The organism is Vibrio sp. Vb0937 (genome assembly GCF_033338855.1).
The window spans coordinates 115,343-576,715 of record NZ_JAWOTK010000002.1 but is presented as its reverse complement, the minus strand read 5'-3'; the positions used below and the strand labels follow the sequence as shown (position 1 = coordinate 576,715).

The following is a 461,373-nucleotide window of genomic DNA, read 5'->3' as shown; positions in this document are numbered from 1 at the left end:
TGGTTTTGATGGATATATTGGTGCAGAAGTTGGCTACAACCTCTCAGATAATTGGGAGATCGGTATCCAAGGCGCTCGTTATTTTTTACATGAAAATGATGTTGATATAATTGCGGTACAACTTCGTTATTTTTTTTGAGCCGTTAACAGCGTATTAACCTAGGGTTTGGTATTTTTCGATAATTTGTATCCTAAGCGATCATGAAGCGATATGGTAAATTACTGGAGATTAATGTCGTGATTGTGATCTTTATTATATAGGTCAATACTCTATAACAAATCCTTAATTACCTTGAAGTCTTTTCTTCTTTAACATCTAGCGAAAGATAGTGTTTTGATAGAGTGTTAAGCAGAACTTACTGTTCGATATTAGAAAAATAAGGTTCATTGAATGCTCGATGTGAACTTAAAAGAAGATGATTTACGCAATAGGGTTGCTGGTGGCGCTGAAAGTGTCAGCGTGATACGTCGCTTTACTTGAACCTAGTGCGTCTACAGTCGAAGAAATATAGTGTTGGGGCTGAAGCCAAACCAAGCGGGTTAGAGCGACACAATTCGTAGTGAACTCTTATTTGGTTGAAAAGCGTTCCAAGTTCGCAGTTGCCCCTGACTCTGCTGGTGATAACAAGACGATAAATTGATACCGAGCAAAACGATAATTTTATATCTGCTTTAATCCAATACTGATTGAATAATATTAAATGCTGTTTCTATTTTTTGGATAGGGATAATGCCAAACCCAAATAAGAGGGCATTAGAATGATTGTTGATAGAAAAATGCGATGATGGATAAACCGCTACATTTGATGAAGCCAGTTTATTCATCATTTGTGTCGCGCATCCCGATACTTCAGCTGCTATATGCAATCCACCTTGGCTTGGAATACGTTGTAAGCAATCTACGTTGTCAATTAATTGAGTGAGTTTATGGTACCTTTCGCTATAGATTTTATTCATATTGAGTAAATGGTGAGAGAAATGACCGTCACGCATGAATTCGTCAAGTAGGATTTGAGACACTACAGATGTACTTCTTCCCAAGTGCCACAACATATTTGAAATTGGCTCCATTAAAGACTTTGGTGGAATCATATAGCCAATGCGTATGCCGGGAAATAGTATTTTAGAGAAACTGCCTACCATAATGACGCAGTCATTTTTATCTTGTGACTTGAGAGCTTGCTTACTGGTATTGAGGTAGTGATATTCCGCATCATAATCATCTTCGATAATGATTGCGTTATTAACTTCTGCCCATCTCAGCAGTTCTAACTTCCTTTCAACTGAGTAGCTAAAGCCTAAAGGGAACTGATGACTAGGCGTTGTATAAATAATTTTGGTATTAGAAGGGATTGATTCAACGACAACACCTTGGTCGTCCATCGGCACGGAGCCTATTTGCGCGCCAAGTAATCGAGCTTGATTTCGAAAAACAGGATATCCTGGATCTTCCGTCGACACGAGATCCCCGGGAGAGAGTAATGTTAGGAGAGTCGTCATTATTGCCTGCTGGCACCCTTGCGTAATGATGATGTCTTCAGGGTCACAGATTACGCCTCTCGAGTGTCTCACATACTCGCAGATAGACTCTCGTAAACAAGCTAACCCTTGCAAATCACCACCATGTGCAAACTCTGGAGTTAATGCATTGAGCCTACTCAGTCTTGAGTGTCGCCAAATATGCTTTGCTATTCTCTGATGATCAGGAACGCCTAAAGTGAAGTCATAGTCTAGATTCTTTGGTGCGATGATCTCTGGCTTCTTCGCTGCGTTAGTGCCAAACACCCCTAGTTGGTAGTGTTTTATTGGTCTCTTATCTTGATTCACCGTTTGTTCTAGAGCATTACTTACGTACGTGCCAGACCCTGCCTTTTTTACTATCCACCCCTCGAACTGAAGTCGCTCATACACCGAAATGACAGTGTTTCTTGCTATGCCTAACTTTTTCGACAGCATGCGAGTTGATGGTAATCTCTCATTTGATCGTAATCTGCCTTCTAATATCCCTTGGTATATCTCGGAATAAAGTTGTTGGCTGGTGACTTTTCCTGTTTCGAAGTGTAGTGAAAATGGCATCGTTTCCTCTGTAGACGTTGAAAAGTGGTTCTAAAGCGGTGTGAGGATGTGGATCTGTATATACCAAGTATATCTACCTAGTATACCGTTATCTTGGTATGGAGAAAGCGCATTTGAGAACACTATTTCCCCATTTTGCAAACGGATGTTACTCACATTCGTACCTAATCGGCCTACTTATCAACGGTGATCAGGTTTAGACCTGTTTATATCGCACTAAAATTTGAAGACACAGTGTTATTCATCGAGGGTTAACGATAGGAGTTCTTCAAGTCGGGATTACTTTTATATAAAAAGTTAAAAGCCTTGGAATAAACTAGAAATTAATTATAAGTGAAAATTAAAAGTTGAGGGTTTAATGAAGTTAAACAATGCCTTGGTAGCCATTTTATCGCTCACTTCTTTCGTCACGTTTGCGAAAACGGAGTTAACGGTTAGCAGTCAATTAAAGAGCGTAGTTGATGAATGCGCTAAAGGATTAATAAACGAATACGACATTCCGGGGTTGGCTGTTGCAGTAACGATTGATGGCAAGCGTTATTTTTACAATTACGGTTTTGCTGACGAAAGTAAGGGGAGTTTAGTCACCAACGACACAATTTTTGAACTCGGTTCTATCAGTAAAACTTTTGCCGCTACTTTGACTGGGTATGCCCAAGAAAAAGGTAAGCTAGACATGGATGACAAGGTCAAAGATTATATTCCAGAATTAGAGAATAGTGCTCTGGGTAATACCAAGCTAGTTCATGTCGCCACCTACACTGCGGGTGGTCTACCATTGCAATTTCCTAGCGAAGTAACGAACGACGCTGAAATGATGCAGTACTACAAAACGTGGAAACCGGAGTACGAAGCCGGTACTAAGAGGAAGTACTCAAACCCTAGTATTGGTCTATTTGGCTACATCGGTGCCTTGAGTATGAAGTCAGACTATACGGAAATGATGGAAACCGTCATCCTGCCTGAGCTCGGTATGACCAATACCTTTGTCGATGTACCAAAGGATAAGCTTAATAACTATGCTTTTGGTTATAGTTCTGAGGGAAACCCCGTTAGAGTTAATCCAGGTATTCTTGATGCGCAAGCCTATGGTATTAAATCAACGAGCTCAGATATGCTTCAATATATCGAAGCAAATATGGGGCAAGCGCAACTGAATAATGATATGGAGAATGCGCTAGAGCAAACTCACATTAAGTATTTTAATACCGATACATTTACGCAAGCAGTAGGGTGGGAAGGTTATGATTATCCCGTCTCACTTTCACAATTATTGAAAGGTAACTCCAGCGACGTAATTCTCAACGCTAAACCGGTTCAAGCAAGTGAATCCGGTACTCTCGGTCGAGACATTTGGTATAACAAAACGGGCTCAACAGGTGGCTTTGGGGCATATGTCGCGTATGTACCCTCTGAAAAAATAGGCATAGTGATTCTAGCGAATAAAAACTACCCTAATGCCGAAAGAGTAGAGGCTGCTTACCATATTATTAGCTCAGTGGTGAAGTGAATTTTAGTGGTAATAGGCACTACGTAATTATTAGAGCTTATTTAGATACATACTATCTGCAGTGTTTTATTCGATAGTATTTATAGGAGTATTCATGAAAACTAAGCATTGGTCTAAGGTGACTTTGCTACATGAAGTTGTTACGAACCCAAATATAACGATTAAAGGTAAACATAGTTATTACAGTGATTGTTGGGACGCCGGTTTTGAAGAGTCTGTTGTAAGATATCTACAAGGCGATGAGTTCAGCCGAGATTGGGAACCAAAATGGAAGATTGATAAGTTACATATAGGTGATTTTGTCTGTATTGCAGCGGAAGTTGTGATTGTTATGGGGGGAAACAGTACACATAGAGCTGATTGGTTCTCCTTGTACCCATTTATGGACTTTATTGAAGAAGCGTACGTCGGGAAAGGAGATACTCATATTGGCGATGGCGCCTGGCTCGGTATGCGATCCATGATAATGCCGGGTGTGACTATCGGAGAAGGAGCAATCGTTGCGGCAAACAGTGTGGTGACGAAAGATGTTGAGCCTTACAGCATGGTTGCGGGTTCACCAGCTAAGCATGTCAAATATCGCTTTTCTCGAGAGACGATAGACGAACTGCTTGCTCTTAGGATATATGATTGGCCTGATAAGAAAATCGACAGCCTGAAGAGATTTTTATGTTCAGACGATTTAGAAGGGCTGAGAAAGGCAAGCGCTGAATATGATAGAAACCATTCAGTATCATGACAACGTCACCATTTAAAAAATCAGAAAGAGGCCATTGTTGGGCCTCTTTGTATTAAATATCTAACCAATACAATGAGTAATCATTTTATTCTTTTATTGATTTTTTATGTGAATATGATAATGGCGCGCACCACTTGCGTTCAAGAACAAGAGGACAACGTGTTTGGTAAAGGGGAAACCGATGGAATATCGGGAAACTATAATTATTAAGAGCCGCATGTAGCGGCTCTTTTTGATCCTGAAATTGGTTAGTGCGACAGACTACGAAGCGCTCAGAGGGTTACGAGGACTCGCTTCAGATAAATGAAGAAAGAGCGAATCGAAGTGGCTGTTGTTACCTGTTTGACTACTTATACCGTTGCCATTCCGCTGTTAATTCCGCTTTTTCTTTTCTCGCTGCAATCAGCATTTCTATATTTACGTCAGTGTTTGGGTGCCTTTGAATGTATCGCTCGTAATCAACCGGAACACCATTGATGTGCAGTTCAAGATGTAAATGCGGCCCTGTTGTTCTTCCTGTGTTACCCGTTTTCCCTATCACTTGTCCTCGGCTGATCTTCTCACCAACATGGACGTTGCGCTGAGATAAGTGTAGGTAGCGTGATACAGAGCCATTTGTGTGGCGGATATTAATGTAGTTGCCGGCAAAACGGTTGTAGCGGGACTTTAAAACGATGCCATCAGCAATACTACGAATCGGTGTACCTACAGGTGTGGCATAATCAGTGCCTAAGTGCGGAGTCGTTATATTGGTCACTGGATGTGTTCGCTTTAAGTCATAGTCAGAGCTCACTCTGTAGTTTTTATCAAAGGGTGAAGAAAACATGAACTGATTATTTATCGACACACCATGCTCATCAAATACGTTGCCGTGACCATCATTGATAATAAATAAATCAGTTTTACTGCCTAAATAGTAAAAAGAACTAATGTAAGTTTCATTTTTACTATTTAATTTAGTTCTTAAGATAAAGTTATCACCTCTTTTAATAGAGTCAATAATATTAAACTTGCTTTTGATCAGTGCTAATAGCAAGTTGATCTCTTTTTGACTCACTCCTGATTTTAATAATGAAGCGACAAAAGAGTATTCAACCACACCGATAGTGATTTTTTGCCTACGAGTATTCTTTTTAATTGGTGGCTGCACATTCTCACTTTCGAATTCTAAAGGCTTGATGGTAGGTAGCCTATCCACAGGAGTGAGGAAGTAGGGAGAAAGCGATACGCTAATCAATATGATTAACGCAGTAGTGATAAGGGCTACGGTAGGAGCTTGCACACTCCTTTTTATTATTAAAATAGTCATTAGTTTTGTTGATTTATCAATACTGACAGTTGTGCGTAGAGTATAATATTTTAAATAAAAACTAGCATTAAAGCATGAGTAATTCCTCTGTTTTAACTAAGTTAATAATTATAGGATGTGAGAATAATTTTAATAATTCAGTCAAAGTGACGGTTGGCTTGGTGTTTATGCCTATTTTGTTGGTGTTAATGTCACGTTGAGAAAATATTTTTCAATAATATAATCTCGGGAAAATATATTTTGCCAAATTACTATGTTCGCTAAAAATACGCTGAAATTAACATTAGGTCTTACGCTTACATCTCTTTTATTGAGTGCATGTGGTGGTGGTGATGGAGGAGACAACACACCTCCAGCTAGAAGCAAAGGAAGCATTTCCGGTATGGTGTTTGACGCCCCAGTCAATGGCGCCAAGATTGAGGTTTTCGAGTTCAAAAATGGAAACTTAGGTCGGAAGTTGGCTAACACGACGTCTGATGCCTTCGGAAACTATCTGCTAGAGTTTGAATCGTCGTCAATGCCTCTTTTTGTTGTTGCAAAAGAGGGGAGTTATACCGATCCGTTTACAAATGAAACGGTATCTGTGAGTAATGCGAAGACACTTAAATTTGAAGGTGTTGTGAGCTTTAAAGAGGGGAGTGAGCAAAAGTTAATGCTTACTCCGCTGTCGAACTTGGCAGCAGGCTTGGCAAAGTACAAAATTTCTCAGGGGGCCACAGATGAAAGTGCCTTTTCAACTGCTTTGGATAGTATCAATAGCATGTATGGCTTTGACGTAAATGAGACCAAACCTATTGATATTACCAAAGGTGGGCAAAGCAGCTTTGCTAGTGTAGGGCATCAATACGGCGCTTTATTAACAGCATACTCGTCTTACTCTTACGATCTTATTAAAAAATACGGCAACAGCGATAACGTCTACACTTCGATGCACTTCGCTGACATCCAATATCGGGATGTTATTGCAGATGGTGTTCTTGATGGTCTTGAAGTGAGCCAGACTTCCGGAGCAGTGACTCCCCTCAGCTTTGGACAGAAAAAGATAAACAGCGACGTTTACACACGTGACTTATCTCAGCACGTTTTGATCGTGGTAAACGACCCAAGTATCAATATTTCAGGTACTGATGCTGCAGACTATGTCGACTTTAGTAAGAAGCTTAATGACTTAGGTACATATGGCAGTACAGATGGCGTCATTCCACCGCGAGATGGGACGGAGATTGATACCACAGCGCCTATCGTGACACGCATTGACCGTGATGTACTTGCAGGCACCGATAAAGTTGACCTAAAAATTGTTGATGATATCGGTGTAGAAGACGTATCCGCCTTTATTCAGTATCAGATTAATGGCTCTTGGTCTGGTGAATTTCAATGTAACGACATACAAGATTTTGGAAGCACATTCTGTTCGGTTGAATTTGATGATTTTGAAGTTGGCCTTCGAGAGACCAACGTTAAAGTTAACATTAATACCAAAGAGATCGATAGTGTAGATATGAACCCTGCCACAGGGCTCTCAAACGTAACAGCAGCACGGTTAGTCTTATATACAGCGGATGTACTGGGTAATGAGTTAATTCCAGGCAGCCATTCGGGTCTTCATATCAACTTTGAATGGGATAACGATGCGCCTGTTATCGATATTACATCGGCGAGTGCAATTAATAACCAACTTAAAGAATACGTTCTGAAAGGGGTTGTAAAAGAAAGCTCGCAAGAGATTAGTTCGGTCAGTATTTCATTTAAAGATGGCTTACATGAGGGCGTCACATGTTCTCCTGTCACTGTAGAGTCTGGAAATGCTTGTGAGTTTAGTAAGGCTTACCCAACTGATGAATTCCTATCTACGACGGTCTTTGAGGTTCGAGCGAGGGATAGCAAAGGCAATACGGGCTCTGCGCAGCATGCAGTAAGTCGTGACGATCAAGCGCCAGCACAGACGATAACCTATCCTGAAGGTACGTCAATGACGTACGTAAATGTGGGTTTAGATGGTGAACGAACCACTTACGATGGTATCTACTCTCAAGATACGTACACCCCAGACAATGTTCAAGCAAGCCGCGATTTCCTGAAGATTGATTATGCGTACGCAAGTTTAGGGATTCAGAACTCATTAAAAGGGATAGATTTTAGTAACTTCAACGCTAATTTATTGAAAGAGAATAAAATCCCTTATGTTCGTGTGAAAGTTTCAGACGTAAACACCGATACGGTTTTAGGCTCCAACGCTAATAAGCTTAAGCTCGTCGTCAAGTACTTCGTAAGCCAAAACAACGATAACAACTACTCACTTCAGCAAGTTATTGACACAACCGCATCCGATGACGATTACATCGCAAAAATTCCGCACGAAACGCTGTTAGATAGCAATGGGCGAGTAGAGGATGTCATCTATTACATTCCTTTTGTAAGAGATATTTTGGGTGACAGCTTTAAATCGGTATCAGAAAACAGTAGTCAAAAGTTAGTCATTCAAACCGTCGATGAGTCTGATAACGAAAGCACTCCAAGAGAAGTATATTTTAGAAGTAGCTTTGACCTACCAACCATAAAAGTGGTGACACCATTTATTGGTGCGCGAGCTCAACTTGAAGGGTTGAGCCCAAGTGGTGAATTCACTTCACTTGCAAGTTGTACCACTATCCAGCAACTGGAAAGTGACCAGTCTATGGCTCTTGACGTAGCGAGCTGTGAAACCACAACTGACGTAGTGAATTATGATTTCATGCGTGTTCGTTTAATTGGTATCGAAGGTAGTGAGCCATACTATTACCAATGGAAAAGAGATCCAGGGACCAAGAAAGTAACGGTTGACTTAAACAAGGCCAATATTGGTGTGTATTTTAAGCTCAAAGGTTCTCAAACTTACTATATTACTGAACTATCGACATATCAGACTGGTTTGTTTGATTTCCAGTGGGATCAAGTGACAGCGGGAGAGAAAACTTCAGAACGTGCGATTCAAATTCTTGATGAGGTGCGCTACGCGTTATCAGGTACGAATAACAACTCATTCTTTGGGTTTGATCCAACGGTTGTGTCTTATGCAACCAATGAAATGCTTACGACTAAAGCGATTCCAGACAAGCCATCAAATGACTATCTACACCGATTCCTTGTTGAAGCAATTGATAGTATTGCCGAGAGAATGCCAAGAAATAACTCATTAGATTTTGCATCTGCTATTTACGATGATTTTAGCTACGATGGAAAAGCAAATGGTATAGGGGCCGGAGGAAGTCAAGTTACGCTCGATTCTTACACGTTTGGCGCTGAAACTTACCGAAAAGATCTGGCGCAATCCTATTATGAAATCATGGCGAGCAAATACGGTATTGAGACCAATATCGCGCAGCTCTATGCTGATGATATTTCGATGGCTAATCCTGACTTAAATGGTAAGAACATTTTTGATTCAGAGGGTAGCAGTATCGATACCTTGCCGCCGCAGCCAAAATTAACCATTGAAAGCGGTAGAGAGACGATGGTTGGTAATAGGCTTTATATCGCTGGCGAGGTTGTTTCTAAAATTGTCCTAGACGATCCTTCTGGTATTGTAGGAACCGACGCTTATGGTCCGAAGTTTAGCACGATGTGGTATCAAGCTAATGAGCCAAATATTGAAATACCACTGGACATCAACATCGTAGAAAACTCAGACAGCAGCAATGCTTATCGAAAAGAGTACTTCTTCACCCTTAACTCCCAGTCTAGTGAACTAAAAGACATTATAGAGTTTGCCGTGGAGACCAGTGCTATGGACCCACATGGCAATGCGTATGGTTATAATGGTAAATCTCCGTTTATAGAATCGGTGTTTATTGATAACGATTTCCCTAAGGCCAGTTACCTTCCACCCAATGATGTCGATGGTAAACCTGTAGAAAACGGTATTTATTTAAATGCGAACAATACTCATGAATTAACCTTCAAGGTTGAGGATATTGTTGGTGATAAGCTTGCCTCGAGGGGCCTTGTTTTCTACCAGCAAACCGGTGAAAAAGTAACATACACACCAGAAAACTTTGCAAGTAACTCGAAAGACGCGTTTAAAGTCAAACTATGTACGGGAGAGATTTGTTCAAATCAAGGCTCTACGATTTATCCTGGTGATGGAGATTGGTTAGTTGTTGCCGCAGCAGAGGACAACTTAGGTAACTCCGTTTCAGAGTTAACTAGCACCGCTCCGAGATTCAATATTCGTATCGACTCTGAAGCTCCTATTGTAAAAAGTGAGCAGGTTCAAAGCCGTTTAGGTGGTAATAACCAATGGACACCTGTCATTGATTGGGGGACGTTAAGCTCTGGCAATAACGTAAAAATAGATTTGCGCCGCGGATCTGGTCAGGCTCTGACATTAGAAAGCTGTGACCCTCTAACAGAGGCGTGTGACGTACCATACCTAGTTGGTGAACAGCCTGACGTCAAAGTCCAACTGGTTTCAAAAGCATTTGATTACGATGAATGGAATGAGTTTTACGTCACTGCGACGGACAACGCTTACCCTGCCAATGTCAGTACAACAGGGAAATTCACATTCCAAGTCGATAACAAAGGCCCTGAAATCATCCTAAATACACCTTGGGTTGAAGACACATTGTCCAAAGAGAACTATGTCATAGGGCGTGAGTTCAACGTGCGATTTAAATCCGTAATAGACGATTCAGACCTTGAGCAAGTCTCGCTGTATCAAAGTGGTAAAGATTCGCCAATTAAGACAATTGTGCCAACGGATTCATCTAAAGAGTTTGTCATGTCTCTTATCAAGAGTGACACAGATAAAATAGACATTTCTGAAGATGAAAAAACAACGTCATTGTATGTAAAAGCAACCGATATTTATGGTTTTGAGTCTAGTTCTAACACGCACAAGGTTATTCTTGATCGTGATGGGCCAACATTAGGCTTAAGTGGTTTCAATGCGAATGACTACTACTTAGGTAACTATGTCTTTGACCTAACGGCGCTAGACCTAAATGCAAACGGTGATGTTTCAATTAATGGCGTAAATCGAGAAAGCCTAGAGTATTGGACGTTTAGCGATCTGGAACCATTACCTGGCTCTCCCGGTACAAAAATCAATGAGGATCTCAAAGTGAGCCTTGGTGATTTAGGTACGGGTACACACAAGGTTCGTTTAAAAGGGTCTGATGTTCGTGGCAACACAACCTTAACCAGTGATGAGCAAGATTTTACCGTCAAAGTGTACAACTCAATCCCGCAGGTGACGCTGGCGATGAGTTACACGGATGGAACGCCAATTACAAACAACACCATCTATCAAGATGGAAATATCGTACTGACGCTTGATATTGTTGATGATAGTGGCGTTGATCGAATTGACTCAACTTATAGATTCTCTGGAGAGCAAAACGGGACTAACTTTACGTTCTCAGAAACCGCAGATGGCACTTGGACTGCAACGTTGCTTTCTACACAAATTGCCAAAGATGGTAATTATGAACTTGATATCAAAGTTTATAACAAAGTTCGTTACCTTGATGAAAAAGACCGAAAGGTTGGAAAAGTAAACCAAACCTTTAGCGTACAGCGTGAAGGCGTGGTTCTAACAGTTGAAAGCCCGCTGGACTTCCAAAATTACTTATCTGATGGTGTTCTTGATGTCACCTTTACTACATTGAGTGCGGTCAAAGCCAAAACGTTAGAGTGTTGGGTTCGTGAAGAATACAACTCTCTAGATGCGCCACCAACTAATGAGCAACCAACTTCTGGTGTTATCAACGTATCGCAAGAACCTTACAGTTGTAGTGTCAATGTTGGGCAAAACATGACCAAAGCACCTGTTACTTTGATCACTAAAACCTTGGGTACAAATGGGCGTGAAACGATCAACAAGTTCAATTTCTCGATGGTGGATATTGATGCACCGACAGTCGTAGATGGTAACTCATACAGTTTTAAAGGAAGTGATGTTTGGTTTGATGAAGCTTTGAAGAAGAAGATGCTCACATTTGAGCTCTCTTTCAATGATGCTTTATCAGGCGTGAATACCGAAAGTTCAGATGAATATCCAAAGTTAGTTCGTAATCTTGGCAACAAAGCTTATACACCAACGACTTGTGCCAAAGGTGTTGGAAATATCAAGTGTACGTATTCTGAATCCTATGCCGATATTATTGATGGCCTGAGTACAACTCAAGAATACAAAATCAAGAACTTATCTGATTTAGCAGGAAACTTGACGCCAGAGCACGATCTACTGCTTGAATTACCTAAAGGTTCGGTAGTCGTTGAAATTACTGATCCGGTTGGAAACACAACCATTAATGGTCAGCAGCTTGTCGCCAAATTCAGAATTAAGCTGTATGAAAACTCTAGACTAGACAATGTGATGGCCAGGTTTGGAACGGAATCCTACAACTATAAAGATAATCCGGAGAAGTTTGCACAATTGGAGGTGTGTGCAGATGATCCAACCTACAAGTGTTCAACATTTACGAGTGAACTTCCTAGCGATGCTGATGGAAAAACGATCAGGACAATTATTACCGCAACGGATGTGTGGTCGAGAGTCGGTGAAGCGACCGTTGATATTAAAGTTGACAACACACCTCCAAGTGTTGGCGATGAGATTATCGTAACCGAATCGCCAACAAATCCTGATAATGTTCGTTTTCGTTTTGACATAACGGACACTGGTAGCAGCCTCGCAAAAGTAAACTACTCGGTTTTAAACCCGAGTTATCAAGAAGAAAGAGTAGAGGATGGGAATGGTTCATCTACGTACTTTGAACTATCAAAATCTCAGTTAGAGGGGCGTGGTTCAATCACGGTTGATATCAAAGCAACAGATAGTGTTGGGCTATATTCAGACATCAGAAAAGTCATTGATATTAGTGTTCCTAAAGTCACAGTTGATTTCGATGGAATTACGAGTTTGCAGGGTGGGAAACTGTTTTTAACCAAGGCGAGCCAGCCGTTTACGGTATCTACGGTGGAAGGAGAAAGAGTGAAAGCTTCACAGTATTCTGTGGAGCTTATTCCAAGCCTCGGTGATTCCTTGCGTTACTCAGGTGATGTTATCTCATCTAGTGGTAATGGAATGATGAACTTTGCCGTCGATAACCAAGGGTCATATACCCTTAAAGTGACAGTGACGGACTCAGTTGGAAGAGAGAATACAAGCTTTGAATTACTAGGCAAAAGTTATGATGGAAAGGTTATCGAATCTATTGTTGATTATGACGCTCCAAGTATTTCGGGCTTAAGTGCTAATCAAACCTCTAAGGTGCCGACAAACGATAAGTATCAACTAGAAATTAGTGCATACATTACAGATAAAAATTTAAATCTCGTCACGTCAAAAGCGGTGAGTGGTGGCAGCACAGTGGCTCCTCAAGCGATTACTGAGCCAACAACCGAAGCGGGGCCTTATGTCATAAGCTACTTGTTACCGAAAGGCGATCATACGATCACGGTAGCAGCAACAGACAAAGTGGATAATAAGAACGAGAGTTCTATTGACGCACATGTGGAAGCTGCAACCGTTCCCGGGCTAAGTATATCTACTGCTTCAAGCGCCCCTCTTTTTGGAGGTGAAGAGATTACACTTACGTTTAACTTTACAGAAAAAGTTACTAACTTTGATATCTCAGATGTCCACCTTGTCGCTAGTGATAACGGTGCAACAGGAACGTTAAAGCAAGATACGTGGTCCACTTCAGACAACGTTACGTGGACGGTTAATTACATCAGTCCAGAAAAGCAAGATAAAAACATAACAATACAGGTAGAGGATGATAGCTACCAAAGTATCAACACCATTCCTGGAAAAGGAAGCAGTTTAAGTATCGCGGTTGAAGGAACCTTACCAAAACTGACCAATGTGACATTTAACCCCGAGCATCAGAGCGTGGGGCAAAGCGTGAGTGTCTCGCTTGAGTTTGATAAAGAGCTCCAAGAGGCGACCGCTACGCTTGGCGGCAATCGCATTAGTTCTCTGTCAGCAACGGCAGATAAAAAGGTCTGGGTTGGTGATGTACAAGTTCCGAGCACCGCGCTGTTAAGTGTCGACTTGGTTGTTAGTCAGTTTAAAGATTTGACTGGCAACATAGGTGAGGATAACACCGCTCACGAATTGCCAATCACGCCAACCTTAGCTATTACGCCAGTGGGCAGTGTGGATGAAACGCATGCCGCCACGCTACAATTCGAAGGTACGTCGACACGTTTTGACGGTCAGTCCTTGCGTCTTGAAGTGAAAGCACAAGGCAGCGTGACGGTACTAAAAAGCGGCAGCGCGACAGTACAAGCCGGTGGCACTTGGATCAGTGACGCAATGGACATGAGTCACCAAACCAATGGTACTTATACTGTGATGGTGACGGGGACGAACTCTGCGGGCATTGAAGTGAGTGAAAGCCAGAGCTTTACACTCGCGCAGTCTCTGCCAACGCTGACTAACGCGACGTTTACGCCTGAGCACCAAGCCATCGGCCAAAGCGTGACGGTGACGCTGGAATTCGATAAAGATCTGCAATCCGCCGCGGCGGAGTTAGGTGGCACGACGATCACCTCATTAATGGCAACCGCGGACCCAAGTGTTTGGACTGGTGATGTGGTGGTACCAAGCACGTCAGAGCTGAATGTAGCGTTGCTTGTTCGTGACTACCAAGACTTCTCAGGGAATACCGGTAGCCAGAACACGGCTTACTCCATGCCGATCACACCAACCTTAGCTATTACGCCAGTGGGTAATGTGGATGAAGCGCATGCCGCCACGCTACAATTTGAAGGTACGTCGACACGTTTTGATGGTCAGTCCCTGCGTCTTGAAGTGAAAGCCCAAGGCGGCGCGACGGTATTGAAAAGCAGCAGCGCAACGGTACAAGCCGGTGGCACTTGGACCAGTGACGCAATGGACATGAGTCACCAAACCAACGGCACTTATACCGTGATTGTGACAGGGACGAACTCAGCGGGCATTGAAGTAAGTGAAAGTCAGAGCTTTACTCTCGCGCAGTCTCTGCCAACGCTGACTAACGTGACGTTTACGCCTGAGCACCAAGCCATCGGCCAAAGCGTGACGGTAACGCTGGAATTCGATAAAGATCTGCAATCCGCCGCAGCGGAGTTAGGTGGCACGACGATCACCTCGTTAGTGGCAACCGCGAACCCAAGTGTTTGGACTGGTGATGTGGTGGTACCAAGCACGTCAGAGCTCAATGTGGCGTTGCGGGTTAGTGACTACCAAGACTTATCAGGAAACACCGGTAGCCAGAACACGGCTTACTCCATGCCGATCACACCAACCTTAGCCATCACGCCGGTGGGCAGTGTGGATGAAACGCATGCCGCCACGCTACAATTCGAAGGTACGTCGACACGTTTTGACGGTCAGTCCCTGCGTCTTGAAGTGAAAGCCCAAGGCAGCGCGACGGTACTAAAAAGCGGCAGCGCGACAGTACAAGCCGGTGGCACTTGGACCAGTGACGCGATTGATATGAGTCACCAAACCAATGGCACTTATACCGCGATGGTGACGGGGACGAACTCAGCGGGCATTGAAGTGAGTGAAAGCCAGAGCTTTACACTGGCGCAGTCTCTGCCAACGCTGACTAACGTGACGTTTACGCCTGAGCACCAAGCCATCGGCCAAAGCGTGACGGTGACGCTGGAATTCGATAAAGATCTGCAATCCGCCGCAGCGGAGTTAGGTGGTACCACGATCACTTCATTAGTGGCAACCGCGGACCCAAGTGTTTGGACTGGTGATGTGGTGGTACCAAGCACGTCAGAGCTCAATGTGGCGTTGCTTGTTCGTGACTACCAAGACTTCTCAGGGAATACCGGAAGTCAGAGCACGGCTTACTCCATGCCGATTACACCAGCCTTAGCTATTACGCCAGTGGGCAGTGTGGATGAAGCGCATGCCGCCACGCTACAATTCGAAGGTACGTCGACACGTTTTGACGGCCAGTCCCTGCGTCTTGAAGTGAAAGCCCAAGGCAGCGCGACGGTATTGAAAAGCAGCAGCGCGACAGTACAAGCCGGTGGCACTTGGACCAGTGACGCGATTGATATGAGTCATCAAACCAATGGCACTTACATCGTGATGGTGACGGGGACGAACTCAGCGGGCATTGAAGTGAGTGAAAGTCAGAGCTTTACACTGGCGCAGTCTTTGCCAACGCTGACTAACGTGACGTTTACGCCTGAGCACCAAGCCATCGGCCAAAGCGTGACGGTAACGCTGGAATTCGATAAAGATCTGCAGTCCGCCGTGGCGGAGTTAGGTGGCACGACGATCACCTCATTAGTGGCAACCGCGGACCCAAGCGTTTGGACTGGTGATGTGGTGGTACCAAGCACGTCAGAGCTCAATGTGGCGTTGCTTGTTCGTGACTACCAAGACTTATCAGGAAATACCGGTAGCCAGAACACGGCTTACTCCATGCCGATCACGCCGACCTTAGCCATCACGCCGGTGGGCAGTGTGGATGAAACGCTTGCCGCCACGCTACAATTCGAAGGCACGTCGACACGTTTTGACGGCCAGTCCCTGCGTCTTGAAGTGAAAGCCCAAGGCAGCGCGACGGTACTAAAAAGCAGCAGTGCAACGGTACAAGCTGGTGGCACTTGGGTCAGTGACGCAATGGATATGAGTCACCAAACCAATGGCACTTATACTGTGATGGTGACGGGGACGAACTCAGCGGGCATTGAAGTGAGTGAAAGCCAGAGCTTTACACTGGCGCAGTCTCTGCCAACGCTGACTAACGTGACGTTTACGCCTGAGCACCAAGCCATCGGCCAAAGCGTGACGGTGACGCTGGAATTCGATAAAGATCTGCAATCCGCCGCAGCGGAGTTAGGTGGTACCACGATCACTTCATTAGTGGCAACCGCGGACCCAAGTGTTTGGACTGGTGATGTGGTGGTACCAAGCACGTCAGAGCTCAATGTGGCGTTGCTTGTTCGTGACTACCAAGACTTATCAGGGAATACCGGTAGTCAGAACACGGCTTACTCCATGCCAATTACACCGACAATACACCTAGACGTTATCAACGATGTTACTGGAGTGGAAAGCGTGACAGTAAGTGGTAGCAGTGAACGGTTTGAAGATGGTGAGTTCATAGATATTAAAGCAGTCGACGCTGATGGTACAGAAGCCACAGGCATGGCTACCGTGCTTTCAGACTCATGGACAACTGATTTAGATCTCTCAGGACTCAAGGAGGGTGTAGTGACGATTTATGTAAATGGTACCAACAAGCTTTCCGCCTCTGCGGAAGAGGCTCAAGCAACATTTAACTATGATCGTTTCGCAAGTACAGCCTCCTTAGGTGCTGTTTACAACCGATATTTTAGTGATAACAAAACTTTAAAAAATGCGGCATAAATAAAGCGAGCGTTTAGCTCGCTTTATTTCTTTGGGACTTTTTGTGATATTTATCAAAATAATTGCCTTTATTGATAAGTTACTCGAATTAATGAATCGTCTTAATACAAGGCTGAATAACTATAATAACTAGGCCAATGTTGCTTTTAGGTGTGTATGAAGTGATTGTGATGGTCGCTCGGCAGGTGCTGTGGTGAATGTGTCGCGTTGAAAATCTTTTTAAATATTATATATTTACGCTCGTTTCTATACTCTGAGTATAGTGTTCTGCATGAGGTCGATGGGTCATACCTCGCCTCTTTAACTCGCGATGAAGCAAATTTAATCCTAGCAAGCTTCAGAGCAGTTACTTTTGTGAGTGCGTAATGCGCTCACCTTTTTATTTAAACTTCCTCAGTAACAGTCAATTTGTTGTTTGTTGCTGAGGAGGGCACCTCATAAACTTCTGAATTTCCTCGTGCTTACCTGAAGCGCACGTTACTACGATTTTTGTTAACTTCAGTCCATAAATTAAATTTTTTTAGATAGTAAGATTTTACCATTTTGACAGAGTGGGTGATGTTACTGGCTTTTATTGTGGTTAAATCGCATGTTTTAATAGTAAAAATCACCATTTTTTTGGTGTTTTTGATTTCGGGCGATTTTTCTATCTCGTTGAAAATAAATGGCTAAGTAAGTAGGATACGCAGACCAAATCGTACTTGTAAGCCTTATCAGCTTAATTGTCACCGCAGCCATATTTACGATGTTGGTTGTGGAGAATTCAAATGCATTTAGTTTGCAAATTTATACCTAGCTCGAAGCTATCCTCCAACGAGCTATCTTATGTTCTTACACCGGACGAGTGTATAGGACAGCTTTCGCGTTTGCGAAATTCAGATGACATCCTTAGAAACCTCCCTAAAGAATTGGCGCAAAAGATTTCCATCTCTGCCAAAAAAACGACCAGCGCATTACTAGCTGCTATAAGAATCGAATTGGGAAAAGGCAATTGGGTGTCATTATCTACCGTTGCACGTCGGTCGCCATTGACGGACTCTCAGCTGCAAAGCTTCCCTAGACTTAAATCACTCGTTGACTCTGTACCTGCTTCGAATGAAAGCAAAGCTTTTAAAGCAGGATACAAGCAGGTTACCGACGATGTTGCTTTAGTTCGTAGTTACACGCATGTCCCCTCTGAGCCAAGCCCAGATCAAAAAATCGTTGTCGAGTTTGCAGGGCAGTGGTCTAGCAACGCGGCATGTTTGATGTTGGGAAAAACGGACGCTCAAAAAGAAAAAGTTACTGTAGGCAAGGCTGATACCGAAAACAAACACCGCAGCCTCGCGACATTTAAAGATCTCGAAGCTGAGGGCAAAACGCTCTATATCAAAATCCCTTGTTCTGACCAGCCTCAGCCAATCTTGCTTAAACTCGCCGAAGACCTGCAACCCGTTGATAAAGAAACTCAGATGGATGAGTGGGACAACGTGTTGGTGCCGGTGAGACCTTTGGCTTACTTAGATGGTAGCAACGACAAAGCAAAAGCTTCTGACCTGCGTGGTGGTTTCCTTTATGTGTTTTGGAAAGGAAAGCTTTGGCGAGAGATGGCGATAAACGAGAAAGGTTACTACCAAGATGTTGACGTCGAGTATTACCGCACGCTAGAGCAAGAAGAAAAGAAAAAAGACACACCTCAGGTAATACAAAGAAGCGCAAGCGGTTTTGCTATGGCGCATTTCTGGGCACCTTACAAAATATCGGGTGAAGTCCAACAGGGAGAAAATGGACTCAAGATCATTTTCTCACCAAAGCAAAAGCGCTTTGCTCAAATTGAAGCATTAGAATCGGATGCTGGTTTGCTAGAGAAGTCCAGCACGCCATTAGATGAATTAAGCAGTTACAGTGACGCACAGTCATTCAGTGCAAAAGAATTCACCTCCGATGTAGACAGCGCAGCCATCCACAAAGTGACCGAAGACGACATGCCATGGCTGAGTGACCAACAGGCCATAGTACGTAGTTACGACCAGAGTAATACGGTCATTGCTTATGTGGATGGAAAAAACAGTGGCCTATTATTCCGAGTGGATGTTGGTACGTCTGGCATCACCGCTTTGAATTCACTCTATGTGATCGATCACAATAGCGATTATAAAGACGTCTTTGATTTAGAGTTTTATGAAGGGGAAGACCACGATTGGCAGCAAGCGTTATTAAGCGGGCTGCCATTGGACGGGGTCTTTACTATGTCCCTGGTACATGACCAAGACCCAGACAGTCGTCACATACTTTTTGATCGGGTCGCTTACAACGATTTATTTGTTGAACCTGAGAGCGCTACTGAACCCCCGCCAAAGGCTCAGTTAAACGATAAGCCTAAAGGTATGACAACAGAAGAAAAACAACGTTTTGAGTCATTAATGCTGGATTGGTCTTTATAACCCAACTAGAAAATGGATTAAGAATGAAAAAGAAAATATTACTCGGCTTGGGTTTGACGACTATTGCCGCCGCAGGTGCTGGTTACATTGCCACTAAACCCTATTTTGATGAGAAAGCTCGAATAGAGAGCATGGCAGACCGCCTAGATTTGTACAAAGGTAAAACGGATACTTGGCTTTACCAGTATGATTTTAAAATACCGGATAACCCAAAGGTTGCAGATTGGAATACTGAAAATGTGACACTCCCTCAGGTCCTGTTTACTGTAGCTAACCCGGAAGAAAAATCTGAGGTCAGTTACTGGGCATTAAACATTGATGGTACTGACCCTCAATTACTGATCCCTGAAGGGATATTGCCACCCCCGCCTAATACTGGGATTGATTATGCTAAATATATGTCACGGTCGCCTAACGGCCGCTATCTTGTTGTCCCTCAGAAAGATAGTACCGCGCTGTATGATCTAGATAATGGCGAAATAACTAACATTAGTGAGGAGTCTGGCTCAACTCGTCACGACATTATGTGGGATACGGACAGCACACAAGTTGTTGTGAAAAAAAGAGATGAGCTTCTGCTGGTTAAGCTAGACACCAAAGAGGTAGTGAAATTTACTGATGTAAATGGTTCATACGCACGATACATGACCTCTTTTGCCAAGCCTTATATGAGCCAGTCAGAGCAAGCGATCTATTTGAGTTTTAATTCGAGTTTGGCGGGGTTTGGCTGTGGGTGGGAGAATGACGAATACCTTGAAACTTTTGGGGAGAGTGATGTTCCAAAATGCGGTAACACATTTGTGTTTGATGCCAAAACCTTAAAACTGGTCGATCGCGGTGATTTTACTCCGGATAGCTACGATTGTAATGTCTGGGGCGGAAAGTATGGAGATGGTTTTTATTGCCTCGGGGGTGAGGGCGGAGGGAAGGTGTACCGCTCGGGAAGACCATCTAAAAAAATGGGTAACTTCCGAGCTACAGTGGATTTGTTGGCTTTCAACGGCGGTGATATGTGGTTCGTCCCCGCGCATGGTCGAAATATTACCCGCGTGTTACACCAACCCACTGAGAATAGCCCTACTACAAAAATGATATATGGGTTCGTAGGTTTTAGTGATGGAGAACGAGTTGAAAAATCCGCCTATGGCTTTGGCTTTAGCCGTTATGTGATTGAGCATAAAGAAGCGGATAATTGGAGCGAGTCACTCTACCCACTGCCAAGTTATGCTGACATCAAAAAAGCAAGAACCGTTCTAGAGGAGCGTAATCATGGCTAGAGCTAAGATTGAACAGCACGCTCTCTATTTGATGGGGCAGCTAGTCGGACCAGATGGAGAGGCCATTACTGGCAATGGGCTCTATCCATTACCCGGTTTTGCACTGGCCCTTCCACAGCTAGCAGTAGGTCAAACTGCGGATGGTAGCGGTAGTAAAAATGAGTCACCATTATACATCAGTGATTCATCAGGTCGGCTACAAGGTTGGAATACCAAGGTTCAATCAGTTAAAGAGCTTGATGGGAATAAGCTTGCTTCTTCACCACTATTGATTTCTAGCACGATAGATAAGCTAAAACCCGTCTATATCCCACCTTACTTAATTCCCGCTGCGGTTATGTCTGAAGATACTGCTTGGACGGGACGTTTAGCAGCCTTGGCCAAGGATGTTGTAAGTTCTAGTGATGAGAGCATTGGCGTTAGCGTAGTAACTAACAGAGATATTGTACAGGACCAAAAGCTGAGCAAAGACCATACCGAGAGGCGATTTTTAGCGCCCGAATTAGCCGAGTTCTTTATCCATAAAGCTGAAGCGGCAGAAGTGCGGTTTGGGCAAAATAAAGGAGCATATAAACGCCTGTATGAACAAATTTATAGCGAAAACTATAAACAGAATTTTTATTATCTACGCATTCCTCAAGTTTGGACCATCAATCTTTTCTTCTCTGCCGACTATTTTGAGGGCGCGGAAGTTACTTTGTCTGGACAACCAGAAAACTTAATCATCAAGGGGGATGCTGAGGATATTGGCAATAAAATCACCAGCCGAGTGAGGCCGGTAACATACTATGATATTGCCAACCAAGCGAGTGACGCCCAAGATGCAGAAGAGGTGACTCAATATGTCGCCACATTTTGGATCACGGGCGGTCACCTAGATGAGGATGATCAAATCAAGCAATTAGTCCGCTTTGATATAGATTTAGAGGGAATTAAGCGATATTGGGATGCATTACTTAAACCTTCAGATAGCCAAATGGCTCAGGTTGCTAAGTTAAATATCCCAAACAATTGTTACTCATTATCCGAGCAAGTCTTACACCTGCCTATTTATTCAATAGCAGGGCGCAGCATAATCCTTTCTGGTGATCCCATCTCTGTTGAAGAGTCACTGTTCCAACATGCGCCAGAAACGTTTAAAGGCTGGCTCGATTGGAGTAAAAATCTTCCCTATACCAGCGAAAACAAACCTGCTACTGGTGTGCAACCGTCGATTAATATTCTCAATTCCATTGGTAACTATAAAGCTGTTATCGAGGCCTCAGCGTCTGGTGTGATGGACCCATTCAGTATGACCACTGTCCATAAAGCGTTCAGCGCAGGTTTGAATGGAGATCAAGCCGGGGATATGTTGAAGGCATTAAAACTCGCGGTCGGTATTGATGCTAAGGCGAAGGGGTTCTTAGATTTTGCGCAAAAGCTAAAGCCACCTGCGCAAGGTACACTTACGCCTATTTCTGACTTAGCAAGTGCCCTTAACTGGTCAAATCACCTTGGGAGCGCCTTACCTAGTGTATATACGATTCCGCCGGTGTTACAGCATTTCTGGCATAAGGTTGACGATAAGATCTTAACCCCTTTAAAGCCGGCCGTTCGGGCTATTGAATATGCACTTGATAAGCCTTTTGGTTTTGCAGAGCTTGTTTCTAGTGGCCTTGAAATTCCGAAAGGTATTGAGAATTCCGAGTCGGCGTTTAACGCCTATATTGATAAATCAAAGGAATATGGTCAGAAAACACAATCGGTAATATCAACACTTTTATTGAGTGATGAAAAAGATCGTCAGGCACTGCTTGAGTCTGAAGCGGAGCATAAAAAAGCGCTCCTTGAAGCATTCTCTGATAAAAGTGTAAGTCATAAAGTGCTGTTAAATGGTAGTCCGCTATTAGAAAAAAAACAGGCAAAAGAGGGTGAGGCAAGCTATCTCACACTGTTTTTTGAATTTGATAGTGCAAATGATGAACTTGCCAATTCTGATAAGAAGCTCGTTTCTAAAGTGGCCGAATATCTGCGTAATACAAAGTCAGAAATGTTGCTGAACATTGAAGGATATACGTGTGATATTGGCTCGGTGGAATACAACACTAAACTCTCAAAAAAACGTGCTGCGGCGCTTAAATCTTCTATTTTAGAAGATCTTGGCACTGATGCTATTAAGTGGGAGCATCGAATATCTGCCCTGGGTAAAGGCGTTTATGCCGATAATGATACGAGTAACAGGCGCTTAAGTCGTCGAGCGGAGATGAAGTTCTACCTCAACTCTGCTTTTGAATATCCTGCTTGTAGAAGTTGGCTGCTTACTCTGGAGAAAAATCGACAGAAAGCGGTTTTAGCAGAGATGAAAGTCCATGAGGAAATTTGGAAATTTTCCGGCCAAGCCTTTGATATTGCATTAGGCTTTGCTGCGCCAATGCTTGGTCCAGGAGCCGCGTTAGCATATGGGTTGTATTGGTCAGGCGAAACCTTGGTTTCTACTTTGGATGGTGCAGCCAAAATTCTTAATAAAGAAGTAGAAGAATATAAAGAGAAGCAGAAACGTTTTTCTGAATTTGATGTGGTAGGACAGGCGTTACTGTATCGCGGTTTACCTGCATTCGATGAACTGAGTGTTGTTGGCAAGGCATATATAAAACGCGCTATAGCGCTCAATGGGCTGCTACGATTGCTTCTACTTGAATCTCAAATAAAAGAAGAGAACAAAACAACGAATTACGTTTCGGAATATTACGTGGTTAATCACTTGACGTCAGGGCAAAGAGATCTTGATATTGAAGGTTATATAAAGACCTATCTTTTAAGTGATGATTGGGATTTGGGGGGGACTTGGCTTCCTTCTTTCCACCTTGATGAAGCGTGGCTAGAAACAAAGAATATTTACCGTAGTGCTTCGGAAAGTGTGCTGAGTTTTGCTGCAATGACGAGTTACGTAACATACCGAGCGAAGCAATCTCAGGCTGGGGTAAAAGCGCTTGAACAATCGCAGGCATATCAAAAATTCTGTCCTATACATACTGTTGCGGACCCTAGTTTAACTAAGCTTAGATCTCTGTTAAAAGCGCCCGATTTATCTAAGCTCGATGACTCTATGTTTGCTGGGCATATGGTTTCCGTAAAAGTCAATGATGAATGGCTCCCACTCGAAGACAGGGTTAATAGCGGTGAAGCTATTACGCCGACTATGCCAATTAGAGTACTTATTATTCTTGATATGAAGGATGAAACGCTGACCAAGTTCAAAGAAGAAGGTTTGCTTACTCTTGTGCCTGTGGGTGTTAGACCTGTGAGGCAAAATAGGTTCTTTGACGATTTTGGGTCTTACACTACTGAATATGTTCGTGAAATTGCACCGGAATTACTAGTTGAAACTGAGAGAGCGTATTTAACAGAGAAACAAATGTTAGAGACAGATACGACGCTATACGGTGTTGTTGTAAGTCCTACTTATTACTTTGGATGCAACATCATGAGTGGCATCAAACCTATTGCTGATGACTACGGTAGCAAAGAATGGAAGTCGGTGTTTGGTCAGGTAGATGAACAGCACTCAGCGGCTTATGTGATGCGTTACCTTCTAGAAGTCGGTGTACCAAATGTCAGTAAAACAGAATCAAAGTTAACGTATAAGAGAGAGCTCGTACTTAAAACTCAAGATGGTAAGGAGATTACCTCTAGTACGGATAAGGCATCCATCTTTAATTTAACTATGTCAAAAGAGCATGAATTCTTATATGAGAAAACTTTCTTAGCAAGAGCGGGCAAAAAAGCGGTCGAATATCCGGAGCTATTCTCAGATGCTAAGGCAAATTTGTACATTTATGACGCTAGCGTGAAGAGCCTCATTCCCGGAAGTAAGCACGACGATATAATGGAGGCGATCGGTTGGACGAAGAAGCAGCCATCCTATGATACTTCTGAAAAAGCAACGAAGCTGTTGCTCATCGTCAGTACAAAATCTGTTGAAAATGTAGAACAAATACTTGAGCGAGGAGGCTTTGACCGTCACCGCTTACCCGTAGACATTCGTTTGAAAGCAAACGATGCAAGAGGTCTCTATAATTTTGAACATCAAGATGTAGATTTGTATCCATTAGGAAAGGTAGAAGTGAACCTCGAGAAGAAAGAGGTGTCATTCAAACCTAAATCAATACCGCAAAGCCTGAGTGAGGTATCGGATCATATTTCTAGCAACCTAAGTAAGCTTGTAAACGACTTGGTGGTTAAGGAAGGTGTTTTATCACCAGACTTTGTCGACACTGATCTATACGCAGTCGAGATATCACTGAAGTACACTAACGCAACCGGGAAAGAGATGACTGGCTTACGCCCGTTTATTCCTAGAGGAAACGATGCCCCATACATCATGCTCGATATTGATGGGAAAGCTGGACTATCTTTAAACGCTTCATCGCAAAGGCTCCCTGTTCGAGCTATAGATACAACGGCGCCAACTATGTTCAACTCGCGAGAAATCCATTACAACCAGAGTTGGTATGAGATGAGTGAGAAGGAGTTTAAAGCTATTTCTGAATATACTGCAGGAACGACTGACGATGCTGATTCCAACTTAGCAAGTTTAAACCGTAGTAAGATGTCCCATAAGGCTACCCCTTTGAGTGTTTGGATGAATGCGGAACCAATCATGAAAGATTACTCAGTAGCGAAGGAGCTTCCACTATCTGCACAACGAGAGCAAATACTCAAAAAGTGGTTGTTTGATGGAAAATAAAAAAACCGCCTTCGGGCGGTTTTTCTTTTCTTATGACTTCATACTGAATTTAGAATTTTCTTTTTAAGCCCCATCAACCCGCTGCAGAAATATCGTATTTCTTCATCTTATGGTTGAGAGTGCTCATTGGCAGCGCCAATTGCTCAGCGGCTTTCTTGGTGTGCCAATTGCAGGCATTTAAGCAATCGATGATCACTGTACGCTCGTATTGGCTAACGACGTCCTTAAGGCTCTTTGAAACGTCTTCTAAATCCGCTTGTGCTTGCTGCTCGTAAGCAGGTTGCTCTGGGGTAGGTGAAGCTGCTTTCATGTCGATACTTTGTACATCTTCTGGGATTTGTTCGCCAAACTCAATGTGAGTAATGGTTTCAAAATCGGACAGTAGCACCGAGCGCTCAATGATGTTCTTAAGCTCACGCACGTTACCTGGGTATTGATAGGCAAGGAGCTGTTTACGAACGTTGGCACTTAACCCTGGCGCTTGCGGCAAACCTAGCGTGTTGGTGGTGTGTTGCACGAAATGTTCGGCAAGGGGAATAATATCCGATTTGCGTGCTCTCAGTGGTGGTAATGTAATAGGGAAGACATTCAAGCGATAGAACAAATCGGCACGGAATCCGCCATCTTTGATTTGCTGCATAAGATTACAGTGGGTTGCGGCGATAACGCGAACGTCCACTTCAATCTCTTTGCTAGTGCCGATTGGGCGAACTTTACGCTCTTGCAGTACACGCAGTAACTTGGCTTGTAGTAGCATTGGCATATCGCCAATTTCATCTAGGAAAAGCGTGCCGCCGTTGGCTGCTTCAAACAAACCGACTTTGTCTTTGTCCGCGCCAGTGAATGAGCCTTTCTTATGGCCAAAGAGTTCTGACTCTAATAACTGCTCTGGGATTGCGGCACAGTTTTGTACGATCAAAGGTTGTTCTGAACGGTTAGAGTTTTCGTGAATGTATTTCGCGATCACTTCTTTACCGGCGCCCGTTTCACCACGCAATAGAACGTCGACAGGAAGAGATAACACCTTATCAAGACGATTCAAGACATTGAGCATTTCTTCGCTCTCTGCAATAGGACCTTGATAGGCTTTCTGGGTACGTTTTTTGAGCTGAGTGTTTTCGCGTACTAGGGCTTGATTGTCGGCATTGAGATTTTTTATTACTTGCCCGTATTGCTCTAACCACACAGCTTGGCGAATATTACTCGCTGCCATTCGACAAAACTCCGTCAAGGCTGCCTCGTTGTCGATGACGTTCAAATCGAGTAAGACTAACAGTCCAATGGTTTTGCTTTCGCTATCAATCAAAGGCCAAGCCAATAAGTTCTCGCTTTTTAATCCCAGTGTCTGCTCAGTTTGATAGATGCTTTCGCAGTCATAGCCGTTGTACTTATACAACTCGTTAATCAACACCACTTCACCATTACGAATGGCAAAGTTAAATGGATCGTTCTCACTGGCTGAGTCTAACTGTAATGCTTCCCAAGGGTGGGAAACGATAGTTTTATCGTTATGGTGAGCGGTACTTGGAATCAACGCCTGCCCAGTCTGGTCCAAAACATAAATGATGCCGTGCTTTGCGAGGGTCATTTGTCTCGCAGCAGTCAACACAGCATCCAACGTTTGGGTAAGCTGGCTGCGATCAGCCAAAGACTGACTGATCGCAAGTAGGGCGTTACTAAGTTCGCTATGGTTAGCTGAACGCATAGGTTAGTGTTCCTTGCTCATCGACAGACACTTCGATTTGCGTATGTGAATCATCCTTGTCATGCACTAATAGCTGAGTCGATAGTTGCGGCAGCAACTGACGGTTGATGACCGCGTCGATGTTACGCGCGCCCGTTTCAGCAAGGCGACAGTTACCTAGTACGAACTCAACCAAGCTTTCTTCGTAGATCAGGGACAACTTGTGATGGCTCTGTAGACGCTGAGAAACTTTGTTCAGCTTGTGGTGAATAATTTCTGTCATTGCTTCATCAGACAGCGGAACAAATGGTAGTACTGACATACGTGCCAACAGCGCCGGCTTGAAGTGTTGGTTCAAAGTAGGGCGAATAGCTTCTGCGATGATGTTTGCATCGATGTCTTTGGATTGATGAACCAAAGATTCGATCTCATGCGTCGCAAGGTTACTGGTCATGATGATCAGCGTGTTCTTGAAGTCGATTGTGCGGCCTTCGCCGTCGTTCAGCGTGCCTTTGTCGAACACTTGGTAGAACAGGTTCAACACTTCAGGGTCGGCTTTTTCCACTTCATCAAGAAGAACAACAGAATATGGACGTTGACGAACCGCTTCTGTCAGCATGCCGCCTTCACCGTAACCTACGTAACCCGGAGGTGAACCGATTAGGCGAGATACCGTGTGCTTCTCTTGGAACTCAGACATGTTAATGGTCGTCATAAAGCGCTCACCACCAAACATTTGATCAGCAATTGCACGAGCCGTTTCGGTTTTACCCACGCCACTTGGGCCAACCAGCAGGAATACGCCTGTTGGTGCGTCTGGGTTACCTAGACCAGCTTTCGCAGTTTGAATGCCTTCAGACAGGGCATCGATAGCGTATTCTTGGCCTTTGATGCTTTGTGTTAGGCTTTCTTTCAGTTTTAGCGTGGTTTCTGCTTCGTCTTGAAGCATCTTACCCATAGGAATACCAGTCCAGTCCGAGATCACATGGCTAACTTCATCTGGACCCACTTCAAAGTGAACCAGCGGGTTACCACTGCGGATTGCGTCTAACTGTTCTTGGCAGGCTGAAATTGCAATGCGAACGGCTTCTTCATCCATTTCTGCATATGGAGAAACGTCTTGCTCTTGTTCTGAATCTTCGTCTGCAGCAAGCTCTTCTTCATTTGTTTCGCCAAAGACCAGTTCATGTAAGCGAGAGCGTAGAGCAATCATCTCTTGGATCTGCTCTTTTTCTTTGTGCCATTGCGCTTCTTGTTCTGCTAGCTCTTCTTTCGTTGTTTCCATTGCCAGTTTTAGGTCTGGAATGTTAGCAAGGCTGTGCTTGTCGCCAGTTTGCTGCAGAGCATCACGCTCAAGTGCTTCAAGCTCGCGCTGTTGAGCTGCAAGTTCTTGTTGCAGTGTCTCTACAGAAGCAGGAATGGCATTAAGGCTGATGTTCACTCGTGCACACGCCGTATCTAGTACATCGATCGCTTTGTCTGGCAGTTGACGACCAGAGATGTAACGAGCAGAAAGTGCTGCCGCAGCAGTGATAGCATCGTCACGCACGTAAACGTTATGTGACTTCTCGTATGCTGGGCGCAGACCACGAATGATCAATGCTGCTTGCTCAGGAGACGGTTCGTCGAGTTTCACCAATTGGAAACGACGCGCAAGAGCAGGATCTTTCTCGAAGTACTTCTTGTATTCCGACCATGTTGTCGCAGCGATGGTTTTCACTTCACCACGCGCTAGGGCTGGTTTTAGCAAGTTTGCCGCGTCGCTGCCGCCTGCTTGGTTACCACCGCCAACAAGGGTGTGTGCTTCATCGATGAATAGAATGATAGGGGTTGGCGAGTTTTTCACTTCATCCAATACTGCGTTTAGGCGTTTTTCGAATTCGCCTTTTACGCTTGCACCAGCTTGCAGAAGACCCATGTCCAGGCCGTAAAGCTCAACACCTTTGAGGTTGTCTGGTACGTCACCTTGTACAATCTTAAGTGCCAAGCCTTCTACTACTGCGGTTTTACCAACGCCCGGTTCACCAACAGCAATAGGGTTGTTTTTACGGCGACGAGCAAGGATGTCCACGATTTGGCGGATTTCTTGGTCACGGCAGAAAACAGGATCGATTTCGCCTTTGCGTGCTTTACCAGTGAAGTCTGTCGTGAACTTGCTCAGTGCTGAGCCATCCTCACGAGCTTGTGTTTTCTCTGAATTAGCAACTTGCGCCTCAATAGAGTGGCTTGTTAGTTCTGCAAAGTTACGCTTAAGGCTGTCAGGATTTACCGCTTCAAGGATAGAGGCGTAACCATGTTGGCCGTAACGGAGAGGGTTGCTAACAAGAGTAAGGAGTAGGGCGCCAGAGCGGATTTGTGTTTCGGATAGATCTAAAGAAGAAACCAGCCAGCTTTCTTGCAACCATTCGATTAATAAAGCAGAAAAAACAGGTTTGCTGCCATTTCCTTTGGCGTTGGTGTCGAGTGTGGATCGAACCGATTGTCTTAATAAGTTCTCAGAACAATCAAAATGACTTAATAAGACGTCAAAATCACTATTTGGCCTTTCTAATAGACTCAGTAAATAATGCTCAATTTGAACTTCGTTTGCTTTTTCAGAGACTGCAAGTGCAGCGGCGTCTTCTAATGCTACTTTTGCAATCGGGTGTAGACGCTGAATTAATGAAGAAAGGTTTATATTTATCATAGCCATTTTATTCTTTAGAGGAAAAGAGGTAGCGGCTATTATACTAAAAGTGATTGCGTTCTTTTTTTATCAAGATATTTTGACTATCGTTTGTTGGTTATTTTTAATGATTATTGTGACATTAATGTTTGTGGTTATTTTAATGGCGTTGTTATTCTAAATTAATTGATAGTAAAAGTGTCGGATTTATTAGTTTTAATGACTTTATTTACACGGTTTTATATGGTTATTTTCACTTTTTAAAGTTAGAACAATTTATTATTATCTTAATCCAACTTTTTGGTTTTTTATCCAATAAATTGTACTCAAGATATTAGTGAATAATGTCTTAATTTGATTAAGTCGTTGTTTTTGTTGTGTTTTTAAAGTTGGCACGGACTTTGAATATACCAAGTAGTCGCGGTGATAAGCGATTTGGTGATTTAAACAAAACAGATTTTAGAAAAGGAAATAGCGATGCCAACTCCAGCATATATGTCTATCCAAGGTGAGACTCAAGGCCATATTACTAAAGATACTTACTCTGCAGATTCAGTAGGTAACACATGGCAAGAAGCTCACGTTGATGAGTTCCTAGTACAAGAGCTTGATCACGTGCTAACAGTTCCACGTGATCCACAAAGTGGTCAGCCAACTGGTCAACGTGTACACCGTCCACTTGTTGTAACTAAAGTTCAAGATCGCTCATCTCCACTACTATTCAACGCACTAGTATCTGGCGAAAAACTTCCTGAGTGTGTGATCCGCTTCTACCGTACTTCAGTTCAAGGTAAACAAGAGCACTACTACTCAATCAAATTGATTGATGCGCTACTTGTCGATATCCAAACTCGTATGAACCACTGTCAAGACGCAGCAACAGCTGACCGCGTGACAGAAGAAGTGCTTAAGTTCACTTACCGTGCGATCGAAGTAACTCACGAAAACTGTGGTACTGCGGGTAACGACGACTGGCGTGCTCCACGCGAAGCTTAATTGCTCGTCGCGTAAAGATTCAGGGCCAACGATTGTTGGCCCTAATTCGATTATTTGTATCAGGTAAAAGATATGGTGAATGACGTAGAATTTAAATTTGAAGTGCCTGGATGTGGGCATGAATTTCGGGTTGAGAGCTTTCATGTTCATGAAGAGTTATCTAAGCCTTTCCACATCAATCTCTCATTACTTTCACTTGATCCAGATATCTCGTTCGATGAGTTAATACGTAAAGCAGGAACGTTGACACTTTACGGACAAGGTGTTGGGGCTGCGCGCGTGTTCAACGGCGTGGTGAATGAAGTTCGTTACTTAGGGACTGGACGTCGTTTTTCTCGTTATCAATTAGTCTTGGTTCCTCAAGCTTGGTTCTTATCTCAGCGCCAAGATTGTCGTATTTTCCAGCAAAAGTCAGCGCAAGACATCATCACAGAAGTACTCGATGATGGGGCAGTCACCGATTACCGATTTGAAGTGTCGGGTACTTATCCTCCAAAAGAATACGTTCTGCAATACCGCGAGTCTGACTTGCACTTCGTGCAGCGTATGATGGCTGAACACGGTATGTGGTATTACTTTGACCATAGCGATTCAAATCATACGATGGTCATTGTCGACAGTAATGACGCGATTGCACCTTTGATAAGCTCGCCACTAAATGCTTCATACATTGGGCCGATTGTTTATCATGCCGATGGTGGCGGTGTTGCCGATCGCGAGCATATCTCTGATCTCGAGTTAGTTAACCGCGTTAGAACGGGACAGGTTACGTACACAGATTACAACTACGAACACCCTAAAATTCCACAAGAGATGACACAGGCTGGCGAGCTAGACCAAGATCTCAAGCAGTTTGATTATCCTGGACGATACGTCGACCCGCTGATGGGTCAGGTGAGAACCACGGAGTGGATGTCGGAACACATAGTCGATAATCAACAAGTGGAAGCAACGAGTGACGTAATGCGCTTAGCATCTGGTTACAGCTTTAACGTCAGTGACCACCCGCGTTCTGAGATTAACCGCGATTACCTCATGTTGTCTGTAATGCACACAGGTCAAGATCCGCAAGTGCATGAAGATGAAGCGAGTGGTATGCCAACCACTTACTACAACCAGTTCTCATGTGTTCCACGTGATGTGGTTTTTAAAGCGCCTAAACTAGCAGCACCAGTAGTGGATGGCCCTCAAACGGCGGTCGTTGTAGGACCAGAAGGTGAAGAGATTTACACCGACAAGCTTGGTCGAGTGAAAGTACAGTTCCATTGGGATCGCTACGGTGATAACAACGAACATTCAAGCTGTTGGATTCGTGTAAGCCAATCCATGGCGGCGCCAACATGGGGCGCAGTTTATTTGCCGCGTATTGGCCATGAAGTCGTAGTGACTTTCCTTGAGGGCGATCCAGATCGTCCGTTAGTTACGGGCGCAGTTTACAACGGTTTGCATTTCCCACCGTACTCTTTGCCAGAAAACAAAACTCGTACCACGTTCCGCACGCAAACGCACAAAGGAACAGGTTACAACGAGTTGAGTTTTGAAGACGAAGCGAACCAAGAAGAAGTCTATATTCACGCTCAAAAAGACATGTCGACCAAGGTGCTCAACAACCGTTACCGTGATATCGGTCAAGATGAATTCTTGAAGGTTGCACGTCACCAAACGAATGAAGTTCATGGTGACCATAAAGAAACCATTCATGGGCATAAAACGACACAGGTAAACAGTACGTTTACCGAGACAGTCGAGCAAGACGTTACCGTTACATACAACGCGAACGAAGCCCAGTATGTGAAAAACAATTCTGACTTAGAAATTGGTGATAACCGTACGACTAAGATAGGTAAAAATGATGACTTAGATATTGGCGAAAACAGTAACCTTACTATCGGTGCGTCTAAGAGTTCAGATATTGGTGCGGATGATAACCAGACGGTTGGTGGCAACTTAACGGTATCAGTGAAAGGGAACACCGCTTATAAAGCTGATGGTGCAACGCAAATTATCAGTGGCGACAAGATTGTATTGAAAACGGGTGGCTCCTCTTTAGTGATGAACAGTGATGGTTCAATAAAGTTATCAGGCTCGGCTATTACGATCGAAGGCAGTGATAAAGTCGTCGTGAAAGGTGGCAACGTAGTGGTTAACTAACAATGGAAAAACAACCTCTTACAACAGAAGTAATATCAGAGCAGCAAGCCGAATCAACGGCTTGCTTTTCGCGTTTTGGAAGAATAGTGGCTATCAATGAGTCTACGGGCAGTGTGCGAGTTGATTTTGATGGTAACCCATTTAAGCAGCCACTCACTGCGAGACTAGGACGTGGCTTTCGTCGTTCTGAGCTGCAAATGGCTATCGATAATCGATTAAGTTGTCGAGTTGAGTTTTTGAACGACGACTTAAGCTTGCCTCTTGTGACGGACATTTTCTTCTCCATTCTGGATGACTCTGACGAGTTTGTATTGCGAGCGAAGAAGATGGTTATCGAGACAGAACAAGAGTTGGTAGTCAAAAGTGGTGAGACAGAAACTCGCTATAGCGGGCGCGATGGACGAATTACCACTAAAGCGAAGTACGTCACTTCTCAAGCAGAAAAAGCACAAAAAATTCAAGGCGGAACGATCGCAATTAACTAATTACCTAGCATTAGCTAATTTACGTCGAGTTAGCTAATTACTTTGTATTAACTAATTGCAATCGCGTTATGGCACGCTAATAACGGATAACTAGATGCGACAAAGAATCGGTGTCGAGCACCTAAAGGCACCCATAACCAATCAAGAAGTCGAAGGCGCGTTAGCAAAAGCTGAGCGCGCTGTGAACGACCTTTCCCAATTGCCAGTAACATGGCTGGATTTCTGTAATGAAAAGCTGTCCATTGCTTCTGAAAGTATCGGTTTTTTAATCAGGCAGCGAGTTCAAATTCACAAAAGGGGTTATCCAAGTCGTGAGTTGGCGTATCTCAAGCTGATTGAACGCCAAATTGAAGAACTGAAGCAGGTGTACTTGTCGTTTTATCGGTTAGCACCGGGGTTGATTCATCAATTAAGAAGCAAAGAGCCAGAAATCTACAGCTGGCTGATGCTACAAGGCGAGTTGGGCTCAGCGTTGGATAACCTTTTGTGCGGCTTGAGTTTACTCGAAGATATTGACGCTAAAACCGCAATGGTCATTGCCGTACAATCTCCGGTTGAATCTATGGATAGTACGCTTTCGGAGCTTATTGAGGGTAATGCGACATCCAGTGCGTTTTACTTTGAATGCTTACGTGTACGTCAAACATTAAGTGTTTCTCTCATCAAGCGTTGGAACAAAGCCAGCATCATTAGCTCTCATGTTGCTTTGCCACTACTCGCTTTACAAGACGTGAAAGAGGGGATTGATTGGCTCAATGACAATGCAGGCAGCGAACAATATCTATTTGAACGTTTGATTACCAAACGTGACAGAGGCACTTGGTTCCGTCAGAGCTTTGGCATCGAACCAAATGGATTACCATCAGCGCAAGTGCTCACTTACGCCAAGTTGCTTGAGTTAAAAGAGTTTGAGGCGTTTGATATCTCTTCTTCATTAGCACCTGTTGATTTTGCGCTGAGTGGTGATTGGAAACTGGTGCCCCAAATCATCGAGCACTTGGAAAGTCTGGAGGAAGCTGAAGGTGAAATTTGGCTTCATGCCTTGTATGTCGTCTACGGAAAGCTTCTTCCTCTGACTCCCCAAGATGTTGGTGTCGAGTATGAATGGGAAGAGATCGTCGATCTGCTCAATGAGTGGGTGGAAGATGAAAAATATATCCAAAATCTACCAAGCCGCTTGGGTTACGCATTGAGCTTCGAGTCTACGTTAGCTGCGATGCAAGATTCTAACGTTGATGTGCTGTTCCGCGACTGGCTATGGCGCCAAATCTGTATTCAATCCAGAGCCTACGTGCCTTGGGATATGGCAATGCCGATTCATCAACAAGACTGGAACTTTCACAATTTAAAGGCCGCACCTTCTGCGAGCGAACGATTCAACTTAAGGAATAGCAATGCAGTTATGGGATATTGAGGCGCACCCTGAGCTATCACTTAAAGGTCGTTTTCAACGTGACGAAAACGGCGATGAAGTGTGGGTTGTGGTCGCCAAACGCACATGGCAATTCGATGGTGTGGTTTGGCACGAATTAGGTGAAAGTGAAATCTTCGATGATCCCCAATATTTGGGCGAAGAAGGCTTCTCTGCGATGAAAGTTGACCACGAATTCGCGTATACCAAAGACAATACAGATGTACTTGTTTACGGTAAAGCGCGCAGTTACGCGAAAAAGCCAGTGACATACCAAGAGTGTCGCGTGTTGATTGATGGTCATATCGATAAGACTCTCGCTATTCACGGGGAACGCGTATGGGTTGAGCATGCTGGCAGTATCACGCTGAGCAATCCAGTCCCATTTATTGAAAAAGACATTGATTACACTTGCGCGGTAGGCGGTGATTTACGTAACCGAATAGGTGGTGGGGTTGCCGACTCCAATAAAGAATTGCTTGAACAGAAAGTACCCTCGGTTTTTTATCCCCGAGAGGACTGGAGTGCCGCCGCGAGAAAACTACGCGTTGCGGGGTTCGGGCCAGTGCCTCCGTTCTTTGAGTCGCGCCAGAAGCTGGCCGGCACGTTCGATGACGATTGGATTGAGAATCGCAAGCCAATGTTGCCACTCGATTTTGATAAGCGGTTCTTCCAAAGCGCGCCTATTGATCAACAGTGCAAAGGCTTTCTTCGTGGGGGGGAGCGTTTGATGATGAGTGGTTTTTGTCATGATGACACGCTTTCATTTCGAATCCCTAAAGAAAAATACCGTGCGATCGCGAAGTTCAAAGATCAAAGTTATCAAGCTGATATGGCGATGTACACCTTATTCGTTGATGCGGAAAAGAAAACTATATCAATCAGTTACACCGCTGCGTTTCCTTGTCAGGGCAAGGAGCATTTGTTGGTGTCGACATCGATCACTAAGTTGGAAGAGGTAAGCGAGCATGCATAATTCAACAGGCCGTTACGTGCTAGGGATGGAAGTGATGACGCCAACCGGTATGAATTTAGATATTGCTAGTGCAGTTTCGTATGCTGACTTAGGAAGATTCGACCAATGTGTAGGGGATGATGGTATCGAGCGTTTTACTTACGCCAAAATCGAATACACCAAAGAAAGTGAGCAGTTTGAGAAAACGTGCGAGTTAATCACCCACTTGCTTGATTCATTGTTAGCGCAGTTACCACGTTCATTGAGACCAATACCTTTGCTTATAGCGGTGCCTGCGTCTGTTTCACTAGTAAAGGTGCAAGAATGGCTTGGTGAAAGTAACTATGCTGAATTTCTCTCTGTGGTGAATGCTGTTCATGCCAGTGGGCCCAGTTTCGTTCTCCAGGCCATGAAATCATTGGATAAATATGATGCTATGATGTGTATCAGTGTCGATTCCTTGGTGAGTTCGATGCAAACACTCATCGACGATGCGATGGTAATGAGTACCAATAATCCATGGGGCGTTATTCCGAGCGAGGGTGGGGCGGGTTTAATTCTTTGTCGAAAAAACACCGTAGAAACATTGAAACTTAAGCCTCAAGCGCAGCTTGGCTACATTGATACGGAATTAAACACTTCAGACCGAAGAGGCATGTTTCGACTTGTTCAACGTGCGAGTAAAAAGCTCGATTCATTTGGTGAAGTGTATTCCGATATGACGAACCTGCGCATGCATTCGGAAGATTACGGCTTTGCTCTGGGGGCGAAAGCAGAACGATTCACGAACCCAGAACAACCGCAGCTTATCAATGAGTTGTGGGGCACAATGGGTAGTTGTTCTTCTCTCGCTTTAATTGCCTTTGCGGTCAGAGAGCACCACTTTAAGCAACCAACTACATTGTTAATGTTCGACTTTCATGGTGACAAAGGAGTTCTCCAATTACTGCAATGTTAGTGGGCACTCATCGATCAAATGGCAATGAAAATATACTCATATTATTAGGTTGAAGTTTGTAACACGAAAAAGCGTATAACTCATGCAGTGAAAGCGTAAGTAAAAAGGTCTAATAAGTTAGTAATAATAACTAAAATAATAGGCTTACTGTTTGTTTTAAATACCAACCTTGATACAAGTACGTTCAAGAAAATATTATTCAACTCTAATAATATTTATTCTATGAAAGAGTACTAAGTGTCTAATAATCAGAGTACAGCCAAAGGATATATCGATCAGTTGGTTGTTAAAGCTATTGAGAAAAAGAAACTGAATGAGCAAAGGCTAGCAGAAAAAAATAAGCCGAAGCTTGAGTACGTGCTTTTTTCACAGTTTGATGTATTAGACAAGCTTCCTTCTAAAAATGGTAAGACAACGGTTTACCATCTTGCAAAAAAAGGGCAGCCAGAGAAGCAAATCTGTTGCAAAGTTATCAATGATGACTCGCCAGAATTTGCGAGCAAAATGTTGATTAACGAAGCGAGCAGGCTGGAGCTTTCTCAACACCCTAGCGTGGCTAACTTTGTAAAAATCGGCAACGAATTCGAACGCCCATATTTGATGTACGAGTGGATCCAAGGTGAATCACTGGCAGAAAAAATGGAGCGTCATTCTTCTAAAGGCTTTCGCCACGACCACATCGCTTGGTTGGTGTATCAACTCGCTGGCGCTCTAGAGTTTATGCATACAAGAGGTATCTGCCATCTTGATATTAAACCATCTAACGTATTAGTGAGTGAAGGCGATTACGTTAAGCTCATTGATTTCGGCGCTGCTCGTTACATTGGAGAGACAGAACCTTACGCAGAAGCAAGCTTGAGCTACGCTTCCCCTCTTTATATAGAAACTGGCATCGCGGAACCGCAAGATGATGTTTACTCTCTCGCTTTGCTCGCTGGACACCTATTTTTAGGATCAATATTTGGTGATGCATGGAATAAGCAGTTAAAAGATCGAAAGCGTCCGGCTTTGATCCCGGCTCATATTTGGAAATTGCTGAAAGAAGTCATCAACAAACCAAGAGGGCATGGCTATACCGCTATTTCTTTTGCTCAACAGTTAGCGCGAATCGATACGCAATCAATTAGCTCAAATTCTAACGCACCAATTTTCAGTAGCTTGCGTAACGCGGACTTGCTGCTTACACACTGTAAGCCAAATGATAAAACGGCGTATGGTCGCTTTAAAATATTAGAGGCGAGCTTAGTGTTGAGTGTGCTGGCAACAGCAGGAAGTTATTTATATCAACAGAATAAAGATCAATTGGATGCCATTTTTTCCCGAGGTGTCACTACTGTAACTCACGTTATTACGCCCTCTGAAACGGCTTCTTTTTTGGCTCAGCCTCCATGGAAAATCAAAGAAGAACTGTCTCAAGCTACTCAGAGTATTGATATGACAGAAGCTTATCGAACAGCATATCAAGCTCAGCAGTTAAGCCTCTCGAGTTTATATGAAGAAAAACAGGCTCAGTTAACGTCGTATCAATCGTTAGCGGATGGCTTACCAATGGCATTAGTCGAATTACGTAAGGAGCTTGTTACCTTGCGAGAAACCCTTGTTCGTGACGGTGCCCTGTTTCCATATGCGGATGAGGCGTTGACTAAAGTGATGTCTGGGTTAAATGTCGCGTCTATCGATTCCATGAAAGTATCTACCATAGCTGGCAGTCGAGATAAGCAGATTGCTCGCTTAATTTTAGATGGTGAAGCTAAGCTCGCAGAAAATGAAATGAAAGAGGCATGGTTGTTAAACCAGTCACAAGCCTATTTCTACAACCAAATCTTACCAAAGGCTGTGATGGAAAATATTAATGACTCCATCGATAAACATGCAGAGGCGCACTTTTACACCAAAGCAATTGAAGAAGCCGAATTAGCCAAAGCCTACTTCGGTAATACGCCAGAACTAGACAAAAAAATAAAGGATTTAATCGTCGCAAGAAGCGAATTTATTTTGTTTAGCACCGTGATGGAGCAATCCGTTTACGACAAACAAAAGCTACATGAATCCCTTGCCGATTTAGAACGGAATGCACCAAGTAAATTTACAGAAATCACGAAAATTCTAGATAGCATGGCGTCGGATGCGATTGAGCAGAGCCATCGATTATCTAAGCCAGCAAATGGCGCAATTGCGGTAGCGCGTGCGTTGAGAGATTACTTGACTGAAGGAGACGTGAATTTTGTCCAACATTGATATCGATCGTCTGCTTAATCCTATTTCTGATGAATCTCCAGTGGGAAACGATGCCCGTTACGAGTTTTGCTATGAAATGATGGAGTCCGAAGTGAAGAAATTCGGTTCCTTGTTTGGCGAAACAGTAGATTGGAGCGTGGTAAAAACGCACGCGACTGAAGTTCTAGAGCACCACAGTAAAGACTTAAAAGCCATTTGTTACCTCGTTCGCGCGCTAACAGAAGAGTTTGGTCTGCAAGGCTTTGAACAAGGTCTAAAGCTGCTTAGTGAGGCGTTAAGTCGCTTTGGCGTTGAATTGTATCCTTCGCGAAAGCGGGGTCGAGATGGCGCGGTCGAATGGTTGAACCATCAGTTTAAACTGGTCAGCAGCAAGTTAGCGGAAAGTGCTCAGTCATGGGATTTGGTATCAAACTGCATTTCGACTATTGAAGAAGTGCAGCGCCAGTACGACGAGGTTTACCAAGACTCAGAAGCGGATTTCTTTGAGATTCGCACTCAACTCAATGTCTTATCTCAACAAGCGGCGGCTGATGAGCAGAGCGATGATGCAGTCGTTAACGTCGAACAAGCGGCGCCTGCACCAGCTACGCAGCCTGCTGTCGAAGAAACGTCAGCGCAGAATGAAGTGCAAACCGCGCCGGTGAAGGCGGTTCCGCCGGCCCCTAAACCTGCGCCAGTTAAGAAAGCGGTAGCAAAAGAAGTCGATGTCGATACGGACTTCTCTTCGCCGACGGCTTCTAAGCGCACCTTGAAGACGGTTGCAGAAGTCATGCTTCATGCGAACCCAAGTGATCCGCTGGCTTACCGGATTTATCGTCATCTGACTTGGGATGACATTGATGGTCTACCCGACCACCAAAACAATCAAACGCCTTTGAGCTTGGCAGTGTCGTCCGATCAACAAGCGGAATACCGAGATAAAGCTGAACAAGAAAGCGACATCGACACCATTAAGCGTTTGGAGCGCATATTAACGGATGCGCCGTTTTGGCTGACGGGCCATTACTTCGTGTATTCGATGCTTAATAACTTGGGCTTTGATGATGCAGCGCTTGCTGTGAAACAAGAAGTGACGCGTTTTGTTGAATCGCTAGAGGGCATCGAGCACCTCTCATTTAAGAATTCTATACCATTTGCAGATGAAGCGACCTTGAGCTGGTTATCGACTCAAGATACTACTTCTTCGACTTCTCAACCCGTTGTTCAAACGGTTGTGATTTCGCAGGAAGACTCGCTGCCAATGGAGGATATCACTCTAGAAAATCTAGGGGAATGTGCAGCAGAGCTTGCCCACAAACTTGAGCTGGATAGCTCGGGACGTGGGCAGTTCATGCTGTATTTACAATTGATAGCAGCTTACCAGTCTGTTGGATTATACCCGTTGTGTTTGCCGTATCTTGAGAAGGGGTGGGAAGTACAAAAAGCGTTTAATCTCGCGAGCTGGGAACCCCACTTATCGTCACAGTTAGAAGACCTAATTCGAAAAACACTCCATCGGTTATTTGGAAGCAAGGATCTTCTACCTGAGAAGTATGAAGAGTGGAAAGCAATTTACGACTAATTAAAGAGTTAGATAAGGAACGAATTATGTCACGTGACGGCTCGGTGGCTCCTAAAGAGCGAATTAATATCCGTTATGTTCCAGCAACTGGCGATACGCAAGAAGACGTAGAGCTGCCGCTAAGCATGATGGTAGTTGGCGACTTTACTGCGCGTGCAGATGAGACACCAATTGAAGAACGTACTCCAATTAACATCGACAAAGACAACTTTAACGAAGTGCTAGAGGGCATGTCTCCAAACGTTAAAGTCAACGTTGAAAACCGTCTTTCTGAAGAAGAAGGTGGTCAAATCGGCGTTGATCTGACGTTTCAAAACATGAAGGACTTCTCTCCTGAAGCAATCGCGAAAAGCGTACCTGAGCTAAACAGCTTGCTTGAACTTCGCGAAGCCTTGGTTGCACTGAAAGGTCCTCTAGGAAACGTTCCTGCGTTCCGTAAGAAGATCGCATCGGTTCTTCAAGATGAAGAAGCGAGAAAGAAACTGTTGGATGAACTAAGCATTGGCAACGACCAAGACGCGAAAGAAGAGTAAGGGATATCATGTCTGCAGAAGCACAAGCGCCAGAACAAGAAGCAGCCTTAGTTGAATCAGGCTCACTTCTGGATAGCATTCTTAACGAAACACGTTTAAAGCCAAGTGATGAAGGTTTTGACGTTGCAAAACGCGGCGTAGAAGCATTCATCAGTGAGTTACTAAGCAGTTCGAACACAGAGAAAGTCGACCAATCTCTGGTTGATCTGATGATCTCTGAAATCGACCAAAAATTGTCTAAGCAAGTTGATGCAATTCTTCACAACGAAGAAGTTCAAGCGATTGAATCAACGTGGCGTGGCCTTAAGTACCTGGTTGATCACACTGACTTCCGCGAGAACATTCAAATCGAACTGATCTCTGCGAAGAAAGACGAAGTTCTTGATGACTTCGAAGACGCTCCAGAGGTGGTGAAGTCTGGCCTGTACAAGCAGATCTACACACGTGAATACGGCCAGTTCGGTGGTAAGCCTGTTGGCGCCGTCATTTGTGATTACGCTATGTCAGCTTCGTCGCCTGACATCAAACTGATGGAATATATGGCGAACGTAGGTGCAATGTCTCACGCACCATTCATAACGTCGGCATCGGCTAAATTCTTTGGCCTAGACAGCTACGAAGAGCTGCCAAACCTAAAAGATCTGAAGTCTGTATTTGAAGGTCCACAGTACGCGAAATGGCGTGGTCTGCGTGAGCACGAAGATGCACGTTACCTAGGTCTATGTACATCTCGCTTTATGCTACGTACGCCTTACTCTGTTGAAGATAACCCAATTAAGGCGTTTGACTACGATGAGCAAGTGACAGACAGCCATGATAACTACCTATGGGGTAACTCAGCGTACGCGATGGCGTCTAAGATCAGTGAATCATTTGCTAAGTACCGTTGGTGTCCGAATATTATTGGTCCTCAAAGCGGTGGTACTGTACAAGATCTACCGGTTTACAACTTTGAAGCTATGGGTCAAATCGAGACTAAGATCCCAACCGAGATCCTGGTTTCTGACCGTCGTGAGTATGAGCTAGCAGAAGAAGGTTTCATTGCGCTAACCATGCGTAAAGGTTCTGACAATGCGGCGTTCTTCTCTGCAAACTCTGTTCAAAAACCAAAAGTGTTTGCGAACACGCCTGAAGGCAAACAAGCCGAGATGAACTACAAGCTAGGTACTCAGCTTCCTTACATGTTCATTATCAACCGTTTAGCGCACTACATAAAAGTGCTACAGCGTGAGCAAATTGGTTCTTGGAAAGAGCGTTCTGACCTAGAAATCGAATTGAACAAGTGGATTCGTCAATACGTTTCTGACCAAGAGAACCCGCCAGCGGAAGTTCGTGGTCGCCGCCCACTTCGCGCTGCGAAGGTTGAAGTATCAGACGTAGAAGGCGATCCAGGCTGGTACAAAGTATCGATGTCTGTACGTCCTCACTTCAAGTACATGGGCGCAAGCTTCGACTTGTCTCTAGTTGGTAAGCTAGACCAATAACCCATTACTGAAACCATCAAGCAGCCAGTGAAGACTGGCTGCTTTTTTCGTAGGATCGCATATGGAAAAAGGTTACCGTCTTTTAGAGCGGATCGAGCTAGGAGAACCAAAAAACTGCTACGAGAAAGTGGTGTCTCATAAGCATTTGATTGAATCCATTCACTCGCATCTCGCTGACTTGTTGAATACGCATTCCGGCAACGCAATGATCGACAATGAGTATGGTCTGCCAGATTTTAACGACGTACTTTCTAACAACACAAACCTCGTTCGCCATATTCAAAAAAACATCACGTCAACCATAGAACGCTTTGAGCCCCGACTGCTGAATGTCGAGGTTCATTACCGTGAAGACCACCATAATCCATTACAACTCGGCTTTGGTATTCGCGGCGAAGTTTCCCATAACGGCGGTAAAGTCCCAATGTCGATCGATGTCTACATGGGAACCGACGGCCAATTTAACGTTTAGTAGGTGCCACTTGAGTAACAGTAAATACTTTCAAGATGAACTCACGTATTTACGCGAGTCGGGTAGTGAGTTTGCCAAATATCATCCGAAGTTAACTCACTTTCTCTCTGAAGGAACTTTTGATCCAGATGTCGAACGATTGCTGGAGGGTTTTGCTTTTTTGACCGGACGCATCCGCGAAAAGATTGACGATGAACTTCCTGAGCTAACGCAATCTCTGATGACTTTGCTGTGGCCACATTACATGCGTTCGATTCCGTCTTTGTGTATTAGCGAACTAAAACCGCATACCGGAAGTGTTACTGAGAAAACCGTGGTGAAACGTGGTGCGGAAATGGCCAGCGAGCAGGTAGAAGGCACGCAGTGTTTGTTCCGTACTTGTTATGACGTCAATCTATACCCAATTACGATTACTAACATTGAACAAACTAACAGCCGCACCAGCTCGATGATTGATGTGACGTTATCGACGGAGCATGGCCTTGAGCTGTCTCGTATCGGTTTAGATACGTTGCGTTTGCACCTGCATGGTGAGATTCATATTACTCGCACTGTCTTCTTATGGCTGTTCCGTTATCTAGATTACGTCGAGTTGGATGTTGGTGGTGGCTACAAACATCGTTTAGGGCCAGAGTACGTTAAGCCAGTCGGGCATGAAGAGGACGAGGCGCTGCTGCCTTACAGCAAAAACTCCTTTGCAGGCTACCGTTTGCTGCAAGAATTCTTCTCTTTGCCAGATAAGTTCATGTTCTTCGACATTAAAGGCTTAGAGTGGCTAAAAGGCATTCCGCAACGCAGCACGGTCAAAATCAAATTCCACTTTAAGCGTGCTTTGCCTTCAGAAGTGGTACTTAAAGATAAACACTTAAGGTTGCACTGCACACCTGCGGTTAACTTGTTTGAAAAAGACGGCGATCCAATCCGTTTAGAGCATCGACGAAACGAGTACAAGGTGCGTCCACAAAGTAACACTCAAGAGCATTACGAGGTTTATTCCATTGAGCAAGTGGAGAGTTGGAGTAAGGACGAACGCCGTCGTAAACCATTAATCGAATTTGAATCGTTTGAGCACCAAATCAACCAGCGTGATAAGCGAGAGTTCTACAAATCCAAAGTGGGCGAGCGAGTAAGCGGAAGAGGGTTAGAGCGCTATATCTCATTCCATACTCACAATGGCGACATTGCGGATTTAGGGACTGAAACCGTATTGATGAAACTGCAATGCAGCAACGCGGATTTGGCAGAACGTCTTTCAGTGGGTGACATCACTTACGCGACGCACAAATCGCCAACGTATGCGACGTTTAAAAACATCACTAAGCCAACACAATCGGTAAGTCCTCAGGTGAACGGCGAGCTTCAATGGCAGTTGATTGCCAACATGTCGCTCAACTACTTGTCTTTGGCCAATATCGATGTGTTGAAAGTGTTGCTCTCGACTTACGACTTCCACTCTCGAGTCGATAGACAAGCCCACCGCGCGTCGATTCATCGACTTGATGGCATTATTTCTTCAGAGATGAAACCAATCGATCGCGTATTTCGTGGTGTATCTGTGCGTGGTAACCAATTCAAGCTCGTGACGGACTCTAAGTTCTTCGTAAATGAAGGCGATATGTTCCTTATGGCCACGGTATTGAATGAATTTATCCGTTTGTATTCGAGTGTGAACTCCTTTACCGAACTAGAGGTGTTCGATGAAGCGACGGGCGAGGTTTACAACTGGGCAAGCCTAATCGGGCAGCAGACGATACTATGATTAACACACTTTCTGATAAGTCGAATGAGTTTAGTTTCTACCAAGCGGTGTTGCTGTTAGAGAAACACTACCAGCTGGAGCCAAACTCAAATTTTGTTGCCGTGGGCGAGAACAAATACTTCCATCAAGAGCGAATTGAGTTCAGCGTGTCGCCAAACCTGTGCTTTCCAAAGAGTGATATGGATTTTATTACTCATATGGAAAGAAACGGAAAGCAATATTCACGTATTGAGACGAACTTTCTTGGCTTGCATGGTTCAAGCTCGCCCCTGCCAGCGTCTTACACTGAGAAACTCGTCGGTCGTGATCCCGATGATAACCCAGTGAAGGATTTCTTCGACTTTTTCCACAACCGCTATACAAGCTTACTGTATCGTGTTTGGAAGAAATACCGATATCACGTGCAGTACAAAAGCGGGGCAAGCGATGCGTTTTCTGGGCGCATACTGCATTTGGCTGGTCTGTCAAGCGTTATGCAAGATTGTGAAGTAGCGGAGTTAGATCGAGCGAAAGTTCTGTCTTACGTGAACCAGTTATCTACGCGTACACGCTCACCCAAGCTTATTTCCGGTATTGTTTCGCACTACTTTTCACTGCCGAATGTGCGAATCGAAGAATGGGTTTATAGACGCGTAGAAATCGCTGAAAGCCAGCGTAACAAACTCAACCGCTCCAATTGTGTATTGGGGCAAAGCTTACACTTGGGACAAAGCATTGCGGATTTGAACGGCAAGTTTAACTTGTGTATCGACAACATTGATTTTGAAACGTTTAAGCAGTTTTCCTACGATGGTGAGTTACATAAGACGCTGGTGGGCTTGATGCGCTTTATTCTGCGTGACCCAATGTCGTGGGACCTAAAGTTGACAGTTAACCTAGACAGTATTCCAGAAAACAAACTGGGTAATGGAGAAGGGAACCAACTAGGTCAAACGTTCTGGCTAGGAAACCCAGGTGATAAAGACGCCAAAATTCGACTTATCGGAAGCATATAAGAAAGCCGCTCAACGAGCGGCCCTTTATGTTTTCCTCAAAGAGGTCAGAAAAGCTTAACGACTGATCGGCTGATGCAGTACAACGGTAGTATCAAGCCTTTGAATGCCGTTAAATGATTCAATTTCATTACAAAGATGATGAATAGACTGCAGGTCGGGCGCTTCAATTAGGGCAATAATATCAAAGTTGCCACCAACAACGCTCGTTAAGCGAACCTCAGGGATTTCTTTAAGTGCATTCGTTACATCATTCTTCTTACCCTTTTCACAAGAGATCAGTAGATAACTAGCGGCTTTTCGCCCTTCATTTTCTACACGAATCTGTGCGGTATAGCCTTTGATAATACCGGTCTTTTCTAAACGATTAATTCTTTCTGCTACTGCTGTTCGAGACAAACCAATGTTTCGGGATAGATTCGCAATCGACTCTCGCCCATTCGACAATAGACTTGAAAGTATTTTTCGATCTAATTTATCTAAACCTTGTAAAGTCATGTTTGAAATCATGTGTTCTGCCTATTTTGTTTTTATATTGTTATTAAATCGACTCAGGGAGCGTAAAGTTATACAGCTCAGCAAGAGTGAATGGGTTTTTCTGTGTCAACGGAGTGATGCGTAAGCTCAAGTCCCTCCCTGACACTTTTATGTCACTGACAAAGCTGCCGTTATGAGTGTTTGTCAAGGTCGAGTCACCTAGCAATCTGTATATCGCCCATTGACCACTCTTATTTAAAACGTGCTGTCTGCCTTCATCGGTTACATCCTGGAGTGTGATACTAATATTGAAGTCACCATTTTGCGGTGGCCATGCCATTTCACGAATGCGGCTTGGACCGTGGTAGTAACTTATATTGGTATCTGCAATTTTTAAGCTCGCTCTAATCGCACTAGAATCAAGATCGAGTACTCTTGCACTAAACGGAATATGAACGCGGTTAGTGCTTTTATTAATTAATGTGTCTCGAATAACGTTATAGTTACGCAGTTGCACTAACAGAGCCGGAGAGATTGGCATCGTCTCGCCATCCACCTGTTTTGGCGTCCACAAATTGGTATCGTAGAACGGTGCAAAATTTTTCTGAATAAATGTGTCTAACAAGCCACCTGAAGCAAACAGTAATTCAAAATCTTCAATTGAGATTTCCTCGGTCGCTGTTAGATCAAATGGGTATCGTCCTAGCCCTATCTCTTTAAACTTGGTGTAAATCTCGCTGTACCATTGGGTTTGAATGCCTTTAGCGGACTCTTTAATCATGACTGACCAGCTTTGTTGAACCACATCTAACAACCAGCTACGAACGGGTTCCGGTGATTTTTGGGCAATCTGTTTAAGTTTTATTAATGGGTCAGCTTCACTGCTGTTCATTCGATGCTGAGCTGCCGCTAGCGCCGCCATTTGCGGGTCAGGTGCATCAGCAATGTCTTTCATATACGTGCGAACACGGCTTAACGCTGCTACGGTCTCATCCCAAGGAGTAGGGGAGTTTGGTGTTTCACTGACCTGAAGTTGGTTTAATAAGTGAAAAGCTTGTTCAACACGTTTCATCAACAAGTAATCAGGCTTAACTACTTCCTCTACTGCGTCTGATGCGGAGTCTGCCGCTGCCACGAGTTTCGGGTCTAGCTTTGAAATCAGAGCATTTTTTTCACCAACGGGTGAAAATTGTGTGTTGGCATAGACCTGCTTCAGTACGGTTGTCATTGGTGAAGAAGGGCCCGAGATTAAGTCTATCGCGTTCGTTAGGTCGCCGACATTGTCATAGTTCTGGACTTTTAGTTCACTCAGCGCATTGCGCCAATTACTGATGTAGTCGTCAGTATATTTTTTACGTACTTCCTCTTTGAAGGCTTCTTGTTCTTCACTAGTAGGAATAACGTGTTGTGACAGACCTAAAACCCAGTTGTCACTGATGACTTGTTGTGACATTAGGTCCACGCGTGGTCGATAAAAAGTACTAAAACCAGTGGAGGTATAGATCTTATCTACGATCAAGCGTTCACTATCGATTGGTGTGTTGAATACATTGCTAAACTCAAAACCCACAGCTCGTTGCAGATCTAGGGTTCCTAAATCAATCGAATTTGCTTCGTTTAAAATGCCTGCATAAACGAGATCAACATTCGAATTTGCTAGCAATGAGCGACGTGTTGCGCGAACAAGATCCATATTGATATCAATTGGATCAAACTGCGTGCGAAAGTAAGCGTCCAAATAGCGCATCGCCTGATTGACGACGTCACTTTGGTTGCTTAAATCGTTCATCATTTGGAGAGTTTGATGACGCAAAAAACGGATATCACGCTTTGTTGGATCGTTTAGCATTAGATACCCCTTCAATAGAGGTAAAGCGCGTGTAAAAGTGTTTTGATTTTGTGTCAGTTGTAGACGGTAACCTTTCTCAATAAGAGGTATTAACTGTTGAGCAACGTCCTTAAGTAATGCTTCGTAAGCGATGCGAGTGCTTTGATCCAAACGGCTAATGTTGAGTGGTAATATCTCTTCATCCAAAGCCTTAGAACCTTTAAGCCACGCCCCATAAGAAGGCTCTATTGCTTTCGTCGCCTTCGCTAAAAGCTCATCGAATCTTGCATCTTGCTCCACTTGTGATTTGTCATCGATACTCAAGAGTTGATTCATCACATGTAAGTTACTGTCTAATGTCGTGAAAAAGAAGTAACTGCCCCCAGTAAGCAGGATAATAGAGCCGAGTATTGCCAAACGGCTTTGTCTCTGAATTAGACGAAGATACGTCTTGTTTTCGCCCGCAAAGTCGCTTTCCGGCAATATTTGTGAATCAATCAGAAAGCGAGAGAAATAAGGCGTTTCTGTTAACTGAGTATGCTCTGACGCGATAATAGGTAAGTTGAAGTAATTACTACAACTTTTTGCAAGTAAATTGTACTTGCGACCGCCTTGCAGACTCGAACTAAAGAAAATCTCACGGATGTCTAGTGAATAGACACCGTTGTTAACATCACATAGACGCTCAAGCACATAGCTGACTTCAGACTGACATAGCTCAAACTGCTTAGGGAAAGCGAGTATTGCTTGTTTCTCATCAATGTCCGTTGAATTAGCGGATGCATCTAGCGCATTACTTTCAAGCACTCTCACTAGATTTCGATAGCTATCGCGGTAGTACTCTGCAAATACACCTTTGGCTTCTTTTAGTGGGATAGAGAGGAACTCAACACGTGTCTTGAGAGAGCTAAAGTGCATGTATTCTTTAAAGCCATCTAACTTGTCTAGCTTTGACATAATCAAATAGATTGGCAATGCTGAAGACGTTTTAGAGTTGATGGTACTCAAGCGCGCCAATAAAGACGAAATAGTGTACTCTTTTTGCTCTGGCTCAGAGACGATCATGAACTCGAAATCGGTGAAGAATAGACAGCCTGAAAATGGCTTTCGAGGTCGATGATGAATAACTTCTTCAATGAACGTATTCCATAAAGAAGCATCACTGCTTGATACTTCCTGGAACACTAAGCGTTGGTCAGGTTTGATGTATACAGCGCTGTCAGATTCGTACCATTCAAAAAAGTCATTCTTAGCGGTTCTAGTGCGATCCATCGGTTTAATTGCACTAGAATTAAATAAAAATTGACGTCGCCCTGACCCTTTATTACCAAGCATCAGATAAATTGGTTTCTTGCCTGAGTTAGCAAGAAGAGGCTGGATAACCATAGAAAGTGCTTCTTCCTCGGTTTCCAAATGTTGAGCTTTAGCGTTGTTCTTTTTCTTCAACCATAATGTGAATTGAAAAATGACGTAAACAATGGCGATAGCACCAAGGGTCAGCCAAAGATAAAGTTGATCGATTTCGTCAAGAAAAAGCAGATAAATAGTGGTGATAATTAGAGCCACTAAAAACATCAATATAGTAGAAATCACCACTGGATTTCTAAACAGTTTTTGTTTGAACATAAGCCTAAAACTTCTTTAATTGTATTGTTATTTATTGTCAGTTTTTTCAGCTTGTAGCTGACTCAATTTATATAGGTAGATGTTCAGTAAAAGGGTTGCGCGGTCAATTTCCTTTTGCTGTGAATACTTTTCAGCGTATTCAATACGACCTAAAAGCGGGAATAACGAGTTACTGTATTCGTACGCCTTTTCAGAGTTCTTATCTACATTCTGTCTAGCTACGTTGGCAAACACCGTTCTTGCGTCTGAGAATCGCTTATAAACATCCATAAACTGGTCTTCTAAATGGGCGCTCTGTGTCAAAAAGTTCTGACGTAGTTGCTGTGCAGAAGACGAATCCGGATAGATCGCGATTAATTCATTGGTCAAGCTATCGAGCTCGCTGACGTTACTTACTTTTGCCGAGTCTAAAAACCAGTTATTCATCATAATATCGACACGATTAATGGCCTGCGTTTTCAATGACTGAGCATATTTTTTATTTTCGTAATCTAACGAGGCGACCAAATTTACAAGTTCATTAAGTGAAGCTTGATTAATTTTTTGTTCCAATGTTCGATAACGTTGTTGCTCGTACATGAAATGTGAACATATCGCAGTAACAATCAAACCAATAACGAAGTAGATCATAAATCGACCAGACTTTGCCGGTGATGCTTTCTCTTGGCTATTTAGGTTGGGTGATGACACCGGTGCTGGAGAGGGAGACACATTCACTTTAATTTCAGGTGCCTTCTGCGTTGCTGCAGGAGCGCTAGTGTTGGCTTGTTTTTTCTCGCGTAACTCAGCCGCAATCTGTTGTTCTTTTATCTGCTCAATCCATTGATTCAAAATACGGCGAATGCGACCTAATGACGGTGCTTCAATACCGTAATGAAGACGAAGCTCTTCCTCAATCCTCAAGCATAATTGATGTGCTGCCTCTATCAATGGAAGCTCTTCTGGTAACGCTCGATGCTTATTAATTCGTTTTTCAGTATGCTCTACCATCCATTCAATAGCGCTCATTCGTGCCTTTGACTTTGAATGCTCTGGATACGCGTTGAACCAATATACGACACACACATCAAGTATTGAGTTTAACCCTTCAACAAGGCCTCTTAAGCCGTCGTTATAGGTTGACGCAACGGTAAAGTAACAGCAACAACGTAGGTCTTTCGCTTGGGTACTCAAGATCTTTTTTGAGAGTGTTTGAACCGTTTTCCACGAGACTCTCCCTGTGACTTTATTCAGGTTGTTTATTTGACGTTTAATTTCGTCAAAATCCTCAGAACCATTAGGATTAGAGCCGCTTGGGTTATTTTCATCGATTGGTCTTCGAGCGAAGTCGGTAAAAAACATAAGGAAAGTTCCAACTGATCATATAGAAGTATTAAGTTATATAGGATTTCACTACTGTTATATTAAATTATAAGCAGTGCACATCTGTCGCAATTCTATAGACAAAATAAGCGGATTAGATAATAAAAATTCATTAAAAGAAATTAAATTACTTTTAGTGTGATCTTTGTTCATAATATTAATATCAATAGTTAAGTCTATTTATAAGAAGAAACTTATATATGAAGATGAGAACGTTGATTAAAAAGTAACTAAATTGTTATCGGAGATTACGTTTTGTCCAATTAGCAATCAAATTCTGTTACTTCTATTTAAATAGAAAGATTTACTGTCTCGTCACTTAATCTGTAGTCGGTTCTTTAGTTTTTGTTTGTAGGTAAAACAACCAACCTGATAGTTGAAATGTATTAAATTATAGGTGTTTTTTTAGGCTTATTGAAAAAGAGAATATAATTGATATCTTTCGCCTCTAAGTAGAATATCGGTTTTCCTAGAGGGACGAAATGCTAAAACCAAGTCAAATTGGGCTGATTTCAGCCATGTGTCTATTTTCTTCTGTTGTAATGGCAAAAGGGGAGCGATATGGACTCTCTACCAGTATGTTGACTATCGATAGCATTAAATACGATGAAGGTAAAAGTGGTGAGCAGGATACGCTTAGGTTCGGCTTGGTTCATACTCGTCCTATTGATGAAAACAATAACCGTTGGCGTTGGTGGTTAGGGCTAAACTATCTAGCAGAAGATATTGAAGCGCCAGCAAACGGCTTATATCAAGAAGCGACGAACTATGAACTTCGTGTTGTTCCTCAATATGCGTTGACTTCTTGGAGTGTTTTCACGCCATATGTTGGTGCGGGCTTGTCTGTCGGTTACTCGCAATATTCTAATCGCTGGCAAGTAGACCAAGAGGGCTATCGTTATGAGAGTGTTGAAGACATCGACCAGTTTGAGTTAGGTGCGGTTGTGACCCTTGGTACTGCTATAAAGTTAGGCAGTAATCCTGACGCCCATATACAAATTATCCCGCAGGCCTCTTATATCCTTCCGGTTGTAAATGATGGAATTGGTGGGCTTGAACTATCAGTTTCTTTGCTCTTTTGAGGTTCGTAAATGTACTCAAATCAGCTAGTTTTATTTATCTCAAAGTGTCCAGAGGAATACACCGGTGCAAAGCATATTGAAATGCCTGAAAGTGGTGGTTCGATAGGTCGTTCCCCAAGCTGTAGCGTGTCTTTAGCCGATCACAACCGCTTTATATCGGGCACTCATTGTTTGCTCAGCGTGTATGGAGATACCTACTATATAAGTGACGTATCAACTAACGGCACAATGGTAAATGGGAATAAAATACTAAAAAATCAACCCGTTGCGATAGTTGATGGCGACATCATTTCTTTAGGGCAATATGAGATTGGTGTTTCTCTTGAGCACGTTACCTCAACACTAGACATCGCCGCTGATATTGCTCCTGAGCGAGTATCTAGCGATCCTCTGGTTAGTCTAGGAGATGCGGTTGTCGAAGAGGAAGAAAAAGTCGGTGCCTTAGAAGATTTGTTTATGGAGACTAAACAGGATGACATTGATTGTCATGATCCTGTTGCTCACCTTAACTTTTCGATGCAGCGAGATGACGATTACTTAATTCGTGATAATGAGCGTACAGAATCTGAACAACCTAGAACCGTGGAAAGCACGCGTCAGGTGGTCGATGACAGTTTCAGCATATATTCCGAATTCGATCAGCCAAGCCTCATCCCTGAAGACTGGATGGCTGCGGAAACCAAGAGTAACGCATCAGTCAATGATGCATTAGCGCCAGAAAGCGGTAAGGCACATAGAGCCGATATTGCCTCAGCTGAGGTGATGCAACCTGGCACGGTAGCCCCAGATAGCACGATTCAAAGACAACATCGTACGCATAATGTTACTGAGATGGTCGTAGAACAGGCTAATACAGGGTCAAAATGGGAAGAGATGACCCAATCTTTTACGCCTTCTCCTAACACTAATCAGCAACTTCAAATACCTACGGCAGAGCATGCGATAAACACTACGACGAAAGCACAAGTCGATACTGATGCGGCCGTTTGCTCTCAAGATATAGCGCAAGCGTTTTTTGATGGTTTGGGTATTCGAAATCCAGAGTTGATGACAAACGAGGCGCAGTTATTCAAGCAAATGGGCACTTGCTTGCGTTTATGTATTGATAACCTACAGAAAGAGTTGCACGAAGTGGAATCGTTAAAAGATGAGCAGAGTGCGAGTGAGGCTAACTCGAACATTGCAGAGCTAATGCTCACTTTGAATAGTCAGCAATTACTGGCTCCAAATGAACTGGTTGAACAAATGCTCGATGAGCTGAACGATCACCAAGTTATGTTTAACAAAGCACTGAATGAGCTCGTTTTAGAACAGTCAGAAACGAACGATCCCGTAGCATTTGCTAACAGGGTCGCTAGCCAGTCTTTGTTCTCAACTAAGTCAAAGCTGTGGGCCGAATACCTAGATTTCTACACTAATAATCGTCGCCTGCTTAATGAAACATCCTTAAAAGGGCTGATTAAGAAAAACTATAACAAAGTGATTAAGGGAAACCATGCGTAGTATCGCCGTATTACTCGGATTTGCCATGTTGTCCGGTTGTTCCATGTGGGATCAATTTAAAGAGTCCACTGGTATCACACCAGAAACTTCGTCGATTGAATTGGTTATTGAGGCATCACCTGTACTCAATGTGAGAAATGGGGGCCAGTCATCTCCAGTTATTCTCCGTCTTCACGAATTAAGTTCGCCAGTATTGTTCCGAAGCTTAGATTTCTTTGCCTTGTTTGAGAGCGATAAAGCGTCGTTGGGTGATGAGTACATCAAACGTTACGAATATCAAATACAGCCAGGTGGAAAAGTTCATGAAATGCTAACGCTAGACCCTGACACTCGTGCCGTCGGTTTTTCAGTGGCTTTTCGTGATATTGATGGTTCGTCATGGCGAAAAGTGGAAGTTATTGAAGAGAAGAGCGAGTACTACATCAAGCTCAAGTTAGAGGGCAGTGAGTTAATTTCTGATAACACTCGCGGCATTGAACAGGTTTACTTTTAAGGGATAGAAACATGTCTTTATACAATCCAGTTGTTTGGCAAGATGGAATGTTCATGAAGCCGCAGCATTTTCAACAACTCGATCGTTCGCAAAGTAAACTATCGAGCCTACTGAGTGCCAATGCATCGCCTTTGCATTGGGGAATTAAACGTTTAGAAATCAACTCTCAGTTACTAGCACTGGGTAAAATCGGTATTACTCGTGCTGAAGGTATTTTACAAGACCGGACACCATTTGAGCTTCCGTTGCTTGCTGAGCTGCCTGAAGTGAAAGATGTAGATCCTTCGATTGCCGATAAAGTCGTTTATTTGTGCTGTCCGTTACCATCGGAACGTTCTGAGTTGTTTGGTACCAAAAAAGACGGTGCGCGCTATACGATGGAATCTCAAGAAGCGGTTGACGCTTGTTATGATTCGGAAGACATGGCAAATATCGTCGTCGGTAAGCTTAACTTTTGCTTAATGTACGATCATGAAGATAAGAGTGCTTACACGTCTATTCCGATCTTAAAGATCTCAGAAGTGAAGCCTGATGGCAGCGTGATCTTAGATGATAGTTTCATTCCTACCTGTATCGATATTCATGCGTCGACAGTACTGAGTAAATTTGCGACCGAGTTTGCTTCTATGTTGAAGCATCGCGCGGAATCGATAGTTCAGCGATTAGGGGTGGTGGATCAACAAGGCGTATCATCGGTTTCTGACTTTATGCTATTGCAAGCGCTCAACCGATACGAACCCTTATTTTGGCATTTCGCCAGCACAGAAGCTGTGCATCCTGAATCTTTGTATCGAATTCTTCTTCAGGCAGAGGGTGAGCTTTCGACGCTGTGCTCAACGACACGCCGACCTATTGAGTTTACGAAGTACAATCATGGTGATCTTACTAGCTGTCTTTCTCGCGTCCTAGACAGTGCGAAAATGACATTGAGCGTGATGTCTGAGCAAAGAGCAATTCCACTGACCTTAAAAGATCAGAACTATGGCATCAGAACGGCAGCAATCCCTGACAATAAGATCATTGATACGACAACCTTTATCCTCGCAGTTAAAGCCGACGTGACCTTGGATGTCCTGCATACCCAGTTTGTCAGCCAAACGAAGATCGGTTCTATCGATAACATACGTGACTTGATTAACCTTCAACTGCCTGGGATTGAGATCAAACCAATGCCAGTTGTGCCACGCGCGCTGCCGTATCACGCTGGCTACACCTATTTCGAGCTCGATAAAACGGGCGAAGAGTGGATGGCATTGCAGAACACTGCTGCGATTGCGATTCACGTTGCGGGCGATTTCGCTAACTTATCATTGCAACTTTGGGCCGTTCGTCTATGAGTTACGCAGAAACCGACGTCACCGTAGTCTTATTCCAACCAGAGCCTGGCAAACCAATGGAGGTAATGCCAGCGCCTGACTTGTCGAGAAACATCGCAGTACAAGATCTATCTATCGACAACATGGGTATTAACCCGTTGGTGGACCAGTTTTCATGGTTGATCGCCAGTCTGTCTTGTATGTCTTCGATCCCTTGGCTTGATGACCCGATGCCATTTCGTGAACAAGTGGCACGTGAGATTCGAAAAGGTGAACGAAAACTTAATGAAATGGAGCTCGATCGTGCTTCGGTTCTTGTTATTCGTTACTGCTTGTGTGCGGCGATTGATGAGTCTGTTTGTCGACAAGAATGGGGGGCAAATAGTCACTGGAGCCAGAACAGCTTACTGTCTGAATTCCACAACGAAACGTCTGGTGGTGATAAGTTCTTCGTTATTCTCGATCGCTTAAAAACCGACCCTCGTAAATACCGTCACGTTATAGAGTTTCTCTATTTACTGCTTCAACTTGGTTTCCAAGGCAAGTATGGCCGTGAAGAGCGTGGTAACGAAAAGTTAGCGGAAATTGGCAGCACCATTTATCGATTAGTGCGAGATGACCGCCTAGCAGAACAAGAAAAAGTTTCTTTAATCAACCTTAAAGCTAAATACCTAAAGAAGCCGTTAAAAAGGGTAATTTCACCCAAGCTGATCTTAAGTCTTAGTGCGATGACGTTTGCGCTTATGTATGCGGCAACCTACATCGTCATAGACTTAAAATTTCAGCAACTGCTTGAAATGTATAGATAACCAGAGATCTAAAATGAGATCTTCTGCCAGTTTTAGGGCTTATTGTGAATATCACTGGTCTTTTAGTGAAATTCACTAGTTATTTAGAGAGATTGCAGTTTGCGATCTCTTTTATCATTCAATCAATAAAATTCAAATGGATTGGTTATGGGCGTAACAGTTGGTGCGAATGGACTTTCGATAGTTCATAAAGGCTCAGGTGGTGAAGCGAATGCAACGCTCCCAGATGTTTGTTTAACTAAGGTCGGCAAGCCAGTCGTCCCTATCCCTTATGGCAACAATGCTAAATCAGTAGACCTTGCTGGTGGGACTACGACAGTCTCTATGGATGGCGGTAACAGTGTCGCTATCAAGGGCAGTACGTTCTCAAAAAGTACCGGCGATGCGGGCGGTGATAGAAAAGGCGTTGCCTCAGGCACGATAGAAGCCGAAGCAAAATTCATTTCAGCCTCACCAACGGTTAAATTTGAAGGTAAGGGCGTATGTCGTCTGTCCGATCAAATGACCATGAACAAAGCCAACACTATGTGTTTGGGTGGCGCACAAAACCCATCGGTTTCTGTGACTGAAGAGCAGGAAGGGACGTATACGCTGGATATAGAATGCAAATATCCAAATGGGCTCCCTTACTCTAATGCACAATTTTCTTTAGTCGAGCCTTCAGGTGCTGTCATTGGGAGTGGAGTGCTGGATTCTAGCGGAAAAGCATCTGTTAATGGTCTCGCTCTAAAAGAATGCAGGTTAGTGCTCAGCGAAACTCAAGACTCTTACACCCCGAACCAATCTTTAGCTGAAAATATTGTTACGGAAACTTACCCTGATCCGAATGATTTTTGTACGTTTGTCGCAGGTCGCCGCTCGCCATTTTGGGAAGATCGTGTTGGGGTTGCTAATGACTGGGGGATATTGATGTCCCCATCCTTCAGTGATGATGACTTTAAAGATATTGTGTTAGAGCAAAGCCGTATATCGTCTCCTTATGCGATTAGTCAAAATCACTCTAAAGATTTTTCTGATGCTTATGTTTCGGCACTTTATCACATCCAAACTGATACTACTGCGCTAGAGAAATATGAACCTTTAGTTGAACTGCTCTTGGAGCAAGTGCACGAAAATGGCGATATATTGAGAGTCTTATATCAGGCTGATGTGTTTGAGCCTCCCTATGAATTATTAGCGAAGCTTCGCTTTTTAGGGACTGGGAATACTGTGAAGTATTTGCAGTTTGTTTTATGGACGTTGATAAACAATCAAATCTGTTCATACATCGATGAGCTAAACAGTGAAATCATCGGTCGTTTAGATTTCATACAAAGCCAAGCTTCTGCAAGATCGTTGAGTTCTGTTGAAGAGGGGATAAACGGTTATAAAAAAGCACTTAACCACTTCAAACAAGCACTTCCTGACGTCATTAGCCAAATTTTCGAAACCAAAAATGACACCCTAATTTCTATATCGGCAATGGCCCTTGGGAGTACCGTTAACATAGCGAGTCAATCTAGCTTTGCTACTAATTTAGGTAGGGTTAATGCGGTGGTGTACACGAAGTCAAACAACTTGAACCGCCCATCATTTGTCACTTTTGACGATAACTTTTCTGACTAGGACATTTAAATCATGGATGCAGTTTTTCCGATAGCGCAGCGAGAAGGTGACGCTTACTACACGCTCAGTGATTTTACGAAATTGTTTGATCAAGCTAAGAGCGGTCGTTATTTAATAGGACAAGGGTACGGTTGGCATAGTGGCATTCACTTAACATCAAAAATGTTACCGTGGGGGAAAGGGCTCAGACCTATTCAAGCGATGCTTGATGGAAAAATAGTGGCATTTCGCATAAATCCTGATTACCTAACATCAACGTACCAAGAGCAAGAGTTTAAGTATAGTAATAACTTTATGCTTATCGAGCATGAGGCTGTAAACCCCGAAGATAATGAAGATGTATTTAAGTTCTATACACTTTATATGCACCTTGCGCCACCTTCAGATATTGGCGCCAATTCATCTATAACCACGCGTTACCGTTTACAAGAAGCGAGAAATGTACGCACTTTCAAACATAGTGATGTGCCTACTAATTCTGGTGAAAAAAAACAGTCGATGTCTAAAGGAACATTACTTGAATACCTGTATGCAGAAGAGAAGGAGACCCATCCATACCAGATCGACAAAAATACCTACAAAATGATAAAGTGTCGTGTGGTAGAGAATGGTAAATCGGCAAGTGGTAGCGAAAAAGCACTGTTAAACAAGATTGTTTGGTTTGCTTCGGGTCTCAATAGTGACTTTGACATTTTAGAAGATTCCTCTGCTGTCCTATCAGAACCAGTTTCAGAACCTAAATGGATGTCGGACAAGGCGGCAATGATTAGGGACGGTAGTGTGGTTTCTTTACTCCCACTCCTATTTAGAGAGGGGATAAAGGTTTCAGCTGGGGAAGATATCGGTTACATGGGACTGCATGAGTACAGTAACGATGCAATTGGAACTAAGAAAGAAGATAATCGTGTGCATATCGAGATGTTCTCTTTTGAGGAGCCGCCCGAATTTTTCAAAAAACAGATTTCTCCCAAAAATGCGGAAGAAAATCCACTTGTTGTTCTCGATGGGGCCGATAGTAGCGGTGCCGTTGATATGAGTAATTCGTTTATTCAGCAATTACTAGAATCTGTGACAGAAGATCAAGTAACGGACTTCTCCTCGTTCACTGCTCGCGATGCCAAAGTATACTTAGACGGTAAGCGTAAACACTTTGAGCGATTTATTGTGAAACATCCTACAGATTGGCATACAGAGTCGTCACAAAGTCTTTATGAATCAATCCATCAGACCGCAAAGGAAGCTCTAGATATTAAGTGCTCCGCTGGTTTTGTAACTATAGAGGACTACCGTAACTCCCCATGGCGCGATCAAGTGATGGATAGCTTTGATCTTTTCTCGCAATTCGAACTGGAAAGAGCAGATAAGTTCTCATGGATACAAGATTTACAAGGTGATTTGCAACTAAGCGATGATAAGAGCCTTTGGCATTATTGGCCTTTTGTAGGAAATCACACCCAAAGTAAATGTTTCTGTAATCGTGATATTTCCAAGAGTTTTTTACTTGAAGTCTTAGGTGGAAAAGAAACTATTTTTGAGAACTCTCATTATGACAGTATGAGAAATGTTTCTTTAGATGAGTTATTAAATAGCTTGAATGACATGTTTAGGACGTATGAAATCGATGATTGTTTGAATAAAATCCACTTTCTGTCTCAAGCATTTCAAGAAAGTGATTTTTTCAAAACGACGGAAGAGTACTATTATAACGGGAAATATCCAGAGAAATGGAATAAGTACAGAGGTGGTGCATTCTATCATGGACGTGGTTTATTACAGATAACACATATAGAAAACTATGCTAAATACTTTGGTGTGAATACTAAAGATATTACAAAAGAAATGATAGAAAGCGTTGCTAAAGATTTACACACGGCAGTAGATTCTTCAGGGTGGTTTTGGGTAAAAGGTAGTGCTTGGGGAGATATTCGTCCATTCGCTACCAAGAATGATCTATTTCGTGTAACGATCTCAGTAAATGGTGGTTACAATCATTTGTTAGAGAGAAAAAATAACTTATTAAAACTTTCAAAGTTGATTAATTGTAATTCAATATCCGATAACTATGACTTTAGTAAGTTTTATCTTAAGGATAGTTCAATGATCAATAAAAATTACTATAAAAGAAGTAAGAGTGTACATCACAAGCTGGAGTTAATGATAAATGAATAAAATGATTACATTTAGTTTAATCTTTTTATCAACATATTCTTTTGCGGAAAGCAGTATTACGCAAGAGCAAAAATTCACAGAGGCTGAGGGGCCTTTTTGTCAATATTCTCTAAAAGCAAATGGAACTTCATATGATTTTAGCTTTTTTGACTCATGTGGCACAAGCGATTTAATTAAATTGAATGAAGAGCTTTATTTGGTTGACTTGACTAATGGTAATATAAATAGCGAAGCATACTTTATTTTTGACACAGAAAAAAAAGAAGTTCCAAAAGAGATTGGTAGTTTGAACCTTAGTTATGACATTTACGATTATGGTTTTGATATTATCGATCATACATTATTGGACAGAGATAATGGTAAAATAATAAAAAACGCTAATAATAATTATACTGGCGTGTTGTCTTACATTTTCCAGAGAGATAATTTTAATATGAACATACCTAAAGATAGGATTTTGTATTGGAATAGAAATGGAGAAGAGAATTATTGTTCTTCTACAATAGTTTTTTCTGCTAATTATGACGAACATAGGCGAGATGTTTGCTGGAATAGTTTTTCATCAAGATATGAATATGTTGAGATTATTGAAGGTAGAGTAAGTTTAAGGATAAAGGGAGAGTTTGATGGAAGGCAGTTTAAGTTTGATAATAATGGTGAAGAACTGACGATTAATCCATATAATGGAAAGTATAGTACTAACAAAACCAACGAAAAATTCCCTGATGAAGACTATTTTAATATAAAGTGAATATATTGTTTTTATTTTTAATGTAGTTGAAATGCTTAAATTCAATGAAATTTATAAATCAATTGTGATGGTCGGGTTTTCATTTATTGTGTCGTTTTCAAATTTTGTAAGTGCAAGCTGCAACCAAAATTCTGTCATATTTACGTGTGATTTAGAAAATAAAGGTGGCAGTTTGAAAGCTTGCTTTAATCAAGCTGAGAATTCGATGTACTTCGTTGTTGACGAAAATGGGTTGAAAACAGTTTATGCCCCACGAAAGGGGAAGAGTTTAGATAACTATAAATGGATAGATATTTCTCTTGAAGAACCTGAATTCATTCCTTTGAAATTTGAAGTAAATGAAAACAAGAATGCGTACTTTTCATTGACTAGAGGTGGTGGACGGTTGAGTGTCGTTGCTAGCTTCGTTGACATGATTGAAGATGAAAATGCTGTTGAGTACTACTGTGAATTGGGAACTGAAACAGCTCTGGATCCCAACGTTAGATTAAAAATAAAACACGTAAAGCCTAATGAGTTTGAAGCTTGGGGTTAAATAGCAATAGATTCCGGTGAGAGCCTAAATAAAATTCATTGTAATAAAAAGTTAGCTTTTCTAGAAAATCTACTCGAGACGTTTGGATAAGAAATGTTCAGATAAAAAGCGCCGAAAGGCGCTTTTTATTTTCTTTAAAATAAAGTATGGTCTCCCTCCTTTTAAAATGGTAAGTGTTGAATAATTCAACAGTGGTTAGGTAAATGAATAAAATAACTAAACTCGCTTTGGCTTTGTCCGTATTGACATCTGTTGTTGGGTGTCAACTGGTCTCAAATACGCCGATGCAATCGACAGCAACGAAGGAAATAATTGAAAAAGCAAAGACAGAGTTTGATGGACAACGTTTTTATAAGTTGAATGAATATGATGAAGAAATCAACGTTTCAGATGACGGGGTCATTACCTTCAAGTCTTACTTACCACGCAGCGGCGGCTATGAATGGGTACCAATTGTTATACGCGATACTAGTTTTCGTGTTTCTTGCGATTATTTCAGTGAATATGTTGAAGCTGGAATGGTTGTTCAGGTTCAGTTTGTAGGTAAACGCGGGCGCATTGAAAATTACGACAAGCAACGTTGTGAAGAGTTTGGCGAGCCAACATGGCAATAAGATCTATGGATAATTAAAGCGCCGACAGGCGCTTTTTATTTACGTTTTAGTTAACCGTTAGAAAAGATGTAGACCAATCTTCGGAAGATTAGGCAAGTAATGCGTAGTATCTGGTCACAAGTTGGTATGAACTTGCCTTTTAGAAAACGCTAATAAAATCGCTAAACAGCTACATGCTAATAGAACGACACCTAAGTTTTGTGCTGTTCCAGCCATCGCTAATCCCGTCCCGATCATGATGTAGTACATGAGCCCAAATAAAGCGCCTGCGCTACCTACCTGTTGTTTATAATCAACGAGTGCGTCACTGAGTATATTGGGTATCGCAATCCCATAAGACATGACGACTAACACCATTGGAGCAACAAACCAGATTGATTGGCTCAGAATCAACACACCGACTGATCCCAAACTAAGCAATACTGCTGAGAGCCAAAGTAGTTGGCTTTTTCGAACATTTTTAGACACTAGGGATTTGTTTAAACAACTCCCAAGCAGAGTGCCTAACCCCAGTACCATGCCACTGTATCCAAATTGTTCGGAGTTATACCCAAGTACCGAGAAAGTAAATGCGCCAAGCTGGTAATAAGAAAATAGAGCAATGTTATACAAAGCAACCAGTAATCCTGAGCGCCAAATTCGCGCGTCTCTTACCATTTTCCAGCTAAGTTGATGCAACCGTACTGGTGTCTGTTCCTTCTGTGTTTCAGGAAGCTTAATAACGTTGTAAGCGAGCAATACTAACGCGATTAAAAACAAGGCAAAAAACACATAACGGTATCCACCAAGCGCTGTAAGCTGCCCGCCTAATAGCATGCCAACTACCGGGCTGATTGATATACCCATCCCCATTAAGCTAAAGACTTTACTCAGTTCTTGACCGTCAAACGCGTCACGAAGCATGGTCTGTGTGACAACGGATCCTACCGCGATACCAAATGCGCTTAGGGCTCGCGCGGTCATGACAACAGCAAAGCTTTCGGTTTGAGTTGCGAGTAAAGATGCGCAGCCATAGATAAAGAGCCCAATAAGCATGGTGGGCCTTCTTCCCAGTTTATCTGCGAGAACTCCCCAAACTACAACGCCAATGGCAAAAGCTAGGAAGTAAATCGACAATGTTTGGGCTGCTTGTGCGTGGTTTACATCAAATGAAAGAGCGATTGAGCTCAGCGCTGGGCTATAAATAGTTTCTACAATTTGCGGAAACATCAACATAACCAGCATGAGCCATAAAGAGGGCTTAGTATTCATATTGTTACCCATCGTTAATGAAGTTGGCGGGCAGTATAAATGAGGCTATGATTGATCTAATAACAACATAAAAACCAAATACATCAACATTCGGACAAAATGGCGCTTATTAACGAAAAAACACAATTTGATGCAGACAAAATTTCTAATTGTGTAGTGGGAATTGCTGCGGATATTGGCAAGCACGACTCAGGTATGCATATGCACAAGAAAGGGCAGTTATTGTACGCACCTCAAGGTTGTATGAGTTTTGCTCTGGAAGACTCGATTTGTATTTTGCCACCGACAAAGGCGGTTTGGATCCCACCTAATACGCCGCATCGCGCACTAATGACGAATGTGGTGGCGTACCGATCTTTGTATTTTGATTGTGAGGAGTTTGCCTGTCCGAGTAAGATCACGATGATAGAAGTGAATAATTTACTCCAAGCTCTTATTGATAAAATGTCATTTTGGGAGTGGGATAAGCCTAGCAGCGAGATGGTAAATACGACGGCGCTTTTTTGGGAGGAGTTTTATGCTGCGAAACGTTATTCGTTTCAGTTGCCTTTGCCATCACATCGGCGCTTAACAACGTTTCGTCGAGAGTTGGTTGAACCTTCATTTCTAGCTCCTTCACTTACTACTCTTGCAAGCAAAGTTGGGGCAAGCACCAAGACGGTAACACGATTATTTAAGTCGGAAACGGGAATGAATTATCAAGATTGGCGGCAACAGTGGAGGCTTTTAAAGGCAGTTGAATTGTTATCAACGGGCATGCCAGTCAGCGCAGCTGCCGATTGGCTGGAGTTTTCGTCAGACAGTGCTTTTATTGCATTTTTCAAAAAGCAAACTGGACAAACACCTCTGACGTTTATGAAAACCAAACCTTAAGCGTCAAAATGCTCACACTCTTTCTAGAACAAACCCCAGGTTCACAGGCTCAGCCTATAAAGCATACATAGACAGGTACCAACGTGCAGGTTACTTGTCTTTACTCTGCAGTTTGCGAAAGTATTGCGTGGTAAAATCAACAAAGGCTCGGATGCGTTTTGGTTGATGTCGGTCGTGATGATAAAGGAGTGAAAATTCCACACTCGGAATGCTCCAATTGGTAAACACTTCTTTTAGCTTGCCTGTCTGGAGTTCTTGTTGACAATAAAGTGCTGGCACACGGATGATGCCATTTCCCGCCAGGGCTGCTTTTATCATTACTCTGCCACTCTTACATCGTAACTGTCCACGTATCTGGTGTTCCGTTGACTGCTTTGTATTTGTGTTCTCAAATGCCCACCGTGTCACACTACCTGTCAAACAAATGTGTTTTTCTAAGTCCTTTGGATGTGAAGGATAGCCATATGTTTCTAAATAGTTAGGGCTTGCGTATGTCCCCATTTTCACATCGATCAGTTTGCGAGCGATAAAGTTGGAGTCGTCTAACTTTCCCATTCGAAAAGCGATATCGAATTCATCCGCGATTAAATCGACACGATGGCTGCTAAAATCTAAGTTAATGCTCACTTGTGGGTGTTGGATTAGAAACTGAGCAACGATATCTGCGACAACGTCTTCTCCTAAATAACCCCCCACACAGTTGATACGAATGTCACCTCTTAAGTCTTCTACATCATCAACCACTGCCATAACAGCTTGATCAATATTGTGAAGGGCAGTTTCACACTGTTTATACAGAACCTTGCCTGCTTCGGTGAGGTTCAGTGTTCGAGTTGTCCTTTGGAGCAAAGTGACACCAATCTGTTGTTCCAGATTTGTTATTTGACGTGAAACGTGTGAGCGAGAAACGCCAAGTTGCTCTGCTGCTTTCGTGAAGTTTCCTAGTTGAGCGATTAGGACGAAGGAGCGAATATCCGCAAGGTTGATGTGTGTTTGCATGATGACTTCTTCATAATTCAAAAAAGTATTGTTGCAGTATAACAACAGTGTTTCAACTAGGTCGGTATATATCAACAAACAAAGTTTTCATAAACTTACCGCCACTGATGTAAACCGTTCGATTAAGGATTCAAAATGAAAAAGTTAATTGTTATTACAGGCGCTAGTTCAGGCATTGGTGAAGCGATTGCACGTCACTTCAGTGAACAGGGCCATGCTCTTCTTTTGTTAGCAAGACGTGTAGAACGTTTGGAAGCATTAAACTTACCAAATACGCTTTGTGAAAAGGTAGATGTGACCGACAAAGCTTCTTTTGAGGCTGCAATTGAGAAAGCTGAAGCGTTGTATGGTCCGGTAGATGCACTTGTAAATAACGCAGGCGTTATGCTTCTAGGTCAGATAGATACTCAGGAAGCATCGGAGTGGAAGCGCATGTTTGATGTGAACGTAATTGGCTTGCTCAATGGCATGCAGTCCGTCCTAGCACCGATGAAAGCACGTAACAGTGGTACGATCATTAACATCAGCTCTATTGCGGGCAAGAAAACATTCCCTGATCATGCTGCTTATTGCGGTACCAAATTTGCGGTTCATGCTATTTCTGAAAACGTACGTGAAGAAGTTGCGTCATCGAATGTTCGCGTTACGACGATTGCACCTGGTGCAGTGGAAACGGAATTACTTTCACATACAACGTCTCAAGATATTAAAGATGGTTATGACGCCTGGAAGGTGGATATGGGCGGTGTGTTGGCCGCAGATGACATCGCACGCGCAGTGCTGTTTGCTTATCAGCAACCGCAAGGTGTATGTGTTCGTGAAATTGCTTTGGCACCGACAAAACAACAACCTTAACATTGAGTTACGGCGATTTTAGGTCACTAAAGCCGTAAAACTTTGCATATCGATTCGTGATTGAGATGGCATCTTTAAACTAAGTTGCGTGAAAATTTAGGTCATCCATTTAAATCCGGACACTAAGTGTGTTATTGCTTATACCCAAGTTACTCAAGGTGAGAAAAAACTTTGAGTAATTTGGGTTTTTATTTGGTCTCAACTTTAGGTAGCGGAATTTATTTAGGTCGAAGGCGATAGTTGTGAAGAAAGGAGAGTGTGACGTAAAACAAAATGAAGCAATATCCGTCTCTTAATGAGAATTGATTTCATCAACGTCACAAGCCGTTACAATTATCCGTTAGGTATTATACTTTGTGGGTGGTTAATATTTAACCAAACAAGGAGGTGTGTATGAAACGATTCGCAAACATACTTTTTGCAACACAAGGATTGCCAGGCCATAGTGACGCCCTCGAGCAGGCGATGAGGATTGCATCTAGCAACAAAGTGCCTGTCTCAGGGCTAATAGCGTGTCCTGATTTCCCAACAGACATGATCCAGTATCAGCAAAGTTATGAGCAATCGCTGCAAGACTCCCTCAAACAAAGTATTCACGAATACAGACAGAAGCTGGGACTCTCTGAAGAGGATCTCGCATTTCCTCTTACTGTGAAAAGCAGTGAAAAGCCCGCTGTCTGTATTATTCAAGAAGCATTAGCTGATAACAAAGATCTCATCATCAAAGAAGCTGAACCGCTCGGTGAAGGTGCTGAGGGTTTTAAAGCTATTGATATGACTCTGTTACGAAAATGCCCTTGTCCGCTTTGGTTGCACCGACCAATTGATAAGCCAAGAGATAAACGCCGTGTTGCTGTGGCTATCGACCCATTAACGGCAAGCGATGAACAGCACTCATTAGCCGTGCGTTTACTCGAATTATCGCGTTCGATAGCCGACACCTGCGATAGTCGTTTACACGTGATTTCTTGCTGGGAGTATTACTTAGAAAACTACCTTAATGGTAACGCTTGGATTCAAGTCGATGATGCTGAGTTGAAACATGAACTCGATAAGGCAAAAGCCGATCATAAACAAGCTCTGCAACAGCTGTTGGAGGAGTCTGGGATTACAGGTGAAATTGTGATTCACCACCTTCATGGAAAACCCGACGAAAAGATTCCAGATTACGTAGAAAGTATTGAGGTAGACGTGTTGGTCATGGGTACCTTAGCGAGGACTGGTATATCTGGTTATGTCATTGGTAATACGGCTGAAAATATTTTGCAATCGATTAACTGTAGTTTGGTCGCTCTTAAGCCCGATGGTTTTGTCTCACCGATTCAGTAATTGGGGTGTAACAAAGTTGGGTTTAAGTGATGTTTTAGGTAAAGGAGGGAGATGGATCTCTAGAACATGGAATTATCAGTGTATCAATAAGTTATCAGAGGAGAGTGACATGAAAAACCTATGCCCGAAATGCCACACAGAAATGATAGAACGTTCGAATGTTTATGTTTGTCCGAGAAATGATATCGGTGACTGCACCTACGATGCATTCGAGTTAGCTGATGACGATAATCCATATACATTCAGCCAAGAATATGTAAGTAGTGACCTACGTTCTTATGCCGTAGCAGACAGCAAATAGCGGTTTGTATCGGCGTTCCTCTAAGTAGCACTCAGTGATTACTGTTTGCTACTTTTCCCTTAGTTTCATGATCGTTTTTGAAGCGCTTGGGCTAAAACAATACAGTGGAGTTTGTCATTTGCGCCGAATAGGGCGTACCTTCTTATAACAACGAATGGGCTGCGATGTTGAATAACATAACGGGTAAAGAAAACCTGCCGAAAAACCTAGATAATCAGTTGGTCTTACTGATTTTCCCTGCGCTGCCAGTTTTAATCTTCTCTTTTCTCTTCTACATCTATACTCCTGCAGGCGTGAGCTGGAATGCGGAATGGATACCAAGCCTCGATATCAACCTTAGCTTTAGATTAGATGGTCTTTCATTTCTTTTTGCGGGACTGATCAGTGGGATTGGCGCACTGATTCAAATCTACGCTTTGGCTTATTTACGAGAAAGTGATAGCCGGTTTTCCTTTCATTTGTATCTAACCCTATTCATGCTTGCCATGCTAGGGATTGTGATGAGCGATAACATTCTGTTGTTATTTGTTTTCTGGGAACTCACCACCATCACTTCTTACTTACTGATCGGGTTTAATCACGAAAATAAAACGTCTCGGAAAAACGCCTTGCAGTCGCTGATTGTTACCGGTGCTGGTGGACTAGCGTTGCTAGCTGGTCTTATCTTGCTGGGAGCAATGGCAGGGAGTTATGAGCTAAATACCATCATCGAGCAGGCAGACACTATTGCGCAGCATGAATGGTTTATCCCATCTCTAGTGCTCATACTACTCGGTGCATTTACTAAATCTGCGCAATTCCCGTTTCATTTTTGGCTACCTAACGCGATGGCAGCTCCCACTCCGGTCAGTGCGTATTTACACTCGGCAACAATGGTAAAGGCAGGCATTTACCTATTAGCACGTTTTTCGCCAGTTTATGCCCACAGCGAGATCTGGTTTTATGCTTTAGTCATCACTGGGAGTATCACGGCCATTTGGTGCACATTTGTCGCATTAAAACAAACTGACTTGAAGCTGATGCTAGCCTACAGCACGAATGTTGCTTTGGGTAAATTAACATTATTACTAGGTATGGGCACAGATTTGGCCGTTAGTGCAGTATTGATGTTTATTCTCGCTCACTCTTTCTATAAAGCTGCGCTGTTTATGGTGGTGGGTAATATCGACAAAGCGACAGGAACACGAGATATTGATCAATTGTACGGCCTGAAGTCAGTTCTCGTCATCAGCATGGTTGCGGGGAGTTTGGCTGCATTGTCTAAAGCGGGGTTCCCGCCGTTGTTAGGCTTTTTGAGCAAAGAATACATGTACAAGTCCGCAGTAGAGCTCAATAACTGGATCGCCTTTGTACTTTTAATCGTGAATATACTGATGGTCGCGCTAACCATTATGCTTATTGCGAGACCATTCTTTGCTCGCCGTGATCTCGTGCCGATTGAAACTAAGCCAGTTGAGACAAAAAAAGCCATGTGGATCTCGCCTTTGCTCTTGGCAGTTGGCAGCCTCCTAGTTCCGTTATTCGGTTTGAATTGGTTAGATCGCAATATTATTTTTCCGGGCTCTGCTGACATTCTGCCCACAGCAACTCTTAAAGAGACATCACTATGGCATGGCGTGAATGTACCGTTAGTGTTAAGCGTTATTACGCTAGCGTTGGGGTATGTGGTGTACCGTGTTTATCCTACTGTGTCTGCATTTTTTCAGCGGCTACATCTATTCGTCCCCAAAGCGGAGAATATTTTTGAACGACTATTAGATGGCATGATGACAGGGGCGAAGTGGCAAACGGCGCGGTTACAGCAAAAGAAATTGAGTCGCTATGTCCTATTATTTTTCACGGTACTTGCCGTTGCGTTACTGAGTCAGGTAGCGCTTATTCCTCTGCCTTTGGTTGGCGAACTTTCAAGTGTCACTTTCTATGAGATTGGTATTGCCTTATTGTTGATTGGTGCTGCGCTCGTATGTACGTTGTCCCACGCAAGACTTCTTGCGATTTCTGCGCTTGGTATGATTGGCTTCATGACCACGCTTGTTTTTATGATTTATAGCGCCCCGGACGTTGCGAAGACTTTACTGTTAGTGGAAACATTAATGGTGGTCTTTCTTGCATTGTTAATGCGTCATATGCCACGTCTAACCACCGTGCCCAAGCATTCAATAAAACGTAAAGTAGCGAATATTTGCATAGCAGGTGTGATAGGTGTTTCGGTTACTTTACTTTTGTTAGGAATCACGTCTCAGCCGATGGACTCTTCGGTGTCAGATTTCTTTGCAGAAAACAGTGTCCCAGGTGGACATGGGCGAAACATTGTTAACGTTATTCTGGTCGACTTTCGCGCATTTGATACATTGGGAGAAGTTGTTGTCGTTGTTATTGCAGGGATTGCTGCAGTGAGTTTGCTTAAGACAAGAGCGAAAAAGCAAAATCGTATCCAATCATTAATTTTTGCAACCACGGCACACATTGTTTCGGCACTCATGCTCGTATTTTCAGTGTATCTGTTGTTACGTGGTCATAACGAACCGGGTGGTGGCTTTATTGGTGCGTTGATTGCCGTTATTGGTTTATCACTTCTCATGTTCGCGGAATCACCGAAATACGTTCGTTCTAGGTTGTATTTCAAACCGTTTCTCATTGCGTTATCTGGCATCGCATTGAGCTTAGTTTCTGGTGCTTTGAGCTTTGCGTTTGATAAACCGTTTTTGACCGGACTGTGGTGGAAAGACGTGATACCACTAGGGACGCCATTGGTTTTTGATGTTGGTGTTTACCTTGCCGTTATAGGTGGCGTGATGGGTATGCTGCTTCGTATTAATGAGGAGCTAGAGTGATGGAAATAGTCTGGAGTGTTGTCGTTGGAGTATTTGTCGCAGCAGGTGTTTATTTAATGCTTGAAAAGCATATCTTGCGCCTTTTGTTCGGCATCATGTTACTCAGTAGTGCGGTTAACCTTGCTATTTTTACCGCTGGAAGGCTGACGCCCGGAGAGCCGCCATTGATTGGCGATAATGCTCTTTTACCACCAGATAGCGCGGCAAATCCTTTACCTCAAGCGCTTATCTTAACTGCGATAGTCATCGGTTTTGGACTACTTATTTTTGCTTTAATGCTGTTCTATCGAGCTTATAAAGACACTGGAACTGCAAACGTCGATGAAATGCAACGTTCTGAGGAGGGTCAATGAGTTCGATTTTGCTTACGTTACCGGTTGTTCTCTCGCTGAGTACGGCGTTGACTATCTTCTTCGTCCGTCGCTCAACAAAAAGTGTTGAGTGGTTGAGCGGTGTAAGTGCGATTTCGAACCTTTTCGTTGCGGGCTTTCTCACAGAAAACATCATAAGTAATGGTATTCAAGCCGTTGCTTTTGGTCAGTGGAGTGCGCCATTTGGTATCGTGTTTGTCGCAGATTACCTCAGCGTTGCTATGGTGATGATAACGGCGGTGATTGGTGCGATATGTGTTTTCTACGCGATGGCGGACCTTCACCGAAAGCCCTCCTATAGCAATTACCATGCGTTAATGCACGTGTTGCTTGCTGGCGTTTATGGTGCTTTCCTGACTGGAGATATTTTTAATCTGTATGTTTGGTTTGAGGTCATGCTCATTTCATCATTTGGTTTAATGGTGTTAGATGCAACGAAAACTCAAGTTGATGGTGCAGTAAAGTACGTGATGTTGAACCTGATTTCGACGCTGGTATTTTTGCTTGCTATCGGTTTATTGTATGGCGCAACGGGCACCTTGAACTTGGCCGATCTCTACACCAAAGTAGGGGAAAATGAATTGAGCATCAACATGATGCTGTCCGCGCTATTTTTGTTTGCCTTTTCTATTAAAGCGGCACTCTTTCCTTTATTTGCTTGGTTGCCAGCTTCTTATCACACGTTACCAAGCGGTGTGGTGGCACTGTTTGCCGCGTTGCTTACTAAAGTCGGTGTATACGCGTTGATAAGAGTCTTTACCTTGGTATTTCCGCTCGCCGAGAGTGGCTGGCAACCGACGTTAATTTGGGTCGCAGGGCTAACCATGTTAACGGGCGTTTTAGGAGCGGCTAGCCAATTCGACATTAAGAAAATTCTTTCTTTTCATATTATTAGCCAAATAGGCTATATGATCATGGGGTTGGCTATTTACACTCCCTTAGCTTTAGCCGGTGCCATTTTCTACATTGTTCATCACATCATTGTAAAAGCGAATTTGTTCTTAATAGGTGGATTCATCGAGCGCAAATATGGCTCTAGTCAACTTGAACATTTGGGTGGGGTATATAAAGCTATGCCTTGGTTGGCGTTCTTGTTTCTTGTGCCTGCGTTTTCTCTGGCCGGTTTTCCACCGCTATCGGGTTTCTGGGGAAAGCTATTGGTCATCAAGTCGAGCATACAGGCTGAATATTACTGGTTAGCAGGTACCGCGTTATTGGTGGGGTTGCTTACTGTCTACTCGATGACGAAAATTTGGAGTGAGGCATTTTGGAAAAAGCCATTTAGAGAGAAGCCAGAACAGACTCTGCAGGCCAAAGCACATTGGTTGTACTGCGTTCCAATTATTGTATTGACGACGTTGACGCTAATCATTGGCTTAGTGGCGGAGCCTTTTTATCAATTTTCCGTTCAAGCTGCAGAACAACTGTTAAATCCGACTGAATACATCAGAGTGGTGTTAGGAGGAAATACATGATCTATCTATTCCTCAATTTTTTCTTAGCGTTAGCGTGGATGATGCTTAATGGCAGCTATTCGAGTCTGAATTTTGTTGTCGGATTTACGGTCGGTTTTTTTGCTTTAAGGTTGAGTCAACCATTTGGATTGAAAACGAGCTATTTTCAACGTTTTGCATCTGCATTGAAGTTATTGATGTACTTCGCTTATGAAATGGTTATATCGGTTGCGAAAGTGGTGTGGGACGTTGTGACACCTACTCATTTGAGTCAGCCTGATATCGTTTATGTCCCTCTGGAGGTCGATTCTGATCTAGAAATCACATTACTGGCGAACATGGTTTCTTTAACACCGGGCACGCTTAGTTTGGATGTTACGGCTGATAAAAAGTATCTTATCGTTCATGCCATGTTTGCACCTGAACATGAAGAGGTTATTCGCGGAATTAAAGATGGGTTAGAGCATCGAATTTTGGAGGTGACGCGTGGATAGTTGGCTGCAAATAACGGTCACTTTTGCCTATTCTGGGCTACTACTCAGCTTTGTTATGGCTTTTGCTCGTTTAATTCTAGGACCAACGCTAGCTGATCGAGTTGTGGCGTTAGATCTGATTTCATTTATCACTATCGGATTTATTACGGTTTACACCTTAGACAGCGGTGAGGACGCTCTGTTAGATATCGCCATTACATTAGGTTTGGTTGCATTTCTCGGCACGATCGCATTTGCACGTTTGATCGTTAAAAGAAAGGAGAAAGAATAATGGACGTGTTGATTGGACTATTTTTATGCTTAGGAACATTGTTGACCTTGATTGCAAGTCTAGGTGTTCTGAGGCTTCCGGATTTGTATACCCGAATGCATGCAGCGACCAAAGCTGGGACCGTCGGAGTGAGCTGCTTGTTATTAGCGGTCGCTTTCTCACTCCCTGAAGTTACCGTGATCTCTCGGGTTATCGGTACGATGTTGTTTATCGTTCTCACTGCGCCAGTCGCCTCCCACCTGCTCGGCAGAGCAATGCGAGAGGTCGGATATAAGATTTGGCGCAATGATTAACCATTAGCGTCGAATAGTACTACGTCCTAGTTGAAATAAACTCGAAGCTGTATTGATGAAGTCGGAAGTAATTGACGGTATATTCAAATGCACGACCATCTTCTAGGTAACCAGTGGACTCAACTTTTAGAATAGGGGAAGCTTCTGATTCATTCAGGTATGAGGCCGTCTCTGTATCTAACAAATACGGTTTGACAGACTGACTGCTTTTCGCAATTTTCAATCCTTTGCTATTTTCAATGTACTCATATTTAGAACCATTCATTATGGCTATGCTCAAGTCTGGAAATAACATTGCTGGCATATGAGTGACTTCGTAAATTTCAGGCTCATCATTAATACATCTGAGTCTATGTATTTCATATGTATCATCATTGGGCGAGAGATTTAACTGCTTAGCAACCTGCTCATTCGGCTTTTTAAGTTCGAACTTTATGACTTGAGAGCTAGGCGTTTTCCCCTGTTTACTGACTTCCTCGATAAAACCCAGCAAATGTAAGGCATCATGTTGGGCTTTTAGATCGTTTACATAAGTTCCACTACCTCTTGTCCGACTAATTAAATTATTGTCGACCAGAATTTGTAAGCTTTTTCTGATGGTTACGCGGCTTACGGAAAACTCTTCTTGCAAATCACTCTCTTTTGGAAGCATCGATTTCGGTTGTAGTTCCCCATCTTTGATCTTTTTTTCTAATCGTTCCGCAATGTCTATGTATTTGGGTTTCATAATACCTCGCTAAGTCTTGGATCATGATAGCAAGAATGTGATCTGAGATGTAGTTAATACTTTTCCTTAGGATCTTTGTGTGATTTTTATCTCGTATCTTTGTGCTTATACTTTAAATGTATCATAAAAGTATTAATACTTATTTTATACATTTTCAGGATAAACATTTGAGGTAGCGAAATGAAACGTCAAAAATTAACGATTGTTGGTGCTGGCAGTACATACACACTTGGTATGATGAACAGCCTTATTGCCGAAAAAGATAACTTTCCACTCGCAAAAGTCGTGTTTTACGACATAGATGAGAAACGCCAAGAGTCGAATGCATTAGCTACTGAAATTCTATTGCGAGAACACTATCCAGAAGTTGAAGAGTTTGTTTATACAACGGATAAATCTGTCGCATTCGCAGATTCGGACTTTTTCTTTATACAGATCCGCACTGGTGGGTTGGCCATGCGCGAGCGCGATGAACAAATCCCGCTATCCAACTCTTGTGTTGGGCAAGAGACATGTGGCGCGGGAGGAATGGCATATGGACTTCGCTCTATCGGCGATATGATCCAGCTAGTGAACGAGATCCGACAAACGTGTCCAGATGCGTGGATTCTTAATTACACCAACCCAGCGGCAATTGTCGCTGAAGCTTTAAATCGTGAATTTCCGCATGATAAGCGAATTCTAAATATTTGTGATATGCCAGCAGCGATTATGGTCAGCTATGCGCAATTGTTAGGATGTGAAATTTGGGACTTCGTTCCTGAATATTTTGGGCTTAATCACTATGGCTGGTTTACCAAAATTCGTAACAAACAGGGTGAAGACTTAACGGACAAAATTAAAAATATCATCCTAAAAGAAGGGATCAGTGCGGTTGATGCGGAAATAGCGGATGACCCATCGTGGCAAGCCACATTCAAAAACATGAGAACAATGCTTGCTGATAATCCAGAGTTTTTGCCGAATACGTATCTTCAGTACTATTTGTACCCTGAAAAAATGGTGGCGAAAGAGGATATCAATAATACTCGCGCAAGGCAGGTAATTAACGGCCGTGAGAAACGAGTGTTCGAATTGAACGCAAGAATAATTGAAGCGGGCACCACGAAGCACGAAACACTGCATGCCGATATCCATGGTCGATACATGGTGAGAGTCGCGGCTTCGCTTGCCTACAACTTGAGCGATGTGTATCTCGTCATCGTACCGAATAATGGTGCTATTACAAATTTACAAAATGACGCCATGGTAGAAGTTCCAGCTGCGCTAACTAGTGATGGACCGAAAGCTTTTACTGTAGGAAAAATCCCAACCTTCCAAAAAGCCATGATTGAGAGCCAACTTGGTTACGAGAAATTAGTCGTGGATGCTTGGTACGAAGGAAGTCAGCAAAAGCTGATTAATGCACTCACACTTAACCGTACCGTGGTTAATGTGCCAAAAGCTAAAGAAATAACAAAACAATTACTAGAAGAAAATAAAGCCTACCTTCCTCAATTTTTTCAATAACAACTGGACGTTCGGGGCCTACTTGTAGGCTCCGTGAATGAAACAAGAGGTTTATATGAAAGACATTATTCAAAGGTTCGGGGCCGCGATGTTTGTTCCCGTTCTATTATTTCCAGCAGCGGGCATGTTATTGGGTTTCTCTGTTGTGCTGTTAAATCAAGAAGTGTTTCCTTGGGCACTAGAGGGGAGTGCTTGGGTTAAAGTCTCGACGATCATTTTACAGGCATCACTCGTTGTATTTAAAAATATGGCACTTATTTTTGCCGTTGGGTTACCTATCGCTTTAGCTAAAAAAGCATCTGGTCGCGCTGTACTTGCAACACTTGTTTCCTACATTACGTATAACTACGTTATTGGTGGAATCCTTCAATTTTGGGGGCCAGAACTGGGCGTTAACTATACGGAAGGTGAGCGAGGTTTGACTGAAGTTGGTGGCATTCTAACGCTTGATACCAACTTGCTAGGTGCGATTTTAATTGCAAGTCTCTCTGTTTGGGTTCACAACCGATTCTTTGATAAAGCGCTACCGGATTGGGCGGCTGTATTTGGCGGAACGCCATTGGTTGTGATCATTAGCTTCCCAATTATGGTCGTGATGGCAATTCTAACTTGTTTGACTTGGCCAAGTATTCAGCATGGTATTAATAATCTGCAATCATTTTTGGTTTCTGCTGGATCGTTAGGGGTATGGCTATTTACGTTTTTAGAGCGAATCATGATACCAACGGGGTTGCATCATTTCGTATATGGTCCCGTTTTTTATGGGCCAGTTGCAGTCGATGGCGGAACGGTTGCCTATTGGATTCAAAATATACAGACATTCGCCCAGAGCTCGGAAAGTTTAACGACACAATTTCCTCAGGGTGGTTTGATGTTGACGGGAATGGGTAAAGTGTTTGGTTGTACGGGTATCGCACTAGCACTCTATTCAGTTGCGAAAAAAGAAAATAAAAAGATGGTGATGGGGTTAGTGCTCGGAGCCGCAATCACAGCAATTCTTACAGGGATCACCGAACCAATAGAGTTTACATTCTTATTTATCGCACCTGCGCTGTTTGCTTTGCATGCGTTGTTATCTGCGACAATGGCAACGATCGCCTTTATGTTTGGTGTTTCCGGTAACTTTCAGACTGGCTTGATAGACTTCATTTTCCAAAACTGGTTGCCTTTGGCTGGTAACCATGCGGGAACATACGTGATTCAGATTATTATTGGTCTCATGTTTACTGGTGTTTACTTTGTTACGTTTCGCGCGCTTATTTTAAAATACAACATACTTACTCCGGGACGTGAAGGTGCAGATAGTAAGTTGTATTCAAAAGCTGACTACAAAGAAGCGAAAGAGGTCCATAACAGTAGCGCAAGTCCGTCACAAGCTAGTGCCTTTATTGAAGGTTTGGGTGGAAAAGAAAACATTGAATTGTTAACTAATTGCGCGACGCGTCTGCGTGTTAAAGTTAAAGATGTCTCTCTTGTAAAGGAGAACGCATTTTTCACACAGCACGGAGCGGTGAATATTGTTAGAAATCAAGAGAGCCTTCAAATCATCGTTGGTTTAACGGTGCCACAAGTTCGCGAAGATATGAGCCAACTGATAAAAGCTTAACCCCCAACTAATGCTCCCGCTCATATGGCTCAAAGGTGAGATAGAATTATCTCACCTTTTTTGTGTACATGAAGCATATTTCGCTCAGTTTCCACGAAAGTGGGGAGGAGTTACCGAGCGAGCTAAAATATAGTTAGGTTATACCCGTCTGTATTGTTGGAAGACTTGTTGAGTCTCTAAGTGACTGTGGCGCCTTCTATGTTGAAAAGCGTTTTAATTTCTTCCAGCACTTCTGGGTTAGCAATAGCACCAATGTTTTTTACAACTTGTCCGTTTACCAATTGTTTCACTGCTAGCTCAACCAATTTGCCTGAGCGCGTTTTAGGAATATCACTGATAGCAAAAATTTGTCGTGGGACATGGCGCGGTGAACATTTTGTTTTCAATGTTTGGCGAATTGAATCGGTGAGTTGTTGGGTTAACTCGACGTTGTGAGCGAGTTTTACTAATAACCAGATTTCTTCAGACTGCTGGTTTAACTTGCCGACAGCGATGGAGTCTTCAACCTCGGGTAACGCGTTCACTTGTTGGTAGATTTCAGCGGTACCGATTCGTACGCCGCCTGGATTTAAGGTTGCGTCACTACGGCCATAAAAAATAAAGCCGCCATGTTCGGTTTGCATCACATCGTCGCCATGGTGCCAGATATCGGTAAACTTGCTCCAATAAGCGTTGTGATAACGTTCGCCGTTGTCGTTCCAGAAGCCAATAGGGAAGTTAGGTAGCGAGTTATTACAAGTCAGTTCGCCGCGTTTTTGCGTAATAGTATGTCCACCATCCTCTAGAACACGTGCGTCGATTCCTAGCCCTGCGCCTTGGCATTCACCTTTGTAAACTGGTGAAATAGGGTTTCCAAGTACAAAGCATCCGCAAATATCTGTGCCGCCAGCGATAGAAGCGAGATGCAAGTCCTGCTTGATGTGCTGATAGACATAATTAAATTGTTCTGGGTAAAGCACCGAACCAGTTGAGCACAGAGTTTTGAGTGACTTCAGGTTATGTTCTAGTTTTGGAGAGCAGTTTGCCTGCTCCAGTGCCTCTAAGTATTTCGCTGAAGTACCAAACAGCGACACGTTATGTTCTTCAGCTAATCGCCATAAGACGGAGTGATCAGGGTAAACCGGACTACCGTCGTAAATCACTAAGGCTGCACCACTCGCAAGAGCGGAAACATGCCAGTTCCACATCATCCAACCACATGTTGTGTAGTAGAAAACCTTGTCTTGCGATTTGATGTCGCAATGCAGTTGATGTTCTTTGAGGTGATTGAGCAAGGTACCGCCTGCGGAATGGACAATACACTTAGGTTGACCTGTTGTACCAGAAGAATACAAAATGAATAACGGGTCATTAAACAGCGTTGGTTGATATTGAATTGATTGTGGAGAAAAGTGGTGAGTAATATCGGACCAAGAAACAAACTCAGAAGTGCTAGCACTCTCAGCGTTTTGTAAATATTCGATTTGGCATACGCTAATAGTAGTCTCTTCGGAGGCACTGCTTAACTTACTACTAAGAGTGGTGTTCTTGTCCGTCATATCGAAAGCTTTGCCTCCGAACTGGTAGCCATCACAGCAAAAAAGAACTTTCGGCTTGACCTGACCAAAACGCTCTACGACGCTATCGATACCAAAATCAGGAGAGGTTGAAGTCCAAATGGCACCAAGACTGGTGGTGGCCAGCATGGCAATAACGGTTTCAGGAAGGTAGGGCAAATAACCCGCAACGACATCGCCTTTACCGACACCACAATTGAGTAGCCATTGTTGAATGGCGGAAACTTGTTCAAGCAACTGTTTACCGGTGAGTTGTCGGTGTTCACCGCTTTCATTGCTAAAAACAATAAACTCACGCTCTGGTGATTGTTCAGCCTGAGATAGGAGGTTCTCTGCGTAGTTCAGCGTGGCGTCAGCAAACCATACTGTGTCTCTATTTACATGGTGATGATTAGAACCTGTTTGTGTCCATTTGGGACTGCCAAGGCTCTTGATTTGCGAACCCATATCTCCGATTACGTTGCAAAACTGCCAAGTATGTCGCCAAAATTCATCATTGTGCTCAATGGACCACTGGTGTAGAGACGTGTAATTGTTGATTACGGTACCTTCGGCTTTGTCTTTATTAACCTTTTCGATGAACCGTAATAAGTTGCTATTGCTGACGCGCTCAGCAGATGGTGACCAAATAGGTGCAGATTTTGGCATAGGTCCCTCTAATTTCAATTCTTTTGAATATGACCAAAACAAAATAAAGGGGCGAACATAGCAGTGTTCGCCCCTTATCTGATCGTTTAAAGTTGTTCGGCAAGCTGAGGTAGTACCTCGAATAAATCACCAACCAATCCATAGTCGGCAACTTCAAAGATAGGAGATTCTGGATCTTTGTTGATCGCGACAATCACTTTGGATTCCTTCATTCCTGCAAGATGCTGGATGGCACCGGAAATCCCAACCGCTATATAAAGCTTAGGTGCAACGATTTTACCGGTTTGACCCACTTGTAAGTCGTTGGCAACAAACCCGGCATCAACCGCCGCGCGAGAAGCGCCAATGGCAGCACCTAGTTTATCGGCAACTTGTTCGATCAACGCGAAGTTCTCTTTGCTACCGACCCCGCGTCCACCTGACACAACCACCTCTGCCGCGCTTAATTCAGGACGTTCTGACACGGTTTTATCGACAGAAACCAATTCAATCATTGGAGCTGAGATAGTGACCTGCTGATGCTTAATATCAGCTTGGTTGTGACAAGTAACCGGCTCAAACGCAGACGCGCGCACGGTGATGACGCGAACCTTGTCGCTGGTGGTCACTTTGGCAAATGCGTTTCCTGCGTAAATAGGGCGGATAAAAGTGTTTTCATCGATAACTTGGACAATATCGGAAATTTGCCCAACGCCGAACTTCGCTGCTACTCGCGGTGCAAGATCTTTCCCTTTTGATGATGAGCTAGCCCAGATTGCGTCAAAACCTTCAGCAACACTCACTACAATAGGTGCGATACTCTCGGCAAATTGATGCTTAAGTTGCTCATCATCGACACAAATTACGTTTGATATACCATCAACGCGACAAGCTTGTTGAGCGACTTCTTCACACTGGTGGCCCACTACGATCAAAACATTGTCTTGGCTGACTTGTTTTGCTGCATTAACCACTTTGAGTGTGTCAGCATGCAATTGGTTATTGTCATGCTCTGCTATGATTAAGTTCTTCATGAAATCACCTTCGCTTCGTTACGCAGCTTATCGAGAAGCTCTGAGACAGATTCAACCTTGATGCCACCTTTTCTTTGCGCTGGCGGTGTGATTTCTTGAATGGTTTGGCTAAATACCACTTCAACACCCAGACTGTCAGGTGTGATGGTATCTAACGGCTTGCGCTTAGCTTTCATGATATTAGGCAAAGAGGCAAAACGCGGTTCATTCAGGCGTAAGTCAGTACTGATCACCGCAGGTAAGTTCATCGCGACCGTCATCAAGCCGCCGTCCACTTCTCTCACGACCTGAACTTTTTGATCTTCTATCTTCACGTCGGAAGCGAAAGTTGCTTGAGGCCAGTCAAGTAGGGCGGCCAGCATCTGAGCCACTTGGTTGTTGTCCGTATCAATGGATTGTTTACCCGTAATCACAAGCTGTGCTTGTTCTTGCTCAACCAGAGCTTTGAGCAGCTTAGCGACGACCAATGGCTCTATTTTGTCTTCAGTATCGATATGAATAGCGCGATCGGCACCTAACGCAAGCGCAGTACGTAGTTGCTCCTGACACTGGCTACCGCCGGCACTGACAACGATGACTTCATCTGCAATACCTTGCTCCTTTAGTCGTACGGCTTCTTCAACGGCTATTTCGCAAAATGGATTAATCGTCATCTTGACGTTATTGGTTTCAACATCGCTATGGTCCGCTTTCACGCGAACTTTAACGTAGGGATCAATGACCCTTTTGATTGGCACTAGTATTTTCACGTTAGATTCCTTTTACAGTGAAGACTATGTGTTTACAGTGAAGACGATGTGATGACGTCTTTAAAATGATGTTAATTTACCTTTACGTTTGCGTCAACTTTAAATATATTGTTGATTAACAAGTTGGCAACATGCAAAGAAAAAGGAATGCAATCATGGAAAGAGACTGCATGGAATTTGATGTTCTGATTGTAGGCGCAGGTCCCGCAGGCTTGTCTGCGGCATGCCGAATCAAACAATTAGCAGCAGAAAAAGAACAAGACCTCTCTGTTTGCGTGGTAGAAAAAGGCTCTGAAGTTGGAGCGCATATTTTATCGGGTGCGGTGTTTGAAACGCGAAGTTTGGATGAGCTTTTTCCCGACTGGCAAGAGAAAGGCGCTCCGCTCAATACCAAAGTAAACCAAGATAAAACCTACTATCTAGGCAATGACATCAATGGTCATGAACTGCCTTCTTGGGCGGTGCCTAATACGTTACATAACAAAGGTAATTACATCATAAGTTTGGGCAGTCTATGCCGATGGATGGCGTTGCAGGCTGAGAACTTGGGGGTGGAGATCTACCCAGGTTTTACCGCCAGTCAAGCGATCATCGATGAAGATAGTCGTGTTTGTGGCGTGATCACGGGCGATATGGGGTTAGACAAAAATGGTGAACAAAAAGGAAATTTCGAACCTGGTATTGAACTGCGAGCGAAGTTTACTTTATTTGCTGAAGGCGCACGGGGGCATATTGGTAAGCAGTTGATTAACCGATTTAATCTTGCTGAAGAGAAAACGCCTCAACATTACGCTATCGGTTTTAAAGAGCTGTGGGAAATCCCATCAGAGCAGCATCAGCAAGGTTTAGTAGTGCACGGATTAGGTTGGCCGCTATCAAATGAAGCTACAGGTGGCAGTTATCTCTACCATTTAGAGGGAAACCAAGTTGCCGTCGGGTTGATTGTTGACTTGAATTATAAGAATCCGCACTTGAGTCCATTTGATGAGTTTCAACGTTTTAAACACCACCCGTTGATTGAGCAATACCTCAAAAATGGGAAGCGTATTAGCTATGGCGCAAGGGCGATCACCAAGGGTGGCTTTCATTCGCTTCCCACTCAGCAATTTGCTGGTGGTTTATTAATTGGATGCGATGCAGGAACACTTAACGGCGCTAAAATCAAAGGCACACACACGGCAATAAAATCTGGCATGCTTGCCGCTGAAGCAGTATGTGAAGCCCTTGAGAGTCAGTCAGTTACTGCTGATTATCAAAAGCATTTCAAACAGTCTTGGCTGTATGAAGAGCTTTATCAAGCACGTAACTTCTCAAGTGGCATTCACCGCTTTGGATCGTGGCTGGGCGGTGGTTTAGCGCTGCTGGAACATAACGTATTAAAAGGCAAAGCTAAGTGGCATATCCGCTGTGATAAGCCTGATCATCAGTCTCTGTTATTGGCGGAAAGCAGCAATGAAATTGTCTATCCGAAGCCTGATGGCGTGTTAAGTTTCGATCGCCTCTCTTCTGTTTATCTATCCAATATCTTCCATGAGGAAGATCAACCATGCCACTTACGACTGGAGAACCAGCGGATCCCTATTGAGCAGAACCTTGAATTATATGCAGAGCCAGCACAGCGCTATTGTCCGGCTGGCGTGTATGAAATCGTACAGGGGGAGCAGCAGCCAGAGCTGCAAATAAATGCGGCCAACTGTATCCACTGTAAGACCTGCGACATCAAAGATCCAAGTCAAAATATTACCTGGACTCCGCCAGAAGGTGGTGGTGGTCCGAACTATCCAAATATGTAAGCGTTTGATAATAATTTTTATTAACAATTTATTTACTTAAAGTTTGCGTTAGTTCAAATCTTTCTCGATGAACTCGATTGCAACTTAATCTTTCAGGCACTATTCTGATTTTAAATTGACGTTTACGTAAACTGAATACAAAGTTGATGCATAGGTGTAAAAGCGGTTACCAGTATCAAAGTTAGGTTTGATCAAATAGTGCTCAATGGAACGCACTTAAAATAACGAAAGGGAGATCAACTATGGTATCGGAATCGCCTCTGTTGCAGGTAAACGATATTTCATTGGCTTTTGGTGGGGTGAAAGCTTTAACTGACGTGAGCTTCCATGTGAATGAAAAGGAAATTTTTTCAATCATTGGCCCAAACGGTGCAGGTAAAACCTCAATGCTCAATTGCATCTCTGGTCGATACACACCAAACAAAGGCTCTGTAATCTTCGCTGGAGATGATGTAACTAAACGGACACCTAGCCAACGAGCTGAGTTAGGGTTGGGAAGAACCTTCCAAAACTTAGCGCTCTTTTCTCACATGTCGGTACTGGACAACATCATGGTTGGCCGACACCACCTACTAAAAAACAACTTCGTCACGGGGCCACTCTATTGGTTCTCTAATGCGCAGAAAGAAGAGATGGCGCACCGCAAATATGTGGAAGACGTGATCGATTTTCTAGAAATCCAGCACATCCGAAAAGCGACTGCAGGCACCCTATCTTACGGCTTACGTAAGCGTGTAGAGCTTGCTCGTGCCATTGCCTTAAAACCTAAGTTACTGCTGCTTGATGAACCAATGGCAGGTATGAACTTGGAAGAAAAGGAAGACATGGCACGTTACATCATGGATCTGAATGAAGAATTAGATATCACGATCATCATGATTGAGCACGACATGGGCGTGGTCATGGACATCTCTAATCGCGTTTTGGTTTTGGATTTCGGTAAACACATTGCTACGGGTGAGCCTGAAGAAGTGATGGCCAACCCACATGTGAAACAAGCGTACTTAGGCGAAGAGTTACCGACATTAGAGGAGAGTGCATAATGGCACAGCAACATAATGATTGGGCAGATATAACCCGCTTAGATACCTTTCCAAAAGTGTTGCAACACAATGCCAAGAACTGGCCCGAACAAGTCGCAATGCGTGAAAAGGAGTTTGGTATATGGCGAGAGTTCACTTGGAAGGATTATGAAAACCGCGTCAAGTGGATGGCACTGGCACTACGAGATTTGGGTATTGGTGAGCAAGATGTCGTTGGTTTGTTAGGTGATAACCGCCCGGAATGGGTATGGGGCGAGTTAGCGGCACATGCGATCAAAGGTTTCTCGCTGGGCATCTATCAAGATTCTATGCACGAAGAGGTGGCGTACCTTATCAACTATGCCAAAGCAAAAGTCGTGATTGCCGAAGATGAAGAGCAATGCGACAAGCTGCTTGAGCTTGGTGATGAAATTCCTAGCGTTGAATACATTATTTACTGCGATCCTCGTGGAATGCGTAAATACGATGATCCAAGATTGATTGATGTTGAACAGGTCTACAAAAAAGGTCAGCTGATTGATAAAGCGGACCCAGACAAATATCTCAATATGGTTGTTGAAACCAAAGGCAGCGATCTTTCAATTCTTTGTACAACGTCGGGTACGACTTCTAAACCAAAATTGGCTCAGCTACACAGTGGCACGTTCTTGGATCACTGTGCGGCTTACTTGCGTGCAGACCCTCGTTCCCCAGGCGACAACTACGTTTCTGTTCTGCCTTTGCCTTGGATTATGGAGCAGGTTTACGTGGTTGGTCAGGCGTTGATTTCTCGTCAAATCGTTAACTTTGTGGAAGAACAAGAAACCATGATGTCCGACTTGCGTGAAATCGGTCCAAACTTTGTGCTGTTAGCGCCACGTGTGTGGGAAAACATTGTGGCAGACGTGTCTGCACGAATGATGGATTCGACACCGTTTAAGCAAAAGATGTACAAACTGGGCATGAGCTTAGCCAACAAAGCGTTAGAGCAGGGCAAACGTTCTAAACTCGCCGAATGGATTCTTTTGCGTGCTTTGCGAGACCGTTTAGGCTTTTCGAACCTAACATCTGCTGCAACGGGCGGTGCGGCGATGGGGCCTGACACTTTCCGTTACCTACAAGCTATTGGTGTGCCACTTAAGCAGCTTTATGGTCAGACCGAAATGTGTGGCGCATACACCGTGCACCAAGCGGATGATGTGGATTACGATTCCGTTGGTGTTGCGTTTGATAATGCAGAAGTGAAAGTCATCAACCCAGACAGCAATGGCGTTGGTGAAATCATCGCGAAAAGTACAGGCATGTTTACTGGCTACTTAAACAACCAAGCAGCATATGATGAAGATGTTCAAGATGGTTGGATGCACACAGGCGATGCGGGTTATTTTAAAGATTCCGGTCACTTGGTGGTGATTGATCGTCTGAAAGATATGTCGGAAACCAGCCACGGCGACCGCTACTCTCCGCAGTTCATTGAAAACAAACTCAAGTTCTCGCCGTTTATTGCAGAAGCCGTGGTGGTAGGTAAAGGTCGACCTTGGCTGTCTGCCATCATCTGTATTCGCTATGCGATCGTCGCGAAGTGGGCAGAGCAACGCGGCTTGGCATTTACCAACTACACCAACTTATCTGCTCAACCAGAAGTGTACCAAGCGATTCGTGAAGAAGTTCAAAAAGTGAACGAATCCCTACCGGATGCACAGAAGATCAGCAAATTCATTCTACTTTACAAAGAGCTGGATGCCGACGATGGAGAGCTAACTCGCACACGTAAAGTACGCCGTGGTGTGGTTGCAGAGAAATACGGAGACATCATCGAAACCATCTACAGCGACGATCCAAAAGTCGATGTCGATACAGTGATCACTTATCAAGATGGCACCAAAACACGCATTCAAACGTCGCTAGTTATTGAAACGCTTATTGAGCATGAGCCAACACTAGTGGATAGCGAACAACGGAGGATCGCATAGTGAATACGGATTTATTACTGCAACTCGTCATTAATGGCGTGATCGTTGGCATGTTGTATGGCGTTGTCGCCATGTGCTTTGTATTGATTTACAAATCGACCCAGGTGGTCAACTTTGCTCAGGGTGAGTTCCTGTTGATTGGCGCATGGGTATGTTGGGCGGCATTGGTACACCTACAGTTACCGTTTTTTATAGGCTTTTTACTCACGCTCGCGTTCATGATGATTTTTGGTATCGCCGTGCAAACCATTGTGCTCAGACCGTTGATTGGTGAACCGATTATCTCTGTGATCATGGTGACCATTGGTCTATCGATGTTTTTCCAAGCGCTGATGAAGTGGATATTCGGTGTCTCTGCTGTGTCGTACCCGCAAGTGTTCGAAACCAACGTGGTGAATATCGGAGGTTTGAATGTTGAGTTTGCTTACATTCTGAGCTTGATCTTCTCAATGCTCATCATGGGCGCGTTCTACTGGTTCTTCAAATTCAGCAAAATGGGTCTGGCAATGCGCGCAACGGCATTCAACCAGCAAGTAGCCCAGAGTCTTGGCATTTCCATCAAGAAAGTGTTCGCCATCAGTTGGGCCATTTCGGCAATGGTATCTGCAACAGCAGGGATTGTTATCGGTATCGTTAACGGCGTATCTGACGCGCTATCCATTATTGGTATCAAAGTTTTCCCAGCCGTTATTTTAGGTGGCTTAGATTCGGTAGTCGGCGCAATTGTCGGTGGTATCACCATCGGGGTGCTAGAAAACTTGGCTGAGTTTTTTGATAGCCAATACCTGCAAGTGGGTAACTTGTACAACATCGCACCATTCTATGTGCTGTTAATCATTCTTGCCTTCAAGCCATATGGCCTGTTTGGTACCAAAGATATTGAGCGTATTTAAGGAGAAATAACATGGCTCAACTTAGCATGCGCCCGTGTGGGGATTTTCGAACCACATACAAAAGCGATACGCCAATTTTTGAAACCAAAACCATCAGAAGCCTTGCGATTGCAGGTGTCATCGCCATGCTGGCAGCACCGCTGGTCTTGGATATTTACTTCCTAAACCTGTTTATTCAGATTGCATACCTCGGTATCGCGGCATTGGGCTTAAACATTTTGGTTGGTTTTACCGGACAAATCTCGCTAGGTCACGGTGCGTTCTTTGGCTTTGGCGCCTTTGCATCGGCTTGGCTAAATAACCAGTTTAACATTCCAGTCGTGTTTGCGATTCCGCTTGCGGGTTACTTAACCATGATTGTGGGGATGCTGTTTGGTCTGCCAGCGGCTCGAATTAAAGGCTTATATCTAGCCATCGCAACGTTGGCGGCGCAGTTTATTCTAGAGGACTTCTTTGCTCGCGCAGATTGGTTCAGTGGCGGCTCATACGGTGCAAGCGCGAACCCAATTAATTTGTTTGGCTTTGAGTTTACGACTGACGAAAGCTTCTTCTACATCGCTCTGTTTGCGCTGATCTTCATGTATATGTGGGCATCAAACTTAATCCGTTCTCGTGACGGTCGCGCGTTTGTCTCAGTACGAGATCACTATCTGTCAGCAGAGATCATGGGCATCAACCTAACCAAGTATCGTCTGCTCTCATTTGGAGTGTGTGCATTCTATGCGGGCATCGGGGGTGCACTCTACGGACATTATCTAGGGTTTGTATCAGCAGAAGGTTTCACCATCATGATGTCTATCCAGTTCTTGGCAATGATCATCATTGGTGGCTTAGGCTCAGTCAAAGGCACATTGATGGGGACGATATTTATCGTACTTCTGCCTGAAGTTTTAGAGTTTGGTGTAACGGGGCTTTCAGCGTTTGGTGATACCACCGCTTTCACTGATGGTCTAGCTTACTTCAAAGAGATGGCGATTGGTTTAGTCATCATGCTGTTCCTCATTTTCGAACCTCAAGGATTATCGCATCGCTGGCAACAGATTCGAGCATATTGGAAACACTATCCGTTCTCATATTAACGTGGAATTAAGAGGAATATACCTCAATAACAAGGACAACGAGTTATGAACAAAGGACATTTAGCGACAACGTTGGTGCTGTCATCTGCACTGTTTACTACCGCAACTTGGGCAAAAGATTCTGTGTTTGTCGGGCAATTAGTCGACTTTTCTGGACCAACTGCCTATGTAAGCAAGCCTTATGGTTCTGGCGTGCGAGACGCATTGCGTTGGATTAACCAAAACGGTGGCATTAACGGTACCGAGCTCGAATTTGAAACAGTAGACATGGCGTACAAAGTACCAGTGGCGATTTCCAACTATAAACGTTGGGTGGCGCGTAAAGACATGGTTGCGCTGCAAGGTTGGGGTACGGCGGATACCGAAGCACTTATTTCGTTTGTTACCAAAGACAAAGTGCCGGTGTTCTCTGCTTCTTACTCTGGTCACTTAACTGACCCAACTGGCAAAAACCCAAAAACCGCGAAACCAGCGCCTTATAATTTCTTTTATGGTGCGTCGTACTCAGATGCGTGCCGTGCGCTAGTTAAGTGGGCGAAAGAAGATTGGGAATCTAAGGGCAATCAAGGTGCGCCGAAATTTACGCACATTGGCGATAACCATCCATTCCCGAATGCGCCAAAAGAAGCGTGTGCAGAGTACGCCAAAGAGCTTGGTTTTGATGTGCAAAACCCAGTCGTTGTGTCACTAAAACCAGGGGACTTCAAAGCGCAGTGTTTGTCGCTGAAAGAGTCAGGCACCAACTATGGCTACATTGCTAATATCGGTAGCTCGGTTATCTCACTAGTGAAGTCTTGTAACACGGTTGGGACAGAGTTCCAGTACATGGCAAACATTTGGGGCGGCGATAAGCCAGTGCTTGAAGCAGCAGGCGATGGCCTTAAAGATTACGTTTTCCCAGGTATGACAGCGTTTTGGGGAGATGATAATGAAGGCATGAAACTGGTCCGTGAGATTTCTAAGCAGTCTGAATCAGAGCCGGGCGAATTCAGAACTCACCATTACATTCGCGGTATTTGTTCTGCGTTCTATATGAAAGAAGCAATGGAGTGGGCGAAAGACAACGGTGGCATCACAGGTGAAAACATCAAGAAGGGCATGTATGTCCATGACAACTGGGTACCACAAGGCTTAGAAGGTGTTTGTGTCCCTGCGAACTGGAAACCGGAAGATCACCGAGGCACAACAACCGTGAACGTCTTTATGGGCAACAACGATGGCGGCGCAGTTGATATTAAGAAAGTATCTCAGGTGACATTGTCACGTCGTGACGATTGGCTAGGTTACTAATCTACGACTTATTAATAACAAAGCTTACTGAAAATAAGGATGGGTGAGAGAACACTCTCACCCTAGCAAGGAGTAGTTTGATGGCTGAATTAGCAACGAATATCGAACCGGCAGAAATACTGCTTTCAGTGAACAACATTGAAGTCGTCTACGACGAAGTAATACTAGTACTTCGCGGTGTGAGTTTAGAAGTTCCAAAAGGGCAGATTGTGACCTTACTGGGCGCCAACGGTGCGGGTAAATCCACAACGTTGAAAGCCATTTCTGGTTTATTGAAAACCGAAGATGGTGAAGTGACGCGCGGCGAAATCAACTTCATGGGCGAGCGTATAGACAACAAAAACCCGGAAGAGATCGTCCGTTCGGGCATCTTCCAAGTTATGGAAGGGCGCCGAATTGTTGAAGATATGACGGTAATAGAAAATCTTCGCTTAGGCGCTTATACACGCACTGACAACGAAGTTGAACAAGACATCGAAATGGTGTTTGACTATTTCCCGCGACTCAAAGAGCGCACTGGCCTGGCGGGCTATTTGTCTGGCGGTGAGCAACAAATGTTAGCGATTGGCCGAGCATTAATGGCTCGACCGAAGATGATTTTGTTGGACGAACCGTCTATGGGGCTTTCTCCACTGCTAGTTAAAGAAGTATTCAGCATTATTAACAAGATCAACAAAGAGCAAGGTATTACCATGCTTTTGGTTGAGCAGAATGCCAACTTCGCTCTTCAAGCGGCCGATTACGGTTACATCATGGAATCAGGCAAAATCGTACTAGATGGCAGCAAGCACGAATTGCTAAACAATGAAGACGTAAAAGAATTCTACCTTGGCGGCGGCGATGAAGATCGCAAGAGCTTTAAGAATCTGAAATCTTACAAACGTCGTAAGCGTTGGTTGTAAGGAGCAAGGATGAACGAACTATTTGATGCGAAAGAATCGTTGTCTCTACAGGCGCGAGAAGAGTCGCTGTTTCAACGTTTGCCAGCACTGATTGAGAATTCGAAAGCCAATAGCGAACATTACGCAGCGCATTTTTCTGAGTTAGATCCTACATTGGCAAACAATCGTGAAGGGCTTGCTCAGCTCCCGATTACACGTAAGTTCAATGTACCTAATCAGCAGCAACTTAAACCGCCGTTTGGTGGCTTAAATAGCGTTGCCATTGGTCAAATGGCGCGCGTATTCCAATCTCCTGGGCCGTTATATGAGGCTCAAACGGATGAGGCCGATTTCTGGCGTATGGGGCGCGCGTTTCACGCTGCTGGGTTCTGTGCGGGTGATTTAGTGCATAACACGCTCTCTTACCATTTCTCTCCTGGCGGATTTATTATGGATGGTGGCGCAAGGGCTTGTGGCTGTGCGGTATTTCCGGCTGGAGTAGGCAATACCGAAGCGCAAATAGAGGCAATTAAACAGCTTCAACCTAATGGTTACACTGGCACACCTTCTTATTTGCTGACGTTGCTACAAAAGTACCAAGAGAAATACAATGAGCTGCCTAGCTTTGAGAAAGCTCTGGTCTCTGGTGAAGCGGTTACAGCAGACATGCAACAGATGTTTGAGGAAAAAGGCATTGCAGTCTTTCAAGCCTACGCAAGTGCAGAGCTTGGTTTGATTGCTTATCAAGTGTCTGGTGAACAAGGATTAGTGATTGCAGAAGATATTATTGTTGAAATCGTTGATCCTGATGGTGTTCCTGTACAACCGGGAGAAGTCGGTGAAGTCGTTGTAACGTCGCTCGATGAGAAGTTCCCGCTGATTCGCTACGCAACGGGAGATTTATCGGCATACCTAGAGACAAGTTCTGATTCTTCACGCACGAATGCACGAATTAAGGGCTGGATGGGACGAGCAGACTCCGCGGTGAAAGTAAAAGGGCTGTTTGTTTATCCGCATCAGATCCAAGAAGTCTGTCGTCGCCACGATATTAAAGGCTCCTTGAAAATTGAGCGCGATGGCTTCAACGATGCCATTACTTTCTGTTGTCATGATGTGCATGTATCAGCAGAGGACATTCAAGCAACACTCCAGTCTGTCACTAAACTGAAAGGCAATGTCCAGTTTGTACCGAACCAAGCGGAGCAGCCGTTAATCAATGATCTTCGCAGTTAACTCATTGGTGGCATAAGTGCAGTAGAAAGTGGTTGTCATAAAAAACTAACAACGTCAGACAAAAGGCTAGAAAAGGGATACCACATTGCGCTGCGTATCCCTTTATTTTTTACTACCGCAATCAGGGAGCGGGTAAATGAAACAGGCACCAATGATTAACACACAATTCTGGGATGATTTGTTTATCCGAGGCACTATGCCTTGGGATGCCCAATCGACACCTCAAGAACTCAAGGACTATCTCGACAATTCACTTCATGTAGGCCAGTCAGTGTTTATTCCTGGGTGTGGTGCCGCTTATGAACTGAGCACTTTTATTCAATATGGGCATGACGTGATCGCGATGGATTACAGCCAAGAAGCGGTAAAAATGGCGCAATCAACGTTAGGTAACTACAAAGATAAAGTCGTATTGGGTGATGTATTTAATGCCGATTTTTCTCACTCGTTTGATGTCATTTACGAGCGGGCCTTTCTCGCAGCACTACCGAGAGATATGTGGTCAGAATACTTTTCGATGGTGGATAAATTATTGCCAAGCGGAGGTTTTCTAATTGGTTTTTTCGTCATTGATGATAATTACCTATCACGCTTTCCTCCATTTTGTTTGCGAAGTGGGGAGTTGGCATCTTTTCTAGAGCCCACGTTTGAACTTGTGAAGTCCTCAGTGGTGGCAAACAGTGTTGAGGTTTTTAAAGGCAGAGAGCAATGGATGGTGTGGCAGAAACGTTAGTCGTCACTGAGACTTCTTTAGAAAGTATTCGCGGAAACTGTCTGGTTCTTTGTGAATCGCTGATACATAAGTCTTCACTCTATGCCTGATGGAATGCTCACATAGTTTGTCGGTTTGTGTGAAACATTAATTTCTCGTTGCTGGTTTAAGTTGTTGAGATATCTCTAACAGCGGTCGAGTGGTTGAGTTTATTGCCGGCACGGGTTGTGTGCTCAGAGCGTAAAGCGACAGATCAGCATCGATCCGAAAGGTAGTAGAACGTCTCTCACTGATCTGTCTATTTCATGCTTATACTATTTTAGGTTGACCATCTGATGCGGTGGCACCGCCGTCTACAGGTAGGTTTACGCCATTAATGAAAGATGCGTCATCACTTGCCAAGAAAGTCACGACAGACGCAATTTCTTCAGGTTCGGCTGCTCGGCCAAGCGCAATGCGCTCATTGAATTTATCGCGGATGTCCTGCGGCCAGCCGTTTGTCATGTTGGTTTTTACTAAACTTGGGCATACGGCGTTAATTCTTACCCCATCCGCACCATGGTCCAATGCCATCGCTCGGGTAAGGTTCACCACTGCGCCTTTACTCGCGCAATAGAATGCGGCACCCCAGTCACCACCCAAACCGGAAACGGACGCGGTATTTACCATACAACCTTTCGTTTTTAAGAGTTCAGGCAAAGCAAACTTCGCGCAATAAACAACACCATCAATGTTTACACCAGAGATCTTCTTCCAGTCTTCCACACTACCTTCAATCACGGAGCCAGGGACATGTACGCCAGCATTGTTTACTAAAATATCCAGTTTACCGAAACGGGTAACAACGTCAGAAATCAGTGCTGCGACTTTTTCTGGGTCAGAAACATCAATAGAATGCGCAGACACACGCTGTTTATCAAAGCCCTCAACGGCGTTTGCCAATTGCTCTTCATTCCAATCGGCAAGAGCGACGTTTGCGCCTTCTTCATACAAACGTTTTGCGATGGCCAAACCAATACCATTGGCAGAACCAGTGACGAGTGCGACTTTATTTTTTAATCCTCTCATGCGATTTCTCCTTCGAAACTTACAAAAACGGGATCTTGATTTTTCTCTGTGCGCGGCAACATCAGTTTGTCGTTGTCGCTGTAATCTACGGGGATAGCCACCACTGCTGGTCCTTCAACGTCCATGGCTTTATTCAATGTCGGTAGCAATTCGTGTTGACTAGTCACTGCGAAGCCTTTCGCGCCAAATGATTCGGCGTACGCCTTGAAATCAATTGGTCCAAATTTCACACCAGAGCAGCGCTGATATTTGTTGATCTCTTGCATTTCTACCATGTTGTAGGCGTTATCAACCCACACAATATGGACGATATTACAGTTCAGTCTAACCGCGGTTTCTAACTCCATGCTCGATTGCATAAAACCGCCGTCTCCTGATATCGATACCACTTTGCTACCAGGTTTTAGTAGGCTGGCACCAATGGCCCATGGTAGTGCAACGCCCATTGTTTGTTGGCCGTTAGACACCAGCATTTGGCGAGCTCGAAAACAACTTAAGTAACGAGCGATCCAGATGTGGAAGCTCCCCATATCAAGACATAGCGTGGTATCTGGTGTGATGATAGATTGCATGGCTTTAATCAGTGCCAGTGGATGAAATCCTTGCTTGTGATAGACATTGGGATAGGTTTTGATCACTTGCCGTTGCAGTGCTACCTCTTCCAGTACTGAAAGTGCCGTTGGGGAAAGGCGGGCATATTCAGAGATATAGCTGCCCATCTTGTCTAATGACTGCGCAATGTTTCCGACGATTTCAACACAAGGCTGATAATTAAGTTGGTATTCTGCCGGTTCAATATCGAGGTGAATCACTGGGTTGCGGTGGCTGTTCCAAAGCTCAGGGTCATACTCTATTGGGCTAAAGCCGATGGTGAGAATTAAATCGGCGTCCCGCAGTAAAACATCGCCAGGTTGGTTATTAAACAAACCGACACGCCCAGCAAAGTGATGATAGTAATTGATGTCTACCGTGCCGGCGGCTTGGTAAGTGCCGACAACGGGTAGCTGCGTATTTTGAAGAAATCGGGCGATAGCAGCAGCGTTTTTACTGCGGCTCGCGTGAAGGCCAAGTAAAACCACACAGCGCTTTGCTTTACTGATTCGACTGACCGCTTCTTCGATTGCTGCGATGTCTGCGCAACCAGGCTGTGTGTAAGGCGAGGGGACAATAATGTCCGTTTGGGTTTGCTCGGATAAAACATCTTGGGGGAGACTCAAAAAGCAAGCCCCAGGACGACCTGACTCTGCGATACGAAATGCGTTCGCCATGATCTCGCTTGCGGCGTCCACATGCTGCACTTCAGCACTGAACTTAGTTATAGAGCGAAAAATACTGACGGTATCCATGCTCTGGTGTGTTTGTTTTTGCTGGTCAGTTCGTTTCACCGCACCACCGATAGCAATCAGCGGATCGCCTTCGGAGTTTGCTGTTGCCACTCCCGTAACTAGATTTCCACAGCCAGGGCCTGACGTAACCATGGTGACGCCTGCTTTGCCGGTTAGTCTTCCCATAACGCCCGCCATAAATGCGCCGTTAGCTTCGTGGCGTACCGGAATCATTTGGATGTTAGTGTCTTCAATCGCATCGAACAGTCGATCGATTTTTGCACCGGGAATACCGAAAATGTACTTAATGCCGAGAGACTCTAGCTGTTGAGCGATCAACTGAGATCCATTTTTATTTGAAGGTTTGGATTGCATTTGTTGTCCTTATTATTTGCCTGACTTTGTTACTTTTCCGCCTTTTCTATGGCGGTATTTATATCTTCCGGAGCCAAATTGGCGTTGAGGAAGTCTGTCGATACCGGGGTATCAATCACTAGCCGCGAGACTTTGCCAATCTGGAGGAACCCTGACGAAATGCTGTAATCCTGAATATGACCACCTCCTTGGCGGTCATCGGTAATAAAGTGTTCGTGATAGCCGGGCACATTGATGCCAGTCGTATATTTAGGACTGCGAAAGCCGGCGACCACGCCTTGCTTATGCGTGAAGCGGAACGTTGGTTGTTCTTTGACCACTTCAAGCATTGGCCGATAAGGGCGTGTTTGTTTAGGTACGGTGCGAGTACGAACTGAATCGAAAACGCCATCAATGCGCACTGCGCAAAATAGGTTATCGCTTGGAACCATCTCGTCTATGATGCTATGGACTTCATGACGTGACATGCGCGATGTCAGTGGCAGCTCGATATCAGGCTTAAAAAAAGTCATGACAGCAAAGGGCGTTTTTTGCGCCAGGTCTGCCGGGTTTGCGGAGCCATCCGACTTGAGTTGAAAAACTTCCTTATCAAACGCAATCAACTCACCATCCAATTCATTGAACGTACCTAAACCAAAATCCCCATGTTTCAGCAGTTCTTCTATGGTTGTTGAGCCTTCGTAAACACCAGCGATCAAAGCACTCATTAACGAAGTCTGATAAATCTCACCATCTCCGGTAACGTGATGGTATTCAGAAAATTCTTTCGCTACTTCAAGCGAACAAGCACATAGAGGGTTATAAAATCCACGCATGAGTAAGACCAGTTATGCAATGAAGAGTATATTTAGATTGACTTCTACACGGTGCTAAATCCAATATAAAAAAGATTTATTTTGATATGGAAAATATATGGAATTTCGCTACCTGAAGTATTTTGTCGCGGTCGCCGAGACTCGTCACTTTACCCGAGCAGCTGAACAGTTAGGGATTGCGCAACCTCCTTTGAGTCAACAAATCAAAAAGCTAGAGCACGAGCTTGGCGTGGACTTATTTAAGCGCTTGTCTAGAGGAGTAGAACTGACCCATGCAGGGCAAGTCTTTTATACGGATGCGGTAAATATTCTTGCTGATGTGGAACGCGCTAAAGCAAAAGCCCGACAGATTGCCCGTGGTGAAAATACGCAGGTTAAAATCGCGTTCGCGACGTCAACATCAACCTGCATTAAGGTATTGGAGAGGATTGGGCGTATTCAAGAGAATGGGGTTCATTTACAGACGGCGGAACTATCAATGCCAGAGCTTGCCACTCAGTTAAAAAGCAAACAACTTGATCTCGCAATCATGCGGCTACCCTGTTACGCCAGTGAGCCTTTTGAGCACAAGGTGTTGTTTAACGACCCGTTTGTCGCGGTGATTCCGGCGGGGCACGAACTGGCAAAATATCCCTGTATCCAGATGAAACAGTTGAGAGGCCATAAAATTTTACTGTTTCCACGAGAGACTGGACCCGCATTGTTTGATGGCATGAGCACACTTTTTGCCGACGCAGGAGTAAGGCTCGAACCACAGTTCGCAGCACCGCAACTTCGTACGACGATTGCCATGGCGCAGGCTGGGTTAGGTATCGCTCTCGTTCCGCGCTCACTGGCTGAACATCTCGATGATTCCGCGACAGTCGCCGAGATTGAGGATATCCCTCTCACTAGTCGTGTTGTTGTTGCTTGGGAGGCGTCTAATCTCAATAAACAAGCGCTAAAAGTAGCCATGCACATCGGTCATGTTGAGGCTTAAAGCTTTGTCATATAACCTGTCGATTGTACCCAACGAACAAAACTTACTGAAGATTGCGACTCTGTTGTCGTATATATTACCTACATCAAGTTGACTTGATAGCTGAACTCTCGTTTTTATCGAGATGATAATGACGAGGACCTTGATTTAATGCATGGTTAAACAGCAAGGATGATGGATGATTAAAGCGCAAATATATGATGTATTTTGTGATGAATTGGCTAAAGGTAACCCTTGTGGCGTTGTCGAACTAAATCACTGGCTGAGTGATTCTGAGTTACTTCAAATCACTCATCAGGTCGCTCAACCTGTCACATCATTTGTGGTTCAGTCTGGCAGTGACTACTACATTCGCTGGTTTAGCCTAGAAGGAGAGATCAACCTATGCGGACACGGAAGTTTGGGCACAGGCGCTGCAATCATTTCCAACTATCATAAGAACGAGGTCATTCTACAAAGTCAGTATGGTCATGTTACCGTTACTGGACTGGATGGAATGTATCGGATAGTGATGCCAAGTTGGCTAGCCAAGCCTCATGCCATCCCCTTGGGTATTTCAGGCTTTTCCAATCACCCCGTAGATGCTTTTACAACGCGTGATCTGGTTGTTGTTCTCGAATCAGAAGATGATGTTGTTCGCTATCAACCTAACTTTGATGAGCTGATTAAAATTGATGAGTTTCATGCTGTCATCGTAACGGCTCAAAGTTCTGATAGTGGCTATGTGCTGCGTTACTTTGCACCTAAAATCGGTATTTCAGAAGATCTTGCCACAGGTTCGGCTCAGTGCTCATTGGCGCCTTATTGGTTTGAAAAGCTAGGCAAAGAAAAATTGACGGCTCGTCAGCTATCTCGTGCTGGTGGTTATTTTGAAGTGGCTCGCGGTTTAGAATCTACGATCGTATTGTCTGCACACGTGAAAAGTCGGACTTGAATGCAAACGCCTCTAGCTCTTACACAAGATCTAGAGGCATCCATTTTTTATTGACTTAAACGTGTCGAGCTAAGATTTTAACCCGGCAGCGGTCATCATGACGCGAAATAACATAGACACTAACCCTAATGCAGCGACGCTAACGACCCAAATTCCAACCATCCAAGCCCATTGGCGGCACCAATTTTTGATTTTCATACTCACTCCTTATCAACTCGTTAATGGTACGCTTCGCCTTCTTTTACTTTTCCGGAGAAGACGTAGTAACTCCAAAAGGTGTAAGCCAGAATGATCGGGATGATGATCACTGCTCCAACGAGCATAAAGCGCTGACTGCTTGCAGGAGCCGCTGCTTCCCATATTGATATGCTAGGAGGAATGATATTTGGCCAGATACTGATGCCAAGCCCAGCGAACCCGAGAATCACGATCACCAATGCCATCACGAAAGGGCTGCGCTCTTTACGCTTTTTAACGGAGTCGGCAATCTTCAAACATACCAGCCCAGTAATGACAGGTACGGGCAGTAAGTAGAACAAATTAGGCAGAGAAAACCATCTTTCCGCAATGGCAGGGTAAGCAAGTGGAGTCCAAGCGCTCACAATGACTAATGCGGAGATCATTGCCAGTAGTGTTTTGTTAGTGAAGCGGTACATCGTGTTTTGCAGTTCACCTTCCGTCTTCATGATGAGCCATGTGCTACCAAGCAGCGCGTACGTTGCGACTAAACCCAAACCACAAAAGATGGGAAAAGGGCTGAGCCAGTCGAGTTGGCTACCTACGAAGACGCGGTTTTCCACCGCAAAGCCTTGAATTACCGCGCCAACAACGATGCCTTGGAAAAACGTGGTTAAAATCGAGCCGACCATAAAAGAGCGATCCCAGAACTTTAAGTGGCTTTCCAATGCTTTAAAGCGAAACTCAAACGCGACGCCACGAAAGATCAAAGCAATCAACATCAACGTTAAAGGGATGGTTAGCGCTTCAATAATCACCGCGTAAGCCATCGGAAAAGCGCCAAATAGAGATGCGCCTCCAAGCACAATCCAAGTTTCGTTGCCGTCCCAAACTGGCGCGACACTGTTGACCATGACGTCTTTTTGTTTTTCATCCTTGATGAAGGGCATCAGTATTCCAATACCCAAATCGAAGCCGTCCATGATGATGTACATCAAAGTGGCAAAAACGATGATCGCGAACCAAATCACGGATAAATCAAAATGCATATTCTCTACCTTCACTTTGTGACAAATTCTAAATGCGACCTGAAACGGTCGTCATGTCGTGCTCATCGTGTTCGATTGCATCGGGGCCTTTCTTGATTTGGTGGATCATGTAGTAATAACCAAAACCAAATACCAAGCTGTATACAACCAGGAAACACAGCAGGCTGATGCTCATTTGTAGGTCTCCGTGTGCAGAAACCGCATCACGCGTTTTTTGTACGCCATAAACGACCCAAGGTTGCCGACCAACCTCTGTCGTAAACCAGCCAGCGAGTATTGCGATAAGACCAGATGGCCCCATAAATAATGAAAACTTGAGGAACCAACGCGAGGTATAAAGCGTGTTCTTTTTTCGTAACCATATGCTGTAGAAGCTCTGTAAAATCATCAGAAGTCCTAGCCCGACCATGATTCGAAATGACCAAAAGACGATAGGTGAGTTCGGTCGTTCCTCTTTCGGGAAGTCTTTCAGCGCCGGGATTGGCTCAGTTAAACTGTGGCGTAGGATCAAACTTCCTAAAACAGGAATTTCTAAGGCATAGTCTGTGCGTTCTTGTTCCATGTTTGGCATGCCGAACAAAATCAATGGGGTTGGTTTGCCATCGCTGTTATCCCAATGTCCTTCGATGGCGGCGATTTTGGCGGGCTGGTATTCCAAGGTGTTTAACCCGTGCATATCGCCAATCACGGCTTGGAGTGGCGCAAGGAACACTAAGATCCCGAGCGACATCGAAAACATGGTTTTTACCGCAGTCGATTGATTGCCTCTCAATAAATGCCAAGCGGCTGACGCGCCTACAAAGAGTGCTGAACTGACGAAAGCCGCGACGCTCATGTGCGCCAAACGATAAGGAAATGAAGGATTGAAAACGATAGCAAACCAGTCGGTTGGCACCACACGTCCGTCGACAATTTCATAGCCTTGTGGCGTTTGCATCCAACTGTTGGAGGCGAGAATCCAGAACGTCGAAATGATCGTTCCTAACGCCACCATCGAGGTTGCAAAAAAGTGCAGCTTTTCGCCGACGCGACGCCACCCAAACAGCATTACGCCAAGAAATCCGGCTTCGAGAAAGAAAGCCGTTAACACTTCATAAGTCAGTAATGGGCCAGTGATAGAACCAGCGAAGTCGGAGAAACCACTCCAGTTGGTGCCGAATTGATAGGCCATGACAAGACCAGATACAACACCCATTCCAAAGTTAACCGCAAAAATTTTCGACCAGAAGTGATAGAGCTTTTGGTAATCGGGATTACGTGTTTTTAGCCATAAGCCTTCCAGCACGGCGAGATAGGTGGCCAAACCTATGGTGATAGCGGGGAAAATAATATGAAAGGATACCGTAAAGGCGAACTGTATCCGTGCAAGCATAAATGCGTCGAGGCCAAACATTAAACTTCCTTTGATCTTTTAAGTTTTATGAGAGAGCTATTTTAAAAGGAGCGGAATGAGGGAAGTAGGTACAGACAGTGACTATAAACCTATAACAGATTAAATATTGAAGTGTTATTATTTTGAATTCGGCTTTATGGAAGGGGATTTGCGTTTGGCGAAGTATCAAGAGTTAGTGGAACAGCTTAAAAGGCAGATAAAATCGGGGATATGGCATCCGGGTGACAAGCTGCCTTCGCTGCGTCGCCAATCTGAACACTCGGGTTTGAGCTTGATGACGGTGTTGCACGCGTATCAAATTCTGGAATCTCAAGGCTGGGTCACGTCACAGCCGCGATCTGGTTATCGAGTCGCGCCCAATATTAAGAGCTCAAATGAACCCCAAGCGCCAGCCGCGGTTTCGTGGACAGAGCAGGTAGACATCAATGAGTTTATCTTTGATGTTCTGCAGGCGAGTAAAAATCCATCCATGATCAATTTTGGCTTTGCCTATCCAGACCCAAGTTTGTACCCACGCTATCACGTGAATCGGGCGATGAGCGCAGCCGCTCGCAATATGCCGATTTCCACCACCTTTGATAACTTACCGCCGGGAAACGAACAATTACGCACCATCATCGCGAAGCGTTATGCTGCGAAAGGCATTGAAATTTCACCCGATGAAATTGTCATTACGGCAGGCGCGCTGGAGGCGTTAACGCTCAGTTTGCAAGCTTGTACAAGACCGGGAGATTGGGTGGTTGTGGAATCGCCTGCATTTTATGGTGCATTGCAATCCTTAGAGCGGTTAGGTTTGAAAGCGCTCTCAGTAAGAACAGACCCAGTCACGGGTATTGACCTAGATTCATTGGAACGAGCGCTGCAAACACACGATGTGAAAGCATGTTGGCTGATGTCGAACTTCCAAAATCCTCTGGGTTTTACGCTCTCCAACGAGAAAAAACAAAAGCTGATTGAGCTGACACAGCGATATAACGTGCCAGTGATTGAAGATGATGTGTACAGCGAACTGCATGCAGGGAATGACTCGGTCTACCCACTAAGAATGTTTGATGACACGGGCAATACCATGTTGTGCTCCTCGTTTTCAAAATCATTAATCGCAGGGCTACGTATTGGTTGGGTTGCGGCGGGAAAGCGGGCGCTAGAGGTACAAAAGTTACAGCTAATGAGTACATTAGCGACGAGCGCACCAGTGCAAATGACATTGGTGCACTATTTAACAAGCCGCAATTACGAATCGCATTTGAAGCAGTTACGGAAAAAGCTGTTTGAACGTAAAAGTAAGATGACGGATCTGCTTAGTGAGCTGTTACCTGAAGAAGTCAAAGTGTTAAGCCAAAGCGGCGGGTACTTTATTTGGTTAGAGCTTCCCAAGCATATCGACGCCTTGCAGATATATCGAGAAGCGCTAAAAGATAATATCAGCATCGCACCGGGAAAGATGTTCAGCCTGACAGAACAATACGATCACTGTATTCGTCTTAACGCTTCTTTTGAGCTTAATGACAAATACGTCCATGCTCTCAATTTGCTTGCCAACATTATTCGCTGTCATTTGGCGAAATAGCGACTTTCTTCAGTTTTTTGGTTTAATGGAGCGCGCCGGATTTCCGACAACTCGATCGCCCGGCACAACGTCTTTGGTTACGACAGAGCCAGCGCCAACGATGGCCTGGTCGCCAATGGTCACGCCTGGCAGTATGATAGCGCCCCCACCAATCCAAACGTTATTGCCGATGTTGACCGGTTTGGCGATCTCATCTCCAGCTAAGCGCCTTTGCGTATCGAGTGAATGAGCGGCTGTGTAAATTTGCACTCTAGGCCCAATCATGACGTTCGCGCCAACCTCAACCTGCCCATTGTCCAGAATAATGGCATCCCAGTTGATGTAGGTGTTTTCTCCGATGGACAAGTGACAACCGTAGGTAAGTTGTAGCGGTGGCTCTATACAGGCGCTGTTTTTTAATTGGACGCCCATTTCCGCCAATAGTTGTCTACGGATATCTGGGTTTGGCTCGTGGTTAAATTGGAAGACAAGCTGCGCAGTTTTGGCGCGCATTAGCTTTAGTTCTTCATCCAGACAATTATAGGTTTCTCCAGAGCGCATCCGAGTCAGTTCTGACATAACAATCATTCCATCAATGTTATTTGCAATAAGGTGCATAATAGGTGAGAGTGATTCGAAGTGAAAATTTGATGCTTAAAAATCAGAAAGTTATCACTGATTTGCCTTGCGTATCCAGTTGGTTGATCGGCTCGTTTAGTTCACAAAGACGTATTCCCTAAATGGCTTAATCGGTTGAAGCCAAAGTGGGAAACCACTCGAAGCGTTTTACGTAGATTACAATATAGTTAATAAGAAGAACTTAATTGAGCCGCTGCGCTATCGATTGATCCAAAAATTTATGACTTATGCGCTCTGGCTTGCTGGCAACGATGAATCAAGAGTGAGCACTTTATGTTCGAACGGGTCATTTCATTTTTAGAAACAACACTGTTTACCTTTAACGAACAACCTATCACGTTGTGGGCGATATTGATGGTGCCGACATGGGTGATTGTCGCTTTATGGTTGTCCAAAATTTTAATCAAAACCGTTACGTCAAGAATGTCCTCATCGGGGAAAGATCCAAACGTGATTCATTTGGTTAAACGGATATTATTTGTCATCGCTCTAGCCATTATTTTTATGACCACACTTTCGATGATCAATGTGCCAATCACCGCGTTCGCCTTTCTGTCTGGTGCCATCGCTATCGGCTTCGGTTTTGGTGCGCAAAACATCATTAACAACTTCATAAGTGGCTGGATTTTGATTGGTGAAAAGCCAATCCGAATTGGGGACTTTTTAGAGGTTGAGGGCGCCAAAGGCACTGTCGAGCAAATAAATACACGCTCAACGAGAATCAGACGAACCGATGGTGTTCATATGCTCATACCCAACAGTCAGTTGATTGAGAACGTGGTGATCAACTGGACGTTATGCGACAGATTAGTTCGTGGCTCTGTCGTCGTCGGTGTCGCGTATGGGAGCGATGTCAAACAGGTTGCTGCCTTAATGGCGGAAGTGACTTCGCAGCAAGCGCAAGTTCTGAGTTCGCCAGCGCCAGATGTGTTTTTTCAAGACTTTGGTGACAATGCTTTGATCTTCGAATCTTATTTTTGGATTAACTCAACGGTTGAGGGCGGTATTCGCTCGGTCGCAAGTGCCATGCGTTTTGAAATCTACGAAGCTTTCGAAAAGCACGGCATTGAAATCGCGTTTCCACAACGAGATGTGCACATTGATGGGCAAATCAAGTTGTCTAGGGAGAGAAACGGATAGGGCGATAAGCGGTATTGGTGTTCTTATCTTGGTGTCGAGTAACCATAGCGAGGCGGTCACAACACGGATTCACCTCGCTAGAAACCAGTTTGAAGGCGTTATTGGTTGTCCCACATGACTTCGCATTCTTCTTTGATTGCTGATTTTAGCAACTCAATCAGTGGAAACGCTCTGCGTCCTAGGCTTACCGCGGGCTCTGCTTGTTCTTCCTCTTCGTCTACATCAGTAGGGAGGTTTTCTTCAGCTGCATTTTTCGCAGATAGAGCAGAAGTTAATCTTGATAGCGCGTCAGGAACATCTTGAGCGGAAATTGATCCCGGCACCGTGCCGCTGTGACCCATCATTTTGAGCATATCTAATGCAATATCACCAAACATTGTGACGTTTGAGTGGCTTCGACAACGAAATGTTATGAGCATTTACCTGATCCTGTTTTATATGTTCGGTTTGAAACTAAATTGTAGCTGAAATCAGACACTAATTAATGTGATGAAGACCGTTGAGCGTTAAGGTTTTTATGAGTAACAACAAAAAACGGGCACGTACGTCTGCATGCCCGTTGAAATACATTACCTGATTGGTTGTTGATGATTTACAAGCTATACGGATCGCCCAGAGCTAATGCGACCCTAGAAGCAGGAGACTTTCCTAACGCACGGCAAATTTGCCAACCCGCTTCATTGATGACGCTAAGGTCAACGCCCGTTTCAATCCCAAGTTGCTCACACAGATAAAGTACATCTTCCGTTGCAACATTACCACTGGCTCCTTTCGCGTAAGGGCAGCCGCCGAGCCCCGCTACTGCGCTATCAATGGTGTTGATGCCCATTAACAAGGCTTGATAGATATTGGCTAATGCTTGCCCATAAGTGTCATGAAAATGTACTGCGAGCGCGTCTTTTGGCAGTAGCGTTAACAACGAATCCAGCATGGCGATAACGCGATTAGGCGTTGCTTTACCGACAGTATCACCGAGCGAAATCTCATAACATCCCATATCAAACAACGTATTGGCGACCTTGGTAGTTTGCTCTGGCTTGATTACTCCCTCATATGGGCACACCATGGTACAAGACAAGTACCCGCGTACAGGAATGTTATGCTGGTTCGCCAACTCGATAACGGGCTCAAATCGAGCGAGACTTTCGGTAATGCTGCAGTTGATGTTCTTCTGGCTGAACGTTTCTGAAGCGGAGCCAAACACCGCAATTCGCTTTACACCGCTTTCCAGCGCACGTTCTAACCCTGCGAGATTTGGTGTGAGAGCGCTATAAACCACGTCAGGCTTTTTTGAGATACCAGCAAACACCTGATCGGAATCGGCCATTTGAGGCACCCACCTTGGAGAGACGAAAGATCCCGCCTCAATATGCTTTAAGCCACTGCTGCTTAGTTGGTTAATCAAACGGATTTTATCAACCAGCGTCACTGACGTTTCATTTTGCAGACCATCACGAGCGCCGACTTCGACGATATTAACCTTCGCTGGTAGCATATTCGCGCTCCTTATCTTCACTGACGTTATCCGATATCAAAGCCAAATTCAGCAGGATGGAACCGTGCTGTACTTGGTCCCCGTGCTGATAAAACAATTCGTCGACTTTTGCTGCTACCGGAGCCGTGATGGTGTATTCCATTTTCATTGCTTCGAGTACCAAAAGCGGATCGCCCGCCGCCACTTCGTCACCTTTAGCCACCATAACTGCTGAAATTATGCCGTTGAGTGGTGCGGTTGGACTTAGTTCATCATCTACATCTTTTGCAGAGTCAAAGTTAGGTTGATGAGCAAACGTGTGTTGCTGACCAAGATAAAATAGTGTTGTCCGTTGTTCATCGCTAAGTGCATTAAAGGTGTAACGCACATTATCAATATCGACGATAAACTGGTTGTCACTTTCAAGCAGGATGACCTGATGCAGCTCCTCGCCGCATCGGACAGTGAAGTGAGATCCTGTATCTTGCGATGATTGTTGCAAACGTGCCTGATGGTTGGCATTGGCATCCGTGAAGTTAAATCGGTAAACGTTGTCAACTGACAGTCTAAAACCTCGTTTGGTTGGCGCGGGTAACGTTGAGCTGTCTGATTTTGAAATGAGATCATTCCAACGAGCAACCGCCGCCAACGTAAGCCAGATTGAATCCGACACGTCTTGCTGCTCATTTATGCCTTGTTGATGTGTGACGAGGAAACCTGTATCGAGCTCAATCTCGGCAAAGGCTGGCTGCGAAATAATACTGTGCAGATAACCAATGTTTGTCGTTACGCCACGTACGTGATATTGAGTTAACGCCTGCTTAATCTGCTTTAGAGCGATATCACGAGTTTGCCCCCAGACGATCAGTTTGCTGATCATTGGATCGTAATATTCGCTGATGCTATCGCCTTGGGTAACACCACTATCAACGCGTACGCACGCTAGGCGCACACTACTGTCTGATACGGGTTCTTTTAAGTAATCAATGCGGCCAGTCGACGGCATAAAGTCATTGTCTGTATCTTCTGCGTAAATTCGCAGCTCAATTGAATGACCGTTGTGGGTGATTTCCGATTGCGAAATAGGTAAATGCTCGCCAGCTGCGACTTTGAATTGCCACTCCACCAAATCAACGCCGGTGATCAATTCAGTGACAGGGTGTTCAACTTGCAGACGGGTATTCATCTCCATGAAGTAGAATTGACCTCGGCTATCGAGTAAGAACTCCACCGTGCCAGCGCCAACATAGTCGATCGCTTGAGCGGCCTGAACCGCAGCTTCACCCATTTGTTTACGCAGTTCATCACTAAGACCGGGAGCTGGTGCTTCTTCGACTACTTTTTGGTGACGACGCTGAATGGAACAATCACGATCAGAAAGATAGACACAGTTGCCATGCTGGTCAGCGAATACCTGAACTTCCACGTGGCGAGGCTGCAATATGCATTTTTCGATTAGAAGCTGCTTATCGCCAAAGCTTGAAAGTGCTTCACGCTGCGCACCGTCGATGGCCAGCGGCATTTCGGCTGCGTTATTGACCACTCGCATGCCTTTACCGCCGCCCCCTTGGGTTGCTTTAAGCATCACTGGGTAACCGATTTTTTCAGCTTCCGCTAATAAGTGCTCTACGCTGTTGTCTGTGCCGTGATAGCCGGGAACCAAGGGCACGTTCGCCTCAGACATGATGGCTTTGGCTTGCGACTTCGAACCCATTGCTTCAATTGCGCTGGTGGAAGGGCCAACAAAAACAATGCCATTTTCGCTGCACGCTTTCGCCAGTTTCGGGTTCTCGGAAAGAAAACCATACCCAGGGTGGATAGCATCGGCTTGCCATTTTTTCGCAGCGCCGATAATCGCATCGATATCGAGATACGATTCACTCGCCGGAGCGGGGCCAATGAATTCAGCGAAATCCGCTTGTTTAACATGTAAGCTGCTGCGATCCGCTTCGGAATAGACGGCAACCGTCTCTATAGCCATGCTTTTTGCGGTTTTAATGATTCGGCAGGCAATTTCACCGCGGTTTGCGATCAGTATTCTTTTAAACATGATTCCTCCAATTGGCGGCGCGCTTTTCAAAAAACGCAGTCAGCCCTTCTTGTCCTTCGCTGGACACGCGGGCGGTTGCTATGGCTTGGCTAGTGTATTCAATTAATGAGTGATCGATAGGTTGGTTATCACAACGTAAACAAAGTGCTTTTGCTGCCTGCATGGCTTGTGGACCGTTGTTAAGCAGGTGATCAATGGTGCGATTGACGGCTTCACGTGGTTGAGCGTCTATCTGATGAAGAATACTCATCGATAGCGCGGTTTCGGCATCAATCAGTTCGGCGGTTAAAAAGTAGCGTCGGCTTTGTCGTTGTCCAATCGCTCGGATTACGTAAGGTCCGATGGTGGCGGGTAACAAACCGAGCTTCACTTCACTCAAACAGAAGCGGCTTTCAGGTGTACCAATAACGATATCGCAGCAGCAGATAAGCCCAAGCGCGCCGCCAAATGCAGCGCCGTGCACCATAGCAATGGTTGGTTTGCTAAAGGTATCCAGCGTATGCAAAAGTTTTGCTAGTTGCTGTGCATCTTGCAGGTTTTCACCCTCGGTTTTGGTTGCCATTGACTGCATCCAGCCCAGATCTGCTCCCGCAGAAAAGTGTTTTCCCTGTGCAATTAACACCAGTGCACGGAGAGAATCGTCCTTTTCGAGCTGTTCTAGTGTCTCAATTAGTGAGGCAATCAATGCGTCATTAAACGCGTTGTGTTTCTCTGGTCGATTGAGGCTCAACCAAGCAACGCCATTGCTGTCTTTTTCAAGCAGTAGTCCGGTCATGTGACTTCCTTTGTCTGACATTTCAGTCTGATATTCCAATACTCGCTAACCATTACTTGTTAAACATCGGTGTTTGCGAGGAGTTAAGGTTTGCCTTGCATCCGACTACATACGGAAGATGCCAAATTTGCTGTCTGATATCGGCGCATTAAGCGCAGCAGACAGAGCAATGCCGACAACATCACGGGTTTTCGCAGGGTCAATAATGCCGTCGTCCCACAGGCGTGCACTGGCGTAGTATGCATGGCTTTGAGTCTGATATTGCTCCGCAATTGGACGTTTGAACGCTTCTTCTTCCTCTACGCTCCAGCTTTCACCTTTGCGAGTTTTGATATCGCGGGTCACTTGCGCCATCACGCCAGCCGCTTGCTCTCCACCCATGACGGAGATGCGCGCGTTTGGCCACATCCACATCATGGTTGGATCATAAGCGCGGCCACACATGCCGTAGTTTCCTGCGCCATACGATCCACCAATCACTACGGTAAACTTCGGCACGTCTGCACACGCAACAGCAGTTACCATTTTCGCACCATGTTTGGCGATGCCTTCGGCTTCGTACTTCTGACCGACCATAAAGCCCGTTATGTTCTGCAAGAAAAGCAGAGGAATTTTGCGTTGTGCGCACAGCTCAATAAAATGCGCGCCTTTTTGTGCTGATTCCGAAAATAGAATGCCGTTGTTAGCGACAATGCCAATCGGCATACCGTGAATATGGGCAAAGCCACAGACCAAGGTTTCACCGAATAACGCTTTAAATTCATCAAATTGTGAGTCATCAACAATTCGGGCAATGACCTCTTTAACATCAAACGGCTTTTTAAGATCGGTTCCGACGATGCCGTACAGCTCTTGGGCAGGAAAACGCGGCTCCTGTGGCGTTTTTTGCTTGAGTTGAACGGGTTTCAAGTGGTTGATTTGTGAAATCGCTTGTCTTGCCAACTCTAACGCGTGGTGATCATTTTCTGCGTAATAGTCCGCCACACCAGAGGTGCGACAATGAACGTCTGCGCCACCAAGATCTTCCGCACTGACTTCTTCACCAGTCGCTGCTTTTACAAGAGGTGGACCTGCCAAGAAAATCGTGCCTTGTTCTTTGACTATGATGGATACGTCACACATGGCAGGAACATAAGCGCCGCCAGCGGTACATAGCCCCATGACCACCGCAATTTGTGGAATGCCTTTGGCCGACATACGGGCTTGGTTGTAGAAAATACGGCCAAAATGGTCTTTATCTGGGAATACCTCATCTTGGCGGGGTAGGTTAGCGCCGCCAGAGTCGACTAAGTAAACACACGGCAGTTGGCATTTTTCTGCAATTTCTTGTGCGCGTAAGTGTTTTTTCACCGTAAGTGGGTAGTAACTGCCGCCTTTTACCGTCACGTCATTGGCGACGATCATGCACTCGGTGCCGTCAATTACGCCAACACCCGCTACTACGCCCGCGCATGGAACGTAATCTGGATACACATCCCAACCCGCGAACTGGCCAATTTCTAAGAAGGATGAACCGGGATCGAGGAGGGCAAGAATGCGCTCACGTACCGGAAGTTTGCCTTTCTTCTGCTGATGCTCACGTGCTTTCTCGCCGCCACCATCTTCGATTTGCGCAGTCACGGTATAGAGTTGATCCACGAGCGACGCCATAGAGCGGTAGTTTTCCTGATACTGCTCTGAATGGGTATTAATATTGGTCGTCAAACAAGCCATAAATAGCCGATCTCCATTCGGTAGACGGGTGACACCACCCGCCTTTATCTATGTTGAATAAGATTTAGGTTGAATAAGGAATTTATTTAGATTCAGAACGCCTAGGTATGTTGATTAGGCGCTTTCGTTAAACAATTCGCGACCAATAAGCATGCGGCGAATTTCTGAAGTGCCCGCACCGATTTCATACAGCTTGGCATCTCGCAACAAACGGCCCGTATCAAACTCGTTGATGTAGCCGTTACCGCCAAGTAGTTGAATCGCATCCAGTGCCATCTTGGTTGCCAGCTCTGCGCTGTAGAGGATCGCGCCAGCAGAATCTTTACGTGTGGTTTCACCGCGATCACAAGCGGCAGCGACGGCGTAAACATACGCTTTAGCGGCATTCATTTGTGTGTACATATCCGCGATTTTTGCTTGAACTAGCTGGAATTCACCGATGGATTTACCGAACTGTTTACGGTCGTGAATGTAAGGCACAACGATATCCATACACGCCTGCATGATGCCAAGTGGGCCGCCTGCAAGCACCACACGTTCGTAGTCGAGGCCGCTCATCAATACTTTCACGCCTTGGTTTTCTTCGCCGAGAATATTTTCCGCAGGGACTTCGCAGTTTTGGAAGACCAGCTCACACGTATTCGAGCCGCGCATACCCAACTTGTCGAGTTTTTGTGCTTGAGTAAATCCAGGGAATCCGCGTTCCACAATAAATGCCGTGATGCCTTTGGAGTGCTGGCTTGGGTCGGTTTTTGCGTAGACAACATAGGTGTGTGCATCAGGGCCGTTTGTGATCCACATTTTGTTGCCGTTTAGCAGGAAAATATCGCCTTTACGTTCCGCTTTAAGCTGCATAGAGACCACATCAGAGCCGGCGCCGGGTTCACTCATTGCAAGGGCGCCGATATGTTCACCGGAGATGAGCTTAGGTAGGTATTTCTCTTTTTGCGCTTGTGTGCCGTTACGGTGGATTTGGTTGACGCAAAGGTTGGAGTGGGCGCCGTAACTTAACGCAACCGAAGCGGATGCTCGGCTGATTTCTTCCATAGCGATAACGTGGGCGAGGTAGCCCATGCCTGCACCACCAAACTCTTCGCTGGTGGTCACACCTAAAAGACCCATGTCACCTAATTTGGACCAAAGATGGTTTGGAAAGTCGTTAGTTTGGTCGATAGATTGCGCTAGCGGCGCAATTTCTCTTGCAGCAAAACTATTGATTTGCTCGCGAAGCAAATCGGTATTTTCGTCATAAACAAAGTTCAGGGAAGAGTAGGTAGATTTCATTGCGTGTCCTTGCCTTTACGTCACCTACATCCCAGAGTTGAGGTGTTAGGTGACTTTTTCGCCTTTCATGGATCTCAGTGTGTTTTGGCATCGCAACTGCGCAGCATTTAACTCCATCATTACCGCTTGAATGTCGTTTGCTTGCTGTTGCAATGCTGCCTTTTTCTCTTCGATCAACCGAATCATATAGTTCAACTGCTCAGTACTTTGATCGGTATCGTAGAGTTCAAATAACTCTTTGATATCTGCAAGAGAAAAGCCCAATCGCTTACCTCGCAAAATCAGTTTTAGTCGAATTCGATCACGACCATTGTAGATTCGAGTGTTGCCTTTACGTTCTGGAGTTAGGAGACCTAAATCTTCGTAGAAGCGAATGCTTCGAGTAGTAATGTCGAACTCTTTCGCGAGCTCGCTGATCTTAAATGTGTTCATTCCTTAACCTTACGACTTTCGTATAACATTTACATGAATATACAATTCGTTAACGTTAAAGTAAACAAACAACATCCACTCTTGAGCCTTGATATCACACGCATTTACTCGAAATCAAAGATTCACTCGAACAAACAATAACGTCAAACTTGACGTTAACGTAAATGTTAGTATAGTTATGACGTAAACGTCAACAGAAGGTTAATGGAATGAAAAATGAAACATGGATTGTTGCCGCTAAGCGAACGCCTATCGGCTCTTTTCAAGGTGCATTAGCTTCAACAGATGTCACGGAACTCGGTGCGAAAGCCATTCAAGGGGCGCTAGCCGAAAGCCAACTCGATGTGCACAAAATAGACGAAGTGTTGATGGGGTGCGTTTTACCCGCCGGTGTGGGGCAAGCGCCTGCAAGACAAGCAAGCCTTAAAGCTGAAATGCCACAATCGATTGGTTGTACGACACTGAACAAAGTTTGTGGATCGGGTATGAAAACCGTGATGCTGGCATATGACCTTATTCAATCTTGTAATGCGCATGCTGTCATCGCTGGTGGCATGGAAAACATGTCGTCTTCTCCTTATCTATTAAAGAAAGCGCGTGATGGTTTCCGTTTAGGTCACGAGCAAGTGCTTGATCACATGTTTTATGACGGTTTGCAGGATGCCTACCAAGGCGAGCTGATGGGTGTCTTTGCAGAACAGACGGCGCAAAAGTATCAGTTCAGCCGTGAAAGTATGGATGCCTGGGCGCAGCAGTCGGTGACTCGTGCGCAGCAAGCAATCGAACAAGGTTTGTTCAAAGAAGAGATCGTGCCCGTTAACGTAAAAAGTCGACGCGGCGAAACCTTGGTTGTAGATGATGAGCAACCGAGCAAACTCGACGTCACTAAAATTCCTACCTTACGCCCTGCGTTTGCCAAAGATGGCGGCGTAACCGCAGCAAACTCTAGTTCCATTTCGGATGGTGCGTCGGCAATGATCTTAGTCGATAGTGAGTTTGGTCGTCAGGAAAACCTTCAGCCTCTAGCCAAAATTGTCGCGTACAGCACGCATGCAAGACAGCCTGATGAGTTCACCATCGCACCAGTCTTCGCGATTGAATCGCTGCTGGAAAAAACGGGCTGGGACAAACCAGACGTGGACCTTTGGGAAATCAATGAAGCTTTTGCTGTCGTGACTCAATACGCGGTGAAAGCACTCGAACTGGACGAGAGCAAAGTGAACCCTCGCGGAGGGGCTTGTGCGCTGGGGCATCCAATAGGCGCAAGTGGCAATCGAATCCTTGTCACTTTGATTCATGCGCTAAAACAAACTGGTGGTAAGCGTGGCGTTGCATCGCTTTGTATTGGCGGCGGCGAAGCTACCGCTATCGCGATTGAAATCTGCTAAATCACTCTCAACAAAGTTTCACTTACATAACAGTAGTCAGTAACAAGCTGAAAAATACAAGGATGTCATCATGACAGAACAAGTAAAGCAGTATATCGGTGGTGAATTTGCCATCTCCGATTCAAAACAATGGCTAGATGTAACCAACCCGGCAACCAACGAAGTGATTGCACAAGTACCTTGTGCCACGGAATCGGAAATGAATGCGGCGATTGCCAGCGCAACAGAAACGTTCAAACGCTGGAAAGAAGTTGCAGCGCCGGAGCGTGCTAGATTGATGTTGCGCTACCAACATCTGTTAAAAGAGCAACACGATGAGTTGGCGATACTGCTTTCAAGTGAGACAGGCAAAACCCTCGCGGATGCAAAGGGTGACATTTGGCGCGGAATTGAAGTGGTAGAGCAAGCTGCAAACATTTGTAGCTCAATGATGGGCGAAACGGTTGAGAACGTCGCGACCAATATTGATGGTTACTCTTACATTCAACCGCTCGGCGTTTGTGCTGGCATTACACCGTTTAACTTCCCTGCGATGATCCCATTGTGGATGTTCCCGATGGCGATCGCTTGTGGCAACACCTTTGTTTTGAAGCCGTCAGAGCAAGTGCCACTAACGGCAATGAAACTGGCGGAGCTGTTTGAACAAGCTGGCGCACCAAAAGGCGTATTGCAAGTTGTTCACGGGACCAAAGAGCAAGTCGACCGCATTCTGACTGATCCAGTCGTTCGTGCGATCTCTTTTGTTGGCTCTGTGCCCGTTGGTGAGTACATCTACAAAACAGGTACAGACAACCTGAAACGCGTGCAGTCATTTGCAGGTGCTAAGAACCACATGGTCATCATGCCGGATGCAAACAAACAGCAAGTCATCAATAACCTAGTTGGTGCGTCAGTTGGTGCTGCAGGCCAACGCTGTATGGCGATTTCGGTTGCCGTATTTGTCGGCGAAACCAAAGAATGGATTCCAGAGATTAAAGAGGCGTTAGCTCAGGTTCAGCCTGGCGCGTGGGATGATGAAACCGCCGGTTATGGTCCACTGATTAGCCCTCAAGCGAAGCAGCGAGTGGTGAATTTGATTAATGAAGGCAAAGCGTCAGGCGCGAATTGTGTTCTGGACGGGACAGAGTGCCAAGTACCTGGCTTCCCGAACGGTAACTGGGTGGGGCCAACACTGTTTACCAACGTGACCACAGACATGTCGATTTATCAGGAAGAAATTTTCGGGCCTGTACTGTTAACTATGGAAGTGGATGACCTAGATGAAGCGATTGAACTGATCAATGCAAACCGCTTTGGTAATGGTACGTCTATTTTCACGGCGAACGGCGCTGCCGCGAGAAAGTATCAACACAATATCGAAGTAGGTAACGTAGGCATCAACGTGCCGATTCCGGTGCCATTGCCATTTTTCTCATTTACTGGGTGGAAAGGCAGCTTCTACGGCGACCTGCATGCTTACGGTAAACAAGCGGTTCGCTTCTACACCGAGACGAAAACTGTCACCGCGCGTTGGTTTGAAGATGACATTCCAAGCGGTCCAAACATGACCATTCAACTTAGCTAATTACTGGATTAGCGACACCTCTAGCCAAGCGCCACCGTTTAAGTGGGCTTGGCTCGGATACAAATGCAACGAATTAGACCTTAGGACTTCAAGATGGATTTTGAATTAAACGAAGATCAACTCGCGTTTGCCGAAGTAGCAAAGCAGTTTGCAGACCAAATGTTAGCGCCTCATGCGGCCGAGTGGGATGAAAACCATCATTTCCCTAAAGACGTACTGCGTCAAGCAGGTGAACTTGGTTTTCTGAGCATCTATACGCCGCCAGAGCATGGTGGCTTAGGGTTATCTCGTTTGGATGCGGCGATCATTTTCGAGCAGTTGGCTATGGGTTGTACCGCGACTACTGCGTTTATGACCATTCACAACATGGCGACGTGGATGATCACCAGCTTTGCCAAAGCAGAAGTGGCGCAGCAATTTAGCGCGGATCTAATTTCGGGTGAAAAGCTCGCTTCCTACTGTTTAACCGAACCTAATGCCGGCTCTGACGCCGCTTCTCTAACGACTAGCGCAGTGCGTGATGGCGATGAGTTTGTCCTCAATGGAGCAAAAGTGTTTATCTCGGGTGCGGGTGATACAGATGTTCTCGTCGTGATGGCGCGTTCGTGTGGTGAAGGAGCGGGTGGCGTTTCTGCATTCGTTGTTCCTGCTGATTGCGAAGGCATTAGCTACGGTAAAAAAGAAGCCAAAATGGGCTGGAACTGCCAGCCAACTCGCATGATTACCTTCGAAAATGTCCGCATTCCGGCTGACTATCTGTTGGGTGAAGAGGGAGAAGGCTTTAAGTTCGCCATGCTTGGCCTTGATGGTGGTCGAATCAATATCGCTACTTGTTCCGTCGGTACTGCGCAACAAGCACTGAACGAAGCCAAGCAATACATGAACGAACGCAAACAGTTCGGCCGTTCACTGGCGCAATTTCAAGCGTTGCAGTTCAAGCTTGCTGATATGGCGACTGAGCTGGTCGCTGCGCGTCAAATGGTGCGACTCGCAGCCGCTAAACTCGATGCCCAGCACGCAGAAAAAAGTGCGTACTGTGCCATGGCAAAACGCTTTGCTACTGATGTGGGCTTTAAAGTCTGCGATCAGGCGCTGCAAATTCACGGTGGCTATGGCTACATCAAAGAATATCCAGTCGAGCGCCATTTCCGAGACGTTCGTGTTCACCAAATTCTTGAAGGTACCAACGAAATCATGCGTCTGATCGTCGCAAGACGATTACTAACGGAAGGCGTTGAGCTGCTTTAGTCAGCGAGACACAGCCTTACCTAAAGAAATTAAAAAGGACTGAAAGATTATGACGGCACAAATCAAATTAGAGCGCGAAGCGCATATTGCCAAGCTCACGATTAGTAATCCGCCAGCGAACACTTGGACGCTTGAGTCTTTGAATCAGCTAAAAGAGTTGGCAATTGAACTTAGTAATGATCGCTCTATTTATGCGTTGGTTTTAACAGGCGAAGGCGAGAAATTCTTTTCTGCTGGAGCAGATCTTAATAACTTTGCATCGGGTGATAAATCACAAGCAGCAAACATGGCGTTCGCATTTGGTGAAGCGTTTGAAGCGCTTTCTGCATTCGATGGGGTTTCTATCGCAGCGATTAATGGTTACGCGATGGGCGGCGGTCTGGAAGTGGCGATGGCGTGTGACATTCGTATCGCAGAAGAACAAGTACAAATGGCACTTCCTGAAGCATCGGTAGGTTTGTTGCCGTGTGCGGGTGGGACGCAAAACCTGACCGCGTTGGTAGGTGAAGGTTGGGCGAAGCGTATGATCCTGTGTGGCGAGCGTGTGACGGCCGAGCGAGCGGAAAAAATTGGGTTAGTCGAAGAGGTGGTGGCGAAAGGTCAAGCACTCGAAGCGGCTATGGAGCTAGCACAGCGTGTTGCAGGTCAATCACCGAAATCTGTGTCTGCGTGCAAAACGCTAATTCAAGGTCGACGCAGCCAAACTCATGCAGCTGGATTGGTTTTGGAGCGTGAACTGTTTTTACAGCTGTTCAATACACAAGATCAGACTGAGGGTGTGAATGCGTTTTTGCAAAAGCGCAAGCCACAATGGACAAACAGCTAGCGGAGGCCAAATGACAGGTACAGTAAATGTTTCAAAACTTGAGTGCGCTGATGGCTCTGTTATTGGTGTGCTAGAGCTTGATAACCCAGCAGCTCTCAACGCGTTGAGTTACGTGATGATTGAGAAGTTGTACAAACAGCTTAATGAATGGCAAACGAACGACAGCGTCATCGCGGTATTCTTGCATGCTCAAGGTGAAAAAGCGTTTTGTGCTGGTGGTGATATTCAAGCGATCTACCGTGCACTTGAAAACAAAGAGCAAGACTTTGATTCTGCGTTTTCAGCGATGGAAACCTTCTTTGACCTCGAATATCGCTGTGACCATCTTATTCATACTTATCCAAAACCGATCATCGCGTGGGGACATGGTTATTTGATGGGCGGGGGAGTTGGCCTGTTTATGGGTGCCAGCCATCGCGTAGCAGAAACCACCACACGCTTTGCAATGCCAGAGATTAAAATTGGCCTTTACCCAGATGTAGGCGCGAAGTACTTCCTGAACCAGTTGCCAAAACATTTGGCACTGTTCTTAAGTTTGACGGCTTGTCAAATTAACGCAACAGATATGAAAGCGTTGGGGTTAAGCCAATGGATTGCACAGCCAGAAAACAAGCAAGTGCTGCTGGATCTGCTTGCATCGGTAAGTTGGCAAGATGAAGCGAACATCAACGAAAAAATCGCCACTACGCTGCGTTCGGTACACGTGGACGAGCCAACCGAAGGGATGTTGATGCCCTATGCGGAATTGATTGAGCAGTTATGTTCGGGTGACTTAGCGTCAATTGTTGATGCAATCAGCCGTGCTAACGTTGATAACAAGTGGTTCGTCAATGCGCAGAAGTCACTGAACTATGGCAGTCCGTTGTCGCTCAGTATCACTTATCAGCAGTTAACGCAGTATCAAAACCTCTCTTTGAAAGCGTGTTTTGATATGGAATTTAACCTAACACTACGTTGTGGCTTAGAAGGTGATTTTAGAGAAGGGGTTCGTGCGCTGATTATTGATAAAACCAATCAACCGACTTGGCAACATCGCACGGTTTCTGACGTAACGCCACAAGTTTTGGAGCGCTTCTTCTCGCCAATTGACTCAGCAGAATACCCACTGACCGCATCGTCGGTAGCTATAGCGGCACTTTAGTACAAGGAAGAAATACGATATGGACAAAATTGCATTTATTGGCCTTGGTAACATGGGTGCGCCTATGGCTAAGAATCTACTCAAAGCGGGCTTGAATGTCGAAGTATTTGATTTGAACCCAAGCGCAGTTGAGGAGTTGACCGCATTGGGCGCTTCAAGTGCCGATTCCGTTCAGCAGGCAGTACAAGGTGTGGAGGTGGTTGTCACTATGCTGCCAGCGAGCCAACACGTTCAAAGCGTTTATCTTGGTCAAGATGGCATCTTAGATAGCGTCGAATCAGGCACCTTGCTGATTGATTCATCCACCATCGATCCGGCGACTGCTCGTTTGGTTGGCGAAAAAGCATCGCAACTTGGTATCAGTTTTGTTGATGCACCAGTATCTGGTGGCGTTGCGGGCGCAGCAGCAGGTACGTTAACTTTCATTGTTGGCGGCTCACAAGAGAACTTTGTTCAAGCCAAAGCGGTGCTTAGCCACATGGGTAAAAACATCTTCCATGCTGGTGATGCTGGAGCTGGTCAGGTGGCGAAGATCTGCAATAACATGATGTTGGGCATTTTGATGAGCGGCACCTGTGAAGCACTCAATTTAGGGATGGAAAACGGACTCGATCCCAAAGTGCTTTCCGACATCATGTTGCAAAGTTCAGGACGTAACTGGGCGCTAGAGCTTTATAACCCTTGTCCAGGTGTGATGGAAAGTACGCCTGCAAGCAATGGTTATCAAGGCGGCTTTATGAGCCAGTTAATGGCTAAAGATCTGGGTCTTGCGATGGAAGCGGCGGTTGCCAGTCAAACATCAACGCCAATGGGCAGCTTGGCTCGTAATCTGTTTAATTTTCACAACGGTCAGGGCAACGGGCAAAAAGATTTTTCAAGCTTGTTTGAGTTCTACCAAAAGCAAAATCAGGCCTAAGGAGCGCTTATGGAGTTAGCAAATAAGGTCATTGCGATCACGGGGGCAGGGCAGGGGCTGGGTAAACAAATGGCACTGTCACTGGCGGAAAATGGCGTTCATCTTGCGCTTATCGACCTCAATTCAGAGCAACTGGCTGAAACGAAAGCGGAATGTGAATCTCTCGGAGTTACCGCTCGTTTTTATGTGACGAACGTGACTGACGAACAGCAGGTGTGCAGTGCTTTTGAGCAAATTGAGGCAGATTTCAAGCAGCTCAATGGCGTTATCAATAACGCAGGTATTATGCGTGATGGCATGTTCATTAAAGTCAAAGATGGTCAGGTTAACACGATGTCGCTGGAACAATTTCAGTCTGTTCTAGATGTGAATGTAACAGGCACTTTCCTGTGTGGCCGTGAAGCGAGCAAGGTAATGCTGAACACCGATAGCAAAGGGGTTCTGATCAACATATCCAGCGTTGCGCGTGCCGGGAATATTGGTCAAACCAACTATTCAGCATCTAAAGCGGCGGTAGCCACCATGGCAACGGTGTGGGCGAAAGAGTTAGGGCGTTTCGGAATTCGCTCAGTGGCGATTGCTCCGGGTGTCATCAAAACTGCCATGACAGACCAAATAAAACCTGAAGCGATGGAACGTTTAATCGGAATGATTCCGGTTGGACGTTTAGGTTTGGCGGATGAAATTTCATCGACCATAAAATACGTGTTAACCAACGAATTCGTGACCGGACGAGTGTTCGAAGTCGATGGCGGAATGCGAATGTAACCCCCTCTGCAACATAAAAAAGGGGAGCGAGTTTGATTGTCCGCTTCCTTCCACTTTCTCCTTTCTTTTATTGCTTCTATCTGAAAAATGTATTGGATGCATGGTCGACTGCTATCTCATCGAACGGTATAAAAATTTATTCTATTTCTAATGTGAATGGCTAGTTCTATATTGCTTGTCATGTAAATGTATTAACTCACAACTAAGACGATCTTTTGTCTCACTAACGAGATCATTATTCTTGGTGTGTAAAAAATACCCTCATTGGTTATATTGCGACCGAAAACTATTTCGGCATCTAAAGATGGTGATTTATTATTCAGCGCAAAATACATGGGAATATGAGGCTGACTGAATAACCTTCAGTTGTCTTAATAATAAATAATCAGAATTCTCAATTACACTGAAGTAACTACCCATTAGGGAAGAGCAATAATGTCACTATTTCATTCGCTTAGGACGATGCCGCTATTATTAGGGTGTCTGTGTTTTTCTGTTCTGGCCTCCACAGAAAAGGTGGAACAGGAAGGTAAGTTTTTACAGTCGTTAGAAGGCATCGAAAATCAAATTTACGCATTACCTCAGAGTTCTTTAGCTTTGATTGAAGCGTTAGAAGAAGAGTCTTTACTACAAAACCAACCAACAGCGCTGTTGGTGCGTTACTGGCTTGCCAAGGCCACGGTTTTAGAGCTGCTAGGGCGCGTAGAAGAGAGTCAGAGTGTCGTTCAAAAAGGATTGGAGCTTGTGCGTCCACAGAGCCATGAGTATCTCCTGTTTAAGTTGATTCAGATGCGAACTATGGTTGGAAAGAGCGATATCGATACCGCGCTTTCTGCGTTGGATAGCTTGTTGGAAACATCGCGTGAGAATGGTGATAAGCAACTTGAATCAGAAATCCTGCTGCTAAAAGGACGCTATTACGATGAGCAAGGTGAGTTTAAAAAATCCTATGCTGCACTTATGTCGTCCATGGATGCGGCTGAATCTTCAGGTGTTCACGGGCTGGTCGAACGTGCAGCACTAGAGCTAGGTGACGTACTTGTCAAAATTCAGGGTTACGACCGATCTGAGGCGCTTTTGGAACAAGCATATCGCTATTTTAGGGATAGGCGTATGTCGTTCAATGAGTTGTTGAGCGTTTTGACGATAGCGAAACTTCATAAAGCACAGTTCCAATACGAAGAGGCGATAGCGTCATATCAGCGAGCGTTAAAGCTGGCTCAAATTATCGGTGATGGACGCTTTAGATTTCGAGTTAACCTTGAACTTGCAGCTTTATATCGTGAGACGAATCAAGAAAAGAAGATGGTTAACCACTTGAAGCTGGCGGAGAATTTACAGTACAGAGAAACGTCTAGCGCGTATTTGGCAACATTTAAGTTGTTACAAGCCGAATATATGTTAGAGCAGCAGCAATTTGAAATACTTTTAGCGATGATCGCACCAATGCTGCCGGAGATTATAGAGAGTCGATACGTCAAGCAACAGCAAATGGAGCTACTAAAAGTCGCCGCTATGGCCTATGCGGGAAGCAATGACTTTAAACTAGCATTCGAAACTTACGGTAACTATCACGATAAATTTATCCAATTTAGCAATCAAAGAGAAGTTGAAAATCTTGAGCGCCAGCAGACGTTATTTGAGTTGGAACGACTTGAATATGAGAACGAAGATCTCAACTGGAACAATGTGTTGCAGCGTATGGAGCTAGAAAATAACCGTCGTACTTTTTACTTATTGGGTGAAGCGCTACTTGCGCTCATCGGTGTTCTATTTTTGATGGCGGTAGTATTTCTCGTCGTCAATCGCTCGCGTTTGAGAATGCGTCGCCTCGCAAAGACAGACACATTGACAGGGTTGTTCAATCGCCGTTTTTTAGAGGACTGGTTCACTAAGCCAGTAGAAGTGAGGCGTGAGCGAAAAGAGAAACCGGTACCTCAATCTAAGCAAGAAAAGATACAACACTTTGTTTTTGAGCAAGTCGAGCAAGTTAAGTGCGGTTATCTAGCTTTAAACAAATGGGTAGATAGCAAACTCGATAAACAGAAAATGGTGCCAAATAAACCACAATCGGGGCCAGTAACTTTAGCGTTAATCGATGTGGATTATTTCAAGCAGGTAAATGATACCTATGGGCATGTGTTTGGAGATACCGTACTAACGGGCGTTGCCAAAGTGTTGGAGGAAACTGTACGTGAGAACGACATTGTTGCTCGCTTTGGTGGTGAAGAGTTTGTTGTTGTTATGCCCAATACAGACCATAAAAACGCCCTTATTACTGCAGAACGTTTACGTAGCGCTTTATCCCTACATGGCTTTGTTACGGAACAGAAAGAAGAAGTGAGAGTGACCTGTAGTTTTGGAGTCGTTACCACTGAAGATAATGAGATGAGTTTTAAATCACTTTGCGATCAGGCCGATAAATTGCTTTATCAAGCGAAAGCGAACGGACGCAACTGCGTGAAAGGTCGCTCGCTAGCGTAACAGAAATCAAAAGTTCAGGCTCATCGCACGATGAATCTGAACTTATCCCTCCCATTTACTTTGATAGCCAAGTGACTTTGAGATCCTTGTTTCGAATATAAAACGCTGAATCTAACATCTTAAAGTCACTTGGCGATATTACTTAAAAATGGCTTAAGGATATCGAATCGCATATTCATGGCGTTCAATATAACCTCTCTTTTTGCCTTCTTCACCTTCAAAGTGCGAATGCCACTTGTGTCTACAAAACTATAACAAACTAGTGTGTCTATTCTTTGTACAAATAAACCGTGTACAGGTGAAATGATTAGTGGTCGATATAAATTTTTTGTGGCACAGATTTTTGTTGTTCAAAAATCAACTCGTTCATCATCGTTTTAAAAATAGATAAATGGTTAAGCATTTGATTTTGTTTTGCTTATTTGTTTGTTCTTAAACTAAAATCTAGTTATCCCGACAAGTTCTTGCTGAGCAATTTTTCGTACACCCTCAACTTTTCATCCTTTTTTACTAACATTTTTCTTTAAAAATAATTTGAGTTCGAATTAATTTTCAGGCATTTTATATTTAACTAACCGTTCAATTAAAAATAACAGGGACGCAAAATGCCAAAGGTGGGGATGCCTGAAATCAGAAAACCGCAGCTTGTGAAAGCGACAATGTCAGTGATTGATAGAGTCGGTTTACACGCGGCGAGTATTTCGTTAATCAGCAAAGAAGCCGGTGTATCAACGGGGATTATCAACCACTATTTCGGTGGTAAGCACGGATTGCTGGAGGAAACGATGCGCGAAATATTGCGTCAGCTTTCGTCCACTATCACACAGAAGTTACGTGAGCTGCCAAGTGATGCTCATCACCAAAGAATTAACGCCATCATTGACGGTAACTTTGTCGGCTATCAGGCAGAAAACCAAGTTGCTAAGACTTGGCTGGCGTTTTGGTCGTACTCAATGCATGACGAGCAGCTCAAGCGTTTACAGCGTGTCAACGAACGACGTCTATTGTCCCACCTAAGAAAAGAACTCAAAGCATTATTAAATGCAGAGCAGGCTGAATTGGTTGCTCATGGTATTGCATCACTTATTGATGGAATTTGGCTGCGCGGAACGCTCAACCCGCAAGGCATTGATGCAGAAAGAGCGAGAATCATCATCAACGATTATCTCGAAAAACAACTTACGTTTTATTCTGAAAAAATATAAAAGTTACAGGTCTTCAAAATGGAAATGAAAGCACACTATATCAATGGTGCGATGTACGACGGGTGTTCAGATGAACACTTCACCACTTACAATCCGGCGAATGGTGAGCCATTGGCCAACATTAAACAAGCGAACCAAGACGATCTTCAAGCAGCGATTGAATCGGCAAAAAAAGGTTTTGCTGCATGGTCGGCGATGACTGCGATTGAGCGCAGCCGTATTTTACACAAAGCCGTTGCCATTTTACGTGAGCGTAATGACGAGCTGGCTGCATTGGAAGTGGCAGATACTGGTAAGCCCATTCAAGAAGCTATCGCGGTTGATGTCACAACAGGTGCCGATGTTCTTGAGTACTACGCGGGTCTTGCTCCAAGTCTACAAGGTGAACAGCAGCCACTCAGCGACGATCAGTTTTTCTATACACGTCGTGAGCCATTGGGCATTTGCGCGGGTATTGGCGCTTGGAATTATCCAATTCAAATTGCGATGTGGAAATCGGCGCCAGCACTGGCTGCGGGCAACGCAATGATCTTCAAGCCATCAGAAGAAACACCATTAACGGCGCTTAAGCTCGCCGAAATTTATTCAGAAGCGGGCATGCCAGATGGCGTATTTAATGTCGTGCAAGGGGATTACCGAGTAGGACAGATGCTAACAGCGCATCCTGACATCGCAAAAGTGTCATTCACGGGTGAGTCAGGCACCGGTAAAGTCGTCATGAGTGACAGCGCTAAGACACTAAAACAAGTAACGATGGAGCTTGGTGGTAAGTCTCCACTGATTATTTTTGATGATGCGAAGTTAAACGATGCCGTTTCTGCGGCCATGGTGGCGAACTTCTACACCCAAGGTGAGGTTTGTACGCACGGTACACGTGTATTTGTCCATGAAGGTATTTATGACGACTTTATCACACAGCTTAAAGCCCGAACCGAGCTGTTAGTCGTCGGCGATCCGCTTGATGAGAACACGCAAATTGGCGCGCTAATCTCTAAAGATCATGAATCGAAAGTTCTAGGAGCGATTGAAGCCGCGAAAGCGAGTGGCGCGACGTTACTGACTGGCGGCTACAAAGCAACAGACAATGGCCTAGCCAATGGTAACTTTGTTGCTCCAACCGTATTTGTCGATTGCGATGATGACATGAGCCACGTTCAACAAGAAATCTTTGGCCCGGTAATGTCAGTTCTGAAATTCCGCGATGAGTCGGAAGTGATTGCGCGTGCAAATGGCACTGATTATGGCTTAGCGGCAGGTGTATTTACTCAAAACCTATCTCGTGCGCACCGTGTGATCCATCAAATTCAAGCGGGTATTTGTTGGGTGAACACATGGGGTGACTCACCTGCGGAAATGCCAGTTGGCGGCTACAAGCAATCAGGTGTTGGCCGTGAAAACGGAGTCGAAACCCTTAAACATTACACACAAACGAAGAGTGTTCTGGTTCAGCTAAGCGACTTCGAAAGCCCTTACAAATGATACTACTCATAGTAGATAACTGACCACTTTAGCTTGTTAAAATGCTCGATAACTACGTTGTCAATTTTGATTGTAGGTTAACTACTTATCAAAATTTCCGCCTTGTTCTCAAGCATTTTTCCTACGCTAATTTCGTTCACTTATCTACGGTGATGAGTATTAACTCCTAGGAGAATAAAAATGCAACAACACTACGATTACATCATCGTCGGTGCGGGTTCGGCCGGCTGTGTGTTAGCGGATCGCTTAAGTGAAAGTGGTCAAAATTCGGTCCTATTACTCGAAGCGGGTGGGTCGGATAAAAGTATTTTTATCCAAATGCCAACGGCGCTTTCTTACCCGATGAACACTGAAAAATACGCTTGGCAGTTTGAGACGGTTGAAGAGCAAGGGTTGGATGGTCGCCAACTTCATTGTCCTCGCGGAAAAGTTCTGGGCGGTAGCTCATCTATCAACGGCATGGTTTACGTTCGCGGACACGCTTGTGACTTTGACCAGTGGGAAGAGGAAGGCGCGAAAGGCTGGAATTATCAGTCGTGTTTGCCTTATTTCCGTAAAGCAGAGTCTTGGATTGGTGGTGCTGATGAATATCGGGGCGATCACGGTCCAGTCGGCACATGTAACGGCAACGATATGAAGCTCAATCCACTGTACCAAGCTTTTATTGATGCAGGCAAAGAAGCGGGCTACCCAGAAACAAAAGATTACAACGGTTATCAACAAGAGGGCTTTGGCCCAATGCATATGACCGTCGACAAAGGCGTACGCGCTTCGACCTCTAATGCATACTTAAGCCGCGCTAAAAAACGCAAAAACTTCACCCTAATGAAGAGGGTGACGGTTCATCGAGTTTTATTAGAAGAAACTGGTGCAGAAGGTAAGAAAGCGGTAGGCGTTGAATTTGAAAAGTCAGGTTCAATTCAGCAATGTTTTGCGAACAATGAAGTGATTTCGAGTGCGGGTTCGGTTGGCTCCGTTCAGCTGTTGCAGCTTTCAGGCATTGGCCCTAAGGCAGTATTAGAAAAAGCGGGCATTGAGGTGAAACACTCGTTGGAAGGGGTAGGTAAAAACCTGCAAGATCACTTAGAAGTGTATTTCCAATATCACTGTAAGCAACCTATTACGCTCAACAGCAAATTAGGTTTGGTGAGCAAGGGCTTGATTGGCACTGAGTGGATATTAACTCGCAAAGGCCTTGGTGCGACTAACCACTTTGAATCGTGTGCGTTTATCCGCTCTCGTGAAGGACTAAAGTGGCCAAATATTCAATATCACTTCTTGCCAGCGGCAATGCGCTATGACGGGCAAGCTGCTTTTGATGGTCATGGTTTCCAAGTGCACGTTGGACCTAACAAGCCAGAAAGTCGCGGGTCGGTTGAAGTTGTCTCTGCGAATCCGAATGATAAGCCGAAGATTGAGTTTAACTACATTTCCACTGAACAAGATAAGCAGGATTGGCGTGATTGTATTCGCCTTACTCGCGAGATCCTCAATCAGCCAGCCATGGATGAGTTTCGTGGGGATGAGATCCAACCCGGTCTGAACATCACAACGGATGAACAGATTGATGAATGGGTGAAGCAAAACGTCGAGAGTGCTTACCATCCATCTTGTACCTGCAAAATGGGCGCAGATAACGACCCATTAGCCGTCTTAAATGAGCGATGCCAAGTACGCGGTATTCAAGGCTTGCGTGTGGTGGACTCTTCTATTTTCCCAACCATTCCGAACGGTAATTTAAATGCGCCAACGATTATGGTGGCAGAACGCGCCGCGGATATGATTTTGGATAACGCCCTAGAAACGTCGAACAACGTACCAGTTTGGATTGCACCGGACTGGCAAGAGATGCAACGAATGCATCCGCCAAAAAGAGATCTCGATTCGATCTCATAAAATGAAAAAGTCAGTAATCATTACAAGGAATTCAACATGTCTAAGATGACAAAAATCTTCTCAACAATTGCACTAAGTACTTTAGCAACAGGCGCTTACGCCAACCAATGTGAAACGGTTCGTTTCGCAGATGTAGGTTGGACTGACATCACTGCGACCACTGCCGTTACATCAGAGTTACTTAAAGGGTTGGGGTACAAAACGAAGACCGATCTTCTGTCTGTGCCTGTAACTTACTCCTCTATGGCTAATGGCGATATCGACATTTTCCTAGGTAACTGGATGCCAACGATGGAAGGTGATATCGCGAAATACCGTGATGCAGGTACTGTTGAAACCGTACGCGCGAACCTCGTTGGCGCAAAGTACACGCTAGCTGTTCCAAAATACGTTTATGACGCAGGCGTAACCAACTTCGCTGACCTAGTAAAACATGCCGACAAATTTAAAGACCGCATTTACGGCATTGAACCAGGAAACGATGGCAACCGCTTAATTCAGTCAATGATTGATAGCAACGCATTCGGCCTAAAAGATTTCAGCCTAGTTGAGTCCAGTGAAGCTGGCATGGTGTCTCAAGTATCACGTGCCGCACGCCGCAATCAATGGATTGTGTACCTAGGTTGGGCGCCGCACCCAATGAATAGTAACGTTGAAATGGAATATCTAGCGGGTGGTGATGACTTCTTCGGTCCTAACTACGGCGGCGCGAACGTCTACACAAACGTACGTAAAAATTACCTCGCTGAGTGTCCAAATGTAGGTCAGCTAGTGAAAAATCTAGAGTTTAACCTAGAAATGGAAAATGAACTGATGGAAGCGATTCTTAACCAGAAACAGAAGCCATCAAAAGCAGCGCAAGCATGGTTGAATGCAAACCAAGAGCAAATTGAAGCGTGGCTAGAGGGCGTGAAAACGGTGGATGGCCAAGATGCGCTAACAGCTATTACAAACTACTTAAAAACAAACGCTTAATAAGCAGTATTTGACTCGTTTTTTTAAAAGAAAGTGGGCAGAGTTTTGCCCGCTTCATTAACACAAAGGTTTTATTTTGAATTTTATTACGGACAACAAACTACCGTTGGGCCAATGGATGGAAACTGGCGTCGATTGGTTAACCATCAATGCATCGGGTTTTTTCGATGCAATCTCTATTACACTTGAAACGATCATTCTTTTCGTGGTGGACATTTTTAAATGGATGCCACCTGCAGCGCCAATCATTATGACGGCGGCAATTGCTTGGTTCTTACATCGCAGCATTCCTCTTGTCGTATTTATCGTGTTGGCCTTACTCGCAATTCTCAACCTTGGTTACTGGCAAGAAATGCTGGAAACCTTTGTCCTTGTGTTTGCAGCGACAACGATTTCCGTATTAATTGGCGTGCCGTTGGGCATTATGGCGGCGCACCGTCCTTGGTTATACACCTTGTTGCGGCCAATACTCGATTTGATGCAGACCGTACCGACATTCGTTTACCTAATTCCAACCTTGGTTCTGTTTGGCTTAGGTATTGTCCCTGGTCTAATCTCGACCATCATTTTCGCTATCGCTGCGCCAATTCGATTGACGTACCTCGGCATTATTAAAGTTCCGGAGGAGCTACTTGAAGCGGGTAAAGCATTTGGTGCCAGCCGCATGAAGCTACTGTTTAAGGTGGAGTTACCTGCGGCATTGCCAAGTATTATGGCTGGCGTTACGCAGTGCATTATGTTGTCTCTGTCTATGGTAGTCATTGCGGCGCTTGTTGGTGCTGATGGACTTGGTAAACCAGTCGTACGCGCACTGAATACGGTAAACATCTCGCAAGGTTTTGAAGCGGGTTTAGCGATTGTACTCGTTGCCATCATTCTTGATCGCTTGTGTAAAGCACCAAACCAGAAGGAGGCATAATCATGGACGCTATTACTATTAAAAATCTTGATGTCGTTTTTGGTCAGCAACAAGCACAGGCGCTAGCACTACTAGATCAAGGGAAGTCTCGACAAGAAATCATTGATGAAACTGGCCAAGTGGTTGGGGTTGATAATGTTTCGCTGAACGTGAAACAGGGTGAGATCTGTGTCTTGATGGGGCTTTCGGGCTCGGGTAAATCAAGTTTGCTGCGAACGGTTAACGGATTGAACGATATTTCTCGTGGCTCTCTGAAAATCAAAGATGGCGACGATATGGTTGAGCTCTCTAACTGTGACGAACAGAAGCTGCGCCACCTTCGTACGCACCGCGTGTCCATGGTGTTTCAGAAGTTTGCATTGATGCCATGGTTAACGGTGTTAGACAATGTAGCGTTTGGCCTAGAGATGCAAGGCATTGGTAAAGCTGAGCGCCGTAAAAAAGCGCGTGAACAGCTCGAAATGGTCGGTTTGTCTGAGTGGGAAACGAAATTCCCGCACGAGCTCTCTGGTGGTATGCAGCAGCGTGTTGGCCTAGCGCGAGCGTTCGCGATGGACACAGATATCTTGTTAATGGATGAGCCGTTTTCAGCGCTTGACCCATTGATTCGTGCTCAGCTTCAAGATGAATTGATTCTGCTGCAAGAAAAGCTAAACAAAACCATTCTTTTTGTGAGTCACGACTTGGATGAGGCGCTTAAAATCGGCAACAACATCGCCATTATGGAATCAGGAAAGCTGATTCAACATGGCAAGCCAGAACAGATCATTCTTGCTCCAGAAAACGATTATGTGGCGGACTTTGTTGCTCACACTAATCCATTAAATGTGCTGAAGGGACGTTCCTTAATGCGTGACGATTTGGTTCGCGAAGATACGCGTGTTCTGATTTGCCCTGATAAAGATATTTGGGTGATACAAGAGAGCAAGGGGTTAAGTTTAGCGGATAAAGGTAAATCGTTGATTCAATGGAAGAGCGATTCTTCGAACCTTGATGAAGTTAATGAAAACTCTCTGGTTCAGGTTAGCCCAGAAATCAGTATGCGAGAAGCGATTGAACTTAAACAGCGCAGCAATCAGCCTCTGCTTATGGTTGAAGATAATAAGCTGGTTGGTGTGTTAAGCGACAATGAGCTTTACGATGCATTGCTTGGTAATTTTAAGTCAGAGCAAGTTGCGTAACGTTGACGCAGAACCAAGTAAAAAAGAGCCGCACATTAATGCGGCTCTTTTTAGTTTAAACAATGAGTTAAGTCGCTAAGCTAAGACAATGGTCGACTATAGAGTCGTAATTACCTCATCCATTGCAAGGCGTGCTTTTGGAAGACCATGATTGTAATCTTCCCCATCTTTATGGTAGCCAATCGCCAGCGCAACTTCACAAATATGGCCCTCGAGCTCTTCTTTAAACTCTTCTCCAATCAGAGCCGGATCGACACCTTCCATCGGTGTTGAATCAATGCCTAGTCGTGCCAATGTGTGTAGTAGGTTGCCTAGTGCCAAATAGACTTGTGCTTTTGTCCAGTTTCCGTTGAAGCCATTTTCGTCCGTATTTGCATCGGCAAAAGCGTAAGCACCCATAAAGTTGTTGTACATCTCCGCTGGCAAGTGGCCAGATGTTACTTCTGCATCCACACGTTTCGCAAATTTCTCTTTAGTAAATTTAGGATCGTAAGCAAACAGAATCGTATGTGATGCGGCTTTCGCGTGTGGTTGGTTAAACTGGTGCATATTTGCAAACGTATTGTGGAAACGTTGCTTCGCTTCATCACTTTCAATAACGATGAATTTCCATGGTTGTGAGTTGATAGAAGACGCCGACAAACGCAGTGCTTCTTTGATTATCGCCATGTCTTCTTGAGAAACGCGCTTGGTTTCATCATATTTTTTTGCAGTGTAACGGTTATTTAGATCGGTAATGATTTGATGGGACACGTTTATATCCTCTTTATGTGATGACAGATGAGGATGCACTAGCATCGACAACCATGCGTACCTCGAATATGGGTTCATGATAATGGATATTTTTTCATTGATAAGAGGGTGTTTATTTAAATCACTTTTTACTTTTTGTTGAAAATCGATGTGAGTTGATCGATTTGAAACTTAAAAGTCCTTATTTGGAAGCTTTTATTTGATATTAAATTAAACTCATATTGAGGCGTAGGGGAAAGCAACATGAACGTGATTGAAGTTTTTAATGATAGCTATGAACGTTGTACTTCAGATCAGGAGTTTTTCGACTTGTTCTACAAAAATTTATGGTCGAAAAGCGCCAACTTTAGACAGAAGTTTGACGGTATAGACATGCACCAACAAGTGAGAATGCTTAGAGGGTCTATCGTGTTTTTTATGATGGCAGATACCTCGACCGAAGCGCACAAAATGGTGGAAAAGTATGGGAAAAAGCATGCAAGTGCCGAAATTGGTATAGAGCCGCAGGATTTTGATGTTTGGCTTGAGAGTTTGTTAGAAACGGTTCGACAGTGTGATTCTGGGTACGATGCCGATGTTGAAACCGCTTGGCGAACATGCTTTAAAACGGGCTTAGAAGTAATGAAACAAGAATGTGATAAAGAAGATGGGCACATCCTTAAAGCGAGTACCAAATAAGGAAGTAACGTGAGCGGTCGTTACTTCCTAGGGGCAAAATCTTACTTATCTTGTGTCTCTTTATTCTTTTTCACCGCTTCGGCGATATCACTGACAGCTTCGACAAGATTGATCGGCATTGGAAAAATAATAGTGGATGTTTTGTCTGTAGTGATTTCAGTGAGTGTCTGCATGTAACGTAATTGCAGTGCATTCGGTGCTTCGTTGAGCATTTGCGCTGCTTCTTTTAATTTATTTGAAGCCTCTAACTCACCAGTAGCGTGAATGATCTTCGCCCTACGGTTACGTTCTGCTTCTGCCTGACGGGCTAGGGCTCTGACCATGCTGTCATTTAAATCAACATGTTTGACTTCAACCGTAGCAATCTTGATTCCCCAGTCATCAGTCTGTTGATCGAGAATGGATTGTAAATCCTTATTGAGGCGTTCTCGCTCTGATAGCAATTCATCGAGTTCATGCTGACCCAATACCGAGCGCAGCGTGGTTTGTGCTAACTGGCTGGTGGCATCGTTGTAGCTTTCAATATTGTTAATCGCCATTTGAGGATCGACTACGCGAAAATAAACGACCGCGTTGACGCGCACAGAAACGTTATCTTTTGTAATTAAATCTTGTGTCGGCACATCCAAAACGACAGTACGTAAATCAACCCTCACCATTTGCTGAATAAATGGGATAAGGATGATCAAACCAGGTCCTTTGACTTCTTGAAATCGACCAAGAAAGAACACAACCCCACGTTCGTATTCTCTCAAAACCTTGAACATTTGGGTCGCTAGTGCGAACAGCAGCACCACGATCACCGCAACGGTATAGAGCATCATAAAGCGCCTCCTATTTATTTTGGCGGTCATCAGGCATCACAGTTAAGGTCAGCCCTTTAACATTAACAATGGTGACGTGATCACCTTGTTTGAATTGTTGATGGTCTTTGGCTTTAGCTCGCCATAACGCACCGTTGAGTTGAACGCGTCCTTCGCCATCGATAAAGTCATCGCTTACCACGGCGACCTTCCCAGGGTATGTCTCTAAACCCGTCGTTACACGCCGGCGACGAATTTTGAGCAGCAGGCCGACAGTCAGCACGATTAGAGCTACGGAAAATATGGCAATACCAAAAATCAAAGGAAGGGCGATCTGGAACCCTGGTAACTCACTGTCCATGAGAAATATCGAACCGAGTACAAAGGCGACAACGCCGCCTAAACCCAAAATACCAAAGCTCGGACTGAATGCTTCCGCTATCATTAGTGCAATACCGAGTAACAGCAGACCAAGACCTGCGTAGTTGACGGGCATCATTTGTAGTGCGTACATGGCAAGAAGCAGACAAATCCCACCTAGCACACCGGGTAAGCCAATTCCTGGGTTGTAAAATTCAAGAAGTAAACCGTAGATGCCGATGAGCATTAGAATGTAGGCAACGTTTGGATTGGTGATAACGGCTAACATTTCTGCTCGCCAATCTGGCGTTCTTTCAACCCATGTTGGATTTTCAAGTGACAATGTCACAGTGCGATTGTTTACTTTAACTGTTTGCCCATCTATGGCTTTGACTAAGTCCTCTGGCGAATTGGCGATGTAATCGATCACGTTTAATTCTAATGCTTCTGTTGCATCCAAGCTCGCCGCTTCGCTTACTGCTTTCTCTGCCCATTTTGCATTTCGTCCATGAAGTTTTGCTAAGCCTTTAATGTAGGCTTTGGCGTCGTTAATTACCTTTTTCTCCATTGCGGTTTTCGCGGGAACTTTCTCTGAACCTTCGTTGGTTCCTTCTGACGTTTCTTCCGCGTTTTGATCTTTGCCATCATTCGATGAAGGAGGTTGAGGCGTACCACCTAACGCGACGGGCGTTGCAGCTCCGAGGTTTGTCGCTTCAGCCATGGCGGCTACGTGACTAGCGAGCAAGATGTATGTTCCTGCACTGGCAGCTCTAGAACCAGATGGGCCGACCCAAGTTGCAATGGGAGTCGAGGAGGTGGTAATCGCGTGAATAATATCTCTCATTGCACTGTCTAAGCCGCCTGGTGTGTCCATCTCTAAGATCACTAAACTGACACCGTTTAGTTGAGCTTCTTCTATTTCACGAGATAAATAGTCGCTAGTAGCAGGCCCTATAGCGCCTTTGACAGGAACAATCCAAACGGTATTCGCCAGTGCTTGACTGGCCATCAAGAGTAAAGGTAAGAACCATATCCATAGTCGTTTCATGCAGTCCTCCTTGTGTGGTCACAGGGACTTTTTGAAATCCTAATTCAAGTATATCCAAATAACTTAGAGATGCTTGAGTATAGGTTCTAATGAATAAGTTGCTGAGGCTAATTAGGAGACTACTTTTTTATATATAAACGCTGTGTGAGATAGTAAACTAAAGCAAATTATTGGTAATTGTGATGTTTATGTTTATTGTTCAGCGTTTGATTAAGTTGGCCGTTATCTGTGCCGTATTCTTTACTATTTTCGATCTGATCTCGTATGGAGAGGTGACTTGGTTTCAACGGTTTTTGGCTTTTCTACACTAAACTCAGATTTCAATACGTTAGCTACTCATAAGGCGATCGATTTCTTCCTATTCGCCTTATTACTCCCTCTTCAACCAAAGCCTTAAACAAAGCAATACTTAACTCGTTTTTTCAACTTCCTGTCGGTGGAAAAAACGCCAAAATGCAACTAAATTCATATCAATGACAAGTTTAAGGTATGTAGTTGATGAGGCAATTCAGCGCAATCGCACTAGCTGTTGTAACACTCATTTTGAGCCAAACAACAACCGCAAGAAACGCGAAGATGTTAGGTGATATCTCCCTAGTTCAGCCCATACAGGGTGATCCTAATGTGGATATTAAGCTAGCGAGAATTGGCTGGCATCTCTTCCGCGATCCTCAATTATCGTCAAATGGTAATGTCAGCTGTGCGACATGCCACAATCTGCAAACCAATGGCGCTGAAAATACACCTGTCTCGACGGGGGTGAAAGGTGATGGAATTAGAAATTCTATAACAGTGTTTAATGCAGCGTTAAATTATCGTTTTTTATGGGATGGTACGGAAAACACCTTGATGGCTCAGATTGATGGTCCAATCCATAATCCAATGGAAATGGACTCAAACTGGCAAACAATAGAGCAATATGTAAAAGAGAGTGAACATTATCAAGCGCTATTTAATCGTGACGGTGAATTGCCGATTAACGTTCATAATATCAAGTCCGCTATTGTGGAGTTTGTTGAAGGGCTGCAGACGCCTGGCGCACCATTCGATGCTTACTTATTGGGTTACACGCATGTACTGAGTGAACAGCAAATCAGAGGTTGGAAAACATTTCAGACTTCAGGTTGTGTGCAGTGTCATCAGGGCAAAAATATCGGCGGAGCGATGATCCAAAGGTTCGCCTATTTCAAGGATAAGCCTGTAGTAGAGGATCTGGGCCGGCAACTCGTTACGATAGAGGATGAAGAGCGATTCTATTTTAGAGTAGCCAGTTTACGCAATGTCGCGCTAACGAGTCCTTATTTTCATAATGGGCAAGTCGATAAGTTATCCGACGCGATACAAATCATGGCTAAAACCCAACTCGGTATAACGATGAACGATGAGAATGTCGCGGACATTGAAGCATTCTTGCAGTCGTTGACAGCACCTAGACCCATAATTTTAGAGGTGTTGGAAAATGAATAAATTCAAACTGATCAACTTTTGCTTTTTTATTGGGATACTGACGTGCTGCACACTGGCGTATATGTCGTATATGAATTCAAAAAACGCTCAAGAATTTCATGCAGAGCTAATGAACATCGGACATGAGTTGATTGAAGAGCGTGATGTTATCGTGAACCGATATGCCGTTGAAGATAGAAAAAACTATGAGTTAACAACATCTTTAGTAGAGATAGAAATCGCAGCACAGGCACTGTTGGAATCATCAAAGGCATCAGTTTGGTTTCCCGTGACACCCAATCGTATAAAAGTTAGGGATACGCTTGAACAGTTTAAGGCGCGAGTGTTTCAAACAACGTTGAAGCTTGATATGTTAATTGGTGTTCAGGTAGAAAATCGGTATGCATTACTCATGTTGTTCAATTTATATCAGCAAGATGTTTCTATCGAGAGCGGTCAATCATTGGGTGGCAGTCGTTATTTTGAATTTCTCAACCAGTTGCTTCTAACACAAACGGAAGTTGAGAGTGAAAAGGAAGCGAACTTCCTTAAGCGGCTTCAAACGAGTGATAAAAGAATTGAATTGCTGACGAATGAACTGCTTGATCACACTTATATTGAGTTTGTCGAAAGCTCAGAGCATCGGTTACTCAATATTGCTCAAAGTGAGGCGCGTTTTACGTGGTTGTTTGTATTTATCGCGGTGATGTTTCTAGTTAGCGCGTTTGTTTATCAGTCACATCACCGAATGCATAACTTAAAACAGTTGAATCTTGAAATTGAAGAGGCGAGAAACAAAGCCGAGCGAGCGGCAAAAGCGAAATCAAATTTTCTCGCTGCAATGAGTCACGAACTAAGAACGCCGATGAATGGCGTACTAGGGCTTTCTCAAATGATTGCAGAAGAGACCAAAGAGCCGACGACGAAAGAGCACATTAGGGTTATTCTTGATTCTGGCCAGCATCTGATGACGATCCTCAACGATATTTTGGATTTTTCTAAAGTTGAAGAAAACAAACTGGAATTTGAGCAAGCTAAGTTTAAGCTCGATCAAGTGCTTTCTCCGGTGTGTAGCGCAATAAAACCACTTGTTGATGAAAAAAATATCGAGCTAATCTTGGAAAACGAGGTTTCTGAATATACTGAATTTACTGGGGATTGTGCGCGTTTACGACAGATCTTATTTAATCTCGCCGGTAACGCGGTGAAGTTTACCAATGAAGGGCATGTGCTGGTTAGAACCGAGTTAGATGAATCGAATCAGTTGTTGGTCATGCGCGTGAGCGACACCGGTATTGGTATTGCGCCAGACAAGCACGAGCATATTTTTAACTCGTTTGAGCAAGCAGACTCATCAACGACTCGAAGGTTCGGCGGAACAGGGCTTGGGTTAGCCATCGTCAAAAAACTAACCGATTTGATGGGTGGCCATATTACTCTGAAGAGTATAGAAGGCGTTGGAAGTCAATTTATCGTTGAGTTGCCGATTCCTTGGGTAGAATCTGCTCCGAAAAAGCAGCAAGAAGCGCCGAAACCTCGCGCAAAATCACACCATTTAAAGATACTACTTGCTGATGATAACCGTGTGAATGCCATTGTGGCAAAAGGGTTTTGCGAAAAGCTCGGGCATGAAGTGGATGTAGCAGAAAATGGGTTAATCGCGGTTAAAAAGGCGAAAGAGAACGAGTACGACCTGATCTTGATGGACAACCATATGCCCGAGATGAATGGTGTTGAGGCGACACGTGTTATCCGACAAGAGTTAGGTATCAAGACGTTACTCTTTGCGTACACGGCAGACGTATTTCGTGAAGCCCACGATAGCTTTATTGAAGCAGGAGCAGACCATGTGCTGACAAAACCGCTACAGCATGAGAGCTTTTCAGACGCTCTCAAACAGTTTGCCGCTAGACTCGAACCGAAACAGAATCCGCCACTAACGAATGACAGCAATGTGCTTCAGTTGCAACGTAAGCCAATCGAGAACTTAAGGTTAACAGAGGAAGAACTCTCCCGCTCAGGCATGTTTACTTCTTTACGAGATGAGCCAGAAGCGCTCGACGAGCTGCTAAAAAGCATTATTGTCGATTTTGAGACATCTGTTGATGAGCTTATTGAATACTTTATGGCTGAAGACTTTGCTTCATTAGAGCTGACGTTGCACAAAACGAAAGGGATGGCACTGAACCTAAGTTTACCTATTTTGGCGAGCCAAACGGAGGCCCTGGAAACTCAACTTAAAGCCAACCAAAGTCCCGAGATTGAGCAGTTGCAGATGCTGATCAATCGGTTACAGGTCAACATCCATCAGTCTCATAGACTTTTGGATGATATCCAGAAGAACAATGCCGATCCTCAACAGATTTTATAGTCCCTGTGAGTGCGATGCTTTCCTTAACTCATTTTGTTGTGGTTTACTGTGGCAAGGACGGATAGTGTTGATTCGTCGTCGGAAAATCAGGGAGTTAGAATGAGTAAGCATTCCGCTTTAATCAAATGGCATCGTAAAGCTGGCGAAGAGTTTAGTGATAATAAGTATAGTAGGGCACACATTTGGCAATTTGATGGAGGGTTGCAAGTCCCAGCATCTCCATCTCCCCACGTAGTACCATTACCACTATCCGTAGAAGAAAACGTTGATCCAGAAGAAGCGTTTGTCGCGGCACTTTCTAGTTGTCATATGCTCGTTTTCCTGTCTATTGCAGCAAAGCGACGTTATGTTGTGGACAGTTACTTAGATGAAGCGGTAGGGGAGCTTGAAAAAGGCGAAAACGGAAAAGAGTGGGTATCAAAGGTGACGTTAAACCCTAAGATAACATTTTCAGGTGAAAACCAACCGACACTATCTCAGTTAGAAAAACTGCACCACATGGCCCATGAGAATTGCTTTATCGCCAACTCCGTTAAAACAGAAGTGACAACGCTTATTGCGAATTAAGTGAAGCTCTTTATCAAAAGCGCGGCCTATTGCGGAGTTATATTAAGCCAGCAGTCATCCTGCTGGCTCGTTCATCTAGACGACACCTTGCTCAATCATTGCATCAGCGACTTTTCTAAAGCCTGCAATGTTGGCGCCTAAAACTAAATTTCCAGGTTGGCCAAACTCTTTACTGGTTTCGTTTGCATTGATGAAAATATTTTTCATGATGGTTTGCAACTGACTATCCACTTGTTCAAACGTCCAGTTTTGCATGCTGGCGTTTTGCGCCATTTCAAGTTGACTGGTTGCAACACCGCCTGCATTGGCTGCTTTGGCAGGCCCATAAGCTATGTCTGAGTCCACGATAATATTGGCAGCATCACGGGTGGTTGGCATGTTCGCCCCTTCACTAATCAAAATACATCCGTTTTCGATAAGAGCCAGTGCGTCGTCTGACGTTAATTCATTTTGAGTCGCACAAGGGAAGGCAGCATCAGCCTGATATCGCCAAACAGCATGTCCTTCATTAGGATAGTCGCCCTCTGGTGTGTATTCTGCTTCAGGGTAAGTTTCTAAATATTCTTCTAAGCTTGCTCTTTTCACTTCTTTCAGTTGTTTGAGGAGCTTAAGATCAATACCGTGCTCATGATAGATCGTACCTCGAGAGTCGCTGCATGTAACCGGCGTTGCTCCCATATGGTACAGTTTTTCAATGGCGTAGATAGCCACGTTGCCAGCACCAGAAACGAGGCAAGTTTTCCCTTTCAATGAATCGTTGCGGTCGTTGAGCATGCATTCTGCAAAATAGACGGCGCCATATCCTGTCGCTTCTTTTCTGGCGAGTGAGCCACCCCAAAGAAGACTCTTGCCTGTAAGCACACCTTCGTAGCGCCCCGTCAATCGTTTGTATTGACCAAACATATAGCCAATTTCGCGCGCCCCGACGCCGATATCGCCTGCGGGAACATCGGTGGCAGGACCGATATGACGGTACAACTCGTTCATAAATGATTGGCAAAATCGCATGATCTCGCCGTCGGATTTTCCTTTAGGATCGAAGTTTGAACCGCCTTTGCCGCCACCGATAGGAAGGCCAGTCAGTGCGTTTTTAAAGATTTGCTCAAAGCCGAGGAATTTTATGATGCTCGCATTGACTGAGTGATGGAATCTCAATCCTCCTTTGTACGGCCCCAAAGCAGAGTTGAATTCAACTCGATAACCTTTGTTTACTTGTACATTTCCAGCATCATCAACCCAAGGAACTCGAAACATGATTTGACGTTCTGGCTCGACGATCCTCTGGATAATCGCTTGTTCCTTATATTTATTATTGCCTTCTATTACCGGCGCGAGAGAAGTTAATACTTCTTCTACCGCTTGGTAAAATTCTTTTTGCGCAGGGCTACTGTGTTGCAACGCAACAATAGTATCGTGTATGTATGACATAGATTTCTTCCTTGATGTGAATAAGCAATCAGTTTATATGAATGTATTTCCATTAAATAGTGATTTTGACCAAGATTCAATGGTTGTAGTGGTCTTTCCTGCGGATGAGAATGTGCAGCTTCTAACCCAGGCTGTGTTGGTTGAGATAGGTAGGGCGAGCTAAGTAAGCGGGTGGTTGAGTGATCAGTTTCACATATAACAAGCAGAAATCACTTTAGTCGATGTTGTTGTGCAGTTACGCAAATTGTTTATGTTAACGTCATGTTAAAGTTTTTGTGTGTGATAACTTGTGAAAAGACAACTATATGGATGAGCTTAAGGTTCTGAACTCGTTTATTCAGCAGAATGGCCTACCAGCGTTTGGCCACCTTGATGGAATTCCAACATCGTTACAGCTAGATAAATTTACTTACCTCGATGAGATGGATAAGCCAGTGTCTAAGTGGCGCCGTTACCGCGATTATAAGCAGTTTCAGTTCGTCAATTTGGTCACACCTGATTACGTCATTGGAGTAGCGATTGCGGATATACGGTATTTAGCATCCGGCTTTTGCTACCTGTTTGATATTAAAAAGAATAAGTTGATTGAGCAACAATGGTTGAAACCTTTTAATATAGGTTATCAAACTCAGCCTTCCAGTTGGTGCAGTCTTGCCCATCTTGCTAACAAAAGAGTTCAGTTTTCTATTAAGGATGGTATTTGGCACGTCCACTTTGTGACAGAGTCAGTCAATGCGGATCTCTATTTACGTCCAGAAAATATGAGTTTGCCATTAATGTTGTGTACGCCAACAGGTTATGCGGGTTGGACATATACTCAGAAGCACAATGCGTTAGCAGTAGACGGTAACTTGTTCATATTAGGAAAAGAGCAAGATCTATCAGAGGTGGCTGCTGGTTACGATTTTTCCGCTGGGTACATGCGACGAGAAACAAGTTGGCGCTGGGCAAGTATCAATTGCTTTGAGGATGACAGGCGTCTGGGGTTGAACTTGGCAGCTGGCGTTAATGAAACTGGCTATTGCGAAAATGTATTGTGGATTAATGGTCAGCGTCACTTTTTGCAACCTGTGCAGTTTCAGTTTTCACGAAGTGATGAAGGGCAAAAGTGGCATATTACGTCTGAAGATAAACGAGTTAACTTACAGTTCACGCCTTTGAATCGACGCTCAGAGAAGAAAAATTTTTGGCTTCTCAAAAGTAACTTTCGTCAGTACATCGGTTATTTCTCTGGCTATATTATCGATGGAAATGGCATCAAACATCAGTTAGAAGAAGTTATGGGTCTTACTGAAGATCACTATGCAAAATGGTAGAAACACAATGGATTGGACGCAGTTGATGGACCGCCCAGAATTACTTCTGATGATTCTGGCTCCAGTTTTCTTTTTCTGCATGCTTGCCGAATATTGGTTCGGACAAAGAAGGGGACGCTTGCCTGAAAGCGCGACGTATTACTTCCCTGAAGTAGCGTGTAATTTTGTTCTTGCGGGCTTACACCAAGCGACAGACATACTCACGGGTTTACTGATTGCTCAGTTGTATTTGTGGTGGTTTGATTGGCGTTTGTTTGATATCGAAATGAGCGTCTCAGCTTTTCTTTTACTTGTTGTCCTGCAAGATTTTTTCTATTACTGGTTTCATCGGGCTAGCCATCGTATTCGTTGGATGTGGGCCGCGCACGTTGTTCATCACAGTTCGGAAAGAATGAACTTCAGTACCGCCTTTCGTCAAAGTTTAATGTATCCGCTAGCGGGGATGTGGATTTTTTGGTTGCCCTTGGTGATTATTGGTTTTGAGCCAAAATGGGTTGTCTTCGTTGTGTTGTTTAATCTGGGCTTACAGTTTTTTGTTCACACCCAATCAATTCGTTCGCTCGGGCCACTAGAGTGGGTATTTAACACGCCGTCTCATCATCGCGTTCATCATGGTGTGAACAGTCAGTACATCGACAAAAATTATGCGGGTGTATTAATTATTTGGGATCGAATGTTCGGAACGTTTGAACCAGAGGTGGAAACGGTTCGGTATGGGGTTTCTAAACCTGTAAACAGCTTTAATCCCATCCGCGTGACGTTTGCAGAATGGAAAGACATGTTTTATGACGTAACTCGACCAAACTTATCATGGAAACAACGCTGCCGCCGTTTGTTCGCTCCGCCATCGGATTTTTATGAGTAAATTGAGATAAAGAGATTGGAGCGGGCAGCGGGAATCGAACCCGCATCATCAGCTTGGAAGGCTGAGGTAATAGCCATTATACGATGCCCGCGCATCGATAGGACTCAGTTAATATGCCACACTGGACGAAAAAGAAAAGTCTTTTCTCATCAAATGTTTGTCAGTTGCCTAAAAAAGTAGCGGACTGATGTTAAAGTGTTCATTGTCTCTGGTTTTTTGTGGCACTCGCGATTCCGCTACTAAGCCTAGGGGCTTCCAATTAGGTCGTAAACACCGAATTCTTAGGTGTTTAGATGTTGATGATATTCAAGATTTTCTGTGTAAAGGTTAATCTCGTTTATTGAACAGTCACGTTTCATGGTCAAGACTAGATATTGAAATGATTACTTTTTACTGTTGATGCGTATGTATAACACAGGGTAATTCTGCTGAAACAGTCAGCTTAACCAAAGGAGATTTAACATGATGAGAGGTTTGATATTAGGGCTGGTGGTGATGCTGGTATCTGCTTGTACTACCGTTACAACCGATGTAGATAAACAAGCCGACTTTTCAGCTTACAGAACGTTTGACTTCGGTGCTCAGGCGGAAGCTCCTACCAGTATTGATGGTCGACGTATTGAGCAAGGGCTTGCTGAACAGCTTGAGAGTAAGGGTTTAAATAAGGTAAATAGTGGCGGTGACCTTTACGTACATCATGATATCGTAGAAGAATCCGAGCTTGTTTCTTCAGGATCGTCGGTGAGCTTTGGCTATGGCTGGAATAGCTTTGGTGTGATCACTTCAAGCCCGGAAAGATATAAAGAACGTAAGTATGGGAAGTTGGTAGTTGAACTGGTTGATGCAAAGGCTAATCAAGTCGTTTGGAAAGGCGTTTCAAGTCGTAAACTGTCTGAGTCAATGAGCTCTGAGAAAAGAGAATCTCTCATCCAAGAAGAAATCGCGAAGATGTTTGAAAGCTACCCTTACGGTGAAAAATAATTAGTATTCTTAACGATTAAGAATACTAATTGCCAATAGTTACGCACAGGGTTAAAAGAACTTATTATTTTAGTTTTGGTTACCTTTGTGCGTACGATTCTGATTGCTTTACTCGGACTACTTTTCTGCTTGTTGGCTCCGAGCATGAGCCTGGCGCACTCACACCCAAATTTTCTTTCCTTTCATAACCAGAATATCGCTGTTGACGCTAAGTCGAAGCACTTTTCAGAACATCCTGTCTCTCCAATACAACAAGACTATCCGAGTTTAAACAGCCGGAATATATTGAGGGTTAGCCATGCTAAGGAAATGAGCTCGAACGACGATGTAGAACCCGAATGGTTTGAAATGCTTGATGTAGCATGGTGGGCGCATCGTTCGGCAATTTACTCGATGAAGCGGCTAAAACGCATCGGTAATGAGGCTTTAGGTTGTTGTATTGAAAGTATTTTTACTCACTCTAAATACAGAATCGGCGTGAGAAAAGAGTCGAATTTCATATACCGCTTTATACATGCTCGCTAACACATTCCATGTTTTTGCAACTTTTGGTTAATTATGCTTAGGAGCGGTTTATGTTTGATTCGATCATTCAGGTCTTGAGTGCTTTTTGGCATCAAGATTTCACGGCGTTAATGGCGCCAGGCAGTGCAGGTTTGGTTTATTTTGTTGTTGCTGTGAGTATCTTTTTGGAAAGTGGTTTTATTCCTGCTGCACCTTTCCCATGCGACAGTGTCGTCGTATTATCCGGTACGCTGGCGGCGGTTGGCGTCCTTGACCCAATTATGATCATGTTGGTGATAGCTGTTAGTGCGGGGTTGGGAAGTTGGGCGGCTTATTTACAAGGCAAGTGGCTAAATCGCTTACCTAAGGTTCAAGGCTGGGTGAGTGCGGTTCCTCAAAAGCGTTTGGAACAAGTCGACGTATTACTCAGTAAACATGGATTGGTTGCGCTTTTGTGCGCGCGGTTTATTCCGGTTGTTCGTTCCCTATTGCCATTAATGATGGGGTTGCGAGTGAAACGTATTAGTAAATTCCATTACTTTGCGTGGCTGAGTGCGATTTTATGGACGCTGATATTATGCGGTTTTGGTTCATTACTTCCTTTGCTACCAGAAAATATGAGCAAAGCAATCACAATGCTATTAATGGCGGCACCAATAATTACTCTTGTGATTGGAGTGCTTAGTTTCTTGTTTGTTAAAGCACGTCGAGCGTCCTGTAAACCCAAGGATGTGTCAGAGTTTTCCCAATAAGTTTACTTTGATTTGCACTTTTAAGCTTGTATGCAGATTAGACCTCTAATCGACAGGTTTTTGTCAGTAAAAAGAAAGGCGCATACATTGCGCCTTTCTTTTTGAGTGTCGTTAGGGTTTCGAATTTAATAGCCAATGCTATATAGGTATTCGCCAACTTCTTTGCACTGAGACTTGTAGATGTTCTCTACTTCAGACTCATTCTTATCTGCTGCTTTAAATTCAAGTTCGGCAGACGATAGCTGGTCAAAGCTGTAGTCTCTCTCAGACATTAAGTAGTGTCTGAACATCGCTCTGTGTTCCGGAACTGCAATACGTGCGTTAGAAACGTTGGCACACTCTAACAGAGTGTCGTTACTCATTTCTTCTGGCTTAGTTTCTGTGTTTGCTAAGGTTGAGCCCGCTGCAAATAGTAATGCTAGTGCGATGGTTGTAGCGATTCTTGTCATTATATGGACCTCAAATTGGTTCTAGTAACAATGAGCATATTGGTTCTTATCGTTACATTTTCGTGTTCTCTGTATGTCATAAAAAGTTAAACAACAGAGAAGGCGTTGCGACCATGAGTAAAGACGTACATTAAGTTCGCTTCCTTTCTTCCTGAGAGGCGATAAAGAGAGCGTTGACTCATGAGTCCGCCATAACTGTCTAGAGGTAAGCGAGATGCTTGTTTTGCCAACTCCAGTAGTGGTGGAGAAGAGAAAGCAATAAGTAAAAAATAATCAGGAGTAAAATCTGATGATAAAACGCCATCAGTAGCTGATGTTCGGCGACAGGAGACAAGCCCGAACAACTCGCGCTTTATATGTAGGTAGTAACTTTCTGAACCCCAAGAGCTCAGAGAAGCTGAGGCATGAAAATCAGTGTGTGCTAGCTCAAAATCGTCCTGTTGAGAGAGTTTAAGTAGGCGCTCGGAAGTGTAATGTTTGGTGTGGTGCCACTCATGCGCATATGAAGCTGTGATGAGCCCTGAGAGCAGGGAAAAAGAAAGCATCAATAATATACGGTGTAGATAACGCAAGAAGTAACCCTAAACATATAAAGCCACAGTTACCCACCATGATTAAGGAATCTTAGTGGAACTATGATAACGATGAAAGCCAGTGTCTGATGAACTCAGCGTATACTAACGAGATGGAAGGGGGATGAACAGAGTTTTCTGATCGCACTTAGGTATATCAGCGAATAACACAATAGTTTTCGCTTTCGAGTAAGCGAAAATGGAAAGAGAGTCGTTGCACAAGGACGATTAAGCTAACAGGATTATTACTGGGGAAGAAATAGAATCTTCTTTTTTCTTCCCCATATGTGTCGCATCGATATTATGCGCTTGCGTAAATAACGCTGCCGCCTTTTATAGTGTCAATGATCTCGCGAGACAACTTCTCTGGCAAAGCAGGGCAACCCCAACTGCGTCCGAGGTATCCATTCTTCTTGATAAAGGAAGGGTTTGCGTAATCGGCACCGTGCACGACAATGTAACGCTCGCGAGCTTTGTCGTTTAATCCAGAGCTTAGCCCATCTAATCGAAGTGAATAGCCATTTGAGCCGTAGTAAGTGGTATCAGTCAAAAAAGTGCCCAATGATGTTTTTCGCGAGTTTACGACATTTGAAAACTGTGTCGCTGTTTTCTTTCCGCTGTTCACGCCGTGAGAAACATACGTATTGTAGATTAGCTTCTTTTTATCTAAATCAACCACATAAAAACGCTTTTCAGTTGATGGTTTACTATAGTCGATGATCGTTAGTACCGACTTCTTTCTATCGGGTGTCTTCTGATAAGCGATGTAAGCGTCACTGAACAACTTAAAGTCTACTATGCCATCTAGCTTGGCTTGTTTAAACACATGTTCAACTTGCTTTGGTCGTAAATGATCCCTGGGTTCGTTATCTGATTGTTTTGCAAAAGCAAAAGGTGATACAGACAACAGCGCACATGTAAATAATAAAATTAACTTTTTCATCTTGGCTAAATAAAACTCTATGGTGTTACAAATTTACCGATTGCTTCATGCATTCGTTAAAACAACATGCACATCAATATAATTCTATTCCCAATGTTTCTTATTGCACGCTTAGGTGCTTGATATTGGGTTGACGATAAGTTTTCGAGTTAAAAACTAACTAATTGAAACTTATAAAAAATATGAAGTTTAACGATGATTTCTATAAACTTCGGCGTAAATAATATCTGATATATGTAATTAATAAAACTGTGTTTAAGGATATTTGTGAAGTTGCTAATTTATAAAAACGGCGTTTTATTTTTCGTACTTTAGAAACTCTTTTTATTTCAATGTGTTTTCTTTTTCTACGCTTTATCCAATACCTCAAAAGTTTGTGATTTAACTCGTAACAAATCGTAACGCCGAATCGTTATGTGTATAAATGCATTTATAATGTATGAATAAACAACAGGGTGGTAAGAAAAGGCAGTAAAACAACGGTGAATCGGTTGTTTTTAATTCACGATTGACAAAGCTAAGTCTAAGTCGTACAAAAATTGAACTTGTGAATGTATCGTTTAAGTGAGAGTGATGAGCTCGACAAAAGTGAAGTGATGCGTGCTATTGTTTATTCTCTAATTTATTCGATTACATAAGGAAGGGTACATAGTAAAAATTGAAAAAATAATTCTATCGTGTGGATTGAAATATATAAATAATAAAACTTAGAAATTAAAAGATAAGAACGCCAGATATTAATTCATTAAATTTTTGAACATGAAAGTAAACTCTATCTATTATGTTTGGTTTGGTTTGGTTTGGTTTGGTTTGGTTTGGTGTGAAAGCGCTCGTCTCATTAAGAAAAGCGCTCAAATTTATTTAAGGACGGTTATGACAGCATTTAATAAAGTGTTTATTGTCACTCCCAATGTTAATGATTTTGCAATGTTGCAAGAGTCGCCATTGGAAATGTCTCTTCAAGTAACGGCAAGCAAACCTATCCAACTCTATGGAGAGCTTGTTAAAGCCAGTTGGAAAAGTATTGATATTGAATGGTTAGACGTTAAGGGTGAAAAGCCATTACCCAGGCCTGATATTGCAGCATGGGGATCTTTTACTCTTGCTGTATCCGCTTCTATTGCGGATAAGCTCGATGTGTTGAGCGAGAATGTCGAATTTTTACCATTAAATCTACAAGGAAAGCCTTGGCGAGCATTAAACATTGTCACTCAAATTGATGCCATTGATACCTCTGCTACCGAGTATAATCTTCGTCATGGTAAGCTAAGTCGTGCTAGACCGTTTAAGAAACTCGTTTTGAATAGAGAAGCCGTTAATGAATCTGACTTGTTCAGAGTAAAAGGTGCTGGGCTCAGAACGTTTTGCACGGACAAAAAAGGTGGCTTGTACGATAGCGTCAAAGCGCTGAATTTGACCGGTTTGGATTTCAAGGAAGTGCTGGTTTAAAAACGAATAAATAGTGATTTACTCAACTAAAGTCATAGATATAGGTATGGGGGAACAAAAGCTGAGCATCTATCAATGAAGCTCATATACAGCTAAATACAGCCGCCACAGTTGTGACTGCTGTACGTCTCCCCTTAACTTATGTTCTTGAAACCCTAATTGAGCTGACCATGGACGCATCAAATCGACTGTCGTCATTTGCCGATTGCCACCACAAGCTCAATTGTTCTTTAGTCATTGGTTTGCCAAATAAATAGCCTTGCATATAGTCGCAGCGGTATGCCGATAGCCATTCATGCATCATATTGTGTTCAATACCTTCTGCTGTAACCGTTTTATTTTGGGCATGGCATAGCTCAATAATAGGTTTGATCACATGGCCGTTGTTGGTCTTCATCAATGTAACGAGGAACTCTCGATCAAATTTGATTTTTTGAACCGGATACTGAACGAGCTGAGTTAACGATGTGTAACCAGAACCAAAGTCATCAATTGCAAGACGGTAGCCACGTTTTGATAGCTCATCAAGTAGAGCCGTGCCTTGTTGTTCTGCGGCAAAGGTTTCGGTTATTTCTATCTCAATACATTCTGGTTTAACACTGTGCAGTGTCGCTTGTTCATGGATGTAGTTTGCCATTTCTATCGAGTTTAGCTCTGCTGACGAAAGATTGACCGAAAGAACAATATCCTTACCGAAAATATTCCTTAATTGATGGTATTCCGCCGTTGCATTGGCGAAAACCCAGCGGTCAATTTTATCAAATAATCCGGCTTGCTCTGCAATTGGAATAAACTCCTTTGGAGGGATAGGGCCGATACCTTCGGCTTCCCAGCGCAACAAGACTTCTAACCCCTCAATTTCGTTGCTTCGATTGTTCATATAGGGTTGAAAAACAAGGTGAAATTCTTCCTCTACATTGCTTTTTCGGAGCGCACGTTCAAGTTGACTTCGTCTTTGAGACTCAATATTGAGAGCGGCTGAATAATAGGCGTATTGATTTTTCCCTGCCCGTTTTGCTTGATACATAGCCGCATCGGCACTGGAGAGTAACTTCGCGATGTCAGTACCGTCTTGAGGATATTGTGCAATACCTACGCTTGCCGTAACGGGAAATGAATTACTCCAAGATGAACTGAGATTACTAATCGGTTTTAGTAACTCTGATGCAAGCAAATCAGGCAAGCGTTTTACCTCTTGATTTGAGCTCAGCAAAATTGCAAATTCGTCACCAGATAACCTGGCGGCAAAGCAGGGGCTGTTGTAATCGTGCGAGAACTTTTGACAAGCATTCTTGATGTGTGATGAGAACACTTTTAATAAGTTATCTCCCAATTCATGCCCGTATTTATCATTCACGTATTTAAAGTTATCAAGATCGACGTAAACAACCCACAGAAACTGCGAAGGGGAGATAAGTTCACGAGTGGCAAGCTCATGAAAACGATGGCGATTGGCGAGTTGCGTCAGGTGATCCGTTTCAGCTAGGCGTTTTGTCTTTTTATAGATGACATTAAGTTCCTCATACATATCAAAAAAGCGTGCAGAGAGGCGTCCTATTTCATCGTTTGTTTCTAGCTTTTCAATATTGTCACGTTGATTAGATTCAAGTTCGTTCAGCTGCTTATCAAGGCGAGAAACAGGGCGCAACACATAGCGGTACAACACCAAAATGATTAATGTGATAGTGAAAAACGCCGCTACGCCAAAGGAGAAAGCAAGTTCTAGCCACACTTTATCGACTTTATTCCACATTAAATATTCGGCAGGAGAAAGCACGGCATAAAAGTGCGGCAGCAGCTCAATGGTTTGAGCGAGAGGAATATCAAGATAAATGGGTTTGTCGGCGAAAGTAATCACGCTGTGCGTGTCAAACTCGATGTCATGCTTAATCTCGTTAAAGGCTTCAAGTGATACGGAAACTACCACAAAAAACACATTTTTCGAGTCAAAGCTCAAAGGGTGAGTCCCCGTTCTTTTGTCGACGACCTCATATTGAAGAAGAATGCTTTGTCCACTGGAGTTATAAATAAAGCCAGTGTGACTGAAAGCCTCTCTCTCATTGAAACTTCGTGATATGTACTCTAATACCTTTGGGTCGACCACGCCCGATGATTCGTAATATTTGTTTTCTGTGTAGTAGAGAAGGTTTTGTTTGCCGTCGAGGATCGCCATGCTCGCATCGCCTTTGTAACCATGGCTTAATACTTCAGCGGTCTCGTCTAATCGATTAAACAAGACTCGCTCACGATAGGGGTTGTTATGATTAACCAAATAGTCTTGTAATACATCACTTTTACTGAGCGTATAGGCATAGCTATTAAGAAAAATATTCGCTTGTCGAAACTGCCCGGCGAGCTTTTCCATCTGCAACTGAATATAGCTGTCTTCCCGCTTGATGAGCGTCACTTTTTGAATGCTATAAATAATATAGCTAGATACTAACGCGCTTAATAAGATCACTGGCGCGACAAGCAAAATGACTCTATTGCTTAACTTCATTATGGTTCTTAGTTTCCGTTTGTGTCCCTACAAACGTCGCGTACCAGGTAAGGTACTGAACGGATGATGTGTTTTGGCAAATTGTAACCAGATTGTAAGGTGAGCGTTCTCCAAAATCAGGCAGCTATCTAAGAATTGTGATGACGTGAAAGGTTTCGAGCTTATTAACTAGAGGTTTTCTCAGTAGTTGGACGTCTCTTTTCCTTCCTCCCTGTATAAAACCTAACCGTAATGACAGGGAAATACCATCATCGAAACGTTTCGATGGTAAAGTGTGACTCAAGTGCACTTTTCCTATTCAATGACAATTGAATTACAGATCATTCTCACACCTTATCGATCTCACACTGGTCAAATTGCGATGACGAATTATTATTTCATCGAAACGTTTCGATGAGTTTTCTGTTAATAACGAAAACACTTTAAGACAGGCGCTCATGGTTGTATGAACGTGTAACCGAAAGGTCGATGAGATGAAAAAAAGTACCCTAATTAACTCAGATATTTCTTACTTGGTGGCGACGCTAGGCCACACCGACGAGATCACGATATGTGATGCTGGTCTACCAATCCCAGAGCATGTTCAGCGAATCGATTTGGCGCTAACGCATGGGGTACCAAGTTTTCTTGATACTGTTCGCGTAATTCTATCTGAGTCCCAAATCGAAGGGGTCATCATTGCGGAAGAGTTCTCTGATGCAAGCCCAGTTTTGCATGAAGCGTTGCTCAACGAACTGAGCAAAGAGAGTGAAGAGACGGGCAAATCTATTGAGGTGAGCTACGTGTCACATGAAGCGTTTAAAGCACGCACGGCCCAAAGTCGCGCTATCGTAAGAACGGGCGAATGCTCGCCATATGCGAACGTTATTTTCCAAGCGGGCGTGGTTTTTTAAGCCAGAGATATTGAGGACAGATTATGACTCAAGCCATTCTACAACTAAGCGAAATTGAGAAGGCATTTCCGGGCGTAAAAGCACTCGACAAAGCAAGCCTGAATGTTTATCCAGGCCGTGTTATGGCGCTGATGGGTGAAAATGGAGCAGGCAAGTCAACGTTAATGAAGGTGTTGACAGGCATTTACCACATGGATGCGGGGAGCATTCAATATCAAGGTCAGCCGGCGGCCTTTAAAGGTCCACGCGATTCACAGGAAGCTGGTATTAGCATTATTCACCAAGAGCTGAACCTGATTCCTGAACTGACGATTGCCGAAAATATTTACTTGGGACGAGAGTTCACTGGATCCTTAGGGCGTATCCAGTGGAGCAAAATGTATGACGAAGCTGACAAGCTTTTAAAACGCCTCAATGTAAAGCATTCATCAAAAACATTGCTTGGCGATTTAAGCCTTGGTGAACAACAAATGGTGGAAATTGCAAAGGCACTTTCGTTTGAGTCGAAAGTCATCATTATGGATGAGCCAACGGACGCATTGACCGATACCGAAACGGAATCACTGTTTAAAGTGATTAATGAGCTCCGCGAGCAAGGATGCGGCATCGTATACATTTCGCATCGTCTTAAAGAAATCTTTGAAATCTGTGACGACATTACCGTGCTTCGTGATGGTAAGTTTATCGGTGAGTGCAAGGTGTCCGACACTGATGAAGATGGCCTAATTGAAATGATGGTTGGCCGAAAATTAGAAGAGCAATATCCACGTATTGATGTCCAACATGGCGAAACTTGTCTTGAAGTCATTGGTTTGACTGGGTCTGGCGTTCAGGATGTGAGCTTTACTCTCAAGCGTGGTGAGATTCTTGGAATTTCTGGCTTGATGGGCGCAGGCCGCACTGAACTCATGAAAGTCATTTACGGCGCATTACCTAGTGAGCATGGTGTTATCAATCTTGATAACAAAACTATTAACCCGGTTAGCCCGCAAGATGGTTTGGCAAATGGTATCGCTTACATCTCTGAAGATCGCAAAGGCGATGGTTTGGTTTTAGGTCTTTCGGTTAAGGAGAACATGTCACTTTGTTCGCTAAACCAGCTGACCAAAGGCTTCCAGATTCAACACAGCGACGAAGTGATTGCTGTGGAAGATTTTATTAAGTTATTCAACATTAAAACCCCAACGCGAGATCAAATCATCGGCAACTTATCTGGTGGTAACCAGCAAAAAGTTGCGATAGCGAAAGGGTTAATGACGAAGCCTAAAGTTCTGATTCTGGATGAGCCGACACGTGGTGTTGATGTCGGAGCAAAAAAAGAGATTTATCAGCTCATCAACAAGTTTAAGGCCGAAGGCATGAGCATCATCTTGGTTTCTTCCGAGATGCCTGAAGTGCTCGGCATGAGCGACCGTATTTTAGTGATGCATGAAGGTCGTATCACTGGCGAATTTGATGCGAAAGACGCCGATCAAGAAAAATTACTCGCCTGTGCCGTAGGCAAAGAGATCAATGAGGAAGCAGCATGAGTACGAATACCATGAGCAAACCAACCGAAACTGGCAACAAGAAGTTGTTCACAAAAGAGTGGCTGATTGAGCAAAAATCACTGATAGCTTTGATCTTTCTGATCGTTGTTGTGTCATTTTTGAACCCGAACTTTTTTACGGTCGACAACATTCTCAACATTCTTCGTCAAACCTCCGTGAATGCCATTATCGCAGTGGGTATGACATTAGTTATTTTAACAGCAGGCATCGACTTAAGTGTTGGTTCGGTATTGGCATTGTGTGGTGCCTTTGCGGCAAGCATGATTGCGCTTGAGGTTCCGATGCTGGTGGCGGTTCCAACTGCTTTAGTCGCAGGTGCAGCGTTAGGTGCGATCAGCGGTATCATTATTGCGAAGGGTAAGGTGCAGGCATTTATCGCTACGCTGGTTACCATGACGTTACTACGTGGTGTGACCATGGTGTACACCGAAGGTCGACCAATCTCGACAGGCTTTACTGACACCGCGGATGCGTTCGCATGGTTTGGTACTGGCTATGCGCTAGGCATTCCAGTTCCTGTTTGGTTAATGGTGGTTGTGTTCGCTGCGGCTTGGTATTTACTTAACCACACGCGCTTTGGTCGCTATGTTTACGCACTAGGCGGCAATGAGTCTGCGACTCGCCTATCAGGTATCAATGTAGACCGAGTGAAGATTGGTGTCTACGCCATCTGCGGTATGTTAGCAGCGCTTGCAGGTATTATTGTAACGTCTCGTCTTTCTTCGGCGCAGCCAACAGCAGGTATGGGCTACGAGCTAGACGCTATCGCAGCGGTTGTTCTTGGCGGTACCAGCTTGATGGGCGGTAAAGGCCGTATCATGGGTACCTTGATTGGTGCGCTGATCATCGGTTTCTTGAACAATGCACTTAACCTACTTGATGTTTCTTCTTACTACCAAATGATTGCAAAAGCAGTGGTTATCTTGCTTGCGGTATTGGTAGACAACAAAAACAAGTAATTCATAACAATCTGTATATATAACAGTGAATACAAACCGAGTCAGGGGACGTGTACTGGCTCACCCTACACAAAGGACTAGAACGATGAAAAAACTTGCAACTCTTATCTCTGCTGCACTTCTTTCTTCAACCGTATCGGTAGCGGCGCAAGCTCAAGATACCATGGCGATTGTGGTTTCGACGCTAAACAACCCGTTCTTCGTAACGATGAAAGACGGTGCGGAAGCAAAAGCGAAAGAATTGGGGTACGACTTAATTGTACTGGACTCGCAAAATGACCCGAGTAAAGAACTGTCGAACATCGAGGATTTAAGTATTCGCGGCGTAAAAGCAATTCTTATCAACCCAACGGATTCTGATGCAGTGTCTAATGCAATTCGTATGGCGAACCGTTCTAAGATCCCTGTGTTGACATTAGACCGTGGTGCAAGCCGTGGTGAAGTTGTGAGTCACATCGCGTCGGACAACGTAATTGGTGGTGAAATGGCAGGCCACTACATCATGGAAAAAGTCGGCGAAAAAGCAAAAGTCATTCAACTTGAAGGTATTGCGGGCACATCGGCAGCGCGTGAGCGCGGTGAAGGCTTTATGAATGCCGTGAAGGGCAGCGATATGGATCTTCTTGCTAGCCAACCAGCTGACTTTGACCGCACAAAAGGTCTAAACGTAATGGAAAACCTGCTAGCGGCTAACCCGGATGTACAAGCGGTATTTGCACAGAATGATGAAATGGCGCTAGGTGCACTTCGCGCAGTTCAAGCTTCTGGCAAAGATGTCGTTATCGTTGGTTTTGATGGTACGGAAGACGGCATTGCAGCAGTTAACCGTGGCAAACTAGCGGCAACTATTGCTCAGCAACCAGACCTTATCGGTGCTTTAGGTGTTGAAACGGCTGACAAAGTTTTGAAAGGTGAAGAAGTAGAAGAGTACATCCCAGTACCACTAAAAGTAGTCACTAAGTAAGTTTCAAGTTCCAATAAATCATCCTAATTTTTGCTCTCTCCTCCGTTTATATCTGTCGTTTAGGAGGTGAGGGCAAACTTACCCAAAATACTGCAAAGTGTGGGGTATAGATGCCTTTGGTTTTTTATCGAGACTCCTTCGTCAGGAAGAGAAGTTAAAGTCATCTAATGTATTTTCCTAAACAGTTTTTAAAAAGGGTTCATTCAGAACCGAGGATAACCGTATGAATAAGTTAGTGGTGTTAGGTAGTGTAAACGCTGACCATGTTCTTCAAGTGCCTTCTTTCCCTCGCCCAGGCGAGACGCTGCATGGTCGCAACTATCAAGTTATCCCAGGTGGCAAAGGTGCCAACCAAGCCGTCGCGGCGGCGCGATTAAATGCAGACATCGGTTTTATCGCTTGTGTGGGCGACGACTCATTCGGCATTAACATTCGCGAAAACTTCAAAATGGACGGCATCGATATCACTGGTGTGAAGATGCAGCCAAATTGCCCGACAGGTATCGCGATGATTCAAGTGTCGGACAGTGGTGAGAACAGCATTTGCATTTCAGCTGAAGCGAACGCCAAACTGACAGCAGAAGCGATTGAGCCAGATTTAGAGCGCATTCGCCAAGCAGATTACTTGCTAATGCAATTGGAAACGCCGATGTGCGGCATTGAGAAAGCTGCGCGTGTAGCGAAAGATGCCAAAACCAATGTCATTTTGAATCCTGCGCCAGCTCGCGAACTGTCAGATGAATTACTGTCTTGCATTGACGTGGTTACACCAAATGAAACGGAAGCTGAAGTTCTGACAGGTATTACTGTAACAGACAACGAAAGCGCGCAAGAAGCGGCGAATGTGCTACATGGTAAAGGTATAGAAATTGTCATGATCACACTCGGTGCAAAAGGCGTTTGGTTAAGCCAAAACGGTCGAGGCGAAATCATCTCGGGTTTCCGCGTTGAAGCGACGGATACTACCGCTGCGGGCGATACATTTAATGGGGCATTCGTCACTGGTCTCCTAGAAGATTTACCTTTAGAATCAGCGATTAAGTTTGCACATGCGGCGGCTGCAATTTCTGTGACCCGCTTTGGCGCGCAAACGTCGATTCCAACCCGCGAAGAGGTGGACGCGTTTCTCGCTGAACAATAAGGCGCACAACGCCTCATTAAAATAGGAGTAGTAACATGGCGACGATGAAAGACATCGCAAAACTGGCAGGGGTTTCCACTTCAACAGTGAGCCATGTTATTAACAAGACGCGTTTTGTGAGCGAAGAGATCTCTGAACGCGTTAACAATGCCGCAAAAGAGCTTAACTACTACGCGCCCTCTGCGTTGGCGCGTAGCCTCAAAGTCAATCGTACCAAAACCATTGGTATGCTCGTGACAACCTCAACCAACCCATTCTTTGGCGAAGTCGTAAAAGGCGTAGAGCGCAGCTGCTACCAAAAAGGCTACAGCCTCATTTTATGTAACACCGAGGGTGATAACGAACGTATGCGTCAATCCATTAATACGCTATTGCAAAAGCGTGTCGATGGTTTGATTTTGATGTGTTCGTCGCTAGAAGGAGAGCGTATCGATGTATTTGAGCGTTACCCAGATATCCCAGTAGTGGTAATGGACTGGGGGCCGATGCTATTTACAAGCGATAAAATCCAAGACAACTCACTTCGTGGCGGTTACTTAGCGGCGAAATACTTAATTGATTGCGGCCATACCGAAATTGGGTGCATCACTGGCCCTTTGATTAAACACCAAGCGCAAATGCGATACGAAGGTTATAAGCGAGCAATGAACGAAGCGGGCTTGGAATTTAATGCCAATTGGATCATTGAATCGGACTTCGAGTGTGAGGGTGGGTATCAAGCGTTCAAAAAAATGGCTCAGCGTGGCGCATTACCTAGCTCGATTTTCGTCTCTAACGATATGATGGCGATGGGGGTGATTAACGCCGCAAATGAGCTCGATATTAAAGTGCCGGACGACCTGTCCATTATTGGTTACGATGACATCCATATCGCGAAATTTATGTCGCCATCGCTAACTACCATTCATCAGCCTAAGTACCGTTTGGGGCAGGCTGCCGTTGAGACTCTTGTCCTAAAGTTGGATGAAAAGTCAACAGAGGCACAGGTCGTACAATTAGAACCGGCTCTAGTGGAACGAAAAAGCGTCAAGAGGTTAAAGTCAAACGTCACTGAATGACGTGTGATGTTGAGCTAAAAAATTAAAAAAGTCGTTTCTCTTTATACGATAAAGCCTTACTATCGTCCTTGATTATAAATAAAACTATTAATTGTTGTCTGGCGGATTAGTTAAATGTTATCAAAAGGTTACGCTAAGTTATCTGTAAAACACCCTTGGTTTCACCGAGTTAATGTTATTACAGTTGTATTGATTTTTTTTGTGAGCTGCTATCAGCTACTGGTTAATGAAGCATTTGAGTACGCAATTGGCTTTATTATTACACTTTTGGCGTCAGCTTTATTTGCATCAGCTTCTGCATTCAAAAAACGCTATCTAGGCTTGGATTCATAGGCAGGTCTATTTCCAACATCGTTCAATAGCATCATTTATTGCTTTCAAGTAAACATTGGACTGAATTATGATCGAGTGCATCAAGAGGAGGACAAATGTCCTCCTTTTTGTTGGGGATCACGCTCTAATATAAGCGTATTCCAAACAAAATAATAAAGGACATGTTATGGACCTCTTTGCCTTACTCGATATTAATAATACTCTCGTTAACATTCCGATTGGCGACGGCTACGCAATGAGCTGGATCGAAGCTTTCGGTACCGTTTTTGGACTGCTTTGCATTTGGTTTGCCAGCCAAGAAAAAACCATCAACTACTTATTCGGTTTGCTGAATGTCACGCTTTTTGCCGTTATCTTTTTTCAAATTCAGTTATACGGATTATTGCTTCTTCAATTGTTTTTCTTCTGTGCGAACATTTACGGCTGGTATGCGTGGACTCGTCCAAACGCACAAGGTGAAACGCTGGAGGTTCGCTGGTTAAATAAACAGAAACTTATTACTACTGCCTCTATTAGCGTTGCATGTATCGCATTATTAACGATCTATATCGACCCATTTTTCTTTGCGCTAGCAAACATTGCTGTTGATAGCTTGAATCTCTTTGGTGCTGGCTTGGCTGAACCGGTGCTTGAACCTGACGCGTTCCCGTTCTGGGATGCAACCATGACAGTACTTTCTGTTGTTGCACAAATTCTGATGACACGTAAATACGTCGAAAACTGGATTCTATGGGTTGTGATTAATATGATCAGTGTGGGTATCTACGCGACGCAAGGTGTTTACGCAATGTCTGTTCAGTACGCGATTCTTATGTTCATCGCTGCCAATGGCACGCGTGAGTGGGCTCGTAGCGCTAAGCGCAATGGCGATAAAACCTTAGCGCACGCTGCTGCGTAAGGAACGAAAAATGGCCAAACAACCTCATATCGGAGTGGATGAAACACAAATCGCTCCCCTCGTTATTGTATGCGGCGAGCCAGATCGAGCGAATCGTATCGCGGCATTATTTGATGATGCAGAAATGGTGTCGGAAAACCGCGAGTACCGTGTGTTTACCGGCAACTACAAAGGCAAGCCTGTTTCAGTATGTAGTACAGGTATAGGTGCGCCATCGATGATCATCGCAGTGGAAGAGCTAAAACAGTGCGGTGTGACTCATGTGGTACGCGTTGGATCTGCGGGGGCAATGCAATCAGGCATTCATCTTGGCGAGTTGATCATTGCCGAAGGCGCGGTAAGAGATGAGGGCGGCTCTAAAGCGTATGTCGATTCGTCTTATCCAGCCTACGCAAGCTTTTCACTGTTAAAGGAAGTTGAGCGTTACTTGTCGATGCAAAAAGTGCATTATCATTTTGGTGTGGTGCGTTCTCACGACAGTTTCTATACCGATGACGAAGATGCAATATGCCAACATTGGAACAAGAAAGGCATCTTAGGTGCCGATATGGAAACCTCTGCGCTGTTTACGGTCGGTCGACTACGAGGCCTTCATGTGGCTTCGATATTAAACAACGTGGTGCTGTATCAACAAGATGTGAAAGAAGGGGTTGGTCAGTACGTTGATGAGGCCAAAGTAATGATGCAAGGTGAGAAGAGCGCCGCGATTACGGCATTAGAAGCCTTGGTTGCTCAGCGTTAGCCAGTCTCTATCTCAGTAAGTCACATAAACAGAATAGATGTAAAGCGACAGGTCACTGTCGCTTTTTTATTTGGAGTTACGGGGTACAATCCATCTTAAATAGTTGTCCGTAACTTGTTCTGAGAGAGCAGAAAATGAAAATCAGCCCTTATCCGACTGGTCGCTTCAAAACATACCTTGAAGAAAAGAGTGCCACCTTTCGCGATTTGATTTATCAATGCCAAATAAATTCGCGTTACTTTGATGCTGGGGAAGCAATTCTCCGCCAAGGTGAGCAACTTCAGTACTTGTATGTTGTGCCAGTAGGTCGAGTCTCGATGAACATATTGGCCGCAAATGGACGACGTTTTCAATTAGGGGAAGCTAACTGCGACTATCATATTTATGGTGAAATGGAGTTCTTCACTCAGACTCCTTGTCAATGGAATGTGATAGCAGATGAACATATGCAGGTTGATGTTATCTGTATCCAAAAACTAACCGAAGCACTGCAAAATCATCCCCAAATGATGGTGTTCTTCGCTTCAGCATTGGCTGAGGATTATCAAGACTCCATGGATATCTACACTAATCGTTTGTTGCATCCCATTACTTACAACATTGCCTATGATCTTCTCGTCCGTAATCAGACGGATAAGCTGCTTGGTGGTTTTGATAAAGTGAACCAAGAGGCTGAGCGGTTTGGTACCTCAGGCCGAGTCTATCGACGTGCAGTTAAGGACTTGATTGAAAAGGGATTGATTACAAAAACGGACAACGGTTTGGAGATTATTGATGAGCTGGCACTCAAAGCGTTTATTGAAGCGCATGAATGATACGCCCAGGTATTGGAACTGATGGGTTTTATAAGTCTTTGATATATCTAAGTCTTGAGTAAACGTAACTAATGTAAAGTACCTTAAATTTTGTTGAATGCATTAAAGAGTAGCGTTATATTGCGAACGCGTATGATAATAGATCTCATTAAGGCTTAACAAAATGAAAAAATTCGTCGGTGCGGCTATGCTGTCGTTATTTACTGTTTCTCCTTCTTTCGCTGCTAAAGTTGTGATTGACCACTACATGGGTCAAACAGAGCTAGAACAATCCCCAGAGCGTGTGGTTGTGATTGGCTTTGGCCCGCTAGATGCGCTGGACAACTTTGGTATCGATCCTGTTGCAGTATCTAACTCGTCTAATCTTCCTAGTTACCTTTCAAAATACAGCAAAGATAACTACACCTCTGCGGGTAGTTTGTTTGAACCTGATTTTGAAACCATCTACATGCAAAAACCGGATTTGATTTTGGTTGGTCCGCGAGCGTCTGCGAAATATGAAGAGCTGAGTGAAATTGCCCCTACAGTTGTTTTCGCGGCGAAAGAAAACCAAGGCTATTGGGAAGGCACGCAAGCGCAATGGCGCAATATTGGTAAGATCTTCAATATCGAAGAAAAAGTAGAGCAGAAAATTGAAGCGTTAGATACTCAATTCAAAGCAATCCGCGACTACAACCAATCGAACAAAAATGATGCATTAACGATTTTAAGCATGGGTGACAACATCAGCGCGTTTGGTGCCCAGTCGCGATTTGGCGTCATTTATAACGACTTTGGCTTCTTGGAAACGGTTGAGCACGTGAAAACGGGCACTCACGGAGATGTCATTTCTTATGAGTTTATTCGTGAAGCTAACCCGAAAAATATTCTCGTGGTTGACCGAAATTCTCTGACAGGTACGCCGGATAACGATATTCGTAAATCCATGGATAACGACTTAGTCAAAGCGACTGCGGCATATAAAAATCATAAAATCACCTATTTAAATGTGGACGCTTGGTACTTGTCGATGTCTGGTGTGACAGCAACAGAAAAAATGGTCAGTGAGATAAAGCAAACCGTTGAACTGTAATCCAAGATAGCAGAGGTTAACTTTGAAGAAGTTATTGCTAACCCTTGTGGTTTTAAGCACGGTTTCGTTATTTGTTGGGGTGGCAAACATGACACCCCAACAACTCTTTTCAGGTGATGAGAAAGCATTAGAACTTTTCTTTACCAGCCGTATACCACGTTTATTTGCCATATTGCTTGCTGGTGCTGGCTTGAGTATTGCGGGTCTTGTCATGCAGCAAATCAGCCAGAACCGATTTGCGGCACCTTCTACAACTGGTACGATCGAATGTGCCATGCTGGGCTATGTACTGAGCGTGGTTTTCTTTGGTAATGATAATCACCTTTGGCTCGTGTTCGGCATCTCGGTATTTGGGACGCTGGCGTTTGTTTTCTTTATTCAACGCATTCAATTTAAGAGCGTGGTTTTTGTGCCACTTGTCGGGATTATTTTCGGCAATGTCATCCAATCCATGACTACGTTTATCGCTTACAAATATGATGCACTTCAAAGTCTGAATGCTTGGACAGTCGCAAACTTCGCCAACATCTTGCGTGGTGATTTTGAACTGCTGTACATCGCGGTACCAATGGTTATCCTCAGCTATCTTTTTGCCGCAAGGATCTCTGCCGTAGGTATCGGAAAAGATTTCGCGATTAACTTGGGTTTGAATTATCAGCAGGTTGTGACGATTGGCGTGCTATTGGTGTCCATCATGTCAGCAAGTGTCGTGATGATTGTTGGCCAGTTGCCATTCTTAGGGCTGATTGTACCGAATCTCGTGAGTCACTTTTATGGCGATAACCTCAAAAAGAACATTCCGCTTACGGCCATGTATGGGGCCATTTTAGTGTTGTGTTGCGATTTGGTGAGTCGTTTAATTATTTTCCCTCATGAAATGCCAATCTCTATCGTGATTAGCATATTGGGTGGCGTGGTATTCATCGCAATGTTGTTGCGAGGTAAGCAACATGCGTGATTCAACGAAAATCCTGCTGCTAGGTGGCATTGCGATTCTTTTCGCGTGTCTGTTTATTGGTATTGGGCTAACGGCTGACAACTACCAATATTTTTTGTCTCGTAGAGTTCCTAAAGTATTGGCGATAGTGCTAGCGGGTGTGGCCATTGCTCAGTCTTCACTTGTATTTCAAACCATTACGCACAACCGAATTTTAACGCCAAGTATCATGGGTTTTGATGCGCTGTATGTGTTAACCCAAATTTTGATCGTGTTGATTTTTGGTGGGTTGAGTACCTTAGTTCTTAACTTGTACGTAAATTTCGCGATTGCAGTAATTGTAATGGTGTCGTTTTCGCTACTGCTGTTTGGGTTTTACTTTTCAAAAGGCAGCAAGAACTTGATTACGTTGCTATTGGTCGGCTTGATCTTTGGTCAGCTATTTTCCAATGCGGCGTCATTCTTTTCTTTGCTGATGGACCCAAACACATATGCAATTGTTCAGTCGAAACTGTACGCCAGTTTCAATAATGTCAAAGTGAACTTGGTTTACTTTAGTGCTCCGGCTTTGATGTTTGCATGTTGGTTGTTGTTTAGGATGCATCGCACTTTAGATGTGTTTTGGCTCGACCAAGACAATGCGAAAAGTTTGGGTGTTGATGTACCTAAAGTGACGAGAAATGTGTTTATTATCTCGGCGGTTTTGATTGCTATTTCTACGGCTTTGGTAGGGCCAATCATGTTCTTTGGTTTACTAGTGGCCAACTTAAGCCGAGAAATGTTCCGAAGTTACCAACATAAAACGCTATTGGTCGGATGTTCGTTTTTATCCATCAGTTCACTACTTGCTGGGCAATGGATAATCGAAAACGTGTTCAGTTTTGAGACGACGTTGAGTGTCGTAATTAACTTTATCGGCGGTGCGTATTTCTTATACCTGCTGCTGAAAAACAAAGTTGTATAAATATGATAGTAATAGACAAATTAACGAAGGCTTTCGGTTCAAACAAAGTCGTAGACGAGGCCAATACTCAGTTTGAAAAGGGCAAGGTAACATCGATTATCGGTCCAAATGGCGCGGGAAAGAGCACGCTGTTATCTATGGCCTCGCGCTTAACGGAGCGAGATGGCGGTAGTGTTATCATTGATTGCAAGGAAATCGCGGAATGGGACACAAAAGAGCTAGCGAAAAAACTGGCAGTACTTCGCCAAGCTAACTCGATTACAATGCGGTTTACCGTAAAAGAGTTAGTCTCTTTTGGTCGTTTCCCATACTCTAAAGGAAATCTGACTAAAGAAGATCATGAGGTCATAGAACAAGCGATCGACTACTTAGATTTGCAAGATATTCAAGACAAATACTTGGATGAATTAAGTGGTGGTCAGCGACAGCTTGCATTTATTGCTATGGTGATTGCACAAGATACAGATTATGTCTTTCTTGATGAACCTCTTAATAACTTAGATATCAAACACTCTCTTCAGATCATGAAAGTTGTGCAGCAGTTAGCCCATGACATGAATAAAGCCATGGTGGTCGTGATTCATGATATTAATTTCGCGGCGTGTTACTCAGATGTCATATTGGCGCTTAAGAAAGGCAAGGTTGTGGCGAGTGGTGCGGTTGAAGAGGTTATTCAAGCGTCTACGCTAGAGGACATCTACGAAACGCCATTTAACATCATAGAGTTAAACGGTAAGCGCATGTGTACCTATCATTAAGCGAGCTAGTTCGTTTTTAACGAGATCAATAGATAGGCGGGCTTACTTGGTGAGCTCGTCTATGATTGGGCATCGGCTCTCTGCATCTCCAGGACAAGAAGAAACCCAACCTTCAAGTTGCGTTTTGATCTCCATGAGGTGTGCAATTTTTTCTTCAACCTCTCTCAGTTTGTCCATGGTTCTTGCTTTTACTTCGCTACTTTTGCGGTTGGGGTTATGAGCAAGTTGTACGAACTCTTTGCATTCTTGCAACGAAAAGCCTGCGCTTTTTGCGCGTGATACCAAGTTAAGCTCTTGAATATGATTATCTGAATATTCGCGATAGCCAGAGTCGCTACGCGCTGGTGGAGATATGATCCCTTTGTCTTCATATAATCGAATCGACTTAGATGAAAGCCCTGTGAGCTTCGCGACAGCACCAATATTCATGTTTAACCTCCATAACGTTTAAGGCGAGTATATACCGATGTTGTGGATAAGACACTCCTAAATAACAGTCAGTTACCTAGAGTCCCCTTACTCTTTAATCACTTCATGTGGTGGCACACCAAATGCCTTTTTGAAGGCATAAGTGAAGTTAGAAGGGTGGTGGTATCCGGCTTCATAGGCGGCTTCTGTTATCGTCACTAGGCCACGTTCCAAATGTTGCCTAGCAATCTCAAGACGTCGAAAACGAATGTAGCCGTTTATGGTCATATTAAGTGATTGTTTAAATCGGCGCTGCAGGTTTGAAACACTCATTGAGAATTGGCTCGCCAACTTTTCCAAGCGTAGTTCTTGATCAAGGTGAGTTTCAATATAGCTGACAATATCCTCAATCCGACCATCAATGTGTCGTTCAATACTGCTGTTTTTAGCACTGAAATTCTTAGGAATTTGCTTGGTGGCTTGATGTAATATTTGATAGATCAAGCTTTCGACTTCTAGCTTCTCTTGGAACTCTTGCGGTGTTTCTCTATTTGTTAACGTTTCAGCCAGTTCGCATAGCGTCTGGTTAAGCTCCAACTGTTGAAACGCCTGATGAGAGTTAAAAAAGGCTCGATGGCTACAATTTTGCTCAAGGCGGGCCTCTAGCCATTGGGGCTTAACCAATATGTTGATCTTATTAATGAGGTTATCTTTGAGCAGTGAACGACGAAAATTTGCAGGTTTGAGTAAGTTCACCACTACACCCTTAGGGCCGTCGCTCGCGTCTAAATCAAATTGCAAATCGTCGTAGCCAAACGAGAGTCTACCTTCTAAAAGAATAGTGACCAGCAGTGAGGCGTGTGCAGTAGAAACAATATTCGAATCAATAAGTTCTAGACAACGCCCGCCATGAACAAAAATTTGATCATTGTACTGATATGATAGGAACTTACCTTCGGCCAGTTGAGTTTGACAAGGTTGGCCTTGCGTGACAATCCATTGTTTCTCTGTCGCCTCTAGTCTTTGGGTTAAAGCTATCTTGGCAATTTTTGTTCGTTTTGTTGTGACTTCCTGCATTTGACACTTCCTCATAACACTTGTGCGATTTCGCATAACCAAATCGCCTTTGTATTTATAAAACTCATGCTTATTATACCTGAGAATTATTATCATTAATATTTAGGAATTAAGTTATGGAAAGCCCTGCTTGTTCACCTATCAAGCTTTCAAGCCTTTGCCTTGCAGTGGGAATGGCGCTATCAACCCCTGTTTTAGCTCAAGATACTGAGTCACATTTTGAAGAGGTCGTTGTATGGGGAACGAAAGTTTCCAGCAACACTGAGTCGATGTTTGCGGACGACATGTCACTGAAGCAAGCGGATCACATGTCTGATTTACTGCGCGATATTCCCGGTGTGGATGTTGGTGGCACACACTCTGTGAATCAACGTATTACGATTCGTGGTTTGAGCGAAACCGATTTGGACATTCGTCTTGACGGTGCTTCTCAGCATGCGAGCATGTTCCATCATATTGGTAACTTGACGTTGAACCCTGACATTCTCAAATCTGCGGACATTAAGGTAGGTAATAACTCTGTGACTCAAAACGGGTTAGGCGGTTCGGTCTACTTTGAAACGAAAGACGCTCGTGACTTACTTCGTTACGATGAAAAGTTTGGTGCGCGTGTTTATGGCGGCTATGCATCCAACGACAACCAACAAGGTTCGTTGACACTGTACGGACTTTTGTCCGAAAACATTGATGCGATGGTCTATGGCCATTACGTTACGCGTGATGATTTTGAAGATGGTGATGGCAATAAAACCTATGGTGCTGCAGGTGATGTTTACAACATTCTGGCTAAGCTGGGGTATGAACTAAATGACATCCATCGTTTTGAGCTCTCTTATGACATGTACCGAGACAGTGGAGATTACAGTCCGCGTCCTGATATGTCTGGTAGTGCAAATAATAGCCTGTCGAGCAAGTTACTTATCCCTACGGATTATGACCGCGATACCGTTACTTTGAGTTACGAGTTGCGAGGCGAACAACACCAAGGAAACGTCACTCTTTATAATACCGAGACAGAAATTAAACGTGACGAAACGGTGATGGCCCCTCGTTGGCCCTCGAACCGTTTATCAAAGAACACCGCCAAAAACCAAAACTTTGGTTTGAATGGCAAATTCCAGTCAGATGTTATGTTAGGTGAGTTTGATAATCGAGTCACTTATGGCTTCGACTACATGGATAAAACTTCTTCGAGTTACTACGGTAGTCGTAAGTTTATGGACGAATCGGCGATTTCAACCGCACTGTTTGTAGAAGATCAGTTCTTCTTCTCTGATGCCTTCTTTATTACCGCAGGTATGCGCTTTGATGATTACAAACGCAAAGCTGAGACAGGAACCAGTAATTATGATGATGTGACTTGGGCTCTAGCAGCAGAGTGGGCGGTGACTCAAGATTGGACGTTGTTTGCGAGTGCACGTTCTCTATTTAAAGGTCCAGAGCTAATGGAAACCTTTATTGCTTACCAAGACGTTGCATTTTTAGAGGATGGGTTAAAGCCAGAAACGGGATTGAACACGCAGGGTGGTGTTCGTTTTGATAAAACCTTTGATAAGCATTTCTTTGGGGCGAATATTACGGTATTCCAAACGGAAATTGATGATTACATTGCAGATCAGTACCAAAACGCGACTCAAACTTACCTGATTTACAACTTAGGTGATGTTGAGATTAAAGGCTTTGAGGCAAGTGCTTCTTATGGTTACGACAAGTTTAACAGCAAACTTTCTTACTCTAAGTCGGACACCAAAAACAAGAATACTGGTGGTCCTGTTGCTGGGGGCAATGGGCGTAGCATTGATATGGGTGATAGCATTGCTCTAACTTTGGATTACCAGTCAGACGCTTTAGAAACGATCTTCGGGTGGAACTCAATGTTTGTTCTAGAGGAAGACAACGTCTTTGATGGTCAGCCAAAGAAAGCAAGTTATGATGTGCATAATCTATACGCTCAATGGGTGCCGTCTGATATTGATGGACTGTCGGTGACCTTTGGTATTGATAATGTATTTGACGAGTTGTACAGCTCTCATGCGTCTCGTTCGGGTACTGCACGTGGCTTCACGCTTGATGACTACGAGCCGGGTCGCAACTTCAAGCTCTCTGCAGCTTATCAATTCTAACAAGGTTCTTCATAGGACGTTTCAAAGTAACGAGTAAGTTCATGATTAAAGAAAGCACCCGAATAGATAGCGAACACGCTGACAAATACTTAGTGACGCTTTGTCGGCATTTTGGACGAAAAGTTCCTGCTACTTGGAATGAAAATAGCGGTTTGGTGACATTTCCGACGGGAAAAGCGGAGTTTAACCTTTGTGCATCTAGCTTAACTATAACCTGTGAGGCGGATTCAGAAGAGAAACTGAATACGGTTAAGGCGATCATTTCATCGCATGTGGACATGTTTTCTCGTCGAGAAACATTAGCACTTAGCTGGGTTCGTTAGCGCTCGTTTAAGGATGCTGTGATAGAAAGGGAATGTTAAAAGCAAAAGCCCGCAATCTTATGATTTGCGGGCTTTTATTGTTTGAATGCTATTGCGCTTTCTCAGGCTCTAGGCTTTTTTTTTCCTGCTGCATTTTTGCTAGGAAGTAGATGTTAACGCAAGCTATAAAACCGTTAGTTAGTACTACAGGCCAAGAATCAATCATTAGTCCGTAAGCAGTAAATAGCGCACAACCAATAAAGTTAAGGATACGAAGCTTAACAATATCTTTCATAGTTAGCGAAATAGCGACCATGATTGAAGCTGCATAACCTAAAATCTCAACCATATTCATGTCCATTTTTTGACCCTCTTAAAATCTGCCGAATTTTGTCGGTACCAATTCTTCTCATCTTGAGATTAATGAGGAAGCTCCATGCCTCGAATGGTCTTTTTTTGTTGTATGGACGCACTATATCAATGGAAAAACCGTGATAAAAGCCTCAAATCAAGGTTAAGAGAAGGTTAGCGATTACGCAAACGTTTAGGACTGGAATTACTGATAATTTTACTTATTGTGTTGATTGATAATAACGATGACATTAATAGCTCAAACACCATTGAAAGTAAGGGAATATTTACATATGATTGAAAATGATAATTATTTTCAAGTGCTGTGTTTATGTATTTTATTATTAGCTTGCTCGTGTTTTTTTTGCTGTATATCAGAACAAAACCGAACTCGTGGTGTGCGGGGATTCATATCGTAAGCCACATTTTTATCGTTGCATTTTGTCCTGCAATTTATGTTGTTCAATATTTAATCGTTACGTTTTTTTCGTCACCGATATTGATTAAGCTGTCATCACGCTCCGGTGTATACAACATTCTCATTGCTTTTCTTCCATTATTGATCGCAACCGGCAGTCTGGCGTTTAGCTGAATGATTTCATCTCTCTTCTTTTCTTAAAACAACTACACTTAATTAGAATAAGGTATCAATTTCATATAATTATTCGATATCTACGTGTTAGCACATGTGTCACATTTCTGTGACTACGAGTAAGTTTTACTTATGTTGCTCGGTAGTAGGGTATTTATCGATTGTTTAATGATTCAATACTTAGTTTAATCGCATAAAGGTGTGCAGTATGCCGCACTAAATTAATAATAAATTATCTAAAAAGGTTAATGGGAAACGTAAGCCATTAGCGGAGGTCAGATGAGTACGCACACGGTACCGCAGAGCGCGATTGTAAATGCTGTCAAAGGTGAAGTTTTGGTTTTGGGCCTGGATGGAAACGTTAAGGTCATAAAAGCGGGGGATGAGTTAAGACCTGGCGAGATTATTATCACAGAAAATAATGCTTCTCTCGACGTACAGATAAATAATGAGCTTTATCTGGTCGATGCAAATTGTGTTGCTTGTCTTCCTGTGCCTTCTTCTGAATCACTAGAACCAGTATTGGTACAATCTCCAGTTAATGGCTTGGTGACTTTTGACCCAACGGCTATTGGAAGTGCTGACTTCGACGCCAACGATATTGCCGCTATCCAGCAAGCTATTTTAGACGGAGCTGACCCTACCGCTATCTTAGAAGCAACAGCTGCTGGCGCAGGTGCTGAAGGCTCGGCTAATGCTGGCTACGTGACGGTTGAATATAATAACCCGGAAGTACTCGCGTCTACTTTTTTTGAAACGTCTGCGACTCGCAGCGGAGAAGATGATCGCGACGAAGATGACGGTTTGAATGTCACGATCTTTGCTGATGGTGGGCAGTCACTGCAATCTAGCGTAACAGAAGGCTCAATTTCTCTATCTAGCTACCCGCAAACCATTTCTTCTAGTGTGCTGGTTGAAGCAGGGGATCTCGCACTTGATACTGCTTCATTTGTACCTGAAACGTCCTCATTAGAGTCTTTGTTAACCGAGTTAAATAGTGACATTACCTCTGGTGGTCAGCCAGTAGCGTTCGTTTACGACGAAGCGCAAAATGCCATTATCGGCACTCAAGGTGGTAACGAAGTGCTTCGTATCGAGATCGAAGCGACATCTTTAGGCCGTGATTTAGAGTTAGAGGTCGTTACCACGATTAGCCAGGGTATTGACCATGTGGCGTCCATCGCTGATGGCCAAGTATCTATCGTCGGTGATCAAATCAATATCGCTTTTGATATTACTGGCGCAGATATTGGTGGGAACAGCATTCAAGCGCCTATTGATTTTACGACAACCGTTATTGATGGCGATGATCCTGCGCCGCAAAACGTTACTTTTGAAAACGTTGAATCTTCTTCTACACCAATCACTGGCACCTTTGTTGATATTGGTAGTGATCAATTGGCAACGGTCACGTTTAATCAAGAAGGACTTAGTCAGTTCGATGGCCTATTGAGTGATAATCAGGCGACAGAAGCGGTACTCTCTGAAGACGGCAGTACTATCACCTTGTCCATTGCTGGCTCGAATGAAACCGTCTTAACCATCAGTCTGAATACTGATGGTACCTACCAATTTGAGCAATTTAAGCCGTTAGAACAAACAAACGGTGAAGATACGATTGAGCTCTCTTTGCCAACCACAATCGTCGACTTTGACCAAGATACAGCAAGCAACACCTTTACGATGACCATCCTTGATGGCGATAATCCAGTGATTGAGAACGTGACGGGATTGTCTTTAGACGAGGCGGGTGTTGACCAAGGTTCACAGGAAGGCGCGGTAGTAACAAGTGGTACTGGGGCGATCACGACAGCGGTCGGTAGTGACATCATTGATCACTATGAGTTGGAACCTACAGAGTTCAATGTTGGTGGAGAACTCCAATCTCAAGGGCAGGTTGTTCAACTAGAACTAGCGTCCGAGAGTAACGGCGTACGTACTTACGAAGGCTTCATTGAGCTGGATGGTGTGCGTATTACCGTATTTGATGTGGCGATTGATGCACCTGCATTGGGCGAATACCAATTCAACTTGTATGAACAACTTGACCATACGGGTGCTAACGATGACTCGCTCACTTTCTCACTGCCAGTTTACGCGGTAGATGCGGATGGTGACCGCTCCTCTATTACCGAAGGTTCGAACACACCAGAAGCTGCGCAAATTGTCATTCAAGTTCAAGATGACGTTCCTTCGATTGATGGCGTTGATGCGCTAGCCGTCGATGAAGACGATTTATCAAGCATTGGCTCCGATCAAAGCGACTCTGTGTTCGCGCAAGGTAGCTTCACGACGACTCAGGGCTCAGACCGTGTTGTAAGTTATCAATTAGAGAGCGGCACTGATCCACTCAATGGGTTGGAATCGCAGGGGCGATCTATCTCTCTGACGGAAACAACCAATTCAGATGGCAGCTTTACCTATTCTGCAACGGCAGAAGGGGACGCTATTTTCACCTTACAAGTTAACCCTGACGGTACTTATTCGTTTACCCTTGAAGGTCCAATCGATCATGCTGTGGGTAGCGATAGCTTAACTCTAGACTTCACTATTGTCGCAACGGACTTTGACGGTGACACCAGCTCACTTGTTCTACCGGTTACCATTACTGATGATGTGCCAACTATTAATGACGTTGTCGCTCTTAACGTCGATGAAGATGACTTAAGTTCGGTAGGCTCAGACCAATCACAGCCAACATTGGTTGAAGGTCAGTTCACGACGACTCAAGGTTCTGATGGCGTCGTACAGTATCAGTTGGATGTAAACGCTGATTCTTTAAATGGCCTGCAATCTCAAGGTCAAACCGTTTCCATTGCCGAAACGCAAAATGCAGATGGCAGTTACACCTACAGCGCAACGGCAAATGGCAGTGCAGTTTTCACATTAATTTTGAATACCGACGGCTCGTACAGTTTTGAGCTGCAAGGTCCAATTGACCATGCGGCAAATAGCGACAGCTTAACCCTTGATTTTAGCGTTATTGCTACAGACTTTGATGGTGACACAAGTCAAATCGTATTGCCTGTTACCATCGTGGATGATAAGCCAACTATTACCGATGTTGATGCGATTACTGTTGATGAAGATGATTTAGGCACGATTGGTTCGGACCAGACTGACCCGATTTCTATTGATGGTAACTTCACCACCACACAAGGCTCTGACCGAGTGGTGAGCTATCAGCTTGACGCGTCTGCAACACCAGTAGCTGGCCTTACATCACAAGGCGTGGCAGTTACGCTGACTGAAACCGCAAACGCTGATGGCAGCTTTACTTACGAGGCGACAGCGGGTAGTGAAGCGGTCTTTACGCTGACGGTGAATACTGATGGTAGCTATAACTTCACGCTTGAAGGTCCAATCGACCACGCGGTAGATAGCGATGAGCTGACACTCAACTTCCCAATCATCGCAACAGACTTTGATGGCGACACCACAAATGCCACTATCCCAGTGACAATCGTGGACGATAAGCCTGTTATTACCGACGTCGACACCATTACGGTTGATGAAGATGATCTAGCTTTAATTGGCTCAGACCAAAGCAATCCAATTTCTATTGATGGCAACTTTACTACCACACAAGGCTCTGACCGAGTGGTGAGCTACCAACTCGATGCTTCAGCAACACCAGTGGACGGTTTAACATCGCAAGGCGCGGCTGTCACACTGACAGAAACCGCAAATGGTGATGGTAGTTTTACCTACGAAGCAACAGCGGGCTCTGAAGCGGTCTTTACGCTGACTGTAAATACTGATGGTTCTTACAACTTCACGCTTGAAGGGCCAATTGATCACGCGGTTGATAGTGACGAGCTGACACTGAATTTCCCAATTATCGCAACCGACTTCGATGGCGACACCGTTACTGAAACCATTCCAGTCACGATTGTTGATGATGTACCGACCATCACAGCGGTGGATGCTTTGAGTGTCGATGAAGATGACCTTAGCGGCGTGGGCTCAGACCAAACTGACGCTGTGTTCGTTGAAGGCGCGTTTACTACCACACAAGGCTCTGACCGAGTGGTGAGCTATCAACTTGATTCAACCGCTGATCCTGTTGCGGGGCTAACGTCTCAAGGTGAGGCGATTACCTTGGTGGAAACCGCGAATGGTGACGGCAGCTTTACCTATGTGGCGACCGCAGATGGCAATCCTGTTTTCACGTTAAACGTAGCAACAGATGGTACGTACGACTTTACGCTGCAAGGCCCGATTGACCATGCCGCCAACAGCGATAGCCTGACGATTGATTTCCCAATTGTTGCCACCGATTTTGATGGTGATACGACCACGGCAACCATTCCCGTTACGATCGCAGATGATGCGCCAATCATCGATAATGTTGTGCCTCTGGCTGTAGACGAAGATGATTTATCAGGTATTGGCTCAGACCAAAGTGACGCTGTGTTTGTTGAAGGCGCGTTCACCACTACCCAGGGTTCAGACCGAGTGGTGAGCTACCAACTTGATTCAACGGCTGATCCTGTCGCAGGTTTAACTTCTCACGGTGAGCCTGTTACCTTGGTAGAGACTGCGAATGCTGATGGTAGCTTCACTTACGTGGCTACCGCGGATGGCGATCCTGTCTTCACCATGAATGTGAATGCTGACGGTACATACAACTTCCGTCTGGAAGGCCCGGTTGATCACGCGCTAAACAGCGATGAATTAGTTCTGAACTTCCCAATCATTGCAGCCGACTTTGATGGCGATACGACAACCGCGACCATTCCAGTCACGATTACTGATGACGTTCCAACTATCAATAACGTTGTCCCACTCACGGTGGATGAAGATGATCTCGCTACAATTGGCTCAGACCAAAACGATGATGCGTTTATGTCGGGTTCTTTCACCACAACTGAAGGCTCGGACAGTGTTGTTAAATACCAGCTTGATGTAACAGCAGATCCAGTAGCAGGGTTGACCTCTCATGGTGAGCCTGTCGTGCTTGCTGAAACTGCTAACGGCGACGGCAGTTTTACTTACACAGCCACAGCAGATGGCAATGCCGTATTTGAATTGGTGGTGAAGCCAGATGGTAGCTACACCTTTACTCTGCAAGGCCCACTAGACCATGCGGTGAACAGCGACAGTCTGCAAATCGACTTCCCGATTATCGCAACAGATTTTGATGGCGATACCTCGACAGAAACACTGCCTGTCACCATCGTTGACGATAAACCAACCATCACCGACGTAGACGCAATCCGTGTGGATGAAGATGACTTAGCGACGATTGGCTCTGACGGCTCAGATCCAATTTCAATCGATGGTAACTTCACTACAACGCAAGGCTCTGATGGGGTAGTAAGCTACCAATTAGATACTGCTGCAACGCCAGTTGATGGCCTAACATCGCAAGGTGTGGCAGTGATGCTGACTGAAACCGCAAACGGCGACGGTAGCTACACTTATGAAGCGACAGCAGGAACTGAAGCCGTATTTACGCTAACAGTAAACACGGATGGCTCATACAACTTCACGCTTCAAGGGCCAATCGACCATGCGGTAGACAGTGATGAGCTGACGCTGAACTTCCCAATCATCGCAACGGATTTTGATGGTGATACCACCACAGAAACGATCCCAGTCACCATCGTGGATGATAAACCGACCATTACCGATGTTGATGCGATTACCGTTGATGAGGATGATTTAGGTACGATTGGCTCAGACCAAACTGACCCGATTTCAATCGATGGCAACTTCACCACCACACAAGGCTCGGACCGAGTGGTGAGCTATCAGCTCGATGCTTCTGCAACACCAGTAGTTGGACTCACATCACAAGGGGTGGCAGTCACGCTGACTGAAACCGCAAATGGCGATGGCAGCTTTACTTACGAGGCGACAGCGGGTAGTGAAGCGGTCTTTACGCTGACGGTGAATACTGATGGTAGCTATAACTTCACGCTTGAAGGTCCAATCGACCACGCGGTAGATAGCGATGAGCTGACACTCAACTTCCCAATCATCGCAACAGACTTTGATGGCGACACCACAAATGCCACTATCCCAGTGACAATCGTGGACGATAAGCCTGTTATTACCGACGTCGACACCATTACGGTTGATGAAGATGATCTAGCTTTAATTGGCTCAGACCAAAGCAATCCAATTTCTATTGATGGCAACTTTACTACCACACAAGGCTCTGACCGAGTGGTGAGCTACCAACTCGATGCTTCAGCAACACCAGTGGACGGTTTAACATCGCAAGGCGCTGCTGTCACACTGACAGAAACCGCAAATGGTGATGGTAGTTTCACTTATGAAGCGACTGCGGGTGGAAACCCAGTATTTACTCTGACAGTAGATACTGATGGCTCTTACAACTTCACACTTGAAGGGCCAATTGATCACGCTGTTGATAGTGATGAGCTGACACTGAACTTCCCAATTATCGCAACCGACTTTGATGGCGACACCGTTACTGAAACCATTCCAGTCACGATTGTTGATGATGTACCGACCATTACAGCGGTGGATGCGTTGAGTGTCGATGAAGACGATCTTAGCGGTGTGGGCTCAGACCCAGGCGGCGATCTGTTCGTTGAAGGCGCGTTTACGACCACACAAGGCTCTGACCGAGTGGTGAGCTACCAACTGGATTCAACAGCAGATCCTGTTGCGGGGCTGACATCTCAAGGTGAGGCGATTACCTTGGTGGAAACCGCGAATGGTGACGGCAGTTTTACCTATGTGGCCACCGCTGACGGCAATCCTGTCTTCACGTTGAATGTCGCAACAGATGGTACGTACGACTTTACGCTGCAAGGCCCGATTGACCATGCCGCTAACAGCGATAGCCTGACGATTGATTTCCCAATTATTGCCACCGACTTTGATGGTGATACGACTTCGGCGACCATTCCAGTCACGATCACGGATGATGCGCCAATCATCGATAATGTTGTGCCTCTGGCTGTTGATGAAGATGATTTATCAGGCATTGGCTCAGACCAAACTGACGCTGTGTTTGTTGAAGGCGTGTTCACTACTACTCAAGGCTCAGACCGAGTGGTGAGCTACCAACTTGATTCAACTTCTGATCCTGTTTCGGGATTAACCTCCCAAGGTGAGCCTGTTACTTTGGTAGAGACTGCGAATGTCGATGGCAGCTTTACTTACGTGGCTACCGCGGATGGCAATCCTGTCTTCACCATGAACGTGAATGCTGATGGCACATACAACTTCCGTCTGGAAGGGCCGGTCGATCACGCGTTAAACAGCGATGAATTAGTACTGAACTTCCCAATCATTGCAACAGATTTTGATGGCGATACGACGACCGCGACCATTCCCGTCACGATTACTGATGACGTTCCAACCATTGACAACGTTGTTCCACTAACAGTAGACGAAGATGATCTCGCCTCAATTGGCTCAGACCAAAACGATGATGCGTTTATGTCGGGGTCTTTCAGCACAACTGAAGGCTCAGACAGCGTTGTTAAATACCAGCTTGATGCAACGGCAGATCCAGTAGCAGGGTTGACCTCTCATGGTGAGCCTGTCGTGCTTGCAGAGACAGCAAATGGTGATGGCAGCTTTACTTACACTGCCACAGCAAATGGCAATGACGTATTTGAATTGGTGGTGAAGCCAGACGGCAGCTACACCTTTACTTTGCAGGGTCCACTAGACCATGCGGTGAATAGCGACAGCCTGCAAATCGACTTCCCGATTATCGCAACAGACTTTGATGGCGATACGTCGAAAGAAACACTGCCTGTTACCATCGTTGACGATAAACCAACCATCACTGACGTAGACGCGATCCGTGTGGATGAAGATGACTTAGCGACGATTGGCTCTGACGGCGCAGATCCAATTTCAATCGATGGCAACTTCACTACAACGCAAGGCTCTGATGGGGTAGTAAGCTACCAATTGGATGCGGCTGCAACGCCAGTTGATGGCCTAACATCACAAGGTGTGGCAGTGACCCTGACTGAAACTGCAAACGGTGATGGTAGCTACACTTATGAAGCGACAGCAGGAACTGAAGCAGTATTTACGCTGACCGTTAATACGGATGGTTCATACAACTTTACGCTGCAAGGTCCAATCGACCATGCGACGGGTAGTGATGAGCTGACACTGAACTTCCCAATCATCGCGACGGATTTTGATGGTGATACCACCACAGAAACGATCCCAGTCACCATAGTGGATGATAAGCCGACCATTACCGATGTCGATGCGATTACCGTTGACGAAGATGATTTAGGCACGATTGGTTCGGATCAGACTGGCCCGATTTCAATCGATGGCAACTTCACCACCACACAAGGCTCTGACCGAGTAGTGAGCTATCAGCTTGATGCTTCAGCAACACCAGTGGCTGGACTCACATCACAAGGCGTGGCAGTCACACTGACTGAAACCGCAAACGCTGATGGCAGCTTTACTTACCAGGCGACAGCGGGTACTGAAGCGGTCTTTACGCTGACGGTGAATACTGATGGTAGTTACAACTTCACGCTTGAAGGTCCAATTGACCACGCAGTAGATAGTGATGAGTTGACACTGAACTTCCCAGTCATCGCGACAGACTTTGATGGCGATACCTCTGCTGAGACAATTCCTGTCAAGATCGTTGATGACAAGCCGACACTTGGCGGAATCGAAGCAACAAGTGTGCAAACGGTTGATGAGGATGATATCCCAACAGTCGGATCTGATGGTACACAGTCGAACAGCATTGCCGGTAACTTCATCGCGACTGATGGTTCTGATGGCATTGTCGAGTACAGCGTTTCTGACCTAACGACGCCAGTACAAGGCCTGACCTCTGGTGGTCAATCTCTGGTTATGGTTGAAGTATCAAACGCAGGTGGCGTTTCAGTTTACGAAGCTCGTATTGATGGCACGACGACGCCAGTATTCCGTGTAACCCTCGATGCTTCTGATGATAGCTACACGTTCGATTTGCTTGCTCCTCTCGATCATCCAAATGCTGATGGCCAAAATGAACTGGTCATCAATTTACCGATAAACGCGACTGACTTTGATGGAGACGTGTCGAACAACATCACCTTACCAATTACGGTTGTGGATGATGTTCCGACCATTGACGGTTTACTAGCAGGCAGCGAACAAACCGTTGATGAAGATGACCTACCAGCAGGTACGGATGCTGCAAGTGCAGAAGATACTGTTATTTCAGGTACTTTTGATATCACCGAAGGTGCTGACCAAGTTGCTTCTATTCAGCTGAGTGACCTGACCACGCCTGTTGCCTCTCTGACTTCAGATGGTGAAGCTATCACCTTAGTTCTGTCTTCTAGCGCAAACGGCGTGAACGTATACCAAGGTGTCGCTGGCAATCCTACTGAAGTGGTGTTCGAACTGACGTTGGATGCAACGAACAACACCTACGAGTTCGATTTACAGAAGCCACTTGATCATCCAGATGGTAATCAGCAAAACGAGATTGTTATTAACCTCCCTGTGACGGCGACAGATAATGATGGTGATACTTCACCAGCCTTCACATTGCCAATTACCGTTGTGGACGATGTTCCAGTTGTTACCAATATTGAAAGTCTACGTGTCGACGAAGATGACTTACCTCTTGGTTCTGATGGCACTAAAGAGCCGTTAACGGTATCAGGTGAATTCGAAGTCACTAGCGCAGATGGTATTGATGCTTTCGAATTGGATCTGAGCTCAAATCCTATCCCGAATCTGAAATCGGGTGGAGAAGAGGTAACACTTTCTCAAGACGTTGGTGCTTCAACTGCTGACGCGCTTGTTTACGTGGGACAAACTCCGGGTGGAGTGACTGTCTTCACGTTGACACTTCATCAAGATGGTAAATACGACTTTGAGTTATCTGGTCAGTTAGATCACGCGGTTAACTCTGATGAGATTTTGTTGAATCTACCTGTGAAGATCACGGATGGCGACAACGATATCATCACTGCGACCTTGCCAGTGACCATCGTAGATGACAAGCCAACCATTGATGCTATTAGCTCTAGTAGTACCTTGTCTGTGGATGAGGATGATATTCCAAGCCAAGGTTCAGACGACACGCCAGAATCCAATATCATTGGTGGCAATTTTGAGGTTACCGATGGTGCTGACTCTATCGTTAGCTTTCAGTTGGATAGTTTAACATCACCTGTATCTGGACTTACCTCAGGTGGTCAGCCGCTTGAATTGGTTGAATTTTCAAATTCAAATGGTGTGATTGAGTACCGAGCTTATGTACAAGGTACGACGGACACCGTCTTTAAACTGACGCTAAATGGTTCAGCAGACAGTTATGAATTTGAACTGTTGGGTGCACTTGATCATCCTGCGGGTAACGATGAAAACTCGTTAGTCATCAACTTCCCAGTCAACGCGACTGATTTTGACGGCGATGTGTCCAATAACATCACCTTGCCGATCACAGTGGTGGACGATGTTCCAGCGATTGTGAAAGTGACAGACACTAGCCAACAAACAGTCGATGAAGATGATCTTGCCGGTGGCTCTGATACGACAAGTAATGATTCTACGGTATTGAACGGCGGATTTGAGGTCGTTGCTGGTGCAGACAAGATTGTCAGCTACCAAGTTTCTGACCTCGATGCCGTCGTGTCAGGCTTAACGTCGAATGGCAGCAGCATCGAGTTGAATCTAGTAAGCACGAATGGTGGAGTAACCAGTTACGAAGCGGTTATTACTGGCACATCAACTAAGATCTTCACGCTGTCTCTTGATGCGAATAATGACAGCTACCAATTTGAGCTGTTGGGACCAATCGACCATGACGCTGTTCAAGGTGAAAACAACCTTGTCATTGATATTCCAATTACAGTAACAGACTTTGATGGTGACACGTCATCATCACTGAATCTTCCAATTACCGTAGTTGATGACATTCCCGAAATTAAATCAGCAGATGCTTTGGCTGTTGATGAGGATGACCTTGCCAACGGTTCTCAGGCAACCAACAAAGACAGCCTAGAAGCAACGGGCAATTTCGATACGGTGGAAGGGGCAGATACCGTTGTCTCTTATCAGCTGGATCTTACTTCTAACCCGATACCAGGAGTAACTTCAGGTGGTTTTGCGGTGACGTTAGTTCAAACCGCGGTAAGCAACAACAACTTTACTTATCAAGGTCAAACACCTGATGGTAACTCAGTGTTCACACTAGTTTTGAACGCTGACGGCTCTTACAAGTTTACGCTTGAGGGTGCGCTAGATCACTCAACTCAAGGCGAAGATACACTCATACTTGATCTCCCAGTCTTTGCGACCGATGTCGATGGTGATACGGCAGGTATTAACTTACCAGTGACGATTACCGATGATGTTCCAACCTTGCACGATGCGTCTATTTCACGTGTTGAGGGACAAGGCAGCCGCACGGTTCGTTTATTCCGAGACCCTGTAGAGGGGGATGATGACCTTGGTGCTGACGGCGCACAAGTGACTTCATTCTCGGCTGATGATTCAGGCATTTACTTCAAGCAAAACGGTGTTGATTCCGATTCTGTTGATTTAAACGGCAGCAACCAAGTTGTGTTCGTTCACAAGGTTCTTGACGGAGTAGATACTGAAATCGGTCGTTTGGTTGTTCGAACCGATGGCAGTGTGTCATTCCGTCCGAATGACGATCTTGACCATACCGAAACCGACTCGATTGATTTCACCATCAACGTTGTTGCAACCGATGGTGATGGCGATATCGCTGATGCCGATGTGGATATCTCGATAAGAGACCGCAATGCGCAAATTGACACGTCTACCGTTACTGCGTTCGAGGACCAAGGGCGTGATGGTATCGTTGTGGGCGTTGACTCTGCAAATACTCAGGACAACTTGTCGACGCTGGATGTTAACCCTGCGAAAGTCGACTTGGTTATCAATTTACATGATATCGACCGTAACGAGAGCTTAGGTGACATCACTATTCGAGATGCTGATACTCACAACGGTACGTTCTACTACCGAGACGGCAGTGGCAACTACATTGAATTAACATCTGTGGGCAATACGGTTGTTCTCGACGCATCAAATGTTGAGCAGTCATTCAATGGTGAGCTTGTCTCGTTAGATAACTTGTACTTCGTACCAGATCGTCATACATCAACCGATGCTTCTGGTATCGATCCTCGTATCCGTGTGGAAATTCTTAACAATGGTACGCCAGATCATACGATTAATGGTCGTTTAGACATTGAAGTTGCTGCCGTTGCAGATATTGCAACGTGGACGGCAAGCAGCGAATTTAACTACTCGGTTGATGAAGATGGAAACAATGTCGCACTTAACATCACGGCTGAAACCCAAGACACTAGTAACCCTGAAGGCATTGTGTACGAGCTTGTCTTTAAACAAGGAGAAGGTAACGCAGAGTTAGTCTATTCAGATGGTAGTGCGATACCAAAATCCGGTGGTGTTTATCTGGTGGATGCAAGCCGAATTGATGAAGTTCAAGTTGATCCGATAGATAACTTCTCGGGCGAAATCAGAATTGATGTCACCGCTATTACGACGGAAAACAACAATCCACTGCTTGGGAAAGATACCGCTCGCTCAGAAACCGAAACCATCATTATTGATGTAAACCCAGTTGCGGATAAAGGTAGTTTTACTGTAAATCGAATTAATGTGTTTGAGGATAATGCTCGAACTCAAAATACGGTAGACCCTGTCACTGATCACGACCCACTCCAATTAAGTGAAGTGATCACCATGAAACCATCAGCGGACTTAGATGGTTCTGAAGCGTTATTTGTGCGCATTTCTAACTTCTCAATTGATGGGGTTACTTTGGTGTGGCTGGACTCAGCAAACCCAAGTCAGATAGTAGAAGTGACCGATTCAGGCGGCAATGTACTTTATTACGAAGTGCCAGAGTCTGAATTAGCGAACGTCGAAGTTCTTCCTCCGTTGCACAGCAATGATGACTTTACTTTCAATGTCGAAGGCATTGTGAAAGACACAGCATCATTGTCTACCGGTACGACAGAAGATGTGTTGTCACTGGGCAGTAAGACCGTCATCGTTGGTGTAAAAGGTGTTGCTGACATACCAGACACGGTATTAATTGACGCGGGGAACGTTTGGAACCGATTCGTAGACGGAGATGTGGCCGGGATAGAGACGACTATCGAAGAGAATGGTGTTGTAAACCTTAACTTCTCGGTTGTATCTGGTGAAGTTGCCGATAGACCACAGGATGATTCAGAAGCCATTACTGTTATCCTGTCCAACATCCCCGACGGTGTTCGTGTCGTAGATTCAGACGGCTCAAGCGTTGACCTCACCTTTGTTGGCTATGATGGTAACGGTCAACCGATTTACGAAGCAAACATCACTGGGCTGAATTTTAATTCCGGTATTCAAATTATTCCGGAAGCCTCTTCAACTGAAAATATTGCGATTACAGGGACGATCATTGTTACCGAGAATGATGGTCATAGTCGTGTGATTGAAAGAGAGGTAAGGATCAAGGTCGAACCCGTTATTGATGCTCAAGATAACTACGTTGTTCGATCGGAGGGAGATGAAGATACGCGCTTTAACATCGATTGGAAACCGACGCTCGTACAAAGCCCTGATACCGATGAATTCTTTAGTGATGTAACCATCTCTGGATTTCCTCCAGGCAGCACGGTCTATGTAGATGGTGTGGCACAAGCGCTTGTTTCTGGAACACTAACGCTTTCACCGCAAGCTGGTGAATCAGAGCAAGATTTTTCCGCTAGAATCTCTCAAAGTGGCTATGTTCAAGTCCAGTTGGAGCAGGATTCAAGTACTGACTTTGACTTGACCACAACCGTCACTGTGAAAGAGATTGACCATGAATATGTTGACGCTTCGAATCCCGGTGAAGGTATCGCTGAGAAAACCATCAATGGTACGGTGAATGTCCAAGTTAATCCAATCGTTGAGCCAGAGGATAAGACGGGGGCAATAGACGACCAAACCCGTCTGCTTGTCACTGAAAGTGGTGGTGGTGCTACCGATATCGTGAAGTCAGACGATCAAGGTAACATTGACTTTACGATCAACACTTCTATGGGGGGCGAATCTGGTGCTCATATCATTAAATATCAAGAGTTTGATGCGTCTTCAGATGAAGTGGTGACTCAACTTGTTGTTCAATTTCACAATGTGGACCCTGAGATCCTCAACCAATTGGTTATCGTCGGTGCACTAAATGAAGGTGGAGGTCGTTGGACAGTAACTAATGAAGACAACTTCTCAATTAAAGCGCCGTCTGGACTTGATTTAACACCAAACGATGACAGTGACGATGGCGATAACGGTGGTCTCTCTCAAATTGGCTTAACCATTTACGCAGAAGTGAATGATTTGGGCGAAGATTTGGGCAACGAAAAAGATGCGACGGTCATGCGCCAAACGGATGTGACACTTGAATTTCCTACCGTTCTCACACCGCAAATGAGTGTAGCGGCAGAGATTCAGGTGGCTGATGATGTCCAAATTCAAGCGTTGGAAGACAATTCTATTAACCTTGGTGCTCAGTTAACGTCGAAAGTTGATGCGATTAATGCAGATGGCGTGGAGGATGTCTTGACTATTATCGTCGATCCTTCAGCTCCTGGTATTCCTCCTGGCTTGGTGATCACGGGGACGGATATCGACTTTGTCAATGGTAAATACGTGTTCCAAGCCCATATCGATGCGAGTGGAAATATTACTGGCCTTGATGGTTTGACGATGCACTTGGCAGAAGATTACGCAGGTGATTTCGAATTACCAATTCGGTTCGTCACTAAAGACACTGAGTCCGGTGATGAAAAAGAAAATAATGTTCAGTTTCCAGTTCAGGTTTTACCGGTTGCAGACGTTCCGAGTTCAGCCGGGGATCAGCCGTTGGATAGCGATGTCACACCAAATGTAAGAGTAGATATCGTCGGTACTTTCGGCTTGGATGCAAACAAACAACCTGTGACTGATCTAAATAACGACGTTCCCACGGCGGATGGTGTTGGTTACGAAGATGGCTTAATCCAACTTAACTTGAGTGTTGATTTTGCCGATCAATTTAACAACACTCAAGGTGGTCGAGAAACACTAACGAACATCAAGTTAGAGCTTGATGACACAACATTAGGTGAGTTTGTTGATGCCAATGGTAACAGCTTAGGAACCAGTATTGAGTTTAATGAAGCTGAGATTTTAGCTGGTGCGCTTGACAATGTTCTGTTTAAGCCAAAAGAAAATTACCCCGTAGGTGGTGGCCAAAATACCGTCAAGATTAATATCGAGGGAGAAATTACTGATGAAGCTGTGTTTGATCAGTCTATCTTGAATAACTCTGGCGATAATATAGATGTGAGAACCTTCACTGACGATGTCACATTTGAAGTTACGCCAGTCGTTGATGATATTACCATTACAGGTGCCGATCCGACGCAGCCAATCACGGTGATTGGTGACGAAGATACTTTAATTTCGCTGAATCAATCGGGCTCTGGTGTTTCGATCAGCCTGAACGATAATGACGGTTCTGAGAGTTTCGTTTCACTCAAGTTAACGGGGCTTCCTGATGACTTTATCGTTAAATCCAATTCCTCTGATTATGTTGTTAAGAACAACGGTGGGGGCGAATGGAGTATTCAACTAAAAGATCTCACTCAGACGTCCATTGACCTGAGTGACATCCAAATTAAACCGCCAAAACACTTTAGTGGCGAGGCTGAGATAGGTATTACGGTCTTCATTCAAGAGGAGTTGCTACAAGTTCCAACGGAACGAAACAACAACTTTACGCTTATTGTCAATCCTATTGGTGATGATGTTGATGTGAATCCCGATACTTCGGCTGCAGGTAATGAGGGCGAAGACATTGTTATTAATGTAAATGCGTTAGTGGTTGATAACAAAGTGTCCATCGGAGATGGTGCAAACTACCAGGAAAATGATCCAGAGACGCTGAGAGTTGAGGTCTCCAATGTCCCTGATGGGGCGAGTGTTTCATTACCTGATGGGACAGTGTTTACTGACCAAGGCGGCGGCATTTTTGTCTTAGAAATCAATGCTCAAGACTTGGATCAAGTGTTGTTTAATTCTGGGGATCGCAACGATAACTCATGGGATGGTTCGCTGCATTTCAAAGTGCAAGCCGTTGATACTGGGCTCGATGGCAGTCAAAGCTTGGGCTCCGCAGAGGAGTTTGATGTCACTGTTGATGTTGAAGCAGTGAACGACCGCCCAGAGTTCGTGAATACAGTGGATGTTGAAACGCAAGAGGATACTCCGTTACTGCTTGATGGCTTTAACATTACAGACGTTGATGCGGTGTTAGATGACCCGAACGCTGAATACGTGCTCAATGTTACTGTAGACAGCGGTATCTTGGAGCTCAACCCAACGCTTATCACTACTTACAACCTAACCGTGAGCGGTGATGGTACGGACTCCGTTGAACTGAAAGGCACAGTGGCCGATCTAAACAATGCCATTGCAGACGGTCTGATTGAGTTTAATCCAGACCTGAACTTCTTTGGTGACGTTCAGGTGGATGTGACAGTCGATGACCAAGGTAATGAAGGTATCGTAATTGGTGGGGTAGATGACACCCTAAATACCAACAGCAGCAGCTTCAATATTGAAGTGACAGCGGTGAATGATACCCCAGAAACTACGCCAGTGACGCTACCGGATATTGAAGAAGATAGTGGTGTGTTCTCCATCTCTGAAGCGGATCTTATTGCGAATGCGACAGACGTAGAGAACGATAACCTCACGGTCAGCAATGTTCAGTTAACGGATCCGAATTCGGGTAGCATTACTTTCAACAGTGGTACGGGAGAGTGGGAATTTACCCCAGCACCAGATTACAACGGTCCAGTTGAAATCACGTACACCATTACAGATGATGGCACGACAAATGGTGCATCCGATCCTAAATCGGTTAACGGCAGCGCATCGTTCAACGTAACGGAAGTCAATGATGCTCCAACGACGTCTGAAGTGACACTTTCTGATATCGCAGAAGACAGTACGGCGGTTGATATTACCCAAGCTGATTTGTTGGCGAATGCGTCTGATATTGAAAACGACACCTTGATGGTGAGCAATGTCCAGTTGGTTGATCCAAGCAGCGGCACATTGGATTTCGACAACGTAACAGGTACATGGTCATTTACTCCTGCGCCTGGCTACAACGGCAAGGTCGATCTGACCTACGACATTACCGACAACGGTACAACGAACGGTGTTTCAGATCCTCAAACGGTGTCAGGAACGGCGACCTTCGAAGTCACTGAGGTGAACGATGCACCGGTAACATCAGAGGTAACGTTGAGTAGTACCGAAGAAGATGGTGGTTCGGTAACTATTACGGCTACTGAGTTGCTGAGCAACGCAAGTGATCCTGAGTCAGACAACTTGACCGTCGATAATGTTGTGTTAGTGGATCCAGCTTCCGGCACGCTGACTCAAGTGAGTGCGACAGAGTGGACGTTTGAACCCGCAGCAGATTTCTTTGGTGACGTTAATTTCACTTATGAAATCACAGATGACGGAACCACTAACGGCGCTCCAGACCCAATTACAATCGCGGGCACAGCAGTGTTGAATGTTGAAGCGACCAATGACGCACCTGAAATCACTGCAACGTCGGTAACGGATACGATCAATGAAGCTGATGGCCAGAAAGTAACGGGTATTAGTGTGAGTGACGTCGACTTTGCGGGCGCACAAGCAAATGAAAGCATGACCGTGACTCTTACAGTTACCGAGGGCGACCTTCGTGTCGAGCCGCCAGCAGGTAGTGGTGTGACTGTTGGGGCGGGGATGGCTGGTGAAATCACCCTAATGGGCACACCAGATAATATTAACTCCGTTCTTGGAGCAACAGACGCTTCTGAGGGTGTATTTGTGGATGCAGGAGATGTCAACGCAGCTTCAATCACTTTATCGGTGAAAGTCGAAGACAACGGCGTGTACTTCGAAAATGCGGGTACCGCATTGGAAGCGAATCAAGATTTCACTATCAATGTGACACCTGTAGCTGATGCACCTACATTGAGTATCAATCCTCAGTTTAATTACATTCGTCAAATTGCGGCTAGCCAAACCGCGAGCAGTCAAGGTTTAGCGATTGTCGGAATCATGGCGGCGCTTACTGATATTGACGAGGTGCTGTCTTTGGAGCTAACGGGCGTACCAGCTAGTGCTGAGGTAACAAGTGGCGTTTCTCCATCAGGCATTAGCTTCGATGGTACCACTTGGACAGTACCAAGCGATGAAATTGATACGCTAGAAATTGTCGCAACAGATACTAACAGTGGTATTGATGTCGGTTCTTACGATATTTCGCTTACGGCCATATCAACGGAATCTAATGGCGATGAAGCGCAGTCTTCACCTGTCCAAATTAGTTTGGATGTGAGTAGTGATAGCGACGATATTGACCAGTCAACCGCAGTGGACGACAGCTATTTAGTCGGTGGAGACACAGGTATCAACTTGATTGGTGGCGACGGTGACGACGTTATTCTGGGTGGCGATGGCGATGACGTGCTTATCGGTGGCTTAGGTTCAGATATCTTAACGGGTGGAGACGGCAGTGATATCTTCAAGTGGACGGTAGATTCCGTTGATGAAGGGGCAGTGGATACCATTACTGACTTCACTGTTAACGAAGACAGTATCGATTTACGTGAAGTTATCTCTGATCTCAATAACTCAATGATCGACATGGATGATCTGCTTAGTCACATTTCGGCAGACTACGATGCATCGACGGAAAGTGTTTCTCTGAACATTACGACGGATGCAAATGTTCAACAGACTATTGTCGTGGAAAACTTAGGTACTTCAATCGACTTCAACGGTCTCAGCTCCAACGAGATTGTAGAGTCATTGCTCAACAACGGTGTTATTGATAACGGATAAACCTGTATACAACATAAAAATGGGCGGCTCTGATAAGCCGCCCATTTTTTTTCGGGAAAGCTTGATTTTAAACAGGAGATATTTGAATCGAAATAGAAAGAAAGAGCGAAGCAAAGGGGTTATCTTGTTACGACGTTATACTGATAGTTGGAAATTAAAATAGCGATAATTTGACGTTAAATCGCCTAAACGTGGGTGTCTAGCAAGCTGCCAATGATTTCATTGTTTTTCTCTATGACAGACGCGCCAACTCGGTTATAACCAGCGGCTTGTGCTAGGTTGATGAGAGATTCAACTTTTTGAGAGGGAAGGCTAGGTGTTGAGGCTGTTATTGCGACATCCGCAACCGCAGCTAAATCGATGTTGTGATCAGAAAGCTCTTCTTTTACCTTACTTACATTATTGCTAATGCCATGTGCAGCTTTCTCGGCCATTTGTTGTGACATCTGAACGATGTGGTGTCCAGATTGAATTCCCGATACAGGCATATCACTACTCCCAACATTATGATAGTGAGAGCATAGGTGGAGTTTATAAAACGTTCAAGTGTTTTATATCAATGACTTGATTAGGCAAACAGTTTGGCAAGCATTTCTCTTTCTTCACCAGATAGAACCGGTTTTTGCGCTTTATTTAGTTTCACGCTGATCTCACCTTGTAATGACTTTAACTGACTTGCCGTTAAATCACTGAGCTTTTGCTTAAGTTCATTAAATTGTTGTGCGTTCATCTCAATACCTTCGTCGTGATTCGGTTTATCCGTCGTTGCCCGAAATTCTTCATCCTTTGGATACAACATATTTATTCAACCAAAATAGATTAGAATTTGATCGATTGCTTTTTGTCCGAATATTGTCAAGGTGTGTTAAGTGATACGTCAGATTTTTCCTAAGAAGGTACATAATTACCCACTTTGGGGTAGATGGAAACGTAAAAAGAAAAAGGGAAGCGATATAGCGCTTCCCTCTTACATATGGTTTGAATGTTACTAACTTACCCTGACGGCAAACTTACTAGCAAGTGAATGAAGCTCTGGGAGCATGCGATAGATAAGATGAAGTTGCTGCAATACCATGCGGGCAGAGCTGTCGTCTTCATCGCGCCATTCGTTTAAGCGTTGCTCGAGTCCAGCATCATCAATGTTAGATAGGTCACACTCCTCACAATGCTGGTGAAGCTGTTTATGAAGTACATCCAGATGCTGATGAATACAACGGTGAGCATCTAAAACGAGTTTATGAATTGACTCATCTTCGATGCGAGTTCTGTGCGCGCCTAATGCAGAAATATAGTTCAACATTGCGTGATTTAACGTTAGGAAGCGAAAACTTTCATCAACAGCTGCGCGATATTTGCCAGGCTCCGCCAGCATCGTACTAATCGCAGAAGAGAGTGAGGCATCATTATTGTGGGCCTGGCGGCGAGCGATACGGTAACTCAAATTGTCTTTCTTGCCGATTCTATACTGACCAATGATCTGATCGAGATACTGCTTGTTCGCCTCTATCGCATCCGACATAACTTTGTGAAGCCTTCTCGACTGCCAGTCGGGCAAAATAACTAATACAGCTCCTACTGCAAGCACACACCCGATGAGGGTATCTGCTAGTCGAGGAAGGACAACTGCGTAACCTTCACCTAGTTGATTAAATAAGAAGAGGACGAGCAGTGTAATAAAACCAGTCGCGTACCCATAGTTGTTCATCCGGAAGGCGAAAAACATCACACCAGAGATAACGATAAATACTAACTGGCTTTCTTGAGAAGGGAAAAAAGTCAGCAATGGTACACCAATCAACAAACCAGCTAATGTACCTATTACTCGCGCCGTCAATTTTTGGCGAGTGGCACTGTAGTTCGGTTGGCATACGAATAAAGTGGTTAAGAGTATCCAGTAACCTCGGTCGATGTTGAATATTTGAATGATTCCATAGCCAATCGTTAAGGCAATTGACATACGTAATGCATGCCGAAACAGCATCGAATCTTTGTGTAAATTTGCTGATATACGCTGCCACATCGCTTTTAGCGTGTGTGGGTTGGTATCGGCGAGGGTATCTTCTTCGAGGCCTTCAACATCTGGGTTGTTAATGTTATTAAGTTGTTTTTCTACCGTCGCTAAGTTATTGAATAAATATGTTAACTGCATCAGCAGACGTTTCCAGTGCCCTTGCTTTTGTTCTTCTAGATAAGCAAGAGAGTTTTGTACTTCAGCTAATGCCAGAATAGATTGATCGGTATGGGAGTATTCATTTCCTAGCTGAATGGCTAGTGCAATATCACGACACGCTTGGGCTTGAGACTCCAAAAGATATTTAAAACGAAACAGCACATCAGAACGTTCAAATTCGGTCGCTAAATCCTGATAGCGATAATGGCTAGAACTGACGCGTTCGTGAATGTCTTGAGCGATGAAATAAATATTTAAAAATCGGTCACTAGGCCCATCAATGTGACCCCGTTTCGATCGGTTAAGTAATGTGGTTTTACAAGCGTTTAGTGCCGTAACCGTGGCAGCATTGCATTTTGCAGCTTCAATCCGCAGCGGTTGTGGCGTCAAGTTGGTCACAGGGTGAAAAAGCTTGGCTTTCGCATCAAGATAATTCGCCATTTGGAAGAACACATTGGCTAGGCTTTGTTGCACCGGTTGAAGGGGCCAAAATATCTGCCAAATCATGGACATGAAGTAATACCAGGCGGCACCAGTTAAAAGCAGTAGTGGCTGAAACCAAATGTTGGTGCTTTCATGTGCGCCAAGCATAGTATAAATAGCGATCAGCAACGAACCAAAAGCAATACTCGCGTACTTAGGACCTATCGCCCCAAGAATGATGAAGCCGAAGGTTGAGATAAATAATCCCAACGCAAAAGCCCAAGGGGTATCGAACAAGATTTCAATTGAAAAAGCAGCAAGCGCAAAACAGAGAAAGGTGAGAATCAGAGCCTTGATGCGTCCAGTGAAACTGTCATCACTTTCAGCCAAAGCAGCAGCAATAACGCCTAATATTAATGGCGTTATCAGCGTGTTTTGCTCGAAGTACCAAGTTGGGATAACCACACCCAGTAAGGTAATGAGGATAAGAACGCTGTAATTTATCGTCTTGTTTGCCCAATATAGCCGAAATTTAGAAGTTGCTTGCACAATGCGCCTTATGTTTCCGATGAAGAACAGGGGGAATACTACCAGACCCACTATAGCGCGTTTATGATTTACTTTAAGAAAAATTCGTGGTTGCTGATAAAATCAGCAGGGATGTCATCGACTTATATTAAAACTGCCAGGTCATGTATTGAGGATTGTAAAGCCAGCTTCAAATAACCTCAGCTTTAGGTTATTAAATCGACAGTAATGTGAATTTTATTAAAGAATAGAAGAAGAAGCTTACTTAGGTGCTCGCCGTTGCTACAATTTAGCGCCTTAAAATGATATAAATCGACAACTTCTAAACTAAAAGGCGCACGTTTCATGCAGCTTACTGCCACTAGCAAAGCACAGTTTTTTATTCAAAATGAGTACCATCACGTCGAAATAAAAGAGAACAGTGTTTTATTAAGCTCGATAGGCAGTGAAGAACATATTCCTTTTACGATCTGGAATGGCAAAGTTAGCGTAAAGCGTGGGTTATTATGGAGCTCTTTACAGTTTTTTGCTCATGAACACGAAGGCAAACAACAAAGCTGGCTAGTCCAAGGTTTACCGTGGCCACAATGCCGAAAGTTCGCGCTTGAGGCCGTTCGTCAATATCAAGAGTGGCACAACACTCAGTGCCGAAAACTGGCTGAGTATCTACCTAAGTGGGAAGAAGAGCTTTACAAACTAAAGCACTTGCCTGCTTACTTATCGCATTCTCAAGTGGTCTCCTGGGTTGAAAGTCTTAACCAAGAGTTAAGCGAGATGAAAACCACCCTAGAAGAAGCCAAAATGCGAATGCCGAATCGTATGTCGCAAATAGAGCCTTGGCTCATTGATACCTCTGAGGCGCTTGGTGAGCGTAATCGCGATTGGCTAGAAGCAGAACGTCCAAATTGGGAAGTGCTGTTTAATCAAATTGAATCCTCTCCTTTGAATTTATCCCAGCAATATGCGGTATTACTCAACGACGACCACAACTTAGTTCTTGCTGGTGCCGGCTCGGGCAAAACCAGCGTTTTAACCGCACGAGTTGCCTATTTGTTGCAAAGCCATCAGGCTCAAGCAGAAGAGCTTCTCATGTTAGCGTTCGGTCGTGATGCGGCGACTGAAATGAAAGAACGCTTAGTAGATAAAGTGGGCATGGCGGCAGACGGTGTGCGCGTCAACACATTCCATCAGTTGGGTTTGTATATTCTTAAACAAGTCGAACAGCAACCTGTCGAAATTAGTCCTTTAGCGTTGGACGAAAATCAACGAACAGCATGGTGTGTAGACTGGTTGAAAAAACATTGGATGACACCCACCAACTTTAAACGTTGGCAAAAACATTTAGACAAATGGCCGATTGCGTACCTAAAAGGGGATGATGAGTTAGGAAGCCATTCAGAAAATCCAAAACTGATCGCTTGGCTAGATTCGCAGCTGTCTCATTTAGCGGCGGTGGGCTTGACCAAAAAGCAAGTACAAGAAAAGCTCGTAAACCACCAAGACTATACGCGTTTAAATAGTGAACTCGCCTTATGCTGGCCATGTTTTACAGCGTGGCAGAAAATGCTTAAAGAAAGCAACCAAGTGGATTTCCCAACCATGATCAGTCGTGCGACAGATTATGTGAATAAAGGGAAGTTTGTCTCGCCATGGCGCTTTATTATGGTCGATGAGTATCAAGATATCTCTCCAGATCGTCTGGCATTGATTGAAGCACTGTGTGAATCCACTCAGAAACAAGCAGGTGCCACGTTATTTGCTGTTGGCGACGATTGGCAAGCGATCTATCAGTTTGCAGGAGCGGATGTCGATCTTATCACTGGTTTTAAAGAACGCTTTGCTCACTCAACCGTCCATCACTTAGATACAACTTATCGTTTCAACAATCAGATTGGTGATGTAGCGAATACATTCGTGCAGCAAAACCCATCGCAGTTGCCGAAAACATTAAACAGCCACAAACAACGCAAGCAGAAGAGCGTACATACCGCGCCGAGCAATCAAGTGGAAAAGATCTTGGACCACTTGAATCAACAAGCCAAGCAAACCAAGTCAGTTTTATTGCTAGGACGTAACCATTATCATAAGCCCGATTTGTTCGACGATTGGTTGCGACGTTTCCCTAATCTCGATATTCGCTTTATGACTTGCCATGCGAGTAAAGGACGCGAAGCTGACTTTGTGATTATTCTTTCTGTGGATGAGGGGCAATTCCCCGCTAAGAAGAAGCAAATTCACATTGATGGTGCGTTGACGGAGTCCAAAGACAAATTCCCTTACGCAGAAGAGCGCAGGCTATTTTACGTGGCGATTACACGTGCGAAAGAGAAGGTTTGGATTACGCATACTGGTGCGGGATCTGCATTCGTTCAAGAGCTCGTTAATGGTGACTATCCCATCGTGACTTCTCGTTAAATGCAACGTTTAGAATGTTAAAAACAGTAAAGGCGATACTTGGTATCGCCTTTGCTTTATTTGGTTAGCATCAAAGCTTACATGCGCTCAGCAAGATAGGCTTCGTAATCCGGCACTTCGATGTCTACTTCTTGCTCAAGAAGAGGGGAGTTAAACAGGAACTTAGCGGTGGCTCGGTTCGTTGCTACAGGAATATTCCAAACACTAGCAATACGAAGAAGCGCTTTAACGTCTGGGTCGTGAGGTACGGCATTCAGTGGATCCCAAAAGAAAACGAGAACGTCGATTTTGCCTTCTGAAATAAGAGCGCCTAGTTGTTGATCACCGCCCATCGGACCACTGATCATGCTCTTGATCGCAAGTCCAGTTTCTTTACTTAGCATGTGTCCTGTCGTGCCAGTTGCGTAAAGGAAGTGACTCTGTAGCTTTTCTTTGTTTTCTTTTACCCAGCGAAGTAGCTCAGGTTTGCAGTTGTCGTGAGCAACCAAAGCCACATGTTTATGGGTTGGCATGGTACGAATGGTTTTTTGCATCAAGATGTTTCCGTTTGTATGATTTTAAAATTGTTGTGACTCAATAGAACACGTTTTTGGTCTTTCAATCAACAGCCTTAACACGGAATGTCGGCCTATATTCTGACGGAGATAACGATTCTTCGATCGTGTCGTCATGAAGCGTCTTCGGAGTCAGTGGTTTGATGGTTGGTGAGGCATGTTTGTCATACGTTTTACCTCTTAAGTAATGCGTTGCTTGCATCATGGAAAGCCGACCTTGCTGCACCATTTTATCTGTTGGTGCGAAGAGCACTTTGTTACGTAACAGGCCTCGATATACACCATGACTTAAGTACACAGAAACTAGACCGATCTCCTCAGCTTTGCCGGCACTGCGCAGCTCACTGATGGCCGCTTCAATCGCCACTGCACTGCCAACAATGTAATCTATATTTCCCATATCGATCACACGTTGAACTAGGTTACGTTGTAACTCCTTGTCGTTGTCTGCCCAAAATGAGTCAACAATGTTGATATCACTTCCTTGTATCGCTTCATAGAATCCGGCAGTAACGGGTTTCGTACCACCACGAGTTCGCGGCCCCAAAAGTAAGGCAATGTTGGTTTTTCCTGACCCCTTTGGATGGCGAGCTGCCAAATATTGACCCGCTTCGTATCCCATCCAATGCCAGTCAACACCGACAGTCCCTTTTAGCAACTCACTTTGTTCTTCATCCAAGTCGAGTTGGTTCACAGTAGCAAAAACGGGAGTATTCCCTACCCAATTTTTAAGTGAATGCTCGTAAGCCTGTGGGTCCACGGTCCCAAGGATAACTGCATCTGCTCCCCATTGGTTACACAGTGCGAGTTGTTGTTCTTGACGGGTTTTGTTTGGGTAGCCGCCCGCTTCAAGAACTCGTAGCTCGACACCTTCTCTTTTCGCTTCGGACACCATTCCATAGTTTACTGACAACCAGTATGAATCCTTTAGGTGAGGGTATATTGCACATATTTTCTCTGCGGCAACCGCTGGCAAAGAAGCAACGAGGGTTAAAGTAGCTGCAGAATGTTTGAAAAATGTGCGAAATGCGTGTTGATTTTTAACCATGAAATGAAGTTCGTTGGCATAGATTAAGTAAACACTGCAAAATATAACGTAATATGTCGCTGAACACGAACATTAAGGTCATGAAAATATGCTGCTAGCAACTGCAAGCATCGGTCGTAAACTTTTGTTGTCTTTCATTGCGATGGCAATACTGGTCATGTTATCGGCACTTATTGGTGTGTCTGGATTTTCTTTGGTTGCCAAAACCGAAAGAAATGTCGTGGATTCTGCGATTCCCGCCATGATTGAGGCGAGGCAAGTCTCTGAGTTGAGTACTCGTATTATTTCGTCTGTACAAATGTTGTCGAACGCAAGAAACGAGCAGGAAAGAAAGGAGTCAGGGCGAGTGCTGTTCGAACAGCTCGAGTCTTTACTCACTCACATCAAGGAACTCGGGAGTGAGTCGTTCGATTCTCAATTGTTAGAAGCTTTAGAGAATAACGTCCAGAACGTTATCGACAATTTGGCAGAACTCGGTGTTTCGGTTGAAAAAAAGCTGTGGCTTGCAAAAGAGATAGATACTCGTGTTGAAGAAATGCGTCTGCTCAGTGAAGAGCTAGAACAACTAACTCGTACGCAAGTTCAGAATACAAGCACCATTGCTGTTGCTAACGTCACGCATATTTATGACTTATTAGAATCGAATAAAAAATCGCAAGTTTATCAGGCGCTAGATGCACTGGTGGAGGTCGATCTTGATCTGACTGAGCGATTGCATGAACTGCACTTGTTGGCCTTTAAAATGTTGAATCAGATTGAAGAGGCTCGGACATTAACGAATATTGAGCGAATTCAACAGGTTCAAAGTGATTTCGATAGCAACCTCAAAATCATGCAACGCCGTGTACTCGCTGTGGAAGATCCTACGCGCTCTAAGCAAATGAGCCAACTGCTCATAGAGCTTGGTAAGCGTCAGGTCGTATTTTCTATACTGATGCAGCAATACGAGAATAACGAACAGTCACAACAGCTGATGCAAAAGACATTAGAGTTGTTCTCAGAGCTTAATGGCACGGTCAACAAATTGGTTGATGATTCAAACAAAACCACTACCGTCGCTGTAGACCAATTGACCAGCACATTGAAATTCGCTCAGTGGTCTCTAACCGTTATTTCAATTGTTGGTTTGATTGTATTGGTGCTGATTTTATGGCGTGTGGTGTACCTTTCTGTTGTGAAGCGGTTAGCGGAATATTCCGCTGCGTTGCTGTCTGTGGCACAGGGTAACTTAGCGGTTGAGTTGGAAGTGAAAGGCAAAGATGAGTTGGCGCATATGGGGCAGGCCATCATCACGGCTCGTAATACCGCGCAAGCACTAAAAGTGGTAGCAGAGGGTGAAGCTCAAGCCAAGCGAGAGCTTGAGGAGCATAAAGAGCATTTAGAAGAGCTCGTTGAGCAGCGCACTTCGCAGTTAAAACAAGCAAACCGCCGTTTGAATGAAGAGGTTTTGAATCACGCTAAAGCTCGCAAGCAAGCAGAGCAAGCGAGCCGAGCAAAATCGGCTTTCTTGGCGACGATGAGCCATGAGATAAGAACGCCAATGAACGGAGTGTTGGGGACAGCACGCTTGCTGATTGACTCAGGCCTCAACCCAATTCAAAAACGCTATGCGGAAATCATTAATCGTAGTGGTAAAACGTTGCTCGCGATCCTTAATGATGTACTGGATTACTCCAAGATTGAAGCGGGGCATTTAGAAATTCGTCACATGGGCTTCGATTTACACCAAATGGTGGAGGACACTTTCCAGTTAATGAACAGTCGAGCACAAGAGAAGAAGCTGCTGTTCTCCTACCATATTGAAAGTGATGTTAGTCGCTACTGGAAAGGGGATGTCACCAGAATCAGTCAGGTGCTGAACAATCTTGTTGGTAACGCGATTAAGTTCACTGACGAAGGAGAAATTGATATCTACGTTAGCCTGAACCCTGAGGACGAGTCGCAAGTCCTGTTTGAAGTATCAGACACTGGAATAGGAATTGCCAAAAAATACCAGAGAACGTTGTTTGATGCCTTCACGCAAGCTGAAGGTGGGATGAGCCAAACTGGAGGTACGGGGCTTGGACTTGCCATCAGTAAGCGAATCATTGAAGCGATGGGCGGTGTTTTAGAAGTCGATTCCGAAGAGGGAAATGGTAGCCGATTCTGGTTCTCTATTCCGTTAGAGGAAAGCGAACCTGTTGAAACAGGAACCGTGGCAACCGCACGTTGCAAAGTGAAAGCAAAGGTCTTCCTGGTAGAAGATAATGAAGTCAACCGAGTGGTCGCGGAAGGTTTTCTAGAAAGCATGGGGCATCAAGTCGTGATGGCGGAAAACGGCTCACAAGCAGAGCAACTGATCAGCACACAGGATTTTGATATCGCTTTAGTCGACATCAACCTCCCTGATTGTGATGGAACTGAGTTGATCCAACGCTTAAAGCGGATTGAGTGTGATAAGCCGGCCAATAAAGCGCTTGCCGTCACGCCAATGATTGCAGTGTCTGCGCACGTTTTTGCGGAAGAAGTTGAGCGCTATCTAGCCGCTGGTTTTGACGGATACTTGCCTAAGCCATTGGCAAAAGAGGCACTCGCGGCATTGATTCAGGATGCGCTAGACGGAAAGCCGTTGTTGTTGCCACAAAATGCCGACTGTACCCCGTTTGATCAAATTTCGCCTCAAGAACAAGAGCTACAATCAAAGGTCGTTCAAGCGCCCCAAAAAAAGGAACCCGATGTGGTTATCATTAATCCGAGCGTGATTGAGTCCGATATGAAAATCTTGGGCAGAGATAAGATGTTGCACATTATTAATCTGTTTAGATCCACCAGCACTGATGTATTAAGCAAACTGCAAGCGTCTGCTGAGGACAATGATAGTAAAGAAGTAAAGAACCTTGCCCATAAATTAAAGGGCAGCGCGGGAAGTTTAGGACTAACTGCATTAATGAACGCTTGCCAAGCAATTGAAGCCGCGCCTCAACCTCTAGATACCTATAATGCGACTAAAGATGATTTAGTTTCTCAAGTGTCTGCATCAATTCAAGCTCTGGATGAGTTAATGGCGAAGTAATCCATCGAGCATTGAAAATAAAAAAACCTCCGGCTTTCCGGAGGTTTTTTCTATTCGGTCATGTCATCTTCCCACTCGAATCGAGTGTCTAGGGCATAAGGGTCATCATCAAAAGGATGTTCCACTTTGCCACGTAAGTATTCGAGTTGATGCTCAAGCATATTGACCGTTTCGTAGTCTCCCTCAGAACAAGCAACGTAAATCTGTTGTTCAAGAGCGGCAATGTTATCTCGGATACCCATGAGAACCCCCTTAAATCATCATCGATTCTCAAAACGATTATAGTCAAGTAATCCAAATTCGATCGGTTGTTTTGTACGGTACCAATTGTGTAAACGATCGCTAAATGACCAGAATTTTTCTGAGCTTCTACGAATCGCAAAATTATCCAATAACTTAACGTAATCGGACTCGTTTTGGATGGCACTAAATTGATCGACAAAATCTTTTACTTGGTTTTCGTTGATCGAGAAAAATGCCGCAGGGTAGCTTCCCACAACGCCGCGTACAATGGTCATATCATCGTTAGCAAAGTCACGGTTACTTTCTTCATCAAACAAGCTAGAGATGTTTGTGTGTGCATTGTTGTGAAGTAAGGTGAACAGTTCATCTTCCCCTGATTGACTTCTCACCATAAGCATAGTGATTTGCGGAACGGTTTTTAGGCCTTCACCACGAACGTGGTCAATACGTTTTAGTTGCTTTTCACTACTCGCAGAAAGAGCCGTGTCTTGAATTTCGTAGCGAGGCAGAAGCACATCTGAAACATGTTCGCTCAACAACTCCACCAACTCCGTTTTTGGATCGTCACTCTTATACTGAACGCTGGTTGGTTGGTTAAACGGCTTCACATTTCGTTGTAAAAAGTCACTCAACTGCGGGCTTTGATCTTTATACCAGCTAGATTGAAGTTCATGGCGCATATCGGCGGGTAACAACGAGATAAAGTTACTTTCGCCTTCTAGACGCAAGAAGTCCATAAACATTCGTGTCATGAGCTGATGGCCGAAGTTACCGTAAACGTCAAACCCAGCAACAAGCAAATAGTGGATACGCTCTAGTAGCGCGTAGTCAAGAATCCACACTGTTTTAGGCTGCTCACCAACTAACCCTTGAACAACAGAAGCACTATCAAAATGGCGGAATATCGTTAATGCCGCATTATGGTTGGCGCCATTACCATCCCAAATTACATCGGTGGATAGGTTTTCACCTTCTTTAAACCAGTTATTAGTGAACTCAGATTTAGCCTCTAGGTAGCGAGCTTGCTGGCGCGCGTACTTGACCCAGTTGGTAACAGGTAGCGTGTTACTCTCTTGTTCTGCCGGTAGTTTTAGATTATCAGCCTGAGATCGGTAAAACTCATTTACTTCTGGGATGTCTGCTTTATCTGGATCAAGGAAAAACACCCAAAAGCGATCATTGATAACATTCAATGCCAGTTGGCCACGACAAACTGGGCCTTTGATGTATGCCATTATTGTATTTTGCGCATTATCTAGCATGAACTTAAAGCGCGATTTCACTGGAAGGTCGATGAATGATGTCATCGGGTTTGCAGCAACTTCTGGTTCATAACTCGGTAGCTGGCTAACCGTGTAATCAGCATCAATAAACCAAGTTTTCCAGTTCTCTATGCGTTGCTTGTTTAACGCGAATGGCATGTGAGTTTTATCTACTATGGTCCCTTGCTCTGGAATAATTCGATAAAACACGCGTTCAACCCCTGGATCATCGTACGGGCGACGCGTTGAAATACGTTTGACGGGCTGTCCTGGTGGTGTAGCAGAGCGGACGAGCGTGAAGAATCGGGGATCTTCATCGAGTTCCGAAAAGTAGAGATGAGATAAAAATAAATGCTCATATATATACCTAGCCATCAGCTGATTTTTCAAATCAGAGTGGTTAAGTAATGTTTCGTACTTATCTATTTGCGCTTGCTCATTCTCACTAACAGGTTGGTGAACGTTCATTATTGCGCCGTTTTCCAACCAAGTCATGAGTGTGTGGTATTCACTGTTTGATAGATTTGGCATACCAAAAGGCATGCCCCAGGTTGGGTTATCCTTTTCGTATTGCTCGTATTCTTCAATCGTTGGACAGGTTTGCTCTCGGTCTATCGAAAAGTCAAAGCCTTCTAACTGGACTTGGTCAGGCAATGGGTGGCGCTCTTTTTGCTGTAGCAAACGTGCGATAAGTCCTGCATCAATGTTGGCTGCCATGCTTTGATCACGTTCGTTGAGAACCGGATGAAAACCCGCATCGCGCCACTCTTGGGTTGTTTCTGCATCTTCGAATAAGCGTGTTGGTGCTGCGGCTGTGAGTCTTGTTCCTTCATATACCAGTGCTTTACTCGCACCACGGTCAATGCCCTCAACAGAAGAGAGCTTAAGTTGGCATGGTGCATCGTAGCACGCGTGGCAGACGACACAGCGGTTATCCATAATGGGTTTAACTTCGCTTTGGAAGAAGTTTGCTTGAGGGGTTTCCACGTCAACTGTGCGTTCACGCACGAGCTGTGGACCAAACAGTTGGTCATAGTTAAGACCAGCATAGGTTGCGCAGCCGGCAAACAAAGTAGCAATGCAAAGTGTAAAAATTAAGCGCAAATTCATTGAGTTATTTTACGTGATTAGAATTTGCATTAATTAAAGCAAAATAAGCGGTCAATTACCAAAAGTTGGGTCAATTAGCGTTAATTTTTCTGTTGATTGTCTGAGCGCTTGAAAATGTAACCCTGGCGGTGGACTGTCTGAATTCTGTCTGTTGGAACGCCTTCGTGAACTAGACGCTTTCTCATTCTGCTCATGTGCATATCGAGTGCTCGATCATGTTCAGTAAATTCACGTTTTAGTACTGTTTCGTAAAGAAAATGCTTACTAAGCACTTGATCTTGATGGTGAGTGAGAGTTTGCAGCAGCTTAAATTGAATGCTTGTTAACTGAACAGATTTCTTGTTTGGCAAGTAATTGAGTACCACAGAGTGAGTGCGCTTATCTAGTAATAGCTCCTCATCATTATGGTGAACGCCGTTGTGTTGGCATTGGGAAGTTTTTCCATTTGAAACCTTGGAGTCAAGCACACGGGTACCTTAATTATTAATAGTAGTAAAACGTATTATCATTAATATTTATATAAAAGCAATCAGGTACTTTATGAGCACTGTGATATGCGTAGACAATCTTAATACTTGAGATTACCAGTAGTGATGAATGATGCGATGGCGCTCTGAACTAAAGTGCTATTGGAGTGCGTATTAGCTACAAATAACGGTGTAATGTTAGGCAAAGATAGAAAGAATTCTCATTTAGTAAATTCGCTTATCCGCCATTTGTGAACTATACATTCTGTTGCAGGAAGCACTTTTCTAATACACACAGAGGTTTATATGACAGCGAAATATGGCGTTAAACGCCGATTAGCGATTCTTGCCGCCGCTTTAATCGGTGCGACAAGTAGCAGTATCGCAGCAGAGAAACCAAATATTCTCGTCATTTGGGGTGATGATATTGGCCAGTCCAATCTCAGTGCTTACACGTTTGGCTTGATGGGGTACAAAACACCAAATATAGACAGTATCGCCAAAGAAGGCATGATGTTCACTGACTATTACGGTGAGCAATCTTGTACAGCGGGCCGTTCTACTTTCATTACGGGCCAAACCGTTCTTAGAACAGGTTTGAGTAAAGTGGGGCTTCCAGGTGCTGATCTTGGCTTGAAGGAAGAGGACGCAACCATTGCCGAAATGCTGAAGCCGATGGGCTATATGACAGGGCAATTTGGTAAAAACCACTTAGGTGATAAAGATGAGCACCTTCCTACTAATCACGGCTTCGATGAATTTTTTGGCAACCTTTATCACTTGAACGCCGAGGAGGAGCCAGAAAACGTCGATTATCCTAAAGATCCTGAGTTTCGTAAAAAGTTCGGTCCGCGCGGCGTTATCCGTTCGTACGCTGATGGCAAAATTGAGGATACAGGACCTCTAACCCGCAAGCGCATGGAAACCGTGGATGAAGAGACGTTAGATGCGGCACTCGACTTTATGGATCGTGCAGTCAAGGCTGAAAAACCTTTCTTTGTCTGGTGGAACGCAACTCGTATGCACTTCCGTACTCATGTGAAAGAAGAGAACTCTGGAAAAACAGGCATCAGCGAGTATGCAGATGGTATGGTCGAGCATGATAATCATGTAGGTCAGCTGCTGAAAAAAGTGGATGATTTGGGTATTAAAGACAACACAATCGTCTTTTACTCCACCGATAATGGCCCACACATGAACTCGTGGCCAGATGCAGGCACAACGCCATTCCGTGGAGAGAAAAATACCAACTGGGAAGGTGCGTACCGAGTTCCTGCGATGGTACGTTGGCCGGGTAAAATTAAAGCTGGCTCTGTTTCGAATGATATCATGCATCACATGGACTGGATGCCAACGTTCGTTGCTGCCGCGGGTGATGACAATATCAAAGAGAAATTGCTCAAAGGTTATAGTGCGAATGGTAAGAAATTCAAAGTTCACCTAGACGGCTATAACTTCCTACCATATTTGACTGGTAAAGAGGATAAGGCCCCACGTGAAGAAATTTTTTACTTCTCAGATGATGGAGACTTAACTGCACTTCGTTATAACAAATGGAAGCTGGTCTTTATGGAGCAACGAGCAAAAGGTACGTTGCGTATTTGGGCTGAACCATTCACCACACTTCGTGTTCCTAAGATCTTCAACTTGCGTATGGATCCTTACGAAGTGGCTGATATCACTTCTAACACTTACTACGATTGGATGCTAGACCGTGCTTACATGCTTGTTCCTGCGCAAGCTTACGTAGGCAGATTCCTTGAAACGTTTAAAGAGTTCCCACCAAGGCAAAAAGCAGCAAGCTTCTCGCTCGATCAAGTGATGGAGAAACTAAAAGAGAACCCAAATAAGTAAGAAAAGCTAAGTGAAGTTCCACATCTAGAAAGAGGCTCATTAAAATGAGCCTCTTTTTTATCTGTAAAATTCTATCTATTCAGGTTTGTAGAAAGCTTGATGACGAAAACGCCTAACGCTTCAATTGACAAGAGTTATAAACAAATTGGTTCGTAGTGGGCTGCCGTTAAGTTGGCTTTGATTTTTTCACGTAGAGCGATGTGGGCTGGGTTGTTTACCTCTCGCTTATGGTAAACGAACTTGTAAGGGATAGAGCGTATCGAAATGGGGCAGGGCAAAATTTGAAGTTTGAGCGCTTTGCTCCACTTGTTTGCAAAAGATTGAGACACGATCCCTAAACTGTCTCTTTGGGCGACATACAGCGCCATGCCCGCTAGCGAAGATGTGATCAAGTCGACTTTTCTTTCTTGAATTGTTTCCTTTGCTAGTTGCTCGAACCCCGACATGTTGTTCCATTTTCCTGAAAATAAACAGTGAGTTTCCTCATAAAATTGCTCTTTTGTGAGCGTGCCGTGTACACGGGGATGGTTCTCACGACAGATAACCACGGCTTCTTCCTCATAGGCATCTTCAATAATAAACGCTGCATCTTTCGTGATCACCGTATCGATTACTAGATCGACTTTTTGTTGTCTTAACAGCTCAAATAATAGGAATTTTTCGGGTGGTGATTCATAAAAAATAGTGTTCTTTATCGGGTCCATAATGTGCAACAAAATTTCCGAACAACACACTTCAAAATGATTTCTATCAGATATCGCATTGTCAATAATACTAACCGCTTGCTGGAATTGCGGCAGTAATTGATAAGCGGTGGAGGTTAGTGCGATACCTCGTCCTTTTTTAACGAATAATTGCTTATCTACGACTTGCTCTAAACGCTTTATTGCAGCGCTCACAGCAGGTTGTGTAAGCCCTAATTGTTCCGCGGCTTTTGTATAAGATTGAAACTCAGCAACAACAAGAAAAGTTTGGATCAAATTCAAGTCCATAACGTCACTCATAAATTTAATTTATAGGTTAACTAATTTTGACTGCATTTATCGCCTGAAATTAGTGCTTTATCTTATATCAACAATGGTATTGAAAAGCGAATACCATTTTTACGCACTAGCGAACTCTTGGAGATAATATGAAAAATGCGACCAAAACGAGCAGTAAAAAACTCGTACTTAACGCATGTACGTTAGCTTTGGGCGCTGCATCTGCAGTTGCACATGCAGCGGACAAACCCAACATTCTTGTCATCTTTGGTGATGATGTTGGTTACTGGAACCTTAGTACCTATAACCAAGGCATGATGGCGTACAACACGCCAAACATCGATAGCATTGCTAAAGAAGGTGCGAAGTTCACTAACTTCTACGCACAGCAAAGCTCGACAGCAGGCCGTTCTGCATTCATCACTGGTCAAATGCCAAAACGTACAGGTCTATCAAAAGTGGGCTTACCAGGCGCTCCGGAAGGTATCTCGGAAAAAGATCCGACGATTGCAACCGTGCTTAAACAAATGGGTTACGCAACCGGACAATTTGGTAAGAACCATTTAGGTGACCGAGACGAGCATCTTCCTACCAACCACGGTTTTGATGAATTCTTCGGCAACCTATACCACTTGAACGCAGAAGAAGAGCCAGAGAACGTGGATTACCCTAAAGATCCGGAGTTCAAGAAGAAATTTGGCCCTCGTGGCGTTATCCATTCTTACGCTGACGGCAAAATCGAAGATACCGGTCCACTAACGCGTAAGCGTATGGAAAATGTTGATGGTGAGTTTCTTGATGCCGCAGAGAGCTTCATAGAAAAGCAAGTAAAAGCGGACAAGCCGTTCTTTACTTGGTTTAACACCACTCGCATGCACAACTTTACACATGTTCCTGAAGAGTACCAAGGTAAAACAGGTGCCGGTTTCTACGCGGATGGTGTTAAGCAGCACGATGACCAAATCGGTCAGCTACTTAACAAGATCAAAGAGTTAGGTGTGGATGACAATACAATCATTGTTTACACCACTGACAACGGCCCTATGGTTGATTTGTGGCCGGATGCAGGGATGACACCGTTCCGCTCAGAGAAAAACACTGGCTGGGAAGGGAGTTTCCGTGTGCCAATGTTGATTAAATGGCCTGGAAAAATTGAGGCAGGTAAAACATTCAACGGCATGATGTCATTAGAGGACTTTTTCCCGACACTAGTTGCTGCGGCAGGTGATACCAAAGTTAAAGACGAACTGCTAAAAGGCAAAAAAGTTGGCGATATGGACTACAAAGTTCACCTAGACGGTTACAACCAACTGCCATATTTAACGGGTAAGTCAGACAAATCCGCACGAAATGAGTTCGTTTACTGGAGCGACGACGGCGATCTTGTGGCATTGCGCCAAGGAAAGTACAAGTTCCACTTTATGATTCAAGAGAATGAAACGGGTATGGATGTATGGCGTAAGCCGTTCACTAAACTTCGTGTGCCACTGATCTTTGACTTGAGCATTGATCCATTTGAACGAGGCGATCAAGGCATGGGTTATTCTCGTTGGATGTACGAGCGTTCATTCTTAATGATGCCAGCAATGGATACAGTGAAAGAGGTGATGGGTACATTCAAAGAATTCCCGCCTCGTATGGAAGCAGGTTCGTTCGTACCTAAGTCTTCTAAGTAAATTAAGATTATATAGCGCTTTTTGGAGCGCTATATACCCAAATAGCTTCACTTTTGCTGTACAGCGCTCACGAGGTTATTTGGGTATATGTAATAGTGAGAAACGTATGAGTAAGATTTCCCCTCGCCATTCTACTACTATGCCTATTGTTCCTCTTAAAACGGCGTCTAAAGCGCCTGTTCTGGGCGCGTATGACCGTCGATTCCATGTGATGGCAAAGCCAGGCGGAGCAAAGTGCAACATCGATTGTCAGTACTGCTTTTATCTGCATAAAGAAAATCTACTGCACCAAGAAAAGCAGCCAAAAATGGACGACGCAACACTGGAAGCGTTCGTGAAAAGCTATATCGAAAGTCAGGATGGCGAAGAAATTGTATTCTCATGGCAGGGCGGGGAGCCGACGCTGCTTGGGTTGGACTATTTCCGCAATGTCGTAGCTTTGCAAAAGAAATATCAGCCGAAAGGCGTTCGCATTGAAAACGACCTTCAGACCAACGGCATTTTGCTAAACGATGAGTGGTGTGCGTTTTTAAAAGAACACAACTTCCTAGTTGGCTTGTCGATTGATGGGCCACGAGAGCTGCACGACAAATATCGCAAAACCCGCAGCGGTAAGCCAACGTTTGATCTCGTGATGAAAGCGGTAGATAAGCTCAAAGCGCATGGCGTGAAATTCAACGCGTTGGTCACGGTGAATCGTCACAATGCGAAATACCCGCTCGAAGTATATCGATTTTTAACCCAAGAATTGGGTGTGACTTATATTCAGTTTGCGCCGGTGGTAGAAGCCAACAACTTCCAAACAACCGCGCCGCAGTTTTGGAACGAACAGATGATCCCAACCAAAGGCAGTGATCTGGCTAAACCGGGGCATCCAATGTCGATTGTAACGGATTGGTCAGTCGATCCTGAAGACTGGGGACGCTTTTTAATGGCGACCTTTGAAGAGTGGGTGAATAACGATCTTGGCCGTGTGCTGGTTAATCTGTTTGAAACCGCGGTGGCGCAAGTAATGGGGAAACCGTCTCAGCTTTGCGTGACGGCGGAGTTTTGTGGCAAAGGGTTGGCGATTGAGCACAATGGCGACGTGTTCAGTTGCGACCACTATGTGTATCCAGAATACAAACTCGCCAACATTCATGAACACTCACTGAATGAAATGGCCTTCTCTACAAGACAATATACTTTTGGCATGGCAAAACGCGATTCATTGCCGACGTATTGTAAGCAATGCCCTTACTTGCCTTATTGTTGGGGTGAGTGCCCAAAAAACCGTTTGATCAAAACGCCGAATGGTGAGAGTGGTCTAAACTATTTGTGTTCGGGAATCAAAATGTTCTTTGATTATGCGTTACCGATGTTGGTTGGTCTTGCACAACTTCTCCAATCTCAAGAACCGCAAAGATAACATAGTGAATATAACCTTAAGTTATTTCATTTGTTCTTATACTTAACTATCGAAAAGACGGCTTAAACCATTGAAAAGGTATCCTATGAACCACGCACAACAAGCGATAAAAGAACTCATCGAACAAACAGAAAAAAGCGTCATTGGACAAAGCCACGTGGTTCGAGCTTTAGTCATCGGGTTATTAACAAATGGGCATATTCTGCTAGAAGGTTTACCGGGAACGGCAAAAACACGTTCCGTAAAATCTTTGGCGAACTTGTTAAACACCAGTTTTGGTCGAATCCAGTTTACGCCGGATCTTTTACCATCTGACGTGACGGGTACTGAGGTTTATCAAGAGCTGGATGGTAAGCCGCAACTCCATTTTCAGCCAGGGCCAATTTTTAACAGCATTGTACTTGCTGATGAGGTCAACCGTGCACCAGCCAAAGTACAAGCGGCACTGCTTGAAGCCATGGCCGAAGGCACAATCACGGTAGGCGATAAAACTCACGTATTGCCAGACTTATTTATGGTGCTTGCAACGCAAAACCCTGTAGAGCAAGAGGGCACGTACCCACTGCCAGAAGCGCAAATGGATCGCTTTATCATGAAGGTTACCGTCGATTATCCAGAAGATGACGCAGAACGTGACATCATTCGTTTGGTGCGCAGTGAAGAATTGGGTGCGGAAACCAGCAGCGAAATTATTACGCCAAAACACATCGAGCCAGACGTGGTGCTAGAAGCGCGTCGTCAGTTACCAAACATCGTGGTATCAGACCTAGTGGAAAACTACATCGTTGCGTTAGTGATGGCGACTCGTAAGCCAGAGCGTTATGCCGATTCAAACTTAGCAAAATGGATTGAGATTGGCTCTAGTCCTCGTGCTTCCATCGCACTCGACAAATGCGCTCGTGCGTATGCGTGGATGCAAGGACGTGACCACGTTACTCCTGACGATGTGCGTGCCATGGTTCCGTCTGTATTGGGCCACCGTTTTTCTTTGACCTACGATGCGCTAGCAGACGGAGTCGATCACCAACGAGTCGTACAAGAGCTGCTAGATTGTGTAGAAATTGGGTAAGTGGGAGGCATTATGGCTAAGCCAACTCTTGCGCCAAAATCACAGGGGATGGATCCCCGTTTGTACTGCGATTACGCTCGTTTAGTACGTCTGCAAGCACAAGCAGAATCATTCAGTTTACTTCCTCACCTAAAGGCGGGTAGCGTACTCTCTGGCCGACACAATTCGTTGTTTCGCGGTCGTGGATTGAACTTCGAAGAGCTGCGCCATTACCAATTGGGTGACGATATTCGTAACCTTGATTGGAAAGTTACGATGCGTACAGGTAAGCCGCACGTGCGCAGCTATACAGAAGAAAAAGATCGCAACGTAATCGTGTGTGTCGACCAGAGAAGCACAATGTTTTTTGCTTCGACGCAAGTAATGAAATCAGTTGTCGCGGCAGAGATCGCAGCGATGTGTGGGTGGCGAGTATTAAAAGATGGCGACCGAGTCGGTTTTGTCATCGCATCCCCGCAGGCGTTGTTTCACAGCAAGGCACAGCGTTCGCAAAACGATCTTCTGGCGCAACTTAAACGTCTCGCTAAAGCCAATCAATCGCTCAATGTGGACTCCTGCAATTCCGAAAAAGTAACGTTCAGTCAATGGATTGAGCTTATTAAACGCATGAAGCTCAAGCAATCCACTTTGATTTTTATCAGCGACTGGAGCGACTGCGAGGAGCACCACCTTGATCACCTTAAACAGCTACAACAGCACAACGATGTTCTTGCAGTGATGGTCAGTGACCCATTAGAACAAGCGCTACCAGACGATTTGGCAAAATCGAAATGGGTGGTTGGTGATGGGCAGTATCAACTCAATTTAGACAGCAAAGCAAAGGTAGAAGCTGCGAGCGCAAAGCTTGAGGCTCGAACTAGCTTACAGCGTCAATCACTCTCTCAACTTATGGCGATGAAACACCTTCCGCACATCGAACTCGATACGACAGGTGAGCACATTAAACAATTCCAAAAACTGGTAGGAGGGCGTTAAATGAGTGATCTTCCTACGCCTCCAAGTACCTACATACTCAGAGAGCTGCATGATGTGGCTGTACCACCCAGCGTGAGTTGGTACCCGCAAACTATTGGCTGGAAAATTTTAGCGGCGGTTGCGTTCATTACATTGGTATATTTCGCATATCGCTTGGCTCGGCAATGGTGGCATAATCGTTACCGAAAAGAAGCTCTAATGGCGATTTCGCAAATCAAATCGAGCGACAAAGACATGCCTAAAGCATTGTTCTCGGTGCTTAAAGTAGTGCTGATTCATATTGATAGCCGCAACGCGAAATTGTTTGATACCGCCTTTCTGCGCAAGCTCGATGCGCTGTATCCGCAAACCGAAGATTCTCAAGCAAACTCGCTTGTGGTCTTTAACGATGAGCTTTCAAAGCGCTGGCTACAAAGTATTGTCGACCCAAGCGTTACGCTAACCAACGAAGATCGTGTAACGCTAATTGCTCGTGCGAAAAACTGGGTGAGTGAACACCGTGGTGATGCTCAAAAAAGCGCGGCAAAGAAATCACCACGATTGAAACGCAAATCACATCAGGGAGGTCAACATGAATGATCTTCTTGCATCGATAACTGGTTTGTCTGGTTTTGAATTTGCTCACCCAATGTGGTTTCTGGTTTTGCCCTTGCCGTTGGTGGTGTACTACTTGGTGCCTGCATATCGCACTAAGCAAATGGCGATCAAAGTGCCGTTTTTTAGTCAGCTGGTGGAAGCGATTGGTGAGACGCCATCAGAAGGTGCAAGCCAGTTGACCCCGAGTTGGTGGCAACGAGCAACGTTAATTCTCTCATGGCTTTTGGTGGTGTGTGCGATGGCAAAACCCACCGTGTTAGGCGAGCCTCAAGTTCGCGAGAGTTTAGGTCGCGATGTGATGGTGGTGGTGGATCTTTCGGGCTCCATGGCCGAGCCAGATTTCACCTCACGTACAGGCGAAAAAATTTCTCGTCTTGATGCGGCAAAAGAAGTGCTGTCGGAGTTTGTTCAGTCTCGTAAAGGTGACCGATTAGGCTTGGTGCTTTTTGGTGATGCTGCTTTCGTGCAAACGCCATTTACCGCAGACCAAAAAGTGTGGCTCGAACTGCTTAACCAAACCGATGTGGCAATGGCAGGGCAGAGTACCCATCTTGGTGATGCGATTGGCTTAGCGATTAAAGTTTTTGAGCAAAGCGATAAGTCGCGTGGTGCTTTAGAACAAGACCAAAACCGTGAAAAAGTCGCGATTGTATTAACCGATGGTAACGACACGGGCAGTTTTGTTGAACCGATTGATGCGGCGAAAGTTGCGAAAGCCAAAGGCGTGAGAGTGCACGTGATTGCGATGGGCGATCCGGAAACGATAGGTGAAACCGCGTTGGATATGGACACGATTCATCGCATTGCGAAAGAATCCGGCGGTGAAGCGTTTGAAGCACTCAACCGTGATGAACTATCGGCTGCCTACGACGAAATTGGCAAACTGGAACCTCAACTTTACGAAAGCACCACATACCGCCCAAAACAAAGTCTTCATCATTACTTGATGGCGTTAGTGGTCATCATGCATTTGCTCGCGTTCAGCGTCGCAACACTTAAAAGAAGGGCTGTTACACGATCATCATTAGGAGAGAGCGATGTTTGATTCTCTTAGTTGGACGCAATTCTTTACGCAGTTTCATTTTATTCGACCACTGTGGTTACTGGCTTTGGTCCCCATGTTTTTCTTGGTGTGGTTACGCTGGCGAGAAGAAAGCAAGCCAAGCTGGAAGGATATTCTGCCCGAACATTTACGCAATGCTTTGACGATAGGTGAGCGAGGTTGGCGTAAGCAACTGCCGCTTAAGCTCTTGATGCTGATTGTGTTCATCGCCATTGTGATTTGTGCAGGCCCAACGTGGCAACGTGAATCTTCCCCCTTTGGCGAAGATAAAGCCTCTATGCTTGTGGTGCTTGATAACAGTGACTCGATGCTGCAAAAAGATCTCCCACCAAGCCGCCTTGAGCGTTCCAAACAGAAAATACGCGATTTGCTAGCCGCGCGAAAAGGCGGAAAAACGGGTTTAGTCGTGTTCGCGGGCAGTGCTCATGTCGCGATGCCTATAACTCAAGACAGCAAAGTATTTGACCCGTTTTTGGCGGCCATTACGCCAGAAATTATGCCCGTGCAAGGTAAGCTTGCCGAAAAAGCATTGCCGTTAATTGACCAACAATTGCAAGGTCAACCAGGCTCCACTGTTCTGTTGGTGAGTGATGGCGTTAATCCAGCCACGATTGAGCAATACCAAGCGTATTTCTCGGGCAAACCTTATCAACTGTTAATTCTTGCGGCAGGGAATGCTGACATTGTGAGTAACAACCCAATGGATTTGGATTCTCTACAAAAACTGGCTAGTCAGACTAACGGTCGATTGGTGGAAGTGACCGTCGATAATAGTGATATCGAGCAACTGAATCGATACGTAGAGCGCAATATGCAGCTTAATGGCGAATCTTCAATGCCTTGGAAAGACATGGGGTATCAACTTCTGTTCCCAATCGCGCTGATCATGATGCTGTGGTTTAGAAAAGGGTGGTTAGTGCAGTGGTGCGTGATTGTAATGGTGAGCGGCACGTTATTGATGCCAACAAGTGCATTGGCCGAGAACATTTCAGTTAAAGCCGAGCAGCCACAAGTTGTGCAAAAAGTGACGGCTTTCGACAAGGTGACGCAATGGTGGTGGGATTTGTGGCTAACGCCAGATCAACAAGGACAGCGTTTGTTCAACCAACAAGCCTATTTAGAAGCCGCGAAACACTTTGTCGATCCATTACGCAAAGGGACGGCGTACTACTACGCTAGCGAGTTTGAACTCGCCCACAGTGCGTTTTTGGAAATGCAAAACGACCCGTCCGAAGAGGTTCGAGATTACGGTCTTTATAATGCGGCGAGTGCATTGGCGCGTCAGCGTGAATATTTGGCTGCACGTGACTTGTTAAAATCCCTAGCCAACAAGCCAACATTAAGCGAGAGGCTAAGACCGGATGTTGAGCATAACTTGAAAGTGATTGGTGGTATTGTAGAGGACATCAACCGGATGAGTGAGAGTCAGGCAGGAACGGAGCAAGAAGCATCAACCGAGCTAGGCGATAACCCTCAAACCGCAGAAGGGGCGGATGAAAAAACGTCAGCGGAGTTGATGATTAAAGAGACGTTAAGTGCAGACGACATCTTAGGTAGCCAAGAATTAGCCGACAAATGGTTAAAGCGAGTCGAAGCGGATCCTAAATACTTCTTAAATGCGAAGTTTCAGATTCAATTGCGTTCAATAGAAACCGGAGAATCAACTTCTACTGCGAACGAAAATACAGAGGAGGCGGTGCAATGATGAAAAGCCACCGTTTTACGCCCTTTGCTTTACCCTTGTGGTTAGTTATCTGTTTCGGTTTCCTCCTGAGCAGTAGTGTGTTGGCTCAAGATATTCGTGACGTTCAACGAGAGCATGGTGTTGAGTTACAAGCGTGGGTTGGTAAACAACCAACGGCTGGAGAGAAGCGTAAAACACCAAGTTTTAGCGTCAATGAGCAAGTTATTTTAACCATCGAAGTGGCAACGCCGCGTTGGTTTACGGGTGGTACGAGAATTGGCAATATTGAAATACCCAATGTTATCGCCAAACAGCGTAATCAACTAGCAACCAACTTTACTGAGCAAAAAGAGGGACAAACTTGGTCGCGTCAACGCTGGGAAGTGACTTTGTATCCACAAGCATCTGGTGATTTTGTGATTCCACCTGTCGCTGTGGGCGTTCAGGTGTCGGCGCCGGATGGCGAGAAGGTGTCAGGCACACTTTATACGCAGCCGATTAAGTTCAAAACTGTCTTGCCATCGGGATTGTTGAGCGGTGATACGCCTTGGTTTTCTGCAACGCACGTAGACGTAAAACAAGAGTGGGAAACCTCCACTGAGTCACTCAAAGTTGGGGATGCAATCACGCGTAAAATCACCATTTTGGCTCATGATTCGCTATCTGTGTTGCTACCAGACTTGTTGAAAGGAGAATCAACAACCCGTTACCAAGCGTATCCTCAACCGCACCGTCTTACAGATACGCAAACACGTGGTGACTACCAGTCAACACGCACAGAAGAGAGTGTGTACGTGATTCAACAAGGTGGTGAATTAACCCTGCCAGATTATGAGTTCCGTTGGTGGAACAGTAAGACTCAACAAGTGGAAACGGTGGTGTTAGAGGGCAAAACATTTGCTGCGAAGCACACGTTGAAATCCTTCATCAAAACGTACTTTGCATGGATTGTATCCACGCTTGTATTTCTGGGTTTTGTGATTATTTCATTGGTAGCCATTAAACGTTACTACCGCAACAGACCGACACCAGCATGGCTGACGTTCCACCGTTTGTTAAAGGCTAAACGTTGGTCTGAAGCAAGGACCATATTGTACAAACAATTGCGTTTAAATACGGCCGAGCTAGAAATGACCAAAGCCGATACGAGTGAATCGTGGCAAAAAAGTGCGTCGCGAATGCAAAATGGTGAAAATAGCGCTCATTTACTGAAGTCGATGTGGCGCAAAGTCCAGACCAAACAAAAACGCTTTAAATTCCGTATTCCGCGAGCGTTACCAGAACTGGACAAAGTCATTGGAAGAGATGGCAATGAATAAAACGGGGCGCTAATATAGCGCCTCGTTTTTATTAGAGAATAGAGTTCAAATGAGCCAAGAGTTTATGCGCCGCGCATTGGAAGTGTCCAAAAATGCGCTTCCTGAATGTCAACCCAACCCGCCGGTTGGCTGCGTGTTAGTGAAAGACAATCAAATCGTTTCTGAAGGTCATACTCAAGCGATTGGTGGCAATCACGCGGAAGTGGAAGCGCTGAATGCGTATCAAGGCTCGTTAGAATCGGTGACGGCATACGTTACGCTGGAACCGTGTTCGTTTGTTGGTCGCACGCCAGCTTGCGCGGTGACATTAGTCAAATCCGGCATAAGCAAAGTCGTCGTAGCCATATTGGACCCCGACCCGCGCAACAGTGGTCGAGGTATCGAGATTCTAAAACAAGCAGGTATAGAGGTAGAAACGGGTTTGTGCGGCGAGGAAGTCAGCGAGTTTCTTACCCCTTACCTAGGCAAAGCCTAAGTCAAGCTTTACGTTGCACTATGGTGCCAGTTTATGTGGTGAATGAAGTGCGTCAAAATTGAGTTAAAACTCATTAAAACAAGCGATACCGCCCATTTATTGCACTTGGCTACGTGAAGGATCATGCTGTTAGATTAAAATAGAGAAAGTGACTTTTGAAAAATTTAATAGCATGAAACCGACCGACCTTAATCTTATTCCCATTTTCACTGCCATCTATGAAGAGCGTAACTTGTCTCGGGCGGCGGCGCGTTTAAACATCACCCAGCCTGCGGTGAGTAAAGCGCTAGCAAGGCTACGTGATATCTACGATGACCCATTGTTTCATCGTTGCGTTAAAGGTGTCGAGCCTACCTCGTTTGCGATGGATATTTATCCTGCTCTTCTAGCTTCAGTACAAAATTTCACTTCGACATTATCGGCCTCTAGTGAGTTTGACCCTAAAGTGTCGAATAGAGTGTTTTCTATTGCCTGTGTGTCCGTTGCAAGCTTTGAGTTGCTACCTCAAGTCATGAAACAAATCCGTGTGTCGGCGCCAAATGTTGCATTAGAAGTACATCCGCTTTTTACGGAAGATTTTGAAAGTGATCTGCGGTTACAACGATACGATTTGATCATTGATATCACACCAAGAGCAAGAACGGTGTTAAAACTGGAAACTGTACTTACGGAGCGTTTGGTGGTGGTATGTAGCGAAGCGCATCCACGCCTGAATGACGAGATTACGGCTGAACAATTTTTTGAAGAAGAACACGTAGTGGTTTCGCAGTGGCAGAGTCGTAAGAGCTTGTTAAACGCCGATGACATTGTCGACTTGGATAAGAGAAAGATTAAGTATCGAGCCTCAGGCGTACTAGAAATGCTCCCAATTATTTGTGGTAGTGAATACATTGGTTTAATGCCAGAGTCGATGATCAACTTGTTCAATAACACCTATCATGTTAAATCTTTATCAATGCCATTTGATGAACAAATGTATGAGCTTTGTACAATCTGGCATCCTAGTCGCACAAACGACAGCGCCCATCAGTGGTTACGTTCACAGATTAAGCAAGCAGGAAAAGTCATCAACCAATAGGAAGTGCAATGAAAAAGACAATACGTGCCATCCTTAACGGAAAAAAAGCTGGGAATCCAGAGTTAAGAGATGCAATCATGAAAATGAGAGAAAAAGGCATCGACGTACAGGTGCGTGTGACGTGGGAATCTCAAGACATGCCGCGGCTAGTTAAAGAAGCGGTTGATGAAGGCATTGAACGTATTGTTGTCGCTGGTGGCGATGGGACCGTCAATGAGGCGGCTTCTGCGATTATTCAAATTGACAAAGAAAAACGCCCTGAGTTAGCCATTATTCCCCTTGGTACCGCCAATGACTTTGCTACCGCTATTCAAGTACCTAATTCCATTAAGGCGTCTTTATCTCTTGCTGTTGAGGGGCAGTCCGCTTTGGTCGATTGCGTCAAAGCGAACGATCGCTGCTTTATTAACGTGGCAACAGCAGGGTTTGGTGCAGAAGTTACAGCAGAAACGCCTGTTGAACTCAAAAACTTTCTTGGCGGCGGAGCTTACACGTTAACTGGTGTTATAAAAGCACTTGGCTTTAAACCATATGACGGAACAATAAAGATTGAAGGTGGCGCGTATCAGGGAGAAATGTTGCTCGGTGCGTTTTGTAATGGGCGCCTTGCTGGAGGTGGGCAAGAGTTAGCTCCAAAAGCGATGATTAATGATGGGATGATGGATCTAACATTGGTGCGCCCATTTTTACCTCATGAGCTGCCTAAAGTAATCGACGAGATCAATAACCCGAGTGAGAAAGGAGAGTTTGTGAAGTACACTAAAGCAAGCTGGTTGGAGATAGATTTTCCGAATCCATTGCCTCTTAATTTAGATGGAGAACCTTATCATTCGAGAACCATTAGATTTGATGTTCAGCCTAAGAGTATACGATTAGTCGTACCGCAAGATTGCCCTTGCTTGACTAGCTAAACGAGCGTTTTCCATGATTATTGCGTAACACAGCCACTAAAATGTGGCTGTGTTATTTGTGTTGAGGTATTAGTCAACTTCTTAACGTTTTTGAATGGTCTCAACGTCTATTTGCGTAGTTGTCCAATCTGAATCAACCTCTCCTCGAATCATTACGGTATCTTTTGGTGTCACTTCTTGACCCATCCAATCTTCGTTGTCGATCTCTACTTCGATCTCACCAGTGTTGTCTTTGAACAAGTAAGTCTCGTTACCAAATGATTGAACAATATGCCCGGTTAGCACTACAGCGCTGTCGTCGGTTGCGTTGCGCGCCTCTTTCACCGTATTGATTGCACTGACTTCTGGACCATTAAACGCGGCGAAAACCGAGCTTGAAAGTAGGGCAAGCATGGATGTTAACAATACTCTTTTCATTATCATCTCCTTATATTAGAAGTAATAAGTTGTGCCTACGTTAAAGGATGCAGTGTTCGCGTATCGGTCTAGTTGATATTTTGCGTTTACACCTATGGTGAGCTGCGGGAAAATTCTGTATTCCGCACCCACTGAGAACATTGCGCCTAGCTCGTTGTTTTTCTCCGCGCTATGGAAAAGCGTGTTGGTCATTTCCACATCGTCGTTCGTGACAAGTTCGTATTCTTGATGTTTAGAAACCTTGGCGTTGTATTCCGTGTACGTTAGACCCGCTTTGAATTTTGTTGTCCATTTATCATTTAATGCATAGTTAAACACAGGAGCCAACGACACTTGCTTGGCTTTGATTGACGCATCCCAATCCATTTCATGATGGTAATCTTTGCCATCGATTGACTTGATACCTAGGTTTTTTGAACGACTATCATCAAGGTCAAACTGGCTGTAACCCAGTTCCAATGCCCAGTTGTCATTAAATGCGTAACCGACAAAGCCTGAGAAAATACCGTCTTCAAGCTCAGGGTTGAGTGTTACGTTGTCAGTTGAAAAGTGAGGTTCCAAATCATGGTCAGTGGTGCCTAGTCCATATTCCAGACCTACATAAGGAGCCGCAGATACCGAAACTGAGCAGGTAACAAGTAACGCAAGAAGTGTTTTGTTCATTTTATTTTGCCTCTTCAAATCAACTTAGTGAGTAGAAGCGCATTTTGTGTGAAGAAGCGTGAAGCGATCGTGAAGAAACGAAAAAATGTTTAGAAAAAAGAGCAAGGGGCGATAACCGAGGGGCGGTTTGAGTGAACAAACACCAAGCTCTTTATATAGAGTAAGTTAAGTTGCTGCGACGTAACACACCGCAAACGGGACATTAAGGCGAGTAAACTCTTTGATCCAACGCCATTGGTTATCCTGGAGTTTATCGCCTGGCCCTTTTACTTCAATCCATTCGAACTCGTTTCCTTTAAAAGCAATCAGATCAGGCATCCCATTGCGGTAAAGCTTTAGGTCACTCAATTGTATTTTAAATAGCGCCATCAACATGTTAGTTGGGATTGTATCGAGTGCCATTTCGAGTAGCTCTTTACTTATTAAGCTCCAATGCACAAATGGATTGCTGATACCAAACTTCTCATCGTATCTAGTTAACAACGTATAAGTATTGCCCGTTTCCAACATATCAAACGTCGCATCTATCAAAGCTTGGCGTTTGGTAACAAAATCAGAATGGTACAAATCCAGAGGACGATGTTGATAGGCATTGATGAATGCGCCTTCGATGGGAGCGAAAATCGCATCCCAAAAAGTGAGACCAAGTAATGCATTAAGCAGTGCATTTTCGGCGTAAAATACAGTCCAGCCTAAGGACTCAAAATACGCTTTGCTGGCGAGTTCGACTCTCTGTTGAGATAAATCCAGTTCAAGGCGGTATTCCGTACAGGTTGGCTTCGTCACTCTTGGCACTTTCTCGCCTTGTTTTCGTTTTAACCGTTGCTCAAGTTTTTGTGCAACTTCGAGCTCAGACACATCGATCGGTGAGTTAAGCATATCTGTGACAATGTCACCAAATAAATCATCATGGTTTAATTTGTCATAGATACGTGCGCGTCGTTCTCGGCTCGGTGTGAGTTGAGTTTGGCCAAATAGAGACAGGGCGGTCTCTAGATCATCAAGCCGTTCGTAATCACGTGCTATGTCATTCAACATGTGCTCGCGTTTACGATCTACGTAACGGTGTTTAACGGGCTGAGGCATTGCCTCAATTAATAAGTCGAGATTGGCTTTGTCTTTTCGGTCAAATTGCCAGTACAGGTTGGCCAACTGGCTCAGTTCAATTAAACGGTCTATTTGCTCACGTGAATCAAAGAAACGGCGCACTTTACTCAATTGATATTGCTCGAACTGATGCAAACCTAAGTCATCAAGCACAAACTGACTTAAGTCTTGATGGGTGTTGGCAAAAAACAGAGTGAGCAACACGTCGATCATATGAGCTGAATTGAGTTTGACGATCGTAAACTCAAGCTTCTCTATACGATCAAATTCCGCATTACTCAAACGTTCGACAAGGGCGTCTTTCTTGAGTGATTTCGGCAGTTCGGGATAAAGCGCAGAGATTTCTGGTTTGGTCAGTAAATTGGCCGCTAACTCTTGATGAGAAAGGGGTGGGGAAAGGGCTACAAACTCATGTTGACTCAATTCCGCCAGCGCTTCATTGATAGAAGGTATTTCTTGATAACTCAGTTTATCACTTCGAAACCAACATCCCTTTCGGCTGTATAAACGTACCAAAAGGCACTGGGCGTGTTTGCTCAAAGAATCAAACGAGCAAAGCCATGCGTGTTCTTCCTTGGTCAGTAAATCGCTGTACCAAGTTACTGCGTGATGAGTCAGCTTAAAGAAGTTCTCTAGATAGTAGTCTGGTGCAAGTTCGATAGGGCTTTCCATAAACGACCGATAACAAAAAAGGCTTAACCCATAGGTTAAGCCTTTTTGCTATCAAATCAATTCGCAATTATGCGTTTTTTAGCTGTGCTACTTTCGCATCAGACAATGGCTTAGTGATGAACGCAAGTACGATACATACTGCCATCATTGCCGAAGAAATTGTGTAAGCCAAGGTGTAGCCGTCGCCATTTGTCATCGAGAAACCAACAACCGCTGCGCCGATTGCACCACCGATACCCCATGCTGTGTAAAGCACGCCGTAGTTAGTGCCGTAGTTTTTCAGACCGTAGAACTCAGCCGTTAGAGTAGGAAATACCGCTAGAAGTGTGCCGTAACCTACCGCTGCGATTGCTGTACCGATGATCAGTGTAAACTCAGAGTCGAACGTCGCGAACAGCACCATGTTTACGCCTTGTAGAACGAACGCGAGTAGAAGCGTACGAACACCGCCGATTTTATCTGCAAGCATACCCGCGGCAACACGACCGCCAGAGTTGAATACAGCAAGAATAGACGCTAGGTAAACCGCGTTTGGCAAGTTTGCTTGAACGCTTGCGATTGTCGTGATGTTACCAATGATCATTAGACCAACAGAAGCTGCAAACGCGTACATGATCCATAGAGAGTAGAACTGTGGCGTTTTCAACATTGCTTTCCAAGTTAAGTCATCTGACTTTTTCACCGCTTTAGGTGCTTGGCCTTCTTTTACTTTAGGCTCCGCAGGTGTGTAGTCTGCTGGTGGGTTGTTGATGGTTGCTGCAAGAGGAACCGCAATCGCTAGGATACCAACACCAAGAACCATAAAGCTAGTTTGAATGCCCATGCTGTCTATTAGCGCAGAAGTTACTGGCGCAAGGTAAATAGCCGCTAGACCAAAACCTGCCGCAATAATGCCGTTAACCATACCTTTCTTCGAAGCGTGGAACCACTTCATCGCAGAAGGTGATAGGCATGCGTAACCAAAACCGATACCTGCACCTGTGATCACACCGAAGGTAATGTTCAGCATGAGTGGAGTGTCAACAAAGCCAGACGCGATCATGCCCAGACCTGTAAGAACAGTACCTAGGATAAGGATCATTCGAGGGCCCATGCGGTCTTGAAGAATACCTGCAATAAGAAGACAGATAGAGAAAGTGATGGTTGCAGTTGCGTAAGGTGCAGAAGCTTCTGCAGCACTCCAGCCTGATTCAGTTACCAGTGCCTTGTTGAATACACTCCAAGCATACAGGATGCCAAGACAAAGGTTGATACAGAACCCTGCTAACAGGATGCGCATAGCTTTATCAATCTTGCTCATTTTTATTCTCAGTTTTTCCTCTTATTGGCAATGCCGCAAAGAAGGTTGGTTTAAAGATGTTTTTTCTCAAAATTAGTTTGCGTTTTTCAACGTTTAACGCAATGAGCGCGGATTATAACCAATAAATATGTGATTGGAATCTCTTTTTACGGTTACTGATAAAATAATTTGCAACATTAAAAGTGGATGTGAATTCATGGTTTTGTATGTAGTAAGAACGTTGTAAAAAAGTGATATTTTTTGTTCGCTAATAACGAATGATGAGTCAAGACAGAGAGGTTTTACGCTGTTGAGTGCACAGTTCACATTTCAAATAAAAAATTTCAAAATGTTTCCATGTTAACCATCTGTAACAAAAATGGCGAATTTATCATCTAACTGTCGTAAGTATCAGATGCAAAGGGTTTCTTAATTTTTAATTGTTAACCTTTTGTAATAATTGAAGCTGATTAGCTTTTATGTTCATTAAATGAGCAAAAAAGTAACTTGTAATTGCTGATTTTAGGCGCAGAATATAGTGAAAAATGAGTTTTCATTTATGAAGGGATGCTTTTTAGATTTGTTGTGAGGTGACTTATGAAACTGTTCCTATTACTCATGGCTTCGGTATCCGCTGGTATCGCATCAGCAGACCACATCCATTCATTTATGTTGGGCTTATCTATTGCTTCTTTAGCGGTAGGTAGCTGTTATTTCTTCGCATTTCGCAGCTCGCGCTTTCCACAGCTTGCTTTATTCCTACTCATTTGCGGTATGCTTTCTAAGTTGACGATAACCGTAGTCGGTGTGATGTGGGGAATGTCCGCGGAATTAATCACGTCTCCAATCGTATTCGCACTTTCATATTTATTCTTTTCGCTTGCCGTTACCTACTTATGGTTTAGCTACAGAGAGAGCATCACTAAGATTCCTGACCGATTTAAGTCAGCGTAAATCAACACATTAGAATAAAAAAAACGCCAGCACATTTGCTGGCGTTTTTAATTAAACGTAATTTTGTTCGGATATTGCTTTTAGTTTGATCGTGGCAATACCGTTAGGCACTCATTGGAACAAGCACCATAGTACCAATAATCACCGTGATAAGGCCTGCTAGAACTGGAACGGATGTGCGTTTTACAACCTCAAACGGGCTGATGTTTGCCATACCTGATGTCGCAACGATTACGCCAGATACTGGTGAGATAGTACGGCCTAGGTTTGATGCTTGAAGCATCGGGATAATTAGGAAAGCAGGGTTTAATCCCATTTTCGCAGCCAAAGATGGTGCTAACTCCACGAACGCATAAAAAGGCGCGTTACCCGAACCCGTTGCAATTGCTGCTGCAACTGTCAATGCAGTTAGAATAAGCATTAAAGCAACGCCGCCTGCACCAGCATTATCTGCTAGATGAAGTAGGTTATCGATAGCTCCGATAGACATCAGACCTTGTGCAAAAACCCCTGCGGCAACCAAAAGCATCACAACGCCTTTGAACGCGTCAGCCATGCCTGCGTAACAAGAATCTAAATCTTCTAGTGATTTCTTACCATCGAACTTATTTACAACATAATGGATCAGAGCTCCAAGGAAAATCGAACCAACCACAATAGTGTAGATGTCTAGACTAAGTCCTGGAATGGTACGACCGTTGAATAGGAAAACGCCGATGATAGGTAGAAAAGGAAGAGCTGCATAAAACGCTGGTGCGTCAGCTTTGATCTCTGATACATCAATTTTTTCCATTGGTGTATTTTCTTTCTTATCTAAGTATTTGTTCCAGAAGAACGCTGCCGCTGCCATGACGATGATTGCGCAAATAGAAACAGGCAACACAGTTTGTACCGCAAACACATCAAGCTCTAAACCAGACTTTTCTGCTGCGATAACAACATCACCAGAAGTAGGAGAAAGGATGATTGCCGCTGGAGAGGCACACACTGCAACGGCTGCTGGACGAGAAATGCCCATCGCGACCATCATTGGGAATAATGTCGCCATTAATAGTACGCCAAGGCCTGTTGCAGAACTTACCGCAAGAGACATTAAACACGCCACAATGTAAGCCGCTACCAAAAGGACGTAAGGAGACTTGATGACAGAAAGCGGTTTAGAGAACTGTTTCACTACCACGTTGTTCGCGCCGATATGAGTCATGTATGACGCAAAACCACAAAGCAGCATGATTTGCATACCAAGACCGCCACCGCGGTATTGAAGCATGTATTTCACGTATTCAAGCGCATCTGTCACCATGTTACCAGTTGAGGTGATTTTTGACGGCAGCACGTCGTGCCCCAAAACGCCAGTCATAAGAAGTAAAGCAATACCAGCGGTCAGTAACACGCCCGCAGCTTTATAGCCTTTGACAATAAAGTAACCCACCGCAATGGTAACCACTAAGCCAATTAAGAGCTCTAACATAGGGATCTCCGAATGTTATGTAAAAAAGAAAGAAACTGTTTCAGTTTATGACAAGGAATTTACAGAATTCTTAGCTGTGGCACGAGACAAATATGAGGCTTGCATGATCTGAGACAAATAATAATTTAATAAATAATTTCGTTAGATTGTATTGTTGGAATTTGGTTTTCTAAGTGTTATGTGCTGGTTTGAAGCTATTTATAGGAAGGAAAATATGACTAGGAAAGTGAATGAATAATGAGTGAATTGATTCACAATAGGAAAAAGACTTTACTCAATAAGCAATTATTGGAAAACACTCTTCACAACAAAAAAGCTTCGCCGAAGCGAAGCTAAGTAATCGTAAGAATGAGGATAAACTATGCGTATCGACGAACCATAAGGTTCCAACTACGTTGCTGCCGTTCGAACTCTGCTTTAATTTGCTGGTACTTCATTTTCGTTACAGAACATTCGTATTTTTTTACCACACTGGCAGTTTTGGCACCGAGTACTTCTTTGCGCATCTCGTAGTATTCCTGCATGTGATGAACTAGAGTATCAAACTCGTGCTGTAGTTGATCGAGGATCGTTTGCGTGTTCGGTTTCGATTCTAGCTTTTCTCTTGCTTTCTTCAAAAGTTGACTCGCACGGGCTTTTTCAATTCTAAATGTAGGCGTTGTGCGCAACTTAGATGTGAGTCCTAGCCAAGAACATGACTTTATCAACCACTTCGTTGGGTCGTAATGCCACCAATACACGCCATTGCGATAGTCATTCTCGAAAATATGATGGAAATTATGGTAACCCTCTCCAAATGTGAAAAAGGCGAGTACACCATTATCGCGAGCAGTGTTTTTGTCTGTGAAAGTTTGCTTACCCCAAATATGTGCGAGGGAGTTAATGAAAAAAGTCGTATGGTGACTCATAAAGAGTCGAGCCGCACCAACGACCAATAACATCCCCCAGATATCACCGTAGATCAGTCCGAGCATGACTGGGAAACCAATATTAGTCAGTAGGGCAAGTGGAACATAATACTTATGCTGCCACATGACGATTTTGTCGCGCTTTAGGTCACGGCAGTTTGTATATTCGTTTTCCTTTGACTTATTGTAATCACGTAACATCCACCCAATGTGAGAATACCAAAAACCCCGCTTGGCTGAGTACGGATCTTTATCGTTATTGTCGACATGTTTGTGATGCACACGATGATCAGAAGACCAATGTAATGCACTATTTTGCAAAGAAAATGCTCCTCCAATCGCAAAAATGGCGCGCAAAATAGGATGAGCTTCGTATGTTTTGTGGCTCCAGAGACGATGATAGCCTGCTGTAATAGAAAGGTTAGTAAAACTAAATGCAATCACTCCCCAAATTAGATGTTCCCAACCCAGCCCAAAATGATATGCATACCAAGGCATTACAATAAAAGTCAGAACAAAACTGGCAGAAAATATTAATGTATTCAACCAGATAACAGGTGGTTTGTTTTGAGTCACAGGTGTATCCCTAACTTTGAGCTAACAACTGTTCGCCAGAATATCAGCGTACACATGTAAGTCAAATTAAAGTTAGACAAATGTGACTATTCCTTTGGGTGTAGATTAAGGAACTTGATGGGATATTTTGCTTTTAATTGAATAATGAGTAGTATTAAAAAATGAGCTCTGGCTTAAGGTGTATAAAATCTGCCAAGAAACAAGTGTTATAAAGGTGGAATATACCGAGACTCTATAAAGAAGCAAAAATGTAAGAAAATAGGAATACGTAATGGATTTACGATTAGCGGAATATAAGGACTACGAGCGCATTGCGCATCTTCATGCGGATAGCTGGAAGCGTCATTACCGTGGCATTCTTAGTGATAACTATCTTGAGAAAGAAGCGATTGACGACAAACTACTGATTTGGCAAACCCGTTTGACCAACCCACCATTCAATCAGCACATTGTCTTGGCGGAGGAGGGAGGTTTGCTACTTGGCTTTGTTTGTGTGTTCGGCAACCATGATTTCGAGCGTGGAACCTTTATTGACGCATTGCATGTTGATGACAGTTACCGTGGTCGTGGGATTGGTAAGCAGCTATTACTTGCTGTCGCCGAATGGCAACAGCAGTACTTTAAAGACACAGGTCTTTATTTAGAAGTTGTGTCGCAAAACATTTCTGCGATTGAATTCTATCGCCACATTGGTGGACAAGAGGATCAAGAGCGAACTTGGCGCGCACCTGATGGCAAAGAGGTGTTAGAAAAAGTATTCCGTTGGAAGAACGCCCAGTCATTAGTTAGTGGGATTGAGGAAAACGTGATTTACTCCTAACCTAGCGTTCTAAAACATTAGATAAGAGCAGTCTCATCACTGCTCTTTTTTGTTTATGCACCCTAAGGTTATGTTTTATTACAAGCTTTCTAGAAGTTAACCCCCATGGCTTTTAGTTCGAGCTCACATTGCTGAGCATTTTCAAACTGAATAGCAGCCATGCCAACTGCTCGGGCACCTTCAACATTGTAAGGCATGTCATCAAGAAATACTGTCTCTTCGGGGTTAAGCTGATACTTTGAAAGTAGAGTTTGGTAGATCTCCGCTTGTGGTTTTAGTAATTGAACTTCAGAAGAGATGATTGCTCCATCAAACAGTGGCCAAAACTCATAGGTAGTACGAAGATATTCCACAATTTCGTTGATGTTGTCTGTGAGCGCATATACGCCATATCCGGCACTTTTTACTCGTTTTAACAGCTCTATACTGCCGTAAAGTAGTATTTGAGTGTGTTTTACATAATAAAAGAAGCGGTCCATTTCTTCCGTCGTTACTTGGTGTTCACGTTGATAACGCTGTTTTGCTTCCCTTTCGGAGATCGTCCCTTTATTTAAATCTTTCCAGATTTGTGATGAAAATAGCATCTGAGCCATTTTCTCTGACTCTACGGAACCACCAAATGTTAAGCGAACGATTTCTACTGGAGACCAGCGTACCAATACATTACCTACATCAAAAATGACATTTTTTATCTGGAAAGAATTCATGACACACCCCAAGCCAATTGTTTGTCACCGCGGTATATGCGGTGAGTGTTGTTTTTAAATCGTTGGAAAGCCGTGCCAAAGGCGCGACTTAAGTTTCTAGAACAAAATGAGATTAACATCCAATTGGATACAGAGCGATTATCGCAAAATTACACTAAACTATATGCAACTTTGTTTATTTGGTTGTAAATCAAGTGCAGCTGTCTTAAAAGATTGAAACTAAAGATAAGTATTGCGAGCTGTTTACGTCATTTCGCGCTGCTTATAAATGATGATTAATATATAATTAGTTAATAATAAAATGATAAAAGTGAATCAAAATCACATTGTTGTGCGTCAGGCGGAGTAAGCAAAACAGATTATATGGACTCGATACGTAAGGTTTATCAATATGCAGAACCAAACCTAACTCTCGTTGGCTGGATGGGGTTTCTTGGCTTTCCGCTGTACTACTTTGTCTGGGAGTTTGCCTTTCCACAGGCTTATGAAAATTTACCTCTTAGATTGTTTTGCTCGTTATTGTTTTTCGGCATCATTTTTAGAAACCGCTTATCATCGACTTGGAGAGATTATGTTCCTATTTACTACCAAGTGACGATAACGCTGTGCTTACCGTTTTTCTTTTTTTATATGTTACTGATGAATGACTGGTCCAATGTATGGGTTATGTCGTTTATGTCTGCAATTTTCTTACACATTTTACTGGTTCATGTTACTAGGGTCATGTTTGCTCAAACCTTTGCTGGGATAGGTTTAGCAACATTCTTCGCTTGGGTTGCAAAAGGGTTCCATCTTGACTTGACCATGGATTGGACTCATGTGCCAATCTTTCTGTTTATTTATGTCTTCGGTAATTTGTTCTATTTTCGTAACCAAGTTGAACATGAAGCGAAAGTCTCGCTGGCAAAATCATTCGGGGCAGGGATTGCACATGAAATGCGTAACCCGTTGAGTGGGCTTTGCACTTCAATAGATGTTATCCAGTCGATCTTGCCCAACATGAAAGAGGCAGGAAAAGAGCAGTACGTCATGAGTGTAGAGGATGTCACCTTATTACGTGAAGTGAGTCAGGATGCAATGAACATTATCCAATCGGGTAATGAAACCATCGATTTATTGCTAACTTCGATTGATGAAAATCGAGTTTCTCGTTCTAGCTTCAAAAAATATTCAGTTCACTCGGTCGTTGAACAGGCAATTGAAAGCTTCAGTTATAAACGTGCCACTGATCGATTTGCCATATCGCTGGATGCGAGAAGTGAGTTTGAGTTTCTAGGTAGTGATACGTTACTTAAATACGTTATGTATAACCTCTTCAAGAATGCCTTCCATCACCGTAAATCTGAAGATTTTCACATACATGTATCCATGATAAGTTCAGAACGCTTTAATCAAATTGTTGTAACCGATAATGGTGCTGGCATTGCTCCTGATGTTCTACGCAATATCTTTCAAGACTTTTACACCACTGGCAAATCAGGAAGTTATGGTTTGGGTCTACCGTTTTGTAAAAAAGTCATGCGTTCATTTGGGGGGAACATTGAGTGTCAATCTCAGTTAGGGGAGTGGTCTCAATTTACATTAACTTTCCCACTAACGACATCTGATACCGTTACTGAAATAAAAAACGATCTGACTAAACTCAAAACCATTCTAACGGTGACTAGCCAAGATATCTTGGTGTCTAAAGTAACAGATATTAGCCGTTTTATGGGCTTTGATTCAACGATTTTAGATGCCAACCAAGTACTCAAAAAGAAAGAGTACGAGTTCGAATTCGATCTGATTTTTATCGATCTTGAGAGCTTAGATCCAAGAGCAAACCAGTTGGATAGATTAGAATCTCTCTTGTCTTTCACTGAAGCACGCATCGTTTATCTTTTTGAGCATCATCCGACTCAGAGAGCACGTAAGGCTGCATATGAACCTATTTGGATCGAAACGCAAGCCTGGTTATTGAATACTAAACCAACTATTGAGCGTCTCTTATATGATTCAAGCTATGTATCGACACCAACGGCCTCGGTGACGTTAGATAGTTCAAATAAGCGCACAATTATGGTCGTGGATGATAATGAATCTTTGCGTAAATTCACGGCAATGTTACTTGAAAAGCAAGGCTTTGAAGTGATTCAGAAAGAAGACGGGCAGCAGGCTCTGGATACACTAGAGCAAGAAGATGTTGATCTCATTCTGATGGATATCGAAATGCCAATTATGGATGGTGTAGAAGCGTCTAGGCGAATTCGAAGCTCGGATAAAAACTATGCGTCGGTACCTATTATTGCACATACAGGGGATAGTTCACCTGTCACGTTGGACAAAATTGGGTCTTCGGGTATGTCTGACTTCATCGTAAAACCGGCGGATAAAAATCGCTTGTTCGATAAAATCGCAAACTGGATCTAATCATTCGCGACTTGTTTTCTTGAGGCGAGTTGCTCACAACGAATAACACGAATAAAGAGCTCAGCAAAACTGTTGAGCTCTTTAGTTTTATCTACACATTAACTTACACAAACTCTAAGTCAGGGTGTGCGAATGCTTGTTGGCAGACAGTGAGTACATGATCAACTTCAGCAGCTGTCATGTCGGCATTGACTGAAAAACGGATGATGTTTTTGTTCCTTCCAGTTGCAGGGCGGCAAAACACTGCGCCGTAAACATTTCGCTCTTCGAGAAAATCGCGGACTCGCTCAGTGTTTCTCTCGTTGCCGCATTCTAATGAGATAATTTGTGATTCACTGCGAATAGTAAATCCAATGCGTTTTAAACCAACGGCTAAAGACTTGGCTCTTTCAAACAGAATATCTCGCTTATCATCTGATTTTCTTATGACGTCTAGTGTTTTCTCTAGCCGAATGATCTCTTGCGGTAATACGGTAGAACTAAATATTGCAGGGTACGCCACAAATGGAAGCGTCTTCGCCAGTTTTTCTGGGCCTAAAATCGCGCCAGCACGATAAGCAAATGTCTTGGCAAGACTAACGGTAATAAAATCTACCTTATGAGTTAAGCCAAGACCCTGCAGTATCCCCGCACCTTGTGGACCGTGTGTACCTAAAGAGTGTGATTCATCTACAACCAGGCCGCAGTCAAACTCCTGTGCTATTTCGTAGATATCACGTAGAGGAGCGATGGTCCCGATAGTGCTGTAAACCGAATCCACGACAATGATCCCTGAACCGTGACGTGAAATCTGTTTTCTTAGGTGGCTGGTGTTGTTATGCATGAACGGATGAATTTGTGCTCCGGCAATACGTGCGCCTTCCCACAAAGACATATGTGCAAAGAAATCAATGTACACAGGTATGTTCGGTGCACAAATAGTCTGCAATAAACCGACATTCGCAGCCCAACCAGATTGAGAAAGTAGACAACTAGGCATACCAACGAAACTGGCTAGTTGCGTTTCAAATACAGGTTTCGATTCATCGTCTTGTAAGAAAATCGCGGACATCACGACGTTGTCATCGTGCTGGGAAATCGCATCACGATGCGCACTTTGAATCTCCTTGTTATGAGACAGTGCAAGGTAATCATTGCTTTGCAGGACAACGGCATTACACGGTGGGCGTTTACCAAGAACAAGGTGTTTTTTGTTCTCATTCGGTTCGATTAGATCTTGAATATAAAAATCTAGGCGTTCCTCGATAAAGGAGGGAAGTGGTTTGCTTTGTATAGTTTCACTCATAATAAATCTCTTCTTCATATGGAAAAACGCCAGCGCTGACACTTATTCATATTGCGGATTTTGGGGAGAGTGTCACTAACCAGGTTGCATAAGTTTGCAGACCCTTGCAAACTCGACATTTGAGGGTTGGATGGTGGCTGTAACTCTATAGGGGCCCGGGGTCTAAACTAGTTTGTGCTTAAAGTTTATACGGCGATTTTGCGGTGTTTTTTCGTGCTTCATATCTGGATTTTGGATGAGGAATATAAAGTTTGAAAAGTGAAAAAAATGGGCGCATTAGATAACAAAAAAGGCGCGAAAATCGCGCCTTGAAACATGAGTAGATAAGAGACAAAATTATCGCTTATTACGTAAATAGCGCTTACGACGCTCTTCTTTACGCTTCGCTTTTTCTTCTTCTTTACGGGCGGTCTCAATCTCGACTTCAATCAGCTCTTGAGTGATCATTTCTGGGCGCTCTAATGTAATTTGGCCCAAAGTGCCTTGGCGAAGTTCGTGCAATAAGATCTCTGATACTTTGTGCAAGTCAACACGTCCACCTGCACGTAGTGCTCCGCGGCGACGACCAATTTCTTCCATGATCTCGATATCTGATTCTGGAAGTTCTTCAATTTGATAACGCTCTTTAAGCTTGTCTGCATAATGAGCTGCTAGGTATTCAATGGTATAGAATGCGACTTCGTCATATTCCATCGCTGTATCTTTTACCGCGCCAGTAGCCGCAAGGCGGAAGCCACTGTGTGGATTTTCCACTTTTGGCCATAAAATCCCTGGAGTATCAGATAATACGATGCCATTTTGCAGGTTGATACGTTGTTGACGACGTGTAACCGCGGGTTGGTTACCTGTTACAGCGATTGTTCGACCTGCGAGGGTGTTAATGATCGTCGACTTTCCAACGTTTGGGATGCCCATGATCATGGTGCGAATGTTTTTACCAATTTCTTCTCGGTGTGGGGCAAGTTTGCGACAAAGCTCCATGATTCGATGCACTTCTTGTGGTTCAGAAGTCGTGATCGCCATTGCTTTTACATGTTGCTCTTGCTCCAAGTGCTCAATCCACAGTTGAGTTAACTCTGGATCGGCCAAATCACGTTTGTTCAAAACTTTAACGACAGGTTTGTCACCACGGATTTGAGAAATCAAAGGGTTTTCACTACTGAAAGGAATACGAGCATCCAGTACTTCGATGATCACATCCACTTGAGGGATTGCTTCTTCGATCTCTTTACGTGCTTTGTGCATGTGGCCAGGAAACCACTGGATTGAGTTATTAACCATTTGAATTTAATACCTTAATTTTTCTAATGCTCCAGCGGTTGTAAAAGTAGCAATGTGAATCTTGAGTAATACAATACTAGAACGCATTTTCTAAAACTGTGTTTACTTCAAGCTGCTCGAAACCGCGGAGTTGAGCTTTCTTTCATGTTAATGCGTCAGTTTATCATGGAATGATGATGAATCATTCAAGATGAAAGTAAAAAGCTATGGCGTGCAAACCTAAACGCACACATCTCTTATATATACCGACTCGCAGTGAATATCCGTCTGGGTGAGAGACCGAACGCAAACGCTGTGTAGTCAAAGGTGGATTGTGTTGTCAGATTGTTCTGACGAATTTTGGTTTTCTGCTTTTATATCAAAGTGTTATTTTTATTTCGCTGTTGAGCGAAGTTTGACTTTTATCTGACAAAAACTAGTCTGAGCTTCCATTCAGAGGAAGCAGTCATGCTCAGTATTCTTAGAAGTATTACGGTATCGTCCGTCGCCTTAATTTTTTTAGCGAGTTCTTTTTGCTCAACTGCCAAACAGAGTCCTAAACCGAAGGTCATCGTTGGTGTTATTGCGCAAGACGAAGCTAAAGACTCGTTTGACGGTAGCGTTGGTCCTTCGTACGGAATTAGTCTTGAGTATTTGTCTAACATTACTAAAGCTTTGGATTATGAGTTAGAACTTCGGACTTACAAGCATATTCCGTCTTTACTTGCGGATGTCGAAAGCAAGAAGATTGATGGTGCGGTTGGATTTAGTAAAACAGCAGCAAGAGAAAAGCGTTTCTTGTTTTCGATGCCTTTCTTTTCGAGCACTATCGCTGTTTGGTATCGGAATGCCACTTACCGAGATAGTGATGCGCGTGATCTTAAATGGGTGTGTGTTGAGGGCAGTGTGTATTGTGACAACCTCACTGAACGCGGTATCGATAAGATACATTACGTTAAAACACGTTTAGAGGCGTTTAATGAAGTTAAGCGAGGTAAAGCGAACGCGCTGATTTACACTTATGTTGGTATTACCCAATATTTGGATTTGAATGACATTGTAAAAGGGGTTGTCGATATTCCCAGTTGGTTGAAAAACGAAGAGGTGAGTTTTATCGCTTCGTTGGACAAACAGAGTCTGATCGATGACATCAACAAAATCCTTCAGTGGGAGCAAAATGGAAAAAACATTCGCTCCGTCGCCTCGAAAAATCCTTACCATATCAGTGATAAGTTATTGGTAGATTACCGACGTAATCATCAAAACAAACTAGTGATAACTTACAGCAGCAGTGACGAAGCTTATCCGTTTCTCTACCGAGATTCGCAAACGGGTGAGTTAGACGGTTTCTTTCCAGACTTCATCGACTTATTGCAGTCTCGTACTGGCTTGAGCTTTAAGTATGTGAAACCGACGTCGAGCCTTTCCAATGGATTAACGGCATTTGATGCCGATATAGTCCCCATCTCTTATGTGGGTGAGCTACCTAAGTCAGATTGGTTGTTCACTAAACCATTCATGCACAGTAATTACGTGGCTATCCAAGCGGAGCAGAGCAAGCGCGATAAATCTGCACTGAAAGAAGCGGGTATTCTGCTCACTTTGAAAAAGCAAGGGTTAGTTCATTTGGGCACTTGGCAGCAAGGCCAAGTTGATCATTATGATGATTTGAAAAAGCTGCTTACCGATTTGAAATCGGGCGTTTTGGATGTGGCTTATATTCCTGACGACATCGTTCACAACATGATTGCACAAGATCAAGTCGATGGCTTGGTGATCAATGCGGAGGACGTTTTGACATTCTCTAATGCATTTGCGGTTGCAAACCACAATACACAACTTCAACACATGTTGAACAGCATCATCGAAACCATTGATTCTAACGAGATCGAAAAACTGCTACGTTCTCACCGAAGCTTCAAACTGACTTATGGCTATGACGCGGAGCAGATCGCTACATTTGTTGTTGCTGGTTCATTCATATTCTGTCTCATGTTAATTGCGGCGTATTTCATCTTATCTCACATGCGACTTAAAGTGAGGTTAGCCGAATTTAATGCTGACAATGAGGAAGCGGAAAAGCAATGGCTGATGGACATAATCAAAGAGATCAATAGCTTGGTTTTTATCCATAGTGAAAATAACCATATGGAGATGAGCAATTGTGCCAACTACAACAGTAAACAGTGCCAACAATGTAAGTTGAAAAGTGATTCTGCGCACGCTCCTCTGGTGAATAATTTTGATGAACTGACCACTGTTATTGCTGGAAAGCGTATTTCAGAAGAGGTTGCCTCGTCGGGCTGTGAACTTGATATTAAACATGTATATCGAGAACGCAAAGTCATCGCTTCTCCTAGCGGTAAGAACAAGTTTGTACTGACTGTTATTCAAGATATTACCCAGCAAAAAGAACGTGAGCAGGCGTTAATCGATGCGCAAAAAGAAGCGCAAACCGCGGTACGTGCGCGCGAAAACTTTTTGGCAACCATGAGTCACGAATTAAGAACGCCATTGTCGGCAGCGCACGGCATCCTCGACTTGCTAAATCACCAAGTGACGACAGATTCAAATCGCGAGTTAATTGCCCAAGCCATACGCTCGCTCAATCATTTGAATACGCTAGTAGACGAAGTACTGGATTATTCAAAGTTAGAGGCAGGGCACTTAACCGTCGCTCCAGCTAAGACCGACTTGCTTAAAACCTTGTGCGATGTGTTTCGAAGCTTTGAACCACGAGCGCTCGCGAAAGGTTTGGATTACAAAGTGACAATCAAACCATTTTCGAATGCTTTCATTGAAATCGACGCGCTGCGATTGGTGCAAATTACCACCAATCTGCTCTCCAATGCGGTGAAATTCACTGCCGAAGGAGAGGTTGGAATCAGTGTCATTCTTCATGAAAAGCAGCTTATTTTGAAAGTGGCGGATTCAGGTATCGGCATGACGGATGACCAACTCGAAGGCATTCTCAATCCTTTTGTTCAAGCGGATGACACTATTACGCGTAAATATGGCGGTACTGGATTGGGGCTGAGTATTGTTGACCGATTGATCGACTGCATGGGCGGCGTGCTCTGCATCGATTCACAATTTGGCTTGGGCACGACGATTACCGTCAAACTGCCAATTGAGCATTGCGACTCTGAGCCAGACGTTTGTTTGAACTGGACGTATAGCGAGAGCTTACCACTTAATATTCGCCAGTGGTGTGACGCGTGGAAAATGCGTCCAGCGACGTTAAAAACAATGGTGGCGAACCTTCACCCTATACACGACAGCGATGCCAGTTTTAATGGCCTAATGCTGCGTGACGAACAAAGGGTACTTGGCAGTCTTACGCTAAGAGAGCTTCAATATCCAGATACATTGTTCAATTTGCTCAGCCAAACGCAGCAAGAAACCAAGCTTAGTGACGCAAATCAAGAAGTGGTTTCTTGGGTTCTCGGCACGGTACTGGTCGCAGAAGATAATCCCATTAACCAAAGTGTGATAGCAATGCAGCTTCATGAACTTGGAATCGAACCTGTCATTGTGAATAACGGCCGCGAAGCATGGGAATACATCAACCAAGATGAAAACGTTGTGTTGCTGCTGACCGATTTTCATATGCCAGAAATGGATGGCTATGAGCTTGTTAGGCACGTGAAAAACTCTGAATTTAAAGCAATTCCAATCATCGGTGTGACAGCAGAAGATGCTCGTCTTGCCATTGAGCGCACACAGGATATCGGCATTGATGATGTGCTCTACAAGCCCTATGACCTTAATCAATTAAAAACCGTTTTGATTCCATTTATTGGCGAAAAAGAGAGGGGTAGGCTGCCCGGCTGGATTAAACGGTTCAAAGCACAGGACGCAAAAGAGATTGCGCGCGTGTTTAGTCAATCAATGTCTACAGATATAAAAAACTTAAACGCCGCATCGACTGAGCGAGACAAAAAACGGGTCATTCATGGCATCAAAGGAGCGGTTGGGGCGATAGGGGTAAGCATGCTGACTGAGCTTTGCATTGAGGCAGAACGAGTTACTGCTGCGGAGTTTGACAGGCGAACAGCGGAGCTAATTTTACGAATCGAGCAGGAGATCGAAAACATAAACTATTGGGTAGAGACAAATGAATACACAATTTAATGTGATGGTGATTGATGACCATCCGCTACAAACCACAATACTTACGCAAATATTGGATCGCTATTGCGCGCAAGTCATCCCTTTTAACTGTGTGGATGCCGCTATTCAGAGTGTGCAGGAACAATATTTTGACGTGATTTTTTGTGATATCCAAATGCCCGGAAAAGACGGCATCGATATGATGGAAATGCTCGATAAAGTCCAGTACCAGGGGCAAGTTGTACTGGTCAGTGCAATGGAATTGACCATTATTTCTGCGGTAAGAGCCATGTGCGAGGGATTTAGCTTTGAAGTATTAGGGAAGCTGCCCAAGCCATACGATGAAAATGAAGTCGTTGATTTGTTGGGTAAAATAAGAGATGAAAAAGCGAAACAAGTCAGCTTTGCTCAACCGATTGAAGTGGAAGATCAAGAATTCCTGTTTGCTCTGGCTGAAGGGCGCGTGAAAAATTATTACCAGCCTTTAGTCGATGTGCAAAGTGGGGAAGTGCTTGGGTATGAAGCGCTCGCGCGTTGGAATCATCCTATTTATGGTGTGTTACCCCCTCATTATTTTTTGCCAATTGTAGAGCGTTGCCGCCTTTCAGGAGAGTTGTTTCAAGCTGTATTGAGTAATGTTATCTATGACATGAAACACCGCGGATTGACGCAAAACGTATCCATCAATGTAGACCATGAAAATTTAGAAGATACGGCGTTCTCTCATTACTTTTTACAGCAATGTTTAGAGAGCGAGATTGACCCATCACAAATCACCATTGAAATTACAGAGCGAGATACATTTCAGACTAGCGCGTCCCTGTACAAGAATTTACTCAAGTTGAGGATGAACGGTGTCACTGTCTCAATAGATGATTTTGGCACGGGTTCATCAACGTTTGAAAAACTGGCTCAACTGCCATTCAACGAGTTAAAAATCGATCGTTCGTTTGTACAAGGTGTCGAATGCGACATCAAAAAACGCAACATCGTTGTTGCTATTTGCGCGTTAGCGAAAAGTTTGAATATACGACTGGTCGCGGAAGGTATTGAAGACGAAGTCACATTGCAAGCGATACGTGAGTATGGCATTGATCTTTGCCAAGGCTTCTACATTGATAAACCCATGCCACTAGAAGCCATAACCATACTAAATGAAAGATATGAATAAATTGAATTACTTGATCTTTGACGATCATCCTCTCGTTTGTGTTGCAATCAAGTCGTTGTTGGAAGAGTTAGGTAAAACAAATGGGGTATTTACTGCAACATCAGCGAAGATGGCATTACAAATATTGAAAAAGGAAGAAATTCAACTGTTGATCTTAGATGTGAACTTGGCAGATTGCGATGGGTTTGATTTCTACAAACGTATCAAATCCCATGGTTATGAAGGCAAAGTCATTTTCTTCTCCGCTGAAACTAGCCAAATGTACAGCCAAATGGCTTTTCGTTCTGGCGCTGATGGCTATGTGTGTAAATCGGAAAATCACGACATTCTTAAAGACGCGATAGAAGCGGTAGAGAAGGGGTATACCTTCTTCAAATTTAAGCAAGTTGTTAATAGCGTTCGAGAAATGCCACAACTTTCAAGCAGAGAAAGCGCAGTAATGAAGTATTTATTACAAGGAAAGTCCAATCGAGAAATCGCTTCAGTGCTATCAATAAGTGACAAAACAGTCAGCACATACAAACGTCGTCTATTGGATAAATTTAACGTAAAGAACATTGTTGAGCTAACAAGAGTGGCGGGGGCGTAAGACCGCATCATGACACTTAAAAGTATCGCGTTGTCTCTTTTCATCGCAACATTACTATTCGTCACTTCTGTCACAATGATTGGTGCGGTGTTAATTTCTTATGAAGTAAAGCAGTTCAACACTTACGCGAATAATTTAGCCAAAATAAAACAAAAAGTAATTCTCATGGGGCTATTGACGGAAGCGCAGCTCGAGCAATACAAAGGCATGAGCGTGAGTGAAGTAGAAGCGCAAACAGAGCTGAGCTTTCAAGATGCGATTTACTCCCTGTCACGTTATGAAAAACTTAATTACGTTGAAGCTGTTGCACGGAAATCGCTTCATCAGGCTGAAGCGTATTTATCAAATGCGTTCAATCGACAAAATGCCGTTATGTATTTTCGTTCTTATACTGGAAACAAACTCATCTTAGAGAGACCGATTGAAGCGCTAGAGGGAGTGAAAGCCACATTTGATGTTGATTGGTGTAAAAGTAACTATTCTTGTGTGTTAGCCGCGTGGAAAGAGCAACTAACGGACCGGGTATTGTTTTCCCTACCATTTAAAACGACATACTCCGATGACATGGCGATAAGCATCATGAGTCCGGTTTACTTTCAAGGTGAGTTAGTGGGAGAGTTCTCGGAACAATTATACCTCTCGCCGCTTTATAATGATGGGAAAGCGGTGGATGTTCAAATAGCGAATGGGAACAAACAAATGGTGATTTATTTCGCTGGCTACCCCTTTCCATCATTCGCGTACACCCAATCATATGTCGCAGACAACAACAATCTTATCGTTTACATGTACCCATTCAGCAAAATTGTATTGGATTACGTGTTCTTGTTTATCATCTTCTTTTTCGTAACCTTAGCGTATTACAACAAAGCTTATGAATCTAAAGAGAGCCAACTTCGCCTCGCGAAAGCACTGACGAACGTGACGAAAGATGATTTAACGGGATTGTTTAACCGCAGAGTTTTTCAAGATAGCGAGTTCAAACGTCGTTTGGAAACCGCGCCATATTCCGTCATTGCAATAGATGGCGATAGGATCAAGCGAATCAATGACCATTACGGTCACCATGTAGGGGACGAAGTTATTGGAATTATTGCTGATGCTATGTCTAAAGTGTTTCGAAATAGTGATTATCTAGTTCGAACTGGTGGTGATGAGTTTGTTGCGATTCTGCCGGGTTGCAGTATCAGTCAATCTTCAATATTGGCGAAGAAGCTTCGTAGTGTCGTTAAAGATAACCGACTAAAGACCTTGGATATCGAGGTTAGTGTGAGTACTGGTATCGCGGCGAATGAATTACACGAAACGCTTCAGGACGTTATTGTACGTGCAGATGAAGATCTCTATGAGATGAAAAAACACAGACAAAAGTCCCATTAAGCAGGTCTGGTATTGACTCAATGTTAAGTTACGGAACATAACCATGACATAACTGTTTGATTAATTTGACCAAACAGAATGAGTGGTCTTTTATATTAGAGCAGTCAACAAATAGTGATTGCTCTATTTATTCTCGACCTTACATCTGGTGTCGCACGTGAACAAAGATCTCGACTTAAACTTACTTAAAATACTTGTCTTACTGGATAAGCACCGTCAGCTCAAGCCCGTTGCGAAAGCGATGGGGAAGAGTGAAGCGTCAATTAGCAAATACCTTGCCCGATTGCGACTCCAGCTAAACGATGAATTGTTTATTCGGCATCCTCATCACATGGAACCGACGGACTATTTAAAACGTCAATTACCTAAAATTTCCGATGCACTCGAGAAGCTTGAAACTTGTCTAATTAGAGATGAGTTTGAACCGGAAAATTACGAAAAAGACATCACCATTTGTTTACCGCAAACCGCTCAATACTCATTTGGGCATTTACTTGCAATGGATTTAATGGTGCTGTTTCCCAAGGCGCACATTTCGATAGCAACGATTACAGAGTATACGATAGAAGAGATAATCCTAGGCAAAGTGGATGCGCAGTTACATTACTTCAACGAGGATGTTCCGAAATCTGTTTATCAGAAGTTCATCGGCTATGCGCCTGCTGTGGTAGTTGTCCCTGAAGAGCTGGGAATTACCACCCTGGAAGAAGCGGCCAAACTTCCCTTTATCATGTTAGAGATTATCGGTTGGAAAGAGAAAGAGCAGCTCGTTAAGCGTGCAATGGAAAGCCACGGTATGGTCATCAACCGTATTGCGGCTCTAGACAACGTAAGCAGCGTATTGAAGCTAATTAAGCAAAAAAGCGCCGCAACCGTGTTACTTGAATATCAGGCGCCAATTGATGGATATAAATTTATAAGAGTGCCAGAGCATTTTTACCCAGATGGCTGGCCAAAAGTGGTTGTACAGGTGAAGCAAAGCTTAAGACATGATGCAATGCACCAGTTGTTAATCGGTGCTATTGCAAAATACATGAGCGCTTAGCGGCAAAACTCAATGTTTTCTGACTGAGGGATAGTATGCAGAAGTTCAATCAACGTGTCCGCATGGTACTTTTTCAGAATACGCGTTTTGTAGGTGCTGATTGTTTTAGCGCTGAGTGAAAGTTGTTCAGAAATCTTCTTATTTGAGTAGCCTTGTACAAGATAATGGAACACCATGGCTTCGCGATTTGAAAGTGTTACGTTACCCGACGATGGTGTGTGAGTCGACTTAAACATTGAGTAACCGCGTGAAACACTCACAATTGCGTCAATAATGGTCTCTCTTGTTTCATGTTTGCTTAAGAAGCCGTTTGCGCCCATTTCGTACGCGGCTTTAGAAAGACTCGAGTAGTCACGTGAAGAAACAAATAACAGTCGGCCACGATATCCCGTCGCTAAAATGTTTTTGGCTAAACGCATACCATCGCGGTCGCCAAGCACTACGTCTAAAATAATCAAATCAATCTTTTGGCCTCGAACAAGATCCATCACTTCCGCACTGTCAGTGGTTTGAATCACTTCAGCTGCGTTGATTACAGATTCAACTAGAGAAGCAAGTGCTTCGCTATACAATGGTTGAGCGTCGATAATAAGAACATTATTCAAAGTGAACCTCACCTAATACATCAACTAGTGTGCTGTCAGGCGACAGCGCAATTGGATGAATAGGATTGTAGGAAAAACCTTGCTAAGAGGAAGGAAAATGACTCTTTCCAAAAGTGAAAATCAGTGTCTTGATTATGGGAATAGCGATGTCAGGTATTGAAATACCTAGTGATAGGATGATTGCTTAAAACTTACGCTGACAGAAAACTAACAAACTGAAAGTGTTCTTTCAGTGTTCTATGCCTTCAGATTTTCTTGCGATGCCTCTAGCGCTTCGATTTAAACCCGTGTGTTCACAAGCGCAGTTTTATACCATGCCACTTGAAGAGAGCTTGTTATACACCAGGCATGAGCACAGTAGCCAACTTTGTACTGATATCTGTTAGATAGGTTTGGCTATTGACGCTGAACATCACTTCAAATTATTTCTAAACTTTTCATTGACTCTGCCGCTAAAAGTGGAGGTGTTAATTCGCACTTTGGCCACTCATAATGTCGTGTTCAAAAATGAGACAATTTTACATGGTTTGGTATGGAAATGTGCGTTAGCCGTCCTTTTGATGGTTTACAAATTTTGTTGTAACGACTAAAAAGGACTTTTGGATTTTTAGCCAGAGAACGGCTTCTCATGGCGTTTGCATCAAACTTTTCTGATGCGTATTTTTGGTTGGATAATTGGCTTTATGAGTAACGTAACCAGCACCATTTTGACAGAAAGTGGTACCAATGAGCTTGAAATCATCGAGTTTCATTTAGAAAAAACATTGCCAGATGGCAGCACAAAAACTTGTTATTACGGCATTAACGTTGCGAAAGTACGAGAAGTGATTCGCGTGCCAGAAACAACCGATTATCCAAACGCACAACCTCATATGATTGGTGTGTTCTCATCCAGAGATGTACTGACGCCTTTAGTGGATTTAGCTGGTTGGTTAGGTGTGCCAACACGACAAGATCTGGAGCGCAAGTTTGTAATCGTTACGGATTTCAACAAAATGACCAATGGCTTCTTAATTGACAGCATTTCGCGTATTCATCGCATCTCTTGGAATGATGTGGAATCACCAAGTCAGTTTTTGGAAGCGGGCGAACAAGATTGTGTAGTAGCCGTTGTCCGTAAAGAAGGCAACCTGATCATGATTCTCGACTTTGAAAAAATCATCGCAGACATCAACCCAGAATTGAGTATGGAAAAATACGATGTGAAAGGGGACAAGTCGGTGGATCTCAACCAGAGAATGGTCGGTAAGCGTAATGCTAAAACGATCATGGTGGTGGATGACTCAGCATTTATTCGCTCTTTGATCCAAGATACATTAGCTTCTTCAGGTTACAATGTGATCACATGTAAAGACGGTGGTGAGGCGCATGAGAAGTTGATGAGCTTGATCGAGGTCGCGAAAGAAGAAAACTTGCCAGTTAAAGAGCTATTAGATGCGGTGGTTACGGATGTAGAAATGCCTCGAATGGATGGTATGCACTTAGTGAAGAGACTACGCGATACCGAAGCGTTTCATGAAATGCCGATCATTATGTTCTCGTCATTGATGAGTGAGGATAACCGAGCGAAAGCACTATCTCTTGGCGCAAATGATACGATTACCAAGCCAGAGATTGGCCGCATGGTGAATATGATGGATAAATACGTGTTTAACTTTGCGTAAAAAACCGATCAGATGAAACAAATAAGGCTGCCGATTGGCAGCCTTATTTTTATTGAGGGCAGGGAAGAATATCTAAGGTGTAACTCTCGTTTGGAGTCTGCGGTGGCCCATATAAAATTCCACATTGTGTAAGGCTAGCTCTTTTTTCGTCGGCTGCAGCAATGACCATTTCGCGAGTTGTTGAACCAGCCGGGTGATGAAATGTTTTCCAATCCGAGTCTTCTTCGTTCAGTCCTTGCACGAGTAACTTCATCGATTCGCTATCAGAATCAGGATATCCATATAAAAAAACACAGCGCTTTGAACCACCAATATTACAGCCGTCAAATGGTAAATCTGCCATTAAAGCACTGTCTACGAAGTTTGAAACGTAAGGCTTGCTTTCCAATCCCGCAATCGCCATTTTCCCATAACCGACGCCTAATGCTGACGCAATAGCGCCTTTCATTCCTTCCAAACGAGCTTCACGTGCATCACTTTGAAGGTTTAAAAAGCGTGGCGCGGCAGTGACAGCAAGAATACCGAGCACGACAATAACTACGACTAACTCTATTAGAGTAAATCCCGTTTGTTTTTTCATATTATTTTCACAGCAAGTTAAAGGTAGAAAAACACTGACCGTACACTTGTTTATTGTGTAAATAAGTACGGTAATGATAAATCGTTCAGTAGTATAAGGAGGTGAGTTGTAAAGTGCTATACCGACGCCGCACTAATTGACTGAATCCATTAAATGCAATGGAGAATTCACGGGTTTAATTCGGCTAGATTTTAAGAGGTCATTAATTCCGCTGAAGAAATGCTGCGTGAACAGGCGAGCATGAATCCTCTTCGATGTAAGCAAACATGTACATCAGCGTAATGAAATACAAAATGCAAATGAGGGCGAACCGCACAAATGGATTGTCTTTTTATTCACTTTGATGAATGCTACGCGGAATTCATATCGCAGTGTGCCTGAGGTATTCATCATGCGAATGTGCTTTGGTTTTGTGTTTATTTTTCAAATATAAGAATAATCTAAATGGAATTCGATTCGATAAACTTCCTTGCAATAGGTTTGATATTTCTTGGCTCTTATGTCCAGACCGCAATCGGTTTTGGCTTGGCTATTGTTGCCGCACCTTTACTGATTCTTTGGGCGCCAGAATATGTTCCTGCGCCAATCTGTTTAGTCGCGTTATTTATTTCGTTGATGAATGCGATGAAGCACCGCAGTAGTGTTGAGATCGGCGGCTTAAAGATGGCGTTGATTGGGCGAGTGCCGGGATCAATTGCTGGTGGCTTGCTACTCTTTTTTGTATCTACACAAACTCTCACGCTTTGGATTGGTTTGTTGGTGCTGTTTGCAGTCGTGGTGAGTGTTTTACCGTTTCGGGTTGAGCCTACGCCTTCGCGTATGACATGTGCTGGTTTCTTTTCTGGGTTGTTTGGTACCAGTTCTGCGATTGGAGGCCCTCCGATGGCGTTATTGTTGCAGCATCAAGAAGCGAATCAGTTACGCGGTAATTTATCGGCTTTTTTTGTTTTCAGTTCGATTATTTCACTAATAGTACAAATCCCAGTGGGCTTCTTCACATTGCATCATTTGGTCATTACTATTCCTCTATTACCTGCTGCGGCGCTTGGTTACTGGCTAGCAATGAAAACTACCCAGTCGTTACCAAAAGAAAAGATTCGGTTTGGGGCACTTATGTTGTGTTTTGTAAGTGGCTTTACCGCCGTCGTACAAGCGTTGAGCCAATAATGCCATCTGCATCATAAAGTCACTGCGGGATTGCATTCCTTTTTATGTATGGCGGACTTGTTTACTTACGCCAAATTGGTCGTTTAGATGGGCGATAGTTTTATGAATAACACTCGTTATGGCACTTTTATGGCAGCATTCTCCTTTGTGATCTGGGGATTGCTACCAATTTATTATCGTTATTTACCGAATGCTTCTATGGATGAGTTGCTAGCATGGCGAATCATTGGGTCTGTACCTGTCGGGTTTCTAATTGTACTTGGGATAACCCGTCGAGGGCTGAATTGGAAAGAAATCTGGCTTGATAAAAAATCCTTGTGGTACACGTTTGTGGCGAGCAGTTTGATGTGTATTTCTTGGAGTGTGTTCACTTGGGCTTTGACCCATCATCGGGTCATCGATGCCAGCTTAGGCTTCTTTATTGGACCATTAGTATCTGTTGCGCTGGGCGTATTTATTCTTGGGGATAGGCTCTCAAAAGGCAAACTTATTGCAATAGTGTTGGCAACAATTGGTGTTATGTATCAAGTGATTCACTATGGTCAGCTACCCGTTATCGCACTAACGATGGGGTTGTTCTTTGCTTTGTATGGGCTGTACAAGAAGAAGATAAATTATGACTGGAGTACAACCTTGTTTGTTGAGGCGTTGTTACTGACTCCAGTTGCACTCGCATATTTGCTCTATAAACAATGGGCAACTGGTGAACTGGCTTCGGGCACAGATACCACAACATTGCTTTTGTATTTTGGCAGTGCACCTATCACACTTTTACCACTCGTATTTTATTCTATCGCAATACGTATAACTAATTTATCAACCGTCGGTCTAATGCAATACATCGAACCAAGCTTGCAGTTTGTGTTGGCAGTTATGTTTTTTGGCGAGTTGTTTGACGAAGTGAAAGCGGTGACCTTTGCATTTATTTGGGCAGGGCTGTTGTTCACAATTTTTGAAAGTATTATCAAAGGGCATCGGCGCAAAAAGCTGGTCAAACACCCCTTATAGTGGTTTCAATATTCTCACATATTAGCTTCTTTATTCTTATGCCCTCCATTCGAGGGCATTTTTAATGTCATGAAGCATTGGCTTTCGTTTTTTTCCGAGTAGAAATCATAACTTGAGATTATTTGACGCATTATCATAATGATACCGCTATAGTTATAGCCAAGTGACACGCTTATATAAGTGAAAACCAGATCAAGAAGGACGACATATGATCACAGCTCTGTATGCCAACATTCTCGCAATACTCATTATTTGGTTGGCTGTTCAAGTAATTAAGCAACGTCGCTTAAATCAAATTGCTTATGCAGATGGTGGGGTAGAGGCTCTACAAATTGCTCGCAGTGCCCAGAGTAATGCGACAGAATATATCCCCATCACCCTGATTTTAATGGCACTTTTAGAATTCAATAGTGCTTACCCAACATGGATACATCTCACCGGTATTATTTTTGTAATTGGTCGAGTTATTCATGCTAAAGGCATATTGAAAAAAGACTTGAAAAAGCGCATTAGAGGGATGCAGGTGACATTTCTGGTGATACTTTCATTGGTTGTGTTAAATATGATTTACCTGCCATACGATAAGTTATGGTAAGTCTGCGACGTTACATTCCACCACCATGGGTACTCGTTCTGATTGGATTAGTACTGAATATTGGCGCGATCATCGTTACTAGCTTAGTCCTTGATAAGTTGGGTAAACAGCACTCGCAGCTCGCAGAGCAAACAGCAGAAAACTTGTATTCCATCCAACTCGCATGGAACAGTGTGGAAACCCTAGAAAGGAAAAGAGAAGCTTTACTGCTGCATGTGCACATAAGTCAGAGCGTAGCGATACCTTTAGAGCTAGAAGAGGTATTAGCAGGGCATTTATCTTCTTGGGTTCACAACGAGTCGGATGAAATACAAATTGATCAACTTCCGCAACTAATGTCAAAGATAAATCAGGCACAAGCTTCGTATAGAGACCGCATCGATAATTACTACATTGAGAATGTAGGGCTCAATGAGGTAATGGCAAAGCAGGATGAAAAGATCGCTTGGTACAAGAATATCGGACTCTTCTTGCAAGTATTCGGACTTGCGTTAATCCTTGCACGCGACTTAGCTAGGAAGCAATAAAAGCAAGAGCTAAAGATCAGGTTTATTGCGAAATGCCAATGGTAGTTTGCAAATTGCAATTTATTCTGTGAGCAAACAGTAGCTATTGGTTAAGTTTTAATGAAAGTGATTAAATAACAACCTGTTTTTATGCGCTTAAAAGTTGGCACGCCTCATGCTTTAGTATGAGTGACCCTTTCTAAGCCGAGGGTCACCTAGCCAACTGACGTTGTTAGTGAACCATCTTGTTCACAAATATATACAGCCAATCACGACTCCTTGTGGTTGGCTTTTTTTTATGCAGTCTAGAACTGTGCTTTAATCCAGATCATGCGATGGTCGGAAGATACATCCTTACCATCACCATACTTACCGATACGTGCATCGTTAAATAGTTTACGGCCTTCTTCATAAGACGCTGACCAGTACACACCAGAGTCTATTACATTCAAATTTGCTGAAGGCAAGGCATAGTCTACCCCTAAGCCAAACGTTGAAGTGATGCGATTCGGATATGGGTGAGTTGAACTGCGGTCAACAGCGTGTTCAGCTGCACCAAAGCTTGTTGGGTAAAGCTCACCATTCATCACGGTTTGGTTAACCAATGGATCGTTGTGTAGCTCTTGCATTACAGAGCTAATACCGTCACCAGCAACTGGATCAAGGTTTTGATCACCCATCATTACGAATTTAGCGCCGTTCGTTAAGCCACCTGTTTTACCCGCATCGTCGTAAAAATAGTCTTTGCCTTGAATGTAATGATGCCAAAACTCCACTTCTGCTGCGTTTTGCGCTTTGTTTTTACCGGTGTCGAATACTGGTGGAGTAGGATGAGACATCAACAAGTGTACAACTTCCTCGCCATTGCGAGTTGGAATGATGATTGGCGCGTCGACGTGATTTTTCGAAGATAGACGCACTTGATCCCACTCTTCCGCTGAGTACCATTCATCACCACACTTCATGCCGTCTGGAATCTTTTGCGAACCGTCACAGATAGTAATGGTTGGAATTGTCGCACCTTCCATATCTTTCCATTTAAATGCTTGGAATGTACGTGTGTTTGCCGTGTCAATTTTATACTTAGACATAAGGGCAAATGCATATTGACCATGGTACATGCCAAAGCCCCATGCATCACCTGGCATTTGACCTGCGGTTCCGTTGTTGTCGAGATCAAACTCACTCAACAACCCTGTATTAGTTGAGTAAGATTCAGCATAAGGGTATTCAATAGGCTCAAGGTTTGCTTCACCGCCCGCGCCATCGATACTTTGCGCGACAGACAAGTAGTTCTTCTGGAATCCTTCAATGGCTGCTTTGTTTTCACCTGTTCCGTCGTTGTTGTATTCCGCCATCATAAGAACATCAGGACGATTCTTTTGAATGATTGCTGCAACGTTACGAATTTGAATGACTTTTTCCGCAGTGGTTTTGTCTTCGGCTGCGATTGAACCGTCTAAATAAGAGGTGACCAACGCAGTTTGCTGCGTTGGTTCAATTTGCATTTCATCTACCAAAGTTTCGAAGGTAGCGCGGTCAAAAGAGAGGTTGTAAGTCGCTATTTTTACTTCTTTAGGCTGAACATTGACGTATTCAGTATCGTCATTACATCCAGATAGTAGAGCGGCGCCAACAAGGATAGCGATAGAGGTTTTGATTGCTTTCATGGGTACGTCATACCTTATAATTAATTCGGCTGAATATTAAAGTCATCAGTCATTGTTTTAAGCGATATTAGTCACACAAACGTTTTCATATTTACATGTTCAATTAGTTTTTGTGTGATTTGTGCAATAAATGCAACACTTTCAACACCAGAAGGTTATATGTAAATTGTTAAAAAACGGTGTCGTTATTGATGCGAAATAGAGAGTCCGCCACCGTTAAAAAGAAAAGCGTAGAATTTAAGCGTACATGAGATGTTTGAGTTGTATGCTTATCGCCGTGTTTTATTTTTTATGTTTAAATTTCTGTATATAATGAGCAGTCAATCAGAAGTGAGGACGACCTCACCGCTCTATCTTTTCTCGGGGACGACCCCATCTCGTTGGGAAATGTGACATGGCTTGGGGAATTCTCTTCATTGCGGGCTTGTGTGAAATCGCATGGGCTGTCGGTCTTAAATATTCACAAGGGTTTACCAAATTCGGTGCTTCGGCATTCACTATTGTCTTTATGTTATTGAGCTTTTGGTTGCTTGGCATTGCGTTAAGAACCTTGCCTTTAGGCATTGCTTATGGCGTATGGGTAGGGATTGGCGCAATAGGCACGGCAGTCGTGAGTATTTATCTGTTCAATGAGCCAGCAACACTTATCAAAGCCTTAAGCTTGCTAATGATTGTCGCTGGTATCGCAGGGTTAAAAATATCAGCTTAACGTTAGGCTAAACACAAAACAGCCAGAGTCACTCTGGCTGTTTTTCTAAATGTCGTGTTGACGGTTATGGGTAGGTATATCAAGCGTTGCGCTTAACAAAAGGTAATCGCAAGTGATGACCAAACGCATTAATTAATGCGCCTGTAACAATCAGACCGCCACCGACGTACGTCCAAATGATCGGAACCTCGCCAAAGAAAATGATGCCTAACAACACAGAAAATACGATCTGGATATACGAATAAGCGGAGGCTTTACCCGCTTGTTGAGTTTGCATCGCTTTGGTTAACCCCAATTGTCCAATTTGGGTAAAGACACCAACTAGAACCAACATGAAAGTCAGATATAGATCGGGCATTACAAAATCGTCGCCAATCAGTAAGAGTGAAGCGGGGAGAGCAACCAACGGGAAATAGAAAATGATCACTGAGCTGTCTTCTGTCTGACTCAGTTTTCTGACAATGACGTAGGCAATTGAGCTACCAAATGCGCCTAAGATAGCAATCATGACGCTAAACATTGGTAAAGCGCTATCTGAGCCTTGCCCAGTTTCTGGGCTTACCATGATATAGATGCCGAGTAAGCACAACGCAATACAAAGGAAAGTTGACGGCTGGATGCGCTCTTTCAAGAAAAATACGGCGAGTAGTGCAGTAAATACCGGATGAATATATTGGAATATCGTCGCTTCTGCCAAAGGTAAGGTGGTCACTGAATAATATACACACATCAGAGCCATCGTGCCCACAGCACCGCGTGCAAGTAGTAATGGCTTATTATTGCCCCATACAGAAATTCGTTTTCGCTTTACATCGAAATAACTAATGATAAGTGAAACGAGCGCTCTTGCTGCAACGATTTCAAAAACGGGGATACCGTAGTTGCCGACGTGCTTTACTGTAGCCGACATCAGAGCAAAGCCGAACGCGGAAAGCACCATAAAGCGCACACCGATGGGAATCATAGAGTTGAATGAATTGGACATTTTACTGCTTATTTGTTGCGACAGATCTCACTTTAGCATACTTAGTTAGCGATTAAATCCTCTCAACTCAAACACTTCTGTCGACAAGATGAATAAACAGTAGAATACGTAGCAATTAATCTGCCTCTCTTCAGCGTAACAATAAAAACTCGATATTTAAGGAGCTTACATGATCCCGATAAAAGCAACGCATGTTTCAGGCGTTGTCATTTCAAAAATTGATGGCATAGAAAAAATGCTGTTACTCAAACGCGTAAAAGGTGGCTATTGGTGCCATGTTGCAGGTGGTATCGAAGCGGGTGAAGCCGGGTGGCAAACCATTTTAAGAGAGTTAAAAGAAGAGACACGAATTGACCAAGTTGAGTTACATACAGCAGACTTTCTAGAGCAGTTCTACGAAGCAAAAAATAACCGTATCATGGTTATCCCATGTTTTGTGCTACTTTGTCCGCCTAACCAATCAGTTGTTCTTAACGAAGAGCATACAGAGTATCGCTGGTGTACGCTTGAAGAAGCTAAGCAGCTGGCTCCGTTTGCCAATCAGCATCACCTCTATGAACATGTATGGAAACATTATGTAGATGTGGCATCACTAACGCCATTTACGCTGATCGATCAAAAGGGCTAAATGAACGGCAACGGCTTTGATTAGTTTTTATAGAGAGGTTTGTTCTCATAAAATGAAGCGTTAGGATTTGCGCTGAGCGTTCACAATAAAAAGGAATAACATCTATGGATGAAGTCACATGCCAAGAGACGTATCAAGGAAATCACTTACAGAAGCGTTTTTCCGTCTCGCAAAGGGTCTCAATTGAGCCCCTCAACACGAAACACGCGTCCGCTTTACTAGAGGTTGTGAACACTCACCGAGAGAGCCTTGAGGGTTATCTACCTTGGACGGATTCTGTCACGAATCATAGAGAGGCCGTTAACTACATTTCCCAGCGAGTGAACAGTAACGCGCTGGATTCCCACTGGTGTGCAATTTATTTTGATGAGCAGCTTACGGGTGTTATTGGCATTAAAGGTGTGGATTCACATACGCGTGTTACTGAAATTGGCTACTGGCTTGCCAACAATGGGCGAGGCCATCGTGTGATTGATCAAGTGCTCGCAGTATTGATCCCTTTTTTGAAGCAGAAAGGGCACGCACAATTCATTCAGTTCCATTGTATGGAAGATAACATCGCTAGCATCAATATTGCTGAGCGTGCAGGCGCCACATTAAAAGAATACGTTGATCATGAGTTCGATATGCTTGACCGCTCTCAACGACTAGGCATTTATGAACTACGTTTGATGTAGTATCCACCCCAGAAATATTTTAATCAGAGTTCGAACTCTAACTTCACGAGCGCTACAATAGTAACATTGTTGCGCTCGTGTTAACTTGGGGCGTCATTGGCAGAAACTAGGCTAGGAGAAGCATCATGAACGCAATCACAGAGGTTGAAGTAGATAACTTGTTACAGCAAAGCCTCGAACGCTTAAAAGCGGCATATGCAGCCGAGCCTTATCCTAGTTTGGATGAACGTAAACAGCGCCTCGTTTTGTTAAAAAAATCGCTGCTTGAGAACAAACAAGCGCTGGTTGAAGCGTTAAGTGACGATTTTGGCTATCGCTCAGAATTTGATACCGCCATGACCGACGTTTTGCCAACGGTCTCGCATATTAATTATACCCTCAAACGACTAAAAAAATGGTGTAAACCCAGCAAGCGCGAATCCGGCTTATTGCTCGCACCTTCTAAAGTCACCGTTCAGTATCAACCGTTAGGTGTCGTCGGGATCATTTCACCGTGGAACTTTCCTGTGATTTTGAGCCTTGCGCCTTTAGTGACAGCATTGGCTGCTGGCAACCGCGTGATGATGAAGCTCAGCGAATTTACGCCAAAAACCAATAAAGTCATCGTCGATATTTGCCGTGGGTTGTCTGAGTATGTCGAAGTTTTTGAGGGTGAAGCAGACGTCGCACAAGCATTCAGCCAACTGCCATTCGATCACCTTTTGTTCACGGGTTCTACGAGTGTTGGCCGCGCAGTAGCAAAAGCGGCAGCGGAAAACCTTACCCCGGTGACGTTAGAGTTGGGTGGAAAGTCCCCGGTGATCATTGCAAAAGATGCAGACATGAAGAAAGCCGTTGATGCTATCTTGTTTGGTAAATGCATTAATGCAGGCCAGATTTGTGTCGCGCCTGACTACGCGTTTGTACCGCAAGAACGTGTCGAAGAGTTCATTTCGCTATTCTTAAAACGTTTTGAAAAGCTCTATTTAAAATCCAACAAGAATCAAAAGCTGACCCATATTGTCAACCAACGACAATATGATCGTTTGACTGCGCTACTTGAGGATGCAAAAGCGCAAGGTGCAAACATTCATACTGTTGAAGCGTCGCCCCAAGAGGAACGACTTCTGTATCCTCATTTGGTCACGGACGTGTCGCCGAAAATGCGAATCATGCAAGAGGAGATCTTCGGGCCATTTCTACCAGTCAAGCCCTACAATGCGGTTGATGAAGCGATTGATTACATTAATCAGCGCCAAAGACCACTTGCGCTGTATGTTATGTCGGACGACAAATCGACCATCAAATATATTGTACGCAACACCCACAGTGGTGGCGTCGGCGTTAATGATACGGTTTTACATGTTGGCGCTGAAGATGCGCCTTTTGGTGGCGTTGGTGAATCGGGTATTGGGCATTATCACGGAGAGGAAGGATTCAGAACTTTTAGTCATGCGAAAACCATTCTTCACACACCGAAATGGTTGCCAAGAACGAGCGTATTAATGCGCCGTAGGGCTATGGCGATAAAAGCGATCCAAAAGATCTTTGTTCGATAATAATTATGATTTGATTGATAAAAAACCGCCCGAATAGGCGGTTTTTTGTTTCTATATGCTCTGAAACGCTGGGCACCAAAGTCCGAGAAACTTCCATCGCGTGCTACCAACAAAACAAAGAAAGGCTCTTGTTGAAAGAGCCTTGTTCAGGAAGTGTCGAGAGATCTTGGCAAGTTTAATGCAGAACTTCACTGCTGAATCTTAGATATCTACAGTCGTTCATCAGTTCTTTAAACGCCTTTCGGTCCAGCTTAATCAGAGTTTCATGATCGCCAGCTTCAAGGTAGACATGTTCCAAGTTTGCTAGTCTTTCATCGCAAACTGTCGACATGTGGTAAGGGCTACCAATCGGTGGAATAGCGCCGTGTTCACAATCGGTGAAGAGTCGGTAAACCATACGCTCTTTCACCAAGTGGAAGGTGGCATTAAATTCGTCGTTTAATCGCGACAAACTGATTTTGTTGTTGGCAGGTAAGACCGCCATCATATGACGCCCTTCATGATCCTCTAGAATCACACCTTTTGCGATATTCATTAAAGGCACACCTGCTGCAACACCACTTTGTAGCGAGCTATGACTGTGGCTGTGATTCACGGTTTGAAAGTGAATGTTATGCTCAGTCAAATATTCATCTAATCGGGTTGCAATCGTCATATAGCCTCCACGTGTATGAGACCCATAAAAAGTATAGGTTAGTCGGGCGACAATCGCGCATTTTACTCGGCGACACTGACGCTCTTTACGCTCCTGTTCTACGCTTATTGCAAGCCAGCGAGAAAGCATGGTTAACAATAATAAATAGGGGGCAACATGAGCAAGCCAATCATCGCTGATAACAAGCCGATCAAAGTAGAGTTGAAAGCTGGGCAAGAATATTACTTCTGCCGATGTGGGCGTTCTAAAAATCAACCTTACTGCGATGGGTCTCATTCGGGAACCGGCTTAAAGCCAATGAGCTTTAGTGCGGAAAAAGACGAAGATGCCTATCTCTGCCAATGTAAGCATACCGCCAATGCTCCTTTTTGTGATGGTACACACAAGCGATTTACCGCAGAGCAAGTCGGTAAAGAGGGACCGGAACAAAAGCGAGAGAAAAGAGACAAACCAACGGCGTCTGCTACTCAAGAAGAACCAACCCTCGAGTTTATCCACCAATTAGCGAGAGAAGGACTCTCTAAACTCGGTCATCATGGTCCGATGGCTGCAATGGGGGTTCCTAGGCATTTGCTACCACATTGGGATGCTATACAAATCATGGTGGCGCAAATGGCGACACAACCGTTGTTGGAAGACGTTCCTGTGTCTACCGAGTTGATTGTGGGACCAAACGCGCGTAAGCCGCTCAGACTCGCCATTCCTTTGTTGGTGTCGGACATGAGTTTTGGCGCACTTTCTGAAGAGGCGAAAATTGCACTAGCAAAAGGTGCAGAGTTGGCAGGGACTGGGATTTGCTCTGGTGAGGGTGGCATGTTACCGGAAGAGCAAGCCGCCAATTCACGGTATTTCTATGAGCTTGCTAGTGCTCAATTTGGCTACGACGAATCTAAGCTTCTTAATGTTCAGGCGTTTCACTTCAAAGGCGGGCAAGGAGCAAAAACGGGCACGGGTGGTCATCTGCCTGCAAATAAAAATGTAGGTAAGATCTCTCAGGTGAGAGGCATCCCCGAGGGACAACCAGCGATATCACCACCAACGTTCAAAGATCTTCACACTACTCACGATTTCAGAAAGTTTGCTGACAGAGTTCGTGGCATCACAGGCGGTATTCCAATTGGATTTAAACTCAGTGCCAACCATATTGAGCAAGACATTCAGTTTGCGCTTGATGCTGGGGCTGATTATATCATCTTAGATGGTCGCGGTGGTGGCACGGGTGCGGCGCCAACTATGTTCCGTGATCATATTAGTGTTCCCACCATCCCTGCATTAGCTCGTGCACGTAAGTACTTAGATGAAAAAGGCGTAAGTGACCGCGTCACATTAATCATCACCGGTGGGTTGCGAGTTCCTACGGATTTTGTCAAAGCGTTGGCACTTGGAGCAGACGGAGTAGCGATAGCAAACAGTGCGATGCAATCGATCGGTTGTGTCGCGGCTCGCATCTGCAACACCAATAATTGCCCGGCAGGCATTGCGACACAAAATGCCGATTTGAGGCAGCGTCTCGACGTTGAAAAGTCATCCCAGCAACTGAAAAATTTCTTCGAATCTTCGGTCGAGCTCATGAAAGTCATGGCGAGGGCGTGTGGTCATCACGCTCTGAATGAATTTAGTCATCATGATTTAGCGACCTGGGATCACAACATGGCGAGGCTGTCTGGGATTAAGTATTCAGGTATGGACTTAAACTGATCTCTATCCATATTTTCTGCATATAGGTACATGTTTGATAACAATTATTTATTCGCTGAAATGTTTGAAATTTTGACTTGGCGTTAACTAAAAAAACAGTGTATGAACTACGCTGTTTGAGGTGGATATTCGATTTATTGAATAACAAAGAGTGGTTACCACAACCACGACACGAAGGAGCATTATATGAGCAAAGCAAACGGCGGTTCGGTAGGTAAATGTCCAGTTATGCATGGTGGGCAAACATCTACAGATAAGTCGGTGATGGATTGGTGGCCGAATGCCTTGAACTTAGACATCCTGCATCAACACGACTCCAAAACCAACCCATTTGGTCAGGACTTTAATTACAAAGAAGAACTGAAAAAGCTAGATGTCGAAGCACTTAAAAAAGATTTAAAAGATTTAATGACTGATAGCCAAGACTGGTGGCCTGCCGACTGGGGACACTACGGTGGTTTAATGATCCGAATGGCATGGCATGCAGCGGGCAGTTATCGTATTGCGGATGGCCGTGGCGGTGCTGCTACAGGCAACCAACGCTTTGCTCCTCTCAACTCTTGGCCAGATAACGCCAACCTGGATAAGGCTCGACGCCTTTTATGGCCAATCAAGAAAAAATATGGCAACAAACTAAGTTGGGCAGACCTGATTGTCCTTGCCGGTAACATGGCGTACGAATCCATGGGCTTTAAGACCTTTGGCTTTGCGTTTGGACGAGAGGACATCTGGCACCCAGAAAAAGACACTTACTGGGGCTCTGAGCAAGAATGGTTAGCCACAAGTGACGCTGATAACAGCCGCTACTCTGGTGAGCGAGATTTAGAAAACCCGCTTGCTGCGGTAATGATGGGTCTTATCTATGTGAACCCTGAAGGGGTAGACGGTAACCCAGATCCTCTCAAAACAGCGCATGACATGCGAGTGACCTTTGCGCGAATGGCTATGAACGATGAAGAAACCGTCGCGCTCACAGCTGGTGGTCACACGGTGGGTAAGTGTCATGGTAATGGTGATGCCGCAAACCTTGGCCCAGAGCCCGAAGCAGCAGACGTTCATGAGCAAGGTCTTGGCTGGATTAATCACAAAACACGTGGCATTGGCCGTGACACGGTAACGAGTGGTATTGAAGGTGCTTGGACAACACACCCTACACAATGGGATTACGGATACTTCCACCTACTATTTAAGTATGACTGGGAACTGAAAAAGAGCCCAGCAGGTGCATGGCAATGGGAGCCAATCGACATTGAAGAAGAAGACAAGCCTGTCGATGTTGAAGACGGTTCTAAGCGCTACAATCCAATCATGACCGACGCCGATATGGCGCTCAAAATGGACCCTGAATATCGCAAGATTGCAGAAAAGTTCCAAAATGACCCAGCGTACTTTGATGACGTTTTTGCTCGTGCCTGGTTTAAGTTGACACACCGCGATCTAGGACCAAAATCATGTTATTTCGGACCTGATGTGCCAAGCGAAGATCTTATTTGGCAAGACCCAACGCCTGCAGGTAAGACAGACTACGATGTCGATTTAGTGAAAACAAAAATCGAAGCAAGTGGCCTATCCATTAGTGAGTTAGTCAGTACGGCGTGGGATAGCGCGCGTACTTACCGTGGCTCTGACCGCCGAGGCGGCGCAAATGGCGCGAGAATTCGCTTGGCTCCGCAAAAAGATTGGCAAGGGAACGAACCTGAACGTCTAAGCCGTGTTCTTGCTGTGCTAGAAAAAATAGCAGCAGAAGAGGGCTGTAGTGTTGCAGACGCTATCGTGCTTGCTGGAAACGTAGGTATTGAACTGGCTGCGCGTGCCGCAGGTCATGATGTTTCCGTGCCATTCGCGCCAGGCCGAGGTGATGCCACCCAAGAGATGACGGATGTGGAATCGTTCGAAGTACTTGAGCCTGTTGCTGACGGTTTCCGAAATTGGTTGAAGAAAGACTACGCGGTTAAGCCAGAAGAGCTTTTATTAGATCGTGCTCAGCTTATAGGGCTAACGGCGCCAGAAATGACGGTACTTATCGGTGGTATGCGCGTTCTAGGCAGTAACTACGGCGGTGGAAAAGAGGGCGTATTTACTGACCGAGTAGGCACTTTGTCGAATGATTTCTTCGTGAACCTTACTGACATGGCATATACGTGGAAACCAGTGAGTGCTAATCAATATGAAATCCGTGATCGTAAAACCGACGCTGTGAAGTGGACGGCTACTCGAGTGGATCTTGTCTTTGGTTCAAACTCGATCCTGCGTTCGTATGCGGAAGTGTATGCGCAAGATGATAATCAGGAAAAATTCATCCATGACTTCATCGCCGCATGGACGAAAGTCATGAACGCGGATCGTTTTGACTTGCAATAAGTGAAACGATGCCCGTCGGTAGATGGGTTGATGAATAAGTAAGAGAGGCGGGCGAAAAGCTCGCCTTTTTCTTTACCTATCTTTTTACTTTGATTGTTACTTTGATTGAAAGTTAAGCTCATTTGAACCATAATAAGTGGACCATATGAACCATAGGAGCTTGATATGGCAACTGCAGCATTAAAAAGCTTCAAACCGAAACAACCTCATAAAGCCAATTTCTGGTTTATGTTGGGTATTGAAGACGCTGAAACAGGTCGCACTGATGCGGTTCACAAAGGCTTTGAGCCAAAGGTGTATCGCAATATTGTTGAGCGTGTGAAGCTTTCTCAGAGTGAGTTTCAAAACGTCACATTGATACCTGTTAGCACGATCAAGCGTCGTCTAAAAAACGATGAACGCTTCAATACGCAAGAAAGTGATGCAATCTATCGATTAGCGATGTTATTGAAACTCGCGACAGAACTGTTTGACGACGAAGAGCGCGCGTTAAAATGGATGAGAGAGAATGTGTATGGCTTAGGTGGAAAACGTCCACTTGATATGGTCTCGACCACGGTGGATTTTGAAATCGTAAAAGATTTGATCGGCCGTTTAGAGCACGGGGTATTCTCGTAATATGAAGCTCTATCGTCTCACACAAAAGAAATTTGCTGACACGCCATTCAGCCCCGTTGGCGCAAAGTTATTTGGAGGGCGATGGAACTCAAAAGGAACCGAAGCCCTCTACTTCTCTGAATCGGAATCCCTTTGCTCGTTGGAAGTATTTGTTCACGTAAACAACGATCCTGCTATCACCAAACTTTACGATTTATATCGTATTGAAATGCCAGAATACCTCATCGCCACCTTAGATGAAGAAGATCTCCCTGTGACGTGGCGAGCAATACCGGCGAGCGAGTCTACGCAGTACATTGGTGACCAGTTTCTCAATGATCCTCATCCAGAGTTTGCCGCGCTGCAAGTGCCTTCAACGATTTCACCTCGTGATAAAAACTACGTGGTGAATCCAAATCATCCCAAAATGAAAGAGATCATCAAGAAAGCCGAAAAGCTCGATTTCGCGTTTGATCCGCGCATTTTCAAATAGACGCCTAGCTTTGTCTTGCTTTAAAGCATTCAGCGCTTACCTGAGATAAACGCTGAAGCATAAAAGTTTATTTCCTTGGTTATTGTCGGTCGTAAGTGAACTGTTGCGCTTCATTTGTAGTGTTGAGGTAATGCCCAAGCACCAACTCAGCACCTTTGTAAGATAAATGGCTGTCATCCGTATACATCGCATTGTTTGCTCCAACTCTCATTCGACATACGCCATTTCTGCAAATGGCATCGGTCAAGTCGACAAACTCAACGTGCTCAAATTGCTCAAAGTAGTTCACTAACTTCGCCACGTTTTGAGGGTGATGTTGTTTGGGAGAAAAGTCGCAGGCAGACTCTTCTGTCTCGCCAAACAAACGCGCTTTCCAAAGGCATTCTCCTACCGCAAACGGTGCAGAAGGGGTTGGACCGAAAACGACCACTTCCTTTCCTTTCAGTTCATTCAATAATTTGGTTAATGATGCTTCATAATCGGCTTGTGAAAGCTCTTTATTGAAATTAGAAGAGATAACAACGCGACGAATGGAAGGGGTACTTAGAATTGTATCGACAGCCTCATTGAAGAACTGTCGGCAAGAAATTGAGCCAGCAGCTTCTAGGATGTCGACATAACCGACCGCACAGGAATCTTGAGTAAGTTGCACCACGCCAGTTGGTGTTACTTCGGATAGACGCTTCACGTAAACCATGCTGTGACTATTGCCTAACACAGCGATGGCGGGCTGCGGCGCAGACGAGCACACATCGTTAACGTTGGTGTTGCCGTTGCAATCTAAACCATAACCGTTGTTAACGCGCATGGCCTCGAAAAATGCGCTTCTTTCTGGAAAACCACCGTTTTGATGACCGATAACGCCGAGCGTTAGCAAGGGCAACGTCAACAACACAATAACCGCGGACACAGTGCGCATGCTCATGGCTTTTCGGCTACGGAACGGCTTTTCAATAAAGCGCCAAGTGAAGTAAGAAAGTACAAAAAGAGTGACAACGTAAAGTGGGATATTGATGTCTTGTGTTGTGTCCAACACGTAGCGGTAAAAGACAAATAATGGAATGTGCCACAAGTATAAGCTGTAGCTGATTAAGCCGACGAACACGACCCACTTTAGACTCAGTAATCTACCGCAGACATTGTCTTTAGAGGCAAACAAAATCACCAACGCGCTACCGATGACCGGCACCAGCAGCGTAATGCCCGCGCCATCTTGCGATTTTTCAAACAAAAGCGCGGAAGCCAATATCAAAACGATGCCAATGGTTGCTAGAGTATCGTTAGATTGAACTTGGACTTTTCTCATCACTAATGCGAGTAATGAACCGGTTGCCAGCTCCCAAGCGCGAGAGAAGATCATGTAAAAAGCGAAATCAGGATCGTTGCTCGCGTAGACAATAGTCATCAAACTCAGCACAAATACCGTGATAAAAAAAGTCAGGTAAAACGCGTTTTTGCCACGAGCGAGTAGCATGAGTAGCAAAGGAATGACAATGTAGTATTGTTCTTCAACGCCCAAGCTCCATGTGTGGAACAGCGGGTTGGCTTGATCTTCTAAACCGAAGTAATTGTGGCCTTTCAAATACAGAAGAATGTTGGATGAGGAAAGAATGGAAGATACTGCAAACTGACCAACGTCTTTGTGTGCTTGCGGCAAAAATAGCCACCAAGACATCAAATAGCTGACGGCGATCACCACCAGTAAGAGGGGGAGTATGCGACGAATGCGTCGCTCATAAAAATCACCAAGGCTGAACTTCTGGTTTTCTAAGTCGTTAATCACGATGGTGGTGATCAAATAGCCGCTGATCACAAAAAACACGTCGACGCCAATAAAGCCACCAGCGAATTGCTCAACTCCTGCATGAAACAAAATCACCAACGTGACAGCAATCGCCCTTAATCCGTCTACTTCTGCTCTGTAAGTCATATCGTGTTGCTCCAACATTCCGTTTAATGAAGTAGAGCAAAATATGAACCAGAAATAATGTTTATTTAAATCAGTGTCTTAAAGTGATTGTCAAAATGAAAATGCTAGGTGGGTTAACGAATTCCCAAATTGAATTTCAATATGGAAACCCCATAAAGAATGATCTTAAGAAGCGCTAAATCAAAGAACGTAAAGCGCGAGGCACTTAGACTTCATTGAAAATGATTACGCTAAAGAAACGATGACAGAGAATACGATTCAGGAAAAAATTGCCAGCTTTACTTGTATCGAAGAGGCTTTGAATTACTTCGACATCGAGTTTGATAGCCGGTTTATCGAAAACAATCGAACCGAGTTGGTTAAGAGGTTTCACGGCTACTTAATCCTCACTAAACCGGATGATTGGTTTTCAGGTCGTCGTGCTTTAAAGAATGCTTACTGTAAAGTACAACGCAGTTTGCTCAGTAAAAAGACGCGCTCTGCGTGTCGAGGTTGTACATCTTGTCAAAGACGTTAATTCTGATGGCTTGCCTAAAAAGAACCCTGCATCTTGGCGTTACAGGGGGAAGAGCAAGGTTCTTTTGGTTTCGCTATTGGTTTGTCGCGAGTTGCGAATCAGCTTTACGTAGATGAATTAACCCGCGTGGTACGCAGGGTAGTCCACCAAGCCTTTTTCACCGCCGCCGAACAATGTGGCAGGGTCATGTTCTGCCAGCGGATAGCCATGCTTGATGCGGCTTGGTAAGTCTGGGTTTGCAACAAACGGACGGCCAAAGCCAATCATGTCGGCTAAACCACTTTCAATCGCGTGTTGCGCCTTTTCTGCGTTGTAACGACCGGCATAGATCAGTGTGCCTTTATACGCCTCACGAACTGCGGTTTTAAAGTCGTGCGGAGTGTCTGGCGCGTCGTCCCAATCCACTTCTGCAATGTGAATGTAAACCACATTGAGTTTATCAAGCAGCGCTGCAGCGGCGGTGTAGGTTTCGACTGGCGTACTATCAACGGTGCCATTTAACGAAGTGAATGGTGCAAGACGAACACCAACACGCTCAGCGCCAATAGCTTGCGTCATCGCTTCTATCACTTCACCAAGAAAACGCAGACGGTTTTCAATAGAGCCACCGTATTCATCGGTGCGGTTATTCGCTTCAGAATCGATAAACTGGTTAACCAAGTAGCCATTCGCTGCATGAAGCTCGATACCATCGAATCCGGCTTCTATCGCGTTTAGTGCGGCTTGGCGGTACTCTTCAATAACGTTCTTGATGTCTTGTTTGGTCATTTCACGTGGCTCAACCACGTCGACAAAGCCCGGTTCGTCTGTGCCGTTATCGACAAATACTTTCACGTTTTCTGCTTTTAGCGCAGAAGAAGAAATAGGTTGCTCACCGCCAATGTTATCAGGGTGAGTCACACGACCAACGTGCCACAATTGCGCGAAGATAGTGCCGCCTTTCTCGTGCACTGCATCAGTTACTTTTTTCCAGCCAGCAATTTGCTCTGGGCTGTAAATGCCTGGTGTCCATGCATAGCCTTGACCCATTGGCGAAATTTGTGTGCCTTCAGCAACGATTAGGCCCGCTTCAGCACGTTGAGCATAGTAGGTCGCCATCATGTCGTTAGCGATATTACCTGGTTGAGAAGCACGAGAACGCGTCATCGGAGGCATAACGATACGGTTTTTTAATGAGAGAGAGCCAAGTTGAATGGGTTGAAATAATGCGTCTGTCATAGGAAACCTCGTTATTTTTGAGTTTGGATGAGCTCGATTTGGTAACCATCGGGATCTTTAATGAACGCGATGTGAGTTTCTCCGCCTTTCATTGGACCTGGCTCGCGAGTAACGTTGCCACCAAGCGCTTTAATTTTTTCGCAAGCGGCGTAAATATCTTCAGACCCCAGTGCCATGTGTCCGAATGCGTTACCCAAGTCGTAACTGTCGGTATCCCAGTTATAAGTTAGCTCGATGGTCGCGCCATCTGGTTGATCAGGGTTACCAACAAACACCAGTGAGTAACGGTATTCTTGGTTTTCAAAACGATCCAAAACACTCATTCCCAGAACTTTTGTATAAAATTCGATAGATTTGTCTAGGTCAGCTACACGGATCATCGTGTGGAGAAACTTCATAAGTCGCCTTTTTATAACGTTGCGTAATCACTATGCAAACCATATCGCCACTCTAAATAAACTAGAAATTATCGTTAATTATTAAAATGATTATTTAGTGTTATGAAAAGCGAGGTTGCTGGCCCTGCAACATGCAAACAAAGATTACTCGCCGTTTCTTTTTAATTGTTGGCATATGCTAATTACTCTTTTGAGAAACCGAGTAACTATCATGTCTACAAACAGCTATTGTCATTACACTCACGAATCTCATCATCAATGTGCGGTTTGTTCTTCAATTAATGTGAATCCGAACTCTTTGGCCGTGAACTACCAATACCTAGCCGATGGTTCTGTTGTCGGAGAGTTTCACGTTTTATCGCGTCATCAAGGTTACACAGACCTGTTGCATGGTGGTATTGCCAGTTCGCTTCTCGATGGTGCAATGACGCATTGTTTGTTATCTAGAGACATTCAAGCCCTTACGGCGCAGTTGGATGTGCGCTACCATGCACCTATTCAGTTAGATGATCGAGTCACGATTACTGCACACTGTGAAGGTGAACGACGCGGTATATATCAACTGGTGGCTCAATTGCGGGTCGAAAGCGAAGTTAGAGTGACGGCTAAAGGGAAGTTTATTCGTCCTAAAAAGGCATAAATAAAAACGTGTTCTACGGAGAGGCAATGAAGAAATTTGATGAGCTGTATGCAATTGCGACGAGAAAATCTCAATATGACCAAACCAACACTTGGTTTAAAGGCGTAGAGACTTATCTGGAGGCCATTGGCAAAGAAGTTGATGAAGTCCGCGAAGAGATTCGTGAGGATCGCCTTTGTCATTTGGAAGACGAGTTAGGCGATGTGTTGTGGAACTATCTTAACGTATTAAAAGCGCTGGAAAGAGAAAAGGGCATAGATCCTGAGAAAGTACTCGAAAGAGCCTGCAACAAATACGATCAGCGTGTATCTGCGATTGAGTCGGGACGCAGTTGGGATGAGATAAAACAGCAGCAGAAACAAGCCTTGAACGCAGAGCATGAAGCCGCGCAGTTAGAAGATGTAAAGAGCCAATAACTGCGCTTGGTATTGAAAGGGTTGGTTAATAGGGAATACCTAGTCAGCCCTTGGAACTGTTGACCAACAGTAGGTCACAAGGTGGTTGATCAAGTAACGTGTCTACAGTGCTGCCAGACCAAAATTGAGATGACATGCTTCGTTTACATGCCCCCATAATCAAAATCGCTGCTTGTGATTGCTTAACTGCTTTTGGTAACGCCGTTTCAGGGTTTCCTTCCGGTAATAGTAATGGAACTCGCGTTAACTTTTGCGCACTAATAAAATCTGTAATGCCTGCTTTTTGATTGCTTAATATCTCTGCACGATAGCGAGAGAGGTATGGCGCGACGTATCGGCAGTAAACGAGCGTCATTTTCCCGCTTAAGGTTTGTTCTAATTTTGAGCCTCGCGAGACGATGGCTTTATCTACTATCGACTTTTCATCCCCTCGATGAAGTGGGTCGATTGCACAAAGCATGTTGGCGTGAGAAGGCCATGACCGCTCACTCAGTAGCAACAAGTCGCAATCTTGTTGTGCTAGTTCTGTTAGCATCGTTTGAATCTCGTGTTTGTTAAAGTGTCCCACGAGCAGTAAGTCAGTGTGGTCAACAAGTCGTTTCGCAACTTGCTCAACCCAATGGCTCCCTTTGAAATGTTCGTAAGAGAGCGTTGGTGTTTCAAGCTCTTCTTCTTCACAAAGTTCGACAATTAATGCGTTGAACTTTAAGGTCCAAGCTTCAAACTCAGCTTGTCTTTTTTCTATATGGTCAGAGTTGAAACTGAGAAAATGAGCGAATGCGTGATCTTCACTTCGGCGATGGTCTTCCACTAAAACTACAATAGGCTGAGCCAGCGCTGTCGAAAATTGAATCACTTTACGAAGCACCTTACGACTTGGTAAGGCGGCCTGCTGAGTCAGAAAAAATACAGGTGCCATTGATTACTCCATTATCAAACAAGGCGAATGAGCCTGACACACATTCAAGTCTATACCATGAACTGATGCAGAGGCGTTTTGTTTCTGCGAGCGAAATATAAATTCCGCAATTAAGTCAACTATCGCCTAGAATTTTAACATCAAGAATTCATGCCTTCGGATAGCACATATCGTCAATGCGGCGAATGTGGTAGTGAAAGCTATAGGTAAAAGTAATGATAGATTCCAACCAATTGCAAATTAACCGCAAAGTGCCACATTTGCTTGCTGAGATCATTAAAGCGATAGAATCGACCGAAGACTTGAGCTTTTTGAAAGACTATCAAGAAGCACAGATTGCGAACATTTTGGAATCGGTCAACATTGCTTACCGTAAACGTGTCATAGAAGCAGTGCCGCCTGAGAAGTATTGGACGGTATTGAATTTGCTCCGATACGACACCGCCAAGCACATTCATCAATCACTCAATAAAGAATTACAACATGAACGCTTGGCGTACATAACGGATTCAGAACTGATCATCTTTGCGGACTTTCTACCGACCGAATTTGTAGATGAATACCTTATTGATCAAAGTGAAGAGTCTGTCGCGCATATCCAACAAGCATTGTCGTATGAAGACAACAAAGTTGGACGTTATGCCGAGCCTCACTTTCTGGTCGCAAACCCTAAAAACAGCGTAGGAGGCATAAAAACCGAGCTGCTAAAACGCGGGCAAAGTCCTGTGCGGTTGATTATTGTGCGTGATGCAAGTGGTGTGATTGGTACGATAGAGCCGCATACCCTGTTGCTGCACGAAAATCATATCAAACTTACCGACTTGACCGTAGTTACGCCAATTCTAGAAGATATTCAAACGATTCAAAGCGTCAGCAAACAAGTCTCGATTGATGGTGGAGCACATTGGTTTCCTATCATGGCTGGTGGCAAAATTATGGGCGTCTTGTCGATGGCGACCATCGCGATTACCTTGCGTGAACTCAGCCTACAAGCTGTAGTGGCAGAAAACGTACGAAGCGAAGAAGATTTGTTTACACCATTAAGCGTGGCGACAAGGCTAAGAGCACTTTGGTTGGTGATTAACTTGCTGACCGCTTTCGTAGCCTCCGCCATCATTGGGCTTTTTGATAATGTGGTCGAGCAAGTCGTTGCGCTTGCGATCTTAATGCCTGTCGTGGCGAGCATGGGCGGCATCGCGGGTAGCCAAACCTTAGCGGTGGCCATTCGAGGTATCGCACTAAACCACTTGCACCAAAGTAACTTGAAGCTATTGGTGAATAAGGAATTAAAAATCGCCACCATTAATGGGTTAATTATGGGATTGGTGATCGCGGGTGTCGTTTACATGGTGTTTGACTCTTTGCCATTGGCGCTTATTATTTGCTGTGCCATTTTCCTCAATAGTTTGGCGGCCGCGGCATCGGGTACGTTGATACCATTCACGTTGAAAAAGTTTAACATTGACCCCGCCGTGGCTGGCTCGGTAGTATTGACGACTGTTACCGATGTCGTTGGTTTCTTTGCGTTCTTAGGCTTAGGTGCCATTTTCTTGATATAGATATCCAATTGACGCGTTAACTAGCAGAACCAATCGCACCATTTCCCAACCCAGTATTTTGGGCGAGCTTGCTTCACTCAGCATTCCTCCGTTTTCCATAACCGATGAACACGTCGTTTCGGTTCTTACTTTGTATATCTCTTCACTGCCCAGTTCTATTCCCCAAATTTCCCACTACCGATCTCGCTTAACGCTGGCGTGCCAAATGCCAATTTCAAACGCCAGATGATGCCCATTTTCTTGGCTGTACACGCATTACTTCACTCAAACAAAAAATAAGGAAACAATTTTGAATAAACTCATCGTATTCACTGGTGGTCCCGGTGCAGGGAAAACTTCGGTAATCGAACAGCTAAAAACACAAGGCTTTATCTGCGCGCCAGAAACCGGTCGTCACGTGATACAAACGCAGGTTGCCAATCACGGTTCAGCATTACCTTGGAATGACAAACAAGCTTTTCGAGACGAAATGATGAAGGCAGAAGTGAGCAATTACCGAGCTTTCAATGCCCACCAAGGGGACGTGTTTTTTGATCGCAGTATTGTGGACGTATATGGCTACAGTAAGTTGGAACAACTTCCAATCTCGCATGAGCTCATCACGCATTGCCAGATGCTTCGTTATCATTCTCAAGTATTCATTTTTCCACCGTGGACGTCGATATTCAGCAACGACGAAGAGCGAAAGCAAGATTTTTCTGAAGCGGTCGCCACGTATCAACAGATGGTCGATGCATACCACAAGTTTGGTTATCAATTGATCGAAGTGCCCAAAATGTCAGTCGAAGACAGAGTAGCGTTTATTCTCGGCTCAGTTATCGAACAAGGCTGAAAGATGATTGATGCAAACAAATGCGTAAGGCGATTGTGAGCACGACAACAATATGCGTAAAGGGAGTTATTTATACTGGATAAAATTCAATAACTTAATTGAGTGTTATGTCTTTTAAATATCTTACCTTATTGCTCGCAACGACGAGCATGAGCAGCTTTGCTGATGTAGGCCTGCCTTCGGGGGATGATTGGTTAAACCATGTGACGAATGGCCTAGCCCCATATTGGATGATGGAAAGCGCGCATGGACAACCTGCGGGGAATTTTCCGACATTTCGTTGTGATAACGGTGTCATTCTCGACCCACAAAAGCCGTGTGAAGAATTAAACAAAGGGTGGATTAGCCCGCACTTCGATCGCGAATACACCCGCATGAAATCGCGCCAAACTTACGCTTATGGCGTACTTTTTCATCTTACGGGTGACAAGCAAGCATTAGAGCTGGCAAAGAAAGGGGCTTATTACCTGATTGATCATCTACAAGATGAGAAAAACGGCGGCTTTGTGAGCTTTACGCGTAGTGGAAAACCGGGGATGGAGTGGCAACAACGAACTTCTCAAGACCAAGCTTACGCCTTGGTGGGGTTGGCGATGTACTACTACTTAACGCAAGATCCAAAGGTCGAACAAGCGCTTATCGACCAGCAAGCGTTTATATTTAAACAATACCGACGAAGCGATGATCGCGGTCTGGCGTGGGTTTTGAAAGATGGTGATGGGGAAAGTGAGAAGCAGCAAGAGTTAGTCGCTCAACTTGACCAAATTAATGGCTACCTGTTGTTAATGACGCCACTTTTACCAGCGCCAGCGCAAGCCAAGTGGAAGCAAGATCTGCAATGGCTGACGCAAGTGATGCTAGATAACTACCATTCCGTCAAAGAGCAGCGCTTTTATGGCGCGATACACCACAAAGCGGTAATGATGCCAGATGCGAAACACAATGATTTTGGACACACCATCAAAGCGTATTGGATGACGTATCTCACTGGTCAGTTGTTGGAAAATTCCAATTGGACAGAGTTTGGTTTCAAAGGAATGAAACACACGCTTAAGCAAGCGCAATACCAGCAAAACTTTGAGCAAGTCAAAGCGCTTTTCTCACCAGAATGGCAGAGTAAATGGACGCAAGAGAGCATTCCTGCTTGGCAATCAAGACCATACAAGCACTATAGCTCGTCTTGGGAATGGGCAGAGCTCGATCAAGCGGCAATGACAGTTTCTCTTGTCGATGGTTCGATGAAAGAAACGCTTCAATACACGTTACCCACTTTTATGGACGTATGGGTGGATCATCAATATGGAGGAGTCGGTCTGAGTCCTAAATCAACCAAAGCGTTCCATTGGGGAAATGGTTACCACCAGTTTGAACATGCGTTGGTCGGGTATTTGTACGCGCAACAAATGGCAAAACAGCCCGCCAAGCTTTACTACGCGCGACTAGCCGAGAGTAAAATGCCACTTAATCCATATTACTTTAGCGCAGACGTAAAATCGTTGTCGTCACAAAGTGATGGAGTCACCATCGCGACATTCACCAATATTCGACCTTAGGTTGGTCGATGGTGATGTGTTGGCTAAAGTCCGCGTAAAAGCCAATAAAATCCTCCGACAGCAAGTGCGACTATTAGCTATCTAGGTCTGTCACTAGATAAGCTTCAAGCAATAATGGTGCAGGTAATGCCCACGGGGCGCTTACAAAAAGCCGTCAGAACCACTGGTTTTGACAGCTTTTTATTCTATGACAGGTAGAGGCTTCAATTTTCAGCGCGATAGGTCCATGAAAACTTAAGTGAGATTCCAATCACGTCGCATGATCTCACTAGTGTCATTGGAAATAAATGAATTGTTTCTGATACATAGAACGTATTAACATGGTTGCACTGGGCCCATATGAGTAAACTTATTGAATATACAATTTGAGAGAGAGGGTTTAGTTATTAAAAATAACAGTTAGTTGGAATCTAGGTTAAATGAAAATAAAACTATTTAAAAAGCTACAAGTTGTATTTCTTGTGGTGTTGTTCCTCTAGGTTGTCCAAGCGGAAGCATGATCTAAAACGCTTATTTTATTCAAATAAATGGAAAGAAATGAAAGTGGAATTAAAAAATAACTATTCAGAATCAGAAATAAACCAGCCACCATCGGTACTTCTTGTTACGTCTCTGTTGTGTCTGGCGTCCGTTTGTTGGGCTGCATTGCTGTTGGCCATTGAATATATTGTTGGGATAGAAATGAGTGGTACAGGCTTTCTTAGCACGTTAATCCCAGCCATGAGTGTTGGTTATTACTTCGGCTACAAGACTGGAGATGTAATGCCATCAAAAACAAGATGGTATGCTGTTTTACTGTGGACTTTAGCAAGTTTGGTAGTGTTCTCTCTTATCTTAATGTCGTTAGATATTTCTCCGTTTTATTTATTATCTGAGCTCGGTGGGGTAAGTATTTTTATTGCTATCATAATGCTAATAACGATTGGCATCGCCTACTTAATTTTAAAAAGTGGTGAGAAAATGGCGATTAAAGTCAGTAGATAAAATACAACAAACGATTCAATTAGGATCATGACAAGACGCCAGCCATAATGTGCTGGCGTTTTAGTTTCCTGTTTGTAGGATTTTTTGTTTAAAAGGCAAATCCATTTATCGTGTTGTCGTTTGAGTTAATGGTTTATGCCTTGTGCGCAAGATAGCTTAGCAGGTTTATGTATCGAGAAACGTGTGTATAATTCGCCACGAATTACGATTTATAGATATGAAAGGTAAGTATGGCAGTCCTCGAAATTCTCTCCATTCCAGACCCAAGGCTTAAAGTAAAAGCAGAAAAAGTCACTGATGTATCGACAGTACAAACGCTGATAGACGATATGCTAGAAACACTTTACGCAACGGGCAATGGTATCGGTTTAGCTTCAACCCAAGTAGGCAGAAAAGAGGCGGTTGTTGTCATCGATATCTCTGACGAACGCAATGATCCTTTAATCTTGGTTAACCCAGAAGTGGTGAGCGGAGAAAACAAAGCACTTGGTCAAGAAGGGTGCCTATCTGTTCCTGAGTACTACGCAGATGTAGAGCGTTACACGTCAGTTGTTGTTTCTGCACTAGACCGTGATGGCAACCCGATTACAATCGAGAGCGATGAGTTCTTGGCGATTGTGATGCAGCACGAAATTGACCACCTATCGGGTAACTTGTTCATTGATTACCTCTCACCGTTGAAGCAAAAAATGGCGATGAAAAAAGTGAAGAAGTACGTAAAAGCGAAAGCTAAGTAATATGAGAGGAAGTAACCCTCCATGTCGAGTTACTTCCTTTTAAATCAAGAATAGGAAGGTAGGGAGAGCGGTTCATCTCTGCTTTTGGGGGACATAACGCTTTACGACCTTCATAAGCTTCTGAAATGAAGAACAGTCCATATGCGATTCATGAGGGCAGGAGGCGACATGGTTGAGGCTGTCTCGCACCGCTTTCAAACGTTTTATTTGCTCATCAATCTCAAGTGCCTTTTTCGTTAGTAAGTCACGATCGATATATGGCTTTGAAACTTCTGATTGATTCAACATTTCTGCCATTTCGTTAAGCGATATTCCAGCGATACGCCCCAAACTAATTAAATTGAGTGTATTGAGTACCTCTGGTGAATATTGGCGTCTCAATCCATTCCTTCCTATCGAGCGAATTAACCCCAGCTGTTCGTAGTACCTGAGCGTTGAAGTCGGCAATCCTGATTTTCTAACCACTTCTGCAATATCCATATTATTCCCCATTGACTTCAAGTTGGCTTTAAGTTGTAGCATGCAACTAAGACCTTAACAAATCAAAAACATGAGGAGAGAAAAATGCTGCTTTTAATGGGATTGCAAGCGGTGCTAATAGGGATTGGTGCCACTTTGATAATGGATTTATGGGCATGGTTACAAAGGAGAGTGTTTGGTATTCCTTCATTAAACTATGCGTTGGTTGCGCGCTGGGTTTTGTACATGCCCCAAGGAAAGCTTATGCATGCGCCAATTATGGCGTCAGAGGCGATGCCGGGAGAAAAGTCACTTGGCTGGTTTTTGCATTATGCCATCGGAGTTACTTTCGCTTTGGCTCACGTTACTGTTTTTGGTCATCATTGGTTGGTAGAGCCCAGTCTAATGCCCAGCTTAATTACAGGCGTGGTAACGTTGATCTTCCCATTTTTGGTCATTCAACCTTGTCTAGGATTTGGTTTTGCTGCGAGTAAAACCCCAACACCTTGGAAAGCCCGTTTTCTTAGCACATTGGCGCATTTGGGTTATGGTTTGGGTTTATTCATAGCCGGGTTTGCAATCAAAGTTACGAGCCAGTATTTTGCATAGATAAAATGAGCATCATGCAAACGAGTGGTTTTTATCTATGATGCTCAACTCTTGGTTGTTTTTTGCGCTTTGATCATAGTTGACCGATATGTCTAAAGTCTGTTGCATTTATCCAAGACGTAAAGTCGGCGGACATTTAACATTGCCTTAACGTCAGAATGGCAAGCGGTTTACCAAGAAAAACTAAAATTATCTGGTTTGACATAAAGAATATTAAGGGTTTCAGATGGCTTCAAAAGTGGCAGGGATATCAATACTGAGTTTATTGGCAGCGCCAGTTGCGATGGGAGAAACAGCCAGTGCTTATGATTTATGTTTGCTAGACAAAATAAAGCAAAGCAAAGGTGAAGAAACCATAAAGAGCATTCGCGCGCAGTGTGAGCTTGACACAGTAACCAGCACAGTGCCCGCTGATCCAGAAATTGAAGAGCCTGAAGAACTTCAGGAAAGTTTGGTCGACAAGCGTTTGGAATCAGAACGAGAAAACGCGTTCGAACCGTTTAGTCTGGTCGCGCATCGCGTTAACTATATTCTTCCGTTTACATACAGTGATCGTGTAAATAAACGCGCGTATGCCGACACCAAATACGGCGATGAACTGCGTAAGGAAGAGGCGGAGTTCCAAATCAGTTTTAAAGTACCAATGAACTATGATGACTTGTTGTTTGATGGCGATGGTCTGTTTTTTGGAATGACTCTTAAATCATTTTGGCAGGTATACACGGGTGCAGCATCTCGTCCATTCCGTGAAACCAATTATCGTCCAGAGCTTTTTTACTACACCCCAACAGACTGGAAACCACTTGATGGTTCGACTTGGTTAGGTTTTGGTATTGAACATGAGTCTAACGGTCAGAGACAGGAGCTATCGCGCAGTTGGAACCGTGTCTATGCCAACGTAACCTTTGCAAAAGACAATTTTGCGGTTTCTATCCAGCCTTGGTGGCGTATACCTGAAGATGAAAAGACATCGCCTAATGATCCCAAAGGTGATGATAACCCGGATATCGAAGACTATATGGGACACTTTGAGCTATCGAGTGCTTACAAGTGGAATGGTTACGAGTTTACCTTTTTAGGTCGCCAGAACTTTCAAACACATAAGGGTTTTGCAGAACTGGGTGTGTCATTTCCGATTTGGGGCAAAGTTCAGGGGTACGCACAATACTCAGCGGGTTATGGTAAGAGCTTGATCGACTATGATCATAATCAGCAGCGGATTGGTGTTGGTATTGCAATCAACGGTGTTTTGTAGTTTTTCGTAGATGGATAGAAATTAACACTGGCAATTGAAATTTCAATATTTAGAATGCGAGGCTGAAATTGATTTCTAACCTAGAGTGATTTTATGCTTCGTGATTACACCTTCGATTGTCTTGTAACTATGCCTCGCCATGAGCTGGAAGAGTTTAGTGCTCGTATGATCAGTAAAATGGTGCCAGAAGACGTGATGAATGAGCTGTTCACTTTTGATCAAGAAGAAGTGGATAGTGAAGACCGCATGTTGTCTGCACGTCTTGATGCAATGCTACGCATGACAGCAATCGCACTGAGTGAAATTCAACAAGCGTTTGATGACTCAGACAACGCAAAGCAAAATAGCGAGCGAATGACGCGATTGGTGCTTTGGCATTTCTACGCGATCTCATTCCGTTTGGAAGAGGCCATCACGCTAGAAACACACTGTGCTCTAGTGGAAAAACTAATCGAAAATGTACCTTCGGATGTTTTTGCGTGGGTAAAAACATTGACGGAGCTGCTACACACTTACGCTGAAATCAACGCGAAAGAGAATCCTCAAGACTAAACGCCTGCCGTTTATCGTTCAGTGAATTAGAAACAAGGCGAGCCATTTGGTTCGCCTTGTTTTTTCGCGTCAGATAAACCTTCGGGTTTGAAATACCAAACAAGCCTAGACTCAGATTTGTTCGTTCACTAGCGAACGGCGTGATTCCTTCTTACACTAAATCAAGGTGTTTGTTGCTAAACAAGCAAATGCATGACTAAGTCGTGTATTATTTTCCACTTAAATGCGGATAATTTATGTCGAAGAACCTTCTGGTTTTTAAATTGGAACCGACTATTGAGCGTGTACGCTTTCCAGCTGAGCTTCATCTATCTAAAGGAAGTGAACGATGGATCCGTTAACGCAAGGTTTATTGGGTGCAGCTTTGCCACTGGCGGTGAGCAACAAGCGAAACCTTGCAGTTGTTGGCGTGTTGGGCGTGGTCTCTGGGATGGCTCCGGATTTAGATGCGCTAATCCGTTCTTCAACTGATCCTTTGCTGTATTTGGAATACCATCGCCAATTTACTCACTCGCTCTTGTTTATCCCGTTTGGTAGTTTCATTTGTGCTTTGTTGTTGTATCCATTGTTCGCAAAAAAGCGAGGACTAAGCTTCCGGCAGAGTTGGTTTTACTGCGCGCTTGGTTATAGTACCCATGCGTTATTAGACGCATGCACCAGTTATGGAACACAGCTTCTATGGCCGATAAGCAACACGCGTTATGCTTGGAACACTATTTCGGTAATCGACCCCGCGTTCACACTCCCTATTTTAATATTGCTTTTGTTTGTTGCACTGAAGCGAAGCCCAAACTATGCCCGCATTGCATTTTTATGGTGCCTGGCTTACCTAAGTCTTGGAACGATACAACGAGATAGAGCAGAAGTAGCTGGTTGGGAAATCGTCAAAGAGCGACAACACAACGCTATACAATTAAAAGCCAAACCAAGTTTCAGCAATCTTTTGGTTTGGAAACTAATTTATGAAACGGAAGAGAGCTACTATGTAGATGCCGTAAGGGTGGGGCGTTCAATAAAAATTTACCCTGGCGAATCAACTCCAAAGTTAAATATAAAAGAGCAATTTCCGTGGCTAAACCCGCAATCGCAACAAGCAAGAGACATCGAACGTTTCCGTTGGTTTTCAAACGGTTTTGTAGCGACGGATCCGAATAATGAAATGCGAATTGTTGATATGCGTTATTCCATCGTACCAAACCAAATTAATGCGTTATGGGGAATCAATCTATCCCCAAAAGCCAGCGCAGACGCGCACGTTGAATACACTGCTCATCGAGGAAGTACTGCAGAAGATCGCCAAGTTTTTTTCAACATGCTTACGGATTTTGAGTGATGGTTTTACTTTGGATGTCGATGCGGTTTCGTAATAACTATTACGCAGACTGAAAGTCCTTTACTAGGGTCGGCTTGCTAGCGAAGAAAATTTTGCCAAACAGGGACTTGTACTTCCAGCCAAGAGACAAAAGCCGTTTAGCTAAGTTCTTGTTTTCAATGATTGCAACCTCAACACCTTGGTAGTGGTAAGGATTGCTTTTGATGTAGTCGATAAATGCAGTAAGCACGCCTTGCCCGCGAACGGAGGGTGCAAAGTTGACTGCTACAATAGAAAAGCGTTGGCTACCTGCTGGGCAACGGACTAAACAGTTCCCAAGAGGATGAGTAATAGTCTCAGAAAATTCAGGAAAAGGGCGAGACTCAAGCTCTTGAGAAAGCGCATCGTATCGCTGACATAGATAAGAAAATAGTTGTTTCGCTTCGCTGTCCATATCGGTGCCGCTTTTGTGTTGCTTGGTTTAAAGGCATTGATGTCTCAAACATTGTAACCATAGATAGCAACACAAAACGCGGTAAACTTTTTCAGCAATGATTTCCTATTTTTGAAACCTAGATTGTTACAAATGAAGTTGAATGGTTTTTATATGGTAGTTGTGAACGAGTGTTTCTAGTTGAAGGGAGAATACGCTGGTTACTGGATTCTTACTGGAATTCCTTTGTTAAAAGGCGAGCTGCTTGGTTTAATGCCGCTCGTTTAACTGCGAGTGGCATCTTTTGTATTTCGTCACCTTGTACAGCGACGATGGGACATGATGTGGGATCTTCTATCCTAGCTCTTCATGGTCTAAATTATCTCATTAACCACTCAGAGCTAGATTCTTAGTCTCGCCAAGGCTCGCTGGACTGACACAAAAACATCGTTAAACTCCTGTTATTAAATTATTTGGTCCGCCTTTGCTTACTTTTGAACGCTTAACTAGGCGTTACTCCAAGTGCTTAAATTGCAATGCCACAAGTCGCTGATACAACTCACAGCTTTGCATTAATGATTGGTGGTTACCAACATCGACTAACTCGCCATTGTCGAGCACCGCAATTTTATCCGCATGTTGGATAGTCGAAAGACGATGAGCAATAATCAGCGTTGTGCGTCCTTTCATTAGAGCTTCAAGTGCTTGCTGAACGTGATGTTCACTTTCACTATCAAGGGCGCTGGTAGCTTCGTCTAGCAGTAAGATTTTTGGATCTTTTAGAATCGCGCGAGCAATCGCAATACGCTGCTTTTGTCCGCCCGATAGCCTAACGCCGCGCTCGCCTAAAAAGCTGTGATAGCCTTCGGGAAGCTTCTCAATAAACTCATGGGCATGGGCTTTTTTCGCGGCTTCGATAACTTGTTCATCCGTCGCTTCAGGATTACCGTAGCGAATATTATGAAAAACATCATGGCTAAACAGCGCTGGTTGTTGTGGTACGAGCGCCATTTGGCGTCGAAGCTCGTTTGGGTCGAACTGTCGAATATCTTCACCACCAAACAACACTTGCCCTTGCTGTGGGTCATAAAATCGTTGCAGCAGTTCGAATAGTGTTGTTTTACCTGCACCAGAAGGGCCGACCAACGCCAGTACTTTTCCTTGTTCAGCGGTTAGATTTAATTCTTTGATTGCTGGTTGATTTGGGCGAGAAGGGTAGTTGAAACTCACCGAATTAAAGTTAACCTCAGCAAGCATGTCGGCACGGACAGGCAAATGGTTGCTTGGCGCTTTAATATCACTGTCTACTTGAAGGATCTCAATCAGCCGTTCAGTAGCACCTGCGGCTCTTTGCAATTCACCCATGACTTCGGAAATGGTTGCAGTCGATGAGGCAACCATAATGGCATAAAACACAAATGCGGCTAGGTCACCCGCAGACATTTTTCCGTGAATCACATCGTTGCCGCCTATCCAAAGCATGCCTGAAATCGCGCTGAACACAATCACAATAACGCCTGATATCAGGAGCGCGCGCTGTTTTACTCTCTGTCTGCCTACTTCATAAGCTTTTTCCACCTCGACAGCGAAAGCCGCTCGTTCATGCGACTCTGAGCTAAAACTTTGCACGGTTTTAATATGTTCTATCGCTTCTCCAGCGTAGCTGCCAACATCGGCCATTGAGCCCTGACTTTGGCGAGAGAGAGCACGCACGCGTCGTCCATAAAACAAAATTGGTACCAAAACCAAAGGCACAGAAGCAAGCACAATCAGCGTGAGCTTAACGTTGGTAGCGAATAACATAATGATGGCACCAAAGCACATCAAAGCGCTACGCATCGCCATTGAGAACGATGAACCGATAATGCTTTGCAGCAATGTGGTATCGGTAGTCAGGCGCGACATTATGTCGCCGCTACTGTTAGTCTCAAAATAGCTCGGATGCAGCGTAATCACATGGTTAAACACCGCAAGGCGAATATCCGCACTAACGCGCTCACCTACGGAAGAGACAAGGTAAAAGCGAAAGAAAGTCCCAATGGCAATACACAATGTGACACCGACAATAAACTGAATTGCATTGGTAAGCTCTTGCAATGATTGCTGAGCAAAGCCTTGGTCGATAAGTATGCGTACTCCATAGCCAACGGATAACGTCAAACTTGCTGTCGCAACAAGGGCAACCAAGGCCGCCGCAACCCGCCATTTATACGGTGCAATAAAGGTGTTGAGTTTAAGAAGAATGCTGAGATTTTTGTTATTTTTTCTGCTCATGAGTGACTCACAAAGCGTTTTAGGTACCTGGCATAGTAAGCCAGTTTGGTTGGTGAGACCAGCGAACTACCGCTTTCGGATTAGGAAGTTCACTGGGATAACCAATATCGCATGTATATCGAAAATCACTTAAACGTCGAAGAGACTAGAACCAGCTTTTAGTTCGGAGGGGGTTACGCACGGCTTTTGGCGAGTAGCAGGTCGACTTTTCCTTTGGCTGTTTTACTAACTGTTTGCATCAACTGAAAACTTGGTTTTTCGACGCCTGAGTTTTCTATCCCTTCGACCATTAAGAGCCAAAGCTTGGCTGTCATTTGCGCATCGGCTAGTGCACGGTGGAAAACACCGTCGTTGTCGATATTTTTATAGCGAACAAGTTCACCTAGCTTATGTGATGGGGCTTCTTGAATGAGCCGTCTTGCTACCAGTAAGGAGCAAGCAAACTCACCCGAATAACCACAGTTGATTCGTTCAAGCTCTGCATCTAAAAATCGTTTATCGAAGGACGCGTTGTGAGCGATAAGGTTCTCGCCAGCAATGAACTCACTAAATGACGCCATTACCTCTTCGCAGCTTGGTGCCGATCGCAACATATTGTTGGTAATGCCGGTGTAGTTCTCAATAAAAGAACTCACTCTGAAACCGGGATTCATGAGTTGCTGAAAACTATCGACAACCTCGCCATTGACTAACTTTACTGCACCAATTTCTATTGCGCGATCACCTAAAGTAGGAGAGAGACCTGTGGTTTCAAAGTCGAGTACGACCACAGAGTTTGCTTGAGGCATAAAATTTTCCAGCTGAGTAATATTGCGCAAGAGTATTATCGAAAGCGACAGAAAAAGAAAGGCGAACACAATGGTGAATATCTGTCTATCTTTACTCCACAAAGTCAGTGTTCGTCGTCCACTGTTTATGGACAGGTACGTTCTGGCTTACCCATCGCGGCTTGTGCGGTAGCCTTATATTTCAAATGTTTTTCGGCTTTTCGATTCATTTCAATTAAGCATTAACTTTCGATACAACATACTGATTATAAATTGATTTTATAAATCAACTTCGGCATCATTCACGGCTTGATTTTGAGTATGAATATCATCACGGCAAAAAATTAGAACAACTTATAATGAGAGGCTAGGGAACGATGGAACCAATGAAGAATCATTATTTAGAGATACCTGAAGAAAGAAAATTGCGTATTTTTCGTGAAGAAGATGAAGATTTCTACAGCTTCTGGGAAAGAATGCTTGATGAAAAACAATCTTTTTATAAGCACCCTCTGAAAAGAATGAAAGGCGATGCTTGGGATTCGCTTGAGGCATTCTTCACCGCTTCCGAATTCGGACAACATCAGGCCTCGCCAGCTTACATAAAAAGGGCGCTTGAGTTACTGAATAACGTGTACTTGCTGGCCAATCATTCAGACCAAGTGGTTGAATTTTCCGTTGGGCACCGACACTTTTCGGAAGTGGGTAACCGTTCTGTTGCAGAAGGAACAATGGATGCTTGGTTGGATGAAATCTGTTTAGCAATGGCAGCGAGAGATTGGCGCTGCGTAGAGCTGATGACCATCATGGATGAGTCGTTAGTTTCTATAAAGACGCCGTTTAATGTTGCGCTAGTCGAGTTCGTTAACGGTGTATTTAGCAATTCATCAGCGTTACCTGAGTTATTGCAAACTGTGATGGAGAAATCTTCTCCGCAATACTTAGAATCAACCAGAGTGCCATATGTACACTCTTTGTTTATTCCATTTGTGAATGTGTTTGTTGCCATTATCGATGGCGATGAGGCACATTATCAAGAGGCACTGAGGGATGCGTTAGAGGCGCATTACCAGTTCTACATAAATGAAGATGTTCGCTATTCGCCAAAAGGAAATGTTTCTCTGAAACTGACTGGTCTTGCTGCATTAGCATACGATAAGTATGGCTGGACGATTCCAGAAGCCGCATATTTACCTAAATGGCTTGTTTACGGTGAGCATGATCTTTGTTCTGCGTAAATCATTAATAGAACACCTTATGTAGTGTCTGCAGCAATGCCGTTCGATGAAAGGTTGGCGCAGCTGCGGGCTCTGTTTGAGCGAACAAAACAAATCTACAAGATCATTGAAGAGTTCCCACCTTTGGCGGTAAGACTAATCCAGCCTCAAGCAAACATGTTGCACCTTATCCTGCCATTTAGCTGTGAAGAGTTGAAAGAACTCCAATACACGTTTGCCACGGAAAAGGGCATTTGGTTTGGTAACCCGCAAGTCACGGCACATCCAAATCAATCGATTGTTGAATGGTATGTTGGTGACTACCTGCTCAATCTTGGTGATGACGAATTAAGGTCGTTTTTCAATCAGTTACTCGGTAATAAGGCATAAACTTATCAATATGCGAGCTTACTAACACGCCATACGTGGCACTTCATGTATTCTTAATTGAAGCGAAGAAGAGGATTTATCAATGTCAAAAAGCTCCAAGCTTCACAATGAAGACAAACTGGTTAAGAAGGCACTAGAGATTGGTGGGAAGATGGCGAAGCTACAAGGTTTTGACCTTCCTCAGTCACCACAACCTCTAAGAGTAAAAGCGATTTACCTATTCTTGGTCGATGCAAAACAGATCACGCCATTGCCGGAAAGCAAGCTAGACGGCGCAAGCATCAAACACCGACTGGCAGTATGGATACACAGTGCGTTGCCAGACAACGACCCTCTAAAGTAGAAAACCTCAACAAGTCACACAGGTTGTTAATTAGCAAGGCGAGCCAAATGGTTCGCCTTGTTTGATCTTGGCGAGAGCACCGAGGTCTTTTTGCGTGGCGGTATCATTGATTTACAAAACAGAATCAAAAGGACTAAAGATAAATCCCGAGAAGCGCTACAATGCATGCGTTGCGAGAGTGCAACCAAGAATACTCATTTACAGAAGCCTTGAAGTAACCATACATGTCTAAAGATTTCGAATTCACTACAGAATACACACTCGACAAGCCATTTTTTGCTGAGTGTTATGATCAAACTAGCCAGCCAGTTAAGTTCCCGCAAGCGTATTTGAAAGGGATCCTCTTTCTAATTTTTGGTGTGGTTTTATTGGAGTTTGAACTGCTACCTAACGGTTACGTCGGTTGGTTCTTTATCGTATTGAGTGTGATTGAAGCGTGCAGCGTTTACTTCAAAAGAACTTGGTGGCTGTGGCGTCAAACCATCAGCTCAAGCCGCGGCAGTAAAGTGGTGTTTGAAGTGAATGCAGATGGCGTGCGCTACAAAAGCGGTAAAGTTGACCGCAGCCTCGCTTGGAATGAAATCGACCAACTCGAACAAACTGATTTGGGCTTTATCCTTCACCTTGGTAAACAACGCCAATACATCAGCAAATCTTGCTTAAACGAAGAAGTGATCGCGTTTATGGTAGAGCGGCACGCGGCATCAAAAGCGAGCTAACCAGCTCATATCAAGCTGGAATGAGCGTTCTAAAAAGTAGGTGATATATGATCGAACATTGTAGCAAGTATATCGTCGATTCTGAATCAATTGGGTTTGATGTAGAAAGCTAATAAGGCTTAGAGGTTTCTCTTTCGGACATACTGCTTCGGTGTCATGCGCGCAATCTGCTTACACTCTCTAGTCATGTGTGCTTGATCGGAAAAACCTTGCTCCAGCGCCAATTCCGATAAAGTAAGATCGGGTTGCGCTCGGAGTTGCTCTAAAGTGTGCTTCACTCGTTTAATGCGTTGGTAATGTTTAGGAGTAATCCCCAACCATTTCTGAAAATTGCGCTCTCTCTGGCGCTGACTGATGGTCCCTGTAGGTTGTTCAATAATGTGGCCGACATACTGCGGTTCATATTCCTCAATCAGTGTTTGAACCCAGCGATATAACGTAGAAATCCTTGCATATGGCGAACGCGCTGTTTGCAGAGACTCAAATGTTGCTAGTGCAGAAGAAGCCAAAGGGTGGTCGTCTTGAATCCGCAATAGCTGTTCTAGACGTTTACCAAATAGTTGATAACCAACAGCAGGATGAAAGCGTACGCCAGTCATCACCGTGCCTGGCGGTAGGCAGACTTGATGTGCCAGAATGCTCACAGGTAGTAGGACAACCCCTGGCGTTTGCCACTCACCATCCATTTGTACTTCATTCTGTAAAATGAATACCACACCTGTACCAGCATCACTGAGTAATTGTTTACGTACGGTTTGCGTCGTATCAGGTTTGACGGATGCTGACCAAATGGCTTGAACATAGCCAGCTAAAGCCTTTTGAGGTTTTAAAATATCAAATTCTAAGTTCAAATGAATCATCCTATTTAACCTCAACTTAAATGAGAAAGTGATACACATGTACTTTTCATCATATAAAGTTGAGGCATAAGCAGTGGCTTACAAGTAAGAACCGTCAAATAGAATTATCGAGGTTTATAGACTCCAACCTTTGGCTTAAATGCCTTAACTATTCGGTTCCAACTATTGATCGCGTTGATCGCAATTGTTAGGTTGACCATAGCTTCTTCTCCAAAGGTATTCAAGGTCAGCTGATAGGTATCATCATCTACTGGTAGGCCAGCAGTTAGTAATTCAGCCCAGCCAAGCGCAACGTGTTCTGCATCGCTGTAGAATGGCATATCTTTCCATGCACTAAGCCCCCATATGCGTTCCGGCTTTTCACCTAACTTAAGCGCATCTTTACTATGCATGTCGATACAAAATGCACATTGATTGATTTGCGATATGCGTAACTTAACCAGTTCCCATATGATCATGTTCATGGTTTCTGATTGGCTAAATTGTTCATGGAAGTAAGCTTCCTGAGCGTATAGGATTTCTATTGCTTTTGGCGCTACTTCAATATAGTTGAGTCGTTTTTTCATGGTCATTCTCCTTTGTTTTTTACATAGTAAAAAACGCTCTTAGCAAAAGATTGAAGATTTTCGACATGTACTCAATAAAGTTAGATAAAAGAGTGAACGACTAAAGCGAAAAGTGTACCTATTGGAAACCAAGAAAACTTATGCCAATTAACAAAGTATTGCGCTAAATAATGGACTTAAGGTTGGCGTCTATTTTTACTCCACCACCTTCCGTAAACGAGCAAAAGGTGCTGAGTTACCTATATACACACCAGCCGCAACGATAAAGACGCCTAAAACATTTTCCCATTGAGCCTGCTCACCAGAAATGAGCGAAATCAGTAGAGTGAATACCGGCATAATATTAAATAATGGAGACATCTTATCTGGACCAAGAACGATAGCGCCTTTCATCCAAAAGTAATAAGCAATCAAAGTTCCAAACAGGCTCATGTAAGCTATTAATGCTAGGTCTTTAAATGTTATGGCATTTAAGCTACGGCTAAAGTCGCCGTGGTACATCGCTATAGCGACCATTTGAATGGCACTAATACTTAACACCCAACGTAACTGCTGAGTTACTGGGATATGAGATGTTAAACGCTTCGCTAGAATTGTGTATAAACACCCACTAATTAAAGCAAATAACATGTATAGATCACCAATATTACTATTGCTGCTAATAGAATGAATATTTCCCCCTGTAATGACGATTACCACTCCACAAAAACTGATTAGTGCACCTAAAATAGTTTTAACCGAAATGGAAGTCTTGAGAATAAAGCCCGACAACAAGATAGTGAAAAGTGGTAGGTTTGCCTGAACAACCGCTGCGTTAACTGGGGTAGTAAATCTCATTGCAGAGAAAATAGAGAAGTTTTGGATAGTTACACCCACGGTTGCTATAACAAACAACGACAACATACTTTTTCGTGTGAGTTTGGCTCCATATGGAGAGCGTTTAGTACCTCTTATCAGTAAGAGTATTAAAGCTGCAACGGAAAATCGTAACGTCGCTGAATCCAAAGGAGAGACATCGCTATTAATAGCCTTTATTACGTTAAAGTTACTAGACCAAAAAAAGATAGCGACAACAACACCGCACCAAATTGATAAATGCTTAGACATAGATCTTCCTGATAAAAATTAACTTGACGCGATAATGCTATATATTTCATATTTGATTTTTAATAGCCAAATTTAAGAGGGTTAATCCCAAATATGGAACGTCACTCTTTGGATGACCTTTTGTTATTCGTTTCTGTTGCTCGCTATCAAAGCCTAACACAAGCATCTGAGCGTCTTAATGTCCCGTTAGCCACGCTAAGCCGGAAGTTAAAAAGGCTGGAAATAAACTTAAATTGCAGACTATTTAACCGCAGTGCACACCACTTTGCGTTAACAACTGATGGCGAAAAATATTATCAACTCTGTGAGCCGTTACTTCTTAGCTTAAATAATGTGACATCGAGAATTGCGACTGAGCGTCAGTCTTTAAGCGGAACGATCAAAATATCAGCGCCAATTAACATGACACAGATGTGGTTAAAGCGGTGCGTTTATGAATTTGCAGAGCAACATCCGAAGATATGTATCGATTTAGATGTACAGAATGAAAAAATCAATCTTGTATCTAACCGTGTCGATGTTAGTTTTCGTCTTGGTGATCTTATTGAACAAGACTGGATTGCTCAGAAATTATGGTCGATTCCATTTGCGCTTTGTGCATCACGAAGCTATTTAGAACAACACCAACCGATTACCCATCCAGAACAACTTGTTCATCATCGCCTAATTACGGTAAACAACGACAGCCAATGGAAATTAGTTAATCAAATCACCAATGAAACATTTGATCATCCGCTAAAGTTTCAATTCACTTCAAATGATGTACTGCTAGTTAGAGACGCCGTCATCCATGGTTTAGGAATTGCGTGGATTCCAACCTATTACTTTCATGAGCTAAATCATGATCAACATAACCTGCTGCCTTTGTTGCCAGAATGGCAATGCTCGGGTAAAGAAGTATTCATTATGTATCGAGACCGCGATAAAAGGCCTGCAAGAGTTGATGCATTTATTGAACATGTCTTAAATTGGAAAAATCGCATTCAAATGTTTGCTTGAAAGAGGTTTATCACATTGTGCTGTGCCGGTAACCTCAATTGAAGTTTCATGACTCTGCTTCAATTGAGTTCATTTATTTAACCTCTAAAAGAATCATGAATACATAGGCAGTTAATGGGATTCGAGTTTACCAGTGATTCGGTCAGCTAAAACTCAAGCTAAGTAGAAAGTATTTGCAGTTGTATTTGCCTCTGAAAATCGTTTAGAGCTTTCTCATCCGCGAGGTTCTATAAGAAATTATTAAGGATATATTTGTGTGTGATTTCGTGAAAAAAATTATTGTAGGTTTACTTTTAAGTGCTTCGTCTTTTGTTTCCTTAAGTCAATATGTTCCAGCAATGAATGATAAGAACGGTTATGTAGAACCATTTCAAATGTTTGATAATGTCTATTATGTAGGAGACAAGTGGGTCTCATCATATGCCATTGCTACAGACGACGGACTTGTTATCATTGATACGCTTGACTTCCCTTACTCTGAGTGGATACCTATCAACCTAGAGAAACTAGGGCTAAAAGATAAGCCAATAACGCACATATTGGTAACTCATGGGCATTCTGACCACGTTGGGGGCGCCCAGTTACTTCAAGAGAAGTATGGTTCCAAAGTCGTGATGACCAAAAGCGCTCATGAACTATCTATACAGCAATCAAACAAAAGCGAAGGTGAGAACAAGTTCCTTCCTCCAAATTTAGACATAGAGATAAAAAGCGATAGCTCCATGGTTATTGGTGGACATGAGTTTAAATTCTATCTCACACCTGGCCACACGGAAGGTGATTATTCCTTAGACTTCACTGTTGAAGATAATGGCGAACAATATCGTGCTTTTATCGTTGGTGGGCATAGCGTAAGTAGCAATGATCCAGAAGTTATTGGCCAGTTCCTGACTAGCATGGAGAAAATTAGAAAAATTTCACTACAGGCACCTATTGTGAACGTTAACCTTTCGAACCATCCACATAAAAATTTCCTTTTTGAAAATAGGAAGAAGCTCGGCACAAGCGGTAACCCGTTTATCAGTGAGGCAAACTTCTTCATGTTCCTTAAGCAACAAGAAGATTTAGCTAAGGGAAAACTAGAAGAACTATAATACCGTGGTATACAAGCAGCCTTCTTTATTAGGTTAGAGATTTGCTCTTGAGTTATAGCTAAGGCTTTAATAAGTTGCTCAATCAAGATTCGACACTTGTGGTAGCTATATTATTTGTAGGTTCTAGTGACAAAGGCGCTGTGCGTAAACATTCGTATTGTGTGCCTTACACATTTGCAAGGCGTTATGTGCTTTCTAGAAAAGTCTCAAAATAGCGTACAATTAGCGTTTTGACACAGCGGAAATCATCATGGCCAAAACTGTTCAGCAGCAAATCGGAAACATTGCTCTAGTCGTTGAAAATTACGACGATGCTATCGAATTCTATACTCAAAAACTTCAATTCACTCTGGTTGAAGATACCAACCTAGGTGGTGGTAAACGCTGGGTTCAAGTTTCTCCTCCAAACTCCAATGGTACAAACCTACTTTTAGCTCAAGCGAGTACACCGGAGCAAACGCATGCAGTAGGAAATCAAACAGGTGGTCGTGTTTTCCTGTTTCTGCAAACTAATGATTTTTGGCGTGACTACGAGTTGATGAAGAAAAATGGTGTTGTATTTAATGAAGAGCCTCGTGTGGAAGAATACGGGACAGTGGTGGTGTTCCAAGATCTCTATGGTAATAAATGGGACTTACTGCAACTGAACTAGAAACTACATAGCACCTGCATAGCATAGTGTTCATGAGGAGTTTCCAACAAGCCTTTAAGGCTCTGAGATATTAGTGCTAATTCAAAGGTTCTCAGAAGTTACTGTATTTCTAAATCACTTTTGTGCAAACAATAACTAGCCATCATTCCTTCTCGATGTATCAACAAGTGTTAGGGCGGCACACCAAAAACAAAAAGGCGAACCAAACGGTTCGCCTTTGTCGATTTAGAGGCTACAAAAATTAATCTTCGTAGTTATCGATGCTTGGGCATGAACAGATTAGGTTACGGTCGCCGTATACGTTATCCACGCGATTTACCGTTGGCCAGTATTTCCAAGATTTGGTCGCTTTAGACGGGAAGCAGCCAATCTCGCGAGAGTAAGGGCGGTCCCAATCTTCAGCTGAAAGATCAACTTGTGTGTGTGGCGCGTTAACAAGAGGGTTGTTATCCAGTGGCCATTCACCGTTTTTCACTTTCTCCATTTCTTCGCGGATAGCGATCATCGCATCACAGAAGCGGTCCAGCTCTTCTAGATCTTCCGATTCCGTTGGCTCAACCATTAGCGTGCCCGCTACAGGGAACGACATAGTTGGTGCGTGGAAACCGTAGTCCATTAGACGCTTCGCGATGTCTTCTTCGCTGATACCTGTTTCTTCTTTCAGCGGACGAATGTCGATAATACATTCGTGCGCTACGCGGCCATTTTTGCCACGGTAAAGAACAGGGTAGTGTTGGCGAAGTGTTTCCATCACGTAGTTTGCGTTCAGAATTGCTACTTTTGTTGCATCTGTTAGGCCAGGTTCGCCCATCATTGCGATGTAAGCCCAAGAGATAGGTAGGATAGAAGCGCTACCCATATCTGCTGCTGATACTGCGAAATCTGCGCCTTCTACACCGTCTTCAATATGCCCTGGTAAGAAAGGAGCTAGGTGAGATTTCACACCGATAGGACCCATACCCGGACCGCCACCACCGTGCGGGATGCAGAAGGTTTTGTGTAGGTTTAGGTGAGAAACGTCTGAACCGATGAAGCCTGGTGATGTTAGACCAACCTGCGCGTTCATGTTAGCGCCGTCTAGGTAAACCTGACCACCGGCGGCATGAACCATTTCACACACTTCTTTCACTTTCTCTTCGTAAACGCCGTGCGTCGAAGGGTAAGTGATCATAATGCTTGATAGGTTGTCTTTGTGTTTCTCGATTTTCGCTGCTAGGTCGTCGATGTTGATGTTGCCTTCTTCATCACACTTAACCACAACCACTTTCATTGACACCATAGATGCTGTCGCAGGGTTAGTACCGTGCGCAGAGCTTGGGATCAAACATACGTTGCGGTGACCTTCGCCACGGCTTTCGTGGTAGCGTTGAATCGCGATAAGACCTGCGTACTCACCCGATGCACCAGAGTTTGGTTGTAGTGAGAATGCGTCATAGCCAGTGATTTCACATAGCTTTTCTTTAAGGTCTTTTGCGAGTGCAGCGTAACCAGCTGCTTGTTCTGCTGGTGCGAACGGGTGGATCGAACCAAACTCAGGCCAAGTTACTGGAATCATCTCTGCTGCTGCGTTCAGCTTCATCGTACAGCTGCCCAGTGGGATCATGCCGTGCGTGAGTGAGAAGTCTTTGTTCTCTAGCTGTTTTAGGTAACGCATCATCTGTGTTTCGCTGTGGTGCGTGTTAAACACAGGGTGTGTTAGATATTCTGTTGTGCGGCGCAATGCTTCTGGAATGGCTGCAAACTCGTTGCCTGCGATTTCAGTTGATAGTGCTGCGACTTCTTCTTTCACACCGAATACTGCGAATAGGGCTTCTACATCTGCCACGGTTGTGGTTTCGTCGAAGCTTACACCTAGCTGAGTATCCAACTTACGTAGGTTGATGTCTGCGGTTAGTGCTTTCGCGTATAGGTCTTCAGTTTGTGCGCCTGTGTTGATAGTGATGGTGTCGAAGAAGCTGTTGTGAGCAAGCTCGAAGCCGCCTTTAGTTAGGCCAGCGGCTAGGATGGCTGTCATGTGGTGCGTACGACGAGCAATCGTGCGTAGACCTTCTGCGCCGTGGTAAACCGCGTAGAAAGACGCCATGTTCGCTAGCAGTGCTTGAGCAGTACAGATGTTTGAAGTCGCTTTTTCACGACGGATGTGCTGTTCACGCGTTTGCATTGCCATACGCAGTGCTTGGTTACCGTTGGTATCGATAGAAACACCGATAACACGCCCAGGCATTGTACGCTTGTGCTTATCACGAGTTGCCATGAAAGCAGCGTGTGGACCGCCGTAACCCATCGGCACGCCAAAACGTTGTGCTGAACCGATTGCTACGTCTGCGCCCATTTCACCTGCAGGTTTAAGCAGGGTAGAAGCAAGAAGGTCCGTTGCTACAGTCACTAGTGTTTTGTTTGCTTGCGCTTTAGCGATGATGTCCGTTAGGTCACGAACTTCACCTGTTGTACTTGGGTATTGAACTAGTGCGCCGAACACGTCTTGCTCTGGTAGTGATTCTAAAGAACCAACCAAGACTTCAAAGCCGATGAATTTCGCACGAGTTTTTACCACTTCGATGGTTTGTGGGTGAACGTCGTCAGCAACGAAGAATACGTTGCTCTTGCTTTTACCCGCACGCTTACAAAGTGTCATCGCTTCTGCTGCTGCCGTTGCTTCATCAAGCAATGACGCGTTCGCGATTTCCATACCAGTAAGATCCATCACCATTTGTTGGTAGTTTAGAAGTGCTTCTAAACGACCTTGTGAGATCTCTGGTTGGTAAGGGGTGTAAGCAGTGTACCAGCCCGGGTTTTCCATCACGTTGCGTAGAATCACGTTCGGCGTGAAGGTGTTGTAGTAACCCTGACCAATGAATGTACGTTTAACTTGGTTCTGATCGGCGAACTTACGCATGGCTGCCAGCATGTCTGCTTCGCTTTTCGCTTCTGCCAAGCTCATTGGTTGCTCTAGGCGAATTTGTGCTGGTACGGTTTCGTCGATAAGCGAATCTAGGCTAACTGCGTTGATCGCTTCCAACATTTTCTGTTGGTCAGATTTGTTTGGTCCATTGTGGCGAGCAACGAACTCGTTTTGTGTGCTGAGGCTTTGAAGTAATTCAGTCATTGTCCTTTACCTACTCCTTGGTTCGGGTAACGGATTTGCGTTACTGATAAATTAAATTATACGTCCGAACCTAGAAAAAAAGCTGTTCTCTAAACAGGCTAGGGAACAGCTTTCGTCACATCCTAATTACTCTTCTTCGATAGAGTTTAGGTATTCGTCTGCGTCTTTCAGGTTATCTAGTTCAGATACATCAGACATCTTCACTTTTACGATCCAGCCACCTTCGTACGGCTCTTCGTTAATTAGCTCTGGGCTGTCTTCTAGTTCTTCATTGATTTCTACGATTTCACCAGTGATTGGTGCGTAGATGTCTGACGCTGCTTTTACAGATTCAACGAGAGAGAAGCTTTCACCTGCTTCAACTTCGTCTTCTACGTCTGGTAGGTCAACGAATACCACGTCACCTAGCATTTCTTGTGCATGCTCAGAAATACCAATTGTTACTGTGCCGTCACCGTTATCACGTACCCACTCGTGGCTATCTGCAAACTTCAGTGTTTTGTCCATTGCTTAATCTCCGAATAACTTGTCAGGAATTATTATGATTTCAAAAAAATCGTTTACTGGTATAGAGGAAAGCGACTGCAAAGTTCTTTTACTTCTTTGCGAACGCGTTTTTCAACTTCTGCGTCACCTTCAGGATTGTTCACTAAACCGTCCAGTACGTCACCAATCCAATTACCGATGAGTTTGAATTCTTCAGCGCCAAAGCCGCGGCTTGTACCCGCAGGCGTTCCTAAACGGATGCCCGATGTAATCATAGGCTTCTCTGTATCGAATGGGATGCCATTTTTGTTACATGTGATCCCAGCACGCTCTAGAGCTTCTTCTGCTTTATTGCCTTTCAACCCTTTCGGACGAAGGTCAACCAGCATTAGGTGCGTGTCTGTACCACCAGTTACGATGTCGCAACCGCGAGTTTGCAATACTTCCGCTAGGACTTTTGCGTTATTGATCACCGAATCAATATAAGTTTTAAATTCAGGGCCAAGCGCTTCACCAAATGCGACCGCTTTGGCTGCGATAACATGCATCAGTGGGCCGCCTTGTAGGCCAGGGAATACGGCTGAGTTGATTTTCTTAATGATGTCTTCGTGGTTAGTAAGAATCATACCGCCGCGAGGGCCACGCAATGTTTTGTGTGTTGTAGTCGTAACAACGTGTGCGTGTGGCAGTGGGCTAGGGTGTGCGCCTGTTGCGATAAGACCAGCGATGTGCGCCATGTCGACCATAAGAATTGCATTTACTTCGTCTGCGATTTCACGGAATTTTGCAAAGTCGATAGTACGTGGAATAGCGCTACCACCTGCGATGATCATTTTAGGTTGGTGCTCAAGTGCTAGCTCACGAACATCTTCGTAGTTAATTTCTAGTGTTTCGCGATCAACACCGTATTGAACTGCATTAAACCATTTACCAGAAAGTGCAGGGCGTGCGCCGTGCGTCAGGTGACCACCTGCGTCTAAAGACATACCAAGAATGGTGTCACCAGGTTGAAGCAGTGCCAGCTTTACTGCGCCGTTTGCTTGTGCGCCTGAGTGTGGTTGAACGTTTGCGTATTCACAATTGAAAAGTTTTTTTGCGCGTTCGATAGCAATGGCTTCCACTGTATCTACGTGCTCACAACCACCATAGTAACGGCGACCTGGGTACCCTTCAGCGTATTTGTTTGTTAGGCATGTGCCTTGAGCTTGCATTACCGCTTTAGAAACAATGTTCTCAGAAGCGATAAGTTCGATTTGTTCGTTTTGGCGAGCGGATTCCGCTTGAATTCCAGCAAAGACAGCATCATCTGTCGCAGAGAGGTTGGTAGAGAAAAAGTTTTCCAAGCTGTGGTTAGGGTAACTCTTATTCATGGTAGTTGACCTTCCAAATCTGAAAATGAACCCGCAATAGATGAGTTATGATTTGCGGTTGTGGTTCATTTGTCCTCAAAAACAGCTGAACTGCGTAGCAGAACAGAGTGAACATCCGGCCCTAAATTTGGGCAAAAACTCCGTTGGATTGCGTGTTTCTTTTACCAATCTCTTACGGAAATATGCATCTCTACATCTAACAAGTTGGTAACATAGCGCCTGTGGCGGGAACAATCAACCAAAAATTTCCTATAGGAAACAAGATTTCAAAATTTGTTAACAAGAGCACGCTTTAATTCACTTGGTGGACTTCTATCCACTATGTGCTTCATGCACAATGCGAGTAAGACAAAAAATATGGATATCTATAGAGGGATTTATGGCAGAAAGTATTTACGATGAATACCCATCGATGACGTTGGCAAAAGAGCAACATGACCAAAATATCGAGCCGTTAAAACTGGGCCAGCGTATTAAGGATATCCGCTCGAAACTCGGTATCACATTAGAAGAAGCGAGTCAGAGAACCGGGCTTGCTCGATCTACACTGAGCAAAATAGAAAATGAGCAGATCTCCCCGACGTTTCAAGCGATGCAAAAATTGGCACTAGGCTTACAAATTGACATGCCACAACTCTTTGAGCCACCTAGAAAAAAGGTAGCGACAGGGCGCAGGGATGTTACCAAGAAGAATGAAGGTAAACCACACCCAACACAAACCTATGAACATGAACTGCTCGCGACACAACTTTCCAATAAGAAAATGATGCCGTTTAAGAGCCAAATTCGAGCTCGTAGTTTTGATGAATATAAAGACTGGGTTCGTCATGACGGCGAAGAATTTTTACTTATCTTATCTGGTGAGGTCATGTTCTATTCTGAGTTTTACGAACCTGTTGTTTTAAGCGAGGGAGACAGCGTTTATTACGATGCGAATATGGGACATATGTTGACCAGTGTTAGCGAGGAAGATGCGCTCATTTTGTGGGTGACAGCCAAATAGTGATAAATACTTATAAATTTCCTATAGTGAAAGCAAACGATTGCTGTTGGTGGTCGTTATGATGAAAAGGCGCTTTTTTGATGAGAACTTGCTCATTAAAGCGCTTTTTTTGTACGATTTGTTGTGATTAAAATGTTAAGAGTCACACTTTTGCAAGTCGATCTACGTCTTGTTCGTGCAAAATAGAATGAGCCATGTTTATTATTGGAAACACATCGAATGCCGATAGCATTCTCGGGTCTATCTAAATGGAGACGAAAATGACTCAAGAACTACTGAAAACACCACTACACGCACTTCACGTTGAAGTTGGTGCCAAAATGGTCCCGTTCGCGGGTTACGATATGCCTGTTCAGTATCCTCTAGGCGTAAAGAAGGAACACTTACATACTCGTGATGCGGCAGGTCTGTTTGACGTTTCTCACATGGGACAGCTTCGCCTAATTGGTGACGGTGCAGCTGCGTTCCTAGAAACATTAGTTCCAGTGGATATTGTGGATCTTGAGTCTGGTAAACAGCGTTACGCTTTTTTCACTAATGAAGAGGGCGGCATCATGGACGACTTGATGGTGGCTAACCTAGGCGATCATCTGTTTGTGGTTGTGAACGCAGCATGTAAAGCGCAAGATATCGCACACCTACAAGCGCATTTACCATCTGGTGTTGAGCTAGAAATTATCGAAGACCGAGCTCTACTTGCAATCCAAGGCCCTAAAGCGGCGGCTGTATTGGCGCGTTTTGCACCAGAAGTTTCTGAAATGCTGTTCATGGATATTCGTAAAGTCGATATTTTAGGCGCCGAGTGCATTGTTTCTCGTAGTGGTTATACAGGCGAAGACGGTTACGAAATCTCGGTTCCTGCTGACAAAGCGGAAGAGCTAGCACGTAAACTGACTGCGGAAGATGAAGTTGAATGGATTGGCCTTGGTGCTCGTGATTCACTTCGTCTTGAGTGTGGCCTTTGTCTATACGGTCATGACCTAGACACAACAACAACACCTGTTGAAGCGAGCTTGCTATGGGGTATCCAAAAAGTTCGTCGTATTGGTGGTGAACGTGAAGGTGGTTTCCCTGGCGCAGACATTATTCTTAAGCAGATTGAGACTAAAGATGTGGCGCGTAAGCGTGTGGGTCTAGTAGGTCAAACCAAAGCGCCAGTGCGTGAAGGTGTTGAACTGTTTGATGCTGACGGCGTTAAAATTGGCGTTGTAACCAGCGGTACGGCGGGTCCGAATGCAGGTAAGCCAGTCTCAATGGGTTATGTTCGTGCGGATTTGGCGGCGATTGGTACTGAAGTGTTCGCTGAAGTGCGTGGTAAAATGCTACCAATGACCGTTGAAAAAATGCCGTTCGTACCACAACGTTACTACCGTGGTTAAAACGAATTGAAACAAAAATGCCGAGCTTTGTAGCTCGGCATTTTTATGTCTTCTTTTCGCTTGTTTGCTTTTAGTTTACTGCTTCATCAATAGTACAGCACATATCAATAACGATATCTTCAAGCTTTTCCGGATGAATCATCTCTTCTTTTGCGATCCCAAATTGAGAGGCCATAATGGTATTAAACAATTCCCAATGCTTGATCAGCAGTTTTTCGCGATTATCTGCAATATCCGGCCATGTTTCTTGCATCATTGGCGCGAGACTGACAGCACCATGTGCGAAGATCAACATTTGCCATTTTGATTCCCACTGATCAAACTGTGCATTAGGGTTTTCGCTGTTGTACTGCTCGAAAATTCCGGTAAATATCGCAGCGAACTCATCTTTTGACTTTAAGAAATACTGCAGCAGAGCACCGTCATCGCCTTGTCGAATGGCATCGGCGATCATCTGTACTGGATGAGGATTGACGAGAGCAAATGCTAGCATGCGAACCATAAACAGATAAATTTTTCTATTCGAAGGTGTGTTCTCCGGCATTTCATTGATGAGTTCAGCCATATAGCACTGCATGAACTCGTCCATTGCATCGCTAACCGCTTGCCAGATTTTCTCTTTGCTGCCGAAGTGGTGACGGATCAAACTATGTGAAACACCAGCCTTTTCACTGATATTGCGCAGCGAGACACGCTCGTAACCAAGTTCACAAAACATATCTGCTGCCACTTTAAGGATCAGACACTTAGTTTGTTCTGCTGCTTCAGCACTTCTACGCCCCTGCTTTCTTTCATTCATAGTTCGAATTTTCCCGAATATTAATCACGCGCTTACTTTTACCAGAAACCGAACGCTTTGACTAATTAATTTGCTATCCATCTGGAAAATATGTTGATCAATTTCAAATTCTGCTTATACTGCACGGCTGTGTAATATATAAAACCTACGGAGAAAGCGGGTGCGAAAACAATATTTAAAGCGCACTTTAGTTGGCGCAGTGGTGACATTAAGTCTTTCTGGGATGCTAACTGGGTGTAATAAAGCCATTTCTGAGCCGTCTGAACCTTTAATCAAACCTGTAAAATTACTGGCGGTGAAAGACCTAGAACTTGAAGACTCGCACGCCTTTTTAGCGCGTATTGATGCAACACATCGCGCGCAGCTTTCTTTTCAGGTTGGTGGAGAGGTAGATGAATTACGTGTACGCATGGGTCAAAAGGTCCAAAAAGGTGAAGTGCTCGCAACGTTAGACCCTAAAGATCTTCAGCTTGCGTTAGATGCCGCTCAAGCGCAGTACGCGTTAGCGAAAACACAATGGGACCGCGCGAAAAACCTTTACGGAAAAAAACTCATTAGTACTGATGAGTACGATCAGAAAGAAACTCAATATAAAGCGGCATTGGCGAACTACGAACAAGCTAAAACCGATTTGAGCTATACCAAAATTCACGCACCGTTTGATGGCATAGTGTCATATACCTATGTCAACCCATTTCAGGTAGTAGCAGAGAAGCAGGAGATCTTGAATCTCATTGATAACACGACGTTGGATGTGTCGTTCACCTTGCCAGTAAGTTATGCGGAATCTGTATCACTTGAGTCACTGCAAAACTCCGATATGTGGGTGACGATGGATAGCGAGCCAGGAAAACGTATTCCTGGGCAATTTAAAGAAATTTCGACACAGCCAAACATCGATACCAATAGTTATGAGGCGATCGTGACCATCACTCGACCAGAAGATCGCAATTTGCTGACAGGTATGACAGGGCAGGTACACATTGCTAAACAACATGTATCGGACGCGATGACGTTACCTCAGTCTGCTTGGGTCAACAAAAATGGGACGCAAGGTGAAGTTTGGGTAATGGACAGAAGCACGCAGCAGGTCAATAAAGTCACTGTGTCACTTGACGCAGCAGGTGGTGTGAAAGCCGGGCTTGATAACAATGATTACGTTGTTATTGCTGGTGTTGAGAGACTGGTTGAAGGGCAAGTGGTGAAAGCTTGGGTTCGTGAGGGAGGCATTTAATGAAACGTTCTCTACTTACGATCTCTGCGATTGCACTTGCAGTTTTAACAGGGTGCAAAAATGAAAACCAAGCTATCGTCGAGCAGCCACTTTTTGTGTCGACTATCTCGGTGGATGCACCAGTACAAAGTCAACATCGCGCGTTCAAAGGCATAGTAGTGCCTGCAGAGCAAACGCCAATGGCATTTCGCCGCGCTGGGGAAGTTCAGCACGTATTGGTTAAAGCGGGTGACGTTGTGAAGCAGGGGCAAATGATCGCAAAGCTAGATGATAGCAAAGAGAAGCAAGCCGTGAATGACGCAGAAGCACAATACACACTTGCAATTCGTCAGCTTAAACGCGGTGAAGACTTGCATGCACGTCAAATGATTTCAAAAGCGGAACTTGATGAGCTAACCGCTAATAAAGAGCTAGCTGAGGCTACTTTCTATAACGCGACCAATCAATTGAATTACACCCGTTTATTCGCCCCGTTCGCCGGTAAAGTATCTGATGTTTTCAAAGAACGTTTTGAGCGTGTGGCAATTGGTGAACCCGTGTTAAACCTATACCAAAACGATTTGGTTTACGTGCGCATTGAGCTTTCCGACAATGTTTTAGCGATGGTAGACCCAAACTCAGACAGCATGAGCTACAAGCCTAGAGCAACCTTCTCCGGCATCGATGGCAGATTTGCTTTGGACTATTTAGAGCACACAAGTGAACCCAACGCTGAAACTCAAACCTACGAAATGTACTTGACGATGCCACAGCCAAAAACAGAGATATTGCCGGGAACCAGCGTAAGCGTTTTGGTCGATATGGTGAAGGCGGGCATTACCTCTATTGATGGTTACAGTGTTCCTGTCACGGCGCTTCAAGCAGGCAGTGAAGGGAATGAGTTCTTTGTGTGGAAAAAAGAAGGTGACATTGTCACACGGGTGCCTGTCATGATTTCTCAAGTGAATGGCAATGGAGCCATTGTGTCGTCAGGTGTTAGCCAGGGCGATATTCTGATTAATTCAAATCTGCGTAAATTACGCGAAGGTAAACATGTGGATGTTGTGGAGAATAACCAATAATGAACATTGCTGAGTATTCAATAAAAAACAAAGTCATCAGCTGGTTGTTCATTATTATCCTTGCTGTTGGTGGTTTAACGTCATTTTTGGAGCTTGGACGATTAGAAGACCCGGCATTTACGATCAAAGATGCCATGATTATCTCAACATACCCTGGCGCGACGTCAAAAGAAGTTGAAGAAGAACTGACGTATCCTCTAGAAAAAGAGATTCGAAAACTCCCTTATATCGACAAAATTACCTCTACGTCTTCTAATGGTATGTCTCAAATAACGGTGAGCATGGAAATGGACTATGGTCCTGATGAACTGCCGCAAATTTGGGATGAAATGCGCCGTAAAATTAATGATTTACGACCATCATTGCCTCAAGGTGTTCAGTCTTTACAGATCATTGATGATTTCGGTGACGTTTATGGCGTGATGTTAATGCTCACTGGTGACGATTACGACTATGTAGAGCTGAAACGTTATGCGGATTACCTGACCCGTGAAATCGAGCTTGTTGATGGTGTTGGTAAGGTAGACATCACGGGCGATCAGCAAGAAATGCTATTCGTTGAGATCTCACTTGATCGCCTTGCTGCACTGAACTTAGACATGAATGTGGTTTCGAGCTTGTTGAACCAGCAAAACAATGTGGTTTCAGCAGGTGAAGTGATGGTCAATGGCGAAAGCCTTGTTATTCGCCCAAGCGGCACCTTAAACACTGTAGAAGCACTAGAAAATCTGATCATTCATGGCCGTGACACAGGAAATCTAATTCGTCTAAAAGACGTAGCAACGATTTCTCGCGGTATTCAAGAGAAGCCAAGCAACGTCGTACTCTTTAACGGTCAAAAAGCGATTAATATCGGTATCTCGTTTGCATCGGGTGTGAACGTGGTTGAGGTTGGTGAACGTTTGGATGCGGAGCTCGCGAGCCTTGAGTCTATCAAGCCTGCTGGCATCGATATGAACTACTTTTACAACCAAGCCAATGAGGTGGATGAATCTGTTAAAGCGTTTGTAATTAGTCTAGCGGAGGCAGTGGCGATCGTAATCATTGTGTTGCTGTTTACTATGGGTTTACGCAGTGGTGTCATCATTGGAGTTGTGTTGTTATTGACGGTATTTGGTACCTTCATTTTGATGAATTACAACAACATCGAACTGCATCGTATTTCTCTTGGCGCGTTAATTATTGCCTTAGGTATGCTGGTTGATAACGCGATTGTTGTCGTGGAAGGCATATTGGTTGGCCTAAAGAAAGGGCGTACCAAAGTTCAAGCGGCTGTCGATATTGTAAAGCAAACACAATGGCCTTTGCTGGGCGCGACTGTTATTGCAATTACGGCTTTTGCACCTATCGGCTTGTCGCAAGATGCGACAGGTGAGTTCATGGGCTCTCTATTCTGGGTGCTGTGTTTCTCACTATTTTTAAGCTGGATTACCGCTATTACACTGACGCCTTTCCTTGCCGATCTTTTGTTGAAAGAGGAAAACAAAGAGCAGGGTACTAGCGAAGATGATCCTTATAAAGGCTGGTTGTTTGTCGTATTTGGGGCATCACTGAAATTTGCATTGCGATTCCGCTGGCTTACCGTTGCTGGCATGGTGGCGCTATTAGTGGGTGCTGTCGTGGCATTTGGTAATGTAAAACAGCAGTTCTTCCCACCATCGAATACGCCGATGTTCTACGTGGATATGTGGATGCCAGAGGGTACTGACATCCGTGAAACGATTAAAAAAGCTGAAGAGGTCGAAAGCTACATTCGTCAGCAAGATGATATTGACTTTGTTTCTGCTTCGATTGGGCAGGGCCTACAGCGTTTTGCTTTAACCTATCAACCAGAAAAAAGTTACGAAGCGTACGCGCAGTTCCAAGTTCGCGCGACTGATCGTGAGAAAATGTTTGGTTTACTGCATAAGTTAGATGAGAATCTGGCGAAAACATTTGATGCGCCTACGTTCCAGTTTAAATTGATGGAATTTGGTCCATCACCAGCGTCTAAGATCGAAGCGCGTATTACTGGCCCTGAACCACAAGTTTTACGTGACTTGGCGGTGCAAGTTGAAGACATCCTTCATACCGACCCTGGTGCTCGAAACATTCGTCACGATTGGCGAGAGCGCACCAAGGAACTTGTACCCGCTTTCAATGAGTCTAAAGCTCGTCGCTTAGGTATTTCGAAAGAAGATCTTTCAAGCACACTGCAAATGGCGTTTGGTGGTAGCACCTTAGGTTACTTGCGTGATGGTACACATACGTTGCCAATTATGACACGTCTTCCTGAAGAAGAACGCGTAGATTTTGAATCACTACAAAACGTGACCATTTGGAGTCCTTCGTTGCAAACGTATATTCCGGTTGATCAAGTGATTGATGGCGTTCAACTGGATTGGAGTGAGCCGCTAATTCAGCGTCGTGACCGTAAGCGTACGTTAACCGTTCTCGCGGACCATGATGTGTTGAGTGACGACACGGCAGCAAGCTTATTTGCTCGTGTACAGCCTAAAGTGATGGCATTGCATGTTCCAGAAGGATACGAAATCACATGGGGTGGTGAGTACGAATCATCCAAAGATGCACAAGAAGGCCTATTCGGTTCATTGCCGATGGGTTACTTGTTGATGTTCATCATTACTATTTTATTGTTTAACTCAATCAAAAAGCCGTTGGTAATTTGGTTCACCGTTCCGTTAGCGATCATTGGCGTTGCTTTTGGTTTGCTTACCACGAACATGCCGTTCAGTTTTACAGCATTCCTTGGTTTGTTAAGCCTAAGTGGCATGATTTTGAAAAACGGTATTGTGTTGCTTGACCAAATTAACCTTGAGTTGGAGTCAGGTAAAGATCCTTACCTCGCGATTGTTGATAGTGCGATAAGCCGCGTTCGTCCGGTAAGTATGGCTGCGCTAACAACTATCTTGGGGATGATTCCACTGGTCTTCGACGCCTTCTTTGGCTCGATGGCAATAACGATTATGGCAGGTCTTGGTTTTGCTACTGTACTGACACTGATAGTGGTGCCAGTGATGTTTGCAATTCTGTTTAGGGTAAAACCGACCACTGCATAGGGACTCCTGGCTATTTGCCAGCTTCCTGCCTAGCCCTGAAGGTTTTCTTCGGGGCTTTTTTGATCTTACTAATATATACCAAACCATTCATTTGCTTGATTTTAATGATTTTCTTACGATTACAATGCAAATCATGCGTATACTGATGTAACGACACATCAAAGATTGAGATTACATGAATAAGCGCATATTAAACGGACTCTTCTTCGTTGGTTCTTTCACCTTGGTTGGCTGCACCGCGACGGATAGCATGCCGACAGAAACCAAACAACCTGCCCCTAAAATTAACAGTGTTAGTGCCGAAGTCATTTCCAGTTGGATTGATAGTAAGGTTTTAGCCCCTGAAGGGCTGTCGCTCGAGCAAGACAACCTACGTTATCTATCGGGTAGCGCCGACCTAAACAGCGACGGCAAGGCAGAACACATAGTGTTGCTTCAAGATCGCTATTTCTGTGGTAGTGGTGGCTGCTCTGCATATATGTTTGATAATGAGGGAAACGTTATCAATCGAATGTCGGTAACTCGCACGCCTATTGTACTAGCCGACAGTTACAGTAATGGTTGGCAGGACTTTATCGTTTGGAGTAATGGCTCATATCGACTCATGAGTTACAACGGTGAATCTTATCCAAGTAACCCGTCACTAGAGCCAAAGGTGGATCGAGACGCTAACCAGCAGGCGGCAATCGCAAATGTAATGGCGACAGAGCTTTATCAGCAAGATGGCTATGACATTCTGCCCGCAGATTCAAAAACCTTGTGGACGCCAGCTAACGTTTACCACTTTACCTTCAAGCACTACGGTGACCCGCATAGCGCTTATCAAGCAACGGTGGATATGAACAGTGGGGAAGTAGACATTGTAGCCGTTCCGGCTGCGGAATAAAAAACACCTCCCTTAACCGGAATTAAAGGGAGGTGCTAAATGCCAAATTCGAGGGTGGCATTGTTAACCGGAGTCGCTCTAATTAAGCTGCGACTTCTTGTTTCGCTTCTGCTTTGCTTTTTAAGAATGCGTAAGTAAAGCCAGTTACCGCTGTACCTGCTGCAATAGCCACCAAATACATTAATACTGGTGAAATTGCGTTAGGAATTAGCAGCACGAATAGACCGCCGTGTGGTGCCATTAATTTCGCACCGAATAGCATCGATAGGGCACCAGTAAGCGCGCCACCGGCCATACAAGATGGAATCACGCGCATTGGATCTTTCGCAGCAAATGGAATTGCGCCTTCAGAGATGAAACACAGTCCCAAGACAAATGATGCTTTACCAGCCTCACGTTCATTTTGTTCAAATTTGTTCTTCGCAATGAAGGTCGCTAAACCCATACCTAGCGCAGGAACCATACCTGCGGCCATGATTGCCGCCATTGGCGCGTAAGTTTGTGAAGCCAGAAGGCCAACACCAAATGCGTAAGCGGCTTTGTTGACAGGGCCTCCTAGGTCGAAACACATCATTGCGCCAAGGATAATACCCAGTAGTACTGCACTGTCAGAACCCATGTTGTTTAGGAAGTCAGTCAGGCCGTTCATGATGCCTGAAACTGGGCCGCCTACGATGTAGATCATCACAAGACCAGTGAACAATGTTGCTACAAATGGAATGATCAGAATCGGTTTAAGCGCCTCCATCGATTGTGGCAGTTTCACCTTATCTGCGAGGAGTTTCGCTGCGTAACCGGCAATGAAGCCAGCTGCGATACCACCTAGGAAACCAGCACCCGTTGAACTTGCTAGCATACCACCAACAAGACCGGGAGCCAGACCCGGACGGTCAGCAATTGAGAACGCGATGTAACCAGCAAGTACAGGAATCATCAATGCGAATGCAGAGCCACCACCAATGTTCATCAAGGCTGCTGCTAGTGTGCCTTCTTCTTTAAATGCTTCAATACCGAACACGAAAGATAGTGCGATGATCAAACCACCTGCAACGACAACAGGAAGCATGTGCGAAACACCCGTCATTAGGTGTTTGTAAGCGCCTTTTTTCTCTTCGGTGGTAGATGAAGAGTTAGCTGAACCAGAATGTTGATACACCGTGGCTTGCTCGAATGCTTTGTCCATCTCTTCGGCTGTTTTCTTCAGAGCTGGGCCTGTTTTCGTGCGGTACATCTTTTTTCCGTTAAAGCGATCAAGTGGCACTTCAATATCCGCAGCAATGATCACCAGATCGGAATCTGCAATTTCTTGCTCAGTCAGTTGGTTTTTAGCGCCAACTGAACCACGAGTTTCCACCTTGATTTGATGGCCACGACGCTTGCCTTCTTCTTCTAAAGCTTCTGCCGCCATAAAGGTATGCGCAACGCCAGTAGGGCAAGCGGTGATTGCAACAATTTTCTTCGCTGCTGATGTTGTATCTGCAGTGATAGGGGCTGCAAGTGTGGTTGCTTTTTCAAGTAAAGTGGCGTTTTCAACCGCTTGCTGGAGAAACGCAGTTGCGTCTTTTGCTACTTCGCTAATTTCCGCTTGGTAAAGCTTTTTTCCTACAAAACGGGAAGTGTCGACGCTAGTATTTGCCGCAATGACAATGACTTCTGCTTGTTCAACGTCAGCTTCCGTCAATAGTGTTGGTTCAACCACACTTGATTGACATTCTATTTTGGCATTCCAGTTTAATTTTGCGGCGGCTTGTTCTAGTAATCCTGCCGCAAGGATGCTATTTGCTACACCGCTCGGACAGGCAGTAATAATGGCAATATTCATACGATAACCTTCTGTTCCTTAGTTTTGTTCTAAGTTTGTAATAGGGTAAAGCGCGCTAACTTCAGTTTGTCGCTTGATATTTTCCAGTTCTTCCTGACTGGTTAGCCCTACGCCAACTTGACTAACTGCCAAAGCAGAAAGTGCCGTAGCGAAGCGCAATAAATCGTTTTTAGGCATCAGTTGCATGTGGCCCCAACACAAGCCAGCGACCAGCGTATCGCCTGCGCCAACGGTGCTCACGACATGCATTCGAGGCGGTTTTGCACTAAGCCATTCGCCTTGGTTGAGCCACATAACACCGTCAGGTCCCATAGAAACCACGATGTTTTCTATGCCTTTGTCGCTCAGTGTTTGCGCTGCAGCTTGGCACTGTTCAGGTGTTGCTAGATGTTCGCCAACAAAATCACCAAGTTCTTCATCGTTAGGTTTAATTAACCATGGGTGAGCATCAATACCTGACTTCAATGCGGCTTTGCTACTGTCGAACAACACCTTTTTGCCTTGTTGATGCAGTGCTTCTATCCATGCAGCGCATTGCTCTGCAGTAACACCGCCCGGTAGGCTGCCTGCCAATACAAAGTAATCGTGTGTTTCAGCAAGGCGGAATAGGGTTTCTTCAAAGCGCGCGATTTCTTCTGCCGTAACTTGAACACCAGGGAAGTTAATGTCACTAACGTTTCCATTAGCCTCAACGAGCTTGACGTTGATACGAGTTGCACCTTGTACTTCTACAAACTCATTCTTAACGCCGATGTCATTGAAAAGCTGATGGAATAGCTCAGGGTTATCTTTACCAAGAAAGCCGGTAACCGTGACATCTGCGCCTAAATCGCTCAACACTTTTGCTACGTTGACACCTTTACCTGCAGCGTGGAGATTGCTTTGCTGTACTAAGCTCACGGAACCAACGTTTAGTTCATTTACTGAACCTGTTAAATCCAATGCCGGGTTGAGCGTAATAGTGACAACCTTATTTGTTTTGTTTGTCATATCGGATCCTTAACCTTCACCAAGGCCAGAAGCGATTGCATTTCCGATAGACTCCAAGGCTTGCGGCGCATCAGGGCCTTCTGCTGTAAATTGAAGTTGGTGACCGTGCTTAACGCCCAGCGCGATGACTTTCATTAGGCTCTTCGCGTTTACTGCTTTTCCATCTCCGTCTAGGTTGGAAACACGTATAGTGGATTCAAACTTTTTCGCTTCTGCGACTAACATTGCCCCCGGACGAGCATGTAGGCCGTGAGAGTTTTTGATTTTAAATACAGCGGTATTGCCTTCTTCTGAAGATGCAGCTGTGACTTCTTCACCTTTGAACAAAGCAAGAATCTGTTCTACTGATGCATCTAAAAGCTTGCCGTGTTCATTGTTAAACACAATATTAGAAAGCGTTTTTAGGATAGGTTGGTGAGCATTGTTACATGCCGCGAACGCGACAAGTGCACGCACTTTTTGACCTTCATATTCGCAGTCGTTTGCCGTCGAGACAAATGACACACCTGTGCGAGTGACATGTTTGTCACTGCCAATTAACCACAGGCCATTACCTAAGTGAGTTGGTTGTTTGGTAACGAGATCAGCAACGAATTCGTTATCAGCACATCCCGTATTTTTCAACAGACCACCAGCAACAGCACTCATCTGTAGCATGTCGCTCGCAGGGAACATCAGTTGAATTAAAGAAGCGTCAAAGTCTGCTTCAAGCTGAACATCACCGTGCAGTAGGGCGATGATCTCGTCTTCGTTTTTTGCATTACGCAGACGTTCTTCTACGCCATCTGCGCCTAGCACTTTGGTGAGCTGTTTAAGAATGCCAAGGTGCTCATCAGATTTAGCTGCGATACCGATAGCGACGAACACAGTATTGCCATCACCCCAGTCGACACCTTGTGGGAAGTGGTGCACAGCAACACCCGTTGTTTTCACCATTGCACGAGTGTCGGTTGTACCGTGCGGTATGGCAATACCGTTCCCCAAAAACGTAGAGTTTTGGTTTTCACGGTTTAGCATGCCTTCAACGTAACCTTGCTCAACTAGGCCTTTATCAGTCAGGCTATGAGCAATACTCTTTATTGCTTCAAACTTATCTGTCGCTGATTGCGAGAGGGTAATGTCGTTCTTATTTAGCTTAAGCATGGTGCTTCTCCAGCCTTAAGGTATCAATTTAAAAATGTATTCTGTGTGAGAAGTTGAACGCCGCTTCTTCTGAGCGCTTATCACTCCTCAAACCTTTTATCTTTCAAGCTAAATCGATTCAGCTTGTTGGTAAATTTTTTAAAAGACTCAGAAAAACTGTTTTAAAAACTGACGTTAACAAACGAGCCTTTGCCGCTGTCCTATAGCCTAGCTCACAAATTGGTTTGTTGCGTGTTCGGGTGATTTACGTCAATTTTTAAGTTTTGCTGAATCCTTTCAGCTTTTATACTGAATCGGTTCAGCTTATAATTCAACTTATCGAAAGATCGTTGATGTATTAATATGATCGCGCGCACAGAATAAGGTTTAGAATATGACACTGGATGAAATAGCCAAATTAGCGGGTGTTTCTAAGACAACTGCAAGCTATGTGATTAACGGAAAAGCGCAGAAATACCGCATCAGCGAGAAGACTCAGAAAAAGGTGATGGCCGTTGTAGATGAGTACAATTATAAGCCAGATCATGCGGCGTCTTCCTTGCGGGCAGGTAATTCACGCTCATTTGGGCTTATCATCCCAGACTTAGAGAACACCAGTTATGCGCGTCTTGCAAAGCTGATAGAGCAGAACTCTCGGAAAGCGGGGTACCAAATTTTGATTGGCTGCTCTGATGATGATCCTGATACAGAGCAAAAGGTGGCGGAAGCATTAGTCAGTCGTCGCATTGATGCGTTGTTTGTGGCAAGTGGTATGCCCACTGCAAACGAGTATTACCTTAAGTTGCAAAATTCTGGTACGCCAGTTATCGCGCTAGACCGTCCAATGGATGATGAGCACTTTTGTTGTGTCATCAGCGAAGATTTTGATGCCGCACTTGAACTCACTCAGTCAGTACTGTCAGAGGATATTAAGTCCATTGGCTTAATCGGTGCATTGCAAGATCTTCAAGTCTCAAAAGAGCGTGAGCTCGGTTTTCTATCTGCTTCTCAACAAGGTGGTAAAACGGCAACAGTGGGTTATGGACAACACTTCTCCCGGGAAGAAGGCAAGAAAGTCTTAGAGAGATGGTTAACAGAGAACGCATTGCCAGATGCCATTGTTACAACGTCATACACACTGTTAGAAGGTGTGTTGGATGTAATGCTAGAAAAACCAGAACTGATGGGAAAGGTGCGTTTAGCGACATTTGGTGATAATCGACTGCTGGACTTTTTGCCTGTGAAAATCAACTCTTTGCCTCAACAGTTTGAGTTGATCGCGGACAGCGCAATGGAGTTAGCACTCAATGCTTCCGCTAAGCGTTACAAGCCTGGCGTAGAACTTATCCCGCGTAAAATTGTGAAACGTCACTAAGTAACTAAATAGGTTGCTCAAAGCTTTACTTCAGCCGTCAGCGCCACAAATGCGTGGTCGCTGGCGTTTTTATCTCTGTCATAAATCGGGTTGATCAGATGTTGGTTAGACACCTGATAGTCAACAACCTCGGCAACCGATATATCTGATAAGGTGTCAAACTCTTGTGAGAGCAAGATATAGTCGAGTACATTCCCAGTGGAAAAATGATAGTGCGTGGCTGGGCGTTCATCCTTCAGGGTGTCACTTTGCAATAACCAACCATCTTTGAGTTGTAATTCAGTGACGCTGTCACCAGTATTGGATACCAATGCGCTGTTAACGCTGATAGGAGTGATAGGTTGATTCATATCGCCCATTAACACTGTCGGCATTGGTTCTTTTCGATACCTCTTTTGCATCGCGTCTCTTAACATCGCTGCTTCCCAGCCTCTTTGCTGGGTGGATAACCAGCGCCCAATAATCGTGCTAGACGTTTCTGGTTGTTCTGAGTCGGCCGGGCGTTGAGATTTCAGGTGCGTTACGTAAACGGCGATATGACCAAGTACAGGATGTATTACTTGGGCATAGATAGGTTTGCGACTGAACTCTGGAGCAACACTTACTCCAAAAGGCTCAAGCGTTGCTAAGTCAAACTCTACCGCTTGTACTTTTTCTATTGGAAACCGAGAGGCGATTGCCACAACAGGGCTTGAGTAAATGTACTCATCCTCAACATGTGGGGTGTCAACGGTCGCAAAGTAGGGGTAGCCGATGGTTGAAAAAAATTCCTGGGTCTTCTCGATACTGAACACTTCTTGTAAGCCAATCACGTCGCCTTCCAGTTTTTCAACTTGACGTTGCGTCCACGAAAGTTTGTCTCGCCATTGCTCTAACGAGTATATGTTCTCGAAATCATAGTAGGCGTTAGGCGGTGCGACAAAATTAAACAAGTTCGCAGTGACAAAGGTAATTCTACTTGGTTGAGACAAAGTATTCGCTCTTTTCAACAATAACTTAGAGAGTATATACCTTCAGGTTGCGTAATTGCAGCTTCGTTTGAGCTACGCATCGGTATACAAGCTAACGAGCGACAAGTTAAATGGGTTAAGAGGTACTCAAATGCCAAGGCGAATCGGTGATTGAACATCGCCAGAGGTTTCTATTTTTAAGCATTGCGTTTAAACTTCAGGGCATCAAATAGTAAGAGTAAGTAACATGACCCAAGATTACGACCACGAAGAGTATTTAGAAGGCGAAGAGATTGAGATCGAAGCGATTGGCATCGATGTTGATGCGCATCCAATCGAACTGTACAAGCTTTTTAAGATCGCAAACTTGGTCAGCGGTGGCGGCGAAGCAAAACATATCATCGAGGAAGGCTACGTCGCGGTGAATGGTGAACTAGAAACACGTAAGCGCCGCAAGATGTATGATGGTGACTTTTTTGAGTTTAACCAGGAATATTATGTTGTGGTTTGCGATGCGCCAGTAACCGAACCTGAAACGGCAGAGCAAAAAGCAGAAAAGAAAGCGAAAAAAGAAGCGCAGTCTTCTCGTAAAGATAAGTCTCGTCAAAGTAAGTCACCTAAAGCTTCTGGGCCTAAATCAACAGGCCGTAAAGCGGCACATAAAGAGCGTAAAGCGCAGAAAGAAGCGTTGTCTCAGTATGCTAAGAAAGGCAAAAAAGAAGACAAACCGCAAGCGACTCGTGATCCGAAGAGCGGACGTAATTCTATTGATTTTTTCTAGGGAAATGAACGCTTAACTAAATAAGTGACATCTGAGTAAAACTAAAAAGCGCCGAGCATATTATATCGGCGCTTTTTTGGTTTCACTGTGCTGTAAGTGGGCAGTGTTAATGCACTGTCGTCTCGATGTTTAGGCTATCTGTCCAGTGATGAATGGCGCAAGGCTTTCCTAAGTAAAAGCCTTGGTAATAATCCAAATTAAGTTGATACATAGCTTGTAGCTGCCCGTCTTCTTCAACCCCTTCTATAATGACTTTTGCTCCCATATGATCCGCTAGATCAACGGCGCTATGTATGGAAAAGGTTTCTCCGGCGCAGTAGTCTAGCAAATAAGAACGATCGATTTTGATGATGTCAGGGCAGAGCTGCTGAACACGTGCGATGTCAGAATGTTGGGCGCCAAAATCATCGATAGCAAAGATAAAACCATTCGCTTTCATTAACTGTACGGCTTTGATTAATAAATCCGTATTTCCGCATGACTCTTCGACTACTTCAAAAACGACGTCTGATGGGCTCATACCAAGTTCGGAAAGGCGTTTGTAAAGCAGGCCGTTATCTTTAAAGCCCATGTCTTTGGTTAGTGTGAGTAGCGTTTGAGGCATGACGTTAAGAAACAGTTTGATCGGCGTCCCCGCGAAATAGCGTGCAAAATTTCGAATGTGCATTGCTCTGGATAAAAACTCTACACATAAGCGAAAGTAGGGATCAAGACCATTATTGGCCAGAAACACGTCAGGACGAATTAGGGAACCATCAATGCCACGAATACGCAGTAAGGCTTCCATACCAATAATACGTTGGCGTCTATCAAAAATTGGCTGATAAACACTGTGAAAAGTGAATTGATTGAGAACTACGTAATATTCACCAAGATTATCTTGTTTTATGTATCGCTCGTAGTCGGATTGATTCTTTAACTCCATGAAAAACGCCGAAAATTTAGCATCTTGCCAATGTAACAGGGTGCAATTCTGATTTGAAGAATCAAATGTGCCTAATTACATATGCGGTTGAGTTAATTTGAAATGGCTTCCGATTTTGCTTCAATATGGCGAAAAATAAGTGACAGACCAAAACAAATTAAGAAGTAAGCAAGGCCGACAATCAACCAAATTTCAAATATATACCCTGATGAATTTGCCATCTCTGTCCCAACAAACGTCATTTCTTGTATCGAAATCAGTGAAACAATAGAGGTGTCTTTCACCAAAGAGATGGTTTGACCGGCAAGTGCAGGTGTTATTGATTTAAGCACCTGTGGCGCGATAACAAATCGGTATTTCACCCATCGAGACAAGCCCAATGAGTCAGCCGCTTCCCACTGACCTTGGTCGATACTTTGTAAACCACCGCGCACAACTTCTGCAATGTAGGCAGAAGAGAGTATGCCGACGCATAACACGCCAGAGGCAAGGTTTTCCCAAAGGTTAGAAGGCCCAAACAGAAAGCGCTGTAGCGCATTTGGTTCGCCGTTGTAGTTTCGTAGAAGATCTTCCAAACCGAGCAACGGGATCAATTGGTTAGAAATGAAAAAGTAGAAAATAAAAACAAACACCAACGGAGGGATGTTTCTCACTAACTGGATAAACGCATTGGCAGGTGTGCGCAACCAAACGGAACGAGAGAAGCGTGCTAAGCCTAACAAAGTGCCAAACACTAATGCGAAGCTGATGCCCCAAATACTGAGCCTTAACGTCGAAATCAAACCTTGGAAGAAGTAGGGCAAACCACCATCTGCTCTAGGCGTGAAAAGTAATTCAAGCGCCTCTTTCCACTGCCACAAATAATGCACACCAACAGCGGACCGATGGTACAGCCAAACACCACCGATACCGCACATAACAAGTAGTACCCAGTCTAGTGTGTTTAATTGCGGTAAAAGGTAGCCTGTGCTGGATTTCGCGGGTGCTGTGCGAGTGGTAGTGTGTTCGCCCAAAAATTTGACTCCGATAAGTTATGGAAAAGTAAAATGGATGATTGGAGAGTATAGGCTCGCGGCGTCCACGAGCCATTTAGATTACTGGCCTTGCGCGACTTGATCTTGCCAATCTAATGTCGAGAACCAGTATTCATAACGTTGTTTTAACCATCCATCTTGGGTTCTTGCTTCAATCCATTTATTGAAAAAGGCCTTTTTATCTTCTTCCCCCAAGCGAACTGCAAAGGCTTCGTTACCTTGTGATAGTCGCTCAGAGAATGGAAGGAATAGTTTGTCGCTGTGTTTCACTGTCTCATGTTCTGGTTTTGGGCTAGAAGCAATGACCGCGTGGGCGTTACCATTCAGCACCTCTTGGAACGCTTGCGCGTCGTCATCAAATTGCAGGATCTTCGCTTTCGGGAAGGTTTCTCTGGCTACTTGAACGGTGAATGCGCCGCGACGAGCCGCAATTTTTACGCGTCGTGAGTCAAAATCCGAAAATTAGCTAAAACCAGAGGCGAGTTCTTTGTTTGCTGCTACTTGAACGCCTGAGTGCGAGTAGGGCGCAGTAAACAAGACGCTTTTGGAACGTTCAGGCGTAACAGACATGCCACCAATGATCACGTCGAACTTTTTCGCCAGTAGTGCGGGAATAATGCCATCCCACGCAGTCGGTACGAATTCCACTTTCAAACCTGAATCTTGTGCTAAGCGTTTGGCAACATCGATTTCAAAACCGATTAACTCACCTTGCTTGTTACGCATTGCCCAAGGTACAAATGTTGACATACCAACGCGCAAAGTTCCTCGTTCTTTGATTTGATCTACATTGGGTGTGGCGACATCTTCTTTCGCGATTGTAGGCATAGCTATGGCTAGCCCTAATAATGCAGTAATGGTCGCTTTGAATAACTTCATGTTATCTCCTTATAATCTGCGCCAACTGGCTCCGAGTTTGTGTTCTAGCCATGCAGACAAGCCAGAAAGTGACAGAGTGAGAGCAAGATAAATTGCTGCCACGGTAAACCAAATTTCGAACGGCATCGCCGTCTCTGAGACGATGTTGCGTGCCTGTGTTGTTAAATCAAAAATCGCCATCACGCTTACAATGGAAGAGTTTTTGATCAAAGAAACCACTTCATTGGTCAATGGCGGTAATGTGCGCTGTAAAACCTGGGGCAAAATTACGTCTTTGTAAGTGTAAAACGGTGATAACCCGAGTGTTTGTGCTGCTTCGAATTGCCCTTTAGGAATACTGTTTAAACCTGCGCGGAATATTTCTGCAGTGTAAGCACCTTGGAAAAGGGACAATGCCAAAACGGCGGTACTGAATCGGTCCAAACCAATCACGGGGCCAAACACGAAGTAGAGCAAATAGATTTGCACCAACAACGGCGTGTTGCGTATTACCTCGACATAAGTGGTGCCAATAACATTGCCGACTTTCGAATCGCTAAGCCTTAGTAACGCGGTGACCAACCCCAACACTAAGGTGAAGAATAGACTAATACCCGAGATGTTTAGCGTGACCAATAACCCATCGATAAGTTCTGCTGGCCACCATTCCCCATCTTCATAAAAAGCGATGTAATCAGGTACGCGTTCCCATTGCCATTGATAGCCCATAGCAGCGGCACCAGAGTCCAACACCCACACAATCGCGATGAAGAGGAGCATCATTTGCAGCAAAGCTTGAAGGACGGGTTTGATTACGCGAACTATCATCAGTAACTTAAAATTTGGTTCAAAAATGCTTGGGTTCGTGGATGCTGTGGTGTTTCAAATAAGGCGATCGGTGAGTTCATTTCCACGATTTGGCCTTCATCCATAAATACCACGCGGTTCGCTACTTTTTTGGCAAATCCCATTTCGTGCGTGACGCAAATCATCGTCATTCCACTTTGAGCCAGTTCAACCATGACATCCAACACTTCGTTGATCATTTCCGGGTCAAGCGCCGAAGTCGGTTCGTCAAAAAGGAGTAAGTCCGGTTCCATACATAAGGAACGGGCAATCGCGACGCGCTGCTGCTGACCGCCGGAAAGCTGGATGGGGTATTTGCTCGCTTGTTCTTCAATATTGACGCGCTTGAGGTAATGCCGTGCGCGTTTTTCAGCTTCTTGTTTTGACAATTTGAGTGTGCGAATCGGCGCTAAGGTAAGGTTTTCCAGTACAGTTAAATGAGGAAAAAGGTGGAAGTGCTGGAACACCATGCCGATTTTGCCGGGCTTAAGGGATTTTGCATGAGAAGGCTGGTCGAACACATGAAGTTGGCCTTCTTGAATCGATTCAAGATGGTTGATGCAACGAATGAGCGTTGACTTTCCTGAACCAGAAGGGCCACACACCACGACGATCTCGCCAGAATGCACGGAGAAGTTGATATCTTTTAGAGCGTGGTAATCGCCATACCACTTGTTTACGTCGCTAAACTCAACGACGGGAGTATTCTCTTTCAAAGGGGCACGCTATAACGGAAAAATATCCTTTTACAATAGCAAGTTGTGCGCATAATTTCATTAAGAATAAGCTAATGTTTAGGCGATGATTTTAAGACTCTATTCAGATCGATTACAAGATACATCCATGTTTCTTTAATGTTGGTGCAGTCTAGAGTATGACTAACTCAGTTCAACGAGATACGGATAACGAACAACAATCGCAACAACAGACATAACCATTAGTGTCTGTGCAGAATAGTAGGTCACCATGACAACTTGTCGTGAAAATATTGACCGTCCTCCAAAGCGTTCGAAAGCCAATACGATGCCAGAGATAATAAAGATAAAGCTTCCGAGCACTGCAAAAGAGGAGGATTGTGTTTTCCCACTCAAATAATACTCGATCGAAGCCCAGCACATAGTCATCAGTACCAATATATAACTAGCAACTGGCCGTTTTTCTTTACCGAGATCCGGTCGGAACAACCAGTAGACGCATATACCGAGTCCGAACAAGGCAATTGGGAGCCAAGGTGTAAAATGCCACGCTGACATGATGGCAAAACCATAACTATAGGAGAGATGGGCAGAGCAAAAGAGCACTAATCCTGTAATGAACTTGTCTCTAGGGAGCATTAATAACACGTCACCAAGCAACGAGAGCGATAAGCCAATCAAAATCCAATGCGCATATGGCATTGGGTAAGCCGGGGACTGAATTAAAATACCAAGCATACAGAGCACTGGTAATGGTTTAGAAACGTAAAAGAGCCATTTAGAGCCTTTACGGATACTGATGATATGTATGAATGCTAATACGACAACAACTAGCCACATAAAGTGTTTTCTCGAACAGACAAAATTATGTAGTACATCACTACAACAAATCAAAACTTAATTAACGAGTTAACTCGTTCTTTGATCTCAATTATTTTTATTTGTGTAAAGCTGGACAGTTGTCTCTTTACTAACCAACACGGCCGATTTTTTGTCTGGAGGGAATCGTTGTTTTTAGAAGCCTCCTCGTTTTGAACGTGATGTGGCTTACAAAATAGCATAAAAAAACGGTATTGTGACTGTTAAGTCACAATACCGTTAAACCCTAGGAAGGGCAGTGAAGAATTGTTGCAGTTATGAGACAGCTAACTCTAAGATTTCTCGGCTACGTTCAAGTGTGATCGCCTGGTTTTCACCTAAAACAGTCATGCCGTGTTTGTTTAGTTGATCAATGATGGCATCGATAGCTTGTTCACGGCTCTCACCATAGTTTTCGAGCTTAGTTGCGACATCAAGTTGATGATAAAACGCTTCGATAGATTCGATTGTGCGCTCTGCTAAATCCTCACCTGCTTCAAGACCAAATACGTTGCGACCCATTTGTTCTAACTTAGGGCGCTTAAACTGCATTTGGTTACGAAGTAACGACGGTTGGACAATTGCAAGAGAACGCGCATGATCAACGCCCCATAGAGCCGTTAATTCATGGCCGATCATATGTGTCGCCCAGTCTTGTGGAACGCCACTACCAATTAACCCATTCAATGCTTGGTTAGCAGACCACATTAAGTTTGCGCGCCACATATCGTCGTCTCGTTCCGCAAACTGTTCTCCGAGTGTTTTTAAAGTTTTCAGCAGTGTTTCTGCGTAACCATCTTGAACCATTGCACCGGTAGGAAGCGTCAAGTATTGCTCACATACGTGCACCCATGCGTCAACAATGCCGTTGATAAGCTGGCGTTCTGGCAGTGTTTTCATTACATCTGGGTCTAACACGGCAAATTTTGGCTGCACTGCTGGAGACATGAACGGAAGTTTGTCTTGAGTTTCTTTTTTAGTGATAACTGCGCCCATGTTTGACTCTGAGCCTGTTGCTGGCAATGTCAAAATTGCAGCTAGAGGCGTCGCTTCAGTGACTTGGTGCTTACCAATCATGATATCCCAACCATCACCATCATACTTTGATGCCGCTGCTACGTATTTGGAGCCATCGATGACTGAACCACCACCTACCGCTAAAATAAAGTCAACGCCATGCTCTTTTACCATTGCGACTGCTTTATCGAGTGTTTCTTTGGTTGGGTTTGGTTCAACACCTGAAAACTCTAGCCATTCATGTGCCTCAAGAGCTTCTGCTACTTGGTCGTACACGCCATTTTTTTTGATGGAGCCACCACCGTATACCACTAAAACTTTTTGGTCGGATGGGATAGCTTCTTTGATTGCAGCGATTTGTTTTTGACCAAAGAAAATCTTGGTTGGGTTTACATAAGAAAAGTTCATTATTAGCCCTCTTGCTTCCAGTGAAGGAGATTGAATACATGCATATTAGTCCTGATTAACGATCGTTAACAGGTCGATTTCTGCAAATAATTTGCCTATTTCTACAAAATTAATGCTCTTGAGCTAGAAAGTTAATGTCGAGAGGAAGTATAGTGCTCGAAACGATAATAGAGACCAAACTCGTTGGTCATTGATGGAGCGCTCTAATGCACACTCTCGCAGATATCATGCAGCAATATGTTGAAAAGCAGGGGCTGCATGACCTAGAAGGTATGAAGAAAACAGCGATAGATGGCGTATGGTTTTATCGCAGTAGCAAAGGGAATCATCGCCAGCCGTTTGTCTATCAGTCCGGCATCATCGTATTGGGTCAAGGGCATAAGAATATTCATATTGGTGATACACCAGTGCAATATGGGCCCGAAGATTACCTTGTTGTCGGGGTTCCCATGCCACTAGAGTGCGAAGCGTTTGCGACAAACAATGAGCCTTTACTTGGCATTTCGATAGATATTTCGCCAACGCTTCTTCATAAACTCGTTAAAAAATTAGAGGCTGAGAAATTCAGTAATAAGTGTCTGGATGCAACCCGTTGCGGCCTTAAGTCGGTACGTATGAATGAAGGTATGTTGGATGCGTGCAAGCGGTTAATGAAAGCAATGTGTAACGAGCTTGATGTCATCATGCTTGGCGAGCTGCTTCTTGAGGAAATTGTGTATCGTACTTTGGTGAGCAAAGAGGGGTATGTTTTATTTGACCTAGCACATCAAGAAGGTTCTTACGCGAGGGTCGCTAAAGCACTAAATCGTGTACATCAAGCGTATCATGAACAGTTGAACGTACAAGCATTGGCTGAAGAAGCCAACATGAGTGTGTCTGCTTTCCATCAAGCATTTCGCAATGTCACGCTTGAATCTCCGCTGCAATATATTAAGAAAGTTCGACTTAACAAAGCGCGCGAATTGATCCAGTTAGAGGGGCGACGTGTTAATGATGCAGCGAGAATGGTCGGGTACACGAGCCCATCACAGTTTAGTCGCGAGTACAAGCGGCATTTTAATGAAACGCCAAGGTCAACAAAGGCTTAGTGATCTTTATTTCAAAATGGCGACTTTTTTTACCTTTTTTATTAATTTGCGAGTGACATATTTATTTGAGTTATAAAATTAGTTACTGGTGCCAAATAATAGGTACGTTGTTGCAATCATTTAGTGGATTGTTGCGAGGCGGTGTGGAAAACTCGTAAATAGATAGTGTGAAATCACCAACTTGTACTTAAGTTATTTTACGTCGAAATAAAAGTATAGATGCGCTTCGTTTAGCGCATTTAGTATTGTTTTAACAATAACTTAAGGAAGAGCGATTATGCACCTTAAAAACGGCAACGCAGTGAAAAACGTGTTCACACTAAGCACACTCACCGCTTCTTGTCTTATGGCCTTCAATAGCTACGCAGCAGTTGACTGTGCCCCTCTAGAAACTTGGCAATCATCAAAAGTTTATAACGGTGGCGACCAAGTTCAGCATGAAGGTAATGCTTATAAAGCGCGTTACTGGACGCAAAACAACAATCCAGCGCAATCTGGTGAGTGGGGCGAGTGGGAAACACTTGGCGCTTGTGATGGCGCTGGACCGGTTGATCCACCTCAGAATGAAGTCCCGACGGTTACTCTGACATCGCCTTCTGCGTCGGCTTCTGTGACTGCGGGTGATGTTGTTAACCTAGCTGCAGATGCGGCAGATACTGATGGGACTGTTAGCAAAGTAGAGTTCTTTGTTGATGGTATATTAGTTGGTCAGGCAACGTCTGCGCCGTATGCTGCATCGTGGACAGCAACTGAAGGACAGCACGAGTTCTCTACCAAGGCCTATGACGATGCAGGTGCCGTTAGTACGGCAAGTGTTGTGACGTTAACTGTGGCATCAGCGCAACCTGGTAACGAAGCGCCGACAGTGGATGTCGCGCTTTCTGCGACCTCTATTGACCTGGGTGGTTCCGTCACACTGACTGCAAATGCTACGGATGCGGATGGTACCGTTTCTAAAGTTGATTTTTATGTTGCAGGTGTACTTGCTGGCACTGCTACAGCAGCGCCATACACGCTGGATGTAACCCCTTCACAAGCTGGCTCATTAAGTGTTTATGCGAGAGCTACCGATGATGCTGGAGCAACAGCAGATTCTGCACTTGCGACGTTAACGGTAAACGGCGGCGCAGTGACATCTAATTGTCGTCCTGATGGTCTTTATCAAACAACGGGTGTAGATGTTCCTTACTGTTCTATTTATGACGAAGAAGGCCGTGAGAAAATGGGGGCTGATCACCCACGTCGTGTAATCGGCTACTTCACCAGTTGGCGAGCAGGTGACGACCCACAATCGACTTACCTTGTTAAAGACATTCCTTGGGAACAACTTACTCACATTAACTACGCGTTTGTGAGCATTGGTTCTGACGGCAAAGTAAACGTTGGCGACGTTAATGATCCTAACAACCCTGCTACAGGTAAAACTTGGCCAGGCGTTGAGGTAGATCCTGCTCTTGGTTTTAAAGGTCATTTTGGTGCACTAGCAACTTACAAGCAAAAACATGATGTTAAAACGCTAATCTCGATTGGTGGTTGGGCTGAAACGGGCGGTCACTTCGATACGAACGGCGATCGTGTAGCTGATGGTGGCTTCTACACCATGACGACGAATGCGGACGGTTCTATTAATCATGCTGGTATTGAGAAGTTCGCAACTTCTGCCGTTGAAATGATGCGTCAGTACAAGTTCGATGGCCTGGATATCGACTATGAATACCCGACGTCAATGGCTGGTGCTGGTAACCCTTACGACAAAGACTTCATGGAACCACGTCGTCAGTATTTATGGGCGTCTTACCAAGAGCTGATGAAAGTATTGCGTGAGAAACTTGATGCGGCATCCGCACAAGATGGTATTCATTATATGCTGACTATCGCAGCACCATCTTCAGGTTACTTGCTACGTGGGATGGAAACCTTCGATGTAACTAAGTACCTAGACTACGTAAACATCATGTCTTACGACTTGCATGGGGCTTGGAATGATCACGTTGGTCATAACGCGGCTTTATTCGATACAGGTAAAGACTCGGAGCTAGCGCAGTGGAACGTATACGGTACTGCTGCATACGGTGGTATCGGTTACTTGAACACAGACTGGGCTTACCATTACTTCCGTGGTTCTATGCCAGCAGGTCGTATCAACATTGGTGTTCCTTACTACACCCGTGGTTGGCAAGGTGTTACTGGTGGCGAAAATGGCCTTTGGGGCCGAGCGGCACTACCAAACCAAGCAGAGTGCCAACCGGGCACAGGTGAAGGTGAGAAGAACAACTGTGGTCACGGCGCTATTGGTATCGACAACATGTGGCATGATACCGACCCTAAAGGAAACGAAATGGGCGCTGGTTCTAACCCAATGTGGCATGCTAAGAACCTAGAAAACGGTATTTGGGGCTCTTACGCAGCTGCTTACGGTCTCGACCCAGTCAACGATCCTTCAGATAAGTTTGTTGGTACTTATACTCGTCATTACGATAGCGTTGCTGTGGCACCTTGGTTGTGGAACGCAGAGAAGAGCGTATTCCTATCTACGGAAGATAAAGCTTCTATCGAGGTGAAAGCCGATTACGTTATCGATAAAGAGATCGGCGGTATCATGTTCTGGGAACTAGCAGGTGACTACAACTGTTACGTACTGGATGCAAATGGTAATCGTACGGCAGTAGATGCAACTGAACAAGCTTGTGCGGCGGGTAATGGTGAATACCACATGGGTAACACTATGACCAAAGCTATCTACGACAAGTTTAAGTCTGCGACGCCTTACGGTAACAAAGTAGCGACTGGTCCAACACCAACTGAAGCAGTAGACATTACTGTTAGTGTTGGCGGCTTCAAAGTTGGCGACCAAAACTACCCAATTAACCCGAAAATCACGTTTACGAACAACACTGGTCAAGCGATCCCTGGCGGTACTGAATTCCAATTCGATATCCCAGTATCTGCGCCGGACAACGCGAAAGACCAATCAGGTGGTGGTTTGAAAGTGATTGCTTCTGGACATACTCGAGCAAACAACATTGGTGGCTTAGATGGCGTAATGCACCGTGTGTCGTTCTCTCTACCAGCATGGAAAGACTTGCCAGCGGGCGGCACTTACGAGCTTGATATGGTTTACTACCTACCAATCTCTGGTCCGGCTAACTACTCAGTGATTTCTGGTGGTAAAGAGTTTGCGTTTAAGTTTGAACAGCCAGCTCTACCAATTGGTGATCTCAATGCGGGCACGGGTGGTGGTAGCACTGAACCAGGTACGTGTGATACGACAGGTTTAGTGACATACCCAGCTCTGCCACAAACGGATTGGGCAGGTAATCCAAGCCACGCTAACCAAGGTGATAAGATCATCCACAACGGTGTGGTTTACCAAGCGAACTGGTGGACAGCGGCTGAACCGGGTACAGATGGTAGCTGGTCAACGGTATGTAACATCTAATTATTATGGATTATTTGTTATAGCCTAATGTTTACAGGCACTTAAACAAAAGCGTACGATGATTATCGTGCGCTTTTTTGTTGTGATAGTTTGTCGTTTAATCGAATTGGTAACTTTCGGGTATGACGACAATACCTTTGTCTGAGATTTTAAATCGCTTCGCATCTTCAAGTTTGTTGATGCCAATTTGAGTATGTGGCGGAATACGAACATGTTTATCAACTATGCAGTTTACCAACTGACTTCCTTCACCAACTTCTACGTCATCAAAAATGATGGAATCGACTACCGTTGCACTATCTTGAATGCGTACGTTAGAGGAGATTATGGAGTGCTGTACTGAGCCTCCGGAATTGATGACACCGGTAGCAATGATGGAGTTAATAAAAATACCTTCATTACCCGTAGCCGACGATACAGTACGAGCTGGTGGAAACTGCGGCTCGTAAGTACGAATCGTCCAATTGGACTGATAAAGATTCATTGGCGGCACAGGTTCTAGTAGATCCATATTCGCTTCATAGAAGGAATCAATGGTACCTACGTCGCGCCAATAGCAATCTTTATCGACGCGCCCTTTACTACCACAGAATTGATAAGCGTAAACGGATTCCGTATCAATCAGCTTAGGTATGATGTCTTTTCCGAAGTCATGGCTTGATGAATCGAGTTTTGAGTCTTCTTCAAGCACTTCTTTCAAAACATCCATATCAAAGATATATATTCCCATAGAAACAAGGCTTCTGGTCGCGCTTCCAGGAAGGGTAGGTGGGGTTTCAGGTTTCTCTATAAACGAAGTAACGAGCCCGCTTTCTGTGGTGCCCATTACACCGAATGCTGAAGCATCCTCTACGGGAACATCCATACAGGCAACGGTGAGCTTAGCACCTTTCTCTTTATGCTCTTCAAGCATTGCGGCGTAGTCCATTCGATAGATATGATCGCCGGATAACACAACCACATGCTTTGCATCATTTCGCGATAGCAACCACATGTTGTGATAAATCGCATCGGCGGTTCCTTCATACCATGCACCACCTTTGCGCATTTGTGGTGGAACAGCAGTAATGTACTCACCTAGCTCTGGATTGAATATCGACCAGCCGTCTCGTAAGTGTTTTTGAAGTGAATGAGATTTATATTGGGTTAAAACAAGGATCTTGCGTAAACCCGAATGTAAACAATTGGTTAGTGTGAAATCTATAATTCTATATTTTCCGCCAAAAGGTACGGCTGGCTTGGTTCTGTCATCGGTGAGTGGGCTGAGTCTAGACCCCATCCCTCCTGCTAAAATTACGGCGAGTGCGTCTTCCATAGTATTCCCTTTCCCTTTTCTGACATGCATCAAAACGGTGCTAACCTGAAGGAGGTGGTATGCAACGCAGAGGTTTTGAAAAGCATGTGCTAATGTGCTTATTAGTGAAAAGTCTACTACAAGAATCGAGCCATAGAATATCTCCTTAAAAATCAAGGAGGTTAAAATTTCACTGTAAGACAACTGCACCATATTAGTGAAGCGCTAAATAGCCCGTGCATCAAATTGGCGCAAAATTGTAGAAAGGAGAAGTCAACAAGTATGGATTTACAATGTAAAGTGGCGACAAAACAAGAAGATAAATAGGGTTTTCTAGCTTAATAACTATGGCTAAACAAGGCTTAGGGTTAGCGTCTTAACTCTAAAGGTCTAAAACAGGCGCGTTGATGTAAGGCAAGAGAGCTTTGTATCAACAATTCAAGAGTAGAAGGCCTGAGACAACTCTTTTCACAGTTGTTGAGAGTGAGTGGATAGGTAAGTAGACCACTCACTCAATGAATATGTTCACTATCACTGATAGCGATACGTTATCACTGCACTAAGAGAGACCGACGATATTTCCTTCATCATCAAGATCTAAGTTCATAAATGCGGGTTTATCAGGTAAGCCTGGCATCGTCATCACGGTACCAGATAATGCATAAACGAATCCTGCGCCCGCACACAAGCGCAGCTCACGGATTGGGACGGTAAAACCAGTTGGTGCGCCTTTGACTGCGGAGTCTGTGGTTATAGATAGTGGTGTCTTCGCGATGCAAACCGCTAAGTTGTTAAAGCCTAATTGCTCAAAATGTTTGAGCTGTTCAGTCGCGATAGGAGTCATTTCTATATTGGTTGCTCCATAGCCCGCTTCACATACTGCCATGAGCTTTTCGAGTAATGATTGCTCTTTGTTGTATAACGGACAAAACTCTATAGGCGTGGTACACGCATCAATAACATGTTGAGCTAGTTCCGTTGTGCCTTGTCCGCCTTGCGAGAAAGCGGTGCTGATGGCTACTTTAACTTCGGGATTAAATTGGTGAATCAGCTCTTCAAGAGCTTTAAGCTCTTTCACACAATCTTGTGGAAACTGGTTAATGGCAACGACAGCAGGTAAACCGTATTTATGAACGTTATTTATGTGCCATTTTAAATTTTCAAACCCAGCCTCCAATGCTGCTTGGCCCGGATTAAAAATGGAATCTGGAATAGCCATACCTGGCCGTAAATCGTAGTGTCCAGAATTCGCTTTGAGGCCACGTAATGTTGCTACGATCACTACACAGTCAGGAGCTTTGTTGGCGGCAGCAGCTTTAATGTTACACGCTTTCTCAAATCCCATATCCGAACCAAAACCGGCTTCAGTTACCGTGTAACCTGACAGTTTTAGCGAAATATCGTCCGCGATAATGGATGAATTTCCATGGGCGATGTTTGCAAATGGACCTGCATGGATCAACGTAGGAACACCTTCTAGAGTTTGCATCAGTGTTGGTGCAATCGCCTCTTTTAGTGTTACTGCCATTGCTCCTGCAACTTGTAGATCTTCCGTGGTGACCGGGTTTCCGTTCAAATCGTACGCTACGACAATTTTCCCGATACGTTGGCGTAAATCTTTTAAATCTTTGGCTAGTGCAATGATAGCCATTAACTCGGAAGCGGCTGAAATATCGAACCCTTCGTCACGCTCGAAACCATTGATGGTTTTTCCTGCATCATTGAGGCCAATTTTGACTTTACGTAGTGCACGATCATTATGGTCCATCACTCGTTTCCAAGTAATACTTGCCGTGTCGATTTTAAGTGCTCTTAACCCGGTGCGTGATTCAAAGGCATCATAACCCTCGCGTTGCTCATGGAACAAGCGAGCGTCAAGAGCGGCTGAAGCAAGGTTGTGCGCCGCTGTCACTGCGTGAATGTCACCAGTAAGGTGTAAGTTTAACTCTTCCATTGGAGCTACTTGAGAATAACCACCGCCCGCTGCGCCACCTTTAATACCGAAGACGGGTCCCATCGAAGGTTGCCTTATACATGCAGTAACAGATTGATTAAGCTTTGCTAAACCTTGCGCCAATCCTATCGTCGTAACGGTTTTTCCTTCGCCAAGAGGAGTCGGCGTGATCGCAGTGACGAGTACAAGTTTACCGTCATCATTTGCTTTGAGTCGTTCCAAACATTTTGGGTGGACTTTGGCTTTGTGCTTCCCGTGAGTGTCATACTCTTCGGGCAATAGTCCTACTTTTTCCGCGATAACATCAATAGAAAAAAGTGGTGTGTTTCGGCAAATTTCGATATCTGACTGCATGGAGAATCCCCAAAGTGGCACACGGGTAGCGTTGAAAAACTACCTGAGTTATAACGAGTATTATTGTGAGGCAAAGGTCTGCTTGGTGATGGTACTGTTTCGGTTAGGCTTGTAAAGAGTTTACTGCTTCGTATTGTGCGACATACTAACGAAATCTACTCGTTATAGTGCTAGATAAAAACAAAAAGGCCACCAAATGGTGACCTTGATATATTTTTAGCTTTAAAGCTGTCGTTTTAACGATCCCAATAAGTCTCTTCTAAGCTATCTTCTCGTTCAGGAAGCGCTCGCGATAGGCGAGGAGAGTGCTGCGTCAACACTTCATAGCTTACTCGGTTTGCGTATTTACAGATCTGAGAAAGCGAGGAGTAGGTTAAGCATCGTACTTCGTGCTTTTCTGAGTTAGGCACTTCTTTTTGGTGGAAAGAGTTTGCTGCCATGTCATGCAGTAAGGCTGAAAGGGCTGCATCACCTGCACCATTAGTGTTCTTAATCTCTAATGGTCCACCAAGGTAAGGGCCGATGTGAGAGTAGACCTTCATTGGGTTTTGACAGTCTTCTTTACGCATCGCACGACTAAACTCGTACTGGTTAAAGGCTTCGAGGGAGCTTTCAAGGATGTCGTGTGTGGTTTCTCGTTTTACTTTCTCGTCGGTGTAACCAGCCATGTACAGACCATTTGGTCCTGCCGTACACAGTACGAGATCAACCCATTCAAGTGCTTTATCAGCAGCAGCTAGCGGCTCTGTTTCACCTGTTAGCGCCGCACCTTCTTCTTCATTCATAGCGACAACAGAAATGTTTTCGCGAATGTATTCTTGCCACCACTGTGCGTTACCTTCGATAACGTACTTTGTCCCTAACGTAAGTACAACAGGGACATCGTGCTTCTTAGCAAAGTCGATCGCTCTTTGTACCGCTTTAGGCATTGGATCTTCTTCTTTACCACGCATTAGGTAAGAAGAAACAACCAGGGCTGATGCTTTCTCAAAGATCTCTTCAGGAATGCTTTCCGGAAGTAGTTGATTCATATGACCTTCGTTGATAGCAAATGTACGCTCACCGTCTTGAGAAATTAGGGTGTAGCAGCGACCAATAGGGCCATCTACCGTTTGTAAATGGTTAAGGTTCATGCGTGAAGACGTACGGCAAAGGTAGCGGTAAGCAAAAGAACCGACTTGAATGTTCTTAGACATCACACCGAGCAAAACGGATTTGCTATCGGCTAAAACTGAGTAGTTGTGAAGAGTATTGCCAATCGTGTCACCTGGGTATTGGTGTGTGATCAGGCCTTGCTCAACCAGTTCTTCGTAAAGTGCATCTGCTTTGCTTTCTTCAAGAACGAGCGAATGTCCTTTACTCAGGTTGTATTTCTCTAAAAACGCGTCATCTACACGTGCTTCGATATCTACAATGGTTTGACCGACACCAACAATAGTTGGGCGATATAGCTTAGGTGCCTGTCGGATTTGGTTTACTAATGGATCTCGAGCGTGAGTTGGGAAGTAGTGTTTAGATTTACGCTGACCAGGAAACTTCATGCTTGTTCTTGAGTGAGAAAAAAAAGAGGCGGGATTGTATCACAAAAAAATGAAAATCGTGGCGATTTATTACAAAGAAGTCTGCTCGCTGAAAAAATCAGCGAGCTGAGTAAATAGCAACCAAAGCAGCTGCAATTTATGACGCTTGTCGTATTGCAATGGGTTGTTTTTTAAACTTGTTGCTCAGCAGCGCCCGGAAAGAGCCTGCTCCGCGCTAACTAAATTTACCCGCGTTACTTTTTCACTTCAGTTGGCTCAACGTAAGCCTTGGTACCCCAAAGTGGGACTGTCGAAAGGCTATGCTTAAAACTACCATCGGTCTCTTTTGTTGTATAAGACAAGTAGAGTAAGGTTTGGTTATCGGCATCATAAATACGGCGAACCTTCATTGTTTTGAAGAAAATGCTTTTTGACTTCTTAAATACAATTTCACCGGACTTACTCTTATCTATTTTTGCAATCATTTCCGGTGTGATTTCGCCAGTCTGACGACATGATATTGAGCTATCACTTGGATCTGCTAAGCTGAAATCCGCTTCGATAGAGGCGATGTGACATGTGACACCTGTTACCACCTCGTCTTTCAACTCACCGACTTTGATGTCTTTCAAAGTAAACCAACCGAGCCCCACGTCAGCAACATCGTTATCTGAACAACCAACTAGAGTAGTAGCAAGCAATGCACTTAACAGCATCTTTTTCATTATTTTTGTCCTTAACTAGGAAAGATATTGATGAAATCTATCAGAGGTTTGCACCTAAAACAAAATTTAGCCACGGAAAGGTCTATGTGCGCTAGGTTTGTTGCGGGCTTCATGCTAATGTACTGCTCTAAACGAAGGTATCAAGATGAATGAACAACAGTTAGCCAGTATCGAGCGTAAAAATACATGGCTGTATGATCTGGTCGAAGTTGAATTTCCGACACCAGAGAGTTTGAAAGGGCGCGATGTCTATTTCAAAACGCTAGAAAAAGCAACGTATCAAGTAGTCGACAAAGACACACTACTGGAAAGTGACTCTGAATTTAACCCCGACGATATTTTTCTGGTCGATTTTCATCGACTGACCATTATGTTCTCTATCTTGCAATCTCAGCGCTGGAAACAGCAGTATGATAAAGATATGATCATTGAATATCTGACACAGATTATCCTCACGCCAGATTTTGAATTATATGTTGGTTTTAAATCTGGAGTCCCAATTGGTGCTGCTATTGTTAGCCATCTCGAAGGAAATACACTCATCTCTGATGTTGCTGTTTCTGAATCAAAATACAAAAGCTCGTTTGTGGCTGATCTGGCTAAAAGACTAAGCACCGAGCAAAAACTGTTAGACTCAGTGGTTATCGAAAACTAACTTACACATCAATGTGCATAAAAAGTAAAGCAAGATGACGTTGGGTGATCTTGCTTAGAAAAACTGTAATTGCTCCCTTCTATTTCCATGAAATGCCAAGCTCGTCGTTTCAACAATCCCAAACTCAAATAAGATTAATCCAAACATTCTTAAAATCAGCTTGGGCTTGAGCCTTTAAGACGTCTGGAGATGGCTATGGCAATTACCAATATTAAGTGCGTGATATTTGACTGTGATGGTACGTTGGTCGACAGCGAAAGACTGTGTTGCCAAGCGCTCGTCAATGTATTTAACCAGCATGGGGCTGAGTTAACGATGGAAGAGTGCGTTTCTCACTTTAAAGGAGGAAAGCTCGCAGACATCCTTTTAGATACTAAAGAATTGAAAGATATCAAAGTCCCAATTGATGTTTTAGAGCCGCAATACCGAGAAGAAGTCCAGTCTCTTTTTGTGCGTCACTTACAGCCGATGGATGGCGCAAAACGATTAATTCAGTTTTTGGATTCGCATAATATCGAATATTGTGTGGCGTCTAATGGACCTAAAGATAAAATTGAATACGCTTTGGAGTTAACCGGTTTACTCGATGCTTTCCGAGGGAAAGTGTTCTCGGCATTCGATGCGAATAGTTGGAAGCCTGAGCCCGATTTAATCATGTACAGTGCTATGAGCATGGGCTTTTTACCAAGTGACTGTCTTTATATTGATGACACTCCTAAAGGAGTTGAGGCGGGACTAAACGCCGGTATCAAAACGGTGCAGTTATTTAATGGTGAAGCTATCAATCGTGTTGATGACGAGCGTGTAATTCGCATCCATCATTTAGATGAATTAAAAGAGCAGCTGTGTGGCTGCTCTGTTTGACCTATTAATGGCAAACCGGACTTAAGCTGTGGATGTGCTTAAGTTTAGACTGTAGGTAAGGCGTTTGATGTAGACATTGGATAGATGAGAAGTTTTTTGTATGAAATCCGCAAGCAGCGCATGTGAATTTCTCGCCATCCGATGAAATGAGATATTCATCTCCTTGGCAGAGTGGGCAATTCAGGTTCTCTATGTCTTTTGTGTCTTTGTAATTATTCATATTGTTTTCCAGCAGCAAATTGGAATTGGCAAGATCAAGCATAGCGGAACGCTTTGTTTAAGAACATTATTTCATCCGGTACAGCGAGAACTTGAGATTCACTTCAAATATCCACTTGGATGTCGTAGAAAATATCGAAGGTAATAGTTGAACACGGCTTAATGAAAAGGGCTCCTTAAGGAGCCCTTGTTGATCATAAGTTCCACAACGTTATGCGGTGCGGTAGCGTTGTAATATCTCACCAAGAGAAACGGAGGCTTGCGTGAGATTAGCGACGCCAGCGGTAGATTGCTCCGCCACTTCTCTGATTGTGCTTGATTGACTACGAATTTCTGAAAGTTCCGATGCAATATCGTTAGCAACTGCGCTTTGTTCTTCAGCAGATGTGGAAATCTGAATGCTCATGTCCATTAATGAGCGTGCTGACTCGGCAATAGAGGTAACATCATGGCCGATTTCATCAATAAGCTGGCTGCTGGTTTGAGCTTGCTGAACGGTTCGGTTGGTGATTGAAGCAATGTTCTGGCTCTCAATTTGAAGCTTCTCAATCATGGCTTGGATCTCTACTGTTGCCTGTTGAGTTCTGCTTGCTAATGTACGTACTTCATCGGCAACCACTGCAAATCCACGACCTTGTTCACCAGCACGGGCTGCTTCGATTGCTGCGTTTAGCGCCAACAGATTAGTTTGTTCTGAAATGGCGTTAATCGTTGTGATCACGTCATTAATCTGCGTCGTATTCTCGTTTAAATTGGTTACTGACGTAGAGGCTTGTTCAATATAGCTAGATAACGTCTCTATCTCGCCAATCACGTTTTGTACACGGCTTCTGCTTAGTTCGATCTTCTGGGCATCTTGGTCTGACTGCGTCGTTGCTTGTTGAGAAATACTTGATACCTCCTTTGCAGAGGCTGTCATTTCTTCCATTGCCGTCGCGACTGAATCAAGCGTTTGATATTGATGAGATATCTGGGTTTCACTCAACTGCATATCTTTTTCGAATGCAGAAGATGTCTCGCTCAACATCGTTGCATTATTTTTAACACTATTAACCAGTTCACTTAAGGTATCCATAGACTTGTCTAGCGCACAGCCGATGGTACCGAATTCATCTCGACCTGGATGGAAACCAAGACGAGAGGTTAAGTCACCGTCACCAATTTTTTCGGTTGTTGTATATAAAACCCACAGAGCTCCTCCGATAAACGTTGCCACCCAGTAAGAGAATAGGGCAAAAGGAATAACCCATAAGAAGCTGAGTAATAGTGACGATAGAGCTGATGATTTTACCGATTCGTATTGTGTGGACACATTTTGAGTCAGCTTAATCACTTCTCCAGAATGCAACTTGGCATAAGCGGTCACAGACCCATCGACAAAAGAACTCTCGCTTACGCGGTTCGATTTCGATACGCCGTCAATTTCTGTAGCGCGGTTTGATTGAGCATCAACGATACCAGAAAGCTTCGCTTCGCTCGCCGAGATGGCTTGCTGCTCAAATTGTTGTATTTCATTGAAGTAGCGGCTTCCAGCCACTGAAGTGAGGGCTACTAAAAATAGTAGGAATATAACCCACATTTTGTCGTTGATAGACATCTTGATAAACAGCCTGTCTATCGTTCTAAACTCAACTTCTCTCATTTAAAGCTCCATTAGAGATAAAAGATATTGACCAAATCTATTGCTATATCGAAACAAAATATGCGAAGTTAATCAGCAAAATATGTAACGAATACTAAATTTAGTTTAAGAAATGAGATCTAAGGACGCCTATAACAGTATGTTATATCTTTAAATTGACATGAATGTTGATAAAAGAGTCATTTCTCTAAAGTGTTAAGCGGATATGAAACCTAATTGCAATCGTTTACTTTTGATTATGCTCATAGGTTTTTAAATCTTTACTTCTCGCTGTCATGAATGTGTCATATAAAGACTATAAAAAGGAGTTGCTGATGTGGATATGGCAAGAGTCAGGCCGTCAGCAAGTAAAAGCAAGAGAGCTTAAAATAAAGGAGGTCACAATGAGCGACCAATACCAAAACGATGAGAGCCTAGAGCTGCTAGATGCGCTTGAAATTGGCATTATCTTGTCGGAATACGTTGGCTCAGACAACGAAGCCGAATAGCGGAACACTCTCATCTCGTCGTAATTGACGTTATACTAGGTTCATGTCACACCAAGCCCTAGAGGCCAAAACTGGCGTCGAATGAACTTTCTAGCCCACCTGCATATCGCAGAACACAGTAACAGCCATTTATTGGGAAACTTGCTTGGAGACTTCGTAAAAGGAGATCCAAGCAAGCTGTATGATCGCGATATCTCAAATGGCATCAGATTACATAGATTTGTTGACCGTATTACTGACCATCATCCAATCGTCAACGAATGTAAGCCTCATTTCACTGGTGTTGCGAGACGTTTTGCACCTATCGCTTTGGATATGTTTTGGGATCATTGCCTCGCAAAACACTGGAACGACTTTCATTCCGTGCCTCTCGAACACTTTGTACAAACGGCATACGAGAGAGTAAACCGAGAGGTTCATGAACATTTGCCGCCACGTTTTTTGGTGCTCCACAGCAGAATGTGGCATGGCCGATGGCTTCAATCCTATCAAGATCTAGACAATATAGAATTTGCACTACATCGGATGTCGCAAAGAAGTCCTAGGATGGCAGACTTAACCACAACATTTAAAGTGATTGAAAGTGATTACACCGAATTAGAAGAGAAGTTCTCGTCACTTTATCGAGATGTTTTGCGCCAGTCGTATGATTTTCAGCAACAGCTTAATGACTCAACTCAATGAGATAGAAAAGTAGTATGGCTTTAGGGGCTCTGGTAAACTCTGCGCTCCAAAAATAATGAGGTTACACATGTCTGTTAATTTTGCTGATTTAGGCATCGAACAAAAGCTAATCGAGACGCTAGGCAATCTAAATATCGTGACGCCAACACCAGTGCAAGAAAAGTCAATTCCACACGTCCTTGCAGGAAAAAACTTACTTGCTGCTGCACAAACTGGTACGGGAAAAACGGCTGCGTTTGGTTTACCTATCATACAAACCGTTCAGCAAAAGAAACTTAACGGCACACCTCAAGCATTGATTTTGGTTCCAACACGCGAGCTTGCACAGCAGGTATTTGATAATTTGAATCAGTACTCGGCAGAAACAGAACTTCGCATTGTGTGTGTTTATGGTGGTACAAGCATTGGCGTACAAAAGAGAAAGTTAGAAGAGGGCGCTGATATTTTGATTGCCACGCCAGGCCGCCTTTTGGATCACCTGTTTAATGGTAACGTAAACATCTCTAAAACCGGTATGCTCGTGTTAGACGAAGCCGACCGTATGTTAGATATGGGATTTTGGCCTGACTTGCAGCGCATCTTCCGACGTTTGCCTGCTGAGAAACAGATCCTATTGTTCTCTGCGACATTTGAGAAGCGAATCAAAACTATAGCGTATAAACTCATGGAATCGCCAGTTGAAGTCGAAGTTTCACCAGCAAATACGACTGCTGAAACGGTAACACAAATGGTTTATCCAGTGGATAAAAAACGGAAACGTGAATTGCTAGCGTACTTAATTGGCTCGCGGAATTGGCAGCAAGTGCTTGTATTTACAAAAACGAAGCAAGGCAGTGATGAGTTAGCGAAAGAGCTCAAGTTAGATGGCATCAAAGCGGTTTCTATCAACGGCGATAAATCACAAGGTGCCCGCCAAAGAGCTTTGGATGAATTTAAACAAGGTAAGGTACGTGCTTTGATTGCAACCGATGTGGCAGCACGAGGGTTAGACATTCAAGAGCTAGAACAAGTCGTGAACTTTGATATGCCATTCAAAGCAGAAGATTATGTCCATCGAATTGGCCGCACTGGAAGAGCAGGAAAGTCAGGTTTGGCGGTTTCTTTGATGAGTAGAGATGAGGAGTACTTGTTGCAAGCTATCGAGAATCTGCTTGATCAACGCTTACCCCAAGAATGGCTGGCAGGTTTCGAACCAAGTCTTGTAGAAGAAGTTGAGCCTGAACAAAATGGGGGTGGGCGTCGTCGTAGTCGTTCATCTGAGAAGCGTAAGCTAAAAGCAAAATTGGCGATTCATAAGAATCGTGGTAAATCACGTAGCTCTCGCTAAACCGCGCAAACTTTTGTTCTTACATAGTCAGGCTGTTTTTGCCTCTTCATAGGCGTCTAACGTTTGGGGGATAGCAAGTAGGTACCCTTGATACATATCGAAACCGAGCTTTTTCATTAAGCGAAGTTGATGCTCGGTTTCAATTCCTTCGATAACGGTTTTAGAGCATAACGCTTTTGCGAGTGATAATGCATCGTTAAGCGCTTTAAAATCACCGTTTTCATACCTTAGCAATAAAGAGCGATCCATCTTGATTATATCTGGGCAAACGCTTCTCACTCGCTCAGTTGTCGATGCATTGACGCCATAATCGTCAATCGCTAATTTAAATCCTTCAAGACTTAACTCCCGAGCAGCTTGAGACAAAGAGAGTTCATCCTCCACCTTCAATTCAAGTAACTCCATGACGATTTGTTCATTCATCAAATGCGATTCATAAATGGTTTGTTTTAGCAGTCGGTTATACGTGATGTCTTTGACTAGTATCTCTGCCGCTACCGGTAATACATTGAGAAACAATTGTTTTGTGTGAAAGCGAGACTGAGAGAAATTTTTGATATGGATTAGGCGACTTAAGCGTTCAACATTGAGCAAATCTTGAGTGGGAGTCGCTTTGGATTGGAAAAACTGATCTGGCCTAACCATGTTGCCATTGGCATTGCTAATTCTTACCAGTGCTTCAAGGCCAACGATGGAAATATCGTTCTTATATATGGGTTGAAAGACACTGCGGAGAGTGAAGTTCGCGTATTTCGCAATATACTGCCCGTCGGCTTGTTTCCGGATGCAACTAAGTAGTTGCGAGATGCTCATCATTGTTACCACAACCTAAATCAATGTCTCAACATCAGCGTTATCGCGCTAATTTTTCTATTTCATTGGCAATGAATCTAAGTGTGCTCATTAACTCAAGCAAGAACGATGGTAATGGATGGGTAGGTTTGTCGAGTGACATCAAACAAATTGATGAAATAATTGATAATCTCAGCACTTCAATTTGATGCTACCATTGCAGTACGGCATACAACTGCAAATATTTTCTGACTAACTGCTGTTTGTTCGAACGCCGTAAAGGATGCCCAAACTTAATGTAACAAGGGCTAATACCGAATCGAGTGTCCAACGATTGCGTGAGTTGCGACTCGCTGGTGTACAGTGTGATTCCTTGTTCTGTGTATTCGTTGATCTGATCGGGTAGTTCCCCCATCCACCAATGAAGCAATTCTCGGCTCGTTTTGCTGCGACTTATCCAATGATCACAAACCAAAAAGAGTAGGTCATTAGGCTGTAAGGCATAGCCATATTCACTCTGCCATTCCGTAATTGATGAGAGTAAGTTTTCCCGGCAAGATTTTCCGGCACTGACCATATGGTGACTCAGAACCCAGACAGTGCCGATGTCGGATGAAATTCGATAGTGATGGGGAAGGTCTGGAGAATCCAACACTTCGATTGGCTTTATCACGCAGTTGTATCCAAAGTGACGAAAAGTATGTTCCATCCTTCTTGAAAACGCGAGACCAAGATGATGCTCACTCATGCCTTGGTTATGCACCGCAGGGTAATGCTTTTCACACAGCTTAAGACAGTCGTCTTGAAAATCATTAACACTTTGAATAACTAGGTCGAGTAGCAAAGAATATCCCTTAATAATTACAAAACGAACTGCAAAAGGTTAGCATAGTCTTTTGAGAATAGACTAATTTACTTCGGCAACTTCTTGATCTAAACACCAAATTTCTCACAAATGACCGTGTCTAATCTTTAATAGAGCAACACGAAAGAAGCAGAAGTTGAACAAAAATTTGAAAGGGAAAAAATGATAAAGCTAGAACGCGCACAAAAAGAGGCGTTGGCCACCGCCATTCAAGATTACATGCAAGACGAGCTAGATGTTGAAATTGGACAGTTCGATAGTGAGTTTCTAATTGATTTTATTACAGAAAAACTAGGACCAATTTATTATAACAAGGGTGTTGAAGATGCTAAGTTACTGGTTGAACGCAGAATGTTAGAAGTTTCCGAAGAGCTGTATGAGATAGAACAAGAAGTTAAGCTGTAAGTTTCAGTTTTACAAACGATTTAAAGTTCCTTCAAAAAATTCGAACAACTTGATAGATACGGTACCATTGGCTAGATGTAAATGATGGTAAATAATCTGTTTCATATGACGTAAATAGGTTAATGTAGTGTTTCTTGCTCAGCATTAACTTAGGAATATATCTAGGAACTTGAGATGGATACACTGGTAAAGAATTACAACCTTACTGCACGCGTGATGCATTGGTTATCAGCGCTGTGCATTATTGGTCTATTTGCAGTGGGTTTGTGGATGGTCGACCTTAGCTATTACAGCGAATGGTATCGAACTGCGCCGCATTACCATCGCTCTGTCGGTATTTTACTCGCTATTTTAACTTTGGCACGCATCGTATGGAAACATGTGACGGCGTCACCAAAGGTAGAAGGCAAACGTTACGAAGTGCTTGCTGCTAAAGCAGCGCATGGTGTCATGTACCTACTATTGATCACCATCTTTGTTTCAGGTTACCTCATTTCAACGTCTGATGGACGCGGCATCGAAGTGTTTAATTGGTTCACCGTGCCAGGAGCGGGAGAGTTATTCCCAGGCCAATCAGATATTGCAGGTGAGATTCACTTCTATGCAGCTTGGGCAGTCATCCTGATTGCAGGCTTACATGCTATTGCTGCACTAAAACACCACTTTATCGATAAAGACAACACATTAAGAAAAATGTTAGGAGCTTCAAAATGAAAAAGTCACTTTTCGCTACAGGATTAGCTATCGCTATGGCACTGCCATTTGGTGCGCAAGCTGCAGATTATGTCATCGATACCAAAGGTGCTCACGCTTCAATCAACTTTAAAGTTAGCCACTTGGGTTACAGTTTCATCAAAGGTCGTTTCAATACATTTTCTGGTGACTTTTCTTTTGATGAAAACAACATTGCTGACTCAAAAGTAAATGTTGTTGTTGATACAACCAGCCTAGATTCAAACCATGCTGAACGTGACAAACACATTCGTAGTGGTGACTTCATCGATGCTGGTAAATACAGTGAAGCAACCTTTACGAGCACAAAAGTGGTTGATAAAGGCAATGGCAAACTAGATGTAACTGGTGATCTAACGCTACACGGTGTTACTAAGCCTATTACTATTGAGGCTGAATTCGTTGGTGCTGGCAGTGACCCATGGGGCGGCGAGCGCGCTGGCTTTGTTGGCAACACTCGCCTAGAGCTTGCTGACTTTGACATCCCAGTAATGGGTGCTTCAAGCTACGTCGATATGGAACTTCATATCGAAGGTATTAAGAAGTAATTAGTTCCTTTTAGATACACTAAAAGCGCTCTTCACTTGAAGAGCGCTTTTTTATTATCTTAATCACATCACTAACATCGATAAACCCGTCAGTGATAGCGATTGAAAGCCAATAAACGTTGTAAATGTTTAGCGAATTACGCTGTTTCTAACTCACTTTTTTCCACTAAGTTTAAACGCTCACCAAAAATCGGGCGTAGTGCTTTTAATACTTCAGTACGAGTAACCACCCCGACCATCTGCCCATTTTCAAGCACAGGAAGCACTTGTGGCTTACTTACTTTGATACTTTTAGCGCGTTCTTCGAGAGACAAAGACGTCAAGCGAGTGGCAATACCCATACTGCTCGCTGGGTACAACTGCTCTTTATCGATACATAGGAATTCCACAACATCAACGAGGCGATCACCAGCGTCAATTGCGACCACATCTCGGCTCATGATGTCGACGACTTTTTGGTCTTTCACCGGAATGTAGTCCTCACACCATAGTTCTACCATCACATCGTGAGCAGAGAAGAAGCCAACTAATCGATTTTGTACGTCTACAACAGGTGCGCTAGTTACGTTGTTATCAAGTAACACATCCAGCGCGGCTGCAATTGGCGTTTCTGCACGAATGGTGACTGGTTTTTGGTTCATAATGTCTTTAACAAAAGAGGCATTTTTCATAGTGAAATCCTTAACTGACGACAGTGTTGTAGTTTTAGTGATAGAAGAAATATTCGCTGCTTTTAGTTCTGGTCGGCGAAAAATACACCAGTTTGAAAGGCCAACTAATACCGCTCCGCCGACGATGTTGCCAAGCGTGACAGGAATTAAGTTAGCGGTAATAAAGTGGCTAATGTTTAGGTCTGTGTATTGTGACGCGGGCACACCGACAGATGCCCAAAAAGATTCAGGTGCAAAATTCGCGATAACAATACCAAGTGGAACCATAAACATGTTCGCAACACAGTGCTCAAAACCGCTGCTGACAAACATTGCCACAGGCAAAATTGTCATTGCTGCTTTTGTCATTGCATTTGCAGAACTAAATGTCAGCCAAATCGCTAGGCAGACCAATAGGTTACAGAGAATGCCGAGTGCAAACGCTTGAATGAGAGTGTGGTGAAGTTTGTGTTGTGCGATGTTAAGCGCATTTAATCCCCATTGACCGCTATCCATCTGATAAAGACCAGCAGCAGTAACCAGCGCAAGTAGGAACATCGCACCAATAAAGTTACCAACGTAAACTTTGCCCCAGATCGAAAGCATCTTACCGAACGAGATTTGCTTATTGGCCCAAGAAATACTGGATAGGACGGAGCTGGTAAATAATTCACCACCGCAGATCACTATAAGGATCAATCCCATGCTAAATGCGAGTCCACCAGCTAGGCGGCTCAAGCCCCAACCAGCGCCAGTACTGCCGGTGGTCACCGTGATGTAAAACAAGAATGCTAACCCGATGAACGCGCCGGCCATAATCGCGAGGCTTAATGTCATACTGCTGGTTTTGTTTGCCTTACTTAACGCAAATTTTTCCGCTTCAACCATCATCTCTTTTGGAGAAAAATACTGGTGATTTTGAGAACTGGTCACCGCCATATTGACTCCTTAATTTGTAATCGCATAAAAAATCCTTGGTTATTAACTCAAAAATGAAATTGTTGTTTTTATTAAGAGCCTCAATGACTTCGGTTTCAAAACCATTGAGGCTTGCGGTGTTCCCGAACCGCGTAATCAGAATAGGGAGAACGGTTAGTAAGGTAAAATTGATAATATTTAGAAACCTCATCAAATTAATTGATAACTTTACGGGGCCAGGTAAAATGAACTCTATTGCTTATTGGGGCATGCTTTAACAATTGTGGGGATTGGGAAATACCCACTAATAATGGAGGACACTTTGCGCTACTCACTTAAGCAATTAGCGGTTTTCGACGCAGTTGCAGATACCGGCAGTGTAAGCCAAGCCGCAGAAAAATTGGCTTTGACACAATCAGCGACGAGTATGTCGCTTGCGCAATTAGAGAAGATGCTTGGCAGGCCGTTGTTTGAGAGGCAAGGCAAGCAAATGGCGTTAACCCATTGGGGGATGTGGTTACGACCAAAAGCAAAACGCTTGCTACAAGACGCATTGCAGATTGAAATGGGCTTCTATGAGCAACATTTATTGAGTGGTGAGATTCGTATGGGAGCGAGTCAAACCCCAGCAGAGCACTTAGTTCCCGACCTTATCAGTATCATTGATAATGACTTTCCAGAAATGCGTATTTCTCTCGGTGTACAAAGTACAAAAGGGGTGATTGATGGGGTATTAGATTACAAGTATGACTTAGGGATTATTGAAGGGCGCTGTGATGATAACCGTTTACACCAAGAAGTATGGTGTCGTGATCATCTTACTGTTGTCGCAGCTTCTCATCATCCTTTTGCGCGTAATCAGTCTGTTAGCCTTGCGCAGTTAGAGCAAGCGAAGTGGGTACTAAGAGAGCATGGCTCTGGCACACGAAAAACATTTGATAGTTCCATTCACCACCTTATTGAAGATTTGGATGTGTGGCGCGAATATGAACATGTTCCGGTATTACGTAGTTTAGTTGCTAATGGTCAGTACCTTACTTGCTTACCGTATTTAGATGTAGAGCGATATATAGAAGCAGGTCATCTTGTGGCATTAAATGTACCTGAGTTAAAAATGGAAAGGACGCTTTCATTTATATGGCGTTCAGATATGGCAGAAAACCCATTAGTCGACTGCATTAAAAGAGAGGGACTGCGAATGATGAAAGGGAAGCCTTCAGTTCTTTAAAGGTTGATTAAACATGCCTACGAGATGAGTTGGGTTTATTCCCTAAATCTGTTGATTTATCGGTTGCGTCAAACTTTTAATGTAAATTGTGAAAATAATAATATCTTATTGTGATCAATATCACCGATAAGCTGAGCTGATGTATCTAACATGTGTCCTTGATTTCAATGTATGAAGGCAGTTATTGAACCATATAGGTACGATAATAGCCGAGTAGGTATGACTACCATGACGACACTTTTAGCTATTTCTATCACTACTGGAATTTTATCTGGCGTATGGGGTTGGATCGCCATCTCTTTAGGTTTGCTTTCTTGGGCTGGTTTTTTAGGTTGCACGAGCTACTTTGCAGCGCCAACGAGCGGATTGAAAGGACTAGGCATCAGCTTAATCACCAATATGACAGGCGTATTCTGGGCAATGGTAATTATTCACGGTTCCACTTACGTTGGGTTGGAAATTATTGGCTATGTGATTACCGCTATTGTGGCATTCTTCATGTGTATTCAAGCTAAACAGGCTTGGCTCGCGTACATCCCTGGTACTTTTATTGGTTCATGCGCAACATTTGCGGCTGATGGAAACTGGCAACTTGTTATTCCATCGTTGTTGCTAGGTGGTGTGTTTGGCTATCTAATGAAAGCGACAGGGCTATGGTTGCATACGAAATCAACCGCTACTTCATCTTCGCTTGCTGAGCAAGCACAACAGTAGTGAACCCCCGATCTTATTGGTATCCACTGTGTATTGAGTTTTATCCCTCTCAATACCCTTAATCAAAATTAATGATGTTTGATACAAGCACACCAAATTGGTGTGCTTTTTTTGTATTACAAGACAATACGCTGAGTGTAAAATACGTCTAACTCATGTATTGCCGTTGGCCATGGTAACAACGCGTTTAAGTGTCCAGCGCAGAAGAACAGGAATACACTCCATGCCTTTCTCTTCACAATGAGAAACAATAGCCAAAGCTAAGTCCGGTTTTGCATGTTTTTTCAAAACACGATTTACGACTTTTTTAGCAGGGATAGGGTGGTCATGAGGAACTTTGATGATGTCCTTAAAGAAAAGTTCAAACCCATTGTTGTACAGAAAGTGCTCGATGTCTCGGTCGGGTAATTCCGTAAGTCGATGCCTTTCCTGATCATGGTCGAGCTGTGCTCGTACTGCATGCGCGTACTTTTTCCCTGCTGGGTCGCCATCGGTAACGACATGCCAATCAATACCAAACTCTTTTGCTACTTTGATGAGTGATTTTAGACCTGATTGAGCAAACTCAACGATTTGAACCCCTTCGGCAGCCAAGTCATACCCGCATTGACGAGCCAGTTCATGAAAAAGCCAAACTTCGGTTTCGCCCTCAACAAGTAACCAGCACCGCGCAAATAATGCGCCTGAACGATGAAAACGAATATGGAAACCAATTCGGCGCAACTCATCTCGACCAAACTTTGTTGAGTTTAAACTCTTAGCGATGGTTCTGTCTGATAGCCGAATTAAACGTCGAATTGAATACAGTGGAACAGAACCGAGTAACGTGCCACTGTTGGTGGTTAATATCTTTTGCATTGGCAATAATTGCAATAAGGACCACGCTCTCGCTAGATGAGTTGGATGCAGTCGACCTTCTGGATCTTCAATGATCAGTATTGGTCTCGCACAGCGCCTTAAATCGGTGGGGCCTTTAGCTTGAAGATAGGCATTGAGTAACCCCATTAAAAGCAAGCGGCTTTGTTTGTCATTGGTTTCTTTCAAGAACTGACTCAAGCCTTTATCAGAGGAAGGGCTTGTATAGAAAAGACCATCACGAGGTTTGCGTGGGTTGCCTTTGCTGACACTTCTGAACGCGAAATAGTGTTCAACAAGCGTTTGCATTGAGTCGAGGCTACTACGAATCTCACCTTTATTCACATGGCCAGGCATAGCCAATAAGCGTCGACAGGTGTTGTTGATTCGTTTTTCAATCCGAGCATTTTTACCATCGCCGTTGACATGGTTTAAATCTGGGAAGCGTCGGGAGTCACGTAGTCGGATTACAGGATGAAGTGTCATTAACTCAATAGCGAGTTTCTCTGAGTGGTGAAGTTTTTTGGGTTTGCCGTTATGATCCAAAAACGCGTACTCTGTATTAATGCCGTGCTCATCGCGAGACGCACTAATACGATAGTAAATGACTTGCTCACCCTCTTCGTTGGTGCACCATGTAGGCTTTATGCGTCTGTAGCGTCCCGCTTTTACTTCGTTTTTATCCTGTGCTTTAAAACAAACAATGATCTGTAAGTGTTGTGTTTGTGGATGAGAAATTGAGTAGTCAACGTGAAAATCTTTCAGTTTGAATTGATACAATGAGCCATTGGCAGGTAGTGCGATGGAAAGGGCATCGAGTAATGATGATTTGCCCCACGTGTTTTCACCGATAAGCGTGGTGAGTTCGTCAAAAGAGAGTGAAAGGCGTTTGATGCCTCTAAACCCGGAGATTTCGATGCGTTCTAGTTTCATCTCAATCCTCCTTGCAATTATTTGAATTATCGAGAGTTATTTTGCTACTCCTAAGCATATATGAATTCGGAATTTTTGAGTTAAGCTCAGTTCACAAAATTACGAGAGCCTCTTACTGAATAGAGACCGTTACAAGCGAGGCTTGCTTTCAAAGCTGGGGGACAGCATCGTGATCACTTAAACATGAAATCCTAAATCGCAGTTTCATAAAATTCATGATTCTGTCATGATTCACTTCTTATTATTATAAGGAATGAAAAAAGAGAAGATGAAGATGAATAACAATCATAAGCCAGTGAGAATCAAACTGGCACACATCAATGACACACATTCCTACTTTGAACCAACGTCATTACAGTTAAAGCTTAAGATAAACAATGAACTCACGCTAGAACCCTATGTCAGTGCTGGCGGCTTTTCTCGTATCGCAACCAGAGTCGAGCAGTTAAGAGATGATGCTCAGCGCCAAGGTCATGGAATGTTGTTCCTCCATGCCGGAGATTGCTTCCAAGGCACGCTGTATTTCTCACTATTTAAAGGCAAAGCCAATGCCGACTTATTGAACGCATTAAAGATTGATGCAATGGCGTTAGGTAACCATGAATTAGATATGGGGAATGAGCCAGTTGCATTGTTTTGCCAACGTACTCAGTTCCCATTGCTTGCTGGCAACTGGGATTTATCCAATGAATCACTTAAAAAACCTCACCGTATCAGTGATTGCAAGGATGTATATAGTTACCAACCGGATACACAGAGCGCTCAATACATTGTTAAAGAATTCCATGGTGAGCGGGTCGCGACTTTCGGATTATCCATAGATAAAATGAGCGACATCGCAAACCCTGATGCAGACACGCCTTTTCACTCAGCAATTGAAACCGCCAAGGCGACCGTAAAACAAATCCATTCATCAGGTATAAAAAATATTATTCTTCTGAGCCACTTAGGTTATGAAGGTGATTTAGAGTTAGCTGAGCAAGTCGCAGGTATTGGTATAATTGTTGGTGGACACAGCCACCGGTTGCAAGGTGATTTTTCATCAATAGGGTTAGGACAAGACGATCCCTACGGTATCAAAATTAATGATACCTATGTGGTGCAAGCGGGTTTCCATGCTTTGACAATGGGGCACTGCGTCATTGAGTTTGATGAACACGGTAAAGCAACGATGTTGAGTGGACAAAATGAACTGTTGCTTGGTCGACGTATTTTTTGGGACTCGACGCTAAACCAACAGCTCGACCAAGGTGTATTCGAAACCGCGTGCGACTTCATCCATGGTCAACCGAATGTCGTGGTTTGTAAGAAACACCCGGAAACTCAAGCGATCCTGAGCGATAAATATATTCCTCAGGTCAGGCAGTTACAGTCACAAGTCATTGCTAGTGTTGACACCAAAAAGCGTCATGTGAGAATTCCCGATGAATTTGGTGAGAGTGAGTTGGCTTCCTCCGTTGCCCGATCATTTCTGCACTGTTTAAACAAACGTGGATATGACGTTCAATTTGCAATTCATAATGCGGGTGGCGTGCGAACCTCTTTGAACCCTGGCAACATCACAGTGGCAGACATTGCCGGACGGCTGTTGCCTTTTGCCGTTCCTATCGGCTTTTACGATGTAAAAGGCAGTGCTATTCGCCGTGCACTTGAAGGCGCGATAAATAATGCACTCAACAATGGCGTAGAAGGCACTGGATCTGGCAGTTATCCGTACACTTACAATTTAAACTTCGAGTACCACGCAGATGCCCCAAAAGGTGAAAGAGTTCAATCATTAGTGATTTTTGATGGCAAACAATGGGTTTGTGTTCAAGATGATGCTTGGTATCGAGGGACTTCTTCTGCCTATACGATGAAAGGGAAAGAGGGGTATGACGCATTGCAGGAGATGAAAGGAGAAGGGCGTGTGACCAGTTTGTCCATGGCTGATTGTTTTATTGAACTCCTGACCGATGAGCCAAACTGTTTGAATCAAAGTCACAAACTTTACACAAAGCGACGTCGATAATAGATACTGGTATTGATTTTGCTGCTCTCCACTTACTACATGGGTTGATGAGGGTGGCAGTATGTGGAATAAAGATTGGGCAGATACGGCAGTAGTGGTTGCCTGGATCGCAATTTGGTCAACACTGGTCTACTTTGTGCCTCTAAGCGGCTTTTGAATTGCTAAGAATGTGGATGTTACAAAAGGGAGCAGTAATGCTCCTTTTTTGTATCTATCTTCCCCGTTAGGGCTCTAACCAATGAAGAGTTTGTCTTGAGCCATTTGCTGCTTTTTGTCTGTTTACTAAAGTTCAGGTGGTTGAATCCATTTCTTTCTTTTTATAGTGCTTCCTGATTTTTGATAAGAATTTTATTTCGATAAGACAAGGCTTTTTTGTTGGAAAGCCTGACGCTCGGCGTTATTATGTCGGCGTTTGGGGAGTAGTTAGCGCAAGTTTACTTATCGTCATCTCGTTAAGCATCAGCTTATCCGGTAAGTAAAGGTGTTACGTGGTTCATTCACGTCAACACTTCAACGAGACCAACGCATTCATTGACTAGCAGCACATAATCGTTATGTGGCTGTTGGTTGTTATTGTCTGCGGAAGGTCACCAAACGAAGTCCTTCCGCCATGGGAGGAAATATGTCTCTTATCGAAAATACCACCCAATTGAGCCAATCGGTGCCTCTTCAAGAATCATTAGCGATGTATGGTGCTTTTGGTTTATTTACCCTTGTTCTTGTTACGCTTGATATCTATCAAACACGTAGTGGCGTTATCACGATGAAAAAAGCCATCGTTTGGAGTGTTTTTTGGTTCTTGCTTGCCTTTGTTTTTGCAGGTTCTATTTATTTATTCTGGGACTTTTACGCGCCACATAGCGCTTATACGAACGACAAAGCAACGATTTCATTCTTAACTGGTTACTTACTAGAGAAGTCGTTAAGCGTTGATAACTTGTTTGTGTTTGCCATCATCTTTGCACAATACAGTGTGCCGGAGCATTTGCGTCCGAGAGCATTGCTTTGGGGGGTGATAGGTGCGCTAGTTTTACGTGCTGTCATGATTGCGGTTGGTGCTCAGTTACTTGCACAGTATCACTGGGTATTGTACTTATTTGCTGCTTTCCTTATTTGGACAGGTGTTAAGCTAGCTCGCGACAAAGGCGAAGCAGAAGAAGTTAATCCATATCCGGAGCAGTTGATTCGAAAGGTATTGCCAGTTACAGATGACTACCAAGGAAATCACTTAACCTTAAAGCAAGCTGGTAAGTGGGTGGCAACACCGATGCTGATCGTTGTTGGTGTCATTGCAGTAATGGACGTTATGTTTGCGTTGGATTCTATACCAGCTATATTCGCGGTAACGCGAGAGCCATTTTTAGTCTTAGCCGCGAACGTATTTGCATTATTGGGTTTGCGATCGCTGTACTTTGTTCTTCAAGCAATGTTAGACAAGTTTGTATACTTAAAACCAGCATTATCAGTAATCATGATGTTTATCGGGGTAAAAATGCTATTGGTTGGAACAGAATATGAGATTCCGACAGCATGGTCTCTCACATTTTTAGTTGTTGTGATGACATCGGCAGTGGTGGCATCACTCCTAAAAAACAAAGCGAAGCGTCAAACTAGCGTTAATATTACTAATCAAAAAATATAAAGTAAGCACTAAAATCAAAAGAAATAACGAAAAATATTGTTAAATATATGTTGTTTCTTAAGGGGCGATTATGCAGGTAATGTTCAGTTATTCAATGTAATTACAGCAATTGTGATTATTTATGCCGTTATTATTCATTTGTATTTTTGAGTTTTGTAATGAGTTTGTTTTATTAGAAATTCTAATTTGAATGGGTAAAATTTGTCATTTCTTAAACAATAAGAAACTGACTAATATACAACCAACTAAACAGACTACTGCTTTTAAAGAGAGGCAATCATGGCACAAGCAATGCAAATGACAAATGTAGCTTTACCAACCTCTATGGATAAGAAAACCTACGCGGTTAACTTCAAAGGACTGATTGCTCACTTACTGGACATTCTATTTGTAGATAACACTGCGCCACGCAGTTACTACGCAGAAGACTTGTCAGCACATATTCAAAAAGACATCGGTATGTACCGTTAATATTGAAATAGTGTAAGAAATACCGGCCTATGAGCCGGTATTTTTTTATTTGTAAAACATGCCTACTCAACCTACGCCCTAGAAAAGAAACACTCTAGAGGAGGTAGACATAATAGTAGATTAAGTGTTGTATAGAAAAACGGGGCACCATTGGTGCCCCGTTTTGACATGACTGAAGTGAGATATTACTTCTTGCGGCAGTATTCTGCGATCACGTACATCGACTGACCACCATTTGCCTTACCCGAAACTAGCTTTGGATCATCGCCAAGGCTAATACCACGAATCACTGTACCTTGTTTGATTACTTGGTTAGTGCCTTTTACTGGTAGGTCTTTAATTACTGTTACATCGTCACCTTTCTTAAGTTCAGTGCCGTTACAGTCAACCGTTTTATCGTCAGCAGACATCCCTTTCATTGCCCAGTTCATTTGCTCTTCTTCCATGTACATCATGTCAAGAGCATCTTGAGCCCAGCTTTCTGTGTTTAGGCGAGTGAGTTGGCGCCATGCAGTCACTTGTACAGCAGGAACCTGGCTCCACATGCTTTCGTTTAGACAACGCCAGTGGTTAATGTCTTTTGGCTCATCGATCTCACCCAGACACTTATCACAAACCATGATGGCAGTATCAACCGTCACATTACCGTGAGGTGGGACAGCGTATGCAGTTAGTTGAGATTCAGAAGAACACAGTTCACATTTTGACTCGCAGCGCGCAAGCAGAGTAGCTTCAATAGACATAAGGACTCACCTTAGTAATGTTATTTTGTGGCGGTATTATCCACTTTATCCTGAGAAATAAAAGGGTGTTAGCGAATTAAAGACTAGATTTTACAATACTCCAACCTGATTAAGGTGAAGATGTAAAATATTCGCTAAATAAATAATACGGAAGTATAAAAGACACTATTGATTGTTTTGGCTTATGAATTGGTTGTGTCAATTTCTACAACGATTACAAGCCTAAAAGAGGGAAATGTAGAGAGAGGGTGGCTAGAACATAGCCCTCTAATTTACAGAGGGCCTGTCGTTAACGTTCGACAATCTGGACAATTTGCTCTTTTGAAATGCTCATTTCTTTACCATCCATGTCTTCATACTCGTACATACCCGTTTCCTCGTTCAGGTCTGGTTTACCGTAAGAGGTAATAATTTTCCCTTCATTTGTCGACATCAGATATTGGCTACTTCCGCATGCAGCAAGAAGTAATACAGTGGCAATAACAGTCAATACGCGCATAGAGTTTTCCTTTTAAACAAGTGAGTTAGGCAAAGACATTGTTTTAACTATAGCAGAGGAAATATGAGTGGGTTTGAATACAATTAAAATGAAAAAGCCCAGTAGAAACTGGGCTTTGGTAGGAAGGGGGTTGCGATTACTTCAAAACAGAAGTGTTAGTGACACCTGTTAGTGTGTCATCCATCAAGAAGTCAGTGTTTTCCATCTGCATCTCTACATGATGATCAATATCAGACAGAGTGCCATTTGGCGAAGCAAAAGTACTGTGCGATGCAGTAGCATTAAACTGTACAAAGCTCGCAGTTGCATTCACAGTAGTGTCCGTACTGTTCACAGTCTTCAACCCTAGCTTATTAGCGAGCGGTTCAGTACCCGCGAATGGTGCATTTGGAACGCTGTTTGGTACTGTGCTATCGCCATCCACTTCTGTCATAAAGAATGGTGTCGTTAGCGAACCAGATGCCACTAAATCTGAAGCGTTTGTGAACGGATCGACAGTGTCTAGTGTAGTCTGTGCTGCATAGATAAATTGTGAGAAACCTGCTTCTAGCGCTGCTACTTGAGCTTCCGTTGCCGCAGCCTCAAATGCTTCGTAACATGTTTTATCTTCTAGATCCGCACATGATGCATCAGCATAATTCGCATAGTCTTTTGATGCTGCATAAGCGAGGTTATGTTTGATCTGAGGGCCGTAATTGTCTGAACCCAGTAACAAATTACCAATTTGTCCACCAGAGTTCTGTACTGATGCAGAACTAAAGGTGTACAGCGCATCCGCAGTAGGGCTGCCCAATGTATTGTTTGCTGCTGCGACGGCAGATGTAGCGACAATACCGCCAAGTGAATGACCTAGCATTTTGACTTTTGAACCCGTCATTGGGTTGAAGCCTTGCAGAGGACCTCCAGCTAAAAGACCGCCTTGAGCAGATACTACCAAGCTAGCGCGCAAACCTAACACATCCAGAACACTTTGACGTAGGTTGTCACGCGCAACGGCTAAGTTGGAAAGATTTAGATAAGCCAGTACATTCGCATTTGCGGAACGTTGTTCATCTAAGCTGCGCGTACCATGAATAGGTAAGTCAATAGCGATAACTGCCACACCTGCTTTTACCATATTGAACGCGAACGCGTACGCATTCTCTTTCGCTGAGGTGATGCCGTGTTGATAAATCACAACGTCTGTCGCGACGCCAGATTTAGGTGTGAAGACCAGTACTTCGACATCTTCAACCGATTTCACTACGGGAACAGGCGAGTAGCGAGTAATGATACGCTCACTATCAAGCTGGGTACCATCGGTAAGAGTAAGCTTAGCTCCAACAAGTTTTAGCTGCTCTGTAGGATCTGTAGCAAGCTTTGTCACATCAACAGGATCATTTGCAAAAACGCCTGTTGATAGCTGCTGAACCATGTTTGCTTGCTCGTTCGGATCCGCTAATGCTGCGCTTAGCTTCGCTAGGCTTGGCATCGCAGATACCATTGGTTGCATGTTCCAGCTTGCGCCTTTTTCCAGGTAATGAGGCAGTCTTACCACACCTTGTGTCACGCTTACATCGGCACCTGATTGCATGTAAAGGCCTTTAATTGCCGTTTTAGCTGCGTCTAGATCGCTAATGTATTTACTAAAGTCATCGTCAGAGTCTAGCGCAGTGCTAAAGTCTTGGGTTTCACCGAGCGTTATTGTGTAGGCCGTTGATAAGTCAACTGAACCTTCGTTTGAGTCATTTTTGTAAACGGTATTTAGTGTGTTTGCGCCGGTAGAAAAACCAGTAGCGGTTACTCCTTTGACTGCCGCTAACGTATCACCTACAGACTGGGTACTGAACCATGAGGAGTAAACGATGTCGTTAGGGTTTACTTTGGCGATACCAAAAATGCCTTCAACCGCCTGAGTGACTGCTTGAACAGAAGCAAGGTCGCCAGTTTCATAAACGATTTCTTTCGATTTACCAGTCGCATAACTTGCTGATGTACCAATTGGCTCACCATTCACGTCAGTAACATCTTGTGTAACCGCAAAAATGTACTCGCTTGACTCATCAAGTGCAGCCAAGAACTGGATGTATAGAGAGTTACCTTTTGCTTGAACTACGTAGTCCTGATTCTGAACGAGTACCTCTTCGATTGGGTTAGATTTACCGTCCCACTCGGTTAAGCGTTGGTTAATCTTGATGACTTTAACACCAGACGACAGCATGCCCGTTGCAAAACCATCGCCGTTGAAGTTAAGAACGATTGGCATAGACGTTGACCATCCATCCATCGTATTCATCGAGGCTCTAGGGTTGGTTAAAGCATCATCGCCATCAGTTGGCAGACCAAGCGTACCATCGCTTGTGTCCATTAATAAGTAAGATGGTGCCGATACATCTGCGTTCGCTCCTTGAAGCGTAAAACTGATGGATGTTTCGCGATCAAGCAATGCTTGGACTTCATCTTCAAATTGAACTTTGTCGGAAGTACCAGAGCTGGAAGTATCATCACCACAACCAGCAAGAAGGATTGCAGAACAAAGCATTGATAATTTAAACGTGTGTTTCATTGGTTTACTCCGTAATCCCATTATTTGAAGGTGTAGTTCATCTGTACCGCGCTGATGTAAGCAGTACCTTCTGAGTCAAACTTAATCTCTTCACCCAGAGCATTTGTCTCAGTGAAAGAGCCTGATTTACTCTTAACAAGTGCAAAGCCTGCATCGAAAGTTAAATTCTCACTCATTGCGTAAGTTAGGCCCGCGCTGTACCAAAAACGGTCACTGTCAGGAATACTCAATGTCGCTTCACCTGCTTGTTCGTCGTACGCAAAGCCTGCACGGAATGTCCAGTCTGTATTAAGTATGTAAGTTGCACCAATGGAGTAGCGATTGTTGTCTTCATATTTCTCAGGTTTAAAGAAACATACTCCGTCATTACATTCGTTACTGGTCGCTTTTAGTTCTTTAAATGTGCTCCAGTCGGTTTGTTGCCAGCCGTAATGTACAGCCCATTGTTCATTCAGTTGATGGAAAGCCGATAATTCGATAATTGAAGGGAGAGAGATTTTTAAACGGCCATCAACTTTTGGTGATGAAGCTCGACCAGAGTCGTAACTACTAAACTCACCGTCATCAAAATCTAGATCAACCTTAGAGCGGTAGCCAAAGCCAAAACGGTTGTTTTCATTTAGCTCAAATAAAGCGCCGACATTCCAACCCCAAGCGAAAGTTTCACCTTCCATGCCGACAAGGTTATCGGACTTATTACCACCTAAAATACCGGCGAGTGCGCCTTTGTGGCGAGTCAGCTCTGCTTCAGCGTATACTAGGTTGATACCACCACCGACACTGAAAGACTCGTTGATACGGTAAGCGACATTAGGGTTGATGTTTACTGAAAGTAGGGAAGTGTCACCCGCCATATCACCTGCGGAAATATCATTTGGATAGTCAGTGGCAACACCGTATGTTGTGAACATACCGATGCCCCAAGCCCAGTTATCATTGATAGGGCTGATGTAATAACCTGCTGGCACGATCTGTAAAGGGGCGACATCTTTCGCGTGTTCATTGTTTACAGTGTCGTACACATCGACTTCAGGGTCGATGATAGATAACGCGCCCGAAAATTGAGCTTCTTTGAAAAGTGTCATTGCTGCAGGGTTACGAGCAAGGACGCTGGCATTATCTGCGACAGCCCCTTCACCTGAAAATGCTCGACCAAGACCAGATGCCGAATGTTCAGCTACCTGGAAGCCCGCTGAGTGGGCATTACACGCAAACAATATTGAAATTGTAAGCAGAGAGCAGTGCTTCTTGTTCATCCTTGACCCTCCTAGGGTGTCATAATGCTGGACCGAAGTCCTTGTAATTGTTGTGTGGTACTTACACCAATTGTTAATACGCGAAATACAACGGTGATGTAAATGTAATGTTAATTGTATGTTTAATAACTTGTCAAAGTTTGAGCGTATTTTGCGTTTTAAATATGATGCATAGGTCAAACGATGGCTTGTAAGGGCATGTATTATCGTTATATTTTTGAAGAGAATGGTACGACCAGAATTGTTTTGCGAGCTTTATAGTTAAATAACGATCAAATCAAGAGATAGCTCGCTTTGCTGTTTCTTCACTTCACAGGCATAATTCGCGCTCGCTATGTAGTTATTCAATAGACGCAATAGGAACCGCATTGGAATTACTGAATGTTGAATTTTTAGGTCGTTCGCTAAGGCTCGAAGGATCGATGGCTGGGTGGCAGCAGTTATATTGGGATAATACGTTGGTGTCTCAAATCGATGCCAGTGACAATACCGCAGAGACTTGTCTACACCAGTTTAAGCTCTCTGCGGGTGAGGAAATCCTGAACTGTCATTTAGAGTGTTCTTTAACATGGCAACCGTTTGAATTGAGTTACAAGGTCACAATTAACGGTGAGCTCGTCAACGAAGGTTGTCGAAATGAAAAAGACATCGAGCGCCAAGTGCCAGAAGTTACGCCACCATCCGAAAAGCGTTTAAGTATAATAGGTCTCGTATCTCTTGGGATGAAAGCACTTAAAAGTGCGAAAGTTATTAAAGTGGCGTTAGCGTCTGCAAGTCTCGCTGCATATTCTTGGCTATTTTCCATCGAGTTCGCGCTAGCGTTGATCGCTTGCTTGGTTTTCCATGAATATGGTCACATTAGAGCTATGAAGTATTTTGGAATGAAGACCAAAGGGATCTATTTGATTCCATTCCTAGGTGGTTTGGCGCTAAGTGACGAAAAGATAAACACGCGCTGGCAGGATGTGGTTATCTCAATCATGGGACCATTTTTCGGTTTAGTACTTAGTATTGTTTTTACTTTGCTTTATTGGATGACTGGTGAGGTGATCTTCGCTGGGCTTGCTGTGTTTAACGCCTTGCTAAACCTATTTAATCTGCTGCCTATTTTACCATTAGATGGTGGCCATGTGCTCAAAAGTATTACCTTCTCAATGAATACTTGGGTCGGGTTAGTTGGCAGTATTGCGACCGCTTTATTAGGCATTTTTATCAGTTACTATTTCGGTCTGACGTTGCTAGGGTTTTTATTGTTAATGGGAATGTTGGAAGTGGTGATGGAATGGAGAGCTCGACATCAAAGCCATTTATTGCCATTAACCCGTTATGGGCAGCTATTCTCACTGGCTTGGTACTTGGTCTCTGTCGGAGGTTTTGTTTCTATCATCTGGTATTTTGCCACTCTCGGAGATAGTTTGTTAAGTTTGCCGTTACAGATATTGGGCACTTGATTAGAATCATTAAAAAGCTCCCTAGGGAGCTTTTTAATTTGGCAAGCTTAAGTAGTAGACGATAGTAGCAAGTAGCAATGAATTAGCCACATCTTGGTGCTTTCGCGTTATACGCAGGCAGCTTATTTATGGTTGCTTGTAAATCTTTAATGCGCGTACTGTGCGATGGGTGGGTTGAGAAGAATTCAGGTGGTTGAGAACCACCTGATGCAGCACTCATATTTTTCCATAAATCGACACTTTGACGTGGGTCGAAACCTGCTTTTGCCATGAATTCCAGCCCGACAATATCAGCCTCAGATTCCTGAGTACGACCGTATGGCAAAATAACACCGTATTGGACACCGACACCAAGTGCCGCCATCGTCATTTGTTGATACTGTTTGTACTCGGAAGCGCCAATGGCAACGTTTGCTAGAGACAACCCGGCATTTGCTAACTGACTTTGTGAAAGACGTTCATTACTGTGGTCAGCGAGGACGTGAGCGACTTCGTGACCAATGACTGTTGCCAACTGATCTTGGTTTTTCGCGACATCTAAAAGCCCGGTATACACGCCGATCTTCCCACCTGGTAGAGCAAACGCATTGACTTGTTCACTATCAAAAACAACGACTTCCCAGTCTTTAAATCCAGATTGAGCGGGAATGGTGTCAGTGATGTGTTTGGCAACGCATTGAACGTAGGCATTCGTTTTGCGATCTTTGCTGATTGGGATATCTTTCTTCATTTGTTCGAAAGATTTAGCGCCAAGCGATGACATTTCCTGATCTGAAAACATCAGGATCTGGTTGCGACCCGTCGGTGATGCGCTACACGCTGTTAAACCCGCGATAGTTAAAAGAGCAGAGGCTTTCATCCATACCTTCATAACAGGCTCCATTTAATTTTTTGTTTTGAAGCAATAGTATATACCCAAATAGTAACATGATGCATGGATCAAGTTATTCATCTGCTTAATAAAGAAGGTGAGATGTTACGTCTTGAAGTTATGCCCAAGTAGCGTCTATGCTAGCTTCCTAGCACATCGTTACAACCTAACAAACCAGTTTGTGAAACTAAGAGTAAAACAATGAGTATATGGAAAAAGCCCGTAAGCATAGAGATTCTGAATGCCACGTCAAAAAATACCCTGATCGAGCACCTACAAATTAAATATACAGATTTCACTGACGACTCCCTTACGGCAACCATGCCCGTATGCAGCTTTACTCATCAACCTTTAGGAATGCTTCACGGTGGTGCATCAGTCGTGCTCGCAGAAACATTAGGCTCATTGGCTGCAAACTTCTCTGTCGATGAGGGCAGCTACTGCGTCGGTTTAGATATTAACGCGAACCATGTGCGAGCCATGCGAAGTGGTCATGTGATTGGTACGGCAAAACCGCTTCATCTGGGTATTTCAACGCAAGTGTGGCAAATCGATATCACTGATGAGCGAGGCCGTTTAGTGTGTACCAGTCGCTTGACCATCGCTGTGAAACAACACAAAACAAAGTCGGTATAAACTAAGATGGTGATTGAGTTTTCATTAGGAAAAATCATTGCAACCCAGCGTGAAATAGTGATTAAGCTCTCCGGCAGTGCAATGGTAACCTTGCAAGCGCAAACCGATGCAATTCAGTTGCTGGGTAGAGGAGCGAACGTTGTTTTATCTCATGGAGCAGAGTGCAAATGGTCTATCAAGCTGGACAACGAGGAACAACTGGCTGAACTTTCGCGAGAAATTGGTATCGATATTCAATAATCTATAGTGTGATGTTTGCACTTTTTGGTAAAAATGAGGAAACTTAGCTTATCGACAACAAGATAAGAATTTCCTCTTTATGAGTAGCCCTCGTTTACGTGTTCAGTTCGAAACACTGTTTGAAAAATTTTCCGGTCACGATACGGACGTTCAGCTCGAAGACATCACCGAAGCGTTGTTTTGTACACGTCGTAATGCTCGTATTGTTCTAAATAAACTTGAAGAAGAGGGCTGGATTGAGTGGCATCCGGCAGCGGGTCGAGGAAAACTTTCGAAACTCGTTTTTAAACGTAATCGAAGCGATGTCAGCGAAAACCTCGCCAGGCGTTATCTCGATGAAGGGAAAATCGGTCAGGCTCTAGATGCGCTTGATAACGATGCGGCACGATTGACGCAGGTTATCCAAGGTTATTTAGGGCTTCAGCATCGACAGGGCGAGCAGGTCGTGCGTTTGCCTTATTATCGACCATTGTCGATGTTAAACCCGCAGAAACCGATGCGGCGTTCTGAACAGCACATCGCCAGACAAATTTTTAGCGGACTCACTCGCCTTGATGAAAATGAACAACTTCAACCAGATTTAGCCCACACGTGGGAAGCAATTTCTGATACTCATTGGCGTTTTTATCTTCGTCGTGGAGTACGCTTTCATAATGGTGAACCGTTAACAACCAGTTGTGTTCTTGAAAGTGTGCTTGCGTTAAATTGCTTGAACTTGTTTTCTCACATAAAGCGGGTGTCTTCACCACAAGAGTGGACCGTTGATATTGAGCTCGTCCGTCCTGATCGCTACCTGCCTCTGGCTCTGAGTGAGTCGCAAGCAAAAATTTTGCTACCGAGTGCTTTGCGTTCTGAAAGCTTTGATAGACAACCGATAGGGACAGGGCCGTTCCAAGTTAAAATGAATGATGATAAGCGTCTTATTTTGACTGCTTTTGATGGCTACTTTGGTTTTCGCCCTTTACTTGACCAAGTGGAGGTGTGGGTAATCGATGAAGCCTATTCTTCAATGGTTTATCCAAGCCTGTCAAAGCCGAAGATGGATAAACAAGGTTCATCCGATGAAGTCGAGCTGGACCCTGGCTGTACATTCCTATTACTAAACAAAAACACTGGGATTGCAAAAGATCCACGTTGGGCAGAGTTCCTCTCGCAAACCCTCAACAGTCACCAGATTTACGCGCATGTCCCACAAGATAAAGTGATGGAACTGGGAGTATTGCAAGCCTTTGGCCTTAAGCCCGGTTGGATTGATCTTAGGCCAGCAGAAGCGGGCAGCGTACCACAGGCTAATAAGGTAATTTCCGTAGCGTATCAGAAAAAGCATCCGATGTTTCCAGTAGTTGCCAAGGCCATCAAGACACTCTTAAAACCGCACGGTATAGAGGTTGAGTTTATTCGTTATGATTCTCAACCGCCCGCACCGGAGGAAGTGGATATCTGGGTGAAAGCTATGGGCATTGCAACGAACCGAAATGACGCGTTGGCGGGCTGGCTCCTGGATTACAGTGATATTGAGAAGTTCAGTTCAGGTTACGATTTTAGTGAATGGGCTAAACTTGTCGATCAATGGCGTGCTGGGATGCACACAGACTTTCCTGCGCGTGAGCTAGGACGACAGTTAGTAAAAAGCTGTCAGGTGATTCCTATGTTTCACTGTTGGCTAGGCGTGAATAAAGACCACAGCGGTGCGTTACAAAATGCAAAGTGTAATGCCTTAGGTTGGTTTGATTTTAATAATGTATGGGTCAAACCGGATATAGAAAGTAACCATGGCGAAACCGAATAAGAAGCAGCCGACGAAAACCGTCGATATCTATTGCTCAAAGTGTAAAACTCAACTATTCAAGTACCGTAAAGGCGGAAAAGGCGCACTGGTCAAGTGCTTCAAAGAACGCATTGTTGACGATTTCACACAAACCCCATGCATCTGTCCCAGTTGCGGGCAAGAATTTGCAAGAGATACCCTAGTGAGAGGAACGCCTGCTTACAAAATGATTGGCAGCAAAGTGACAATGAAATAATGAAGGGCTAGAAAATGAGTATAAAACATGACTACTGCATGGTGTTAAGCACAACCAGCAACGAAAAAAATCGAGATCAGATCATTAAAGGTTTGCTAGATGCACAATTAGCCGCGTGTATTCAAACAATGCCTATTGAAAGTCACTATGTGTGGAAAGGGGAGATTTGTACTGACAACGAATGGTTGCTGGTGATCAAAACTCGTCGAGAACTTTATGAATTGGTGGAAGAGAAAATAGAAAACCTGCACGAATACGAGGTCGCTCAAATCGTACAGGTTCCAATTGTTGATGGGTTTAACCCTTATTTAGAATGGTTGAGAGAATCGACGTTGAGCCGACATTAAGAATAACGACAACACTGCACCAACGGTATCGCACAACATATCTTTCTGGGCGTCCCATATGTCACCTTGCGAGCCCAGAAAGGCAATTCCCTCATCGCCACCAGCCAACTCCGCATACCACCATTCGATAATCTCATAGCCAGCAGCAAGTGACATGATAGCAAACAAAGCAAACCAGCAAGAGAACGCTTTGTTGAACCGTTTTTTGTTTATCAAGTATTCAGCGATCGGATATGCGTAAAGGCCAATTGAAAAGTGCGCAACGCGATCAAAATTATTTCGCTCTGAACCAATCATGTCGTTAAACCAGTCAAACGGCACTTCGGAGAACGTATATTTCGCACCGATAGTGTGCAAACAGAGCCAGATGAACATTAAAAAGTAAGCCGTATTACTGAACTGATAGCGAATCGAAATCGCCCAAATAGCAACAAGAATACCAATCGCCGGGATAATCTCCGCAAACCAAACTGCGCGTGAGTTAGGTTCCAACGCAGAAAATAAAAACACGATGGCATAAAAAATCGTTAATCCTAAGAGTGTCGAGGTGCTTTTCATAGAGTTACTTGATCCTTCAATTTATCTTACAGTGGGACTCCATAGATTGTGTTAATGATTGCACTTAATTGAACGCTGTGCAATTGATATTTTAATGGGTTTTTTGATCACTGAAAATGTTGATTTATTGGCAAGCTGCTCAACATTAAAACGTTTGCGCGTGCAGTTTTCATTAAAGTTTGATTTACAACATGCCCATCCATAGAATCCATGATTCAGTCTAATAAAAAAGAAGTAAAGCCATGAAACTGGAAACTGTCGATTATCTTGCTGACGATGCTGCTCAACAGTTCGTTACCTCTCTACGCGAAACGGGGTTCGGTGTGTTGAAAAACCACCCGATTCCACAAGAGCTTGTAGAGTCAATTTACAAAAACTGGCATGAGTTTTTCTGTTCAGATCAAAAGAATGATTTTCACTTTAACGTAGACACCCAAGATGGCTATTTCCCACCTTCAGTGTCTGAAGTGGCGAAAGGGCACAAAGTGAAAGACATCAAAGAGTACTTTCATGTTTACCCTTGGGGGCAGATCCCAGAGCAGCTTAAAGCTGAAATCTTAGAGTACTACGAGCGTGCCAATGCATTTGCTCAAGAGCTATTAGGTTGGGTTGAAGCGTACGCACCTAAGGACGTTCAAGAGAAGTTCTCTATCGCGTTGTCAGAAATGATCAATAACAGCGACAAAACATTACTACGCGTGCTTCACTACCCACCGATGACAGGCGAAGAAGAGCCCGGCGCTATTCGCGCTGCTGCGCATGAAGACATTAACCTGCTAACGGTTTTGCCTGCTGCCAATGAGCCTGGACTGCAAGTAAAGAGTAAAGAGGGTGATTGGATCGATGTACCATGTGACTTCGGAAACTTAATCATCAACATTGGTGATATGCTTCAAGAAGCGTCAGGTGGTTATTTCCCTTCAACGACTCACCGTGTAATCAACCCTACGGGTGGCCGTCAAGAAAAGTCACGTATCTCATTACCGTTGTTCCTGCATCCAAAGCCGGAAGTGGTGTTATCTGAGCGCTACACTGCACATAGCTACCTTATGGAACGTTTACGTGAGCTAGGGGTTATTTAACCTTTACGTGATCTCCTTACAAAGGCCGATGGTGAATGACTATCGGCCTTTTTGCATTTATGCTACAAAATGGAAACTATGTTTTTTGTGCCGAGAATGGGGCCCTAAACTCGTGTCAGAGAGGATGAATGGAAGGACAACGTACTGTCAGTAGTATTGAGCCTCATGCAATAGAAAATCCGCTGCTTTGGCCAATGCTAGAAATTCTGAGAAAACAGCCCTCTAATTGGAAAGTGCACACCTTGGCAAGCTCGTTGGGTGAACAAGGTTATATTTCAAAGCTGGACGACTCTCCCGATAAGGATTTATTCAAAAGAAATTTCCTGCTCATGAATGCATTATATCAACTGCAAGACACTCTGTATCCGGATAGTTGGCTTCAAGTCGAAGCCATGGATATTCAGCTCATGTCTTCGATGGAAGCTTTGAGGCATAAGATCGATATTCATGATCCTTTGCGTGAGTATTACTTAGATTGGCGCAATTACGAAGCGGACGAAGATGAAGTGCGTCGACTGTTGAATGAATTTTGGACAACTTATCAAAAGTTCATCGGTGGTTCGTCAGTAGCCAGCGTAGATAAGACAAAGGCACTGTCACTATTTGAACTTAACACTGACGCTACGCCTGCGGAAATTAGAAAACAATGGCGAAAACTCGCGCTTCGTTGGCATCCTGATCGAGAAAATGGCAATGCAGAAAGATTTAGAGTTCTTTGTGAAGCGTGGAATGTACTGAGAAACGAATGATTCGCTAAGAATAAAGATAAAGGAAGGCAGCTAACTATAACTGCCTTTTGATTGAACTGTCTCTGTCAGCGTATCAAAACTAGCATGATGACTTAAACTGAGATTTTCGCATGCGGTTGAGGGCAGCCATAACGTCTAGTGTGCGTGGTTTGGCTAAGTCGCCTTGCTTAGGAAGAGCGGCATGCCACTCACCAGACAGCATTTCTTCAATTTCCTTCGCTGGATGATTACACCAACCTGGAAGTTGAGCAATTTGGAACCATAACCAGCCAATTGTGTTGACTTCATCGGCTGACTCTATCTGTTCCAAAGCGCTAAGATCAGTAAACTCTTTACCAAATCGAAGTGACTCTTTGCCTTTCGCATTCACACGGAACTTGCCGTCAGTCAGAATATTCATCAACGCAACGCGGTTCAGTGCTCGAGGTGGGAAGGTCTGTAAACGTTCTTCTGACTCGTTATGGCGTTGAGTAGGGTGCTGAGCGATAACTTCTTTCGCTTTTTCAGTTACATCAACGGCTTGGTAGTCGTGCATTTGAATGACGGTATCGGCAACGTCTAAGTAGTCGCCCGATCCACCCATAACGATAATGGTAGAGATATCAAGATCATCTCGTAATTGACCAATGCGGTCGACGAGAGGAGTAATTGGTTCATCACCTTTTGCCACCAATGCCTGCATACGCTCATCTCTAATCATGAAGTTGGTAGCAGAAGTATCTTCATCAATCAATAATGTGCTTGCACCCGCTTCAATAGACTCTTGAAGCCAAGCGGCTTGCGACGTTGAGCCTGATGCGTCTTGAGTAGAAAAGTCCGCCGTATCTTTACCCATCGGTAAATGGTTGATGTAGTTCGACAGGTTCAAGTGGTGTACGCATCGGCCATCTTCGGCACGAATCTTCATAGCCTTGTTATCGGCAACAATGTATTCGCGACCATCTCCTGGAATATGATCGTAAATTGAACGCTCTATTGCATTTAATAAGGTAGATTTACCGTGGAAGCCGCCACCTACGATCAGTGTGATACCTTTTGGAATTCCTAATCCTGTGACATGACCCTTGTTTGGCGCATGTAAAGTGACTTGTAGAGATTCAGGGGCTTTAAACTCAACGGCTTCTTTCATAGGAAGGTCGCAATTACCTGCAATTCGAGGAAGAATACTGCCGTTTGCGACAAACGCGACTAAGTTATTGGCCTCCAACTGTTCTCGCAGGGCATCTTGGTCTTCAACAACTTGGCAGTGCTTAATTAAAGCGGCTTTGTCGAGTTCACGCTCTAAAGTTGCTCGACGGATAAACTTAGGCAGGTGGAAAGTCAGTATGTTGTTGGCTTTTTTCCCCAATACTGAACGACCTTCGGCTGGTAAGTTAACTCGAAAACGCAGTTCAATACCTTCTTCAGTAAACAACACCGCGGTGCTATCCAGTACAGTTTGGCCTGTCAGTGAAATTGATACTGAGTTTTCTTGTTTAGCAAACTGTTCAAAACTACGCGCAATAAAATCACGTGCACCTCTTTGAAATGCAGGAGACTCGTCTCTTAGCCACTCAAGACCAGTCAAAGACCATGCGCGAGTCGCACGAAAACGTGACGCCGATGCATAAGGGTCACCCTGTACATGATCGATAAAAAAAGTGAAATCAGTGAAGTCGTATTGACCTTTGATTTGCTGATAAGCTCGGTAGTTCTGCTTTTCAATTTTCTTAAGCGTGGCAGTCAACTGATCCATGAAGATATTGGCCTTTTAATAGAAGCGGGCGGCGATTATAGAAACCACCGCCCTCATAGTAAAGAGAATGCTTAGGAAGAGTAGGCGTATTGCCCGCCAGAAAGGCGCTGATTAAACAAACTTTGCTCAAATTCATTACAAGGCATAGGTTTACCATAAAGAAAACCTTGTCCGATATCACAGCCCTCACCAATGAGAAACTGTTCTTGTTGGGGAGATTCAATGCCTTCGATCACGACTTGGAGTTCCAGTTTTTTCGCAATGTGTATGATAGAGCAAATTATCGCGCGGTCATCGTCCGACTTTTCCATTTGCTGGACGAAGCTTTTATCAATTTTGATGGCATCAAATGGATATTTCTTTAAATAGCTGAACGAGGCATATCCTGTACCAAAATCGTCAAGTGACAATGTCACGCCTAGTTTGTGCAGTTTATTTAATGTAGTGCGTGCTACGACCTCATCGGCAATTAAGGCGCTTTCGGTCACCTCGAGCTCGAGAAAGTGTGCTGGCAAATGAAAAGACTCGAGTAGGTGTTGCACTTGTTCTGCAAAATTTACGTTTTGTAATTGAATGGGAGAAACGTTGACGGCCATTTTGAAGTTATCGATTAACTCAGACCATTGTTTTGCTTTGTCTATCGCGGTTCGAAGAACAAAAGAGCCAACTTCAAAGATAAGCCCGTTTTGTTCAGCCATATGTATTAATGCTTCGTTGGATACGTCGCCAAGTATTGGATGCCTCCAGCGTAATAACGCTTCTGCGCCAATCCACTTGTGGGTTTGAGGGTGTACTTTGGGTTGAAAGTAGAGCATTAGGTCGTCGTTTCTTACCGCTTGCAATAAGTAGCTTTCCAGTTGATTGTGGTTGTTGAGTTCATTTGAATGACTTTCACAGAAATAACTATACGCTTCGCCAGATTCTTTACACAAAAGCATGGCATAACATGCGTTCTGGAGTAGTTGTTTAGCATTGCTGGTTCGGTGAGCTTGTACAACACCAATGTAAGAGTTTAGGTGAACCTCTGTGTCTTTTACATAAAAACTTCCCATACCAATATCGGTAATATCATTCAGTAGCTGATGCAATTTTATATCGATGTCTGTGCCCCAAACGAGCAATACGAGATCATTGGAGCTAGGCCTCCCCGTAACAAAATGTCTGGACTCCCGCTTACCAAGACGATACCGAAACTCTTTCAATATTTCGTCGAAAGCTTCAAAGCCATAACGGGTTTGGATACTGCGTGCATTGCTAAAACCAATGTTTATTACGATTAATGATTGCTGACTGTGATCTAACGTTCTGAGTGTGTCACTGACTATATTTTCGAGTGCTGCTCGGTTTAGGAATCCAGTTCCTTGATCGTGTGTTTTTTGGTAGCTCACCTGCTTTTCAGCGGCTCTGCGACGATCAATCTCTTGCGTTAGGGAATAACTTAACTGCGCCAAATCTGTAGTGCGATTCTCAACTCTATTTTTGAGTTCGTTGTTAAGACGCTGAAGTTTGTGCTGCTGATGCACGATGGAAAGCTGCGCTTCGATTGAATCTTTAAAAGTCCCAAGCAATTGCCGGTAAGTGTCGCAGTATTCATTCTCCTTAAAATCAAGCATGCAAATAGTTCCAAACGTCTCTCCATTTGGCCAGAATAGCGGTAAGCCGCAATAAGAGATCATACCTAGTTTGATATCAGGGTTATTTTGCCACTCTTCATCTTCAAGCGCGTTTGGGACAATAAGTTCACTTTTGTGTTTTATGACATGCTCACAATACAAACCGTTGCCAAGCAACTCAGTATCGCCAGTACGATAAGGATTACCTATAGTTTCGCTGGATGTATTTACTTCTATGCGATCTGGATGGATACGCATAATTAATGTGGTGGGTACGTGCGTTATTTGAGCCAGTAAGTTGACGATTTCCTGCCAACTTCTTCGCATAGACTCAGGGATTTCGTAGTCTAATGTTTGCAATCTCCCCATATAGGTCATCCTTTACGTGGTTTCACTTCCTGTGAATTAAAAATGCAGACTGCTCTATTTTGTTCTCGCTTTTTAATTAAGTATAGGGTGGCTAGGGCTCGAAACAAAAAAAAGTCCTGAAAAGTGTTCAGGACTAGGAATAGTTGTCACATATCTCATCCTTGAAACAGATAACAAGCATCAAGGCTTAAGCGACATTAACGATTCAATAGAAATGTCTTGCGAATAGTCGACATATTCAAAGTTAAAGCCATTGATCTTCATAAACTCATCTTTAAAACCTTGGTAATCACCAATCTCTTTAAAGTTATCAGCATTCATTTGTTCTAAAAGAGCGTGGACTTCTTGTTGAACTTGCGGTTCAAGTTCCAAGTCATCTATTCGAATCAAGCGTTCACCGTCAACTGGCACTTTCTCTTGATCGTATAACTTCGTAGTAAACAGTCGCTGCATTTGTTCAATACAGCGTTCGTGAGTACCTTTTTCCTTCATCACTCGATAAAGCGCTAACAGGTAAGGACTTAGAGCAGGTATGAATACACTGGCTTTCGTCACCAACGCCTTACACACGGTTGCGTAAGCACCGCCGTCAAAGTTGGCGAGTTTGAGGTTTAATGAATGACTGGTTTGGTGTAAATCGATTTTCGCTCGACCTAACGTACCATCGAGATAAATTGGGTGCGTAATGTCAGGGCCCATGTAAGAAAAGGCGATGGTTTTGCAGCCGTTTGCGATAGAGTCGTTATTAATGAGTGTGTCAATCCAGCTTTCCCAGTCTTCGCCGCCCATTACTTTAATGGTGGCATTGGCTTCCTCTTCTGTTGCAGGCGTTAAGGTGGTTTCTGTCCACTTATCGTTCTCCAGCATGATAGAAGCGCCAGTGACAGGTTCACCAATAGGTTTAATGACACTGCGCCAAAACTCATCAGATTCAGGTTTAGGTCGAACACCGGTTGCCAAGCTATAGATGACTAAGTCAACTTCACCCTCAAAGTACGTTTCAATGGCTTCAATCACTTGATTGCGCACCGAACCAGAGAATGCATCACCAACAATATTTATTGCGGTACGCCCGGCTTGATTTGCTTCTTGCTTAAAAAAGACGTTGTTATACCAACCCGCACTCCCAACCCCTTTCTCTGAAGGGCCACGCTCAAATGAGACGCCAATGGTATCGGCGTTAGCGCCACCGAACGTTAAGGCGATTCGTGCCGCTAGGCCGAAACCAGAGGAGGCTCCAATAATCAAAACCCGTTTTGGGCCTTTTTTGATCTGTGGGGCGCGTTTTACGTATTCAATTTGCTCTTTAATAGATGCATGACACCCTTTGGGGTGCGCAGAGCGAGCAACAACACCTTGAATTAACGGTTCTATTCGCATGTTGTTATCTATCCTCGATGAGTGGAATTGAAAATAGATTAACGTAAAGTTACGTAAAACTTATTGAGCTAGACCATTAAAATTAGAGATGTTTAATTAATTCTTGAGCAACGAAATCAGCGATCCAAGGTTGTGCATCTGGTTTTGGGTGAAGGCCATCATCCATCATCCACTCTGGTTTGGTGACAACATGCTCTAAGAAGAATGGCATCAAGGCAACTTGTTGATGCTGTGCAAGCTTAGGGTAGATATCGTAAAACATATCGCTATAGCGCTTACCATAATTAGGTGGAACCCGAATTTGCATCATGACAACGTCCGCACCAGAATCTTTTATCATGGTAATCATTTTTGAAAGATTCGACGTAATAAGTTTAGGAGGGAAACCTCTCAGTCCATCGTTGGCACCTAACTCAATAAGTACCATGTCAGGGCTATGCTGAGTTAGCAACTGAGGTAACCGTGCTAAGCCATTGCCGGTTGTATCGCCAGAAATGCTGGCATTAATAACTGTTACATCTTGACCATGTTCTGACAACGCATCAGGGAGTAAGCTAGGCCAACTCTCTTCGATCGGCATCTGATAGCCTGCACTCAAGCTATCACCCAAGACAAGTAGCTTTTCGCTCGCATGTGCAGTAGCGGAAAAACAAAAAAATAGAACTAAGGAAAGTATACGAATCATGCAAACACCTGTACTTAATGCACCTATTGTTCAAGCCAATTTGGTTTCTAAACAAGTCTCTACTAATCAAGAACAATTAACAATCCTCAAAGACGTAAATGTTGACATCCGAAAAGGAGAAAAAATCGCCATCGTCGGAACTTCCGGTGCAGGTAAGTCAACATTGATGACGTTGCTAGCTGGTCTTGATACGCCGACATCAGGCGAAATTACTTTATTAGGTCATGAATTATCAAAACTGGACGATGAAGCACGCGCGAAAATTCGGGCTGACTCTTTAGGTTTTGTTTTCCAAAGTTTCCTGTTAATCCCGAGTTTGAGTGCATTACGTAATGTCACACTTCCTTGTCTTTTACGTGGTGAAGCCGAAGATGAAGCAAGAGCAGCGGAATTATTAGCTGCTGTTGGATTGGAAAAACGTGTCGACCATTTACCAAGCCAGTTATCTGGTGGTGAACAACAGCGAGTTGCGCTAGCGCGTGCATTTATGACACAGCCTGAGCTGTTGTTCGCAGACGAGCCTACCGGCAATCTTGACCATCAAACCGCAGACAAAGTGATTGAGCTGCTATTCGATCTTAATGAACAGCACGGGACAACTCTGATTTTAGTAACACACGATGGTCATCTAGCAAGCCGATGTGACCGTATCTATCGTATGGAGGCGGGTGAGCTTAAGGAGGAGATATAATGTCTGCAGTATCATCAAGTGAAGCAACATCCACAGAGCAAAACAGTACAACACAGCACTCGTCGAATAAAAGTTTGATACGCTGGAGTTTCGGCGAAATAAGGCAGGGGAATCTTTGGCCTATTAGCGTTGCTCTTATTCTCGTGATTGCGAGTATCTTTGCGCTTTCTGCATTAGCAGAACGAATGGAGCAGGTGATCGTCAAGCAGGGGAAGGACGCATTAACGGCAGATGCGGTGTTTGTGTCTGCTAATCCCATTCCGGACACGTTGTTAGCCTCGACTGAAAGCCTTGACCGTTCGACGATGACACGCTTTGCCACTATGGCATTTAGCGATAATGGTATGCAGCTTATTTCTGTAAGGGCGGTGGATGATAATTACCCTTTAATGGGAGAGCTCGTTCTTGAAAATAATCCAGCCGGTCGCGTTAAAGAGAACCAACTCTGGCTTGATGAGCGGATTATGACTCAACTAAGCGTAAAGTCAGGTGACAGCGTCACGATAGGCGATGCCGAGTTTACTGTATCAGGCGCAGTATTGATGGAACCAGGCTTGAGCTTTAATCCATTTCAACAAATGCCTTCTGCATACATTCATCAAAGTGACGTAGATAAAACAGGAGCAATTCAAGTTGGGAGCCGAGTTCAATACCGTCTGTTTTTACAAGCCGATGATAAAACACTAAATAGCTTACAAGATGATACGCAGCTTTCTCCGAGCGATCGCTGGCGCACGCAAGATACTGCCAGTCGTAGTAATGAGGTTTTTGAACGCACGACGCAGTATCTGTCGTTGACCGTAGCGATTGTCATCATTATGGCAGCGACAACATTGGTTCTTACTTGTCAAAATTACGTGAACAGCCGGACACAAACTATCGCGATGTTGAAAAGTCTTGGTGCGAGTCGCCGATGGATTGAAAAGTGGTTATTTATTCAAGTCACAATCCTTCTCATTAGTGCCAGTGTCGTCGGTCTATTGTTAGGGAGCGGGCTGGAATATTTATTACGCATTCCACTCAAAGACTTATTACCCGATCCACTCCCTGGTTACGGTGTCACACCATTTTTGGTGGCATTTATCTCAGCAGTCTTGATTACGGTGCCTGCTCTCGGTATACCATTGTTAGGCTTGATTAAAACTCCCGCGTTAGAAGTGCTACAGCAGGGTAAAGCGCAACGTTCTTGGAAGCGAATGTTACTTGTTCTAGTTCCCGTTGTTCCATTGCTTTTACTGTATGCAGATAACACCTTAGTTTGGATCGTGCTCACTGGTATAGCGGTACTGTTTGTGGTACTCGCAGCAGTTAGCGTCATACTCACAAAGCTGTTTGCACGTGTGTCAACCCATCCTGCAATGAAGCTTGCGTTGAGTCGTATCAACCGGACGCCAGTAACCAGCGGTCTACAGTTTGGTGCTTTGGCATTATCTTTGATGTTGCTGTCTATCATTTGGCTTGTGCGCAGCGATATTCTCGCTGATTGGGAGAGAACCTTACCTGCAGACGCGCCAAATGTGTTCGCTTTGAACATTGGTGATTATGAGCTCGATAACTACCTAGAAACCCTAGATAAAAACGGAGTTACGCGGTCACAAGCTTATCCAATAATTCGTGGACGACTAACAGAGATCAACGGTCAAAACGTCAAAGAGGTTGAGTACGAAGGAGAAGGTTCTGACGCGATACGTCGAGAGCTAAACCTGACATGGGGAGATAGCCTACCAGAATATAATGATGTGCTTTCGGGTGAATGGACAAACAAAGGGAGTGTATCTGTAGAAGCGGATGTAGCAAATGACTTAGGCATCAAACTCGGTGATACGCTGCGCTTTGTAATAAACAGTCAGAATTACGATGCAGTAGTAGATACCATCCGTTATGTCGAATGGCGTGACATGAAGCCTAACTTTTATTTTATTTTCTCATCTGACGTGATGGCTAATTTACCTGGTTCTTACCTCATCAGTTATAGGATTGAAGAAGGAAATGAAGCGTTGTTGACGTCAATGTCACGTGCTCACCCAACGGTCTCTGTTTTAGATATCCGAACTATGGGCGAGAAAATTCAGGCTTTGATTCAGCAAATCGTATCAGCAATCACCATCCTTGCTCTTTTAGGCGTTGTTGCTGGTCTGCTGCTCATCTTTACTCTACTGAGGTTAAGCTTGTCCCAACGTCAACAAGAGATTCGTTTGTATCGCACATTAGGTTCAAGTAAGAAACGGATCAACACAACCCTGTGGGCCGAGTACGGAATTATGGCGTTGATTGCTAGTGGTGTTGCGGTATTCGCTGCGGAAGTTTGTGTGGCCGCAGTCATGACATATGGGTTCGATCTCAATGCACAAATTCACCCCGAATTGTGGATAGCTTTACCGCTTGCAACATTTGTTACGTTGGCACTTGTAGTGATGAGTTTGTTGAAAAGATTGTTAACGCCAGTAAACACTTAATCGCAGCGAGTGTTATCAAGTTTGGAACACTCCATGACACTTTTATTTTAGTTATCCACAAAAACAGTGGATAACTTTTGGGATAACTAAATGGGGTAAAAAGTGGGGTGTTTCTGCAGGCTTTGCGCCATGGGTCTTACAGTGAAATTCTTATTCACATAGACACAAAAAAGTGTCTTCTTAACCATGTCGTCAAGTACTTTTTCGCAAATTTTTTCTACTTTAATGCACTTTACTGGCGCTGTTGGATATTTCGCAAACCCATGAACTTTTTGTGATTTTAATCAAGTCCAAACACGAGTAGAATCCACCGTTAGTAAAGAATTTTCCTTATAAAATTTTTAGTGAAGCAATGAAGTCTGAGTTTCCAAGTTATAAAGATAAGCATATCGCTGTTGTTGGTGGCGGTGTAGCAGGTGCAACAGCAGCAATTCATTTTGCGGAGCTGGGTTTTAAAGTTTCCGTAATAGAGAAGGGCGTATCACTAGTAAATGGTCCACCCATTTGTCATTTGCATGCTGGTGGTAATTTATATCGAGAGATTTCCGAGCAACAATGCTTAGACTTGTTAGCACAATCTATTGATACTGTTCGCCTGTATCCGCTTTCACTGAATATTCGTCCGACAATCATCGCGGTTCCTCATTCCGATGGTGGAGACCCATCCACACTAATTCCGCGATTAGAGGTTGTGAAAAGTGCTTATCAGACGCTCGTTGATAAAGATGAGAGTAATAAAGTGCTCGGCGAACCAAGCGAATACTACAAACTGTATTCAAAAGCGGAGCTAGAAGCTCTCGCGCAACGTACTCAACCAAGTCATCCTACAGACTTCGATGAGTGGTGCATTCCTTTTGCTCAACATGCTGATCTTGAAGCGCTAAAGTATCCTGTTGTCGCAGTTCAAGAATATGGTTGGAGTGTTTTTCGCCTCGCCGCAATTGCCAACTTAACACTAGATACGCTTCCTAATGCTTCGGTCTTCACACAAGCAACGTTTAAGCAAGCCGATTGGATGGGGGAACACTGGCAACTTGGCTATGAACGTGAAGGTATCGATTACCTGATGACATGCGACTACTTGGTTAACGCGTGTGGCTTTGAAACAGGCTCAATTGACAACACAGTTGGTGCCAAGCGAGACAGGTTGGTGGAGTTTAAAGCCGCTTACGTTACGAGGTGGGCAGACTGTCAACAACAATGGCCAGAAGTTATTTTTCATGGCCCGCGTGGAACCGATAAAGGAATGGCTCAATTGACGCCTTATGGCGATGGTTACTTTCAACTTCATGGTATGACAAAAGGAATCACGCTGTTTGAAGATGGTTTAGTGGAGAGCACGAACTCATCTGCTCAACCTGAACTGCCTATGCCTTTACTCTCGAAGATCCGTAACGGCTGGAGAGAAGAAGTGTTAGAAGAGCGAACGAACAACGCCATCAAACACATGGCACAGTTCATTCCCGACTATCACTCTGCTGTAAAAGGAGGAAAAGCATTATTTGGCGCTCAGCAAATTCCCGGAACAGATCCAGTACTCAGAGCGGCAGATGTGACTTTTGAAGATAACCACTACGCGAGAATAGAGGTGGTAAAAGCGTCATCGACACTACTCGCAGCGCAAAAAATGCTTCAATTCTGGTTTGACATCGATCCTAACCAAAATGTGGAAACACAGCATCCGGTCGCTGTAAAGTGGTCTGAACAAGAGGTCGAGCAGTACGCGATTAAACTCACTCAAGAGCGAGGCTATCCACAAGCTTTAGCAGTGCGTTATGGTATGCCTGCATAATCGGCTGTGTTTGGGCTCAGTGGTTGTATTAATACCCAAAAAACCGAGCCCATTGACACCATACTTCTTGCAAGCCTAGTCTATCTCCTTTCACAAAATAGACTTTTTGTCCGGGCTTCGCCTGTGCCAGTCTAGGTAAGTCAATACGGGCTACGCAGCCAAATTTAGGATACCCGCCAATAGTCTGGTGATCGTTGAGCAGCACAATGGGGTTACCATCGCTAGGTATTTGAATTGAACCTAACGCAATTCCCTCTGATAGTACGCCTTCGTAAGGTGGACGAATGTTATTGCCCTCAAGACGGTAGCCCATGCGATTCGAATTTGGGGAGATGATGAATGCTTTGTTATAAAATGCTTGGCGAGCGTCTTCATCAAAGTCCTCGTTCTGATAGCCTTCAATCACTCTCAGCTTAATGGGTAAGTTGTAATCTGGCTTAAAGCGAAACGTCATTTGCCTTGGTTTACGTTTCGGTAAGTTATGAGGGACAAAGGGAAGAATATCACCAGCTTTCAAAGCGCCACCATTTGAATCATAACCACCTAGAGATTCTCGCAAGACGGCCGATGCGCTTCCTAAGTGCTGAGCAACATTAAATCCACCTTTAACCGCTAGGTAGGAGCGAAGTCCATTCCTTGCGACTCCGAACTGAAGCTTCTGTCCTTTTTTCAACGTAAAGTCAGACCAATTTGAAATAGGTTCACCATCTATTTTTGCATTTAAATCACCGCCACATATAGCAAGGTGGCAGTTATGCAATGCAATAAAACAAGCGTTACCCAGAGTAATTTCAATCGCAACGCAATTGACTACGTTACCAAGCAAATGGTTGGCCCAACTGTAAGCATAGTCGTCGACCGGGCCACCTTGAGTCACACCGACATGCGCTAAGCCAAAACGACCAAAGTCTTGAACTAAAGAGAGCGGTCCTGGCTTTTCCACCAGTAATCCACCGTAACTCATAGTACGCCTCCTAAATCGATAAACTCTTGTTTTGAAACAGCATTAAAGGTGACCTTGTCACCCACTTCAAACGGTATAAAAGGAGGAGAGTCGGAGAAGAGCGCAAGCGGGCTTTTACCAATAATGTTCCATCCGCCAGGACTATCTGATGGATAGACGGCCGTTTTAGAGTCTGCGATTCCGACACTTCCGGCCGGCACTTGTGTTCTTGGTGTGGCAAGCCTTGGCATGTGCAATTGAGTATCAACGTCAGAGAGAAATGCAAAGCCTGGAGCAAAGCCAATTGCAGAAACCGCGTACTCGGTTTTCGTATGCAAGGTAATAAGATCGTCTAATGACAGACCTCGCTTTTGAAAACGAGATAGATCTAACGCGGTTTCTTCAGAGTAATATACAGGGATAGTAATGTGATTCGGCTGGGAAAGCTTAAGTGATTGAGTATCAAACTGGCTCACGATTTGTTGCAACTCATTGACTAAGTTCTTTTCGTTGATTCGAAAAGGTAAGTAATCTATGAGAATAGTTTGATAGGAGGGGACAACGTTCATAACAATTGAAGCGAAAGTTTCTCTTATGCTGCGAGCAAGCTCTCCGACTGCATTTTCAGAAATACTCTCATCAAACTTAATGAAAATACTGCACTCGGAGATTAAAGAGATATTAAATTTCTCTTTATGCATTAATTTCCTCCAGAGTATAGGCTTTGGCGGATCTTTTGGATCAGCGCGATCGACTCTTCATTGTCACCATGAACACAAATTGTGTCGGCTTCCAATAATATGTAACCGCCTGAAGCGGTTTTGACACGCCCAGAGTCAGCTAAGGTCCGGACTTGCTCAAGTATCGCGTGCTCGCTTTTTAACACGGCATTGGGCTGTGTTCTAGGAGTCAGTAAGCCGTCATTTTGGTATAAACGATCTGCAAATGCTTCAAATAGCAAGGGAACATCATAATCGTCTGCGATTTCTAAGTATTTTTCGTTTTCCTGTGAAGCTAGGATCATTAACGGTACTTTGAACAGTGCTGCCGCCTTTACTACCGCTCTAAATATCGCATCACTTTTCATCATGTCGTTGTATAGAGCGCCATGAGGTTTTATGTAACTGATGTCTGTGTATTGCGCCCGGCATAATGCTTGTAAAGCACCAACCTGATATATAACCATGTTCGTAATTTCATCACCCGTCATGCTTATGCTTCGTCTGCCAAAGCCTTGTAGGTCGGCGTAACCTGGGTGTGCGCCAATATCAACATCGTTGTCATTCGCTAGGGTGATGGTGTCGTGCATGACATTAGGGTCGGAGGCATGAAAACCACACGCGATGTTCGCCATATCAACATGGGGCATCACGTCTTCATCTGCGCCCATACTCCAAGAGCCAAAGCTCTCGCCCATATCACAGTTCAATGTAAGTTGCTGTTTATTCAATGTCATACGTTTTATTTCTACACAAGCAATGGGTTTACGATGCAGGAAAATGCATCTAGGTTCAGTGACTCACTTCATTCTTCTATCATGAAAACGAGGCTTTTTGAGCAGATAGGTGACGAAAAAGATCACGTTAGTCCATAAAGATGTTGCCGTTATTTGAGTTGATCCGAATTTTAAGGTATTTCGTTTCTTTTCCATCCAATTTTTGAGAATTTAAGGTTATTTTGCATTAGCATCGTGTTAATCTTGTCGCCCTTCATGGGTGATAGATTGCATAATGGTTCTTCTGTCATTTTTGTGGTTGTCTGCGACAGGAATATATATGTCATTACGAGCGAAGCTTATTTGGCCTCTTCTGGTCTTTTTAACGGCTATCTTTGTTATCTCAAAAGGTTACACCTCGTATACTGTATACCAATCGTCTAAGCATGAACTGGTCGAGCAGACAAGAAAGTTGATTAACAACGTTTCTTTCTCAATTAAAGATGCGCTGACGACAAAGGACAAGCAAAAAGCTCAAACTATTCTCGCCAACTTTTTAAACCAGCCAAATGTAACGCGGGTCAAACTTTATGACCAAGATGACCAACCATTCGCTGTTATGGAGATAAGTGGGGCACTAGCACCCGTTCCCAGTCAAACCGAAAGAAGTAGGTTGCACGCTCTAGGCTATGCCTTATCAACCAAATTTCTTTATGTTCTAGAGCCGATTATCCATGATGGCTATGTCATTGGTAGCATTAGAGTCACGCTTTCTCATCGTCCAATCGTAGAAGCCATGCAATCTTTACTTCAAGATAGCGCTTTACTTCTTCTGTTTCTGATCGCTGGTGGCACTGTTTTTTACATAAGTATCGAGAGGCTTGTTCTCAAGCCCGTTATGGAGCTTAGCCGCGTAATAGAGAATGTGACACACGGACGAAGCACGGAAAATCAAGCACGCTATTACGCCAACGATGAAATTGGAGAGCTCGCGAGATCTTTCAATCAAATGATGAATAGGTTAACAGTACGTGAGAAGCAGCGGCAACATTCGCTAGACACACTAGAACAAAAGCGCGCATTTTCAGAAGAGGTTATCGAATCTGTTCAGCATGCATTAGTTATTACAGACAATTCCGGACGTGTTATTCATTGTAATACGGCGACCCAGCAAATATTTCAAAAAAAATTAGATGAACTTAAATACGCCAATATTCGTGATCTAATTAAAACCAAAACACCGAATGAGCTGAGTCAGATCCTGAGTCGAGGCCTAGAGTGCGATGATATTCACCTCAAAAATGCAGATAACGAACAGCAGTTGAGCCTAACCAGTCGTCGCCTCTCGACACATGAATACTTACTGTTTTCGATTCAAGATATCACCGAAATTGAAGAAGCCATAAACCGGCAACGTGTTGCGGGACGTGTTTTTGAAAGCAGCCAAGATGGTCTCATTGTTCTTAATCATCGCGGTGTCATTACGATGGCAAACCCTGCCGTCACTAAGTTAGTCGGCTTAGAGGTGGATCAGCTTATTGGGAAGTCATTCATCCAAACGCTAAAGTGGCGCAAGTTACAGGAAATGATGCCTAGTATCATCGAGTCGATAGAAAATTATGGCGTTTGGCAAGGTGAAGTTATCGAGAAGAACCATATTGGTCAGTTTGTACCGATGTTTGCTCGAGTCAATCGTATCGTTAAGTGTGAAGACTATGGTTTCTATGATCTGGTTATTGTTCTTACCGACCTTTCCGGCGCAAAAGAGATGGAACGATTAGAGCATTTAGCTCATCACGATGCTTTAACGGGGTTAGCCAATCGATCTAAGTTCCATTTAGAGTTGGAACAACTAGTACAACGCTCTGGATACTTGCGTGACGAATTTGCAGTTTTGTACCTCGATCTGGATGGATTTAAAGAAGTTAACGATACCTACGGTCATGATGCAGGTGATGAAGTTTTGAAAAAAGTTTCCGAGCGTCTAACATCTGCGACGAGACATAGTGATTTAATCGCAAGACTTTCTGGTGATGAATTTGTCATGTTGGTAAATCCCGCCAATCAAAAAGTGGTCACCCGAATAGCAGAACAGTTGCTCGAGAGCATATGTGCTCCAATTGAGTACAAAGGTCACTTACTCAAAGTTGGCGTTAGTATCGGCGTAAAATTAGTCGGCGTAAATGAGCGCGATGCTACTCGAGTTTTAAAAAGTGCGGATACGGCAATGTATCAAGCAAAGAAAGCCGGAAAAGGCCAAGCAATATTAATGGGATGCGAATTACAAGAGACAGTTTAAATCGTAACGTCAAAGCTTTAAACTAACCCAATTCGCGTCAGAAGGAATAATAAAATGAAAGTACTCGTTACGGGTGGTATGGGCTATATCGGTAGTCATACGTGTATTCAAATGATCGAAGCTGGCATGACGCCAGTGATTCTAGACAACCTGTACAACAGTAAATCTACGGTATTAGATCGAATTGAAAAGGTATGTGGTGTAAAGCCAACCTTCATTAAAGCCGATATCAGAGATAAATTGGCGATGGTAGAAGCACTAAAGTCGCACAATATTGAAGCTGTTATCCATTTTGCAGGTTTAAAGGCCGTCGGTGAGTCTGTAGCAAAACCTTTAGAGTATTACGACAACAACGTTAATGGCACTTTAGTATTGGTTGATGCAATGCGTGAAGCCGGAGTTAAATCGTTGGTATTTAGTTCATCAGCGACTGTATATGGTGATCCTGCATCTGTACCCATCACAGAGGACTTTCCAACTAGCGCAACTAACCCATATGGGCGCAGCAAATTAATGGTAGAAGAGTGTTTAACCGACTTCCAAAATGCGAACCCTGACTGGAGCATTACACTTCTTCGTTACTTTAACCCGGTAGGTTCACATCCAACAGGCGAGCTAGGTGAAGATCCTCAAGGTATTCCAAACAACTTAATGCCGTTTGTTTCTCAAGTTGCGGTAGGGCGCAGAGAGTTCCTTTCTGTGTTTGGTAGTGATTATCCGACCAAAGATGGCACAGGCGTACGTGATTATATTCATGTAATGGACTTATCCGATGGTCACGTTGCTGCATTAGAAAAAGTAGGTAGCAAAGCTGGCCTTCATATCTATAACCTCGGTACTGGTAACGGCTACAGTGTACTGGACATGGTGAAAGCATTTGAAGCCGCAAGTGGTAAAGATGTCCCATACCAACTTGTTGAGCGTCGTCCAGGTGATATTGCAGAGTGTTGGGCGGATCCATCAAAAGCGATGAATGAGTTAGGTTGGAAAGCAACTCGCACTCTAGAAGAAATGACTGGCGATACATGGCGCTGGCAGTCTACTAACCCTCAAGGTTATCCAGATGCCTAATCTTTAATTTACATAATAGTAACAAAAAGGCGCATAATTGCGTCTTTTTTGATCCAAATCGGAAAAAATCGTAAATTACTGGTTAAAAGGTAGCAAGTATATATAGAGCTGTTAAACTATGCCCGACTCTTAATTTGGGTTATAAATTTTCTCATAGCTATTGGGGTAGTTCATGGAACTCGGTCTGATCATCACTTTCATCATTGCAGCAGCAGTAATGGTGAAAAAAGAGATGGCAAAACAGTAAACTTTCATTTTTCATACTTTTCTTTACATTTTTGAAATGAAAGCCATAAAAAAAGCCAGCATTACGCTGGCTTTTGTGTTTTTAAGGTTTAGAACTCGTATTTAACACTAATGTTATAATTACGCTCAGCTTGCGTTTTGTCTCGACTTAACTCAGTCTTACCGCGAACATCGTTCCAAAGATGGTATTCTTCATTCGTTAGATTCATAACACCAGCACGAATGGTTATATCTTTCATTGGTTTGTAGTACGCCGTTAAGTCAACGACTGTCGCAGACGGCAAAGCAACTTGGTCTTTGATTCCGCCTTTATCACCATCAGAGTTGATATCACTGTTCGATTTCTTAGCCGTGTAGTTTACTTTTAGGCTTGTCCCCCAAAGTGCATTTGGTGAATCGTAATTTACAGCAGCTACGGCATTCCATGGGTTTACACTGTTCAAAGGATTACCATCACCATCTTCACCTTCTGTGTATGCTGCAACAAAGCGAGTTGTCACGCCTGATGGAAGACCAGCAATGGCATGCCAATCAAGACGGTTAGAGAGCTCAACCCCTTTAATGTTTGCTTCACTAATATTGATATTTGTGAATTCAGTTAAACCACCATTGTTTGATGACGTTTGCTCAATAAAGTCACTGTAATCACTGTAGTAGAACGCTACTTCAGTTGCAGACGCTGCAGTGTTATGACGGTAACCAAGTTCATAAGACAAACTCTTTTCAGATCCCAAATTTGGGTTAGGGCGGTTGGTATAGCCATGAGCCGGATTATCGTAGGTGTAGTAAAGCTCGTCGAACGATGGCGCTCGGAACCCTTGGCTCACTTGCGCGAAGATCGTGCCAGGTTGCGATACAGAGTAAGTTGCTCCTAAACGACCAGTTAATGCAGAGTCGCTAAACTTCTCGAATGACTCTTCAGAAGTATTTGAAGGATTAGTAGAGAAGTAATCGTAACGCACACCTGGAGTCAGAATTAGCTTGTCATTAAGAAGCGAAATTTCATCTTGCAAGAATAAACCAAAGCTTTCTTCTTTTGCATCCGGTGTGTAAACGTAAACAGTATCTGGCGTGCCAGGATCGGAATTAAACTCGCGATTGGTATTACTGATGTCACTATGTTTGTACGATATTCCGTAAACAATATAGTGATTTTGAATCTCTTTATCTAACTGAGTTTCGAATTCAAATTTGTCTTCAGTATATTCGTAATCTTTTTTCTGTTGGTTGTCACCACTAGGCGGTACGTAAGGTGGGTAACCAGGGCTGGCTTCGATAAAGCGATTAGAGACGCCGTTTTCTTCTTTACCAATCCATGTAAGCTTGGACGTGATCGTATCCGAGATAGCTGCATCTGCAAACCAAATGTGCTTGAGCCCAATGCGATTTTGCTTGGTTGTGTCTTCAGCGTTGAAGTTTTTGTAACTTTTATGTGCGATCTCTGAGTCAGTCTCGTTGTAAATAACTTCTCCCAAGAACTCCAAGCGATGAGCGTCATTCAATTGAGATTGAAGTTTTACCAATAGATCGTTTTTGTAATAATCTTGGTTGTCCACAGAATAGTTATCGTAAGGCGCCTTAGAGAAATTTTGTAGCTCTGCACCATCACGGCGTGTAAAGGCTATAAGTGCTTCTGTATTACCGAAACGCTTTGCTAAAGCTACATGCTCACTAAAAGAGTTATCTTCCGATGAATAAGAGAGTTTAGCTTGACCACCAAAGTCTTTACCATCTTTGAGGAAATCCTTCGGATCTTTTGTTTCGAATGCGACAACACCGCCAATTGCATCACTACCATGTAGGCTAGAAGCTGCTCCTTTAACAATTTCGACACTCTTTAGCATATCGGGGTCGACAGTAACGGCACTAGAATTGATAAACGAATATGGTCCACCGCTGAATACACCTGGTTGAGATGCACCGTCTACTAAGATTTTAACTCGTTTACCTTCCATCCCGCGAATGTTAATACTTTGGACGCCTTGGCGTTGAGTGCCATTAACAGTAACACCTGGCGTATACTCGAATAGATCATTCAAGTCCTTTACCATGTTTTCTTCGATGTCTTTCTCTGATACAACAGCAACAGAAGCAGCAACAGTGTTTATGGTTTGGTTGGTACGGGTGGCCGACACAACGACTTCTTCAAACTTAGAAGCTTCTTCCGCATAAGCAGTATGGGAAAGGGCAACTAAAATGGAGGCTGACAAAATTGATTTTTTATACATTGGCTTCAATACCTTAGATCCATAATAGGTAACAACACGCGGATATTAATGGATCTAAATGGTAATTACTATCATTACCATTGTCATTTATTGATTTGTATTGAATCTTCTTCTTAGGCTATGAGCATTCCTAGTCTTTAGTTATCAATATGTTATATTATTTGTCGTTAGTTCTTGATAAGTTCATCCAAATACAACGAATGTGATGAATGTCACATTAAGAGAGGCCGTGTGCAGAGTCCAATTACGTTAGAAGCACTCCATATTCTAGATGCTATTGATCGAAGAGGGAGTTTTGCTGCTGCTGCGAATGAGTTAGACAGAGCCCCGTCATCGCTGAGCTATCAAATCCAGAAACTCGAGCAAGACTTAGACATTATTATCTTCGATCGCTCTGGTCACAAAGCCCATTTTACTGAAGCAGGTAAGCTTATTCTTGAAAGAGGAAGAGCCATTTTACAAGCCAGTGAAAAGTTAGTGAACGATGCAACGTTATTGGCGAATGGCTGGGAACTGGATATTACCATTGCCTTCGATGGCATTATTCCTATATCCAACTTTTTCCCGATGGTTGATGCGCTGGCCGAGGTCAGCTCAACTCGAGTCAGGCTGCAAGAGGAGATTCTGGCTGGTAGCTGGGAGTCGTTGAATACGGGGAGAGCTGATTTACTGATTTGCCCATCACTGGATACGCTTCCTCAAGAAGTTAAGTCAGAAAAAATTGGTAAAATGAGTATGTATTGGGTAGCTTCCGCTGATCACTATGTTCACAAGCGTAGTGGTAAGTTTGATGAAGCAGCGCGAGAAAAGTATCGGATTATTGCTATTGCAGATACCGCACGTGAGCAACCCGCGCTCTCAATTAATATCATTCAAAAACAGCCTCGCTTGACCGTCACCAACTTTACGGCAAAAGTAGAAGCGCTCACTGCAGGTTTAGGCATTGGTACATTACCAAGCCAAATTGCGCAACCTCTTATTGATAGTGGTGTATTGAAACGAATCGAAGGCACTGAAGAACAGCCGATGGATATTATTTTGGCATGGCGCCGGAACACTATGGGTGAAGCAAAATCCTGGTGTATTCAGTACCTAAAAAAGAATTGGAAACTAAAGTAACAACGTAACTTTTACTTCTTAAATTCCCATTGATTATCGAATGTAAGAAGTAAAAGTCATCGCTAATGCTGAGCTTTTCAATTTAAAGGGAGCACCATATCTGCCGTACCGTCTGCAAACTGGACATCGATCTCAAACCCCAAGTTCTGAGCCAACATCAACATTCCTCTATTTGTTGGCATGGTCATTCCAGACATTTGCTTTGTGCCTTTAACTTTGCAATAGCTGATTATTTTCTGCATCAGCACTTTGCCTAAACCTTTTCCTTTCAAATCTGAACGAACCAAAATAGCAAACTCAGCGTCACTATTGTCTGGTGTAATCAATGCGCGGGCTACCCCTATGATAGACGGTCCGTCAGTATTAAACGCTACCGCAACAAACGCCATTTCGCGGTCGTAGTCGATTTGAGTAAAGTTTGCCAAAGCCTCATGGTTGAACTCTCCAACTTCAGAAAAGAAACGTTTATAGAGATCTTCTTTCGATACGCTATTAATGAATTGAGCATGCAGCGGTTCATCCTCAGGCAAGATAGGGCGAAGCAGGATAGGTTGGCCATCTCGAAGCGTTACAGTTTCGACAAACTCTGCCGGGAAAGGGCGAATCGCTAGCCGTTTTTGGGCGTCTCCTTCGTATTTACACAGTGTGACATCTGCATCAAGGATAGTTAAATCACTTCCGGATACCAGCACTGGATGGATATCCAGCCTTTGTATTTCTGGTAACTCAACTGCCATTTGGGAGATACGAACCAAGAACTTCGACAACTCAGTAATATCGAGCGCATCTTTGTGTTTCTGCAGGCGAATCTTTCCAGACTTTAGGGCAACAACGACAAGGTAGCGCGCAAGCGTCATGTTCAAAGGAGGAAGTGCAGCGACGGCATCTTGGGCGATATTCCACTCAGAGCCGCCTTGACCAAGCAAGATCACTGGTCCAAAGACTTTATCTACTGCAATACTAATCCGTAGCTCTTCAGCGCTGCCGAGCTTTGCCATCCCTTGTACCAACAGCCCATGTACATTGGCGGAAGGGTAGCTGAGCTTTACGGTATCTAAAATGGATAGCGCTGCGTTGGAAACTTCTCGACTGTTTCTTAAATTTAGAGCGACACCGTGAACATCCGATTTATGAGGAATGTCTGGAGAACGCAATTTAACCGCAACAGGATATCCAATATTTTCTGCCATATGAACGGCTTCAATGTCGTCAGATGCAATCCACGTAGGCAAAACGTTAAACCCGAACAGCTTAAATAATGGGCTGGTTTGATGCGTATCCAAGGTGACTGTGTTTTTATCCAGTAGTCGTTCGTTTACCCATTCTTTTGCTGAACTCACACTTCCAGAATGTAATGGCTCTGCCGTCGTTGGCGTTTCCATTAGTTGTTTCTGGTTTCGTCTGTATTCGACCAAGTGCATGTATGCTACAACCGCACTTTCAGGTGTTCTATAGGTTGGAATGCCTGCTTGAGTAAAGGCCAGTCGCGCTTCTCTCGACGTTTGTTCTCCTGACCAGTTGGTCAAGATATTAAAATGCTTATGCCGAGGGTGAGATTTGATGGCATTAATAACGACTTGAGCAGTTTCAAGAGGATCAGAAACAGCAGAAGGACTATGCATAATCAATATCGCATCTGCACAGTCGTTATTCATCAGTGCGTTAATGGTATCAATATAGCGTTTTTGGGTTGCGTCACCAGACAGATCAATTGGATTTCGAGCACGCCAGTTGGATGGAAGTACTGCTTGTAATTGCTCAATGGAAGCGTCATCAAGCGTTGCGAGTTGGCCACCACGTTCAATCAAAGTATCAACGGACATAACAGCAGGGCCGCCGCCATTGGTGATGATCGCTAAACGCTCTCCACGAAGTGGCACAGAATGCGTGAGTGTTTCTACCGCGGCAAAAAGCTCATGCGTATTGCTGACTCGTAACATACCAGTTCTGCGAATAGCAGAATCGTAAATTACGTCAAGTGTATCTCCGTCTTGCTGCTCAAAAGTATTCATCTCTTTAGAGCGGCCCGCTTTTAGCACCAATATACGTCGGTTACGTGAAGCGGCGCGCGCAGCAGACATAAATCGGCGAGCGTCTTGGATATTATCAACATAAAGCAGAATAGCTTCAGTGTTTCCATCCATACTCAAATAGTCGAGCAAATCTGCAAAATCGATATCTTGTCCGCGCCCAATCGAAATGAACGAAGAAAAACCAATGTTCTTATCATTTGCCCAGTCTAAAACCGTGGTACAAACCGCCGCGGATTGTGAGATGAAAGCAATTTTTCCGGGTTTAGCTGCAACAGGGGAAAACGTGCAGTTAAAATTGTGCCAAGGAAGGATGATACCTAAGCTGTTTGGGCCTAAGACTCGAATGTTCAATGATGAGATATCTAAAGGGCTAGGGTCATCAGAGATAACAATCGCAAACGGTGTGCCTCTCTCATCTAGCTCTTTAAGCAATTGCTCGTTACGTGAAACGTTCGTACACAAAATTGCAATATCTGGCGTATAGGGCAGGGAAGCTACATCAGGGTAAGCGATCACGCCAGATACGGCTTTATATCGCGGCGTTACTGGCATAATCGCGCCACCAAATCCACTTTGTAGAAGGTTGCGCATCACAACATGTCCTGCTCGCAATGCTTTTTGAGATGCCCCAATAACGGCCACAGAGTTGGGTTTAAAGAGTTTATGTAGTTTATTCATGCTGACTCCTGGCCGTTTGTAAGTCACGTTGGCTTCTCGGTTTCATATCAATCATAAACGAATAATTTACTGATAAAACATCTTCAGACCAGACATTGCAGAAAATGTGTACGATGCTTATGGAGTTTGTGTTATTCATCACATCAAAATCACAGATTATTGTATTTGATGCTTGATAAACGGCCCTGCTATCGGCATGATTTATCGTAATATTTATCCAGAGCATTTGTTACTTCATGAAAAAAATCGCAATCATCGGCTTGTCAGTTCTGCTTTCTGCTTGTGCATCTGAAACTTACATCACGGATGTGACCTCAGAAAGTTACCGAGAGGACTACAAATCAGATCGTATCTCTAAACCAATTATGGCGTCTGAAAACGCTGTAGTAGAAAAAGACGTACAACCAACTGTTGTGAAAATGACGGCAAAGCCTGAAGAAAAGAAAGTAGTCAAGCTAACGCCAAAAGAGCAGGCGAAGCCAGTTAAGATCGTACCACCAAGTAAAAAGCAAGCTGGCATTCAACGATTCGGCTATACCATTCAAGTCGCAGCTGTGGGTAGCCAAGCTAAAGTCGATCAGTTTGCAAATAAGCTGCCACAGAACGGTCAGCCAATTTGGGAAAACTACAAAGTTGTAAACGGTACTAAGTGGTTCTCAGTTTTATACGGAGACTACGCAACAAGCGCAGAAGCCAAGCAAGCGATTTCGACTTTGCCAGCTCAATTTCAGCAGTTAAGACCATTTGTTAAAAGCATTGATGCAATCAAAAACTCAGCTTACCCAACGCTTAACAAATTAAATTAACACATCAAATAAGGGAGCGAATAGCTCCCTTATTTATTTGCTCAAATCCTATTCGAACAACATTCCTCACATTAAAATTACTGTACGTCACACTTCAAAGGTTTATCATAATAAATAGTATCTTTTGTAGGTCACGGAAAGATGGATTCATGATTAAAAATATTCTTTTACTATGCGGCGGTGGCTCTTCTGAGCACGAGATTTCATTATTGTCTGCAAACTTTGTCGAACAACAACTAAATCTTATTGAAGACGTTCACGTTACACGCGTAGAAATAAAAAACGAAGGTTGGATGACCAACCAAGGTGAGTTGGTTTACTTGGATCTCAATACCAAGCAGTTGTGCTCAAGTGAATCTAATCAAACCATTGATTTCATCGTGCCTTGTATACATGGTTTTCCTGGCGAAACAGGCGACATTCAATCTCTGTTTGAAATCGCAGGTATTCCTTATCTTGGCTGCGGGCCAGAAGCGAGTAGCAATAGTTTCAATAAAATCACATCTAAGCTTTGGTACGACGCTATTGGCATACCCAATACGCCATACTTATTCTTAACGCGAAACGATGAAGAAGCTCACGTTCAAGCTCATAAAGCCTTTGAAAAGTGGGGAAAAGTTTTTGTTAAAGCCGCTCGCCAAGGTTCTTCCGTTGGCTGTTACAGTGTCACAGAAAAAGACAAGCTTTCTAATGCAGTAAATGATGCTTTTGGGTTTTCTGACCAAGTGTTGGTTGAGAAAGCAGTAAAACCTCGAGAACTTGAAGTTGCTGCATATGAGATGAATGGCCAACTACATATCACTAAGCCAGGCGAGGTCATCGCGCCTGATGGTGCTTTTTACTCGTACGATGAAAAGTACAGCAGTTCAAGTCACTCGCTCACAGAAGTTGAGGCGAAGAATCTAACTCAAATACAATTAGATTCCATCCAACACGCGTCAGAGACGGTATTTAAACAAATGAATCTTCGTCATTTATCTCGTATCGACTTTTTCCTAACGGAAGATGATGAGATTTACTTAAACGAAGTAAACACATTTCCAGGAATGACTCCGATCTCAATGTTCCCTAAAATGCTTCAAAACAACGGGCACAAATTTCATGAGTTCTTGGAAGATTGTATAAACAGTGCAAAGTGATTAACGTTATCGAGACGCGTTTTATGATACAAGTTGTTTTCTAGAGCAAGGATTATTCAAGCCGTATTTGAATATTGCTCAGTAGCAATTATGATTATATCAACGCATTAAACAGATGACTCAGTGGTATGGCGATTTCAAATTATAGAGGTTTTAACCTGCAGTCAGTCGGATCAGATGGCAGTGTTTGGAAGGTTATAATCAAGAACCACGTTTTACAGGGCAGTTTGACGGCGGTAAAGAAAAGCATTGATTGGTGGTGTGACACCGCATCGATTATTGATCCCAAAGAGTTTGCTTCACTCGGACAAAGAGTGCAGCAAACTGGTGTTGCAAAATCAGAGGTCTTTAACGGCTATACTATTCAAAACGATACAGGCCAACCTAACTCTTGGTACTGTATGTTTAATGGTAAACTGATTAAGGGCAGTAAAGCCGCTATTCAACGCCATATCGAAGCTTATTTGGTTGCAAAGCAAAAAGCGATGCAAGCTCAACAACAAAAGAAACAATAGAATGACTCTGGTGTATTCAACAGAAACCGGTCGAATTAAACCGGAAGAAGAAAAAGTATCTCGCCCTAAAGGCGATGGTGTTGTTCGGATTCAGCGCCAAACGAAAGGCCGTAAAGGTAAAGGCGTATGCATTGTTACAGGTTTAGACTTGGATGATGCCCCTTTAAAGTTATTAGCGGCAGAACTCAAAAAAGTCTGTGGCTGTGGTGGCTCTGTAAAAGATGGCAATATCGAGATTCAAGGTGATGCTAGAGACAAGATCAAGGCACATCTTGAAAAGAAAGGCATGACAGTCAAATTAGCCGGTGGCTAATTTAATATTTCCAGTAAACAAAAATGGCGTCTAAAGAAATAGACGCCATTTTTTATAAGTTGCTAATTGAAGAGCAAGCAATCGTAGATTGATAGATCGATATTAGCTATTTTATGGTAAATAACCATTATGTTTAATACTTACAGTAAGGCCCTTAAATTTAAAATCTGCAGGGGAATAGGAGCATACTCAGACAACATTTAGCGTATGGCAATAGACAATTTAACATAATATACATAATACGAACTTAAGGGTTAGAAGATTAGCATTGGTGAAGTCAGTTTAGTTACACCGTATTTGGCTTTTGCTTCCTTGCAAGCTTCATCAGCTGTCTTGTATGGGCCATGAACTTCGATTCCACCACAGCGACCACTTCTGTATCTGACACCATGCACGTTGGTTTTGCATCTTGCTCATTCAATATGAGACAACATGGACACGCATTTGCTTAACCCAAACGTGTAAGTACTATATTATCTTTATAGGAACAAGGAATCTATTAGATGTAAACTCTCTACTTTTCAATCTATACCTAGATCTTTCTTCATAAGTTGGGGTTGGTGTCATTCCAAACTATCTTATTAAAAGTAACTATATAGACAAAAACATCCGAATATCGCAAACTTTTGATATAGAACGTTCCATGTATATTGCCTACCCTTATCAAAACCCTTTGCCAAGAAAGCTAGCTGAGATATCTACTTTTATTAGGTCTGAGTTATCACAAGTATTGAAGAGTGAGTCATTTTAGGGCGGTTGTTCAGATTTAGAATTTTGCGTTGTCTACTCAACTAGGCCTAACGCTAATCTTTGTAACATATTGTTTCGGCGGTATTTATTAACACCACCATCTTTATGCTTGCTATCACAATGTGAGATGCTCTGCCGTCTTGTTATTAAGGTTTTGCGTGGAATAAATCACGTGGGGTAAACGATAGATTGACTTACATTAAAATTTTCATCAAAAGCAACTTTATATAAAATTGATTTCATACCAATCTATGTGTATCTTCTACCCATATCCCCACAATAACCAAGGAGAATGCCATGGATAAGCTACTCGCGTCTGCATTAGAAATTAAGCAGCGAACTATGGTGACTGGCTTTTTTGCTAGAAATGGATTCAAAATCGCTATGACCGATTTTGATGATGTCACTTTTGAGCGAGAAGGCGTGCAAGTTAACGTACATTTTGATCTGCAGTCAAACGCGGAGTCTGCATCTGTTTTATCTCATGAGGCATCAATCATTCCTGGCTAAAAACTTTTATTATCACCGATACACCAAGCCGAACATAAAAGTTCGGCTTTTTAGTGACAAAAAATGATGAGTGCGAACAAGAGTTGTCGATCACTCGTCTAAATAGACGATTAATAAATCAGCTTCAACTTCGTTCACAACCTTTGGTATCGATGAAAAAAAGCGACTCAATAAGTAGTGATGATGACCACAGACAACTAAATCTATCCCCTCTTTTTTGACGATTCCCGATAGTTTTATATGAAGATCGCCGATTACTACCATGGTCTCGTTTACTGGGTATAAGCATTTATCAGCGAGCTCTTGCAGCCTTCTTTCCAATTCTTGCTCTTCCTTCGCTTCCATGACTATGCGATCAACATCTACGTAAACAAATGAGAGTTTGCTGCTTGAGTTATCTGCTTGCATTATTGCTTTTTCGATAACGGCTTGGCTAGATTTAGATAAGTCGACAGCAACCAAAACGTGCTTGTAACCCATCATTCCTCCCTTGGTTAGTTTTTGTTCTCATATTAAGTCTAGTCCACATAGAGCGAACACAACATCAAAACTACTGCTACATGATAGTTAAAGGAGTTTAGTGTAAAACAGGCAAATAGTTTTCATTGCAACCTTGTTGCTTCCTCTCATCCAAAGATCAACGATGTTTTTCCAATTTCTTCTCTAATTATCGGACTATTTAACAGGAAGGATGCTAAGAAACATTACGTTGTAACGCGAGTCACTGCTCTTTATTTCTACTACTCTTGAGGTTTCATATTACCCACTTCAACGTCGCCTAGTTTAGTAAAACTACTTTAGGTTAAGCGTGTTCAATATGTAACGCTCCGCTCAAATCCAGGAGACGTATTTCGGCTAAAAAAGCAGCTAAATAAGATGAACTTCCGATTCATCTATTACATATGTCTGCGAGTGCTTACTGTTCTTATATCGCGTATTTAATAAGTCTAGTTTAATTACCGTTATAAGTTACGGTGTATCTTTATTCTTTTTTCAGCATAATCCTCTACCTAGGAACGAAGCCCTCTCGCACTTTGTAATTAAATTACAAGATCAATCGCAACCAATATGGTTGGCAGATTAAATTCCCGAGGTAAAGAATTGATATTATTGAGTTTAATTTATGAGTTCTTCAAAAAATGCCTAATTACCTGTGCTAAGAAAACTAAGGTTAACACGATTGGGTAAAATTTTACTAACTCACTATTTAGTCTTAAAGGCAATTGAACAAGATTAAAATCATATAGGTTTAGTAAATTGTAGTTACAGCGTAACTAGGGTGGTGTTTGGGAATGTAAAGGAATAGAAAATAGAAAGGCAAAAAAACAGGGCGTATGCCCTGTCCATGAATTGATTAGTTTTGTTGCTGTTGTTTTTCTGCGTACTCAGATCGAATCCGTTCGGCAACAATTTTGATAGCTTCTGCAGTACTTGTGCCCTTCGCCATCAATTCTTGAATTCTCTCTACAGCTTGTTGTTGCTCTTGGTGAGATAGAGGGGGTAAATCGTCAAACATAAAAAGCTCCTCATTTTGAGGAGCTGACTATAACGATTCAATTAATAGGTAGCAAGGAAATTAATGGATGCACCCATAGCGTTCTCGTTTGTGTACTGAGCTGCGATATCCAATTCGAACAACTTAAGTGGGGACAACCCGATACCAGCAGTAATGGTTCCTTCGTCATTACTTCGAGCTAAGTTCTTCATATACCCTGCTCGTAATGCCATTTGACGCAAAATATCAAACTCAATACCAGCTCGAATCATTTGCGTATTATCATCAAAGGATGAAAAACGTTTTTCTTCGTTAAGATCGTAGTCAACACTCATCGTAAAGTAATCGGCAACAATCCCTGCCCCAACGGTGTATACAGGACGCATGCTATATTCGTATGATTTTATCGTATCGCTGCCATATTGGAATGATTTTGTTTTAACGTCTCTTCCGATCAAATTTTTCGCTGAAATACCAAGACGATATGGGCCAAAGAACCAAAGTGCGCCTGCGTCTAAGTTAAACATCGTTTCCGCGGTCTCATTTTCACGTAAGTCTTTAGTATCAAAATTCTGAAAACTCGTGGCGTATGAGTATGTGTATATACGCTGAAGTTTAGGAGTAACACCAAAAGAAAGGTGTTGGTTCATGAAATTAGTGTATTTAGCAAGTGAAATACCAGCTTCAGCCACGCCAATAGAAACACCTTGTACATAGCTATCATCTAATGGATTAGTACCTGAGGTATCAACATTTGGTTGTACGAATGATTCAGTGTATAGCTTACCGTATGCAGTTGCAGATAAGAATTTGTTGGGAATACCAATGGCAACGACACCACCAAGATCAAAGTCTGTCTTTTTCCCATCGATAGCATCCATCGATTTTTTGATTTCATCGACGTCTGTCAATTTGCTGATGCGTTCGATCTCATCAACTAGATCATATTGATCATCGTAGCTGCCACCAAAACTTGGCACGATCATGCCTGCATCGTCATTTCGGCGATAAATCGCAGTAAGAGCGGGGTTGAAAAAAGGCGCAGTTAGATAAGTTGCTGATACGGTACCAACGCCACCCATTGCATCACTACGAGCCTCTATCGCATAAGTAGCAGCAGAAGCAGCATTAGCGAAAAGAATAGTAGCAACAGAAGTGGCAAGAATTTTATATTTGTTTTTCATACTACACTTGTGATTTTAGTTCGTCCTGAACCTTTATCGGCACAAGTAGTATTTCTTTAACTATTCTTCCTGGGAAAGATCATAGGTTCGGCTAATAGTTTGAGCCTGCTCAACAATTATATCGCCCTGCCAACGGCGACTATTGATACTTACCGCCAATACGTATCTATCGTTTGGGACACCCGCTAGCTCCAATGAATTTGGATAGTTAGACTCATAAGTCTTTTTCCACATTTGCTCGTACTGGCCATCAATGTAGTCATACAAACCAACTTCAAGTTGCGGTAATGGACAATGGGGATTACGAAGTGCGCTCTTTTCTACTTTCCAATTCTCTTTAGATGTCCAACGAACATATTGAGAAGAGTTTGAATCTCCAAGTATTACCCAAGTTCGATACTCTTGTTTATCAGTAGAAACAACGGTTAAGTGATATAAACCAGCTTCAAGCTTGCCTGTTAAGTTATAGCGTTTCGAGTAACTACGCTCGTTGGCAAGTTCTGTCCCGTCCGGCTGTTGTTCATAGCTGAATGAACTGTCCGCGGATATAGAATCATCCACCCATCGATTAAATGAAATATTTTCGATGTCAGTTGTAGCTCTTAGCTTGATCACCAATCTAAATGTATCTCGCCCAGGGCTTTGAATAGTCTGACGAATAACGTTCACACCACTTATCCAATCAGGCAGCGTTACACCAGTGAGAGCCTTGCCACAGTTTTTGGATAGTGACTGACCAAGAAGATCATTAAGGTGAGGAGTCAAATCTTTACTTGGTTCCGTTTGCCAGAGTTCAACAAGAGAGTTGAACATACCCGCAAGATCATCTTCAAGTAAGTGTTGATGTGCCTGTGTTAAAGGCGTGTTAGTTTGAAACCAGTCCATCGCATGGACTGGTTTCACTAACGCTAATGAGACAACTACAGGGAGTAGTATTTTCATTACGACTTATGCTTTCATCTTGTAGCCAACACCACGAAGTGTTTCAATTTCCAGTCCTGGCAGTTTTTGACGAAGCTGTAGTACATGTGTATCAACCGTACGTGTTGTCGGGAAGTGATTGTAACCCCAAACGTGGTCAAGTAGCTCATCACGAGTAAACACGCGACCTAAGTTTGACGCCAAAAATAGCAGCAAATCAAACTCTGTTCGAGTAAGCGTAATTAGCTCGTCTTTATAAGTCACTTCACGAGTCGAGCGGTCAATCTCTAAGTCTTTTGTAATCACTTTATCAGCGTTGCTTTGTTCTGCTGAATCCGGTGCTCGTAGCTGTGCACGGATTCTCGCAAAAAGCTCCGCCTCAGCAAAAGGCTTTGTTAAGTAGTCGTTCGCGCCGGAATCAAGGCCTGCAACTTTATCTTTTACGGTAACAAGTGCCGTTAACAAGATAACTGGTACGTCTTTAATCTGTTTCCATTCTGGGAGACATTGTACAGAGTCACCATCTGGGAGTTGGCGATCGAGAATTACCAAGTCAGCTTTTTTCCATTGTGGCTCTACGTCTGCAATACGCTCCACATGTAAACACTCATATCCTGCTTGTTCCAGGCTTACTAACAGGCCGTCAGCCAAGTTTTTATCGTCCTCAACGAGAAGCAGTGTCTGTTTCACAAGGTATCTCCAATATAAAAGTTGTAGGTGGTCCCATTAAGGACATTTTTCCGCCCATGCGGCCTACCATAGATTCAACGATTGTTAATCCAAGTCCTAACCCGCTCTTACTTACGAACGGTTTCTTCAAATTTGCCCAATCTTTAGCCGTTAGGCCTCCTGCATCTCGGACTTGGAATACTATTTTTTCTTCACTAGTTGAGACATCCAATTCAACCGGTGCGACACCGTACTTAAGCGCATTACGAAGCAAGTTATCGATACAAGTTCCTAACCAGTACACATTAACTTTAGCAGCCACATCTTCATTGATGTTAAAAAGCACGGCACTATCAAATTCTTCTTCGATCTTAAATTCTAACCAATCTGCAACGGATGGTACCCAGTCTGTTGCAAGCATTTGGTTATCAGATTGCAAATAATCTTTACTCGCTTCTGCCAATTGACGCAGGCGGCGCGTATCTTCACACAATCTGCGGAATTCGTCATACACACTTTCAGGCAAATGCTCGAACTCTCGACGAAAGCCTTCAACCGTTAGTGACAGAGATGCAATCGGTGTTCTGAGCTCATGCGTTAAAATTTGCAACACGAGCATTCTACTACGTAGTTCTTCTCGCTTGCTATTCCAACGGTACACCGCCCAACCAATCACCAAAAGAATATTGGCGATTACCAGTATGATCATACTGATCCGCAAAACTTGCGAGTGATCTTCTACATCCCAACAAATATTACCTCGTTTAACAAAGCAACTTTTGCTTTGAGACGCTAGAGCGTATGACAGACCCGCATTCGCTACGTTCTCTTGCCAGATATCTTTCTCGAAAACAAAGTAACGGTCACCACGTCTTAACCAAAGTTCGTTACCTTCAATAAACATGCTCGCGCCTGCAATCAAAGCATTAATGGCGTCGTCATCCATGTTTTTCAAGCTTTCTAGCAACTCATCCCCTTCCTCGTTATCACGCTCTTTTATATGCATGTACTGAGATAGTTTGGGTTTGAGTTCTGGATACTTATCCACATAACGTGCCGCATACGTCCCACCACCAGGGTGAATGAGACCACTACGCGAGAACCAACGAGGTGTCAGCTGCGTCCCTTTACAAATCGCCCTTGTAAATACTAAAGGCTCAGTAATTAAAGGACTTAATGGTAATTTGCCACGACAAGTATTCGCCAAGCTGTAAAGCTGTTGGATATCTTTTAACGGATAGTCAGACGTTTGCGGCAGAAGCGAATCTGGCGCAAGTAACTTGGTAGGATAATTTGATTGCAGAATACGAATATCGTACGACTTAAGAGCTACTTCATAGTTAAATAGCTCTGTAAACGTATCTATTCTTTCTGGTAGTGAATCGGAAAATGCAGGTGCCGAAAAAAGCGGCAATACAGTTGCAAAACCGAGCAAAAACTTTTTAATCAAACTGTTACCGTCACTTGTTACATTAGCCAAAACTATACATCAATCTACAAGCAATTGACATCTGCTAACAGAAGGATTTGCATTACTATAACATTGAAACGGAACAAAAAAGGGCCAGCGATTGCTGACCCTGTATAGTTTTAAATCAAGAATGGTTAAAGTGCTTTAAAAATAGACTCAACACTTTCTTTCGCATCACCAAATAGCATTGATGTATTTTCTTTGAAGAACAGTGGGTTCTGTACTCCTGCGTAACCAGTATTCATTGAGCGCTTGAATACCACTACGTTTTTCGCGTTCCATACCTCCAATACGGGCATACCAGCGATTGGGCTGTTCGGATCTTCCAGTGCGGCTGGGTTGACCGTATCGTTAGCACCGATAACCAATACGGTATCGGCTTCTGCAAAGTCATCATTGATTTCATCCATTTCAAGAACGATATCATACGGTACTTTTGCTTCAGCGAGTAACACATTCATATGCCCCGGTAGACGACCCGCTACTGGGTGAATCCCAAAGCGAACTTCAATACCTTGTGAACGAAGTACATCAGTAATTTCATGAACAGGGTATTGTGCCTGAGCTACTGCCATGCCATATCCTGGAGTGATGATTACTGATTTTGAGTTCTTCAACATCTCTGCAACTTCTTCCGCTGTTGTTTCACGATATTCGCCCTGCTCTTCGTCACCTGAAATCACTATCTCTTGACCAAAACCACCGGCAATAACACTGATAAACGAACGGTTCATTGCTTTACACATGATGTAAGAAAGAATCGCACCTGATGAACCTACCAAAGCACCTGTTACAATCAATAGATCATTTGCTAGCATGAAACCTGCTGCCGCTGCTGCCCAACCTGAGTATGAGTTCAACATAGAGACAACAACTGGCATATCAGCACCACCGATTGAAGCGACTAAATGGTAGCCGAATGCGAACGCGATCAAAGTCATCACAATAAGAGCGAACATGCTGCCATCTGCTTTTACGAAGTAGATCATAAGAAGCGTAGAAATAACAACCGCTGCGAGGTTCATTTTGTGCTTATGAGGCAGGTTAAGTGGCGACGAAGAAATCACACCACGCAGCTTACCAAATGCGACAATTGAACCGGTGAAAGTTACGGCACCGATGAACACACCCAAGAATACTTCTACAAGGTGGATAACATGCTCAGCATGTGTTGCTGCTTCTGGCGCATCTAGGTAACTGTTGTAGCCAACTAAAACCGCAGCTAAACCTACAAAGCTGTGTAGAATCGCAACCAGTTCTGGCATCTCGGTCATTTCTACTTTCTTCGCATAGAAAATACCGATCGCACCACCTATCGCCATCGCGATAATGATCCAACCAAAACCTTGCGCATCTGGGCTAAAGATCGTCGCTATTAGCGCGATCGTCATACCAGCGATACCGTAGTAGTTACCATTACGAGCAGACTCTTGCTTTGAAAGCCCCGCCAAACTCATGATGAAAAATAATGCAGCAACAATGTAAGCTGCTTGTACTAATCCTGCAGGCATTGTGACTCCTATTTATCTTTGCGGAACATTTCAAGCATACGCTTGGTGACGGTGAAACCACCGAAGATATTGATACTCGCGATCAATACGGCAATAAAAGATAGGAATGAAACGACGCCATTACCTTGTCCAATTTGCAGTAATGCACCAACGACAATAATGCCAGAGATAGCATTCGTTACTGACATTAGTGGAGTATGAAGTGCATGGGTAACATTCCATACTACGTAGTATCCGACAACACACGCTAGAACAAATACAGTAAAGTGAGAAAGAAACGCTGCCGGAGCAACCGATGCTACCCATGCAAAGGCTCCAACAGCTGCTGCCACACCAATAATTTTCTTCGTTGGAGACGCAGGTTCTTCTACTTTAGGCTCTGGCTTCACAGGCTGTTCTTGTTTCACTTGCGGCTGAGCTGAAACCTGAATTGGTGGCGCTGGCCAAGTAACTTCACCTTCTTTCACCACGGTAACGCCTCGGATAACAACATCTTCAAAATCAATATTGATGTTGCCATCTTTCTCTTTACACAGCAGTTTTAGAAGGTTAACAAGGTTTGTCGCGTAAAGCTGAGAAGATTGTGTAGGCAAACGACCAACCATGTCAGTGTAACCAACAATTTTTACCCCGTTATCCGTCATTATAACTTGGTCTTTCACTGTATATTCACAGTTACCGCCATTAGCAGCTGCCAAGTCGACAATTACACTGCCCGCTTTCATGCTGTCGACCATTTCTTTGGTGATCAACTTCGGCGCAGGTTTACCAGGGATGAGCGCGGTCGTAATAATGATATCAACATCTTTAGCTTGCTCTGCGTATAACTCTGCCGCTTTTTTGTTGAAGTCATCAGACATTTCTTTTGCGTAGCCATCCCCAGAGCCTGACTCCTCTTGAAAGTCAACGGTCAGGAACTCAGCGCCCATCGATTCAACTTGCTCTTTTACTTCTGGGCGGACGTCAAACGCACGGACAATGGCACCTAAGCTACCTGCAGCACCGATAGCCGCCAAGCCAGCGACGCCAGCACCCGCAACCAATACTTTCGCTGGAGGTACTTTACCGGCAGCCGTAATTTGACCTGTAAAGAAACGACCAAACTCATGAGCTGCCTCAACCACTGCACGATAACCAGCGATATTAGCCATCGAAGATAGCGCGTCTAAGGCTTGTGCACGTGAGATACGAGGAACGGAATCCATGGCAAGAACGTTAATGTTCTTACTTGAAAGTTGTTCCATCAACTCAGCATTTTGAGCCGGCCAAATAAAGCTAACCAGTGTTGCTCCATCTTGCAGTAACGCAATTTCGTCAATGCCTTGCTCATCATCCACAATTGGCGCATTAACTTTTAAAATAAGGCCAGATGCCCAAACTTCTTCACTAGAAACGATTTTCGCACCAGCTGCTTCATAAGCGGCATCATCGAAACTCGCTAGCCCCCCCGCTTGGGATTCAATCGCGACATCGAATCCCAATTTTATTAACTGCTCAACCGACTTCGGCGATGCAGCCACTCGCGATTCACCCGCGAGTATCTCTTTAGGTACACCGATTTGCAAAACGCATACTCCTTGTATACATATCAATAAATTAGTCCCAAAACAGAGCGTCGCTCTACTCTAATTCTTTTTTATTTCTATCTGTTTACCACGCAAGACAATTGCAAACGAAAGATGATGTTTGGGGACACCCATTTGCACAATAACACCTTGACTAACAGCCCTGTTATTATTCTGTTTGTATCGAACGCGTCTCATTACTTCAAGTGTTTTGTAATTTAAATACTAAATTTCATTACATATAACGCTAAGTAATGAATGATTGTCGCTCTGTGCACGAAAAATAACAACGCAACACCGTACTAGACTGAGGTCTAACCAGGTAACGATTAAATACTGACTTAACAGAGATTTAAGCGTTAAAAAGAAAGAGCCACTAGCATATACACTAATGGCTCTTTTTAAGATGACTGGAATCAAATTGCAGTAAATTGCTAGTCGAAGATTTTATCGCCCATTTGATCAATAAACATTTGAGATTTCTTCAACATAAGGTCATTGGCATCTTGCTCTGAGCCAAGCAAATCGGAGCGAATAAACCGATGTGTTTTCACTTCATCATCGTCATGCTTTTCTATTCGACCAGCGATGCGATATTGTCCGCCCTCTGAAAGGCTCTCTGGGTAAATAAAGAAACCTTTATACTCAACTGGCTCGATAGTTTTAGCTTCAGCGGTTTTCTCACTACCACCAAACAAACGCGAAAAAAATCCCACGATTCCTCCTTGGGTCAGCTCACTAGTCAACTGAGCGACTCTTACTTAATATTAACGTTAAGGATCGGTTTTTCATACCAATCCAACTCTTTGTCATCATCATAACTAGTATGGGAAAAAATTACAGGCACATCATACTCTCGGTTCTTACGCCTGTCTTCTTTCACCATTTCTGCGGCGTTTTTCACCGCTATATCCGCGCTTTGCTTAAACTGGCTTAATTTTTGTTCAGGAAGTGAAGACAAAAAATCAATATCATGACGGATATAGACAGGCTTGAGCTGGATAAGCGCAAGGCAAGCAATATCGGCTAACTGTTCGTTGTCATACTGTTCTAAAAATTCGGGCAAACTGAGAACCTGGCCTACTAATGTTTCCATGTAGTTGTGCACATCTGAGCTTATCTGCATCTGTAAATCTCCTTTTTCCTATGAAATGAGTATAGCAACGACTTGTTTATAACAACTTATTGATTGCTCTTAATTTAATCAATCTCTCTCTTTTTGCCGTAATGTCTTCCAAAATACTTGGGAAAAGGAACAAATAGACGTATTCTTGCTAGTTCTCAAAGTTCGAAATTCAATAACGGATAAATATCCATATTGATAAAACGATTTACCTAACCAATTATATAGTCAACTATTTTCAGGCAGTTTGTAATAGATGTCCTCATCGTCAATGACTTCATCAGGCTTCAGATTCTCATTCCCTTTTTTGCTACTGGGCATAGTGAGTTCGGGCATGGACAGCATTATTCAGATGACTCAGGCAAACTGGGGCATTGCCGCAAACTTGCCGTACATACTATTAGGTTGTGCGCTACTCCTTTGTTATTCATTTAAGCAAGGCAGAGAGTCCATGGTGTGCTTGGCAATGTTGCTAGCCTACTTCGTGATACAGCACCGCCTACAAGTCCCGCTTCAAAGTGGTACCGCTTTACTTGAGCTAACCATTTTAGCCACGTTACTTCCTGTCTCGTTTCTTACGGTATTTTTGTTTAGTAAAGAAGGTTTTGACTCTAGAGCCATGTTGACTTACATCTTGATGTTAGCAATGTTCGTTCTTTGGTCTTATCTAACGCTAGCATATTACGTTGAAGGAGGGTTTGAACAATGGACAAGCGGTATTTTATTTATTGTACCTACGGTCTCTAAACTGCCTTTAATTCTTGTTTTATATTGCGTGGGTATTGTCTGTTTTCTTGGAATCCTTGTTTTAAAGAAGAATGAAATTATCCATGCGATGACCTACTCTGCCATGGTATTGGCGTCTGCGACGTTCATTTTCTTTGATGTGCAGTACATATCAAGCACCATGTTTACGCTAACAGGGCTGCTTATCATTATTTATGCCGCTTCCGCTAGCCATCAACTGGCTTTCACCGATAGCCTAACGCTGATTCCGAGCAGACGTGCACTTGATCTCGATCTAAAACACATGGGTAAGAAGTTCACGATCGCAATGCTTGATGTTGACCATTTTAAAAAGTTTAACGACACCTACGGTCACGATACTGGTGATGACGTTCTAAAAATGGTCGCTTCGCGCCTCACTAAAACCCCAGGCGGCGCAAAAGTTTATCGATTTGGCGGAGAAGAATTTACCATCGTTTTTAAAGGCAAATACGCTGACGAATGTAAGAACTTTTTGGAAGAAGCTCGCAAATCGATTGCAGAATACGAGATGATATTACGCGATGAAGAATCTCGCCCTGAGAACCATAAACAAGGACAAAAACGTCGTGGTAGCAACAGTTCGAAAAGAAAGTCGGTTTTTGTTACCGCAAGTTTCGGAGTTGCTGATAGCCGGAATGGGCAAGCTCCTCTGGACGTTATTAAATCAGCGGACGAAGCACTTTACAAAGCGAAAAAGGCCGGACGTAACTGTATAAAGCTTCGTTAGACCCTCACCAATCGTGAAAGTTAACAAGCTTGTCTGGGTTTACAACAAAACCGAACTTCCCCATCAGCATAATAACTGCAATCATCGTTGCCACTATCCCGATGTTATCTATCTAATCAAAGGTATAAGGTATACGCCCGATTGCGACATTCCGTTCGAACTGTGTTGCCTGTCTTACTTTGAGTTAGCTTTAAAACAACCACCAAAAAGTGACAACGCAACAAAAAGAGTGACATTCATAAGATTTTGTTTTTAAAAAGAATTGACCACAGTATGTGTGTTTCTTCCCAAAGACTTCGAGGTATATAGTGCTTTATCAACGGTTGCATACAAGTCTGATTGCACTTCTTTCCCTGTCGGTTGAAAAACAAAAACACCCTGTGACACTGTCACTCTATTTGACACACTAGAATACTCATGTGGGTAATCGAGAAAATACATAGCCTCTTGTATACGCTCGGCTTCTCTTTCTGCTGTTTGAGTGTCGGTACACCCTAGCAACACGACAAACTCTTCTCCACCATATCGACCTACATATTCCCCAGAGCGACAAAAAGTAGCCTTGAGTTGATTCGCAATCGCTTGCAAGCAACGGTCGCCCTCAATATGACCGTAATTATCATTAAACGGTTTAAAAAAATCGACGTCCAATAGAATCAAAGCCATTGGCATATTGTGACGACCATGCCATGCAACCATCGATTCCAGCTTATGGTCGATATAACGGCGGTTATAGAGTTTGGTTAGGCCATCTTCATTCGCTTGCTGAGTCAAAAGTTGATTAACCTGCTCCAATTGAGCTGTCGCTTGCTTAAGCTCTCGTCTCATATGAGCAATACGCTGCATTGCGATAAGTTTAGAGTTCAGTACCAGTTTATCTACCGGCTTAATTAAATAGTCATCACCGCCCGCATCTATGGCTTTAGCAATCATTTCTGGCTCTTCGTGACTACTCAAGAAAATAATTGGGATCCAATCCGGAAACGTTTCTCTTATATGAAGAGAGACTTCAAAACCGTTCATATCTGGCATTGATATATCGAGTAACACCAGTTCCGGATCAAAGCTCTCATAGGTATTTAACGCCTCTAGTCCACTACCTACGGCTTTTACAATATGTCCAAGTTGCTTTAGACGAATAGCCAACTGCATCCTGTCTAGCTGAACATCGTCAACCAGAAGGATTCGCATCGATGTCCCTGTCGGTTGCATAACGCGTTCCATTTTTAATTATGTCTTTATTAAACATATACCATACTCATAGAGTTGTTGCATTCGACTCATAATTAAGTGCTATATTTTTGTTTGAATATCACGGAATCCATTGCATAAAGCAGTTAGACTGGACGTTACCCTATCTAATCATGGCCTGTGAGCAGAAGTTCAACAAACTCATTCACTTTGGTCATCTTGTGGATTAATGGGTATAGCTATTTGATGCATTTGGTATTAATATTCCCGCCTTTTTGTAATGAGAGACACACCATGTCAGAAGCAACTAACAGCGAAAGCAAAAAAATCGATCTAGCCAGCATTTCTCCAGAGCTACGTAAAGTTATCGAATTTGACGAAGTTCCAGAGCAAATGTTCGAAATGGTTACCTCTATCCATGAAGTGTCTGAAGAAGCGGTACGTGAATCATGGGACGAAATGCCAGCAAGTGCACAGAACATTCTAGACAACTTTGAACAGTTTCATGCTCTAGTTTCTGTAGGCCAAGCATTCGCTGGTATTAATGTGATGGAAGAGTTTCCGACTCTTAATCTGCCAGAAAACATGACAGATGAAGATAAAGAAGAATACCGTGCTCAACTACTTGATAATGTGCTTCACAACTGTGTGAAAGACATGGTTAAGCAACTTAAGAAAGCACGTCGTGACCCACTTCTTAAGCGTGAATTCAAAGAAGTATTCGCGAAGTAATTCCGACATTCTTCTAGTAACAAAGGCCGCACTTTGCGGCCTTTTTTGATCATGAAGCGTAAATCAGTCTAAACGGTTAATGAGGCGCTAGTGCCATATCTTTTTGTGTCACACTGACACCTTTAATTTGTGCAAAAACACGGCTACCAACTTTTAGGTTGAGATCATCAAGGGCCCACGGTGTGATCGTTGCCCACAAATAACATTTCTCGTCTAGCTTGAGTGATACATTAATACTCTGCTTGTCATCGGCTGCGTTAAACGCCTCGATGGAATCGACAATAGCAGGCAAAATATTTCGAATCGACGTCGCCTTGGGTTGCTCGAGCGTGATAGAAACGTCGTTGGCACGCACTTGCAAGCGTATTGGCGTGTCTGGTGTTCCGTCGATCTTTTGCACCCACAGGAATACATTAGGTGCAAGGCTGATACAAGTCAGTGCATAACGTGCATGATGTTCAGCAATCCGGCCTTCAAATAAGCTGCTTTGATCTGAGAAAGATTGCCATGGACGCATAGCATGAGAAGCCCACACTTCCTCAAGCTTACCTGAACTCGAAATTTTACCTTGGTCAATAATTGCAAGGTGCTGAGCAAGCCTTAAAATTTCCTGGAGACTGTGTGTGACATAGATAATAGGGATATTTACCTTCTCCGACAACTCCTCAAGAAAAGGCATTACCTCACGCTTTCTTGGCATATCGAGTGAGGCAAGTGGCTCATCCATCAAAAGCAAATTGGGTTTAGATAGCAATGCGCGCGCAATCGCAACACGTTGCTTTTCACCACCAGAAAGTGATACCGGAAAGCGCTTTAGTAACGGTTTGATAGACAAGAGTTCGGTGACTGCATCAAAATACTCGTCATCTTTTTCTTTAACGCCATATAACAAATTGCCTTGAACCGAATAGTGAGGAAACAGACGTGAATCCTGAAACACATAACCAATACCACGCTTGTGCGTTGGTAGGTTGATTCCCTGTTCACTGTCAAACAAAACATGCTCACCAACCGCAACATACCCTTGCCTTGGAGTGACCAATCCGCTGATGATGTTAATCAACGTCGTTTTACCTGCACCAGATCGTCCAAACAAGGCACTAATTCCATTACAGGGTAACTTAAGTTTGATGTCGAAGTCAGTCTCACCAAGCATTTGTTTAAATTGGACTTTAATCGTCATTGCTTCGCACCCAATCTGCTTGCCGCTTTACGATTTAGCCATTCAGAGATCATTAATGTAGACAAGGCTAACGCGATAGAAATGATACACAGACGAGCCGCCTGCATTTCTGCACCTGGCGTTTCAATAAAGTTGTACATTGCCAGCGGAATCGTTTGGGTCTCACCCGGAATGTTAGAGACGAAACTGATCGTCGCCCCGAATTCGCCAAGACTACGAGCAAATGACAGCATCGTGCCCGTAATAATTCCGGGAATGGTCAGTGGTAACGTGATGGTGAGAAACACTTTTAAAGGAGAAGCGCCTAACGTAGAGGCTGCGTGCTCCAATTTAGGGTCGACGCTATCTAAGCTTAAGCGTACTGAACGAACCATCAAAGGCAAAGCCACGACAATACAAGCGACTACTGCCCCTTTCCAATTAAAGCTAAATACTACCCCTAAGTTTTCATAGAGCCACTTTCCAAGGACCCCTTGTCGTCCTAAAGAAATCAACAATAAATAGCCGATTACCACTGGCGGCAATACCAGTGGTAAATGAATTAAGCTATCGAGAATCGATTTACCAAAGAACGTTTTTCGAGAAAGTAGCCAAGCAAGAAAAACGCCGAGAGGAATCAGCCAAAGTACTGCGTACGCGCCTACTTTGAGGCTTAACATTAAGGCTTGGTATTCCAGTTCTGTCACGCTTCGTTCCTATAATTGAAGGCCGGTTTATTGCTGAAAGCCATATTGAGCAAAAACGCGTGCGGCTTCGTCCGATTTTAGGTATTGGAAGAACTGCTCCGACTCAGTAGAATCATTCACAATTGCAGCCGGGTACACAATAGCCGCATGCGTATCACTCGCAAATTCGCCGACAATTTTGACTTTATCAGTTAACTGAGCATCGGTTTTGTAGACCACACCTAAAGGCGCTTCTCCACGTTCAACCAACGCCAAAGCTAAGCGCACATTCTTTGCTGGTGCGACGTGAGTTTGAACCGCTTTCCATACACCCAGTGTAGTCAATGACTCTTTCGCGTACATACCAGCAGGTACTGATGTCGGATTGCCTAACGCAAGACGATTTCCATGCAATGCCTTCTCCCATGCCTTTGCATCAGAAAAGTTAAATGAGGTTAATTCTGAAGACTGGGGAGCAATCAACACTAAGCTATTGCGCACTAGATTTGCGACACTGTCACGATGAATGACGTCTTTCTCGACCAAATAATCCATCCATTTCGTGTTCGCAGAAATGAATACATCCGCTGGTGCGCCATTGATAATTTGTCGAGCGATAGCAGAAGAACCACCATAAACGGGAGTGATAGAAACGTCATACTTTTCTTCAAAGTTTTGCGCGATCTCGTTAATCGCATTCGTCATAGAAGAGGCTGCATACACTTTTAGGTTCGTTGCTGCGTTTGCTGAAAATGAAATGCTTAATACTGCCGCAAGGCAAGCATGCTGTTTCCATGCTTTCATAGAGATACTCCAATACAAGGCAAGCGAAAGAACAGGTTATTTGAATATAAAGTTCAATCAGTTAATGTGTTATTTAAACAAAAAATCAAGGCGCATATGTTGTTCTATCGCATCTGCGATGCGATTAATGCCTTGCTCCTTTAACTCTTCAAAGTCTTGTTGTTTGATTTGGGTGCCGTTTACCCATTCTGATACCAGGCTTAAGACATCTTCCTCGTCAAAGAACCCGTGAAGGTAGGTTCCCATGATTTGGCCACACTCGCTGATCGCCCCTTCCGCTTCACCGGAACTGAATGTAAGAGGTTGCAGGCCCCGTACTTCACTTCGCCCTACGTGGATTTCATAACCCTTTACATTGGCTGTTTTGCCGTTAAGAGAAAGCTGTGCTTGTGTGTTTGTAAGCTGTTTGCTGTTAGTTAGCGTCGTAGTGATATCAAGCAAGCCAAGTCCTTCGCTTTGACCTGGTTGGCCTTCGACGCCGTTTGGATCATCAATCAAGTTTCCAAGCATCTGGTAGCCGCCACAGATACCAATCACTTTTCCACCAAGACGAATATGACGAAAGATATCTTTATCCCACCCCTGGCTTCTTAGATAATCCAGATCGTCTCTGACCGATTTGGTCCCAGGCAAAATAACCAGGTCGGCTTTATCTATTTTTTCGCCTTTACCTACATAACGTAGATTGATGTCTGGATTCAATCGCAGCACATCAAAATCAGTATGATTACTAATCCGGGTTAAAACAGGCACAACAACATTCAGTTTTACCTCAGAGTGCAACTCTTGCTGCGCAGTGATCGCGTCTTCTGCTTCTAAATTCAAACCATGGAGAAAAGGAAGTACACCAAGTACAGGTTTACCTGTTTTTTCTTCTAGCCAATCGAGGCCCGATTGCAATAAACGAATATCACCTCGAAAACGGTTGATAACAAATCCTTTTACTCGCGCTTGTTCAGATTCAGAAAGTAGCGCAAGTGTTCCGTACAAATGTGCAAACACTCCACCACGATCAATATCAGCAACAATGATCACTGGTACATCAGCGGCCTCAGCAAAACCCATGTTTGCAATATCGCCTTCTCGTAAATTGATTTCAGCAGGACTCCCCGCGCCCTCGATAATGATCGAATCAAATTCTTGAGTCAGAAGAGAGAAGGAATCTAACACCGTGTCCATCGCCACTTTCTTGTAATCATGAAAGCCAGCCGCATCCATATTGGAAATCGCCTTACCCTGCAAAATGATCTGAGCACCTGTATCACTGTTAGGTTTAATTAAAACCGGATTCATATGTACGGTTGGCTCAATATTACACGCCTGTGCCTGAACGGCCTGTGCTCGACCTATTTCACCGCCATCTTTGGTTACCGCACTATTTAGTGCCATGTTTTGTGGCTTAAATGGGGCAACATTTATCCCTTTTCTTGCTAATACACGGCATAAACCTGCCACAAGGACACTTTTTCCGGCATCCGAAGTGGTGCCTTGAACCATTAAAGATGGGATCGCTGATTTCATGAACATTTGTAAGGAATAGAGGAAGATGAACAATCATAACGTCATCGTCCCCACTTACTCAAGCAAATGAATAGAATATGAATGTTGAAATCATCATTGGTTCAAACAAGCCCTGTTTTAATGAACCCATCAAAACAAACCGATGAGGATGTAACATGAAAAAGAATACAATTATCGCAACAATCGCCGCCTTAGCTATTGCTCCTTCTATCGCGTTCGCGAAAGATAACGCTCAAAACCAATCAAACTTGCAGTTTAACGGTCCTGTCACTGTGGAAAAATTGGATGCCTTGCTAAACGACTCCAATATGTTTACTGAAAAAGATGTGGTCGTTGAAGGTAACTTATTGCGTCAAGTTCGCGCGGATAAGTTTGTCTTTAGCGATGGTTCCGGTGAAGTGATGGTCGAACTCGATGACGATATTCAGCTAAACACTCCGATTGATCACACGACTAAAGTCCGTCTGTTTGGCGAATTTGAAGGCGGGAACAAACCAGAGATTGAAGTCGAACAACTCGTGGTCATGTAAAACAAACCCCGATTGCTGTGCATATCAACATGATGTAGTGACGATTACAGCTAAATAGTGACGGCAAGCACTTAAAATGATAGCTTTATCAATCTTGGTCTGCTTTTTGCAGACCATTTTTTTGTTCATTTTATTCATCTTGCCCGGAGACACCATGCTAGGTAAAGCTCTAAAGGTTGCAGCCTTTGGTTTGTGTGCTATTTTGCCACTTTCCGCACATGCAAATAATTTCAACTACAACACGATGGAATTTCGCATGGGCACTAGCCCTGGTACATTTGGTGGCGAGTTCAATACCTACTTTACAGAGAATACCCATTTCATTGCTCGCGCAGACAGTGAATTCAGCGGAGACTGGGACATTGCTGGTGGTATAGGCTTTAATGGGCCAGCAGGCCAATTTGCAGATATTTATGGCCAAATGTTGGTACACAACATTAAAGAGAACGGCAGTGATAAAGTGGGCGACGAGTGGCGCACGGAAGTGAATATTGGCACTCGTATTTGGTTTATGCAAAATGTTGAGCTACATGGCCGTATCGGCCAAATCATAGATAATGACGATTCGAATACCATTTACAATCTAGGCGCACGATTCCACTCAACTCAGCAACTATCGCTTGGTGCAGATTTTAAAAATAATGGTGTCTATGGCCAGCAAATTGTAATGTCTGCTCGTTTTGCATTTTAGTGGATATGACTACTAGGCATCACAAGCAAGCATATGATTCAATAAAAATAGCCTCCGATTTTGGAGGCCATTTTTTGCTAATCAAGAATTATTAGCTTATAGCAGAAACTAGCTTTAATACATCAGTTTTTAGCGGTTTTTTTAGGTTTATCTTGCACATATTTTTTCGATACATCTACAACGGCGATATCTCTAAAAAAGCTTCGACCAAGCAAAATTGGAAACGTCATATGTCCGCGATCCGCTAACGTAAACTCTGTCTTTTCTTTGTGATCCCCAACGGTAATGTAGGCTTTTACCACCGCTCGTTTATCCACCTCTTCTGACGAAGACTGCTTAACTTTAGCCCAGCGCTCAACGGGTACTTTAAATTCTTTGGTGTCTTTGTCACCTAAATCTATCTTAAATTTAACCCAGTCTTTACCATCACGCTCAAACGGAACAATGTCAGTCGCACTAATTGATGATGTTGTCGCACCTGTATCGACTCTAGCCTTGAAAGTCTGGTCAATTTCAGGAACATAAACCCATTCTTCAGAACCAAGAATTAACATGCCATCGGGTGTTTTTGTGACCTTGACTGGCTTCTTAGGCTTTGGTTCCGGCTTTTTCTCAGGTTTCGCTTCTGGTTTGGGCTCCACCTCTGGCTTTGGATCTACATCAGGTTTCACTTCTGGCTCTACTTTAACGGGCTCTTCGACCTTTGGCGACTCTGGCTCAACAGGTTCCTGCGTCGTTTGAGTTGACGTACAAGCAATTAAACTGCCGCTCATCATAAGCGGCAGAATCAGTTTCCAGTTTTTCATCCACACTCCAATTAAGCTTGAGATACTTTCTTAATTGCGTCCGCTACGTATGGAATATGAGTTTCGGTAAGTCCGGCAATGTTAATTCGACCATCGCCAACACCATAAATGCCATAATCTTCACGCAGTTGCGCCATTTGGTTTCCACTAAAGCCTAGCACAGTAAACATGCCTTTGTGACCCTCAATGAAATCAAATTGATCTGTATAATGGTTGTTTCTCAACTCGTTACACAAACTTTGACGAAGGCTAACCAAACGATGTTGCATTTCACTCAATTCTTGCTTCCAAACGGAAGTAAGATTGTCATCTTGCAGAATGGTCTTAACTAAAGCTGCACCATGGTCGGGTGGCATCGTGTAAGTCGAGCGAGCTAGAGTGAGGAGTTTACCTTTTGCATTGGTTACATCATGCATGTTCTTACCAACCACAATCGCTGCACCAGTTCGTTCACGGTACAGACCAAAGTTCTTCGAACATGAAGTAGTAATCAACATCTCTTCAACGTTATCTGCCATAAAACGAAGACCTTTTGCGTCTTCTTCTAGGCCATCACCGAAGCCTTGGTAAGCAATGTCCACAAATGGGATGAAACCGTTCTTCTGCGACAATTCTGTAATGGCTTGCCAAGCAGAGAAGTCAATATCCGCACCAGTTGGATTGTGGCAACAACCATGAAGAAGTACCACATCTGAAGGCCCAGCTTTCGCAAGATCATCCATCATTTTTGCGGTGTCTACTTGTTTCGTTTCCGAAGAGAAATAGTGGTAGAACTTAACTTTAAGGCCTGCTGCTTCCATTACTGGCTTGTGGTTTACGTAGCTTGGGTTGGAAATCCAAACCGTCGTATCTGGCTGTGCGATCTTCATCAGATCACCGAGCATACGCAGCGCACCACTTGCACCTGGCGTTTGAATTGCTGCAACACGATCCATTGCAGACGTTCCCGTCAGTAGCAAATCGATCATGCTTGTATTAAATTCTTCGCAACCTGCAAGACCAACATAAGACTTGGTTTTTTGAGTTTCAACAACGACATCCTGCGCCATTTGAATGGCTTTCATAATCGGCGTTTCGCCTGCGCTGTTTTTGTATACGCCAATGCCAAGGTCAACCTTGTTTGGACGTTCATCGTTACGGTATGCAACGGATAGAGATAAAATAGGATCTAATACGGGAGTTGGGAGATTAGAAAACATGAAAGTCATAACCCTTTGAAATTCAAGTACCGAACCTCACGTTAACACCATCGCAAAAAATGACGAAATGATTTTTCACTTATTTCATCAATTAGAGAACAAAATTCTGGATTGCGGTGAGTTTTGTGCGCTCTATCGTTCAGAAAAAGAACGATTCACTCCTCGTTGTACCAATCCACTCTACCGTTTTTTCTAAACTCTCTTGGTGTCATGGTCGACCACGCTTTAAAACGTGTACTAAAGTTAGCGCTGGTCGGATATCCGACTATTTCTCCAATATGCTGAATTGGCCATTCTGTTGAACGAAGTAACCTAGCAGCATATTCCATGCGCATACGCGTTAAATGTGCCATTGGGCTTCGACCAAACTGCTTTTGAGTCAGTCGATGCAAATGAGGCTCCGAACATGGATATAGAGCCGCTACCTGCTCAACGCTCCAATCCTTATGGAGCTGACGTTGGACAAGGTCAAATACACGCCGAAGCCTCAATTGGCTGCGTGATATCGACTCTGAGGGCGGCATGTTTAACATCAGCTCTAACTGAGCCACACTATGCTCACCTACCGCACCACCATAATCGATTGGAAGGTGAATGCTGCGTAGTAGTGTTTGGATACATGCATACATCACTTCAGGTGTAGATGAAAGCTGATAGCGAACATCACATTCTAATATCGGCCACTCTCTATCAGGAGCAAGAAAAAGCCACGCGATCTGCCAAGGTTCTTCTTCTATACCAAAACCGTTTTCAACACCTGCGGGTACTGTAATCAACGAGCCCGGTTCCAAATCGTATCGATAAGTCCCACTCTCTAGCCACCCTTTACCACGCACCGTATAGAGCAGCATGTGTTTCTTTTGGTTTTTACGATAAACAGAGAAGAAGTCACGACAAGTGGCAATGCCGCACTGCACAATGCCTCTCTCCTCAAGTGCTAATACTCGACTGTGATCAATAAACTCTTGATAAGTTTTTTCTGAAATCGCGTAGCGTTCTTGTTTATCTTCCATGATTTATTGGCTCACATGTGCGTTAGTAGAGAGTTTTACAAAGGTTTTGGATTCCTTTGAAAAATACACCGCCAAATCATGAGGATAAACTACTCGCATTAATCTTTAAGGAGAAATGCGATGCTCTTAACACGCGAATACATCGATAAAGCATTTTGGCAAAAGCTGATTACGATTGGCCTACCTGTTTCACTTCAGTCCATGCTTTTTGCTTTGCTCGGCGTCGTGGATATTTTCATGGTAAGCCTACTCGGAGAATCTGCAACGGCAGCAGTTGGAGTTGGAAATCGTATCTTTTTCTTCAACCTAGCGGTTGTCTTTGGCCTGTGCGGTGCAGTTACCGTACTTGCTTCTCAATACTACGGCTCAGGAAACCTAGCCGGAATTCGCAGAACGTTGGCGCAATCTTGGTTTATTTCCATTTTGGTGACGCTGCCGTTTATCGTTCTTTATGCGATTTTTGATGAAGAGATCGTCTCTTTTATGTCAGACGATCCTGAATACGTCACTTATGCACGTGATTATCTTGTGGTTACGGGCTTTAGCCTCATTGCTACGGCGATAGTAGTACCGATTGAAGCGGTATTGCGCTCCGTGGGCCAAACCAAACTGGCAACCAACGTTAGTATCTCCGCCATTGTCGTTAACGTCGCGCTTAATTATGTTTTGATTTTTGGTTTATTTGGTTTCCCTCAATGGGGCGTATTTGGTGCAGCCGTAGGTAGTTTTGTTTCTCGATTTTTCCAAACCGCCGTCTTGATTTATTTTTTCTACAAACGATATGCTTACCTAATTCCGACTAAGTTCGATTGGGTACAAGGCCGCTTAAAACAGTATCGAAAAAAGTACTTTAAGGTTTCTTTACCCATGTTGGTCCACGATGCGCTTTGGACTGGTGGATTGATCGTTTACAGCATCATCTATGGTCAATTGGGCGTTTCAGAACTGGCGATCATCTCATTCTTATCACCGATTGAAGGGGTACTGATTTCAACCTTTATGGGATTTGCGGTCGCTGCATCCGTTCTTCTTGGGAATGATATTGGTGCAAAACATTATGACCGAGTCGAGAAAACGGCGTGGTGGTATGTGTTAACCAGCGCAATCTTAGCCACCTTGCTGTTTTTCCTAGTGTGGTTGAGCTCGCCCATGATTCATCACCTATTGGTACTGAGCCCGTTAACCGATGCAGACATGGCACTTAACGTATGTTTAGTCATGGCGCTAGGTATGATTTTGAGGGTGTTTAACATGGTTGGGATTGGCGGCGTACTAAAGAGTGGCGCTGATATTCGCTATAGCATTTTCATCGACACGTTCGGTCAGTGGGCTATTGGCATCCCCCTTACTTATTACACAGGCATGGTGTTAGGGCTGCCTTTGCATTTTGTCTTGATGTCTCTGCTCGCGGAAGAGTTAGTGAAAGGCGTACTGACGACTTACCGTATTCAATCTAAACGTTGGATAAATAATATGGTTGAAGATGACCAATCGGTGACAGCGTAACCAAAAAGACATTAACGAACTCACACCAAAAGGGCTCACCCGTTCTGCACGCGTGAGCTCTTTTTATGTGCGGAGAATGCTTGATTAGATGTCCGTAAATCGATGAATGATTTGGTTTGAACTGCCACGCCATTCGAGATTGAGGTCTTTCTTGTCTTGTTCAAACTTACCATCAATCAAAACATCGATGTATTGCACCACTTCCCTTTGCGCGTCATTCAGTTCCGTCAGCGTGTAGCCAGTCCAAACCCAAATGTCTTTACCTGGGCACTCCTCTCTCACCCTTTTCACTATCTTCAAAATATGAGGCACATTAGCAGGGTGAAGCGGATCTCCACCCGACAACGACAAGCCACGGCGTTTGATACGCGTGTCGTTTAAGTCAGCGATGATTTTGTCTTCCGCTTCTTGCGTGAAAAGTACACCAGAATCCAAACGTTGCGTCGACTGGTTATAACAGCCACGGCACTGATGCACACAACCCGACACAAACAGCGCACAGCGCGTACCCGGTCCGTTAACAACGTCAATTGGATAGTATTGGTGGTAATTCATAATGCGTCTCTATGTTATCGCGAAAGAGAAAATCAACCTGTTTAAAGTTGATTTTCAAAGTGTAAAACGAGTGGTAGTTAACCTTACAGGTGTTTAACTCGGCGCTTCACTTCTTCTTGCTTACCGAAGTTAAACGGGCGTGCATCTGGGCTGCCTAGGTAGCCACAAACACGACGTGTCACTGACACTTTGGTTGAATCATGGTTGCCACAGCTTGGGCAAGTGAAGCCTTTACTTGTACAGTCAAACTCACCGTTGTAACCACACTCGTAACACTCATCAATTGGCGTGTTAGTTCCGTAGTAAGGCACTCGGGTGTAACTGTAGTCCCATACGTTTTCTAGTGCTTCAACGTTACGTTGCATGTTCGGGAACTCGCCGTAACAGATAAAGCCGCCGCTTGAGATTTCTGGGTAAGGCATCTCAAAGTCGATCTTGTCGTATGGGTTCACCTTCTTCTCAACATCTAGGTGGAAGCTGTTGGTGTAGTAACCTTTGTCTGTTACGCCTTCAATTACGCCGAACTCTTTCGCATCGATGCGGCAGAAACGGCTACATAGGTTTTCACTTGGCGTTGCATATAAGCTGAAACCATAACCTGTTTCGTCAGCCCATTGATTCACAGCATCTTTTAGATGCTTGATGATCGCGACCGCTTTTTCACGCAAAACAGCGTCATCATAAACGTGCGCTTCTGTACCGAATAGCGCGTTAATTGTCTCGTGTACACCGATGTAACCAAGAGAAATAGACGCACGACCGTTCTTGAAGATATCTGCGATTGAGTCGTCTGCTTTCAAGCGAACACCACATGCGCCTTCCATGTATAGGATTGGGGCCACACGTGCTTTCACGTTTTCAAGGCGAGAGATACGTGTCTCTAGTGCTTTACGAGCAAGACGTAGGCGGTCATTTAGAAGCTCGTAGAATTTCTCTTCGCTTCCGTTTGCACGGATAGCGATACGAGGAAGGTTCAAGCTCACGACGCCAAGGTTGTTACGACCTTCGTGAATCAGCTCACCGTTTTCTTCGTAAGTACCAAGGAAGCTACGGCAACCCATTGGGGTTTTGAATGAACCCGTTACTTCCACTACTTTGTCGTAGTTAAGAATGTCTGGGTACATACGCTTAGACGCACACTCAAGCGCAAGTTGCTTGATGTCGTAGTTTGGATCTTCTGATTTGTGGTTCAAGCCATCTTTGATGCCGAATACCAGTTTAGGGAATACCGCTGTTTTACGGTTCTTACCTAGACCTGCAATTCGGTTCTTCAGAATCGATTTCTGGATAAGGCGTGATGCCCAGCTAGTACCAAGACCAAAACCAAACGTAACGAATGGTGTTTGACCGTTCGCCGTGTGTAGCGTGTTTACTTCGTATTCTAGAGATTGGAACGCGTCGTAACACTCTTTCTCTGTGCGTGCTTTTGCGAACTCTTCTGGCTCAGCAATGTTCCACTCTTTTGCGATCTCTAGGTGTTTCTCGTAGCTTGTGATTACGTACGGCTCTAGAACTTCATCAATACGGTTGATGGTTGTACCGCCGTAAATGTGGCTCGCGACTTGAGCAATGATTTGTGCTGTTACCGCTGTTGCAGTCGAAATTGATTTTGGCGTATCAATCTCAGCGTTACCCATTTTAAAACCATGCGTCAGCATGCCTTTAAGATCGATAAGCATACAGTTAAACATTGGGAAGAACGGTGCGTAGTCTAAATCGTGGTAGTGAATGTCACCCACTTCGTGCGCTTGAACCACATCGCGAGGAAGAATGTGCGTCTTCGCATAGTGTTTCGCTACGATACCAGCCAACAAGTCACGTTGAGTCGGAATTACTTTGCCGTCTTTGTTCGCGTTCTCGTTGATTAGATCCAGATTACTTTCTTCAATCAAACCTTCGATTTCGCGAGTTAGTGCACTTTGCTTCTCACGAGCGATGTCGCGATCGTGGCGATATTCAATGTAAGAACGCGCTAGGGCTTTGTAAGGACCTTGCATGAGTTCATTTTCGACTAAGTCTTGAATCTCATGGATGTGAACTTCATCGTGTTCTCTTAACTGTAACTCGACAGCAAGAGCCACATTAAGAGCATAAATAGCGACATCTTTATCTTTGTTTTCCGCTGCTGCTTCAACTGCTGCTTGGATACGATCCCTGTTGAACGGAGCTCTTGATCCGTCGCGTTTGATTACGATTGGTTTCACCTTGTTCTCCTTACCCGAGCATACTCACAGAGTTATCCACAAACACACTATATGGGGTTATTTTTTATTCTAGCAACACAATATATTGTGGCGTATTTAACGAGAAGCACCACTCGAAAACATTGATTTTGATCAATAAAGATTGGCTAGCGAACAAGAAGAAATCGATCTTATTGGCGTTGATCTCAGTTGCGAAGAAAACCATGAAAATTGCAAAATTGGTACTAAATCTACTTGCTATTTTTGGAGGTCTTGTAGGATAAAGGATGGAAAGGAATACGCTAAAAGATAGGAGTGCAACAGGCCAAAATGCGATCACTTTTTGTTACGTTAATATTACTTTTTAGTTCTCTTTCATTTGCTCAAAACTCCATCAATCTAACCAGTTGGAACATAGAATGGTTATCTATAGATGGTGGAAAAGTGTCGAGAACACCACAAGATTTTGAAAAACTGACCCACTATGTGGATAAAACACAAGCCGACATTCTTGCTTTTCAAGAAGTCGAAAGCGTCGCTGCAATGCAAAAAGCTGTTGGCAATGACTTCACTATCTATCTTTCCGATCGTTCAAACGCCTCCAACCGACACCTTCAGTTTAACGACACCAACCAATACACAGGCTTTGCCGTGCGCAATGGCGTAAGCGTATTAGACAAGCCAGACTTCTCTATCACACGAGGCAACAGCAAGCTGCGCTTCGCGAGCTACCTTGTTTTAAATCCAAACCAAGAAAACGAGACTCACCTACTCTCTGTACATCTGAAAGCGGGTTGCAGTGGCGCGTATCGTAATAACCGCGATTGTAAGATAGTGAAACAACAAGGACAGGCACTAGCTAAGTGGATAAAGGCGCGCGAGGACAACAAACAACATTATGTCGTGCTTGGCGACTTTAACCACAACTTGGGTTATCAAGGAGATTGGTTGTGGGACGTGATATCGGACAATACTAGTGCAAAGCTAGTGACTAAAGAGACTAAAGCGGAATGTAAAGTGCGTTCTAATCGTAATCCGAATAAAACCCACCAATTCCGCTCGGTGATAGACCACATTATTGTGAGTGGTGATTTAAAGGCGTCGTCTGGTGTTCAAACCGTTTTCAAAACACAAGATGTACTCGACTATAAACTGAGTGACCATTGCCCGGTTTCTACGACACTCACTTTTTAGCGTTTAAGTACTATTTTTAACGTTGAAGTACTTTCTTTATTGACGAACCACTCTTTTAGCGGTGAATGACCCAGCCAACATTGCCACTATAAAGAGCAGAACTTGTGTGTTGCCAGTGAAAAGGCTGGCAACCGCAGGACCAGGACACACACCCAGTAACCCCCAACCAATACCAAACAGTACAGCACCACCGACTAACTTTTTGTCTATCGCTTTAGAAGTTGGGCATACAATCTCATCACCAAACACAGATTCGCTTCTTGGCTTTATTAATAAAAGATAAGCTGGAACGAACACCGCAAGTGCTCCGCCCATTACAAAGGCTAAGCTTGGATCCCATGCTCCAGTAATATCGAGAAAGCCAATCACTTTTGCCGGTTCAGCCATACCAGAGACCACCATACCAATACCAAAGAGCACACCAGAAAATGCAACAACGGACATTTGCTTAATACTTTTCATTACATGAGTTTTCATAACGGCACTATTCCTCACGATACTAGCAAGACGGTTAACATGGCTGTGGCCATAAAAGTACACGTCGCGACCACAGAACGGATTGAGAAACGCCCTATCCCACAAATGCCATGACCACTAGTACAACCATTGCCGATACGCGTACCGACACCGACTAACAAGCCAGCAACGATAACTAAAACAACAGAACCGCTGTACTGTTCTGGTACATGCCCGCCAAGAACATAAACAGCAAACACGCCACCTAATACCATCGCAATTAAAAAAACAATGCGCCAAACGCGATCTGCGTTCTCAACGGCACCGTTTAAGATCCCACTGATCCCAGCAGTCTTGCCAGTAAATAGCATCAGTGTTATCGCTGATACGCCAACTATTATGCCGCCCAACAGCGACATCCAAGGAACTTCAAACATAGCAACCGCCAAACTAATTACTTACAGAAAACTTGCTTAAAGGCCTCAACCAGCGGACCAACTCTTTCATCAGAAATTGAATAAAATACCTGCTGAGAAACTTTTCTAGCTTTAATAATGTCGTGCTTTCTCAATACGGTGAGATGTTGTGAAAAAGCAGATTGGCTTAATGATGAACCTTCAAAAAGTTCACCGACCCCTTTCTCGCCTTCAATCAGCTTACACATCACGATTAGGCGCTCTGGATGAGCCATAATTTTAAGCAGCTCACTCGCTTCGGTCGCACTTTGTAGCATACTGTCGCCCATTCTTATGCCTCTTCATTACTACATTACATTTTATTAGATATTACTAATTAATATTATTAAGTCAATGCTAATGTAGATTAAATAACATTAGACTTAGCTAATTTATTTAAGTAAGGTGTAGGCGTTTTCGATCATTCAGCAGGAGAAATCCATGAGCAAAATCGTGATTATTGGTGGGGTTGCTGGCGGTGCATCTGCAGCAGCTCGCGCTCGTCGTCTTAGTGAAGACGCAGAAATCATTATGTTTGAACGCGGTCCATTTGTGTCATTTGCAAACTGTGGCTTACCCTATCACATTGGTGGCGATATCCAAGAGCGCAGCAAACTGCTTCTTCAAACGCCTGAAAGCTTTCTAGCGCGTTTCAATGTTGATGTCCGTGTGATGAACGAAGTGGTTTCTATTAACCGTCAAGACAAAACGGTTACGGTTAACAATTTGCTTGATGGCTCGGAATACCAAGAGAGCTACGACTTTCTTCTACTTAGCCCTGGCGCAGGTCCAGTTGTGCCGCCTATTCCGGGTATTGATAACCCGTTAACACACTCGCTGCGCAATATTCCAGATATGGATCGCATCATTAAAACGATCGAAACCAACAAAGTTGAACACGCTACGGTCGTTGGTGGTGGTTTTATCGGTTTGGAAATGATGGAAGCCTTCCACCAGCTAGGCATAAAAACCACATTAGTTGAAATGGCGGATCAAGTGATGACGCCCGTTGACCGTGAAATGGCTGGCTTCGCACATGCTGAAATTCGTGAGAAAGGCATCGACCTTAAACTTGGCGTCGCACTTGAGTCGGTGAAATTCGTACCTAACGAGCACGTGGCAAGTTTCGACTCTGGTGAGAGCGAAAAACACCAACATCTAGAAGGTGAATTGGAATTAACACTAAACAGCGGTGAAAGACTCACCACCGATATTTTGATTATGGCAATTGGTGTTCGCCCCGAGACCAAATTAGCAAAAGAAGCTGGCTTAGAAATCGGCGCTCTTGGTGGTATTTATATCAATGAATACATGCAAACCAGCGATCCTTCGATCTACGCTGTCGGCGACGCGGTAGAAGAGAAAGACTTTGTGACTGGCGAGCAAACTCTAGTGCCACTTGCGGGCCCGGCAAACCGCCAAGGCCGAATGGCAGCAGACAACATGCTTGGCCGCCAAGAAACTTACCAAGGTACGCAAGGCACGGCGATCTGTAAGATTTTTGATTTAGCCGTCGCTTCTACTGGTAAAAACGAGAAACAGCTGAAACGTGAAAACATCGCTTATGAAAAAGTGTATGTGCATACAGCAAGTCACGCGAGTTACTACCCAGGTGCAGAAACCGTGTCATTCAAAATGCTGTTTGATCCAGTAACAGGTAAAATATTAGGTGCGCAAGCAGTAGGTAAAGACGGTGTTGATAAACGTATCGACGTAATGGCAGTTGCTCAGCGTGCTGGTATGACGGTAGAGCAACTGCAACACCTCGAGCTAACTTACGCGCCACCTTATGGCTCTGCTAAAGATGTAATTAACCAAGCGGCGTTTGTGGCAAATAACATCATCAAAGGCGATGCGACCGCGATTCATTATGATGAAATGGATTCACTGACAGAAGACCAACTGTTACTTGATGTACGTAATCCTGGTGAATTGGAGTCCGTTGGTTATCTTGAAGGTGCAATTAATATTCCTGTCGATCAACTACGTCGCCGCATGCACGAACTTCCTAAAGACAAAGAGATCGTGATTTACTGTCAAGTTGGGTTACGCGGTAACGTAGCATACCGTCAGCTGGTCAACAATGGTTACAAAGCCCGCAACTTGATTGGTGGATACAGAACACTCAAATTTGCTCGCTTATAACTTGATAATAAAAAAGAGAAAACCACGTGCTTGGTTTTCTCTTTTTTTGCAGGAAAGAAAGCGTAGATCATTCACCTTCAATCGCCAAACGGACTGCTGCTTGAGCATGGATAGAAGTGGTATCGAGTAGTGTAACATCGGTGTGACTTTGGTTTACAAGTAAGGCAATTTCAGTACACCCGAGAATCACAGCTTCAACTCCCTGCTCTTTTAGTTTTTCAATAATTTGCAAGTATATCGTCCTTGACTCCTCTTTGATTTCACCTTGGCATAACTCTTTATAAATAATGTTATGTACTTTAGAGCGGTCGTCTTGATCGGGAATGACGACATCAAGCCCATAGAGGTCGGAAAGCCTTCCTTTATAAAAGTCTTGCTCCATTGTGAATTGAGTACCAAGGAGTCCGACCTTTTGAACCCCTTTCTCACGAAGTAACTCAGCAGTCGCGTCTGCGATATGTAGTATGGGGATATGAATACTGGCTTCAATTTGAGGCGCAACTTTGTGCATTGTGTTAGTACAAATAAGAATGAAGTCAGCGCCCCCTTTTTCTATTGAAGATGCAGCATCAGATAGAATGCTTGCCGTTTCTTCCCATTTACCTTGATGTTGAAGTTTCTCTATCTCCGAAAAATTCACGCTATACATACAAATTTTTGCGGAATTTAGGCCGCCTAACGCCTCTTTGACTCCTTCGTTGATCAATTTGTAATAACTAAGCGTCGACTCCCAGCTCATACCACCTAGAAGACCGATAGTTTTCATATAACTCTCCAATCGTTATACACCACCGTGCCAGGGGTGTTTTTTCAAAAAAAATCAGCCACTTAAATAAGCAGCATTCAAGCGTCTTCACTATTGAGCATTGGGTAACACGAAAATAAAATCATTCCCACAAGGACCGCTACGCGACTCTCATATATCCTCGCAATATCGTTACTGCATTTCCAGAAAGCTTAACGTGCTCAGTGCTTAACAACTCTGTATGAACGACCCCACTTCTCTTGGAGGCTTGGAAGCCTTTCAGTTGCTTTTTGTTGAGCTCTTTAGCCCAGTAAACACATAAAGCGCAATGTGCAGAGCCTGTAACTGGGTCCTCGTTAACACCCACCCAAGGCGCGAAGTATCGAGAGACAAAATCGGCGTCAGTGCTTGATTGAGCAGTGATGACGACGCCACGGCCTTTTTGTTTAAGCAGCGCACCAAAATCAGGGTCGAGCTGTTCAAGCACAAATTCATTATTAATGACGATCAACTGCTTATTATCAAACTGACCGTAGGCGACTACATTGGCGGCATCTAGCCCCAAGCCATGAAGTAAGTCTTTGTTAATACTAGCTTTCATATCTAAAGTTGGAGCAGGAAACACCAAATGAATTTCTTCATGATCGAGTTGTGCAGTTAAAACCCCGGATAGCGTAGCGAACTCAATCGTATCTCCAGTATTATATAACCCCTGCTCTTTCAGAACGTGCGCCGTTGCAAGTGTGCCGTGTCCACACAAAGCAACTTCCGTCCTCGGTGTAAACCAACGAAGTTGCATTGTACTGAGTGACAGAAATGCCGTTTCAGATAACGACATCTCGGCCGCGATGGCCAACATCGTTTCCTCATCAAGGCTTGACTCTGTGATACAAACACCCGCGGGATTGCCTTTGAAAACCTCTGATGTAAACGAGTCAACCTGAAAAATTTTAACTTCCACGAAATATCCTTAAGTTCTATCAAACACGTAATTCTGTATCACGTGATTTTTAATATCTGTTGTTTGAGCGAAAAAAACTATGAAATTTTCTACCAACCTTATAGGTCTTGTTGGAAGCGCTAACAAACAGGAGAATGTAGTTAATTATGCAAAACGTAAAAAGCCATCATCAATGTGACTCAATTGGATATCTTATCGGAGTTTTCGGCGTTTCTTTAGTTCTAATATGGATTGGTATTTATAAATTCACACCTACAGAGGCCAAGCTTATACAACCGCTCGTTGAAAATCATTTTCTGATGAGTTGGTTGTATGATGTGATGTCAGTTCAAGCCGTATCAAACATCATTGGCGCAACAGAAATCATTGTCGCTATTGGACTAATCGTTGGCCTTAAAAACACACGAGTCGCTTATTTTTCTGGCATAGCCGCCGCAATTATTTTTCTTGCGACACTCAGCTTTCTAATTACGACACCGAATACATGGAAAGTGTCTGATGGGGTTTTGGTGACAAACTTCTTTTTAGTAAAAGATATTCTATTTTTAGCCATTGCGATTAGCGTCATCGAACGAAACAAGCCAAACAGAGAATAACTCTAAATAGTTCGAAATCTTGTTTTTCCAGAACGTAGCCTGAAAGGTGCAAACGACTTACAAGTCGAATGGTTCTGTCAATAACTCTAAACAAAGACTCTTAAATTTAGAATGTTTAAGAGTCTTTGCCTTCTAATGATGCGAAACAACATCCTAGCGTAAAGTGAAAAGAAAAGCCTTTTACTCTACTGCTAAGGTTTATTGATACTTTGCCGAAGTAATGAACTCACCGAATGTCTCGCACCATACAACAACCGTATTGTATTCAGAAATTGAAGTGCTTTGAGGAACCTCAACAACGAAGTTATCGAACGTTTTGACATCACCAATTAAGCTCATTTCAGATTTAAGGTCATTAAACTCTTGTTCCGTTTCGACAAACTTAGGAGATAGATAGAGTTTATAGTCTGGTCCGGGAGCGAGTTTTCCTACCAACGTAATGACTTCAGAACTCAAATGAATCTCTCCCTCTCCCCAATGAAAAGCATCGCTACCTTTGAGTTCCCTCTTAAACACTGCGCTGTATTCTGCGCCTTGCTTACTCTTAGCAACTTGCTCATCGGTCGGCGCAGGTGGTGCAATAAGGATCGGTAAAGTATAGATACCTATCGCAATGCCAATAGAAACTGACACTAAGTGACTGATTGTTAATTTAATTATATTTTTCAAGGTCATAAGCATCTTCTTATTAGTTTTACTACTTGAATTTAGATTCAAATCGGCCTTATCTGTCTATTATCGAGCAGCATAATGTCATTAACATTATACACAAGCTATGCGCACTAAATGCAGACTGAGCGCAATTAAAAACGGCTGATAATTAATATCAGCCGTTTGCTTATCGGAAATGTCGTTGTGCCGGTTTGGTCACTATTCCGCTTCCACCAAAGCGATCTTATCGGATGTCGATTTTTCCAATTTTATCGCAATAAACTTAGAGGTTGGCGTAAACGTTCTATCCCCATAACTGTCCAAAGGAACTAATGGGTTTGTTTCTGGATAGTAAGCCGCCGCCTGACCTGCTGGTACATCATAGGCAACAAGCGTAAATCCGCTCACACGGCGCTCAACGCCATCTTCCCACAATGACACCATGTCCACTTTGTCGCCCGGTTCAAAACCGAGTTTACGAATATCCGCTTCATTGATAAACAGCACTTCGCGCATACCAAATACTCCACGATAACGGTCATTCAAGCCGTAAAGTGTCGTATTGTATTGGTCGTGTGAGCGCATGGTTTGCAAGATCAAATCTGGCTTTTGGCCTTTTTCGAGTATCGCTTCGCTGATCAACTGTTTCGGCAACTCGCTAGAGCTGAACTGTGCTTTGCCGCTTGGTGTATTCCATCGACGCTCGGCAGCTGGGTTTACCAAGTGGAATCCACCCGGGTGTTTAAGCTTATGGTTAAAGTCGGTAAAGCCCGGAATCGTGTCGGCAATCAAATCGCGAATACGGTCGTAATCTTCAATCGCCCACAACCAATCAATTGGTTTTGCCCCGAGTGTCGCATTGGCAATACCGGCAATAATCGCTGGTTCTGAACGCAAATGCTCCGAACGCGGTTTTAGCTGACCAAATGAGATATGTACCATGCTGAAGGTATCTTCAACCGTCACGCCTTGTGGGCCAGTCGCTTGCTGATCAATCTCAGTACGGCCTAAGCATGGAAGAATAAGCGCATCTTTACCTGTGACAAGGTGAGAACGATTTAACTTCGTCGAAATGTGTACGGTTAAATTACAGTTTCGCATCGCGTTGTGCGTACGTTCTGTGTCTGGCGTTGCTTGTGCAAAGTTGCCGCCCAAACCGATAAATACTTTCGCTTGCCCTTCTTCCATCGCTTTAATGGCTTGCACAGTGTTGTGGCCTTCACCGCGCGGGACGGCAAAGTTAAATCGACTTTCAATGCGATCCAACAACAGCTCTGAAGGTTTTTCATCAATGCCCATCGTACGGTCGCCCTGAACGTTACTGTGACCACGCACTGGTGAAAGACCCGCGCCCGGCTTACCAACGTTACCTCGTAACATTTGCACGTTTGCGACTTCTTTAATGGTTGGTACAGAGTGACGATGCTGAGTCAACCCCATCGCCCAACACATGATCACACGTTCTGCACGTCGATACATGCTCGCCACCATCTCGATTTCACTTAAATCAAGACCCGATTGTTCCGCGATGTGTTCCCAAGACGTTGCATCCACTTCAGCCAAATACTTATCAATACCTGTTGTGTGTTGCTTGATGAATTCACGATCAAATACCGCTTTGCCACCGATTTGCAATGCCTCGCGTTCCCATTGCAACAAGAATTTCGCGATGCCACGAAATACTGCCATGTCTCCGCCCAAAGCAGGACGCAGGTACGCCGTGTTTGTAGGCTCTGAGCCGTTACTCAACATCTCAATCGGCATTTGTGGGTTTTGGAAACGCTCTAACCCACGCTCTTTCAGCGGGTTTAGACAGATAACCTGTGCACCACGTTTTACCGCTTCGCGCAGAGGTTCCAGCATTCGTGGGTGATTCGTGCCTGGGTTTTGACCAATCACGAAAATCGCATCAGCTTCTTCAAAATCATCAAAGATCACCGTGCCCTTACCAACACCAATGGTGTCTTTCATCCCGATTGCACTGGCTTCGTGACACATGTTGGAACAATCTGGGAAGTTGTTGGTACCGAATGCGCGGACAAATAGCTGATACAAAAACGCCGCTTCGTTGCTTGCACGACCAGAGGTATAAAACTCCGCTTGGTGCGGTGAATCCAATTGGTTGAGATGTTTAGCCACAAGAGAAAAAGCCTCATCCCAAGAGACAGGCACATAGTGATCAGATTCGGCATCGTATCGCATTGGGTGCGTGATACGGCCTTGGTATTCCAACCAGTAATCGGTTTGCGTTGAGAGAGAAGAAACGCTGTGATTGGCAAAAAACTCAGGATCAACCAGACGATTGGTCGCCTCCCAGTTTACTGCTTTCGCGCCATTCTCACAGAAATTGACTTTACCGCTATCTGGCGACTCACCCCATGCACATCCCGGACAATCGAAACCGCCATTTTGGTTGGTTTTGAGCATAGTGCGAATGTTTTTAACTGCATTTTCACTGCCCCACCAACTTCTGGTTACGGCTTTCAGTGCACCCCAACCACCAGCTGGACCTTTGTATGCTTTTATTTGTTCTTTTTGGCTCACGACTTTACTCCTCGCAGATATACCAGCAAGCAGGGTGCCCGTGAAAACAAGCGCGTTATTTATTGAGATAATGCGGAAGTATTGAAGGGCTTAGTTTCTAATCCATGTATTTTTTAATCCAAATAAGTAACCACTCAACATGCTCTCGCTTGTCCGAGCGTTTACTTATCTAGATTCTTGATATCGGATACCCGCCTACTGTTTCTAAGACTGGTAGATTCAATTCGCATTGTTGCGTCTTGATCTAAATCAAAGATTAAGTCGATATTCAATATGCGTCCAATTGATAATCCTGACCGAGTGATAAACAAAATCTATGACGAATTTTTCCACTGACGGTCATCACATTTTTAATCAATACAATTTATGAGGTTAATCGTTTTCCCATTCGATTCCACCTAGTTCGCTTAACGAACTCAATAAAATCGGCACTCTTGATAATAGATAATATCTATCACACTATAGATACTTTAAATTTGACCCTAATTAATATCAGGAATAGCCTTGATTCAGATCAATTTTGAGTGTGGTTTTATTCTTGACTTGGTTTTCCATTTCCCAGTTAAAACGCTCCAGCGCTTAAAAATTACGGTAGTGCCGTGCCCTTTTTAGGGAGTTCCCCCCCGTACATGTGACTCACAACGCAAGGTTAACAAGCCATTATGGATATCAAACAACTTAAATATCTCATCGCACTTGAACAGACCAAACACTTTGGTCAAGCCGCCGCATTGTGCCACATTACGCAGCCTACCTTGTCCATGAGAATCCGAAGCTTAGAGGAAGAACTTGACCTCGAATTAATCCAAAGAAGTCAACGATTTGAAGGATTCACTGAAGCCGGAGAACGCATTTTAGCTTGGGCAAAAACCGTCTTAGCCGCTCATGATGGATTGCAAGCCGAGGCTGCTAACTGCCGTGGTCAGTTGGTCGGCTCTCTTCGGCTTGGAATGGTGCCACTCGCCAGCCAAAACCCGATGGAATTGCTCAAACCATTAGCTCACCAGTTCCCTGAGTTACGCTTTCAAATACTCTCCATGACAACCGAACAGATCATAGACCAACTCAATCGCAATCAACTTGATTTGGGGATGTGTTATGTCGATCAAGTTAACACCGCTTACTTCGATGTTATCGAGCTTGACTCGACCAAACTTGGCGTTTTATTCGATGAGCGTCATTTCGATTTTGCCGAATCTGAAGTGTTATGGGAGTCACTCAATAACATTCCGCTAGGGCTGCTTTCGAAGGGTATGCACTATCGCCACTCAATTGATCTTAGCTTTGTGAGTAAAGGGCTGGTTCCGCAAACCGTCATTGAAAGTAACTCCACCTTCCACTTGATCCAAGCAGTAACCAGTGGCCTTTGTTGCGCCATTATGCCGCTGAACTGTGGATTGGAAGAGTTGAACGATACGCTTCGCATTATCCCTATCGAAGAAGCCGCCGTTCACGCCCCGCTAGGTTTGTTAAAGCGAAAACAAGAACCCTTCTCCGCGCTAACCGATCAGTGCTTCGCAGAAGCGAAAAACATATTCAATCGATAACAACAACCCACACGTCAATTTTTGGCATACATAACGGCTTATGAGGTGATTTCATGAGATGTACTACTCAATCTTATTTTGAACTGTCCGATTTCAATCAAGCACCACCTCAACCAAGTGCGTTCAATTACCGAGAATTGATTGATGGCCGCCCAGTGCAACAAATGTCGCTGGCGAGTGAATCCGCCTTAGCTATCAGCTACAACGGCATTAGCCAAGCGGTCATGATGGTGACGCCAGGCCATCTGGAAGACTTCGTGAAAGGATTTAGCCTAAGCACAGGCATCGTCCACGACTTCAAAGAGATCAAAGACATTGAAATTGGTGGCGATCACGAATCTCACTATGCGGAAGTGGAAATCAGCAACCGCGCTTTCTGGGCGTTAAAAACACAGCGCCGAAATCTTGCCGGCACAACCGGATGCGGCATTTGTGGTGTCGAGGCTCTGGAACAAGCTTTGCCTGATTTGGCGCCGCTGACACCGTCTCTTCCTCCGCGCTCCAATGTATTTGAAGGGCTGCGAGACAAAGTCGCACTGCATCAAGAAGCCGCACGTGAATCTGGCGCGTTACACGCCGCCTTATTTGCAGATTTACAAGGCAACATCAAGTTGTGCCGAGAGGATATCGGCCGCCACAACGCGCTAGATAAGTTGATTGGCGCATTAGCCAACAATCACATCGAGCCTCAAAGTGGCTTCGCTATCATGACAAGCCGTTGCAGCTTGGAGTTGATCCACAAAGCCGTTCGCGCGCGTATCCCCACTCTGGTTTGCTTATCTGCACCTACAGCGTTAACCGTCGAATGGGCAAGAAGAAACCATTTGAACCTAATTCACTTACCAAAACACGGCTCGCCGCGTCTATACAGCCCTGCGCCTTAACACGTCAACCTAGCCGAATTCCTAATATTTCTAACAGAGACCTCCGGGTTTCTGTTGTTTGCTTCTGATTCCCAATTGATACTTAGCGACAAGCCACTATTCTCTCCAACCAAACGTGCTCACCCCTTGTCTGCACTAAGCTTACGCATATTAACCCGCTTGCATTTGAACGCTTTCCAATCCGATAAGAACCCTGTCAAAAACCCATAAATTAGTAAGGATTTTGTGTGACTCTTTTCACGCTTTTCCTCCTTCCTAGGCATTTCTAGGAATTTTTCCTAGCCGATCTAGGCAACCATCTCATGTGCCTCACAAAACCACTCTCTAGAATTCCGCTCAGTCAAAGGTAACAAGAGCGCATAACGGTCTCCGTTGTGTTTCTAAAACAATTACAAGAGAGTTCATCATGTTAAAATTCCTCGAACAGGTGCGGAAGCCGACCCTCGATCTTCCTGTCGAAGTTAGAAGAAAGATGTGGTTTAAACCGTTCATCCAATCTTACTTGGTCGTATTTATCGGCTACCTAACCATGTACTTGATTCGTAAGAACTTCAATGTCGCGCAAAACGACATGATCTCAACTTACGGTTTGAGCATGACAGACTTAGGTCTTATTGGCCTTGGCTTCTCCATCACATACGGCATCGGTAAAACCGTTGTGTCTTACTACGCTGACGGTAAGAACACCAAGCAATTCCTCCCTTTTATGCTGATCCTTTCTGGTCTTGCAATGCTTGGTTTCAGCTTCAGCATGGGCGGCGGTAGTGCAAGCCTGTTCTTGATGGTGGCTTTCTACGCTCTAAGTGGTTTCTTCCAAAGTACTGGTGGCCCTTCTAGTTACTCAACCATTACAAAATGGACACCTCGTAACAAACGCGGCTCTTACCTAGGCTTGTGGAACATGTCACACAACGTTGGTGGTGCTGGCGCAGCGGGTGTTGCTCTTTTCGGTGCTAACTACCTATTCGACGGCCACGTAATCGGCATGTTCGTGTTCCCTTCTATCATCGCGATCATCGTTGGCTTTATCGGTATGCGCTTTGGTAGCGACTCTCCAGAAGCTTACGGTCTAGGTAAAGTAGAAGAACTTTTCGATGAAGCAGTGAGTGAAGAAGACACCGCCGCTGAAGAAAACCAGATGACCAAAAAAGAAATCTTTGTTGAATACGTTCTTAAAAACAAAGTTATCTGGCTACTTTGCTTTGCCAACATCTTCCTTTACATCGTGCGTATTGGTATCGACCAATGGTCAACGGTATACGCGTACCAAGAACTTGGTCTGTCAAAAGAAACGGCAATCTCTGGTTTTACTCTGTTCGAAGTCGGTGCGCTTGTGGGTACTTTGATGTGGGGTTACTTATCTGACTTAGCAAACGGTCGCCGCGCATTGGTTGCTTGTGTATCTCTTGGTTTGATCATCGTATCGCTTGAGTTCTACCAACACGCCACTAGCGAGTTCATGTACTTAGCCTCTCTATTTGTATTGGGCTTCTTGGTGTTTGGTCCGCAACTTCTTATCGGTGTTGCCGCGGTTGGTTTTGTCCCTAAAAAAGCAATCAGTGTGGCTGACGGCGTAAAAGGTACATTCGCTTACCTAATCGGTGACAGCTTCGCGAAACTTGGTCTCGGTATGATTGCAGACGGTACACCTATCTTCGGCTTAACAGGTTGGAAAGGTACCTTCGCAGCCCTAGATACCTCCGCCATGATTTGTATTGTTTTGCTTGCTTTCGTCGCTATCGCGGAAGAGAAGAAGATTCGACACGCGAAGAAGCTTCAACTTGCACAAAACCAAGCCTAGCTTCTCTGCGCGCTTTACTTCGGTAAAGCGCGCAAGATCATTAAAAAGCATGGCTCAATTCAGTATCATTAAAGATTTTTCTATTAGCTCCTGTTGGAGCTTATTGTTGTTAGTCGTCTGCTCTATTTGGTTGTAATAATGATTCATGTTGCTCTAGTTGATGATCACGTCATCGTGCGTTCAGGTTTCGCACAATTATTAAATTTAGAAAGTGATATTACCGTTGTTGGTGAATTCGGCTCTGTCGCCGAAGCGCGAAAAGGCTTGCCTGCGGTACACCCTCATGTCGTCATCCTAGATATCTCCATGCCAGATGAAAGCGGCTTAAACTTTCTTAGCGAAATACCAACTGGCATTGCCTGCGTGATGCTTAGCGTGCATGACTCCCCTGCGATGGTGGAAAAATCACTAAAGCTAGGTGCAAAAGGCTATCTTAGTAAACGCTGTAGCCCAGACGAACTTATTCAAGCCGTGAGAACCAGTGCGTCTGGCGGCTGTTACCTCACATCAGATATTGCACTTAAACTTGCAACGCCTAGCGACAACACCACCTCTCTATGCCAACTGACAAAACGTGAAAACGAGGTATGTCAACTACTTGCCAATGGGTTGGATGTGAAGTCTGTCGCGGCTGAGCTTGGCTTGAGCCACAAGACTGTGCATGTTCATCGTGCTAATGCCATCGACAAACTCGGCGTGAAAAACAACGTTGAGCTCGCCAAACTATTTTCTCAAGAGTCCTTTTAATGCGAGCTTATGCTGTTACCACCATTTGCGGACTTTTTGTTATGGCCTGCGCCTGGTTCTGTTTGTGGGTGATCGCCTACTACTTTGTCAATGATCCCGAGCTGGCGATCTTATTGTTTCCTTTCGCTTTACGATTAGGTGTCGCCCTTCACACTCGCACCGCTTATTGGCCGACGATTTACCTTTCGGAGTGGGGACTTTCCATCGCACTTGCGATGTTACTGGGTCAACCGCAGTGGCTTACCGTGCTGATTGCGAGCATTGCCAGTATCCCGGTCACTCTGATTGCGAAAAAATACTACTACGGAGACCAAAACCGCCATTTAGCCGTGATGGGCATTGTGATCATCATTACCGCCTTCATCAACGTAATGGCGGTCGGATTTCACGTGCCTTCTGTTTACATGGTATGGCTGGCTAGCATTTCTGGAGGCTTGCTCGTGGTGCCTATGTGCTACCTGTTGTGGAGCTATTTGTTCCAAAGTCGTTGGTCTCCGCTTAGCTCTCTCCTACTTAGTAATGCCGTTGTATTTCAGGTACGTCATATCGTGCTTTATGCGCTGCTTTTGATCGGCAGTATTTTGGTGCAAACCAGCTTGCCTGAAGAGCTAAAACGATTTGCGCCATTTTGTATGGCGATTCCAATCATCGTGCTTGCTCTGCGTTACGGCTGGCAAGGTGCTCTGCTCGCCACCATGCTCAACAGCATAGCGCTGATTGCGGCTCGTAGCGGCGTATCGAATCTAGAAATCACCGATTTGTTATTATCTCTCTCGGCGCAAACCATTACTGGCATTATGCTCGGTTTAGGGGTTCAGAAACAAAAAGACCTCAATCACAAACTGCGCGGTGAACTTGCGCGCAATCAGAATTTGTCTCGCCAGCTTATCAAAGCTGAAGAGTCCGTAAGACGCGATATTGCGCGCGAACTGCATGACGAAATAGGACAGAACATCACGGCAATCCGCACACAAGCCAACATCATTAAACGAGTGAACAACGCAGAAACACGCGTTGGTTGCGCGGACATGATCGAAGGGCTTTCCCTCAACGTGTACGACACCACTAAGCGACTGTTAAGCAAGCTAAGACCAAAAATGCTGGATGATTTGGACTTAAAAGAATCCGTCGAGCAACTGACGCGAGAGATGGAATTCGCCAATCACGGAACAACTGTTCAACTGAACTGGCAAGGCGATTACACCAGCCTGAGTGACACACTCAAAGTAACCCTATTCCGTTTATGCCAAGAGTCATTAAATAACGCTGCCAAGTACGCAGAAGCGCAGTTGATCAATATTGAACTGACAATTGGAGAAGCTGCGGTGTCACTGATGATTCACGATGATGGTGTCGGATTCAAAGTTCAGGACAGCATGAAAGGCATGGGCGTTCGCGGCATGCAAGAACGTGTGCACGCGTTAGGTGGAAAAATGGTTATCTACTCCACCAGCGATCAAGTGACCGGCACACAAATCAGCATTACTTTACCTAAGGTGTAACTCAAGATGTTTGGATTTTTACGTTCACCTAAATTTACTCAACCGAGCCTGAGCAACGAGCAAATCGACCAGCGTTACCACCATTGGCGTTTGCACATTATGTTGGGGATGTACATCGGCTACGCAGGTTTCTACTTTACCCGTAAGACCTTTAACTACGCCGCACCAGCGATGATTACCGATCTTGGCTTAGATAAAGGTGATTTGGGTCTTATCGGTACGCTTTTCTACATTACTTACGGCTGTTCGAAGTTTATTTCTGGCACGATTTCGGATCGCTCTAATCCTCGTTATTTCATGGGATTAGGATTGATTGCGACAGGTCTGGTCAATATCGCGTTCGGTTTTTCTAGCTCACTCGCGGCTTTCATTACTCTGTGGATCTTAAACGCCTGGTTCCAAGGCTGGGGCTGGCCTTCATGCTCCAAGCTGTTAACCACTTGGTATTCACGCTCCGAGCGTGGCTTCTTATGGGCCATTTGGAACACCGCACACAACGTTGGTGGCGCGCTGATCCCTATTTTGGTGGGCTATTTAACGTTGCACTACAGCTGGCGTGAAGGCTTTATTCTACCCGGCATCATCGGCGTATTACTCGGTCTATTCGTTTGTTGGCGATTGCGCGACAAACCCACAACAATGGGTTTACCAAGTGTCGGCCAATGGCGCAACGACGCACTAGAACTTGCGCAGGAAAATTACGGACGTGGCCTCACCTACCGAGAAATTCTGAAATCGTACGTATTTAACAACAAATACATCTGGCTGCTCGCGTTCAGTTATGTGTTGGTTTACATCGTCCGAACCGCAATCAACGACTGGGGAAACCTTTACTTAACAGAGCAGCATCACTACAGCCTGATTAACGCCAACGCTGCCCTTTCTATGTTTGAAATCGGCGGTTTTGTTGGTTCATTGGTTGCGGGTTGGGGCTCAGACAAACTCTTTGGCGGTAACCGTGGGCCAATGAACTTGCTGTTCGCGATTGGGATTTTCTTATCTGTCTCCGCGCTTTGGCTAATGCCTCTGACCAACTTTGCATTCCAAGCAGCGGGATTGTTCTCCATCGGCTTCTTTGTCTTTGGGCCACAAATGCTGATCGGTATGGCGGCGGCGGAGTGCTCTCACAAAGATTCTGCCGGCGCGGCAACAGGATTCGTGGGCTTGTTCGCCTACATGGGCGCAGCATTGTCTGGCTATCCGCTGGCGTTAATTCTTGAAGAGTATCATTGGACGGGTTTCTTCATCACCATTTCAGTTTGTGCAGCCGTCATTGGCCTTTTGTTGCTGCCATTTTTGCAAGCGCAGCCATCACGAAAACCACTCGAACCAAAGCCTCGGTTGTAAATCGACTTATCGCCCTTCGGGCAAATTGGCGAGTGACCTAACCGCGCTCGCCCTCCTTATTTAACGTATCTCTGCTCAATTTTTCTTCCGATTCAGTTCGGAGGGTTAACTATGGGAAAAATTCATGAATTTGAACACTATTTCATCGCATAGCTTCTTTCAAATGAACAACAAAATCCAAAACTACGCTTGGGGAAGCACCTCTTCTATTCACGATTTGTTTGGCTTTTCTAACGAAACGAATGAGCCTCAAGCAGAAGTATGGATGGGTACTCACCCAAACGGCTGCTCTGAAGTTCAGGTTGAGCAAAACACGCTGCCTTTGTCTGAACTGATCAAACAAAACCAACCCGCTTACTTATCAGCAGAAACCGCAGCGAAATTTGGCGACCTGCCCTTTCTGTTTAAGATCTTAGCGGCCGAACATGCACTGTCGATTCAAGTTCACCCAAGCAAACAAGATGCCAAAATAGGCTTCGAAAAAGAACAAAGTGCCGGGATCCCACTAAACGCAAGCCATCGTAACTACAAGGATCCAAACCACAAACCTGAGTTGGTGTACGCGCTGACAAGTTACCAAGCCATGAACGGTTTTCGCTCGTATGCCGAGATTATTGAGGCATTTAGCCTTTGCGATATCGATGAGCTACGCGCGCCTCTTGACACATTCAAACGCGAAATCAACTCACAAGGTTTACGCGATTTCTTTGTGCACATTCTTACCATGGAAGGAGAAACAAAAGAGCGAGCACTGAAACAGCTTCTTGCCCACGCTTCACGTCAATCGGAGCAAGGCACTGACAGCGACGTTTTCCAGCTCATCTTGGATCTATCCACTCAATACCCTGGCGATGTCGGCTTGTTTGCGCCATTACTGTTGAATGTCATCACGCTGCAACCTGGCGAAGCGATGTTCCTGAGCGCAAGAACGCCACACGCTTACATTAAAGGTACGGGATTAGAGATCATGGCGAACTCAGATAACGTTTTGCGTGCAGGACTCACGCCGAAACACATGGATGTTGAAGAACTGGTTAAATGCACAGACTTTGTGCCTAAGCCGTTTAACAGCCTTGTTCTAGAACCCAATGCCGATGGTTGCCAAAGCCTTTATCCGGTCCCAGTGGCAGACTTTAGTTTCAGCATTCTTAACCAACCGAACAATGAAGTGGTTGATGCCAATAGCGCAGAGATTTTGATGGCGATTGATGCCGACCTGACACTCATCAGTGATAACGGTGAGACGTTAACCGCCGCGAAGGGACAATCTGTATTTGTTCCTGCTTACGTTGGCCATTACCGTATTCAAAGTGCGGGACGTGTGGCTCGCGCCTTCAACTAGTTTTTGAACAACCGATTCAAACTAACGTCTGACCCAAGGGACTGGGTTAGACAATTTATTCCTTTCATAGATTGAACCATTCCGCTCTTAAGGCACTCATGCTTACACCTTGTCGAATCAAAACACCTACAGGCCAGTTTCTCTAAAAGCCATAACCTCCCGGATCTACCATTTACTCAACATTCATTGTCAAAACCCATTTATGTCCGATAAATTCGTCGCTCCAATATCAAATCACTTGGATAATAAAGGCGCTTGCACAGTGGTATTTGTTGCAAAACGTATAATCAACGTTGTAATCAAAGCCTCAATCACTACAATCTCTGGTTCGATTTTTCAGTTAACGTTTGTATGCCGAAGTTAAACCAAGATAACCCTGTTCAAAGCTCCGCCCTTTCCGATATCGAAACCAGCAGTAAGATTCAATCGGCATTAGAACCGAAGTTTCACAAGCCAGAGAAACGTCTCTGCTTAAGCCCTGGCCTATCGGATAAGCATTTGGCGCGCCGTTGGCAAGTATTGGAACACGTGACCAATAAAGATCATCTCCTTGATCCTTTCACGCAGTCACACCGCGATGCTTACTCCAACAACATCGAGCACTTCATTGGTACTGTTAATGTGCCGGTCGGCATTGCAGGCCCTTTGCGCGTCAACGGCTTGTATGCGAACGATGACTTTTTGGTTCCGCTCGCAACGACAGAAGCCGCGTTAGTCGCTTCCTACAACCGTGGCGCAAATCTTATCACCGCCGCTGGTGGCGCGAGCGCATTGTTACTAAGTGAAGGGGTGAGCCGAACACCAGTATTCGCCTTTAATCACCTTGCTGACGCCGGCCAGTTCGTCAGTTGGGTTGTGACCCAGTTTGACGTATTTCGTCAAATTGCGGAATCCACCACCTCACATGGCAAACTCAAAGACATCAATGTAAATATCGAAGGAAACCATGTTTATTTGGTCTTTGAATACGTGACTGGTGACGCTTCCGGACAAAACATGGTGACCATCGCAACAAACGAAGTGTTCCATCATATTTTGGCGACCAGCCCAATCAAACCAACTCAAGCATTCTTGGATGGCAACTTATCAGGCGACAAAAAACCAAACGCACACACACTGCGCTCGGTACGCGGTAAGAAAGTATCCGCCGAAGTGACCATTCCTGCTGAGTTGGTGGAAAAATATCTGCATACGACGCCGGAGTCTATGGTTCAATTTGGCAAAATGACCACGGTGGGTGGTTTACTCAGCGGGACAATTGGCGTCAACGCGCATTACGCAAATGCCCTTGCCGCGCTTTACATTGCTTGTGGTCAAGATGCCGCTTGCGTTGCAGAGTCTGCCATTGGAATCACTCGTATGGATGTGGACGCTCAAGGCAACTTGTACGCGTGCGTGACCTTGCCAAACATCATGGTGGGAACGGTTGGCGGTGGTACTGGCCTTCCAACGCAAAAAGCATGTTTGGATATTTTGGGTTTGCACGGCAACGGCAATGCGAAAGCGTTAGCCGAAGTCGCAGCTTCGCTTTGTCTGGCTGGCGAACTCTCGATTGTGGGCGCATTTTGTGCCGATCACTTTTCTCGTGCTCACCATAAGCTTGCCCGAAAATAACCTTTGTTGCTTTGTACAAGAGAACATCCGTGTGGTTTTCTCTTGTGCAAACCAATGGACTTTATTTATTGGCTCAATAATTTCTTGAAACTAACTTAAGCCTTAACAAACATACCAATCTCTTGTTAACCGTACTTTAGCTGTCCCCCTTCTATATCCATTGCGATATCTCTGCTTGTTACTCTTCATTGGCCATATTTAATATCAGTATCTTAGAAAAAATAGCATCAAAAACTTCTAGCACTATAGTACCAAATTCATCGTTTGAGTTTTTTGTTCACCACTTATAGCTACTATACTCGCCTATGCAGCTGCTTGATTTTCATAAATTTACTAAACAGCTCAAAAGAGCTTAATAACTCCCGTTAAATGGACTTAAATCGTTACTTCGGGTAAGCGAGTTAACTATGAGACGTCAGAAGCTAAATAAAATCTCTGCTTGGGTACTAGGATTGGCTATCTTATTGCTGAGCCATGTGCCTAATGTATCAGCACAAATACAGCAATCCCCATCCGATCAAACCGTTGCGCGTTTTCTCTATCAAACCTCTTTTGGACCAACACCTGCGTTAATTAATGAGGTTAGGGAAAACGGGTTAGAGGATTGGATACAGAAACAAATCAACCTGCCAGCAACCTACCATCAACCACTTTATCAAACGCCTTTTTCTAAAGGCCTACAGTCAAACCGCGAAAATGCTTGGTATCAAATTGTTGTTACTGCTGAAGATCAGCTTAGGCAGCGAACGGCTTATGCATTGAGTCAGATCGTAGTCGTTTCTCGTTATGGCGGCGTTCTTTCCAGCAAACCTACAGGGTTAGTGAATTACTACGATCTGTTGGTTGAGCATGCGTTTGGCAACTACCGAGACCTGTTGTATGACGTTTCCATCCATCCAGTCATGGGGAGCTATTTGTCTATGCTCGGTAGTGCAAAAGAAAATAGTGCGACAGGAACGCTTCCCGATGAGAACTTTGCTCGAGAGTTAATGCAGTTATTCACTATCGGTTTGTATGAACTCAATTTAGATGGCAGTAAAAAGCTAAACCACGCAACAGGCAAACCTATCCCCACGTACAATCAAACTGATATTCAAGAGCTCGCGCGAGCATTAACTGGATGGAAAAATTCCGACATCGCATTCGTGAAACCGATGCGAGTTATCAGTCAACGGCACGACACCGGCGAGAAGCGATTTCTAGGGAACGTGATCCCATCGGGTCTAACCGCACAAGAAGAGCTTTCAAAAGTGATTGATATGTTGATGTCTCACCCAAATGTTGCTCCATTTGTTTCAAAGTTACTTATCCAACGTTTGGTCAGTTCAAATCCAAGCCCAGAGTACGTCGCGCGTGTTGCTACGATATTTAACAACAATGGGGAAGGAGAAAAAGGCGATCTAACCGCCGTTGTTCGAGCCATATTGCTCGACCCTGAAGCATTAGGGATGACGGATACCCCGCCTATAAAAGTGAAAGAACCGATACTGGTCCTGACTAATTTTCATCGAGCATCAGGTTTTACGGTTAAAGGATCACGTTACGAAGACGCAACAACGATGATGAACATCGCTAATCAAGGGCCGCTTCGTTCTCCTTCCGTGTTTAATTTTTACTCTCCAGACTATCAGCCGTCTAACGAGTTTACGGAGTCTGGTATTAACTCTCCAGAGTATGAACTTCTCAATTGGTCTGTTTATACCGATTTGGTCAACTATATGTTAACCAGCACTCGTAGAGGAGGTGGTGATTCCTACCACTTCGATCTTAACGAGTTTTATCTTCTTCTGGACGATCACCATGCCTTAGTCGAATTGGTTAACGAGCGTTTCTTTGCTGGAACGGCTTCTGCTGAATTGAAAGAGCTCATGCTCACCGCCCTGAATGATTATCGTGGGGATTATGTGCCAACAACAAAACTCGCTCTAGTGATATTTACCGCCATTTCTGGCGACGAATTCTATATTCAGGATTAGGAGTGAATTATGGATATTTCACGACGACATTTTATACAAAGCACGCTATCGATGGGCGCATTAGCCTCTCTTAGTCTGCCAGGTTACTCTCTCGCAGCGCCATCCAATGACTTTCGAGCATTAATATGTGTGTATTTAGCAGGCGGAAACGATGCATTCAACACCATACTGCCATTATCGGAGGCGCATTATCATCAATATTCCAAAGTCAGAGGGCCACTCTCTGTCGCCAAAGAAGACATACTCCCTATCAATTTGAGTGCTGTCGATAGCTCAAATCACCCAGTGAAGCTCGGCTTACACCCAAAGTTAAATGCGTTAACTTCCGTTTTCGAACAAGGCGATGCCAGCATCGTGCTCAATAGTGGCATTCTCAACCATCCCGTCACCAAACAAGCTATTGAGCAAGGTGAAGCATCACTTCCCGAGCAACTGTTTTCTCATAATTCTCAAACAGACGCTTGGTTACTTGGTGGAATGAGCGAGTCTAAAAATCTTGGTTGGGCTGGCAGAATGTTGGATGTATTAAACTCTGAATCAGAAATAACACCGCTATACAGTGTGCATGGCAACTCGCTTTGGTTACGGGCAATGGAACACCGCCAAACCGTCCTGAAAAAAGATCGCGCAGTTCAGCTTACCGCGATTGATAACCCTTTATACAAAGGTATCTATGATCGCCTTCTCTCTCATCAAACTGACAATCCATTTAATGGTCATTTTAATTTGATGGTTGATGAGTCGATGGTAATGAGCAGTGTACTGAGCGAGCAACTCAATCATATTGATGACGCGCCGCTGTTTACGTCATCGACGCTCGGCAAGCAGATGCAAACCGTGTACAAATTGATAGCAAGCCAAGATGTCCTGAAGCAGCAACGACAAGTCTTTTTCGTTAAACACTCTGGGTATGACCTGCACGATTCGCAATTGGCACGTCATCCAGTGTTACTTGAGGATCTCGCGACAAACCTTTTAGCAATGTATCGTGCGGTCGAACGGTTAGGGCTAAACAAGCAAGTCACCTCTTTCACTATGTCTGACTTCGGTCGACGGATGATGAGCAACGGAAATGGTACCGATCATGGCTGGGGTGGCCATCAACTATTAATTGGAGGCGCGGTAAATGGGAAACGACCTATCGGTACATGGCCGGAACTAATACTGGGCGGAAACGATGATTACTCTCAAGGCCGACTCATACCCAAAATTGCCGCTGATCAAGTTGGTTCAACACTAGCACAGTGGATGGGCGTGAGTGATAACGCTGCACTGGAATACGTGTTCCCGAACATCCGTAATTTTACCCATTCAAACCTGGGTTTTATGTCGTAAGATATTTTACAGGTAGCTGTAGAACACATCATCAAATAAGGGAGCCTCGCGCTCCCTTACTCATCTTATGTTTGCAAAGTGTCCGTTACACCTCGTCGCGACGGCGTTCGTTACACAGCTTAATGGCACGCTCAAGTAATTCTAGCGCGGATTGCTCACATTCAGGCAGAACCGCATCACTTTCACCAATTGGCGTTACGCGGTCACCCCATTTCAATACTGCCGCACCCCATGTCAAACCTGCACCAAACGCAGCAAGAAGCATGTTATCACCTGGGTTAACTCGACCTTGCTCTACCGCTTCACACAATGCAATTGGCACCGTCGCAGCTGAAGTATTGCCATAGTTTTGAATGTTAACAAACGCTTTGTCGTGTGGAATTCCAGACAGGTCGCACAAGGTTTGAATAATACGAATATTCGCTTGATGCGGAATCACAACATCGATTTGTTCCGTCGTTAACTGTGATGCTTTCAGTACGGTTTTCGCAGCTAGCCCCATACCTTTTACCGCACGTTTGAAAATTTCTTGTCCTACAAAGTTGAAATCCCAGTAACCGTTGTCTTCCGCAAAGCGATCCATACAAGTACCAAACTTTGGTACGGACAGAATATCGCGGCCTTTTGCGTCACAACCGATTTGAGACTGTAGTAAACCCGTTTCTTTTTCCGTTCTTGATAACACAACGGCGCCCGCACCATCACCAAATAGAACAGCGGTATCTCGCATTGCCCAATCGATGTAGAATGACAATCTTTCCGCACCAATAATGATCGCGTTACGATAGTTACCTGATTGAATCAAACGTGTGCCCGTTTCTAGGCCATAGACAAATCCCGTACATGCGGCATTTAAGTCAAAGGCAGCGGCTGCACGAATACCTAGGTTCTGCTGTACCTTAGACGCGATATTTGGAATCAATGAATCTGGTGAACAAGTCGCCACAATGATTAAATCCACGTCTGTTGCATCGACGCCTGCTCGAGCTAATGCATGTTTAGCAGCAACGGTCGCCATGTCTGACGTGTTTACATGACTAATACGGCGGTTTTCGATACCAGTGCGGGTACGAATCCACTCATCGGAAGTATCGAGGAAAGTGCTAAGATCATCGTTAGAGAGCACGGCTGGCGGAACACATTTCCCCCAACCTGTAATTTCAGCGTAGTAATTTGTCATCGCAGACCTATTTATTGTTGTATTTTAATAAAATTTCTTAGAACCTTAGGCTCAAATACAAACCTGCGCTGCGTTATTTCGGCAGGTTAAAAAATAAGTATACAAATAATGAGGCTGACTGGTAAGTCATGTTTTCATCAATACGTAATAAAGGAAGAAGTCATGTCATCGTTTAAAACTCGCTGCCCTTCGTGCGGCGGTCTAAATCGTGTCCCTAATGAGCGCGTTGCCGAATCTGCAACTTGCGGTAAATGTAAAAGTGCACTTTTAGACGGCTCGCCTATCGAAGGTACACAAGATAACTTTTCTGCTCTATTACAAAGTGATATGCCTGTTGTAGTAGATTTTTGGGCCCCATGGTGCAACCCGTGCGTTGGTTTTGCTCCTGTTTTCTCTGATGTTGCTCATGAGCAAGCCGGAACGGCTCGTTTTGTTAAGATTGATACCGAAGCTCAACAACAACTTGCGACGCAATTTGGTATTCGCAGTATTCCTACCATTATGGTTTTCAAGAATGGTCAACGCGTTGATATGATCAATGGTGCGTTACCTAAAACTCAATTCGATCAATGGTTAAATCAAGCACTTACTAAATAATCTTCCACGCCAACCTTGTTTGTAGGTTGGCGTTTTTATGCAACTTATCAACCTATCTAGTTAACAAATATTATTTATCGAAACGACTTAAATTTATCATTTTACTTGCCTAACTATTAGCCTCATATTCGCGCCGAATAACCCTTAGATTTCATTTAACTTATAGGCGCAAAACAGTGGAAAACACAGTCGTTCCTGCAGCATCACCACGAGTTACAGTTCCAGTCGTCGCACTGTCTCTTTATGCGGTGGCTTCGGGCTATTTAATGAGCTTGATCCCTCTCATGCTCGGTGAATACAACATCTCAGCAGATTACGCGAGTTGGTTGGCGAGTGTGTTTTATGGCGGCTTATTAACCGGTGCTATTTTTATTGAACGTATCGTACGTCAAGTTGGTCACCGTAACGCGTTTATTGGTTGCTTGGCCGTATTTTCGCTAACTATCGTCACACTACCCGTGTTTGCTAACGGATTGATGTGGCTTGCCGCTCGCTTTATTGCGGGTATCGCGGTTGCTGGTGTTTTTGTCATTGTTGAGTCTTGGCTAATGTCTGGAGACGAAGCATCGCGTGCGAAACGTTTGAGCTTGTACATGCTATCGCTTTATGGTGGTTCAGCATTAGGCCAGTTTGGTATTGGCGTGCTTGGCGTAAGTGGCGGCGTTCCGTTTATTGCGATCACGACGTTGATCCTAATGGCGATGCTGGTGCTAATGTTCATTGAGTGTGAGCAGCCAAACAGCCATGAATCAACCGCTTTATCATTTAAGCAAATTGCCAAACTAAACCATGCAGCAATTATTGGTTGTGTTGTTTCAGGTTTGACCTTAGGCGCGATCTACGGATTAATGCCAGTTGAGTTAACTAACCGTAAAATTAGCCATCAAGACATTGGTACATTGATGGCGCTAGTGATTCTAGGTGGCATGCTAGTTCAACCAATGGTGACTGCGTTAAACAAATATATGAGCCGCACAGTGCTAATGGCGTTTTTCTGTATTTTGGGTATTTTTTCGATCGGTATGACCTTTATTTCCTCGTCAGCCGTGGTATTGGCTGCTGCATTATTCTTTTTAGGTGCAGCTACTTTTGCCTTGTACCCGATTGCAATCAACTTAGGTTGCGAAGGACTTGATGAACGCTTTATTGTCTCTGCGACACAAGTCATGCTGTTTAGCTACAGCATCGGCTCTGTTGCTGGTCCTGTTGTCGCTGATAAATTCATGGGCCAAGAACACGGCTTGCTAGGCTACTTGTTTGCCGCTTTGGTTGCGACTGGCGTATACATGCTACTTGCTGCGAGCAAAACCAAGCAGCGTATGGCCGCTGGCCTCTAACCACGCCGCTTCTACTCAACGAACTCAACGAAAACGAGGGCATGTTGCCCTCGTTTTTTTAATCTTCGCATTTTTGTTTAGATAAACGCTTGTGACGGTTTGACGCGTTCGCTGCAGGCTTTTCCGGTACCATTCGCTTTTCATGAAGCAAATGACGAACCGCCAAGATGGGATGTTTCAGTAACATTCTGGGGCCAGAGTAACGCATGACCAAACGCATTTGTTCTTTCGGCTCTGGTTTGTAGCAGTGAATCGGACATTTATTACACGTCGGTTTATTCTCTCCATAAGGACAGCGGTCGAGGCGCACTTCTGCGTATTCAAGCAGCTCACGACATTCTGAGCATAAGTCACGTTTTGTTCCATGATGGTCATGACAGTAAACCTCTACCATGGCTTTTACTGTCTTAAATTCAGTGGCGAGTTTGCCAAGTAAAATATCGCTCATGCGCTATCCAAAAATCACAACATCATTGTGTAAAGTTCTAACGTGCGGCCATTATCATATTGCTGCTCAACTCGTTCAAACTCAAAGCCCAGTTTTTTGAGCAAACTTATACTACGAATATTGTCATTGTTGGTGATGGCAACCAAATTATCGAGTTTCATTTCCTCTCTAGCGTATTCCAGCACTGCGGTTGCAGACTCCGTTCCGTAGCCGTAGCCATAAGCGGAAGGTAAAAATCCATATCCGAGATCATAGTGTTGTAATGTGTCACGTTTAACCAACCCACAAATCCCGATGGGTTGCCCATCTTCTTTCTTCTCTACAACGAGTAAACTCACGCCTTTAATTTGTTGCATGCGTAGCATGTTTTCTTTTATGTAACGCGCCGCTTCATATTCGGTACGAATTTGTTTGTCTCCGACAAAACGGTAGAAGTCTGGGTGGTTATAAAGTTCTAGTATAAATGGTGCATCATCTACACTCACAAGACGCAGTATCAAACGTTCGGTGTACAGTGTTTTCATTTGGGCTCCATTAAAACTCGATAGATGATTGGACATAGGAACGTACTTGAATTTTGCGACCGATACCGGCGCTTATTTAGTTGTAACTTGATAAAAAAGTAACTATCCTGCCTCGCTAAATTAAAGGACCACCACCATGAACCGCAAGAAGAAAATCAATCAGATCTTGAAAGCGAAGCAGAAGAAGCATAACGCTAAGCTACATAAGAGCAATAAGCCGCGTTATATCTCCAAAGCTGAACGCGCGAAAATGGAAGCTGAAGAGCAAAACCAAGCTTCAGAACACACGGAAAACGTTGTAGACACAGCGCAGACAGATCAAGCCTAAAAGAAAAGCCGCTTCAAGCGGCTTTTTTGATATTCGGAGATAGTTAGCTTTAGTATTCGACACTGTAGTTCAGTGTGAATGTGCGACCTCTTCCTTTGTAGTCGTACGCTGCTGCATCGTAGTGTGCTGCATAAAGAATCTGCGCACGTTGTCCCCAAGCGGTTGTGTAGTCTTCGTCAAATAGGTTTTGAATACCAAAACCTAACTGCCCGATAGGTAGTGTTACGTTACCAAGAAGATCAAACGTAGTGTATCCATCTAGTTTATTGTTTGCGTCATCTTCGTAATCAAACATCGTCTGGCTTTGTAGACGTAGTGAATAGCCATCCTGATAGTAAGCCGCCCACGCGTTCGCTTTTGATGTACTTGCTTTACCCGCGCTTAGATCTTCCCACTTACCGTTGGTTTTCAGCTCAGAAACCACATAGTGACCTGATGCACCTAACAAAATATCACGGTTTACCCAGTAGTTAATGTTTGCTTCGGCACCGTATACACGTTGCTCGTCATCAACATTGGTGATTAGGAGCGTCTTCTTGTCATACTTGATTGAGTTATCCGACACCGAGTAGTAACCCGCCGCTTGCAGTGCGACAGTATCCGTATCTAATCGGTAACCAATTTCATAGCTGTCCGTTTTGATGCCCGACATTTTTGAGTCAGATACATTAATGCTATTGTTCAACGCGTAGTGACCATTTGCATCCGCGGCATCGTAGCTACCTTGGCCGTAGTACTTTGCAGGATCAGCGAGTTCGAAACCTTGAGAGAAGTTCGCCCAAAGCTGAGATTCATCGTTAAGCTGATAAATAGTGCCCAAATTAAATAAGCTCACAGAGTAGTCAGTGCTGCCACCTGGTACCGCATCCGCTGATACACCATTACCCGATGCGATCTTCTTTTGTATACTATAGGCAACAAAATCATCAATCTTATTGTCCATGTATTGGTAGCGGTAGCCTGCTTGTACTGACCAATCTTGATTGATTTGGTAATCCCCTTGGACAAACATTGCGTAAGACGCCACATCAACATCTGGGTAACGCCCCACTTCGGCATAGGTTCGATTAATTAAGTTCCCAGAGCTGTTCGCAATGGTTGGATCGAACAGAGCCTGGTTACTTTCAAAACGGTCTAAGTACGCATCGACACCATAAACAAGTTTGAATGACTCCCAGCTTTTAGCTAACGCTAAGCGCCCAGCAAAAACTTCTGTTTTTTGTTGAGAGGCACTTTGGTAATAAGGAGTAAAGGTTTGGTCTTCACTACGGTAAGATAACTCGCCTATCAGTTGATGACCGAATACGCTGTCGTGAGCGTAGTTCGCACTTAAGAGAACTCGCTCTGTACCATGTTCACGGTCGGAATCGAACCCCTCTCGTACATCAACAAATTTATTGTTAACAATGTACAAACCGTATGGCGAATCTTGCTGGCTGTCATAGTATTGTGCGACAAGGTTTAACTTGCTGGCATCGGAGATTTGAATCTCGGTCGATCCCATAACATCGAGCGTTGAATTATACTGCAAAGAGCCCTGTGAAATGTCTGGGGTGACAATGTCGCCATTTGCAAATGCACCTTGTGTCTCGGTGTACACAACCGAACCTCTAGCGGTAATTCGCTCATTACCACCCGAGATAGACTGAGCGAGTTTGTAATCAAAGTCATCGCTGCTATTAAAACCTGTAGTGCCACTCACGTAGGATTCAAACGACAAGTCATCCGAGTACGCTTTCTTGGTGATAATGTTAATAACACCACCAGTAGCGCCTGCCCCATAAATGGAGGTTGCACCAGATAGTACTTCAATTCGCTCGATGTTGAATGGGTCTATTGCGTCTAACTGACGACTAATCGGGCGAGAAGACTGTAACGAGACACCATCAATCATTACCAACATTGCTCTACCGCGAAGGTTCTGACCATAGTTAGTTCGACCACCGGTGCCGACGTCTAAAGAAGGGATGGTTGCAGAAAGAATATCACCCAGTGTCTTCCCCGCACGATATTGCTGAGCAATCTCTTCTTGGCCAACAAACCAAACCGTTCCTGGAATATCGGAGATCGATTTCGGCATCACACTGCCTACAACAACCAATTGCTCATCGCTCGGAGTCGATGTTTGTTGAAGATTTTCTGCTGCTATTGAGCTAACTGCGTATCCACTGCTCATCGCAAGTACGATGAGATTGAAAGAAAACGTCCTTTTCATCATTGTATTTATCTTTTTGTTGTCAACAAGAGCATGCAATGATACTTATTCTCACTCTCAAATCGAGCACTGTTACACAAGTTAAATAAATGTTAATTAAGAACCTTCTTGCTCATAAGCTGTCGATTTTCCTCTAAACGAGGACAATCTGCACAAAGCTTTCTGCCTTCACACTTATAGACTAAACAACAACTTTTTCTTACTAACTTTAGCGGCTGATCAGATTCCGTCTCATGAAGTGAGCGGCTATTATCAACATCCAAACCCATTGCGCTTAGCCACAAGACCGCATGCTCCTGAAGTGTCGAGTTAGTCATTTGCGGAAAGCGCTGTTGGAGACGAATTAAACAAGCCATGATTCCGTCCGACATCAATTGATGGGTGAAGCCAGGACGAATGCGTGTCCATTGACTCATCTCCTTTTGATAGAAGTCGAACAGTTCTCGGATTTGACGCCCCGCCTCTTTTATCAACGCCTCTGGCTCGCCATGTATATGCGCTTCGTCGGCGAATCGGTACCCAGAAACAAAACAAGGTTTGAGGTGCTGCGCTATCTCGCGAATGTTTGGCAACGTGTGGTAACCGTAAATAGAGATGAATGCGACATAAACTGGCTGCCAACAAAGTAAATCCCACGTTCTTGTCAACCAATATGCTTTTCCCGCTTCCGGATGAGCCTCCGAGATTTGCTGGTAAAGGCCTTGGATGATCGGGTTGATATCATTTTCGATATGGATAGCTTCTTGCCCTATCTCGCCGATATCACCGTGTAGGTAAGGTGTAATCTCACTCGAAGTTTGAAACAGTTGCGGGAAAAATTGCTCAGACATGATGGCTTATTGTTGGTGTAGTCATTCTGACACCTTTATACCCAAGCACCAATCGCAATGCAAACTATTATCCTTTGCGTTTTCATAACAAAGAAGCACTCTTAGGGTTAGTTATGAATGTATTTCCGAGTTCTGTGAAGCTGTAAGGTCTGGTTACGTATGCGATGAATAGCAACAAACTCTTAAACCTCTTCGCATTTAACGCTCACATGATCGCAAAAATACACAGCATAAAAACACCCTGATAAAACTGTGTTAACAGTTTCCCTGTGTAGCGTGAGTTATTGCCAATAATTGAATATTGCTGTTTCTTATCCAGCGGATTGTGAACAACATGAAGTATTTTCTTTCTGAATATCGAGACAATACAAAGAGGTAATTTGGCTATGTAGCCCTCTGTTTTGAATAAGGAAATCCACATGTTGTATCTTGAGTTTCTATTTTTGCTCGTGATGCTGTATATCGGCTCACGTTATGGTGGTATAGGCCTTGGGGTCGTATCCGGAATTGGCTTGGTGATTGAAGTATTCATCTTTAAGATGCCGCCAACCTCTCCTCCTGTCACCGTCATGTTGATCATTTTAGCGGTGGTAACATGTGCTTCCATTCTTGAAGCCGCTGGCGGTTTGAAATACATGCTGCAAGTTGCCGAGCGTGTGCTTCGTAAGAACCCAAAACGCGTCACCCTTATTGCTCCGTTCGTGACTTACTTTATGACCTTCCTACTTGGTACAGGTCACGCGGTTTACTCTATCATGCCAATCATTGGCGACGTTGCGCTTAAAAACGGCATTCGTCCAGAGCGTCCTATGGCTGCCGCTTCTGTCGCCTCTCAAATCGCAATCACAGCCTCGCCAATTTCAGCAGCAGTGGTTTACTACTTGGCGCAACTCTCCGACATTCAACACGAGATCACTCTGCTCTCAATTCTGCTCGTTACCGTACCTGCAACGCTATTCGGTACGTTGTTGATGTCACTTTACAGCCTAAAGCGTGGTAAAGAGCTAGACGACGATGAAGAATACCAAGAGCGTTTGAAAGATCCTGTGTGGAGAGAAAAAATCCTCAACACAACTGCAACGTCTCTTGATGAAGTACTACCAACAAGTGCTCGTAACTCTGTATTGCTGTTCATTGCTTCTATCTTGGTTATCGTCGTTATCGCGATGTGGCCAGACATTCGTACCATCGTAGATGGCTCGAAGCCAATCAGCATGGCAGTTGTGATTCAAATGATGATGCTCTGCTTCGGCGGTATCATTTTGCTTGCGACCAAAACTGACCCGCGTGACGTACCAAATGGGGTGGTATTTAAATCTGGTATGGTGGCGGCGATTGCTATCTTCGGTATTGCATGGATGTCAGATACCTACTTCCAGTACGCTATGCCTCAATTTAAATCTGGCATCGTAGAGATGGTAACCAACTATCCTTGGACATTCGCGCTTGCGTTATTCATTGTGTCGGTTGTGGTGAACTCTCAAGCTGCAACGGCTCGCATGATGCTGCCTGTTGGTCTCGGCTTAGGTTTGGAACCTGCGCTGCTTATCGGCTTGATGCCAGCGGTATACGGCTACTTCTTTATTCCCAACTACCCTTCAGATATCGCGACTGTGAACTTCGATACATCGGGCACAACTAAGATTGGTAAGTGGTACTTCAACCATTCATTCATGTCTGTGGGCTTAATCGGCGTGATTGGTGCGTGTTGCTTGGGTTACTTGCTAGGGCAAATGATCATTCCTTCGTAACTAGCCAAATCAACGATAAATTAGAGGCGAGTCATTGTACGTTTTCGTACAGCCTGAGTGACTCGCCTTTCTTTATTGCACTATTAACTACAGCAAGAAATCGTCATCAATCGCGACAAAATTGTCGGCACAATCAATCAGAGTTTGAGATGTAAGTTTAGGTACACCATAAACGGTCACCGTTTTATTGAAGCGCTGCTGAATTCTCTCTACTAGCAGACTAAAGTCTCCATCTCCCGAAACTAGAATCACTTCCTCAACTTCGGGAGCAATTTCAATTGCATCGAGAGTAATACCCACATCCCAATCGCCTTTCGAGCTACCATCACGACGCTGGATGTAGGGTTTAAGCATCACCTCAAAGCCAACACCACGAAGAATATGGTGGAACTGACGTTGCTTGGGATCATTGCTCGCAATAGCATAAGCACGAGCACTTACCACCTCTTTCCCTTGTGTGGCAACATACCAAAACTGGTTGTAATCAAAATTGCTTCGATACGCTTCGCGACAGGTGTAATACACATTCTGTACATCAACCAAAATAGCGATTTTTTGTTTGCTTTCCGAACTCATCTATTTCTACGCTCAATTTATTTGCTGCCTACCCTATGCCAGTTTTGGAAAAAGCACAATGAGCCAATTCCACTAAACTTAACGTATAAAAAGTTATTTGGGTTTCTAGGGGAACTGTCATGGGCGGAAAGTTACTAGTGATACTACTTTCTTGTATCTTGTCATCGACAGCATTTGGTTATCCAGCGCACTCCAAATACTGGCCACATAGAAGTGTGCTCTACTTTGCGCCGGAAAATGATGAATACGTCAAACAATTCTTGCTAGAAACACTTATGAATGAGTGTGAGTTGGAAGACAGAGATGTCGTCACACTGGTCATTACAGAGCAAGGGTATACCTTTCCTGCTTGGCTTAAAGAAGAGTTCGACTTAAAAATGCTAGCTCGTCTTTATGAGGTCGAAAAAGGATCTCACACCGCTATTTTGCTTGGTAAAGATGGTCTAGAAAAGCACCGCTGGGGCGCAGAAACAGACTGGCCGTTTATCAACAACCTCATTGATCAAATGCCTATGCGTAAGCAAGAAATGCAGAGGCAGCAAAGCCCCTGTAAAATATAGTCACTTCTGGGCAATGTTACTTTGCGAACCAATCCAACTTGTTGTGAAGTTGAGTCACGCTACCAACCACAATCAATGCTGGGCTCACGGCTTGCTCTGCCATGATCGATAGCTCGTTCAACTTTCCTTGGAACACGCGCTGCTCTGGGCGCGTACCGTTTTCAATAATGGCGCATGACATCTCAGGATCTAACCCATGAGTGATCAGCTTATCCATAATATGGCCGCTTTGCTTCAAACCCATGTAGAATACAAGCGTGTTATTAGACTGAGCTAGTGAATGCCACTCAATTTCACGACCATCTTTTTGTACATGACCAGTGATAAATTGAACGCTTTGTGCATGGTCGCGGTGTGTTAATGGAATACCAGCATAAGCCGTTGCACCCGCTGCTGCTGTGATACCCGGAACCACTTCGTATTTGATGCCAAATTCGGCTAGCTCTTCTAGCTCTTCACCACCACGGCCAAAGATAAATGAGTCCCCACCTTTTAGGCGCACAACGCGCTTACCTTCTTGCGCTTTTTGCACCAAGATTTGGTTGATTTGATCTTGAGGCACACAGTGAAAATCGAGTTTTTTCCCAACATAAATCATCTCTGCTGATGCATGAGCCAACTCAAGAATCTCTTTTGATACCAATCGGTCGTACACAACAACTTCAGCCGCTTGAATGGCTTTTAAGCCTTTTACTGTGAGCAAATCAGGATCACCAGGACCTGCACCAACAAGAGAAACAAAGCCGCTGTTTAAAGATGAGTTAACAGTTGTCATATCAACGCCTATCGAAAATTTGGACATAAAAAGTAACACTCAAGTCATTAACTCAAGGTTAAAATCACCCCGTTGAACAGCCCTACCTACCATAGGTAGGGCCAGATAAAAGCGGTTTATTTTGCGATTGCAGGCTCTGCTTTTACTTCTTCAACTACGTTGATAGAAGGCGCTGTTTTCGCGTGAGTTAGGTACAGTGGAATACAAGTCATTACTAGACCACCAACAATGTTACCTAGGATGGTTGGGATAAGGTTGAAGTTCAACCAAGTCGCGATACCAAAATCCGCACCTAGAATCATACCTAGTGGGAATAGGAACATGTTTACTACTGTGTGCTCGAATACTAGAGCGAAGAAGATGAAGATTGGGAACCACATCATTGCTACGCGACCAGATACTGAACGTGCTGTCATGTTGCCGATAACGCCTAGACATACCATTAGGTTACAGAAGATGCCGCGTACGAAACACGTGATCCATCCGTCCATACCCATGTTTTCAAAACCAAGGCTACGCGCGGTAGAAACAGCCACAAATTTCTTCGCTACTGCATTCAGTTCTAGAGAGAAGTTACCTGTTAGAGAGATAGCCACTAGGTAAGCAACGATCAGAGAACCGATAAGGTTACCCAAGCCTACAAGACCCCAACAACGGAAGATACGACCCCAAGTGATGCCCGGACGGTTAGCAAACTTAGCCAGAGGCGCTAGACCAAAAACACCGGTTACTAGGTCATACCCCATCACACTTAGAATTACGAAACCAACGGGGAAAACAAGTGCTCCTACAAGACCGATACCCGTTTGTACAATCGCGGTAATAGCAACCACCACCGCAAGCGAAAGAATAACGCCAGCCATCGTACCGCGAAGCAGAAGGTCTCGCGTGCTTGTATTAGTTTTCGCTTCACCAACATTGATCATGGTTTGCACGAATTCTGCAGGCTTAAAATCAGTAGACATGAATGTGTCCTTATCCAAAATTGAAAGTTAAAAAGTTAAAGATTGAATAGAGAAAGGCTTCCCGTTGACACCTGAACGCTGTCTACAACACCTCGCTTCCCTGTTCCCCTGAGATGATGCTTGGAAAGCCTTTGTCTATTAAATCTAGGTTTCAGTTCATTCCCTCCCCCTAAGAGGAGGGAATGAAAACCAAGCTTACGCAGAGATTTCTACTTCGCCGTTGGTTACGCGGGTTTTGTACGCTTTCACGCTAAAACGCTCGTCTTCCATGCACGCACCTGTTGTCAGGTTAAAGCGTTGCTTCTTAAGTGGGCTAGCCACCCAAAGCTCGCCTTGGTGCTCACAGATCAAACCGCGAGAAAGCACGTTTGATTGGAAGAACGGGTCTGTGTTGCTGATCGCCAGCACTTCTTCTGCTTGTGTTGGGCGGAATACCGCAACTTGCTGACCATCAACCAGTGCACAAACACCTGTGCCCGGTACGATGTCGCTGATTTGGCAAATCTTTTCAAATGACATAATCAACCTTCCCTTATGCTTCAGTGATCGCTACGTGTAGGATGTCGCCTTTCGCTTCAGGGTGCTTTTCCGTGAAGGTTGCTGGGCGGTGCTGTTCACGCTCTTGTACAAACACAACGTTGTCATCGTGCTTGTCAGAGTTGATGAAGTGCGCGAAACGAGTCAGTTGTGATTCGTCGTTGATGGTCGCAGTCCACTCACACTCGTACTCGTCTACAAGCTTCGCTACGTCTGCCTCTAGTTGAGCGTTGATACCAAGCTTGTCGTTAACAATCACTTCGCGTAGGTAGTCAACGCCACCTTCCATGTTTTCCATCCAAACTGATGTGCGTTGTAGTGGCGCAGCAGTACGGATGTAGAACATCATGAAGCGGTCGATGTACTTGATTAGTGTTTCTTTATCTAGGTCACTTGCAAGTAGGTCTGCGTGACGAGGCTTCATACCACCGTTACCACATACGTACATGTTCCAACCTGCATCAGTCGCGATAATGCCAAGGTCTTTACCTTGTGCTTCCGCACACTCACGAGTACAGCCAGAAACACCGAACTTCATCTTATGAGGGGTACGAATGCCTTTGTAACGGTTCTCGATGTAAGAACCCAGACCAACAGAATCTTGAACGCCGTAACGACACCACGTTGAGCCAACACAGGTCTTCGCCATACGAAGGGCTTTTGCGTACGCTTGACCTGTTTCGAAACCAGCGTCGATAAGCTTGCGCCAGATCTCTGGAAGATCGTCTTTTTGAGCACCAAACAGACCAATACGTTGAGCACCGGTTACTTTGGTGTATAGGTTGTATTCTGCTGCAACGTTCGCTAACGCACCCAGTGCTTGAGGTGTTACTTCACCACCCGCCATACGTGGGATAACAGAGTAAGTACCGTCTTTTTGGATGTTACCTAGGAAGTTATCGTTCGTGTCGTGCAGCTTAACCAGTTGTGGCTTAAGAATGTGCTCACCCCAGCAAGAAGCCAAGATAGAACCAGCCAGTGGTTTACAAACTTCACAGCCGTAACCTTTACCGTATTTCTCTAGAAGCTCATCAAACGTTTTGATCTCTTCAATACGGATTAGGTGGAACAGCTCTTGGCGTGAGTATGCAAAGTGCTCACACACGTCGTTCTTCACTTCGATACCAGATTTAGCAAGCTCAGCATTTAGAACAGACGTCACTAGAGGAATACAACCACCACAGCCTGTACCTGCGCCAGTCACTGCTTTGATGTCAGCAAGCGTATGATTACCATCAGCAACCGCCTGTGCGATCTTGCCTTTTGTCACGTCGAAACAAGAACAGATCACTGCGCTTTCTGGTAGAGCGTCTGCACCTAATGCTGGTTTCTCAGCGCCTGCGTGAGCAGGAAGGATCAACGCATCTGGGTGTTCTGGTAGGTCGATTTCGTTCAACATAAGTTGAAGCAGGTCGCCGTAGTCAGAGGTGTCACCAACCATAACCGCGCCAAGTAGTTTCTTGTTGTCTTTAGAAACGATAAGACGTTTGTAAACTTCTTGTTCTTCGTTCTGGTAAACGTAACTCTTACAGCCTTCAGTACGACCGTTCGCGTCACCGATTGAACCTACTTTTACACCTAGAAGTTTCAGCTTCGCAGACATGTCAGCGCCTTCGAATTTGCTTTCTGTGTTACCTAGTAGGTGGTCAACAGCAACTGTCGCCATCTTGTAGCCAGGAGCAACAAGGCCGTAGAACATTTCGTTCCAAGACGCACACTCACCAATCGCGTAGATGTTCTCATCAGAAGTCTGACAATGATCGTTGATAGCAACACCGCCACGAGGTGCCACTTCTAGCTCCATTTGGCGTGCTAGTTTGTCTTGTGGACGAATACCTGCAGAGAATACGATGAAGTCTGTTTCTAGCTCTGAGCCGTCAGCAAAACGCATAAGGTTGCGTGCGTTTGTGCCTTCTGGCGCAATCTCAAGCGTGTTTTTGCTAGTGTGAACGTTCACGCCCATACGCTCGATCTTTTGTCGAAGTTGGTTACCACCAGCAAGGTCAAGTTGCTCAGCCATTAGCTTCGGTGCGAACTCAACAACATGCGTTTCTACACCCAGTGCTTTCAATGCGCCTGCTGCTTCAAGACCTAGCAGACCACCACCGACAACAACGCCTGATTTGCTCTTCTTCGCACACGCTTCGATCGCTTTAAGATCTTCGATAGTACGGTAAACAAAACAGTCTTTGCTTTCGTGACCTTTGATAGGTGGAACAAATGGGAACGAGCCAGTAGCAAGAATCAGCTTGTCGTATTGAACTTCACGGCCAGTGCTTGAGTAAACAATGCGGTTTTCACGGTTGATGTTAATCGCGCGTTCGCCGATCAGCATGTTAATACCGTGTTTCTCGTAGAAGCCTTCTTTTACTAAAGAAAGTTCATCTGCAGTATGGTGAGAAAAGTAAGAGGAAAGGTGCACACGGTCGTATGCGACACGAGGTTCTTCACAGAAAACCGTAATGTCTATACTAGACATATCAGCTTTCTCGACTAAGTCTTCAATATAACGGTGCCCTACCATACCGTTACCGATGACTACTAGCTTCAACTTGCTCATTATAATTCCTAAGGGTTAGGTTCTTATCACTGAGCTCATTGTTAGTTGTGAAAGAAAATTAATACATGATGTAAATCAATTACAATTTCAAACTACCCTAAAGAGGTAGATGAACGTATTTATCTGACTATTGCGAAATAAAAAGTAATTTATTAACGGATATTGGTAGTTTTAACAAACTGAGATAACCGAAGCCATGCTAGCAACGGACTATACCGTTTTGCTTTTATGAAGTTAGGCTGACCATCGAAACCGAGCACACCTACGATAAATCCTGTTTTGCTTCTAAACGACGCACTCACTTGACTTCACCGTTTCAAGGTGATCAGAGAACAATATCTGAAGTGATTGAAAGATTTAGAAAAATCAAGCTTCACAACAAAAATTTTTTACTAGCTAAGTCGCACTATAAAGACTAAAATCAGGTTTAGTTCATATGGAATAGCGTCCATATGATTGATACCGTAATTGACATATAGAGTGCCGTCCCATTTTTGTGAGGCGGCCTTTTATTTGGGAGTCATAAAATGTCAGAAAACAATTCTATCTACATCTCAAGCTTAGATATGAACCGAATCACGGCCTTGTTGGATAAAATGCCAAACATCGCAGCGGAGCTTGTGGAATTAGAAGCAGAGCTCGACCGAGCAACAGTTCTTGAGCCAGAACAAATGCCAGATAACGTGGTCACGATGAACTCGACTGTAGAGTTTAAATTTTCAGGTGAAGATAGAACCATGACAAAGACACTGGTTTACCCTTCTGAACTGAAAAGCAGTGATGATATCTCTATTTTTGCGCCCGTAGGCAGCGCACTGATCGGTTTGTCTGTTGGTCAAAAACTTGAATGGCCAATGCCAAATAATCAAGTGAAGACAATTGAAATTGTCGATATCACATACCAACCTGAGCGTTGTGGTGCACTAAACCGCTAACCCTCAGTAGTCCCGGTGCAAAGGCCTCCATTTAAGACTTTGCACCAGGAGAGTTATCCACCTTGAAAAACACTCTAAAGCCCCCTTCAAACCAACTAAAATTTCGACCTATCATATACACTGTCATCTACCTCTCTATTAGACTCACCATACTTTGCAACTCAGTAGCGCATACGAATTCCGGGCCCAACCGACTAAAGCTATTCACTTTGTGAATTGTGGCAGTTGAGATTAAGGGAGCCATAACCCTCATGTGTAACACTGCTGAACACTGTGTAACATTGCTGTGGACATTTTTACTTCGAACTTAAATCTTCCCAATCATAGAGTTAACTGAAATCAAAAATACGCCTGCATAAAACTGTAAAAAGCGCTGACACAATTTTATCATCAAAAATCACAAAAATAATGCAAATACAAATAGTTATCTAATGGCATGCTCTGTGCTTTTATTTTCACCCGAAGTTGACGTTCCACAACAAATAACAAACTAACAACGAGTTTTGGTAAGCAGTACCCCCCAGGCTCAACGGAGGTTTTATGGAAAGCAATATTAATTCATGTTGGATCACAAACGTATTGAGTTGTGCCAACATAACCAAGGCAAAACTATTGGCTTTATTACTAGTTGTTCTAAGCTTTGTTTTAAGCACGCAAAATGCGTTAGCTAACGACCCTGGTGAACCTACAGACAATGGGGTACACCCTATGTTTGTAGAGGGCAATCCAACTTGTTCGGATCTTATGGGCAATGTTGAAGGGCTCGTGGAGTATCGCATAGATGGAGATCAATTGGGCGATGGTGTGCTCGGCGATGGGGAATTAAGCGTTACTATCGATGTTCAACCAGATAAGACATTTGATTGGTCAAGCAGCGGAGGTATTGTCCACTCTATCTTTGTTAAAGGCGGACCAAATGGTAATTTCTACGAATATTATAGTGACGGTGGTGTAATAACTTATTCCGACGGAAACTTACACTCTCCCGTTAATCCTAAAAATGGTAACTACTACGGTCTGAGCCATGTGTCATTCTGTTACACACCAGGAGAACCAGAAATTACTCTTGTTAAAGAATGTACATTTGGCGAAGTTGTTGGTGGTGATTCATTGCGATTCAATTACAAGTTAACCGTAACAAACTCAGGAACCGTGCCGCTATACGATATTGTCGTCACTGATGATACCGCAGAAGATATAGATGGTTTAGGTAGCCACACAACCAATATAGGTATGCTCGATCTGGACGACTCACAGGTTATTAATGGCAGTTTTGTTATTAACCAGAATGGTATCCTGAACCATGCTAGTGCTAAAGCTGCAACTGAAGTAGGTGGCGAAGTGGCAACTCAAGACACGGCAAGTTGGGACTGTCCTGAACAAAACCTTATCGGTTCATTATCACTTGAAAAAGATTGTGACGTGCTCGTAGTGCTTAACGACTATGGACATTACGGACTACAAGTGAATTACAGTGGTGAAGTCTGTAACACATCCGAAGTAACCATAAATAACGTATTTGTGACTGACGATAAAGACGCTGATCCTCAATTTATCGGTACCTTAACCCCTATGGGAACTATAGGGGCATGTGCTCCATATTCAGGTAGCTACGTTCCTGTTCCAGGAGAAGACGAATTGGGTGAAGGTACTCCGGGATTTTATGTAGGTGCCTTTAAAGATATGGTAACTGCAACGGGTGTTCCTGTGTTTGGCGATCTAGCACCAGTTATGCCTGCTGAGGCAGAATGTACCTTGTGTCCTCAATGTGTTGATCTCGAGATGTGCCCTGCGCCCGCATCGGACCTTAACCTATAAAATGCGTTTCTAATAATTAGAAATAGGAAAATGCCTGACTCAAAGAGTCAGGCATTTTTATGTGATCCTGCTACTTGTTTTTTCCTTTACCTGGCTTGCTGTTATCACCACCATCCGACTGTAGCTTTATCAACACATCGGCCGTTGAGCGGCTATTACCATCGCTAATGGTATAACTAAAGCTGTCATTATTTTTGAACCTTCGGCTTGGTGTGTAGCGCAAGGAACCATCTGACAATAGTTCGACACTGCCTTTATTAGGCTCTGTAAATGAGACGACTGAGGCCGAAGCTTGCGCATCAATAATATCGTTTACCAACACATCTATTAGAACAGATTTTTTTTCATTCAAGATAACGGTATCATCAACAGCAGCCAGTTCAGGCTTTGTCAATTCATCTGCCATCACGGCATACATTACTGATGTTGCAGCATCATAAGATAGATCAGCTGAGTGCTGAGTTTGAATAGATAGTGAGTAATTTTTTGCTTCAGTTTCTGTTGCTGAGGTCACAACGACTACTGCTTGTCCGGACTCACCAGAAGCCAGTGTTAACTGATTGTCACTAGCTTGCCAACCAATCGGTACCACGGTATTGATATTAAAGGTAGAAGTTCCGCAATCTATAGAGTCATTGTTTGTTATGCTCACCTGATACTGCACATCTTCACCTGCCAGAACTGAGTTTTTCGTAATCGCTTGAGCCGTTATACTCGGTGCGTTAATAGTGCAGTTACCCATGCCACCACCAGGCTCAGAACCACTTAGCGTTACCGTCACCTCAGCCTGAGTACCATTTGCGCTATTTAAGTTGATCGTCGCTCCAGAAAGCGGATCAGTATAACTATCACCAACTGGCATGGCTGGATCGTACCAGTCGTTTGAGCCAGTAATGGCATAATATTCAGAGCCCATTTTAAAATGAAGCAGATTGCTACTGCGTTCATCACCTTCTAGTGCTGAGCGAATGACAATGCCGTCTGTTACATCGCCACGATAAAAAATGTAAGAGCGTGCATCTAAAAAACTGTCGTAGCCAACTGATTGGCGATACTCAATATAAAACCAGCTTTTCTTCCCCGTAGTCGGATCAATACCACGTGGTACCTTGATGGTTACAGGAGCGCTACTTTGTGTTTCGTAGTTTGCAATTACATAAGTGCCACTTTGAGTAACTTCAATTGTTTTAGCAGCATGACTACCTTCTAACCAACCTAGCTGCTCTCTCTGGAAAGTATTGATATAACCATTAGAGCCTCCCATCACATCATAGCTGTCACCATATTCACGTCGAGTACAGTGATCTGAGATAGGTTGGTCACCACAGTCAAGTGCACCTGAATGACGCATTCCAAGATTATGTCCCAATTCATGAGCAATGTTCATCGCGGAAAAGTTGCCATTAATCCAAGCTCGTGACGGCTTACCCTGCATCGTCGCTGAGCCAGCAATGCTGCACGCCGTTTTCGTCATCATATAAACGATACGATCATACTGGCCCAAGTCTATACCTGATGAAATAGCTTTCTGATCTGCCGCTTCGCGCACGGCGCTTAAGTCACATATCTGGTTTGAAACAGGCAGTGTATACCAACCCACAACTTGACCAGAGAACCAAGTCTGGCCAAAAGAATTCTCGCGATAAAAATCATCCACAGTATCAAATACTAAATGATTTGCTTCGGCCTTGCTCAACGGTTGCTCATTCGGGTTCTCTTTGAAATTCAGCAACATAACTAGTGTATTTTGTTGTCCCGTCGTATTTGCTGTTGCATTGGCGTAATGGGTACCCTGTAGAAAAGAGAATATTACCAATAAAAATGACAACCCTTTATTTAGGGTTTTTCTATTTATTTTAATATTTTTTATCACTGCTTCACCTAATTTAGAATAGTAAATAATTCATTTTTCAATGAAAATACATAATGTAAATAATATGAAATTTAGACAATAAAATGCCCTAGCCTACTAATCCAGGCATGTCCTCATTTAACATGAATATGTTCATAAATGAATAATAAACAAAAATATATTCGCGAGAATCATAACAAAACAAATGGTCAAAATTCAACCACAAAGACGAGCAACTTAAATAAATAACATAAACAAAAAATTTATCTTATCTATCAGGCGCTTAATTTAATATAAAAACAATTTTATATAAACAACATTTATATTATAAAATAAATTTAGCAATTAAGTTTAACCACAAAAATTAATTCTTTAAATATCAGTAGAATAGGGACGAAAAACAAAATAAAGAAAATACACAACAAAAGTTATAAGCTTTAAATTCATTAACTTAATAACGACACATAATGTTAATATTATTCATCATTTCCTGAACCACATTAACTCATTATATTGTTAAATTTACGTCAAATAAAAACAATGAAACATCACAATATTCACCTATACTCATATTTATTAAAAGGAGATAAATATCAAAATTAAATTCAGTATTAGACTAAATTAACAATAATTATATGGAGAGAAGTATAACTAAGTTAGATATAAAAATTAATTTAGGTCTACAGTTTATACACAACTACTATTTAGATATGTATTGGAATGGTTTGAAATGCCAAATATAAAAAAACCGGCTATAAGCCGGTTTTTTTATAAATAATGGAGGCGCCTCCCGGAGTCGAACCGAGGTCCACGGATTTGCAATCCGCTGCATAGCCACTCTGCCAAGGCGCCTTTCTGATTTTATATCTCTGTCACCAAAGATTTTGATGGTGCCCCGGGCCGGACTTGAACCGGCACAGCGCGAACGCCGAGGGATTTTAAATCCCTTGTGTCTACCAATTCCACCACCAGGGCAACGCAATCATGCGATGGGTTAGACACCATCTTTCTCAGCGACCTTTGCCGTGAGAACGAGGCGTACTTTAACGGATTAATTTATTAGGTCAACAATAAATTTTATCTTTTTGATTCATATGGTTAAGAAACAGCCCGAAAGAGTAAATAACCTTCAAATTGTAGATCTATTATCCTAATTATATCCATGTAGCTTCTCAGAATAATCCTTTCGATAAACATCTAATTGGCCATCCTTCCACCAGATTCTTAAATAACAGTATTCCGTATTTATTCAGCATACCCTTTAGCATCGAATACCGACAAAGTGTTCACTTGTAAACTAGAAACACATACTAAAGGTATGTTCTTCTGCCTCCTTGTAACTTATTGATATTAAATTTAATTCTCGTTTTCTGTCTTCCATGCGAATGCGAACAAGTTAACACTCTGTTCACAATGTGTATTTTAAAGACACTTGTCAAAAAACAAAAACAATAAAAATCAAACAGTTAAGCTTGGTTTGATTTTTGCTCTCTTATGGTCACCGACAACCGCTCCAAAAGCACAGTTTCTAGTTATCCACTTTGGAGTAATTGTCTTAGGACTAGGGGCACAGCAGTTCGTGTACTCAATGATGCCGAAGTCCAGTGTTGGCATCATTGGGTATTCACATCGCCCTTTTATCAACTTTCAAGAAGAAAAGAAGGTAGATGATGGAACATTTAATAAATAGCCGACATAAAAGGCTGCTTAGCGCCATGTTAATAGGTGCCGCGGCATTTTATGGGCAAACCGCATTCGCGCAAGACCCTGGTATACAAAGTATTTGTATGGAGGATCAATATGGTAAGAATTTGAATTGTACCGCTAATGATATCAATATCGCAGAAGCTACAAATATCGAAGTTACTGCAATCGGTGGTAATCCGGTAGACCCAGGAACGACGGTCTGTGTAGCTCAACAAACCGTAACGTTTACCGCTGACTTTGAAGTTGTATCAACTGCAAGTGATCGTTATGACATCGGACTTTACTTCCAGAACGAAGGAGGACCGAATGCACTTAATGGTAGCTGTAACATCTATACTTTGAGCAATGAATACTCTCAGAACGCGAACGACACCGATGGTGACGCTTGTTTTGACGTACAACAAGCACAAGTCGTTATCCATTCTGCCGAGGTAACCACGCTGTGTGAAGATACTGACGGAGATGGTCAACTCAACCTACCAAACTGTGTTAGCTGGCGCCAACCTGGTAAAAATGAAGTCTGTGAAGATGGTAATGATGCCTACCCTGGCGCTCCATCAAAATGTAATTGTGACGACAATTACAACATTCCAATTTTTATTCAACCAGATCCACCCGTTTCCACCAAATCGGTTAATAAAATGGCGGGAACAGAACCTGGCGACGAATTTATCTACACAATTAAAATCGTCCCAGCTGAAAGTACTGGTAACAGCGTTTTCGTGACTAAAATCGAAGATGAAATATCCTCTAGCACTAACTCTGATTCACAAACATTCTTGCTAAACAGTGTAGGTGGCGGTAATGATATTGGCATGACGAAAGGTCACTACACATTAATGTCAAGTGAGCTAGCCAACGCTTGTGAAAACATCGTGCTTCCTTATGAGATTCCGCCAGAAGCGGTTGGTTTAGAGTGTACATTCAAAATTGCTATTAGTGACGACGACTTACCAGATATCCCTACTGACGAATCGTTTGAAAACTATGTTCGTTCCACTATCGTCGATGAATATGACGAACCTGTCGGAGACAACACTTGTACCGTCGCGAGTACCGCTGGTACGCCAAATCCAAACTGTAGTAATGAGATCATCGTAAAACTCACGAATGTATCTCCTGAAATTTCTGTTACTAAATCAGCTAATCCAACAACCGTTGTCGAAAGTCTTGCTGGTGAACCTGTCGAATACACTGTTGTTATCACCAACAATTCGTCGGTTGACGAGGTAGAGATCACATCTATAACAGATGACCAATACAACATCGCAACTGAAGCAGCAACGTGCTTGGGAGCAATGCTTGGAATCGGTGAGTCTTGTCAATTTAGCTATACACGAAATGTTGCAGGTAATGTGGGTGATCCTGCATTTGTGAACAACGTTACTGCTATCGCTTTTGATAACGAAAACGACTCGGATGAAGACTCTGGTCAAGCGAGTGTGTCCTTTAGTAACAGCCCTGGTGCTATTGATTTGGTCAAAACTCCTAACGCTTTAGACGAGCCACCATATTCTGTAACCGAGTCTGGTGATAATGTAGACTTCACGTTTACTATTACCAATACGTCCCCTGTAGACAGTATCACTCTCACAGAAATGACGGATGACAAACTTGGTGTGTTATTCGATGCAGGAAGCTTCCAAGGCAATTGTAACTTCTATGGTGATATCTTAGCTCCTGGAGAAAGTCGATTCTGTACTGTTACGACTTTCCTATCGGGTGAACCAGACATGCCACATATGAACACAGCGGAAGTAACAGGTGAAACCGATGATTTCATTCCTGAAATCGTCACAGATACCGATAACGGTAAAGTTGCATTTATCAATGAACCAGCTGATATCAACTTGAATTTCGCTCTGTCATTAACATTGAGCCTTAACATTGAGAACGCCTCTAGCTATGAAGCGGTTAATTTAAATGCTCTTAGTATTGCGGGCACTCCAATAGAAGCTGGTCAAGGTAATACACATTACTTGATTACCGCAAGTAATTGTCCAGTTGCGTTCCCATTCTCTATCGCAGCGAACGGTAGCATGAACTGTACATTTAGTGTTGATTTGCTCACACCGGATGCTTCTGTAGATAACCTATTTAGGTCTGCAGGCTCTGGAGGCTTATTGGTAATCTCAGTAGCAGATGAAGATGGTGGGCCAGCAGTAGAGCCAGTGATTGTTGTCAACGCACAAGCCGTATTGGCGCCCTAACTAATGATGATGAGGTAAATAAAGTTATCGGCTTACCTTAGTTAAAAAAGGTGCAATGATTTAACACATTGCACCTTTTAATCTTACTGAGCCTTGTTTACAGAAAAATTATTTTCTACCCTTTCCTTTATTGGTATTAGAGCCTGAAGTGCTCGCCATACTAATATACACTAGCGCTGACGCAGTAAGATCGCCATCACTGATGGTATAACTGAAACTATCACTTCCTTTAAAGTTCTTAGCTGGCGTATATATTAACTGACCATCTGACGTCATTCGTACCGCTCCTTTCGAACCCTGAGTTACAGATGTTATCGTTAGTTCATCCCCTTCAGGATCGCTATCATTTGCGAGCACATTAATACTTACTGAGTCTTTTGAACTTACTTCCACTCGATCTGTCTGGGCAACTGGTGCGCTATTCACCTGGACTGGAACTGAGATTCCGAAGCTCACCTTTTTGCTAATATTCAGGCTCGTATCTGCTGAATGCTGAGCGTTAATGGCGATATCGTATGTTCCATCTGTTGCTTCTGCGCTTGACGTAACATTCATTGTGAATGATTGAGTTTCACTAGGGCTCAAAGTAATACCACCGCTATTAGCAGTCCACCCACTTGGTACACTCGCTGATAGGGTAAATGTACTCGAATCACAAGTTGCACTATCTTGGTTGGTCAGAGTTGCTGTGTAACTAGCAGTACTGCCCGGTTCAAACTCCCCCGTTTGATTTGCAGATAACACCAACAAAGGCGTTCCACGTGAACAGACGTCCACTGGCGTTTTGATAACAAAATTTGCTTCTGTATTTGTGTAGTAATCAGTATCAATACTGTTTATTACGCTAAATAGCATCGAGTAACTACCATCCGTCGCCGTTAAGTCAGAAGTCACATCAATGACCACACTCTCACTGTCTCCTGGCGCTAAACTTAGCTTAGATGAGGTGGCACTCCACCCACTTGGTACCGAAGCTTCAACGTCAAACTCTGAGGTATCGCAACCTTCTGCGTCATTATTAGTGACTGTAACACTATAACCGAGCGTGCTCCCCGACTCCGCTATGGTATTTTGGTTAGGAGAAACGGCAACAGTGGGAGCATTTTTATGGCATGTTGGCTGCGTAAAGCTGATATGGACACTTGCTCCGGTATTGTCGGCCCACTCGGTGGTAATGGTTAACCCAGCCTCTATATCTGTATAACTTTTTCCAACAGCCAAAGCAGAATCGTTCCAGTCAGTTATTTGGCTAGCCGGGGTTAAATCAATAAGTTGGCTACTGTTCATATCGGACTCTGTACTTAGGCGCATTGTTACACCAGACGTAAGATCCGAATAACTCGCAAGATAGCTGTCAAAACCTTTAGGCTGCCGATACTCTAGGTAGTACCAAAGTTTCTTTCCTGTTGAAGAGTCCACACCTCGCTGAATCTTTATTGCTTTGGCTTCCCCCTCAGGAACGGACTCATAAGGCTCAAGTATGTAACTACCATCAGAATTTACTTCAATAATTTTACCTGCAATTGATGATGGCTCAGAAGAAAACCACCCTAGACTGTCTTTGTTGAAAGCACTGAAATGTCCGGTAAAGCCCGGAGCTCCCATGATCTCCAAACTATCACCGTATTCAACTGTGTAACAATCACCACTAATCACCTCAACACCACATTCAAGCTTTTTCGCATGATGCAATCCAAGGTTATGGCCAAGTTCGTGGGCTACAGTTCTTAGTGTCATAGAACCATTGATCCAAGTTCTCGACGGTGTCCCACCCACTGTACCTTTTCCTGTCCACCCACAATCAGCAATTTTAGGAAAAACGAAAACCACTCGATCATAGGTATCGATGTCTACGCTGTCAGCTGTAGCAGCTTCTTTAGCCGCAGTATAAATTTGCGCAGTATTACATACTGCGTTCATAGGCAGCGTGTAATAGCCTAGAACGTCTCCAGTAAACCATGTCTGATTATTTGAATTTTCTTTATAGAAATCATTCACCGAGCCAAATACTAGATCAGTTACTTCTTCAACAGTCCATGGTTCTTGTACATCATCCAGAAAATTCACTAACATCACTAGTGTCGACTGTTCACCTAAAGTATTGGACAAAGTGAAAGGTGAAGTACTGGTTGATGCGGCATCTGTATCTCCATCAGCCAATACAAGAAGACCTTGCTGAGACTCTTCCAAAACTAACGCGTTTTGATCATCAAACTTCCAACCGCTAGCGCGAACTTTAGCACCAGATGGAATTGGGTTGATTTGTGATTTAGAAGAACCATAAACCTCAACAGAGCCCTCAGAGGTTTGCAGTACATATCGAAGACGGCTCTTGCTGTGATCTTCATAATCTTCATAGAAAACCTCCAGTTCGCCTTCTAACGTTTGCTCCTGCTCTAACAAAGCTTGCACTTTTTCAGGCATACCTTTGCGAGCTTTTGCAGTCAGAGCAACCTGCGCTACCGTGCTAGGGTCTGACTGAAACAACTCGGAAATTAATACTTGACGATCGTGAGCAAGAGAAATCATTTGCTCTAAATAGTGATGTTTGTTTTTCGCCGATGCACCATGATAATTAATCATCGTCTGCTTTAGCACGCTAGTATTATCTTGAGCCTGCTGGCGCTTCTCCTTGGCAGTAGGTGAAACCGATTTTTCTTGTTGAATCAAATGCTCATGCGGGATGTCTTGTGACTGCGCCGTCGCGTTGAATGTCAGAGATAAGAGGCTGATAAGAGCCGTTGTTGAAAGTTTAAATGTATTGGAAGTAACAATATTAAAATGGGTATTAAACATACTTAATTTCTTATGTGGTTTTATCTTTGGTTCTAATTTTTCACACAGCATAAGTCCGCAACCATGTCGAACTATTGATGATTAGTAAGCGAAAAAATAACTAGCCTAAACGCATAAATTTAATTTAATTTCAAACGCTTATCAACGTTAAAATCAATAAAATAAGCTATAATTAAAACCCAAAGACATCTAATAATTATTCAATAAAAGGCATTGCCTTTTAAACAATCAAAAAGCAAAATAAAAATCATAAATTAGTTATTTACTATTTAAGTTAAACTTGCGTTAGTCACACAAGATAAATCATTTATTCGTATGCAATTAATTTACCTCTTTTTCTTCAGTCTTTAAGCATAGGTTGGTTTTTGTCGGTAAAATCCTACAAACACGGCGATTAAATTTCAACCAAAAACAATTAATTTTCATCACAACATCAAACATTATTATTCAAATCATGAATATATAAGAAGATTTATCTTAAAAGTAAACTCTCACCACTAATATGAGCCCAGACTAATATCAATTTAATATTTTTATATAATTCAAAAATTACCATATGAAAAATAAGAACTTTATTTTAAACAACAAAAAACTAACACAAACAAAACAACTATTAATAATCGATGATTTAATAAAAAAATATGCATGTCGTTTCAATTCACCACAACAGCTATAAATCTCGACACTTAATATCAAATATCGAGAGATAATCTCTAAATCAACAAATTAGTTTAGATAAAATAAAAGGCAACTAACATTAGTTGCCTTTTATTCAATATGAAAATCATTATTCTTTTTTATCACTATTTGATAACCCCTCTAATAGTGATTCAAACACCGCATAGCCCTGTGCACCTACCACGATTTGCGGTTCTACAAGTTGATCATTTTCCACCCGACCAATTAAAAAAGTTGGTGTGCCGCGAATACCTAAGGATTTTCCTAGCGTCATATCTTGCTCAATCTTGTCAGCAACAGATTGATCTTCCATACATTTATTGAACTCTTCAATGTTTAAAGATAAGTCTATCGCTGCTTTTTGATAGAACTCCTCCCCTAAATCTTTAGCGTTGTTAAACAGCATTTCTCGCATAGTCCAATAGGAGTTTTGCTTAAGACTACATGCAGCCGCGATCGCAGCCCCCTTGGCTTTGGCATGAAAACTTAAAGGAAAATCTCGCGCAATATATTGCACCTTTCCGTTATCGATATAATTTTCCTTTATCTGTTTAAAAGCATTATCCGTAAATCGCTTACAATAAGGACATTGAAAGTCAGAAAATTCAACGATAGCAATTTTTGCTTCTTTATTCCCAAGAATTGGAAGTGTACCACCTTCGGAAAAGTTAAGTTGGTTTGGCAAAGTCGGAGGTTCTTTTTTCGGTGGATTAAATGCTAAGTCTTTAATTTCTTTAACTTCATTTTGTATCTCCCCCATTTCTTTTGTTAATTCACTTATCTCTTCCTTTAACAACTCAACTTCTAATTTTAGATTATCATTATCATCTGACTGACAACCGGTTAAAAATTGCAGTAGCACTAATGGTATGATGAATCTTACTGTTTGTATAAACATCTCACGTCCTCAATATGAAACAGAACAAATATAAAGATTTAACTTTACTTTTCTCTATCAAAAGATTTGCTGAGGCGTCAATGGTGAAATAATCCTATAAATGAATATCTAACATAGAAACTATCAGTGATAACAACAAGCTACAAGGTACCACCGAATTCAAAAACTAATAAATTATAAATGACCATTCACACTCCGATAAGACAGCAATTTCTTTCGAGTTGATAAAAAGTATTGTAAAAGAGTAATTATAAGTCAATGAAGTCACAAAGATTATGACGCCATTTTAAATAATTTAGAATGGAGAGAATAAATGTTATTTAATAAATAGTTATTGTTTTAAGCTCAAATTTATATAAGCCACTATTAGTCGTACAAAAAATCAGCCTCTACACTAAGTTTAAGCTTTTTGGAGGACAATCATGACCATTCATAAGAAACCATCATTTCACTTACCCTTACATGCCGACTCCGAACTCGACTTCGTAGTGCCCTACTTCTTCCTTAGTGAATTTGATTATGCACGCTCTCTGGAGCTGGGAGTCATCGAAGACTTGGATCCTGAATATACTCACCAGTATCGCGTCACACTGAGGCGCATACGCTCACTATGCTTACTACTTCGCGAACTGCTCCCTCCTTTTGAACAGCGTATTTTGAAACCTCATTTAAAAATAATGATGAAGAAAACAAATAAGCTGCGTGATTTGGACGTATTTATCTTGGACAAAAACCAATACATTGAAATGCTCCCAAATCACAAATCGTCTTTTGAGCAGCTTTTTGGCTTTATCGAAGCCGAACGTGCTTACGAACAGGCAAAAGTTACGCGTTGGCTAGCTACAGAAGAATACACAACGCACTGCACTTTGGTCAGGAATAGTCTGCTGCGAAGTACGCAACACGAACGAGTGGATAGCAACGTACCTGCGTTACTCTTCGCAAGCCAAAAAATCTCCGTTCAATTTAAAAAAGTTGATAAAGCACGACGCAAGCTCTCGGACAAAAGTCGTGACAGCGTGATTCATTCGATGCGGATAAAGTGCAAAGCGCTTCGTTATTTGTTAGAAGGATTTTCCACGCTCTATCCTTCCCAACAGCACAAAAACAACGTGAAACAACTAAAACTATTGCAAGACAAGCTCGGTGACCTTAACGACACTTCAAGTCAAATTGAATTTTTCGCACAACTCAAAGAAACAGCAAATCTTGATAAACAAGATCGTAAGGCTTTGAAAAAGCTAATTAACGTGCTTAGCGAACATCATGCACTCTCTCGCCAAACCATCTTGACGCATTTAAGCCAGTTTGAGTCTTTCATTCACGATACCAATACACAGAATCTCTACCGACCCTAAATCAAGGTTCACGTATTTTTAATATTCATTAATTACAGTCAACCGTTAGGCTCCACTAAGAAAGTTAACGTGAAACCATTAAAACGATACCAATACGAGCGCTATGCGGTGCTTTGTAATCTCGCCTACCCTCGCGTCTTCAGGCAAACTCAATACGGGTTCGATCCTAATGGGCAACGAGTCATTAGAAATGAACACGGTAAGATTATGATTCGCGTGCTCTGGAGTAAAAAACAGAGTGAAGTGGTCGTAGTGATTAAAGGCTCACACAGTATCAGTGATTGGTTGTTGAACTTCGCGATGTGGACGAGAAGCTGTCGAAGGTTGGGACTAAACTATCGCATTCACGCGGGTTTCTATCATCTGTTGTTCCAAGAAAGTTTACCGAGCCGGAATGAAGATCGGTTAGGGTTGACCGTGATCGAACGCCTCGAAGGTATCGTTGTACCACTTATTCTCAGGGGGAAAAGAATCACTATTACTGGCCACTCTTCAGGTGGCGCGATTGGCAGTGTTTTTGCTGACTATATTGAGAAAAAATACCCAAAAAGCATTAAACGCGTGGTCACTTTCGGACAGCCCGCTGTCGGGGATTGGACGTTTAAGAAACGCTACCGTTTGGGGCACAAAACATACAGGATTTGTTGCGACATCGACATCGTGACCTTTATGCCGCCCGTACCTTTTTTGTATTGGCATGTAGGCAAAATGCTATGGTTATATAACGGGAGAATATACGAGAACACCCCAACGCTCATACGGCTTGGGCGCTCCTTATTTAGTTGGTTAATGCGACCGTTCTCTTATCACTTTATGAGTAAATACATTCGCGACAAAGACTTTTTTGATGAACGCTGAGTTAAACATCCGAAAGGTCTGACGTACAGACACGAAAAAGCCGGACTTCGCCGGCTTTACGATTAAGTGGTGATCTACAGAGAGGCAATTTCTTTTTCAAGTTGATATTTGTTATCTGTGACAATTCGCTCTAACACTTCAACACGTCGCTTCAAGTCACCAATTTGCTTGTTAAGATTATCTTGTTCTTCTCGGCTCATCGTATTACGTTCAGATATCTCCAACGCTCTTACTTCTTTACGATGGTTCAAGATTAACTTTATTATCCCGCCCCCAAATATGGCACCGAACACAATAGCCACAACCAATACATCAGCAATAGATTCCATTCTTTATCTTCCTCTAGATTATGCTCAAATATAAGTTACTCATTTGTCGAATGAATATCAAATAACACATTGATTCATTGAAAAGTTTTATTAAGAATTGCCTACTCTGTATCAAAATCACAGGAATGGATTATTCAACGCCAACCCAAACCGAGACAGATCCGCCGTTTACTGGGAACTCAGCCCAACCATTCGCATCAGTCCAAATGTCTTCAGTTCGGATACCCAACTTGTCTACGTAGCGAGCACTTGGTTTACCCGTATACATCCACTTCGAGCCGCCAGGTCCATCACTCATGATCACGGCCATTGAATGTGGATGATTTGCATCACCTTCTCGAGTCCAACCAATTACGTCCCAGTGGTCGAGATAAGAATGTTGTTTGCCATAGGCATAATCTTTACGCAGTGTTACTAGCTCTTTAATGTAAGGCACTTTGACCATATTGATGTCATGCCCTTTATCACTGTACTGCGCGCCGTAGTAATCTGCATAAAACACGGATGGATAACCTTCTTCACGCAATAAGATAAACGCGTAAGCGAGCGGCTTGAACCACCAATCAACGGTTGATTCCAACGCCTGCAAAGGCTGAGTGTCATGGTTTTCTACTAAGGTAACCGCTTTGACTGGATTGTCCTTCATCAGCGTACCATCCATGATTTGACGCATATCGTAGCTACCACCCGATTTAGACGCATTATAAAAGTTCATATGTAACGGTGCATCAAACAAGGACATGCTGCCAGAGGTTTTGGTGATAAAGTTATGCAGCTGATTCACATCGTAGTTCCAGTACTCTCCGACCGTGAATAGTTCTTTCCCTGTTTTCCAACGTAGGTGATCAATCCATTCTTGCAGGTATTGATATTTGATGTGCTTCACCGCGTCCATTCTAAACCCATCAACACCAGTCATGTTGATATACCACTCACCCCAGTCTTTAAGTTCTTTCTTAACTTCAGGGTGATCCATGTCTAGATCAGCGTACATAAGGTAATCGTAGTTGCCTTTTTCCGAGCTCACTTCCCAATCCCATGCCTTACCCTCACCTTTGAATTTGAAGATAGCTTTTTCTTCGCCAGCATCGTCCCAGTCCACGCCATCAAAGTGGTACCACGTCCAATGAAAGTTTGAGTACTTATCGTTGCGCCCAGGGAAATCAAACTCTACCCACGCTTCAATCCATTTATCACCAAGTTCAATATTTCGGTTGTTCCAATCGACTCGCTTGGTGTCGACCCAGGATTTACCATCCGCACCGCCGCGATGGTTGAACACCACATCGCCATAAATCTGGATATTGTTTTTATGGGCAGTATTGATGGCGCTTAGGTACTGATCTTTGGTGCCATACTTGGTGCGCACCGAACCTTTTTGATCAAACTCTCCCAAATCATACATATCGTAAACGCCATAACCGACGTCGTTGCTGCCACCAGCACCTTTATAGGCGGGCGGTAGCCATAACGCGGTGAAGCCGTTGTCCGATAGTGCCGGCGCGTTGTTTTCAACTTGTGTCCAGAGTGCACCGTCATTTGGCACATACCAATGGAAGTACTGCATCATGGTGCCATTTTGTGCCGCCATTACAGGCGAACTGAGCAGCAAAGTTAAGGGTAAAAGTGTAGGT

General features: G+C 43.9%; 369 protein-coding genes, 3 tRNA genes and 4 pseudogenes (2 of these 376 only partly in view). 220 read left to right on the top strand and 156 right to left on the bottom strand.

Annotation, left to right across the window (positions count from 1 at the left end):
* A protein-coding gene (locus tag R7P67_RS05965; protein ID WP_318085907.1) for an Ig-like domain-containing protein crosses the window boundary here: on the top strand, window positions 1-139 show its 3' portion. Its footprint begins 9,476 nt before the window's first position; the window shows 139 of its 9,615 coding nt (coding positions 9,477-9,615); its start codon lies beyond the left edge, outside the window; its stop codon occupies window positions 137-139.
* A gap of 533 nt (window positions 140-672) precedes the next feature.
* Here R7P67_RS05965 and R7P67_RS05960 read toward each other — a convergent pair.
* Entirely contained in the window at window positions 673-2,076 is a 1,404-nt protein-coding gene (locus R7P67_RS05960) for a PLP-dependent aminotransferase family protein (protein ID WP_318085906.1), read from the bottom strand.
* A 358-nt stretch (window positions 2,077-2,434) separates the two neighbouring features.
* Between R7P67_RS05960 and ampC the strand changes: the two genes are divergently transcribed.
* Window positions 2,435-3,586 carry a class C beta-lactamase gene (gene ampC / locus R7P67_RS05955; protein ID WP_318085905.1) on the top strand — a complete coding sequence of 384 codons (1,152 nt, stop codon included), beginning with the start codon at window positions 2,435-2,437 and terminating at the stop codon, window positions 3,584-3,586.
* Window positions 3,587-3,680: 94 nt separating this feature from the next.
* The gene (locus tag R7P67_RS05950) at window positions 3,681-4,325 is read left to right on the top strand and encodes a CatB-related O-acetyltransferase (RefSeq protein WP_017635780.1); all 645 of its coding nucleotides are present in this window, start codon (window positions 3,681-3,683) and stop codon (window positions 4,323-4,325) included.
* Between the two features lie 346 nt (window positions 4,326-4,671).
* On the opposite strand, the gene R7P67_RS05945 is transcribed toward R7P67_RS05950, so the two are convergent.
* On the bottom strand, window positions 4,672-5,634 hold the full coding sequence (locus R7P67_RS05945) for a peptidoglycan DD-metalloendopeptidase family protein (RefSeq protein WP_318085904.1): 963 nt from the start codon (window positions 5,632-5,634) through the stop codon (window positions 4,672-4,674).
* A 253-nt stretch (window positions 5,635-5,887) separates the two neighbouring features.
* On the opposite strand from R7P67_RS05945, the gene R7P67_RS05940 reads away from it, so the two are divergent.
* The 4 genes from R7P67_RS05940 to R7P67_RS05925 all read left to right on the top strand — a co-directional run bounded on the left by R7P67_RS05940 (window position 5,888) and on the right by R7P67_RS05925 (window position 25,434).
* Entirely contained in the window at window positions 5,888-17,008 is an 11,121-nt protein-coding gene (locus R7P67_RS05940) for a tandem large repeat (protein WP_318085903.1), read from the top strand.
* Between the two features lie 767 nt (window positions 17,009-17,775).
* Window positions 17,776-19,431, top strand: a complete 1,656-nt coding sequence (locus R7P67_RS05935) for a hypothetical protein (RefSeq protein WP_167416131.1) — start codon at window positions 17,776-17,778, stop codon at window positions 19,429-19,431.
* Between the two features lie 23 nt (window positions 19,432-19,454).
* Window positions 19,455-20,708, top strand: coding sequence for a hypothetical protein (locus R7P67_RS05930; RefSeq protein WP_262652716.1), 1,254 nt, complete (start codon window positions 19,455-19,457; stop codon window positions 20,706-20,708).
* Entirely contained in the window at window positions 20,701-25,434 is a 4,734-nt protein-coding gene (locus R7P67_RS05925; RefSeq protein ID WP_262652718.1) for an OmpA family protein, read from the top strand. The genes R7P67_RS05930 and R7P67_RS05925 overlap by 8 nt, the downstream gene beginning before the upstream one ends.
* Before the next feature lie 73 nt (window positions 25,435-25,507).
* Here the strand turns inward: R7P67_RS05925 and R7P67_RS05920 are convergent, their stop codons facing one another.
* Window positions 25,508-27,139: a sigma-54-dependent Fis family transcriptional regulator gene (locus tag R7P67_RS05920; protein WP_318085902.1), complete on the bottom strand. Its 1,632-nt coding sequence runs from the start codon at window positions 27,137-27,139 to the stop codon at window positions 25,508-25,510.
* A complete protein-coding gene (tssH, locus tag R7P67_RS05915; protein ID WP_262652776.1) occupies window positions 27,126-29,804 on the bottom strand; it encodes a type VI secretion system ATPase TssH in 2,679 nt (892 codons plus the stop codon). The genes R7P67_RS05920 and tssH overlap by 14 nt, the downstream gene beginning before the upstream one ends.
* 456 nt (window positions 29,805-30,260) lie before the next feature.
* Here tssH and R7P67_RS05910 point away from each other — a divergent pair, with 456 nt between their 5' ends.
* From R7P67_RS05910 to tssG, 13 genes are all read left to right on the top strand, one after another.
* On the top strand, window positions 30,261-30,779 hold the full coding sequence (locus R7P67_RS05910) for an Hcp family type VI secretion system effector (RefSeq protein ID WP_005373415.1): 519 nt from the start codon (window positions 30,261-30,263) through the stop codon (window positions 30,777-30,779).
* A 72-nt stretch (window positions 30,780-30,851) separates the two neighbouring features.
* Entirely contained in the window at window positions 30,852-32,930 is a 2,079-nt protein-coding gene (tssI, locus tag R7P67_RS05905; RefSeq protein WP_206958775.1) for a type VI secretion system tip protein VgrG, read from the top strand.
* A 2-nt stretch (window positions 32,931-32,932) separates the two neighbouring features.
* A complete protein-coding gene (locus tag R7P67_RS05900) occupies window positions 32,933-33,415 on the top strand; it encodes a hypothetical protein (protein WP_025767908.1) in 483 nt (160 codons plus the stop codon).
* Window positions 33,416-33,509: 94 nt separating this feature from the next.
* Window positions 33,510-34,829, top strand: coding sequence for a hypothetical protein (locus tag R7P67_RS05895; RefSeq protein ID WP_262642832.1), 1,320 nt, complete (start codon window positions 33,510-33,512; stop codon window positions 34,827-34,829).
* Window positions 34,810-35,802, top strand: a complete 993-nt coding sequence (locus tag R7P67_RS05890) for a DUF2169 domain-containing protein (RefSeq protein ID WP_203345347.1) — start codon at window positions 34,810-34,812, stop codon at window positions 35,800-35,802. The genes R7P67_RS05895 and R7P67_RS05890 overlap by 20 nt, the downstream gene beginning before the upstream one ends.
* Window positions 35,795-36,739 carry a hypothetical protein gene (locus R7P67_RS05885; protein ID WP_033906406.1) on the top strand — a complete coding sequence of 315 codons (945 nt, stop codon included), beginning with the start codon at window positions 35,795-35,797 and terminating at the stop codon, window positions 36,737-36,739. Before R7P67_RS05890 ends, R7P67_RS05885 begins: the two co-directional genes overlap by 8 nt.
* Window positions 36,740-36,976: 237 nt before the next feature.
* On the top strand, window positions 36,977-38,977 hold the full coding sequence (locus R7P67_RS05880) for a serine/threonine protein kinase (protein ID WP_262642836.1): 2,001 nt from the start codon (window positions 36,977-36,979) through the stop codon (window positions 38,975-38,977).
* The gene (tssA, locus tag R7P67_RS05875) at window positions 38,964-40,538 is read left to right on the top strand and encodes a type VI secretion system protein TssA (RefSeq protein WP_262642838.1); all 1,575 of its coding nucleotides are present in this window, start codon (window positions 38,964-38,966) and stop codon (window positions 40,536-40,538) included. Before R7P67_RS05880 ends, tssA begins: the two co-directional genes overlap by 14 nt.
* A 26-nt stretch (window positions 40,539-40,564) precedes the next feature.
* Window positions 40,565-41,071, top strand: coding sequence for a type VI secretion system contractile sheath small subunit (gene tssB / locus R7P67_RS05870; RefSeq protein WP_262652723.1), 507 nt, complete (start codon window positions 40,565-40,567; stop codon window positions 41,069-41,071).
* Between the two features lie 8 nt (window positions 41,072-41,079).
* Window positions 41,080-42,555 (top strand): type VI secretion system contractile sheath large subunit, encoded by a 1,476-nt coding sequence (gene tssC / locus R7P67_RS05865; protein WP_005373378.1) that lies wholly within the window; start codon window positions 41,080-41,082, stop codon window positions 42,553-42,555.
* Window positions 42,556-42,616: 61 nt separating this feature from the next.
* Window positions 42,617-43,027: a type VI secretion system baseplate subunit TssE gene (gene tssE, locus R7P67_RS05860; RefSeq protein WP_005373376.1), complete on the top strand. Its 411-nt coding sequence runs from the start codon at window positions 42,617-42,619 to the stop codon at window positions 43,025-43,027.
* Window positions 43,028-43,037: 10 nt separating this feature from the next.
* Complete coding sequence (gene tssF, locus R7P67_RS05855; RefSeq protein WP_017633756.1) at window positions 43,038-44,786, top strand: type VI secretion system baseplate subunit TssF; 1,749 nt, start codon at window positions 43,038-43,040, stop codon at window positions 44,784-44,786.
* Window positions 44,783-45,781, top strand: coding sequence for a type VI secretion system baseplate subunit TssG (gene tssG, locus R7P67_RS05850; RefSeq protein WP_042523537.1), 999 nt, complete (start codon window positions 44,783-44,785; stop codon window positions 45,779-45,781). The genes tssF and tssG overlap by 4 nt, the downstream gene beginning before the upstream one ends.
* 54 nt (window positions 45,782-45,835) lie before the next feature.
* Here the strand turns inward: tssG and R7P67_RS05845 are convergent, their stop codons facing one another.
* The 3 genes from R7P67_RS05845 to R7P67_RS05835 are packed head-to-tail and all read right to left on the bottom strand — an operon-like array spanning window position 45,836 to window position 51,050.
* Complete coding sequence (locus R7P67_RS05845; protein ID WP_005373369.1) at window positions 45,836-46,288, bottom strand: Lrp/AsnC family transcriptional regulator; 453 nt, start codon at window positions 46,286-46,288, stop codon at window positions 45,836-45,838.
* A 31-nt stretch (window positions 46,289-46,319) separates the two neighbouring features.
* A complete protein-coding gene (tssM, locus tag R7P67_RS05840) occupies window positions 46,320-49,709 on the bottom strand; it encodes a type VI secretion system membrane subunit TssM (protein WP_262652725.1) in 3,390 nt (1,129 codons plus the stop codon).
* A gap of 27 nt (window positions 49,710-49,736) precedes the next feature.
* Entirely contained in the window at window positions 49,737-51,050 is a 1,314-nt protein-coding gene (locus R7P67_RS05835) for a type VI secretion system ImpA family N-terminal domain-containing protein (RefSeq protein ID WP_005386112.1), read from the bottom strand.
* 503 nt (window positions 51,051-51,553) lie between these two features.
* On the opposite strand from R7P67_RS05835, the gene R7P67_RS05830 reads away from it, so the two are divergent.
* From R7P67_RS05830 to R7P67_RS05785, 10 genes and pseudogenes are all read left to right on the top strand, one after another.
* Window positions 51,554-52,153, top strand: a complete 600-nt coding sequence (locus R7P67_RS05830) for a hypothetical protein (protein ID WP_132937161.1) — start codon at window positions 51,554-51,556, stop codon at window positions 52,151-52,153.
* 9 nt (window positions 52,154-52,162) lie between these two features.
* A complete protein-coding gene (locus R7P67_RS05825) occupies window positions 52,163-53,656 on the top strand; it encodes a type VI secretion system-associated FHA domain protein (RefSeq protein WP_151515686.1) in 1,494 nt (497 codons plus the stop codon).
* Complete coding sequence (tssJ, locus tag R7P67_RS05820; protein WP_005386118.1) at window positions 53,649-54,149, top strand: type VI secretion system lipoprotein TssJ; 501 nt, start codon at window positions 53,649-53,651, stop codon at window positions 54,147-54,149. Before R7P67_RS05825 ends, tssJ begins: the two co-directional genes overlap by 8 nt.
* 11 nt (window positions 54,150-54,160) lie before the next feature.
* Window positions 54,161-55,486 carry a type VI secretion system baseplate subunit TssK gene (gene tssK / locus R7P67_RS05815; protein ID WP_262634406.1) on the top strand — a complete coding sequence of 442 codons (1,326 nt, stop codon included), beginning with the start codon at window positions 54,161-54,163 and terminating at the stop codon, window positions 55,484-55,486.
* Window positions 55,483-56,274, top strand: a complete 792-nt coding sequence (icmH, locus tag R7P67_RS05810) for a type IVB secretion system protein IcmH/DotU (RefSeq protein ID WP_262652727.1) — start codon at window positions 55,483-55,485, stop codon at window positions 56,272-56,274. The genes tssK and icmH overlap by 4 nt, the downstream gene beginning before the upstream one ends.
* Window positions 56,275-56,421: 147 nt before the next feature.
* Window positions 56,422-56,998: pseudogene (locus R7P67_RS26795) on the top strand (DUF4150 domain-containing protein); the annotation flags it as partial.
* 893 nt (window positions 56,999-57,891) lie between these two features.
* Window positions 57,892-60,048: a hypothetical protein gene (locus tag R7P67_RS05800; RefSeq protein ID WP_318085901.1), complete on the top strand. Its 2,157-nt coding sequence runs from the start codon at window positions 57,892-57,894 to the stop codon at window positions 60,046-60,048.
* A complete protein-coding gene (locus R7P67_RS05795) occupies window positions 60,041-60,799 on the top strand; it encodes a hypothetical protein (RefSeq protein ID WP_005373345.1) in 759 nt (252 codons plus the stop codon). The genes R7P67_RS05800 and R7P67_RS05795 overlap by 8 nt, the downstream gene beginning before the upstream one ends.
* A 31-nt stretch (window positions 60,800-60,830) precedes the next feature.
* Entirely contained in the window at window positions 60,831-61,334 is a 504-nt protein-coding gene (locus R7P67_RS05790) for a hypothetical protein (RefSeq protein ID WP_005373343.1), read from the top strand.
* A gap of 203 nt (window positions 61,335-61,537) precedes the next feature.
* The gene (locus R7P67_RS05785; protein ID WP_005373341.1) at window positions 61,538-61,948 is read left to right on the top strand and encodes a hypothetical protein; all 411 of its coding nucleotides are present in this window, start codon (window positions 61,538-61,540) and stop codon (window positions 61,946-61,948) included.
* Between the two features lie 114 nt (window positions 61,949-62,062).
* Here the strand turns inward: R7P67_RS05785 and R7P67_RS05780 are convergent, their stop codons facing one another.
* Entirely contained in the window at window positions 62,063-63,199 is a 1,137-nt protein-coding gene (locus R7P67_RS05780) for a multidrug effflux MFS transporter (protein ID WP_005373339.1), read from the bottom strand.
* A gap of 99 nt (window positions 63,200-63,298) precedes the next feature.
* Between R7P67_RS05780 and R7P67_RS05775 the strand changes: the two genes are divergently transcribed.
* The gene (locus R7P67_RS05775; RefSeq protein ID WP_137282732.1) at window positions 63,299-64,072 is read left to right on the top strand and encodes an AraC family transcriptional regulator; all 774 of its coding nucleotides are present in this window, start codon (window positions 63,299-63,301) and stop codon (window positions 64,070-64,072) included.
* A 90-nt stretch (window positions 64,073-64,162) separates the two neighbouring features.
* Here the strand turns inward: R7P67_RS05775 and R7P67_RS05770 are convergent, their stop codons facing one another.
* The gene (locus R7P67_RS05770; protein WP_225472995.1) at window positions 64,163-65,071 is read right to left on the bottom strand and encodes a LysR family transcriptional regulator; all 909 of its coding nucleotides are present in this window, start codon (window positions 65,069-65,071) and stop codon (window positions 64,163-64,165) included.
* A gap of 135 nt (window positions 65,072-65,206) precedes the next feature.
* Here R7P67_RS05770 and R7P67_RS05765 point away from each other — a divergent pair, with 135 nt between their 5' ends.
* The 9 genes from R7P67_RS05765 (at window position 65,207) to mnhG (ending at window position 73,273) form a co-directional block, all read left to right on the top strand.
* Window positions 65,207-65,926 (top strand): SDR family oxidoreductase, encoded by a 720-nt coding sequence (locus R7P67_RS05765; RefSeq protein ID WP_005373333.1) that lies wholly within the window; start codon window positions 65,207-65,209, stop codon window positions 65,924-65,926.
* A gap of 393 nt (window positions 65,927-66,319) precedes the next feature.
* Entirely contained in the window at window positions 66,320-67,255 is a 936-nt protein-coding gene (locus R7P67_RS05760; protein WP_005373330.1) for a universal stress protein, read from the top strand.
* Between the two features lie 109 nt (window positions 67,256-67,364).
* Window positions 67,365-67,556, top strand: a complete 192-nt coding sequence (locus tag R7P67_RS05755) for a hypothetical protein (protein ID WP_082245536.1) — start codon at window positions 67,365-67,367, stop codon at window positions 67,554-67,556.
* Window positions 67,557-67,720: 164 nt separating this feature from the next.
* Entirely contained in the window at window positions 67,721-70,390 is a 2,670-nt protein-coding gene (gene mbhE, locus R7P67_RS05750; protein WP_318085900.1) for a hydrogen gas-evolving membrane-bound hydrogenase subunit E, read from the top strand.
* On the top strand, window positions 70,390-70,743 hold the full coding sequence (locus R7P67_RS05745; RefSeq protein ID WP_017633704.1) for a Na+/H+ antiporter subunit C: 354 nt from the start codon (window positions 70,390-70,392) through the stop codon (window positions 70,741-70,743). The genes mbhE and R7P67_RS05745 overlap by 1 nt, the downstream gene beginning before the upstream one ends.
* Window positions 70,740-72,236: a Na+/H+ antiporter subunit D gene (locus R7P67_RS05740; RefSeq protein ID WP_213965446.1), complete on the top strand. Its 1,497-nt coding sequence runs from the start codon at window positions 70,740-70,742 to the stop codon at window positions 72,234-72,236. The genes R7P67_RS05745 and R7P67_RS05740 overlap by 4 nt, the downstream gene beginning before the upstream one ends.
* Window positions 72,233-72,709 (top strand): Na+/H+ antiporter subunit E, encoded by a 477-nt coding sequence (locus R7P67_RS05735; protein ID WP_104976188.1) that lies wholly within the window; start codon window positions 72,233-72,235, stop codon window positions 72,707-72,709. Before R7P67_RS05740 ends, R7P67_RS05735 begins: the two co-directional genes overlap by 4 nt.
* Window positions 72,702-72,980 (top strand): cation:proton antiporter, encoded by a 279-nt coding sequence (locus R7P67_RS05730; protein ID WP_005373317.1) that lies wholly within the window; start codon window positions 72,702-72,704, stop codon window positions 72,978-72,980. The genes R7P67_RS05735 and R7P67_RS05730 overlap by 8 nt, the downstream gene beginning before the upstream one ends.
* The gene (gene mnhG / locus R7P67_RS05725; protein WP_213916874.1) at window positions 72,980-73,273 is read left to right on the top strand and encodes a monovalent cation/H(+) antiporter subunit G; all 294 of its coding nucleotides are present in this window, start codon (window positions 72,980-72,982) and stop codon (window positions 73,271-73,273) included. Before R7P67_RS05730 ends, mnhG begins: the two co-directional genes overlap by 1 nt.
* Before the next feature lie 19 nt (window positions 73,274-73,292).
* Here mnhG and R7P67_RS05720 read toward each other — a convergent pair whose 3' ends face one another.
* Window positions 73,293-74,000: a GntR family transcriptional regulator gene (locus R7P67_RS05720; protein WP_047101298.1), complete on the bottom strand. Its 708-nt coding sequence runs from the start codon at window positions 73,998-74,000 to the stop codon at window positions 73,293-73,295.
* Window positions 74,001-74,180: 180 nt separating this feature from the next.
* On the opposite strand from R7P67_RS05720, the gene R7P67_RS05715 reads away from it, so the two are divergent.
* Together R7P67_RS05715 and R7P67_RS05710 are read left to right on the top strand one after the other, a co-directional pair.
* On the top strand, window positions 74,181-75,509 hold the full coding sequence (locus tag R7P67_RS05715; RefSeq protein WP_005373308.1) for a 6-phospho-alpha-glucosidase: 1,329 nt from the start codon (window positions 74,181-74,183) through the stop codon (window positions 75,507-75,509).
* A 55-nt stretch (window positions 75,510-75,564) separates the two neighbouring features.
* Window positions 75,565-77,115: an alpha-glucoside-specific PTS transporter subunit IIBC gene (locus R7P67_RS05710; RefSeq protein WP_318085899.1), complete on the top strand. Its 1,551-nt coding sequence runs from the start codon at window positions 75,565-75,567 to the stop codon at window positions 77,113-77,115.
* Window positions 77,116-77,291: 176 nt separating this feature from the next.
* Here R7P67_RS05710 and R7P67_RS05705 read toward each other — a convergent pair whose 3' ends face one another.
* The 3 genes from R7P67_RS05705 to R7P67_RS05695 all read right to left on the bottom strand — a co-directional run bounded on the left by R7P67_RS05705 (window position 77,292) and on the right by R7P67_RS05695 (window position 81,081).
* Window positions 77,292-79,319, bottom strand: coding sequence for an acetoacetate--CoA ligase (locus R7P67_RS05705; protein WP_137282727.1), 2,028 nt, complete (start codon window positions 79,317-79,319; stop codon window positions 77,292-77,294).
* Window positions 79,320-79,405: 86 nt separating this feature from the next.
* Window positions 79,406-80,332, bottom strand: a complete 927-nt coding sequence (locus R7P67_RS05700) for an electron transfer flavoprotein subunit alpha/FixB family protein (protein ID WP_285384915.1) — start codon at window positions 80,330-80,332, stop codon at window positions 79,406-79,408.
* Complete coding sequence (locus R7P67_RS05695; RefSeq protein ID WP_005373300.1) at window positions 80,329-81,081, bottom strand: electron transfer flavoprotein subunit beta/FixA family protein; 753 nt, start codon at window positions 81,079-81,081, stop codon at window positions 80,329-80,331. Before R7P67_RS05695 ends, R7P67_RS05700 begins: the two co-directional genes overlap by 4 nt.
* A gap of 155 nt (window positions 81,082-81,236) precedes the next feature.
* On the opposite strand from R7P67_RS05695, the gene R7P67_RS05690 reads away from it, so the two are divergent.
* From R7P67_RS05690 to R7P67_RS05650, 9 genes are all read left to right on the top strand, one after another.
* A complete protein-coding gene (locus R7P67_RS05690) occupies window positions 81,237-82,874 on the top strand; it encodes an electron transfer flavoprotein-ubiquinone oxidoreductase (protein ID WP_005373299.1) in 1,638 nt (545 codons plus the stop codon).
* A 242-nt stretch (window positions 82,875-83,116) separates the two neighbouring features.
* A complete protein-coding gene (locus tag R7P67_RS05685) occupies window positions 83,117-83,917 on the top strand; it encodes an ABC transporter ATP-binding protein (protein ID WP_005373297.1) in 801 nt (266 codons plus the stop codon).
* Entirely contained in the window at window positions 83,917-85,869 is a 1,953-nt protein-coding gene (locus tag R7P67_RS05680; protein ID WP_005373296.1) for a long-chain fatty acid--CoA ligase, read from the top strand. The genes R7P67_RS05685 and R7P67_RS05680 overlap by 1 nt, the downstream gene beginning before the upstream one ends.
* Window positions 85,869-86,762 (top strand): branched-chain amino acid ABC transporter permease, encoded by an 894-nt coding sequence (locus R7P67_RS05675; RefSeq protein WP_005373295.1) that lies wholly within the window; start codon window positions 85,869-85,871, stop codon window positions 86,760-86,762. The genes R7P67_RS05680 and R7P67_RS05675 overlap by 1 nt, the downstream gene beginning before the upstream one ends.
* A gap of 11 nt (window positions 86,763-86,773) precedes the next feature.
* Window positions 86,774-87,841 carry a branched-chain amino acid ABC transporter permease gene (locus R7P67_RS05670; RefSeq protein ID WP_005382737.1) on the top strand — a complete coding sequence of 356 codons (1,068 nt, stop codon included), beginning with the start codon at window positions 86,774-86,776 and terminating at the stop codon, window positions 87,839-87,841.
* Window positions 87,842-87,886: 45 nt separating this feature from the next.
* Entirely contained in the window at window positions 87,887-89,131 is a 1,245-nt protein-coding gene (locus R7P67_RS05665; protein ID WP_005373285.1) for an ABC transporter substrate-binding protein, read from the top strand.
* Between the two features lie 80 nt (window positions 89,132-89,211).
* Window positions 89,212-90,033, top strand: a complete 822-nt coding sequence (locus tag R7P67_RS05660) for an ABC transporter ATP-binding protein (RefSeq protein ID WP_054574668.1) — start codon at window positions 89,212-89,214, stop codon at window positions 90,031-90,033.
* 9 nt (window positions 90,034-90,042) lie between these two features.
* Window positions 90,043-91,245, top strand: a complete 1,203-nt coding sequence (locus R7P67_RS05655) for a phenylacetate--CoA ligase family protein (protein ID WP_170890151.1) — start codon at window positions 90,043-90,045, stop codon at window positions 91,243-91,245.
* Between the two features lie 136 nt (window positions 91,246-91,381).
* A complete protein-coding gene (locus R7P67_RS05650; protein ID WP_005382731.1) occupies window positions 91,382-91,978 on the top strand; it encodes a methyltransferase domain-containing protein in 597 nt (198 codons plus the stop codon).
* 288 nt (window positions 91,979-92,266) lie between these two features.
* On the opposite strand, the gene R7P67_RS05645 is transcribed toward R7P67_RS05650, so the two are convergent.
* The 3 genes from R7P67_RS05645 to budA are packed head-to-tail and all read right to left on the bottom strand — an operon-like array spanning window position 92,267 to window position 95,540.
* Window positions 92,267-93,025 carry an SDR family NAD(P)-dependent oxidoreductase gene (locus R7P67_RS05645; protein ID WP_017820351.1) on the bottom strand — a complete coding sequence of 253 codons (759 nt, stop codon included), beginning with the start codon at window positions 93,023-93,025 and terminating at the stop codon, window positions 92,267-92,269.
* Window positions 93,022-94,725, bottom strand: a complete 1,704-nt coding sequence (gene alsS, locus R7P67_RS05640; RefSeq protein ID WP_213869872.1) for an acetolactate synthase AlsS — start codon at window positions 94,723-94,725, stop codon at window positions 93,022-93,024. Before alsS ends, R7P67_RS05645 begins: the two co-directional genes overlap by 4 nt.
* Before the next feature lie 29 nt (window positions 94,726-94,754).
* Window positions 94,755-95,540, bottom strand: coding sequence for an acetolactate decarboxylase (budA, locus tag R7P67_RS05635; RefSeq protein ID WP_017633685.1), 786 nt, complete (start codon window positions 95,538-95,540; stop codon window positions 94,755-94,757).
* Between the two features lie 97 nt (window positions 95,541-95,637).
* On the opposite strand from budA, the gene R7P67_RS05630 reads away from it, so the two are divergent.
* On the top strand, window positions 95,638-96,519 hold the full coding sequence (locus R7P67_RS05630; RefSeq protein WP_213903275.1) for a LysR family transcriptional regulator: 882 nt from the start codon (window positions 95,638-95,640) through the stop codon (window positions 96,517-96,519).
* A 178-nt stretch (window positions 96,520-96,697) separates the two neighbouring features.
* Window positions 96,698-97,453 carry a PhzF family phenazine biosynthesis protein gene (locus R7P67_RS05625; RefSeq protein WP_262652737.1) on the top strand — a complete coding sequence of 252 codons (756 nt, stop codon included), beginning with the start codon at window positions 96,698-96,700 and terminating at the stop codon, window positions 97,451-97,453.
* Window positions 97,454-97,522: 69 nt separating this feature from the next.
* Here the strand turns inward: R7P67_RS05625 and R7P67_RS05620 are convergent, their stop codons facing one another.
* The 3 genes from R7P67_RS05620 to R7P67_RS05610 are packed head-to-tail and all read right to left on the bottom strand — an operon-like array spanning window position 97,523 to window position 100,072.
* Window positions 97,523-97,651: a DUF2474 domain-containing protein gene (locus tag R7P67_RS05620; RefSeq protein WP_005373267.1), complete on the bottom strand. Its 129-nt coding sequence runs from the start codon at window positions 97,649-97,651 to the stop codon at window positions 97,523-97,525.
* A 20-nt stretch (window positions 97,652-97,671) separates the two neighbouring features.
* The gene (gene cydB, locus R7P67_RS05615; protein WP_167416109.1) at window positions 97,672-98,679 is read right to left on the bottom strand and encodes a cytochrome d ubiquinol oxidase subunit II; all 1,008 of its coding nucleotides are present in this window, start codon (window positions 98,677-98,679) and stop codon (window positions 97,672-97,674) included.
* 28 nt (window positions 98,680-98,707) lie between these two features.
* The gene (locus tag R7P67_RS05610; protein ID WP_151515669.1) at window positions 98,708-100,072 is read right to left on the bottom strand and encodes a cytochrome ubiquinol oxidase subunit I; all 1,365 of its coding nucleotides are present in this window, start codon (window positions 100,070-100,072) and stop codon (window positions 98,708-98,710) included.
* 136 nt (window positions 100,073-100,208) lie between these two features.
* Between R7P67_RS05610 and R7P67_RS05605 the strand changes: the two genes are divergently transcribed.
* Window positions 100,209-101,642: a PLP-dependent aminotransferase family protein gene (locus R7P67_RS05605; protein WP_180758310.1), complete on the top strand. Its 1,434-nt coding sequence runs from the start codon at window positions 100,209-100,211 to the stop codon at window positions 101,640-101,642.
* A 9-nt stretch (window positions 101,643-101,651) separates the two neighbouring features.
* Here the strand turns inward: R7P67_RS05605 and R7P67_RS05600 are convergent, their stop codons facing one another.
* Window positions 101,652-102,200: a sugar O-acetyltransferase gene (locus tag R7P67_RS05600; RefSeq protein WP_213961563.1), complete on the bottom strand. Its 549-nt coding sequence runs from the start codon at window positions 102,198-102,200 to the stop codon at window positions 101,652-101,654.
* Between the two features lie 333 nt (window positions 102,201-102,533).
* Between R7P67_RS05600 and R7P67_RS05595 the strand changes: the two genes are divergently transcribed.
* The gene (locus R7P67_RS05595) at window positions 102,534-103,400 is read left to right on the top strand and encodes a mechanosensitive ion channel family protein (protein ID WP_005373258.1); all 867 of its coding nucleotides are present in this window, start codon (window positions 102,534-102,536) and stop codon (window positions 103,398-103,400) included.
* 98 nt (window positions 103,401-103,498) lie between these two features.
* Here the strand turns inward: R7P67_RS05595 and R7P67_RS05590 are convergent, their stop codons facing one another.
* The 7 genes from R7P67_RS05590 to R7P67_RS05560 form a co-directional block, all read right to left on the bottom strand.
* Complete coding sequence (locus R7P67_RS05590) at window positions 103,499-103,819, bottom strand: DUF1840 domain-containing protein (RefSeq protein WP_005373256.1); 321 nt, start codon at window positions 103,817-103,819, stop codon at window positions 103,499-103,501.
* A 173-nt stretch (window positions 103,820-103,992) separates the two neighbouring features.
* Complete coding sequence (locus R7P67_RS05585) at window positions 103,993-104,895, bottom strand: hydroxymethylglutaryl-CoA lyase (RefSeq protein ID WP_042523574.1); 903 nt, start codon at window positions 104,893-104,895, stop codon at window positions 103,993-103,995.
* On the bottom strand, window positions 104,876-106,924 hold the full coding sequence (locus tag R7P67_RS05580) for an acetyl/propionyl/methylcrotonyl-CoA carboxylase subunit alpha (protein WP_262652739.1): 2,049 nt from the start codon (window positions 106,922-106,924) through the stop codon (window positions 104,876-104,878). The genes R7P67_RS05585 and R7P67_RS05580 overlap by 20 nt, the downstream gene beginning before the upstream one ends.
* A complete protein-coding gene (locus R7P67_RS05575) occupies window positions 106,917-107,699 on the bottom strand; it encodes an enoyl-CoA hydratase-related protein (protein ID WP_262652740.1) in 783 nt (260 codons plus the stop codon). Before R7P67_RS05575 ends, R7P67_RS05580 begins: the two co-directional genes overlap by 8 nt.
* Before the next feature lie 105 nt (window positions 107,700-107,804).
* On the bottom strand, window positions 107,805-109,412 hold the full coding sequence (locus tag R7P67_RS05570) for a carboxyl transferase domain-containing protein (RefSeq protein WP_262652742.1): 1,608 nt from the start codon (window positions 109,410-109,412) through the stop codon (window positions 107,805-107,807).
* Between the two features lie 114 nt (window positions 109,413-109,526).
* A complete protein-coding gene (locus R7P67_RS05565) occupies window positions 109,527-110,696 on the bottom strand; it encodes an isovaleryl-CoA dehydrogenase (RefSeq protein WP_005373245.1) in 1,170 nt (389 codons plus the stop codon).
* Window positions 110,697-110,741: 45 nt separating this feature from the next.
* Window positions 110,742-111,128: a MerR family transcriptional regulator gene (locus R7P67_RS05560; protein WP_005373242.1), complete on the bottom strand. Its 387-nt coding sequence runs from the start codon at window positions 111,126-111,128 to the stop codon at window positions 110,742-110,744.
* Window positions 111,129-111,337: 209 nt separating this feature from the next.
* On the opposite strand from R7P67_RS05560, the gene R7P67_RS05555 reads away from it, so the two are divergent.
* The 14 genes from R7P67_RS05555 to choV all read left to right on the top strand — a co-directional run bounded on the left by R7P67_RS05555 (window position 111,338) and on the right by choV (window position 129,118).
* Window positions 111,338-112,516: a thiolase family protein gene (locus tag R7P67_RS05555; protein WP_262652743.1), complete on the top strand. Its 1,179-nt coding sequence runs from the start codon at window positions 111,338-111,340 to the stop codon at window positions 112,514-112,516.
* A 70-nt stretch (window positions 112,517-112,586) separates the two neighbouring features.
* Window positions 112,587-114,080, top strand: coding sequence for a CoA-acylating methylmalonate-semialdehyde dehydrogenase (locus tag R7P67_RS05550; protein ID WP_262652744.1), 1,494 nt, complete (start codon window positions 112,587-112,589; stop codon window positions 114,078-114,080).
* 93 nt (window positions 114,081-114,173) lie between these two features.
* On the top strand, window positions 114,174-115,328 hold the full coding sequence (locus R7P67_RS05545; RefSeq protein WP_005373226.1) for an acyl-CoA dehydrogenase family protein: 1,155 nt from the start codon (window positions 114,174-114,176) through the stop codon (window positions 115,326-115,328).
* A gap of 49 nt (window positions 115,329-115,377) precedes the next feature.
* A complete protein-coding gene (locus tag R7P67_RS05540) occupies window positions 115,378-116,154 on the top strand; it encodes an enoyl-CoA hydratase (protein WP_017633670.1) in 777 nt (258 codons plus the stop codon).
* Window positions 116,155-116,164: 10 nt separating this feature from the next.
* Entirely contained in the window at window positions 116,165-117,295 is a 1,131-nt protein-coding gene (locus tag R7P67_RS05535; RefSeq protein WP_318085898.1) for an enoyl-CoA hydratase/isomerase family protein, read from the top strand.
* 19 nt (window positions 117,296-117,314) lie between these two features.
* Window positions 117,315-118,211: a 3-hydroxyisobutyrate dehydrogenase gene (gene mmsB / locus R7P67_RS05530; protein WP_262652746.1), complete on the top strand. Its 897-nt coding sequence runs from the start codon at window positions 117,315-117,317 to the stop codon at window positions 118,209-118,211.
* A gap of 9 nt (window positions 118,212-118,220) precedes the next feature.
* The gene (locus R7P67_RS05525; protein WP_054576059.1) at window positions 118,221-118,979 is read left to right on the top strand and encodes an SDR family oxidoreductase; all 759 of its coding nucleotides are present in this window, start codon (window positions 118,221-118,223) and stop codon (window positions 118,977-118,979) included.
* A gap of 462 nt (window positions 118,980-119,441) precedes the next feature.
* Entirely contained in the window at window positions 119,442-121,463 is a 2,022-nt protein-coding gene (locus R7P67_RS05520; RefSeq protein WP_411912806.1) for a diguanylate cyclase, read from the top strand.
* 605 nt (window positions 121,464-122,068) lie between these two features.
* Window positions 122,069-122,668, top strand: a complete 600-nt coding sequence (gene betI, locus R7P67_RS05515; RefSeq protein WP_017820329.1) for a transcriptional regulator BetI — start codon at window positions 122,069-122,071, stop codon at window positions 122,666-122,668.
* Window positions 122,669-122,686: 18 nt separating this feature from the next.
* Window positions 122,687-124,147 (top strand): betaine-aldehyde dehydrogenase, encoded by a 1,461-nt coding sequence (gene betB / locus R7P67_RS05510; RefSeq protein ID WP_262652749.1) that lies wholly within the window; start codon window positions 122,687-122,689, stop codon window positions 124,145-124,147.
* A 180-nt stretch (window positions 124,148-124,327) separates the two neighbouring features.
* Window positions 124,328-126,043: a choline dehydrogenase gene (gene betA, locus R7P67_RS05505; RefSeq protein ID WP_005373209.1), complete on the top strand. Its 1,716-nt coding sequence runs from the start codon at window positions 124,328-124,330 to the stop codon at window positions 126,041-126,043.
* 36 nt (window positions 126,044-126,079) lie between these two features.
* On the top strand, window positions 126,080-127,018 hold the full coding sequence (locus tag R7P67_RS05500) for a choline ABC transporter substrate-binding protein (RefSeq protein WP_005382646.1): 939 nt from the start codon (window positions 126,080-126,082) through the stop codon (window positions 127,016-127,018).
* Window positions 127,019-127,094: 76 nt separating this feature from the next.
* Window positions 127,095-127,937, top strand: a complete 843-nt coding sequence (gene choW / locus R7P67_RS05495) for a choline ABC transporter permease subunit (RefSeq protein ID WP_005392552.1) — start codon at window positions 127,095-127,097, stop codon at window positions 127,935-127,937.
* A gap of 2 nt (window positions 127,938-127,939) precedes the next feature.
* The gene (choV, locus tag R7P67_RS05490; protein ID WP_017633664.1) at window positions 127,940-129,118 is read left to right on the top strand and encodes a choline ABC transporter ATP-binding protein; all 1,179 of its coding nucleotides are present in this window, start codon (window positions 127,940-127,942) and stop codon (window positions 129,116-129,118) included.
* A 96-nt stretch (window positions 129,119-129,214) separates the two neighbouring features.
* Here the strand turns inward: choV and R7P67_RS05485 are convergent, their stop codons facing one another.
* A complete protein-coding gene (locus R7P67_RS05485; RefSeq protein WP_017633663.1) occupies window positions 129,215-129,871 on the bottom strand; it encodes an NAD(P)H-dependent oxidoreductase in 657 nt (218 codons plus the stop codon).
* A gap of 243 nt (window positions 129,872-130,114) precedes the next feature.
* Between R7P67_RS05485 and R7P67_RS05480 the strand changes: the two genes are divergently transcribed.
* Window positions 130,115-130,549 carry a globin gene (locus R7P67_RS05480; RefSeq protein ID WP_031780773.1) on the top strand — a complete coding sequence of 145 codons (435 nt, stop codon included), beginning with the start codon at window positions 130,115-130,117 and terminating at the stop codon, window positions 130,547-130,549.
* 41 nt (window positions 130,550-130,590) lie between these two features.
* Here the strand turns inward: R7P67_RS05480 and R7P67_RS05475 are convergent, their stop codons facing one another.
* Both R7P67_RS05475 and R7P67_RS05470 read right to left on the bottom strand, forming a co-directional pair.
* Window positions 130,591-131,373 carry a slipin family protein gene (locus R7P67_RS05475; RefSeq protein WP_005382637.1) on the bottom strand — a complete coding sequence of 261 codons (783 nt, stop codon included), beginning with the start codon at window positions 131,371-131,373 and terminating at the stop codon, window positions 130,591-130,593.
* A 10-nt stretch (window positions 131,374-131,383) separates the two neighbouring features.
* Window positions 131,384-132,760: an NfeD family protein gene (locus R7P67_RS05470; protein ID WP_213970365.1), complete on the bottom strand. Its 1,377-nt coding sequence runs from the start codon at window positions 132,758-132,760 to the stop codon at window positions 131,384-131,386.
* A 498-nt stretch (window positions 132,761-133,258) separates the two neighbouring features.
* Here R7P67_RS05470 and R7P67_RS05465 point away from each other — a divergent pair, with 498 nt between their 5' ends.
* The 3 genes from R7P67_RS05465 to R7P67_RS05455 all read left to right on the top strand — a co-directional run bounded on the left by R7P67_RS05465 (window position 133,259) and on the right by R7P67_RS05455 (window position 137,144).
* Window positions 133,259-134,227 carry a cytochrome-c peroxidase gene (locus tag R7P67_RS05465; RefSeq protein ID WP_213911902.1) on the top strand — a complete coding sequence of 323 codons (969 nt, stop codon included), beginning with the start codon at window positions 133,259-133,261 and terminating at the stop codon, window positions 134,225-134,227.
* Complete coding sequence (locus R7P67_RS05460; protein ID WP_262652751.1) at window positions 134,220-136,577, top strand: ATP-binding protein; 2,358 nt, start codon at window positions 134,220-134,222, stop codon at window positions 136,575-136,577. Before R7P67_RS05465 ends, R7P67_RS05460 begins: the two co-directional genes overlap by 8 nt.
* Before the next feature lie 99 nt (window positions 136,578-136,676).
* Window positions 136,677-137,144: an OsmC family protein gene (locus tag R7P67_RS05455; RefSeq protein ID WP_213893474.1), complete on the top strand. Its 468-nt coding sequence runs from the start codon at window positions 136,677-136,679 to the stop codon at window positions 137,142-137,144.
* A gap of 75 nt (window positions 137,145-137,219) precedes the next feature.
* Here the strand turns inward: R7P67_RS05455 and gdhA are convergent, their stop codons facing one another.
* Window positions 137,220-138,572 carry an NADP-specific glutamate dehydrogenase gene (gene gdhA, locus R7P67_RS05450; protein WP_017633658.1) on the bottom strand — a complete coding sequence of 451 codons (1,353 nt, stop codon included), beginning with the start codon at window positions 138,570-138,572 and terminating at the stop codon, window positions 137,220-137,222.
* Window positions 138,573-138,877: 305 nt separating this feature from the next.
* Here gdhA and R7P67_RS05445 point away from each other — a divergent pair, with 305 nt between their 5' ends.
* Both R7P67_RS05445 and R7P67_RS05440 read left to right on the top strand, forming a co-directional pair.
* Window positions 138,878-139,888 carry a DUF2804 domain-containing protein gene (locus R7P67_RS05445; RefSeq protein ID WP_017633657.1) on the top strand — a complete coding sequence of 337 codons (1,011 nt, stop codon included), beginning with the start codon at window positions 138,878-138,880 and terminating at the stop codon, window positions 139,886-139,888.
* A 7-nt stretch (window positions 139,889-139,895) separates the two neighbouring features.
* A complete protein-coding gene (locus tag R7P67_RS05440; protein ID WP_262652752.1) occupies window positions 139,896-140,753 on the top strand; it encodes a sterol desaturase family protein in 858 nt (285 codons plus the stop codon).
* Between the two features lie 16 nt (window positions 140,754-140,769).
* Here R7P67_RS05440 and R7P67_RS05435 read toward each other — a convergent pair.
* Window positions 140,770-140,844, bottom strand: a tRNA-Gly gene (locus R7P67_RS05435).
* 371 nt (window positions 140,845-141,215) lie between these two features.
* Between R7P67_RS05435 and R7P67_RS05430 the strand changes: the two genes are divergently transcribed.
* The 3 genes from R7P67_RS05430 to R7P67_RS05420 all read left to right on the top strand — a co-directional run bounded on the left by R7P67_RS05430 (window position 141,216) and on the right by R7P67_RS05420 (window position 142,990).
* Entirely contained in the window at window positions 141,216-141,734 is a 519-nt protein-coding gene (locus R7P67_RS05430; RefSeq protein ID WP_262652753.1) for a DUF4136 domain-containing protein, read from the top strand.
* A gap of 87 nt (window positions 141,735-141,821) precedes the next feature.
* Window positions 141,822-142,259 carry a hypothetical protein gene (locus R7P67_RS05425; protein WP_262652754.1) on the top strand — a complete coding sequence of 146 codons (438 nt, stop codon included), beginning with the start codon at window positions 141,822-141,824 and terminating at the stop codon, window positions 142,257-142,259.
* Window positions 142,260-142,309: 50 nt separating this feature from the next.
* Window positions 142,310-142,990 carry a DedA family protein gene (locus R7P67_RS05420; protein ID WP_262652756.1) on the top strand — a complete coding sequence of 227 codons (681 nt, stop codon included), beginning with the start codon at window positions 142,310-142,312 and terminating at the stop codon, window positions 142,988-142,990.
* 125 nt (window positions 142,991-143,115) lie between these two features.
* On the opposite strand, the gene R7P67_RS05415 is transcribed toward R7P67_RS05420, so the two are convergent.
* From R7P67_RS05415 to R7P67_RS05405, 3 genes are all read right to left on the bottom strand, one after another.
* A complete protein-coding gene (locus R7P67_RS05415; RefSeq protein WP_005373158.1) occupies window positions 143,116-143,439 on the bottom strand; it encodes a hypothetical protein in 324 nt (107 codons plus the stop codon).
* Window positions 143,440-143,525: 86 nt separating this feature from the next.
* Window positions 143,526-143,984: a hypothetical protein gene (locus R7P67_RS05410; protein ID WP_033906462.1), complete on the bottom strand. Its 459-nt coding sequence runs from the start codon at window positions 143,982-143,984 to the stop codon at window positions 143,526-143,528.
* A gap of 328 nt (window positions 143,985-144,312) precedes the next feature.
* A complete protein-coding gene (locus R7P67_RS05405) occupies window positions 144,313-144,954 on the bottom strand; it encodes a murein L,D-transpeptidase catalytic domain family protein (RefSeq protein WP_005373154.1) in 642 nt (213 codons plus the stop codon).
* An 873-nt stretch (window positions 144,955-145,827) separates the two neighbouring features.
* Between R7P67_RS05405 and R7P67_RS05400 the strand changes: the two genes are divergently transcribed.
* Complete coding sequence (locus tag R7P67_RS05400; RefSeq protein ID WP_262642890.1) at window positions 145,828-146,403, top strand: imm11 family protein; 576 nt, start codon at window positions 145,828-145,830, stop codon at window positions 146,401-146,403.
* Between the two features lie 139 nt (window positions 146,404-146,542).
* On the opposite strand, the gene R7P67_RS05395 is transcribed toward R7P67_RS05400, so the two are convergent.
* Entirely contained in the window at window positions 146,543-148,903 is a 2,361-nt protein-coding gene (locus tag R7P67_RS05395) for an EAL domain-containing protein (RefSeq protein ID WP_085569090.1), read from the bottom strand.
* A 473-nt stretch (window positions 148,904-149,376) separates the two neighbouring features.
* On the opposite strand from R7P67_RS05395, the gene rbsD reads away from it, so the two are divergent.
* The 13 genes from rbsD (at window position 149,377) to vctC (ending at window position 161,987) form a co-directional block, all read left to right on the top strand.
* Complete coding sequence (rbsD, locus tag R7P67_RS05390) at window positions 149,377-149,796, top strand: D-ribose pyranase (RefSeq protein WP_005382620.1); 420 nt, start codon at window positions 149,377-149,379, stop codon at window positions 149,794-149,796.
* 23 nt (window positions 149,797-149,819) lie between these two features.
* Entirely contained in the window at window positions 149,820-151,325 is a 1,506-nt protein-coding gene (gene rbsA / locus R7P67_RS05385) for a ribose ABC transporter ATP-binding protein RbsA (RefSeq protein ID WP_206954260.1), read from the top strand.
* On the top strand, window positions 151,322-152,305 hold the full coding sequence (gene rbsC, locus R7P67_RS05380; protein WP_262652757.1) for a ribose ABC transporter permease: 984 nt from the start codon (window positions 151,322-151,324) through the stop codon (window positions 152,303-152,305). The genes rbsA and rbsC overlap by 4 nt, the downstream gene beginning before the upstream one ends.
* Before the next feature lie 85 nt (window positions 152,306-152,390).
* Entirely contained in the window at window positions 152,391-153,269 is an 879-nt protein-coding gene (rbsB, locus tag R7P67_RS05375; protein ID WP_005373143.1) for a ribose ABC transporter substrate-binding protein RbsB, read from the top strand.
* Window positions 153,270-153,492: 223 nt separating this feature from the next.
* Window positions 153,493-154,410, top strand: a complete 918-nt coding sequence (gene rbsK, locus R7P67_RS05370) for a ribokinase (protein ID WP_262652759.1) — start codon at window positions 153,493-153,495, stop codon at window positions 154,408-154,410.
* A 35-nt stretch (window positions 154,411-154,445) separates the two neighbouring features.
* Entirely contained in the window at window positions 154,446-155,468 is a 1,023-nt protein-coding gene (locus tag R7P67_RS05365; RefSeq protein WP_262652761.1) for a substrate-binding domain-containing protein, read from the top strand.
* A 499-nt stretch (window positions 155,469-155,967) separates the two neighbouring features.
* Entirely contained in the window at window positions 155,968-156,699 is a 732-nt protein-coding gene (gene pnuC / locus R7P67_RS05360; RefSeq protein ID WP_262652763.1) for a nicotinamide riboside transporter PnuC, read from the top strand.
* A gap of 10 nt (window positions 156,700-156,709) precedes the next feature.
* Window positions 156,710-157,441, top strand: a complete 732-nt coding sequence (locus tag R7P67_RS05355; protein WP_017635382.1) for a nucleoside phosphorylase — start codon at window positions 156,710-156,712, stop codon at window positions 157,439-157,441.
* A 134-nt stretch (window positions 157,442-157,575) separates the two neighbouring features.
* Window positions 157,576-158,256 carry a Crp/Fnr family transcriptional regulator gene (locus tag R7P67_RS05350; protein WP_005382613.1) on the top strand — a complete coding sequence of 227 codons (681 nt, stop codon included), beginning with the start codon at window positions 157,576-157,578 and terminating at the stop codon, window positions 158,254-158,256.
* Between the two features lie 163 nt (window positions 158,257-158,419).
* On the top strand, window positions 158,420-159,328 hold the full coding sequence (locus R7P67_RS05345; protein ID WP_318085896.1) for a siderophore ABC transporter substrate-binding protein: 909 nt from the start codon (window positions 158,420-158,422) through the stop codon (window positions 159,326-159,328).
* Between the two features lie 22 nt (window positions 159,329-159,350).
* On the top strand, window positions 159,351-160,286 hold the full coding sequence (gene vctD, locus R7P67_RS05340) for an iron chelate uptake ABC transporter permease subunit VctD (RefSeq protein WP_017820306.1): 936 nt from the start codon (window positions 159,351-159,353) through the stop codon (window positions 160,284-160,286).
* Window positions 160,279-161,229 carry an iron chelate uptake ABC transporter permease subunit VctG gene (vctG, locus tag R7P67_RS05335; RefSeq protein WP_262652764.1) on the top strand — a complete coding sequence of 317 codons (951 nt, stop codon included), beginning with the start codon at window positions 160,279-160,281 and terminating at the stop codon, window positions 161,227-161,229. Before vctD ends, vctG begins: the two co-directional genes overlap by 8 nt.
* Before the next feature lie 2 nt (window positions 161,230-161,231).
* A complete protein-coding gene (gene vctC / locus R7P67_RS05330) occupies window positions 161,232-161,987 on the top strand; it encodes an iron chelate ABC transporter ATP-binding protein VctC (protein WP_017635379.1) in 756 nt (251 codons plus the stop codon).
* Window positions 161,988-162,029: 42 nt separating this feature from the next.
* Here vctC and cueR read toward each other — a convergent pair whose 3' ends face one another.
* Together cueR and R7P67_RS05320 are read right to left on the bottom strand one after the other, a co-directional pair.
* Window positions 162,030-162,416 carry a Cu(I)-responsive transcriptional regulator gene (gene cueR / locus R7P67_RS05325; protein ID WP_005376627.1) on the bottom strand — a complete coding sequence of 129 codons (387 nt, stop codon included), beginning with the start codon at window positions 162,414-162,416 and terminating at the stop codon, window positions 162,030-162,032.
* A gap of 87 nt (window positions 162,417-162,503) precedes the next feature.
* Window positions 162,504-163,472, bottom strand: coding sequence for a helix-turn-helix domain-containing protein (locus tag R7P67_RS05320; protein ID WP_053307613.1), 969 nt, complete (start codon window positions 163,470-163,472; stop codon window positions 162,504-162,506).
* 116 nt (window positions 163,473-163,588) lie between these two features.
* On the opposite strand from R7P67_RS05320, the gene R7P67_RS05315 reads away from it, so the two are divergent.
* Entirely contained in the window at window positions 163,589-165,595 is a 2,007-nt protein-coding gene (locus R7P67_RS05315) for a TonB-dependent siderophore receptor (protein ID WP_176311500.1), read from the top strand.
* Between the two features lie 41 nt (window positions 165,596-165,636).
* Window positions 165,637-165,918, top strand: a complete 282-nt coding sequence (locus tag R7P67_RS05310) for a DUF2218 domain-containing protein (RefSeq protein ID WP_005376622.1) — start codon at window positions 165,637-165,639, stop codon at window positions 165,916-165,918.
* A gap of 88 nt (window positions 165,919-166,006) precedes the next feature.
* On the opposite strand, the gene R7P67_RS05305 is transcribed toward R7P67_RS05310, so the two are convergent.
* The gene (locus tag R7P67_RS05305) at window positions 166,007-166,258 is read right to left on the bottom strand and encodes a YgjV family protein (RefSeq protein WP_005376619.1); all 252 of its coding nucleotides are present in this window, start codon (window positions 166,256-166,258) and stop codon (window positions 166,007-166,009) included.
* A gap of 861 nt (window positions 166,259-167,119) precedes the next feature.
* Here R7P67_RS05305 and R7P67_RS05300 point away from each other — a divergent pair.
* Window positions 167,120-185,737: a retention module-containing protein gene (locus R7P67_RS05300; RefSeq protein ID WP_318085895.1), complete on the top strand. Its 18,618-nt coding sequence runs from the start codon at window positions 167,120-167,122 to the stop codon at window positions 185,735-185,737.
* A gap of 185 nt (window positions 185,738-185,922) precedes the next feature.
* On the opposite strand, the gene R7P67_RS05295 is transcribed toward R7P67_RS05300, so the two are convergent.
* The 3 genes from R7P67_RS05295 to yccS all read right to left on the bottom strand — a co-directional run bounded on the left by R7P67_RS05295 (window position 185,923) and on the right by yccS (window position 188,879).
* Entirely contained in the window at window positions 185,923-186,225 is a 303-nt protein-coding gene (locus R7P67_RS05295) for a hypothetical protein (RefSeq protein ID WP_167416081.1), read from the bottom strand.
* 80 nt (window positions 186,226-186,305) lie between these two features.
* Window positions 186,306-186,536, bottom strand: a complete 231-nt coding sequence (locus R7P67_RS05290) for a hypothetical protein (protein WP_005376575.1) — start codon at window positions 186,534-186,536, stop codon at window positions 186,306-186,308.
* Between the two features lie 189 nt (window positions 186,537-186,725).
* Window positions 186,726-188,879, bottom strand: a complete 2,154-nt coding sequence (gene yccS / locus R7P67_RS05285; RefSeq protein WP_005376573.1) for a YccS family putative transporter — start codon at window positions 188,877-188,879, stop codon at window positions 186,726-186,728.
* A 324-nt stretch (window positions 188,880-189,203) separates the two neighbouring features.
* Here yccS and helD point away from each other — a divergent pair, with 324 nt between their 5' ends.
* A complete protein-coding gene (gene helD, locus R7P67_RS05280) occupies window positions 189,204-191,273 on the top strand; it encodes a DNA helicase IV (RefSeq protein ID WP_005376572.1) in 2,070 nt (689 codons plus the stop codon).
* 77 nt (window positions 191,274-191,350) lie between these two features.
* Here helD and R7P67_RS05275 read toward each other — a convergent pair whose 3' ends face one another.
* Window positions 191,351-191,806, bottom strand: coding sequence for a methylglyoxal synthase (locus tag R7P67_RS05275; protein ID WP_005376571.1), 456 nt, complete (start codon window positions 191,804-191,806; stop codon window positions 191,351-191,353).
* Window positions 191,807-191,870: 64 nt separating this feature from the next.
* Complete coding sequence (gene torT, locus R7P67_RS05270; RefSeq protein WP_081051359.1) at window positions 191,871-192,920, bottom strand: TMAO reductase system periplasmic protein TorT; 1,050 nt, start codon at window positions 192,918-192,920, stop codon at window positions 191,871-191,873.
* A gap of 43 nt (window positions 192,921-192,963) precedes the next feature.
* On the opposite strand from torT, the gene torS reads away from it, so the two are divergent.
* Complete coding sequence (gene torS / locus R7P67_RS05265; protein WP_262596030.1) at window positions 192,964-195,927, top strand: TMAO reductase system sensor histidine kinase/response regulator TorS; 2,964 nt, start codon at window positions 192,964-192,966, stop codon at window positions 195,925-195,927.
* Window positions 195,928-195,977: 50 nt separating this feature from the next.
* Here the strand turns inward: torS and R7P67_RS05260 are convergent, their stop codons facing one another.
* The 3 genes from R7P67_RS05260 to R7P67_RS05250 all read right to left on the bottom strand — a co-directional run bounded on the left by R7P67_RS05260 (window position 195,978) and on the right by R7P67_RS05250 (window position 199,009).
* Window positions 195,978-196,169, bottom strand: a complete 192-nt coding sequence (locus tag R7P67_RS05260) for a hypothetical protein (RefSeq protein ID WP_005376565.1) — start codon at window positions 196,167-196,169, stop codon at window positions 195,978-195,980.
* 18 nt (window positions 196,170-196,187) lie between these two features.
* Window positions 196,188-198,542, bottom strand: coding sequence for a fatty acid cis/trans isomerase (locus tag R7P67_RS05255; protein ID WP_262596033.1), 2,355 nt, complete (start codon window positions 198,540-198,542; stop codon window positions 196,188-196,190).
* A gap of 80 nt (window positions 198,543-198,622) precedes the next feature.
* Window positions 198,623-199,009, bottom strand: a complete 387-nt coding sequence (locus tag R7P67_RS05250; protein ID WP_005376561.1) for a winged helix-turn-helix domain-containing protein — start codon at window positions 199,007-199,009, stop codon at window positions 198,623-198,625.
* Between the two features lie 306 nt (window positions 199,010-199,315).
* Here R7P67_RS05250 and R7P67_RS05245 point away from each other — a divergent pair, with 306 nt between their 5' ends.
* Window positions 199,316-200,863 carry an arylsulfatase gene (locus tag R7P67_RS05245; protein ID WP_005376560.1) on the top strand — a complete coding sequence of 516 codons (1,548 nt, stop codon included), beginning with the start codon at window positions 199,316-199,318 and terminating at the stop codon, window positions 200,861-200,863.
* Between the two features lie 134 nt (window positions 200,864-200,997).
* Here R7P67_RS05245 and R7P67_RS05240 read toward each other — a convergent pair whose 3' ends face one another.
* Window positions 200,998-201,855, bottom strand: coding sequence for a LysR family transcriptional regulator (locus R7P67_RS05240; protein ID WP_005376559.1), 858 nt, complete (start codon window positions 201,853-201,855; stop codon window positions 200,998-201,000).
* 140 nt (window positions 201,856-201,995) lie between these two features.
* On the opposite strand from R7P67_RS05240, the gene R7P67_RS05235 reads away from it, so the two are divergent.
* The 11 genes from R7P67_RS05235 to yegS all read left to right on the top strand — a co-directional run bounded on the left by R7P67_RS05235 (window position 201,996) and on the right by yegS (window position 214,101).
* Window positions 201,996-203,522, top strand: coding sequence for an arylsulfatase (locus R7P67_RS05235; protein ID WP_017635363.1), 1,527 nt, complete (start codon window positions 201,996-201,998; stop codon window positions 203,520-203,522).
* 106 nt (window positions 203,523-203,628) lie between these two features.
* Window positions 203,629-204,930, top strand: a complete 1,302-nt coding sequence (locus R7P67_RS05230) for an anaerobic sulfatase maturase (protein ID WP_033906479.1) — start codon at window positions 203,629-203,631, stop codon at window positions 204,928-204,930.
* 85 nt (window positions 204,931-205,015) lie between these two features.
* The gene (locus R7P67_RS05225) at window positions 205,016-205,999 is read left to right on the top strand and encodes an AAA family ATPase (RefSeq protein WP_005376549.1); all 984 of its coding nucleotides are present in this window, start codon (window positions 205,016-205,018) and stop codon (window positions 205,997-205,999) included.
* A 12-nt stretch (window positions 206,000-206,011) separates the two neighbouring features.
* Window positions 206,012-206,974, top strand: a complete 963-nt coding sequence (locus R7P67_RS05220; protein ID WP_017821549.1) for a DUF58 domain-containing protein — start codon at window positions 206,012-206,014, stop codon at window positions 206,972-206,974.
* Window positions 206,975-207,553: a DUF4381 domain-containing protein gene (locus R7P67_RS05215; protein ID WP_262653576.1), complete on the top strand. Its 579-nt coding sequence runs from the start codon at window positions 206,975-206,977 to the stop codon at window positions 207,551-207,553.
* Complete coding sequence (locus R7P67_RS05210; protein WP_025767855.1) at window positions 207,546-208,616, top strand: vWA domain-containing protein; 1,071 nt, start codon at window positions 207,546-207,548, stop codon at window positions 208,614-208,616. The genes R7P67_RS05215 and R7P67_RS05210 overlap by 8 nt, the downstream gene beginning before the upstream one ends.
* On the top strand, window positions 208,609-210,339 hold the full coding sequence (locus R7P67_RS05205; protein WP_025767854.1) for a VWA domain-containing protein: 1,731 nt from the start codon (window positions 208,609-208,611) through the stop codon (window positions 210,337-210,339). Before R7P67_RS05210 ends, R7P67_RS05205 begins: the two co-directional genes overlap by 8 nt.
* The gene (locus R7P67_RS05200; protein WP_025767853.1) at window positions 210,336-211,637 is read left to right on the top strand and encodes a BatD family protein; all 1,302 of its coding nucleotides are present in this window, start codon (window positions 210,336-210,338) and stop codon (window positions 211,635-211,637) included. Before R7P67_RS05205 ends, R7P67_RS05200 begins: the two co-directional genes overlap by 4 nt.
* Window positions 211,638-211,686: 49 nt before the next feature.
* Window positions 211,687-212,112, top strand: coding sequence for a bifunctional diaminohydroxyphosphoribosylaminopyrimidine deaminase/5-amino-6-(5-phosphoribosylamino)uracil reductase RibD (locus R7P67_RS05195; RefSeq protein WP_005376542.1), 426 nt, complete (start codon window positions 211,687-211,689; stop codon window positions 212,110-212,112).
* Between the two features lie 172 nt (window positions 212,113-212,284).
* Window positions 212,285-213,190: a LysR family transcriptional regulator gene (locus R7P67_RS05190; RefSeq protein WP_005376541.1), complete on the top strand. Its 906-nt coding sequence runs from the start codon at window positions 212,285-212,287 to the stop codon at window positions 213,188-213,190.
* A gap of 8 nt (window positions 213,191-213,198) precedes the next feature.
* On the top strand, window positions 213,199-214,101 hold the full coding sequence (gene yegS / locus R7P67_RS05185) for a lipid kinase YegS (RefSeq protein WP_005376540.1): 903 nt from the start codon (window positions 213,199-213,201) through the stop codon (window positions 214,099-214,101).
* Window positions 214,102-214,182: 81 nt separating this feature from the next.
* Here yegS and R7P67_RS05180 read toward each other — a convergent pair whose 3' ends face one another.
* The 4 genes from R7P67_RS05180 to R7P67_RS05165 form a co-directional block, all read right to left on the bottom strand.
* Window positions 214,183-214,518 carry a YgiW/YdeI family stress tolerance OB fold protein gene (locus tag R7P67_RS05180; RefSeq protein ID WP_005376539.1) on the bottom strand — a complete coding sequence of 112 codons (336 nt, stop codon included), beginning with the start codon at window positions 214,516-214,518 and terminating at the stop codon, window positions 214,183-214,185.
* Between the two features lie 15 nt (window positions 214,519-214,533).
* Complete coding sequence (locus R7P67_RS05175) at window positions 214,534-215,181, bottom strand: AcfA family outer membrane beta-barrel protein (RefSeq protein ID WP_005376538.1); 648 nt, start codon at window positions 215,179-215,181, stop codon at window positions 214,534-214,536.
* 165 nt (window positions 215,182-215,346) lie between these two features.
* Window positions 215,347-216,960 carry a VRR-NUC domain-containing protein gene (locus R7P67_RS05170; protein ID WP_318085894.1) on the bottom strand — a complete coding sequence of 538 codons (1,614 nt, stop codon included), beginning with the start codon at window positions 216,958-216,960 and terminating at the stop codon, window positions 215,347-215,349.
* Window positions 216,961-217,027: 67 nt separating this feature from the next.
* Entirely contained in the window at window positions 217,028-218,260 is a 1,233-nt protein-coding gene (locus R7P67_RS05165; RefSeq protein WP_053303514.1) for an OFA family MFS transporter, read from the bottom strand.
* A 576-nt stretch (window positions 218,261-218,836) separates the two neighbouring features.
* Between R7P67_RS05165 and R7P67_RS05160 the strand changes: the two genes are divergently transcribed.
* On the top strand, window positions 218,837-219,193 hold the full coding sequence (locus R7P67_RS05160; RefSeq protein ID WP_005376535.1) for a hypothetical protein: 357 nt from the start codon (window positions 218,837-218,839) through the stop codon (window positions 219,191-219,193).
* Window positions 219,194-219,296: 103 nt separating this feature from the next.
* On the opposite strand, the gene dcuC is transcribed toward R7P67_RS05160, so the two are convergent.
* Together dcuC and R7P67_RS05150 are read right to left on the bottom strand one after the other, a co-directional pair.
* Window positions 219,297-220,664 (bottom strand): anaerobic C4-dicarboxylate transporter DcuC, encoded by a 1,368-nt coding sequence (gene dcuC, locus R7P67_RS05155; protein ID WP_005376528.1) that lies wholly within the window; start codon window positions 220,662-220,664, stop codon window positions 219,297-219,299.
* A 359-nt stretch (window positions 220,665-221,023) separates the two neighbouring features.
* Entirely contained in the window at window positions 221,024-222,148 is a 1,125-nt protein-coding gene (locus R7P67_RS05150) for an acyl-CoA desaturase (protein ID WP_017821552.1), read from the bottom strand.
* 271 nt (window positions 222,149-222,419) lie between these two features.
* On the opposite strand from R7P67_RS05150, the gene R7P67_RS05145 reads away from it, so the two are divergent.
* Window positions 222,420-222,968, top strand: a complete 549-nt coding sequence (locus R7P67_RS05145; RefSeq protein WP_005376525.1) for a GNAT family N-acetyltransferase — start codon at window positions 222,420-222,422, stop codon at window positions 222,966-222,968.
* Between the two features lie 89 nt (window positions 222,969-223,057).
* Here the strand turns inward: R7P67_RS05145 and R7P67_RS05140 are convergent, their stop codons facing one another.
* Entirely contained in the window at window positions 223,058-223,675 is a 618-nt protein-coding gene (locus R7P67_RS05140) for an HAD family hydrolase (protein ID WP_256896097.1), read from the bottom strand.
* Window positions 223,676-224,038: 363 nt separating this feature from the next.
* Here R7P67_RS05140 and R7P67_RS05135 point away from each other — a divergent pair, with 363 nt between their 5' ends.
* The gene (locus R7P67_RS05135) at window positions 224,039-226,084 is read left to right on the top strand and encodes a response regulator (protein ID WP_213960636.1); all 2,046 of its coding nucleotides are present in this window, start codon (window positions 224,039-224,041) and stop codon (window positions 226,082-226,084) included.
* Window positions 226,085-226,187: 103 nt separating this feature from the next.
* Here the strand turns inward: R7P67_RS05135 and cqsA are convergent, their stop codons facing one another.
* Complete coding sequence (gene cqsA / locus R7P67_RS05130) at window positions 226,188-227,369, bottom strand: alpha-hydroxyketone-type quorum-sensing autoinducer synthase (protein ID WP_213893452.1); 1,182 nt, start codon at window positions 227,367-227,369, stop codon at window positions 226,188-226,190.
* Window positions 227,370-227,705: 336 nt separating this feature from the next.
* The gene (ylqF, locus tag R7P67_RS05125; RefSeq protein ID WP_005376521.1) at window positions 227,706-228,650 is read right to left on the bottom strand and encodes a ribosome biogenesis GTPase YlqF; all 945 of its coding nucleotides are present in this window, start codon (window positions 228,648-228,650) and stop codon (window positions 227,706-227,708) included.
* A gap of 447 nt (window positions 228,651-229,097) precedes the next feature.
* Between ylqF and R7P67_RS05120 the strand changes: the two genes are divergently transcribed.
* From R7P67_RS05120 to R7P67_RS05100, 5 genes are all read left to right on the top strand, one after another.
* Window positions 229,098-232,763, top strand: a complete 3,666-nt coding sequence (locus tag R7P67_RS05120; RefSeq protein ID WP_262653587.1) for an ATP-binding protein — start codon at window positions 229,098-229,100, stop codon at window positions 232,761-232,763.
* Window positions 232,747-233,913 (top strand): EAL domain-containing protein, encoded by a 1,167-nt coding sequence (locus R7P67_RS05115; RefSeq protein ID WP_170890131.1) that lies wholly within the window; start codon window positions 232,747-232,749, stop codon window positions 233,911-233,913. Before R7P67_RS05120 ends, R7P67_RS05115 begins: the two co-directional genes overlap by 17 nt.
* Window positions 233,906-234,502, top strand: a complete 597-nt coding sequence (locus R7P67_RS05110) for a response regulator transcription factor (RefSeq protein WP_017635347.1) — start codon at window positions 233,906-233,908, stop codon at window positions 234,500-234,502. The genes R7P67_RS05115 and R7P67_RS05110 overlap by 8 nt, the downstream gene beginning before the upstream one ends.
* Before the next feature lie 9 nt (window positions 234,503-234,511).
* Complete coding sequence (locus R7P67_RS05105) at window positions 234,512-235,882, top strand: GGDEF domain-containing protein (protein WP_053307630.1); 1,371 nt, start codon at window positions 234,512-234,514, stop codon at window positions 235,880-235,882.
* A 157-nt stretch (window positions 235,883-236,039) separates the two neighbouring features.
* Window positions 236,040-236,927: a LysR family transcriptional regulator gene (locus tag R7P67_RS05100; protein WP_033906494.1), complete on the top strand. Its 888-nt coding sequence runs from the start codon at window positions 236,040-236,042 to the stop codon at window positions 236,925-236,927.
* Here the strand turns inward: R7P67_RS05100 and R7P67_RS05095 are convergent.
* Window positions 236,924-237,532 (bottom strand): response regulator transcription factor, encoded by a 609-nt coding sequence (locus R7P67_RS05095; RefSeq protein ID WP_017821556.1) that lies wholly within the window; start codon window positions 237,530-237,532, stop codon window positions 236,924-236,926. The genes R7P67_RS05100 and R7P67_RS05095 overlap by 4 nt on opposite strands.
* 683 nt (window positions 237,533-238,215) lie before the next feature.
* On the opposite strand from R7P67_RS05095, the gene R7P67_RS05090 reads away from it, so the two are divergent.
* Window positions 238,216-239,196, top strand: coding sequence for a chemotaxis protein (locus R7P67_RS05090; RefSeq protein ID WP_025998672.1), 981 nt, complete (start codon window positions 238,216-238,218; stop codon window positions 239,194-239,196).
* Window positions 239,197-239,245: 49 nt separating this feature from the next.
* Here R7P67_RS05090 and R7P67_RS05085 read toward each other — a convergent pair whose 3' ends face one another.
* Window positions 239,246-239,776: a prepilin-type N-terminal cleavage/methylation domain-containing protein gene (locus R7P67_RS05085; protein ID WP_005376513.1), complete on the bottom strand. Its 531-nt coding sequence runs from the start codon at window positions 239,774-239,776 to the stop codon at window positions 239,246-239,248.
* A gap of 444 nt (window positions 239,777-240,220) precedes the next feature.
* Between R7P67_RS05085 and R7P67_RS05080 the strand changes: the two genes are divergently transcribed.
* The 4 genes from R7P67_RS05080 (at window position 240,221) to R7P67_RS05065 (ending at window position 243,073) form a co-directional block, all read left to right on the top strand.
* Window positions 240,221-240,943: a sulfite exporter TauE/SafE family protein gene (locus R7P67_RS05080; protein ID WP_042520743.1), complete on the top strand. Its 723-nt coding sequence runs from the start codon at window positions 240,221-240,223 to the stop codon at window positions 240,941-240,943.
* 102 nt (window positions 240,944-241,045) lie between these two features.
* Window positions 241,046-241,951, top strand: coding sequence for an EamA family transporter RarD (rarD, locus tag R7P67_RS05075; RefSeq protein ID WP_318085893.1), 906 nt, complete (start codon window positions 241,046-241,048; stop codon window positions 241,949-241,951).
* A gap of 208 nt (window positions 241,952-242,159) precedes the next feature.
* A complete protein-coding gene (locus tag R7P67_RS05070; protein ID WP_005376510.1) occupies window positions 242,160-242,546 on the top strand; it encodes an MAPEG family protein in 387 nt (128 codons plus the stop codon).
* Entirely contained in the window at window positions 242,540-243,073 is a 534-nt protein-coding gene (locus tag R7P67_RS05065; protein WP_064369285.1) for a hypothetical protein, read from the top strand. Before R7P67_RS05070 ends, R7P67_RS05065 begins: the two co-directional genes overlap by 7 nt.
* A gap of 284 nt (window positions 243,074-243,357) precedes the next feature.
* Here R7P67_RS05065 and R7P67_RS05060 read toward each other — a convergent pair whose 3' ends face one another.
* Window positions 243,358-244,722 (bottom strand): endonuclease/exonuclease/phosphatase family protein, encoded by a 1,365-nt coding sequence (locus tag R7P67_RS05060; protein ID WP_262653591.1) that lies wholly within the window; start codon window positions 244,720-244,722, stop codon window positions 243,358-243,360.
* A 394-nt stretch (window positions 244,723-245,116) separates the two neighbouring features.
* Between R7P67_RS05060 and R7P67_RS05055 the strand changes: the two genes are divergently transcribed.
* Window positions 245,117-245,431, top strand: a complete 315-nt coding sequence (locus R7P67_RS05055) for a DMT family transporter (RefSeq protein WP_005376506.1) — start codon at window positions 245,117-245,119, stop codon at window positions 245,429-245,431.
* Between the two features lie 79 nt (window positions 245,432-245,510).
* On the opposite strand, the gene R7P67_RS05050 is transcribed toward R7P67_RS05055, so the two are convergent.
* Window positions 245,511-246,416, bottom strand: a complete 906-nt coding sequence (locus R7P67_RS05050; RefSeq protein WP_198556867.1) for a DMT family transporter — start codon at window positions 246,414-246,416, stop codon at window positions 245,511-245,513.
* Window positions 246,417-246,585: 169 nt separating this feature from the next.
* Here R7P67_RS05050 and R7P67_RS05045 point away from each other — a divergent pair, with 169 nt between their 5' ends.
* From R7P67_RS05045 to R7P67_RS05035, 3 genes are all read left to right on the top strand, one after another.
* On the top strand, window positions 246,586-247,044 hold the full coding sequence (locus R7P67_RS05045) for an NUDIX hydrolase (RefSeq protein WP_025767835.1): 459 nt from the start codon (window positions 246,586-246,588) through the stop codon (window positions 247,042-247,044).
* Window positions 247,045-247,148: 104 nt separating this feature from the next.
* Window positions 247,149-247,721, top strand: coding sequence for a GNAT family N-acetyltransferase (locus R7P67_RS05040; protein ID WP_047101443.1), 573 nt, complete (start codon window positions 247,149-247,151; stop codon window positions 247,719-247,721).
* Between the two features lie 125 nt (window positions 247,722-247,846).
* Window positions 247,847-249,259, top strand: a complete 1,413-nt coding sequence (locus tag R7P67_RS05035; RefSeq protein WP_005390037.1) for a coniferyl aldehyde dehydrogenase — start codon at window positions 247,847-247,849, stop codon at window positions 249,257-249,259.
* Window positions 249,260-249,434: 175 nt separating this feature from the next.
* Here the strand turns inward: R7P67_RS05035 and R7P67_RS05030 are convergent, their stop codons facing one another.
* On the bottom strand, window positions 249,435-249,914 hold the full coding sequence (locus tag R7P67_RS05030) for an aminoacyl-tRNA deacylase (protein ID WP_005376501.1): 480 nt from the start codon (window positions 249,912-249,914) through the stop codon (window positions 249,435-249,437).
* Window positions 249,915-250,070: 156 nt separating this feature from the next.
* Here R7P67_RS05030 and R7P67_RS05025 point away from each other — a divergent pair, with 156 nt between their 5' ends.
* The 4 genes from R7P67_RS05025 (at window position 250,071) to R7P67_RS05010 (ending at window position 255,063) form a co-directional block, all read left to right on the top strand.
* Window positions 250,071-251,612 (top strand): glutamate synthase-related protein, encoded by a 1,542-nt coding sequence (locus R7P67_RS05025; protein ID WP_064354734.1) that lies wholly within the window; start codon window positions 250,071-250,073, stop codon window positions 251,610-251,612.
* A gap of 186 nt (window positions 251,613-251,798) precedes the next feature.
* Window positions 251,799-253,973, top strand: coding sequence for a catalase/peroxidase HPI (katG, locus tag R7P67_RS05020; RefSeq protein WP_262653593.1), 2,175 nt, complete (start codon window positions 251,799-251,801; stop codon window positions 253,971-253,973).
* Window positions 253,974-254,138: 165 nt separating this feature from the next.
* A complete protein-coding gene (locus R7P67_RS05015) occupies window positions 254,139-254,591 on the top strand; it encodes an antitoxin Xre/MbcA/ParS toxin-binding domain-containing protein (RefSeq protein WP_017820987.1) in 453 nt (150 codons plus the stop codon).
* A gap of 1 nt (window position 254,592) precedes the next feature.
* Complete coding sequence (locus R7P67_RS05010; RefSeq protein ID WP_005376497.1) at window positions 254,593-255,063, top strand: RES family NAD+ phosphorylase; 471 nt, start codon at window positions 254,593-254,595, stop codon at window positions 255,061-255,063.
* Window positions 255,064-255,142: 79 nt separating this feature from the next.
* On the opposite strand, the gene R7P67_RS05005 is transcribed toward R7P67_RS05010, so the two are convergent.
* Window positions 255,143-256,993, bottom strand: a complete 1,851-nt coding sequence (locus tag R7P67_RS05005; RefSeq protein WP_213899956.1) for an acyltransferase family protein — start codon at window positions 256,991-256,993, stop codon at window positions 255,143-255,145.
* 241 nt (window positions 256,994-257,234) lie between these two features.
* On the opposite strand from R7P67_RS05005, the gene R7P67_RS05000 reads away from it, so the two are divergent.
* The gene (locus R7P67_RS05000; RefSeq protein ID WP_033906505.1) at window positions 257,235-257,510 is read left to right on the top strand and encodes a nitrogenase-stabilizing/protective protein NifW; all 276 of its coding nucleotides are present in this window, start codon (window positions 257,235-257,237) and stop codon (window positions 257,508-257,510) included.
* 117 nt (window positions 257,511-257,627) lie between these two features.
* Here the strand turns inward: R7P67_RS05000 and R7P67_RS04995 are convergent, their stop codons facing one another.
* Window positions 257,628-258,728, bottom strand: a complete 1,101-nt coding sequence (locus R7P67_RS04995; protein ID WP_213967537.1) for an alkene reductase — start codon at window positions 258,726-258,728, stop codon at window positions 257,628-257,630.
* A gap of 11 nt (window positions 258,729-258,739) precedes the next feature.
* Window positions 258,740-259,126: a lactoylglutathione lyase gene (gene gloA / locus R7P67_RS04990; protein ID WP_005376490.1), complete on the bottom strand. Its 387-nt coding sequence runs from the start codon at window positions 259,124-259,126 to the stop codon at window positions 258,740-258,742.
* 211 nt (window positions 259,127-259,337) lie between these two features.
* On the opposite strand from gloA, the gene R7P67_RS04985 reads away from it, so the two are divergent.
* Window positions 259,338-259,766, top strand: a complete 429-nt coding sequence (locus R7P67_RS04985; RefSeq protein WP_054702670.1) for a PaaI family thioesterase — start codon at window positions 259,338-259,340, stop codon at window positions 259,764-259,766.
* 26 nt (window positions 259,767-259,792) lie between these two features.
* Window positions 259,793-260,182, top strand: coding sequence for a MazG nucleotide pyrophosphohydrolase domain-containing protein (locus R7P67_RS04980; protein WP_005376487.1), 390 nt, complete (start codon window positions 259,793-259,795; stop codon window positions 260,180-260,182).
* 43 nt (window positions 260,183-260,225) lie between these two features.
* Here the strand turns inward: R7P67_RS04980 and R7P67_RS04975 are convergent, their stop codons facing one another.
* Window positions 260,226-261,101 carry a universal stress protein gene (locus R7P67_RS04975; protein WP_025767825.1) on the bottom strand — a complete coding sequence of 292 codons (876 nt, stop codon included), beginning with the start codon at window positions 261,099-261,101 and terminating at the stop codon, window positions 260,226-260,228.
* A gap of 215 nt (window positions 261,102-261,316) precedes the next feature.
* Here R7P67_RS04975 and R7P67_RS04970 point away from each other — a divergent pair, with 215 nt between their 5' ends.
* The 5 genes from R7P67_RS04970 (at window position 261,317) to def (ending at window position 266,766) form a co-directional block, all read left to right on the top strand.
* On the top strand, window positions 261,317-262,660 hold the full coding sequence (locus R7P67_RS04970) for a magnesium transporter (protein WP_047101467.1): 1,344 nt from the start codon (window positions 261,317-261,319) through the stop codon (window positions 262,658-262,660).
* Window positions 262,661-262,949: 289 nt separating this feature from the next.
* Window positions 262,950-263,492: an AAA family ATPase gene (locus tag R7P67_RS04965; RefSeq protein WP_238967214.1), complete on the top strand. Its 543-nt coding sequence runs from the start codon at window positions 262,950-262,952 to the stop codon at window positions 263,490-263,492.
* Between the two features lie 107 nt (window positions 263,493-263,599).
* Window positions 263,600-265,045, top strand: a complete 1,446-nt coding sequence (locus R7P67_RS04960) for an AGE family epimerase/isomerase (RefSeq protein WP_262653595.1) — start codon at window positions 263,600-263,602, stop codon at window positions 265,043-265,045.
* A gap of 537 nt (window positions 265,046-265,582) precedes the next feature.
* Window positions 265,583-266,029 carry an ABZJ_00895 family protein gene (locus R7P67_RS04955; protein ID WP_262653596.1) on the top strand — a complete coding sequence of 149 codons (447 nt, stop codon included), beginning with the start codon at window positions 265,583-265,585 and terminating at the stop codon, window positions 266,027-266,029.
* Between the two features lie 230 nt (window positions 266,030-266,259).
* On the top strand, window positions 266,260-266,766 hold the full coding sequence (def, locus tag R7P67_RS04950; protein WP_017635324.1) for a peptide deformylase: 507 nt from the start codon (window positions 266,260-266,262) through the stop codon (window positions 266,764-266,766).
* Window positions 266,767-266,838: 72 nt separating this feature from the next.
* Here def and R7P67_RS04945 read toward each other — a convergent pair whose 3' ends face one another.
* Window positions 266,839-267,246: a helix-turn-helix domain-containing protein gene (locus R7P67_RS04945; RefSeq protein WP_044129544.1), complete on the bottom strand. Its 408-nt coding sequence runs from the start codon at window positions 267,244-267,246 to the stop codon at window positions 266,839-266,841.
* 84 nt (window positions 267,247-267,330) lie between these two features.
* Here R7P67_RS04945 and R7P67_RS04940 point away from each other — a divergent pair, with 84 nt between their 5' ends.
* The 4 genes from R7P67_RS04940 (at window position 267,331) to R7P67_RS04925 (ending at window position 270,974) form a co-directional block, all read left to right on the top strand.
* Window positions 267,331-267,834, top strand: coding sequence for a DUF2938 domain-containing protein (locus R7P67_RS04940; protein WP_005376471.1), 504 nt, complete (start codon window positions 267,331-267,333; stop codon window positions 267,832-267,834).
* A gap of 226 nt (window positions 267,835-268,060) precedes the next feature.
* On the top strand, window positions 268,061-269,089 hold the full coding sequence (locus R7P67_RS04935; RefSeq protein WP_005376466.1) for a phospholipase A: 1,029 nt from the start codon (window positions 268,061-268,063) through the stop codon (window positions 269,087-269,089).
* 93 nt (window positions 269,090-269,182) lie between these two features.
* Window positions 269,183-269,641, top strand: coding sequence for a hypothetical protein (locus tag R7P67_RS04930; RefSeq protein ID WP_054577846.1), 459 nt, complete (start codon window positions 269,183-269,185; stop codon window positions 269,639-269,641).
* Between the two features lie 328 nt (window positions 269,642-269,969).
* The gene (locus tag R7P67_RS04925) at window positions 269,970-270,974 is read left to right on the top strand and encodes a metal-dependent hydrolase (RefSeq protein ID WP_262653597.1); all 1,005 of its coding nucleotides are present in this window, start codon (window positions 269,970-269,972) and stop codon (window positions 270,972-270,974) included.
* A gap of 40 nt (window positions 270,975-271,014) precedes the next feature.
* Here R7P67_RS04925 and R7P67_RS04920 read toward each other — a convergent pair whose 3' ends face one another.
* From R7P67_RS04920 to R7P67_RS04910, 3 genes are all read right to left on the bottom strand, one after another.
* The gene (locus R7P67_RS04920; protein ID WP_262653598.1) at window positions 271,015-271,407 is read right to left on the bottom strand and encodes a hypothetical protein; all 393 of its coding nucleotides are present in this window, start codon (window positions 271,405-271,407) and stop codon (window positions 271,015-271,017) included.
* A gap of 492 nt (window positions 271,408-271,899) precedes the next feature.
* Window positions 271,900-273,660 carry an ABC transporter ATP-binding protein/permease gene (locus tag R7P67_RS04915; protein WP_262653599.1) on the bottom strand — a complete coding sequence of 587 codons (1,761 nt, stop codon included), beginning with the start codon at window positions 273,658-273,660 and terminating at the stop codon, window positions 271,900-271,902.
* A 173-nt stretch (window positions 273,661-273,833) separates the two neighbouring features.
* Window positions 273,834-274,448 (bottom strand): PolC-type DNA polymerase III, encoded by a 615-nt coding sequence (locus R7P67_RS04910; RefSeq protein ID WP_005376459.1) that lies wholly within the window; start codon window positions 274,446-274,448, stop codon window positions 273,834-273,836.
* 356 nt (window positions 274,449-274,804) lie between these two features.
* Between R7P67_RS04910 and R7P67_RS04905 the strand changes: the two genes are divergently transcribed.
* The 4 genes and pseudogenes from R7P67_RS04905 (at window position 274,805) to R7P67_RS04890 (ending at window position 277,096) form a co-directional block, all read left to right on the top strand.
* Window positions 274,805-275,665: an immunity 49 family protein gene (locus R7P67_RS04905; protein ID WP_262653600.1), complete on the top strand. Its 861-nt coding sequence runs from the start codon at window positions 274,805-274,807 to the stop codon at window positions 275,663-275,665.
* Window positions 275,666-276,034: pseudogene (locus R7P67_RS04900) on the top strand (threonine aldolase); the annotation flags it as partial.
* An 82-nt stretch (window positions 276,035-276,116) separates the two neighbouring features.
* Window positions 276,117-276,377 carry a DUF5062 family protein gene (locus R7P67_RS04895; protein WP_005376453.1) on the top strand — a complete coding sequence of 87 codons (261 nt, stop codon included), beginning with the start codon at window positions 276,117-276,119 and terminating at the stop codon, window positions 276,375-276,377.
* A 224-nt stretch (window positions 276,378-276,601) separates the two neighbouring features.
* Window positions 276,602-277,096, top strand: a complete 495-nt coding sequence (locus R7P67_RS04890; RefSeq protein WP_213874241.1) for a YcxB family protein — start codon at window positions 276,602-276,604, stop codon at window positions 277,094-277,096.
* 119 nt (window positions 277,097-277,215) lie between these two features.
* Here the strand turns inward: R7P67_RS04890 and R7P67_RS04885 are convergent, their stop codons facing one another.
* The 3 genes from R7P67_RS04885 to R7P67_RS04875 form a co-directional block, all read right to left on the bottom strand.
* Window positions 277,216-277,956 (bottom strand): helix-turn-helix domain-containing protein, encoded by a 741-nt coding sequence (locus tag R7P67_RS04885; protein WP_258656199.1) that lies wholly within the window; start codon window positions 277,954-277,956, stop codon window positions 277,216-277,218.
* A 104-nt stretch (window positions 277,957-278,060) separates the two neighbouring features.
* Window positions 278,061-278,522 (bottom strand): carboxymuconolactone decarboxylase family protein, encoded by a 462-nt coding sequence (locus tag R7P67_RS04880; protein ID WP_005376442.1) that lies wholly within the window; start codon window positions 278,520-278,522, stop codon window positions 278,061-278,063.
* A 195-nt stretch (window positions 278,523-278,717) separates the two neighbouring features.
* On the bottom strand, window positions 278,718-279,629 hold the full coding sequence (locus tag R7P67_RS04875) for a DMT family transporter (RefSeq protein ID WP_258656197.1): 912 nt from the start codon (window positions 279,627-279,629) through the stop codon (window positions 278,718-278,720).
* A gap of 93 nt (window positions 279,630-279,722) precedes the next feature.
* On the opposite strand from R7P67_RS04875, the gene R7P67_RS04870 reads away from it, so the two are divergent.
* From R7P67_RS04870 to R7P67_RS04860, 3 genes are all read left to right on the top strand, one after another.
* On the top strand, window positions 279,723-280,628 hold the full coding sequence (locus tag R7P67_RS04870; RefSeq protein WP_033906526.1) for a LysR family transcriptional regulator: 906 nt from the start codon (window positions 279,723-279,725) through the stop codon (window positions 280,626-280,628).
* Between the two features lie 266 nt (window positions 280,629-280,894).
* On the top strand, window positions 280,895-281,722 hold the full coding sequence (locus tag R7P67_RS04865; protein ID WP_170890114.1) for an MBL fold metallo-hydrolase: 828 nt from the start codon (window positions 280,895-280,897) through the stop codon (window positions 281,720-281,722).
* A gap of 250 nt (window positions 281,723-281,972) precedes the next feature.
* Window positions 281,973-282,374: a VOC family protein gene (locus R7P67_RS04860; protein ID WP_005388788.1), complete on the top strand. Its 402-nt coding sequence runs from the start codon at window positions 281,973-281,975 to the stop codon at window positions 282,372-282,374.
* 241 nt (window positions 282,375-282,615) lie between these two features.
* On the opposite strand, the gene gcvP is transcribed toward R7P67_RS04860, so the two are convergent.
* The 3 genes from gcvP to R7P67_RS04845 form a co-directional block, all read right to left on the bottom strand.
* Complete coding sequence (gcvP, locus tag R7P67_RS04855) at window positions 282,616-285,480, bottom strand: aminomethyl-transferring glycine dehydrogenase (RefSeq protein WP_262653605.1); 2,865 nt, start codon at window positions 285,478-285,480, stop codon at window positions 282,616-282,618.
* A 126-nt stretch (window positions 285,481-285,606) separates the two neighbouring features.
* Window positions 285,607-285,987, bottom strand: coding sequence for a glycine cleavage system protein GcvH (gene gcvH, locus R7P67_RS04850; protein WP_005376432.1), 381 nt, complete (start codon window positions 285,985-285,987; stop codon window positions 285,607-285,609).
* Between the two features lie 53 nt (window positions 285,988-286,040).
* Window positions 286,041-287,336 carry a serine hydroxymethyltransferase gene (locus tag R7P67_RS04845; RefSeq protein ID WP_005376430.1) on the bottom strand — a complete coding sequence of 432 codons (1,296 nt, stop codon included), beginning with the start codon at window positions 287,334-287,336 and terminating at the stop codon, window positions 286,041-286,043.
* 379 nt (window positions 287,337-287,715) lie between these two features.
* Here R7P67_RS04845 and R7P67_RS04840 point away from each other — a divergent pair, with 379 nt between their 5' ends.
* The gene (locus tag R7P67_RS04840) at window positions 287,716-288,339 is read left to right on the top strand and encodes a helix-turn-helix domain-containing protein (RefSeq protein WP_005376429.1); all 624 of its coding nucleotides are present in this window, start codon (window positions 287,716-287,718) and stop codon (window positions 288,337-288,339) included.
* Window positions 288,340-288,599: 260 nt separating this feature from the next.
* Window positions 288,600-289,718, top strand: a complete 1,119-nt coding sequence (gcvT, locus tag R7P67_RS04835) for a glycine cleavage system aminomethyltransferase GcvT (protein ID WP_017820967.1) — start codon at window positions 288,600-288,602, stop codon at window positions 289,716-289,718.
* A 70-nt stretch (window positions 289,719-289,788) separates the two neighbouring features.
* Here gcvT and vdeR read toward each other — a convergent pair whose 3' ends face one another.
* The gene (vdeR, locus tag R7P67_RS04830; protein WP_017820966.1) at window positions 289,789-290,517 is read right to left on the bottom strand and encodes an efflux transporter transcriptional repressor VdeR; all 729 of its coding nucleotides are present in this window, start codon (window positions 290,515-290,517) and stop codon (window positions 289,789-289,791) included.
* Window positions 290,518-290,677: 160 nt separating this feature from the next.
* On the opposite strand from vdeR, the gene R7P67_RS04825 reads away from it, so the two are divergent.
* The 4 genes from R7P67_RS04825 (at window position 290,678) to R7P67_RS04810 (ending at window position 296,757) form a co-directional block, all read left to right on the top strand.
* Window positions 290,678-291,751 (top strand): efflux RND transporter periplasmic adaptor subunit, encoded by a 1,074-nt coding sequence (locus R7P67_RS04825; protein ID WP_017820965.1) that lies wholly within the window; start codon window positions 290,678-290,680, stop codon window positions 291,749-291,751.
* On the top strand, window positions 291,751-292,812 hold the full coding sequence (locus R7P67_RS04820) for an efflux RND transporter periplasmic adaptor subunit (protein ID WP_005376420.1): 1,062 nt from the start codon (window positions 291,751-291,753) through the stop codon (window positions 292,810-292,812). Before R7P67_RS04825 ends, R7P67_RS04820 begins: the two co-directional genes overlap by 1 nt.
* Window positions 292,812-295,871, top strand: coding sequence for an efflux RND transporter permease subunit (locus R7P67_RS04815; protein ID WP_171342923.1), 3,060 nt, complete (start codon window positions 292,812-292,814; stop codon window positions 295,869-295,871). The genes R7P67_RS04820 and R7P67_RS04815 overlap by 1 nt, the downstream gene beginning before the upstream one ends.
* Window positions 295,872-296,046: 175 nt before the next feature.
* Entirely contained in the window at window positions 296,047-296,757 is a 711-nt protein-coding gene (locus R7P67_RS04810; RefSeq protein ID WP_042520795.1) for a hypothetical protein, read from the top strand.
* Window positions 296,758-296,839: 82 nt separating this feature from the next.
* Here the strand turns inward: R7P67_RS04810 and fruA are convergent, their stop codons facing one another.
* The 3 genes from fruA to fruB are packed head-to-tail and all read right to left on the bottom strand — an operon-like array spanning window position 296,840 to window position 300,712.
* Window positions 296,840-298,579, bottom strand: coding sequence for a PTS fructose transporter subunit IIBC (gene fruA / locus R7P67_RS04805; RefSeq protein WP_239945297.1), 1,740 nt, complete (start codon window positions 298,577-298,579; stop codon window positions 296,840-296,842).
* Between the two features lie 18 nt (window positions 298,580-298,597).
* Window positions 298,598-299,569: a 1-phosphofructokinase gene (pfkB, locus tag R7P67_RS04800; RefSeq protein ID WP_042520798.1), complete on the bottom strand. Its 972-nt coding sequence runs from the start codon at window positions 299,567-299,569 to the stop codon at window positions 298,598-298,600.
* A 9-nt stretch (window positions 299,570-299,578) separates the two neighbouring features.
* On the bottom strand, window positions 299,579-300,712 hold the full coding sequence (gene fruB / locus R7P67_RS04795; RefSeq protein ID WP_005386065.1) for a fused PTS fructose transporter subunit IIA/HPr protein: 1,134 nt from the start codon (window positions 300,710-300,712) through the stop codon (window positions 299,579-299,581).
* A 373-nt stretch (window positions 300,713-301,085) separates the two neighbouring features.
* Between fruB and cra the strand changes: the two genes are divergently transcribed.
* Window positions 301,086-302,066: a catabolite repressor/activator gene (gene cra / locus R7P67_RS04790; RefSeq protein ID WP_005386066.1), complete on the top strand. Its 981-nt coding sequence runs from the start codon at window positions 301,086-301,088 to the stop codon at window positions 302,064-302,066.
* 17 nt (window positions 302,067-302,083) lie between these two features.
* Here cra and R7P67_RS04785 read toward each other — a convergent pair whose 3' ends face one another.
* The gene (locus tag R7P67_RS04785) at window positions 302,084-303,037 is read right to left on the bottom strand and encodes an endonuclease/exonuclease/phosphatase family protein (protein WP_170890110.1); all 954 of its coding nucleotides are present in this window, start codon (window positions 303,035-303,037) and stop codon (window positions 302,084-302,086) included.
* 226 nt (window positions 303,038-303,263) lie between these two features.
* Between R7P67_RS04785 and R7P67_RS04780 the strand changes: the two genes are divergently transcribed.
* Complete coding sequence (locus tag R7P67_RS04780) at window positions 303,264-303,797, top strand: RNA-binding S4 domain-containing protein (protein ID WP_213960950.1); 534 nt, start codon at window positions 303,264-303,266, stop codon at window positions 303,795-303,797.
* Window positions 303,798-303,903: 106 nt separating this feature from the next.
* Here the strand turns inward: R7P67_RS04780 and R7P67_RS04775 are convergent, their stop codons facing one another.
* From R7P67_RS04775 to R7P67_RS04745, 7 genes and pseudogenes are all read right to left on the bottom strand, one after another.
* A complete protein-coding gene (locus tag R7P67_RS04775) occupies window positions 303,904-304,722 on the bottom strand; it encodes an EAL domain-containing protein (protein ID WP_213960951.1) in 819 nt (272 codons plus the stop codon).
* 92 nt (window positions 304,723-304,814) lie between these two features.
* Window positions 304,815-305,735 carry an amino acid ABC transporter permease gene (locus tag R7P67_RS04770; RefSeq protein ID WP_262653609.1) on the bottom strand — a complete coding sequence of 307 codons (921 nt, stop codon included), beginning with the start codon at window positions 305,733-305,735 and terminating at the stop codon, window positions 304,815-304,817.
* Window positions 305,736-305,816: 81 nt separating this feature from the next.
* Window positions 305,817-306,635, bottom strand: a pseudogene (locus R7P67_RS04765) (transporter substrate-binding domain-containing protein).
* A gap of 9 nt (window positions 306,636-306,644) precedes the next feature.
* Window positions 306,645-307,442, bottom strand: coding sequence for an amino acid ABC transporter permease (locus R7P67_RS04760; protein ID WP_239945299.1), 798 nt, complete (start codon window positions 307,440-307,442; stop codon window positions 306,645-306,647).
* Window positions 307,442-308,176, bottom strand: coding sequence for an amino acid ABC transporter ATP-binding protein (locus R7P67_RS04755; RefSeq protein ID WP_151515608.1), 735 nt, complete (start codon window positions 308,174-308,176; stop codon window positions 307,442-307,444). The genes R7P67_RS04760 and R7P67_RS04755 overlap by 1 nt, the downstream gene beginning before the upstream one ends.
* 162 nt (window positions 308,177-308,338) lie before the next feature.
* A complete protein-coding gene (locus R7P67_RS04750; RefSeq protein ID WP_005376394.1) occupies window positions 308,339-308,995 on the bottom strand; it encodes a lysoplasmalogenase in 657 nt (218 codons plus the stop codon).
* A gap of 294 nt (window positions 308,996-309,289) precedes the next feature.
* Window positions 309,290-310,438 (bottom strand): iron-containing alcohol dehydrogenase, encoded by a 1,149-nt coding sequence (locus R7P67_RS04745; RefSeq protein ID WP_047103556.1) that lies wholly within the window; start codon window positions 310,436-310,438, stop codon window positions 309,290-309,292.
* A 206-nt stretch (window positions 310,439-310,644) separates the two neighbouring features.
* Here R7P67_RS04745 and R7P67_RS04740 point away from each other — a divergent pair, with 206 nt between their 5' ends.
* A complete protein-coding gene (locus R7P67_RS04740; RefSeq protein WP_005386077.1) occupies window positions 310,645-311,526 on the top strand; it encodes an AraC family transcriptional regulator in 882 nt (293 codons plus the stop codon).
* A 277-nt stretch (window positions 311,527-311,803) separates the two neighbouring features.
* Complete coding sequence (locus R7P67_RS04735) at window positions 311,804-314,965, top strand: chitinase C-terminal domain-containing protein (protein ID WP_213877314.1); 3,162 nt, start codon at window positions 311,804-311,806, stop codon at window positions 314,963-314,965.
* 97 nt (window positions 314,966-315,062) lie between these two features.
* On the opposite strand, the gene glgC is transcribed toward R7P67_RS04735, so the two are convergent.
* The 4 genes from glgC to R7P67_RS04715 form a co-directional block, all read right to left on the bottom strand.
* A complete protein-coding gene (gene glgC / locus R7P67_RS04730) occupies window positions 315,063-316,280 on the bottom strand; it encodes a glucose-1-phosphate adenylyltransferase (RefSeq protein WP_262653611.1) in 1,218 nt (405 codons plus the stop codon).
* 538 nt (window positions 316,281-316,818) lie between these two features.
* Complete coding sequence (locus R7P67_RS04725; protein ID WP_262653613.1) at window positions 316,819-318,567, bottom strand: formate--tetrahydrofolate ligase; 1,749 nt, start codon at window positions 318,565-318,567, stop codon at window positions 316,819-316,821.
* A 236-nt stretch (window positions 318,568-318,803) separates the two neighbouring features.
* Window positions 318,804-320,108: an inosine/guanosine kinase gene (locus R7P67_RS04720; RefSeq protein WP_005376376.1), complete on the bottom strand. Its 1,305-nt coding sequence runs from the start codon at window positions 320,106-320,108 to the stop codon at window positions 318,804-318,806.
* Window positions 320,109-320,341: 233 nt separating this feature from the next.
* The gene (locus R7P67_RS04715) at window positions 320,342-320,812 is read right to left on the bottom strand and encodes a CreA family protein (RefSeq protein ID WP_005397614.1); all 471 of its coding nucleotides are present in this window, start codon (window positions 320,810-320,812) and stop codon (window positions 320,342-320,344) included.
* 145 nt (window positions 320,813-320,957) lie between these two features.
* On the opposite strand from R7P67_RS04715, the gene R7P67_RS04710 reads away from it, so the two are divergent.
* Entirely contained in the window at window positions 320,958-321,467 is a 510-nt protein-coding gene (locus tag R7P67_RS04710; RefSeq protein WP_169628835.1) for a flavodoxin, read from the top strand.
* A 195-nt stretch (window positions 321,468-321,662) separates the two neighbouring features.
* Complete coding sequence (locus tag R7P67_RS04705; RefSeq protein ID WP_047103569.1) at window positions 321,663-322,331, top strand: HAD-IA family hydrolase; 669 nt, start codon at window positions 321,663-321,665, stop codon at window positions 322,329-322,331.
* Window positions 322,332-322,761: 430 nt separating this feature from the next.
* Here R7P67_RS04705 and R7P67_RS04700 read toward each other — a convergent pair whose 3' ends face one another.
* The gene (locus R7P67_RS04700; RefSeq protein WP_025767793.1) at window positions 322,762-324,192 is read right to left on the bottom strand and encodes a methyl-accepting chemotaxis protein; all 1,431 of its coding nucleotides are present in this window, start codon (window positions 324,190-324,192) and stop codon (window positions 322,762-322,764) included.
* A 314-nt stretch (window positions 324,193-324,506) separates the two neighbouring features.
* Here R7P67_RS04700 and R7P67_RS04695 point away from each other — a divergent pair, with 314 nt between their 5' ends.
* The 3 genes from R7P67_RS04695 to R7P67_RS04685 all read left to right on the top strand — a co-directional run bounded on the left by R7P67_RS04695 (window position 324,507) and on the right by R7P67_RS04685 (window position 326,691).
* Window positions 324,507-324,680 carry a hypothetical protein gene (locus R7P67_RS04695; RefSeq protein WP_005376381.1) on the top strand — a complete coding sequence of 58 codons (174 nt, stop codon included), beginning with the start codon at window positions 324,507-324,509 and terminating at the stop codon, window positions 324,678-324,680.
* An 81-nt stretch (window positions 324,681-324,761) separates the two neighbouring features.
* Window positions 324,762-325,364: an ACP phosphodiesterase gene (locus R7P67_RS04690; RefSeq protein ID WP_262581971.1), complete on the top strand. Its 603-nt coding sequence runs from the start codon at window positions 324,762-324,764 to the stop codon at window positions 325,362-325,364.
* A 67-nt stretch (window positions 325,365-325,431) separates the two neighbouring features.
* The gene (locus R7P67_RS04685) at window positions 325,432-326,691 is read left to right on the top strand and encodes a DEAD/DEAH box helicase (protein WP_005376383.1); all 1,260 of its coding nucleotides are present in this window, start codon (window positions 325,432-325,434) and stop codon (window positions 326,689-326,691) included.
* 27 nt (window positions 326,692-326,718) lie between these two features.
* Here R7P67_RS04685 and R7P67_RS04680 read toward each other — a convergent pair whose 3' ends face one another.
* A complete protein-coding gene (locus R7P67_RS04680; protein ID WP_017634180.1) occupies window positions 326,719-327,507 on the bottom strand; it encodes an EAL domain-containing protein in 789 nt (262 codons plus the stop codon).
* A 187-nt stretch (window positions 327,508-327,694) separates the two neighbouring features.
* Window positions 327,695-328,327, bottom strand: a complete 633-nt coding sequence (locus tag R7P67_RS04675; RefSeq protein ID WP_005376385.1) for a hypothetical protein — start codon at window positions 328,325-328,327, stop codon at window positions 327,695-327,697.
* Between the two features lie 183 nt (window positions 328,328-328,510).
* On the opposite strand from R7P67_RS04675, the gene R7P67_RS04670 reads away from it, so the two are divergent.
* The 3 genes from R7P67_RS04670 to R7P67_RS04660 all read left to right on the top strand — a co-directional run bounded on the left by R7P67_RS04670 (window position 328,511) and on the right by R7P67_RS04660 (window position 330,033).
* The gene (locus R7P67_RS04670) at window positions 328,511-328,753 is read left to right on the top strand and encodes a DUF2164 domain-containing protein (RefSeq protein ID WP_005390155.1); all 243 of its coding nucleotides are present in this window, start codon (window positions 328,511-328,513) and stop codon (window positions 328,751-328,753) included.
* 174 nt (window positions 328,754-328,927) lie between these two features.
* The gene (locus R7P67_RS04665) at window positions 328,928-329,467 is read left to right on the top strand and encodes a cytochrome b (protein ID WP_025767789.1); all 540 of its coding nucleotides are present in this window, start codon (window positions 328,928-328,930) and stop codon (window positions 329,465-329,467) included.
* A complete protein-coding gene (locus R7P67_RS04660) occupies window positions 329,464-330,033 on the top strand; it encodes a YceI family protein (protein ID WP_017634178.1) in 570 nt (189 codons plus the stop codon). Before R7P67_RS04665 ends, R7P67_RS04660 begins: the two co-directional genes overlap by 4 nt.
* A 137-nt stretch (window positions 330,034-330,170) precedes the next feature.
* On the opposite strand, the gene focA is transcribed toward R7P67_RS04660, so the two are convergent.
* The gene (focA, locus tag R7P67_RS04655; RefSeq protein ID WP_171344620.1) at window positions 330,171-331,622 is read right to left on the bottom strand and encodes a formate transporter FocA; all 1,452 of its coding nucleotides are present in this window, start codon (window positions 331,620-331,622) and stop codon (window positions 330,171-330,173) included.
* Window positions 331,623-331,923: 301 nt separating this feature from the next.
* On the opposite strand from focA, the gene R7P67_RS04650 reads away from it, so the two are divergent.
* Together R7P67_RS04650 and R7P67_RS04645 are read left to right on the top strand one after the other, a co-directional pair.
* Window positions 331,924-332,829 carry a LysR substrate-binding domain-containing protein gene (locus R7P67_RS04650; RefSeq protein ID WP_005376369.1) on the top strand — a complete coding sequence of 302 codons (906 nt, stop codon included), beginning with the start codon at window positions 331,924-331,926 and terminating at the stop codon, window positions 332,827-332,829.
* Window positions 332,830-333,057: 228 nt separating this feature from the next.
* Entirely contained in the window at window positions 333,058-333,543 is a 486-nt protein-coding gene (locus R7P67_RS04645) for a DUF1097 domain-containing protein (RefSeq protein WP_171344619.1), read from the top strand.
* A 153-nt stretch (window positions 333,544-333,696) separates the two neighbouring features.
* Here R7P67_RS04645 and R7P67_RS04640 read toward each other — a convergent pair whose 3' ends face one another.
* The gene (locus tag R7P67_RS04640) at window positions 333,697-335,331 is read right to left on the bottom strand and encodes an ATP-dependent endonuclease (protein WP_262653619.1); all 1,635 of its coding nucleotides are present in this window, start codon (window positions 335,329-335,331) and stop codon (window positions 333,697-333,699) included.
* A 268-nt stretch (window positions 335,332-335,599) separates the two neighbouring features.
* On the opposite strand from R7P67_RS04640, the gene R7P67_RS04635 reads away from it, so the two are divergent.
* The 3 genes from R7P67_RS04635 (at window position 335,600) to R7P67_RS04625 (ending at window position 339,455) form a co-directional block, all read left to right on the top strand.
* On the top strand, window positions 335,600-337,342 hold the full coding sequence (locus R7P67_RS04635; RefSeq protein ID WP_262653621.1) for a bifunctional metallophosphatase/5'-nucleotidase: 1,743 nt from the start codon (window positions 335,600-335,602) through the stop codon (window positions 337,340-337,342).
* Between the two features lie 622 nt (window positions 337,343-337,964).
* Window positions 337,965-338,984: a TerC/Alx family metal homeostasis membrane protein gene (locus R7P67_RS04630; protein ID WP_318085891.1), complete on the top strand. Its 1,020-nt coding sequence runs from the start codon at window positions 337,965-337,967 to the stop codon at window positions 338,982-338,984.
* A gap of 279 nt (window positions 338,985-339,263) precedes the next feature.
* Window positions 339,264-339,455, top strand: a complete 192-nt coding sequence (locus R7P67_RS04625) for a hypothetical protein (RefSeq protein ID WP_005376351.1) — start codon at window positions 339,264-339,266, stop codon at window positions 339,453-339,455.
* A 185-nt stretch (window positions 339,456-339,640) separates the two neighbouring features.
* On the opposite strand, the gene R7P67_RS04620 is transcribed toward R7P67_RS04625, so the two are convergent.
* The 4 genes from R7P67_RS04620 to R7P67_RS04605 form a co-directional block, all read right to left on the bottom strand.
* Window positions 339,641-340,198: a PhnA domain-containing protein gene (locus R7P67_RS04620; protein ID WP_005376350.1), complete on the bottom strand. Its 558-nt coding sequence runs from the start codon at window positions 340,196-340,198 to the stop codon at window positions 339,641-339,643.
* Between the two features lie 289 nt (window positions 340,199-340,487).
* Window positions 340,488-340,697 (bottom strand): YgdI/YgdR family lipoprotein, encoded by a 210-nt coding sequence (locus tag R7P67_RS04615; RefSeq protein ID WP_005376349.1) that lies wholly within the window; start codon window positions 340,695-340,697, stop codon window positions 340,488-340,490.
* A 136-nt stretch (window positions 340,698-340,833) separates the two neighbouring features.
* Entirely contained in the window at window positions 340,834-343,242 is a 2,409-nt protein-coding gene (locus R7P67_RS04610) for a VolA/Pla-1 family phospholipase (protein ID WP_318085890.1), read from the bottom strand.
* A gap of 20 nt (window positions 343,243-343,262) precedes the next feature.
* On the bottom strand, window positions 343,263-344,498 hold the full coding sequence (locus R7P67_RS04605) for an outer membrane protein transport protein (RefSeq protein ID WP_005376347.1): 1,236 nt from the start codon (window positions 344,496-344,498) through the stop codon (window positions 343,263-343,265).
* Window positions 344,499-344,920: 422 nt separating this feature from the next.
* Here R7P67_RS04605 and R7P67_RS04600 point away from each other — a divergent pair, with 422 nt between their 5' ends.
* The gene (locus R7P67_RS04600; RefSeq protein WP_239945329.1) at window positions 344,921-345,949 is read left to right on the top strand and encodes a site-2 protease family protein; all 1,029 of its coding nucleotides are present in this window, start codon (window positions 344,921-344,923) and stop codon (window positions 345,947-345,949) included.
* An 82-nt stretch (window positions 345,950-346,031) separates the two neighbouring features.
* Here the strand turns inward: R7P67_RS04600 and R7P67_RS04595 are convergent, their stop codons facing one another.
* Window positions 346,032-346,820: a M48 family metallopeptidase gene (locus R7P67_RS04595; protein WP_017634168.1), complete on the bottom strand. Its 789-nt coding sequence runs from the start codon at window positions 346,818-346,820 to the stop codon at window positions 346,032-346,034.
* Window positions 346,821-347,021: 201 nt separating this feature from the next.
* On the opposite strand from R7P67_RS04595, the gene R7P67_RS04590 reads away from it, so the two are divergent.
* From R7P67_RS04590 to cutA, 5 genes are all read left to right on the top strand, one after another.
* Complete coding sequence (locus tag R7P67_RS04590; RefSeq protein WP_005376340.1) at window positions 347,022-347,456, top strand: hotdog fold thioesterase; 435 nt, start codon at window positions 347,022-347,024, stop codon at window positions 347,454-347,456.
* Between the two features lie 6 nt (window positions 347,457-347,462).
* A complete protein-coding gene (locus R7P67_RS04585) occupies window positions 347,463-347,696 on the top strand; it encodes a DUF3389 domain-containing protein (RefSeq protein ID WP_005376338.1) in 234 nt (77 codons plus the stop codon).
* Window positions 347,697-347,775: 79 nt separating this feature from the next.
* Entirely contained in the window at window positions 347,776-349,485 is a 1,710-nt protein-coding gene (locus tag R7P67_RS04580; RefSeq protein ID WP_262653629.1) for an SgrR family transcriptional regulator, read from the top strand.
* Window positions 349,469-349,720, top strand: a complete 252-nt coding sequence (locus R7P67_RS04575) for a hypothetical protein (protein ID WP_186585318.1) — start codon at window positions 349,469-349,471, stop codon at window positions 349,718-349,720. Before R7P67_RS04580 ends, R7P67_RS04575 begins: the two co-directional genes overlap by 17 nt.
* Window positions 349,721-349,734: 14 nt before the next feature.
* Window positions 349,735-350,067 (top strand): divalent-cation tolerance protein CutA, encoded by a 333-nt coding sequence (gene cutA / locus R7P67_RS04570; RefSeq protein WP_031780471.1) that lies wholly within the window; start codon window positions 349,735-349,737, stop codon window positions 350,065-350,067.
* Here the strand turns inward: cutA and R7P67_RS04565 are convergent.
* Window positions 350,029-350,625, bottom strand: a complete 597-nt coding sequence (locus R7P67_RS04565) for a DUF2238 domain-containing protein (RefSeq protein WP_005376330.1) — start codon at window positions 350,623-350,625, stop codon at window positions 350,029-350,031. The genes cutA and R7P67_RS04565 overlap by 39 nt on opposite strands.
* 242 nt (window positions 350,626-350,867) lie before the next feature.
* Between R7P67_RS04565 and R7P67_RS04560 the strand changes: the two genes are divergently transcribed.
* Together R7P67_RS04560 and R7P67_RS04555 are read left to right on the top strand one after the other, a co-directional pair.
* The gene (locus R7P67_RS04560; RefSeq protein WP_005376329.1) at window positions 350,868-351,707 is read left to right on the top strand and encodes an isopenicillin N synthase family dioxygenase; all 840 of its coding nucleotides are present in this window, start codon (window positions 350,868-350,870) and stop codon (window positions 351,705-351,707) included.
* A gap of 128 nt (window positions 351,708-351,835) precedes the next feature.
* Window positions 351,836-352,456 (top strand): DNA-J related domain-containing protein, encoded by a 621-nt coding sequence (locus R7P67_RS04555; protein WP_225495924.1) that lies wholly within the window; start codon window positions 351,836-351,838, stop codon window positions 352,454-352,456.
* 79 nt (window positions 352,457-352,535) lie between these two features.
* On the opposite strand, the gene R7P67_RS04550 is transcribed toward R7P67_RS04555, so the two are convergent.
* The 4 genes from R7P67_RS04550 to tesA all read right to left on the bottom strand — a co-directional run bounded on the left by R7P67_RS04550 (window position 352,536) and on the right by tesA (window position 358,238).
* Complete coding sequence (locus R7P67_RS04550) at window positions 352,536-354,191, bottom strand: ABC-ATPase domain-containing protein (RefSeq protein ID WP_213877328.1); 1,656 nt, start codon at window positions 354,189-354,191, stop codon at window positions 352,536-352,538.
* Between the two features lie 71 nt (window positions 354,192-354,262).
* Window positions 354,263-356,173, bottom strand: a complete 1,911-nt coding sequence (locus R7P67_RS04545) for an EAL domain-containing protein (protein ID WP_213866348.1) — start codon at window positions 356,171-356,173, stop codon at window positions 354,263-354,265.
* A 180-nt stretch (window positions 356,174-356,353) separates the two neighbouring features.
* A complete protein-coding gene (gene fabV, locus R7P67_RS04540; RefSeq protein WP_213867709.1) occupies window positions 356,354-357,553 on the bottom strand; it encodes an enoyl-ACP reductase FabV in 1,200 nt (399 codons plus the stop codon).
* Window positions 357,554-357,635: 82 nt separating this feature from the next.
* Entirely contained in the window at window positions 357,636-358,238 is a 603-nt protein-coding gene (gene tesA / locus R7P67_RS04535) for a multifunctional acyl-CoA thioesterase I/protease I/lysophospholipase L1 (protein WP_005376324.1), read from the bottom strand.
* Here tesA and R7P67_RS04530 point away from each other — a divergent pair.
* The 3 genes from R7P67_RS04530 (at window position 358,237) to R7P67_RS04520 (ending at window position 363,177) form a co-directional block, all read left to right on the top strand.
* A complete protein-coding gene (locus tag R7P67_RS04530) occupies window positions 358,237-358,929 on the top strand; it encodes an ABC transporter ATP-binding protein (protein WP_005376323.1) in 693 nt (230 codons plus the stop codon). The genes tesA and R7P67_RS04530 overlap by 2 nt on opposite strands.
* A complete protein-coding gene (locus R7P67_RS04525; protein ID WP_239945306.1) occupies window positions 358,929-361,385 on the top strand; it encodes an ABC transporter permease in 2,457 nt (818 codons plus the stop codon). The genes R7P67_RS04530 and R7P67_RS04525 overlap by 1 nt, the downstream gene beginning before the upstream one ends.
* A gap of 352 nt (window positions 361,386-361,737) precedes the next feature.
* Window positions 361,738-363,177, top strand: a complete 1,440-nt coding sequence (locus R7P67_RS04520; RefSeq protein WP_170893223.1) for an FAD-dependent oxidoreductase — start codon at window positions 361,738-361,740, stop codon at window positions 363,175-363,177.
* Window positions 363,178-363,205: 28 nt separating this feature from the next.
* Here the strand turns inward: R7P67_RS04520 and R7P67_RS04515 are convergent, their stop codons facing one another.
* The 3 genes from R7P67_RS04515 to R7P67_RS04505 are packed head-to-tail and all read right to left on the bottom strand — an operon-like array spanning window position 363,206 to window position 365,576.
* A complete protein-coding gene (locus tag R7P67_RS04515) occupies window positions 363,206-364,141 on the bottom strand; it encodes a biotin-dependent carboxyltransferase family protein (RefSeq protein WP_262653636.1) in 936 nt (311 codons plus the stop codon).
* Window positions 364,138-364,821 carry a 5-oxoprolinase subunit B family protein gene (locus R7P67_RS04510; RefSeq protein ID WP_239945309.1) on the bottom strand — a complete coding sequence of 228 codons (684 nt, stop codon included), beginning with the start codon at window positions 364,819-364,821 and terminating at the stop codon, window positions 364,138-364,140. The genes R7P67_RS04515 and R7P67_RS04510 overlap by 4 nt, the downstream gene beginning before the upstream one ends.
* Window positions 364,821-365,576 (bottom strand): 5-oxoprolinase subunit PxpA, encoded by a 756-nt coding sequence (locus R7P67_RS04505; protein WP_262653639.1) that lies wholly within the window; start codon window positions 365,574-365,576, stop codon window positions 364,821-364,823. Before R7P67_RS04505 ends, R7P67_RS04510 begins: the two co-directional genes overlap by 1 nt.
* Window positions 365,577-365,895: 319 nt before the next feature.
* Here R7P67_RS04505 and R7P67_RS04500 point away from each other — a divergent pair, with 319 nt between their 5' ends.
* Window positions 365,896-367,854 carry a diguanylate cyclase domain-containing protein gene (locus tag R7P67_RS04500; protein WP_137282639.1) on the top strand — a complete coding sequence of 653 codons (1,959 nt, stop codon included), beginning with the start codon at window positions 365,896-365,898 and terminating at the stop codon, window positions 367,852-367,854.
* A 54-nt stretch (window positions 367,855-367,908) separates the two neighbouring features.
* Window positions 367,909-368,925, top strand: coding sequence for a UDP-glucose 4-epimerase GalE (galE, locus tag R7P67_RS04495; protein ID WP_005376309.1), 1,017 nt, complete (start codon window positions 367,909-367,911; stop codon window positions 368,923-368,925).
* A 335-nt stretch (window positions 368,926-369,260) separates the two neighbouring features.
* Here the strand turns inward: galE and R7P67_RS04490 are convergent, their stop codons facing one another.
* Window positions 369,261-371,399 (bottom strand): TonB-dependent hemoglobin/transferrin/lactoferrin family receptor, encoded by a 2,139-nt coding sequence (locus tag R7P67_RS04490; protein ID WP_053303617.1) that lies wholly within the window; start codon window positions 371,397-371,399, stop codon window positions 369,261-369,263.
* A gap of 231 nt (window positions 371,400-371,630) precedes the next feature.
* Between R7P67_RS04490 and R7P67_RS04485 the strand changes: the two genes are divergently transcribed.
* Window positions 371,631-372,518, top strand: a complete 888-nt coding sequence (locus R7P67_RS04485) for a LysR family transcriptional regulator (protein ID WP_017634152.1) — start codon at window positions 371,631-371,633, stop codon at window positions 372,516-372,518.
* Window positions 372,519-372,595: 77 nt separating this feature from the next.
* On the opposite strand, the gene R7P67_RS04480 is transcribed toward R7P67_RS04485, so the two are convergent.
* Window positions 372,596-375,229, bottom strand: a complete 2,634-nt coding sequence (locus tag R7P67_RS04480; protein WP_318085888.1) for a bifunctional acetate--CoA ligase family protein/GNAT family N-acetyltransferase — start codon at window positions 375,227-375,229, stop codon at window positions 372,596-372,598.
* A gap of 236 nt (window positions 375,230-375,465) precedes the next feature.
* Here R7P67_RS04480 and R7P67_RS04475 point away from each other — a divergent pair, with 236 nt between their 5' ends.
* From R7P67_RS04475 to R7P67_RS04450, 6 genes and pseudogenes are all read left to right on the top strand, one after another.
* A complete protein-coding gene (locus tag R7P67_RS04475) occupies window positions 375,466-376,035 on the top strand; it encodes an SPOR domain-containing protein (RefSeq protein ID WP_005390018.1) in 570 nt (189 codons plus the stop codon).
* Between the two features lie 149 nt (window positions 376,036-376,184).
* On the top strand, window positions 376,185-377,174 hold the full coding sequence (locus tag R7P67_RS04470; protein WP_033907069.1) for a D-alanine--D-alanine ligase: 990 nt from the start codon (window positions 376,185-376,187) through the stop codon (window positions 377,172-377,174).
* Between the two features lie 128 nt (window positions 377,175-377,302).
* Complete coding sequence (locus tag R7P67_RS04465) at window positions 377,303-377,689, top strand: DUF3319 domain-containing protein (protein WP_262653642.1); 387 nt, start codon at window positions 377,303-377,305, stop codon at window positions 377,687-377,689.
* 1 nt (window position 377,690) lies between these two features.
* The gene (yciH, locus tag R7P67_RS04460) at window positions 377,691-378,002 is read left to right on the top strand and encodes a stress response translation initiation inhibitor YciH (RefSeq protein WP_005376292.1); all 312 of its coding nucleotides are present in this window, start codon (window positions 377,691-377,693) and stop codon (window positions 378,000-378,002) included.
* A gap of 550 nt (window positions 378,003-378,552) precedes the next feature.
* Window positions 378,553-378,753, top strand: a pseudogene (locus tag R7P67_RS04455) (LysR family transcriptional regulator); the annotation flags it as partial.
* 296 nt (window positions 378,754-379,049) lie between these two features.
* Complete coding sequence (locus tag R7P67_RS04450) at window positions 379,050-379,262, top strand: hypothetical protein (protein ID WP_005376260.1); 213 nt, start codon at window positions 379,050-379,052, stop codon at window positions 379,260-379,262.
* A 90-nt stretch (window positions 379,263-379,352) separates the two neighbouring features.
* Here the strand turns inward: R7P67_RS04450 and R7P67_RS04445 are convergent, their stop codons facing one another.
* The 10 genes from R7P67_RS04445 to R7P67_RS04400 form a co-directional block, all read right to left on the bottom strand.
* Window positions 379,353-379,742, bottom strand: coding sequence for a universal stress protein (locus R7P67_RS04445; RefSeq protein ID WP_053307697.1), 390 nt, complete (start codon window positions 379,740-379,742; stop codon window positions 379,353-379,355).
* An 874-nt stretch (window positions 379,743-380,616) separates the two neighbouring features.
* Window positions 380,617-380,778 (bottom strand): YoaH family protein, encoded by a 162-nt coding sequence (locus R7P67_RS04440; protein ID WP_005376257.1) that lies wholly within the window; start codon window positions 380,776-380,778, stop codon window positions 380,617-380,619.
* Between the two features lie 41 nt (window positions 380,779-380,819).
* Complete coding sequence (locus R7P67_RS04435) at window positions 380,820-381,941, bottom strand: conjugal transfer protein TraF (protein WP_005388052.1); 1,122 nt, start codon at window positions 381,939-381,941, stop codon at window positions 380,820-380,822.
* Between the two features lie 60 nt (window positions 381,942-382,001).
* Window positions 382,002-382,883: a DUF2861 family protein gene (locus tag R7P67_RS04430; RefSeq protein WP_262653669.1), complete on the bottom strand. Its 882-nt coding sequence runs from the start codon at window positions 382,881-382,883 to the stop codon at window positions 382,002-382,004.
* A gap of 6 nt (window positions 382,884-382,889) precedes the next feature.
* Window positions 382,890-383,552, bottom strand: a complete 663-nt coding sequence (gene vxrB / locus R7P67_RS04425; protein WP_005376251.1) for a response regulator transcription factor VxrB — start codon at window positions 383,550-383,552, stop codon at window positions 382,890-382,892.
* Entirely contained in the window at window positions 383,527-384,981 is a 1,455-nt protein-coding gene (vxrA, locus tag R7P67_RS04420) for a sensor histidine kinase VxrA (RefSeq protein ID WP_025767766.1), read from the bottom strand. Before vxrA ends, vxrB begins: the two co-directional genes overlap by 26 nt.
* Before the next feature lie 155 nt (window positions 384,982-385,136).
* A complete protein-coding gene (gene pntB, locus R7P67_RS04415) occupies window positions 385,137-386,513 on the bottom strand; it encodes a Re/Si-specific NAD(P)(+) transhydrogenase subunit beta (RefSeq protein WP_262653670.1) in 1,377 nt (458 codons plus the stop codon).
* Window positions 386,514-386,521: 8 nt separating this feature from the next.
* Complete coding sequence (locus R7P67_RS04410; RefSeq protein WP_262653671.1) at window positions 386,522-388,078, bottom strand: Re/Si-specific NAD(P)(+) transhydrogenase subunit alpha; 1,557 nt, start codon at window positions 388,076-388,078, stop codon at window positions 386,522-386,524.
* A gap of 434 nt (window positions 388,079-388,512) precedes the next feature.
* Window positions 388,513-388,794: an HlyU family transcriptional regulator gene (locus tag R7P67_RS04405; RefSeq protein WP_213871117.1), complete on the bottom strand. Its 282-nt coding sequence runs from the start codon at window positions 388,792-388,794 to the stop codon at window positions 388,513-388,515.
* Between the two features lie 41 nt (window positions 388,795-388,835).
* On the bottom strand, window positions 388,836-389,204 hold the full coding sequence (locus R7P67_RS04400) for a late competence development ComFB family protein (protein ID WP_005376241.1): 369 nt from the start codon (window positions 389,202-389,204) through the stop codon (window positions 388,836-388,838).
* 253 nt (window positions 389,205-389,457) lie between these two features.
* Between R7P67_RS04400 and R7P67_RS04395 the strand changes: the two genes are divergently transcribed.
* A complete protein-coding gene (locus R7P67_RS04395) occupies window positions 389,458-390,696 on the top strand; it encodes a sensor domain-containing diguanylate cyclase (protein WP_065275318.1) in 1,239 nt (412 codons plus the stop codon).
* Window positions 390,697-390,948: 252 nt separating this feature from the next.
* Here R7P67_RS04395 and R7P67_RS04390 read toward each other — a convergent pair whose 3' ends face one another.
* Window positions 390,949-391,908 carry a diguanylate cyclase gene (locus R7P67_RS04390; RefSeq protein ID WP_017634619.1) on the bottom strand — a complete coding sequence of 320 codons (960 nt, stop codon included), beginning with the start codon at window positions 391,906-391,908 and terminating at the stop codon, window positions 390,949-390,951.
* Window positions 391,909-392,181: 273 nt separating this feature from the next.
* Here R7P67_RS04390 and R7P67_RS04385 point away from each other — a divergent pair, with 273 nt between their 5' ends.
* A complete protein-coding gene (locus R7P67_RS04385; RefSeq protein WP_005376232.1) occupies window positions 392,182-392,619 on the top strand; it encodes a DUF3069 domain-containing protein in 438 nt (145 codons plus the stop codon).
* Between the two features lie 76 nt (window positions 392,620-392,695).
* Here R7P67_RS04385 and modC read toward each other — a convergent pair whose 3' ends face one another.
* From modC to R7P67_RS04365, 4 genes are all read right to left on the bottom strand, one after another.
* Window positions 392,696-393,802 carry a molybdenum ABC transporter ATP-binding protein ModC gene (modC, locus tag R7P67_RS04380; RefSeq protein ID WP_085569024.1) on the bottom strand — a complete coding sequence of 369 codons (1,107 nt, stop codon included), beginning with the start codon at window positions 393,800-393,802 and terminating at the stop codon, window positions 392,696-392,698.
* Window positions 393,799-394,488, bottom strand: a complete 690-nt coding sequence (gene modB / locus R7P67_RS04375) for a molybdate ABC transporter permease subunit (protein WP_054575444.1) — start codon at window positions 394,486-394,488, stop codon at window positions 393,799-393,801. Before modB ends, modC begins: the two co-directional genes overlap by 4 nt.
* A 27-nt stretch (window positions 394,489-394,515) precedes the next feature.
* Window positions 394,516-395,271 carry a molybdate ABC transporter substrate-binding protein gene (gene modA / locus R7P67_RS04370; protein WP_262653673.1) on the bottom strand — a complete coding sequence of 252 codons (756 nt, stop codon included), beginning with the start codon at window positions 395,269-395,271 and terminating at the stop codon, window positions 394,516-394,518.
* Window positions 395,272-395,340: 69 nt separating this feature from the next.
* Window positions 395,341-396,792, bottom strand: coding sequence for a cobyric acid synthase (locus tag R7P67_RS04365; protein ID WP_262653675.1), 1,452 nt, complete (start codon window positions 396,790-396,792; stop codon window positions 395,341-395,343).
* Between the two features lie 155 nt (window positions 396,793-396,947).
* Here R7P67_RS04365 and R7P67_RS04360 point away from each other — a divergent pair, with 155 nt between their 5' ends.
* Window positions 396,948-397,322 (top strand): YgiW/YdeI family stress tolerance OB fold protein, encoded by a 375-nt coding sequence (locus R7P67_RS04360; RefSeq protein WP_005376220.1) that lies wholly within the window; start codon window positions 396,948-396,950, stop codon window positions 397,320-397,322.
* A 154-nt stretch (window positions 397,323-397,476) separates the two neighbouring features.
* Window positions 397,477-398,013, top strand: coding sequence for a hypothetical protein (locus R7P67_RS04355; protein WP_017634623.1), 537 nt, complete (start codon window positions 397,477-397,479; stop codon window positions 398,011-398,013).
* Window positions 398,014-398,135: 122 nt separating this feature from the next.
* Here the strand turns inward: R7P67_RS04355 and R7P67_RS04350 are convergent, their stop codons facing one another.
* From R7P67_RS04350 to R7P67_RS04340, 3 genes are all read right to left on the bottom strand, one after another.
* Window positions 398,136-398,819: an ATP-dependent zinc protease gene (locus R7P67_RS04350; protein ID WP_005388032.1), complete on the bottom strand. Its 684-nt coding sequence runs from the start codon at window positions 398,817-398,819 to the stop codon at window positions 398,136-398,138.
* 11 nt (window positions 398,820-398,830) lie between these two features.
* Window positions 398,831-400,018, bottom strand: coding sequence for an aspartate/tyrosine/aromatic aminotransferase (locus R7P67_RS04345; protein WP_262653678.1), 1,188 nt, complete (start codon window positions 400,016-400,018; stop codon window positions 398,831-398,833).
* A 155-nt stretch (window positions 400,019-400,173) separates the two neighbouring features.
* On the bottom strand, window positions 400,174-401,031 hold the full coding sequence (locus R7P67_RS04340; RefSeq protein ID WP_258460742.1) for an AraC family transcriptional regulator: 858 nt from the start codon (window positions 401,029-401,031) through the stop codon (window positions 400,174-400,176).
* A 120-nt stretch (window positions 401,032-401,151) separates the two neighbouring features.
* On the opposite strand from R7P67_RS04340, the gene R7P67_RS04335 reads away from it, so the two are divergent.
* Window positions 401,152-402,537: an MATE family efflux transporter gene (locus R7P67_RS04335; protein ID WP_005388027.1), complete on the top strand. Its 1,386-nt coding sequence runs from the start codon at window positions 401,152-401,154 to the stop codon at window positions 402,535-402,537.
* Between the two features lie 84 nt (window positions 402,538-402,621).
* Here R7P67_RS04335 and nrdG read toward each other — a convergent pair whose 3' ends face one another.
* Window positions 402,622-403,092, bottom strand: coding sequence for an anaerobic ribonucleoside-triphosphate reductase-activating protein (gene nrdG, locus R7P67_RS04330; protein ID WP_262653680.1), 471 nt, complete (start codon window positions 403,090-403,092; stop codon window positions 402,622-402,624).
* 83 nt (window positions 403,093-403,175) lie between these two features.
* Window positions 403,176-405,296: an anaerobic ribonucleoside-triphosphate reductase gene (nrdD, locus tag R7P67_RS04325; RefSeq protein ID WP_005388026.1), complete on the bottom strand. Its 2,121-nt coding sequence runs from the start codon at window positions 405,294-405,296 to the stop codon at window positions 403,176-403,178.
* Between the two features lie 309 nt (window positions 405,297-405,605).
* Between nrdD and R7P67_RS04320 the strand changes: the two genes are divergently transcribed.
* On the top strand, window positions 405,606-406,469 hold the full coding sequence (locus R7P67_RS04320; RefSeq protein WP_033907051.1) for an endonuclease/exonuclease/phosphatase family protein: 864 nt from the start codon (window positions 405,606-405,608) through the stop codon (window positions 406,467-406,469).
* A gap of 36 nt (window positions 406,470-406,505) precedes the next feature.
* Here the strand turns inward: R7P67_RS04320 and R7P67_RS04315 are convergent, their stop codons facing one another.
* The 3 genes from R7P67_RS04315 to R7P67_RS04305 are packed head-to-tail and all read right to left on the bottom strand — an operon-like array spanning window position 406,506 to window position 407,670.
* Window positions 406,506-406,946, bottom strand: a complete 441-nt coding sequence (locus R7P67_RS04315; RefSeq protein WP_031781165.1) for a YeeE/YedE family protein — start codon at window positions 406,944-406,946, stop codon at window positions 406,506-406,508.
* A 14-nt stretch (window positions 406,947-406,960) separates the two neighbouring features.
* Window positions 406,961-407,374 (bottom strand): YeeE/YedE family protein, encoded by a 414-nt coding sequence (locus R7P67_RS04310; RefSeq protein WP_372058356.1) that lies wholly within the window; start codon window positions 407,372-407,374, stop codon window positions 406,961-406,963.
* A 5-nt stretch (window positions 407,375-407,379) separates the two neighbouring features.
* Entirely contained in the window at window positions 407,380-407,670 is a 291-nt protein-coding gene (locus tag R7P67_RS04305; protein ID WP_005376206.1) for an ArsR/SmtB family transcription factor, read from the bottom strand.
* 151 nt (window positions 407,671-407,821) lie between these two features.
* Here R7P67_RS04305 and R7P67_RS04300 point away from each other — a divergent pair, with 151 nt between their 5' ends.
* A complete protein-coding gene (locus tag R7P67_RS04300; RefSeq protein WP_086047386.1) occupies window positions 407,822-409,525 on the top strand; it encodes an FAD-dependent oxidoreductase in 1,704 nt (567 codons plus the stop codon).
* 67 nt (window positions 409,526-409,592) lie between these two features.
* Here the strand turns inward: R7P67_RS04300 and R7P67_RS04295 are convergent, their stop codons facing one another.
* Complete coding sequence (locus R7P67_RS04295; protein ID WP_262653683.1) at window positions 409,593-410,291, bottom strand: aspartate/glutamate racemase family protein; 699 nt, start codon at window positions 410,289-410,291, stop codon at window positions 409,593-409,595.
* 139 nt (window positions 410,292-410,430) lie between these two features.
* Window positions 410,431-411,231 (bottom strand): PhzF family phenazine biosynthesis protein, encoded by an 801-nt coding sequence (locus R7P67_RS04290; protein WP_213968375.1) that lies wholly within the window; start codon window positions 411,229-411,231, stop codon window positions 410,431-410,433.
* Between the two features lie 146 nt (window positions 411,232-411,377).
* Here R7P67_RS04290 and R7P67_RS04285 point away from each other — a divergent pair, with 146 nt between their 5' ends.
* Window positions 411,378-411,827 (top strand): YkgB family protein, encoded by a 450-nt coding sequence (locus R7P67_RS04285; protein WP_005376100.1) that lies wholly within the window; start codon window positions 411,378-411,380, stop codon window positions 411,825-411,827.
* 198 nt (window positions 411,828-412,025) lie between these two features.
* Here the strand turns inward: R7P67_RS04285 and R7P67_RS04280 are convergent, their stop codons facing one another.
* Window positions 412,026-412,502 carry a DM13 domain-containing protein gene (locus R7P67_RS04280; protein WP_213970862.1) on the bottom strand — a complete coding sequence of 159 codons (477 nt, stop codon included), beginning with the start codon at window positions 412,500-412,502 and terminating at the stop codon, window positions 412,026-412,028.
* Window positions 412,503-412,697: 195 nt separating this feature from the next.
* Window positions 412,698-415,022 carry an FdhF/YdeP family oxidoreductase gene (locus tag R7P67_RS04275; protein ID WP_171342944.1) on the bottom strand — a complete coding sequence of 775 codons (2,325 nt, stop codon included), beginning with the start codon at window positions 415,020-415,022 and terminating at the stop codon, window positions 412,698-412,700.
* 662 nt (window positions 415,023-415,684) lie between these two features.
* Here R7P67_RS04275 and R7P67_RS04270 point away from each other — a divergent pair.
* The 10 genes from R7P67_RS04270 to R7P67_RS04225 all read left to right on the top strand — a co-directional run bounded on the left by R7P67_RS04270 (window position 415,685) and on the right by R7P67_RS04225 (window position 429,117).
* Window positions 415,685-416,569, top strand: coding sequence for a LysR family transcriptional regulator (locus R7P67_RS04270; protein WP_005388011.1), 885 nt, complete (start codon window positions 415,685-415,687; stop codon window positions 416,567-416,569).
* 53 nt (window positions 416,570-416,622) lie between these two features.
* Window positions 416,623-417,453: a formate dehydrogenase accessory sulfurtransferase FdhD gene (gene fdhD, locus R7P67_RS04265; protein WP_262653688.1), complete on the top strand. Its 831-nt coding sequence runs from the start codon at window positions 416,623-416,625 to the stop codon at window positions 417,451-417,453.
* Window positions 417,454-417,859: 406 nt separating this feature from the next.
* Window positions 417,860-419,254 carry a hexose-6-phosphate:phosphate antiporter gene (gene uhpT / locus R7P67_RS04260; protein ID WP_021707729.1) on the top strand — a complete coding sequence of 465 codons (1,395 nt, stop codon included), beginning with the start codon at window positions 417,860-417,862 and terminating at the stop codon, window positions 419,252-419,254.
* A 138-nt stretch (window positions 419,255-419,392) separates the two neighbouring features.
* The gene (gene uhpA, locus R7P67_RS04255) at window positions 419,393-420,001 is read left to right on the top strand and encodes a transcriptional regulator UhpA (RefSeq protein WP_005388005.1); all 609 of its coding nucleotides are present in this window, start codon (window positions 419,393-419,395) and stop codon (window positions 419,999-420,001) included.
* On the top strand, window positions 420,001-421,503 hold the full coding sequence (gene uhpB, locus R7P67_RS04250; protein ID WP_065275326.1) for a signal transduction histidine-protein kinase/phosphatase UhpB: 1,503 nt from the start codon (window positions 420,001-420,003) through the stop codon (window positions 421,501-421,503). The genes uhpA and uhpB overlap by 1 nt, the downstream gene beginning before the upstream one ends.
* 6 nt (window positions 421,504-421,509) lie before the next feature.
* On the top strand, window positions 421,510-422,850 hold the full coding sequence (locus tag R7P67_RS04245; RefSeq protein WP_005376086.1) for an MFS transporter: 1,341 nt from the start codon (window positions 421,510-421,512) through the stop codon (window positions 422,848-422,850).
* Between the two features lie 124 nt (window positions 422,851-422,974).
* Window positions 422,975-424,192, top strand: a complete 1,218-nt coding sequence (gene manA / locus R7P67_RS04240; RefSeq protein ID WP_171344603.1) for a mannose-6-phosphate isomerase, class I — start codon at window positions 422,975-422,977, stop codon at window positions 424,190-424,192.
* A gap of 351 nt (window positions 424,193-424,543) precedes the next feature.
* On the top strand, window positions 424,544-425,806 hold the full coding sequence (locus tag R7P67_RS04235; protein ID WP_161441634.1) for a hydroxymethylglutaryl-CoA reductase: 1,263 nt from the start codon (window positions 424,544-424,546) through the stop codon (window positions 425,804-425,806).
* Window positions 425,807-426,213: 407 nt separating this feature from the next.
* The gene (locus R7P67_RS04230) at window positions 426,214-427,782 is read left to right on the top strand and encodes a DUF1800 family protein (protein ID WP_262653692.1); all 1,569 of its coding nucleotides are present in this window, start codon (window positions 426,214-426,216) and stop codon (window positions 427,780-427,782) included.
* Window positions 427,783-427,791: 9 nt separating this feature from the next.
* A complete protein-coding gene (locus tag R7P67_RS04225) occupies window positions 427,792-429,117 on the top strand; it encodes a DUF1501 domain-containing protein (protein WP_238844381.1) in 1,326 nt (441 codons plus the stop codon).
* 85 nt (window positions 429,118-429,202) lie between these two features.
* Here the strand turns inward: R7P67_RS04225 and R7P67_RS04220 are convergent, their stop codons facing one another.
* Entirely contained in the window at window positions 429,203-430,297 is a 1,095-nt protein-coding gene (locus tag R7P67_RS04220) for a ketoacyl-ACP synthase III (protein WP_005387993.1), read from the bottom strand.
* A gap of 162 nt (window positions 430,298-430,459) precedes the next feature.
* On the opposite strand from R7P67_RS04220, the gene trxC reads away from it, so the two are divergent.
* Both trxC and R7P67_RS04210 read left to right on the top strand, forming a co-directional pair.
* Window positions 430,460-430,894: a thioredoxin TrxC gene (gene trxC, locus R7P67_RS04215; RefSeq protein WP_005387991.1), complete on the top strand. Its 435-nt coding sequence runs from the start codon at window positions 430,460-430,462 to the stop codon at window positions 430,892-430,894.
* Window positions 430,895-431,070: 176 nt separating this feature from the next.
* The gene (locus R7P67_RS04210; RefSeq protein WP_033907039.1) at window positions 431,071-432,231 is read left to right on the top strand and encodes an MFS transporter; all 1,161 of its coding nucleotides are present in this window, start codon (window positions 431,071-431,073) and stop codon (window positions 432,229-432,231) included.
* Between the two features lie 58 nt (window positions 432,232-432,289).
* Here the strand turns inward: R7P67_RS04210 and R7P67_RS04205 are convergent, their stop codons facing one another.
* Both R7P67_RS04205 and R7P67_RS04200 read right to left on the bottom strand, forming a co-directional pair.
* Window positions 432,290-432,679 (bottom strand): nitrous oxide-stimulated promoter family protein, encoded by a 390-nt coding sequence (locus R7P67_RS04205; protein ID WP_262596163.1) that lies wholly within the window; start codon window positions 432,677-432,679, stop codon window positions 432,290-432,292.
* Between the two features lie 14 nt (window positions 432,680-432,693).
* Complete coding sequence (locus R7P67_RS04200; protein WP_005387984.1) at window positions 432,694-433,203, bottom strand: GNAT family N-acetyltransferase; 510 nt, start codon at window positions 433,201-433,203, stop codon at window positions 432,694-432,696.
* Between the two features lie 136 nt (window positions 433,204-433,339).
* On the opposite strand from R7P67_RS04200, the gene R7P67_RS04195 reads away from it, so the two are divergent.
* Window positions 433,340-433,531, top strand: a complete 192-nt coding sequence (locus R7P67_RS04195) for a DUF2986 domain-containing protein (RefSeq protein ID WP_005376066.1) — start codon at window positions 433,340-433,342, stop codon at window positions 433,529-433,531.
* Window positions 433,532-433,580: 49 nt separating this feature from the next.
* Here R7P67_RS04195 and R7P67_RS04190 read toward each other — a convergent pair whose 3' ends face one another.
* Both R7P67_RS04190 and R7P67_RS04185 read right to left on the bottom strand, forming a co-directional pair.
* Window positions 433,581-435,749: a TonB-dependent receptor gene (locus tag R7P67_RS04190; RefSeq protein WP_262653695.1), complete on the bottom strand. Its 2,169-nt coding sequence runs from the start codon at window positions 435,747-435,749 to the stop codon at window positions 433,581-433,583.
* A gap of 89 nt (window positions 435,750-435,838) precedes the next feature.
* Window positions 435,839-436,576, bottom strand: coding sequence for a siderophore ferric iron reductase (locus R7P67_RS04185; protein WP_005387980.1), 738 nt, complete (start codon window positions 436,574-436,576; stop codon window positions 435,839-435,841).
* Window positions 436,577-436,995: 419 nt separating this feature from the next.
* On the opposite strand from R7P67_RS04185, the gene R7P67_RS04180 reads away from it, so the two are divergent.
* A complete protein-coding gene (locus R7P67_RS04180) occupies window positions 436,996-438,327 on the top strand; it encodes an anaerobic C4-dicarboxylate transporter (RefSeq protein ID WP_005376060.1) in 1,332 nt (443 codons plus the stop codon).
* A gap of 87 nt (window positions 438,328-438,414) precedes the next feature.
* Here the strand turns inward: R7P67_RS04180 and R7P67_RS04175 are convergent, their stop codons facing one another.
* Entirely contained in the window at window positions 438,415-438,903 is a 489-nt protein-coding gene (locus tag R7P67_RS04175; protein WP_005387978.1) for an NYN domain-containing protein, read from the bottom strand.
* 119 nt (window positions 438,904-439,022) lie between these two features.
* Here R7P67_RS04175 and R7P67_RS04170 point away from each other — a divergent pair, with 119 nt between their 5' ends.
* On the top strand, window positions 439,023-439,463 hold the full coding sequence (locus R7P67_RS04170) for a DUF4174 domain-containing protein (protein WP_005376058.1): 441 nt from the start codon (window positions 439,023-439,025) through the stop codon (window positions 439,461-439,463).
* Between the two features lie 16 nt (window positions 439,464-439,479).
* Here the strand turns inward: R7P67_RS04170 and cobA are convergent, their stop codons facing one another.
* From cobA to nirB, 4 genes are all read right to left on the bottom strand, one after another.
* On the bottom strand, window positions 439,480-440,238 hold the full coding sequence (gene cobA / locus R7P67_RS04165) for a uroporphyrinogen-III C-methyltransferase (RefSeq protein ID WP_025767740.1): 759 nt from the start codon (window positions 440,236-440,238) through the stop codon (window positions 439,480-439,482).
* 116 nt (window positions 440,239-440,354) lie between these two features.
* Entirely contained in the window at window positions 440,355-441,203 is an 849-nt protein-coding gene (locus tag R7P67_RS04160) for a formate/nitrite transporter family protein (RefSeq protein WP_318085886.1), read from the bottom strand.
* Window positions 441,204-441,398: 195 nt separating this feature from the next.
* Window positions 441,399-441,722, bottom strand: coding sequence for a nitrite reductase small subunit NirD (nirD, locus tag R7P67_RS04155; RefSeq protein ID WP_005387969.1), 324 nt, complete (start codon window positions 441,720-441,722; stop codon window positions 441,399-441,401).
* Window positions 441,723-441,735: 13 nt separating this feature from the next.
* Entirely contained in the window at window positions 441,736-444,300 is a 2,565-nt protein-coding gene (gene nirB / locus R7P67_RS04150; protein ID WP_318085885.1) for a nitrite reductase large subunit NirB, read from the bottom strand.
* Window positions 444,301-444,827: 527 nt separating this feature from the next.
* Here nirB and rnk point away from each other — a divergent pair.
* Window positions 444,828-445,235 carry a nucleoside diphosphate kinase regulator gene (gene rnk / locus R7P67_RS04145; RefSeq protein WP_005376048.1) on the top strand — a complete coding sequence of 136 codons (408 nt, stop codon included), beginning with the start codon at window positions 444,828-444,830 and terminating at the stop codon, window positions 445,233-445,235.
* A 612-nt stretch (window positions 445,236-445,847) separates the two neighbouring features.
* Window positions 445,848-447,053 (top strand): hypothetical protein, encoded by a 1,206-nt coding sequence (locus tag R7P67_RS04140; protein WP_225495853.1) that lies wholly within the window; start codon window positions 445,848-445,850, stop codon window positions 447,051-447,053.
* A 70-nt stretch (window positions 447,054-447,123) separates the two neighbouring features.
* On the opposite strand, the gene R7P67_RS04135 is transcribed toward R7P67_RS04140, so the two are convergent.
* The 3 genes from R7P67_RS04135 to R7P67_RS04125 form a co-directional block, all read right to left on the bottom strand.
* Window positions 447,124-448,788, bottom strand: coding sequence for an Ig-like domain-containing protein (locus tag R7P67_RS04135; protein WP_225495851.1), 1,665 nt, complete (start codon window positions 448,786-448,788; stop codon window positions 447,124-447,126).
* Window positions 448,789-449,683: 895 nt separating this feature from the next.
* Window positions 449,684-449,757 (bottom strand) — tRNA-Cys (locus R7P67_RS04130).
* 36 nt (window positions 449,758-449,793) lie between these two features.
* A tRNA-Leu gene (locus R7P67_RS04125) sits at window positions 449,794-449,880 on the bottom strand.
* A 692-nt stretch (window positions 449,881-450,572) separates the two neighbouring features.
* Here R7P67_RS04125 and R7P67_RS04120 point away from each other — a divergent pair.
* Complete coding sequence (locus tag R7P67_RS04120; RefSeq protein ID WP_213903769.1) at window positions 450,573-452,822, top strand: hypothetical protein; 2,250 nt, start codon at window positions 450,573-450,575, stop codon at window positions 452,820-452,822.
* 108 nt (window positions 452,823-452,930) lie between these two features.
* On the opposite strand, the gene R7P67_RS04115 is transcribed toward R7P67_RS04120, so the two are convergent.
* Complete coding sequence (locus R7P67_RS04115) at window positions 452,931-455,618, bottom strand: Ig-like domain-containing protein (RefSeq protein WP_213903768.1); 2,688 nt, start codon at window positions 455,616-455,618, stop codon at window positions 452,931-452,933.
* Window positions 455,619-456,405: 787 nt separating this feature from the next.
* The gene (locus R7P67_RS04110; RefSeq protein ID WP_182018499.1) at window positions 456,406-457,194 is read right to left on the bottom strand and encodes a DsbA family protein; all 789 of its coding nucleotides are present in this window, start codon (window positions 457,192-457,194) and stop codon (window positions 456,406-456,408) included.
* A 422-nt stretch (window positions 457,195-457,616) separates the two neighbouring features.
* On the opposite strand from R7P67_RS04110, the gene R7P67_RS04105 reads away from it, so the two are divergent.
* Window positions 457,617-458,552 (top strand): CHAD domain-containing protein, encoded by a 936-nt coding sequence (locus R7P67_RS04105; RefSeq protein WP_250157862.1) that lies wholly within the window; start codon window positions 457,617-457,619, stop codon window positions 458,550-458,552.
* Window positions 458,553-458,621: 69 nt separating this feature from the next.
* Entirely contained in the window at window positions 458,622-459,410 is a 789-nt protein-coding gene (locus tag R7P67_RS04100; protein ID WP_005375991.1) for a lipase family protein, read from the top strand.
* Window positions 459,411-459,484: 74 nt separating this feature from the next.
* Here R7P67_RS04100 and R7P67_RS04095 read toward each other — a convergent pair whose 3' ends face one another.
* Together R7P67_RS04095 and amyS are read right to left on the bottom strand one after the other, a co-directional pair.
* Window positions 459,485-459,739 carry a hypothetical protein gene (locus R7P67_RS04095; protein ID WP_005375990.1) on the bottom strand — a complete coding sequence of 85 codons (255 nt, stop codon included), beginning with the start codon at window positions 459,737-459,739 and terminating at the stop codon, window positions 459,485-459,487.
* 130 nt (window positions 459,740-459,869) lie between these two features.
* On the bottom strand, window positions 459,870-461,373 hold the 3' portion of the coding sequence (gene amyS, locus R7P67_RS04090) for an alpha-amylase (RefSeq protein WP_238975448.1). 20 nt of this gene lie beyond the right edge of the window; 1,504 of the gene's 1,524 nt are visible here — the last part of the coding sequence; the start codon falls outside the window, past its right edge — the gene reads right to left on this strand; it ends in the stop codon at window positions 459,870-459,872.

Coding starts and splice junctions, on each gene's coding strand:
- R7P67_RS05960 (WP_318085906.1), bottom strand. CDS start 2,076: ATGCCATTTTCACTACACTTCGAAACAGGAAAAGTCACCAGCCAACAA.
- ampC (WP_318085905.1), top strand. CDS start 2,435: ATGAAGTTAAACAATGCCTTGGTAGCCATTTTATCGCTCACTTCTTTC.
- R7P67_RS05950 (WP_017635780.1), top strand. CDS start 3,681: ATGAAAACTAAGCATTGGTCTAAGGTGACTTTGCTACATGAAGTTGTT.
- R7P67_RS05945 (WP_318085904.1), bottom strand. CDS start 5,634: ATGACTATTTTAATAATAAAAAGGAGTGTGCAAGCTCCTACCGTAGCC.
- R7P67_RS05940 (WP_318085903.1), top strand. CDS start 5,888: ATGTTCGCTAAAAATACGCTGAAATTAACATTAGGTCTTACGCTTACA.
- R7P67_RS05935 (WP_167416131.1), top strand. CDS start 17,776: ATGCATTTAGTTTGCAAATTTATACCTAGCTCGAAGCTATCCTCCAAC.
- R7P67_RS05930 (WP_262652716.1), top strand. CDS start 19,455: ATGAAAAAGAAAATATTACTCGGCTTGGGTTTGACGACTATTGCCGCC.
- R7P67_RS05925 (WP_262652718.1), top strand. CDS start 20,701: ATGGCTAGAGCTAAGATTGAACAGCACGCTCTCTATTTGATGGGGCAG.
- R7P67_RS05920 (WP_318085902.1), bottom strand. CDS start 27,139: ATGCGTTCAGCTAACCATAGCGAACTTAGTAACGCCCTACTTGCGATC.
- tssH (WP_262652776.1), bottom strand. CDS start 29,804: ATGATAAATATAAACCTTTCTTCATTAATTCAGCGTCTACACCCGATT.
- R7P67_RS05910 (WP_005373415.1), top strand. CDS start 30,261: ATGCCAACTCCAGCATATATGTCTATCCAAGGTGAGACTCAAGGCCAT.
- tssI (WP_206958775.1), top strand. CDS start 30,852: ATGGTGAATGACGTAGAATTTAAATTTGAAGTGCCTGGATGTGGGCAT.
- R7P67_RS05900 (WP_025767908.1), top strand. CDS start 32,933: ATGGAAAAACAACCTCTTACAACAGAAGTAATATCAGAGCAGCAAGCC.
- R7P67_RS05895 (WP_262642832.1), top strand. CDS start 33,510: ATGCGACAAAGAATCGGTGTCGAGCACCTAAAGGCACCCATAACCAAT.
- R7P67_RS05890 (WP_203345347.1), top strand. CDS start 34,810: ATGCAGTTATGGGATATTGAGGCGCACCCTGAGCTATCACTTAAAGGT.
- R7P67_RS05885 (WP_033906406.1), top strand. CDS start 35,795: ATGCATAATTCAACAGGCCGTTACGTGCTAGGGATGGAAGTGATGACG.
- tssB (WP_262652723.1), top strand. CDS start 40,565: ATGTCACGTGACGGCTCGGTGGCTCCTAAAGAGCGAATTAATATCCGT.
- tssC (WP_005373378.1), top strand. CDS start 41,080: ATGTCTGCAGAAGCACAAGCGCCAGAACAAGAAGCAGCCTTAGTTGAA.
- tssE (WP_005373376.1), top strand. CDS start 42,617: ATGGAAAAAGGTTACCGTCTTTTAGAGCGGATCGAGCTAGGAGAACCA.
- tssG (WP_042523537.1), top strand. CDS start 44,783: ATGATTAACACACTTTCTGATAAGTCGAATGAGTTTAGTTTCTACCAA.
- R7P67_RS05845 (WP_005373369.1), bottom strand. CDS start 46,288: ATGATTTCAAACATGACTTTACAAGGTTTAGATAAATTAGATCGAAAA.
- tssM (WP_262652725.1), bottom strand. CDS start 49,709: ATGTTCAAACAAAAACTGTTTAGAAATCCAGTGGTGATTTCTACTATA.
- R7P67_RS05835 (WP_005386112.1), bottom strand. CDS start 51,050: ATGTTTTTTACCGACTTCGCTCGAAGACCAATCGATGAAAATAACCCA.
- R7P67_RS05830 (WP_132937161.1), top strand. CDS start 51,554: ATGCTAAAACCAAGTCAAATTGGGCTGATTTCAGCCATGTGTCTATTT.
- R7P67_RS05825 (WP_151515686.1), top strand. CDS start 52,163: ATGTACTCAAATCAGCTAGTTTTATTTATCTCAAAGTGTCCAGAGGAA.
- tssJ (WP_005386118.1), top strand. CDS start 53,649: ATGCGTAGTATCGCCGTATTACTCGGATTTGCCATGTTGTCCGGTTGT.
- tssK (WP_262634406.1), top strand. CDS start 54,161: ATGTCTTTATACAATCCAGTTGTTTGGCAAGATGGAATGTTCATGAAG.
- icmH (WP_262652727.1), top strand. CDS start 55,483: ATGAGTTACGCAGAAACCGACGTCACCGTAGTCTTATTCCAACCAGAG.
- R7P67_RS05800 (WP_318085901.1), top strand. CDS start 57,892: ATGGATGCAGTTTTTCCGATAGCGCAGCGAGAAGGTGACGCTTACTAC.
- R7P67_RS05795 (WP_005373345.1), top strand. CDS start 60,041: ATGAATAAAATGATTACATTTAGTTTAATCTTTTTATCAACATATTCT.
- R7P67_RS05790 (WP_005373343.1), top strand. CDS start 60,831: ATGCTTAAATTCAATGAAATTTATAAATCAATTGTGATGGTCGGGTTT.
- R7P67_RS05785 (WP_005373341.1), top strand. CDS start 61,538: ATGAATAAAATAACTAAACTCGCTTTGGCTTTGTCCGTATTGACATCT.
- R7P67_RS05780 (WP_005373339.1), bottom strand. CDS start 63,199: ATGAATACTAAGCCCTCTTTATGGCTCATGCTGGTTATGTTGATGTTT.
- R7P67_RS05775 (WP_137282732.1), top strand. CDS start 63,299: ATGGCGCTTATTAACGAAAAAACACAATTTGATGCAGACAAAATTTCT.
- R7P67_RS05770 (WP_225472995.1), bottom strand. CDS start 65,071: ATGCAAACACACATCAACCTTGCGGATATTCGCTCCTTCGTCCTAATC.
- R7P67_RS05765 (WP_005373333.1), top strand. CDS start 65,207: ATGAAAAAGTTAATTGTTATTACAGGCGCTAGTTCAGGCATTGGTGAA.
- R7P67_RS05760 (WP_005373330.1), top strand. CDS start 66,320: ATGAAACGATTCGCAAACATACTTTTTGCAACACAAGGATTGCCAGGC.
- R7P67_RS05755 (WP_082245536.1), top strand. CDS start 67,365: ATGAAAAACCTATGCCCGAAATGCCACACAGAAATGATAGAACGTTCG.
- mbhE (WP_318085900.1), top strand. CDS start 67,721: ATGTTGAATAACATAACGGGTAAAGAAAACCTGCCGAAAAACCTAGAT.
- R7P67_RS05745 (WP_017633704.1), top strand. CDS start 70,390: ATGGAAATAGTCTGGAGTGTTGTCGTTGGAGTATTTGTCGCAGCAGGT.
- R7P67_RS05740 (WP_213965446.1), top strand. CDS start 70,740: ATGAGTTCGATTTTGCTTACGTTACCGGTTGTTCTCTCGCTGAGTACG.
- R7P67_RS05735 (WP_104976188.1), top strand. CDS start 72,233: ATGATCTATCTATTCCTCAATTTTTTCTTAGCGTTAGCGTGGATGATG.
- mnhG (WP_213916874.1), top strand. CDS start 72,980: ATGGACGTGTTGATTGGACTATTTTTATGCTTAGGAACATTGTTGACC.
- R7P67_RS05720 (WP_047101298.1), bottom strand. CDS start 74,000: ATGAAACCCAAATACATAGACATTGCGGAACGATTAGAAAAAAAGATC.
- R7P67_RS05715 (WP_005373308.1), top strand. CDS start 74,181: ATGAAACGTCAAAAATTAACGATTGTTGGTGCTGGCAGTACATACACA.
- R7P67_RS05710 (WP_318085899.1), top strand. CDS start 75,565: ATGAAAGACATTATTCAAAGGTTCGGGGCCGCGATGTTTGTTCCCGTT.
- R7P67_RS05705 (WP_137282727.1), bottom strand. CDS start 79,319: ATGCCAAAATCTGCACCTATTTGGTCACCATCTGCTGAGCGCGTCAGC.
- R7P67_RS05700 (WP_285384915.1), bottom strand. CDS start 80,332: ATGAAGAACTTAATCATAGCAGAGCATGACAATAACCAATTGCATGCT.
- R7P67_RS05690 (WP_005373299.1), top strand. CDS start 81,237: ATGGAAAGAGACTGCATGGAATTTGATGTTCTGATTGTAGGCGCAGGT.
- R7P67_RS05685 (WP_005373297.1), top strand. CDS start 83,117: ATGGTATCGGAATCGCCTCTGTTGCAGGTAAACGATATTTCATTGGCT.
- R7P67_RS05680 (WP_005373296.1), top strand. CDS start 83,917: ATGGCACAGCAACATAATGATTGGGCAGATATAACCCGCTTAGATACC.
- R7P67_RS05670 (WP_005382737.1), top strand. CDS start 86,774: ATGGCTCAACTTAGCATGCGCCCGTGTGGGGATTTTCGAACCACATAC.
- R7P67_RS05665 (WP_005373285.1), top strand. CDS start 87,887: ATGAACAAAGGACATTTAGCGACAACGTTGGTGCTGTCATCTGCACTG.
- R7P67_RS05660 (WP_054574668.1), top strand. CDS start 89,212: ATGGCTGAATTAGCAACGAATATCGAACCGGCAGAAATACTGCTTTCA.
- R7P67_RS05655 (WP_170890151.1), top strand. CDS start 90,043: ATGAACGAACTATTTGATGCGAAAGAATCGTTGTCTCTACAGGCGCGA.
- R7P67_RS05650 (WP_005382731.1), top strand. CDS start 91,382: ATGAAACAGGCACCAATGATTAACACACAATTCTGGGATGATTTGTTT.
- R7P67_RS05645 (WP_017820351.1), bottom strand. CDS start 93,025: ATGAGAGGATTAAAAAATAAAGTCGCACTCGTCACTGGTTCTGCCAAT.
- alsS (WP_213869872.1), bottom strand. CDS start 94,725: ATGCAATCCAAACCTTCAAATAAAAATGGATCTCAGTTGATCGCTCAA.
- budA (WP_017633685.1), bottom strand. CDS start 95,540: ATGCGTGGATTTTATAACCCTCTATGTGCTTGTTCGCTTGAAGTAGCG.
- R7P67_RS05630 (WP_213903275.1), top strand. CDS start 95,638: ATGGAATTTCGCTACCTGAAGTATTTTGTCGCGGTCGCCGAGACTCGT.
- R7P67_RS05625 (WP_262652737.1), top strand. CDS start 96,698: ATGATTAAAGCGCAAATATATGATGTATTTTGTGATGAATTGGCTAAA.
- R7P67_RS05620 (WP_005373267.1), bottom strand. CDS start 97,651: ATGAAAATCAAAAATTGGTGCCGCCAATGGGCTTGGATGGTTGGAATT.
- cydB (WP_167416109.1), bottom strand. CDS start 98,679: ATGCATTTTGATTTATCCGTGATTTGGTTCGCGATCATCGTTTTTGCC.
- R7P67_RS05610 (WP_151515669.1), bottom strand. CDS start 100,072: ATGTTTGGCCTCGACGCATTTATGCTTGCACGGATACAGTTCGCCTTT.
- R7P67_RS05605 (WP_180758310.1), top strand. CDS start 100,209: ATGGAAGGGGATTTGCGTTTGGCGAAGTATCAAGAGTTAGTGGAACAG.
- R7P67_RS05600 (WP_213961563.1), bottom strand. CDS start 102,200: ATGTCAGAACTGACTCGGATGCGCTCTGGAGAAACCTATAATTGTCTG.
- R7P67_RS05595 (WP_005373258.1), top strand. CDS start 102,534: ATGTTCGAACGGGTCATTTCATTTTTAGAAACAACACTGTTTACCTTT.
- R7P67_RS05590 (WP_005373256.1), bottom strand. CDS start 103,819: ATGCTCATAACATTTCGTTGTCGAAGCCACTCAAACGTCACAATGTTT.
- R7P67_RS05585 (WP_042523574.1), bottom strand. CDS start 104,895: ATGCTACCAGCGAAGGTTAATATCGTCGAAGTCGGCGCTCGTGATGGT.
- R7P67_RS05580 (WP_262652739.1), bottom strand. CDS start 106,924: ATGTTTAAAAGAATACTGATCGCAAACCGCGGTGAAATTGCCTGCCGA.
- R7P67_RS05575 (WP_262652740.1), bottom strand. CDS start 107,699: ATGACCGGACTACTGCTTGAAAAAGACAGCAATGGCGTTGCTTGGTTG.
- R7P67_RS05570 (WP_262652742.1), bottom strand. CDS start 109,412: ATGGCTTGTTTGACGACCAATATTAATACCCATTCAGAGCAGTATCAG.
- R7P67_RS05565 (WP_005373245.1), bottom strand. CDS start 110,696: ATGAAATCTACCTACTCTTCCCTGAACTTTGTTTATGACGAAAATACC.
- R7P67_RS05560 (WP_005373242.1), bottom strand. CDS start 111,128: ATGAACACATTTAAGATCAGCGAGCTCGCGAAAGAGTTCGACATTACT.
- R7P67_RS05555 (WP_262652743.1), top strand. CDS start 111,338: ATGAAAAATGAAACATGGATTGTTGCCGCTAAGCGAACGCCTATCGGC.
- R7P67_RS05550 (WP_262652744.1), top strand. CDS start 112,587: ATGACAGAACAAGTAAAGCAGTATATCGGTGGTGAATTTGCCATCTCC.
- R7P67_RS05545 (WP_005373226.1), top strand. CDS start 114,174: ATGGATTTTGAATTAAACGAAGATCAACTCGCGTTTGCCGAAGTAGCA.
- R7P67_RS05540 (WP_017633670.1), top strand. CDS start 115,378: ATGACGGCACAAATCAAATTAGAGCGCGAAGCGCATATTGCCAAGCTC.
- R7P67_RS05535 (WP_318085898.1), top strand. CDS start 116,165: ATGACAGGTACAGTAAATGTTTCAAAACTTGAGTGCGCTGATGGCTCT.
- mmsB (WP_262652746.1), top strand. CDS start 117,315: ATGGACAAAATTGCATTTATTGGCCTTGGTAACATGGGTGCGCCTATG.
- R7P67_RS05525 (WP_054576059.1), top strand. CDS start 118,221: ATGGAGTTAGCAAATAAGGTCATTGCGATCACGGGGGCAGGGCAGGGG.
- R7P67_RS05520 (WP_411912806.1), top strand. CDS start 119,442: ATGCCGCTATTATTAGGGTGTCTGTGTTTTTCTGTTCTGGCCTCCACA.
- betI (WP_017820329.1), top strand. CDS start 122,069: ATGCCAAAGGTGGGGATGCCTGAAATCAGAAAACCGCAGCTTGTGAAA.
- betB (WP_262652749.1), top strand. CDS start 122,687: ATGGAAATGAAAGCACACTATATCAATGGTGCGATGTACGACGGGTGT.
- betA (WP_005373209.1), top strand. CDS start 124,328: ATGCAACAACACTACGATTACATCATCGTCGGTGCGGGTTCGGCCGGC.
- R7P67_RS05500 (WP_005382646.1), top strand. CDS start 126,080: ATGTCTAAGATGACAAAAATCTTCTCAACAATTGCACTAAGTACTTTA.
- choV (WP_017633664.1), top strand. CDS start 127,940: ATGGACGCTATTACTATTAAAAATCTTGATGTCGTTTTTGGTCAGCAA.
- R7P67_RS05480 (WP_031780773.1), top strand. CDS start 130,115: ATGAACGTGATTGAAGTTTTTAATGATAGCTATGAACGTTGTACTTCA.
- R7P67_RS05475 (WP_005382637.1), bottom strand. CDS start 131,373: ATGATGCTCTATACCGTTGCGGTGATCGTGGTGCTGCTGTTCGCACTA.
- R7P67_RS05470 (WP_213970365.1), bottom strand. CDS start 132,760: ATGAAACGACTATGGATATGGTTCTTACCTTTACTCTTGATGGCCAGT.
- R7P67_RS05465 (WP_213911902.1), top strand. CDS start 133,259: ATGAGGCAATTCAGCGCAATCGCACTAGCTGTTGTAACACTCATTTTG.
- R7P67_RS05460 (WP_262652751.1), top strand. CDS start 134,220: ATGAATAAATTCAAACTGATCAACTTTTGCTTTTTTATTGGGATACTG.
- R7P67_RS05455 (WP_213893474.1), top strand. CDS start 136,677: ATGAGTAAGCATTCCGCTTTAATCAAATGGCATCGTAAAGCTGGCGAA.
- gdhA (WP_017633658.1), bottom strand. CDS start 138,572: ATGTCATACATACACGATACTATTGTTGCGTTGCAACACAGTAGCCCT.
- R7P67_RS05445 (WP_017633657.1), top strand. CDS start 138,878: ATGGATGAGCTTAAGGTTCTGAACTCGTTTATTCAGCAGAATGGCCTA.
- R7P67_RS05440 (WP_262652752.1), top strand. CDS start 139,896: ATGGATTGGACGCAGTTGATGGACCGCCCAGAATTACTTCTGATGATT.
- R7P67_RS05430 (WP_262652753.1), top strand. CDS start 141,216: ATGATGAGAGGTTTGATATTAGGGCTGGTGGTGATGCTGGTATCTGCT.
- R7P67_RS05420 (WP_262652756.1), top strand. CDS start 142,310: ATGTTTGATTCGATCATTCAGGTCTTGAGTGCTTTTTGGCATCAAGAT.
- R7P67_RS05415 (WP_005373158.1), bottom strand. CDS start 143,439: ATGACAAGAATCGCTACAACCATCGCACTAGCATTACTATTTGCAGCG.
- R7P67_RS05410 (WP_033906462.1), bottom strand. CDS start 143,984: ATGCTTTCTTTTTCCCTGCTCTCAGGGCTCATCACAGCTTCATATGCG.
- R7P67_RS05405 (WP_005373154.1), bottom strand. CDS start 144,954: ATGAAAAAGTTAATTTTATTATTTACATGTGCGCTGTTGTCTGTATCA.
- R7P67_RS05400 (WP_262642890.1), top strand. CDS start 145,828: ATGACAGCATTTAATAAAGTGTTTATTGTCACTCCCAATGTTAATGAT.
- R7P67_RS05395 (WP_085569090.1), bottom strand. CDS start 148,903: ATGAAGTTAAGCAATAGAGTCATTTTGCTTGTCGCGCCAGTGATCTTA.
- rbsD (WP_005382620.1), top strand. CDS start 149,377: ATGAAAAAAAGTACCCTAATTAACTCAGATATTTCTTACTTGGTGGCG.
- rbsA (WP_206954260.1), top strand. CDS start 149,820: ATGACTCAAGCCATTCTACAACTAAGCGAAATTGAGAAGGCATTTCCG.
- rbsC (WP_262652757.1), top strand. CDS start 151,322: ATGAGTACGAATACCATGAGCAAACCAACCGAAACTGGCAACAAGAAG.
- rbsB (WP_005373143.1), top strand. CDS start 152,391: ATGAAAAAACTTGCAACTCTTATCTCTGCTGCACTTCTTTCTTCAACC.
- rbsK (WP_262652759.1), top strand. CDS start 153,493: ATGAATAAGTTAGTGGTGTTAGGTAGTGTAAACGCTGACCATGTTCTT.
- R7P67_RS05365 (WP_262652761.1), top strand. CDS start 154,446: ATGGCGACGATGAAAGACATCGCAAAACTGGCAGGGGTTTCCACTTCA.
- pnuC (WP_262652763.1), top strand. CDS start 155,968: ATGGACCTCTTTGCCTTACTCGATATTAATAATACTCTCGTTAACATT.
- R7P67_RS05355 (WP_017635382.1), top strand. CDS start 156,710: ATGGCCAAACAACCTCATATCGGAGTGGATGAAACACAAATCGCTCCC.
- R7P67_RS05350 (WP_005382613.1), top strand. CDS start 157,576: ATGAAAATCAGCCCTTATCCGACTGGTCGCTTCAAAACATACCTTGAA.
- R7P67_RS05345 (WP_318085896.1), top strand. CDS start 158,420: ATGAAAAAATTCGTCGGTGCGGCTATGCTGTCGTTATTTACTGTTTCT.
- vctG (WP_262652764.1), top strand. CDS start 160,279: ATGCGTGATTCAACGAAAATCCTGCTGCTAGGTGGCATTGCGATTCTT.
- vctC (WP_017635379.1), top strand. CDS start 161,232: ATGATAGTAATAGACAAATTAACGAAGGCTTTCGGTTCAAACAAAGTC.
- cueR (WP_005376627.1), bottom strand. CDS start 162,416: ATGAATATTGGTGCTGTCGCGAAGCTCACAGGGCTTTCATCTAAGTCG.
- R7P67_RS05320 (WP_053307613.1), bottom strand. CDS start 163,472: ATGCAGGAAGTCACAACAAAACGAACAAAAATTGCCAAGATAGCTTTA.
- R7P67_RS05315 (WP_176311500.1), top strand. CDS start 163,589: ATGGAAAGCCCTGCTTGTTCACCTATCAAGCTTTCAAGCCTTTGCCTT.
- R7P67_RS05310 (WP_005376622.1), top strand. CDS start 165,637: ATGATTAAAGAAAGCACCCGAATAGATAGCGAACACGCTGACAAATAC.
- R7P67_RS05305 (WP_005376619.1), bottom strand. CDS start 166,258: ATGGACATGAATATGGTTGAGATTTTAGGTTATGCAGCTTCAATCATG.
- R7P67_RS05300 (WP_318085895.1), top strand. CDS start 167,120: ATGAGTACGCACACGGTACCGCAGAGCGCGATTGTAAATGCTGTCAAA.
- R7P67_RS05295 (WP_167416081.1), bottom strand. CDS start 186,225: ATGCCTGTATCGGGAATTCAATCTGGACACCACATCGTTCAGATGTCA.
- R7P67_RS05290 (WP_005376575.1), bottom strand. CDS start 186,536: ATGTTGTATCCAAAGGATGAAGAATTTCGGGCAACGACGGATAAACCG.
- helD (WP_005376572.1), top strand. CDS start 189,204: ATGCAGCTTACTGCCACTAGCAAAGCACAGTTTTTTATTCAAAATGAG.
- R7P67_RS05275 (WP_005376571.1), bottom strand. CDS start 191,806: ATGCAAAAAACCATTCGTACCATGCCAACCCATAAACATGTGGCTTTG.
- torS (WP_262596030.1), top strand. CDS start 192,964: ATGCTGCTAGCAACTGCAAGCATCGGTCGTAAACTTTTGTTGTCTTTC.
- R7P67_RS05260 (WP_005376565.1), bottom strand. CDS start 196,169: ATGGGTATCCGAGATAACATTGCCGCTCTTGAACAACAGATTTACGTT.
- R7P67_RS05255 (WP_262596033.1), bottom strand. CDS start 198,542: ATGAATTTGCGCTTAATTTTTACACTTTGCATTGCTACTTTGTTTGCC.
- R7P67_RS05245 (WP_005376560.1), top strand. CDS start 199,316: ATGACAGCGAAATATGGCGTTAAACGCCGATTAGCGATTCTTGCCGCC.
- R7P67_RS05240 (WP_005376559.1), bottom strand. CDS start 201,855: ATGGACTTGAATTTGATCCAAACTTTTCTTGTTGTTGCTGAGTTTCAA.
- R7P67_RS05235 (WP_017635363.1), top strand. CDS start 201,996: ATGAAAAATGCGACCAAAACGAGCAGTAAAAAACTCGTACTTAACGCA.
- R7P67_RS05230 (WP_033906479.1), top strand. CDS start 203,629: ATGAGTAAGATTTCCCCTCGCCATTCTACTACTATGCCTATTGTTCCT.
- R7P67_RS05225 (WP_005376549.1), top strand. CDS start 205,016: ATGAACCACGCACAACAAGCGATAAAAGAACTCATCGAACAAACAGAA.
- R7P67_RS05220 (WP_017821549.1), top strand. CDS start 206,012: ATGGCTAAGCCAACTCTTGCGCCAAAATCACAGGGGATGGATCCCCGT.
- R7P67_RS05215 (WP_262653576.1), top strand. CDS start 206,975: ATGAGTGATCTTCCTACGCCTCCAAGTACCTACATACTCAGAGAGCTG.
- R7P67_RS05210 (WP_025767855.1), top strand. CDS start 207,546: ATGAATGATCTTCTTGCATCGATAACTGGTTTGTCTGGTTTTGAATTT.
- R7P67_RS05205 (WP_025767854.1), top strand. CDS start 208,609: ATGTTTGATTCTCTTAGTTGGACGCAATTCTTTACGCAGTTTCATTTT.
- R7P67_RS05200 (WP_025767853.1), top strand. CDS start 210,336: ATGATGAAAAGCCACCGTTTTACGCCCTTTGCTTTACCCTTGTGGTTA.
- R7P67_RS05195 (WP_005376542.1), top strand. CDS start 211,687: ATGAGCCAAGAGTTTATGCGCCGCGCATTGGAAGTGTCCAAAAATGCG.
- R7P67_RS05190 (WP_005376541.1), top strand. CDS start 212,285: ATGAAACCGACCGACCTTAATCTTATTCCCATTTTCACTGCCATCTAT.
- yegS (WP_005376540.1), top strand. CDS start 213,199: ATGAAAAAGACAATACGTGCCATCCTTAACGGAAAAAAAGCTGGGAAT.
- R7P67_RS05180 (WP_005376539.1), bottom strand. CDS start 214,518: ATGAAAAGAGTATTGTTAACATCCATGCTTGCCCTACTTTCAAGCTCG.
- R7P67_RS05175 (WP_005376538.1), bottom strand. CDS start 215,181: ATGAACAAAACACTTCTTGCGTTACTTGTTACCTGCTCAGTTTCGGTA.
- R7P67_RS05170 (WP_318085894.1), bottom strand. CDS start 216,960: ATGGAAAGCCCTATCGAACTTGCACCAGACTACTATCTAGAGAACTTC.
- R7P67_RS05165 (WP_053303514.1), bottom strand. CDS start 218,260: ATGAGCAAGATTGATAAAGCTATGCGCATCCTGTTAGCAGGGTTCTGT.
- R7P67_RS05160 (WP_005376535.1), top strand. CDS start 218,837: ATGAAACTGTTCCTATTACTCATGGCTTCGGTATCCGCTGGTATCGCA.
- dcuC (WP_005376528.1), bottom strand. CDS start 220,664: ATGTTAGAGCTCTTAATTGGCTTAGTGGTTACCATTGCGGTGGGTTAC.
- R7P67_RS05145 (WP_005376525.1), top strand. CDS start 222,420: ATGGATTTACGATTAGCGGAATATAAGGACTACGAGCGCATTGCGCAT.
- R7P67_RS05140 (WP_256896097.1), bottom strand. CDS start 223,675: ATGAATTCTTTCCAGATAAAAAATGTCATTTTTGATGTAGGTAATGTA.
- R7P67_RS05135 (WP_213960636.1), top strand. CDS start 224,039: ATGGACTCGATACGTAAGGTTTATCAATATGCAGAACCAAACCTAACT.
- cqsA (WP_213893452.1), bottom strand. CDS start 227,369: ATGAGTGAAACTATACAAAGCAAACCACTTCCCTCCTTTATCGAGGAA.
- ylqF (WP_005376521.1), bottom strand. CDS start 228,650: ATGGTTAATAACTCAATCCAGTGGTTTCCTGGCCACATGCACAAAGCA.
- R7P67_RS05120 (WP_262653587.1), top strand. CDS start 229,098: ATGCTCAGTATTCTTAGAAGTATTACGGTATCGTCCGTCGCCTTAATT.
- R7P67_RS05115 (WP_170890131.1), top strand. CDS start 232,747: ATGAATACACAATTTAATGTGATGGTGATTGATGACCATCCGCTACAA.
- R7P67_RS05110 (WP_017635347.1), top strand. CDS start 233,906: ATGAATAAATTGAATTACTTGATCTTTGACGATCATCCTCTCGTTTGT.
- R7P67_RS05105 (WP_053307630.1), top strand. CDS start 234,512: ATGACACTTAAAAGTATCGCGTTGTCTCTTTTCATCGCAACATTACTA.
- R7P67_RS05090 (WP_025998672.1), top strand. CDS start 238,216: ATGAGTAACGTAACCAGCACCATTTTGACAGAAAGTGGTACCAATGAG.
- R7P67_RS05085 (WP_005376513.1), bottom strand. CDS start 239,776: ATGAAAAAACAAACGGGATTTACTCTAATAGAGTTAGTCGTAGTTATT.
- R7P67_RS05080 (WP_042520743.1), top strand. CDS start 240,221: ATGGAATTCGATTCGATAAACTTCCTTGCAATAGGTTTGATATTTCTT.
- rarD (WP_318085893.1), top strand. CDS start 241,046: ATGAATAACACTCGTTATGGCACTTTTATGGCAGCATTCTCCTTTGTG.
- R7P67_RS05070 (WP_005376510.1), top strand. CDS start 242,160: ATGATCACAGCTCTGTATGCCAACATTCTCGCAATACTCATTATTTGG.
- R7P67_RS05065 (WP_064369285.1), top strand. CDS start 242,540: ATGGTAAGTCTGCGACGTTACATTCCACCACCATGGGTACTCGTTCTG.
- R7P67_RS05060 (WP_262653591.1), bottom strand. CDS start 244,722: ATGAAAGCAATCAAAACCTCTATCGCTATCCTTGTTGGCGCCGCTCTA.
- R7P67_RS05055 (WP_005376506.1), top strand. CDS start 245,117: ATGGCTTGGGGAATTCTCTTCATTGCGGGCTTGTGTGAAATCGCATGG.
- R7P67_RS05050 (WP_198556867.1), bottom strand. CDS start 246,416: ATGTCCAATTCATTCAACTCTATGATTCCCATCGGTGTGCGCTTTATG.
- R7P67_RS05045 (WP_025767835.1), top strand. CDS start 246,586: ATGATCCCGATAAAAGCAACGCATGTTTCAGGCGTTGTCATTTCAAAA.
- R7P67_RS05040 (WP_047101443.1), top strand. CDS start 247,149: ATGGATGAAGTCACATGCCAAGAGACGTATCAAGGAAATCACTTACAG.
- R7P67_RS05035 (WP_005390037.1), top strand. CDS start 247,847: ATGAACGCAATCACAGAGGTTGAAGTAGATAACTTGTTACAGCAAAGC.
- R7P67_RS05030 (WP_005376501.1), bottom strand. CDS start 249,914: ATGACGATTGCAACCCGATTAGATGAATATTTGACTGAGCATAACATT.
- R7P67_RS05025 (WP_064354734.1), top strand. CDS start 250,071: ATGAGCAAGCCAATCATCGCTGATAACAAGCCGATCAAAGTAGAGTTG.
- katG (WP_262653593.1), top strand. CDS start 251,799: ATGAGCAAAGCAAACGGCGGTTCGGTAGGTAAATGTCCAGTTATGCAT.
- R7P67_RS05015 (WP_017820987.1), top strand. CDS start 254,139: ATGGCAACTGCAGCATTAAAAAGCTTCAAACCGAAACAACCTCATAAA.
- R7P67_RS05010 (WP_005376497.1), top strand. CDS start 254,593: ATGAAGCTCTATCGTCTCACACAAAAGAAATTTGCTGACACGCCATTC.
- R7P67_RS05005 (WP_213899956.1), bottom strand. CDS start 256,993: ATGACTTACAGAGCAGAAGTAGACGGATTAAGGGCGATTGCTGTCACG.
- R7P67_RS05000 (WP_033906505.1), top strand. CDS start 257,235: ATGACAGAGAATACGATTCAGGAAAAAATTGCCAGCTTTACTTGTATC.
- R7P67_RS04995 (WP_213967537.1), bottom strand. CDS start 258,728: ATGACAGACGCATTATTTCAACCCATTCAACTTGGCTCTCTCTCATTA.
- gloA (WP_005376490.1), bottom strand. CDS start 259,126: ATGAAGTTTCTCCACACGATGATCCGTGTAGCTGACCTAGACAAATCT.
- R7P67_RS04985 (WP_054702670.1), top strand. CDS start 259,338: ATGTCTACAAACAGCTATTGTCATTACACTCACGAATCTCATCATCAA.
- R7P67_RS04980 (WP_005376487.1), top strand. CDS start 259,793: ATGAAGAAATTTGATGAGCTGTATGCAATTGCGACGAGAAAATCTCAA.
- R7P67_RS04975 (WP_025767825.1), bottom strand. CDS start 261,101: ATGGCACCTGTATTTTTTCTGACTCAGCAGGCCGCCTTACCAAGTCGT.
- R7P67_RS04970 (WP_047101467.1), top strand. CDS start 261,317: ATGATAGATTCCAACCAATTGCAAATTAACCGCAAAGTGCCACATTTG.
- R7P67_RS04960 (WP_262653595.1), top strand. CDS start 263,600: ATGTCTTTTAAATATCTTACCTTATTGCTCGCAACGACGAGCATGAGC.
- R7P67_RS04955 (WP_262653596.1), top strand. CDS start 265,583: ATGAAAGTGGAATTAAAAAATAACTATTCAGAATCAGAAATAAACCAG.
- def (WP_017635324.1), top strand. CDS start 266,260: ATGGCAGTCCTCGAAATTCTCTCCATTCCAGACCCAAGGCTTAAAGTA.
- R7P67_RS04945 (WP_044129544.1), bottom strand. CDS start 267,246: ATGGATATTGCAGAAGTGGTTAGAAAATCAGGATTGCCGACTTCAACG.
- R7P67_RS04940 (WP_005376471.1), top strand. CDS start 267,331: ATGCTGCTTTTAATGGGATTGCAAGCGGTGCTAATAGGGATTGGTGCC.
- R7P67_RS04935 (WP_005376466.1), top strand. CDS start 268,061: ATGGCTTCAAAAGTGGCAGGGATATCAATACTGAGTTTATTGGCAGCG.
- R7P67_RS04930 (WP_054577846.1), top strand. CDS start 269,183: ATGCTTCGTGATTACACCTTCGATTGTCTTGTAACTATGCCTCGCCAT.
- R7P67_RS04925 (WP_262653597.1), top strand. CDS start 269,970: ATGGATCCGTTAACGCAAGGTTTATTGGGTGCAGCTTTGCCACTGGCG.
- R7P67_RS04920 (WP_262653598.1), bottom strand. CDS start 271,407: ATGGACAGCGAAGCGAAACAACTATTTTCTTATCTATGTCAGCGATAC.
- R7P67_RS04915 (WP_262653599.1), bottom strand. CDS start 273,660: ATGAGCAGAAAAAATAACAAAAATCTCAGCATTCTTCTTAAACTCAAC.
- R7P67_RS04910 (WP_005376459.1), bottom strand. CDS start 274,448: ATGCCTCAAGCAAACTCTGTGGTCGTACTCGACTTTGAAACCACAGGT.
- R7P67_RS04905 (WP_262653600.1), top strand. CDS start 274,805: ATGGAACCAATGAAGAATCATTATTTAGAGATACCTGAAGAAAGAAAA.
- R7P67_RS04895 (WP_005376453.1), top strand. CDS start 276,117: ATGTCAAAAAGCTCCAAGCTTCACAATGAAGACAAACTGGTTAAGAAG.
- R7P67_RS04890 (WP_213874241.1), top strand. CDS start 276,602: ATGTCTAAAGATTTCGAATTCACTACAGAATACACACTCGACAAGCCA.
- R7P67_RS04885 (WP_258656199.1), bottom strand. CDS start 277,956: ATGATTCATTTGAACTTAGAATTTGATATTTTAAAACCTCAAAAGGCT.
- R7P67_RS04880 (WP_005376442.1), bottom strand. CDS start 278,522: ATGAAAAAACGACTCAACTATATTGAAGTAGCGCCAAAAGCAATAGAA.
- R7P67_RS04875 (WP_258656197.1), bottom strand. CDS start 279,629: ATGTCTAAGCATTTATCAATTTGGTGCGGTGTTGTTGTCGCTATCTTT.
- R7P67_RS04870 (WP_033906526.1), top strand. CDS start 279,723: ATGGAACGTCACTCTTTGGATGACCTTTTGTTATTCGTTTCTGTTGCT.
- R7P67_RS04860 (WP_005388788.1), top strand. CDS start 281,973: ATGGCCAAAACTGTTCAGCAGCAAATCGGAAACATTGCTCTAGTCGTT.
- gcvP (WP_262653605.1), bottom strand. CDS start 285,480: ATGACTGAATTACTTCAAAGCCTCAGCACACAAAACGAGTTCGTTGCT.
- gcvH (WP_005376432.1), bottom strand. CDS start 285,987: ATGGACAAAACACTGAAGTTTGCAGATAGCCACGAGTGGGTACGTGAT.
- R7P67_RS04845 (WP_005376430.1), bottom strand. CDS start 287,336: ATGAATAAGAGTTACCCTAACCACAGCTTGGAAAACTTTTTCTCTACC.
- R7P67_RS04840 (WP_005376429.1), top strand. CDS start 287,716: ATGGCAGAAAGTATTTACGATGAATACCCATCGATGACGTTGGCAAAA.
- gcvT (WP_017820967.1), top strand. CDS start 288,600: ATGACTCAAGAACTACTGAAAACACCACTACACGCACTTCACGTTGAA.
- vdeR (WP_017820966.1), bottom strand. CDS start 290,517: ATGAATGAAAGAAAGCAGGGGCGTAGAAGTGCTGAAGCAGCAGAACAA.
- R7P67_RS04820 (WP_005376420.1), top strand. CDS start 291,751: ATGAAACGTTCTCTACTTACGATCTCTGCGATTGCACTTGCAGTTTTA.
- R7P67_RS04815 (WP_171342923.1), top strand. CDS start 292,812: ATGAACATTGCTGAGTATTCAATAAAAAACAAAGTCATCAGCTGGTTG.
- R7P67_RS04810 (WP_042520795.1), top strand. CDS start 296,047: ATGAATAAGCGCATATTAAACGGACTCTTCTTCGTTGGTTCTTTCACC.
- fruA (WP_239945297.1), bottom strand. CDS start 298,579: ATGAATATTGCCATTATTACTGCCTGTCCGAGCGGTGTAGCAAATAGC.
- pfkB (WP_042520798.1), bottom strand. CDS start 299,569: ATGACAAACAAAACAAATAAGGTTGTCACTATTACGCTCAACCCGGCA.
- fruB (WP_005386065.1), bottom strand. CDS start 300,712: ATGCTTAAGCTAAATAAGAACGACATTACCCTCTCGCAATCAGCGACA.
- cra (WP_005386066.1), top strand. CDS start 301,086: ATGACACTGGATGAAATAGCCAAATTAGCGGGTGTTTCTAAGACAACT.
- R7P67_RS04780 (WP_213960950.1), top strand. CDS start 303,264: ATGACCCAAGATTACGACCACGAAGAGTATTTAGAAGGCGAAGAGATT.
- R7P67_RS04775 (WP_213960951.1), bottom strand. CDS start 304,722: ATGGAGTTAAAGAATCAATCCGACTACGAGCGATACATAAAACAAGAT.
- R7P67_RS04760 (WP_239945299.1), bottom strand. CDS start 307,442: ATGATAGTTCGCGTAATCAAACCCGTCCTTCAAGCTTTGCTGCAAATG.
- R7P67_RS04750 (WP_005376394.1), bottom strand. CDS start 308,995: ATGTGGCTAGTTGTTGTCGTATTAGCATTCATACATATCATCAGTATC.
- R7P67_RS04745 (WP_047103556.1), bottom strand. CDS start 310,438: ATGAACTTTTCTTATGTAAACCCAACCAAGATTTTCTTTGGTCAAAAA.
- R7P67_RS04740 (WP_005386077.1), top strand. CDS start 310,645: ATGCACACTCTCGCAGATATCATGCAGCAATATGTTGAAAAGCAGGGG.
- R7P67_RS04735 (WP_213877314.1), top strand. CDS start 311,804: ATGCACCTTAAAAACGGCAACGCAGTGAAAAACGTGTTCACACTAAGC.
- glgC (WP_262653611.1), bottom strand. CDS start 316,280: ATGGAAGACGCACTCGCCGTAATTTTAGCAGGAGGGATGGGGTCTAGA.
- R7P67_RS04725 (WP_262653613.1), bottom strand. CDS start 318,567: ATGCAGTCAGATATCGAAATTTGCCGAAACACACCACTTTTTTCTATT.
- R7P67_RS04720 (WP_005376376.1), bottom strand. CDS start 320,108: ATGAAGTTTCCTGGTCAGCGTAAATCTAAACACTACTTCCCAACTCAC.
- R7P67_RS04715 (WP_005397614.1), bottom strand. CDS start 320,812: ATGAAAAAGATGCTGTTAAGTGCATTGCTTGCTACTACTCTAGTTGGT.
- R7P67_RS04710 (WP_169628835.1), top strand. CDS start 320,958: ATGAATGAACAACAGTTAGCCAGTATCGAGCGTAAAAATACATGGCTG.
- R7P67_RS04705 (WP_047103569.1), top strand. CDS start 321,663: ATGGCAATTACCAATATTAAGTGCGTGATATTTGACTGTGATGGTACG.
- R7P67_RS04700 (WP_025767793.1), bottom strand. CDS start 324,192: ATGAGAGAAGTTGAGTTTAGAACGATAGACAGGCTGTTTATCAAGATG.
- R7P67_RS04695 (WP_005376381.1), top strand. CDS start 324,507: ATGTGGATATGGCAAGAGTCAGGCCGTCAGCAAGTAAAAGCAAGAGAG.
- R7P67_RS04690 (WP_262581971.1), top strand. CDS start 324,762: ATGAACTTTCTAGCCCACCTGCATATCGCAGAACACAGTAACAGCCAT.
- R7P67_RS04685 (WP_005376383.1), top strand. CDS start 325,432: ATGTCTGTTAATTTTGCTGATTTAGGCATCGAACAAAAGCTAATCGAG.
- R7P67_RS04680 (WP_017634180.1), bottom strand. CDS start 327,507: ATGATGAGCATCTCGCAACTACTTAGTTGCATCCGGAAACAAGCCGAC.
- R7P67_RS04670 (WP_005390155.1), top strand. CDS start 328,511: ATGATAAAGCTAGAACGCGCACAAAAAGAGGCGTTGGCCACCGCCATT.
- R7P67_RS04665 (WP_025767789.1), top strand. CDS start 328,928: ATGGATACACTGGTAAAGAATTACAACCTTACTGCACGCGTGATGCAT.
- R7P67_RS04660 (WP_017634178.1), top strand. CDS start 329,464: ATGAAAAAGTCACTTTTCGCTACAGGATTAGCTATCGCTATGGCACTG.
- focA (WP_171344620.1), bottom strand. CDS start 331,622: ATGGCGGTGACCAGTTCTCAAAATCACCAGTATTTTTCTCCAAAAGAG.
- R7P67_RS04645 (WP_171344619.1), top strand. CDS start 333,058: ATGACGACACTTTTAGCTATTTCTATCACTACTGGAATTTTATCTGGC.
- R7P67_RS04640 (WP_262653619.1), bottom strand. CDS start 335,331: ATGAAACTAGAACGCATCGAAATCTCCGGGTTTAGAGGCATCAAACGC.
- R7P67_RS04635 (WP_262653621.1), top strand. CDS start 335,600: ATGAAGATGAATAACAATCATAAGCCAGTGAGAATCAAACTGGCACAC.
- R7P67_RS04630 (WP_318085891.1), top strand. CDS start 337,965: ATGTCTCTTATCGAAAATACCACCCAATTGAGCCAATCGGTGCCTCTT.
- R7P67_RS04625 (WP_005376351.1), top strand. CDS start 339,264: ATGGCACAAGCAATGCAAATGACAAATGTAGCTTTACCAACCTCTATG.
- R7P67_RS04620 (WP_005376350.1), bottom strand. CDS start 340,198: ATGTCTATTGAAGCTACTCTGCTTGCGCGCTGCGAGTCAAAATGTGAA.
- R7P67_RS04615 (WP_005376349.1), bottom strand. CDS start 340,697: ATGCGCGTATTGACTGTTATTGCCACTGTATTACTTCTTGCTGCATGC.
- R7P67_RS04610 (WP_318085890.1), bottom strand. CDS start 343,242: ATGAAACACACGTTTAAATTATCAATGCTTTGTTCTGCAATCCTTCTT.
- R7P67_RS04605 (WP_005376347.1), bottom strand. CDS start 344,498: ATGAACAAGAAGCACTGCTCTCTGCTTACAATTTCAATATTGTTTGCG.
- R7P67_RS04600 (WP_239945329.1), top strand. CDS start 344,921: ATGGCTGGGTGGCAGCAGTTATATTGGGATAATACGTTGGTGTCTCAA.
- R7P67_RS04595 (WP_017634168.1), bottom strand. CDS start 346,820: ATGAAGGTATGGATGAAAGCCTCTGCTCTTTTAACTATCGCGGGTTTA.
- R7P67_RS04590 (WP_005376340.1), top strand. CDS start 347,022: ATGAGTATATGGAAAAAGCCCGTAAGCATAGAGATTCTGAATGCCACG.
- R7P67_RS04585 (WP_005376338.1), top strand. CDS start 347,463: ATGGTGATTGAGTTTTCATTAGGAAAAATCATTGCAACCCAGCGTGAA.
- R7P67_RS04580 (WP_262653629.1), top strand. CDS start 347,776: ATGAGTAGCCCTCGTTTACGTGTTCAGTTCGAAACACTGTTTGAAAAA.
- R7P67_RS04575 (WP_186585318.1), top strand. CDS start 349,469: ATGGCGAAACCGAATAAGAAGCAGCCGACGAAAACCGTCGATATCTAT.
- cutA (WP_031780471.1), top strand. CDS start 349,735: ATGAGTATAAAACATGACTACTGCATGGTGTTAAGCACAACCAGCAAC.
- R7P67_RS04565 (WP_005376330.1), bottom strand. CDS start 350,625: ATGAAAAGCACCTCGACACTCTTAGGATTAACGATTTTTTATGCCATC.
- R7P67_RS04560 (WP_005376329.1), top strand. CDS start 350,868: ATGAAACTGGAAACTGTCGATTATCTTGCTGACGATGCTGCTCAACAG.
- R7P67_RS04555 (WP_225495924.1), top strand. CDS start 351,836: ATGGAAGGACAACGTACTGTCAGTAGTATTGAGCCTCATGCAATAGAA.
- R7P67_RS04550 (WP_213877328.1), bottom strand. CDS start 354,191: ATGGATCAGTTGACTGCCACGCTTAAGAAAATTGAAAAGCAGAACTAC.
- R7P67_RS04545 (WP_213866348.1), bottom strand. CDS start 356,173: ATGGGGAGATTGCAAACATTAGACTACGAAATCCCTGAGTCTATGCGA.
- fabV (WP_213867709.1), bottom strand. CDS start 357,553: ATGCGAATAGAACCGTTAATTCAAGGTGTTGTTGCTCGCTCTGCGCAC.
- R7P67_RS04530 (WP_005376323.1), top strand. CDS start 358,237: ATGCAAACACCTGTACTTAATGCACCTATTGTTCAAGCCAATTTGGTT.
- tesA (WP_005376324.1), bottom strand. CDS start 358,238: ATGATTCGTATACTTTCCTTAGTTCTATTTTTTTGTTTTTCCGCTACT.
- R7P67_RS04525 (WP_239945306.1), top strand. CDS start 358,929: ATGTCTGCAGTATCATCAAGTGAAGCAACATCCACAGAGCAAAACAGT.
- R7P67_RS04520 (WP_170893223.1), top strand. CDS start 361,738: ATGAAGTCTGAGTTTCCAAGTTATAAAGATAAGCATATCGCTGTTGTT.
- R7P67_RS04515 (WP_262653636.1), bottom strand. CDS start 364,141: ATGAGTTACGGTGGATTACTGGTGGAAAAGCCAGGACCGCTCTCTTTA.
- R7P67_RS04510 (WP_239945309.1), bottom strand. CDS start 364,821: ATGCATAAAGAGAAATTTAATATCTCTTTAATCTCCGAGTGCAGTATT.
- R7P67_RS04505 (WP_262653639.1), bottom strand. CDS start 365,576: ATGACATTGAATAAACAGCAACTTACATTGAACTGTGATATGGGCGAG.
- R7P67_RS04500 (WP_137282639.1), top strand. CDS start 365,896: ATGTCATTACGAGCGAAGCTTATTTGGCCTCTTCTGGTCTTTTTAACG.
- galE (WP_005376309.1), top strand. CDS start 367,909: ATGAAAGTACTCGTTACGGGTGGTATGGGCTATATCGGTAGTCATACG.
- R7P67_RS04490 (WP_053303617.1), bottom strand. CDS start 371,399: ATGTATAAAAAATCAATTTTGTCAGCCTCCATTTTAGTTGCCCTTTCC.
- R7P67_RS04480 (WP_318085888.1), bottom strand. CDS start 375,229: ATGAATAAACTACATAAACTCTTTAAACCCAACTCTGTGGCCGTTATT.
- R7P67_RS04475 (WP_005390018.1), top strand. CDS start 375,466: ATGAAAAAAATCGCAATCATCGGCTTGTCAGTTCTGCTTTCTGCTTGT.
- R7P67_RS04470 (WP_033907069.1), top strand. CDS start 376,185: ATGATTAAAAATATTCTTTTACTATGCGGCGGTGGCTCTTCTGAGCAC.
- R7P67_RS04465 (WP_262653642.1), top strand. CDS start 377,303: ATGGCGATTTCAAATTATAGAGGTTTTAACCTGCAGTCAGTCGGATCA.
- yciH (WP_005376292.1), top strand. CDS start 377,691: ATGACTCTGGTGTATTCAACAGAAACCGGTCGAATTAAACCGGAAGAA.
- R7P67_RS04450 (WP_005376260.1), top strand. CDS start 379,050: ATGGATAAGCTACTCGCGTCTGCATTAGAAATTAAGCAGCGAACTATG.
- R7P67_RS04445 (WP_053307697.1), bottom strand. CDS start 379,742: ATGGGTTACAAGCACGTTTTGGTTGCTGTCGACTTATCTAAATCTAGC.
- R7P67_RS04440 (WP_005376257.1), bottom strand. CDS start 380,778: ATGTTTGACGATTTACCCCCTCTATCTCACCAAGAGCAACAACAAGCT.
- R7P67_RS04435 (WP_005388052.1), bottom strand. CDS start 381,941: ATGAAAAACAAATATAAAATTCTTGCCACTTCTGTTGCTACTATTCTT.
- R7P67_RS04430 (WP_262653669.1), bottom strand. CDS start 382,883: ATGAAAATACTACTCCCTGTAGTTGTCTCATTAGCGTTAGTGAAACCA.
- pntB (WP_262653670.1), bottom strand. CDS start 386,513: ATGCCTGCAGGATTAGTACAAGCAGCTTACATTGTTGCTGCATTATTT.
- R7P67_RS04400 (WP_005376241.1), bottom strand. CDS start 389,204: ATGCAGATAAGCTCAGATGTGCACAACTACATGGAAACATTAGTAGGC.
- R7P67_RS04395 (WP_065275318.1), top strand. CDS start 389,458: ATGTCCTCATCGTCAATGACTTCATCAGGCTTCAGATTCTCATTCCCT.
- R7P67_RS04390 (WP_017634619.1), bottom strand. CDS start 391,908: ATGCAACCGACAGGGACATCGATGCGAATCCTTCTGGTTGACGATGTT.
- R7P67_RS04385 (WP_005376232.1), top strand. CDS start 392,182: ATGTCAGAAGCAACTAACAGCGAAAGCAAAAAAATCGATCTAGCCAGC.
- modC (WP_085569024.1), bottom strand. CDS start 393,802: ATGACGATTAAAGTCCAATTTAAACAAATGCTTGGTGAGACTGACTTC.
- modA (WP_262653673.1), bottom strand. CDS start 395,271: ATGAAAGCATGGAAACAGCATGCTTGCCTTGCGGCAGTATTAAGCATT.
- R7P67_RS04365 (WP_262653675.1), bottom strand. CDS start 396,792: ATGAAATCAGCGATCCCATCTTTAATGGTTCAAGGCACCACTTCGGAT.
- R7P67_RS04360 (WP_005376220.1), top strand. CDS start 396,948: ATGAAAAAGAATACAATTATCGCAACAATCGCCGCCTTAGCTATTGCT.
- R7P67_RS04355 (WP_017634623.1), top strand. CDS start 397,477: ATGCTAGGTAAAGCTCTAAAGGTTGCAGCCTTTGGTTTGTGTGCTATT.
- R7P67_RS04350 (WP_005388032.1), bottom strand. CDS start 398,819: ATGAAAAACTGGAAACTGATTCTGCCGCTTATGATGAGCGGCAGTTTA.
- R7P67_RS04345 (WP_262653678.1), bottom strand. CDS start 400,018: ATGTTTTCTAATCTCCCAACTCCCGTATTAGATCCTATTTTATCTCTA.
- R7P67_RS04340 (WP_258460742.1), bottom strand. CDS start 401,031: ATGGAAGATAAACAAGAACGCTACGCGATTTCAGAAAAAACTTATCAA.
- R7P67_RS04335 (WP_005388027.1), top strand. CDS start 401,152: ATGCTCTTAACACGCGAATACATCGATAAAGCATTTTGGCAAAAGCTG.
- nrdG (WP_262653680.1), bottom strand. CDS start 403,092: ATGAATTACCACCAATACTATCCAATTGACGTTGTTAACGGACCGGGT.
- R7P67_RS04320 (WP_033907051.1), top strand. CDS start 405,606: ATGCGATCACTTTTTGTTACGTTAATATTACTTTTTAGTTCTCTTTCA.
- R7P67_RS04315 (WP_031781165.1), bottom strand. CDS start 406,946: ATGAAAACTCATGTAATGAAAAGTATTAAGCAAATGTCCGTTGTTGCA.
- R7P67_RS04305 (WP_005376206.1), bottom strand. CDS start 407,670: ATGGGCGACAGTATGCTACAAAGTGCGACCGAAGCGAGTGAGCTGCTT.
- R7P67_RS04300 (WP_086047386.1), top strand. CDS start 407,822: ATGAGCAAAATCGTGATTATTGGTGGGGTTGCTGGCGGTGCATCTGCA.
- R7P67_RS04295 (WP_262653683.1), bottom strand. CDS start 410,291: ATGAAAACTATCGGTCTTCTAGGTGGTATGAGCTGGGAGTCGACGCTT.
- R7P67_RS04285 (WP_005376100.1), top strand. CDS start 411,378: ATGCAAAACGTAAAAAGCCATCATCAATGTGACTCAATTGGATATCTT.
- R7P67_RS04280 (WP_213970862.1), bottom strand. CDS start 412,502: ATGACCTTGAAAAATATAATTAAATTAACAATCAGTCACTTAGTGTCA.
- R7P67_RS04270 (WP_005388011.1), top strand. CDS start 415,685: ATGGATATCAAACAACTTAAATATCTCATCGCACTTGAACAGACCAAA.
- fdhD (WP_262653688.1), top strand. CDS start 416,623: ATGAGATGTACTACTCAATCTTATTTTGAACTGTCCGATTTCAATCAA.
- uhpT (WP_021707729.1), top strand. CDS start 417,860: ATGTTAAAATTCCTCGAACAGGTGCGGAAGCCGACCCTCGATCTTCCT.
- uhpA (WP_005388005.1), top strand. CDS start 419,393: ATGATTCATGTTGCTCTAGTTGATGATCACGTCATCGTGCGTTCAGGT.
- uhpB (WP_065275326.1), top strand. CDS start 420,001: ATGCGAGCTTATGCTGTTACCACCATTTGCGGACTTTTTGTTATGGCC.
- R7P67_RS04245 (WP_005376086.1), top strand. CDS start 421,510: ATGTTTGGATTTTTACGTTCACCTAAATTTACTCAACCGAGCCTGAGC.
- manA (WP_171344603.1), top strand. CDS start 422,975: ATGAATTTGAACACTATTTCATCGCATAGCTTCTTTCAAATGAACAAC.
- R7P67_RS04235 (WP_161441634.1), top strand. CDS start 424,544: ATGCCGAAGTTAAACCAAGATAACCCTGTTCAAAGCTCCGCCCTTTCC.
- R7P67_RS04230 (WP_262653692.1), top strand. CDS start 426,214: ATGAGACGTCAGAAGCTAAATAAAATCTCTGCTTGGGTACTAGGATTG.
- R7P67_RS04225 (WP_238844381.1), top strand. CDS start 427,792: ATGGATATTTCACGACGACATTTTATACAAAGCACGCTATCGATGGGC.
- R7P67_RS04220 (WP_005387993.1), bottom strand. CDS start 430,297: ATGACAAATTACTACGCTGAAATTACAGGTTGGGGGAAATGTGTTCCG.
- trxC (WP_005387991.1), top strand. CDS start 430,460: ATGTCATCGTTTAAAACTCGCTGCCCTTCGTGCGGCGGTCTAAATCGT.
- R7P67_RS04205 (WP_262596163.1), bottom strand. CDS start 432,679: ATGAGCGATATTTTACTTGGCAAACTCGCCACTGAATTTAAGACAGTA.
- R7P67_RS04200 (WP_005387984.1), bottom strand. CDS start 433,203: ATGAAAACACTGTACACCGAACGTTTGATACTGCGTCTTGTGAGTGTA.
- R7P67_RS04195 (WP_005376066.1), top strand. CDS start 433,340: ATGAACCGCAAGAAGAAAATCAATCAGATCTTGAAAGCGAAGCAGAAG.
- R7P67_RS04190 (WP_262653695.1), bottom strand. CDS start 435,749: ATGATGAAAAGGACGTTTTCTTTCAATCTCATCGTACTTGCGATGAGC.
- R7P67_RS04185 (WP_005387980.1), bottom strand. CDS start 436,576: ATGTCTGAGCAATTTTTCCCGCAACTGTTTCAAACTTCGAGTGAGATT.
- R7P67_RS04180 (WP_005376060.1), top strand. CDS start 436,996: ATGTTGTATCTTGAGTTTCTATTTTTGCTCGTGATGCTGTATATCGGC.
- R7P67_RS04175 (WP_005387978.1), bottom strand. CDS start 438,903: ATGAGTTCGGAAAGCAAACAAAAAATCGCTATTTTGGTTGATGTACAG.
- R7P67_RS04170 (WP_005376058.1), top strand. CDS start 439,023: ATGGGCGGAAAGTTACTAGTGATACTACTTTCTTGTATCTTGTCATCG.
- cobA (WP_025767740.1), bottom strand. CDS start 440,238: ATGACAACTGTTAACTCATCTTTAAACAGCGGCTTTGTTTCTCTTGTT.
- R7P67_RS04160 (WP_318085886.1), bottom strand. CDS start 441,203: ATGTCTACTGATTTTAAGCCTGCAGAATTCGTGCAAACCATGATCAAT.
- nirD (WP_005387969.1), bottom strand. CDS start 441,722: ATGTCATTTGAAAAGATTTGCCAAATCAGCGACATCGTACCGGGCACA.
- nirB (WP_318085885.1), bottom strand. CDS start 444,300: ATGAGCAAGTTGAAGCTAGTAGTCATCGGTAACGGTATGGTAGGGCAC.
- rnk (WP_005376048.1), top strand. CDS start 444,828: ATGTCAGAAAACAATTCTATCTACATCTCAAGCTTAGATATGAACCGA.
- R7P67_RS04135 (WP_225495851.1), bottom strand. CDS start 448,788: ATGTTGCTGAATTTCAAAGAGAACCCGAATGAGCAACCGTTGAGCAAG.
- R7P67_RS04120 (WP_213903769.1), top strand. CDS start 450,573: ATGATGGAACATTTAATAAATAGCCGACATAAAAGGCTGCTTAGCGCC.
- R7P67_RS04115 (WP_213903768.1), bottom strand. CDS start 455,618: ATGTTTAATACCCATTTTAATATTGTTACTTCCAATACATTTAAACTT.
- R7P67_RS04110 (WP_182018499.1), bottom strand. CDS start 457,194: ATGTTTATACAAACAGTAAGATTCATCATACCATTAGTGCTACTGCAA.
- R7P67_RS04105 (WP_250157862.1), top strand. CDS start 457,617: ATGACCATTCATAAGAAACCATCATTTCACTTACCCTTACATGCCGAC.
- R7P67_RS04095 (WP_005375990.1), bottom strand. CDS start 459,739: ATGGAATCTATTGCTGATGTATTGGTTGTGGCTATTGTGTTCGGTGCC.